The organism is Salmonella sp. SAL00670, assembly GCF_046552235.1.
GTDB lineage: Bacteria > Pseudomonadota > Gammaproteobacteria > Enterobacterales > Enterobacteriaceae > Salmonella > Salmonella enterica.
Genome location: NZ_JBGDUO010000003.1, coordinates 1 through 455,770, shown reverse-complemented (window position 1 = coordinate 455,770; position 455,770 = coordinate 1). Strand labels below are relative to the sequence as shown.

Sequence of the window (455,770 nt, the reverse complement as noted above, 5' to 3'; positions counted from 1 at the left end):
CTTTACGTTTAGAACCGCTTTCTAAAGAGTATATTCAGAAATCCTATAAAGAACCGACCGAACAGTTTCCAGAAGGGAAATGGCGGCCGGTGCCGTTAACGGTGTCAAAAGGGCTGAGCGGCGGCGGCTATACCTATAAAATTACCACGCCGAACGGTACGGTACACGAAAGACTATGGGCTTATCCTGAAGCCAGTTACCAAAAACTGGTGGCCGATAATCTGGTCTATTTTGGCAAAGATAACGGCGGTATTCCCCAGCGAGTCATGTACGCGCATCACAGTAAAGGGCAGCCAACGACCAATTACTGGGATAACGTAGCGTCGAATAAAGAGGGGAAAAAGGAGATTCTGGATCTCTTCGGCGACAACGTTTTTGATACGCCGAAACCGACCGCATTATTGAAGAAAATCATCAAGCTCGCTATCGATAAAGACGGCGTCGTTCTGGACTTTTTTGCCGGTTCCGGTACTACGGCCCATGCGGTGATGGCGCTGAATGAAGAAGATGGGGGGCAGCGCACGTTTATTCTGTGTACTATCGATCAGGCATTAAGCAATAACACTATCGCGAAAAAAGCAGGTTATAACACTATTGATGAAATCAGCCGCGAGCGAATTACACGCGTTGCGGCGAAGATCCGCGCCAACAATCCCGCGACCAATAGCGATCTCGGTTTTAAACATTATCGTTTTGCCACTCCGACACAGCAGACGCTGGACGATCTGGATAGCTTCGATATTGCTACCGGCCATTTTATCAATACCAGCGGTCAACTGGCCGCTTTCACCGAGTCAGGATTTACCGACATGATCAATCCTTTTTCCGCCAGAGGATTGGGCGTGCCGGGCGGCGCAAGCGGCGAAGAGACCTTATTAACGACATGGCTGGTCGCCGATGGTTATAAAATGGATATTGACGTACAGGCCATTGATTTTTCCGGCTATTGCGCCAGGTATGTTGATAATACGCGCCTGTATCTGATTGATGAACGATGGGGAACAGAGCAGACCCGCGATCTTCTCAACCACATTGGTACGCACCAGCTTCCGGTTCAGACCATTGTCATTTACGGCTACTCTTTCGACCTTGAATCCATTCGTGAACTGGAAATCGGCTTAAAACAGCTTGATCAAAAAGTGAACCTGGTGAAGCGTTATTAAGAGGGGATGATGATGAATATTTTACTGGAAGAACTTCCCCATCAGGAACAGGCGTTAGCGGCGATTCTGGCGAGTTTCACCGGTATCGATCACGCGCAGGCCGATCATAATCACTATGCTAATCCGCTGATTAAGGAACGTTACGACGATAAGGCCAATATTGACGTTAAAATGGAGACCGGGACGGGCAAAACCTATGTCTATACCCGGTTGATGTATGAACTGCATCAGAAGTATGGCCTCTTCAAATTTGTGCTGGTGGTGCCGACGCCAGCCATTAAAGAAGGCGCGCGGAACTTTATCACCAGCGATTACGCCAGACAGCATTTTTCACAGTTCTACGAAAATACGCGGATGGAACTTTGCACCATCAACGCCGGTGATTTTAAAGTAAAGTCGGGGCGTAAAAATTTTCCGGCCCAGTTATTAAGTTTTACTGATGCCAGCCGTCGTGATAGCCATACGATTCAGGTTTTGCTGATCAATGCGCAAATGCTCAATTCCGCCAGTATGACGCGAGACGATTACGATCAAACGCTCCTGGGCGGGCTGACGTCGCCTGTTAAAGGGCTGCAAATGACGCGACCGGTGGTCATTATTGATGAACCGCATCGTTTTGCGCGAGATAACAAATTTTATCGAGCGATTCAGGCCATTCAGCCGCAAATGATCGTCCGCTTTGGCGCTACCTTCCCGGATATTGTCGAAGGTAAGGGTAAAAATAAATGTGTACGTAAAGATTACTATCGCCGGCAACCGCAGTTTGATCTCAACGCGGTGGACAGTTTTAACGATGGTTTGGTGAAAGGTATTGATATTTATTACCCGAATCTCCCCGAAGAACAGGCCAACAATCGTTATATCGTTGACAGCGTCACGGCAAAGAAATTAATCCTCCGACGGGGGAGCAAAATTGCCGAGGTTGGCGTGGGCGAAAATCTCGCCGATGTCGATGCAGGATTTGAAGGCAGTATCGAATATGCCGGCAGTAAAATGTTGTCGAACGATCTGGAGCTGGAGGCAGGGATGGCGCTGGTGCCAGGAACCTTTGGCGCGAGCTACCAGGAACTGATTATTCAGGACGCCATTGATAAGCATTTTGATACCGAGCAGGCAAATTTCTTACGCAGCAATGAGCCAGAAAATAATGCCCCGCGTATTAAGACCTTAAGCCTTTTCTTTATTGACAGTATTAAAAGCTATCGTGATGACGAAGGCTGGTTGAAAGTCACTTTTGAGCGTTTGCTGAAAAAGAAACTGACGCAACTGATTGACGATTATCAGCGCAAGACCCTGCCGCGAGAAGTGGAGTATCTGTCGTTTCTGCAGGCCACGCTCGCCAGCCTGCACTCGGATAACCAAAACGTCCACGCTGGTTACTTTGGCGAAGACCGCGGAAGCGGCGATGAGGCGATCCAGGCTGAGGTAGATGATATTCTGAAAAATAAAGAGAAGTTGCTCAGTTTTTCAGACCATCACGACAACTGGGAAACGCGCCGCTTTCTGTTTTCAAAATGGACGCTTCGCGAAGGCTGGGATAACCCGAATGTTTTTGTCATTGCTAAATTACGTTCTTCCGGTAGCGAGTCGAGCAAAATTCAGGAAGTGGGGCGCGGCCTGCGGCTACCGGTAGATGAAAACGGCCATCGCGTTCATCAGGAAGAGTGGCCGTCCCGACTGTCGTTTCTGATTGGTTATGATGAAAAAGCGTTTGCCAGTATGCTGGTTGATGAGATTAATCGCGACAGCAAAGTTCAGCTTAACGAGCAGAAACTGGATGAGGCGATGATCACACTCATCGTCACCGAGCGGCAAAAAGTCGATCCTGCGTTTACGGAGCTTCGTTTGCTGGAAGATCTGGATGATAAAAAACTGATCAACCGGAGTAATGAGTTTAAACCCAGCGTCACGCTTAACGGGGAAACCAAAAGTGGCTTTGCGTGGCTACTGGAGTTCTACCCTGAGCTGACGCAGGCGCGGGTGCGAGCGGATCGCATTCGTGACAATAAGCCCGCCTCCCGACTGCGAGTCAGGTTACGCAAAGAGAATTGGGAACAACTTAGCAGTATCTGGGAGCAGTTTTCCCGCCGTTATATGCTGCAATTCGAGCGTAGCGGCGCTTCTCTGGAACAGATTGCCGCCGAGGTGCTGCGCGATCCGTCGCTGTATATACGCCAGAAGCCAAGCCAGGTGCAACAACGGCTGGTATCGAATGAAGATAATGGCCGTTTTGAAGTGGCGCAGCGGGAAGGCGAATTAGCCGCCAGCGAATTTATGGCGGGCATGAAATATGGCCATTTTCTTAAGCAACTGGCGTTACGCACCAGTCTGCCGGTTAACGTCCTGCACCCGGTGTTAATGGCGATGCTGCGTGATGTTTTGCACGGAGATTCACGCTATTTAAGCGAGATCTCGTTGGACAATATGACCCGCGCATTACAGACGCGGATTAATGCGCATTTTGCGCAGCGCCACGATTATCTGCCTCTCGACTTCCAGGCTTCAACGTCGGTATTTGATTCCACGGCACGGCAGTTCAGAGAGGAGATTAGCGCTGAAATTGTGGGGAAAAATGTGGATGAGAATGCGATAGACGATCCTCGTTCTCTCTATCAAATACCGCCGTTGCGTTATGACAGCGTCGATCCAGAATTGCCGCTATTAAAATACGATTATCCGCAACAGGTTTCTGTGTTTGGCAAACTGCCTAAGCGGGCCATTCAGATCCCCAAATATACGGGGGGCTCTACTACGCCGGATTTTGTGTACCGTATTGAGCGTCAGGACGCCGACAGCGTTTATTTACTGGTTGAAACTAAAGCAGAAAATATGCGCGTAGGCGATCAGGTTATTCTTGATGCGCAACGTAAATTCTTCGATATGCTGCGTCGGCAAAATATTAATGTCGAGTTTGCGGAAGCGACCAGCGCGCCGGCGGTATTTTCTACGATCAATGGCTTGATTGAGGGGAAGGCAAACTAACGGGTTTGAATGGACCTTAACGGTTATCTTTTTGATAGACCATATAAAATGGCCGCCGCGCAGCGAGCGTTGCGGTCATTCTCCCTGTGCTAATCCCCCGTCCCGTAAACCGCGTTGACTTGAAGGTTATCGTTTTACGTCTATTCTTAACTTTCAGCTAAGCGTATTTTGCTGAAATTGCAAATAGTCTTGAAGACGCTGTTTTTTTGTTTTGCCGTTATTTTTATAACGGCCAGGTAGATATTGCCAAGTGAATGTAACTAAGGGAGACATGTTATGCTAAATAGATACTACCGTTTCGCTGTCGAAAAAGACGACCCCTCCGAAGCGCCAGAGTCGGGCGATAAGCCTGACAGCCAGCCGCAAAAAAAATCGTAATTTATCTGGATATTCCCCGACGTTTTTACGTTTGGGGAAAATAACCGTTTCGTTTCAACCTTGTTGCGAACAGTGAATATTTTACACGAAGTGACTATATATAAACGGGAGGGAACATGGAGTTTGATGCATTCTTTTTAGCGAGACTCCAGTTTGCCTTTACCGTCTCTTTTCATATTATTTTCCCCGCGATTACGATTGGCTTAGCCAGTTACCTGGTGGTACTGGAAGGTTTATGGCTAAAAACGCGTAATCCTGTCTGGCGCTCGCTCTATCAGTTCTGGCTCAAAATTTTTGCCGTCAACTTCGGGATGGGCGTGGTCTCCGGTCTGGTCATGGCTTACCAGTTCGGAACGAACTGGAGCGGTTTCTCCCAGTTCGCCGGCAGTATCACCGGGCCTTTATTAACCTATGAAGTGCTCACCGCATTCTTCCTGGAAGCGGGATTCTTAGGCGTGATGCTTTTTGGCTGGAACAAAGTCGGGCCGGGCCTGCATTTCTTGTCTACCTGTATGGTGGCGCTGGGCACGTTAATGTCGACGTTCTGGATTCTGGCGTCTAATAGCTGGATGCATACCCCGCAGGGATTTGAAATTCACAACGGTCAGGTGGTCCCGGTGGACTGGTTCGCGGTGATTTTCAACCCGTCGTTCCCGTATCGCCTGTTGCATATGTCCGTTGCGGCGTTTTTAAGTAGCGCGATGTTTGTCGGCGCGTCCGCTGCCTGGCATTTACTGAAAGGTAACGATACGCCGGCTATCCGCCGTATGTTCTCGATGGCGTTATGGATGGCGGTCGTGGTGGCGCCCGTTCAGGCATTGATTGGCGATATGCACGGCCTTAACACCCTGAAGCATCAGCCGGTCAAAATTGCCGCGATTGAGGGGCACTGGGAAAATACGCCCGGTGAGCCAACGCCGCTTACGCTGGTAGGCTGGCCGGATATGGAGGCGGAACGGACCCGCTATGCGCTTGAGATCCCGGCGTTGGGCAGTCTGATCCTGACGCATAGCCTGGACAAACAGGTGCCTGCGCTAAAAGATTATCCCAAAGAGGATCGCCCCAACTCTACCGTGGTGTTCTGGTCTTTCCGTCTGATGGTGGGCATGGGCGTACTGATGATCTTCCTGGGGCTGGCCAGCCTGTGGCTACGCTACCGACGCCGACTGTATCATTCGCGGCCCTTTATGCACTTTGCGCTGTGGATGGGGCCGTCCGGGCTTATCGCCATCCTTGCCGGATGGGTGACGACTGAAGTAGGACGTCAGCCGTGGGTGGTCTATGGCCTGCTGCGAACGCGTGATGCGGTTTCCGCGCACAGCACCTTGCAGATGAGCATCAGTTTGCTGGCCTTCTTTGTGGTCTATTCCCTGGTCTTTGGGGTTGGCTATATTTATATGATTCGTCTTATCCAGAAAGGGCCGCAGCCAGCGGAGACACCGACCGCTGAAACCGATGGCAGACCCGCGCGTCCTATCTCTGCCGTGGGAGAATCGCTTGAGCAGGAGAAACGCGAATGACCATCGATCTTCCGGTTATCTGGTTTGCTATTATCGTGTTCGCCACGCTGATGTATATCGTAATGGATGGGTTCGATCTGGGCGTCGGTATCCTGTTTCCGTTTATTCGCGATAAACACGATCGCGATGTTATGGTGAACTCGGTCGCGCCGGTATGGGACGGGAACGAAACCTGGCTGGTGCTGGGCGGGGCCGGGCTTTTTGGCGCGTTCCCGTTGGCTTATGCCGTCATCACCGACGCGCTGACTATCCCGCTGGTGGTTATGCTGCTTGGTCTTATCTTTCGCGGCGTCGCTTTTGAATTCCGTTTTAAAGCCACCGAGTCGCATCGCGCGTTCTGGGATAAATCCTTTATCGTCGGGTCAATCCTGGCGACCTTTGCCCAGGGGGTTGTGGTGGGGGCGGTGGTGAGCGGTTTTCAGGTGGAAGGGCGAACCTTTAGCGGTTCGCAGCTTGACTGGCTGACGCCGTTTAATCTGTTCTGCGGCATCGGTCTGGTTGTCACCTACGCGCTGCTGGGCGCTACCTGGCTGATTATGAAAAGCGAAGATCCGCTGCATAGCCGGATGTGCGCGCTGTCGCGCCCGTTGTTGATCGTCTTGTTGTTGGTGATGGGAGGCGTCAGCGTGTGGACGCCGCTCACCCACGACGACATCGCCGGGCGCTGGTTCACGCTGCCCAATTTATACTACTTCCTGCCGGTGCCTGTGCTGGTGTTGGCTTTTAGCATCTGGCTATGGCGCAGCGTGAAAAAACCAGAATCCCATGCGCGTCCATTTATTCTCACGCTAGGGCTGATTTTTCTGGGGTTCAGCGGGTTAGGCATCAGTATTTGGCCGAATATTATTCCACCGGATATTTCGCTGTATGCCGCCGCCGCGCCACCGCAAAGTCAAAGCTTCATGCTGGTTGGGGCGCTGATAATCATCCCGATTATCCTGGCTTATACCTTCTGGAGCTACTACGTCTTCCGTGGAAAAGTGCGACACGGAGAGGGATATCACTGATGGTTAAAGTGAAAAAATGGTCGCGGCGAGTCGTATGGATGGTCGCGATATGGTGCGCCAGCGTGCTTCTGCTGGCGGGCGTCGGAATGTTATTCAGACTGCTCATGACCTCCGCAGGATTTCGCTCCTGACTGATACCCCCGGACGCGCTTTCGTCGCTGGCGAAAGCGCGTTTTTATCGACAGATCGGCGTTTATCGATCACCTTTGCTCGCCTTATCTCTTCCCTCAATAGCGGTTGATAATTATTCTCATCTTTATTGTCGTTCCCGGGCCGCAGTGATATGGTTACACAGTGGCTAACGCTCTGGTATAACGCAGATAAACGGTATTGATAATGTCTCCGATCTCCTGTCACTCTTCCGCCGCCCCGGCGATGAAAAAGATCTTTTCCGTCAGCGACTTCATCGCGTTTGGCGAGCGTTATGGCATTGATTACCGCTTCCCAGCGTTACCGCAGTATACGCAGAGTAGTCCCGTACTTCATGGCGATATCGAAGAGATAGCGCTTCCCGGCGGGATTTGCATTACACGCTCGGATGTTCACGTGTTACAACCTTATGAAACCACCTCTCGCCATAGCAGTCCGCTGTATATGCTGGTGGTGCTGGAAGGTAACGTCGCGCTGGCTGTCAATGAGCAGACCTTTTTGTTGAGCGCGGGGATGGCGTTTTGCTCGCAACTGAGTGAGCAGCAGACGATACGCGCCCATCACGGCGCAGACAGTAAATTGCGCACCTTATCGCTGGGAATGTACCCGGACGGCGGATGGCGGGAGCGTTTGCCTGTCTCGCTGGCAGACGAGTGGGAAAATAGCGCAACCTCGGCGAGGGTCTGGCAGGTGCCGGAGTTTCTGCTTTCGGGGCTACGTTATGCGCAGCAGCCCGGACCTCATGCGGCGTCACGCCAGTTAATGCTGGAAGGCATCATGCTGCAATTGCTGGGCTATGCGCTAAATCTATGTCAGCCCGCAACGCAAAAACGCGGGCTTCCCGTCACCGGTGAATACCAGCGGCTGGAGCTCATTCGGCGTTTACTGGAGCAGACGCCGGAAAAAGCCTACACGCTGAACGAACTGGCGCGTCGGGCGGCAATGAGTCCAAGTAGCCTGCGGTGCAAGTTTCGCCATGCCTATGGGTGTACCGTGTTTGATTATCTGCGCGATTGCCGCCTGGCGCGCGCGCGTCGTTATCTGATGGAGGGATACAGCGTGCAGCAGGCCGCCTGGATGTCAGGCTATCAACATGCCACAAACTTTGCGACGGCATTTCGTCGGCGTTATGGCTGCTCGCCCGGCGAGCTGCGTGACGCGTCTCTGACGGCGTCCCGCCACTGTGCGTAACGCGCCCCGCCAGAGCGGTAATATCCGCCGCTAACCCGGTTTTCTGCCGCTTTGGGTGATTTTTTATCATTGCGCATAGGCAATCTGGCGTTACGCATAGTGGTCCGTGATCTCTAAAAGGTAATAATTCTTATTTACAATAAAGATGCCTTTGGAGATGTTCATGTTTGCGACAACGCGTATGGCGCTATTGATAGGCGGAGCTATCGGCGGCGCGACTTTTCCTCTTTTTGCCCAGGAAACCACAAAAAATGATACCGTCATTGTCACCTCGCCCGTTCAGAGTGGCGCGACCAAGCTGGCGACGCCAGATATTGAAACGCCGCAGTCGGTATCCATTATTACCCGCCAGCAGTTTGAAGAGCAGGGCGCAACCAGCGTGCGTCAGGCGGTCAGCTACACCCCAGGCGTATACAGTAATCAGATAGGCGCGTCTAACCGCTTTGATTACATCGTATTGCGTGGTTTTTCGGACGGTAGTCTGGATAACGTCTATCTCGACGGGTTAAAAATGATGGGCGACACCAATTCGCACAGTTCGTTGGTGGTTGACCCTTGGTTTCTGGAAGATATCGAGGTGGTACGCGGCCCGGCGTCCGTTCTGTATGGACGTTCATCGCCAGGCGGCATTGTCGCGCTGACGTCGCGAAAACCGGCGTTTGATGCCGGGGGAGAGGTGAAGCTGTTTGCCGGCAATCACAACCAGCGCGGGGCGGCTTTTGATGTGACCGGCCCACTGGATGACAATGAACGTGTGGCGGCGCGTCTTAGCGGCATGACACGTTACGCCGATTCGCAGTTTACCCCCTTGAAAGAGGAACGTTATGCGCTGATGCCGAGCCTGACCTGGCGAATTACCGATCGGACGCGTCTTGATCTTATGGCCTATCTGCACCGTGATCCGGAAGGCGGTAGCCACTCCGGACTGCCTTATCAAGGCACGGTTGTACCTTATAACGGCAGAAAAATTTCTAACACTTTCTTTGAAGGTGAAGATGACTACGACAAATACGATCGCCGTGAAAATATGGTGGGTTATAACATTGAGCATCTGTTCGATAACGGCTGGTCGGTACGGCAAAAATTGCGTTATTTGCATACCAAAGTGACGTTGAATCAGGTCTATGCCGCAGGCTGGTTGAATGAAACGGCGCTGAATCGCGGCTATTCCGGCTCCGGGGAGAAAATGTCGGCTATCGCGCTGGATAATCAGCTCGACGGCAGCGTGGATACCGGGGCGATTAATCATCGTCTGCTGGTGGGGATCGATTATCAGGATCGCAGTAATCATACTACTGGCTATTATGGCGCGTTTCCGCCGATTGACGCTTTCAACCCTGTTTATGGCGCTCAGCCGGATTACATTACGTTGTATAGCCGTGAAAAACATAAGCTGCGGCAGACCGGATACTATTTACAGGATCAGATGTCATGGGATCGCTGGCGCTTTACGTTGGGCGGTCGTTACGATCGGGTCAGCGTGTCTAACATCGACAAACTTCATGATTCACGCAGCGATCTCGATAAAAACAACGTCAGCACCCGTGCCGCGTTGCTTTATCTGTTCGACAATGGCGTCGCCCCCTATCTCAGTTATTCTACCGCGTTTACGCCGACCAGCTTCGCCGACGAAAACGGCAATGTGCTGGAACCGATGAAAGGCAAGCAGTGGGAGGCGGGGGTAAAATACGAACCGCTGGGGGGGAACAGCCAGTTTAGCGCCGCCGTGTATCGTATTAACCAGACCAATATCGCGACCAAAGAAGAACCTACCGATCCGTACCGCTCGATTGGTGAAATTGAGTCTAAAGGGGTTGAACTGGAGGCCATTAGCCATTTGTCGGATAGCGTCCGTTTGCAGGCGGCGTATACCTATACTGATATCCGTTATAAGAAAAGTAGCCCGCAAGAACAGGGTAAGCGCGCGGTTTATGCTCCACGGAACCAGGCCAGCGCCTGGCTAAGCTACGATGTGAAAAGCGGTCTGTTAGAGGGGCTGACTTTGGGCTCCGGCATCCGGTACGTCAACGGCGTGACCAGCGATCGCCTGAATACCCACACATTGCCGTCCTATACACTGGTCGATATGGTGGTAGGGTATGATTTATCCAGCATTGGGTTAAATGGCTTGAGCGCCCAGCTCAACGTAAATAACCTGACGGACAAACGCTATGTCGCTGCCTGTAATTCGCTCTCTTATTGTTATTTTGGCGCCGAGCGTAGCATTGTAGGCAGCGTGTCATGGGCGTTTTGATAACGCTTATCGTCCGGTAGCAAAGGCTACCGGGCAAACATTAGCGGTGCGTCACGCCTTCATAGAGAAGTCTGAGCGCAAACATCCCGATAATGGCGCCGATAACACGGCTGGCAATGCGCTGTATTCGTCCATAAGCGCGGCGGACAGCGGGGAGCGAAAAGGCCTGGCTGAGAAAAATACGCCAGATAACGGATGACAGCACAATTCCGGCCCAGGCCATTAACCTTGCCCATGTGGGCGTTTCTGCGCTAAGCGTTACGGAAAAAATACTGATAAAAAACAGTACGGTTTGCGGATTGGATAAATCGGTCATTAATCCCCGGCGAAAGAAAATTGTCCACGGGGCGGCAATCGGCGTCTGGAGCGTGCTCATTTGCGGCGTCGCCTGGTGGCGAATACTGTTCCAGGCGAACCATAATAAATAGGCGCCGCCGACAATTTTGATAAGAGAAAATACCGCTTCGCATTGCGTAATGAGCGTCGCCAGACCGAAAAGCCCCAGCCCGGAATAAAAGGCGTCTCCCGTGGCGACGCCCAGGCCGGTGATGACTCCCGCCCGGCGTCCTGATGCGAGGCTGGTTTGCACCACCACAAACAGATTCGCGCCGGGATTAAAAAAGGTTAACACAAACAGACTGACGGTAAGCACAACGGCATGAAACGGCTCCATAGGCAACTCTTCTCTTAGCCTCAAGAAATAACCTTCATCTTATTAATAGTCAAACCAGATGATTGCGAGTGAGATCACAAAGCAGGGGCGTTTTAATCCGCGTTGTTACGCCGACAGAGCGGGGGCTGACTGGATTTTTCCAGCAATCTACACTACTTATTTAATCAGTCCGAACGGCCTTTTTGTTCTGATAAAGCGATGATGGCGTAATAATAAAACGAGGGTTTTGCTATGAAAACTGGCTACAAGGTTATGCTTGGCGCATTAGCGTTTGTTGTGACAAACGTTTATGCCGCAGAAATTATGAAAAAAACGGACTTTGATAAAGTCGCCTCCGAATACACGAAAATTGGCACGATTTCCACCACCGGGGAAATGTCGCCGCTGGATGCCAGAGAAGATTTAATCAAAAAGGCGGATGAAAAAGGGGCGGATGTGGTGGTGCTGACGTCCGGGCAGACAGAAAATAAAATTCATGGTACGGCTGATATTTATAAAAAGAAATAAAAGCGTTGCATCATAAAAATACCCGCCTGGGTTTCCGGCGGGTATATTTATTCCTGGCAACCGGCATCCGTTTTGCCGGATGACGGCCTGCAGTAAACGTAGCGCCATCAGGCATTCAGGACGCGGTCATTTGTCTTAATTATCCGACTGGTCTTTGGCACCAGCTTTTAAACGACGCCACAGAGTGGTGCGGCTAATCCCCAGATAACGCGCCGCGGCGCTCTTATCGCCCTTAAAGCGCGCCAGTACATCCTGTAACGCGTTCGCATCCACGGTTGAAGGCGTCAGCTCTGCTGTGTTCACCATAAGCTCAGGTAATAACTGCCGCATAAATTGCCTGTCCAGCGTTGGCGCGGGATCGACGCTTAAAAAAAGCGCCAGGCGCTCCATCATATTACGCAGTTCGCGAATATTACCGGGCCAGCGCCAGGCCAGCAAAAGCGGCTGACACTGTGTCAATCCATGACGTATCGATTCGGTAAACGGAATTTCCATCGCCGCCAGCGACTGTTTTAAAAAGCTTTCCGCCAGCGGCAAAATATCAGCCTGCCGCTCGCGCAAAGGAGGAAGCGTCAGACGCAGAATACTCAGGCGATAAAAGAGATCGGGGCGAAAACGTCCTTGCATTATCTCCCGATCCAGATCGCAATGCGTAGCGCTGATCACCCGGACCTCCACCGGGATCGGCTGGTGTCCGCCGACGCGAGTGACGGCTTTTTCCTCCAGTACGCGCAAAAGTCGGGTTTGTAACGGCAAGGGCATTTCGCCGATTTCATCCAGAAACAGCGTGCCGCCGTGTGCGATTTCAAATAGCCCCGCCCGGCCTCCTCGTCGTGAACCGGTAAACGCACCCTCTTCATAACCAAACAGTTCCGCTTCCAGCAACGACTCGGTAATCGCGCCGCAATTGACGGCGACAAAGGGAGGGGATGGCTTATTCTGACGGTGAGGCTGGCGGTGAAAAAACGTCTGGTGAATCGCCTGCGCCGCCAGCTCTTTTCCGGTCCCTGTTTCCCCCTGAATCAGCACTGCCGCACGGGAGCGGGCATAGAGCGTAATCGTCTGGCGGAGCTGCTCCATTTGCGGCGACTGGCCGCGTATATCGCCCAGTTCATACCGGGTTTGTAATCCCTTGCCGGATGGGTAATCCACGCGCTGTCGCCGTGTCAGACGGGTCATATCCAGCGCATCATGGAAAGCCTGACGAACGGTCGCCGCGGAATAAATAAAGATGGCGGTCATTCCCGCTTCTTCCGCCAGATCGGTAATTAATCCCGCGCCGACGACGGCTTCAATACCGTTGGCCTTAAGTTCGTTAATTTGCCCGCGCGCGTCCTCTTCGGTGACATAGCTTCGCTGTTCAAGACGGAGGTGAAACGTTTTCTGAAAGGCAAGTAAAGCCGGAATGGTCTCCTGATAGGTCACGATACCGATAGACGAGGTGAGCTTTCCCGCTTTCGCCAGCGCCTGTAATACATCGAATCCGCTGGGCTTGATGAGGATCACCGGTATTGACAGGCGACTTTTTAAATAGGCCCCGTTCGAACCCGCCGCGATAATCGCGTCGCAGCGCTCGGTCGCCAGTTTTTTGCGAATGTAGGTCACCGCCTTTTCAAAGCCGAGTTGAATAGGCGTGATGGTCGCCAGATGATCGAATTCCAGGCTGATATCCCGAAACAGTTCGAACAGACGCGTTACGGAGACCGTCCAGATCACCGGTTTATCGCTATTATCGCGCGGAGCGCTGTGAGCAGTCGTCATCGCAGTAGGCTCATCTTTAAGGGGCGATTTTTTGTTTTAAACGTGTTTCATAAATGTTGCAATGAAACAGGGTGATTCGTTTCATGAAACGTTAGCTGACACGTTTTTCTTTTCCCTTAATCGCGCTTATTCATAACAGGCATTACTGTAATTGCCTGTTTTTAAATCTCATTGTATTTAATTTTCTCGCTGCCTCTTTGCCTGGCATAGCCTTTGCTTTGGTGAATACATCCTGAGTAACAATTTACTAACATGAGGACGAGATATGTCTTTACATTCGCCGGGGCAGGCATTTCGCGCCGCGCTCGCTAAAGAGAATCCATTACAAATTGTCGGCGCTATCAATGCCAACCATGCTCTGTTGGCCCAACGGGCCGGGTATCAGGCTATCTATCTTTCTGGCGGCGGCGTAGCGGCGGGCTCGCTCGGACTGCCGGATCTGGGGATTTCTACGCTGGATGATGTGTTAACCGATATCCGGCGCATCACGGATGTTTGCCCGCTGCCGCTGTTGGTGGATGCGGATATTGGCTTTGGCTCCTCCGCCTTTAATGTCGCGCGGACGGTAAAGTCCATAGCCAAAGCGGGCGCCGCCGCGCTGCATATTGAAGACCAGGTTGGCGCTAAGCGCTGTGGACACCGTCCAAACAAAGCGATCGTCTCGAAAGAGGAGATGGTAGACCGAATTCGGGCGGCAGTGGATGCGCGCACCGATCCGAACTTTGTGATCATGGCGCGTACCGATGCGCTGGCGGTGGAAGGGCTGGAGGCGGCTCTCGATCGCGCGCAGGCTTACGTGGACGCGGGGGCTGACATGCTGTTCCCGGAGGCGATCACCGAACTGTCGATGTACCGCCAGTTCGCCGACGTGGCGCAGGTGCCGATCCTCGCCAACATCACTGAGTTTGGCGCGACGCCGCTGTTTACGACCGACGAGTTGCGCAGCGCAAACGTGGCGATGGCGCTCTATCCGCTGTCGGCGTTTCGCGCCATGAACCGCGCCGCAGAAAAAGTCTATACCGTGCTGCGCCAGGAAGGGACGCAAAAGAACGTGATCGACATCATGCAGACCCGCAACGAGCTGTACGAAAGCATCAATTACTACCAGTTCGAAGAGAAGCTGGACGCGCTGTACAGGAATAAAAAATCGTAGCCTGTAGGCCTGATAAGGCGAAGCCGCCATCAGGCAATGCCGGATGGCACTACGTTTAACCCGCCTACGGTACGGCCTACACGCCTCAATACCCTACACATTACAATAATGACGAGGACAATATGACAGACACGACGATCCTGCAAAACAACACGCATGTCATTAAGCCTAAAAAATCGGTCGCGCTTTCCGGCGTACCTGCCGGAAATACCGCTCTGTGTACCGTGGGAAAAAGCGGTAACGATCTGCACTATCGCGGTTACGACATTCTCGATCTGGCGGAGCACTGCGAATTTGAAGAAGTCGCGCATTTACTGATCCACGGAAAATTACCGACCCGCGACGAGCTGAACGCGTATAAAAGCAAGTTAAAAGCGCTGCGCGGATTACCCGCCAATGTCCGTACCGTTCTGGAAGCGTTACCGGCGGCCTCGCACCCGATGGACGTGATGCGTACCGGCGTTTCCGCGCTGGGCTGCACCCTGCCGGAAAAAGAGGGACATACCGTCTCCGGCGCGCGCGATATTGCCGATAAGCTGTTGGCCTCGCTCAGCTCTATCCTTCTTTACTGGTATCACTACAGCCACAACGGCGAACGTATTCAGCCGGAAACCGACGATGATTCCATCGGCGGCCATTTCCTGCATCTGCTGCACGGTGAAAAGCCAACCCAAAGCTGGGAAAAGGCGATGCATATTTCGCTGGTGCTGTATGCCGAGCATGAGTTCAACGCCTCGACGTTTACCAGCCGGGTAATTGCCGGGACCGGCTCGGATGTCTACTCCGCGATTATCGGCGCGATTGGCGCGCTGCGCGGCCCGAAACACGGCGGGGCGAATGAGGTGTCGCTGGAAATTCAACAGCGTTATGAAACGCCGGACGAGGCAGAGGCGGATATCCGTAAACGCGTGGAAAACAAAGAGGTGGTGATTGGCTTTGGACATCCGGTTTACACCATCGCCGACCCGCGCCATCAGGTGATCAAACGGGTGGCGAAACAGCTTTCAGAAGAAGGCGGCTCGCTGAAGATGTACCACATCGCCGACCGTCTGGAAACGGTGATGTGGGAGACCAAAAAGATGTTCCCGAATCTCGACTGGTTTTCGGCGGTCTCCTACAACATGATGGGCGTCCCTACCGAAATGTTCACCCCGCTGTTTGTCATCGCCCGCGTTACCGGCTGGGCGGCGCACATTATTGAACAGCGTCAGGACAACAAAATTATTCGTCCTTCCGCCAATTATACCGGCCCGGACGATCGCCAGTTTGTGCCGATCGAAAAGCGTTGCTAATTAAAACCTCTAAATATAAAAACAGGAGTTGTACCCTATGTCCGCACATATTTCGAACATCCGCCCAGACTTTGACCGTGAAATCGTTGATATCGTTGATTACGTGATGAATTACGAGATCACCTCAAAGGTGGCGTACGACACCGCGCATTATTGCCTGCTCGACACGCTCGGCTGTGGTCTGGAAGCGCTGGAATACCCGGCCTGTAAAAAATTGCTTGGGCCGATCGTGCCAGGCACGGTGGTGCCCAACGGCGCACGCGTGCCGGGCACCCAGTTCCAGCTCGATCCGGTACAGGCAGCCTTTAACATTGGCGCGATGATCCGCTGGCTCGATTTTAATGATACCTGGCTTGCCGCCGAGTGGGGCCATCCTTCTGATAACCTGGGCGGTATTCTGGCGATTGCGGATTGGCTGTCACGCAACGCCGTCGCCGCCGGCAAAGCGCCGCTGACCATGAAACAGGTATTGAGCGGGATGATCAAAGCCCATGAAATTCAGGGTTGCATCGCGCTGGAAAACGCCTTCAACCGTGTCGGACTTGACCATGTGTTGCTGGTGAAAGTGGCCTCGACGGCGGTGGTCGCTGAAATGCTGGGGCTGACGCGCGATGAGATCCTTAACGCGGTATCGCTGGCGTGGGTGGATGGGCAGTCGTTGCGCACTTATCGTCATGCGCCGAATACCGGTACGCGCAAATCCTGGGCGGCGGGCGACGCTACCTCACGCGCGGTACGTCTGGCGCTGATGGCGAAAACCGGCGAGATGGGCTATCCCTCGGCGCTCACCGCCAAAACCTGGGGCTTCTACGACGTTTCATTCAAAGGTGAAACGTTCCGTTTCCAGCACCCTTACGGCTCCTACGTGATGGAAAACGTGCTATTTAAAATTTCTTTCCCGGCAGAATTCCACTCGCAAACCGCCGTCGAAGCGGCGATGACGCTGTATGAGCAGATGCAGGCCGCGGGTAAAACGGCAGCGGATATCGAGAAAGTGACCATCCGTACCCACGAAGCCTGTCTTCGCATTATCGATAAAAAAGGCCCGCTCAATAACCCGGCGGACCGCGATCACTGTATCCAGTATATGGTCGCCGTGCCGCTGCTGTTCGGACGGTTAACCGCGGCGGATTATGAAGACGAGGTGGCGCAGGACAAGCGTATTGACGCCCTGCGCGAGAAAATCGTGTGTTATGAGGACCCGGCTTTTACCGCCGACTATCACGACCCGGAAAAACGAGCTATCGGCAATGCGATCACCGTGGAGTTTACTGATGGCTCACGCTTTGGCGAGGTTGTCGTGGAGTATCCGATTGGTCATGCGCGTCGCCGCGCCGACGGTATTCCGAAGCTTATCGAAAAATTTAAAATTAACCTGGCTCGTCAGTTCCCGACTCGCCAGCAGCAACGCATTCTGGATGTCTCCCTGGACAGAGCCCGCCTGGAGCAGATGCCGGTTAACGAATACCTCGATTTATATGTCATCTGAGCCAGCCAGCAGTAAGGCGTAAGTTCAACAGGAGAGCGTGATGTCTTTTAGCGAATTTTATCAGCGTTCCATTAACGAACCGGAGGCGTTCTGGGCCGAGCAGGCCCGACGTATCGACTGGCGACAGCCGTTTACGCAGACGCTGGATCATAGCCGTCCACCGTTTGCCCGCTGGTTTTGCGGCGGCACCACTAACTTATGTCATAACGCCGTTGACCGCTGGCTGGATAAACAGCCGGAGGCGCTGGCGCTGATTGCCGTCTCATCAGAGACCGATGAAGAGCGCACATTTACCTTCAGCCAGTTGCATGATGAAGTCAACGCTGTGGCCGCTATGCTGCTGTCGCTGGGCGTGCAGCGTGGCGATCGCGTATTGGTCTATATGCCGATGATTGCCGAAGCGCAGATAACCCTGCTGGCCTGTGCGCGCATTGGCGCGATCCATTCGGTGGTCTTTGGCGGTTTTGCCTCGCACAGCGTAGCGGCGCGGATTGACGATGCCAGACCGGCGCTGATTGTGTCGGCGGATGCCGGAGCGCGGGGCGGTAAAATCCTGCCGTATAAAAAGCTGCTTGATGACGCTATTGCGCAGGCGCAGCATCAGCCGAAACACGTTCTGCTGGTGGACAGAGGGCTGGCGAAAATGGCGTGGGTGGATGGGCGCGATCTGGATTTTGCCACGTTGCGCCAGCAGCATCTCGGCGCGAGCGTGCCGGTGGCGTGGCTGGAATCCAATGAAACCTCGTGCATTCTTTACACCTCCGGCACTACCGGCAAACCGAAAGGCGTCCAGCGCGACGTCGGCGGTTATGCGGTGGCGCTGGCAACCTCGATGGACACCATTTTTGGCGGCAAGGCGGGCGGCGTATTCTTTTGCGCATCGGATATCGGCTGGGTCGTCGGCCACTCCTATATCGTTTACGCGCCGCTGCTGGCAGGCATGGCGACTATTGTTTACGAAGGACTGCCGACGTACCCGGACTGCGGGGTCTGGTGGAAAATTGTCGAGAAATACCAGGTTAACCGGATGTTTTCCGCCCCGACCGCGATTCGCGTGCTGAAAAAATTCCCGACGGCGCAAATCCGCAATCACGATCTCTCCTCGCTGGAGGCGCTTTATCTGGCCGGTGAGCCGCTGGACGAGCCGACGGCCAGTTGGGTGACGGAGACGCTGGGCGTACCGGTCATCGACAATTATTGGCAGACGGAGTCCGGCTGGCCGATCATGGCGCTGGCCCGCGCGCTGGACGACAGGCCGTCGCGTCTGGGAAGTCCCGGCGTGCCGATGTACGGTTATAACGTCCAGCTACTCAATGAAGTCACCGGCGAGCCCTGCGGCATAAATGAAAAAGGCATGCTGGTGATCGAAGGGCCGCTGCCGCCGGGCTGTATTCAGACTATTTGGGGCGACGATGCGCGTTTTGTGAAGACTTACTGGTCGCTGTTTACCCGTCAGGTTTATGCCACCTTCGACTGGGGAATCCGCGACGCCGAGGGGTATTACTTTATTCTGGGCCGTACCGATGATGTGATTAATATTGCGGGTCATCGGCTGGGGACGCGAGAAATAGAAGAAAGTATCTCCAGCTACCCGAACGTAGCGGAAGTGGCGGTAGTGGGGATAAAAGACGCTCTGAAAGGGCAGGTGGCGGTGGCGTTTGTCATTCCGAAGCAGAGCGATACGCTGGCGGATCGCGAGGCGGCGCGCGACGAGGAAAACGCGATTATGGCGCTGGTAGACAATCAGATTGGTCACTTTGGTCGTCCGGCGCATGTCTGGTTTGTCTCGCAGCTCCCCAAAACGCGTTCCGGAAAGATGCTTCGCCGCACGATCCAGGCGATCTGCGAAGGCCGCGATCCGGGCGATCTGACAACCATTGACGATCCCGCGTCGTTGCAGCAAATTCGCCAGGCGATCGAGGAATAGCCGTAAGCCGGATAAGCCGCGTCCGGCAACGGGTTAGCGTTTGCGACTGAATAGTGGGGTGTAAAGTCGGGAAAGGGCGGCAGCGCGCCGCCCTGTAACAGAATTAACGCAGAATATTTTTCTCAGCCAGATCCAGCGCGAAGTAGCTGAAAATCAAATCGGCGCCGGCGCGTTTAATCGAGCCCAGACTTTCCAGCACGACCTTTTCTTCATTGATGGCGCCAGCCATAGCAGCAAATTTAATCATGGCATATTCACCGCTCACCTGGTAAGCGCCAAGCGGCAACTCTGTGCGTTCGCGGATTTCACGCAGCACGTCCAGATACGCGCCGGCCGGTTTCACCATTAAGCAATCCGCGCCCTGGGCTTCGTCGAGCAGTGATTCGCGAATCGCTTCACGGCGGTTCATCGGATTCATTTGATACGTCTTGCGGTCGCCTTTTAACGCGGTACCCGCTGCTTCACGGAAGGGGCCGTAGAAAGAAGAGGCGAACTTAGTGGAGTAGGACATTATTGCCGTATCGGTAAAACCGGCGGCATCCAGCGCCTGGCGGATAGCCTGGACTTGTCCATCCATGGCTGCGGAGGGCGCAATAAAATCTGCTCCAGCCGCCGCCGCGATAACGGCCTGCTTGCCGAGGTTGGCCAGCGTCGCATCGTTATCCACTCCGTGTTCGCACAACACGCCGCAGTGGCCGTGCGAGGTGTATTCGCAGAAGCAGGTGTCGGACATGACGATCATCTCCGGCACGGTTTGCTTACAGATGCGGGACATTCTTGCCACCAGTCCGTCTTCTTTCCAGGTATCGCTGCCGGTGTCATCAGTATGGTGAGAAATGCCGAAGGTCATAACGGAACGAATGCCAGCATTTGCGATACGTTCAATCTCTCGCGCCAGTTGCTTTTCCGGGATACGCATTACGCCGGGCATGGCATCAATAGCTTTGTAATCGTCGAGTTCTTCTTCAACAAAGATCGGCAACACCAGGTCGTTCAGGCTAAGTGTTGTCTCTTCAAACATAGCGCGCAGCGCAGCGGATTTGCGCAGGCGGCGAGGGCGATGGATAAGGTCTGTCATGGTCTGCCTGATGTTTGTGGAATCGAAGGCCCAGTATACCTGAATCTGCAGGCAGATGTTTTACGAAAACGGTCCTTAACGTAGCAGGCGCAGCCCCAGCGGCAGCAGAACATGACGCTTCCTTTATATACCGAAGATTAATACCTCAGGCACTATATCATTTTAAATAAGAATTAGTTTTACGTTGTTTTTAGTTTTATTTCATCGTCATTTAAGTAAATGTGGGTTTCAACATTATTCATGTTTATTTTGTTTTTCTTTAATCCATATTTATCTTATATGTGTTTTGTTTTTTTATTTTCTTGTAAGGCCATGAAAAAGAATGCTTTTCAATTATGAATTTTCCTTTTATTACGTCCTTTTAATTCATGTCCGAATCCGGACTGAGGATAAAGAATAATTGAACCTTTTAGCAATGACGCCGCATAATCCTCCTTGCTAAACATCTATATGTTTTTATGCATTGATAATTGATGGATCAACTATATTACGTCCCTGAGGAGGGATGACAAATGCACTCCTGGAAAAAGAAACTTTTAGTCTCACAATTAGCATTGGCTTGCACTCTGGCAATCACTTCTCAGGCGAATGCTCAAGATATTTCTGGCACAACCTACAACACGTTTGGTTACGACAGTGTAACTAACCATGATGGTTGGTTGTATGATGGCTATGTAAACTGGAATAACACTTCTGCTGATTCTACCAACATCTGGAATGCCGATATTTATCCAGTAATCAATAAAAGTACTGTGAATGGCGTTATTTCTGCATACTATCTGGACGATGGTTTTGATGGTACAGCGAACTCAATGTCCATTTCTAACAGCACAATCAATGGCATGGTTACTACTCTGTGCATGACTGATGAATGTGATGATGGTGTCGATGAAGATGGTACGAATCATACTCAATACGATCGTTTTAGCCTGACCGTTGATAATTCAACTATCAACGATACCTATGAACATTATTATTATGATGTTGTTGATGGCGATACCACCACGACTAAAGTTGTTGATACTTACGATATTGGTAATGCTATCACTGTTGATGAAGAGTCAGACATCGTCATTCAGAATAACTCTCATGTTGCAGGTATCACTTTCTTACAGGGCTATCAGACGCTTGATAATACCCCGTATGATAATGTTGAAGGTATAGCGAATAGCGATAATATCTTCACTAACACACTGGTTGTTAAAGACTCTGTCCTGACTTCTGGTGCCTATAGCGATCTGGGAACTGATGGTTTCTACGGTCAGGGCGAGAAGCCAAGCGACTACAATGGCACTGCAGATTACTGGTTTAGCTACAATGATGATGATCCCCTTGATGATGCCGCGTTAATTGTTAGCGATAATACTAACGCAGACAACTCAATGCAGACTACCGCTACGTTTGATCATTCCACTATCACTGGTGACATTCTCTTTAGTAGCACCTTCGACAACAACTTCTATGAGAATGGTGATCCTGCAACGGATACTACGGATGATGGTGTCTATAATCCAACAACGAATGGTTGGGATGATACTGACTCTTTAACCGTGACGCTGACCAATGGCTCGAAATGGGTTGGCGCGGCTCAATCTGAAGTTGAGGCAATCGGCACTGGTAAGATGTACGGTTGGGGATATACCGATGCTGATTGGCATGCTTTAGTACCAAACAGCATTTGGCCGTCTTCAACTTACTATTCTGATGATGAGCACCTTGCTGGCGCAGAGGTTTATCAGAGCGGTATCTTTAATATTGCGCTGGATAACGGCTCTGAATGGGATACTCGCAAGATTTCCAATATTGACGACCTGACAGTGAATAATGTCTCTCAGGTAAATGTTGAAAACTCTGGTTTAATCGCCGACAGCATTACGCTGGCTAATTCTTCTTCTCTGAACATTGGTGACACCGGTGGTGTGGCGACAAATAGTCTGTATCTGGATAGTTACAGTACCGCTTCTCTGACAGAAGAGACCGCTTCTCTGTATGCTAATACCATTACTGTTGATAATGGTGCCCAGCTGAACCTGGGTCTGGGTCAGGTTGATACACATAATGTGATTTTGACTGATGGTGGCGTACTGAATGTCGCCAGCCGTGATTATGTGTTGAACTCTGATCTGAACAACGCACGTTATATTACCAACGACGTTTACGATGCTAATTATGACTACGGTGTGGTTGCATTGAACTCTGATGGTCATCTGGCGGTTAATGGGGACGTTGCAGGTAACTATAAAGTCCGCATTGATAACGCTACTGGTGCAGGTTCTGTTGCTGATTACAAAGATAAAGAAATTGTCCGTGTTTATGACGATAACGCTGACACTACTGCTAGCTTTACTGCAGCTAACAAAGCTGACCTCGGCGCTTACACCTATCAGGCGCAGCAGCAGGATAACTCTGTTGTTCTGCAGCAGATGGAACTGACCGACTACGCTAACATGGCGCTGAGCATTCCTTCTGCGAACACCAATATCTGGAACCTGGAACAAGACACCGTTGGTACTCGTCTGACCAATGCTCGTCATGGCCTGGCGGATAACGGCGGCGCATGGGTAAGCTACTTCGGCGGTAACTTCAACGGCGACAACGGCACCATTAACTACGATCAGGATGTTAATGGCATCATGGTCGGTGTTGATACCAAAGTTGACGGTAACAACGCTAAGTGGATCGTTGGTGCGGCAGCAGGCTTCGCGAAAGGCGATCTGAGCGATCGTACCGGTCAGGTGGATCAGGACAGCCAGTCTGCCTACATCTACTCTTCCGCTCGTTTCGCAAACAACATCTTTGTTGACGGTAACTTAAGCTACTCTCACTTCAACAACGATTTGTCTGCTAACATGAGCGACGGTACTTACGTTGACGGCAACACCTCTTCTGACGCCTGGGGCTTTGGCTTGAAACTGGGTTATGATCTGAAGCTGGGTGATGCAGGTTACGTAACGCCTTACGGCAGCGTATCCGGTCTGTTCCAGTCTGGCGACGACTACCAGCTGAGCAACGACATGAAAGTTGACGGTCAGTCTTACGACAGCATGCGTTATGAACTCGGTGTAGATGCAGGTTATACCTTCACTTACAGCGAAGATCAGGCGCTGACCCCGTACTTCAAACTGGCTTACGTTTACGACGACTCCAACAACGATGCTGACGTAAACGGCGACTCTATCGACAACGGCGTAGAAGGTTCTGCGGTACGTGTTGGTCTGGGTACTCAGTTCAGCTTCACGAAGAACTTCAGCGCCTACACCGATGCTAACTACCTCGGCGGCGGTGATGTTGATCAAGACTGGTCTGCAAACGTTGGTGTTAAATATACTTGGTAATCATTTTCTCTCAGGAGAAATAAAGGTAATTTAAACTGAAAAATGCCCGTCAAGGACTTGACGGGCATTATTGCAAGGAATGCATATGTTATCTTTAAGCAAGCCACTACAGGAATTCTACAGACTCGATAAATGCCTTTCTAAGCATGGTACGCGTTTCGAGTTTGTTAATGATAAAGAGATTATCTGTTCACCTGATGAAAGTAATACCCATACCTTTGTTATTTTAGAGGGGGTTGTTTCGTTAGTTCGCGGTGATAAAGTTCTTATTGGTATTGTGCAGGCCCCCTTTATTTTCGGCTTAGCCGATGGTGTGGCGAAAAAAGAGGCACAATATAAATTAATTGCGGAGAGCGGTTGCATCGGTTATCGCCTCTCATCATCACAAACTCTTGCCATCATTGAGCAGAACCAACTGTGGCGTGAAGCCTTCTGTTGGATAGTATGGAAAAGTCAGGTACTGGAACTTCGTGACAAGCAGCTCATTGGTAATAATTCTTACGACCAAATTCGTGCGACGTTAATGACAATGATTGAGTGGGATGAAGAACTTCGCTCACGTATTGGTGTTATGAATTATATTCATCAACGAACGCGCGTATCGCGATCGGTGGTGGCGGAAGTTCTCGCGGCCCTGCGTAAGGGTAATTACATTGAAATGAATAAAGGCAAACTGATCAGTATTAACCGTTTGCCCTCCGAATATTAACAAGAATGTTGCGCCTCGTCTGATATAGCGCGAGGCGCGACGACTCAGGATGCAGGAATAGCAATCGGTTTATTGCCGCTTAGCTCAGTAACCAAATCGTTAATCCCGTTGCTCATATTGGTAAAACGCGTGAGGGGGGAACGGGTTACCACCACAAAAGCGCCAATATTATATTGTGGGATCATCGCCATATAGGTAATAAAACCGCCGCCGCCTCCTGTTTTCTGGATAATGCCAGGACGTCCGTCTTTTGGCGCCATATAGACCCAACCCAGACCGAGCGCGTCGGCTTTACCCGGTACGTCCATCCCAATGATTTTCTTTAACTGTGTGCGCTGATAAATCAACGTTTGCATACGATCGGCCTGTTGGCTACGGTGATAGAAATCTGACGACAGATACTGTTGCATCCAGCGCATCATATCTCCTGGCGTAGAATAGACCCCACCGCTGCCAATGGCAGCCAGCGTATTATTACAGGGGCTTGCGCCTTTTTCTGCCACCATCAGACGCTTACACTGATCGGGAGAGGGGGTAAACGTGGTGTCTTTCATTCCCAGCGGGCGAGTAATCTTTTCTTCAAACAGTTGCGTATAAGGTTTGCCGGAGGCGGTCGCCAGCGCGTCGGCTAACAGGTCGAACGCCAGATTGGAATAGGCCGCCTGTGAACCGGGCGCGACTTTTAACGTTGCTGTGGAGAGCCAGTTCCAGCGTTGTTCGCGGGTTGGCCAGACAAATACCGGACGATGCGCCGCGCCGCCGGGCTGTTCTCGCGGAAGCGCGCTGGTGTGGGTCGCTAAGTTGACCAACGTAATCGGCGTGCCTTGATACGTCGGGACACGCGCGCCGGGAGGCGCATATTTGCTGAGAGGATCGTTTAATTTTACCGTTCCCTGATCGAGCAATTTTACCAACATTTCACTGGTCATGAGCTTGGTGAGAGAAGCGATACGAATGACCGAATCAAGCTGTGGACGAACATTATTGCCCGGTCTGGTGTCACCGAAACTACGAAACACGCGTTGATTACCGTCGATCACCACCAGCGCCATGCCCGTGGCGCCGCTACCATAAAAGATATGCTCGGCATAACGATCAACGATATCAGAGGCAAAAACCGGATCGGCAATCGGCTGAGCCGCCTGGACAGAAGTAAGTGATGCCGCAAACAGCATGGCAGTAAAAAGCAGACTACGTTTCAACGGTGATGTCCATAAGTGAAATAACGGTGGTTATGCGTATTTATACTACCCGGCGGCACATTGCAAAACGTTAAAGAGAAAAAAGTGGGTGAAAAAACGTAACGGCGGGTTTTCGTGATGGAGAATGTTTACTTTTGTGATAGAGCGCTTGTGATAACCTGATAGCGTCAGCGTGCCTGCTGTGTATGAAACTCGTCGAAACAATTCTGTTGAGCAGAAATGCGAACTAAGCGTCACAACGTAGGTCACAATGCCTGGTTTAGCCCTTTCATTTGCGTGGGCATGGCGTGATATTGCCGCCGTTACAGCAGCCGTAATAAAGAGAAGAAGTTAGCAGGAGAGCATGATGTTTAAATCTTTTTTCCCAAAGCCAGGGCCGTTTTTCATGTCGGCGTTTGTTTGGGCGCTGATCGCCGTCATTTTCTGGCAGGCGGGAGGAGGAGATTGGGTGGCGCGACTTGTGGGGGCATCCGATGAAGTGCCTATCAGCGCAGCGCGCTTTTGGTCGCTGGACTATCTGATTTTTTATGCTTATTACCTGATTTGCGTGGGATTATTTGCAACGTTCTGGTTCATCTATAGCCCGCACCGCTGGCAGTACTGGTCGATACTTGGCACCTCGCTCATTATTTTTGTCACCTGGTTTTTGGTGGAGGTTGGCGTCGCGGTTAACGCCTGGTACGCACCGTTCTATGATTTGATTCAAACGGCGCTCAGCTCGCCGCACAAGGTCACTCTTGGTCAATTTTATCATGAAGTGGGGGTGTTTCTCGGTATTGCGCTTATCGCCGTGGTGATCGGCGTGCTGAACAACTTCTTTGTCAGCCACTATGTATTTCGCTGGCGTACCGCAATGAATGAGCACTATATGGCGCACTGGCAGTACCTGCGCCATATCGAAGGGGCTGCCCAGCGTGTGCAGGAAGACACCATGCGTTTTGCCTCTACACTGGAGAACATGGGCGTGAGTTTTATCAATGCCATCATGACGCTTATCGCCTTTCTGCCGGTGTTAGTCACCCTGTCAGCGCATGTGCCGAATTTACCCATCGTAGGACATATCCCTTACGGCCTGGTCATTGCCGCCATAGTCTGGTCATTAATGGGGACGGGCCTGCTGGCGGTCGTCGGGATCAAATTGCCAGGGCTGGAATTTAAAAATCAGCGAGTGGAAGCCGCTTATCGTAAGGAGCTGGTCTACGGTGAAGATGACGCCAGCCGCGCCACGCCGCCAACAGTCCGTGAACTGTTTAGCGCGGTGCGCCATAACTACTTCCGTCTCTACTTTCACTATATGTATTTCAACATCGCGCGCATTCTCTATTTGCAGGTCGATAACGTTTTCGGTTTGTTCCTGCTGTTTCCTTCCATTGTTGCCGGTACGATTACGCTGGGGCTGATGACGCAAATCACCAACGTGTTTGGCCAGGTGCGCGGTTCGTTCCAGTATTTGATTAACTCCTGGACGACGCTGGTGGAGCTGATGTCTATTTATAAACGTTTGCGTAGCTTTGAACGTCAGTTGGATGGTCAGCCAGTTCAGGAAGTGACCCACTCTTTTAGCTAACAGAAGGAAACGTTATGTCGGCGGCGTCCCGTCTTTACCCTCTGCCTTTTCTGGCGGTCGCCATATTGGCTGGCTGTAGTAGTCAATCCGGGCAGCCGGTGAGCAAGGGCGAGAAGCCTGTCGACGTGGCAAGCGTAGTACGTCAGAAAATGCCGGCCAGTGTCAAAGACAGAGAAGCCTGGGCGAAAGATATCGCGACAACGTTTAAGAGCCAGGGGCTGGCGCCGACGGTAGAAAATATCTGTTCGGTGCTGGCTGTCGCCCAGCAGGAGTCCGGTTATCAGGCGGATCCTGTCGTGCCGGGGCTAAGTAAAATCGCCTGGCAGGAGATTGACCGCCGCGCTGAACGACTACACATTCCGCTGTTTCTGGTGCACACCGCGCTGAAAATTAACTCCCCCAACGGCAAGAGCTATAGCGAACGGCTGGACACGGTAAAAACCGAAAAACAGCTTAGCGCTATTTTTGACGACTTTATCAATATGGTTCCTATGGGGCAGACGCTATTTGGCTCATATAACCCGGTGCATACGGGCGGCCCGATGCAGGTCAGCATTGCCTTTGCCGAACAGCACGCGAAAGGCTATCCGTGGAAGATGACGGGTACGGTACGTCAGGAGGTCTTTACGCGCCGTGGCGGGTTGTGGTTTGGAACCTACCATTTGCTGAATTACCCGGCGAACTACAGCGCGCCTGTTTTCCGCTTCGCCGACTTCAACGCGGGATGGTACGCCAGCCGTAACGCTGCGTTCCAGAATGCCGTCAGTAAAGCCAGTGGGGTAAAACTGGCGCTGGATGGCGATCTGATTCGTTATAACAGCAAGGAACCGGGCAAAACAGAGTTAGCGGTACGCAAACTGGCAGGGCAGTTGGGAATGAGTGAGCGTGAAATTCGCAGCCAACTGGAGAAAGGCGATAGCCTGGCGTTTGAAAAAACGGCGCTCTACAAGAAAGTCTATAAACTGGCCGAGGCCAAAACGGGCAAGACGCTTGCGCGGGAAATGTTGCCCGGTATTCAACTGGAAAGCCCGAAGATCACGCGCAAGCTGACGACCGCCTGGTTTGCTAAACGAGTTGATGAGCGGCGGGCGCGGTGTATGGGGCGATAAATTTCGCGCTGGGATATTTTCTCCAGCGCGCTAAGGTTTATTGGTGACGGTGACGCCAGCGTAAAAACGCGGCGATAACGGCGAAAATGAGGCAGCCCGTGAGGAAGGGCACCAGGCCAAAAATCGTCCCGACGCCCAGCCCAATCTCTACCCGTGGTCGACCTGTATCCTGTACCTGCATCAGATGCTCATAGATGCCCGGCGCATGAACCAGCAGGTTTAAGAGTTGCGCTCCGGCCCAGAAGCAAAACAGTACAAATATGGCGTAAGCAATATTTCCGGGCGTAGAGGAGGTTTCTCGATGCTTCCCGCTGAACAGCGATTTTGAGAGAGTGAAATCAGCCATAAAGACCTCCAGGATGATCGGCTACGATCTGGCGTTATGCCATCGGCTTACTGTGAAGTCTGACAGGTCATTGTGTTTGTCAATATCAGAATCATGGTAATTTCACATACGGAATGTATCCATCGCGTAAATTTTTGTTAGTTGTCACAAAACGATCACTTTTATCAAAATCAATTAACATTTAAGAAATTCCGTATCCCCCACAGACTCGCTCGCCAGAAGTATGCAAAAATACGTTTTTGTTGCTGTTAATACGTCGGAGTCGTTATGCGTTTGCCTGTAAAAATTCGTCGTGACTGGCACTACTATGCCTTCTCTATTGGCCTTATCTTTATTTTGAATGGCGTCGTAGGATTGCTGGGATTTGAGGCGAAAGGATGGCAAACCTATGGTGTTGGGCTGGTAACGTGGATTATTAGCTTCTGGCTGGCGGGGTTCATCATTCGCCGGCGCGAAGATGGTGAGGTAAAAGACGCCCGATAAACGTTGCGCTATCGGGCGTGCGCTATTACATCGTGGTTTTTAAGGCGTTATTCGCCGTATGGCGTTCCAGCGCCAGCTCAATCAGACGGCTGATCAAATCGGTATAGCCCAATCCGCTCGCCTGCCAGAGTTTTGGATACATACTGATATTGGTAAAACCTGGCAGCGTATTAATCTCGTTAATCACGACCTCATTGTCTGCCGTTAAGAAGACATCGACACGCGCCATACCCGCGCATCCCAGCGTCTGATAAGCCTGGATCGCGATCGCGCGGATCTTGTCATTCACCTCGGAAGGGATCTGCGCAGGCACGACAACTTGTGCGCCATTATCATCAATATACTTAGTATCGTAGGCGTAAAATTCGCTGTTCAGTACGATTTCGCCGCAGGTACTGGCCTGTGGGTTATCGTTACCTAATACGGCGCATTCGATCTCGCGCCCTTTGATCCCTTGCTCCACCACCACTTTATGATCGAATTCGAAAGCCAGCGCGACCGCCTGCTGATATTGCGCTTCGTTAGCGACTTTACTGACGCCGACCGAAGAGCCCTGATTGGCGGGCTTAACGAACAGCGGCAGTCCCAGACGGGATTCAACCTCGGCAAAACTAAACGCGTGACGATTCGTTCGGGTGAGTGTAATAAACGGGGCGATATTCAGTCCTGCATCGCGTAGCAGTCGTTTGGCTACGTCTTTATCCATGCAGGCTGCGGAGCTCAGCACGTCTGAACCGACAAACGGTAAGTTTGCGACGCGCAGCATCCCCTGCAATGAGCCGTCTTCGCCCAGCGTACCGTGGACGATAGGAAAAATAACATCTACCGTCGGTAGCGGCTGCCCGTTTTGGGCGTTAATCAATTGGTGTTGATGTTTGCCAGGCACCTGGGCCAGACTGATTGCCGAAGGACGTAGCGCGATATGTGCCGGATCGTCTGCATTCTGCAAATAATTTTCCGCATCGTTAACATGCCATTGTCCCGCCTTATCTATCCCTAACAGCACCACGTCGAAGCGGGTTTTATCGATCGCATCAACGATATTTTTCGCTGATTGCAAAGACACTTCATGTTCCGCCGACTTACCGCCAAATACTATTCCTACCCGCAATTTCGCCATCTTAAAAACCCATTCCATCGAATGCAAAGCGTATACATTACCACGACAAAACGCGGGTTTCGCGGGCTTCTGCCATAATGTTTATGGGATGTGAGAACGGAGGCCGCGTGAGAGGTAAGGGTTTTCTGATTATTGTGCTGTTGGGCGGTATTGGCGGGCTGGGATATCGTTATCTTCCCTCTTATTATAATCCTTTTGCTCCGCTACAACTTGCCGATCCGCCAGGCTGGATCACTACCTTCAAACTACAGCGCCTGACGCCGTCGCAGTGCCGGGAGCTGTTGACGGCGGCCAATCAACAGGGATTAATTTCATCACAACCTGTTGCGGATAGCGCTGGTGAATGTCCCTTGTCCCATGTTGTGCGCGTCAGAGATTTTGGCCAGGTCAAACTGAGCAGCAGTTTTTTAGCCTCCTGCCCGTTGGCGCTGCGCTCCGCGCTGTTTGTCGAACAGCAGGCAAAACCTTTAACAGAAACGTGGATGAAGCGCCGCCTGACCCGCATCGAACATCTGGGTAGCTATGCCTGCCGTAATATTTATCACCGCCCGGATGCGCGTCGCAGTGAACATGCCAGCGCAGAAGCGCTGGATGTCAGCGGGTTTCAGCTATCAGATGGCCGAAAAATCACTGTTCTGCGCGGCTGGGGGCGTCAGGAGACGGGGCCCTGGTTACGCGCTATGTTAAACGCCAGTTGCCATTATTATGGCAATGGGCTCGGGCCTGACTATAACGCTGCGCATGCTAACCATTTTCATCTTGGAATGCGGGGCTACGGCGTGTGTCGTTAAAGCATAAACGTCTGCCTTGCGCGGCTATATAATGTGACATGTTTCACAAAAATGATGAACGGGGAGACAAAATAGCAAAGTGTGACGTATCGCACCTCTGGAACCACCAGGAAAAAGAGAACTTGCTAAGCTAACGCGTATTTTCAGCTACTTACCGTTACGAGTCTTATGGAATCCTGGAAAGTTAATCTAATTTCCGTTTGGTTTGGATGTTTTTTTACCGGGCTAGCAATCAGCCAAATCCTGCCATTCTTACCCCTTTATATTTCCCAGCTTGGCGTCTCTTCCCATGAAGCGTTATCAATGTGGTCCGGGTTAACGTTTAGCATCACGTTTCTTATTTCCGCCATTGTGTCGCCGATGTGGGGCAGTCTCGCCGATCGCAAAGGGCGTAAACTGATGCTATTGCGCGCGTCGCTCGGGATGGCGATAGCTATTCTACTGCAGGCATTCGCGACCCATGTCTGGCAACTTTTCCTGCTGCGCGGAATCATGGGGTTAACGTCAGGTTATATCCCCAATGCTATGGCGCTGGTAGCCTCTCAGGTACCGCGCGAACGTAGCGGCTGGGCGCTCAGTACGCTTTCTACCGCGCAGATCAGCGGCGTTATCGGCGGGCCGTTAATGGGCGGCTTTGTCGCGGATCATATCGGGCTGCGGGCGGTATTTCTGATTACTGCCATGCTGTTGGTGGTGAGCTTTCTGGTCACGCTATTTTTAATTAAAGAAGGCGTGCGTCCGGTCATCAAGAAAAGCGAACGCCTGAGCGGTAAAGCCGTTTTTGCGTCGTTACCTTATCCTGCGCTGGTGATCAGTTTGTTTTTTACCACGATGGTCATTCAACTCTGTAATGGTTCCATCAGTCCAATCCTGGCGCTGTTTATCAAATCAATGATGCCGGACAGTAATAACATCGCCTTTCTTAGCGGGTTAATTGCCTCGGTGCCCGGTATCTCTGCGCTTATCTCCGCGCCTCGCCTGAGAAAACTTGGCGACAGAATCGGCACGGAAAGAATTCTGATGGCCACGCTTATCTGCGCAGTGCTGCTTTTCTTCGCGATGTCCTGGGTCACCACGCCGTTCCAGCTGGGGCTGTTACGTTTCTTGTTAGGCTTTGCCGATGGCGCGATGTTACCCGCCGTACAAACGTTATTGGTGAAATACTCCAGCGATCAAATTACCGGACGTATTTTTGGCTACAACCAGTCATTTATGTACCTGGGCAACGTGGTTGGGCCGTTGATGGGCGCGACGGTATCGGCGATGGCCGGTTTCCGCTGGGTTTTTATCGCTACGGCGGCGATCGTGTTGATCAATATCGGGCAACTGACCCTGGCGTTACGTCGTCGGCGTAACGCGCAAAAAGCGAAAGGCCAATAGCGGTGCATCGTAACGGCGCTTCTGCCGTTACGATATGGTTTAAATTAAAAGATATATTCTTTATCCGTGAAGTTTTTCTATAGATGGCATAACCTTAAATTATGATATAGCGTGATTATTGTTTTTTGATGGTTTATTATCGTCTCGTTTACGGCCTGAGAAACGTTTCGCTGCGGCGACAGTGATAATTATTTGTGTAAAGTTCTTCCTGTATCATAAAAATAGTACTTTCAGCCTCTAGGCAGTGGTTCTTCATAGTGATAACGTCACCCTGGAACTAATAAGGAAATATGGTCATGAAAAATCTCATAGCAGAGTTGTTGCTTAAGCTAGCCCAAAAAGAAGAAGAGTCGAAAGAACTGGTTGCTCAGGTAGAAGCGTTAGAGATTATCGTCACAGCAATGTTACGTAACATGGCGCAAAACGAGCAGGAGATGTTGATACGTCAGGTAGAGGGGGCACTTGAAGGCGTAAAGCCGGATGCCAGCGTTCCTGATCACGATACGGAATTGCTGCGCCAATATGTAAAAAAGTTGCTGAGACACCCCCGGCACTAATCGTATTTAAAACAACACAGTTGTTATAACGTTACTTTTATAAAATAGCCCTGGCCGCTTCGTTTTTATTTTGCTCTGTATTAACCAGAAGAAAATAAAAACGAAGCGGCTATGGTAATAACAGTGTAACGTTATGCGCTGTTCTTCTGCATCCTGCGTGACTGTGGATAATCGAGTTGCACATTAGCCTACGGTTTGTCAATCAATAAAACATATATTGCTAACGGTAAGTAATACTTTTACTGCCGGGTGGTATTTTTGCCAGTAACAGCCAGACTTATATAAAGTCCCTGGGATATTTCCCAAAGGGACAACGTGTAATGCGTACACTGACAAAAGGATGGTGCTATGAAAATAACATTACTGGTGACTTTACTTTTTGGCCTGGTCTTTTTAACCGCCGTCGGCGCAACCGAAAAACCGTTAACACCGCAACAGCAGCGCATGACGACCTGTAATCAGCAGGCGACAGCGCAAGCGTTGAAAGGCGATGCACGTAAAACTTACCTTAGCGACTGTCTAAAAAACAGCCAGTCAGGCCCTGGCGAGAAAAGCCTGACGCCGCAACAGCAGAAAATGCGTGAATGCAATGTTCAGGCGACGGAACAATCCCTGAAAGGCGATGACCGTAGCAAGTTTATGAGCGCCTGCCTGAAAAAAGCGGCGTAGTGCTATCGGGTGAGCCCTGAAAAACACTCACCCGAAATTTCATACTTCCTCCATGCGCTCTGTTTCTATAATTTGGGAAAATTGTTTCTAAATGTTCCCAAAAATAATGAATGATGAAAATTTTTACCGAAAAGCGGTTGAACAGGCGGTAGCGCCGCCTGACCCTCCTGATGATCGTCAGCGCTCCGGGTTGCGCTTCGCCCGGCGCATCAGGCTACCGCGTGCGGTGGGGTTAGGGGGGATGTTTTTACCGGTGGCCGCCGTGTTAGTGTCGCAACCTGTCTTTGGCGGCTGGTGGCTATTGCTGGTCGGCTGGTCTTTTGTCTGGCCGCATCTGGCGTGGCAGTGGGCGGCGAAAGCCCTTGATCCGCTACGCCAGGAAATTTACAACCTGAAAGTGGATGCGATCCTCTCCGGCATGTGGATCGCGTTGATGGGCGTCAATATGTTGCCTGCCGCCGCGCTGTTTATGATGATGAGCATGAATCTGATGGGCGCTGGCGGGCGGCGGCTATTCACTGTCGGAATGGGCCTTTTGCTGGCGTCATGTCTGGTGACGTTGCAGCTTACCGGGCTACCCGTCGCGATGCGAAGCTCGTCGCTGGAAGTCACGCTCTCTTTGCCCGTCATTATGTTGTATCCGCTTCTGTTCGCCTGGGTAAGTTACCAAACGGCCATTAAATTAGCGGAACATAAGCGACGCTTGCAGGCGATGAGCTCGCGGGATGGCATGACCGGCGTCTATAACCGACGCCACTGGGAAATTTTATTACGTAATGAATTCGATCACAGCCGACGCCACCATCGGGAGGCGACATTGTTGATTATCGATATCGATCATTTTAAGAGCATTAACGACACCTGGGGACATGATGTTGGGGATGAGGCTATTATCGCCCTGACGCGTCAATTACAGATAACGCTACGCGGGAGTGATATTATCGGGCGCTTTGGCGGCGACGAATTTGCGGTGATTATGTGCGGAACGCCGGCAGACAGCGCGATTACCGCCATGTCGCGAGTGCATGAACGGCTAAATACCTTACGCTTGCCGGGCGCGCCGCAGGTCATGTTACGTATCAGCGTGGGCGTGGCGCCGTTAACGCCACAAATCGGTCATTATCGGGAATGGCTAAAGTCTGCGGATATGGCGCTTTACAAAGCAAAGAATGCCGGACGTAACCGCACCGAAGTGGCGGCATGACGTCCAGCCGGGCTTCAGGATTTACTGAGCGCCTCTGATTTTTCCATACACTTCGTCATCGCTTCTATTACCGCAGCGCGGAAGCCACGTTCTTCCAGAACGCGTACGGCTTCAATCGTCGTTCCGCCAGGCGAGCACACCATATCTTTCAGTTCGCCGGGATGCTTTCCGGTTTCGAGTACCATTTTCGCCGATCCCATAACGGCCTGCGCGGCGAATTTATAAGCCTGAGCGCGAGGCATACCGCCCAGAACGGCAGCGTCCGCCATCGCCTCGATAAACATAAAGACATAGGCCGGCGAAGATCCGCTCACGCCAACCACCGGATGGATCATCGGCTCAGCAATCACTTCCGCCTCGCCAAAGCAGCGGAAAATATTCAGGACATCAGCCGTATCTTCCGGTGTGACCAGCGCGTTGGGCGTGACGGAGGTCATTCCTGCGTTGACCAGCGACGGCGTATTCGGCATAGCGCGAATGATTTTACGGTCGTGTCCCAGCGCGCGCGCAAGCTGATCAAGCGTTACGCCTGCGGCGATAGAGACCACCAGCGAGTCTTTGTTCAGGCTGGAGGAGATTTCACTGAGCACTTTCACCATAATGCCCGGTTTTACCGCGCCGAAAACGATATCCGCGACCTGAGCGACCTCCTGCGCGCTTTGCGCCGCATTAATGCCGTACTGATCATGCAGGGCGGCGACTTTATCGGGGGAGGGGGTATAGACCCAGATCTGGCCGGGAAGTACCTGACCGCTGGCAATCAGTCCGCCAAGAATAGCCTTGCCCATATTACCGCAGCCAATAAAACCGATTTTCTTCTCCATCTCGTCACTCCCTATGTTTGTGTGTTATGGGGAATGGTTAGCTTAACGCGGATTGAAAACGGGCAGAAGGAGAAACAGCACTTTGATGAAAGGCAAAAGCGCGAGACAATAAAAGATTGTATACCGTACGGGAGACATTATGACCATCTGGGTGGATGCGGATGCGTGTCCGAATGTCATTAAAGAAATTTTGTACCGCGCCGCCGAGCGGATGCAGTTGCCGCTTATTCTGGTTGCCAATCAGGCCTTGCGCGTGCCGCCTTCGCGTTTTATCCGCACGCTCCGCGTGGCCGCCGGGTTTGACGTGGCGGATAACGAAATCGTGCGTCAATGCGAAGCGGGCGATCTGGTGATTACCGCGGATATTCCGCTGGCGGCTGAAGTGCTGGAAAAAGGCGCTGCGGCTCTTAATCCCCGGGGAGAACGCTATAGCGACGCCACGATTCGCGAACGTCTGACGATGCGTGACTTTATGGACACGCTACGCGCCAGCGGCGTACAAACGGGGGGGCCAAACACTCTCTCGCCGCGCGATCGTCAGCATTTTGCCGCCGAGCTGGATAAGTGGTGGCTGGAAAGCCAGCGTAAAAAATAAATCCTGTAATGAAAAATTTACAGTTTATTCATTTCTGATTCTTGCTATAGTACTAATATTGTGACTTTAGTACCTTTGTGTAAATTATTATTTACATTTATGCATTGTACTAGTTAGATGATATGATTATAACATTGCTGATATCAAATCCTGCGTATGCGCAGTTCCTGGGGGAACGCCTGCTATGATGCAACCTCTTTATCTTGTTGGCCCGCGGGGCTGTGGGAAAACCACCATCGGTATGGCGCTGGCGCAGGCAACCGGTTTCCGGTTTGCGGATACCGACCGCTGGCTGCAATCGCACGTGCAGATGAGCGTCGCTGATATCGTTGAAAAAGAAGGCTGGGGAGGGTTCCGCGCCCGGGAAACCGCGGCCCTGGAGGCGGTAAGCGCGCCTTCGACTGTCGTGGCGACGGGGGGCGGTATTATTCTCACGGAGTATAACCGACGTTATATGCACCGTGTTGGCGTAGTGATTTATCTGTGCGCGCCGGTATCCACGCTGGTTAACCGGCTTGAGGCTGAACCTGAAGCGGATCTGCGCCCGACCCTCACCGGCAAGCCGTTGAGCGAAGAGGTTCGGGAAGTGCTTGAGCAGCGTGACGCGTTGTATCGCGAAACGGCGCATTACATTATTGACGCGACGAAAGCGCCGGCCCAGGTCGTTTCTGAAATTATTGCGGCGCTGCCGCCGTCGACGCAACGGTTACAGGGAGATGTCTATACTTAACGCTCACCCAGAATAAAGGAAACGCTATGCCAACCAGACCACCTTATCCGCGGGAAGCTTATATCGTCACCATTGAAAAAGGCACGCCGGGCCAGACGGTGACGTGGTATCAGCTACGGGCTGACCATCCGAAACCTGATTCGCTCATCAGCGAGCATCCGACCGCAGAAGAAGCGATGGATGCGAAAAAACGTTACGAAGATCCGGATAAATCATAGACGCATGAACCACTCGGAAGGGATTCTGAGTACCCCTAAATTGTATCTCCATCACATTCTTGAAACATTTATACTGGCAACTAAAACCGTAAATTAAGCGATAACAATACAATATTGGAGTTATTTGGAATCTTTACACAATACGTTGCTCATCTGCTGCTACGCTTTCTGAGATTTGTAGGGCAGGTAGCGCGGTGAGCGTGTGAATATTTGCCCGGGAATTACGACGAAGTAATAAGGTGGAATAAAAATGAGTGCGTCGTTGGCAATCCTCACAATCGGCGTTGTGCCAATGAGCGAAGTGTTACCGCTTCTGACGGAATACATCGACGAACAACACATCACCCATCATAGCCTGCTGGGAAAAATGAGCCGGGAAGACGTTATGGCGGATTACGCTGTAGAGCCTGGCGACGATCCGCTTTTGACGTTGCTGAATGATAACCAGATAGCCCATGTTTCCCGCCAGAAAGTGGAGCGAGATTTACAGAGCGTTGTCGAGGTGCTGGATAACCAGGGTTACGATGTCATTATACTGATGAGCACCGCGGCGATTAAAAGTATGGCAGCCCGTAATTCTATTTTGCTTGAACCGCTGCGTATTATTCCACCGCTTGTCGCCTCTATTGTGGATGGGCATCAGGTGGGCGTGATTGTGCCTGTTGCAGAACTTCTGGCGGCCCAGGAGAAAAAATGGCAGGTATTGCAAATGCCGCCGGTGTATTCGCTGGCGAATCCGGTTCACGGTTCTGAGCAACAGTTAATTGATGCCGGGCAGGCGCTATTGGATCAAGGCGCGGACGTCATTATGCTGGATTGTCTGGGTTTTCATCAGCGTCATCGGGATATTTTACAGCAGGCGCTGGATGTGCCGGTTTTACTCTCTAACGTTTTGATTGCGCGGTTAGCTTCAGAACTGCTTGTCTAATTTTACGTGACAGGCCGAACGTCAGGACTCTATATTGGGTGTTAATTTAATAATGAGACGGGGCCTGATTATGCTACAAAGCAATGAATACTTTTCCGGGAAAGTGAAGTCTATTGGATTTACCAGCAGTAGCATCGGCCGGGCCAGCGTTGGTGTGATGGCGGAAGGGGAGTATACCTTTGGCACCGCCGAACCCGAAGAGATGACGGTTGTGAGCGGCGCGTTGAAGGTACTGTTGCCGGGAACTGTCGAATGGAAAGTGTATACAGCCGGTGAGGTGTTTAACGTGCCTGGCCACAGTGAGTTTCATCTACAGGTTGCTGAGCCCACCTCGTATCTGTGCCGCTATTTGTAACGGTGAGTCCCCTCTCCGGCGGAGAGGGACCCTCTGGTTAGCGCTGCGCTTCGCCGCCTAATCCTTCCACCAGGCTTTGAATCAGCGCCGCCAGCTCGCCGGTCATCAGGATAAAGTCCGCGTCAAAACGTTGGGCAAAATCTTCCCGGTCGATATCTTCGTTCTGATCGCGCAGCTCATCGCAGAATTTCAGACGCTTAATGGAGCCGTCGTCGCACATGACGAATTGAATACGCTGCTGCCAGTCGAGCGCCAGCTTCGTGACCACTTTACCCGCTTCAATATGAACGGCGATCTCGTCGCTGACCAGATCCTGCTTTTTCGCGCGGATCACGCCGCCATCTTCCAGCATCGCTTTCAATTCGGCTTCGTCCAGCAACTGGAAACCCTGAGCGACCGTACCGGAGCGCACCCACTCGGTGAGCGTCAGCTCAATCGGATTTTCCAGCGCCAGCGGGACGACCGGCAGCGAGCCAAGACTTTTACGCAGTAGCGCTAAAGTATCTTCCGCTTTTTTCGCGCTGGCGCAGTCAACCATAATCAGGCCGTTAACGGTATCAATCCACATCATTGTCTGACTGAAGCGGCTAAACGCGCGCGGCAGCAACGAATGCAACACTTCATCCTTCAGGGAATCTTTTTCCGTCTTCTTCAGCTTGCGTCCCTGATCGGCTTCCAGTTTCTGGATTTTCGCCTCCAGTGCCTGTTTGATCACTGGCGATGGCAGGATTTTCTCTTCTTTGCGCGCGCAAATAATAATTTGGCCATTGGCGGTGTGCGTTAACGCATCGCTGTGAGAGCCCATCGGCGGAACCCAGCCCATTTTGGCCATATCCTGGCTACCGCATGGGGTAAACGTCATTGAGGCGAGCTGTTTCTCCATCTCTTCGGCGCGTAATGTGATATCGCGGCTAAGACGGTAAACCATTAAATTTTTGAACCACAGCATGATAATTTCCACGGCCTTGTCGTTAAATCCAGGCGGTATAGTAACGAATTGTCGGCAGGCTTGCATTGCCAATCAGAACGGTGAATTCTACCCTGTTGATATTCCCAAAAAATGAGGAGCGGTATGTGCGTATTGGTATCGATTTAGGCGGCACAAAAACGGAAGTCATTGCGCTTGATGATGCAGGAGAGCAGCGGTTTCGCCATCGTCTGCCTACGCCGCGGGAGGATTATCAGCAAACGATAGAAACCATCGCTACGCTGGTCGACATGGCGGAACAGGCGACCGGCCAGACCGGTAGCGTTGGCATTGGCATTCCCGGTTCTCTCTCGCCTTACACCGGCGTGGTAAAAAACGCTAACTCTACGTGGCTTAACGGCCAGCCGTTCGATAGCGATGTGAGCCGTCGTCTGAAGCGTGAAGTGCGGTTAGCCAACGATGCCAATTGCCTGGCGGTATCAGAGGCGGTAGATGGCGCGGCGGCGGGGGCGCAAACGGTATTTGCGGTGATTATCGGTACCGGGTGCGGCGCGGGCGTAGCGCTAAATGGCCGGGCGCACATCGGCGGCAACGGTACGGCAGGCGAATGGGGCCACAATCCGTTGCCGTGGATGGATGACGATGAGTTGCGTTACCGTGAAGAAATTCCCTGTTATTGCGGTAAACAAGGCTGTATCGAAACCTTTATTTCCGGTACGGGATTTGCCACGGATTACCAGCGTTTGAGCGGTAAAACGCTAAAAGGCGATGAGATTATTCGTCTGGTCGACGCGCAGGACGCCGTGGCGGAACTGGCGTTAAGCCGTTATGAGCTGCGGCTGGCGAAAGCATTATCTCATGTCGTGAATATTCTGGATCCGGATGTCATTGTGCTGGGCGGCGGTATGAGCAATGTTGAGCGCCTGTACAAGACGGTTCCGTCGCTGATGAAATCGTTTGTTTTTGGCGGCGAGTGCGAGACGCCGGTACGTAAGGCGCGGCATGGCGATTCGAGCGGCGTGCGCGGCGCGGCCTGGCTGTGGCCGCTGGCGTAACGTTTCTAGCCGGATGGCGTCATCCGGCAACCGGCGTGACCGATGGCTGCTTGTGTTTTAGACGTCCGTATACCAGCAACGACGACATGGCGGAAAACGAGAGCAGGGCGGCGGGAAGCGCCACATAGTGGTACGCAAAACCTAGCGTCAGCATCAGCCCGCCGCACCAGGCGCCAATCGCGCTACCGAGATTAAACGCGATTTGCCCTCCCGCCGCGCCCAGCAGTTCGCCGCCTTTGGCGTTTTGCAGTAGCAGGATTTGCAGCGGCGCAGAGAGCGCAAACAGACCAGCGCAGCAGATAAACGCGAAAGTCAGCGATGCCGTTTTGTATCCGCTGAAGAAAAAGAGCGCCATGAGAGAGAGCACGATAACGAGGTCAGTCACTACCGCGATGCGCAGCGGCGTATATCTGCCGGAGAGTTTGCCGCTTAACAGATTGCCTAACACCATCCCCAGCCCGACCAGCATCATAATAAACGTCATGCTCGTCTCCGAAAAACCGGAGATGTACATCATAAATGGCTTGATATAGCTGAACCAGGCAAAAACGCCCGCATTGCCGAACATCGTGGCGGCGAAAATGAGCCACGGCGCAGGACTACGCAAGAAGTGGAACTGCTCGCGCAGGCTGCCTTGGGCTTTGTCACGGATATCCGGCACCCAGAAGAAAATCGCGGTGAGCACGGCGATGTTGAAAACCGCGATCAATAAAAAGGTGTAGCGCCAGCTAAATTCCTGGCTCAGGTAAGTGCCGACCGGAATGCCCACCAGATTCGCCACCGTCATCCCTGAAACCATACCCGCGACGGCGGCGGTGACTTTCCCGGGGCGGATAATCTTTGACAGGACAATGGCGCCGACGCCAAAAAAGGCGCCGTGCGGAAAGCCGGAAACCAGTCTGCCGACGGCGAGCATCAGATATGACGAGGAAAAGGTAAATATGGCATTGCCCATCACGCACAGCGTGACCAGAAACAGCAGTATATGTTTAAGCGAAAAGCGGCTGGAAAAGAGCGCCATAACAGGCGCGCCCAGCACGACGCCGAAGGCGTAAAACGAGATCATATGCCCGGCGGCGGGAATTGTTATCCCGACATCGCGTGCCAGCTCCGTCAGCACGCCCATAATGCCAAACTCGGCCATCCCCAGTCCGAACGTACCCAGCGCCAAAGAAAAAATAACTTTTTTCATACCACCTGCCGAAAATAAAGGCGCATGTTGCGCGCTGTGGCTGTGAATTGTCACAGCCAATCAACGTATAGCTTGCGGATAAGCGCGAGGTAATACCATTCCTTATCCGTCTTTGTGTATTCATTATTATGCTATGTCATGACGGTATGCTGTGCGCAGGATGACACTCGCGTTACTCCACAGCAAACGCTTTGTCCAGTTTGCTATAACCAAGCCCATTGATTTTTTTCACTTTTATCTGCACAGGGATACGTTCTTTCATGGCTTCCACGTGGCTAATCACACCGATGGTCTTCCCGCTGGCATTCAGCGCGTCGAGCGCATCCAGCGCGGCGTCCAGCGTTTCGCTATCAAGCGTGCCGAAGCCTTCGTCGAGGAACAAAGAATCAATGCGCGTTTTATGGCTGACCAAATCTGATAACGCCAGCGCCAGCGCCAGGCTGACCAGGAAACTTTCGCCGCCTGATAACGTTCGCGTATCGCGCACGGCGTCGGCCTGCCAGGTATCGACAACCTCCAGTTCCAGCGCGTCGCTGGCTTTGCGCTGCAATAAATAGCGGCCATGCAGGCGGGTGAGCTGATGATTCGCCAGCCAGACCAGATTATCCAGCGTCAGTCCCTGGGCGAATTTGCGGAACTTATCACCTTCTTTAGAGCCAATCAGCGCATTGAGATAGCCCCAGTCTTCCACTTGCTGAGAGGCTTGTTTCATTTCCGCCATCAGCGCCCGTTGGCGCTGCCGATTATCTGCATCCTGTTTAATTTGCTGGCGGATTTCCCCCTGGCGTGTCGTGTTTTCACGCAGTTGTTGCGCCAACTGCGCCAGCCGCTGCGCGAGCTGCTCCGCCGTACACGTTGGGTCCAGACCGGCGGGCGGCTGTTGCTGATGGTCAGCCAGCGCCTGCGCGGACTGCGCGCTTAACGCCTTCGCTTGTTGTAGCTGACTTTCCAGCGTTTGTTGTTGTTTTTCCAGACGGGTCACGGTCTCTTCATCCAGCAACGCCGCCAGGAACGTTGCCTGGCTGTCAAACGGGCTATTTTTTAACGCCGCATCAAAGTGCGCTATCGCCTCGGCGGCGCGCTGCTGCTCCTGCGTCGTTTGTTCCTGCAGGGTTTGCAACTGGCTTTGTAATGACACGCACTCATCATGCGCCTGCCGCCAGTTATCCAGCGGCACGTCGTCGTCGGAATCCGCGGTATCCGTTTGCGGTAGCGTCTCCAGCAACGGGGCAAGCCTGTCGATCTGCATTTGCAAATCCGCGAACTCTGTCTGACGCTGTTGCCATATTTTCGCTTCGTCGGCGCGCTCATTCAGCCACGAAGCCTCGTCTTCTGGCGCAGGAAGGGAAAGCGTATACTGCGCCAAATCAGCCGTCAGCGACGCCTGACGCTGCGCAATCTGCGCGGTAAAGCGCGCTACCTGTTCAGTATGCGCCGCGATTTGCGTTTGTAGAGCATGACGCTGGCTGAGCTGATCCAACTGTTGCTCATGCTCTTCCGCGGCGGTCAGCCAGCCCGCGAGGTCTTCTTGCGGCTGGAGCTGAACGCCCAGCGTAGCGCACAGCGTTTGCCATTCCTCAGTAAGCGCTTGCTCCTCCTGCAACAACGACTGCGCCTCGCTTTCATCCCGCTGTAATTGTTGCGTTAAGGCATCTAACTGTCCTCGCAGCGCCGCGCCTTCTTCCGCCAGCGTTTTGACCTCTTTTTCCAGCGCGTCGCGGCGGGTTTGATTCGCGCTCAGCTCCAGCGCCTGATAGGCGGCGATGGCGGGGTGTGTCGTCGAGCCGCAAAGCGGACACGGCTGGCCGGACTGTAAGTGCGCCCGCTGGCTTTCCAGATCTTTGATGCGCGCCTCCTGCTCGCAAATAGTGCGAACGTCCGCAAGCTCCTGCGCTTTAGTCTTATAACTCAAACGCTTATCCGCCAGACGTTGGGTGTATTGCGCCTGCTCCTGATGATGACGCGCGATAGCTGCCTGTAGCTGCGCCTGACGCTTTTGTTTCGGGAGAATTTGCCCCTGAAGCGCGGCGAGACGATGGCGTAGCGGACGCTGCCGGGTATGCAATGCTCTGGCTTCCGCCAGCGCCTGTGGCGTGAGGTCGAGCGTGAGCGGCGGTAGCGCATCACGCTGACGCGTATCGCTCAGCAACTGCTGTTGCCATTGGCTCAGTTGCGCCCGATCGTGGGATTGTTGTGTTAATAATGCTCGCCACCCCGCCAGTTCGCTGCGCCAGACGCGGATGCCGTCGTGTTCCGCCAGCCATGTCTTCAACCGCTGCCCTGTGGCGTTCAGTTGCGTGAATTGTCGATGCGCGCAGGCGCGGATACGCTGGCGCAGACGATACGCGCTTTGTAAGCGAGCATTCACTTCATCACTGTGCTGGCGAACACGCTCAACGGCGCGGGTTTGTTCCTGAATGCGCTCCCAATGCGGGCGCAACTGGCGAGCAGGTTGCGCCAGAGTCAACGCCGCGAGCTGCGGCTGCGCTTTTTCTCGCGCCTCTTGTGCCGCGTACAGCGCCTGCTGTCGGGCGTGTAATTCAGTGTGGAGCTCGTTTTTTCGGGTCAGCCAGTGAAGGTGCTGCTGCTGTCCCTGCTGGCTGGCCAGCAGGCGTTTCTCTTCGTCAGTAAGCGCCTGCAAACTGGCTTCCAGTTGCTGTAACTGTTCGTCCGCCAATAGGGCGACGCCGCTGGCCTGCGCTTGTAACTTTTCCAGTTCGAGACGGGCTGATTTATGTTTTTCAAATACCTGTGCGGAGATCTGCCCGTAAATCTCAGTGCCGGTGAGCTCCTCCAGAAGCTCTGCGCGCTCTTTCGCTTTGGCGTTAAGAAAGGCGGCGAACTGCCCCTGTGATAACAACATCGAACGGGTGAAGCGCCCGTAGTCCAGCCCGGTCAACGTGGCGATCATCTCCAGTTTATCCTTTACCTTATCGGCAAAGATCTTTCCGTCTGAACACCGCGCCAGCTCCACGCGTGGGGCCTGGAGATTGCCGTCAGGCTGATTTCGGGCTCGGTTCTGGCTCCAGAACGCGCGCCAGGCTTCGCCTTTTACCTCGAACTCCACTTCGGCCAGACATTCCGCCGTATCGCGCGTCATCAAATCGTTTTGCGATTGCGATACCGTATTCAGGCGCGGCGTTTCGTGGTACAGCGCCAGGCAGATGGCGTCAAGCAAGGTGGTTTTTCCCGCGCCGGTCGGGCCGGTAATGGCGAATAACCCGTTACTGGCAAACGGTTCGGCGGTAAAGTCGACCTTCCATTCTCCTTTCAGCGAGTTCAGGTTTTTCAGACGCAAACTGAGAATTTTCATGCCTCGTGCTCCTCATTCAACGCGTAGAGCGTGCTGGAAAAGAGCTGATTCAGGCGCTCGCGCTGCGGGGTATCTAACGCTTCCAGCGCCAGACGCCGCGCAAAAACCTCTTCCACGCTAAGCTCGCTTAATGTTTCCCGCCGCTCGTTCGCCAGCGAGCGCTCACGCTGTTCGCGGCTACGGCGCACCAGTAATACCTCTACGGGGAGTGACTCCGTTAATGTCTGTATTCTGCGTTGGATATCGTGCAGATAATCATCGGTGGTGATTTCAATATCCAGCCAGACGGGGGGCGATTGCTCAACGCCGCGCCACTGCTCAAGCTGTTCGGTAATTGATGCCAGGTCGCCTTTTAAAACCGCCAACGGTTGAGTCACGGGGACAGCCAGACTTTCGGTACTTTGCCATTTTCCCTGGTCGAAGGTCACCAGATGCACGCATTTGCTTTTGCCGCACTCATCAAAGCTGAGGGCGATGGGCGAGCCGCAATAGCGGATATGCTCCGTGCCGCCGACACATTGCGCGCGGTGAATGTGTCCTAATGCGATATAATCCGCGGGGGGGAAATGCTGCGCCGGAAAGGCATCCAGCGTACCGATATAAATGTCGCGAACCGCATCGCTTTTGCTGGCGCCGACGGTGGTTAAATGTCCCGTCGCGATAACCGGCAGCTTTCGTTCGCCGCGTAGCTGGCACGCTTCCTGATGCTGCTGTTGATAATAATCGGCAATCGCATGAAGAAGTTGCTGCTGTTTCTCGCTGCCGGATAACCCCGCCTGACTGGTAATAATGTCGCGCGGGCGCAAAAAGGGAATGGGGCACAGTACGGCGCCCGGAGAACCGTCGCGACGATGAAGTAGCCGCGGCGCATAGCCCGCGCTGGCGATCACGGTTGTATTGAGAAACGCCAGAATGTCGCGCGACTCGTTTAGCGTGGCGACGGAATCATGATTACCGGCCAGCACCACCAGATGACAGCCCGTTTGCTGTAAATTAACGACGAAACGGTTATAAAGTTCTCGGGCATAGCTTGGCGGCGAACCGGTATCAAAAATATCGCCAGCGACAATAATGGCATCCACCTGATGGGCCTGCGCGGTCTCCAGCAGCCAGTCCAGAAAAGCCTGATGCTCCGCGGCGCGGCTTTTACTGTAGAAGTTTTGTCCCAGATGCCAGTCAGAGGTGTGGAGGATGCGCATAATTGTTCCATGCAAAAAAAGCGTGAACGGGATTATACACGTCATCCCCTCCATTTTTGGGCGCAATTTACCGCCGGTACACGGTAATGCACGGTTTCACTGGTGTCATAAATCATCAACATGCTATCAATGCCGCCTTTTTTTTTCATAAATCTGTCATAAATCTGACGCATAATGGCGCGGCATTGATAACTAACGACTAACAGGGCAAATTATGGCGAGACGTATTCTGGTCGTAGAAGATGAGGCGCCGATCCGTGAAATGGTGTGCTTCGTGCTCGAACAAAATGGCTTTCAGCCCGTAGAAGCCGAAGATTATGACAGTGCGGTGAATAAACTTAATGAACCCTGGCCGGATCTCATCCTTCTTGACTGGATGTTGCCCGGCGGGTCAGGGTTACAGTTTATTAAACATCTCAAACGTGAAGCCATGACCCGGGATATTCCTGTGGTTATGCTGACCGCGAGAGGTGAGGAAGAAGATCGTGTGCGCGGGCTGGAAACCGGCGCTGACGATTACATTACCAAGCCGTTTTCCCCCAAGGAGTTGGTGGCGCGCATTAAAGCCGTTATGCGGCGCATCTCGCCGATGGCGGTCGAAGAGGTGATCGAGATGCAGGGACTGAGCCTTGATCCTGGCTCTCACCGCGTGATGACCGGCGACAGCCCGCTGGATATGGGGCCGACCGAATTTAAATTACTCCATTTCTTTATGACGCACCCGGAACGGGTTTACAGCCGCGAACAGCTACTCAATCATGTCTGGGGCACCAATGTGTACGTTGAAGACCGGACGGTCGACGTGCATATTCGCCGTTTGCGTAAGGCGCTGGAGCACAGCGGCCACGACCGGATGGTGCAAACGGTACGCGGGACAGGGTATCGTTTTTCGACCCGCTTTTAATGCCTTTTCCGCCAGTTGATCACAGGTTTCTGGCGGAGAAGGCTTTCCATTCTTGAGGGAGTATGACGCGTGCTGGAACGGCTGTCATGGAAAAGGCTGGTGCTGGAGCTGGTGCTCTGTTGCATCCCCGCGCTTATCCTTAGCGCTTTTTTTGGTTATCTGCCGTGGTTTTTACTGGCGGCGGTGACGGGACTGCTTGTCTGGCATTTCTGGAATTTGTTACGCCTCTCCTGGTGGCTTTGGGTCGACAGAAGTATGACGCCGCCGCCGGGGCGGGGAAGTTGGGAACCGCTGTTATACGGTTTACACCAGATGCAGTTGCGAAATAAGAAGCGTCGCCGCGAGCTGGGGAACCTGATTAAACGTTTTCGCAGTGGCGCGGAGTCGCTGCCTGATGCCGTGGTACTGACCACAGAAGAGGGCGGCATTTTTTGGTGTAACGGTTTGGCGCAACAGATACTGGGGCTACGCTGGCCGGATGACAACGGGCAGAATATTCTCAATCTACTGCGTTATCCGGAGTTTACCCAGTATTTAAAAACGCGTGATTTCACCCGTCCGCTTCATTTGGTGCTCAATACCGGGCGGCACCTGGAGATCCGCGTCATGCCTTATACCGATAAACAACTCCTGATGGTGGCGCGCGATGTGACGCAAATGCATCAGCTTGAAGGCGCCAGACGTAACTTTTTCGCCAACGTTAGCCATGAGTTGCGTACGCCCTTGACGGTATTGCAAGGCTATCTGGAAATGATGCAGGAACAGGCGCTGGAAGGGGCGACGCGAGAGAAAGCGCTGCATACGATGCGCGAGCAAACGTATCGTATGGAAGGGCTGGTAAAACAACTGCTTACGCTGTCTAAAATTGAGGCGGCTCCGGCGCTGTTATTAAATGAAAAAGTGGATGTACCGATGATGCTGCGGGTCGTGGAGCGTGAAGCGCAGACGCTCAGCCAGCAGAAACATACCTTTACGTTTGAGGTCGACGATAGTCTTAGCGTTCTGGGTAATGAAGAGCAGCTACGTAGCGCGATCTCAAACCTAGTGTATAACGCGGTAAACCATACGCCGGCGGGAACGCATATTACGGTGAGCTGGCGACGTGCCGCGCATGGCGCTGAATTTTGCATTCAAGATAACGGTCCGGGGATTGCTGCCGAGCATATTCCTCGTCTGACCGAACGCTTCTACCGTGTCGATAAAGCGCGTTCGCGGCAAACGGGCGGCAGCGGCCTGGGATTGGCGATTGTGAAACATGCGTTGAATCACCATGAAAGCCGCCTTGAAATCGACAGTTCGCCTGGCAAAGGAACGCGATTTAGCTTTGTGCTGCCGGAACGTTTAATTGCCAAAAATAGCGATTAATTGTCTTTCGTAAGTATAACTTTCCATAAGCCAGCGGATGCTGGCTTATTTTCTTTGCAGTTAAGACGGGCTCGTTGAAACATTCAACGTTTGGTGATTTTTTGTTCGCATGATTAGCCATAACTTTTTCATGAGAATGGTGTTTTATTCTGGTTGTAAATTTCATATCGCTATATTCATCTGGTTTTTAGATCCCACCTTGCTTTAAAACGTTATAAGCGTTTAAATTGCGCTTCAGGTGCTGTCATTACGACTGCATTTGCGCGGTAAATCGAAAAACAATTCTTCGCCGCATCGGTCCGGGAGCTTTTCCCGCTGAAATTGATAAAAAACGCCGCTTTATAATCCTCCGGGAAAGGCAAAAATTTTAATGTTTACAACATCACCATCCACAGGCAGTAAGACTTTATGACCCATCAGTTAAAATCGCGCGATATCATCGCCCTGGGCTTTATGACATTTGCGCTGTTCGTTGGCGCAGGCAATATTATCTTTCCTCCTATGGTCGGTTTGCAGGCGGGTGAACACGTCTGGACAGCCGCTATTGGCTTTCTGATTACCGCCGTAGGGCTACCGGTTCTTACTGTTGTGGCGCTGGCGAAAGTCGGCGGCGGCGTAGACAGCCTCAGTACGCCGATTGGTAAAGTGGCGGGACTCCTGCTGGCGACCGTTTGCTATCTGGCCGTCGGGCCGTTATTTGCGACGCCGCGTACCGCGACGGTGTCGTTTGAGGTCGGTATCGCTCCGTTGACCGGCGATTCTGCAATGCCGTTGCTGATTTACAGCGTGGTCTATTTCGCTATTGTTATTCTGGTTTCCCTCTATCCGGGTAAGCTGCTGGATACGGTAGGGAATTTCCTGGCGCCGTTGAAAATTATTGCGCTGGTCATCCTTTCCGTCGCGGCTATCGTTTGGCCTGCCGGTCCAATCAGCAACGCCCTGGACGCTTATCAGAATGCGGCCTTTTCTAACGGATTTGTGAACGGCTATCTGACGATGGATACGCTGGGCGCGATGGTGTTTGGTATCGTTATTGTGAACGCGGCGCGTTCTCGCGGCGTGACCGAAGCGCGCCTGTTGACGCGTTACACGGTCTGGGCCGGCCTGATGGCGGGCGTGGGGCTGACGCTGCTTTACCTTGCCTTGTTCCGCTTAGGTTCTGATAGCGCGACGCTGGTCGATCAGTCAGCGAACGGCGCGGCGATTCTTCATGCCTACGTTCAGCATACCTTTGGCGGCGCGGGAAGCTTCCTGCTGGCGGCGCTGATCTTTATCGCGTGTCTGGTGACGGCGGTGGGGCTGACCTGCGCCTGCGCTGAGTTTTTCGCGCAGTATATTCCGCTGTCTTACCGCACGCTGGTCTTTATTCTCGGCGGCTTCTCTATGGTGGTATCAAACCTCGGACTGAGCCATCTGATTCAAATCTCCATTCCGGTGCTGACGGCTATCTATCCGCCGTGTATCGCACTGGTTGTATTAAGTTTTACCCGCTCATGGTGGCATAATTCCACCCGTATCATCGCGCCGGCCATGTTTATCAGTCTGCTTTTTGGTATCCTTGACGGCATCAAAGCATCTGCCTTTGGCGATATGCTGCCAGCCTGGAGTCAGCGTTTGCCGCTGGCGGAACAGGGACTGGCGTGGTTGATGCCAACGGTGGTGATGGTGATCCTGGCGATTATCTGGGATCGCGCGGCGGGTCGGCAGGTGACCTCCAGCGCTCACTAAAATCGCTGACATATGTGTACACCACGGGGCTTAACGCCCCGTGGTTTTTTATTGTGTTGATAGGTCAGAAATTGATGGAAAGCAATAATAAGCTAAAGCGTGGGCTGAGCACCCGGCACATTCGCTTTATGGCATTAGGTTCGGCAATCGGCACCGGCCTGTTTTACGGCTCGGCGGACGCCATCAAAATGGCGGGGCCGAGCGTGCTGTTGGCCTATATTATTGGCGGGGTCGCGGCATATATCATTATGCGCGCATTGGGGGAAATGTCCGTTCACAACCCTGCCGCCAGCTCATTTTCGCGCTATGCGCAGGAAAACCTCGGCCCGCTTGCGGGCTACATTACCGGCTGGACCTACTGTTTTGAGATCCTGATCGTCGCCATTGCTGACGTGACCGCGTTCGGCATTTATATGGGGGTCTGGTTCCCCGCCGTGCCGCACTGGATTTGGGTGCTTAGCGTGGTGCTGATCATTTGCGCCATCAACCTGATGAGCGTCAAGGTGTTCGGCGAGCTGGAGTTTTGGTTCTCCTTCTTCAAAGTCGCCACCATTATTATCATGATTGTCGCGGGTATCGGCATCATTGTGTGGGGAATTGGCAACGGCGGGCAGCCCACCGGCATTCATAACCTGTGGAGCAACGGCGGCTTCTTCAGCAATGGCTGGCTGGGAATGATCATGTCGCTGCAAATGGTGATGTTCGCTTATGGCGGGATTGAGATTATCGGTATCACCGCCGGGGAAGCGAAAGACCCGGAGAAATCCATTCCGCGCGCCATTAACTCAGTACCGATGCGTATCCTGGTATTTTATGTCGGCACGCTGTTCGTCATTATGTCTATCTATCCGTGGAATCAGGTCGGCACAAACGGCAGCCCATTTGTGCTGACGTTCCAGCATATGGGGATTACCTTTGCCGCCAGCATTCTGAACTTTGTGGTATTGACCGCCTCGCTTTCCGCTATCAATTCTGATGTGTTTGGCGTAGGCCGTATGCTGCATGGTATGGCGGAGCAGGGGAGCGCGCCGAAAATCTTTGCCAAAACGTCACGCCGTGGTATTCCGTGGGTCACTGTGCTGGTGATGACGATTGCGCTGCTGTTTGCGGTTTACCTGAACTACATCATGCCGGAAAACGTCTTCCTGGTGATTGCTTCGCTGGCGACGTTTGCGACGGTATGGGTATGGATTATGATCCTGCTGTCGCAAATCGCCTTCCGTCGTCGTTTACCGCCGGAAGAGGTAAAAGCGCTGAAATTTAAGGTGCCGGGCGGTGTCGTAACGACGATAGCGGGTCTGATTTTCCTGGTCTTCATTATTGCGCTTATCGGCTACCATCCGGATACCCGCATCTCACTGTATGTGGGCTTCGCCTGGATAGTTCTGCTGTTGATTGGCTGGATATTTAAACGCCGTCGCGACCGTCAATTGGCGCAGGCGTAGTCGTTTTTCTCTGCCTTATCCGGTCTGTAGGCAACAGTAGGCCGGATAAGCGGAGCCGTTTCTCCTCCTGGAGTCTCCTCCCCTAATAAACCCCTGGATGATGAGTTATCCTTTAAATCTCTGTGGCAAGGTGGCCCCATTTTCAGTAGAGGGGATACGAGATGTTGAATGCCTGGCACTTACCGGTTGCCCCATTTGTGAAGCAACATAAAGATAAATTAACCATTACGCTGTGGCTGAGCGGAGAAAATCCGCCGTCTCGCGTGACGTTGCGCTCAGAATTCGATAATGAAGAAATCTCACTGGCGATGCGCAAACAGCGCCGCCAGCCGCAGCCGGGCGTGACGGCGTGGCGAGCGACGCTCAATATCGCGTTAGGGCAACCCCGTCGCCGTTACAGCTTTAAATTGCTTTGGCATGACCGCCAGCTTTGGTTTACGCCACAGGGATTTAGCCGTTTTCCGCCTGCGCGTCTGGAACAATTTGCGGTTGATGTGCCGGATAGCGGCCCGCAGTGGGTCGCCGATCAAATTTTTTATCAGATCTTCCCGGATCGTTTTGCCCGCAGCCAGTCTCGTGAAGCTGGGCAGGATAAGGTGTATTACCACCATGCTGCCGGTCACGACATCGTGCGTAAAGAGTGGGATGAACCGCTCACCCCCCAGGCGGGCGGTTCCACCTTTTACGGCGGCTGTCTGAATGGCATTTGTGAGAAGCTGCCGTATCTGAAAAAACTGGGCGTCACAGCGCTATATCTGAATCCGGTATTTACCGCGCCGAGCGTCCATAAGTACGATACGGAAGATTATCGCCATGTCGATCCGCAATTTGGCGGCGATCGGGCGCTGCTACGCCTGCGGCGTAAAACCCAGGTGCAGGGCATGAGGCTGGTGCTGGATGGCGTGTTTAATCATAGCGGCGACTCGCATGTGTGGTTTGACAGGCATAACCGCAGCACTGGCGGCGCGTGCCATCACCCGGACTCGCCGTGGCGCGACTGGTACTCCTTTTCACCACAAGGCGTGGCGCTGGACTGGCTGGGTTATCCGAGCCTGCCGAAACTCGATTATCAATCAGAAACGCTGGTCGATGAGATCTATCGCGGTGAGGACAGTATCGTTCGTCACTGGCTAAAGGCTCCGTGGAATATGGACGGCTGGCGGCTGGATGTCGTACATATGCTGGGCGAGGCGGGCGGGGCGCGTCATAATTTGCAGCACGTCGCCGGTATTACCCGGGCGGCAAAAGAGGCGCAGCCCGAAGCCTATATTGTGGGGGAACATTTCGGCGATGCGCGGCAGTGGCTACAGGCCGATGCGGAAGATGCCGCCATGAATTATCGCGGCTTCACCTTCCCGCTATGGGGATTTCTCGCCAATACTGATATCGCTTACGAACCACAGCATATTGATGCCCGGACCTGTATCGCGTGGATGGATAACTACCGCGCCGGGCTGTCACATCAGCAACAACTGCGCATGTTTAATCAACTCGACAGCCATGATACTGCGCGCTTTAAAACTCTGCTGGGTAAAGACGCGGCGCGCCTGCCGCTGGCGGTGGTCTGGCTGTTTACCTGGCCCGGCGTGCCATGTATTTATTACGGCGATGAAGTCGGCGTGGACGGCGCAAATGACCCCATGTGCCGCAAACCGTTCCCATGGGATGAACGCAAGCAGGACGGCAACTTGCTGGCGCTGTACCAGCGTATGGCGAAACTGCGCCAGAGCAGTCTGGCGCTGCGTCGTGGCGGATGCCAGGCGCTGTATGCCGAAGGTGACGTAGTGGTATTCGTGCGAGTTTATCAGCAGCAGCGGGCGCTGGTGGCGATTAACCGGGGCGAGGCCTGTGAAGTGGCGCTGGAAGCGTTGCCGTTGCTGAACGTGGCCGGATGGCAATGTAAAACGGGAAGCGGTGATATCCGCGAGGGAAGACTTAGTTTACCCGCGATTTCCGCGACGGTATGGATGAATCGTTGAGGCGAGGTGGTTCGTAACACCTTACGCATAAAAAAGGCTCGCATTCGCGAGCCTTTTATCAATGCACTGACTTACAGGCTGGAAATGTTCTCAGCCAGGTATTTAGCCACGCCGTCCGGAGAGGCGTTCATGCCTTCTTTGCCTTTTTCCCACTGCGCCGGGCAGACATCACCGTGCTCTTCGTGGAACTGCAGCGCGTCGACCATACGCAGCATTTCGTCGATATTACGACCCAGCGGCAGATCGTTTACGACCTGGTGGCGAACAATACCGTTAGCGTCAATCAGGAAAGAGCCGCGCAGCGCAACGCCTTCGTCCGGGTGTTCGATACCGTAAGCTTTCTGAATTTCACGCTTCACGTCGGCGACCATTGCGTATTTCACCGGGCCAATGCCGCCTTTATCGACAGGGGTGTTACGCCATGCGTTGTGAACGAACTCAGAGTCGAAAGAAACGCCGACCACTTCAACGCCGCGCTTCTGGAATTCTTCATAACGTTTATCAAAGGCGATCAGCTCAGACGGGCAAACAAAAGTGAAGTCCATCGGCCAGAAGAACAGAACGGTCGTTTTACCATTGGTGTGCTGTTTGAAGTTGAATTTATCAACAATCTCACCGCTACCCAGTACCGCCGCAGCGGTGAAATCCGGGGCCTGACGAGTAACCAGTACCATAATAATTCTCCTGCAATATTAAGGGTTTTAGAACGCAACGCGGGCAGTATAGGGAGGGCGAAGCGACAAAACAATGCGGTCTTGACAATCAATGAGACAGCTTTTGCCTATCGATCGGGTCATTATAAATCGTAATGATGACCCTTTTATGACAGCGAACGATCTTTCTGCCAACGGCGGATCTGACGCACGCCCTCGCTATCAGGCCGTCACAGCGCTTTGCGGGCGGCCTGTGCCATCATAAGCGGATAAAAATGCCAGAAGCGCTCTTCTAACGCGTCGTAGTGCGCGTCCAGATCGTACCAGGAATCACGCAAGGCATCCAGCCGGGGACGGCGATTCGCCATGCCATTCAGCACGTTTTGAATGAAATCCATATCGCGATACCGCTCTAACCATTTTTCTGACCAAAGATAATCATTCAGGTTGACAAAGCGCGGCGGGGAGTCGGGCAGAATCGTCGCGACCTGCGCATGGGCGTAGCCGACAAACGCCTGAAGTGGAAAATCAGGGGAGATTTGCGTCCAGTGACGCGATAAAAAATGATCCCACATGACGTCCAGCGTAATGGGCGCCACGCGCCGCGTTTCATGGCGGAACCACTCTCGCGCCTCACGAACTTCCGGCAGGTTGTCGGTCATGACGTCAATACGCCGATGCATATAAATACCCTCTACCACGTCAGGAGGATAATGCGTTGCCGGGTTACCGCGGACAAAATCGGCCAGAAGATTACCGGAAAGCGAGCTGTCGGCAAGGTGCGCCAGATGCAGGTGAGCAAGAAAATTCATTATTGATTCTCTGTCCAAAAAGCGGGTAACGGTTGCAGCGGGAACGCCCCGGCACTAGACTACCCGCCTCTTATTTTAGTCTGAGTCAGAGTCATGCGCGTTACCGATTTTTCCTTTGAACTACCCGAATCCCTGATTGCCCACTACCCACAGCCGGAACGCAGTCGCTGCCGTTTGCTGTCATTAGAGGGGCCGACGGGCGCGCTGACGCACGGTACTTTCACCGATCTGCTCGATAAGCTCAACCCTGGCGATTTGCTGGTCTTCAATAATACCCGCGTGATCCCGGCGCGGCTCTTTGGCCGTAAAGCCAGCGGCGGCAAGATAGAAGTGCTGGTCGAACGTATGCTCGATGATAAACGCATCCTGGCGCATATTCGCGCTTCTAAAGCGCCAAAACCGGGTACGGAACTGCTGCTGGGCGACGACGAAAGTATTCACGCGACCATGACCGCGCGTCACGGCGCTCTGTTTGAAGTTGAGTTTAATGACCCGCGTCCGGTGCTGGATATTCTTAACGCCATCGGCCATATGCCGTTGCCGCCGTATATCGACCGTCCGGACGAGGACGCCGACCGCGAACTGTACCAGACGGTCTACAGTGAAAAACCGGGCGCCGTCGCCGCGCCGACCGCGGGGCTGCACTTTGATGAGCCGCTGCTGGCGGCGCTTCGTGAGAAAGGTGTCGAAATGGCGTTTGTTACGCTACACGTCGGCGCGGGCACTTTCCAGCCGGTGCGTGTCGATACCATTGAAGATCACATCATGCACTCCGAATATGCTGAGGTGCCGCAAGAGGTGGTCGACGCGGTGCTGGCGGCGAAAGCGCGCGGCAACCGCGTGATTGCGGTCGGCACCACCTCGGTACGCTCGCTGGAAAGCGCGGCGCAGGCGGCAAAAAGCGATTTGATAAAGCCGTTCTTCGGCGATACGCAAATATTTATTTATCCAGGTTATCAATACAAAGTGATTGATGCGCTGATCACCAACTTCCATCTGCCGGAATCGACGTTGATTATGCTGGTTTCCGCATTTGCCGGTTATCAACACACCATGAATGCCTATAAGACTGCGGTAGAACAAAAATATCGCTTTTTTAGCTACGGGGACGCGATGTTTATCACGTACAATCCGCAGGCTATTTCTGAGCGTCCGTAAGAAGGCTATCTCACTTGCCATTTTGACGCCGGGCAGTGCTCGCCATCCTCACGTACTGCGTGTACGCTCCGGTGGTTGTGCGCTGGTCGACCCAAAACTGGCTGCGCCGATGACGCCTTCGGGAATTTATTAGCTATGGAATCATTCCGTAGCGAATCGTTAAACGTCGGACTGTTTTTCTGACGCAGGAGTGATAATGAAATTTGAGTTAGATACCACCGATGGTCGCGCGCGTCGCGGTCGTCTGGTGTTTGATCGTGGCGTAGTGGAAACGCCTGCTTTTATGCCTGTGGGTACTTACGGTACCGTGAAAGGCATGACGCCGGAAGAAGTGGAAGCGACCGGCGCGCAGATTATTCTCGGCAACACTTTCCACCTGTGGCTGCGCCCGGGTCAGGAAATCATGAAGCTGCATGGCGATCTGCACGATTTTATGCAGTGGAAAGGGCCGATTCTCACCGATTCCGGCGGCTTCCAGGTCTTCAGCCTCGGCGATATTCGTAAGATTACCGAGCAAGGCGTGCACTTCCGTAACCCGATCAACGGCGATCCGATTTTCCTCGATCCGGAAAAGTCGATGGAGATCCAGTACGATCTCGGTTCCGATATCGTGATGATCTTTGATGAATGTACGCCGTACCCGGCAGACTGGGACTATGCTAAACGCTCGATGGAGATGTCGTTGCGTTGGGCGAAGCGTAGCCGCGACCGTTTTGATAGCCTTGGCAATAAGAATGCGCTTTTTGGCATCATTCAGGGCAGCGTTTACGAAGATTTACGCGATATCTCGGTGAAAGGTCTGGTAGAGATTGGCTTTGATGGCTACGCTGTCGGCGGTTTGGCTGTCGGTGAGCCGAAAGCAGATATGCACCGCATTCTGGAGCACGTTTGCCCGCAGATCCCGGCTGACAAACCGCGTTACCTGATGGGCGTGGGTAAACCGGAAGATCTGGTGGAAGGGGTGCGTCGCGGTATTGATATGTTTGACTGTGTCATGCCAACGCGAAATGCCCGTAATGGTCATCTGTTTGTGACCGACGGCGTGGTGAAGATTCGTAATGCAAAGCATAAAAGCGACACCAGCCCGCTTGACGCCGAGTGCGATTGCTACACCTGTCGCAATTATTCACGCGCTTACTTGCATCATCTCGACCGTTGCAACGAAATATTAGGTGCGCGTCTCAATACCATTCATAACTTGCGTTACTACCAGCGTTTGATGGCGGGTTTACGCAAGGCTATTGAAGAGGGTAAATTAGAGAGCTTCGTAACCGAGTTTTACCAACGTCAGGGGCGACCCGTTCCACCTTTGAACGTTGATTAATTTTAATAATGAGGGAATTTGAATGAGCTTTTTTATTTCTGATGCGGTAGCGGCAACAGGTGCTCCAGCGCAGGGCAGCCCGATGTCTCTGATTTTAATGCTGGTGGTGTTTGGTCTGATTTTCTATTTCATGATCCTGCGCCCGCAGCAGAAGCGCACCAAAGAGCACAAAAAGCTGATGGACTCCATTGCGAAAGGTGATGAAGTTCTGACGAATGGCGGTCTGGTCGGTCGAGTGACCAAAGTAGCGGAAGCCGGCTACATTGCCATCGCGCTGAATGACACCACGGAAGTGGTTATCAAACGTGACTTCGTAGCTGCCGTTCTGCCGAAAGGCACCATGAAGGCGCTGTAATATTTCGTTTTCCCAAAGGGAACTGCCGTGTTAAACCGTTATCCTTTGTGGAAGTACATCATGCTGGTCGTCGTGATTATCGTCGGCCTGCTTTACGCACTTCCCAACCTGTATGGTGAGGATCCGGCTGTTCAAATCACTGGCGTGCGCGGCGTCGCCGCCAGTGAGCAAACGCTGATCCAGGTCCAGAAAACGTTACAAGAAGAAAAAATTCCCGCTAAGTCTGTGGCACTGGAAGAGGGCGCTATTCTTGCGCGCTTCGACACCACCGATACCCAGCTACGCGCCCGTGAAGCGCTGATGAGCGTGCTGGGGGATAAATATGTCGTGGCGCTTAACCTTGCGCCGGCTACGCCGCGCTGGTTGGCGGCTATTCACGCCGATCCGATGAAGCTCGGTCTTGATCTGCGCGGCGGCGTTCACTTCCTGATGGAAGTGGATATGGATACCGCGTTAGGTAAACTCCAGGAACAAAATATCGATAGCCTGCGCAGCGATCTGCGTGAAAAAGGCATTCCTTATACCACCGTTCGTAAAGAAAATAATTATGGGTTGAGCATCACGTTCCGTGACAGCAAAGCGCGTGATGAGGCGATCGCCTATCTGACGCCGCGTCATCGTGACCTGGTGATTTCCAGCCAGGGCGGTAATCAACTTCGCGCGGTAATGACCGATGCGCGCCTGAGCGAAGCGCGCGAATACGCCGTTCAGCAGAACATTAATATTCTGCGTAACCGTGTTAACCAACTGGGCGTCGCGGAGCCTGTCGTACAACGCCAGGGCGCAGACCGTATTGTGGTTGAGCTGCCGGGTATCCAGGATACCGCTCGCGCGAAAGAAATTCTCGGCGCGACCGCGACGCTGGAATTCCGTCTGGTGAATACCAACGTTGACCAGGCCGCCGCTGCTGCCGGGCGCGTACCGGGTGATTCCGAAGTGAAACAGACCCGCGAAGGTCAGCCGGTGGTATTGTACAAACGCGTGATCCTCACCGGCGACCATATCACCGACTCGACGTCCAGCCAGGATGAATATAACCAACCGCAGGTTAACATCTCGCTGGATAGCGCAGGCGGCAATATCATGTCTAACTTCACTAAGGACAATATCGGCAAACCGATGGCGACCCTGTTTGTGGAGTATAAAGACAGCGGTAAGAAAGACGCTAACGGTCGCGCCGTACTGGTGAAACAGGAAGAAGTGATTAACATTGCCAACATCCAGTCCCGGCTGGGTAACAGCTTCCGTATTACCGGTATCAGCAACCCGAACGAAGCGCGTCAGCTCTCGTTGTTGCTGCGTGCGGGCGCCCTGATTGCGCCGATTCAGATCGTTGAAGAGCGCACCATTGGCCCGACTCTGGGTATGCAGAACATCAAGCAGGGCCTGGAAGCCTGTCTGGCCGGTCTGGTGGTCTCCATCCTGTTCATGATCTTCTTCTATAAGAAGTTTGGTCTGATTGCGACCAGCGCGTTAGTGGCTAACCTGGTGTTGATTGTCGGTATCATGTCGCTGTTGCCGGGGGCAACGCTCAGTATGCCGGGGATTGCGGGTATCGTGTTAACCCTTGCGGTGGCGGTCGACGCCAACGTTCTGATTAACGAACGTATCAAAGAAGAGTTGAGTAATGGCCGCACGGTACAGCAGGCGATAAACGAAGGCTATGCCGGCGCGTTCAGTTCCATCTTCGATGCGAACATCACGACGCTGATTAAAGTCATCATTCTGTATGCTGTCGGTACCGGGGCAATTAAAGGGTTCGCGATTACGACCGGTATCGGTGTGGCGACGTCGATGTTTACCGCGATTATCGGTACGCGTGCTATCGTAAACCTGCTATATGGCGGCAAGCGCGTCACTAAGCTGTCAATCTGAGGAGTGCGATGTGGCACAGGAATACACTGTTGAACAACTAAACCACGGCCGTAAAGTCTATGACTTTATGCGCTGGGACTTCTGGGCATTCGGCATCTCCGGGCTGTTGCTGATCGCGGCCATTGTCATTATGGGCGTACGCGGGTTTAACTGGGGGCTGGATTTCACCGGTGGCACGGTAATTGAAATCACGCTGGAAAAACCGGCTGAAATGGACGTGATGCGCGAAGCGCTGCAAAAAGCGGGCTATGAAGAGCCGCAGTTGCAGAACTTTGGCAGCAGTCACGACATTATGGTGCGTATGCCGCCAACCGAAGGTGAAACCGGCGGTCAGGTACTGGGTAGCAAAGTGGTGACGATCATTAATGAAGCCACCAACCAGAACGCGGCCGTGAAGCGTATTGAATTCGTGGGGCCAAGCGTGGGCGCCGATCTGGCGCAAACCGGCGCCATGGCGCTGCTGGTGGCGTTGATCTCTATCCTCGTTTATGTCGGTTTCCGCTTTGAGTGGCGACTGGCGGCAGGGGTGGTCATCGCGCTGGCGCACGACGTGATCATTACGCTGGGGATACTGTCGCTTTTCCATATCGAGATTGACCTGACCATTGTGGCATCGTTGATGTCGGTGATCGGTTACTCGCTGAACGACAGTATCGTGGTCTCCGACCGTATTCGTGAAAACTTCCGCAAAATCCGTCGCGGGACGCCTTACGAAATCTTTAACGTGTCGCTGACCCAGACGCTACACCGTACGTTGATTACCTCCGGTACGACGTTAGTGGTAATTTTGATGCTGTACCTCTTCGGCGGTCCGGTACTGGAAGGCTTCTCGCTGACGATGCTGATCGGTGTCTCTATTGGTACGGCATCTTCTATCTATGTCGCATCGGCGCTGGCGCTGAAACTCGGTATGAAGCGCGAGCATATGTTGCAGCAGAAAGTCGAAAAAGAAGGGGCGGATCAGCCGTCCATTCTGCCGTAAACGCGTATTTAAGTGTTATCTGAATCCCGGTCATACGATCGGGATTTTTTTTATTTATGTACCATGACGATAAACATTACTGACAGTATGCTGTCAGGAGCCCTGTCATACACTCCTCATGAATTTACCCACACTCGCAGGAGGATGTATGAAAAACTTGATTAACTGGTTTGAAATTCCAGTTACTGATATGGCGCGTGCAATCGCCTTTTATGAGCAAGTGATGCAGATATCGTTACGTCGGGAAACCATGGATGGGGCGGACCTGGCCGTATTCCCGTATGTTGAACCTGGACCCGGCGGAGCGCTGATAAAGCAGGATGATGTCGCTCCAGTTGCGCAGGGAGTCGTTATTTATCTGCATACCGCCGATTTGTTAGCCTCGATTGAACGTGTCGTCCTTGCTGGTGGCAAGTGTGTTCTGGAACCCATGGTTCCCGGAGATGACATTGGAACCATCGCGTTGTTTATTGACAGCGAAGGTAACCGAATAGGTTTACATCAACCTGCGTGATATTTGCTAAATGTAGAGAGTCAATATGACCAGACGCGCTGACCGTTTGTTTCAGATCGTGCAAATTTTGCGGGGTAGACGACTGACGACGGCAGCGCTGTTGGCACAGCGGCTTGCGGTTTCTGAACGGACGATTTATCGCGATATTCGCGATCTGTCGTTATCCGGTGTGCCTGTCGAAGGTGAAGCGGGGAGCGGATACCGTTTAATGGCGGGTTTTGATCTGCCGCCCTTGATGCTTACCCATCGTGAATCGGAAGCACTGATGGTGGCTATACGGTTATTGAAAACCTGGGGCGGCGATTCGCTATCGCGCGAGCTTGAATCCGCCCAGGAAAAAGTGTTGGCTATTTTACCGGAAGAGAGCCGTCGTAAAGCGGAGCAGACACGGATTTACGCTCCGGATTTGGGTACATCTCCACATTCGCGCAGCGCGTTTGATCTTATCCATCAGGCCGTTTCGGCGCAGCAGGTGTTGGCGCTACATTATCGTGATGAAGCGGGGCATCTCTCTTCGCGGGATATACAACCGCTGGGATTGTTTTTCTGGGGAGAGCACTGGCTGCTGGTTGCCTGGTGTGAGAGACGGGAAGACTATCGGTGTTTTCGCCTCGATCGCTGTTTACAAATTACTCCGCTTAACCGGCGATTTCGTGAAACAATCGACCGTTCTTTGCGTGATTTTTTGCGAAAAGTCGAGCACGAAAAAATGCCGTAAGATGTGATAGCGATACCTCTAACGCTTGTAAAACGGGTTGATTGGTCATCAGTTTGCCTGAAATAGCCTTGCTTACCTGGATATATAAGTTGCACAGAATCATTGCTAAAAGCCCGGCTTCGCGGGAAACTGCGCATAACCCTTTGTATTATTCAGGTACCTGTTAATTATGGCTATCATCCCAAAAAACTACGCGCGCCTGGAAAGCGGCTATCGTGAAAAAGCGCTGAAGCTGTTTCCGTGGGTGTGCGGACGTTGTTCCCGTGAGTTTGTGTATTCAAATCTGCGTGAGCTGACGGTGCATCATATCGATCATGACCACACCAATAATCCGGAAGACGGCAGCAACTGGGAGCTATTGTGCCTCTACTGCCACGATCACGAGCATTCCAAATATACCGAAGCCGATCAGTACGGTTCGACGGTCATTGCTGGGGAAGATGCGCAAAAAGATGTCGGCGAGGCGACTTATAACCCGTTTGCCGATCTGAAAGCGATGATGAACAAAAAGAAATAAGCAGACTGCTGACAAAGCTGTTGGTGCTGTTGAATGTTAGGTTACGCTTCGCTCCACCCAACGGAATCCGCAATATAAATGAATTATTGGTTTTCGTAGGTCGGATGCAATCCGACATTTTTTCAGCCCCGGAGTTTGTCGTCAGCCCCCAAACGTCCTGTAACGCATACATTGTCACTGGAATCCCGATCGCAAGGTTGGGATTTTTTTGTTTTTAAGTCCTGCCGATACTGGCGAGCAGAATAGAATCAGCGGTAAGCCGGGGCAACCCGGTGAGGCGCAATGTTGCGGGGGCTTGATCCCCGGTAGCCTTGTCGCTGGAAAGAGAAAACCCCCGCACATTGTTCGGTATTCACCGGCAACATTACGGGGGCTAACTTGACTCCAGACAAGTTGAGGATAGCCGCGAACCGTTGCCATTGCAACAAAGGCGGCAATATGACGCTCACAGAGTTGAGCATTACTATCTGGCACGATCTGGCGGCACCAACGCTGGTCGGGATTGCGACAGGTCTGTTTTTAGGCTGGTGGCATCGCCGGAAGTAATGTGAAGTGGGCGCGACTCGCCGCCGCATGGCAGCATGCGCCCGAAACGGGCCAGAGGACGACCTCTGGCCTTTTTTGCAGGTTTAGAAGTTGTAACCCACGACCAGGTAGCCGCCCCAGCCGGTAGATTTCGCGCTGAAATCGCCGTCGCCCCAGTTCAGTTTTGCGCCATTCTGCCACTGTCCGCCGTTATGGAAGTAACGCGCAACGACCGAGTAGTGCCAGTGATCGTAGTTCAGCGCCAGGATATGGCTGGAAGCGATGGAGTTGCTGGTACGGTTCGGATCGTCGCCTAAATCAGATCCCCAGTCAAAGTTGGTAAAGCCGATATAGCTCAGTTTACCGCCCCACAGATCGGTGATGGGGACGAAGTATTTCACTTTGAAACGGTAGCCGTCCCATTCGTTTTCATTGGACGCGCCGTAGTTTTGCCACTGATATTTCGCATACACGTTCAGCGACAGGCCCATCGGCAGGCCGGTGTCGATATCGGTCCCCAGACCCATATACCACGTGCTCTGGCGGCTGGCTTTGTTATCGCCCATATCGTAGATGTAGTTGTTGGCGAAATACCACTCTTTAAACGGGCCGAAGCTCAGGTCTGCGCCGGTCAGCTTATCAATTGAGAAACGCGGTTCGATTTCCATGAACAGCGGAGAACCGTCGGACCAGATACCTTTATCGTTGCCGTTACCCCAATCAAAGGTTTTGGGAATATCGATATAGCCGTAGAAATCAAACCAGTCTTTTTTGGCAAATGCTTCATATTCCAGATAGACGTCGTTGTTCAATTTCGGCGAGAAACGGGTATGGTAGCTGCCTACCACGTTTACGCTCTGGTGCCACCAGTCGGACAAATACTGGGGCTGATCATTTTCTGCTGCGTTAGCAGTAAAAGATGAGGTGAGCGCCAGCGCTGCGCTGACTGCGAGTAAAGTTTTTTTCATATGTATGCCACTGTTTGAAATCCCTTGCGGGAGTGAAAAGAACGCAATTTGCGTTTCTAAATATTTCGTGTTTCTGCGGAGCCTATTATAAAAATCATTGCTCACAAAAATATGTCTTGTTTCACATATCTATCATTTACGTAATCGATTGCGTTCACGTTTGCGCATTTTAGACGCGGCGACAGTACTATCTTTCATGAATATTACCAATCCATGTCATAAATGACGGGAATGTCAGTAGGGCAACAAAAGTCGCGCGGGGGATGTTGCGGAACGCACAAAACGCTCCGCCAGAACGTTTATTGATTAACAGGCTGAATATCATGGATGCGAATGAAGCCTAACTGCGCCGGAGTGATCCCCTTCAACGGTAACGAAATATTGACATCACTGGGCGCCAGCAAGCTGGCTGGGGCATTTACCAGAAGGCTCTGTGCATTCACCTCCTGATAGTTCTCCGTAGTGCCCTGAAGTTGCCCGTACTCTACGGTAGCGCTGAATGTCGGCAGCGGATCGCGGGACTCGCCCTGAATGTGTAACGTTGCGTGAGCGCCGTCTGCGACAGGCGTAATTTCCAGCAATGTCATACGTAGCGTACCGATCTGGCTCTCCAGCCGGGCAGGCGTATTGGCGCCAGGCAACAAATAGACGCCGCGGGTTGACTCCGCATTCAGCTTATTTTGTTGGGTAATTTTTACCGTTTCCTGATTCAGTTGGGTCATCTCTTTATTCAGGGTGCTAATGCTTTGATGCATCTGGCGAACTTCGCTCTGCGGCGCGCAGGCGGTCAGGCTCAAGAGACTTCCCACCAGGAGAATTCTTAGGTAACGTCTTGTCATGTCGATCATTTCCTTCATGGTTCGATAGCGTAATGGTAGTGCGCTATACGCACAAAGGCACCGATCCTTTATCTCAAAAGCGCTCCGCCTTTGTTGTCGCGCCAGTTCAGGGTAAAATAGCATTTCCTAAATCATCTGGTCAGGACGCCGTATGCATTGCCCATTTTGTTTCGCCGTAGATACCAAAGTCATTGACTCTCGTCTTGTAGGCGAGGGCTCGTCCGTGCGCCGCCGTCGGCAGTGCCTGGTGTGTAATGAACGCTTTACGACCTTTGAAGTGGCTGAACTGGTCATGCCGCGCGTGATAAAAAGCAACGATGTGCGCGAACCCTTTAATGAGGATAAGCTGCGTAGCGGCATGTTGAGAGCGCTGGAAAAAAGACCCGTCAGCGCAGATGATGTTGAAATGGCATTGAACCATATTAAGTCACAATTACGTGCCACTGGGGAGCGTGAAGTTCCCAGCAAGATGATTGGCAACCTGGTCATGGAGCAGCTGAAAAAACTCGATAAAGTCGCGTATATTCGCTTTGCCTCCGTCTATCGCAGTTTCGAAGATATCAAAGACTTTGGCGAAGAAATCGCTCGCCTACAGGACTAAGCCATGCAGGATGAGTTTTACATGGCGCGAGCGCTCAAACTGGCGCAGCGTGGACGTTTCACCACTCACCCGAACCCTAATGTCGGCTGTGTCATTGTTAACAATGGCGACATCGTCGGCGAAGGTTATCACCATCGCGCCGGAGAGCCGCACGCCGAGGTCCATGCGCTGCGGATGGCGGGCGCAAAAGCCAAAGGCGCAACCGCCTATGTCACGCTTGAACCCTGTAGCCATCATGGGCGAACGCCGCCATGTTGCGATGCGCTGATTGCGGCCGGCGTCGCGCGCGTGGTCGCCGCGATGCAGGACCCGAACCCACAGGTCGCCGGGCGCGGACTGTATCGTCTGCAACAGGCGGGTATTGCGGTCAGCCACGGGTTAATGATGAGTGAAGCGGAGGCGCTCAATAAAGGCTTCCTCAAGCGGATGCGTACCGGATTCCCTTATCTTCAGCTTAAACTGGGCGCCTCCGTGGATGGACGGACGGCGATGGCCAGCGGCGAAAGCCAGTGGATCACCTCGCCGCAGGCCCGGCGCGACGTTCAGCGCTTGCGTGCGCAAAGTCACGTTATCTTAACCAGTAGCGCGACGGTATTGGCTGACGATCCGGCCTTGACGGTGCGTTGGGCGGAGTTAGACGCCTCTACGCAGGCGTCTTACCCGCAGGAAAATCTGCGCCAGCCGGTGCGAATTGTTATCGACAGCCAAAACCGGGTAACGCCTGCGCATCGTATTGTGCAGCAGCCTGGCGAAACGTGGATCGCGCGTACCCAGGAAGATAGCCGCGCGTGGCCCGATTCGGTTCGTACTATCAGCGTGCCGGCGCACAACGGACATTTGGATCTGGTTGTGCTGATGATGCAGTTAGGCAGGCAGCAGATTAATAGCATATGGGTTGAAGCCGGACCGGGACTGGCGGGCGCGTTGCTGCAAGCCGGGCTGGTGGATGAACTGATTGTCTATGTCGCGCCTAAATTGTTGGGAACCCAGGCGCGGGGATTATGCGAATTGCCGGGGCTTGAGAAGCTCGCCGACGCGCCGCAATTTACCTTCAGCGAAATACGTCATGTCGGCCCGGATGTTTGCCTGCATATGGTGAGCGCATGAGTTCTCCCGTCGAAAGGGGAGCAGCGCTCAAATTATTATGATAAAATCCGCCCCCCTGCGGGGCCAAATGAACCCTGGAAGAGAGAATATGAACATTATTAAAGCTAACGTTGCAGCCCCTGACGCTCGTGTCGCCATCACTATTGCGCGTTTCAATCAGTTTATCAACGACAGCCTGCTGGATGGCGCGGTTGATGCCCTGACGCGTATTGGTCAGGTAAAAGATGATAATATTACCGTAGTGTGGGTGCCTGGCGCCTATGAACTGCCGCTGGCGACCGAAGCGCTGGCGAAAAGCGGTAAATACGACGCCGTGGTTGCGCTGGGAACCGTGATTCGCGGGGGGACTGCGCACTTTGAATATGTGGCAGGCGGCGCCAGCAATGGCCTGGCAAGCGTTGCCCAGGACAGCGGCGTGCCGGTAGCCTTTGGTGTTCTGACCACCGAGAGTATTGAACAAGCCATCGAACGTGCTGGTACAAAAGCCGGTAATAAAGGCGCAGAAGCTGCGCTGACCGCGCTTGAAATGATTAATGTATTGAAAGCCATTAAGGCCTGATTTTTTGTAAGGGGAATTCCGTGAAACCTGCTGCTCGTCGCCGCGCCCGTGAGTGTGCCGTCCAGGCGCTTTACTCCTGGCAGTTGTCCCAGAACGACATCGCTGATGTTGAATACCAGTTCCTGGCGGAACAGGACGTAAAAGACGTCGACGTTCTCTATTTCCGTGAACTGCTATCCGGGGTGGCGACTAACAGCGCGTACCTGGATGGTTTAATGAAACCGTATCTGTCCCGCCTGCTTGAAGAGCTGGGACAGGTTGAAAAAGCCGTGCTGCGTATTGCGTTGTTTGAGCTGTCAAAACGCAGCGATGTGCCTTATAAAGTGGCCATCAACGAAGCGATTGAACTGGCGAAAACCTTTGGCGCTGAAGACAGCCACAAATTCGTCAACGGCGTACTGGATAAAGCAGCTCCGGTGATTCGTCCCAACAAAAAGTGATTCACAGGCCGGAAAGATAGCGGGCGATCGATACCCGCCGTCTCCGGCCTTTTCTTTTTTTCTGCTGAGGCATAACGTATGGCATGTGGCGAGTTTTCCCTGATTGCCCGTTATTTTGACCGTGTAAAAAGCTCTCGTCTTGATGTTGAAACCGGTATTGGCGACGATTGCGCGCTCCTGAATATTCCTGAAAAACAGACCCTGGCGATCAGTACCGATACGCTGGTGGCGGGCATCCATTTCTTACCCGATATCGATCCTGCCGATCTGGCGTATAAAGCGCTGGCGGTGAATTTAAGCGATCTGGCGGCGATGGGCGCCGATCCGGCATGGTTAACGCTGGCGCTCACGCTTCCTGACGTCGATGAGGCGTGGCTTGCCGCGTTCAGCGACAGCCTGTTTGAACAACTGGATTACTACGACATGCAGCTCATTGGCGGCGATACCACGCGCGGCCCGCTGTCGATGACGCTCGGTATTCATGGCCTTGTGCCAGCCGGTCGGGCGCTGAAACGTTCTGGCGCAAAACCGGGCGACTGGATTTATGTTACTGGCACGTTGGGCGATAGCGCTGCCGGGCTGGCGATTCTACGGGGTGATTTTCGCGTGGGAAGCTGGGGAGATGCCGACTATCTGGTCAAACGCCATCTGCGCCCGACGCCGCGTATTTTACAAGGGCAGGCGCTACGCGATCTCGCCAGTTCAGCGATCGATCTTTCCGACGGTTTGATCTCCGATCTTGGTCACATTCTGCAAGCCAGCAACTGCGGCGCGCGAATCGATTTGGAGGCGCTGCCTGACTCCGAAGAACTGTGGGGACATGCCAATGATCCCGAACAAAAGCTTCGCTGGATGTTATCCGGCGGCGAAGATTATGAACTGTGCTTTACCGTCCCGGAGCTGAACCGTGGCGCGCTGGATGTCGCGCTTGGTCATCTGGGCGTGCCGTTTACCTGTATCGGGCAAATGACGGCGGATATCGAAGGGATCGCCTTTGTGCGTGACGGAGAACCTGTCACTTTTGACTGGAAAGGATATGACCATTTTGCCACGCCATAAAGATGTTGCGAAAAGTCGCCTGAATTTGCGCAATCCGTGGCACCTGCTCGCTACCGGCTTTGGCAGCGGGCTGAGCCCTGTGGTGCCGGGCACGATGGGCTCGCTGGCGGCGATCCCCTTCTGGTATTTGATGACGTTTCTGCCGTGGCAGCTTTATTCGCTGGTCGTGATGTTTGGGATCTGCATTGGCGTTTATCTTTGCCATCAGACGGCGAAAGATATGGGCGTACACGACCACGGCAGTATTGTCTGGGATGAATTTATCGGTATGTGGATAACGCTAATGGCGTTGCCGACGACGGACTGGCAGTGGGTGGCTGCCGGGTTCGTTATTTTCCGCATTCTGGATATGTGGAAACCCTGGCCGATCCGTTGGTTTGATCGCAACGTGCACGGCGGCATGGGGATTATGATCGATGATATCGTCGCCGGGGTGATATCCGCCGGCATACTGTATTTTATCGGTCATCACTGGCCGCTCGGTATTATTTAAAGGGTTTGCCGGATGGCGGCGTAAACGCCTTATCCGGCCTATCCCCGAACAATATGTCGATTTCACAGGCCCGATAAGCGCCGCGCCATCGGGCAATGGCGGATTATTTAAATCCCACCACCGGATGCTGTTTGTACGGCGTTTCGAGTTCAGCAATCTGCTCCGGTTTGAGCGTTAAATCAACGGCATTCAGCAACTCATCTAACTGCTCTTCACGCGAAGTGCCGATAATCGGCGCGGCGACGCCTCGTTTACTGAGTAGCCAGGCCAGCGCAACCTGCGCTCGCGTTGCGCCAAGCGCCTCGCTGACGCCAGCCAGCCGTTCCGCTATTTGCGCATCATTTTTATCGCTTTCATCGTATAAATTTTTACCCACGTCATCCGAGACCAGCCGGGCCGTGGTTTCTCCCCAGGGGCGAGTTAAGCGCCCGCGCGCCAGCGGGCTCCACGGAATCACGGCGACGCCTTCCTGCCAGCACAGCGGTAGCATCTCACGCTCTTCCTCGCGGTAGATCAGGTTATAGTGATCCTGCATGGTGACAAACGGCGCCCAGCCGTGTTGTTTTTGTAGCGCCAGCGCCTGGGCAAATTGTGAGGCGTGCATTGAGGAAGCGCCGATATAGCGGGCTTTACCCGCCTTTACCACGTCGTTTAGCGCTTCCAGAGTCTCTTCTATCGGCGTGGTGTAATCCCAGCGGTGGATTTGCAGGATATCGACATACTCCATTCCCAGACGGGTGAGGCTATCATCAATAGAGCGCAGGATTTGCGCGCGGGACAATCCTTCCGGCAGATCGCCGACGCGATGGAAGACTTTCGTCGCTACCACCACCTCGTCGCGCCGGGCGAAATCACGCAGCGCGCGGCCGACAATCTCTTCGCTGCTGCCGTCGGAGTAGCTGTTGGCGGTATCAAAAAAGTTAATGCCGCCCTCAAGGGCGCGCTTGATGATGGGACGGCTGCTCTCTTCGGGAAGCGTCCAGGCGTGATTGCCGCGACTCGGCTCGCCGAACGTCATACAGCCCAGACAAAGGCGGGACACCCGAAGATCTGTATTTCCTAACGTGTTGTATTGCATGACTCCGCTCCTGTTATACCCGTCACTCTTCAAGCATAGCAGGAGCAAAGAGGGGATTATGCCAGCCAGGCCTTGATTTTGGCTTCAATGCCTGCGGCGTCGAGACCCAGTTCCGCGCGGGCTTCTTCCTGCGTTCCTTGCGGGATAAAGAAATCCGGAAGGCCGATATTCAGCACAGGTACAGGTTTACGATGGGCCATTAGCACTTCGTTTACGCCGCTGCCAGCGCCGCCCATAATGGCGTTTTCTTCCAGCGTCACCAGCGCGTCATGCTGCGCGGCCATCTCCAGAATTAACGTGTCGTCCAGCGGCTTAACAAAGCGCATGTCGACCAGCGTGGCGTTCAGCGCTTCGGCGACTTTCGCCGCCTCAGGCATTAAGGTGCCAAAGTTCAGAATCGCCAGTTTTTCGCCATGACGCTTCACAACGCCTTTACCAATAGGCAGTTTTTCCAGCGGGGTTAGCGCCACGCCCTGCGCATTACCGCGTGGATAACGTACTGCCGTCGGGCCGTCGTTATAGTGATACCCGGTAAATAACATCTGGCGACATTCGTTTTCGTCGCTTGGCGTCATGATCACCATATCCGGGATGCAGCGCAGATAGGAGAGATCGAACGCGCCCTGGTGTGTTTGTCCATCCGCGCCAACGATACCGGCGCGATCGATGGCGAACATGACCGGCAGTTTCTGGATAGCGACGTCATGGATAACCTGATCGTAGGCGCGTTGCAGGAAAGTAGAGTAGATCGCCACGACGGGCTTATAGCCGCCAATCGCCAGGCCTGCGGCGAAGGTGACGGCATGCTGCTCGGCGATGGCGACGTCAAAATAGCGATCCGGGAATTTACGTGAAAATTCCACCATGCCGGAACCTTCGCGCATTGCCGGGGTGATCGCCATCAGCTTGCTGTCTTTGGCGGCGGTTTCACACAGCCAGTCACCGAAGATTTTTGAATAACCGGGCAGACCGCCGCTGCTTTTCGGCAAACATCCGCTGGAAGGATCAAATTTAGGCACCGCATGGAAAGTGATCGGATCTTTTTCCGCGGGCTCATAGCCGCGGCCTTTCTTGGTCATGATATGCAGGAACTGCGGGCCTTTCAGGTCGCGCATGTTCTTCAATGTGCTGATAAGCCCCATGACATCGTGACCATCGACCGGCCCGATGTAGTTAAAGCCCAGCTCTTCGAACAGTGTTCCCGGCACAACCATGCCTTTAATATGTTCTTCGGTACGCTTGAGCAGCTCTTTAATTGGCGGTACGCCGGAGAAGACCTTTTTTCCGCCTTCGCGCAGAGAAGAGTAAAGCTTACCGGAAAGTAGCTGCGCCAGATGGTTGTTGAGCGCGCCGACGTTTTCCGAAATTGACATTTCATTGTCGTTCAGAATGACCAGCATGTCGGGCCGGATATCGCCTGCGTGATTCATTGCTTCAAACGCCATACCGGCGGTGATGGCGCCGTCGCCAATCACACAGACGGTGCGGCGATCTTTGCCTTCTTTCTCCGCCGCCACGGCAATACCGATACCGGCGCTGATGGAGGTGGAGGAATGCCCAACGCTCAGCACATCGTATTCACTTTCTCCGCGCCACGGGAACGGATGCAGACCGCCTTTCTGGCGAATGGTGCCGATTTTGTCGCGACGACCGGTAAGGATTTTATGTGGATAAGCCTGGTGTCCAACATCCCAGATTAGCTGGTCAAACGGGGTGTTGTAGACATAATGCAGCGCCACGGTAAGTTCTACCGTGCCCAGCCCGGAAGCGAAGTGCCCGCTGGAACGGCTTACGCTGTCGAGTAAGTAGCGGCGTAGCTCGTCGCAGAGTTTCGGCAGACTCTCTTTCGGTAACAGTCGTAACTCCTGGGTGGAGTCGACCAATGCCAGGGTAGGGTATTTGGCTATATCAAAACTCATCGCAAGCTCATTGGATATGGGGTTTATTTATCACGCTGGATTATGTAGTTCGCTAGCGCTTCCAGTGCCGAGGTGTCCAGTGATTGCGCGGCCAGCTGATGTAACGACTGACGGGCGTCCTCTATCAGGTCCCGGGCTTTATTCCGGGCTTGCTCAAGACCCAGAAGTGCAGGGTAGGTACTTTTGCCAAGCTGCTGGTCTGCGCCCTGACGTTTACCTAACGTTGCAGTATCGCCCACCACATCCAGAATGTCATCCTGAACCTGGAAGGCAAGGCCGATACTCTCTGCATAGCGGTCAAGTATCGGCAGAGTATTCCGTCCTTTATCGCCCGCGCTCAACGCGCCAAGTCTAACGGCGGCGCGAATGAGCGCGCCGGTCTTATGGCGATGAATGCGTTCCAGCGCGTCCAGAGTGATCCGCTGGCCTTCTGCCGCCAGATCCAATGCCTGACCGCCGCACATACCGGCGATGCCGCTGGCGTTCGCCAGTTCGGCGATCATCGCGATACGATCGCGATCGGTGACTTCCGGCATCGGCGCGTCGCTGATAATGGCAAACGCCAGCGTCTGCAACGCGTCTCCCGCCAGGATTGCGTTGGCTTCGCCAAATTTAATATGGCAAGTCGGCAGGCCGCGACGCAAATCGTCATCGTCCATCGCTGGCAGGTCGTCATGGATCAGCGAATAGGCATGAATGCATTCGACCGCCGCAGCTGGCGCATCCAGCGTTGCCGTACTGACGCCAAACATTTGACCGGTGGCGTAAACCAGAAATGGCCGCAGGCGTTTACCGCCTAATAATGCGCCATACTGCATGGCTTCGACCACGGGAGTGTTCTGAAAGGGCAGTGGCGCGATAAAACGGCTCAGCGCCTGATTCGCTTGCGTTACGCAAGCCTGTAGCTGCTGCGTAAAGTCCATTTACTCATTATCCGCGATAAAAGGCTCAGGTGAAGCCTCTTCATTATCAGACAGCAAAATTTGCACGCGCTGTTCCGCCTGCTGCAGTTTTGCCTGCCCCTGACGCGCCAGTTGTACGCCGCGCTCGAATTCATTCAGCGCGTCTTCCAGCGGCAAATCGCCGCTTTCCAGGCGGGTAACAATATGTTCCAGCTCGCTCAGCGCAGTTTCAAAGCTGGCGGGCGCCTCATTTTTCTTCGGCATGATGACTGTTTGACTCTCTGTAATGGCAGCACAAGTCTATGGTAACGGACTCACACTGATAAGCAAATAACGCGCAATGGTAAGGGGAAATGCGCAAGATGTCCGTGATAGTGATATACTTCCGCGCCTGGATGCAGCCGTAGGTATGGGCTGCTGTACTATTTCTCCACGACAAGCCTTAGATAGCTTGCTAAAGAACCATTGCCGCCATGAAGTTTATCATTAAATTGTTCCCGGAAATCACTATCAAAAGCCAATCTGTGCGTTTGCGCTTTATAAAAATTTTAACCGGGAACATCCGTAACGTTTTAAAGCACTACGATGAGACCCTCGCGGTTGTCCGTCACTGGGATAACATTGAAGTTCGCGCCAAAGATGAAAACCAGCGTCTGGCGATTCGCGACGCGCTGACCCGCATTCCGGGGATCCACCATATTCTTGAAGTCGAAGATGTGCCGTTCACCGATATGCACGACATTTTCGAGAAAGCGTTGGCGCAGTATCGCGAGCAGCTTGAAGGCAAAACCTTCTGCGTGCGCGTAAAACGTCGCGGTAAGCATGAGTTTAGTTCCATTGAGGTGGAGCGCTATGTTGGCGGCGGATTAAATCAGCATATTGAATCGGCGCGCGTGAAGCTCACTAACCCGGATGTGACGGTGCATCTGGAAGTGGAAGATGATCGCCTGCTGCTGATCAAAGGGCGTTATGAAGGTATTGGCGGTTTCCCGATTGGCACCCAGGAAGATGTGCTATCGCTGATCTCCGGCGGTTTTGACTCCGGCGTCTCCAGCTATATGCTGATGCGTCGCGGCTGTCGCGTACACTACTGCTTCTTTAACCTTGGCGGCGCGGCGCATGAAATCGGCGTTCGCCAGGTGGCGCATTACCTGTGGAACCGCTTTGGCAGCTCCCATCGCGTGCGTTTTGTGGCGATTAACTTCGAACCGGTGGTCGGCGAGATTCTGGAGAAAGTTGACGACGGCCAGATGGGCGTGGTGCTCAAACGTATGATGGTACGCGCGGCGTCGAAAGTGGCGGAACGTTACGGCGTACAGGCGCTGGTGACCGGCGAAGCGCTGGGCCAGGTATCCAGCCAGACGCTAACCAATTTGCGCTTGATCGATAACGTGTCTGACACGCTGATCTTGCGCCCGCTGATCTCTTACGATAAAGAGCACATTATCAACCTGGCGCGCCAGATTGGTACGGAAGATTTTGCCCGTACGATGCCGGAATACTGTGGCGTGATTTCAAAAAGTCCGACGGTGAAAGCCATTAAAGCGAAAATTGAAGCCGAAGAAGAAAATTTCGACTTCAGTATTCTCGATAAGGTGGTAGAAGAAGCGAACAACGTCGATATTCGTGAAATCGCCCAGCAGACCCAGCAGGAGGTGGTGGAAGTAGAAACCGTGAGCGGTTTCGGCCCGAACGACGTGATTCTGGATATCCGTTCTGTGGATGAGCAGGATGACAAGCCGCTGAAAGTGGAAGGTGTGGACGTCGTTTCGCTGCCGTTCTACAAGCTGAGCACTAAATTTGGCGACCTCGATCAGAGCAAAACCTGGCTGCTGTGGTGCGAACGCGGGGTAATGAGCCGCCTGCAGGCGCTCTATCTGCGCGAGCAGGGCTTTGAAAACGTGAAAGTGTATCGTCCGTAATTCCTTTGCCGGGTGGCGGCTATGTCCTACCCGGCCTACCGTTTTATTTCTGCCCCAACCGTTTTGCAATGCGCTCCAGCTTCATCATCAGCAGCAGCGTAATGGCCACCAGCACAATAGTCAGCGCCGCGCCGTCGGCAATATTTCCACGGTCGGTCAGGCTAAAGATAGCTACCGGCAGCGTCGTCCAGCCCGGTGGATAAATCATCATCGTCGCGCCCAACTCCCCCATGGAGAGCGATAAACTCAGCGCCAGCGCTGACACCATCCACGGCATCAATAACGGCAACGTCACGTGACGCAGACGATACCAGGGCGATGCCCCCAGACTCGACGCGACGTTTTCAATATCGGCGGAAATTCGCGCCAGTCCGGTCGACACGTTACTGAAGGTAAAGGCGGAAATCAGCACAAAGTGCGCTGTCAGCACAATCCATAGGGTGCCGTTCATTTGCAATGGCCCCTGGCTGAAAGCAACCAGAATGCCCAGGCCCACGGACACAGACGGAATCGCACTCGGCAGATAGAACACCATACTTAACCATTTCTGCGTTTTCACCCCATATTGACGCAGCGCCAGAGCCGCCCAAACGCCGCAAAGCAGCGCAAACAGGCTGGCGCAAAAGCCAATCGTGAGGCTGGCAAGTAGGGCATCCCATGCCGCACCGTGCAGAGCGTTAACAAAGTGGTTCAGCGTGAAGCCACTCGGCAGAATACCGTTCCACTGCTGGCTAAGGCTGGACATCAGAATCACCGCCAGCGGCAGGAAAAAGAACACGATAAACAGTACGCTAGCCACAACGCCCGCCGCTGCGCGTCCTTTAGGTGACCAAATTAGCATGGCTGGCTCCTTACGCCGGTACGCGATGCCGCCAGGCGATAGAGGGAGAACAGCCCCAGCGACAAGACAATGTTAATCAACGCAATCATGCAGGCGACCGTATAGTCGGACTCCAGAATCGCTTTGCTGTAAACCATCATCGGCAGGGTGTTAACCCCTTTCGCGCCAATAAACAGTACGATGCCGAACTCGTTAGTGGTCAACAGCAGGCACAGGCTGCCACCAGCCATCAGCGCCGGTAGCGCCGCCGGGAAAATCACCTGCCCAATCACCCGTAACGGGTGCGCCCCCAGAATACTGGCTGCCTCTAGCTGGCTTTTATCAATTTGCCGCAGCGCGGCCATCAGTGGCCGCATCACCAGCGGAGTGAACACCGTGATCTCCGCCAGAATGACGCCCTGCATCGAGTAGAGAAAATCCACCGGCGGTAGCTCAAAGGCAAACAGGCTCATCAGCGTACCGTTGAGCAGACCCGCTGACCCATAAATAAAGGTGAACGCCAGCGTAATCAGGAAGGTCGGCAGCGCAATAAAAGTATCGACGACCCGACCAATCAACTCGCTGCCGGGGAAAGGAATAAACACCAGAATCAGCGACATCACGCTGCCCAGCAGCAGGCAACCGGCGGTGGCGAAAAAGGCGATTTGCAACGTGTTCAGTAACGCGCCGACAAAGCGTTTCGAGTCGACCACCTGGCGGAAGGTCTCGAGCCCGATCTCGCCATTGGCACCGCGTAGCGCCTGTTCAGCGATGAGCGACAGAGGCCAGAAAAACAGCGTCGCCAGCACCAGCAACGGGAGCAGCAGCCACAGCAGCGGGCGTAGGTTAAGCGCCGGTTTTTCCAGAGGTAAAATGAGTGACATGGTTATACCTCAATCAGGACCGCATCATCCGGTTCGAACCACAGCGCCAGCTTGTCGCCCACGCGCGGCAGCGGATTGACATGCGTCAACACCATCCGCACCGTTTCGCCAGCAACGTCACACAGCAGATGGGTTAAATCGCCCTGCCAGTGCACCGATTGCAGTGTGGCGTTGAAGCGGTTGCTGTAGGCCGAACGCGGCATCAGGCTGAGGTGCTGAGGACGAATGCACAGCAGTTTGTTGTAACCGTGGTGGCTGCCCCGGCTGAACGCGCGAATCACCGCACCGCCGCAGCTGACGTCCACCAGCCCCGGAGCCTCCGTTATCCCCAGCGCGATGGCGGAGAGAATATTGGCGCGGCCTAAGAATTCGGCGGCAAAACGATTGGGCGGATGCTGATACAGCGCGCGGGTTTCGCCGTGAGCAATCAGCGAACCATCCTTCATAATGCCGATTTTATCGGCCAGGGTGAGCGCTTCCGTTTGATCGTGGGTGACGTAGAGAATAGTGAGTTCCGGCAGCTCACGGTGAAGACGGGCGATTTCTTCCACCATATTATGACGAATCTGTGCGTCCAGCGCTGACAGTGGTTCATCCAGCAACAGCACGCGCGGGCGCACGGCAATCGCGCGGGCGATGGCCACGCGTTGCTGCTGGCCGCCGGAAAGTTGATGCGGATAACGGGCGGCGTAATCACTCATGCCAACCGTTTTCAGCGCCTGCGTTACACGCTCATTAATTAGCGCCTTTGGCTGCTTCTGCGCACGCAGGCCAAAAGCGACGTTGTCTTCCACTTTCAGATGCGGGAACAAGGCGTAGTTCTGCACCACCATCGCCAACCCGCGTTTATAGGGTGGCAGATGGGTGACGTCCGTATCGCCAATCAGAATACGACCGCCTGCAGGTTGCACAAAGCCCGCAACCGCACGCAGCACCGTCGTTTTTCCAGATCCTGATGGGCCAATCAGCGCCAGCACTTCGCCAGGTTCAATCGTCAAAGAGAGCGGTTTAAGCACCACGTTGCCGTGATACGCAACGCGCAGCGAGTCGAGGACTATCCCCGATGTCCCCTGCGATGCAGGGGCGTGAACGGCGGTCGTTTTCATCAGCATCAGGCTTACTCGCTTTCGGTCACTTTGTGCCAACGGCTAATATCTGCCGACAGCGAAACGGCTACGTCATCCCAATTTGGCTGCCAGCTCTGCACGCCTTCCAACGCGGCAGTGGCGGCCTTGTAATGTTCGTCGCTCGGCGTCACGTCGCTGCGTACCGGCATTCCCCAGGAGAGTTCGCTGACGCGAGTCTGCGCTTCTTTACTCAGCAGGAAGTTAATCAGCTTTTTACCATTTTCACTCTGCGGCGCCCCCTGGACCAGGCCAATGACATAAGGGATGGCCAGCGCGCTGCGCTCGCCTTTGTCGTTGGCCGGCCAGAAGATTTTCACGTTCGGGTTACGTTCCATCTGCGCGAGGTTCATTTGCAGGTCGCCGTTAGCGACGTAGATTTCACCTTTATTAACCAGCGCGGTTAGCTTGCCGGTAGAGGCAGATGGCCCGACGTTATTGGCCTGCAGCTTGCCGAGATACGCAAAACCGGCATCTTTACTGCCGAAGCTGTGGAAAGCCTGCAGCATCACCGCCGTGCCGTCAGCGGCCTGACCTGGCGTGGAATACTGGAGTTTATTTTTGAAGTTACCGTCAAGCAGATCCTGCCAGCTCGCCGGGGCAGTTTTCAGCAGCTTGCTGTTGTAGATAAAGCTCAGATAGTTCTTTACCAGCGGCGAATAAAGGTTGTTGGCATCGGGGATAGCCGATGCGGCGTCGGTGTTAAAGTTCGCCAGCAGCTTTTCGGCGGCGGCGCGCTGAATGAATGGCGGCGCGGTTACCAGCACGTCGGCCTGCGGATTCGTACGCTCTTTTGCCAGACGTTCCACTACCACGCCACCACCGCCTTCAACATAGCGTACGGTAATGCCGGTCGCTTTGGTGAACGCGTCAAACTGCACCTGGTACCAGCTGTTATCGCCATCGTGCAGCCCGTCGATGGAGTACACCGTGACCACCGATTCCGCCCATGACGGGGCGCTGGCGAGAGCGAAGACAGACAGCAGAGCAAGTCGGGAAAGTTTCATCGTAATAGCCTCATAGCGTACGTTGCATTTTCTGGCCTATACCAGGTTTGCTTTTTACGCTAAACGGCTTATATGACAAAACGATGAAAGAGAAATAAATCAGTCCACGCCGGAGGATGCTGCGCTTATCCGGATAGCCGTGAGACGATACGATTGACAGGCCGGATAAGGCCCGCAGCCAACATCCGGCGCACCCGCTAGTGGGTATCTACCTCAATGCGCAGGCTGTCGTGACGCCAGTATTCGATATCCAGATCCAGCACTCGCCCGTGTTGATCGTAGTTCAGACGGCGCAGCAACAGCGCCGGGCGCCCTTCCATAACGCCCAGCGCCTGTGCGGCCTGCGCAGGCATGGCGGTGGGGTAGAACGACAGATGCATGCTGGTATAGACGAGGTTGTAGTGCGACTCGTATACCTCGGTCAGGCTGCCGTTGAGATCGTACTGCAGCAGCTCAGGCACGCGGGCGGGCAAACAATGGTTTTCGCAGTAGCACACGGCGCGGCCATCGGCGTAACGCAGACGGGTCAGCAGATAGATTTGATCAAACGGCTGGAGCTGGAGGGGCTCCATGACCTCGACAGGCACGGTGGTTAACACGCCGCTCAGTAGCGCGGTTTTTGGCTCCCGCCCCTGCTCGCGGCAAAGCTTATGGAAGTTGGTGTTCTGGGTCGGATCCAGCCACAGGCGTTCCGGCGTAACGAACCAACCGCGACGATCGGCGCGCCAGATAAGCCCACTGGACTCCAGCTGTGCCAGACTTTCGCGAATAGTAATGCGCGTGGTGTTGAAGATCGCGCACAGTTCGCGTTCAGACGGCAGTTTATCACCGCTTTTCAACGCACCGCTCTGAATACGTGCCTGAAGCTGTGCCTTGATCAACAGGTACTGCGGGATATCGCCCGGGATAGATTTCATGCTTACTCGCTTCCGTTTTGCCTGCCGCCATTATACAAGCAGAGATGAATTTTTTGTTGCAGCGCGATTTTCTCTTTGACCCGTCGCGGCAAAGATCGTCATGATAAATGCAATCTGGTATAGACCAAAGGTAAATAACATGACTTCGCGTAACTATCTGTTGCTGACTCCTGGCCCGCTCACCACCTCTCGTACCGTGAAAGAAGCGATGTTGTTCGATAGCTGTACCTGGGATGATGATTACAATATCGGCGTGGTGGAACAGATCCGCCAGCAGCTGACCGAACTGGCAACGGCCTCCGAAGGCTACACCTCCGTACTACTGCAAGGCAGCGGTAGCTATGCTGTGGAAGCCGTACTGGGCAGCGCATTGGGGCCGCAGGATAAGGTGCTGATCGTCAGCAACGGTGCATACGGCGCACGAATGGTCGAGATGGCCGGCCTTATGGGTATCGCCCATCACGCTTACGACTGCGGCGAAGTTGCGCGCCCGGACGTGCAGGCGATCGACGCGATCCTCAACGCCGACCCGACGATCAGCCATATCGCCATGGTGCATAGCGAAACGACCACCGGGATGCTCAACCCCATTGATGAGGTGGGCGCTCTGGCGCATCGCTATGGCAAAACCTACATCGTTGACGCCATGAGCAGCTTCGGCGGCATCCCCATGGATATTGCAGCATTACACATCGACTATCTGATCAGCTCCGCCAATAAATGCATTCAGGGCGTGCCGGGTTTTGCCTTTGTGATTGCCCGCGAGCAAAAACTGGCCGCGTGCAAAGGGCATTCCCGCTCGCTGTCGTTAGATCTCTACGCCCAGTGGCGTTGCATGGAGGATAACCACGGCAAATGGCGTTTTACTTCGCCCACACATACCGTCCTGGCGTTTGCACAGGCGCTGAAAGAGCTGGCGAAAGAAGGTGGCGTGGCGGCACGTCATCAACGCTATCAGCAAAATCAGCGCAGCCTGGTGGCCGGAATGCGGGCGCTGGGCTTTAACACGCTGCTGGATGACGAACTTCACTCGCCCATTATCACCGCCTTTTATTCACCGGAAGACCCGCAGTATCGCTTTAGCGAATTTTATCGCCGCCTCAAAGAGCAGGGCTTTGTTATCTATCCAGGCAAAGTGTCGCAAAGCGACTGCTTCCGCATCGGCAACATTGGCGAAGTATATGCCGCCGATATCACGGCCCTGCTGACCGCCATTCGTACCGCCATGTACTGGATGAAATAAGGAACCATGATGAACCGTATTCACGCTGTTATTCTCGACTGGGCGGGCACCACCGTCGATTTTGGCTCCTTCGCGCCGACGCAAATTTTCGTCGAGGCGTTCCGTCAGGCATTTGATGTGGAGATCACCCTCGCCGAAGCACGCGTGCCAATGGGGCTGGGTAAATGGCAACACATTGAAGCGCTGGGAAAATTACCTGCTGTTGACGCGCGCTGGCAGGCAAAGTTTGGCCGCTCCATGAGCGCAGCAGATATTGATGCCATCTACGCCGCTTTCATGCCGTTACAGATTGCTAAAGTTGTCGATTTTTCTTCTCCTATTGCCGGAGTTATCGACACGATCGCGGCGCTACGAGCCGAGGGCATCAAGATAGGCTCCTGCTCCGGTTACCCACGAGCGGTGATGGAGCGCCTGGTTCCCGCCGCCGCCGAGCATGGCTATCGTCCGGATCATTGGGTAGCAACGGACGACCTGGCCGCGGGTGGTCGCCCGGGGCCGTGGATGGCGCTGCAAAACGTGATTGCGCTGGGCATTGATGCGGTCGCGCACTGCGTGAAGGTAGATGATGCCGCGCCGGGCATTAGCGAGGGGCTTAACGCGGGGATGTGGACGGTGGGGCTGGCGGTATCGGGTAACGAATTCGGCGCAACATGGGACGCCTATCAGACAATGTCGAAAGAGGACGTTGCGGTCCGCCGCGAGCACGCGGCCAGCAAGCTGTACGCCGCCGGGGCGCATTACGTGGTGGATTCACTGGCGGATTTACCTGGGGTGATTGCGCATATTAATGCGCGTCTGGCGCAGGGCGAACGCCCGTAAAATAACTGCCGGATGGCGCTGCCGCTTATCCGGCCTACAGACTGTACCGTTTTGTAGGCCGGATAAGGTGTTTACGCCGCCATCCGGCAATCATTCTTATTCGTAGTAGTTATAAATCCCCGCCGCCATCACCAGTTGCGAAGCCACTTCATGCGCTTTTTCACGACCAGCCAACAGGTCGATGATTTTCAAGCCAAAATCGATAGCGGTACCAGGTCCCTGGCTGGTTAATAATTTTACCCGCGCATCCCACACCACACGCTTATCCTGCCACTGTTCGGCGGGGATCTTATCTTTCAGCGCCGGAAAACCGGTCATATTGCCGATAGGGAAGATATCGTGCGGCACGAGCACTGTAGCGGCTGCGGCGCAAATGGCTGCGACAATGCGCCCGGAGCGGTGAAACTGTTTTACGGTTTCGACCAGCAGCGGGCTGTCGCGAAAGCACTCGGCGCCTTTAATTCCGCCGGGCAACACGATGATGTCATAATCGCCGTCGGCAACTTCAACCAGCGGCGCATCCGCCAGTAGCTTTACACCGCGCGAGCAGACAATCGTCAGGTTGCCATCGCTGGCGACGCTTGCAGTAGTGACGTGGATTCCGCCGCGAACCAGCAGATCGATAGTGGTGACCGCTTCGGTCTCTTCACTACCAGGGGCGAGGCATACCAGTGCCTGAGCGCTCATACTCACTCTCCTTTCGCTTTACCATTTCAAACAGGCGGCTATTTTCCGGAACGGCGAGACCGTGCACGCGGGCGCGCTTGAGTAAATAACCGGTAATGTAGTCAATTTCGGTATGGCGCATGGCACGCACGTCCTGCAACATGGATGAGATGTTTTCTGCCGTACTGTCAATCACTTGCTCAACATAATAGCGTAAATCGTCTGCCGATGTGTGGTAGCCTTCACGTTCAATCACGGCGGCGACCTCTTCGCAAATCGCGTTGATTTCATCAGTATGATGGCGCAGCTCGCCGTTCGGGCAGTTCCAAAGCGCGGTGAGCGGGTTGATAACACAGTTGACCGCCAGTTTGCGCCACATCTCTGCGCGGATATTGTTATGCCAGGCGACATCGGGCAGTACCCCCTGCAGGATATCGGCGAGATAACTGTAATCGCCGTCTTGCTCGCGCGCCGGGCCAATATGCGTAGTACCGTTAGCGACATGAATAATGATATTACCGTCGCGGCGCGCAGCATGGGTGATAGTCCCCATCAACATCGGCTGTTGGATATTTTGCAGTTCTTCTATGGTTCCCATTCCATTATGAATGAGCAGGATAGGCGACGTCACCGGTAGGGTTGACGCCAGGGTTCGTACTGCGTCGGAAACCTGCCACGCTTTCAGCGTGACTAATAACAGTTCGCTCTTCGCCAAAAAATCCGGATCGTTTGCCGTCAGTGATTCGTTGAAAAAGGAACCATCGGTATCGATCAGATTTACGCTGCAATAAGGTTGTGGCACCCGTAGCCAGCCCTGTACGTCATGTCCATGTTTGCACAGTGCCGAAAGCCAAAGTTGTCCTAAGGCTCCGCATCCCAGTACAGTAATTTTCATTGTTCCTCCTCACCTGCAACAGCGCCAGGTGTTATGGCGCTAATTATAGCGTCATCAGCTAAGCTTCTCGTTAAGCCTCGTTGCAGGTATTATGCAACGCAACGAAAATGAAGGGAGAAGAAAAGATGCCATCTTTCGATATTGTTTCTGAAGTTGATCTGCAGGAAGCGCGTAACGGTGTGGATAACGCGGTTCGCGAGGTTGAGTCTCGTTTTGACTTCCGTGGCGTAGAGGCGACTATTGAACTGAACGATGCCAATAAAACCATCAAGGTGCTGAGCGAGTCCGATTTCCAGGTCAATCAGTTGCTCGATATTCTGCGCGCCAAGCTGCTTAAACGCGGTATTGAAGGCGCTTCGCTGGATGTACCGGACGAGTTCGTGCATAGCGGTAAAACCTGGTATGTGGAAGCGAAGCTGAAGCAGGGCATTGAAAGCGCCGTGCAGAAGAAAATCGTCAAGCTGATTAAAGACAGCAAACTGAAGGTGCAGGCGCAAATTCAGGGGGAAGAGATTCGCGTGACGGGCAAATCACGTGACGATCTGCAATCGGTAATGGCGCTGGTTCGCGGCGGTGATTTGGGCCAGCCGTTCCAGTTCAAAAACTTCCGCGATTAAGTTGTTATGCCGGATAGAGCCTCGCCGCCATCCGGCAATGCAGTATTTATCCTTTGCTGATAAGCTGTTCAACTTCAAAGCGATTGGTCACTTTGCTGTCGATTTTGACGTAAGCGGAATGCTCTTCCGCCACGATCAGCGCTTCGCTTACGCCTTTCATTGCCAACAGTCGCTGTTTTAGCCTGTCGTCAGCAACGATATCCGCTGGAATTTCCACACGCAGGCTGCTGACATAGGGCGGCTCTTTCATGGTACTTGCCACTGCCAGCCATACCATCGCCAGTACGGCCCCGGCAAGGAAAACGGTTTGCCCATCAAACGTGCCGTCTATCCAGCCGCCCAGCGAGCCGCCAAGCGCCACGCCAAGAAACTGACTGGTAGAATAGACGCCCATCGCCGTTCCTTTATACCCCGCGGGCGACTCTTTGCTAATAAGCGAAGGCAGCAGCGCCTCCATCAGATTAAAGGCGAGGAAAAAGAGTTGTACGCCAATCACCAGCTCCCAGAAATGCTGGCCCGCTCCCCACAACACGATTTCTGCGACGACAATGAGCCCCACGCAGAACAGGAATACCTGCTTCATCCGCCGTTTGACTTCAGCATAGATAATAAAAGGCACGACGGCGGCAAAGGCGATCACCATGGTTGCCAGATACACCTTCCAGTGTTCGGCGGCAGGAAAACCGGCATCGGCAAGCTGGCCGGGCAGGGCGACAAAGGTGGACATCAATAAAATATGCAGACACATAATGCCGAAATTGAGCTTGAGCAGCCTCGGCTCCGCCAGCACTTTACTGAAGCTGCCTTTGACTATCCCGGATTCGCGATTCAGCACATGGTTGGTACTGTTGGGAACCACCCAGATCGTCAAAATAATGCCCAGGGTGGCGAGGGCGGCGATCATCCAGAACAACGCGTTCAATCCCAGACTATGGGTAACGATCGGCCCTAATACCATCGCAATCGCGAAGGTGATACCAAAGCTGACGCCGATAAACGCCATCGCTTTGGTACGGTTTTGCTCGCGGGTGAGGTCAGACAGGAGCGCCATGACGGCGGCGGCAATAGCGCCGGACCCTTGTAGCGCTCGCCCCAGAATAATGCCCCAGATTGAGTGGGAGAGCGCGGCAATGACGCTGCCCGCGACAAATACCGCCAGTCCGCCGACAATCAGCGGTTTGCGGCCAATGCGGTCGGACAGCAGCCCAAAGGGAATTTGAAAGATAGCCTGCGCCAGCCCGTAAATGCCGATCGCAATGCCGATTAATGCTTCGCTGGCGCCCTGTAGCGCCATACCGTATGTGGTCAGTACTGGTAGAACCATAAACATGCCCAGCATACGCAACGAAAAGACGGTCCCTAAACCCCATGTGGCGCGCAGCTCCCCTGGCGTCATTTTATAATCGTTCATTGCCACCTCTGTATAAAAGCTGGGAGTAGTGTAGTGCGGGGAGTGTGTCGGGTAAATAGAGGGTTAATTAGCAAATATTATGTTTTTGAAACAGTTGAGCTAAAAAAGAGATAAATTGTTAACACGATAGGGGCGATCGGGAGAGTCAGCATAGCCTTGTGCTCATTCATATTCCGATCTCCTTGAGCTGTAGTGGCTATCTGAGCCATCTCAGTATAGTGTAGCGGTTAGCCACGGCCTTCAGGCTGTGTACGCTGTTGCTCCATGTAGCAATAGCAGACTCGTCAAGTCAGACTGTCAGCGAACCGCGCTGCTGGCCGGTGGGTGACTTTAAACTTTTGCTTTGCCATAGGAAGCCGATTCTGAAACGATGGCAATGATCAGAACCGTCCATCTCCTGAAAATTTGATTTATTCAACAACGCCGAGACTGATAGCAAACTTTCTGCGTGATGGCGCGCGTTTATCAGGCAGAAGGTTCGTCAGCAGTCGCATTTATTATATTATTCAAGGAGTGAATTCGTTATGGAAATTAAATTTTTATCATTATGTATTTTAGCGGGTGTTTTATTTGTTAGCCAGGTGAATGCTTCAGCGAACAACGGTAAAGATGATGTAAAATATGCTGCGCTTACCCAGAAGGATCTTGATGCTTTGCCTGTGGAAAAAAGAGCTTCGGTTCTGGATGAACTGGGGTTTATCCATGAATACGGCCTTAATGTACCGATGAATCGCGAACAGGCGTTGCAGTATTACAAGCAGGCCTGTGAGCTTGGCGGTAACTACGGCTGTTATAATGTGAAGTATGCTTATCAGTATGGCGACGGAGTGGCCAAAGATAGCGCTCAGGCCAATAAGTATGCTAAGAAAATGAATCTGGATAATTTATTGATTGAGCAAGAATATATTGATAAGTTTTCGCAAGAAATTTTCACGGCAAAAGTATTGGCCGATACGGATAAATCGCAGCGACCAGAATTTATTAATGCACTATTTAATTTTCTAAATAATAGGCCAGAGAGCGATGCGCTTTTTTTTAGTCGTATCGGATTTAATCAGGAAAAAACGTTCCGCCTTGCTACGCTATGGGTGCAGGACGGCGATCCACAAATGGATTATCAACTGGGGTTACTCACCCTTAATGATTTCTCTGGTCATTATGTGGATGAGCCTTATAAAGCCAGGCCGGCCTCGTTGAAATGGTTTCGCGCCGCCGCGGAAAAAGGCGTCGTTGAGGCCCAATCTCTCTTGGGGGGTATTTATTCGGGGGGAGAGGGCGATGAGTGGGGGATTAAGCCAGACATTCAGGAAGCACAAAAATGGTATGGACAGGCGGCTAAGCAGGGGGACAGCGATGCACAGATTGCGTTAGGTAAAATCTATTATTCTGGCGCAACAGGGCGCACTGATTACGCTAAAGCGCTGGCATTATTTACGCAGGTTGAAAATGATGGTACTAATTCGCGCTCAACGATGCCGTTGAGTTGGATGTATTATAACGGTTTAGGTACTGCACCTGATTGTGATAAAGCCTGGTCGTATTACAAGAAAGCATCTCGATATGTAGGTAAGATGGTTGAGGAAAAAATATTTTTAAGTAAGTGCGCAGCGGATATTCAGAGTCGAAAAAACAACGCGGATGCTTTACCTAAAGTAACGCTAAAAAAAGAGAGTGTTTTCTCTCGCGGGATAACGGCTAAACCGAAAGAATGCGCACTAATTTTTCAGATTGGCACAGATAAAATCCGTAACATGGCGAATTTGCATATTACGCTTGAGCTGAAAAATGATGATGGAATGGCAACTGAGGAAACGTTGATGATTCCGCCATTCGGTTTGAATACTCTGGGGATAGATATGCAAAATCATGATGTTGATCCTCTCATTACCACATACGATCTCCCGCTGTATACGCAAGATTTTTGTCACGGGATCGGCGATATCCATTTTACGCTGAAATCCGCTACGGCAACGATTAACGGTAAGAATGTCGATTTACTGAAAGCTGATAGTGTGCGCTTTTTAGATAAAGAATAAGGGAATGAAAAATGATAAAACGGAAATGGAGTATTTTGTTTCTGCTTGGGCTTTCTTTCGCATCGGTATGTCAGGCAGGTGATGATATTGACGCGTTGTATAGCCGTATTGCGCAGAAAGATATTCAGGCGCTAAATGAGCTAAAAGCGTTAGCCAAAGATAATAATGCTCAAGCGCTGGCGGAGTTGGGGTTTATTTATGAGTACGGTGTTTCAGTATCTGTGGATATTCCGCAAGCAATAAAGTACTACGAGCAGGCTTGTGATTTGGACGGTGATTATGGTTGCTTTAATGCAGCTTATTTCTATGAATATGGCATCGGTACCCAAAAGGACATTACGCAAGCGAAAACATTAGCAAAACAGCTTAGAGAAAAAATTAATCTATCCAATATCAATCTCGATAAAAAGGTGAGTGAACGTATAATTGGGAGTGTTTATAGTAATAAACTTGAGGCATATAGAGACCTTTCATTTCGTCCTCATTTTATTCAAGGCTTAAGTTTCTATTTTTATGCCCCGCAATCAGATGAGCGAAAACTGCTGAGTCGAATAGGTTTTGACTCATCACATCTTGCGCGGATAGCGATACTCTGGGCGAGAGAGGGTGATCCTGAGGTCGCGTATCAGACGGCAAAACTGGTCTCTACTTTGTATTTTAATAATGAAACGAAAACGATAGATATTGCTGAAGCGCTGAAATGGCTCCGAATTTCGGCCGAGAAGGGGGATGCCGACTCACAGACGCTGTTAGGTTTTCTTTATGAACACGCTGGATTGGGATTACAACCAGATGGAGAGAAAGCCAGGAAATGGTATGAAATGGCGGCGCAGCAAGGTAATGGAGAAGCATTGTATACGTTAGGTCGTATGTACTATTCTGGCGTAATGGTTAACGTTGATTACGATAAAGCGCTGTATTTTTTTTAAAAAAGCTTATGAGAAAGAATTACAGGCGGCCGCTGATTATTTAGCACAGATGTATTTTAATGGCCAGAGTGTAGATGTCGATTGCCAACAATCCTGGCACTATTACGATAACAGCTATATAAAAAAGATGACACAACGCGATTATCTTGATTATTGTGAAAAAGATCGAAAGCGCCGTAATGATTTTAGTCAGCAACTTCCTGAGCTGACATTAGAAAAATATGCGGGATTATTTGGCAGGATTGATAATATTCCTCTGTGTCAGATTGGATTTGTTGTCAATACGAATAAGTTAATTCATGTTGCGAACTTACGTGTGGAATTGATATTAAAAAATGATGCTGGAGTTAGTGACGAAAGAATGGTCGCTTTTCCTCCTTTGGGTCTCAATACTCTGGGTGCTGAACAGGGTATGGGGGATTCTTTTAAGTCGATGGGATATCTCTTGATGAAAAACGGTGACTTGTGTGATTACCATAAACTTACTTTCACCGTGAAGTCAGCGACGGCAACAATCAATGGTAAAAAAGTTGATTTACTGAAAACGGATAATTTACATATTATTCAGAATTGATAAGTCGTGGGGCGTTACTGCCTGATGAAATGAATAAAAAAACCGCCGTTTGTGACACGGCGGTTTTTTCAATAGCAACGCTTGTTACCAGACGTAAGTCAGTAGATTCTGCGAATTCGGCACCATAAAATCAACGGACATCATGATACTCAGCGCGGTAATCGCAATGATAGAGAAGCCGAACAGCTTGCGCGCCCAGACCTTATCATCTTCCACTTTGTAACCGCGTAGCGCCATGCCGAGCCACCAAACGCTGACCGCCGCGGCGACCACCAGGTATTTGTAACCAGCATAACCGCCCAACGTGAGCATTAGCGTTGCAACGGCAAACGCAATGATGTACAGCGTGATGTGGTTTTTAGCGACTGAGATTCCTTTTACCACCGGCAGAACCGGGATATTGGCCGCCTGATAGTCCTTAAAGCGGAAAATGGCGATGGCGTAAGAGTGCGGCATCTGCCAGAGGCTGAAAATAGCCAACAGAATCGCCGCGCCGCTGTCAAAGTCGCCCGTTACGGCGCAGTAGCCAATCACCGGCGGCGCTGCGCCGGAGAGAGAACCAATCAGCGTTCCGTAGACGGAGTGACGCTTCATGTACAAGCTGTACACGCCAACGTAGACCACGAAGCCCATCACCCCCAGCCAGCAGGCCAGAGGATTGGCGCCAAACCACAACAGCATAAAGCCAGCAATACCCAGCAGGGTGGCGTATACCAGCGAGACGCCAGGAGAAATCAGGCCTTTGACCAGCACCCGATTCTTGGTCCTTTCCATCTTCCTGTCGATATCCCTGTCGATGTAGTTGTTAAATACACAACCCGACGCCACAACCAGTGACACCCCGACCAGCGTATAAATGAACAGGGGATAGTCAATGCTGCCCTTTGAGGCCAGCAGAAATCCCCCGATCACCGAGATCAGGTTGCCAAAGATGATGCCTGGTTTCGTTACTTGCAGGTATTGCTTAAACATCATACTCGCCGCTCTTAGTGCATCATCATGTTGTAGTTGAGGTTCCACATAATCCAGATGGAGCCCACAACCAGGATGGCGATGATCAGCACGGTAAAGATGAAGGCCGTCATGTTCCAGCCTTCATCAGATTTGGTGTTCATGTGCAGGAAACACACCAGATGCACCAAAATCTGCACCACTGCCATTGCCAGGATAGATCCCAGAATAACGGCCGGAGAGGCAGCGCCGGTCATCACCATCCAGAATGGAATAACCGTCAGGATGACCGACAGGATAAAGCCGGTCATGTACGTTTTTACGCTGCCGTGGGATGCGCCGCCGCTCTCGGTAGAATGACTCATTACATCGCCCCCATCAGATAAACAACAGTGAATACGCAAATCCAAATCACATCCAGGAAGTGCCAGAACAGGCTCAGGCACATGATGCGGGTACGGTTAGTGCTGGTCAGACCGCGACGGGCAACTTGCACCATCAGCACCGCCATCCAGATCAAACCGGAAGTGACGTGCAGACCGTGCGTGCCGACCAGCGCGAAGAACGCAGACAGGAAGCCGCTGCGATCCGGGCCCATACCGTTAACAATCAGGTGATGGAATTCATAGAGTTCCATCCCGATAAATCCGGCACCGAACAAGAAGGTCAACGCCAGCCAGGAGATAACCTGGCTCTTGTTGTTCTTGTGCATGGCGATCGCCGCCATGCCGTAGGTAATGGAGCTAAATAACAGCAGGAAGGTTTCAACCAGAACGAACGGCAGTTCGAAAATGTCCTTACCTGTCGGGCCGCCAGCGGTGCCGTTCACCAGAACGGCATAGGTAGCAAACAGAATAGAGAACAGAATGCAGTCGCTCATCAGGTAGACCCAAAATCCGAAGATTTTGTTCTGGCCTGCGTCATGGTGCCCGTGTTCGTGCGCGTGGGCAGTCGCGTGCGTTAAAGTATCAGTTGCCATTTTTCAGCCCTGCCTTAGTAATCTCATCGAAATGCTGGTTTTCCAGTTTTTCGACTTCCGGGACCGGCACGTAGTAATCCACATCTTCATCAAAGCTTTTTACAATCCAGCTGATGATCATGCCTGCGAAACCCACTATCGCCAGCCACCAGATATGCCAGATCATGGCGAAGCCAAATACCGTTGCGAAGGCGGCGATAACAATACCGGCACCGCTATTTTTCGGCATATGAATCTCTTCATATTGTCCAGGCTGTTGGTACGCTTCGCCTTTTTCTTTCATTTCCCAGAAGGCGTCACGTTCGTGAACGTGCGGCACAACGGCAAAGTTATAGAACGGCGGCGGAGACGAGGTTGACCACTCCAGCGTACGGCCACCCCATGGGTCGCCGGTCAGATCGCGGTTCTGATCGCGGTCGCGAATAGAAACGAAGATCTGAATCAGTTGACACAGGATACCCAGCGCAATCAGCGCGGCGCCGGCGGCGGCAACCATCAGCATCGTATGGAACTGCGGATCAATTTGCTGGCTGAGGCGACGGGTCATGCCCATGAAGCCCAGTACATACAGCGGCATAAAGGCTACAAAGAAACCGATAATCCAGAACCAGAAGGCGCGTTTACCCCAGGTTTCGTTCAGCTTGAAGCCAAACGCCTTCGGCCACCAGTAGGTCATACCCGCGAAGCAGCCAAACACTACGCCGCCGATGATCACGTTATGGAAGTGCGCAATCAGGAACAGACTGTTGTGCAGGACGAAGTCCGCGCCCGGTACCGCCAGCAGCACGCCGGTCATACCGCCGACCGAGAAGGTCACGATAAAGCCGATGGTCCACATCATTGCGGAATGGAAGACGATACGGCCCTGATACATGGTGAACAACCAGTTGAAGATCTTCACCCCGGTCGGGATGGCGATAATCATGGTGGTGATACCGAAGAAGGCGTTAACGTTCGCGCCTGCGCCCATCGTGAAGAAGTGGTGCAGCCAAACGATAAACGACAGTACGGTAATACAGACGGTCGCCCAAACCAGCGAGGTATAGCCGAACAGACGTTTACGCGAGAAGGTCGCTGCGATTTCGGAGAATACCCCGAAGACCGGCAGAATCAGAATGTACACTTCCGGATGGCCCCAGGCCCAAATCAGGTTGATGTACATCATCATGTTGCCGCCCATATCGTTGGTAAAGAAATGGGTGCCCAGATAGCGATCCAGGGTCAGCAACGCGACGGTAACCGTCAGAATCGGGAAAGAGGCGATGATCAGTACGTTGGCGCACAAAGAGGCCCAGGTAAAGACCGGCATCTTGAACATTGTCATACCCGGCGCACGCATCTTCAGGATCGTCACGAAGAAGTTGATACCGGTTAACGTCGTACCAATACCCGAGAGTTGCAACGCCCATATCCAGTAATCGACCCCGACGCTGGGACTGTACTCTATTCCCGATAGCGGCGGATAAGCCAGCCACCCTGTCTGCGCGAATTCACCCACGCCCAGCGAGAGGTTAACCAGGATAACGCCGACAACGGTGAACCAGAAGCTCAGGTTGTTCAGGAAAGGGAACGCAACGTCGCGCGCGCCGATCTGCAGCGGAACCACCAGGTTCATCAGACCGATAACGAAGGGCATCGCCACGAAGAAGATCATGATTACGCCGTGAGCGGTAAAGATCTGATCGTAGTGGTGCGGCGGTAGAAAACCCGCTTCGCCTGCGGAGGCAAGCGCCTGCTGGCTACGCATCATGATGGCATCGGCGAAGCCACGTAACAGCATCACAATCGCGACGATGATATACATGATGCCGAGGCGTTTATGGTCAACCGACGTTAACCACTCTTTCCATAGGTAGGTCCACTTACCGAAGTAAGTAATCGCTGCCAGTATCGCCAGTCCCCCGACGATAATTGCAGCGATCGTTACCATGACGATAGGTTCATGGAACGGTACTGCATCCAGTGATAATTTTCCGAACATCTTATCTTCCTCAACCCTTGGAGTTGGCGGATTCCGCGTGGCTCATGTCCATACCTTCCATTCCTTCATGCGAGCTGTGCTCACCTTCAGGTTGGGTCATGTCCATGCTCTTACCGTGGCCCATGAATTTGTTAATAACGTCCTTGAACAAATCTGGTTTCACGCTGGAGAAATATTCCACCTTGTTGTACTCGCTTGGCATAGCCACTTTCTCGAACGCCGCCATATCATTCATGGTGTTCGGAGACTGCTTCGCTTTTGCGACCCATTGGTCGAATTCTGCGCGGTCTTTGGTGGCGATAGCTTTAAACTTCATACCAGAGAAGCCCGGGCCGCTATAGCTGGCGGAGATGCCATCGTAGGTTCCGGGTTCGTTGGCGATCAGATGCAAACGTGTTTGCATACCGGCCATGGCATAAATCTGGCTACCCAGACGCGGGATAAAGAAGGAGTTCATCACGGAGTTGGAGGTCACTTTGAAATAAACCGGCGTGTTCGCCGGGAAGGCGATCTCGTTGACGGTGGCGATACCCTGCTCCGGATAGATGAAGAACCATTTCCAGTCCATGGAAACCACTTCGATGGTGATCGGTTTTTCGTCATGCGCCAGCGGCTTGCTTGGTTCAAGCGCGTGCGTGGTTTTCCAGGTCAGTACGGCAAGGAAAATGATGATCAAGATAGGCACCGTCCAGACCACGGCTTCCACTTTATTGGAGTGTGACCAGTTCGGGCTATACTTCGCATCCTTATTACTCGCACGATACTTCCAGGCGAAACCAACAGCCATCAAGATGGCGGGAATAACGACGATCAACATCAGGCCAAATGCCGTCAGTATCAGCGAACGTTGCTCCAGTCCAATCTGTCCTTTGGGATCCAGCAGCGCAGAATTACAGCCACTGAGTAATGCAGTGCCTGCAATTAATGACAACCATCCCAAACTTTTATTGTATTTCCTGAGTCTCATTTAACGACCTCAATTCCACGGGACCTGGTGGCGTTTAAAGTGTAGGGGCATTTTACGGTAAGGTTACATTACTGTAAACATGATTGGTTCTGTGTTACCAAGTTCTGCCGCGCATGTCACATATGTTGCCAAGTATGTCGAAATAACTTTAAGACACTGTTGAAACTTTGCGTTATAACGGATGAGGTCTGTAAGTGGGATGTTGAGGGATAATTGGTATAACCAATGTAAAAATAAAACAATTACTTAACAATTTATTATCAATAAAAGGACAATCAACGGCAGAAATTTAAATTTAATCGGCTGAATCGTGTAAAGAAAATAGGTAGCGTAGAAATTACCAATAATTTCCAAAATTCTGTTGCGCACAAAAAGACAAATATATTTTTTATCAATTGATGGTTATTTAGCCGTTATAATTCCGGGTCGTTATTACAACGGCAAATAATGTTTTAGAGCAGGCGTGTTTTTCGTAGTGCCAGGTAGTCCAGCAACCCGCCAAAGACAATGCCGCACACGGCAACCGCTACCGCAGTCTCAAGCAATCCGGACAGGAATGAGAAGTTAGTGTAATCCAACGCGTTCATGGTCAGCAGGAGTACCCATACCGCCAGCAAAGCGACGCCCGCGAGCAGGATTGAAAGCGCGAAATTGTAGGCGCCACGGTATTGCGTGCGGGGAATGAAACGCTCGTTCTGCCAGCTATATTCCAGCGTTTGCCGACAGACCAGCAACAGTAACAGCCCGGGAACGGCGGCAACAACCGAGAAGAGGTAGAATGTCGGCCAGCCGTGCGCTTCAACGAACCAGCCCGCTACAGGACCAACATAAACGCGGCCTACTGCGGAGAGGGCCGACAGTAGGGCAAACTGTGTTGCGGAAAACGACTTATTACATAGCGTCATTAATAAGGCGACAAAGGCGGCAGTACCCATCCCGCCGCACAGATTTTCGAAAAAGACCGCCGCGCCCATGCTGAACATGTTTTTATCGGTAATGGAGAGCAACCAGTAACCGGCGTTGGACGCGCCTTGCAAAATGCCGAAAATCAGCAGCGCGCGAAACAGCGAAAGACGCTGCATTAATATGCCGCCGTATAACGCGCCGACGATCGTCGCCAGCAGGCCCAGCGTTTTATTGACCACGCCGACTTCGCCGGCGTCAAAGCCGACGCCGCGAATCAAAAAGGTGGTGGTCAGGCTCATAGCGAAGGCATCACCCAGTTTATAAAGCACAATGAGCAGTAAAATCAGCCAGGCGTTATTACGGCCAAAGAAATCGCGTAGCGGCGCGACGACGGCCTGTTCCAGCGATTTCGGGGACGGGATAGTATCGGTCGGTTCCGGCGCCAGTAAGGTGGCGATAATGCAGGGGATCAGCAATGCCGCCATCAGCCAGTACATGCCCTGCCAGCCGAGCCAGCGATCGGCCAGCCATAGCGCCAGTCCGCCGGAAACCAGCATTCCCAACCGGTAGCCAAGCACGCTGATTGCCGCGCCAGCGCCGCGTTCTTCTGCGGGTAAAACATCGGTTTTCCAGGCGTCGAACACGATATCCTGCGAGGCGGAGCAAAAAGCAATCACCACCGCCAGCGCCGCCATCCAGCGTAGCTGCGTGCCGGGTTCAAGAAAGCCCATCGCCGCAATCGCCGCCAGTAACAACAGTTGGGTGGCGAGTAACCAACCGCGACGACGACCTAAAAAAGGCGGCGTGTAGCGGTCCATCAGCGGGGACCAGAGAAACTTAAACACATAGGCCTGACCAACCAGCGAGAAGAAGCCAATCGTTTTAAGATCGATATTCTCGACGGTCATCCACGCCTGTAGCGTACCGGAAGTGAGCGCCAGCGGGAGACCGGAGGCAAAACCCAATATCAGCAGAATGGCTGAGCGCGGTTGCTGGAAAATACGTAAATATTGACTTGACATAGGCATCTACAGACCCGGCTTCTGCCGGGTCTTGTTGTTGCTATTAACGGGCGTTTTGCTTGATAAAATCGTGAATACTGGTGTCCTGAGACATATCAGCAATGGTATCGGTCAGAACGCTGTTTACCGCGTCGGCAATATTCTGGTTAGAGGCCTGGAACGCCCCTTCAATAGAGTAGTTGGCGCGATAGTTTTTGGTCATCTTGCTGCCATTTGCCGCGGTCGCAATAATCGCGATATCCGCTTTGGTCGCGATGTTGTAGCGCACGCTGCCCTGGGAAACATCAGCATACAGTTGGTTAACAATAATCTGCAGATTAACCGCGCCGTTAGGCCCGATCATATAGCCCCGCGCCGTCATCTGTTTTTCCAGGACTTCTTGTAACAGGAAGCGTAAATCGCGGGAGGCGGTTAACGTTACCAGCTGGTTGTTACGCGTGACTTTCGCTAACGCCTGATCCTGGCGCTGGTCCGCGCCGGTAATGCTAACGGTGACGCCCATCAGGCTCGGGTCCTGCTGTGGCAAGGTGATCTTCGGCGCGACGTCAATGGTCGTCGGCGGTGTGGCGCATCCTGCCAGCATAAACAGAGCGACTAACGGAAAGAGAAGTTTTTTTAACATATTCAGGCTCTCAATGACGCTTAAAACGTGATAGGTAAAAATTCCCGCCATCATAACACCGCTAACGGCGAGGGGAAGTGGTCAACGCAGGTAAATTCGTCGTAATGTCCGATTTGGTATTGATAACGGCGCGAGCGGGGATTTTGAGCGCTAAAAGAATGATTAAGGCAGTAAACTTCATACGTTTGGCTGAAATAATCAGACGAAAGCTAAATTTTTGTTGTCATGCTGTAATGGAAACGGTAAAAGCGGCTAGTATTTAAAGGGATGGGTGACATCACAGCGTTGTCGGAGGAGATTTTCATGATGATACGTGAGCAAATAGAAGAAAAATTAAGGACAGCGTTCGACCCCGTGTTTCTCGAAGTTGTGGATGAAAGCTATCGTCACAATGTTCCTGCAGGATCGGAAAGCCATTTTAAGGTCGTGCTGGTGAGCGATCGCTTTACAGGCGAACGTTTTCTTAATCGTCATCGGATGATTTACGGTACGTTAACGGCGGAACTCTCCACAACCGTACATGCGCTGGCACTGCATACTTATACCCTCAAAGAGTGGGAAGGGTTGCAGGATACTATCTTCGCGTCGCCTCCTTGTCGCGGCGCGGGAAGCATCGCGTAGCAAAACGGATTTGCAACTACCTCCGCTTTTCCAGTATGTTGCTACAGAATTATGTGAAAACGGCCTGCGGGCCGTTTTGTTTTGTCTGAATTTTGAGCGTGTCGTACAGTATTCAGACAAAAATTAGCCGAGAATTGTGAAAACCGCCGCAGCATCGCACAATCACCGTTCTCGACTCACAAAAGTGATGCCGCTATAATGCGCCGTCTTATATATGAACGTCTTCGGGATGATTCTGACGACAGGGAATGTGATTGATTATGAGAACATCCCGGTTCCGCGAAGCAAATAGCACGTGCTTGCGGAGTAGAGTTGACCGAGCACTGTGATTTTTTGAGGTAACAAGATGCAAGTTTCAGTTGAAACCACTCAGGGCCTTGGCCGCCGTGTAACGATTACAATCGCTGCTGACAGCATCGAGACCGCTGTAAAAAGCGAGCTGGTCAACGTAGCGAAAAAAGTACGTATTGACGGCTTCCGTAAAGGCAAAGTACCGATGAATATCGTCGCTCAGCGTTATGGCGCTTCTGTTCGCCAGGACGTGCTGGGCGATCTGATGAGCCGCAACTTCGTTGACGCGATCATCAAAGAAAAAATTAACCCGGCAGGCGCGCCGAACTATGTTCCGGGCGAATACAAAGTGGGTGAAGACTTCACTTACTCCGTCGAGTTTGAAGTCTATCCGGAAGTTGAGCTGACCGGCCTCGAGTCCATCGAAGTTGAAAAACCGGTTGTTGAAGTCACCGACGCTGACGTTGATGTGATGCTGGACACCCTGCGTAAGCAGCAGGCGACCTGGAAAGAAAAAGACGGCGCTGCTGATGCGGAAGACCGCGTGACCATCGACTTCACCGGCTCTGTAGACGGCGAAGAGTTCGAAGGCGGCAAAGCGACCGATTTCGTTCTGGCGATGGGCCAGGGTCGTATGATTCCGGGCTTTGAAGACGGCGTTAAAGGCCACAAAGCTGGCGAAGAGTTCACTATCGATGTGACCTTCCCGGAAGAGTACCATGCTGAAAACCTGAAAGGTAAAGCGGCTAAGTTCGTTATCAACCTGAAGAAAGTTGAAGAACGCGAACTGCCGGAACTGACCGAAGAATTCATCAAACGTTTCGGCGTTGAAGATGGTTCCGTAGCCGGTCTGCGCGCTGAAGTACGTAAAAACATGGAACGCGAGCTGAAAGGCGCGGTGCGTAACCGCGTTAAGTCTCAGGCGATCGAAGGTCTGGTAAAAGCTAACGACATCGACGTACCGGCTGCGCTGATCGACAGCGAAATCGACGTTCTGCGTCGTCAGGCTGCGCAGCGTTTTGGTGGTAACGAGAAACAGGCTCTGGAGCTGCCGCGCGAACTGTTCGAAGAACAGGCTAAGCGTCGTGTAGTTGTCGGTCTGCTGCTCGGCGAAGTCATTCGTACCAACGAGCTGAAAGCGGACGAAGAACGCGTTAAAGGCCTGATCGAAGAGATGGCGTCTGCTTACGAAGATCCGAAAGAAGTGATTGAGTTCTACAGCAAAAATAAAGAGCTGATGGACAATATGCGTAACGTCGCTCTGGAAGAACAGGCTGTTGAAGCGGTTCTGGCAAAAGCGAAAGTGTCTGAAAAAGCCACTTCCTTCAATGAGCTGATGAACCAGCAGGCGTAATTTTTCGCGTTAAAAGCACGAAATTTGCACAAAAACCCGTCACCTTTCAGTGACGGGTTTTTTTTGTCACGCATTTTGCATGGTAAGGGTGCGAAAACCGCGTTTCAGTGTTAGCGTTAGAGCAAAAGATTGTTATGCTTGAATTATGGCGATGCCGTACCCATTACAGAGGGACTGGCTGATAATCCGTCCATCAGGTTACAATCAGTACAGCAGGTTTTTTCAATTTTTATCCAGGAGACGGAAATGTCATACAGCGGAGAACGAGATAATTTGGCCCCTCATATGGCGCTGGTGCCGATGGTCATTGAACAGACCTCACGCGGTGAGCGCTCTTTTGATATCTATTCTCGTCTACTTAAGGAACGCGTCATATTTCTGACCGGCCAGGTCGAAGACCATATGGCTAACCTGATCGTGGCGCAGATGCTGTTCCTGGAAGCGGAAAATCCGGAAAAAGATATCTATCTGTACATTAATTCTCCTGGCGGCGTAATTACTGCGGGGATGTCCATCTATGACACCATGCAGTTTATTAAGCCAGACGTCAGCACCATTTGTATGGGACAGGCGGCCTCTATGGGGGCGTTTCTGCTGACTGCCGGGGCGAAAGGCAAACGTTTCTGCTTGCCGAACTCTCGCGTCATGATCCACCAGCCGCTGGGCGGCTACCAGGGCCAGGCGACGGATATTGAAATTCACGCCCGCGAAATTTTGAAAGTAAAAGGGCGCATGAATGAACTTATGGCGCATCATACGGGTCAATCTCTTGAGCAGATTGAACGTGATACTGAGCGCGATCGCTTCCTCTCCGCGCCTGAAGCGGTAGAGTACGGTTTGGTTGACTCAATTTTGACCCATCGTAATTGATGCCCTGGACGCAAGTGTGCCGCTATACACTTCATCCTTCACGCTACCTCGGTGTTGGCTGCCAGCGCGCCTCCCAGTGACTTACTTATGTAAGCGCCTGCGGAGTCGACGAGTTGCCGCCTTGATGTAGCTCGAATGATTTTGTGTATATACTAATGAAGGGCGGCACAACGCTGATTAGCGGCTTGCGCCTGAGAATGGCATTTGCGTCGTCGTGTGCGGCACAAAGAACAAAGAAGAGGTTTTGACTCATGACAGATAAACGCAAAGATGGCTCGGGCAAATTGTTGTACTGCTCTTTTTGCGGCAAAAGCCAGCATGAAGTGCGCAAGCTGATTGCCGGTCCATCCGTGTATATCTGCGACGAATGCGTCGATTTATGTAACGACATTATTCGCGAAGAAATTAAAGAAGTTGCTCCGCACCGTGAACGTAGTGCGCTGCCGACGCCGCATGAAATTCGTACCCACCTGGACGATTACGTTATCGGCCAGGAGCAGGCGAAAAAAGTGCTGGCGGTGGCGGTCTATAACCACTACAAGCGTCTGCGTAACGGCGATACCAGCAATGGCGTCGAGTTAGGTAAAAGCAACATTCTGCTGATTGGACCGACCGGTTCCGGTAAAACGCTGCTGGCGGAAACGCTGGCGCGCTTGCTGGATGTGCCGTTCACTATGGCGGATGCGACCACGCTAACCGAAGCGGGTTACGTTGGTGAAGACGTCGAGAATATCATTCAGAAACTGTTGCAGAAATGCGACTACGACGTGCAAAAAGCGCAGCGTGGGATTGTCTACATTGATGAAATCGATAAGATTTCGCGTAAATCAGACAATCCGTCCATTACCCGCGATGTTTCCGGCGAAGGCGTACAGCAGGCGTTGCTGAAACTGATCGAAGGCACCGTCGCCGCGGTTCCACCGCAGGGCGGTCGCAAACATCCGCAGCAGGAGTTCTTACAGGTAGATACCTCTAAGATTCTGTTTATCTGCGGCGGCGCGTTTGCCGGTCTGGATAAAGTGATCGCTAACCGTGTTGAAACCGGCTCCGGCATTGGTTTTGGCGCGACGGTGAAAGCGAAGTCCGACAAAGCCAGCGAAGGCGAGCTGTTGTCGCAGGTTGAACCGGAAGATTTGATCAAATTTGGTCTGATTCCTGAGTTTATCGGTCGTCTGCCAGTGGTAGCGACGCTGAATGAACTCAGCGAAGAAGCGCTGATTCAAATCCTGAAAGAGCCGAAAAATGCGCTGACCAAGCAGTATCAGGCGCTGTTTAACCTGGAAGGCGTCGATCTGGAATTCCGTGACGAAGCGCTGGACGCTATCGCCAGGAAAGCAATGGCGCGTAAAACCGGCGCCCGTGGCCTGCGTTCTATCGTCGAAGCGGCGCTGCTGGATACCATGTACGATTTGCCATCTATGGAAGACGTCGAAAAAGTGGTGATCGACGAGTCCGTTATTGCCGGTCAGAGTAAGCCGTTGCTGATTTACGGCAAACCGGAAGCGCAGGCTTCTGGCGAATAATTAAACATTCATACAATCAGTTAGCCAAAAAAGGGGGGATTTTATCTCCCCTTTCGTTTTTCCTGTAAACACGCCGTTGAATGTGTGGGAAACATCCCCATATACTGACGTACATGTTATAGGTGGTATGGAGCACAGCTATACTATCTGATTACCTGGCGGACACTAAACTAAGAGAGAGCTCTATGAATCCTGAGCGTTCTGAACGCATTGAAATCCCCGTATTGCCCTTGCGCGATGTGGTGGTTTATCCGCACATGGTCATACCCTTATTTGTAGGGCGGGAAAAATCTATCCGTTGTCTGGAAGCGGCTATGGACCATGATAAAAAAATCATGCTGGTCGCCCAGAAGGAAGCATCGACGGATGAGCCGGGTGTAAACGATCTTTTCACCGTCGGGACCGTGGCCTCTATTTTGCAGATGCTGAAACTGCCTGACGGCACCGTAAAAGTGCTGGTCGAGGGGTTACAGCGCGCGCGTATTTCCGCGCTGTCTGACAACGGCGAACATTTCTCCGCGAAGGCGGAGTACCTTGATTCGCCAGCCATTGATGAGCGTGAACAAGAAGTGCTGGTGCGTACCGCTATCAGCCAGTTCGAAGGCTACATCAAGCTGAACAAAAAAATTCCGCCGGAAGTGCTGACGTCACTCAATAGCATTGACGACCCTGCACGTCTGGCTGACACCATCGCCGCGCATATGCCGCTGAAACTGGCGGATAAACAGTCCGTACTGGAGATGTCCGACGTTAACGAACGTCTGGAATATCTGATGGCGATGATGGAATCTGAAATCGATCTGCTGCAGGTTGAGAAACGCATTCGCAACCGCGTGAAAAAGCAGATGGAGAAATCCCAGCGCGAGTACTATCTGAACGAGCAAATGAAAGCGATTCAGAAAGAGCTTGGCGAGATGGACGACGCGCCGGACGAAAACGAAGCGCTGAAGCGTAAGATCGACGCGGCGAAAATGCCGAAAGAGGCGAAAGAGAAAGCGGAAGCGGAACTGCAGAAGCTGAAAATGATGTCTCCGATGTCGGCGGAAGCGACCGTGGTGCGCGGCTACATCGACTGGATGGTGCAGGTGCCGTGGAATGCGCGTAGCAAGGTCAAAAAAGACCTGCGTCAGGCGCAGGAAATCCTCGATACTGACCATTATGGTCTGGAGCGCGTGAAAGACCGCATCCTTGAGTATCTCGCGGTTCAAAGCCGTGTAAATAAAATCAAGGGGCCGATCCTGTGTCTGGTGGGGCCGCCGGGGGTAGGTAAAACCTCGTTGGGCCAGTCCATCGCTAAAGCAACAGGGCGTAAATACATCCGTATGGCGCTGGGCGGCGTGCGTGATGAAGCGGAAATCCGCGGTCATCGCCGGACTTACATTGGCTCTATGCCGGGTAAACTGATCCAAAAAATGGCCAAAGTGGGGGTTAAAAACCCACTGTTCCTGCTCGATGAGATCGACAAAATGTCTTCTGACATGCGCGGCGATCCGGCTTCCGCACTGCTGGAAGTGCTGGATCCGGAGCAGAACGTGGCGTTCAGCGATCATTACCTGGAAGTGGATTACGATCTCAGCGATGTGATGTTTGTCGCCACTTCCAACTCCATGAACATTCCGGCGCCGCTGCTGGATCGTATGGAAGTGATCCGTCTGTCCGGTTATACCGAAGACGAGAAGCTGAATATTGCTAAACGTCACCTGCTGCCGAAGCAGATCGAGCGTAACGCGCTGAAGAAAGGCGAACTGACGGTCGACGATAGCGCGATTATCGGTATTATCCGCTATTACACGCGTGAAGCGGGCGTTCGTAGTCTGGAGCGTGAAATCTCCAAACTGTGCCGCAAAGCGGTTAAACAACTGTTGCTCGATAAGTCGTTAAAACATATCGAAATTAACGGCGATAATCTGCACGACTACCTCGGTGTGCAGCGCTTTGATTATGGCCGCGCGGATAGCGAAAACCGCGTAGGTCAGGTGACGGGCCTGGCGTGGACGGAAGTGGGCGGCGATCTGTTGACCATCGAAACCGCCTGCGTACCGGGTAAAGGTAAGTTGACCTACACCGGCTCGCTCGGTGAAGTGATGCAGGAATCTATTCAGGCGGCGCTGACCGTGGTGCGCGCGCGCGCGGAAAAACTGGGTATTAATCCGGACTTTTACGAAAAACGCGATATCCACGTTCACGTGCCGGAAGGCGCAACGCCGAAAGACGGTCCAAGCGCCGGTATCGCGATGTGTACCGCGCTGGTTTCCTGCCTGACCGGTAATCCGGTGCGCGCAGATGTGGCAATGACCGGTGAGATCACGCTGCGTGGTCAGGTATTGCCGATCGGCGGCCTGAAAGAAAAACTGTTGGCGGCGCATCGCGGCGGGATTAAAACGGTCTTAATTCCATTCGAAAATAAACGTGACCTGGAGGAAATTCCGGACAACGTCATTGCCGATCTGGATATTCACCCGGTTAAGCGTATTGAGGAAGTTCTGACGCTTGCTCTGCAAAACGAACCGTCTGGAATGCAGGTTGTAACCGCAAAATAGTGACCTCGCGCAAATAGCGCTAATAAAAACAGGGCTGGCAGGCTATTTCGGACTTGCCAGCCTTTTTTTGTATAGCTAATTTAGATGGTTGATTGGGTCTGCCACCATTAACGGGTGTTGTAAGGGCGTGGCAGGCCTGATATAACTGCTGCGCGGTCGTACTTCGAAGGATTCAGGTGCGATATAAATTATAAAGAGGAAGAGAAGAGTGAATAAATCTCAACTGATCGAAAAAATTGCTGCAGGGGCTGATATCTCTAAGGCTGCGGCTGGACGTGCGTTAGATGCGATTATTGCTTCTGTTACCGAATCTCTGAAAGAAGGGGATGACGTTGCACTGGTAGGCTTTGGTACTTTTGCTGTTAAAGAGCGTGCTGCCCGTACTGGTCGCAACCCGCAAACAGGTAAAGAGATCACCATCGCCGCTGCCAAAGTGCCGAGTTTCCGTGCAGGTAAAGCGCTGAAAGACGCGGTAAACTAAGCGTGATCCCCTCGGGGGATGTGACAAAGTACAAGGGCGCATCAACTGATGTGCCTTTTTTATTGGCGATTCGGGACTTTCTGTGCGTTGCGGGCTGACAATTGCCCTCGTTTCTTGTCACAATAGGCTTTTGTGCGCCGCGTTCAGAAAATGCGATGCGCGTGAAGTCTCTATACGCAAATCATTCAGGTTGCGTCGACGCGGCTACTGAGCGAATCACTCAGTAGCCAGCAGAGAAGCCGCCTGAAAGATAAAGTGTAAAGTCACCTACAGCGGAGTGTGGTTACACCATGATGGACAGCTTACGCACGGCTGCAAACAGTCTCGTGCTCAAGATTATTTTCGTTATCATTATCGTGTCGTTCATTTTGACCGGCGTTAGTGGTTACCTGATTGGCGGAAGCAATAACTACGCCGCAAAAGTGAATGGCCAGGAAATCAGCCGGGCACAGTTTGAGAATGCGTTTAACAACGAACGTAACCGTATGCAGCAGCAGTTGGGCGACAGGTATTCTGAACTGGCGGCCAACGAAGGTTATATGAAAAGCCTGCGCCAGCAGGTGCTGAATCGTCTGATAGATGAAGCGCTGTTGGATCAATATTCCCGCGAACTGAAACTGGGCATCAGCGATGAGCAGGTAAAACAGGCGATTTTCGCCACTCCCGCTTTTCAGGTGGACGGTAAGTTTGACAACAACCGCTATAACGCGATTGTGAATCAGATGGGAATGACCGCCGATCAGTACGCTCAGGCGCTGCGTAACCAGCTTACCACTCAGCAACTGATCAACGGCGTGGCCGGTACTGATTTTATGCTGAAAGGGGAAACCGACGAACTGGCGGCATTAGTCTCTCAACAGCGCGTGGTGCGTGAAGCCGTTATTGATGTCAACGCGCTGGCGGCGAAGCAGCAGGTGACCGATCAGGAAGTGTCCAGCTACTACGATCAGAATAAAGTCCGCTTTATGACGCCGGAACAGTTCCGCGTAAGCTATATCAAGCTGGATGCCGCGACGATGCAGGCACCGGTCAGCGATGCGGATATTCAGGCCTATTATGACCAGCATGTAGATCAGTTTACTCAGCCGGAGCGCATTCGTTACAGCATTATTCAGACCAAAACGGAAGATGATGCGAAAGCGGTACTGGATGCGCTGAACAAGGGCGAAGATTTCGCCACGCTGGCGAAAGAGAAATCTACCGATATCATCTCTGCGCGTAATGGCGGCGATATGGGCTGGCTGGAAGAGTCTGCCACGGTGCCGGAACTGAAAAACGCCGGATTAAAAGAAAAAGGCCAGATATCTGGCGTGATTAAGTCGTCTGTCGGTTTTCTGGTGGCGCGTCTGGATGATATTCAGCCTGCCAAAGTGAAACCGTTAAGCGAGGTTCGCGACGACATTGCCGCGAAAGTGAAACAGGAAAAAGCGCTGGATGCTTACTATGCGTTGCAGCAGAAGGTGAGCGATGCGGCAAGCAACGACAATGAGTCGTTAGCAGGCGCTGAACAGGTCGCTGGCGTAAAAGCAGTTGAAACCGGCTGGTTTAGCCGTGACACCTTACCGGAAGAGCTGAACTTCAAACCGGTAGCCGATGCTATCTTTAATGGCGGTCTGGTAGGCGAAAACGGTACGCCGGGGCCGAATTCAGACATTATCACCGTAGATGGCGACCGGGCTTTTGTTGTGCGCGTGAGCGAACATAAACCTGAAGCCGTGAAGCCGTTGGCAGAAGTGAAAGAACAGGTCACTGCCCTGGTGAAGCATAACAAAGCGGAACAACAGGCGAAGCTGGATGCGGAAAAACTGCTGGTCGAGCTGAAAGCGGGCAAAGGCGCGGAAGCGATGAAAGCGGCGGGTCTGAGTTTTGGCGAGCCTAAAACGTTAAGTCGTACCAGTCAGGATCCGGTGAGTCAGGCGGCCTTTGCGTTAAGCCTTCCGACGAAAGATAAGCCAGTTTATGGCGTGGCGAACGATATGCAGGGTAACGTCGTTCTGCTGGCGTTTGACGAGGTGAAAGCGGGCGCCATGCCGGAAGCGCAGAAAAAAGCGATGGTGCAGGGCATCACGCAGAACAATGCGCAAATTGTCTTTGAGGCGCTGATGAGCAATCTGCGTAAAGAGGCGAAAATCAAAATCGGCGACGCTCTGGAACAGCAGTAATCGTCGAGGCGCTTCGCAAAAAATTGCAAAACGTTGTATCCCACAAAGGCCGCTTTCGCGGCCTTTTCCATTTCTGAGAATTGTCGTTTGTTCGTTTTTCTCCGCCCCGCTATCGTGGCTGCACTGTTAACAAACAAGGAGAAAACAGTATGAAACACGGAATTAAAGCACTGCTTATTACACTTTCTTTAACCTGCGCGGGCATGGCCCATAGCGCGCTGGCGGCGACGCCTGTCGCAAAAAATGCAGCGGTGGAAACAAAAGCGGATACGCCTTCTTCATCCTCCGCCAAAGCGGCATTACCTGCTAAAGCCAGCGATGATGAAGGTACCAGGGTGAGCATTAATACCGCGTCTGCGGAGGATCTGGCGCGGGTGATGAACGGCGTTGGGCTGAAAAAAGCGCAGGCTATTGTGAGCTATCGGGAGGAGTATGGTCCTTTTAAAACGGTGGATGATTTAAAGCAGGTGCCGGGAATGGGAAGCGCGCTGGTGGAGCGTAATCTGGCAGTTTTAACATTGTAATCACTTGCACAGTGGCAAAAATTTGCCAGACTGTAGAGGTCATACCAGTTATGACCTCTGTACTTGTCGTTTACTTATAACAACAACGTAAGGTTATTGCGCTATGCAAACACAAATCAAAGTTCGTGGATATCATCTTGATGTTTATCAACATGTTAATAATGCCCGCTATCTGGAGTTTCTGGAAGAGGCCCGTTGGGATGGGCTGGAAAACAGCGACAGCTTTCAGTGGATGACGGCCCGCAATATTGCCTTTGTGGTGGTAAACATCAATATAAATTACCGTCGCCCGGCGGTATTGAGCGATCTACTGACCGTGACCAGCCAGGTACAACAGCTTAACGGTAAAAGCGGCGTATTAAGCCAGACGATTACGCTGGAGCCAGAAGGGCAGGTGGTGGCTGATGCGCTCATCACGTTTGTTTGTATTGATTTAAAAACGCAAAAAGCGCTGCCGCTGGAAGGCGAATTGCGTGAAAAGCTGGAACAGATGGTGCAATAACGCTTCGCAGTCTGATGGCGTTGAACTTGTCCGGCCTGGCGATATTGACCATGGTGAATATCGCCAGGCCGGATAAGGCGCGTGCGCCGCCATCCGGCAAAACAATCACCTTAACCCGGTTTTTTGCTTCATTGCCGCCATCACCGCCGCTTTATTCGACAGATAATGATTCAGGCCGTTAGCGCGCAGATTACAGGCTGCGCAATGACCACAGCCATCGCCTTTAATGCCGTTATAGCAGGTCAGCGTCTCTTCGCGAACTAAATCCAGTTGGCCCCAATAATCGGCCAGCGCCCAGGTTTCAGCTTTATCAATCCACATTAGGGGCGTTTCGAAACGGATATCTTTCGCCATGCCCAGATTCACCGCGTGATTCAGCGCTTTGACGAACTCATCGCGACAGTCTGGATAGCCGGAAAAATCGGTCTCGCAAACGCCGGTGATCACCGCTTCGGCTTTGACCTGATAAGCGTAAATCGCCGCCAGCGTCAGAAAGAGAATATTGCGTCCCGGTACGAAAGTATTGGGGATACCGTCAGCGTTCGGTTCATAGTCCGGCACCGGAATGCTATCCCGCGTCAGGCTACTGACCGCCAGTTCGTTCAGTAAAGTGACATCCAGCACTTTATGCGCGCGTGCGCCAAGTTTTAACGCCAGATCGCGCGCGACATCAATCTCTGCGCGGTGGCGCTGACCATAATCAAACGTGACACAATGCACTTCATCATACTGATGCCGCGCTTGCGCCAGACAAGTGGTGGAGTCCTGACCTCCACTAAATACAACAACGGCGCGTTTCATAGTTATCCTGATCAATGACGAAAGCCAATATGGTAACGCGTACGGATAATCCCGACCAGCTTCTTCACGGCGAAGGCGGCGGAAGCCAGGCTTCGCTAAATTCAAACCAGCCGCGAGGGGTGAGTCGAACGCCGTTAACGCCCGGTGGGGCGCTGATGCGATAGTGATAATTAAACAGCGGCGTAAGTGTGGCGTCATCCATCAGGTTAGCAAAAACTTGTTGTAGCGCGGCGCGGCGATCTTTTTCATTGGGCTGAATTTGCAGAGCGTCAAGCGTAGCCTGCAGATGGGAAAACGCAGGCGCGTCCAGGACATGCGGCCAGATCTGATCGCAACGTAGCCACTGCTCCAGCGTATATTCCGGCGCTTCGCCGATCAGCCTGTCGCCCATCATCAGATCCGCTTGCGCCAACGCAGGGCAGTTATCCCAGTTTTTGGCATTATGAAAAATCAACGTTAACTCACAGCCGAGCGTCGCCAGGTAATGTCGAAGCTGTTCCGCCATCGTATGCAGCTCTACGGGAAGGTGATACGCCAGGGTAAGTTTTTTCGGCAATGGCGTTTCATCAACGTCCTGCCATTGCGGGATTGTCCAGCCGGGTAGCAGCCCCTGACTTGGCATAATCAAGTTCTCATCTACCGGTAAGGTTTTCAGCAGCGAAGTATGATGGATAATATGTATCAGACGCCGCGCCTGCTGTACGTTGAGCCGTGAGCCCTTTTTGAGGGTTAAATAACAAAAGCCAAGACTGATACCACTACTTACCTGACTCAGCGTCGCCAGCTCTTCCGGTTTGCCGATGGCAATCTGCACCGGATGGCGGCAACTGGTGCCCAGATCCTGGGCAAACAGTTGCGGGGTGATCCAGAATTCAATCGCTTTCAGCAGCGGATGGCTGAGGTGATAATGGTCATGACTTTCCAGACGCACCAGTTCCGGCGTGAACAACGCCAGGCGAAAAGGACCGGTGCCGATAAGCGGCAGGTCAGGATGCGCCAGACCGCTACAATAGCTCGCCAGACGATGCGCCAGCCAGTAATCAGGTCGGTGAAGGAGAAAGGTCAGGCACTGAGGATGCGTTACTTCGATCCGTGCGACGCTAATAAACAATTTGCTTAGCGCCGGTAGGGTAAGCAGCCTTTCCAGGCGTTCGTGTAGCTGCGCGGTATCCACCGTATCGCCATTATGCCAGTGCAGCGTGGAGCGAATATAAAAATCCCAGCGTAAACCGTCGGCGGAAATCTCCCAGTGATGCGCCAAATCCCCGCAAGGATATTGACTGTCGCGGTCGAAGCGCGTTAACCCGGAAAAAACTTGCCCTGCGAGATGCTGTTCCGCGCGGCCTGGCAGGAAACCCGGCTGCAGCGGATCAAGCGGACGATAGTAGGGAATACGCAATGTCGGCGTATCGTTTTGCCATTGGCCGCCCATAAAAGGCTGGAGCATCGCCCGTAACTCGCCCGGCGCCAGCTGCGCCAGTTCCAGTACGTTGAGCTGCTGCCCTTTTTCCAGCGCCTGTTCCATCATGGCGGTGCGGAGCGATTCCGGCGTGACCAGAAACTGGAGCCGTCCACGTTTCCCGCGCCCGGACTGCGCCTCCCATCTTAGCCAACCTGCCTGCTGGGCCTGACGCAGCAGCGTTCGCAGATGGCGCTCGCTACAAAAACAGCGTTCGGCCAGTTCGCTAACGGTGACATGTTGCGTTTCCCCGGCGGAAGGCTGCCAGAGGCGTTGATATTGATTAAGCCGATTCAGTAGCCTCATAGAAACCCGGAACACTTCCTTTTATCTGTTCACTATTACTTCCGTATATCTCAGGTAATACTGAACAACAAGTTAACCGCGTCACAGTGTGGAGAAAGAGATGGCCCGTCTGGCAGCATTTGATATGGATGGCACGTTATTAATGCCCGATCACCATTTGGGTAGAGAAACGATCGCCACGCTGGCGCGTCTGCGCGAACGCGATATCACCCTGACATTCGCTACGGGTCGTCATGTGCTGGAAATGCGGCATATTCTGGGGACGCTTTCACTGGATGCTTATCTTATTACCGGTAACGGGACGCGAATTCACTCGCTGGAAGGCGACGTGCTGCATCGTCAGGATCTCGATCCTCAGGTTGCCGATACGGTGATGCACCATGCCTGGGATACCCGAGCCAGTATGCATGTGTTTAATGACAATGGCTGGTTTACAGGCCAGGAGATCCCCGCGCTACTCCAGGCGCACGTCTACAGCGGCTTTCGTTATCAGGTTATCGATATAAAAAGCATTCCGGCCCATCAGGTGACGAAGATCTGTTTTTGCGGCGATCATGACGATCTGATCCGTTTGCGCATTCAGCTCAATGAGGCGCTGGAAGAACGCGCGCACCTCTGTTTCTCTGCCGTCGACTGCCTGGAAGTGCTACCGCTGGGGTGCAATAAAGGATCGGCGCTGGCGGTATTGAGCAACCATTTAGGGCTTTCACTGGCAGATTGCATGGCGTTTGGCGACGCGATGAACGATCGGGAAATGCTGGGCAGCGTCGGGCGGGGGCTCATTATGGGCAATGCCATGCCGCAGCTTATCGCCGCGCTGCCACACCTTTCGGTTATCGGACATTGTGGTAATCAAGCGGTATCACACTTTTTGACGCATTGGCTGGACAATCCGCATCTACCTTATTCCCCCGAATGAGAGATCTCTTCCAGCAAGCCAGACATTCAGTCTGGCTTTTTTTTGTTTCTAGTCGCCGGTAAGTAATTTTTCGATGGCCGCTGACCACGGCGTCAAATCGCCGATATGGTCGCTAACCCAGGACGGATGGTAATAGGTATCCAGATAGCGATCGCCGCTATCGCACAATAACGTCACGATAGCGCCGGTTTCTCCAGCCTCGCGCATCCGGGCCGCTAGTTGCAGCGCTCCCCACATATTCGTGCCGGTAGAGGCGCCGACTTTACGGCCTAGCTGCGTTTCCAGCCAGTGTGCGGTGGCAACGCTGGCGGCGTCCGGCACGCGCAGCATCTCATCTACGACATCCGGAATAAAAGAAGGCTCTACTCGCGGACGACCAATTCCTTCAATTTTACTGCCTACCGGGCTGCGTAATGAAGCGTCGCGATCCTGCCAGTAAGGTAAAAAGACGGAATTTTCCGGATCCACCACCATGAGCTGAGTATCATAGCCCTGGCAGCGAATATAGCGCCCAATCGTCGCAGAGGTTCCGCCCGTTCCGGCGCTCATGACGATAAATCGCGGTACCGGATGGGGTTCGTTGCGCATCTGGCGGAAAATACTGTCGGCAATATTATTGTTGCCCCGCCAGTCGGTAGCTCGTTCTGCGTAGGTAAACTGGTCCATATAGTGACCGTTCAGTTCATGCGCCAGCCGCTCGGAGGCGGCATAAATTTCGCAGGCGCTCTCCACAAAATGACAGTGGCCGCCGTAAAATTGAATCTGTTCGATTTTACGTTTTGCGGTACAGGCGGGCATGACGGCGATGAACGGTAGTCCCAGTAAACGCGCGAACCAGGCTTCGGAAATCGCCGTTGAGCCTGATGACGCTTCAATAATCGGAGTGCCTTCTTTAATCCAGCCATTGCACAGCCCATAAAGGAACAGCGAGCGCGCCAGGCGATGCTTGAGGCTACCGGTGGGATGCGTGCTTTCATCTTTCAGGTAAAGCTGGATACCTGGAAATGCCGACAGGGGCAAACGAATAAGATGCGTATCCGCCGAGCGCTGGTGGTCAGCGTTAATTTCATTAATGGCATTTTTAACCCAATTGCTACTCATCATTAATATCCATTTATCATTTTGTGCCAAGAGTAGCGAAAAGTACGGAAAAAATTGTTGCTATTTGACCTTTAAATTACAATGTAAGGAGAAAAATATTCTCTATGGAGTGGGTATGTTAGATAAAATTGACCGTAAACTGCTTTGCTTATTGCAGCAGGACTGTACCCTCTCTTTGCAGGCGCTGGCGGATGCCGTTAATCTGACGACAACGCCTTGCTGGAAGCGGCTTAAACGCCTGGAAGATGACGGTATCCTGCTTGGCAGGGTCGCGCTGCTGGACCCGGAAAAACTGGGGCTGGGATTAACCGCTTTTGTGTTGATAAAAACGCAGCACCACAGCAGTGAATGGTACTGTCGGTTCGTGACCGTCGTCTCTGAGATGCCGGAAGTGCTTGGCTTCTGGCGGATGGCGGGGGAATACGACTATCTGATGCGAGTTCAGGTGGCCGACATGAAGCGGTATGACGACTTCTATAAACGTCTGGTCAATAGCGTCCCAGGACTGTCAGACGTCACCTCCAGTTTTGCGATGGAACAGATTAAGTACACCACCTCTCTGCCCATTGAATAATTCTCCCGGTATTGCCGGAAATCATATCAGGAAATAACGCGTGCGATTATTTGCTCAATTAAGCTGGTACTTTCGCCGGGAATGGCGTCGCTATCTTGGCGCGGTGGCCCTGCTTATGCTTATTGCGATGCTTCAGCTGATCCCGCCCAAAGTGGTGGGGATTGTCGTGGATGGCGTAACCGCACAGCATTTTACTCCAGGCCGAATAGCGATGTGGATTGGCACCATTGCCCTGATCGCCGTAGTGGTCTATTTGTTGCGCTATGTCTGGCGCGTGCTGCTATTTGGCGCTTCTTATCAATTAGCCGTCGAACTGCGTGAAGATTATTATCGCCAGCTGAGTCGTCAGCATCCTGAATTTTATCAGCGCCATCGGACGGGCGATCTTATCGCGCGCGCGACGAATGATGTGGATCGCGTCGTATTTGCGGCGGGCGAGGGCGTTCTGACGCTGGTTGACTCGCTGGTAATGGGCTGCGCGGTACTGATTGTCATGTCGACGCAAATTAGCTGGCAGCTAACGCTATTAGCGCTGTTGCCAATGCCGATTATGGCGCTGATGATCAAACGTTACGGCGATCGGCTGCATGATTATTTCAAACTGGCGCAGGCCGCCTTCTCCAGCCTGAACGATCGCACGCAGGAGAGTCTGACCAGCATCCGCATGATCAAAGCGTTTGGTCTGGAGGATCGCCAGTCTTCGCTGTTTGCGGCGGATGCCGAAGATACCGGCAAGAAAAATATGCGCGTGGCGCGTATTGACGCGCGTTTTGATCCAACCATTTACATCGCCATTGGCATGGCGAACCTGCTCGCGATTAGCGGCGGAAGCTGGATGGTGGTTAACGGCAGCCTGACGCTGGGCGAACTCACCAGCTTTATGATGTATCTGGGGTTGATGATTTGGCCGATGCTGGCGCTGGCCTGGATGTTTAATATCGTGGAGCGGGGTAGCGCCGCTTACAGCCGCATCCGCGCCATGCTGGCGGAAGCGCCGGTAGTTAAGGATGGCGAAGAGCCGGTCCCGGCGGGGCGTGGCGAACTGACGGCGGCCATTCGTGAGTTTTGCTATCCGCAAACGACGCATCCGGCGCTGGAGAATGTGAACTTTCGTCTTAAACCGGGTCAGATGCTGGGGATATGCGGTCCGACCGGCGCGGGGAAAAGCACAATATTGTCGCTTATCCAGCGCCATTTTGATGTGACGCAGGGAGAAATCCGATTCCATGACATGCCGTTGACGCATCTGCAACTGGATAGCTGGCGTAGCCGACTGGCGGTCGTCAGCCAGACGCCGTTTTTGTTCTCGGACTCTATTGCCAATAATATTGCGCTCGGACGCCCGGAGGCGACTCAAGAGGAGATTGAACGGGTGGCGCGTTTAGCCAGCGTACATGAGGATATTCTCCGTTTGCCTCAGGGCTATGACACGCAGGTAGGTGAACGTGGCGTCATGTTATCGGGAGGGCAAAAACAGCGTATCTCGATTGCCAGAGCGCTACTGTTAAATGCGGAAATTCTGCTTCTTGATGATGCGCTTTCTGCAGTAGATGGCCGCACGGAGCATCAGATTTTGCATAATTTGCGCCAGTGGGGCGAAGGGCGTACGGTCATCATCAGCGCGCATCGTTTATCCGCGCTGACCGACGCCAATGAAATTATCGTTATGCAACATGGTCATGTTGTTCAGCGCGGCGATCACGATCAACTGGCGCAGCAGATTGGCTGGTATCGCGATATGTATCGCTATCAGCAACTGGAGGCCGCTCTGGATGACGCGCCGGAACGCGGCGAGGAGGCGGTGAATGCGTAGTTTTGGACAGCTATGGCCGACGCTGAAACGGTTGCTGGCGTATGGCTCGCCATGGCGAAAACCGCTCTCTGTCGCGGTGATGATGCTGTGGATTGCGGCGGCGGCGGAGGTTAGCGGTCCGCTGCTGATCAGCTATTTCATTGATAACATGGTGGCCCGCCACCATTTACCGTTGGGCAAGGTCGCGGGGCTGGCGGCCGCCTATGTGGGGCTACAGTTTCTGGCGGCGGGTCTCCATTACGCCCAGTCTTTATTATTTAACCGGGCGGCCGTTGGCGTGGTTCAGTCCTTGCGCACGGACGTCATGGATGCCGCCTTGCGTCAGCCGCTAAGCGCCTTCGACACGCAGCCTGTCGGACAATTAATTTCACGCGTGACCAACGATACGGAAGTCATCCGCGATCTGTACGTCACGGTCGTCGCAACGGTATTACGTAGCGCGGCGTTGATCGGCGCCATGCTGGTCGCTATGTTCAGCCTTGACTGGCGGATGGCGCTGGTGGCGATTTTGATTTTTCCGGCGGTATTGACCGTGATGATCATTTATCAGCGCTACAGCACGCCGATTGTACGCCGCGTGCGGGCATACCTGGCGGATATTAACGACGGCTTTAACGAAATCATCAATGGGATGAGCGTAATCCAGCAGTTTCGCCAGCAGGCGCGCTTCGGCGAACGCATGGGCGAGGCCAGCCGCTCGCACTACATGGCGCGGATGCAGACGCTGCGCTTGGATGGCTTTTTATTGCGTCCGCTGCTTAGCCTCTTTTCCGCGCTCATTTTATGCGGTTTGTTGATGCTTTTCAGCTTTACGTCTGCCGGTACGATTGAGGTCGGGGTGCTGTATGCGTTCATTAGCTATTTGTCACGTCTGAACGAGCCGCTCATTGAACTGACCACCCAGCAATCCATGCTACAGCAGGCGGTTGTGGCGGGAGAACGTGTTTTTGAACTGATGGATCGCCCGCGCCAGCGCTATGGCAGCGATGACAGGCCGTTACAAAGCGGGGCGATTGATATTGATCATCTGTCGTTTGCTTACCGCGACGATAATCTTGTTTTACAGGACATTACGCTATCAGTACCGTCCCGTAGCTTTGTGGCGCTGGTGGGGCACACCGGCAGCGGGAAGAGCACGCTCGCCAGCTTATTAATGGGGTATTACCCCCTGACACAAGGCGAAATTCGGCTGGATGGGCGAGAAATCGCCTCTCTTAATCATCGCGTTTTACGCCAGGGCGTGGCGATGGTTCAACAGGACCCGGTAGTGATGGCGGATACCTTTCTGGCTAATGTGACGCTGGGGCGCGATGTCTCCGAGGCGCAGGTGTGGCAGGCGCTGGAAACGGTACAACTGGCGGAACTGGCGCGCGGCCTGAGCGACGGGCTGCATACGCATCTCGGCGAGCAGGGAAATACGCTGTCCGTCGGGCAAAAACAGCTATTGGCGCTGGCGCGCGTGCTGGTTGACGCCCCGCAAATATTAATTCTTGATGAAGCGACGGCCAGCATCGATTCCGGCACTGAGCAGGCGATACAGCAGGCGCTGGCGGCGATTCGCGAGCGCACCACGCTGGTGGTTATTGCCCATCGGCTATCGACAATCGTGGAGGCGGATACCATTCTGGTTCTCCATCGCGGCCAGGCGGTGGAGCGCGGGACGCATCAACAATTGCTGGCGGCGCAAGGGCGCTACTGGCAAATGTATCAATTACAGTTAGTTGGCGAGGAGTTAGCCGCCAGCGTACACGAAGAACCCGGCCCTGCGGCGTAAGGTTTGGCACCACAGGGCAAAACCTCTCCCATTATGCACCGTCGTGGTGCGTTTTTCTTTCCCTGCTTCGATTTTGGGGCGCGTCAATATAAAGACGCGCCGCTAACCGCGCTTTTCCTCGCTCGCCAGCTTCTGGCACATCCTTTGCAATATCCATCCTGAAGAGTCCATGCGCGGCGGCAGCCGTTACCTAATTCTGACTGGAGGGTTCTATGAAGCTGGTTACCGTGATTATCAAACCGTTCAAGCTGGAGGACGTGCGGGAGGCGCTTTCTTCCATTGGCATTCAGGGACTGACCGTCACCGAAGTGAAAGGGTTTGGCCGTCAGAAAGGACACGCCGAACTGTATCGCGGCGCGGAGTACAGCGTGAATTTCCTGCCGAAGGTCAAAATTGATGTGGCTATCGCCGACGACCAACTGGAAGAGGTGATCGATATCATCAGTAAAGCGGCTTACACCGGAAAAATTGGCGACGGCAAAATTTTCGTCGCGGAGCTCATGCGCGTTATTCGGATTCGTACCGGCGAAGCTGACGAAGCAGCGCTGTAAGACCCGCCACACAGCAACAGGAAATGAAAAAATGAAGATAGCGATGATAAAAACCACACTGGCTTCACTGGCGCTGCTGCCTGGGCTAACGATAGCCGCGCCGGCGGTTGCCGATAAAGCGGATAGTGCTTTTATGATGATTTGCACCGCGCTGGTGCTGTTCATGACGATACCGGGTATCGCGCTGTTTTACGGCGGATTAATTCGCGCCAAGAACGTGCTGTCAATGTTAACGCAAGTGACCGTCACCTTTGCGCTGGTCTGTATTTTATGGGTGGTGTACGGCTATTCGCTGGCTTTTGGCGAAGGGAATCATTTCTTCGGTAATGCTGATGGGGCGATGTTGAAGAATATCGCGTTGACGGCGGTAACGGGTACGATTTATCAGTATATTCATGTCGCGTTTCAGGGATCTTTCGCCTGTATTACCGTCGGGCTGATTGTCGGCGCGCTGGCGGAGCGTATTCGTTTTTCGGCGGTACTGATTTTTGTCGTGGTGTGGTTCACGCTCTCTTATATCCCGATTGCGCACATGGTGTGGGGCGGCGGCCTGCTGGCTGCTCACGGCGCGCTGGATTTTGCTGGTGGTACAGTGGTGCATATTAACGCCGCTATCGCTGGGCTGGTAGGGGCTTATTTAATTGGCAAACGCGTCGGCTTTGGGAAAGAAGCATTTAAACCCCATAACCTGCCGATGGTCTTTACCGGTACTGCGATTCTGTATATCGGCTGGTTTGGATTTAACGCGGGTTCTGCTGGTAGCGCAAACGAGATAGCAGCGCTGGCCTTTGTGAACACCGTGGTGGCGACCGCCGCCGCGATTCTGGGGTGGATTATCGGCGAGTGGACGCTACGCGGTAAGCCTTCCCTGCTGGGAGCCTGTTCCGGCGCGATTGCCGGTCTGGTCGGCGTGACGCCAGCCTGTGGCTATGTTGGCGTTGGCGGCGCGCTGGTTATCGGCGTTATTGCGGGTCTGGCGGGATTGTGGGGAGTCACCATGCTTAAACGTCTGTTACGGGTAGATGATCCGTGCGACGTATTTGGCGTTCACGGCGTTTGCGGAATAGTCGGCTGTATCCTGACCGGCGTTTTTGCCGCCAGTTCGCTGGGCGGCGTTGGCTTTGTCGACGGCGTTACGATGGGACATCAGGTGATGGTACAGCTGGAAAGTATTGCTATTACGGTCGTCTGGTCCGGCGTTGTCGCGTTTGTTGGTTACAAACTGGCGGATATCCTTGTTGGACTGCGTGTACCGGAAGAGCAGGAGCGCGAGGGGCTGGATGTGAACAGTCACGGCGAGAATGCGTATAACGCGTGATTGCGCAACATGCCTGATGGCGCTGCGCTGACCCAGTCTACCGTAGGCCGGATAAGCGCAGCGTCATCAGGCCATTAACGCCGCATAGCGGCATGTTTTTTAATTGTGATTACGCATTACCCCTTCCTGCACGGTTGAAGCGACCAACGCGCCATCCTGAGTATAAAACTCGCCGCGAACAAAGCCCCGGGCGCTGGAGGCGGAAGTGCTCTCCACGCTATAAAGTAGCCATTCATTAAAATTGAACGGGCGATGGAACCACATAGAGTGATCGATAGTGGCGATCTGAATGCCCTTTTCCAGAAAACCGATGCCGTGAGGCTGAAGCGCGACGGGAAGGAAATTCAGATCCGAGGCATATCCCAGTAAATATTGATGGACGCGAATGTCATCCGGAACGGTGCCGTTGGCGCGAATCCATACCTGACGCACAGGCGCGGCGACGTGACCTTTCAACGGATTGTGAAATTCGACGGGACGAATTTCCAGCGGGCGATCGCAGAGAAACTTTTCTTTCAGAATCGGCGGCAGTAAATGCGCCAGCGATTGCGCGATTTCCGTTTCTGACGGTAGTCCTTCCGGCCCGACTGCCGTCGGCATGGTTTTTTGATGTTCAAAACCCGGTTCCGGTGCCTGGAATGAGGCGGTCATGTAAAAGATGGGTTTCCCGTTCTGAATAGCGGCAACGCGGCGGGCGCTGAAGCTATTCCCATCGCGCAGCACTTCTACGTCATAGATAATGGGTTTTTGGCTGTCGCCTGGCCGCAGAAAATAACTGTGGAATGAATGCACCAGTCGTGCTTCCGGCACCGTTTCTTTGGCGGCATAGAGTGCCTGGCCCACCACCTGACCGCCAAATACCTGGCGCAGCCCTAAGTCTTCACTTTGGCCCCGAAAGAGTCCTTCTTCAATTTTTTCCAGATTCAATAATGTCAGCAAATTATTCAGTGTCTGACTCATACATACTCTCCAGGTGACAACGATGCCGAAGCGAGGTAGGGCAGAGTATAACGCAATTTTGCAAGTGGTCCGATGGGTACAAAAGTCTGAATAACAGACCAATTCCAGGCAAAAATGAGTGACATGTGCCACACTTAATCACGTTATGTTTCTGTTAACCACTCTTCCGGCGGGGGGAAAGGCCTGCTGGTGCATTGATGATAAGGAGAATTGAATGAAACTCGTGCACATCGTAAGTGGTTTAGCGGTTGCGATATCTCTGGCGGCCTGCGCTGATAAAAGCGCTGATATCCAGACGCCTGCGCCAAACCCTAACATGTCGATTACAGCTAACCAGTCTACTATTCAGCAACCCAATGTTTCCGGTACCGTCTGGATCCGCCAGAAGGTCGCTCTGCCGCCAGATGCGGTGCTGACCGTGACGCTTTCAGATGCTTCGCTGGCTGATGCGCCGTCTAAGGTGCTGTCGCAAAAAGCAGTACGTACCGAAGGTAAACAGGCGCCTTTCAGTTTTGTGTTGCCGTTTAACCCATCAGATATTCAACCTAACGCGCGTATTCTCCTGAGCGCGGCCATCACCGTTGACAATAAGCTGGTATTTATTACCGATAGCGTGAAACCGGTGATTAATAATGGCGGCACTAAAGCGGATCTGACGCTGGTACCGGTACAGCAAACGGCGGTGCCTGTGCAGGCCAGCGGCGGTGCGACGACGACGGTTCCATCGACCTCACCGACCCAGGTCAATCCGTCTTCTGCCGTTCCTGCGCCTACCCAGTATTAATCCTGCGCCAACCCTCTCCGTTACGGAGAGGGTTAATACACCCAGCGATAGCATTGTAAATCGATTTGTCCGCTTCCCGACACCACCACGCCTTCCGCCAGTAATGCCTGACGTTGCCGCTGTAGATCCGGCCCGGTAAGTGATATTGCGCCGTGGCGGTTCACCACCCGATGCCATGGTAAAGTGCTGCCTTCCGGCAGACGTTTTAAAACTCCGCCGACCTGACGCGCCGCCCGAGGCGAACCGGCAAGCCGGGCGACATCACCGTAGGTCGTGACAAATCCTTCCGGGATCGAGGCGACGATTTGCCAGACGCGTTGAGGAAATGTGTCCTGAATATCCATAATAGAATCCTGCGTTAATGCTTCAGGATAATCTGGAATAAGGGGAGAGGAAAGCCCGGATGCGCAAGAAACCAGCATCCGATGCCTGATGGGTTGCAATTGCACGATATAGCAGTGATAATGCGCCTGCGCGTTGGTTCACAACGCTCTCAATGGGGGCTCTGTTGGTTCTCCCGCAACGCTACTCTGTTTACCAGGTCAGGTCCGGAAGGAAGCAGCCAAGGCAGATGACGCGTGTGCCGGGATGTAGCTGGCAGGGCCCCCACCCATTTGTGCCTCTCCACACTGTTCTTTTCTGCTGTGCGACGTTATAGCCGCTGTTCCGCCCAAAGAATAAATGCCGTAGCGGGTAGGGGCTTACTGTATAACCAGCCCTGACCATAATGTACGCCATGCTGGCGTAGCCACTGTTCTTGCCTGGCCGTTTCGATGCCTTCTGCGACCATCTTGAGTTTGAGCGTTTTCGCCATTTCAATAATATGCGGCGTGACGTTTTTATATTCCAGCGCATCGACAAAAGATTTATCAATTTTAAGGACATCCACATCCAGATTTTGTAAGTAGCTGAGGCTAGAATAGCCGGTGCCAAAGTCATCAATATAAATTGAATGTCCCGCGTTACGGTATCTGGCGACAATTGGCGCGCTGGTTTTCGGATCGGCGAACTCGCGTTCCGTTAACTCAAGCGCGATTTGCGACGGAGAAATTTGGCTACGGTTCAGCAGCATGCTTAACAGCGTCGGCAACGTTTCCGACGCCAGATCGGATGCCTCAAGATTGATTGAAATATGTTGTTCGGGATGGGACTTTAACCAACTCCCCATGTCTTCAAAAACGGTGTCGATGATTAGCCGGGTTAGCGGCTCCGTGAGCCCGGTTTGTTCAGCCAGCGCGATAAAAATTTCCGGCGAAAGGAAGGTGCCGTCCGCCTGTTGCCAGCGAGCTAAGGCTTCGGCACCGACAATTTTTCCGCTGCTCAGGGAGACAATAGGCTGATAGTGTACGTTAATTTCGCGATTGTCTATCGCATCCTGGAGACGGTGGCGGGGCGACTGTAGCCGACGCAAAATACGCAGAATAAAGGCCGCAGCCAGCAGACCCGTTACGATGCCCGCCGGTAGCCAGATAAATGCCTGTCGATACCAGCTCCTTTCCAGCGGAGCGGTCGGTGCCCAGCTTACGATAGTAATGCCCATTTCCGGAAAGGGGTGAATAGCATACTGAATGCCTCGGTTTTCCAGCCGCAGGGGCGTCTCATGGTGAATGAGCGGAAGAATAGCGAGGTCAAGGTTACCGCTGCTGGCAACCACAGTATTGCGTTCCCGGCCAATAATAGCGACGTCAATCGGCCATGCGCCAAACGGAATCACATCGATAAAGGACGCGGGGTCGATCATCACGATATAGCTGTCGCTCCCGAGTGCCGCCATATAGCGTTTTATACCCAGATCGTTTTGCGCCGTAAACCAGGCGCGATAACCGTCGCGAGTGATTTTCATGGGCGGAGGGAAAGCGGGAATATGGCTCTCTTTTTCAAGTGAGGAGCAAACGGGAATCGAATTTTTAAGATACAGAACTTCCTGGACATACCGAAAGCTATAAGACACGCGGCGCATGGCGAGTAAATGGGCGCTGCTGCAGGGCTCGCCTTTAAAGGAGGCAATATGCGTTAACGCGGCTTTTGCCTGGTCACTGACCCTTTCTGTACGTAGCGCCACCCGGGACGAGAAGATATCCAGCTCTTCGTTAAACCTTTTTTCAACTTGACGGTGCGCCAGCCACAGACTCAATCCTATCGGGAAAAGGACAGACAGGATAAGCACTCCCGTTACCAGGCTGACCAGATGTCGTGTTGTCACAGTGATGTCCTTATAAACACAGCGTAGAGAAAGTATATCCGATCGTAAATCGCGCCCTTGAATGATAAAGCTATTTTATCGATTTTACAGATACAGGGGCCAGACTAACGCGTTACGCCACGTTGCTTTTGCCGCCAGGAAGAGATCGTGAATGTTTACCGGTTGAAAAAGGAGCATTGATAGCGTATTTTATTGTTATGTTATAACATAATTGAGGGAGCGCAATGAAACCTGATATTCATCCTGTATACCGCACCGTCGTATTTCACGACACCAGCGCAAATGAATATGTGAAAGTGGGATCAACTATCAAAACTGAACGTGAAATCGAACTGGACGGCGTGACATATCCGTATGTCACTATTGATGTGTCATCAAAATCGCATCCTTTTTATACCGGTAGACAGAAAACGTTTGATAGCGAAAGTAGCGCCGCACGCTTCCAGAAACGTTTTGGTCATTTTATCGGCGCTAAAAGGGGGTAAATGAAATGCAGGTGTTAAACTCACTTCGCAATGCAAAACAACGGCATCCGGATTGCCAGATAGTCAAACGCAAAGGACGCTTATACGTGATTTGTAAAACAAATCCGCGTTTTAAGGCGGTTCAGGGGCGTAAAAAAAGACGTTAAAAAACCAACAGTTCAGGGAAAGCAGTGCGTACCAGGGAGGGTGCGCACTTTTTTATTACCGGCTGGCTTCTGCGCGGGCCAGCGTAAAAATATCGTAGAAGGAAAGTTCGCCCTTACGGGCAACCATTTTTTGCAGCTGGACTTTATGTTCATTATCCACCTGTGGAGACTGAAGAATCGTCTCAATGAGCGTGGGGGGAACAAAGCGGGTGTTGTACCATTCGCCGTTGTAACAGACCCGGAGGTCCAGCACATCGATGTCGTTATAGTGATAACGCGGGGCGATGTCGAAAAAGAAGAAGCCATTAAATGCGATAAATAACACCACTAACAGCCACACTGACCCCACCAGCGTTTCTGATTGCAGCATGACCGCCAGCGTCGCAAACCAGGCTGCATACATCGCGATAAATAACCCAGGATGCTTGCGGATAAAACTGATACTAAAACGCGGCCTATTATCGCGTTTTTCACGGATGTTTAAGTCATCAATAGTTTCGCTAAGCAGGCGCTGTATCTCTGTCATCTTTTGCCTTCATGATTTCTGCGACATAGGGGTAGTAACAGCCCATTTTAAAGGGAGGTGTAACGTGAAAAAAAGTAACAGATTAACCACGAATTAGCATAACAGTTATCATTTTGACTACAATTTTTTAATGATTCGCGCCGGATTTCCGCCTACCACAACGTCTGGCGGTACGTTTTTTATCACCACAGCGCCTGAAGCGACGACGACGTTATCGCCGATGGTTACGCCCGGATTAACGACGGCTCGTCCGCCTATCCAGACATTATTTCCGATAGTGACGGGTTTACCTAATTCTCTGCCGCTGTTGCGTTCGACGGCGTCCAGCGGGTGCGTGGCGGTATAGATATGTACCCCTGGCGCGAGCATACAATTATCGCCAATATGAATTGGGCAAACATCAAGCATGACGCAGTCGAAGTTAGCGTAAAAGGAGTGACCAAGAAAAATATTATAGCCGTAGTCGCAACGAAAGGAAGGTTCAATATAGGCGTCTTCGCATCGACCCAACAGGTCGCGTAAAATCGCCTGACGCTTATTTATTTCATCAGGCGTAGTATAATTGTATTGATGGATGAGTTGACGCGCCCGCAGTCGATCCTGGCATAAAGTTTCATCGGTCGGGCAATACAGTGCCCCAGCGATCATTTTTTGTTTTTCGTCACTCATCGCGCGCTCCCCTTGGTGGATATTATCGCAATAGAAGCAATAATAAAGTATTAGAGGGAACGTTCCCCGCTATTGGTATGTGATCTATATCACTGTTCTATAATAGCCCGTTGTGCTATTAGCCTGAACGAGGAGGCAGATAACACCTGCGTGTTCTCTAAAAAGTAATGTAGCGTGATTAACGAATGAATTTCCATACTGAAGAGGGGATCTTGTCGTAGAGTTTGTTCATCGTCAATTCTGCAAGACGGTGATCCGCAGCTGAGTAAAATACAGCCAGCTCATTGTCGGACAATTCATATTTATTTTTCTCAATGACGCGCTCCAGAGTGTCAATTGTCTGACAGCGCCGTAAACGCATCAAATAATCAGTTTTAGTTAATGGTTTATCAGACATAAATTCTACCTATGATTGTAATAATTTTTAACAAGACAAACTAACAGGATTAGCCCTGGTGGCGTTGACGAAACAACGGAACAGGCGGTTGCCCGATTTACGCCATTTTTGCAAATCCTGCGTATTAATACCATAGCTGCTGAACAACATAAAGGTGTCGTCCAGGTATTCATCTATCTGCGCAATCAATTTATTGTCTTCATTGTACTTAATTTTATAATTAAGCGCGAAAGTTGCAATATGCTCTATCAGCTCATTGAGCTGCAGGTTGACTGCTGAGGTCGGGTCATTAACCCAGCCATGGTTGCTTTCTTCAAGGTTTGCAAGACAGTCATGATACAGGGTTTCGCAAAGAAATTTAAGCTGTGCTATATCATGTCTTTTGGGTGAGTATTCGTCCATAATGCATCCCCTTTTTAGTGGCTTAAACTAACCGAACACCTTCGGGATGGATACAACTAACTAACCTGGTACTTCCCACGTCACCTTATGATTTAACTATAATCTACTCTAAAAAACTTTTCATCGTCATATTACGAAAAATTACAATTGCGTGAAAGCCGCGTGTTGCCATACTTTTTCGAATTTTAACAGTGATCGTCGGTCGCCTAAAAAGGAACCAGTTTTATTGTTTGTGTAATCATTGGGTTAACGTTTTTTAGCTTTTCAGGCTAAAACAATAGACTCTGACAGGAGAAAATAGCCAGGAATATTCTTAATATTTCTTAATTAATGGCTGAATTAAGAAATGGCCAACTTTCCTAAGAAAAGCCTTTAACGCAGTAAGGATTATACCTTTTATTAATATGGCAAAAAATAATCAATCTAACAATAAGCGTATTTTATGATTTTTGCGTAAAAAAGGCCGCTTGCGCGGCCTTATCAACAGTGAGCAAATCAGCGATGTTCTGTCGAATGACTATGCTCAATATCTTCGCTTTTACGGCTAAAGCGGCGGCGTACCACCACGAAGAAGACCGGTACGAAGAAAATAGCCAGTACGGTTGCCGTTACCATCCCGCCCAGTACGCCAGTACCTACCGCATTCTGCGCGCCGGAACCCGCGCCGGAACTGATAACCAGCGGCATAACCCCCAGCATGAACGCTAACGAGGTCATCAGAATCGGGCGCAAACGCATCCGAACGGCCTCCAGCGTCGCTTCTACCAGACCTTTCCCTTCTTTATCCATTAAGTCTTTGGCGAATTCGACGATAAGTATCGCGTTCTTCGCCGACAACCCAATGGTTGTGAGCAGGCCCACCTGGAAGTAAACGTCGTTAGTCAGTCCGCGGAAGGTCGCAGCCAGCAGCGCGCCGATAACCCCAAGCGGAACAACCAGCATTACGGAGAACGGGATAGACCAGCTCTCATACAATGCCGCCAGACACAGGAAGACGACGATCAGCGAGATAGCATACAGGGCAGGGGCCTGGTTGCCGGACAACCGCTCCTGGTAGGACATCCCGGTCCAGTCATACCCAATGCCTGACGGCAGCTTGCTGGCCAGTTCTTCCATCATCGCCATCGCTTCACCAGTACTCTTGCCTGGCGCCGCCTGACCCAGAATTTCCATCGAAGGCAGACCGTTATAGCGTTCCAGACGTGGCGAACCATATTCCCAGCGGGAAGAGGAGAATGCGGAGAACGGCACCATCTGACCATCGCTACCACGAACGTACCAGTCGTTAATATCATCCGGCAACATGCGGTATTTCGCTTCGGACATCACGTAAACTTTCTTCACACGACCGCGATCGATAAAGTCGTTTACATAGCTGCCGCCCCATGCTGCGCCCAGCGTGGTATTAATGTCGCTAATAGACACGCCCAGCGCCTGAGCTTTTTCCTGGTCGATATCGATTTTAAACTGCGGCGTATCTTCCAGACCGTTAGGTCGAACGCCGACCAGCAGATCAGGATATTTCGCCACCTCGCCGAACAATTGATTACGCGCCTGGGTGAGTTTCTCATGACCAAGTCCCGCCTGGTCAATCAACTCGAAGTCAAAGCCGGTTGCGGTGCCCAGCTCAACGATCGCCGGCAGGTTAAAGGCGAAGACCATCGCATCTTTAATTTGTGAAAACGCTGCGGTTGCCCGCTGGGTAATCGCTTCAACCTTGTTTTTTTCGCCTGGACGATCGGCCCAGTCTTTCAACGACACGAATGCAATACCGGTATTCTGACCGCGCCCTGCAAAACCGAAGCCGTTGACGGCGAATACCGATTCAACGTTGGCTTTCTCTTTGTTCAGATAGTAATCCGTGACCTCATCCAGCACTTTTTGCGTGCGCTCTTGCGTTGCGCCCGCGGGGAGCTGGACCATTGTCAGGAATACGCCCTGGTCTTCATCCGGCAAGAAAGAGCTTGGCAGACGAACGAACAGATAAGCCATACCGACGACGATAATGAGATAGAGCAGCAGGTAACGCCCGGTGCTGCGCAGAATATTGCCTACGCTATCGGTGTAGTGATGCGTGCTCTTATCAAACAGGCGGTTAAACCAGCCGAAAAAGCCTTTTTTCCCTTCGCCATGATCGCCTTTGGCGACAGGTTTGAGCATCGTCGCGCACAGCGCGGGCGTCAGGATCAGCGCGACCAGCACCGACAGCGCCATCGCCGATACGATGGTGATAGAGAACTGACGATAAATTGCCCCGGTTGAGCCGCCAAAGAAAGCCATCGGAATAAATACCGCCGACAGTACCATCGCGATACCCACCAATGCGCCCTGAATCTGGCCCATGGATTTGCGCGTCGCTTCCTTCGGCGGAAGGCCTTCTTCCGTCATAACACGTTCGACGTTCTCGACCACCACGATGGCGTCATCCACCAGCAAGCCGATGGCGAGCACCATCCCGAACATCGTCAGCGTGTTTATCGAGAAACCGAATGCCGCAAGCACGGCAAAGGTTCCCAACAACACCACCGGAACCGCAATAGTCGGAATCAACGTCGCGCGGAAGTTCTGCAGGAACAGGTACATCACCAGGAACACGAGGATAATCGCTTCGACCAGCGTTTTTACCACTTCATGAATAGAGATCTTCACGAACGGCGTGGTGTCATACGGGTAGACGATTTTCATCCCTGGCGGGAAGAACGGTTCCATTTTTTTCAGTTCGGCGCGAATAGCGGTAGCGGTATCCAGCGCGTTGGCGCCGGTAGCCAGTTTGATGCCAAGACCTGACGCTGGCTGACCGTTAAATTTCGCGATGACGTCGTAGTTCTCGCCGCCAAGCTCAATTTTCGCTACATCCCGCAGACGAACCTGGGAGCCATCCTGATTCACTTTCAGCAGGATTTTGCCAAACTCATCCGTTGAGGTCAGACGCGTTTGGGCAATAATCGATGCGTTAAGCTGCTGGCCTTTTACCGGCGGCGTACCACCGAGCTGACCTGCCGCGACCTGGGCGTTCTGCGCTTTGATCGCGTTAATCACGTCGACCGGCGTCAGTTGGTATTTGGTCAGCTCTGTCGGATTCATCCAGATACGCATCGCATACTGCGAACCAAACAGCTGAACGTCGCCCACCCCAGAGGTACGGCTGATCGGATCTTTCATATTGGCGGCAACGTAATCCGAAATATCCTCCTGGGTCATGGTGCCGTCGGTGTTAATGACGCCCACTACCATCAGGAAGCTACTTGAGGACTTCTCAACGCTCACGCCCTGTTGCTGTACTTCCTGGGGAAGTAAAGGCATTGCCAGTTGCAACTTGTTCTGAACCTGAACCTGCGCGATATCCGCATCGGTGCCGGATTCAAAGGTCAGCGTGATCTGCACGGTCCCCGTGGAGTCACTGTTGGAGGACATATACATCAGGTTATCGATACCGTTCATATTCTGTTCGATAACCTGCGTGACGGTATCCTGTACCGTTTTCGCATCAGCGCCAGGGTAGGTTGCGGAGATCGTCACTGCTGGTGGCGCAATCGTCGGATATTGCGCTACCGGCAATTTGAGGATCGCGAGCCCCCCTGCCAACATGATGATGATGGCGATCACCCACGCAAATATAGGGCGATCGATAAAGAAATTAGGCATGTCTTAACGGCTCCTGTTTAAGTTAAGACCTGGGCTGAGCAGGTTGATCACCGCTTGCGGCTTGCTGTTTGTTATCCGCGGTAATTTCCTGCACTTTAACCTGTGCGCCAGGACGTACTTTTTGCAGCCCGCTGACGACTACGCGGTCGCCCGCTTTCAACCCGTCAGTCACCAGCCACTTATCGCCGATCGCCTGGCTTGCGACGATTTGGCGGGTTTCCACTTTGTTATCAGCGCCAACCACCAGCACCGTGGCATCGCCGCGTGGAGTACGGGTAACGCCCTGTTGTGGAACCAGTAATGCCGTCGGTTTTGTCCCTTCCTGCAGACGTGCGCGAACGAACATTCCTGGCAATAAGGTGTGATCCGGGTTAGGGAAGATGGCGCGCAAAGTAATAGATCCGGTGGTTTGGTCAACGGTCACATCGGAGAACTCAAGCGTACCGGACTGCGGGAATTTGATACCGTCGCTGGTCACCAGGTCGACCTTCGCTTTGCCGTTTTCCTGCTTCAGCGAACCATTTGCCAGCTCCTGCTTCAGGCGCAGGAAGTCATTGCTGGACTGGGTCACATCGACATAAATAGGGTCCAGCTGCTGCACTGTCGCCAGCGCCGACGCCTGACCGTTCTGTACCAGCGCGCCTTCCGTTACGGACGACTTACCAATACGACCACTAATCGGCGAGGTGACTTTGGTATACGCCAGGTTGATACGTGCGGTTTCAACGGCAGCTTTTGCTGCGACAACGGCGGCAGTCGCTTGTTGCGCGTCAGCCAGCGCCTGATCGTATTCCTGCTTACTGATGTACTGCGTACCCAGCAGCTTTTGATAACGCTTCACCGTCAGTTCAGCGATATTCGCGGCGGCCTGCGCTTTTGCCAGATCGCCCTTAGCGCTGTCGTAAGTCGCCTGGTAAGTCGCAGGATCAATCTGATAGAGAGAGACTCCCGCTTCGATATCACTTCCCTCAACGAAATTACGCTTCAGGATAATGCCGCTTACCTGCGGGCGAACTTCGGCGATACGGTAAGCAACGGTACGACCCGGAAGTTCAGTTGTGATTTGCAGTGGTTCCGTTTTTAGTGTGACAACCCCAACTTCTGGCATCTGCTGGCCGCCTTGCTGGTCCTGTTTGTCGTCACATCCTGTTAGCGCTAAGCTGCCTGAGAGCATCAGAACGACCGCCAGAGGCGTTAACCCTCTGTTTTTGTTCATATGTAAACCTCGAGTGTCCGATTTCAAATTGGTCAATGGTCAAAGGTCCTTAAACCCATTGCTGCGTTTATATTATCGTCGTGCTATGGTACATACATCCATAAATGTATGTAAATCTAACGCCTGTAAATTCACCGACATATGGCACGAAAAACCAAACAACAAGCGCTGGAGACACGACAACACATCCTGGATGTGGCCCTGCGTTTGTTCTCGCAGCAAGGCGTATCAGCAACCTCGCTGGCGGAGATTGCGAACGCTGCTGGCGTGACGCGCGGCGCAATCTATTGGCATTTCAAAAATAAGTCGGATTTATTCAGTGAGATCTGGGAGCTATCAGAATCCAATATTGGTGAGCTTGAGATTGAGTATCAGGCAAAATTCCCCGACGATCCACTATCTGTATTAAGAGAAATTTTAGTTCATATTCTTGAAGCTACTGTAACAGAAGAACGACGCCGCTTATTGATGGAGATTATATTCCATAAATGTGAGTTTGTCGGAGAAATGGTTGTGGTTCAACAGGCGCAACGTAGCCTTTGTCTGGAAAGTTACGATCGGATTGAACAAACGTTAAAACATTGTATTAATGCTAAAATGCTGCCTGAAAATCTGCTGACCCGTCGTGCGGCGATACTGATGCGCAGCTTTATTTCAGGGCTCATGGAAAACTGGTTATTTGCACCGCAATCGTTTGATTTAAAAAAAGAAGCTCGCGCCTACGTCACGATCCTGCTGGAGATGTATCAATTGTGTCCGACGCTGCGCGCGTCGACGGTCAACGGCTCCCCCTGATAATATTCCAGGAAAACTCCTGGACATTTTCTGTGTCGCTATTCTGTTTGTTACAGGCGTGATATTCTTGCGACTCAATTATTTCCGGTCTGCTTGCCGGTTCAGACACTTCATTCTCATGACTATGTTGCAGCTTTATAAACGTTCACAGCATTTTGTTTTTATTACAATTAGCATCCTTATTATCCTGCTGTCCTGTCAGTCTCTGGCGTTTGCCCGGGGGCAAACGAATGGCGACCTGCCGTCAAAAGCGGATGTGCAAAACCAGCTGGATACGCTGAATAAGCAAAAAGATCTCTCCGCCCAGGATAAGCTCGTCCAGCAGGACCTTATTGATACGTTAGCTACGCTGGAGAAAATCGAGCGGGTAAAAGAGGAAACCGTACAGCTACGGCAGAAGGTGGCGCAGGCGCCTGAAAAAATGCGTCAGGCGACGGCTGCGTTGAATGCGCTGAGCGATGTCGATAATGATGATGAAATGCGAAAAACGCTGAGTGCGCTTTCGCTACGTCAGCTTGAGCTGCGCGTGGCGCAGGTACTGGATGATTTGCAAAATTCGCAAAACGATCTTGCCGCTTATAACAGCCAGCTTGTTTCGCTACAGACCCAGCCTGAGCGCGTGCAAAACGCCATGTATACCGCCTCACAGCAAATACAGCAAATCCGTAACCGTCTGGACGGCAATAACGTCGGCGAAGCCGCGCTTCGCCCCAGCCAACAGGTGTTATTACAGGCACAACAGGCGCTGCTTAATGCGCAGATCGACCAGCAACGTAAGAGTCTTGAAGGGAATACCGTTTTGCAGGACACCCTGCAAAAACAGCGAGATTACGTGACGGCCAACAGTAATCGCCTTGAACATCAGCTTCAACTTTTACAGGAGGCGGTCAACAGTAAACGACTTACGCTAACGGAAAAAACGGCCCAGGAGGCCATTTCGCCGGACGAAACGGCGCGTATCCAGGCGAACCCGCTGGTAAAACAGGAACTGGATATTAACCATCAACTCAGCCAGCGTCTGATTGTCGCGACCGAAAACGGCAATATGTTGATGCAGCAAAACATTAAAGTAAAAAACTGGCTCGATCGCGCGCTGCAGTCGGAAAGAAATATCAAAGAACAGATTGCCGTCTTAAAAGGCAGCCTGTTGCTGTCGCGTATTCTTTATCAACAGCAGCAAACTCTGCCCTCCGCCGACGAACTCGAAGATATGACCAACCGCATTGCGGATTTGCGTCTGGAGCAGTTTGAAATCAACCAGCAGCGTGATGCCTTATTCCAAAGCGATGCCTTTGTCGACAAGCTGGAGGAGGGGCATACCAGCGAGGTGAATGATGAAGTTCATGATGCGTTGCTTCAGGTGGTGGAGATGCGCCGTGAGCTATTGGATCAGCTAAATAAACAGTTGGGTAACCAGCTGATGATGGCGATTAACCTGCAAGTTAACCAGCAGCAGTTGATGAGCGTCTCGAAAAATCTGAAAGCCATTTTGACGCAGCAGATTTTTTGGGTGAACAGTAACCGCCCTATGGACTGGGACTGGCTTAAAGCGTTCCCCCAAACGTTAAAAGAGCAATTCAGCGCCATGAAAATCACGGTGAACTGGCAAAAAGCCTGGCCCGCGGTATTTATTGCTTTTTTGGCCGGGTTGCCGCTCTTGCTCATCGCCGGTTTAATCCGCTGGCGTCTGAAATGGTTAAAAGCGTATCAACAGAAGCTGGCCGCCGCCGTGGGATCGCTGCGTAACGATAGTCAGCTCAATACGCCAAAAGCTATTCTGATCGATCTGATCCGCGCGCTGCCGGTGTGCCTGATTATCCTCGCGCTTGGACTGATCCTGCTGACCATGCAGCTAAATATCAGCGATCTGCTCTGGGCCTTTAGTAAAAAGCTCGCGATGTTCTGGCTGGTCTTTGGGCTGTGCTGGAAGGTGCTGGAAAAAGAGGGCGTGGCGATACGCCATTTTGGTATGCCGGCGCAGTTGACCAGCCACTGGCGTCGCCAGATTGTACGCATTAGCCTCGCATTGCTGCCGCTGCACTTTTGGTCTGTGGTGGCGGAGTTGTCGCCGCTGAATCTGATGGATGACGTGCTGGGGCAGGCGGTTATTTTCCTCAATCTGCTGGTCATAACATTGCTGGTGTGGCCACTGTGCCGGGAAAGCTGGCGCGATAAAGAATCTCACGGCATTCGACTGGTGACCGTGACGATTCTTTCCATTATTCCAGTGGCGTTAATGGTATTAACGGCGACCGGCTATTTCTATACCACCCTGCGCCTGGCGGGGCGCTGGATTGAAACCGTCTATCTGGTCATTATCTGGAACCTGCTTTATCAAACGGTGCTGCGCGGGTTAAGTGTAGCGGCGCGCCGGATTGCCTGGCGACGCGCGCTGGCTCGTCGTCAGAACCTGGTAAAAGAGGGTGCGGAAGGCGCGGAGCCACAGGAAGAACCCACCATCGCGCTGGAGCAGATTAACCAGCAAACATTACGTATCACGATGCTGCTAATGCTTGCCCTGTTTGGCGTTATGTTCTGGGCGATTTGGTCCGATTTGATCACCGTATTCAGCTATCTTGATAGCATCACGCTGTGGCACTACAACGGCTCCGAAGCTGGCGCTGCGGTGGTGAAAAGCGTGACGATGGGCAGCTTGCTATTTGCCATTATTGCCGCGATGGTGGCCTGGGCGCTCATCCGCAACTTACCCGGCCTGCTGGAAGTGCTGGTGCTTTCACGCCTGAATATGCGCCAGGGGGCTTCGTATGCGATCACCACGATCCTTAACTACGTCATTATCGCTGTTGGCGCGATGACAGTATTCGGATCGCTCGGCGTCTCGTGGGATAAACTCCAGTGGCTGGCGGCGGCGTTGTCGGTGGGTCTCGGCTTTGGGCTACAGGAGATCTTCGGTAACTTTGTCTCGGGTTTAATCATCCTCTTCGAACGTCCGGTACGCATTGGCGATACGGTAACGATCGGCACCTACTCCGGCACGGTCAGTAAGATTCGTATTCGCGCCACCACTATTACCGATTTTGATCGTAAAGAAGTGATCATTCCGAACAAAGCGTTCGTAACGGAGCGGCTAATTAACTGGTCCCTCTCCGATACCACGACACGTCTGGTGATCCGGCTTGGCGTGGCTTATGGCTCGGATCTGGAGAAAGTGAAAAGAGTCTTGCTACAGGCGGCGATGGAGCATCCGAAGGTGATGCACGATCCGGAACCTGCCGTATTCTTCACCACCTTTGGCGCCAGCACTCTGGATCATGAACTGCGTCTGTACGTGCGTGAATTGCGCGATCGTAGCCATACGGTGGATGAACTGAACCGCGCGATCGATCGACTGTGCCGTGAAAATGATATCAATATCGCCTTTAACCAGCTTGAGGTGCATCTGCATAACGCGAAGGGCGACGAAGTCACTGAAGTGAAGCGCGATCTCAACGGCGGCGATCTGGCACCTACGGCAAGCTAAAAGGCGGTGGGCCGCGCGCTTTATGAGTGCGCGCGGCGCCGCTAATGCGAAAGCGTAGAAAGCTCTTCCGGCGTAATGCCGGTGACGCTGGCGATGAGCCCGGGTTCCAGCCCGTTGGCAAGCATTTTGCGGGCAATAGCGCGCGCTTCGGCCTCACGGCCTTGTGCTAACCCTTGCTCAAGGCCTTTTTGCAGGCCCTTTTGCAACCCTTCCGTTCGGCCTTTTTCTTCCAGCCATTCCGCTATTGTCATCAGTTGTTCCTTATACTGCGGCGCGCCCTGCGCCAGTTGACGAATTAGCGCCCCGGGTTCTGCGGCGTTTCCTGCTTTCAACATATAGTTGATCAGCACACTGAGCTGCGCGTCCGTCAAATGATCCTGCGTTAAAAGCGTGATAAGGGGGTCGAGCAGTTCGCTTAAATCGCGTTGACGAATATGTTTTTGCAGGAGCTCTAACATCGCTATCCGCCGATGCTGCAAAAGCTGATTATCCAGCATTGTCGTCAGGTCGACCAGCGCAAAATCGCGGCTGTATAAGGCCTTCGCCATATCCGGTTTCACAAACATATTATGCCAGTTAAGGCTATAGGGCCACGGGCTTTCCGGACCGTGATAAAAAAGGATTGGTACCACCAGCGGCAAGGTATCATGACCGGCATCCAGATGACGCTGCATGGCGGCAATGGCGTAACGCATCAGGCGAAAAGCCATCAGCCGGTCTGATTTGCTCTGATGTTCAATGAGCGCGTAAACATACCCGGGGCCGTGTTGGGTATGCAGAGAGTAGAGAATATCTGAATAGCGGCTGCGTAAATTGTCTTCAACAAAACTCCCCGACTCCAGCTTCAGTGAATCCAGATCGCAGATTGCAAGAAAGTCTTCTGGCATGTGGATAGCCAGAAAGTCGCGGGCGACCTCTTTTTGCATCAGCATCTGTCGAAATACCGCATCGTGCGGCGTGGTGGGTAGACGTTCCATGCCCCGTCCTTTGTTGCCTGACTGTAGCGACCACTCTGTCAGCGACAACGAGGACAAACCAGCGGGCAATTACTCTGTTTGCGAGTCGTCTTCCGTACTTTTTAACTTGTTTTCATAATCACGCATAACTATTTCCAGCGCGCGTAGCACCGTTCGTGCCGGTAAGCGATTCTCTTCAAGCAGCACAATTAAATCCACGGCCAGTTTGACTTCATCAGGGGCATTTTCAAGCGACATACTTTCTCCAGGGTTAGCGGGTTAAACGCGCCAGTACGTTTTCTATTTTCTCCAGCGCATGTCGGCAACGCGCCAGCCGTCCTTCATAGATCTCGACTTCCTTTTGCAGCGTTTGTTGTTCGACAAGGCCGGTCGCCTGCGCCAGACGAATTTTGCGCTCCTGTGTCATCGCCAGTAGTCGACGTTCAAACTCCTGATGCTGTATTCGTCTGCGCTGCCAACGGCCAAGCCCTGGCGCGGCGGCGTCCCACTGGCGCAGCGACCAGGCGGCGGTTTCACGCGATATCGCCTCCAGTTGCGAAGCCAGATGTTCCGCCAGCCAGGCGACTTGCGGCAGTTGCTCATGTTTTACCGCCTGACGCAACGCGACGAGATTGGCGCCTGCCTCTTCCAGATATCCCTGCAACAGAGTACTGCGGGTACGGAAAAGGTGTCGGTCAAAGCGCGCGCTTAACGTCGCATGTTGCGCCAGCGGCGCGCAGCGTTGGCGTAGCGTCGCCAGCCTCTCTTCCAGCGTCTGTAACAGCATAGCGGTTTTCAATTCAACACCCCGATGAAAATAAGACAGGCTGTGCTACAGTAGCCTTCTGTTTGATAACGATTCGCATTATGCAACGTACTATTTTAATCATCATTGGCTGGCTGGCGGTAGTATTAGGGACATTGGGCGTGGTTTTGCCCCTGTTGCCGACTACGCCGTTCATTTTACTGGCGGCCTGGTGTTTCGCCCGCTCGTCGCCTCGTTTCCATGCCTGGTTGTTATACCGCTCATGGTTTGGCGGTTATCTGCGCCACTGGCAGCGCTATCGGGCCATGCCGCCGGGAGCGAAACCGCGAGCGATCGCGTTGATATTGCTGACCTTTGGTATTTCGCTGTGGCTGGTGAATATGATGTGGGTGCGGGTGCTGCTGTTGGTTATTTTGGCCTGTCTGCTGATTTTTATGTGGCGGATACCGGTGATTGATGAAAAGCAACAAAAGCGCTGAAGCACACGAATCGCTGTTGCAATTGTCGTTCACAGCCAGTAAATTCGACCGTTTTCGAGCACAGGCGCAGGCGGTCAAAGAGTAACCGAGCGTTACCCCTGACCGAAAAGTATTGCGCCGTGAGTAACACCGTACTTAGCAGGCATATATCCATGACCGCGACTGCACAGCAGCTTGAGTTTCTCAAAAACAGCATCAAAAGCATTCAGGATTACCCGAAACCGGGCATTCTTTTCCGTGATGTCACCAGCTTACTGGAAGACCCGAAAGCCTACGCGCTCAGTATTGAATTGTTGGTTGAGCGTTATAAAAATGCGGGTATCACCAAAGTGGTCGGCACCGAAGCGCGTGGCTTCCTGTTTGGCGCGCCGGTTGCGCTTGGGCTGGGCGTTGGTTTTGTTCCGGTACGTAAACCGCGCAAATTACCGCGTGAAACTATTGCCGAGACCTATGAATTAGAGTACGGCACCGATCAGCTGGAAATTCATGTCGACGCGATTAAACCTAGCGACAACGTGCTGGTCGTGGACGATCTGCTGGCGACTGGCGGCACCATTGAGGCGACCGTGAAGCTGATCCGTCGTCTGGGCGGGAAAGTCACCGATGCGGCGTTCATCATCAATTTGTTCGATCTGGGCGGCGAGCAGCGTCTGGAAAAGCAGGGGATTACCTGTTATAGCCTGGTGCCGTTTCCAGGGCATTGATTCAGGCTATTCGCACTGCTATTTTAGCCAGAGAGACAACCTCGCTGTATCGGCGAGGTTGTGTTAGCATTACCCTTCTATGAATCCACCTTCCAGCGTTTCAGAGCCTGCCAATGAGTTATCAGGTCTTAGCCAGAAAATGGCGCCCACAAACCTTTGCTGACGTCGTCGGCCAGGAACATGTGCTGACCGCACTGGCGAACGGCTTGTCGTTAGGGCGCATTCATCACGCATATCTTTTTTCCGGCACGCGCGGCGTCGGTAAAACCTCTATCGCCCGGCTGCTGGCGAAGGGGCTGAACTGCGAAACCGGTATTACCGCGACGCCGTGCGGCGTTTGCGATAACTGTCGGGAAATTGAGCAGGGGCGTTTTGTCGATCTCATTGAGATTGACGCCGCATCGCGTACCAAAGTCGAAGACACCCGCGACCTGCTGGATAACGTCCAGTACGCGCCTGCGCGCGGTCGCTTTAAAGTCTATCTGATCGATGAAGTCCACATGCTGTCGCGCCACAGCTTTAATGCGCTACTTAAAACGCTTGAAGAACCGCCAGCGCATGTGAAATTTTTACTGGCGACCACCGATCCGCAGAAGCTGCCGGTGACCATTTTGTCGCGCTGCCTACAGTTTCATCTCAAAGCGCTGGATGTTGAACAGATTCGCCATCAGCTTGAGCATATTCTCAATGAGGAACATATCGCTCACGAACCCCGCGCGTTGCAGTTGTTATCGCGTGCGGCTGACGGCAGCCTGCGCGATGCATTAAGTCTGACTGACCAGGCGATCGCCAGCGGCGACGGGCAGGTTTCGACGCAGGCGGTAAGCGCCATGCTCGGTACGCTGGACGACGACCAGGCTTTGTCATTAGTCGAGGCGGTGGTTGACGCTAACGGCGAACGCGTCATGTCGCTTATCAACGAGGCGGCGGCGCGCGGTATTGAATGGGAAGCGCTGCTGGTCGAAATGCTTAGCCTGCTGCACCGTATTGCGATGGTGCAACTTTCGCCTGCCGCGTTAGGCAGCGATATGGCGGCTATCGAGCAACGGATGCGCGAACTTGCCCGGACGGTGCCTCCCGGCGATCTTCAGCTCTATTATCAGACGTTGTTGATTGGTCGCAAAGAATTGCCCTGGGCGCCGGACCGGCGGATGGGCGTTGAAATGACGTTACTGCGTGCACTGGCGTTTCACCCGCGTATGCCCTTGCCGGAGCCTGAAACGCCGCGGCAGTCTTTTGCGCCCGTGGCCCCAACGGCGGTAATGACGCCGCCGCAGGTGCAGCAGCCGTCGGCGCCCGCGCCGCAGACATCGCCAGCGCCGCTGCCGGCATCTACCAGTCAGGTGCTGGCGGCGCGCAATCAGCTACAGCGCGCGCAGGGAGTAACCAAAACAAAAAAGAGTGAACCGGCAGCCGCATCCCGCGCGCGGCCGGTGAATAACTCTGCGCTGGAGCGGCTGGCCTCGGTTTCGGAGCGCGTACAGGCGCGCCCGGCGCCGTCTGCGCTGGAAACGGCGCCAGTAAAGAAAGAGGCTTATCGCTGGAAGGCCACCACGCCGGTAGTACAAACCAAAGAAGTGGTGGCTACGCCAAAAGCGCTTAAGAAAGCTCTGGAGCATGAAAAAACGCCGGAGCTGGCGGCTAAACTGGCGGCGGAGGCGATTGAGCGCGATCCGTGGGCGGCGCAGGTAAGCCAGCTTTCTTTGCCTAAGCTGGTGGAGCAGGTGGCGCTCAATGCCTGGAAGGAGCAGAACGGCAACGCGGTTTGTCTGCATCTGCGCTCGACGCAGCGGCACCTCAATTCCAGCGGCGCGCAGCAAAAGCTGGCGCAAGCGCTCAGCGATCTGACGGGAACGACGGTTGAACTGACCATCGTTGAAGATGATAATCCCGCGGTGCGTACGCCGCTGGAATGGCGTCAGGCCATTTATGAAGAGAAACTCGCGCAAGCGCGTGAGTCAATTATTGCGGATAATAACATTCAGACGCTGCGTCGATTCTTCGACGCCGAGCTGGATGAAGAGAGTATCCGCCCCATTTGATCGTAAGCCTGGCTTGCGATTGTGAACCATCAAGAGAGAGAGCTTATGTTTGGAAAAGGCGGTCTGGGCAATCTGATGAAGCAGGCCCAGCAGATGCAGGAAAAAATGCAGAAAATGCAGGAAGAGATTGCGCAGCTGGAAGTGACCGGCGAATCCGGCGCGGGTCTGGTGAAGGTTACCATCAACGGCGCGCATAACTGCCGCCGCGTGGAAATTGACCCAAGCCTGCTGGAAGATGACAAAGAGATGCTGGAAGATCTGGTCGCTGCGGCCTTCAACGATGCGGCGCGCCGCATTGAAGAGACTCAAAAAGAGAAGATGGCTTCCGTCTCTTCCGGTATGCAATTGCCGCCAGGCTTTAAGATGCCATTCTGATGCAAACCAGTCCGCTGTTAACTCAGCTTATGGAAGCGTTGCGCTGCCTTCCGGGCGTCGGCCCTAAGTCGGCGCAGCGGATGGCGTTTACCCTGTTGCAGCGCGATCGCAGCGGCGGAATGCGCCTGGCGCAGGCGCTGACCCGGGCGATGTCGGAAATCGGCCACTGCGCCGACTGCCGCACCTTTACCGAGCAGGATGTCTGTAATATCTGTTCGAACCCGCGGCGTCAGGAAAACGGCCAGATTTGCGTGGTGGAGAGTCCTGCGGATATCTACGCCATTGAGCAGACCGGGCAATTTTCCGGGCGGTATTTCGTGCTGATGGGCCACCTGTCGCCGCTGGACGGCATCGGGCCGGATGATATCGGTCTCGATCGTCTGGAACAGCGGCTGGCGTCAGAAAAAATCAGTGAGCTGATCCTCGCGACCAACCCGACGGTTGAAGGAGAGGCTACCGCAAACTATATTGCCGAGCTGTGCGCGGAGGCCGGCGTCGAAGCCAGTCGTATCGCCCACGGCGTGCCGGTTGGCGGCGAACTGGAGATGGTCGACGGTACGACGCTGTCCCACTCGCTGGCGGGACGCCATAAGATTATTTTCTGAACAAACGGAGGCGGCATTCGCGGCCTCCGCTTGAAATCACCCCCGCTTGTCCCCATCTCACCCTCAACGTATTTTTACCATTAAAAATGGCATTGTTGAGGTCTATCCACATGAAAGGACAAGAAACGCGTGGTTTTCAGTCAGAAGTTAAACAGCTTCTGCACCTGATGATCCATTCTCTTTATTCCAATAAAGAAATCTTCCTGCGTGAACTCATCTCTAACGCCTCAGATGCGGCGGACAAGCTGCGTTTCCGCGCTCTGTCAAACCCGGACCTGTATGAAGGAGATGGCGAGCTGCGTGTGCGCGTCTCTTTCGATAAAGATAAGCGTACGTTGACCATTGCCGATAACGGCGTGGGGATGAATCGTGATGAGGTGATTGACCACTTAGGCACCATTGCCAAGTCCGGCACCAAATCTTTCCTCGAATCAATGGGGTCCGATCAGGCGAAAGATAGCCAGCTCATCGGTCAGTTTGGCGTAGGCTTCTACTCCGCGTTTATTGTGGCCGATAAAGTGACCGTACGTACTCGTGCGGCAGGCGACAAGCCGGAAAATGGCGTGTTCTGGGAATCGGCAGGCGAAGGCGAATACACCGTTGCCGATATCACCAAAAATGACCGTGGTACGGAAATCACCTTACACCTGCGTGAAGGCGAAGATGAATTCCTCGATGACTGGCGCGTACGCTCGATTATCAGTAAATATTCCGATCACATCGCATTGCCGGTAGAGATTGAAAAACGGGAAGAAAAAGACGGCGAAACCGTGATTTCCTGGGAGAAAATCAACAAGGCCCAGGCGTTGTGGACCCGTAACAAGTCGGAAATTAAAGACGACGAGTACAACGAGTTTTACAAGCACATCGCGCATGATTTCACCGATCCGCTGACCTGGAGCCACAACCGCGTGGAAGGTAAGCAGGAGTACACCAGCCTGCTGTATATCCCGTCGCAGGCGCCGTGGGATCTGTGGAACCGCGATCACAAACATGGTCTGAAGCTGTACGTACAGCGCGTGTTCATTATGGACGATGCCGAGCAGTTCATGCCGAACTATCTGCGCTTCGTGCGCGGCCTGATTGATTCTAACGACCTGCCGTTGAACGTCTCCCGTGAAATCCTGCAGGACAGCACGGTAACGCGTAATCTGCGCAGCGCCCTGACCAAACGCGTTCTGCAAATGCTGGAAAAACTGGCGAAAGACGACGCGGAAAAATACCAAACCTTCTGGAAACAGTTCGGTCTGGTGTTGAAAGAAGGCCCGGCGGAAGATCACGCCAACCAGGAAGCGATCGCTAAACTGTTGCGCTTTGCCTCCACCCATACCGACTCTTCCGCCCAGACCGTGTCGCTGGAAGATTACGTCTCCCGGATGAAAGAAGGGCAGGAAAAAATCTACTACATCACCGCAGACAGCTATGCGGCGGCGAAAAACAGCCCGCACCTGGAGCTGCTGCGTAAGAAAGGCATCGAAGTGCTGCTGCTCTCCGATCGCATCGACGAGTGGATGATGAACTACCTGACCGAGTTTGACGGTAAAGCATTCCAGTCGGTCGCTAAAGCCGATGAGTCCATCGAAAAACTGGCGGATGAAGTCGACGAAAACGCGAAAGAAGCGGAAAAGGCGCTTGAGCCGTTCGTGGAGCGTGTCAAAACCCTGCTGGGCGATCGCGTGAAAGAGGTGCGTCTGACGCATCGTTTAACCGACACGCCGGCGATTGTCACCACCGATGCGGATGAAATGAGCACCCAGATGGCGAAACTGTTCGCCGCGGCCGGTCAGTCCGTGCCGGAAGTGAAATACATCTTTGAGCTCAATCCGGATCATGTGCTGGTTAAACGCACTGCCGATACCGAGGATGAAGCGCAGTTTAAAGAGTGGGTCGAGCTGCTGCTGGATCAGGCGCTGTTCGCTGAACGCGGTACGCTGGAAGATCCGAACCAGTTTATCCGCCGTATGAACCAGTTGCTGGTGTCCTGATAACGCTCATCTGATTGCCGGATAGCGACGCGAAGCATCTTATCCGGCCTACGAGCGAGTACTGTTTTGTGACTGCCGGATGGCGACGTGAAACGTCTTATCCGGCCTACGGACGGGTACTGTTTTGTGACTGCCGGATGGCGACGCGAAGCATCTTATCCGGCCTACGGGCGAGTACTGTTTGTAGGCCGGATAAGCGCCAGCGCCATCCGGCATTTTTTATAATACCTTCTCTTTTCTGGATTTCTCTTCGTTAACCGTTTCAGCATCAGGCGGCTTCCTTGAGCGAAATGCGTGATGGTGGTATCGTTTAGCGCTTTTTAAAAAATATCGACAACCTTTGAGGGGATTTTCGTAATGCGTATTATTCTGCTTGGCGCTCCGGGCGCGGGTAAAGGAACTCAGGCTCAGTTCATCATGGAGAAATATGGTATTCCGCAAATCTCCACTGGCGATATGCTGCGCGCCGCAGTGAAATCAGGCTCCGAGTTGGGCAAACAGGCGAAAGATATCATGGACGCCGGTAAACTGGTGACCGATGAACTGGTGATTGCGCTGGTTAAAGAGCGTATCGCCCAGGAAGACTGCCGTAACGGTTTTCTGCTGGACGGTTTCCCGCGCACGATCCCGCAGGCTGACGCGATGAAAGAAGCGGGTATTGTGGTGGATTACGTGCTGGAATTCGACGTACCGGACGAACTGATCGTTGACCGTATTGTGGGTCGTCGCGTACACGCCGCCTCTGGCCGCGTTTACCACGTTAAGTTTAATCCGCCGAAAGTGGAAGGCAAAGATGACGTCACCGGCGAAGATCTGACCACCCGTAAAGACGATCAGGAAGAGACCGTTCGCAAACGTCTGGTGGAATATCATCAGATGACCGCGCCGCTGATTGGCTACTACCAGAAAGAAGCGGAAGCGGGCAACACCAAATACGCTAAAGTTGACGGTACGCAGGCCGTTGCCGACGTCCGCGCAGCGCTGGAAAAAATCCTCGGTTAATTTTTTCGCGTAGTGAAGCACTTATCAGGCCTGCTGTTATCCCGCAAGCCTGATAAGCGTAACGCCATCAGGCAATCGGTGCCGGATGGCGGCCTGAACGCCTTATCCGGCCTACTGGCATCGTTAGCGCCATTCGGCGAATTCTCGTCTTACCTCTTGCAGCAATTAGTTCTTCTTTATCGCTTTTCCGCTACAATTATCAACAATTTGAATAGATAAGAGGCGGCAATGCGTCAGACGAAAACCGGTATCCTGCTGGCTAACCTTGGCACGCCAGATGCCCCAACTCCCGAAGCGGTAAAGCGCTACCTGAAACAATTTTTAAGCGACAGACGCGTGGTGGATACTCCTCGTCTGCTGTGGTGGCCGCTGCTGCGTGGCGTTATTTTACCGCTGCGTTCGCCGCGCGTCGCGAAACTCTATCAATCTATCTGGATGGATGGCGGTTCGCCGCTCATGGTATATAGCCGCGAACAGCAACAGGCGCTGGCCGCGCGGTTGCCAGACACGCCCGTCGCGCTGGGGATGAGCTACGGCTCGCCCTCGCTGGAAAGCGCTGTCGATGAACTGTTAGCAAGCGACGTCGACCATATCGTCGTGCTGCCGTTGTACCCGCAATACTCTTGCTCAACGGTGGGCGCAGTCTGGGACGAACTGGGGCGGATACTGGCGCGTAAACGTCGTATTCCCGGTATCTCATTTATTCGCGATTACGCGGATGACGGCGCTTATATCGATGCGCTGGCGAAAAGCGCGCGTGAGTCGTTCGCCAGACACGGCGAGCCGGATGTGCTTCTGCTCTCTTATCACGGCATTCCACAACGTTATGCGGATGAAGGCGATGACTACCCGCAGCGCTGTCGCGATACCACGCGCGAACTGGTTTCCGCATTGGGACTGCCGCCGGAAAAGGTAATGATGACGTTCCAGTCGCGCTTTGGCCGTGAACCGTGGCTGACGCCGTACACCGATGAAACGCTAAAAATGTTGGGTGAAAAGGGGACGGGCCATATTCAGGTCATGTGTCCGGGGTTTGCCGCGGATTGTCTGGAGACGCTGGAAGAGATAGCGGAACAGAATCGCGAGATTTTCCTTGAAGCGGGCGGTAAAAAATATGCGTACATTCCGGCGCTGAACGCGACGCCGGAACATATTGATATGATGCTGAAACTCACGGCGCCGTACCGTTAACGCGGCGTCTTCATCCTCGCCATAAAGAAGCGTGCGCCGTCCTGCAAGGCATCGTCGGCGATTGTCATCATTCGCGAATAGTGCAGAAAGGCGTGCAGCGTGCCGGGATACATTTTGTATTCGCAGGGCTGCTGGTGCGCCTGTAATGTCTGGTGCAGCAAGCGGCTGTCATCAATGAGCGGATCAAACTCCGCGCTGGCAATAAAGCAGGGCGGCACATCGCGCGTGAGATCGTTATTAAACAGACAATACCAGGGCGATTCCCGATCTTCATCGTTACGCAGATAGGCCTTTTCGTACATGTCCAGATCTTCACGCGTCAGGCCGTCCCATGCGCCGCCGAACAGACGGCGGCTTACCGAGTCCTGCAACCCATACAGCCCATACCACAACAGAATCGCGATAAGGTTACCGCAGCGAATGTGCTTATCACGTAGCCAGAGCGCGCTGGCAAGCGCCAGCATGGCGCCTGCGGAATCCCCGGCGAAACCGATTTTCTCCACGTTGAGCGAGTATTCATCGGCATGTTGAGAGAAGTAGCTGTATACCGCGACGGTTTCTTCAATGGCCTGCGGATAACGCGCTTGCGGCGACAGCGAATAATCAATACCGATCACGGTGCAGCCGGTATAACGCGCCAGCAGACGCATTATCCGGTCATGCGTATCCAGATTACCGAGGATAAATCCGCCGCCGTGCAGATAGTATAAGGTGGCCTGACTGGTCGGCTGCGGCGAGTAGAGCCGGGTTGTTACATCGCCATAAGGCGTAGGGACGGCGCAGGTGCGGGTGGTCATGGACGGCGCGTCGGCATTCCAGAAACGGCGCTCAAGAAGATAATACTGACGCTGGGTCTCAATATCGCCATCGGCAGGCCAGGGGGGAAGGCCTGGTTGCTGGAAGTTTACGACGGCTTTCATTTCGTCTGACAGTCGGGTGAGTACGGGAATTTTATTTTCCGGCTTCATAAAACGCTCCTTGTGAAAGTGAACCATTGTAAAAAACGCGGCTGGAGAAACTGCGATCTCGTCGTCCGATATTGAAACGCCATCGTCCGTCGCGCGCAGCAGGGGGAATGTGCTACCATGCAGCGCTCCGTTATTCATCCGTAAGCACAATCATGAAATTTCCCGGTAAACGTAAATCCAAACACTATTTTCCCGTCAATGCGCGTGACCCGTTGTTGCAACAAATTCAGCCAGAACAGGAAACCAACGCCTCCTGGGTCGTCGGTATCGACCAGACGTTGGTGGATATTGAGGCGAAAGTGGATGACGATTTTATTACACGCTATGGATTAAGCGCCGGGCATTCTCTGGTGATAGAAGACGAGGTGGCGGAGAAGCTGTATCAGGAACTGACGCGGGAAAATCTGATCACCCATCAGTTTGCTGGCGGCACTATAGGCAATACGATGCACAATTACTCGGTACTGGCGGATGACCGTTCGGTGTTACTGGGCGTGATGTGCAGCAACATTGAGATTGGCAGCTACGCTTATCGCTACCTGTGTAATACTTCCAGCCGTACCGACCTGAATTATCTGCAAGCGGTAGATGGCCCGATTGGCCGCTGTTTCACGCTGATTGGCGAATCCGGCGAGCGTACCTTCGCTATCAGCCCCGGCCATATGAATCAGCTACGGGCGGAAAGTATTCCGGAAGCGGTGATCGCTGGCGCCTCCGCGCTGGTGTTGACCTCATATCTGGTGCGCTGTAAGCCTGGCGAACCGATGCCTGACGCGACGATGAAAGCGATCGAATACGCGAAAAAGCATAACGTGCCGGTTGTCATGACGCTGGGCACCAAATTTGTGATCGCCGATAATCCGCAGTGGTGGCAGGCGTTTCTCAAAGAGAATGTCTCGATTCTGGCAATGAACGAAGAAGAAGCGGAAGCGCTGACCGGCGAAAACGACCCGCTGCTGGCGGCGGATAAGGCGCTGGACTGGGTCGACCTGGTGTTATGCACCGCCGGGCCGATAGGGTTATATATGGCGGGCTTCACCGAAGAGGAAGCAAAACGTAAAACCCAGCATCCGCTGCTGCCGGGGGCTATTGCTGAATTTAACCAGTATGAATTTAGCCGGGCAATGCGCCATAAAGATTGTACTAATCCGCTGCGCGTTTATTCGCATATTGCGCCGTATATGGGCGGGCCGGAAAAAATCATGAACACCAATGGCGCGGGCGATGGCGCGCTGGCGGCGCTGCTGCACGATATTACGGCGAACAGTTACCATCGTAGCAACGTACCGAACTCCAGTAAGCACAGATTCACCTGGCTGACCTATTCGTCGCTGGCGCAGGTGTGTAAATATGCTAACCGTGTCAGTTATCAGGTACTGAACCAGCATTCTCCGCGTCTGACACGCGGGCTGCCGGAACGTGAGGACAGCCTGGAAGAGTCGTACTGGGATCGCTAATCTGGCTTGCCCGATGGCGCTGCGCGCATCGGGCCGTCCGGCAAACCCTTAACTGGCGACGACTTCACCCGCGGGCGGCGTTTCAAGCAGTTCCAGCATCGCCCGGGCAATTTCTCGCTCGCCCATCACTACCTGATTAGCTCCCCGCTCGGTAATATATTTCACTTCATCATCATAGTGCGCGCGGGCGATTATCTCGATATCAGGACTTTTTTCCCGCGCTGAGGCGACAATCTCACCGGCTTCGTAACCGTTGGGGATGGTCAATAACAGCCAGCGGGCGCAGTCCAGATGCGCCAGATTCATGATTTCTTCGTTAGCGGCGTTGCCCAGTACGGCGCGAATCCCGCGTTCGCGCAGTTCATCCACGCGGGTACGGGACGTTTCGATAACCACCAGCGGAATCCCCGCTGCCAGTAATTTTTCTCCCAGCAGACTGCCTACGCGGCCAAAACCCACCAGCAGGGCATGATTACAGATATCCACCGGAATTTGCTTCTCTTCTTCGATAGCCTCTTCCAGAGTTTGCTCTTCCAGCGTTTCGGTTTTCGCCAGATACTTCTCCAGCAGGGTAAACAGTACGGGATTAAGCATAATCGACAAAATAGCGCCTGCCAGCACCAGGTTCTGTCCCGCCTGCGGCAGCAGGTTGAGCGCCATGCCGAGTCCGGCGAGAATAAAGGCGAACTCGCCGATTTGCGCCAGGCTGGCGGCAATGGTCAGCGCGGTTCGCGGCGAGTGGCCGAACATACGCACCAGGAAAAACGCAGCGATCGATTTACCAAAGACGATAATGGCAAGCGTCGCCAGCACCGCCAGCGGCTGTTGAATCAAGACTAACGGATCGAACAACATGCCGACGGAAACAAAAAACAGGACGGCAAAGGCGTCGCGCAGCGGCAACGTATCGTGCGCCGCCCGGTGACTCAGTTCCGACTCATTAAGCACCATTCCAGCGAAGAACGCGCCCAGCGCAAAAGAGACGTCAAACAGTTCTACCGCGCCAAACGCAATGCCTAACGCCAGCGCCAGTACGGAAAGGGTAAATAATTCGCGCGAGCCGGTGGCGGCGCTGCGGGCCATAATCCACGGCACCAGGCGGCGTCCGACCAGCATCATGATGGCGATAAACGCCACCACTTTACCAATGGTTATCCCCATATCGACTGCCAGCGAGGCTATGCCGACATCGCCTTTTTCCACCATGCCGGCAACGGCGGGCAGCAAGACCAGCGTCAGCACCATCACCAGATCTTCGACAATCAGCCAGCCGATGGCGATTTGCCCGCGCTGGCTATCAAGGAGTTGTCGCTCCTCAAGCGCGCGCAGCAGGACGACGGTACTGGCGGTAGACAGACAGAGCCCAAAAACGATGCCGGTCATTAATGACCATCCCAGCACGGCGGAAAGCGCCATACCCAGCAGCGTCGCCACCGCTATCTGAGCGACAGCGCCGGGAATGGCGATAGACTTTACCGCCATCAAATCCTTCAGCGAAAAATGCAGCCCGACGCCGAACATCAATAGAATCACGCCGAGCTCCGCCAGCTCCGGCGCCAGTTTGGTATCCGCAACAAAACCCGGGGTAAAAGGTCCCGCCAGAACGCCCGCTAACAGATATCCCACCAGTGGAGAAATACGCAATTTGTTGGCAATCATGCCGAGAATAAAAGCGAGCACAAGGCCGCCGACAATGGTGGTGATAAGCGGGGTAGCGTGATGCATTCCGTCTCCTTTGGTTGCTGGACTCCAAAACTCCGGGTAATAGTTTATGACAATTTCAATCAGGATGTTTATAAAAAATGGTTGTGTTTTATAAAAAGATACGATCTGAAGGCAAAAAGAGCACGGAACGTAAAAGTGATAAGTATGGGATGGACAAAGCAAGATGGCATCAGGATGTACAGGCGGTTAAAGCGTACCTTTAACCGCCATAAAATCACGATTTATGTCGATTATCAGGTAAGAATATGGTCAGTATCCCCAGAAGCGGCAGGAAAGCACAGATTTTATAAACTAAATAGATACTGGTATGGTCGGCAATCAGCCCCAGCACCGCTGCGCCCAGGCCTCCCATCCCGAAGGCAAACCCGAAAAACAGGCCGGAAACCATACCGATGCGTCCTGGCAGCAACTCCTGGGCATACACCAGAATGGCGGAAAACGCCGACGCTAGAATAAAGCCGATAATCACCGTTAAAATCCCCGTCCAGTACAGCGTGGCGTAGGGTAAAACAAGGGTAAACGGCGCGACGCCGAGAATAGAGCCCCAAATCACATATTTCCTGCCGATTTTATCGCCCACCGGCCCGCCGATTACCGTCCCGGCAGCCACCGCAAACAGGAAGGCAAACAGATGGAGCTGCGCGTTTTGTATTGATAATCCGAATTTTTGCATCAGATAAAAGGTGTAGTAGCTACTGATGCTCGCCATATAGAAATATTTCGAGAAAATGAGTAGCAATAACACGCTGACCGCCAGCACGACTTTATTGCGCGGCAGCGGGTTAGCGATTATCGCTTTTGGCTTGCCTTTCGCTATCCGGTGCTGGGCTGCATACCAGCGGCTGATCTGCGCCAGCACCACGATCGCCAGCAGCGCGGCCAGCACAAACCAGGCGACATTCCCTTTGCCATAGGGCGCGATAATCACGGCGGCCAGCAGCGGGCCCAATGAACTGCCGAAGTTACCGCCGACCTGGAAGATAGACTGCGCCAGACCATGACGTCCGCCGGAGGCCATGCGCGCCACGCGGGACGATTCCGGGTGAAAAACGGACGAGCCGGTACCCACCAGCGCCGCAGCGAGCAATACGCCGCCAAAACTTCCCGCCATTGCCAGCAGTACCAGCCCGCTCAGGGTAAAACACATGCCGACAGGCAGCGACCACGGCATGGGATACTTATCCGTCCAGTAGCCGACGACCGGTTGCAGCAGCGATGAGGCGAGCTGGAACGTCAGGGTGATCAAACCTATCTGGACGAAGGTCAGCGAGAACTCCGCCTGCAACAGGGGATAAATGGCTAAGATTAGCGACTGGATCATATCGTTCAGCAGATGGGAAAGACTGATCGCGCCCAAAATACCAAACGAAGTACGTGCTTTAGCGGCCGCTGCGGGCGCGCCTGCTAACGGCTGGGTTGGTTCACTCATGGCCATAGAAAGTCACTTAAATTTTATGCGATGTTGGAGATAGTAGGATGTGTAATTATTACTTGCCTAACATACCTGTGAAATGTGTTTGAAGGAAGTCTCAATTCTGAAAACATATTTGTCTATTATTGCAAGGAAAGGTAATTTCTGCGGTTGATATTGAGTCAGGGAGAGAAAGATGAAATTTTTGAAACGGGGTGTGGCGCTGGCGTTACTGGCGGCGTTCGCGCTGACGACTCAGCCTGCACAGGCTTACGAAAAAGATAAAACCTATAAAATTACTATCCTGCATACCAACGATCACCACGGTCACTTCTGGCGCAGCGAATATGGCGAATATGGTCTGGCGGCGCAAAAAACGCTGGTGGACAGTATCCGTAAAGAGGTGGCGCAAGAGGGGGGAAGCGTCCTGTTGTTATCCGGCGGCGACATTAATACCGGGGTGCCGGAATCCGATCTCCAGGATGCGGAGCCCGATTTCCGCGGGATGAATCTGATTGGCTACGACGCTATGGCCGTCGGTAATCATGAATTTGATAATCCGCTCACCGTATTGCGCCAGCAGGAAAAGTGGGCGAAGTTTCCCTTTCTTTCCGCCAATATTTATCAAAAAAGTACCGGCGAGCGTCTGTTTAAGCCGTGGGCTATTTTTACACGCCAGGATATAAAAATCGCGGTAATCGGCTTAACCACCGATGACACGGCGAAAATAGGCAACCCGGAATATTTCACCGATATTGAGTTTCGTAAACCTGCTGAAGAAGCAAAGGTGGTGATTCAGGAACTTAATATGAATGAAAAACCGGACGTGATTATCGCGACCACGCATATGGGACATTATGACAACGGCGATCACGGTTCGAACGCGCCGGGCGACGTTGAGATGGCGCGTAGCCTGCCTGCCGGTTCGTTGGCGATGATTGTGGGCGGTCACTCACAAGACCCGGTATGCATGGCGTCGGAAAATAAAAAACAGGTGAATTACGTACCGGGAACGCCCTGCGCGCCGGATAAGCAAAATGGCATCTGGATCGTGCAGGCGCATGAGTGGGGTAAATATGTGGGCCGCGCGGATTTCGAATTCCGTAACGGCGAGATGAAAATGGTTAACTACCAGCTTATTCCGGTAAATCTCAAGAAAAAAGTGACCTGGGATAACGGGAAAAGCGAGCGTGTACTTTACACGCCGGAAATCGCAGAAAATCCGCAAATGCTCTCGTTATTAACGCCGTTCCAGAATAAAGGTAAAGCGCAACTGGAGGTGAAAATTGGTAGCGTGAATGGCCTTCTTGAAGGCGATCGCAGTAAGGTCAGATTTGTCCAGACCAATATGGGACGGGTGATTCTGGCTGCGCAGATCGCGCGCACCGGCGCCGATTTTGGCGTGATGAGCGGCGGCGGTATTCGCGACTCGATTGAGGCGGGAGATATTACCTATAAAAGCGTGCTCAAGGTACAGCCGTTCGGCAACATTGTGGTGTATGCCGATATGAGCGGCAAAGAGGTGGTTGATTATCTCACCGCCGTAGCGCAGATGAAACCGGACTCCGGCGCCTATCCACAGTTCGCCAATGTGAGCTTTGTCGCCAAAGAGGGCAAGCTCACCGATCTGAAAATCAAAGGCGAGCCTGTTGATCCGGCCAAAACCTACCGCATGGCGACGCTGAGTTTCAACGCCACGGGCGGCGATGGTTATCCGCGCATCGATAACAAACCGGGATACGTGAATACCGGGTTTATTGACGCGGAAGTGCTGAAAGAGTTTATTCAGCAGAATTCACCGCTGGATGCGGCGGCGTTTACGCCAAAAGGCGAGGTAAGCTGGCTGTAGCGGTACGGATAGCCATCACTGCCTGATGGCGCGCAGCCTTAAGGCCTACGGATTATGTCTGCTGTAGGCCGGATAAGGCGTTTGCGCCGCTATCCGGCAATGTATTTTACGCAGGCTTAATCCCGACGCGCGATATCAGCGAATTTAGCACCCAGTATGGCGGCCAAATCGTCAGCCGCCAGTTCAATATCCAGCCCGCGTTTACCACCGGAAACATAAATAGTGGCAAACGTGCGGGCAGGCGCGTCAATCAGCGTGGGCAGCCGTTTCTTCTGTCCCAGCGGACTGATCCCGCCGACCAGATATCCCGTGGTGCGTTGCGCCACCATCGGGTCGGCCATATCGACCTTTTTCGCGCCCAGAGCTTTGGCGACTTTTTTCAAATCCAGCTGTCCGGCTACAGGCGTCACGGCGACGGCCAGTTGCTTCATATCGCCATTCACGGCGACCAAAAGCGTTTTATACACCTGATCGGCGTTTAGCCCGAGCTTACGCACCACTTCATCGCCAAAGTTAGTTTCATTCGGATCGTGATCGTAGGTGTGAATGTTAAACGGAATCTTGTTTTTTTCGAGTAACTTAACTGCGGGTGTCATAACGTTCCTTCTTACTACAGACGTGATTTGCCATCAGCATACGCCCGAAAGCGGACTAAAAAATAGTATAATCTTGTGCATTAGGTCTTGGCAGTTGCGGCAACTTTGAGCGACAATCTGAAGATCCGAAGCGAAAGCGTCGGGATAATAATAACGATGAAATTCCTCTTTGACGGGCCAATAGCGATATTGGCCATTTTTTTATTTCAATATTTGCGGTAGGTTGCCTTCGCCGTACAGATGTAGCGCCCCTACGGCTACCACGTAGCGTCCCGGCGGCAGTGCCAGCAGCGCGTCGCGCCAGGCTTCATTGCGTTTCACCATCAGTACATCATACAGCGGCTGGCTAAACGTTCTGGGGAGCGAAGCGCCGACGCTGGTCGGCGGCTGCTCAAGCCACCAGCCGATCATCACCTGCAAAAGCCGTGCGTTGGTGTGCCAGTGCGTCAGCGTGTCGTCGAGCAGCGCCATCCCGCCATCGGGCAGATCGCATAGTAGTTCGAGCTGGTGTTTCGCCCCTTCCAGCTCTTGCACCGGCAGCGACATTTCGCGGGCAGCCTGTAATAGCTGATAATCAATGCCATAGTCCGGGCGCAATCCCAGCCGTTGCGCCTGCGTGGCCTGTAGCACCATAGCTATCTGCCATAAAGGTTGATTATCAAAATGGATCAGCGGCATACCCAACTCGCTGACCCGTTTTTCCAGTGCGCTTAACTGCCCGGCGCTGAGACGTTCGACCAACGGCGGGCATTTGGGGAGATTGCTGAATGGCGTTTCGTTACCAGAAATATCCGCTTCAACGACCAGCGCGTCGGCCTGGCGTAGCTTTTTCACCAGCTTTGCTGGAAGAGGAGCCATATCGCGCGTTCCCATATGGATACTGCCAACCAGATGCAGATGACGACCGCCGGGCAGGGAGAGATCGATAGCAGGCCAACTATTTGGGGTACCACGCAGCGCGCGCCATAAACGTTTAAGTTGATTTAATAACTCCATACGCGCTCCCTTTGAAAAAGCTCATGCTAGCGCGTTGGAGAAAAGGGCGCAATGCGCCCTGACGGGACGTCAACGATCGGTCGGGTTATTCGCTGCCGTCGAGATAGGCCGTTCTGGCGATGGTCATTTCAAGCTGGCATTTATAAATACTGATGCGCTTTTCAGCGGGTATGGCCTCGGATTTGGCATCGCTAAGTTTGCCGCACTGCTGCTCTTTTTGGGTCACCCAGACTCGCTGCTCTTGTTTTAATGCCGTTCGGGCAGAGGCGGGTAGTGAATTCCAGACCTGATTAAGCTCGCGATCTCTACTTTCAAATTTCTTTGCTGCGATTTCAATCAGTGAGTTATTTTTTTTCTTTATAATGCTATCACCAGATACCGTCATTCTTGCCATTACATAAATAGATCGCGCCAATTTATCGGTTTTTTGCACAGAGGTGACAACAATATCTTTGTTGTTGTCTGCTAGCTGAATATTGTAGTTAACCTGTTTCCAGGTCACCGTATTGTTTATTACCTGTCCATCCCCTTGTGAAATATAGAATAGAGTATTTGGTAAGTCTTTCATTAATTTAAATAATGGCTGAGGAATACCCATGGCGACGGTAGCCGAGCAAGTTCGTAGGTTGGCATTTTCTGCTTGAGGGTTCTGCGTGATTACATCACTGAATTGAACAGGAATAGCCCGGAGTTGTTGCTCGTATTGAGTCTGGGGGATATCGAAGAAAAGCGTGGAGGGCTCTTTAATATAGTCTTGCTGTAAACGACCTAATGCTTCATTGTAAATCCATTCTTTTGCCGCCGTGACTGCATTATCGTTGCCACATTTTAACTCTGGAGTGGAATCAAATAACCCTGCATAACTGACGGCGGGAGAAAGCAGGAAAAGAAGCGTAACTGCTTTTCTAAACATAAATAACACATCCTTATGATTCAAAAAAACATTATAAAATGTTGTTTTTTATTTTTCTACAGGATGTGCGGTTAAATTTTTATATATTGATACGGTAAATTACTGATGGCTTAATAATATATCAGGCAGCTGATGCTGCCTGATATAGCGTTTTTACGCTTTCGGTTTAAAGCGCAATAGCCGGTTGGCATTGCTTACGACGGTAATGGAAGACAGCGCCATTGCAGCGCCCGCTACTACCGGGTTTAACAAGGTACCGGTAAACGGCCACAGAATACCGGCGGCCACCGGGATACCAATGCTGTTGTAGATAAATGCGCCAAGCAGGTTTTGCTTCATATTGCGCAACGTCGCGCGCGAAATGGCCAGCGCATCCGCCACGCCCATCAGACTATGGCGCATCAGCGTAATCGCCGCGGTTTCAATCGCCACATCGCTGCCGCCGCCCATCGCGATACCGACGTCCGCCTGCGCCAGCGCGGGCGCATCGTTGATACCATCGCCGACCATCGCAACCTGACGACCCTGGCTTTGCAGACGTTTAATCGCATCGGCTTTGCCATCCGGCAGAACGCCCGCAATGACTTCGTCAATACCCGCTTCTTTGGCAATCGCGTTAGCCGTCGTTGGGTTATCCCCGGTGAGCATTACCAGACGGTATCCGGCGTTGTGCAGGCGTTCAAGCGCGGCAATACTATCGCTGCGCAATGGATCGCGTACCGCCAGTAACGCCGCCGCTTTACCGTCAATCGCCAGCAGGACCGGAGTCGAGCCTTGCGAGGCCTGCGCGGTGATTTCCGCCGTCATATCATCCGTGGCGACGTGCTGTTCGTTCAGCAACGCCTGGTTCCCCAGAAGCAGTTGATGGCCTTCCGCTTCACCGCTGACGCCCAGTCCGCGCAGAGTTCTGAAACCGTTCACCTGCGGCAGTTTATCGTCGCCGGCTTTTTCCAGAATCGCATGGGCCAGCGGGTGGCTGGAGCCTTGTTCGAGCGCGGCTGCCAGACGTAATGCCTGAGCTTCCTCAACGCCGTTAAAGGTTTTTACCGCCACCACTTGCGGCTTGCCTTCCGTCAGCGTCCCGGTTTTATCAAAAACGAGGGTATCCAACGTACTGGCGCGTTGCAGGGCATCGGCGTCGCGTACCAGCACGCCGAATTCGGCAGCGCGGCCTACACCCGAAATAATCGACATTGGCGTCGCCAGGCCTAATGCGCAAGGGCAGGCGATAATCAGTACGGTGGTGGCGATGACCAGCGTATAAACAATTTGCGGCGCCGGTCCGAAGAAATACCAGATAGCGGCGCTGAACAGCGCAATGGCCACGACGACGGGAACGAATACCGCGGAGATTTTATCGGCCAGTTGGCCAATTTCCGGTTTACTGCTTTGCGCCTGGCGTACCATGCGAATAATGCGTGACAGCGTGGTATGACTGCCCACCGCGCTGGCGCGGAACAGGACGCTGCCGTCCTGGACGACGGTGCCGGCATGAACGCTGTCGCCTTCGCCTTTTTGCTGCGGAATGGGTTCGCCGGTCAGCATGGCTTCATCAAGCCACGCTTCGCCCTGGGTAATTTCGCCATCCACCGGCACGCGATCGCCGGTAGTGAGCCGCAGTAGCATCCCTGGCTGAACGTCCGCCAGCGGGACGCTTTTTTCGCCGTCTTCTGTCACGACGCGTGCGGTGGGCGGGGTGAGATCGAGTAATTTTTCCAGCGCTTTTGAGGAACGCTGACGGGCGCGCGCTTCCAGCATGTGTCCGAGATTAATCAGACCGATAATCATCGCGCTGGCTTCGTAATAGAGGTGCCGTGCTTCCATCGGGAACCACTGCGGCCACAGGTTGACGCTCATGGAGTAGAGCCAGGCGACCCCGGTGCCGAGCGCCACCAGCGTATCCATCGTCGCCGTGCCGTTCAGCAGGCTTTTCCACGCGTTACGGTAAAAGTGACCGCCCGCAAAGACCATCACCGCAAGCGTGATCAGGCCAATAGCCAGCCACAGGCTGCGGTTGTCGCCGGTCACCATCATGTTATCGCCGATCATCCCCCAGACCATGACCGGTATACCGACCGCCAGGGCGACGATGGCCTGCCAGCGAAAACGTTTCATGGTGGCGATGGCGGTTTCCTGCTGGCGCTCGCGGCGTTTGATGTCATCTTCAATCGCCTCTGCGCCGTAGCCGGCTTTTTCCACCGCCTGCACTAAATCAGCGGCGGACGCGCTGCCCATCACCAGCGCAGTGCGTTCCGCCAGGTTTACCCGTGCCTGCGTGACGCCCGGTACGCTTTGTAGCGCATGTTGTACGCGGGTGACACAACTGGCGCAGCTCATGCCGCTTAACAGCAACTGTTGGCTTTCTTCATCGGCCGTCGCTACCGGAAGCTCATGAGGAACCGCTGCCAGTGCTTCCGACGGGATTGATGACTCTGTCAGCGGTTTAGCCTTTGGGTGGCTTAACGTCGCGCCATACCCGGCTTGTTTGATGGTTTCAATTAACGCATCCGCACTGGCGGTACCGGTAACGTGCGCTTCGGTTACGGTGACGTCCGCCAGCTCAACATCCGGACGTTGTTCAAGACTTTCTTTCACGCGTTTAACGCAATGACCGCAGGACAAACCGTCCAGGGTCAGGTCGATAGTTTGAGACATAGTAAAAACTCCTTTATGATTGGTCATCAATTCATTGACCTTAGTAATCGTAGTGACTCACTGTGATAAAGGTTAAACCTTCCAGCAAGGTTAAGGTCAAGGGGGAAATATGAATATTAGCGATGTGGCGAAAAAAACCGGTTTAACCAGCAAAGCCATTCGGTTTTATGAAGAGAAAGGGCTGGTGACGCCGCCATTACGTAGCGAAAATGGTTATCGCACCTACACGCAGAAGCATTTAAACGAGCTGACGTTGCTGCGACAGGCGAGGCAGGTGGGGTTTAATCTGGAAGAGTGTGGCGAACTGGTCAATCTGTTTAACGATCCGCGACGCCATAGCGCAGATGTGAAAAAGCGGACGCTGGAAAAGGTCGCAGAGATCGAGCGCCATATCAGCGAGCTGCAATCAATGCGCGATCAACTGCTGGCGCTGGCGGAGAGTTGTCCCGGCGATGACAGCGCCGACTGCCCGATTATTGATAATCTTTCCGGCTGCTGTCATCACAAGGCGCAAAAGCCACGTTGATTAAACGGCGCGAATGCGTAGGGTGATGCCTTCTACGGCGATCACTTCGACATGCGTACCTGCGCGCAGGTCTTCGTCAGCGCATACCGGCCACGAGCTGTCGCCGACACGCATATGACCCCGTCCGTTCACTAACGCGGCATCAAGCATAAACCGGCGGCCTACCAGTTGTTGTCCGCGTTGGTTAAGGCGGCTGTTGGTCGGCTTCTGTTCCCGCACGCGACGCGCCAGCCAGCGCCACCAAAGCCAGGCCGCCAGCAACGTTAAGGCCGCAAACAGCACGCCCTGCCATTCCCAGCCGAGCGGTAAGAGCCAGACGGTTAAGCCGGTAATCACTGCCGCCACGCCGCTCCACAGCAAATAGCCGTTACCGCCGAGCATTTCCGCAGCCAACAACAGGCCGCCGAGGCTAAGCCAGAAGATATGCGGATGCACCAGAATCATCGCTATCATGCTTTTTTCCGTTCGCTGGCGCTGTCCTTAACCAGCTCGCTGATCCCGGCGATAGCGCCCATCAGACTGCTGGCATCCAGCGGCATCATGACCACTTTGCTGTTATTCGCCGAGCCGATTTGCTGTAACGCTTCGGTGTATTTCTGCGCCACAAAGTAGTTTATCGCCTGAATATCCCCGGCGGCGATGGCTTCAGACACCATCTGCGTAGCGCGGGCTTCCGCTTCGGCGGAACGTTCGCGCGCTTCCGCCTGCAGGAAAGCGGACTGACGTTCGCCTTCGGCTTTCAGAATCTGCGACTGTTTTTCCCCCTCGGCTTTGAGGATTTCCGCCTGACGTACCCCTTCGGCCTCAAGGATATAGGCGCGTTTGGTACGTTCCGCTTTCATCTGGGCGTTCATAGAGGAGATCAATTCCGCGGGCGGGCGGACATCGCGAATTTCGATACGGGTAACTTTAATTCCCCACGGATTGGTGGCTTCATCGACAATATGTAGCAGCCGCGTGTTGATGCTGTCGCGCTGGGAGAGCATTTCATCCAGCTCCATCGAACCGAGCACCGTACGGATATTGGTCATGGTCAGGTTAATGATCGCCAGTTCCAGGTTACTGACTTCATAGGCGGCGCGCGGCGCATCGATAACCTGAATAAAACAGACCGCATCGATAGTGACGTTGGCGTTATCTTTTGAGATCACCTCCTGCGACGGAATATCCAGCACCTGCTCCATCATATTGATCTTGCGGCCAATTCTGTCCATAAACGGTACAACAAGGCTTAATCCCGGCTGCAGGGTTTTGGTGTAACGTCCAAAGCGCTCCACCGTCCACTGGTATCCCTGCGGAACGATTTTGACGCCCGCGCCGACGATCACCAGCGCGACGAAAATGAGAATAGGGATAAGAATGAGCATAGCTAAACCTCCTGTTGCGTTGTCCATAAACCGATTTTGCTGACGAATTAAGCGAATTATACCTGATTCAGTAAAGCATGTTCCCCCCTTATTAATTACAGGGATACACTATCGCTATAAAAATATGAACAACGGATGCGCAATAAATGACAGAACGTAGCATGTTGCTTGAGTTAAAGCAGGTCGGTTACCGGACTGCGACGACAAAAATAGTGAATAACATCAGTTTTACGCTGCAACGCGGCGAATTTAAGTTAATTACCGGTCCTTCTGGCTGCGGAAAAAGTACGTTGTTGAAAATGGTGGCCTCGTTAATAAGCCCTGATATCGGCGTGATTCTTTTTGAGGGGCAGGATATTACTACTCTGAGTCCGGAAGACTATCGCCAGCAGGTTTCTTATTGCGCTCAGACGCCAGCGCTATTTGGCGATACGGTTTACGATAACCTGATTTTTCCCTGGCAAATTCGCCATCAGCGCCCGCAGCCGACAGCCTTCGCAGACGATCTGGCGCGTTTTGAACTGCCGGAAACGATTCTGCAAAAACCGATTGCCGCGCTTTCCGGCGGGGAAAAACAGCGTATTGCTCTAATTCGTAATCTACAGTTTCTGCCGAAAATACTGTTACTCGACGAAATAACCAGCGCGCTGGATGAACATAACAAACGGAATGTGAATGATATTATTCATCGCTATGTTCGCGATAAGCAGGTCGCTGTCTTGTGGGTAACGCATGATAAAGATGAAATTCAACACGCGGATAAGGTGATAACGTTAACGCCATCTGCCGGAGAGATGCAGGAGGCGCGTTATGAACGAGCATAATATTACCAATACCTCGCTGGCGTTATCGATGCTGCTGGTGGTGGTCGCGATGCTCATCAGTCACAAGGAAAAGCTGGCGCTGGAAAAAGATATTCTGTGGAGCGTATGCCGGGCGGTGATACAGCTCATTATTGTCGGCTATGTACTGAAATACATCTTTGGCGTTAATCATGCCGCCCTGACGCTACTGATGGTGCTGTTCATCTGTTTTAACGCCGCCTGGAACGCGCAAAAGCGCAGTAAATATATCGATAAGGCATTTCTCTCCTCGTTTATCGCCATCACCGTCGGCGCCGGACTAACGCTGACGGTACTGGTGCTTACCGGTTCGATTGAATTTGCGCCGATGCAGGTGATTCCCATCGCTGGCATGGTCGCCGGTAATGCGATGGTAGCGGTAGGGCTGTGCTACAACCAACTGGGGCTACGTTTTCATAGCGAGCAGCAGCAAATACAGGAAAAGTTAAGTTTGGGCGCAACGCCGAAAATGGCCTCCACCGGGCTTATCCGCGATAGCATCCGCGCATCGCTTATCCCGACGATCGACTCGGCAAAGACCGTTGGGCTGGTGAGCCTGCCGGGGATGATGTCCGGGCTGATTTTTGCCGGGATCGATCCGGTAAAAGCGATTAAATATCAAATTATGGTAACGTTTATGCTGTTGTCGACAGCCAGCCTGTCTACCATCATTGCCTGCTATTTAACCTACCGGAAGTTCTATAATTCGCGTCATCAGTTGGTAGTGATGCCGCTCAAGAAATCATGATAGTTGCCGGATGATGGCGCAAGCGCCTTATCCGGCCTGAGGACGACAGGTAGGCCAGATAAGCGCGCCATCAGGCAAGAGAGGATTAATACAGTAGCGCGTACAACTGGCGGCGGTATTTCGACGCCAGCGCATCGCCGGTGCCGAGCGCGGCAAGGATCTCCTGGAAGGTTTTGCGCGTCTGTCCCTCGGCGGCGGCAAGATCTTTTCTCAGATGGCTGAACAGCAATTCCAGCGCTTCTTCATTACGTCCGACCTGGTGCAACTGCAACGCCAGTTGCGTTGCCAAAGCCGCATCCTGCGGATTCTCCGCGACTTGCTGCTGAAGTTGCTGAATTTCCGGCGTATCCGCCGCCTGTTTAAGCAGTTCGATCTGCGCAACCAGCCCCTGATAACGGGTATCCTGATCCTGTAGCGGTATAGTTTTTAACACCGCTTCGGCCTCTTCAGAGCGGTTCAGCGCAATTTGCGCTTCCGCCAGTAACAGGCCAATCTCACTGTTCTGCGAAGAGAGCTGCCAGGCGTCTTTGAGCAACGGCAGCGCGTCAATGTAGTTGCCCTCCTGCATTAACTGCATCGCTTGTTGCGCTTTTAGCTCTTCTTCACGCGGCAGTACTTTATCCAGCAGAGCGCGAATTGCCTCTTCCGGCTGCGGCCCCTGGAAACCATCGACCGGTTGGCCATTCTGGAACAGATAGACTGTCGGGATGGCGCGCAGCCCAAACTGAGCGGCGATCATCTGTTCGGCGTCGCAGTCCAGCTTTGCCAGAATAAACTGACCGTGGTACTGGGCAGCCAGACTTTCCAGCACTGGCGTTAATTGCAGACAGTGTTGGCTGCGTTCAGACCAGAAATAGAACAGTACCGGCGTGGTCATGGACTGTTCTAAGGTCTGCTGCAGGTTGGATTCATTAATATTGACAATGTTCTGTACGGACATGGCGTCGCTCTCTTTTGTCTGTGTCACGTTTACATGGGGGCTGACGGGCGCGCTTCAACTCAGCTTTGTAAAATTTTATCCAGCATCCGGCCCGGCAATATGCGTTTCAGCGCCATCACCGCCCAGGTGACCAGCGTAACGGGATAGCGCAGCCTGGGTTTATCGCTTGCAAAAGCATGACGTACTTTCGCTACTACCGCGTCAGGATCGCGGGTGAAACGTGCGGCGATGCCGGGATTTTCTACCGGTTTATCACGCTGCGTCTGGTTAACGTTATCGGTAAAACGGGTACGAATCGGCCCCGGTTCTATCAGGCTCACTTTAATGCCTGTGTGCCGTAGCTCCATACGTAGCGCGTCAGACCAGGCTTCGAGCGCATATTTGCTGGCGGCGTAAGCGCCGCGCCCTGGGGTGGAAATCAGCCCCATTACCGATGAGGTCATCACAATGCGTCCTTCGCCATGCGGCAACATGGCGGGAAGTAAGCGCATAGTAAGCTGATGCGCACCGAAGAAATTACTGGAAAACTGTTGCTCCATCTGCTCACGGCTGATGGTGGAAAGGGGGCCATATACGCCGTAGCCGGCATTGTTAAAGATCCCATACAGACGATTATCGGTCAGGGCGATCACTTCATCGGCGGCACGATCCACGCTTTCAGGGGAGTCGAGATCGATCAACACGCCGGTAAATCCCATACTGTTCATCCGGGCGACATCATCAGGTTTGCGGCAGCCCGCCAGGATTTGAAAGCCCTGGCGTTTAAGTTCAAGCGCGCTGTCCAGACCGATTCCGCTGGAACATCCTGTTATTAAGACCGATTTTTGCATAACTTTACCTGTCAGGATCTCCGTTGATTTAAGAGTCGTGTTTAACTATATCCGTCATACTTCAAGTTGCCTGTGCGTTCGTTTACTCCAGTCACATAGGTATCTGTGCTCCTGGAAATTCTCTTACGTGCCGCCTTCATGCAACTCGAATGATTCAGGAGAGAAAAGGGGTCAACTGCTTCGCCATCCAGTCAGCAATAAACGGCTGGGCGTCGCGGTTGGGATGAATACCGTCATCCTGCATCCACTGTGGTTTCAGATATACCTCTTCCATAAAAAACGGTAACAGAGGAATATCGAACTCTTTGGCGAGCTTAGGATAAATGGCGCTAAAGGATTCATTATAACGGCGACCGTAGTTAGCGGGCAGATGAATTTGCATCAGTAACGGTTGGGCATCGGCGGCTTTCACCGTCTGAATGATTTTACGTAGCGTCTGTTCGGTTTGCGCAGGCGCAAAACCGCGTAGGCCATCGTTGCCGCCAAGCTCCACCACTACCCAGCGCGGGTGATGCTGTTGCAACAGCGCCGGCAAACGCGCCAGTCCCTGCTGCGAGGTATCACCGCTTATACTGGCATTAACGACCGACGTTTTGTTTTGCCATTTATCATTAAGGAGCGACGGCCATGCCGCGCTGGCGGCCATACGGTAACCGGCGCTGAGGCTATCGCCCAGAATTAATAAGGTGTCTGCGGCGGCGGCACGGAAAGTTAACAGGATCAAAAACAGGAAGGGCAAATGCCAGCGGAAAACAGTGTTGAAGTTCATCGTCTCAGGAAGTCCGTCGGTCAGGGTGAGCATGAGCTTTCCATCCTTACCGGAGTTGAACTGGTTGTCAAACGCGGCGAAACCATTGCGCTGATTGGCGAATCAGGATCGGGAAAATCTACGCTGCTGGCGATTCTCGCCGGACTGGATGACGGCAGTAGCGGAGAGGTCAGACTGGTCGGGAAACCGCTTCACCAGATGGACGAAGAGGCGCGGGCGCAGCTTCGCGCTCAGCATGTCGGTTTTGTTTTTCAATCCTTCATGCTTATTCCTACGCTTAACGCGCTGGAAAACGTTGAGCTACCGGCCCTGCTACGCGGTGAAAACAGCGGTCAGAGTAAGGCGGGGGCGAAAGCGCTGCTCGAACAACTGGGACTGGGAAAACGGCTTGACCACCTTCCGGCACAGCTTTCCGGCGGCGAACAGCAGCGCGTAGCGCTGGCGCGCGCGTTTAACGGGCGTCCTGATGTGCTGTTTGCCGATGAGCCGACGGGCAACCTTGACCGTCAGACCGGAGATAAAATCGCCGACCTGCTATTTTCGCTTAACCGCGAGCACGGCACCACGCTGATTCTGGTGACGCACGACCCGGCGCTGGCGGCGCGCTGCGACCGGCGGCTGCGGTTGGTCAACGGTCAGTTACAGGAGGAGGCATGATAGCTCGCTGGTTCTGGCGCGAATGGCGCTCGCCGTCGCTGATTATTGTCTGGCTGGCGTTGAGTCTGGCGGTGGCCTGCGTACTAGCGCTCGGCAGTATCAGCGACCGGATGGAAAAAGGGTTAAGTCAGCAAAGCCGCGAGTTTATGGCAGGCGATCGGACGCTGCAAAGTTCGCGGGAGGTACCGAAAGCCTGGCTTGAAGAGGCGCGTAAACGCGGCCTTAACGTGGGCGAGCAGTTAACCTTTGCGACCATGACGTTTGCCGGCGATACGCCGCAACTGGCCAGCGTGAAGGCGGTAGATAGCGTTTATCCGATGTACGGCGAATTGCAAACCTGTCCTGACGGAGTGAAACCGCAGCCGGGTAGCGTACTGCTGGCGCCGCGTCTGATGGCGCTGCTTAATTTGAAAACGGGCGATACCATTGATGTCGGCGACGTGACCTTGCGTATTGCCGGTGAAGTGGTGCAGGAGCCGGATTCCGGATTTAACCCTTTTCAGATGGCGCCGCGTCTGATGATGAATATGGCCGATGTGGCAAAAACCGGTGCGATACAGCCGGGGAGCCGCGTGATGTGGCGGTATAAATTCGGCGGAACGCCGCAACAGCTTACTGGCTATGAAAGCTGGCTGTTACCGCAGCTTAAACCGGAACATCGCTGGTACGGACTGGAGCAGGATGACGGGGCATTGGGGAAATCGCTCGAACGTTCGCAGCAGTTTTTGCTGCTTTCGGCGTTATTAACGCTACTGCTGGCGGTAGCTGCCGTCGCGGTGGCGATGAGCCATTACTGCCGTAGCCGCTACGATCTGGTGGCGATTTTAAAAACGTTGGGCGCGGGCCGGGCCCAGTTGCGTAAACTTATTATCGGACAGTGGTTGATGGTGCTGGGGCTTTCCGCCGTCACGGGAGGCGCGATTGGGTTACTGTTTGAAAACATATTGCTGGTGCTGCTAAAACCGGTACTGCCCGCCGATTTGCCGCCCGCCAGCCTGTGGCCCTGGCTGTGGGCGCTGGGCGCGATGACGGTCATCTCTCTGCTGGTCGGTTTACGGCCTTATCGATTGTTGCTGGCGACCCAGCCGCTACGGGTGCTGCGCCGCGATGTTGTCGCTCGCGTCTGGCCGTTAAAAATTTATTTGCCTGTCGCCTGCGCCGTCGTGGTGGCGCTGCTCGCCGGATTGATGGGCGGAAGTATGCTGTTGTGGGCGGTTCTGGCGGGCGCCGTGATACTGGCGCTGCTGTGCGGTCTGGTGGGCTGGATGCTGCTTAACGTGCTGCGCGGCATGACGTTGACGTCGCTACCGCTGCGTCTGGCCGTCAGCCGACTTCTGCGTCAGCCGTGGTCAACGTTGAGTCAGCTTTCGGCGTTTTCGCTTTCGTTTATGCTGCTGGCGCTCTTGCTGGTGCTGCGCGGCGACCTCCTTGATCGCTGGCAACAGCAGCTCCCGCCGGAAAGTCCGAACTATTTCCTTATCAATATTGCTTCAGAACAGGTTGCGCCGCTGAAAGCCTTTTTGGCAGAACATCAGGTGATTCCGCAGACGTTTTATCCGATTGTGCGGGCGCGGTTAACCAGGATAAACGGTAATCCGACGGAAGGTCAGCAGGATGAGTCGCTCAACCGTGAACTGAATTTGACCTGGCAGGATACGCGCCCGGCGCATAATCCGCTGGTCGCCGGTCACTGGCCGCCAAAACCGGGCGAAGTCTCTATGGAAGAGGGGCTGGCGAAGCGGCTGAACGTCAAACTCGGCGATAGCGTAACCTTTATGGGCGATACCCAGGCATTTAGCGCTAAAGTCACCAGCCTGCGTCAAGTGGACTGGGAAAGCCTGCGGCCCAACTTTTTCTTCATTTTTCCTTCCGGGGCGCTGGACGGGCAACCGCAAAGCTGGTTGACCAGTTTTCGCTGGGAGAATGGCAACGGCATGTTAACGCAGCTTAACCGCGAGTTTCCTACCGTCAGCCTGTTAGATATCGGGGCGATCCTGAAACAGGTGGGACAGGTGCTGGAGCAGGTCAGTCGGGCGCTGGAGGTGATGGTTGTGCTAGTCACCCTCTGCGGCATGTTGCTATTACTGGCCCAGGTACAGGTCGGGATGCGTCAGCGCCATCAGGAGCTGGTGGTGTGGCGCACATTAGGAGCCGGAAAGAAACTGTTGCGTACCACACTCTGGTGCGAATTCGCCATGCTGGGGTTAGTTGCCGGGCTGGTCGCCGCGATTGGCGCGGAGACGGCGCTGGCGATCTTACAAATCAACGTTTTTGATTTCCCCTGGGAGCCGGACTGGCGTTTATGGGTCGCACTGCCGTTTTGCGGCGCGCTGCTGCTTTCCGTATGCGGCGGCTGGCTTGGCGTTCGTTTGCTGAAAGGCAAAGCGCTATTCCGACAGTTTAGCGGATGATTCATGATGTGAATAATTTCGCGCCGGTTTTTAAAACGGCGCGTACTTTATTTAGTCGCACAAATTGCTAACTCCTTGATTTTTAGTAGCACAAATCATTAAAAAATACACAACACGTAAGGTTTTATAACGGTTATTATTTGCCTGCTAAATGATTTGGATTGGCTATCTATCAAGGAAAATATAATGACAATTAAAATAACAGCGTTGGCGGCATCGATCGGCGCGGCAATGGCTTTCATGCCTTTCGCCACTCAGGCGGAAATCACCGTTTTAAAACAAGATCCCCAGGCGGGTAATCCACTCAGCCGACTCAATTTCACCGTTGGCGGGAGTATTCGTCCGCAGTTCCAGAATATGACCGGCAATGACGGCGCGAACGGTTATAAACGTAATGGTTTTGATGGCGGGACGCGTTTCCGCTTCGCCGCGGATTATTATCTGTTTGATGATATCAGTTGGATTAGCTATTACGAGCTGGGCGTCAATATCCCTGCGGTATTTGACTGGGATAACCATTATGCGAAGGGCGCGACTGATACCACTCGCCGTATGCTGTATACCGGCTTCAAGAGCGCGACGTGGGGAACGCTGACCTTCGGTCAACAGAACAGCATTTATTACGATGTGGTGGGCGTAAAAACCGATATCTGGGATTACGACATGATAGGTCAGGCGCCGGGCAACGGGATTAACGGCGACTACGATGGTTCTTACCGCACGCGTAAGTCATTGAAGTATAAGAAAAGCATTGGCAATGTCGATCTCTACGCGTCTTATCTGTTCAGCGACGATTATAATGCCAATAACGGCCTGAATTACAAACGTAAAGGCGGCGGTTCTTTAGGCGCGGATTACCATCTCACCGACGATCTGACCTGGGGGACGGCATGGAACTATACCCGTGCGGAGATGCGCGGCAACGGCAATAAAACTTACGATCAAAATATTGTCGGTACCGCGTTAAGCTGGACGCCGGAAAACTGGACTATCGCCGCAGGCGGCGGTTGGTATCAGAACTTTATGACGACCAAAAAAGTATCTGTGAATGATTACTTTGCCGGCGATGCGTGGGGTCTGGAATATTTTGTCGGTTACGCTTTCCCGATTGGTCAGTATGCCGTGAAAGCTATTCAACCGTACTTTATGGGCGACCGCATTGAATATGTGAATGGCCGCGACTATCTGCGTACCGATAACGGCGTGGGGATCACCTTCCAACTGGATTATGGTTTCCGCGTTGATTATGAACATGTTTTCACCTCCAGCACTGACAATCTGGGCGATATGAACCTGGTGCGTCTGCGTTACGATTTCTAAAGCGTTTTCCTGTGCCGGATGCTGGCGTTAAGACCTCTTATCCGGCATTTCCCTTTACGCCATTCCCGCCTGACACACGCCTGAGCGCCTGCCTCGTACATTTAACGACACACCAGGAAACATCATGAAATAATTTCAAGGACAGCAGGCTGTGATCTGTGTCATGTTAAGAAATAGCCTTTCGTTTGGGCCAAAACAGACGATGCCGCATGAACGGCATCCGGCACAGCATCACACTATTTAAAATGGAGAAATTATGGGATTGCGTCAGAGTTTACGCATTGCGGCCAGCACGCTATTACTGGCCTGCGGATTACAGTTTGCCCATGCCGATAGTTCCCCGCAAACGATCGTATTTGGCGTCGCGCCAGGGCCGTATGGCGACATGGTGAAGCAGGCGATTGCGCCGACATTAAAAGAAAAAGGGTATAAGGTCGTGGTGCGCGAGTTTAGCGACTATGTCCAGCCCAATATGGCGTTAGCTAACGGCAGCATCGACGCCAACCTCTTTCAACATACCCTCTATTTTGACAAATTCACCGCTGACAAAGGGCTGAAGCTCAGCAAACTTATTGTGGTACCGACCGCTGGGATGGGCTTCTATTCACGTAAAATCAACAGTCTGGATGCGCTTAAAAAAGGGGACATTATTACTCTCTCCAACGATCCGACTAACCTGGCGCGCGGCCTTCGCTTCCTGCAATCGTTGGGGCTCATCACGATTAAGGACAATATCGATCCGACCAAAGCCTCTGAACGAGATATCGCCAGCAATCCAAAAGGACTGGTTTTCAAACCGCTGGAAGCCGCACAGCTACCGCGCACGCTGGATGGCGTGACCGGCGCGCTGGTTAACGGGAACTTTGCGGTGGCGGCAGGACTGGATCTCTCCAGCGCGATTAAGCAGGAACACCTGGATGAGAATCTGAAAAATATCATTGCGGTACGCAGTGAAGATGCCGATAAGCCGTTTGCCAAAGATATTGTCGAGGCGGTGAAATCGCCGGCTTATCGCGCGGTCATCGACGATCCAAAGAATATTTATAGCGCCTTCCAGAAACCGGAATGGATGACCGCGACACCCTGATCGCAGCGGTAGCCATCCCCAATTTCTGAGGTGAATATGATTGAAATAGAAAAAGTCTGCGTCGATTTTACCGCCGGTCGCGGTACCCCCACGCGCGCGGTGGATGATGTGAGCCTGCATATCGCCGCGGGCGAGATTTTTGGCATTGTCGGTACCAGCGGCGCAGGAAAAAGCACTCTGCTGCGTACCCTGAACGCCTTAACGCGTCCCAGCCAGGGGCGCGTCAACGTCAACGGCGTGGAAATTTCGGCGCTGGACGGAAAAGCGTTACGTCAGGCGCGGCAGCGTATTGGTATGATTTTCCAGCATTTTAACTTAATGCATACCCGGACAGTGGCGCAAAACGTTGCGTTTAGCCTGAAAGCGGCTGGCTGGGAACGCAGCAAAATCGCGCCACGGGTGGCGGAAATTTTAACGCTGGTGGGCCTTGCCGATAAAGCGAACCGTTTTCCGGTACAGCTCAGCGGCGGGCAAAAACAGCGGGTGGGGATAGCGCGCGCTATCGCTAACCATCCGGATGTGTTGTTGTGTGACGAACCAACTTCCGCTCTGGATCTGGAAACTTCCGCCACGATTCTGGCTCTGCTCAGACAGATCAACGCACAGCTCGGGATTACTATTGTGCTGATCACCCATGAAATGAACGTGATCAAATCTATTTGCGATCGCGTGGCGGTGATGTCGGGCGGTAAGGTTGTGGAATCGGGCGAGGTGTTTGATGTGTTTGCCCACCCGCAACACGCTTTCACACAGCAACTGGTGTCTCATACCCTTAATTTGACCCTGCCGGAACGTTTACGGGAACACCTGCCCGGGCAGTTGCTGAAAATTTTGTTTATCGGCGATTCGGCGGAGCAGCCGGTACTGTCGGAGGTGGCGATCAAGTTTGGCGTCGCGGTCAATATCCTGCATGGCAAGATTGAGTATATCGGCGAACGCGCGTTGGGCATTCTGGTGGTGCAATTAACCGCGCCGCATAATCCAACGGCGGTGGCCGCCGCCGTGGAGCATATCCGTCAACGTACTGCACAGGTGGAGGTGATCCGTGGATGATTTATTGCCGGATTTAACGCTGGCGTTCAATGAAACTTTCCAGATGTTGAGTATTTCAACGGTGCTGGCGATTCTTGGCGGTCTACCGCTCGGTTTTCTGATTTTTGTCACCGATCGTCATCTGTTCTGGCAGAACCGTTTTATTTATCTCGTCGCCTCGGTTCTGGTGAATATTATCCGCTCGGTGCCATTTGTTATTTTACTGGTGCTGTTACTGCCGCTAACGCAGCTTTTGCTGGGCAATACCATTGGCCCGATTGCAGCCTCCGTCCCGCTGTCGGTGGCCGCAATCGCGTTTTATGCACGCCTGGTAGATAGCGCGCTCCGTGAAGTCGATAAAGGGATTATTGAGGCGGCGCTGGCATTCGGCGCTAGTCCGATGCGTATTATCTGTACCGTACTGTTGCCGGAAGCCAGCGCAGGGCTGCTGCGCGGCCTGACGATTACATTGGTAAGCTTAATCGGCTACTCGGCGATGGCCGGGATTGTCGGCGGCGGCGGGGTAGGCGACCTGGCGATTCGCTATGGCTACTACCGTTACGAAACCGAAGTGATGGTTGTTACCGTGGTGGCGTTGATTGTGCTGGTTCAGGTCGTTCAGATGCTGGGCGACTGGCTGGCAAAACGTGCCGACAAGCGCGACAGACACTAAGCCGGCGTCAGCCGGCAATAAAAGTAAGCTATTGCGCTTTTAGCCAGTTGGCAACGTCTTGCCATGGGCCGCGAAAAACGATATTCGCGGCTTTTTTCTCCAGTTGATAGCGATACATTGGGTCGTAATATTCGTTAAGTAGCGGAACCAGCCATGCCATATGGCCGTCGGTGCTGCCGCTGGATAATTGCTCTGCCAGCGCCCTATCCAGCGTGTCCGTCAGTTCGGCAAAGCGTTGCAACCCCAGACGGCGGCGAATAGCGAACAGTCCATGATGAAGATATTCACTATACGCCTGCCAACCGGCTTCATCGTCGTAGGCGTGGGTGAAGTCGTGATGCATACGGATGAAATACTCTTCACGCAGTCGTTCCAGACGAAGCGCAAACGGATCTTCCACTACCGCAATGGGGGCCTGCGCCATTCTTTCGCGTAAACACTCAGGCAGATGGTTGGCGCCGATCGTTCGCCCTTCATCTTCCAGTACCCACCTTTTTAGCGTCTGACGCGCGTTAATTTTCAGCAATTCAACGGCAAGTTTGTTTTCAAAACTGGCCTGGCTGAGCTGGGGGTTCAGCGTGCGGCCAAAAGAGGAGCCGCGATGACGCGCAAGACCTTCCAGATCCACGCCGTTGGGCTGTTGTCGCACCAGTTGCGTTTTGCCGCTGCCCGTACAGCCGCCAATTAAAAGTATCGGTTTTTGCGCCAGTTGCCAGGTCGCCTGAATTGCTGTCTGGCGCAGCGCTTTATAGCCGCCTTCAATAAGCGGGCAGTCAATCCCTGTTTCTTGCAGCCAACGTTGTACGATATGTGACCGCTGACCGCCGCGCGCGCAGCACAGATACCCGTTGGGGAAACGTTGATACGCGGCTTTCCAGGCCTCAAGCCGCTGCTGGCGAATGTCGCCGCAAACCAGCCGATGCCCCAACGCTAACGCCGCATCCGCGCCCTGACGTTTGTAGCAGGTGCCGACGGCGGCTCGCTCGTCATCCATCATCAATGGCAGGTTGATAGCGCCCGGCATGGCGCCCTGTTCAAACTCAATCGGCGCGCGTACATCAATTAAAGGCGTATCGGCAAGGAGGATCGCGCGATAGTCCTGTGCTTTTTGTCTGTCTTGCATAACGTAAAACGTAACCTCAAATCATCCCTTGCGTTATTTTACGCGCCAATTCGCAAAGTGGCTTGATTTTTAACAGCGTACGGTATTGAAAATGGATAAAAAACCGGCTATTTCGGGTTGCCGTTGGGTAAATAATTTCACAATGTCTTCTACCGCTTTGCCTCCGCCAAATTTATGCCAGGCGAGGCTTAACGGTGAGGGCGGACGCATCGTAGGGATGGTACAGCTTACCAGTTCGTTTTTGTCGATCAGCGTTTGACAAAGCGGCTGCGGGACAAAACCGATACCGACGCCTGCCAGATGAGCGGCGATTTTGGTTTCCATATCAGGCACGATAATTTCCTTCTGCCCCGGAAGGCGCCAGGCTACCCGCTTGGTCAGCGTACGTGCGCTGTCTTCGATATTAATTGCCGGGAAACGGCGCAACTGCGCTTCTGTTAGAGGCCCGCTGACGTGAGCTAAAGGATGATCCGCAGACATCACAAAACGCCATTGTACGGAACCTAAAGGGTCGAGCATAAAGGTATTAGCCAACGGCTCGGTGCCAGTTACGCCAATCGCCAGCGAAAAACCTTCATACAGGAGCGAATCCCAGACGCCCATATAAATTTGCCGGGAAAAGTGAAACTGAGTGAAAGGGTAACGCGCATTAAGCCACGATAAGAGACTGGCGACCGCTTGCGGGCTATAGAGCAGGTTATTCACCACAATATTGACCTGACGCTCTACGCCGTCGTTAACCTGGCGTAGCTCGTCAGGCATGCTGTCCAGCCACGCAAGCCAGTCTTTTGCCTGAGAGAGAAGGTGAGAGCCCGCCGCCGTCAACGAGACGCTTCGCGTTGTGCGAAAGAACAGCCCTACGCCGGTATTTTCCTCCAACAGTTTGATGCGGTAGCTAATGGTTGCCGTGGTTTTACACAGGCGCTCCGCCGCTTTGGAGAAACTCCCCGTTTCGGCAACGCTGATAAAGGTACGCAGTGTTTCCGGGTCAAACATCGTCAGACGCCTCCTTACGATCCTGATAAAACCAGAATTGTTTTCCTATGATTTTTAAGTAGTTTTACATAATAGCCATGTTTGATTTGTGGTCTAAATCTACTTTTGGAAAAATATTCCAACTTTTATGTTGATGTTAAATCCCGAAGGTTTTAGATTGCATGGTATTGAAACCGGACAGAGTCCAAACCGCGGTTAAACGGAATCGAGCTACAAGGGAAAAATAATGAAACTTGAGGTATTACCGTTAGATCAGAAGACGTTCAGCGCCTATGGCGATGTTATTGAGACGCAGGAACGTGACTTTTTTCATATAAACAACGGGTTAGTTGAGCGATATCACGACCTGGCGAAGGTTGAAGTTCTGGAGCAGGATCGCACGCTGATCAGTATTAACAGGGCGCAACCGGCCGCGATGCCTATTGTGGTACATGAACTGGAACGTCATCCTTTAGGTACGCAGGCGTTTGTGCCGATGAACGGCGAGGCTTTTGTCGTTATTGTCGCGCTCGGCGATGATAAACCCGATCTCTCCACGCTGCGGGCGTTTATTAGCAATGGACGGCAGGGCGTCAATTATCACCGTAATGTATGGCATCACCCGCTGTTTGCATGGCAGACGGTTACCGATTTTCTGACGGTGGATCGCGGTGGCAGCGATAACTGTGATGTTGAAAGTATCCCGACACATGAACTCTGTTTTGCGTGACGCTATTGGCCTTCTTGCATAAGATGAACATATTGTTCATTGTTTATGCTCATATTTTGGGCCGGAGTTAACGTAAATATGACGGAAGTAAGACGACGCGGCAGGCCAGGACAGGCAGAGCCGACTGCGCAGAAAGGCGCTCAGGCGCTGGAGAGGGGCATAGCGATATTGCAATATCTCGAAAGAAGCGGCGGCAGTTCATCAGTTAGCGATATTTCCGGCAGCCTGGATTTACCGCTTTCTACGACGTTTCGCCTGTTAAAGGTACTGCAAGCGGCTGATTTTGTGTACCAGGATAGCCAGCTTGGCTGGTGGCATATTGGTTTAGGCGTATTTAATGTGGGCTCTGCGTATATTCATAATCGCGATGTCCTCTCGGTGGCCGGACCCTTTATGCACCGACTTATGCTGCTTTCTGGCGAGACGGTCAACGTAGCGATTCGCAACGGTAATGAAGCGGTGTTAATCGGTCAAAAGGAGTGCAAATCGATGGTCAGAATGTGCGCGCCCTTAGGGAGTCGTCTGCCGTTACATGCTTCCGGCGCCGGAAAAGCGCTGCTTTACCCGCTCACCGAAGAAGAGCTGGTGGGGATCGTCGTCAATACCGGTTTGCGGCGGTTTACGCCGACCACTCTGGTGGATTTACCTATCCTGCTTAAAAATCTGGAGCAGGCGCGTGAACAGGGCTACACCGTCGACCAGGAAGAACATGTTGTCGGGCTGAATTGTATCGCCTCCGCTATCTATGACGATGCGGGCAGCGTGGTCGCCGCTATCTCAATATCGGGACCGGCTTCCCGGCTGACGGAAGATCGCTTTATCAGCCAGGGTGAACTGGTACGGGATACCGCGAAAGACATCAGTACGGCGCTTGGGCTAAAACCCCCTGTAGCCTGAGCCGCATCCCGCTCGCTGGAGCGGGACTTTTTTAAAATTTTTAAAAGTTGGAAACTTTTTCCAATAAAAAGAGGTAGCAATAAAATGGCAAAAATGAGAGCCGTGGATGCGGCAATGTATGTGCTGGAAAAAGAAGGTATCACCACAGCATTCGGCGTTCCTGGGGCTGCAATCAACCCCTTCTATTCTGCAATGCGTAAGCATGGAGGCATTCGCCATATACTGGCGCGTCATGTGGAAGGCGCTTCACATATGGCTGAGGGCTACACACGTGCGGCGGCAGGTAATATTGGGGTTTGCCTGGGCACTTCCGGCCCGGCGGGAACCGACATGATCACCGCGCTCTATTCCGCTTCTGCCGACTCTATCCCGATTTTATGCATTACTGGTCAGGCGCCACGAGCGCGTCTGCACAAGGAAGATTTCCAGGCAGTCGATATTGAAGCGATTGCAAAACCAGTCAGCAAGATGGCAGTGACGGTTCGTGAGGCGGCGCTGGTGCCGCGCGTATTACAGCAGGCTTTTCATCTGATGCGCTCAGGCCGCCCAGGTCCTGTGCTGGTTGATTTACCGTTTGATGTCCAGGTTGCGGAAATCGAATTCGATCCGGATATGTATGAGCCGCTGCCGGTATATAAGCCAGCCGCCAGCCGCGTACAGATTGAAAAGGCGCTGGAGATGCTGATTCAGTCCGAGCGTCCGGTAATTGTCGCGGGCGGCGGGGTTATTAACGCCGACGCCGCGCCACTGCTGCAGCAGTTTGCCGAACTGACCAGCGTACCGGTGATCCCTACTCTGATGGGCTGGGGCTGTATCCCGGACGATCACCCCTTAATGGCGGGGATGGTCGGCCTGCAAACGGCGCATCGCTACGGCAACGCCACTCTGCTGGCATCTGATATGGTTTTTGGCATCGGTAACCGTTTCGCCAACCGTCATACGGGGTCCGTTGAGAAATATACTCAGGGGCGAAAAATCATCCATATCGATATTGAACCGACGCAAATTGGCCGCGTGTTGTGCCCGGATCTGGGCATCGTTTCGGACGCCAAAGCGGCGCTAACGTTGCTGATCGATGTCGCGCAGGAGATGCAAAAGGCGGGGCGTTTGCCATGCCGGAAGACCTGGGTGGACGAATGCCAGCAGCGTAAACGGACTTTGCTGCGTAAAACCCACTTTGACAACGTGCCAGTGAAGCCGCAGCGCGTCTATGAAGAGATGAACAAAACCTTTGGTCGCGATGTGTGCTATGTCACCACCATTGGATTGTCGCAAATCGCGGCAGCGCAGATGCTGCATGTGTTTAAAGACAGACACTGGATCAACTGCGGCCAGGCGGGGCCTCTTGGCTGGACAATCCCGGCGGCATTAGGGGTTTGTGCTGCCGATCCGCAACGCAATGTGGTGGCGATTTCCGGCGATTTCGACTTCCAGTTCCTGATTGAAGAGTTAGCCGTCGGCGCGCAGTTTAACATTCCGTATATCCATGTGCTGGTTAACAACGCTTATCTTGGTCTGATTCGCCAGTCGCAACGCGCATTTGACATGGACTACTGCGTACAGCTCGCCTTTGAAAATATCAACTCCAGCGAAGTGAATGGCTATGGCGTTGACCATGTAAAAGTGGCGGAAGGGTTAGGCTGTAAAGCAATTCGTGTCTTTAAACCGGAAGATATTGCGCCTGCATTTGAACAAGCCAAAGCGCTAATGGCGCAATATCGCGTTCCGGTGGTGGTGGAAGTCATTCTGGAACGCGTAACCAATATTTCCATGGGCAGCGAACTGGATAACGTAACCGAGTTTGAAGAGGTTGCGGATAGTGCGAAAGATGCGCCAACAGAAACCTGTTTTATGAAATATGAGTAAGGGAGGTAATCGATGTTACGTTTCTCTGCCAATCTTTCTATGCTGTTTACGGAATATGATTTCCTGGAACGCTTTGATAAAGCGGCGTTGTCGGGATTTCGCGGCGTGGAATTCATGTTTCCCTACGATAACGACATCGAAGTGTTAAAACGTAAGCTCAGGGATAATAATCTGGAACATACGTTACATAATTTACCTGCTGGCGACTGGGCGGCTGGCGAACGTGGAATTGCCTGTATTCCTGGGCGCGAAGAAGAGTTTCGCGATGGCGTAGCGGCCGCAATCCGCTATGCACGTGCGTTAGGCAATAAGAAAATAAATTGTCTGGTGGGTAAAACGCCGTCAGGATTCTCCGCAACGGAGATCCACGACACGTTGGTTGAAAACCTGCGCTATGCGGCAAATATGCTGGCGAAAGAAGACATTTTATTACTTATCGAACCTATTAATCACTTTGATATGCCGGGATTCCATCTCACCGGCACTCAACAGGCGTTAGCATTAATTAAGGATATCGGCAGTGATAATATCAAAATTCAGTATGATATTTATCACATGCAACGCATGGAAGGGGAATTAACGCAAACCATGACGGCATGGGCCGATAAAATAGGCCATTTACAGATTGCTGATAACCCGCGTCGCGGCGAGCCGGGGACCGGGGAAATCAATTATGACTTTATTTTTAATGTCATTAAACAGTCTGATTATGATGGCTGGGTTGGCTGTGAATATAAACCACTGACTACCACGGAAGCGGGATTATCGTGGATTAATCAGTACCGTTAAAACGCAGAATAATTCGGGCAGCGCTTTTTTTTCCACTGTGTTGGAAGGGGATTGTGTTGCCTGAATCTGGAAACACCGAAAGCAATAAAAGAGGTTGTATATGAAACTGGGATTTATTGGCCTGGGAATTATGGGCTCGCCAATGGCTATCAATTTGGCACGCGCCGGTCATCAATTACACGTTACGACTATTGGTCCGGTCGCGGACGAACTGCTCTCGCTGGGGGCGGTAAATGTTGAGACTGCACGTCAGGTAACTGAATTTGCAGACATCATCTTCATAATGGTGCCGGATACGCCGCAGGTTGAAGACGTGTTATTTGGCGAACACGGTTGCGCCAAAACATCGCTTCAGGGAAAAACCATCGTCGATATGAGTTCTATTTCTCCTATCGAAACCAAACGTTTTGCCCAGCGCGTTAATGAAATGGGCGCTGATTACCTGGATGCCCCGGTTTCCGGGGGAGAAATCGGGGCGCGTGAAGGCACTCTGTCGATTATGGTCGGCGGCGAGCAGAAAGTCTTTGACCGCGTTAAACCGCTCTTTGACATCCTGGGAAAAAATATCACCCTGGTGGGCGGCAATGGGGATGGGCAAACCTGTAAGGTGGCTAACCAAATTATTGTTGCGCTGAATATTGAAGCGGTTTCTGAAGCCTTAGTGTTTGCTTCAAAAGCAGGCGCCGATCCGGTACGCGTGCGCCAGGCGTTAATGGGCGGGTTCGCCTCTTCACGCATTCTGGAAGTTCACGGCGAGCGCATGATCAACCGGACGTTCGAGCCTGGTTTCAAAATCGCGCTTCATCAGAAAGACCTTAATCTTGCATTGCAAAGCGCAAAAGCGCTGGCGCTGAATTTACCGAATACGGCGACCTGCCAGGAATTATTCAATACCTGTGCGGCAAATGGCGGGAGCCAGCTTGATCATTCGGCAATGGTACAGGCGCTGGAATTAATGGCCAATCATAAATTGTCCTAATTATGTGTATCGCTGCGGCTGCAGCGATACCTGTTCACAAGGAACACTCTGTAAAGGTGAAGAACATGAGTGAAACTAAAAAATCCGGGATTGATTACTGGAAACAAATTGTTGTCGTAATGAGTCTGGGCTGGGTAGCGATTTGGATCTATCGCACCGTGCTTACGCCAATTTATCCAGAAATTCAGGCATCTTTAGACAATGTAAGTAATGCAGAAATAGGCGCCATTGCAAGTTTTTACTTTTTTGCTTACTGCAGTATGCAAATCCCTTGCGGAATATTGGTCGATAAATTCGGTCAAAAAATCATGCTGATGGCCGGATTTACGCTTTTTATTATTGGTACACTCTGTATCGCGAAAGCCAATGGCCTGACCATGATCTATATAGGGTCGCTAATGGCAGGTGGCGGATGCGCTTCTTTCTTTAGCTCGGCTTATTCACTCTCTTCGGCAAACGTGCCGCAGGCCCGTCGGGCATTAGCCAACGCGATTATCAACAGCGGGTCGGCTATAGGGATGGGGATTGGCTTAATCGGTTCCAGCGTATTAGTAAAAAACATGAGCATGGCCTGGCAGAATGTACTGTATATCGTGGCCGCGATATTAGTAATCATGCTGTGCGTTTTTACGCTGGTCATTCGTGGTAAAGCCAAAAGCGACTCTGCGCAAGCGGAAAAGCAAACCCAAACCGTTATGGAAGATGAGAAACGCGCGCCTTTATTCTCTGGTTTATTGTGTAGCGTTTACTTCCTCTATTTCTGTACCTGCTACGGTTATTATTTGATAGTGACCTGGCTGCCCTCTTATCTACAGACTGAAAGAGGATTTGATGGCGGAGCTATCGGGCTGGCATCAGCGCTGGTGGCGGTAGTTGGCGTACCGGGGGCGTTATTTTTTAGCCATCTGTCAGATAAATTTTGTAACAGTAAAGTTAAGGTTATTCTCGGTCTGGAAATTGTGGCGGCAGCAATGTTGGCGTTTACGGTTTTGTCCCCGAATACCACGATGCTGATGGTCAGCCTGACGCTATACGGCTTGCTGGGGAAAATGGCGGTAGACCCGATCCTGATCTCCTTTGTATCTGAACAGGCTTCGGCAAAAAGTCTGGGAAGAGCTTTCAGCCTTTTTAACTTCTTTGGCATGAGTTCAGCGGTTGTCGCCCCAACGTTGACCGGATTTATTTCGGATGTAACGGGGTCGAAAGAGATCAGTTTTGTGATTTCAGCATGTTTAGTGGTCACCGGAACGCTGATCTTTGCTGTCGTCACTTTATATAAAAAGAAAGCAACGCAACGTATTGCTTCAGCTTAAAAATAATTATATCTACTAATTCTTTATTTTATATTTATTTGTTCCTCATAGCTAAACCCATAACAACGTTATCCGATGCGTGAAAAGAGGGATTTATGGAACATCAAAGAGAGCTATACCAGCAGCGCGGTTATAGCGAAGACTTATTACCTAAAACAGAAACCCAACGAAACTGGAAGGCATTTAACTATTTCACCTTATGGATGGGATCTGTACATAATGTGCCAAATTACGTTATGGTCGGCGGTTTTTTTATACTGGGGCTATCAACATTTAATATCATGTTGGCCATTATTATCAGCGCATTATTTATTGCGGCGGCGATGGTAATGAATGGCGCGGCAGGCAGCAAATATGGCGTTCCTTTTGCTATGATATTGCGAGGTTCTTACGGCGTCCGCGGCGCGCTATTCCCTGGATTATTGCGAGGGGGAATCGCGGCAATTATGTGGTTCGGCTTACAGTGTTACGCGGGATCGCTGGCATTTCTTATTTTGATTGGGAAGATCTGGCCAGGATTTCTGACATTAGGCGGAGATTTCAAGCTGCTGGGTCTTTCACTGCCAGGACTAATTACTTTTCTAATTTTTTGGATTATTAACGTTGGCATCGGTTTTGGCGGTGGTAAAGTATTAAATAAATTTACCGCTATCCTCAATCCATGTATTTACATTGTCTTTGGCGGCATGGCTATTTGGGCAATATCGCTGGTCGGCATTGGCCCGATTCTGGACTATCTGCCTTCAGGCGTGCAAAAAGCAGAGCACAGCGGCTTTCTGTTCCTGGTGGTGATTAACGCCGTAGTCGCCGTCTGGGCTGCGCCAGCAGTGAGTGCGTCCGATTTCACGCAAAACGCGCATTCATTTCGCGCTCAGGCATTGGGACAAACGCTGGGGCTTATCGTAGCGTATATATTATTCGCCGTAGCCAGCGTGTGCATTATTGCCGGAGCCAGTATTCATTATGGTATGGATACCTGGAACGTGCTGGATATTGTGCAGCGCTGGGACAGCCTGTTTGCTTCATTCTTTGCGGTGTTGGTGATTCTGATGACGACAATTTCAACCAACGCCACCGGTAATATTATACCTGCGGGGTATCAAATTGCGGCGCTTGCCCCGACAAAGCTTAACTATAAAAATGGCGTAATGATTGCCAGTATTATCAGTCTACTGATTTGCCCATGGAAATTAATGGAGAATCAGGACAGTATTTATCTGTTCCTCGATATTATCGGCGGTATGCTTGGCCCGGTAATCGGCGTAATGTTAGCTCATTATTTTGTGGTAATGCGTGGAAAAATTAATCTTGATGAGCTGTACACCGCCAGCGGTGATTACAAATATTATGATAATGGATTTAACCTGACTGCATTTTCAGTCACCCTGGTCGCAGTTATTCTGTCATTAGGCGGCAAGTTTATACCATTTTTGGAGCCTTTATCCCGCGTGTCCTGGTTTGTAGGCGTAATAGTTGCGTTCGTTGCTTATGCGCTATTGAAGAAACGCACGGGTTTTGAAAATACAGGAGAGAAAAAACTCGCAGGTTAAATATTGAAAAAGCATTAAGCGTATTTAATGAAGTGTGCGCTATTTAAAAACTATCTGTATCCATACAAGGAGTTTGTTATGTCTTTTGATTTAATTATTAAGAACGGTACTGTCATCTTAGAAAACGAAGCGAGAGTTATCGATATCGCCGTCCAGGGCGGAAAAATCGCCGCGATTGGCGAGAACCTGGGGGAAGCGAAAAATGTGCTGGATGCGACGGGATTGATCGTTTCGCCGGGCATGGTTGACGCGCATACCCACATTTCTGAACCGGGCCGTACCCACTGGGAAGGCTATGAAACCGGTACCCGCGCGGCGGCGAAAGGCGGTATTACCACGATGATTGAGATGCCGCTCAATCAGCTGCCGGCGACGGTCGATCGTGAGACGATTGAACTCAAGTTTGACGCGGCAAAAGGTAAATTGACCATCGACGCCGCGCAGTTGGGCGGTTTGGTTTCTTATAACCTGGATCGGCTTCATGAGCTGGACGAAGTGGGCGTTGTCGGCTTCAAGTGCTTTGTCGCCACCTGCGGCGATCGTGGCATCGATAATGATTTTCGCGACGTTAATGACTGGCAGTTTTACAAAGGCGCGCAGAAACTGGGGGAAATGGACCAGACGGTACTGGTACATTGCGAAAATGCTCTGATTTGCGATGAGCTGGGCGAGGAAGCTAAACGCGAAGGACGCGTAACGGCGCATGATTATGTCGCCTCACGTCCGGTATTTACTGAAGTGGAAGCCATTCGTCGCGTGCTGTATCTGGCGAAAGCGGCAGGTTGCCGTCTGCACGTTTGCCATATCAGCAGCCCGGAGGGGGTAGAGGAAGTAACGCGCGCGCGTCAGGAAGGTCAGGATGTCACCTGTGAATCGTGCCCGCACTATTTTGTCCTCGATACCGATCAGTTCGAAGAGATTGGCACCCTGGCAAAATGTTCTCCGCCAATTCGCGACCAGGAAAACCAGAAAGGGATGTGGGAAAAACTGTTTAACGGCGAAATCGACTGCCTGGTATCCGACCACTCTCCATGCCCTCCGGAAATGAAAGCAGGCAATATCATGCAAGCATGGGGCGGAATTGCCGGACTGCAAAACTGCATGGACGTCATGTTTGATGAAGCGGTGCAAAAACGCGGTATGTCGTTGCCGATGTTTGGCAAATTAATGGCGACCAACGCCGCCGATATTTTTGGTCTGAAACATAAAGGACGTATTGCCCCCGGCAAAGATGCTGACCTGGTCTTTATTCAGCCTGACAGCAGCTATGTTCTGAAAAATGAAGATCTGGAATATCGCCATAAAGTCAGTCCGTATGTTGGCCGTACTATTGGCGCGCGTATTACCAAAACGATTTTGCGCGGCGATGTTATTTATGACATCGAGCATGGCTTCCCTGTGCCGCCAAAAGGTCAGTTTATCCTTAAACATCAGCAGTAATCCGGTGTGATTTAATGCCCGTCGTCACGACGGGCATTCTCTATTTTAAGGTGTGGATATGTTCCCTGTTATTAACCGCGAAAGTGTGTTGTCCGGCTTTCAGTGGTTTTTCTTTATTTTCTGTAACACGGTTGTGGTTCCCCCTACCTTGCTATCCGCTTTTCATCTTCCCGCTGATAACCTGTTAATGCTCACACAATACGCTTTTTTGACCACCGCGTTGGCCTGCCTGGTTCAGGCATTTTGCGGCCATCGCCGTGCCATTATGGAAGGGCCGACAGGGCTGTGGTGGGGCGCTATTCTTACGATTACGCTTGGCGAGGCGTCTCGCGGCACGCCGCTGAACGATATCGCCTCCAGCCTGTCGGTCGGGATCGCGATCTCCGCAATGGTGACGATATTTATCGGCATTAGCGGGTTAGGACACCGTCTGGCTCGCCTGTTTACGCCGGCGGTAATGGTTTTTTTCATGCTGCTTTTGGGCGCGCAGCTGACCTCAATATTTTTTAAAGGCATGCTGGGGCTGCCTTTTGGCATTGCCGATACCAGCGCCAGAATCAAATTGGCCCCCTTTGGGCTGGCGGTCGCGGTGATGTGTTTTATCCTCGCGATGATTATTTTCCTGCAACAGCGTATCTCCCGTTACGCGTTACTGGTAGGGACCGTGGTCGGGTGGGGGCTATGGCGGTTATGCTTTCCTTCATCACACTTACCGCCGGGTGAATTAAGCTGGCGATGGTTTCCTCTGGGCAGCCACGGCACGCTGATGCCGGGTATTATTGTGACGGCGGTGATGACGGGGTTAGTCAACATCAGCAACACTTACGGCGCCATCCGCGGTACCGATATCTTTTATCTGCATCAAGGGTCGGGCAGTTCTCGTTATCGCCGAAGCTTTATGATTTCCGGACTGATGACGTTAGTGACGGTGCCTTTCGCGGTCGTGCCTTTTTCGCCTTTTGTATCTTCCATTGGTTTATTAACGCAAACCGGCGACAGTTCTCGCAAATCCTTTATCTGCGGTAGCGCGCTGTGTCTGCTGGTTGCCATTATAACGCCGTTAACCCGCTTATTTTGCGCTATTCCACTGGCGATCAGCAGCGCCGTTATGCTGGTCTCTTATTTACCTTTACTTTATTCCGGTTTGGTTTTTAGCCAGCAAATTACGTTTACCGCGCGGAATATTTATCGCCTGGCATTACCGCTTTTTGTCGGCATTTTTTTGATGGGGCTTCCTCCGGTCTATTTACAGGATCTTCCACTGATGATTCGTCCTCTGCTTAGTAACGGATTACTGGTGGGAATCTTACTGGCAGTGCTTATGGAAAATCTTATTCCGTGGGAACGCATTAAATAACATGAGAAAACAAGGAGACATGATGAAGATTGTAATTGCGCCAGATTCATTTAAAGAGAGCTTAAGCGCTGATAAATGCTGTCAGGCTATTAAAGCGGGATTTTCAACCGTATTTCCTGATGCGCGCTATGTCTGTTTACCGATCGCCGATGGTGGAGAAGGAACCGTGGACGCGATGGTGGCAGCGACCGGCGGGAAACGGGTTTCTGTGGACGTTAGCGGGCCGATGGGGGAAAAAGTAAACGGATTTTATGGCCTGACCGGCGACGGCAAAACGGCGATTATTGAAATGGCGGCGGCGAGCGGATTGATGCTGGTGGCGCCCGAGGCGCGTAATCCGCTGCTGGCATCCAGTTTCGGCACCGGCGAATTGATTCGTCACGCCCTGGACGCGGGGATTCGCCATATTATTCTGGGTATCGGCGGCAGCGCCACGGTGGATGGCGGAATGGGAGTAGCGCAGGCGCTCGGTGTGCGTTTTCTGGACGCGCAAGGAACGCCGCTTGGCGCCGGAGGTGGCAATTTATCGCGCCTGGCGAGCATTGACCTGCAGGGGTGCGATCCGCGAATTTCAGAGTGTCGTATTGAGGTCGCCTGTGATGTTGATAACCCGTTGGTGGGGCCACGCGGCGCGGCGGCGGTATTCGGTCCGCAGAAAGGGGCGACGCCTGAAATGGTTGAGACGCTGGAAAATGGATTACGTAATTATGCCCGTGTTTTACATGCCCTGACCGGACGCGACATGTCTCAAATACCGGGCGGTGGAGCGGCCGGAGGAATGGGGATTGCTGCTATCGTCTTCCTGGAAGCGGAAATGAAGCCCGGTATTGAGATTGTTATGCAGGCGGTGAAGCTGGAGGAGGCGGTAAAAGAGGCCTCGCTGGTGATTACCGGAGAAGGGCGAATCGACTCGCAAACGGCGGGAGGAAAAGCGCCGATAGGCGTCGCGTCAGTGGCGAAACGGCATCATGTCCCGGTTATCGGCATTGCCGGCGTACTGGGCGACGGCGTGGAAGTGGTCCATCGCCACGGTATTGATGCAGTATTCAGTATTTTGCCGCGGCTGGCGCCTTTGCCGGAAGTTCTGGCGAACGGTGAACAAAATCTCTACCACAGCGCCTGTAATATTGCCCGCGTCATCAAACTTGGCCAGGACATCGGGACTCGTTAAGCATAAAAAAAGCCACGGTTCTCACCGTGGCAAAATCCAACATAGCTAAATTAAAAATAATCAGGAGGGCTGTCCGCCGTTAAATCATAACGTCGCGGTTACAGTCTTTGGAGTAGATGTAGCTGAATGCTTCGCCACGACCTACACCGTATCCGGCCTGCAGGGAATAAGCGCCCATGAAGATGTAGTCGCCTTTTTTCACCGGCACCCAGTTGTTGTCGAGGTTATAAACCCCCTGGCCGGAAAGGATATAAGCGCCATGTTCCTGGACGTGGGTTTCAATATAGCCGTGGCTGGCGCCCGGTTCGAACGACAGAATATGCATATTCATATCGAAGCCCAGCTCTTTAGGCAGGAAATCCAGCAGAATAACATCTTCCATGCCTTCATAATGAATACGCTCCAGCTGGCTGGCATTGCCGGAAACCAACCACGGGGCATGCCCCTCGACAGGAGTATAGCGGCGTTTATATAAAAATAGCTGGCTGTCTTCCGTTTGAGCGTTGCTAAAGGTCATCATCTCGCCCGGTGGACAATAGAGGTATCCGCCCTGAGTTAAAGAGAATGTTTTTCCTTCTGCTTTAGCTTCAATATTTCCCGCAATGACATAGAGAAAAGTTTCAATCCCCTCGCCGCCAAAGCCCTGCTGGTTGCCGCCATTCTGATGTAAGGTGACCAGATAATCGACGAAAGAAGCACCCAGCTTCGGCGTCGAAAGGATGGTGACGTCACAGTTTTCAAAGCCGGGAATAATATTTTTCACCAGACCGTCCGGCGTTAAGAGCGCATAGTTACCGTGTTTCACAATGGCGCGGTTCGCCAGTAAATCATCGCGGTAACCCGTGACGTTATTCAGATATCCCATTGATGGCTCCTTATTTTTGCCAGGCAAGTTGATGCAGCATTAATGCCAGAGTTTTGACCCCTTCAGCAAGGTCATTAATGTTGGTACGTTCCGCCGGGTTATGGCTGATACCATTAATGCTGGGGACGAAAATCATACAGGTAGGGACGCGCGGCGCGAAAATTTGCGCGTCATGACCTGCGCCGCTATGCATTATGCGATAGTTCAGTTGTTCGGTTTCACACAGCCTGGTGAGGGCCGCGACCAGTTCGGCGTTCATCGGCACCGGCGCTTCGTCCATCCACAAATCGATATCGATGCTGATATCCATTTCATCGCAGATGGCGCGCATATCGTTTTCCAACTGTTCGGTAAATTCGCGAAGTACCGCGGCGTCCGTATGCCGGCAATCGATTGTAAATGTGGTTTTTCCAGGGACAACATTGACCGTATTCGGCTGCGGCTCAACTTTGCCGAACGTTAATACCAGGGGATCGCCATGCTGTTTGGCTTTTTCAATGGACTGACTGCAAATACGACTGAAGGCGTGCACCGTATCGCGACGATAGCCCATTGGCGTTGTGCCTGCATGGTTGGACTCGCCGTTGAGCGTCACCGTGTAGCGACGTTGCCCGACGATGGCGTTGACGACGCCAATCGACTGTCCGTTGCTCTCCAGAACGCAGCCTTGCTCAATATGCAATTCAACAAAGGCGCGGATATCGGTTCGCGCAGCGAGCGGCGCGGCGGGAAGGGTAAATCCGCACGCCTGCATAGCGTCGACAAAGCCTGTGCCTTTGGCGTCCTGGATATGGCGTACCTCTTCAGGATTCGCCAGGCCAAAAATGTTCTTGCTGCCCCAAAAAACGTAAGGGAAACGGCTGCCTTCTTCCTCTGCCATTGACACTACTTCGACGGTGCGCAGCGGCGCGCCGTAGGTCGCTTTTAGCCAGTCGAGCGCCAGCCAGGCGGCAAGCGCGCCGAATTGTCCGTCCAGATTGCCGCCGTTGACGACCGTATCAATATGCGAACCGCTTAAAATCACCTGCTCCGGAAATTGTGTGCCGCAAAGGCGGCCATATAAATTTCCGACGTCATCAAAGCGTGTTTCCAGACCGCTTTCTGCCATTCGCTTTTTAAATTGCTGCTGTGTTTCCAGCCACTCAGGCGAATAAAGTAAACGCGTCATTCCACCCGTAGGATCGGCTCCAATGGAAGAGAGCCAGGGCAATGTTTCTTCTATCGCGTGGCGAAAATGCTTTATCATAGAAAATTCCTGTTTCAATAATTATTGGGCAAAGGGATTTTTTGTTTCGTATGACTTGAGATAGAGGGCATCGGAAATCAGATATTGATAAATATCATCAACAATATCGATACCATTCATATCGGCATTTTTCTGTTTAATATCCTGATCCTGTCCAGGATAATAAACCTGTTTAAAACCGGGGGCGGGCTTCACGGAATTGAGTTCCTGCATAGTCTGACTAATATGTTTGCGGAATAATTCACAGGAAGAAAAGAACGCCGGATTAATGACCAGATGAAGTTGTCCTAAATTGCGTCCGGCGTGTAAATCTTCATACATCGAACTGACCTGGCGGCCAAACGGCAGCCCCAGCAGAATACCGGACAGAATATCGATCATCATCATCAGGCCGTAACCTTTCGGGCCTGCGGCGGGTAATAACGCATTGACGGCAAAAGGATCCTGTGTCGGCGCGCCATTTTTATCAACGGCCCAACTCTCCGGAATGGACTCATTGCGGGACCGTGCATCGAGGACTTTTCCCCAGGCCTGCACGGTGGTGGCCATATCAAAGGTAATGATGTCATCGCCTTCGCCCGGCGCGGCAAAGGCCAGCGGATTAGTGCCATAGTAAATATCCGCCCCGCCAAACGGCACGACCATAGGATCGGACTGACAGATAGACAGACCAATCAGGCCTTCGCGAGCAGCCTGGCGGACGAAATAAGAGATGGCGCCGCTATGGCCCATTCTGCTAATGCCGACAACCGCGACGCCATTTTTTTTGGCTATTTCAATAGCATGCTCCATTCCCATTTTGGCTGCGACCTGTCCGGCAGCATTATCGGCATGCAGTATCGCCGTACAGGGACCGGTATTCTCAATGCGGAACGTCGGCTCCCGGTTGGTGCCGCCTTTTGAAATTCGTTCGGCATAATATTCAACGCGTACGGCGCCATGTGAGTGAATACCTCTGGCATCTGCATAAACCAGTACGTCGGCGACGATGGCGGCGTGCTCACGTTTTAGTCCGGCTTTATAAAGCTTATTTTCGATAAGCTGATGGAGTGTTTCCCGACTGATTTTCATCTGTCTTCCTTTTTAACGACGGTGTGAAGCATGACTGCGATTAACATACCGGGAAAATAAAATGATTATGTGATCCAGACAGGCAAAAAAATATAATTAGAATTTATTTGATAATCAGGCGGGTTTTATCTTTTTGCTTAAATAAAAAGCTTTTTTAGAAAATCATAACTAATCCTTTAGCCGTTGTTTGAATTCTTTTGTTAATAAATTTGATGTGACGTTAATCACTCTATTTACCCTCCCGGATATATACCGTGAAGCGCACATTAACACTGCTCGTGCAATTGCAATGGGTGCAATTATTAAGGAGTTGTTATGATCCACGCCTTTATTAAAAAAGGGTGTTTTCAGGACTCTGTCAGCTTAATGATTATTTCTCGAAAGCTGAGTGAGTCCGAAAATGTTGATGATGTATCGGTAATGATGGGAACGCCTGCGAATAAGTCGCTGCTGGAAACTACCGGTTTCTGGCATGACGATTTTCATGGCGCTACGCCCAATGACATTTGCGTGGCGATTCGTACCGAAGCGGTAGATGACGGCATTACGCAGGTGATTGTGCAACAGCTCGAAGAAGCATTGCAGCAGTTGGCGCAGGGAAGCAGCGGTAGCCAGTCGTTAATCCAGGTCAGACGCTGGGAAAGCGCCTGTCAGAAACTGCCAGAGGCGAATCTGGCGCTGGTATCGGTGGCCGGCGAATATGCGGCGGAACTGGCGGAGCAGGCGCTGGATCGTTCGTTGAACGTGATGATCTTCTCCGATAATGTCACGCTGGACGATGAAATCAGACTAAAACGCCGGGCGCGTGATAAAGGACTGCTGGTCATGGGGCCGGATTGCGGCACCGCTATGATCGCCAATACGCCGCTGGCTTTCGCTAACGTCATGCCAGAGGGCAACATCGGGGTGATTGGCGCTTCCGGCACCGGTATTCAGGAGCTCTGTTCACAGATTGCGCTGGCGGGGGAAGGGATTACCCATGCCATCGGGCTTGGCGGACGCGATTTGAGCGCCGAGGTCGGCGGGATCAGCGCGCTAACGGCACTGGAGATACTCAGCGCGGATGAAAAGAGCCAGGTGCTGGCCTTTGTCTCCAAACCGCCTGCCGATGCGGTTCGCCAGCATATTATCGCGGCGATGAAAGCCACCGGCAAACCCGTTGTAGCGCTGTTCTTAGGGTTTTCCTCCCCCGTTGCGCGTGAGGAAAACGTCTGGTTTGCCTCGACGCTGGATGAAGCCGCCCGACTGGCATGTTTATTGTCTCGCGTGACGTCGCAGCGTAAAGAAATGGTTTCAACAGGCGGCGTGATTCGTGGTCTCTATACCGGCGGAACGCTGGCGGCGGAAGCGGCGGGGCTGCTGGCCGGCTATCTGGGCGTCGCGACGGATACGGAACATCACCATGGCATGATGCTTGACGCTGACGGCCACCAGATTATCGATCTGGGCGATGACTTTTATACCGTTGGGCGACCACATCCAATGATTGACCCGGCGTTACGTAATCAGCTTATCGCCGGGCTTGGCGCACAGTCGCAGGTACGCGTGTTATTAGTGGACGTCGTTATTGGTTTTGGCGCGACCGCCGATCCCGCCGCATCGCTGATTCAGGCCTGGCAGAAGGCATGTGCCGCACGCGCCAGCGACCAGCCGCTGTTCGCCATCGCAACCGTCACCGGAACGGAACGCGATCCTCAGTGCCGCTCGCAACAAATCGCCGCGCTCGAAGATGCCGGCATCACGGTAGTGGATTCTCTTCCCGAAGCCACTCTGTTGGCCGCGGAACTGATTCGACCCACTCTTTCTTCCACTCATCCATCAGCTCCCCGGTTACTGGAAGCGGTAGCGGTGATTAATGCCGGGTTATGTAGCTTCGCGCTGGATTTACAGGCTGCCGGTATGCCCGTGGTGCACTACCAGTGGGCGCCTGTCGCTGGCGGTAATAAAAAACTGGCTCGTCTGTTAGAACGTTTGCAATAAGGGGTTCCCATGTTTACATCAGTGGCGCAAGCCAACGCTGCAGTCATCGAACAAATTCGTCGCGCACGTCCGCACTGGCTGGATGTGAAGCCAGCTTCTTCATTAATTAGCGTGCTCAATCAGGGGAAAACGCTTCTTCATGCCGGCCCGCCGATGCGCTGGCAAGAGATGACCGGCCCGATGAAAGGCGCCTGTATCGGCGCATGCCTGTTTGAAGGATGGGCCAAAGATGAAATGAGCGCGCTCGCGCTGTTAGAGCAGGGAAAGGTCAACTTTATTCCCTGCCATCACGTTAACGCCGTGGGGCCGATGGGCGGTATTACGTCAGCCAGTATGCCGATGCTGGTCGTGGAAAATATCACCGACGGCAATCGCGCGTACTGCAATCTCAACGAAGGGATCGGCAAAGTGATGCGTTTCGGCGCCTATGGCGAGGATGTTCAGCAACGTTTGCGCTGGATGCGCGATGTGCTGATGCCGGTATTAAGCGCGGCGCTGGGACGTCTGGAGCGGGGGCTCGACCTGACCGCAATGATGGCGCAGGGCATTACGATGGGAGATGAATTCCACCAGCGCAATATCGCTTCTTCCGCATTGCTGATGCGCAAGTTGGCGCCGCATATCGCCCGTCTGGAACATGATAAGCAGCAGATAGCGGAAGTGATGGATTTTCTGAGCGTCACCGATCAATTCTTCCTTAATCTGGCGATGGCCTACTGTAAAGCCGCCATGGACGCGGGCGCGCAGATTCGCGCCGGCAGTATTGTGACGGCGATGACCCGTAATGGCGATATGTTTGGCATTCGGGTTAGCGGTCTGGGCGACCGTTGGTTCACCGCGCCTGTTAATATGCCGCAGGGGCTATTTTTTACCGGTTTTTCGCAGGATCAGGCCAACCCGGACATGGGCGACAGCGCCATTACTGAAACGTTTGGTATTGGCGGCGCTGCGATGATTGCCGCGCCTGGCGTAACGCGTTTTGTCGGTGCCGGGGGAATGGAAGCGGCGAAATCTGTTTCTGAAGAGATGGCTGAAATTTATCTCGAACGCAACATGCAGCTACAAATCCCCGGCTGGGATTTTCAGGGGGCCTGTCTGGGACTGGATATCCGCCGCGTGGTCGAGACCGGAATTACGCCGCTGATTAACACGGGTATCGCGCATAAAGAGGCGGGGATTGGACAGATTGGCGCGGGAACCGTCCGTGCGCCGCTGGCCTGTTTCGAGCAGGCGCTGGAAGCGCTGGCGGAAAGCATGGGCGTAAGTTAAGAGAGCGTCTCATGAAACGTATCCATCCTCTTATGGCAAGCCGACAATCGGCGGATTATCGGCAACCCTGGCAGATGTCAGGGGTATGGCGTCGCTCTATTAATTTTGTGGCGAAAAGCGGTGAGTTATTAACGCTTCACCGTCGGGGGAGCGGCTTCAGTCCGGGAGGGTGGATACTGCGCGGCGGCGATTTTGACGCCTTGCGCGATGTGCTCACCGATGGCGAAAAACCGCAGTCAACCGCTGCCGGTATTCAGATTGGCGAGTTTCTTTTATGCGAGCCGGAGAGGCGCTGTTCGCTGCGGGTTCCACGCTATCTTGCGTCGCCGCGTCTTAACGCGACGTACATGCAGCGTAGTGAGGAGACGGGACTGTTTGGGCCGTTAACCGTCGCCGCAGCTCAGCCTCTATGTCCGGAACTTCGCCAGTTTTGTCACTGCTTTCAGTCGGCGCTTGCAGGTGCTGCGACTGACTGGCGGCTATGGCTGGGTAAAGGGCCGGGCTTAACGCCCAGTCATGACGACACGCTGACAGGAATGTTGCTGGCGGCCTGGTATTTTGGCGCCATAGATGAACGCGCCGGGCGTAATTTTTTTGCCCAATCCGGCAGCCTTGATCGGGCGACGACGCTCGTGAGCGTTAGCTATTTACGCTATGCGGCTATGGGTTATTTCGCGTCGCCTTTACTCCACTTTATTCATGCGCTGCGACGAGATGTTCGCACAGAAACGGCGATTGACGGACTGCTGGCGCTGGGGCACACCTCTGGCGCGGATACGCTGCTGGGGTTCTGGCTTGGACAACAAATAGTAAAAGGATAGGGAATGAAAACGTTGGTAGTTGCTCTTGGCGGCAACGCATTATTGCAGCGCGGAGAAGCGCTAACGGCAGAGAATCAATATCGCAATATTGCCGACGCGGTGCCTGCGCTGGCGCGACTTGCCCGCTCGTATCGGCTGGCGATAGTACATGGCAACGGCCCCCAGGTCGGCCTGTTGGCTTTACAGAACCTTGCCTGGAAAGCCGTTGAGCCTTATCCGCTGGATGTGCTGGTGGCGGAAAGTCAGGGAATGATCGGCTATATGCTGGCGCAGCGTCTGGCGCTTGAACCCGATATGCCGCCGGTGACTGCGGTATTAACGCGAATAAAGGTATCGGCGGACGATCCTGCTTTTCTTGAACCGGAAAAGTTTATCGGTCCCGTTTATTCGCCAGAAGAGCAAATGGCGCTGGAAGCGACTTATGGCTGGCATATGAAACGTGATGGAAAATATCTGCGCCGTGTCGTCGCTTCCCCGGCGCCGCGTCAGATTATCGAAAGCGCCGCTATTGAGTTATTGCTAAAAGAGGGCCATGTGGTGATTTGCAGCGGCGGTGGCGGGGTACCTGTTGCCGGCGAGGGCGAAGGGGTCGAGGCGGTGATAGATAAAGACCTGGCGGCGGCATTGCTGGCGGAGCAGATAGCGGCCGATGGTCTGATCATTTTGACGGATGCGGATGCGGTGTATGAACATTGGGGAACGCCACAGCAGCGCGCTATTCGTCAGGCTTCGCCCGATGAGCTGGCGCCGTTTGCCAAAGCCGATGGCGCGATGGGACCGAAGGTGACCGCGGTAAGCGGATATGTGAAGCGGTGCGGAAAGCCGGCATGGATTGGCGCATTGTCGCGTATTGACGATACCCTGGCGGGCAGAGCGGGAACCTGCATCTGTCTGTGATCGCGACGGGCGGCGACAGAGAATGCGCCGCCCACGCTGTTTATTTAAGCTTACTTTGCGCCCAGATAATGCCGCTGGCGTATTCGCCCGGCAGGAGCGGAGAGAGCGCTTCCAGGGTGGCGCTAAGACGTGACGTATCGCTGTCGGTCAGATTCAGATGGCCGACTTTTCGCCCCGGACGTACCGCTTTATCATACCAGTGCAGATGTACCAGCGGCAGCTTCAGCCAGTCGTAATTCAGCTCGCTGCCGATCAGGTTGATCATCACCGACGGGGCGTTAATCACCGGCGCGGGCAACGGCAGGCCGGTAATCGCGCGCAAATGCAATTCAAACTGACTGATGCTGGCGCCATTTTGCGTCCAGTGTCCGCTGTTATGCACGCGCGGCGCCAGTTCATTGATTAACAGGCCTTCCGGCGTGATAAAACATTCCATCGCCATTACGCCGACGTAGTTCAGCGCCTGCATAATTGCTGACAGCATCGATTCCGCCTGCTCCTGCTGTTCGGCGTTCGCCTGTGGGAACGCGACGCTGGTCCGCAAGATGCCGTCCTGATGCAAATTGTGCGTTAGCGGGTAAAACACGGTGCTGCCGTCATGAGCGCGCGCGCCGACTAACGACACTTCGCCGGAAAAATGGATACCGCGCTCAACAATACATTCGCCATAGCAGTCATCCGGCAGTTGCCCGGTTTCGTCCGCGCGTAGACGCCACTGCCCGCGACCATCGTAGCCGCCAACGCGACGCTTAATAATCGCCAGTTCTCCCAGACGGTCAAAGATGCCGGACCACTCGTCGGCGCTGGTCAGCAGCTGCCACGGCGCGGTCGCGAGTCCCAGTTTATCGAAAAGCTGTTTTTGTGTCAGACGGTCGGCGATGATCGGAAATACATCGCGATTGACGAAGGCCGGGTGGCGCGCCAGCTCGCGGGTAAGCGCGGTTTCCGGCCAGCGCTCAATCTCTGCGGTAATGACGCTCTGCTGTACCGGCACGGCGGTAGGCTCTGCATCCAGGCCAACCGGCCAGACGGCGATACCCAGCGGTTCGCCCGCCTGGCGCAGCATTCGGCCCAGTTGTCCGTTGCCGAGAACACAAACTTGCTTCATAGCGTCCCCCGCGGATCGGGATTTTCCAGAACTTCATCGGTTTGCGCTTTGCGCCAGTCGGCGATGCGCTGATGCAGTTCCGCGTCGTGTTGCGCCAGAATCTGTGCGGCGAGCAGGGCGGCGTTAGCGGCACCGGCTTTACCGATCGCCAGTGTACCCACCGGAATGCCGCGCGGCATCTGCACAATGGAGTAAAGGCTATCCACGCCGCTTAGCGCAGCGCTTTGTACCGGCACGCCGAGTACCGGGACCAGCGTTTTTGCCGCAATCATTCCCGGCAGGTGCGCCGCGCCGCCCGCGCCGGCAATAATCACTTGATATCCGTTCTCTTCCGCCGTTTCGGCGAAGCTGAACAGTTTATCGGGGGTGCGATGAGCGGAAACCACTTCTACATGGTGCGGGACATCCAGAATTTCAAAAATTTCGGCGGCGAATTGCATGGTAGCCCAGTCGCTTTTGGACCCCATCACGATGGCGACACGCGCCGGATTATTGCGGGAAGACATGCGTCTTAAAACTCCTGTGGTGCGGGACACGCTGCTTTTGAGGTGTCAGAGAATAGCATGATAATCAGGCAAGGAAAACGGTTGCGTGCGCGCCGTAACGGACGATTCGACGAACATTTACAGGGGGAAGGCGATTAACTCAACGTTGTCCGGCGTGACTTTTACCATTGAACCTTCATGATGCCATGCGCCTAACACCACGCGGAATGCGGGCTGGTCGTTGGCGGAAAGTTCATGCACCGCCGGGCGGTGGGTATGACCGTGAATCAGCCACTGTACGCGGTGTTTTTCCATTTCGGCGACGACGGTCTGCGCATTGACGTCCATAATATCCAGCGATTTGCTGCTGTTGGCGGCTTTACTGCCGGCGCGCATTCTGGCGGCGATACGGCGGCGGATAAACAGCGGCAGGGTAAGGAACAGTCGTTGCACCCACGGATTATGGACTTTGGCGCGAAACGCCTGATATCCGGCATCATCGGTACAGAGCGTATCGCCGTGCATAATCAACACATTGCGGCCATACAGGTCGAGCACTTTTTCCTGCGGCAGTAGAATCATGCCGCTTTCGCGGGCAAAGCGTTTGCCAATCAGGAAGTCGCGATTACCATGAATAAAGAAGCAGGGGACGCCGGAATCAACCAGCGATTTAATGGCAACGGCCATTTCACGATGTAGCGGGTTGGGGTCGTCGTCGCCAATCCAGGCCTCGAAGAGATCGCCAAGAATATACAGCGCGTCGGCCTGACGGGCTTCTACGGCTAAAAAACGCAGAAAACCGGCGACGATCGCCGGTTCTTCCGTTTGCAGATGCAAGTCTGCAATAAACAGTGTCGCCACGATTACTCGCTGACGGTCACGTTTTCAATGATGACGTCTTCTTTTGGTACGTCTTGGTGCATACCGCTACGGCCAGTGGCGACGCCTTTGATTTTATCTACCACGTCCATACCTTCTACGACTTCCGCAAAGACGCAGTAGCCCCAGCCCTGCAGACTTTCGCCGGAGAAGTTCAGGAAGTCGTTGTCTGCCACGTTGATGAAGAATTGCGCGGTAGCCGAATGTGGTGCCTGAGTACGCGCCATCGCCAGCGTACCACGGGTATTTTTCAGACCATTGTTGGCTTCGTTTTTGATCGCCTCTTTGGTGGCTTTCTGTTTCATGCCCGGCTCAAAGCCGCCGCCCTGAATCATAAAACCGTTAATCACACGGTGGAAAATGGTGTTGTTGTAAAAACCTTCGCGGCAGTAGTCCAGGAAGTTTTTAACTGTTTCAGGCGCTTTATCATCAAAGGTTTTGATTACGATATCGCCGTGATTAGTGTGGAAAGTAACCATTTTTGCATCCTGTTCCAAGAGAGTGGTGCTTTAGCCCGCAATGGGGCACATATAGGGGCTTGTTATAGCATAACCGTAAGCTGCGATCACCTTGCAAAGTGTGCTGCTTCGATTACGAATAATATGTATCATACGGAGATTATTACCCACACACGTCTATACGGAATCTTCGATGTTAAAAATTTTTAATACACTGACGCGCCAAAAAGAGGAATTCAAACCCATTCATGCCGGGGAAGTCGGCATGTACGTGTGTGGTATCACCGTTTACGATCTCTGCCACATTGGCCACGGACGCACGTTTGTCGCTTTTGACGTTGTCGCGCGCTATTTGCGTTTTCTCGGTTATAAGCTGAAGTATGTGCGTAACATTACCGATATCGACGATAAAATTATTAAACGCGCCAATGAAAATGGCGAAAGTTTTGTCGCGCTGGTCGACAGAATGATTGCGGAAATGCATCAGGACTTCGACGCGCTGAATATTCTGCGTCCGGACAGCGAGCCGCGTGCGACGCACCATATTCAGGAAATTATCGAGCTCACCCGCACCTTAATCGAGAAAGGGCACGCCTATGTGGCGGATAACGGCGATGTGATGTTCGATGTACCGACCGATCCGACTTATGGGCAGCTTTCCCGTCAGGATCTTGAGCAGCTTCAGGCGGGCGCGCGCGTGGATGTCGTTGACGTGAAGCGTAACCCGATGGACTTCGTGCTGTGGAAAATGTCGAAAGAGGGCGAGCCGAGCTGGCCGTCGCCGTGGGGCGAAGGGCGTCCGGGCTGGCACATTGAATGTTCGGCGATGAACTGCAAGCAGTTGGGCAACCATTTTGATATTCACGGCGGCGGTTCCGATCTGATGTTCCCGCACCATGAAAACGAGATTGCCCAGTCTACCTGCGCGCATGACGGCGAATACGTCAACTACTGGATGCACTCCGGTATGGTGATGGTGGATCGCGAGAAGATGTCCAAATCGCTGGGCAACTTCTTTACCGTGCGCGACGTGCTGAAATACTACGATGCGGAAACCGTGCGCTACTTCCTGATGTCCGGGCATTACCGTAGCCAACTGAACTACAGCGAAGAGAACCTCAAGCAGGCGCGCGCCTCGCTGGAGCGGTTATACACTGCATTGCGTGGAACGGATAAATCAGCGGCCCCGGCGGGCGGCGAGGCGTTTGAAGCGCGTTTCGTGGAGGCGATGAATGACGATTTCAACACGCCGGAAGCCTACTCCGTCCTGTTTGATATGGCGCGTGAAGTCAACCGTCTGAAGGGCGAAGATATGACCGCCGCGAATGCGATGGCGTCTCATCTGCGGAAGATTTCCGGCGTGCTGGGACTGCTGGAGCAGGAGCCGGATGTTTTCCTGCAAAGCGGCGCGCAGGCGGATGACGGTGAAGTTGCGGAAATTGAAGCCTTGATTCAACAGCGTCTGGATGCCCGTAAAGCGAAAGACTGGGCGGCGGCGGACGCGGCGCGCGATCGTCTCACTGAAATGGGTATTATTCTGGAAGATGGCCCGCAGGGCACCACCTGGCGGCGTAAGTAAGCGCTTTTACAGGCCGCTCTATTTGCATAGAACGGCCTGTTTTTTATTTTTTCGCACCGGGCGAAAGATAAACACACACCGACTCCCCCAGATTCTGATGTTCACACCCGGGTATTGCCCGGCTGTAATGGGCAATAAAGCGGATGACGCTGTCGCCGCTGTTTAGCCCCACATCTCCTTTTCGCAGCAATTCTGCTGGCTGATCGTCGGTGAAAACGTTAGGGGTGAACAGTTTTGCGCCTAATCGTTCAAAAGTGCCAGCACTAACGATAGAGGGTTGATAACCCTGAAGCTGCAACCAGCGGCGGGCATCATTACGTGACCAAACCTGCGCATCGTTTGCTCGCGCAAACACTTCGAGAAGCCAGCCATTCGAATTCTGATAAGGGCCGGAGAAAGGCCACGCAATCAGGTTATAGCGGGGACTGTGGAAGAGATTGAGTTTGATAGCGCTATGTAAGAGCGTTTGTAATGCCGTCGCGATATCTGAACGCGGGCGCAAAACGGCAATGCTCTGATTCACCAGGTCATCAGCCAGAAACTCATACAGACCTTGTATATAGAGCGCTGATTCAGCGGTTCTGCAAGTATTCAGATTATGGTAAACCCGCCAGTCTCCGTTTGGCTGGCGCATGGCATAGCCAGCATGTGACCAGGTTAAATGTCGGCTCGACATATCTTGCCCCTGGCGAACCAGAATGACGACCGGATCGGATTGACTGTTAAGCTGTTGTTTGAGCTGTAGCGCCTGATCCATTGTCGCTGCGATGCTCTCCGGCGTGTTTGCTTTTTGGTGACAGTTAGCACTGTCTGCATAAGCGTTGAGCGAGATTGCGCTGAGCCACAGGGCAAACGCGAACCGCTTCATTTGGCCGGTACCGTCTGGTTGCTGGAAAGTCCTGCGTCGTCCTGATTTACCATATGGGCAAGGATCTTGCCCTCTTTTTTCAAATAAGCGCCGGTGCCTTCCTGCGTTTTTTCCAGAGTGACTTTATCACCTGCTTTGAGGTTGCCTTCTTTGACGACATGTAGCGGAACTTGCATTTTAATGTCTTTGTTATCGGGGGACTTAGTGGTTAACAGCGCGGTTTTTTGCTTTTTATTTTCGACAACAGATCCAATACTCAGGTTGAGCGGCAGCAGTACGGGGGAGAGTATAATTCCGCTAACCAGTGCGGAACTGCCCACGCTGACAACCGCAGACGATGCCGCATACCATCCAGTGGCAGACATTTCTTCGCTATAGCTGGCGTGGGAAAATGAGAAACAGACGACCGCGGCGGCGAATGTCATTTTATTCATATTGATTCCTTTTAATATGCGTTTTAAGTACCCATAGAAATAACACTAAAATACTTCCCGGCAACCACACCCACAGCAATTCTGAGAGAATGACCTGATGTCCATACGGCGTGATGTAGCTTGAAAGCGCGAACGGCGCGACTTTAATCACCTGCCAGGGCGCAAAAAAACGTTCATCTGACCACGGCCACAGCCATCCGACGCCTTTACCACCCGTGGTGATCGAATCCAGCAGGCTGTGCGACAGCAATGAAACGGTTAAAAACAGCCAGCAGCGCACCTGCCCCGCTCGAAACCATCGTCGTCCCGCGAGTACGCACAACAGGGGGAGGACGAATGCGAAAAGTAAAGAATGGGTAAATCCACGATGGCCGAACACGTTGCCGTAGGCGACGCCAAATTTAAAGGCCAGCACGTCGGCATCGGGGAGCATCGCCAGCACAACACCGGCAAACAGCAGGCGAGGAGGGATAACTTTCAGGCCTAAGCCTGCGCCAAGACACAGAGGAACGGCGGCGTGGGTGATAACGGTAGGCATAGCGATGGTTCACAGGGAAATAGCCATGCTAGCAGTTGGAACGCAGAGGATTAAGTGGATGATTATCTGAAAAGACAGCGTAATCAGGCCGGATAAGACGCTTTGCGTCGCTATCCGGCACTTGTATCAGGCCACGACGTTCACACTTTGGCCTTCAAAGCTAACGGTTTGCCCGGCGACAATTTTGCAGCGTTTACGCGTTTCAACCACGCCATCAACCTTCACCAACCCGTCGGCAATGGCGATTTTCGCCTGCGCGCCGCTTTCGCTCCAGCCTTCCAGCTTGAGCAGATCGCACAGCTCGACGTGCGGGTGCTTGCCTAAAGAGAATGTCGCCATGTTATTTTCCTTGTGGATCGTGATATTCAATGCACGCCTGCAGCGTGTTTTCGATAAGCGTGGCGACCGTCATCGGGCCGACGCCGCCCGGTACTGGCGTGATGTATGACGCGCGCGCCGCGGCTTCGTCAAACACGACGTCGCCAACGACCTTGCCATTTTCCAGACGGTTAATACCGACATCAATCACAATTGCGCCTTCTTTAATCCATTCGCCGGGAATAAAGCCCGGTTTACCTACGGCGACAATGAGCAAATCAGCATGCTCGACATGGTGACGCAGATCTTTGGTAAAGCGGTGCGTAACGGTAGTCGTACAGCCAGCCAGCAGCAGCTCCATGCTCATTGGGCGTCCAACGATATTGGACGCGCCAATGACCACCGCATTCAGGCCGTAGGTATCAATATTGTAACGCTCAAGCAGGGTCACAATACCGCGGGGCGTACAGGGACGCAGGCGCGGCGCACGCTGGCACAGACGACCGACATTATAAGGATGAAAACCGTCTACGTCTTTATCTGGCGCGATACGCTCCAGCACTTTAACGTTGTCGATGCCTGCCGGTAAAGGCAACTGCACCAGAATACCGTCGATCGTGTTATCTGCATTCAGAGTATCGATAAGCGCCAGCAGTTCGGCTTCGCTGGTGGTTTCTGGCAGGTCATAGGAGCGGGAGACGAATCCCACTTCGTCGCACGCTTTACGTTTGCTTGCGACATAAATCTGTGAGGCCGGATTGCTGCCGACCAACACCACAGCCAGGCCGGGAGCGCGAAGACCTGCTGCGACGCGTGCCTGAACTTTTTGAGCAACCTCAGATCGCACCTGCTGCGCAATCGTTTTACCGTCAATAATCTTTGCTGCCATCAGAGAGAAGATTCCATCTGTTACTTCAAGTCAAAGGGGATGACGCTATTTTGTCAGAAGCGGGCCTCGCTGTCAGTTAACGTTTGTGTTTCCGATGCAAACGCGACGTCTCCCCCGTCTGTTGACGATACTGAGACGTGGCCCGTAAGCGCGCCATGATTAACCAAAAAGAAACAATTCATCACCCTGGCTATGGTTACCGTAATCCCTCGTCGTTAATAGCATCGGGCGGCATAATGCGACATTTTATACAAAATAAGATTAGACCCTTCTTATATCCCAATAAGAATTAGCTTAGGTCATTAAAAGAGTTTGCGGCTATTTTTTATTTAGCGAAATGTTTAATTTATTACCGTGACGAAATGTCATATTCGCAAAGATTAATTACTGCGTCTGATACTCAGGGGAGAAACAGAAAACTAATTAATCTGCGATATCTATCTTTACAGGATGCAGAGATAACTTTTCTGACATGCTATGTCGATAATAATTCAAACGGAGCCGACAGGATGCCGAAACCGGGTGTGTGTAATTCAAGGGAAATCCATGAAACATAAATTAATGACCTCTACTATTGCGAGTCTGATGTTTGTCGCTGGCGCAGCGGTTGCGGCTGATCCTACTCCGGTGAGCGTGAGTGGCGGTACTATTCATTTCGAAGGTAAACTGGTTAATGCAGCCTGTGCCGTTAGCACTAAATCCGCCGATCAAACGGTGACGCTGGGTCAATACCGTACCGCCAGCTTTACGGCGATTGATGATACGACCGCGCAGGTGCCTTTCTCCATCGTCCTGAATGACTGCGATCCGAAAGTGGCGGCTACCGCTGCCGTGGCTTTCTCTGGTCAGGCAGATAACACCAACCCTAATTTGCTGGCTGTCTCCTCTGCGGACAATAGCACTACCGCAACCGGCGTCGGGATTGAGATTCTTGATAACACCTCCTCACCGTTGAAACCGGACGGCGCGACCTTCTCGGCGAAGCAGGCGCTGGTTGAAGGCACCAATACGCTGCGTTTTACCGCACGCTATAAGGCAACCGCCACCGCCACGACGCCAGGCCAGGCTAATGCCGACGCCACCTTTATCATGAAATACGAATAATCCCGTCTGGGAACGCCAGGGAAGGGAGGCGCCTCAACGGAAGAGGCTATCGGGGATAAAAGAGAACATAGCAGATGATAAGGAAAGGCGCGGCGCTAGTGGGGCTTGTTTTGATGTCGCCCGTTATTGCGCAGCCGGTAATGGTGGAGAGCGGGCGTATTCACCTGCGCGGACAACTGGTCAATGGCGGCTGCGCTGTCGCCACAGAAAGCCAGGATTTGCGCGTACTGATGGGACAGTACCGCACGAATGCGTTTACCGGTCCTGGCAGCTTCGCTCCCGTCAGCGTTCCATTTTCGTTACGGTTAATCTCCTGTAGCGCGGAGGTCTGGCGTCATGTCGGCATTGCGTTTGCCGGCGTTACGCCTGCGGAAGATCCCCACGTTTTTCTGGCCAGCGGCGAAGGTATCGGTAATGCCGGAATCGGCCTGGCATTATTTGATGACCAGCAGCGGCAAATCATCCCTAACACATTACCGCTTCATTACGCGCCCATTTTAACGTCAGAAATGACTTTGCATTTTACCGCCCGCTATCGGGCAATTTCAGAAAATATGACGCCGGGACGAATTCATTCAGAAGTGTGGTTTACGCTAGTTTACCCATGAATTTTCTTGCCGACGTGACTCAATGCAAAAGGTATTTTTTACCATGCTGAATAGTATAAAAGTAGGCTTTATTGTTCTTCTCACGTTATTTACTTCGCTGAACGTACAGGCGGCGGGGGGGATTGCATTAGGCGCCACGCGAGTTATTTATCCCTCGGCGGCGAAGCAGACTTCTCTGGCAATCAGTAATAGCGATACTCAAGAACGTTACCTCGTCAATTCATGGATCGAAAATAACGCTGGGCAGAAAGAAAAAACGTTTATCGTTACGCCGCCTTTATTCGTCAGCGAGCCCAAAAGTGAAAACACGCTGCGTATTATCTACGCCGGGCAACCGCTACCCGGGGATCGGGAGTCGTTATTCTGGATGAACGTGAAAGCCATCCCGTCGGTCGATAAAAGTCATATTGAAGGAAAAAACGTTCTGCAACTGGCGATTCTGTCGCGCATCAAACTGTTCGTGCGTCCGGCGAATTTGCCGCAGACGCCGGAAGACGCGCTGACCTTGCTGAAATTTTCCCGTGTCGGCAACCATCTCAAGATAACCAACCCATCTGCTTATTACCTCACGCTGGTCAATATCAGCGTGGGCGCGAAAAAGATTGATAACGTGATGATCGCGCCAAAAAGCGACATGCAAATTCCCTTACCGACTGGCGCGCAGGGCAGCGTGACATTTCAGACAGTCAATGATTACGGCGCATTGACGTCGGCGACAACGGCCAGTCTCGGTTAAGCAGAGAGCGTGAAGCCACACGAGAACACGATGAAGAAGACAACCTGGTTTGCAGGGCGATTTCCCGGCTATGTATCACCGTTAAACGGCGTGGCGCTGTCGGTGTTGGCGGCGCTGTGTCCGCTGACGAGCCGCGGCGAAAGTTATTTCAACCCTGCGTTTTTGTCGGCGGATACCGCGTCCGTGGCGGATTTATCTCGCTTTGAAAAAGGTAATCATCAGCCTCCCGGTATTTACCGGGTGGATATCTGGCGTAACGACGAATTCGTAGCGACGCAGGATATCCGTTTTGAGGCGGGCGCCGTGGGCGCCGGTGATAAATCCGGCGGCCTGATGCCTTGTTTTACACCGGAGTGGATTAAACGGCTGGGCGTGAATACCGCGGTGTTCCCTGTCTCAGATAAAGACGTCGATACCACGTGTATTCACCTTCCTGAGAAAATCCCGGGCGCGGAGGTCGCGTTTGATTTCGCGTCGATGCGCTTAAATATTAGCTTGCCGCAGGCGTCATTGCTCAACAGCGCGCGTGGCTATATCCCGCCGGAAGAGTGGGATGAAGGGATACCCGCCGCACTCATTAATTACAGTTTTACCGGTAGCCGCGGAACAGACAGCGATAGCTATTTTTTGAGTCTGCTGAGCGGGTTGAACTATGGCCCCTGGCGGCTGCGTAATAACGGAGCCTGGAACTATTCGAAAGGGGACGGCTATCATTCGCAACGCTGGAACAACATTGGCACCTGGGTACAGCGCGCCATCATTCCGCTAAAAAGCGAACTGGTCATGGGGGACAGCAATACCGGGAACGATGTTTTCGACAGCGTCGGCTTTCGCGGAGCGCGGCTGTACTCTTCTGACAATATGTATCCCGATAGCCTGCAGGGCTACGCCCCCACGGTTAGAGGAATCGCCCGGACGGCGGCAAAGCTGACGATACGACAGAACGGGTATGTTATCTACCAAAGCTATGTGTCGCCGGGCGCGTTTGCGATTACCGATCTTAATCCTACCTCTTCCAGCGGCGACCTTGAGGTGACGGTAGATGAAAAAGACGGTAGCCAACAACGTTACACGGTGCCTTACTCTACCGTTCCGCTATTGCAGCGTGAGGGCAGGGTGAAGTATGACCTGGTGGCCGGGGATTTTCGCAGCGGCAATAGTCAGCAGTCTTCGCCATTCTTTTTCCAGGGAACGGTGATTGCCGGCCTGCCTGCGGGGCTGACGGCTTACGGTGGTACGCAACTTGCCGATCGTTACCGTGCCGTGGTGGTCGGGGCGGGGCGAAATTTGGGCGACTGGGGTGCCGTGTCGGTCGATGTCACACATGCGCGTAGCCAACTGGCAGATGACAGCACCCATCAGGGGCAATCGTTGCGTTTTCTGTACGCCAAATCGCTGAATAATTACGGGACTAATTTTCAATTGCTGGGTTACCGCTATTCCACGCGCGGATTTTACACCCTGGATGATGTGGCATACCGCAGTATGGAAGGGTACGACTACGAATACGATAGCGACGGACGCCGCCATAAAGTGCCGGTGGCGCAGAGCTACCACAATCTCCGCTACAGCAAAAAAGGCCGCTTTCAGGTCAATATTTCGCAAAACCTGGGGGATTACGGGTCACTGTATCTTTCCGGCAGTCAACAAAATTACTGGAATACGCCGGATACCAATACCTGGTATCAACTGGGATACGCCAGTGGATGGCAAGGCATAAGTTATTCGCTGTCATGGTCGTGGAACGAGTCGGTGGGGATCTCAGGCGCCGACCGCATTCTGGCATTCAATATGTCCGTTCCGTTTAGCGTTCTGACCGGACGGCGCTATGCGCGCGACACTATTCTTGATCGTACTTATGCCACGTTTAACGCCAACCGCAACCGCGACGGCGACAATAGCTGGCAGACCGGCGTGGGCGGCACGCTTCTGGAAGGACGTAATCTGAGCTACAGCGTGACGCAGGGGCGTAGCAGTACCAATGGTCATAGCGGCAGCGCCAGCGCTAGCTGGCAGGCGACGTATGGCACGCTGGGCGTGGGATATAACTACGATCGCGATCAGCATGACTATAACTGGCAACTTTCCGGCGGCGTGGTCGGTCATGCGGATGGTATTACGTTTAGCCAACCGTTGGGCGATACCAATGTCTTGATTAAAGCGCCGGGAGCGAAAGGCGTGCGCATCGAAAACCAGACCGGCGTGAAAACGGACTGGCGGGGCTATGCGGTAATGCCCTACGCCACGGTATATCGCTATAACCGCGTCGCGTTAGATACCAACACGATGGACAACCATACCGATGTCGAAAATAACGTCAGCAGCGTGGTGCCGACTGAAGGCGCGCTGGTGCGGGCTGCTTTTGATACGCGGATAGGCGTAAGGGCAATCATTACCGCGAGGCTTGGCGGACGTCCGTTACCGTTTGGCGCGATAGTACGAGAAACCGCCAGCGGCATTACCAGCATGGTCGGCGATGACGGACAAATTTATCTGAGCGGCTTGCCGCTAAAAGGTGAACTGTTCATCCAGTGGGGAGAGGGGAAAAACGCGCGTTGTATCGCCCCTTACGCCCTGGCGGAGGATAGCCTGAAGCAGGCGATTACGATAGCCAGCGCGACCTGTATCCGTCCGTCGTCATAAAAGGAAAAATAGAGATGAAAATATACTCAGCGCTATTGCTGGCGGGGACCGCACTCTTTTTCACCCATCCCGCGCTGGCGACGGTTTGCCGTAATTCAAACGGGACGGCGACCGATATCTTTTATGACCTGTCAGATGTTTTCACCAGCGGCAATAATCAGCCGGGACAGGTGGTGACGCTGCCGGAAAAATCAGGTTGGGTCGGCGTAAACGCGACGTGCCCGGCGGGGACAACGGTAAATTATACCTACCGAAGCTATGTATCAGAATTACCGGTACGAAGCACCGAAGGAAATTTTAAATACCTCAAGCTGAATGACTACCTTCTGGGCGCGATGAGCATCACCGATAGTGTCGCTGGCGTATTTTATCCGCCCCGTAACTATATTCGCATGGGCGTCGACTCTAACGTGTCGCAGCAAATGCCGTTTGGCGTGCAGGACTCAAAGCTGGTTTTTAAATTAAAAGTGATACGGCCTTTTATTAATATGGTGACGATCCCTCGCCAGACAATGTTTACTGTCTATGTGACGACCTCTACCGGCGACGCGTTGAGCACGCCGGTATATACCATTAGCTACAGCGGCAAAGTGGAAGTGCCGCAAAACTGCGAAGTGAATGCCGGACAGGTCGTGGAGTTTGATTTCGGCGATATCGGCGCGTCGTTATTTAGTCAGGCGGGGGCGGGTAATCGTCCGCAAGGCGTCACGCCGCAAACGAAAACTATCGCTATTAAATGTACCAACGTCGCGGCGCAAGCCTATTTATCGATGCGGCTTGAAGCCGAAAAGGCCTCAGGGCAGGCGATGGTGTCCGATAATCCGGATTTAGGCTTTGTGGTTGCTAATAGCAACGGTACGCCGCTCACACCCAATAATTTGTCGAGTAAAATTCCGTTTCATCTTGATGATAACGCCGCCGCTCGCGTAGGTATTCGCGCCTGGCCGATCAGCGTGACGGGGAATAAACCGGTGGAAGGGCCGTTTACTGCGCGCGGCTATCTACGAGTCGATTATGATTAAGGAGGCATAATGATCTTTCGGCGCGTTTTCATCGCTATTGGTTGTGTTTTGTTCAGCCCGCTGAGTCAGGCCAACTCATCTCTGGGCGAAGTGAATATTGAACTGCGCGGTAACGTGGTGGATTTTACCTGCGCCGTGGTTGCGGGCGACAGTAACAAATCGGTTAACCTCGGCACCTGGCCGACAAAACAGCTTCACGCCGCCGGTGACGCCACGCAACCGGTAGCCTTTAGCCTAAAACTTGAAGGCTGCCCGCCGGGGTCGGCGTCTATAACGTTTTCCGGGACGCCAGCGCCCGGCACGGCATTACTGGCGCTTGCTGATACGGCAATGGCGCAAAAACTGGCGATTGAAATTCGCGATGGCGATCAACGTCGATTGCCGCTTGAACAGGCCAGCAAGGCCGTCGATATTGACAACAACGGCAATGCTACCCTGAAATTCTATGCGAACTATATCGCCTTAGCCGATGGCGTGCAGCCCGGACTTGCTAACGCGGATGCGACCTTCCTGATCAATTACAATTAGTGTCCGTTATTGTGGCTCCCGAACGATAATTCGTCGGGAGTACCTTTACAATAATTCGTGTGATTTGGCGTAATCGATAAGCTCAACGATAGAGTGAAGGCCAAGTTTAGAAAATATATTGGCCTTATGCGCGCTGATAGTCTTGTTACTCAATAAAAGTTGCTCGGCAATTTCTTTGTTAGACATTCCATTGGCCAGATAGCGCAGCACGGTAACTTCGCGGTTAGATAGTGGCATATCATGGTGCCCGCCTTTGGGGGGACGGGTATTACTGATGAAATTAAGCGTCTCAGATGGGAAAAAAGAATAGCCGGATAAAATCATTTTTACCGCATTATAAATATCATTGAGGTCTTTGCGTTTACTTACAAATCCGTTTGCGCCCGCTCTTATTGCTCTTCCGGCATAAAAAGCCTCTGATTTCGACGATAAAAAAAGTATCCGGGTATGTTCCTGGATAGATTTGATTCGTTTAAGTAAGGTAAAGCCGTCGGTGCCCGGTAATTCAATATCCAGAATGACAAGGTCAACAGGATAAGTGCGCAGATACTCTATCGCTGTTCGGCTATCATCCGTTTTCAGGACAACCTGGATATTGCTATTTTTACCGAGTAAAACTTCGATCGACATTCTTACAATAGGGTGTTCGTCCATAATGATAACAGATGCAGGTTTCATTGTTGTATGCCTCAGACTGTTATGCGTCCTTCGTTTTAGAATAAGCGTCAGACACCTTAAAGATTGTGAAATAGCCAGATCTACACACCACACAGTGGAGCAATAATAAAGAATGAGACCTCCCTGTTGACTGGCTATTTTGCGTAAGAGTAATAAATATGTGGAATATCCATTTCGCACCAACAAAAAAGAAATTTCTGATTAAGTAAAAACAATATGGATTATACCTGGTCTGATTTCTCGGAAAAGTCTTGCGAAATGCGAATTATGGATAGCGGGTAGGATATTCTGTGACGTTATAGAAAATTTGTTCGTGGTGGAGCTATTTTCTTTAGAGTTGACATTGAGTAGTTTAAACTGTTGTTTTTAAGTATAAAAATAATATGAAAGACTAATTGTTTAGTATTTGTTATGTAATAACAGAAAGATGTTGACGCTGGAGACCTCGAAAAACGAGGAGGAACAGGGGACGATGTAAGAAAAAATTTTTTATCGCTTACCAGGACGAGTTGTAAATATTAATTTTATGTGAAATATTTACATTTAATGGAAGTGAAAATAAGTAATTTCTTAAAAAATCTTATTCACCAAAACGTTACTCCGTTAAAAAATATCGTGGAAAGTAACGTTTAGCTGCTGGAGCAGCCGAAGAAAGCTTTGCCTGTGGGGAAGGTTAAGGAGGGTGATAAGTTGTTTAAGCCGGTAAACTACACGATGATAAGGTACGCTTTGCTGACGTGCTATTTCTTTTAAAGAGGCACCTTGCGCTAAAGTTTCAATCATCAACCAGTCAGTACGGCTAAAGCTTTCCGATAAGCGAGGTTCGGCGGCTGATAACAAGGCTTCACGTACAGAGGCCAGATTTTGTCGTCGCGACAGGACAAAAAAACGCCCAGCCATACGGATAAACTGAGCTATAGCGGGGGTTTTATCTGATACCAGCAGGTAAATCTGGATATCGCTTTGTTGCCAACTGAGCGCGCGTAGCTGGTTAAGCGCCTCAATACAGGAGACAGGTAGCGCCTCCATATCTACAATCAGTTGTCTGAGCGACCCCTTTTCAATCCACAAAGAAATGTCATCTAATGAGCGGAATGCTGCGGTACGTTTTCCGGAAAATAAGTAGTGACTCAATGAATAGCCGAGGTAGTTGTCAGTTGTAATTATTGCCTGAGAAATGATACCAACCGGCAAGGCATAATTGAGCTGTTGGTTCAGTAACTCAAGGCGATCAAATATCTGCGGCGTTGGAGAGTGATAACGGCAGGCGCAGTCTTTAGCATTTCTTAAACGGCGGTGTCTTTCCCTGCGTGGTACGCTGCGCATCCTGCTTTTTCCATTGCTCTAATATATATCTGGTAATATGGCTGGCCATAAATAACCTTGTTCCATCGTTGCACCAGCGTAAAAAGCAATGCTTCGTTGCTCTGATGTTTCAATGCCTTCCATCAGCATTAACTGCTGAAAAAAAACTTCGCTATCATGTTCTGACGGAAGTTGCGTCAGGACCTCATAGCCGATTAATTGCGCAGTTGAGAGATTAACGATTGGCTCAGATTTTAACAATTCGCTGTTGAGATATGAATGACGTGTGGGCGAAGACGCCAGGTGTGGGGGAGTTATCCTTTCCTTTAACAAAGTACCCTGTGCCACCAAACACTCCTCCAGGCATTTATGATGCAGCCATATATTTTCGACCCCTGAATCTATCAGGATATTATGGGCATCATTGTGGCAGCGTTAAAAAAATGCCTGTAGGTATCGTTACTTAATTATTGGTGAGATATTTCGTAAGCCTTGTAAAAAGTTAAGTGAGTTTACTTACTGAGTAAGAAATGAAGGTTAACTCTAATATATTTTAAAAACTGCTGCTCCGTTTTAACATGTAATTTTCGCATAATGCTCCGGCGGAGTGACTTTGTCTGCTCTTCAGAAAGTGAAAGTAAAGCGGCCGTTTCGCTTAAATGATAACCGCTGGCGATCAGTTTTAACAGGTGACGTTCTGTTACTGAAAAATGACGAGTCGTGCAGTAGTGGCAAATGCCAGAAGGGACGCTATGTCGAAGCGCTCGTTTATGTAAGATCAATATCATTTTCCGGGTAATTTCTTCAACATCATCTTCCCGATAAATATGCGGCAGCATATACAGACATGGTCTGAACATGAGCTTTTCTTTATCGCATTTATTACAAATAATCACCCGTAGCTGATGTTGGGTATGCATAGGTATCTGGTAACAGCCTGCGCTGAACCAATCATCATCCAGGGCCAGGAAAGCGATATCGGCATTATCTATCTCTTCTGGCGGCAGAAAGTCAATTTTCTGCTGCCATTGATTCGCCAGACGCGTCATGATGATTTTCAAACCATGCTCAAAGTGACTGTTTTGTTCCTTAATAGCGATACTCAGCATAAAAAATATCCTACACGGCAGGTGAATCATGGTGAAATATTAAAGAAACTTATTGATTTTCTAAATACTGGCGGCCTTAATTCCCACTTTATGCGTGCTGAGATGTGTCCAGGCGATTTCCTGGAACCTGGCATTGCGCCAGAAAAGACGATATTCGTACACTTAGTCAGCAACCAGAACAAAAGCCATTGACTCAGGAGTGCCTGACCGTATAATTCTCGCGTTTCGTCTACACGAAGTCTTCACTTCACAAGGCGCCCTTAGCTCAGTTGGATAGAGCAACGGCCTTCTAAGCCGTGGGTCGCAGGTTCGAATCCTGCAGGGCGCGCCATTATATATCAACTGGTTACGCCTCTTTAATTCCCTCATTATTTTCCATATGGGACATATTTGGGACATCATCACTGAAAATCGAGTCAATTTGCTTCGCGTGTTCCGTTAAATGGTTCGGCGCAAGGTGGGCATATCGGCGCACCATCTCGATGCTCTCCCATCCCCCCATTTCCTGCAAAACAGAAAGCGGAACTCCGGACTGAATCAGCCAGCTGGCCCATGTGTGCCTCAGGTCGTGGAAACGGAAATCCTCAATTCCAGCCCGGCGGCAAGCCGCATTCCATGCTCGCTGGTCATCGACGCGCATCTTTCTCACGGTTGGCGTCTTTGAACCATCAGGCCGGATGCCTTCTTTAGTATGCACGAACACCCATTTATGATGCTTACCAATCTGGTCACGCAATACCTTACAGGCAGTGTCATTTAGCGCTACGCCAATAGCGCGGTTTGACTTGCTGTCTTCAGGGTTCACCCAGGCAACACGACGCTGCATGTCGATCTGTTGCCATTCCATATTGATGATGTTAGACCGCCTAAGTCCCGTTGCCAGCGCAAATTTAACAACAGATTTCAACGGCTCCGGACATTCTTCAATAAGTCTTTTTGCCTCATCACGCTCAAGCCACCTCACGCGTTTGTTTCTGACAGCAGGCACCTTGATTACAGGTGCTTTCTCGAGCCATTTCCAGTCACGTTCTGCTGTACGCAGAATAGCCTTCATTAATGCCAGGTGCTTGGCTTTGGTGGAGGTGGTGACCGGTTTAGCTGAATAAACTGGCGCTGGCTCTCCATTCTTTTGCGCCGCGGCAGCTTTTATTTTCCATATCTCAAGCTGCTTGCGGTTGCTCATCTTGTTTACTGCTAAGTAAATCTTTTGCTCGGTTACATCCTTTAACCGTACTCCCTCAAAATGCGCCAGCCAGAAAGCCATACGGCTGCGGTCATCTTTCAGTGATTTCTTCTCTGCCTTTTCCTCCAGCCAGCGCATGCAGGCATCATCAAACGTTACGTCAGGAAAATCGCCAAGCCTGTCTACTCGCCACAATTCAGCCTTGCGCTTGTCATGTAGCTCAGTAGCGAGCCGCTTGTCGGAAGTCCCAAGGCTTTCCTTAATTCGCTTCCCGCCCGGTGTCGAGTAGGACGCGTACCATATTTCACCTCTGCGGAAGATGGACATTTTCTTTCCTCTTTTATGTCATCACCCGCGCTCACCTGGACAGTATGCAGCGGAGACTGAAGCGCCGCAATGCAGGCTTGTCGTGTGGTGAGGTAAGGTGATTTCGGTTTGGTGGGGTCTTTACGTGTTGCCTGTAGTCGGCCTGTGCGAATCCAGTTGGTGGCGGTAGGTCTGGATATTTTGAGAAATGCACAGGCCTCATCGAGTGTGAGACTGTGTGATTCCATGATTACTCCACAGCTTCTTCTTCAACTTCATTCGCGATGTCGTAGAATTTCCCGTAAGTTATTTTCTTGAAGCCGTCAGGGATAACAACTTCGCCATGCCTCTCTTCTTTGTTATTTGGTATTGCAAAAATAAGACAATCATTGCGCTTCGGGTGCTTACCGCCATACGTTGATAACATAGCGAAACCAAGTCCACGGCCCGATTGACCACCAATTCCTGTACGCATAATCCCGTAGTGGTTGGTTATGTAGTAATTCCACTCAGGCAAGGATTTTAGCTTAGCGTTAGCGTTATGCATGATTGCATCCAGCTCTTTGTTGTATGCGCGGCCTTCCTTTGTGTTTCCCTTTCCTCGCGCTATCACAACTCTCTTCCCGTCAAAAAAATCCTCGCGTTTGATTGTTATCTGGCATGGGAATTCATATCCTTTTTCCCAAACGAAGCTTTGTAGAAGTCCGCCTTCTCCACCCCAGCTACGGGTTGTAGTCCATGCGATTGCGCCAACCTTTTCAGCGGCTGTGGTTAGGATTGAATTTCGTTGATCGTTAATGGTGTCGTATGACTGGATAAGCTCCTTAACATCCTCACCCTCTACCATGTAGTAGTCGTAATATTTGCTCTGGCCTGACATTTCTTATCTCCAATAAAAAACCGCCATCAGGCGGCTTGGTGTTCTTTCAGTTCTTCAATTCGAATATTGGTTACATTGTTTTCATATATGAATAAATAATTTAGCTTTTTTCGTTGCTTTCGCGTTCTTTATTATTTTTATTAAACTCGTTTTTACCGCGCATTCCAAATGCGTCTTTAGAGTCGTTGTATCCGCAATCACAGCACACATAATCTCCAGACCATCCACGCATTGTCTTTTCTTTTGCAATATTTCCAGAACCGCATTTTGGACAAGACATATCACTACCCCCAAAGCATGAGTGAGATAACAAAGTAACATTGATGGGAGATTAACAATAGATTGTTGATGTAAAAGATATGTATAAGATTCGCTATCAGATGGGAGGTTCTGGTAGCGGTATCCAGTGTGTGACATTGCTAATCAGACCATATTCATTAGTTTGAGGATGGTCGCCGCGATCGTCTCCGTATTTAAGACTCTCCATAAAACCATAATGCTTATCCCCATTAACGCTCACAAAGCCGTAATAAGCTGGTATAACGCCGATCTCACACGTAATCAGCAAAGGAAAACTAGTTCTCCAATTTAGCTCGCCAATTATAGGCATTCTCTCACTACAGCTTATCCAGCCATCCGGAATTACCGGAGAGTTGCCATTCACATCGAAATTTGGCTTTGCGTCCTGAACCAGAAGGATGTAACCGTTCTTAGCTGAATCAAGTTCTGATACCTCGGTGACAGTACCGAAATAGCGATGACCAGCATCAAAATCGCAGGTACTGACGTCTACCGATACTTCCATGCCTTCGATTAATTCTGGCAACTCGTAAGTTTGGCTTACAGGTTCAGCGGTAAGCGCTGCCAGTTGCTCCCGCGCCTGTCGCATATCATCACGCAGCGCCAGCGCCACGGCCTCTATTGCGTCTTTTTCCCGCTGGAGTTGAATATTCTCATCCAGCAGCGCCAGCGCGACTTTCGGGTTAAATGCAGCAATAAATTCAGCGTTGGCCTCAGCATTCGGTTGACAATCAAACCCACCCCACTTAATAACGTTCTCACAGCGCTTATCTCGCGGGGTGTGGATGGAAAAAGTTTTAGTATCGATATCAGAAAATACCTTCCAGGGGTCTTTTGTCGCCTTCTCCGCCACTTCACGCAGCGCACGTTTGTCGATGTTCATACCGCACCGCCTTTACGAGGTTGGGCGGCGAACTCGCAAACTGTTACACCGCCTTCTTCTGTGTAATCTGCTGACGAGATATGCAGACCATGAACAATGCTGCCGTCGTCACGTTGAATGTTGCCAACCCACAGCAGTCCGTCAGTAAAATCACCGTACCCGGATTCATGACCGTCACCACATTGTGAACAAATTAACTCAATGTCCGATGGCTCAAGGAAAATTTGTTGAGGGACAAGCGCGTAACCTTCAGGGATTGCACTTGCCCGCACCTCAGCCAGAAAAGCGTCAGTGGCTGGGGTTTTCTCACAGTACAGATTGTCGTAGGCGATCATCGCCACGACCGCCTTGTCGATATCCGGATCATTTACCGGACAATGCTCAAGAATTGCCGCCAGCGCGCTCTTTTTGCTCTCGCATTCCGCCGCCAGCGCCACACATTTCGCCTCTAGTTCCGCATAATCACTATGACGCACCATATCAGTACAGAATGATTCTCCTGTTATTGGTGGTGATAACTGGTCACTGACAATCGTGTATATTTTCACTTCTTTCATTTCTTCCCACTCCGCAACATTGCATTCAGATATTTGTTTTCATTCACTGATGGAAAACTATTTCGCTTAAGCATTTCTTCGCGTGGAATATCGTTGATGGGTTTGAAGCGGTGTCGAATAATCATTTACGATGGAAGGATTCCGGGGTCGTAGGACAAACCTCTCATGATGAATTCCTCAGTTATTGCTGATAGAGCCGTAACGCGAACGGTAATTTTTAAGGCGCGGGTCTATTTCAATGAATTTGGTGTAAGTGGCTTTGCGGAATGGCCGGATGGATGTCTGGTAAATTCGCTCGCGTTCTTCTTTCTCTGCAAGCCATATACAGTGGCGAAATTCCTTTTCCTCTTTCGTTTCCTGCGGTAGCGACATTATCAGGTCGTAGTTCTTTCTGAATTTTTCCAGCACCTCCGAGACGGAATTGCCGGAACAGCGGCACGGGGTATCCGCACCATATAGAGGCGCTGGCATAATTAAATCCTTGTTTTGCTAAATCAGAAGGGGATGGAATCGTCGTATACAGGCGTGTTCTGTTGGTTACTACTTTGCTGCTGCGGGCTATTTCCTGAAGCTGCAAATCCAATTTTTGCGTTCAGCAATTCAAGAGTGATTGATTGACCATTTTGTCCCTGATAAACATCAACCTTGATGTTTTCGCCGGTAATTTCAACAACGCCGCCTTCAACCAGAACACTGCGATAGTAATCAGCCTGCGGCCCCGGTTTGGCAAATACAGCGGCACTGTAGTTTGTCCATTCTTTCTTTTTTGTCTGGCGGTCGTAATACTGGACGCCAGCACGAATGTTGAATCCGATATTTTCTCCAGCCTGAAACTCTCTTGCTGGCTTGTTTAGTCGTACAGTGATTGAATGTGCCATTATGCGATCGCTCCTTCTAATTCGTCTCGTCTGATGTTGTAAATGTCCTTAGCCTTCGCTTGCTCTTCTGTTCCCTCAAGCATCTTCCACGCTTTAGCGAAAGCCTGTTTAAGATCTTCCACCGTGTTTTTCTGCATTGCGGCCTCAGTGAATGCCTTAAGAACCTGTTCAGGAGCAGGGGAGGAAGGCGATGATTTAGTTTGCTTCGCAGGTGCTGCATTCTGCTGATGTTTGTGCTCGTCAGTATCAGCGTCTTTGGCGTCATCAATACCAAACAAACCGTTAAGGCAATATTTGCGAGCGTAAGAGCTTGTAGCGCCAGTTACCTGAGCTGCGTCCATTCCCTTCTTGTTTTCTTCTTCTCGCGCTATAGCGCTTGCTGAATGGCTATTTTCACCATCTGTAATGGTCGCTGTGGCCTTGACGTAATAACGGTCGCCAATCAGCACGATTTCATCACTGATAGACAGGAACAGGCCTTTCAGTAGTGGCTTAACACCCTCCAGAATGTCTTCACAGCTTCTGTATTTGTATTTACCAAACGAGTTGTACTGATTCTTTGGTGCGTTCAGGTGCTCCTGAATTTCAGCAAGTCTTGCGTAAAACTCTTTGCTCATGAGTAATACCCCGCAAATTCATCCCAGCTAATAACCGGATTCTGCCGTTCTGCTGCTAAGTTAATTTTCTGCTCCACTTCTTCCTCAATTTCAGGAGAAATAAGAGCAATAAATTCTTCATCATCAAAATCATGCAACATGACGCGCCTCCCATTCTTCGTCCTGCCACTTATCCCAACCAAGAGCTATTCCGGCAGCCCATGTATACGCGTCAGATATTCCCTGTTTTGTATCCGGAAATACTTTCTCATATAGCTTGTTGAACTCCCTGTTTCCTTGCTGAACAAGAATTGTTCCGTTAACAGGCGTAATGGTCATGGCGTGGTACTCCTGGCTGATTAAGAATTTCACCGAGACGTTTCCATCCGGCCCGTAATTTTCTGGTAATTCTGTCGAGAAGTGATTCAGAAGGGCAGCCAGCAATGGGCCACCCGGCAAAACTATATTGCATGGCGTGCTCTTTAGTTAATTTGCATAACAAAAATGCCTCGAATGAAGCGTTGTTGGTATGCGAAAAAAGCCGCCCTGACTGCGAGCGGCAAATAACATCAAGGGATGATTTTTCGATTAACCAGAACGAGTCGTCGTCCTCGTTTGGTTACGAGCGATATTGCTCACATAGCAGACTCGTAAATCTGCTATAGGTGCTTATTCGCTGCCAAAAATACGCTTACTCAGTTACTTCATCTGCATATTCTTTACTTGTTAACCAATCCGGGCGTTCACCTTTACCAATATAGAAGTCGATAATGTCCAGAAGACGTGGATAAAATTTAAGAGCTTTACGACCATCCATCTCAGCAATTTTCTGCTTACTATATTTTCTCCATTCCTCAACTGTGTGGTTCTGGCATCCTGCTCGTACATATTCACCGTTCGTTATACTTATGAAGTATTTCTCACCCAGGATTACGAAAGTGAGATCAGGCAGATTGGCACCGTACAGGTCGGCACCGTACAGGTTGGCACCGCGCAGGTTGGCACCGTACAGGTCGGCATCGCGCAGGTCGGCACCGCGCAGGTTGGCACCGCGCAGGTTGGCACCGTACAGGTTGGCACCGTACAGGTTGGCACCGTACAGGTCGGCATCGCGCAGGTCGGCACCGCGCAGGTTGGCATTGCACAGGTCGGCACCGTACAGGTTGGCACCGCGCAGGTTGGCTCTAGATCCGCTCTCACGCATTGAGGTAATCCACACTTTGTGTTCTTCAAGAATCTTCGATAAATCTGCTGAATTCATGTTGTTATTCCTTAAATTTTGGCAATAAAAAAGGCCGCATTGCGACCTGATTAGACGTGAGCATTGCTGTAGAAAATTCTGGATTGTGCCTGTCTTTTAACCACATCAGGCTCGGTGGTTCTCGTGTACCCCTACAGCGAGAAATCGGATAAACTCTATTCACCCCTACAGAGAGCAAAAAGAGAATCGCCGATGAACAACTCATGGTGGCAGGAACTAATGCATTTTTTCCTGCAAGGAATGACACTTAAACAGTTGATTCATATGCTAATCATTCTGATCATATTGATTGTTGTTATGCCGGTAAGCGTAAAAGAATGGATAAACCTGCATAATCCAGAAATCCTTCCTCATTACTGGATGTATTACATCCTGCTGCTCTGTGTTAGCTATGTGCTGAACGGTGTTTTTAATTCCGTTTATCACGCTGTTACTGAAAGAATTGAGGCATTAACTGCTCAGCGGCGTAAGGCCAGAGAAGAAAAAGTCGTCCGGGATTTGTTTGATTCGTTAACTCCTGGCGAAAGAGCGTATTTGGCTTTCGCCGTAGCCGCCAATAATCAGCTAAAGACGGAAAAAGGAAGCCCTGAATCAATTTCTTTGCTCGAAAAAGGACTTATCACTCGCTTGCCTTCTGTTATTGGATATCCTGATATTGACCGTTTTGTTATCCCGGAAAAGTATTTTAATGAGTGCTACATGAGATTTGCCGGGAAGTCAGACATTCTTATGAATGAACTTATTGCACAGGACGAACAGCTCAAAAAATAACGACTTAACCGACAAATACCTTACCTCGCTGTTATTTGTTTGCTCTTACGATACCCAGCCGCGTAAAGTGCTACGTCTGGCAAACATACACCGGTTTCTGGCGGCTTATGTCCAAACTCATTTGCGTACACAATGGCTGCCCGTTCCAGATTGCGTCTGTATTCTTCCAGTTGCCAGAATGCATCTTTCGCCATGAACTGAAGTGATTTTGCGTCTTCAATACGTTTTGGCGTTTCGTGTTTTCCTTTGGCCTGAATCTGTACACGGCTAAGAGTAGGACGATGCATTACTTCTGAGCTTATTGCTTCTTCGCGAGCCAGCACGCCATTAGCTAATGCCTTTGCCTTTAAACGTTCACGACGACGAGCACGAGAAGTGCCTTTGAACTGTGTTCTGCGTGTCATATAGACCTCCTGATGAACTTTGGTGATGCGATGCCAGATGCTTATCTTCTGGTTGCCTCGATGGACTGCAATTCATCGCATCCCAAAGCTCACTTTGGTTATTGCTCGTTGACGGAGCCGTAGATTCATCACTGAATCGTTGTATGTTCACCATCCTGGTGAGTAGTGTGTCCTGTTGATGTGTTTAGTATACGTATAGTAAACATCATTGCAAATACATTTTGTATCCTCATGGTTGTTTTGTTTACATTGTGTTGATTTTTAAAGTGATTTATTTTTTTAAATCCTCTATGGCATACTGTTCTGAACAAAAAACGAGCGAGGAATCTGTGTGAAAAACGAGGAACTGGCGCAGTTGCGCTATCAGGAAATGTGCAGGATTGTCGGTGATGTCGTGTTTGCTATGGTTGCGGAGGGTCATGAGACCAAAAGAGTGGCTATAGCTGACGTTATTCGTACGGAGATAGCGAAAGGTCTGGATAAGTGGGATGACGACCAGTTGCAGTGCATGAAACTTGCCGTGAAGCTACTGGAAGAGTAGGGCAAAGAAAACCCGGCACTGTGGCCGGGTTGGGTTAGTTAAGCCTGATACGCCATCTTATACGCTTCAAAAGCATCCTTATGACGAACGGTTCCTGCTTGGCTCTCTGGCAGATCGGCCAGAATAGAATCGTCGTTGCACATTGGAATGCCCTTAGCCTTTAGCTCCATTGCAAGCTCGAATGCGCATCCTGGGCATTTGTGGCGTCCGGTATTGCCTTGGTTTTCTGGGAGAGAGGTAAAGCGAGGGTCATAGCGATGGTCTTTCTTACAGATATGCTTCATCCTGATACCTTCTAAAAAAGATGGCATCGAATGCTTTACAGGGGAAAACGCTTGAGGTAATCTCCCCAATCGAGATCTCAAGAAAACATTCTAGCCAGTGTTTTTGTGGGCCCAGAAGGTTGCCGCCTTCTGGGCCTTTCCGTTGTTGGCGAACAGAAAACGATCGCACAACAGCGGGATCCTACCCAGGATAAATAAAAACTTCAACAAATTGATCGGCTTATAGCTGAGTTTTTTTACACCTGTAATTCCATCCAATAAAAAAGGCCGCATTTCTGCGACCTGTTTCACACAATCACTATCACCCAAACATCCATTATCCATCATCACCCGAATATCTCATCAGGCCATTGGCTGGCTACAACCTTACCTACAACCCTGCATTGTTCGTTACATGGCATTATTGGGAACTGAGGGTTTAGCGGTTGTAGGAATACTTGTCCGCTGTCTTTGATGAGCTTCTTAAAAGTGAACTCATCACCACATAACCTTGCAATGCAAAAATCGCCTGGGTCTACAGGAACTTCTGGGTCTACAAGAATCAGCATTCCTTCAGGAAAGCTTGGTCGTGATCCCGCTGGAGCCGTCATTGAGTGGCCTTCAACTTCAAGCCAAAAAGATGAATCACTGGCTTTTTTGGTCGTACTAATCCAGCATTCTGCATCTCTCTCGGTGAATGTGCGAAATTCTGGTGTAAACATTCCAGCCTGAGCGTGAGAGAAGAATGGGTATTCAAATTGAGGTTTAACAGGCTTTTGTTCTGTTGATTCTCCAACGCTAAAGGTTCCGTCAGCGTTGAACCTCACGTCTGTAACTCCAAGATATTGAAAAATTGCTCCAATTTCTTGTATTGATGGGTTCCTTCTTCCGTTAAGCCAATGACTAACAGCACCTTTGGTTACACCAAGGTGTTCAGCAACTTTATCCTGATTCAATCCAAGCTGATCAATCCTTTGCTTCGCTATGTCATACCAGTTCATTTTCATCCTTAAATTATACAATTTGTATCAAACAAGAACAGTCACAACTCGTAAACTATGTATTGCGATATTGAATACGATGTGTATACTTGTTGGTGAGGAGGAGCCTATGAATAATATTCGCAATTTTCGCGAGCGCTTCGGTTTAACGCAGGAAGATCTTGCGAAAGTACTCGGTTGTACGCGTGGTGCAGTTTGTCATTACGAGACAGGCAGAAGGGGAATGGACATCAATCTTTGTCGCGCTTTTATCAATGCGTTCAAAGAATACGGTTACGAACTAACCATAGACGATCTTTTTCCACCAAAGGCTGCGTAAGCAACACCACTTCCAACAACGGACATTCGTCCTACGTCGCTGACAAGGCGAATCCAGATAACAAATCAACCACAGGTTTATGCGCCAGTGCGCATAGCCACAACTAACTATTAACTACAGGAAATACTAAGTAATGGAACTCACAAATCACAGCAAAAAGATACGCGAAGTGGAAACAGAGCTTCGCGCCCGACTCGTATCAATGGGGCAGACAAATTTCGCAAAGATGGCGGGTTGGTCTGATTCAAAAGTAAGCCGCCTGAACATTCAGGATATGGCGGTGACGTTCGTTCTTCTGGAGAAGGTATGGGAGACAAGCTTAATCAGGGAAGTGGCAAGGCAAGCGGTGGAAGCTGTGATGCCGAGAAATAAAAAACGCCCGGTGTGCAAGACCGAGCGTTCTGACCAAATCCAGATGGATTTCTAACTACTTTTCGCGGAGTTAATTATGGCAAAAAAACCTACACCAGACCAGGTAAAAAAGATTCGTTCTGGCATTACCAAGAAAATACGGTTTGAGGTTTTCAAGCGCGATGGCTTCAAATGCCAGTACTGTGGGAGTTCTGCGCCAGACGTCATCCTTCATGTCGACCATATCAACCCAGTTAGCAAGGGTGGCGATAACGACATGATGAACCTTATCACTTCTTGCGATAGTTGTAATGGCGGGAAAAGCGACAAACTGCTCAGCGATAACTCAATAATGGAAAAGCAAAGGCAGCAACTCCAGGAGCTTAATACCAGGCGAGAGCAACTGGAGATGATGATCAAGTGGCGAGATGGTCTTAAGAGCCTGAAAGACGATGTTGTTGATATTGTCGCTACCAAAATTGACGACTGCATTGCGCCATTTACCGTCAACGACAATGGACGAAAATCCATCAAGAGATGGCTTCGAATATATAAAGTTGAAGAAATCCTCGATGCTATCGAGCTTGCCGCAGACAAAAAACTTACCCAAGAAATAACCCACGAGCTTACTGGCGAATTCTTTGAGTACATCCCTCGCATAGCAGCGACTAAAAGAAAAACCCCTGAAGAGCAAAGGATTCTATATATCAGAGGAATCCTTAAAAACCGCATATACATCAATCAAAACCATGTGATGGGTTATCTCAAGGCATGGCTTTCATACGACTTAGATCTCGATGAACTTACCGAGTTTGCGAAAACAGTACCTAACTGGACAACGTTCAAGGAGTGGGTGTCTGAACGCATTCGCGAAGCTCAAGAAGAACTCCCGTACTAAAGGTGGATAAATGGCACGTTCAAGAAATATTAAACCAGGCTTTTTCACAAATGATGAACTGGCCGAATGCTCTCCATATGCCCGCCTACTTTTTGCCGGGCTGTGGACTATCGCTGACAAAGAAGGGCGATTGGATGACCGCCCCAAAAAGGTTAAAGCGCTCGTTCTGCCGTTCGACAACGTTGACTGTGATGAACTTCTTCAACAGCTACATCAGCGTAAATTTATCAATCGCTACCAGGTAAATGGTGAAGGTTTCATCCAAATTTCAAACTGGAAGAAGCATCAGAATCCTCACTGCAAAGAAGCGGCTAGTGAGATACCAGCACCAGTAGAGAACAATGACAGCACCGGACAAGAACAGTGCAAGTGCGACAAAGAGGAAGATAAGAATGGTGCTGAATCAACTCAACTCATTGAAAATAATGAAGTACCAGAAAAGCACTATGCAAGTACAGTGCAAGAACCAGTAGAGAACAATTTAAATCCTGCTGATTCCCTTAACCTGATTCCTGATTCCCTTAACCTGATTCCTGATTCCCTTTCTAACACCCAAGCCGCTGACGCGACTTGTGAAGGGACTGGGGCTGATGTCCATAAAATTTCAAGTCGCTATGCATTCGAAGGAAATATCGTTCGGTTAAACCACAAGGACTACGAAGCATGGAAACGCCTGTATCCGAACATTGACCTTAAGTACGAGTTGGAAAGGCTGGATATCGAATTTAGCCATGAGAAGCCAAAGAACTGGTTTATCACTGCCAGCCAGAAACTCAGTTACCAGAACAAGCAAGCGTTATCAAGACCGGTACGCAAGGTTGCTAATGGCCTTCAAGCTGAGGGTTTTGCCACCAAGGACTACGGACAAACTGAAATGCCTTCATGGGCTCAGGAGTGAACATGACGCTGGACGAAAAGATATCTCACCTGGAGAAAAAACTTGCAGAGTTGAGCTCTCCGCCAATTGCTATCGAGCACACTGCTGTAGAAATTGTCACTGGCACCTGTGAAAAACATGGTGAGTTTGAGCAGCGCAATCGTTATTCCACTGGACCAATTAAGTTTGCCTCAAGACCCAGCGAATGCCCGGAATGCATGAGGGGTGAGCTTATTGAGCTACAGGCTGAGAAGATTAAAATCGACGAGGCATCACGTAAGCGCACTGTTGAGTTTCTGTTGAATAACCTGGATATTCCTGAGCGGTTCAAGGGATGCACACTGCAAAACTATGAGCCAGTCAACGACGATGCAAAGCGAGTACTTCGGGTGTGTCAGGCATACGCCAGTAAATGGCCTGAGCGATTACAGAAAGGCGGTGGCCTGGTTATGTGTGGCAAGCCGGGGACTGGGAAAAATCACCTTGCGTTGGCTATAGCTCGTATCGCCATTACTGAGCATCTAAGCTCTGCAGTGTTCACAACAGCCCTGAAAATTGCGCGTGAATACAAATCAACATGGTCTAAAAGCTCCACGCGCACTGAGGATGAGGTGATTAAGCAGTTCACTAAGCCTGATCTACTTATTATCGATGAGGTCGGAGTTCAGTTCGGAAGTGATGCCGAGAAGCTAATCATGTTCGAGATTATCAATACCCGCTATGAGCGCATGAAACCAACCATTCTGATAAGCAACCAAAGCAAGGATGAGCTTTCTGCTTTTATCGGTGAGCGAGTTATAGACCGCATGAACGATGGAGGCGGATGCACACTGGCTTTCACATGGGATAGTTACAGGAGCAAATCGTGAAAGACAAAGGTCAAATGCGAGGTATAGCAGCTTTCGTTGCAACTAATCCGGGTTGCTTTTGTCATGAGGTTATAGCAGGAACCGGCATTCAGAAATTCGCAGTTACATCTGCCCTAATCAAGCTGGTAAAGCGCGGGACCCTACGGAGGGTTGGTAATCCAAAGCATTACCGGTACTTCATAGCCACCAGGGACGAAGTAATTGTGAATGATATGTCTGTTAAGCCAGGAGACTACGACCACGATAGGCCAAATCCTTTGAGTGCCATGTTCAACCAGAAGCTACGTGAGGTTAGGCAATGACCATCTACAAAATACCTGAAATGCTTTTGAATCCCCGCTTCATTGCTGTTTTGAACAGATGTATCGACGAAGAAGAGCTCATTATGCAATTCGAAAGGTTGTCAGGCGTCACTCGACCACCAAAGGGGCAACATCCAATAGAGCTGATGGTTGATAAAGCGACAGGATTTTCTGATGAGCAGTGGAAACGGTTTTTTGAAGCATTTATCCCGTTCGTCTATGAGTTTATATGGCTCACATGGAGAGACCGTGACAATGAGGAGTACTGGCAATGACCATCTACATCACTGAGCTAATAACAGGCCTGCTGGTAATCGCAGGCCTTTTTATTTGGGGGAGAGGGAAGACATGAAAAAACTAACCTTTGAAATTCGATCTCCAGCACATCAGCAAAATGCCATTCACGCAGTACAGCAAATCCTTCCAGACCCAACCAAACCAATCGTAGTAACCATTCAGGAACGCAACCGCAGCTTAGACCAAAATCGGAAGCTTTGGGCTTGCCTTGGTGATGTCTCACGTCAGGTTAACTGGCATGGGCGATGGCTTGACGCTGAAAGCTGGAAGTGTGTGTTTACCGCAGCCTTAAAGCAGCAGGATGTTGTCCCTAACCTTGCCGGGAATGGCTTTGTAGTAATAGGCCAGTCAACCAGCAGGATGCGTGTAAGCGAGTTTGCGGAGCTATTAGATCTTATACAGGCATTCGGTACAGAGCGCGGCGTTAAGTGGTCAGACGAAGCCCGGTTAGCACTGGAATGGAAAGCGAGGTTTGGAGACGCCGCATGAAACACTGCTACCGCTGCGGAGAAAGCAAAGACGATTATCGATTCCGGCCAAATCAACCTTATTGGCACCAATGGTGTATCAGATGTGAGCGGTCGCCAGTAGGTAATTTCCCGCTGCCAGAGACGAAGGAGGACGTATGGCACGACAGCGACGAAGTATCACCGACATAATCTGCGAAAACTGCAAATACCTTCCAACGAAATGCTCCAGAAATAAACGCAAGCCAATCCCAAAAGAATCTGACGTAAAAACCTTCAATTACACGGCTCACCTGTGGGACATCAGGTGGCTTAGAGAACGTGCGAGGAAAACAAGGTGATTGACCACAATCGAAGTTACGAGCAGGAAAGTATAGCGAGAGCCTTATGCGCCGGATGTAACAAGCAGCTGGCACCTGATGAAATTTACGCCTGTGCAGAATGCATCAACGAATGGCTGGTATATCGAGATCCGAATGGAGATATGTCTAATGAGGATATTCAGGAGCAATAAATGGCTTCAGGCAGTAAGGGAGATAGATTGCTGCGTTCTGTGTGGTCGATATGGAGTTCAGGCTGCGCATCGCAACGAAGGAAAGGGAATAGGGCTAAAGGTTGACGACAGCCTAACGGCGGCGCTTTGCCCGTCATGCCATGAGCGAATCGACAACGGAAAAGATTTAAGCCGGGAAGAGCGACGCTCAGAAATGGACCGCGCCATTGTCTTAACGTTGCAAAAGTTAACACGCGAAGGGAGGGTAACAGTGCGATGAACGAATACCGTATAGCGTTGCCGTGGCCTCCATCCAATAATCGCTACTGGCGTCACTCTCGAGGAATCCACTACATCAGCGATTGGGGAAAGCGATACCGGCGAGAAGTAATCGAAATAATTCAGCAACAACAGCTAGACCTTAAAATCACACCCCGCATCAGAATCACCATTCTCGCAGCACCTCCCGATAACCGCAAACGCGACCTGGACAATCTACCAAAGGCCGTTTTTGACGCACTCACCAGTGCGGGATTCTGGCTGGATGACGGCCAGATAGACGATATGCGCATCAAGCGCTGTCAGGCGGTTAAAGGCGGAATGCTTGTACTGGTTGTGACTGAAACCTGTGGGCGTTTGCCAATGATTACAGAGCTACTGGAGGCCGCATGACGTTCTCAGTAAAAACCATTCCAGACATGCTCATAGAGACATATGGAAACCAGACAGAAGTCGCTCGGCGCTTATCGTGCCACCGCAACACAGTCAGGCGTTATCTGTATGACAAAGAAGCCAGGTATCACGCCATCGTTAACGGCGTTTTAATGATTCATCAGGGCGGGAGAGGTATCTATGACCGTAACCAGCATTAACCAGGCGAAACAGCAGCGTGAACGTGACGAAGCTGAATTGCGCAGCGTCAGAGAGATGACGGAGCAACACCAGAAGGCGATGGATTATCTGCATGAGCGAGAACTGGTGAACCGGCTTGGATTGAACAAGCCGTCGGGAGGCAATGCTGCATGAGTATACGAGAATTGAACCTCACTAAAGAGCAGCATGACTGGCTTAATGGGTGGCTTGAGCTATGGGGAGCATGGGTTTATTCAGGAAGACTCGAAAAACGCATGAGCAGCGTTATAGCGCAGTTCATGGAGAGCGTAGAGCCGGGGAGAGTTATGACAAGACCAATGTGCAATGATGATGATGGAATGTTGATTTCTCAGGTCGTCGATTCCGTCATGTACATTGACAAGAAAGCCTTTGGCATCCTCCTCAGCTACTACGCTCATGGTTCATCCAAGCGAGCAATTGCATCCTACTATCACGCGACTGCAAAGCCACGCAAGATGTGTGGACGTGGTGGCGAGGGATGGAGAAAACCTTCACTGGCAACCTGTAGAAATGAAATTGACGACATCCTGAAAGCGTCATTATTTGTTTTATACCAGCCAATGCAAAAAGCTTTCAAAATGCGTAAACGTGTTGAGAAAGTTAAGTATGTTGCTGTTAAAAGCCTTGACATGCAATTATCCATTTAGCCATAATTAGAAGGTAAGCTGCCGTTAGTGACTCTTAAGTTGCAACGGTGGCTTTTTTTATTTGGGTCAGTCGTATAAAGGTCATTACGGAAGGCTGTTAACCTTCTTATCGTGGTTCGAGTCCACGCTGTCCCGCCAAACATGCTGGTTTAGCTCCAATGGTAGAGCAGTCGCCTTGTAAGCGAATGGGTAGCGGTTCAAGTCCGTTAACCAGCACCATAACTGAGCCGTAGCCACTGGCTATCCTGAACTAATCAGTGATAGTTATGCTGCGGCCTTCTACACATGACCTTCGCGAAAGCGGGTGGCAAGAGGTTGCGATAACAACCTCCTGCCGTTTTGCCCGTGCATATCGGTCACGAACAAATCTGATTACTAAACACAGTAGCCTGGATTTGTTCTATCAGTAATCGACCTTATTCCTAATTCAATAGAGCAAATCCCCTCAATAAAGGGGGTAGAGCATGTACCGTATGGACAAAATCAGAGAATGGTTCAGTTACAGCTTCGGAGGACTGACTGCGATGGGTGGCATTCTCTCCCTGAATGACTGGGCTGTAATCATTGGTATTCTTTGTACTGTCGGCACATTTGGCATCAACTGGTACTACAAACGCAAAGAGCGTGAGGACAGATTGAATGGCAATGTCACCGGCACTACGAAATAGCGTAATAGCGGCGATAAGTGGCGGGGCTATTGCCATAGCATCTGTGTTAATCACTGGCCCCGGTGGTAACGATGGTCTGGAGGGTGTCAAATACAAACCATATAAGGACGTAGTTGGTGTGTTGACTGTGTGTTATGGCCACACCGGAAAAGACATCATGCCTGGTAAAACGTATACCGAAGCAGAATGTAAAACCCTCCTGAATAAAGAGCTTGCCACTGTCGCCAGGCAAATTAACCCGTACATCAAAGTCGATATACCGGAAACAACGCGCGGCGCTCTTTACTCGTTCGTTTACAATGTTGGCGCAGGAAACTTCAGAACATCGACACTTCTTCGCAAAATAAATCAGGGTGACATCAAAGGCGCATGTGATCAGCTACGTCGCTGGACATACGCTGGCGGTAAACAATGGAAAGGCCTGATGACTCGTCGTGAGATTGAGCGAGAAGTCTGTTTGTGGGGTCAGCAATGAGGATCCACTACAAGATAATTATCTTCGCGTTCGCACTGAGCGTACTGGGCGGCATCGTCTGGTCAGCCAGCCATTACCACGATAAGTACCAGGCGGAACGGCTACGCGCAGATGCTGCCGAGCAGAACGCCAACGCCGCCGAGGCGATCACCGCCAACGTCATTCAGTTCGTGAACATCATCAATGCCATTTCAGAGGCCAACCAGGATGCAAAGAACCAGATCACACTGGAATCACAGGGAGCCCAGGCAGATATCAAAGTGGCTATTGCGAATGATGACTGCGCTCATCGGCCTGTGCCTCCTGCTGCTGCTGACCGGCTGCGGCAATTCGCGGATAGTTTACGTACCGGTTCCGGTAGCGCCTCTACCGGCAAACCTGACAGCTGAGACGCAACAGCCAGCCATTCCCGAACCGCTGACCTATGGGGCCAGTCTGGATCTGAATGTCAGCCTGCTATCGGCGCTGGGTCAGTGCAACATCGATAAGGCTAGTATCAAGAAGATTGAAGAGTCTCGGACCTCTCTGTAGAAGACTATTTTGCTGCCATGAAGAAGTTTTATATCTTTGGTCAATACATCGAGCAGATCAGATAATTCTTATGTGATTGATGCTATATTGATCCCCTTTTTAAATATGGGATTTACGGATATGTCTGTCAGTCAAGATATTTATAAGTCTACACTTAGAGTTGAAAGTGATACTCCAGAGGGAACCTCGGTAGGAACTGCTTTCTGGTTTTGCTTTGTTATGGAAGGTGGTGGAAAGATTGTTCCACTCTTGGTAACTAATAAGCATGTCGTTAACGGGGCAACAGAAGTTAGACTACATCTAAACATTACCGACAGCGCAAATCCTGAAATAAAATTTTATAACCTAACAATTCCAGAGGGGGCAAATGCGTTCATTATGCACCCTGATGATAATGTTGATATATGCATATTGCCTATCGCTGGATTGCTGAATGAGATGGAGAAAAGTGGCATTCGCCCAGAACTCTTCTTTTTCTCAGATCGTCAGATGCGTGGTAACAATTACATTACTCCTGTCGAAGACGTTTACATGACAGGGTATCCAAATGGATTATGGGATTCTGTAAACAATAGGCCTGTTACCAGGAAAGGCATCACAGCATCATCACCTATGGAAAACTGGAAGGGTAAGCCTGAATTCCTCATTGATATGGCTTGCTTCGGTGGTTCTAGCGGTTCTCCTGTTTATATAATGAACCAAGGCTCATATGCTACTAATGATGGTATTGCTATGGGGGAGAGATTAATTTTCCTTGGGTTGCTGTATGCAGGGCCGGTAACGAATGTTAGTGGGAATATTGAAATTATTGACGTACCAACAGTCGCCACACCAGTTGTGCGTTCGGAAATTACAATGAATCTCGGATTGGTTATTAAAGCAGAGAAGCTAAATGACTTTAAGCCTCTCTTGGGGCTTTAACACAAGCCGCCTCCGGGCGGTTTTTTTATTGCTATTACAAAAGCCATTCCATGCCGAGTGACTTTGATAATGGCTTATACCCTACACGGGATAACTTAACTGATATCCCTTTTAACGGATAAACGGAGCCAACAATGGCAGATATTATTCCCATGACTGAAGAACAGAAATTCCAGTTAGAGATTTACAAACTGGTCATGAACCAGAACGCAGCAGCAGAGGAAGCATTTCAATTCATTGGCACTGACGAGCTGAAGCTTGAGCTATTCAAAATTCACTTCCAGTCAGGCGGCGCTAATTCAGATATCACGACTCGCACTATCGAAGCGGTGCGTAAATCGAAGGAAGCGTTAGACCTGTTCACTACCGGAGCATAACGAATGGCAAAGACGAAGTGGCCTAAACTTCCCCGGTTCTTCGTGCCATTGTTCCATAGCGCCAATGTCTACCTGTGTCGTTCAAAGGAAGAGTGGGATCAGGCTTGTATTCATCTTGGAGTTGATAGCGGCGGGAATGAGGTGCTGGCGGGGGCAACACAGTCATATTGCAATACCGAAACAGGCGAGAACCTTTACCTGCTTGGGGTATTCAATGGAAATGCTGCCACACTGGTTCATGAATGCGCTCACGTTGCATTCTATGTCTGCCGAGATGTTGGTGTAACCACTCATCCTGGCGACGCAAACGAAACCTACTGCTACATGCTTGACAGAATGTTCAGTCACTTCCTGCCGTTCTTTCATGAACCAGAAAAAGAAGGAGCCAAGTAATGGCAAACCCAAACTTCACGCCATCATGGCCTCTCTACAAAGATGCTGACGGTGTATATGTGTCTGCTCTTCCGATTAAAGCTATCAAATACGCTAATGACGGAAGTGCAAACGCAGAATTCGACGGCCCGTATGCTGACCAGTACATGTCAGCGCAAACAGTAGCCGTATTCAAGCCAGAGGTTGGCGGATATCTGTTCCGGAGCCAGTACGGCGAGCTGCTCTATATGAGCAAGACAGCATTTGAAGCTAAGTACACTTCTGCAAGCGGTTCAGTAACGAATGCAGAGACGGGGGATAAGTTATCTACTGCTCGCACTATCACACTAACCGGCGCTGTCACAGGTTCAACGTCCTTTGATGGTTCGGCTAACGTGACTATCGCAACTACCCAAGGAAGCTAACGAGGAAATGATATGGCGGCTGAAGAGAAGAAAATTGGTCGCCCATCGGCTTACAAACCAGAGTATGCCGAGCAGGCGAGAAAACTTTGTCTGTTAGGGCATACAGATGCAGAACTGGCTTCTTTCTTTGAAGTTAGCGAGCAAACAATCAATGCGTGGAAGCACGCGCATCCTGTTTTTCTTGAGTCCATAAAAAAGGGTAAAGCTGTTGCGGACAGTGAAGTCGCCGCAAAGTTATTCCACCGCGCCACCGGGTACGAACACCCAGAAGATGATATTCGCGCAGTCGATGGTTCGATCGTCATAACTCCTACTGTGAAACATTATCCACCCGATACGACTGCCGCCATTTTCTGGCTTAAGAACAGGCAGCGAGATAAATGGCGTGACAAACAGGAAGTAGAACATACCGGAGAGGTTGGCCTGATTCAGCGCATTCAGGAGGCCCGCAAACGCGCAAGGGGTGAGTAATGTCATCAGAATTTGAGGCAATGCTTGCCGACGATATGGGGCGATTCTTCTATGACCCGCTCGGATTTGTGATGTATGCATTTGAGTGGGGAGTTGGAGAGCTTGATGGCTTTGACGGTCCAGATGAGTGGCAGAAAGAATTCCTCACTGATTGGGGTGAGGCGATTAGCACTAACAACTTTGATGGTGTAAAGCCAGTAGAAGCATACCGCTGCGCAACAAGCTCAGGTCACGGCATCGGGAAAAGTGCACTCACTGCATGGGTAATTCTCTACATCATGAGCACCCGCCCGTTCTGCAAGGGCGTTGTAACAGCCAACACCTCAGAGCAGCTTCGAACCAAAACATGGGGCGAGCTTGGTAAATGGAAGAAGCGTTGTATCACCGGGCACTGGTTCGAATACAACAACGGCAAAGGCAACATGAACATCTACCATGTAGACCACATGGAGTCATGGCGTTGTGACGGCCAGACCTGTCGCGAGGAAAACAGCGAATCATTTGCTGGCCTCCACGCTGCAAACTCAAGCCCGTTCTATATCTTCGATGAAGCCTCGGCGGTGCCTGACAAGATTTGGGAGGTGGCTGAGGGCGGCCTGACAGACGGAGAGCCTTTCTGGTTCGCGTTCGGCAACCCGACACGTAACACCGGGCGCTTCCGTGAATGTTTCCGTAAATTCAAGCATCGCTGGAGACGCAAGCAAATTGATAGTCGTCTGGCGAAGATGACGAACAAAGAGCTCATTGAAGAATGGCGAAACGATTACGGTGAGGATAGCGACTTCTTTAAAGTACGCGTTCGTGGCCTCTTCCCGTCTGCGTCTGACCTGCAATTTATTCCCCAAAGCTATGCTGATGCCGGTATGTCAAGAAAGCTGGAGCACAGTCAATATGGATTCGCTCCAAAGATTATCGGCGTTGACCCGGCATACTCCGGCAGTGATGAGGCGTGTATCTATCTGCGGCAGGGGCTTTATTCAAGGCTTTTAGGTTCTTACCCAAAAACAGATGACGATGTGAAGTTTGCGCAGGTAGTAGCTGCTATCGAAGATGAACATAAAGCTGACGCGGTATTCATCGATTTCGGTTACGGAACTGGCATTCATTCTGTTGGTAAGTCGTGGGGCAGAAAGTGGCAACTCGTGAGCTTCGCGGGAGAATCGAAAGACCCGGCAATGCTCAATAAGCGCGGCGAGATGTGGAACGCAATGAAATCCTGGCTGAATGAAGGCGGAAGCATTGATGACCAGCAGACCGCTGATGAGATTGTCGCCCCTGAATACAAAGTGAAGCTAGACGGTAAGATTGTTCTGGAGTCCAAAGACGATATGAAACGTCGTGGCGTTCCGTCACCCAACCGGGCCGATGCGCTGGCGCTGACATTTGCATTCCCGGTAGTCAAAAACAAACCTTCAAAAGCAATTCCCGCACCGATTAGACCAGTACGCAGAGGACGATAATGGCCGACAATGAAAACAGGCTGGAGAGCATCCTGTCGCGCTTTGATGCGGACTGGACAGCCAGTGATGAAGCCAGACGAGAGGCGAAGAACGACCTGTTCTTTAGTCGGATCAGCCAATGGGATGACTGGCTATCACAATACACAACCCTGCAATATCGCGGGCAGTTCGATTGCGTTCGACCGGTAGTGCGCAAGCTCGTTTCTGAGATGCGTCAGAACCCTATTGATGTTCTGTATCGTCCAAAGGATGGAGCAAGTCCTGACGCTGCTGATGTGCTGATGGGCATGTATCGCACCGACATGCGGCACAATACGGCGAAAATTGCTGTCAACATAGCCGTTCGTGAGCAGATTGAAGCAGGCGTGGGTGCGTGGCGTCTGGTCACTGACTACGAAGACCAAAGTCCAACTAGCAACAATCAGGTTATCCGTCGAGAGCCTATCCATAGTGCCTGCTCCCATGTTATCTGGGACAGCAACAGCAAACTGATGGACAAGTCTGACGCCCGTCACTGCACAGTTATCCACTCAATGAGCCAGAATGGTTGGGAGGATTTCGCAGAAAAATACGACCTCAATGCTGATGATATTCCATCATTCCAGAACCCCAACGATTGGGTGTTTCCATGGCTGACGCAGGACACAATTCAGATCGCTGAGTTTTACGAAGTGGTCGAGAAGAAAGAGACGGCGTATATCTACCAAGACCCGGTTACGGGTGAGCCGGTAAGCTACTTTAAGCGCGATATTAAAGACGTCATCGACGACCTGGCTGATAGTGGATTTATCAAAATTGCAGAGCGCCAGATTAAGCGTCGCCGGGTATACAAATCGATTATCACCTGCACCGCAGTACTGAAAGACAAGCAACTCATTGCTGGCGAACATATCCCCATTGTTCCGGTATTCGGAGAGTGGGGCTTCGTTGAAGATAAAGAAGTGTATGAGGGTGTCGTCCGCCTGACAAAAGACGGTCAGCGTCTGCGCAACATGATTATGTCCTTCAACGCCGATATCGTGGCCCGTACTCCGAAGAAGAAGCCGTTCTTCTGGCCTGAGCAGATTGCAGGCTTTGAGCATATGTACGACGGTAACGACGATTACCCGTACTACCTGCTCAATCGCACTGATGAAAACAGCGGAGAAATGCCAACTCAGCCGCTGGCATATTACGAAAATCCGGAAGTTCCACAGGCCAATGCCTATATGCTGGAAGCTGCAACCAGTGCAGTAAAAGAGGTTGCAACGCTAGGTGTTGATGCAGAGGCGGTAAACGGTGGACAGGTAGCCTACGACACTGTTAACCAGCTAAACATGCGTGCTGACCTTGAGACATACGTGTTTCAGGATAATCTGGCTACCGCTATGCGCCGTGACGGTGAGATTTACCAGTCGATAGTTAATGACATCTACGATGTTCCTCGCAACGTGACAATCACCCTTGAGGATGGCAGCGAAAAAGATGTTCAGCTAATGGCTGAGGTTGTTGACCTTGCTACTGGTGAACGACAGGTACTGAACGATATCAGGGGGCGCTATGAATGCTACACGGATGTTGGGCCATCATTCCAGTCCATGAAGCAGCAAAACCGCGCAGAAATTCTTGAGTTGCTCGGCAAGACGCCGCAGGGAACGCCAGAATATCAACTGTTGTTGCTTCAGTACTTCACCCTGCTTGATGGTAAAGGTGTTGAGATGATGCGTGACTATGCCAATAAGCAGCTTATTCAGATGGGCGTTAAGAAGCCGGAAACACCTGAAGAGCAGCAATGGTTTGTCGAAGCGCAGCAGGCCAAACAAGGACAGCAAGACCCGGCAATGGTTCAGGCGCAGGGTGTGCTGTTGCAAGGTCAGGCTGAACTGGCTAAAGCGCAGAATCAGACGCTATCTCTTCAAATCGACGCGGCTAAAGTCGAAGCTCAAAACCAACTTAACGCTGCGAAAATCGCAGAAATATTCAACAACATGGACCTCAGTAAACAATCTGAGTTTAGAGAGTTCCTCAAAACCGTTGCTTCATTCCAGCAGGACCGCAGCGAAGACGCTCGCGCAAATGCTGAGTTACTCCTTAAAGGCAATGAACAGACGCACAAGCAGCGAATGGACATTGCCAACATCCTGCAATCGCAGAGACAAAATCAACCTTCCGGCAGTGTAGCCGAGACACCTCAATAAGAGAGAGTTAATCATGGAACCAACCACCGAAATTCAGGCAACTGAAGACTTAACCCTGTCCGGCGATTATGCAGCGGCATCTGCTGATAGCTTAGTTGTCGATAATGCCAACGACAATGCAGGTCAGGAAGATGGCTTTGAGATTGTCCTGAAGGAAGATGAGACAGCACCAAAACAAGACCCGGCAAAGAACGCAGAATTCGCCCGCCGCCGCATCGAGCGCAAACGACAGCGCGAGCTTGAGCAGCAGATGGAAGCAGTTAAACGCGGAGAATTGCCGGAGAGTTTACGGGTAAACCCTGACCTTCCACCTCAGCCGGATATTAATGCCTATCTGTCAGAAGAAGGCCTGGCCAAATATGACTATGACAACAGCCGTGCGCTTGCCGCTTTCAATGCTGCTAATACCGAATGGCTAATGAAAGCGCAGGACGCCCGCAGCAATGCCGTAGCAGAACAGGGCCGCAAAACTCAGGAGTTTACCCAGCAATCAGCGCAATACGTCGAAGCTGCCCGCAAACACTATGACGCGGCGGAAAAGCTCAATATCCCTGACTATCAGGAGAAAGAAGACGCATTTATGCAACTGGTTCCGCCTGCGGTTGGGGCCGACATTATGCGCCTGTTCCCGGAGAAGTCCGCCGCGCTCATGTATCACCTGGGTGCAAACCCGGAGAAAGCCCGCCAGTTACTGGCGATGGATGGGCAGTCCGCGCTGATTGAACTAACTCGACTATCCGAACGCTTAACTCTCAAGCCTCGCGGTAAACAAATCTCTTCCGCTCCCCCTGCTGACCAGCCGATTACCGGTGATGTCAGCGCAGCAAATAAAGATGCCATTCGTAAACAGATGGATGCGGCTGCGAGCAAGGGAGATGTGGAAACTTACCGCAAGCTAAAGGCAAAACTTAAAGGAATCCGATAATGGCTTTGAACGAAGGTCAAATTGTTACACTGGCGGTGGATGAGATTATTGACACCATCTCCGCAATCACTCCAATGGCGCAGAAAGCCAAGAAATACACCCCGCCTGCGGCTTCTATGCAGCGCTCCAGCAATACCATCTGGATGCCTGTAGAGCAGGAGTCCCCCACTCAGGAGGGTTGGGATTTAACTGATAAAGCGACAGGGTTACTGGAGCTTAACGTCGCGGTAAACATGGGAGAGCCGGATAACGACTTCTTCCAGTTACGCGCAGATGACTTGCGAGACGAGACTGCGTATCGTCACCGCATCCAGTCAGCAGCTCGCAAACTGGCTAACAACGTTGAGCTGAAAGTCGCAAACATGGCCGCCGAGATGGGGTCATTGGTTATCACTTCGCCGGACGCTATCGGCACTAACACCGCAGACGCATGGAACTTTGTGGCCGATGCAGAAGAACTGATGTTCTCCCGCGAACTTAACCGCGACATGGGGACATCGTACTTCTTCAACCCACAGGACTACAAAAAGGCGGGTTATGACCTGAATAAGCGCGATATCTTCGGGCGCATTCCTGAAGAAGCGTACCGCGATGGCACTATCCAGCGTCAGGTTGCTGGCTTCGATGATGTCCTGCGCTCTCCGAAACTTCCTGTGCTGACCAAATCTACTGCAACTGGCATCACTGTATCCGGTGCGCAGTCCTTCAAGCCTGTCGCATGGCAACTGGATAACGATGGCAACAAAGTTAACGTTGATAACCGTTTTGCTACCGTCACCCTGTCTGCAACTACCGGCCTGAAACGCGGCGACAAAATTTCTTTTACTGGCGTGAAGTTCCTTGGTCAGATGGCTAAGAACGTACTGGCGCAGGACGCGACTTTCTCCGTAGTTCGCGTTGTTGATGGTACTCACGTTGAAATCACGCCGAAGCCTGTAGCACTGGATGATGTTTCTCTTTCTCCTGAGCAACGGGCATACGCCAACGTTAACACCTCGCTGGCTGATGCAATGGCGGTGAACATCCTGAACGTTAAGGATGCTCGCACCAACGTGTTCTGGGCTGATGACGCCATCCGTATTGTGTCTCAGCCCATTCCGGCTAACCACGAACTGTTTGCAGGTATGAAAACTACCTCATTCAGCATCCCGGATGTCGGCCTTAACGGTATCTTCGCTACGCAGGGTGATATTTCCACCCTGTCCGGCCTGTGCCGTATTGCGCTGTGGTACGGCGTAAACGCGACACGACCGGAAGCAATCGGTGTTGGCCTGCCTGGTCAGACTGCGTAACTAACAGGGGCTTCGGCCCCTTTCTTTATGGAGTGGCTATGAAAATAGCAATCTATAAGCCGGACGGAAGCGTCATGGTATGGGGCGTAATGGCTCAGATGAAGGTCATCGACTCCAGCGAACTTCCCGAATATGTCAAAGATGGCTGGCTTGACCATCCTTCAAAGTTGCTGTCCTCGGAAGCGGGCGATGCTAAGCCGCGCAAAGGACGTAAGCCCAAGGCGGTAAGCGATGCAGATAAAGACTAAAGGCGATCTGGTCAGGGAGGCGCTGCGTAAGCTGGGCGTAGCATCAGATGCAACTCTCACTGATGTTGAGCCACAGTCTATGCAGGATGCTGTTGACGACCTTGAAGCGATGATGGCTGAGTGGTATCAGGACGGAAAGGGCATCATCACCGGCTATGTATTCTCAGATGATGATAATCCTCCCGCTGAAGGTGATGACCACGGCCTTCGCTCCAGTGCAGTCAGCGCAGTATTCCACAATCTGGCCTGCAGAATTGCGCCGGATTATGCGCTTGAGGCTACCGCCAAAATTATCGCAACCGCTAAATATGGGAAGGAGCTTCTCTATAAGCAGACCGCCATCGCCAGAGCAAAAAGAGCTCCTTACCCGTCACGTATGCCAACTGGCAGTGGAAACAGTTTCGCCAATCTGAACGAATGGCATTATTTCCCCGGAGAGCAGAATGCCGATTCAACAACTCCCCATGATGAAGGGAATGGGTAAAGACTTCAAGAATGCCGACTACATTGATTACCTACCAATCAATATGTTGGCCACACCGAAAGAAGCCCTCAACTCATCGGGTTATTTACGCTCATTCCCAGGCATAGCGAAGCGCAACGATGTAAATGGTGTATCGCGTGGTGTTGAATACAATACCGCTCAGAACGCCGTATATCGCGTCTGTGGTGGGAAGCTCTACAAAGGCGAAACCGTAGTCGGAGACGTTGCCGGGGCAGGCCGCGTATCTCTTGCTCACGGTCGTACTTCTCAGGCGGTAGGTGTGAACGGTCAGCTCATCGAGTACCGATACGATGGCGCCGTTAAGACGATGGCAAACTGGCCTGCAGACAGCGGATTCACGCAGTATGAGTTAGGTTCAGTCCGTGACATTACTCGCTTACGTGGGCGTTATGCGTGGTCAAAAGACGGCACTGATTCATGGTTTATCACTGACCTTGAAGACGAATCGCATCCTGACCGATACAGCGCACAATATCGCGCAGAATCGCAGCCGGACGGCATCATCGGTATCGGCACATGGCGAGACTTCATTGTCTGCTTTGGTTCATCGACGATTGAATATTTTTCCCTGACTGGTGCAACCACCGCTGGCGCTGCGTTGTATGTCGCACAGCCATCGCTGATGGTACAGAAGGGCATTGCCGGAACATACTGTAAAACGCCATTCGCTGATTCATATGCATTCATCAGTCACCCGGCTACTGGTGCACCTTCCGTCTACATTATCGGGTCAGGGCAGGCTTCACCAATTGCGACGGCCAGTATTGAGAAAATTATCCGCTCATACACGGCTGATGAACTGGCAACCGGGGTGATGGAAGCGTTGAGGTTCGATTCGCATGAACTGCTGATTATCCATCTCCCGCGTCATGTGCTGGTTTACGATGCCTCATCAAGCCAGAACGGGCCGCAATGGTGCATACTGAAAACCGGTTTATACGACGATGTTTATCGCGCCATCGATTTCATGTACGAAGGCAACCAGATTACGTGTGGCGACAAGTCAGAAGCGGTGACGGGGCAGTTGCAATTCGACATCAGTAGTCAGTACGACAAGCAGCAAGAACACCTGTTGTTTACGCCCCTCTTCAAGGCAGATAACGCCAGATGCTTCGATCTGGAAGTTGAATCATCCACTGGTGTTGCTCAATACGCTGACCGCCTGTTCCTGTCTGCAACCACAGACGGAATCAATTACGGTCGCGAACAGATGATTGAGCAGAATGAGCCGTTTGTGTACGACAAGAGAGTTTTATGGAAACGTGTTGGGCGCATTCGTCGATTAATCGGATTCAAACTGCGTGTAATCACCAAATCACCAGTAACACTATCCGGGTGTCAAATTCGTCTGGAGTAAAATATGGCAGACCCGTCACTTAATAATCCTGTCATTATTCAGGCCACTCGTCTTGATGCATCTATCCTCCCCCGCAACGTCTTCAGCCGGTCCTATCTGCTCTACGTAATCGCGCAGGGGACTGACGTTGGCGCTATTGCGGGAAAGGCAAATGAAGCAGGGCAAGGTGCCTATGACGCGCAGGTGAAGAACGATGAGCAGGATGTTGAGATTGCAGACCACGAAGCGAGAATTCAGCAGTTACGCATCGACGTAGATGACCATGAAATCCGTATTACTGCAAATACCAATGCAATTGCAGGGCTGGATGTCAGGCTAACCATGGCTGAAGGCGAAATAGTTACCTTGCGGGCTGATGTTAGTGCTCTTGATGGCAGGGTGACGACGGCGGAAGGAAATATTTCTGCATTGCAGACTGATTACGTATCGAAAACAGCCACCGCAACACAATCGCTGGCGTCACCTCTCAACGTGACAACGTCCTATTCAGTTGGCGGCACTAAAGTTATCGGTGCTCGACAGACCGGATGGACAGCAGCAACAGGCGCTGCGCTTCTCGGTGCATTCAACGCTAACCAGGCATACACGGTCAGTGCCACATATACGCAGTCTGAGGTATCAGCTATGGCTACCGGATTGCAGCAGGCGCGACAGCGTATCAAAGCTCTCGAAGATGCAATACGAACTCATGGATTGATCAACTGATGATTACATTCACTCCAACACGCAACATCGACCTGATAGAAACTGTCGGCAACCATCCTGACATTATTGCCGGGAGCAACAACGGTGACGGATACGACTACAAGCCTGAGTGCCGCTATTTCGAAGTGAACGTACATGGTCAGTTCGGTGGCATCGTGTATTACAACGAGATTCAGCCGCTGACCTTTGACTGCCACGCCATGTATCTGCCTGAGATTAGAGGATTCAGTAAGGAAATCGGGCTGACGTTCTGGCGATACATTCTCGCCAACACCACCGTTCAGTGCGTTACATCATTTGCTGCACGCAAATTTCGCCACGGTCAGATGTACTGCGCAATGATTGGCCTTAAGCGTGTAGGAACCATCAAGAAATACTTCAAAGGCGTGGATGACGTGACGTTTTACAGCGCCACACGCGAAGAACTAACCGACTTCCTGAATCACGGGAGATAAACATGTTATATGCATTTACGCTGGGCAGAAAACTGCGCGGTGAGGAACCTCTTTGCCCTGAAAAAGGCGGAAAAGGTGGCGCAGATAAAAGCGCAAAGTATGCAGCAGAAGCGCAAAAGTATGCCGCAGACCTGCAAAACCAGCAGTTCAACACCATCATGAACAACCTGAAGCCGTTTACTCCTCTGGCAGATAAGTATATCGGCAGTCTTGAAGGTTTATCGTCTCTCGAAGGTCAGGGGCAGGCGCTTAATAATTACTATAACTCCCAACAATACCAGGACCTTGTGGGGCAGGCTCGCTATCAGAATCTGGCAGCGGCAGAAGCAACAGGTGGCCTGGGTTCTACAGCGACCAGTAACCAGCTTGCAGCAATCGCCCCAACACTTGGTCAGCAATGGCTGTCAGGTCAGATGAATAACTATCAGAACCTTGCAAATATTGGTCTTGGTGCGCTTCAGGGGCAGGCAAACGCCGGACAGACATATGCCAACAATATGAGCCAGATTTCACAGCAAAGCGCGGCTCTTGCAGCGGCAAATGCCAACAGACCATCAGCAATGCAATCTGCTATTGGCGGAGGTGCGTCTGGTGCTATTGCTGGGGCTGGACTTGCGAAATTAATTGGTTCATCAACTCCGTGGGGGGCTGCGATCGGCGGCGGTCTTGGTCTGCTTGGCTCGTTGTTTTAAGGGGTAATCAATGGCTACGTGGCAACAGGGTATTAATTCTGGTGGTTTTCTGGCTGGCATTGGTGCGCAAAATGAGAATGCGCCAAAAGCAAGCGACATTAACGCAACGCTTGGTCTGATCCGCGAAAACAATGAGTTGGCTCGCTCAGGTGCAAATAACGTTGGTCTGACCGCGTTACGTGGTCTGGCTGGAGTTGCTGATATTTACAATCAGGAACAGCAACAGAAAGCGCTAAACGCATTCAACCAGGTTCATGCCAACGCATGGGCTACTGGTGACAATTCAGGACTCATCAAGTTCGCGCAGGAAAACCCGGCGTTTGTTGCGCAGGCACAGCAGGCGTTTTCCGGTCTTAATGAGCAGCAGCGTAACGATATGGGCGATTTGGCTATGAAGGCTAATGTCGCTCTTTCTCAGGGGCCGGAAGCCTACAGTAAATTCATTACTGATAACAAGGACAGGTTAAACCGTGTTGGCGCTAATCCAGACTGGATGATACAGACTGGAGTACAGAACCCAGAACAGCTATCACACATGTTGACTACGATGTCTCTCGGTGCGCTTGGGACAGAAAAGGCGTTTGCTGTTCAGGATAAGATGGTTGGTCGCCAACTTGAAGGAGAAAGAAACCAGTTAACCGCAAGAGGGCAGGATATTAGTGCCGCTACCGCTCGAAGGGGGCAGGATATTAGTGCCCAAAACTCGCTACGTTCTGCGGGTGGGGCGGTTCCGGCATCAGTCCGTGAATATCAGTATTTCAATAGCTTGTCGCCAGAACAACAAAAAACTTATCTTCGTGTTCGTGGCAGGCCGGATGCAGGTGGGGAAAATGTTGTGCAATTAGCAGACGGGCGTACCGTTAATGTCAATGGCAAGCTGCATGGATCTGGCGCTAGTGCATTTTACGAAGGTACTGACGATAACGGAAATATGGTTCGTGTCCCGGCAAGCGCCATTGCTGCACCTCCAACGGCTGCGGCAAGCGCACAGAACTACGCGATGAAGAAAGATCTTGATGCCATAGCAGGTGCGAAACCTGGTGATTTGGAATTTATTACGGGGGTCACTGGAGGTAACGGAACGGCCGCGTTAGGGGCAGATGTGATCACTAGGCTTTCTGGAAAAGAACAACGCCAACTCTACAACGCTACTCAGCGCATTCAGGGTCGCATGCAAAATCAAGGCATAGCGGCAGCAAGGGATATGGGGGCATCCGGCATCAACACCGTTGCAGAGGCGAAAATGTACTTTCAGGGTATGCCACAGTTTGATTTCTCAAGCCCGGAAGCAGCACAGCGATCAGCCAGAGAAATTCAAGAGTACACCGACAACTACAACAAGCAGTACAACGTTGATGTTGGTAATGGTGGGCAGAAATCATCAAGGCAGCAGCCAGCGACTCAGCAATCAGTCGGAGGAAGCTACACGTCTAAATCCGGCATTCAATTCACGGTGGAATAATGAAAGTTACAGCCAACGGTAAGACATTCACCTTCCCTGATGGAACCAGCACGGAAGATATTGGTGCTGCTATTGATGAGTATTTTGCTGGTCAGTCAGCGCCAACACAACAAGATGTTCAGCAAGCGCCAGCAGACAACTCACTTGTATCAGGATATGCACAGCTTGCCACTCAGCAGAAGGAAGGGCTAGATCGCTCTGCTGAGCAAGGGGCTGTTTTAGGTGCTGCAATGCGCGATGCCGTTACCGGTGAAAGACGGATGACACCAGAAATGGAGAGACTGCAAAATGTTGGGTCTGCTCCAGAACTTAATAGCCTAAGTACCGATGCGCTGCGCGCTGGATGGGGGCAACTATTTGGTTCCGACGCTTCACAGGAGAAGATACTGCAAAGCATTGGCGGGAAAATCCGGAAGGATGAGAAGGGAAATTCCATAGTCACCCTTCCTTCTGGAGAATATGCACTTAACAAGCCTGGTTTGTCACCGCAGGATATAACGTCATTCTTGGCAAACGCTCTTGCATTCACTCCAGCAGGTAGAGCTGCGTCTGTTGTAGGTGCAACACTAAAGTCAGGCGCTACTGATCTAGCTTTACAGGGGGCCACTCAGATCGCTGGCGGTGAGGATGTTAATCCAGTTCAAACTGCAATTTCCGCTGGTCTTGGTGGGGTACTGAAGGGGGTAGAAAACACCGCAAGCGCAGTGTCGCGTTCTGCTATGGGTAAGATTGCTCCTGAAAAACAAGCTCAGATTGATTTTGCCAAGCAGAACAACCTGCCATTGATGACCACTGATGTTGTTCCACCAGAAACTAATATCGGAAAGCAAGCTAGGACGCTGGCTGAGCGAATTCCATTAGCCGGTACTGGTGGATTAAGAAGTGCTCAGCAATCTGCAAGAGAGAATCTTGTTAAAACCTTCAGCGATAACGTAGGAGGGATTTCTGATGCGCAGCTTTACAATTCTGCTACTAAGGGCCAGCAACAGTTTATTAATGCCGCAGGTAAGCGATATAACCGCATTATTGATGCCATGGGAGACACTCCAGTAGATATCACTAATACAGTGAAAGCGATCGATAATCAGATTGCTAACATTACCAGACCAGGCGCATCACAAGACCGAGCAGCCGTTAGTGTTCTACAACAATTCAAGGATGATATAACCAGCGGCCCAAACAACCTAAGATTAGCAAGGGAAAACAGAACTAACTTGCGCAAGCGGTTCATGGCAGCTCAGGATGAAGTTGATAGAGATACCCTGGAGAAGGCTGCGAAGTCAGTATATGACGCCTACACCTCTGATATGAAAAAAGCAGTAGCTACCAACCTTGGACCGCAGGAATCTGCGAACATGGCTCGCGTTGATAGGTCATGGGCTAAGTTCAACGACATGATGAGCAATACTCGCGTCCAGAAAGCGTTGCAGAATGGTAAAACAACTCCAGAGGATGTAACAAAGCTTATTTTCAGCCAAAGCCCAGCGGAGCGCTCACAGTTATATAAATTGCTTGATGACAAGGGAAGGCAGAATGCAAGAGCGGCTATTGTTCAAAGGGCTATGGATAAAGCAACGGACGCATCTGGAAACGTAAGTGTGGAAAAGTTTATTAATGAGATGCATCGCAACAGGAAGCAGGCGGCGACATTCTTCCGTGGTGAACACGGTAAATATCTAGATGGTGTGATGAAATATCTTGATTCAACAAGGGAGGCGGCAACCGGCGCTGCCAGCCCACTAACTGGACAACTTATGGCAGGTCCGGCAGCACTAGCTAGTATGCTAAATCCTATTGCCGCCAAAGCTGTAGCAATTGGAGCAGGCGTTGGTTTAGCTGGAAGGGCTTATGAGTCAAGGTTATTGCGTAACGCCATGCTTAAGCTTGCAAATACCCCGAAAGGAAGCACAGCTTATGACAGAGCGATAAGGCGGGTATCTGAAACGCTTTCACCTATAGCCCAGGCATCAAGCGAGAAGGCACAGCAGTAATAAATGACCAAGGATGGTCAAGTATTACGGTTTGGGTTAAACCATGTTGGCCACTCCCTCATAAATGGGTAGTGATCAGGAGCATGGTTCTTTTTGTAAGATTTAAGGAGCCTTAGCCTTTCGATTGCACAGTCATGAACTTCACGCTGACCATCAGTCATTTCCGTCCAGGATAATTTTTCCATAGATGCAATAACTCTTTCAGCTTCTTTTATCAGCATATTTTTATTGCTCAAAGCCACAGCGTGACTGGATGAGCCTTTCTGCCATATGTTGATTAGAAAGATGGCGATGATAACCAAAACGATGGTAGACAAAGAAATATACACACCAACCTCCTTAGTTTTGTGCAGGATACCATGAGGTAAGCGCAAGGTGGAGCAAAGCTATTTTTTAGGCTGCATTGTGTATTCTTCAGTCAATTTCTTTGTTACTGCTGAAACCGCCTCTTCAGCGGTAATCGAAATTATTTTGTTTAGTTGCTCCATTGACATGGTCACATTCTCACCGGTTCTTTTAGGGGCTAGTGATTCATCCCAAGAAACCAATTCTGTGCTGATGGCATCCTCAATTATTTGAATGATCTCAGAGTTCATTGAGCGTCCGTTACGTTTGGCTCTCTCAGCTACTGCGTCCCGCAGCCCGTCCGGAAACCTTACGGTGAACTTGTCTTGCATCTGGCTTGGGAATTTTTCCGACATGGCACACCTCAAATAAAAAACATTGTAGAGGCAACTTGACTTCATGTGCAATCATGGTAAATTGACTCTAAAGGCAATTTGCCTTCATTTGTGAGATAAGGAGACAGCATGGAAAAGAATGAAGTGAAGACGACTCTTCGGTATCCGCACCGCTTTAAGGAAGAGGTGAAACGCATCGCCGAGGAAGAGGGGATGTCAGAAAACTCAGTGTTGGTTCAGGGACTAGCTTGGTGGTTGAAGTTCCGGGAGAAAATGCAGAATGCTCTCTAAAAATAACGAAACCCGGCTGTGCGCGAACACTAACCGGGTCTCTATCGAAAATAACCGACTAGGAAATATCGACATGAAAAGTATATCAAAATTATCGAAGAACGAAAATACTGTTGTTGCGGCAGTAACATTTAATTTCCATGAAACTCATGATGTACGAATTCAGGTAATCGACGGTGAACCGTGGTTCTGCCTGAAAGATGTTTGCGGTGTGCTGTGCATTGCTAACCCTCGCGATTTGATGGCGAAGCAGCTCGATAAAGAGGGGGTAGATAAAATCTACACCCTTACAGATGGCGGCAAACAGCAGTTAGTTTACGTCAACGAACCAAATCTCTACCGCGTCATTTTCCGCAGTAACAAACAGGAAGCCAAACAATTTCAGGATTGGGTATTCAATGACGTTCTTCCTACGATCCGCAAATCCGGGCGTTATGAGCGTCAGCCAGCGGCAGATCCGTTGACACCAAATGATATGAACAATCTCAAACGTCTTATTTGGCTGATGACAGACAGCATGAGATTAAAACAGTCATGGAGCAATGGTGTCTGGTATGCATTACGCGCAGCTACCGGCAGACCATCTCCGCAGCCATTTACTGTGGACGATTTACCTGTTTTGGGTGAGGAGTGCCGCCGCATCATGAAAATCACATCGGCATTTAATAGCGCTGTATATGCGTTCGAGAAAGACGTTATTCGCCGCGTCGTCCGCCGCCGCGGTGATTTTGAGCCGCTTATTGCAGAAATGGATCGCGCATTGCTTGAGTTAAAGGCACAAGAGCAGGAAGGCGTGTTGATGCTGAGCCAGTTTGAGGAATATAACCTTAACGAGTTAATTGCCAGGAGGCACTGATTAACCAAAGAAAAACCGCCAGTGGCTGCTGGCGGCTATGTCACAAACCCTAACTTAAATAAGGAATGTCGAATGACTTCTAAGAATGTAGCAAACATCGGATCTGTTGTCACGGATAAAACTATTGATAGCCAGTCTCTGCTGGCGATGGTCAATGAAGCACGTAAACAGTGCGGTGAGCCGGAAGTTCGCAATAACAAATTCATTGAGAAAGTTGAAGATGAGCTGGATGGCGAGCACTACACAAAAAGTGTAGTGCAAAAAGCGAACAAAACTTCGATGGTCATCATTGATATGTCCATCAAGCAAGCGCTCCGCGTTGCAGCACGCGAGTCTAAAGCGGTTCGCCGCTCTTTGGTTGATAAGTTGGAAGACATGCAGTCAATTCAGGTTCCAACCAAAAGTAATTCCGGTCTTCCTGAATACCGTCTTGCAAAGGCCGAACAGTTGAAAGCACTGGCGCTGGAGAAAAATATCGCATCCGCTCGTGAGCTGATGGTGATGCTGCCCCGTCTTGACCCTATGTCACACCAGACGCTGGCGGCTTCGCTGATTAATCCGATTATCGGTTATGACGCGATCCCCTTGCCGGTGATTGAAGAGCATTACTACACCGCAGCGGAAGTGGGTGAGAAAATCGGCGTCAGCGCCAATAAAATAGGACGCATAGCTAACGCGAACAATCTCAAAACTGAGCAGTACGGCAAATTCTTTTTGGATAAGTCAGCTCACTCCAGTAAACAGGTTGAAGCCTTCCGCTATAACGCCAATGGCATTGAAGCTCTTCGCCACCTGATTCATGGTGTTGAAGTGGCGTAAGTCAAATATCACTGAAATCGTGATGGCTCAAATCTGAGCCATCCTTGCCAACCCGCTTAACTGCGGGTTTTTTCTTTCCTCAGAATATCAACCGCTATTTCTTTTACCTGCTCTGAAATTAAGTAGGCTAATCGCTCCTCTTCATCACGATAGCCTGATACTGGAGATGGTTTAGATATAGCTTCGGTAACTATCTGCACTAATTCAGCATTCAGTGAGCGGCCATTCGATTTAGCTCGCTGTTTCAGCTTTTCCTTTAATTCGTAAGGTAGCCGAAGATTAAATTGCGGGTCATCTCTTCCCATTTCTGATGCCTCACTTTTGTAAGTGGATCGGCATCATATGATCTACTGGTTATATCCACAATAAGACCACTGTGGTCTTAATGACGCATTGCCGTAGCCACGCTGCGGCGATTCCTTGCATCTGGAGCACATTAAATGACAGATATCACTGCAAACGTAGTTGTTTCTAACCCTCGTCCCATCTTCACTGAATCCCGTTCGTTTAAAGCTGTTGCGAATGGGAAAATTTACATTGGTCAGATTGATACAGATCCGGTTAATCCTGCCAATCAGATACCCGTATACATTGAAAATGAGGATGGCTCTCACGTCCAGATTACTCAGCCGCTAATTATCAACGCAGCCGGTAAAATCGTATACAACGGCCAACTGGTGAAAGTTGTCACCGTTAAGGGTCATAGCATGGCTATCTATGATGCCTATGGTTATCAGGTTGACTATATTGCTAACGTATTGAAGTATGACCCAGATCAGCTTGAATACAGGCTGAGCCAACCAGACGGTTATCTTTTGGTTGGTGGACTGGCCGAGCATTATAACCTTCCGGCTAAATTTGTCGTCGTCGACAACGAGCCATATAACGGAGATCTAAAATCAGCACTTTCTGAGGCTGAAGCCGGTACTGTGTTTTGGCTTGGTAAAAAAACATACAACATTACCGGCTTGTACGGAACTGGCAGGAACACAGTTGAAAATATCTCTATTGTTGGCACTGGGATGCCTCAGTTATCTGATGATAAAACCAGATTTATCGATGGAACTGGGACAGTTATTCAAGGGGCGGTAAAGAATCAAGCGAGAGGGTTTAAAACCTTCAACCTTGGGATCGATGTTGGTGCTTATGTATCTCAGAATGTGTATACAACGGAAACTTACGAGGACGCTCTTGCGCACTATGGTGTTGGTTCCAACGCCAATATAGAAATTGACAATGTCAAGACGCTGAGCTCAGTTAACGTTGCCAGTAAGCCAGGAACTCACAGCATTCTGCTTGAACAATTATCCGGTGTAACTTTGGGTTATGTTGAGTGTATTGGTGGGTTCCACGGTCTGACAATAAAATGCCAAAACCTGCAAGGTGGTCGCGCTCACTGCTATGGTCAGTACGGTGATGCTTTCATCATTAAATCAGATTCTGGTGGCGCATGTGCAGACATACACATGGAGAGAATTACTGTAGGTCTTTATGATAACTCCAGATGGCCAGATGTAACGCTTGGTGGCATTTATGATGCTCACGATAACGTAACAATAGACAAAATTACTATTGGTGAGTTAATTGTGCAGAACGCGTCATGGGGATTTATACCATCTGATGCCAATACCGGTTTCATAACAAACGTCAGCATTGGTAGATACTCTGCATTCAATGTCTATGGGAACTATTATTCATTAACCATTGATAATAAATGTGTTGGTTGGACTATTGGTGAGCACAGAATTAGCAATGCATCTGGCGGCATTCGTGTTCACCCGGACTCTGCAGAAATCAATATTGGAACCGGATCCTCAAAGGCGAATACTGAGAGTGGTTATGCGTTGGGAGGCAACAGTTTAAGTCACGGCGTGCTCTTTGCTAATGAGAATGGGAAGGCTGGAGTTGATTACCTCGGTGGTATTGGTTTTGATGCCTCTCTTGTCCGTGGTTATGTTAACGGAACGGTTCTTGTTTCAGGATATCCAGGCGTAAAAGATGGTAATCCTGTAAATGGGTGGGCTGATACTGGTGATTTTGACATGATGCTAACCGGCAAGACTGTGCAGATCACAGGTTCACTGACTCGCGGAACAGCTGCGGTTGCGTATAACACTATCGCTGCGTGCAGGCCTTTGAAGCGAGTGCCTGTCCCGGCATGGGGTGTTAGCGCGACAAGCGCTATGATCCCAGTTGAGTGTTATATTGAAACTAACGGTCAATTAAACGTAGCTGGGTTCGCCTCGATACCAGCTGGTGGAACTGTATATTTTTCTGGACAATACCTAACAAAGTAAAGTTAGACATAATTGAGGCACACAAAGCTTTGCATCGGATTGCAAGGTTTTGTGCTACTTTCCTATGATACCTTCTCATCGAGCCAGTCCGCCCACCACTGCATCATTTCCCGGCGTGTATCTAGATAAGCTGCGTGGTTGTAAACTGAGCACGTCCCGCCGCTTACGTGTGCCAACTACATATCTAACGCGTCTTTGTTACAATTCTTCTAGTTGAGTATGGTACTTCCTTCCAACGTCATGAGATGCTGGTATTTTGATGATGGAGTGATGATGATAAAACATCATTAACTGAGTGGATTGAGTATATCAAGAAGCTACATAACATAGACCCAACTTCATCATCTGTATCCTGGCCTGATGCCCCACAATAAATTGACACTTCGTCCATTTTAAGGTGATGATCTGTAATTATTTGCTTGTTGAGTGGTTACGGATGAACAGAAGAGATTTCCTAAGTCTTTCGGCATTTTCCATGAGTGGTTTACTGGGGTCAAAAATGGCGTTTGCAAATGATATCCTTGTTGCTCCTTCTTTAACCATAGTAGATAACCCTCCTTACAACGGGGATCTCAGGCAAGCGCTACAGGAAACTACGCCTGGAAGCGTCCTGGTTCTTGGCAAATCGAAGCCTTATGACCTTACTGGATACTTTGTTTCTCCCACGCATACAGATGGGGAGCCCGTAACCAACACAATAGAAAACCTGACCATTATAGGGATGGGGATGCCAAGGCTTGCAGATGATAAATCGCACTTCATTCCTGGGTCAGGAACTATAATACTTGGTCTTATTATGAATAAGGCCAAAGGATTTCATATAGAAAACCTTGGAATTGATTGCGGTAATTATGTCTCTCAGAATGTATTCCCCAATGTCACCTATGAAGATTGCCTTCATATTTATGAAGCTGGTGACAATTCAAATATCTTCGTTAACAATATCAAGACGCTTAATTCTCTTGGGGTTTCTTCAAAGCCAGGGACTCATAGCATTCTGATTGAAAGAACCGGTGACGTTTACAAAGGATATGTAGAGTGCATAGGCGGGTTTCATGGCCTAACTCTAAAAGGGTGGAATATCACCGGGGGATGGTCTCACTGCTATGCTCAATATGGTGATGGGTTTATTCTTAAATCTGATTCAGGGACTAAATGCAGGGATATTCATCTTGATGGAATCAAAGTTGGTCTTATTGATAACACAGGATGGCCTGACATATCTATGGGGGGGATTTACGACCCGCATGACGGGCAGACTATTGACAGGGTGACCATAGGAGAACTCGCAATTCAGGGTGCCGCTTGGGGTCTGGTGGCAGCATCATCTAGTGATGGATATACTACTAACATCAACATCGGCATATTCTCTGCCATTGAGGTTTATGGGAATTACTACGCACTTGAAATAAATGATAAGTGCGTAGGGTGGAGTCTTGGACAGCATGCGATTTCCGCAGCATCTGGAGGTATAAGAGTTAATAAAAATGCAGCTTATATTGATATAGGTCACGGATACTCAAAGAACAATACAAGAAGCGGATATTCTCTTGGTGGCAACACTTTAAGTCATGGAAGACTTTTAACTAATGAAAATGGTGAATATGGCGTTGAATATACTGGCGGTTATGGCTTTAACAAAGATGAAGTTATAGCATATGTCAATGGACTAGGAAGCTTTAATGATTTGCCATCAGCTATTCAGGGCAATCCAATAAATGGGTGGGCTAAAGACAAAAACTTTAAAGCTATAGTTTGCGGTCATCGCGTATTCATTAGCGGACGATTGAGAAAAGGAACGGCTTCACCTGCATTTTCTATTCCTGCTGCATTACTACCCAAAGAGGATGTGCCTGTGCATGGTGTAGGGGTAAATCTAGGTGTTAATGCTATCCCCGTGCAGGCTTGGGTTAGATCTTCAAACTCACCAACTAACCCAGGTATGTTCGATGTTTGGGGGTTTGCATCAACGGATTCATACGTAGATTTCAACAGTTCATATGACATTGCCTGAACATACATTTTAGCCCGGACCTGTTCCGGCCCCCCCTCATTACTGCAACACTCAACTTCCATCCTAAAATTTACAATCAAAGCAACCTATTAACTGTTAAGGTTAATCGATGGCCTGGATGGCGCGCCCATGACATCGGTACTTTATCATTTCCCTGCTTAAAAAAACTGTATGCATAAGCAGTAATTGAGGTGTTCATTATGGGATTCCCGAGTCCAGCGCAAGATTACGTTTAGCTGCGCATATCTATCGAGCAGTGCATCATATCGAGGCCAGCGGCTACATACTTCATGAGATCCGGAGCGACACACTACCGCGAGGCATCATTAGCGGTGCTCTGCCTGTCGTTGATGCCTCACTAAAGGCATGTGATTGTTCGTTGCTGGTTTGCAGAATGGATGGAGAAATGAGGACAAGCGATACTGCAATCATCACTGAGAGGTCTGGTGAGTTTTATGATTTCTCGGTGACGTGAGACAAAAATGGGACGTAAAGGCTTTTATATGCCTTTCGACCAATTTCTATCTTTTTCGAAGATGGGACGTGTGAGCGCAGGTGTGACGTGGTATGTTGTTGACTTAAAAGGTGGTTCTAGGAACTTCTAAGCCGTGGGTCGCAGGTTCGAATCCTGCAGGGCGCGCCATCTAAAAATCAACAAATTACATTTCTTTTATTTTCTCTGCTCTTTCATTGTGGGGAAGCTGGGACACAATCGTTCAATATTACGCCTATTTGCTTAGCGTGTTCGGTTAAATTTATGCATACCTATTGACTGACTTGGCGGAATCTTTACATGATGTTTACAGACAGCCTGTGTGAATCCAGTTAGTAGCGATAGGTTTGGTAACTTGAAGAAATACACAGGCATCATCAAGTGTGAGGCTGTGTGATTCCGGGGGCATCTGGCTCAGCTTTTTGATTCTCTAGCGAGTTGTTGGTGCTACATTCCTGCGTGTCTCCATTTCAGACTTTAACAGCGCAACGAGGGAGTCCGATTTACTGAGGGCATCTTTGAATTCCGGAACTCATTTTGACGTTTTTCGGATGTATCCCTGATTCTGGAGACTGCTGAACAAGCCAGACACATCTGCGGAAGCCTGCTGGATCATATGGCGTGTCAAAGCCGTCACCATTAATATTCTTTTTCAGATCACACGCAATAGAAGTAAGAGTAGCACTGGTGATGCTGACATTTCCTGCGATTAGCATTTCAAAACCTTCATTGCCAAAGCCGACATTTATTGCCTCTAATAAAAAACGCCATCAAGTGGCTTGGTGTTTTTTCGCCTCTTCTATTGAGAACGACTACGTGTCGAAAACAGATGCAATATCGTAATCGCTGGTCTCCTCTCTTAATGTGGTAACATCTTGTTCAGTAGGCGGCATGAAAGTTATCGGCGCTCGCCAGACATAATCGACGGCAACTACTGGTACGGTACTTCTCGGGGCGTTCGACGCCAGGCAATTATATAAGATTGGTACCATGTATGTTCAATCTGAAGGTGCTACTATAGTAGGGGTTACAGCATGCTCTTCGCCATCTAATTCATAGCGCTGGTGTGGAATAACTATTCCGATTTTCGGAACATTTCAACCAAAACCCGCTTAACAGCATGAGTTTTCTATAGACAAAAAGCGCCTGTATTAGTTACTGACGCTTTTCCATGACTTTATTATTTTATATGCTGAAGTGAGTATGACTCAAAACATACATTTGAATCTTTTTGAGCGAATAACTGTATTTCTGCAGATGGCATATCTTCGTTTATTTCGAAAATATAAGAACCATTTTTATATTTATTCTCAGACATCTTGATTTTTTTTCCTGTTATATAAGAAAAAATTAATGCTTCATACTGATCGCCATGTGCATTAATTTTTAAAGAATACCACCCACGACCAAGAGTCTTATAGGGCCCATATGCAACCATGCCTTGTACGCCAGCATTGCATATTTGATTATTGTCCCCAACCTTGAAGTCACTTTTTACTACATTGGCACTTCCTTCTATATCGCCATCATAAATATTAATAGAATGACTGTAAACCAGGATGGGGGAATCCCACACCATATATGTTAATTCTGGTTTGCCATATAATTCTTCTATGACTTTTTTTTGTTGGTCATTATCAACAATGAAAAAGTTATTTCCATTGTTAAAATATGATATTTTTGTTAACCAAAAAGATGGCAAAACTTTTTTATTTTCTATGTCGATGTTAACAGGGGCTATATTGAATTTCTTTTCCACACTCACCGCTGCCGCATTCCAGAATGTTGCATATCCATTAGATAAGTTGTGTTGAGTCAAAAAATTAGATATAAGCCTATATTTTGATGTGGTTCTGTCATTGCGAAATAAGAAATCAGGCTGATTTACATATATTAATGAATAAGCAGAAATTGAAATTGAAAAAAACCATAAAACTATATTTGATATCTTTGGTACATTCGCATTTCGACATAAGAAAATTGAACCAAAAATAATGACAGGAATTAAATATCTTGTTGTACCCTCATCCACTGGTTTATCGCTTAAGGCATATGCAGGAATCATAATAAGAGATGCTATCAATAGCGCGGCGTCAACGAGACTAAACTTTCTTATTTTTATAAGCGAAGAAATTAAAAGTATAAAAAATATAACTAATGATGTGAATTTTAAAGAAGAGAATATTCCTTCAGGTGAACTGATTATTTTACTAAAAAAATCAGCGTTGAATAATATCAAAAGCCCTTTAAAAAGTAGCGAGATGTTAAAAGTTAACTTGTCATAACTAACAAATGTAGGCGAACCAACCCCTGGCAAATAAAAAAAATCAGCCGAGTTAGTAAAATGTAAGATTAACTTGAATAAAAAATACGAAAAAACCAAAGACGAAAATATTACAAATTTATCTTTTGCATTTTCATTGGCTATAAAACAGCTCAATGCAATTGGCAAAAAAAATAAATATATTGTTATATCATCGCTAAATATCGTTAAAGATGCGATTATTGATGATAGAAATAAATATAATCTATTTCTTCTGCGACAATAAAAATCAATTAATATATATGAAACAACGATATAAGTATATGTAGGGACATGGATTATCGCTACAGAAAGCATGTAACTGACAGCAGCACCAGGGAAAGCAAGGAACAGTAGCAAAGCCCATGCTTTTTTGTAGCCAGAAATTGTTCCCAGTGCATAGCATGAAGCGAACAGGCTACCAGCCATTAATCCAGGTATAACGTATGTTATCCATTCAGAATAACCAAAAAGCTTTATAGCAAGAGCAAACCAGACTAAGTCAGTAAAATAGAAAGTTACTGTAGATAAGTACCATCCTTTTAGTGTTATGTTTCCGTTTGCAATGTCAGCAGCCTCTAAAATACCACTCATGCTGTCAGAGCTTGGGATAAATTTATAGCTTAATGCGGTAAAAATATATGAAAATATCAAAAAAACTAATATTACCGAAAGCCCCTTTTTGGTCATTTTTTAATATCCTTAAGTAAATATTTTGGACGTTTTTTGGTTTCAATATAAATTCTGCCAATATATTCTCCCAGCACGCCTATCCCTATCAACTGCACCCCTCCAAGGAAAAGTATGGAGACGAGTAATGAAGGATATCCTCTTACTGGGTTTCCGAAGGCGAGCGTATCCAAAATCATCCACGCCCCGTAAATAAAAGCCATTCCTGCGACAACCAGACCGATATAGGTCCACATACGCAGAGGAAAAGTTGAGAAGCTAGTTATACCTTCTATCGCCAGATTCCATAGCTTCCATCCGTTGAATTTAGTGTTGCCAGCCACACGTTGCGCGCGCGCATACTCCACAACATCACTGTGTCCCCCAACCCAACTCAGCACACCCTTCATGAACAAGTTGCGTTCGGGCATTAATTTAATATTTTCGACAACTTCACGACTCATTAACCGAAAATCGCCAACGTTCTCTTCGATTTTCGGATTGCTGATTTTGTTGTGCAGCTTATAAAACCACTCAGCTGTCTTACGCTTCATGCGCCCGTCAGTTGAGCGGTCTGAGCGCTTAGCCAGCACCATATCTGCGCCAGCCTGCCACTTCTCAATGAGATGGGGGATAACTTCTATCGGATCCTGTAAATCGACATCAATAGGAATGACCGCATCCCCGGTTGCGTGGTCGAGCCCCGCGAAAAGAGCAGGTTCTTTACCGAAGTTTCGCGTAAACGAAAGCGGAATAACGAGCGGATCAGATGCAGCTATTTTGTTAATTATTGATTCAGTTGCATCTTTGCTTCCGTCATTAATAAAAACGATCTCCACTTCATATTCTTTTAGTTCATTAAACTCACGTACCGTTTTATAGAAAATCGGTATCGTGTCTTCTTCATTAAAAACTGGAACGACAAGAGAGATTTTCATTTCGCATCCCTAAAGACAATGAACTTTGAATAAATGAATCCGCATATCAGGCTGATAGCTGAAAAGGTGATAAGAGTAAGGAGTGGTGGCAAGGAGCATTTGTCAGCCATCCAGCCAACAACAGCGCTCAGTGTTCCCATAAATCCCACGTACATCATGTAGCGAAGCGTGGTGGTGCTGGCGTTAAAGGTGAAGCGCGCATTGGCATAGAAGCTGAACGATACGGCGATAACAAAACCGGAAAAGTTCGCCAACGCCTGATGCGTATGCATCCCATACACACAAAAAGCAAATACGCCCCAATGAATAAGCGTGTTAAGAACACCGATCGATGTGTACTTAGCGAATAACTTCAACATTATGAAAATCAGCGGATTCGGAAAGGTCTGGAGTGTAGCACTACAAATTGATTTGATCGATATAAACGATCAATAATGTGATATTTGATAGTTTAAACTTATTGTTATATTATTAATTGATCGTTGTTACCGATCAATTGAGGCTACTGATTGCTGAGTGGGTTGGGACAAAAACGGTACACACAAAGCTTTGCATCGGCTTGCAAAGCTTTGCATGTTTTTCGAAGATGGGGCGAGTGAGCGCCGTGGTAATGGGATAACTTGTTGTTAGCTCAGGTAGTTCCAGGAACATCTAAGCCGTGGGTCGCAGGTTCGAATCCTGCAGGGCGCGCCATTTAACCTCTCAAAATTATGTTAATCCGTAAGCTTCTGCGGGGGCGACGTTGTGCCATCCGCAGTACGTGACGCTAATATGCAAATAACTAATTGTGTTTAATCTGTTTATGGTGCTCCTCAGCCTGGATCTCATGGGCGAAAGAATGGGCATTATTCATCGATTGATGGATGACCATTGCTTTTTCATAGTCGTCCATTTCAGAAAAGGGTGTCGCATTTTCCACAGGAGTCGGGGCGCTGGTTTTCTGTGTCTAAGCCATTTGCTGGTGCGCGAAGGCGTCACCGTTATTCATCATCTCATGCGCGGTGGCGGATAATTGGCGGGATTCCATTTTCTCTGCGACTTTTACGCCAGCTGAAATAAAAAACGACAGCTAAAAGGGATGTAAACTTATTCAACTTATTTCTCCGGTGTGGGTTAATAAGAGAAATAATAAAACAGTCGTTGAGTCTGGCGCGTGACGGGATAATGACGATGATGTCAGATTATTTTGCTGGTTAGCGATAGCGCCTTTCACTATCGCTACAGTTCAACGGAGGTGTTTGGGTAATGTCAAAATAAAACGAGTAGCGCGCGTATCGGAGGTGACAGAAACTTTTCCCTGATGCGCAATGACGATGGATTTTACAATTGCCAGGCCTATACCGCTGCCTTCCCCTTTACGCTGGCGGGAGGGATCAACCCGATAAAAACGATCGAAAAGGCGCGGCAAATGTTCCGGCGCGATTGGCGTACCGGGGTTTTCAACAATAATATGTATCTGGTCGTCCGCTTCTTTTATCCGAAGAGTAATGGTTTTACCTGGCGGCGTATAGCGCATCGCATTAGAGAGTAAATTACTGATCGCTCTGCGCAGCATGATGGGATCGCCGGTGATTCAGCAGGCGCGGCCTTCAAAGCGCAAGCTCCCAACACCTTTTCGGCAGAAACACTCAATGAGGCGCTCTACCACGGGGCGGTGCTCCGGGTGCGGCCAAAAGCCATGACGGTAGCGGTGATTATCGCCGGTTTGCTACCTGTTTTATGGGGGACCGGCGCGGGTTCTGAGGTGATGAGCCGTATTACCGCGCCGCTGCTGTCGCTGTTCATCATTCCGGCAGCCTACAAGCTGATGTGGCTGCGCAGGCATCGTCGCCTTGCGGCTAACGTGTGTCGCCCGCCTGCGGCGTCAAACTGTAGGCGGATTCAGTATACGTTTATCGTCCGAGCGCGCTGACCCGTTTGCGGTACTCGCCTGGTGTACAACCGAATTCACGGACAAACGCTTTGTGAAAAGAAGATTCGCTCGCATAACCTACCGACTCGGCAATCACCATCACCGGCAGCGCTTCACGCGACAGGGTCTGGGCGGCGATTTGCAGGCGCAGCGTTGTTAACACGGCTAAGGGCGTTGTAGCGGACACGTCGCGAAATAGCTGGGCGAAGCTCGCCCGCGACATGTGTACCCGTTGCGCCAGCGTTTCGACCGTCCAGGGATGCGCCGGTGTTTCCAGCATGTGAAGGATCACGCGGCCCAGCCGGGGATGCAGCAATAAATTGAGCACGCTTTTCGCCGTGCCAGCCTGCGATAGCCAGTCGCGAACGGCGAGGGTAAACAGCGTGGCGCACTGCTGACTGTATAAGACATCAGCGCCAGGTAAATGGCGTTCTGACTCCTGCTGTAACAGCAAAATGGCGGCGTTAAGCCAGATACTGGCGGGGCTATGCGGCGGCGGGGTAAGACATAACACTTCCGGCAACGCGGTAAGGAAATAACGTGACGTCGTGTGCAGACGTAGACTACCGCAGACGATATGTGTCGGTGATTCGCCAGACTGGCGCAAACGGTGGGCGGAGTTTTGCGGCAGAATCACCACCTTTCCCGGCGTAAGCGTCATGGCGTCGCCGGTAGGCATTTCCAGTTGCGCTTCGCCCTGCGTAACGGTATGCCAGCGAATCACCGATAGCTCGCCAGCGGCGTGCGGCAACTGCCAGTCGCCGCCTAACGGGCAATTCTTGTCGATTGAGCCCTGAGGGGCGTTAAGCGTCAATAGCCGACTAAGCGCATCCATATAGACTCCAGAACAGATTTATTTTCAAAACTAGAGATAACCATTTCTGTCTCTGATCACTATATTTCGGACTCAATGTCATTTCTACCCTTGTTTTTGCTAACCGCCAATTTAGACGATAAGACAAAAAATGGCGCGTTGCGGATAACCCTGTCTTTTTTGACGTTATTTATACTTGTCCTGACAAACAGATGGTGATTTGGCGGAGAAAGAAGATGACACAGTATCAGGCGCTCATTATTGGTTTTGGCAAGGCAGGAAAAACGTTGGCGGCAACTCTGGCGAAGACGGGATGGCGCGTGGCGATTATCGAACAGTCCGCCAGTATGTTCGGCGGAACCTGCATCAACATTGGCTGTATTCCAACGAAAACGCTGGTGCATGATGCGGAACGTGAGGGCGATTTTTCTGTCGCCATGCAACGTAAAGCGGCGGTCGTAAATTTTTTACGCGACAAAAATTTTCATAATCTTGCCGACCTGGACAATGTCGATGTGATTGAGGGAAGGGCGGAGTTTATTGATAACCATACCTTACGGGTATTCCAGGCGGACGGCGAGCGGGTGTTACGGGGAGAAAAGATCTTTATTAATACTGGCGCAGAGTCGGTGATCCCGGCTATTACGGGCTTAACAACGACGGCAGGGGGGTTCGATAGCACCGGGCTACTCAGCCTGAGCCAGCGTCCGGCGCGGCTGGGGATTTTAGGCGGTGGTTATATTGGCCTTGAATTTGCCTCAATGTTCGCCAACTTTGGTACGAAGGTCACTATCTTTGAAGCAGCGCCGCAATTCCTGCCTCGTGAAGATCGGGATATCGCGCAGGCAATTACCCGTATTTTACAGGAAAAGGGCGTCGAGCTGATTTTAAACGCCAACGTACAGGCCGTATCCTCAAAGGAGGGCGCGGTACAAGTAGAAACGCCGGAAGGCGCGCATCTTGTGGATGCCCTGCTGGTGGCGTCGGGGCGAAAACCGGCGACGGCTGGCTTACAGTTGCAGAACGCCGGTGTGGCGGTGAACGAACGCGGCGGGATCATCGTGGATGATTACCTGCGTACCACGGCGGACAATATCTGGGCGATGGGCGATGTTACCGGTGGGTTGCAGTTTACCTATATTTCACTGGATGATTTTCGTATTGTACGCGACGGGTTATTGGGAGATGGCAAACGCAGTACCCGCGATCGCCAGAATGTTCCGTATTCCGTCTTTATGACGCCGCCGCTCTCTCGTGTCGGGCTGACGGAAGAACAAGCGCGGGCAAGCGGCGCAACGGTGCAGGTGGTGACATTACCGGTGGCGGCGATCCCTCGCGCCCGTGTTATGAACGATACTCGTGGCGTACTAAAAGCGGTAGTGGACGTGAATACGCAGCGTATTGTAGGGGTGTCATTGTTATGCGTCGATTCTCATGAAATGATTAATATCGTTAAAACCGTTATGGATGCAGATTTACCTTATACGGTGTTACGCGACCAGATATTTACCCATCCTACAATGAGTGAGTCTTTAAACGATCTCTTCTCTCTCATTAAGTAAAACATAAATAACGTAGCCCTGTTAATCAGGGCTTTTTTTGGCCTGTCAGGCTATAAAAATACGCCAGGACAAATATGCTGGCGTCTGAAAGAAAAGGCTTTAGTCAGGCGTAACGTATTATAACACCATTGAAATAACCCACGACTGGAAATCTCGATGTTAAAAGTTACCACACTTATTGCTTCATTATTGGCTGCGCCGCTGGCGTTTTCCGCCTCCGCCCAGCCGCTAACTGACGTTGAATATATCAGCGTTTCTGCGGTGTCAGCAACGCCGTCAATGCTTGAAGACGCTATTGCCAGACTGGCGCAAAGTAAACAGGCGTCGTCGTGGAAAATTACGTCCATGCGTATTGATAATACGGGTTACGCCACTGCGATATTATATAAATAAGGAGAGCCTGAGATGGATAAATATCTTCGTCTGTTAAGTCAGGGGGATCGGCTAGGATTAACATTAATTCGCCTGAGTATCGCCATCGTTTTTATCTGGATTGGACTACTAAAATTTGTGCCCTATGAGGCAGACAGTATTACCCCGTTTGTGGCGAACAGTCCGTTTATGTCTTTTTTCTATGAACATCCTGAAGAATATCGTCAGCATCTGACTCATGAGGGCGAACTAAAACCGGAGGAACGCGCCTGGCAAACCGCCAATAATACGTATGCGTTTTCGGATGGTCTGGGCGTGGTGGAATTGATTATCGCGGCGCTGGTACTGGCTAACCCTGTCAGCCGCTGGTTAGGGCTGGCGGGCGGCGTGCTGGCATTCCTGACGCCATTTGTCACGCTGTCGTTTTTAATCACCACGCCGGAGGCCTGGGTTATGCCGCTGGGCGATGCGCATTATGGTTTTCCGTATTTATCGGGCGCCGGGCGGCTGGTATTAAAAGATACGTTAATGCTGGCAGGGGCGGTGATGATCATGGCGGACTCCGCCCGTTCGTTACTTTTACAGCGCCAGTAGCGACCCTCTTACCCTCTTTATGCCGCGATTCGTCGGGTGGCGCTTGCGCCATCCGACAATGTGTTGATGAATGATGGACTACCCTGCCAGAAGTTCCTGTTCCACCTGTTGAACCTGCGCCTCCAGCGTATTGCGAATTTCGGTTAGCGCCCGTTCCTGCTCGGAGAAATAGGCTTCCTTATCCGCAACGGAAGAGGCGAGCCGCCAGGCGTTTTCCGTTTCCAGCTGCGTTATCTCTTTCAACAGCGCGTCGATTTGCGTGCGGAGCTGGCGTATTTTATGGCGCAGATGTTCCAGGTTATTGAGCCTGTCGCTTGCCATCATCGGTTCCAGACCGCTTTGCAGCTGCGTCAATAACGCGCGAATTGCCGCCAGATCGGCATTCTGCCGCGCCTGATTAAGTTGTACCATCATCTGGTGCGCTTTTTCTTTTAATTCATCGGCGACCACATCCGGGTGACACAGGCGGCTGGCCTGACGCCACAAACGTTTTAATTCACTGCGTTCGTCTGCCGACAAACGTTGATCGCGGGCGTAGCGGAATTGCGCTTCCTGCTGCTGCTCCCGGTACTGGTGATAGTCCTGTTCCGCATTTTCCTGCGCCTGGCGGAATGCGCTGTCGTCCTGATGGGAAAAATCTGCTTCCAGCTCGCGAATTTCCGCCAGCAACGCGGTGATTAACTCCGTCTGCTGCTGGATTCGCTGACGGATGCCCACCGCTTCGCGCGAGGCGGCATTCAATCCTGTCCACTGCTGTTTTAGCGTTGCCAGTTGATCCACGGCCTGGGAAATAAATTGCAGGCAGGATTGATAATCCTTTTCCCGGCGTTTTATTTCGGCTTCTTGCTTACGCTGCATACTCACCGCGAGCTGTTTACGCAACTCCAGAATACGGCTCATCAACGGCCCGAGGCGCAGATGATAGAGGTCGTTGAAATCGTCGAGGATTTGTACCCGCGCATTTCGTTTGTCAATCAGATCGCGAAGCTGGGCTTCAAGCGCTTTCAGCTCCAGTTTACTGGCGGCAATAGAGGGATCTTGCCACGTCGAGAGCGCCCGTTGAGCCTGTAGCCAGGCGGCGATCTCTTGCATGGCGTCACTGAATCGACGAGCTTCAATTGCCTGGGCAATCGCGCTGATTACGGCATCCTGCGGCTCATTTTTCAGGTAGATGAGCTGCTGACGGATAATCTCTTCGTCCTCAAGTTCGATGGCGCTTTTGATGATCTCTAAACGTTTGATGATCTTATTCATGACGTTGATGCCTGGCGTGGCTCAAAAACGAATAACAGATACCAGGTCTGATTCACCTTTTTGAAAATACTGAAAAAATACTAAATGTATTCTGTAGGGTGTCGTACTTTTCGTCCAGAGTTATTCACATATTTTATACCCGGCGTCTGTCACCCGTAACGTACTATATCGGCGCGCACTCTTTTCTTTTTACTGCCCGTGACATCTTTTTTTACACGATAACGTTAACGTCCGGAGTTGAGCCTTGACAAACGATTGCGCCTTGCGGCAGCGAGAGCGAAATGTTAAAAGGTGCCCCTCAATAAAAACGATACAGGGGTAGGACGTGAAAAACGCGTCAACTGCATCCGGCGCCAGCGTGTCGGATGCCGCGTCGAAGAATGAACCGACGCTTCAACGGGGGTTGCAAAACCGCCATATTCAGCTAATCGCCCTGGGCGGCGCCATTGGCACCGGACTGTTTCTGGGCATCGGCCCGGCGATTCAAATGGCGGGGCCGGCTGTTTTGTTGGGCTATGGCGTTGCCGGGATTATCGCTTTTCTCATTATGCGCCAGTTGGGTGAAATGGTCGTGGAAGAGCCGGTTTCCGGATCGTTTGCCCACTTCGCCTGGAAATATTGGGGGCCGTTTGCGGGCTTTTTGTCGGGTTGGAACTATTGGGTCATGTTTGTGCTGGTCGGGATGGCGGAGCTGACCGCGGCGGGCATCTATATGCAGTACTGGCTGCCTGACGTACCAACATGGGTATGGGCGGCGGCGTTTTTTATTATCATTAATGCCGTGAATCTGGTGAACGTTCGTCTGTATGGCGAAACGGAATTCTGGTTCGCGCTGATTAAAGTGCTGGCGATTATCGGCATGATAGGTTTTGGTCTGTGGCTGCTGTTCTCCGGCCACGGCGGCGAACATGCCAGCATTGATAACCTCTGGCGTTATAACGGTTTCTTCGCTACCGGTTGGCATGGTTTGCTTCTGTCGCTGGCGGTGATTATGTTTTCTTTTGGCGGACTGGAGCTGATCGGCATTACTGCGGCGGAAGCGCGCGATCCACAAAAAAGCATTCCGAAAGCGGTGAATCAGGTGGTATACCGTATTTTGCTGTTCTACATCGGTTCGCTGGTGGTGTTGCTGGCGCTCTATCCGTGGGTAGAGGTGAAATCCAATAGCAGCCCTTTTGTGATGATCTTCCATAACCTGGACAGTAATGTGGTGGCTTCGGCGCTGAATTTCGTTATCCTGGTCGCGTCGCTTTCGGTGTATAACAGCGGCGTTTATTCGAATAGCCGAATGCTGTTCGGCCTGTCCGTACAAGGCAACGCGCCGAAATTTTTAACCCGCGTCAGCCATCGCGGCGTGCCGGTGAACTCGCTGATGCTTTCCGGAGCGATTACCTCGCTGGTGGTGCTGATCAACTATCTGTTGCCGCAAAAAGCGTTTAGCCTGTTGATGGCGCTGGTTGTCGCGACGCTATTGCTAAACTGGATAATGATCTGTCTCGCGCATTTACGTTTTCGCGCGGCGATGCGTCGTAAAGGGCGCGAGACGCAATTTAAGGCGCTGTTCTATCCCGCCGGAAACTATTTGTGCATTGCGTTTCTGGCGCTGATTCTGGTGTTAATGTGTACGATGGACGATATGCGATTGTCGGCGATTTTGCTGCCGGTATGGATTGTATTCCTGTTTATCGCGTTTACCGTTTTGCGCCGTAAGGCTCATTAACTTTTTTGCCCGATCCCATGTTCATGCGATCGGGCAATCCATTAATGCCGCAATGTCCCTGACAGCGCGCGAATATCGCTGCCGGTCGGCGTCTGATGAATACGCAAGCCAAACTCTTCCACCACGGCAAAAATATGGTCGAAAATATCGGCCTGAATGCTCTCATATTCCAGCCACACGACGGTATTGGTAAAGGCGTAGATCTCTATCGGCAAACCATGATCGTCAGGCGCCAGTTGGCGTACCATCAGCGTCATGTCTTTACGGATGCGCGGATGGTGGCGTAAATATTCGTTCAGATAGGCGCGAAATGTCCCGATATTGGTCATGCGGCGGTGATTTAAGGCTGATTCCGGCGCATCCAGTTGTTTATTCCATTCATCGATTTCCTGATGACGGCTGGTAAGGTACGGCTTTAACAGTTGCGCGGTTAACAGCCGCTGTTTTTCATCATCATCCAGAAAATGGATACTGGTCGCGTCAATATTAATGCTGCGTTTAATCCGGCGTCCGCCGGACGCAGACATGCCGCTCCAGTTTTTGAATGAGTCGGAAACCAGCGACCAGGTGGGAATGGTGGTGATGGTATTATCCCAGTTGCGTACTTTTACCGTGGTTAAGCCAATATCAATGACCGCGCCATCTGCGCCATATTTCGGCATTTCCAGCCAGTCGCCTAGTTTGAGCATATCGTTGGCGGAAAGCTGGATACCGGCAACCAGGCCAAGAATCGGGTCTTTAAAGACCAGCATTAATACCGCGGCCATCGCGCCCAGCCCGCTGATTAAAATTGCTGGTGACTGGCCAATCAGCAGTGAGATCATCAGAATGCCGACGATAATTGCGCCGATGAGCTTAATACCCTGAAATATTCCTTTTAGCGGTAACTGAGAGGCGGCGGGCCATTTTTGCGATAGATTGAAAATCACGTCCAGCAAGGAAAATAACGACAGCAGGGCGTAGGTCATAATCCATAACTGCGCGCAGGTCGTCAGGATATCCGCTGCCTCACTGCCTTTTTGTAGCCAGAGCGCGGCCTGAATATTGACAATGATGCCTTGCAGCGTAAAAGCCAGACGATGGAATAATTTATTCTGGGTAATAATTTGCAGCCACAGGCGGGAACTGGCGATGGCGCGTTTTTCGAAAGCGCGCAGTACTATCCAGTGCAAAATAATATGCACGACAACTGCTGTCAGAAAAATAATACCAAATATCACCACCAGCGACGTGGTGTGATTCATTTCAATTCCCGCTAAATCTTCTACCCGGGATATCAATTCCTGCATAATCTCTCCTTTATAAACAGCAGCCTATGATGACTGCTGAATGGCATTTATGCAAATCAGGACGCCTGCGCTTCAGGCATAATCAGCAACAGACGGGTAAAAGCGCCTCTGGGGTTATCCATACGCTATATTTTATCCAGCGCCCTGTAAACGTCGTTATTTTACGCGGTTCCCTCTTTTTGAACAGGCGCCAGTCCGTCAACAATGAATGAAAACTTTTTAACCAGAATGTTTAAAACGATTGCAATATCTCTGTCGGATAATGATTAGCACCGTCGTACCTATCAACAATAACATTAAGGAACATCGGATGACCCAAAAGCGTACCCTGCTAAAATACGGCATACTCTCGCTGGCGCTGGCCGCGCCATTATCTGCCTGTGCGTTTGACTCTCTTACGGTGATTGGCGATAGCCTTAGCGATACCGGAAATAACGGTCGCTGGACCTGGGATAGTGGTCAAAATAAGCTCTACGACGAACAGTTGGCCGAACGATATGGGCTGGCATTAAGCCCTTCCAGCAATGGCGGTTCTAATTATGCCGCTGGCGGCGCGACGGCGACCCCGGAATTAAACCCGCAGGATAATACCGCGGATCAGGTACGGCAGTGGCTTGCCAAAACGGGGGGAAAAGCCGACCACAACGGTTTGTATATTCACTGGGTCGGCGGAAACGATCTGGCGGCGGCCATCGCGCGACCTGCCATGGCACAGCAAATAGCCGGTAATAGCGCCACTAGCGCGGCGGCGCAGGTAGGGCTGTTACTGGATGCCGGCGCCGGGCTGGTCGTGGTGCCAAACGTACCGGATATTAGTGCGACGCCAATGCTTCTGGAGGCGGTAATCACCGCTGGGCTGGGCGCAGCGGCGCCCCCGGCGCTAAAAGCGGCGTTAGATGCGCTGGCGGAGGGAGCTACGCCCGATTTCGCCAGTCGGCAACAGGCGATCCGCAAGGCGCTGCTGGCGGCGGCTGCAACGGTAAGCAGCAATCCATTTATTCAGCAACTGCTCGTTGAACAACTGCTGGCGGGCTATGAAGCGGCGGCAGGGCAGGCGTCAGCTCTGACCGATTATTATAATCAGATGGAAGAGAAGGGGCTGGAGCAACACGGCGGCAATATAGCCCGTGCCGATATCAACGGCCTCTTTAAGGAAATTCTTGCCAACCCGCAGGCGTTTGGTCTGACAAATACCGTAGGTATGGCCTGCCCGCCGGGCGTATCCGCTTCAGCGTGCTCCTCGGCAATGCCTGGATTTAATGCGTCGCAGGACTATCTGTTTGCCGATCATTTACATCCCGGTCCGCAGGTCCATACCATTATTGCGCAATATATCCAGTCGATCATTGCCGCGCCGGTACAGGCGACATACCTGAACCAAAGCGTTCAGTCGATGGCGCAAGGCAGTCGTACCACGCTTGACAGCCGTTATCAGCAGCTTCGCCAGGGGGAAAACCCTGTTGGTTCGCTGGGCATGTTCGGCGGATACAGCGGGGGATATCAACGTTATGATAATAATGAGGCCGACGGGAACGGTAATCATAATAATCTGACGGTTGGCGTCGATTATCAGCTTAACGAGCAGGTACTGCTGGGAGGGCTGATAGCCGGTTCTCTGGATAAGCAACATCCTGACGATAATTATCGTTATGACGCCCGTGGTTTTCAGGCCACCGTATTCAGCCATTTACGCGCCGGTCAGGCGTGGCTGGATAGCGATTTACACTATCTGTCCGCTAAATTCAGTAACATCCAGCGCAGTATCACGCTCGGTGCGCTAAGACGGGTGGAAGAGGGCGAAACCAACGGGCAGCTGTGGGGCGCGAGGTTAACCAGTGGTTATGATTTTGTCATGATGCCGTGGTTAACGACCGGACCGATGCTGCAATATGCATGGGATTACAGCCACGTTAATGGCTATAGCGAGAAGCTCAATACCAGTACATCAATGCGTTTTGGCGACCAAAACGCCCATTCGCAGGTGGGTGGCGCTGGCTGGCGTCTGGATCTTCGCCACAGCATCATTCACTCCTGGGCGCAGATTAATTATCGCCGTCAGTTTGGCGATGATACGTATGTGGCGAACGGCGGCCTTAAATCGACCGCGCTGACGTTTAGCCGCGACGGAAAAACGCAGGATAAAAACTGGGTTGATATCGCGATTGGCGCAGATTTTCCGCTGTCGGCAACGGTGTCCGCTTTCGCCGGGCTGTCGCAAACGGCAGGGTTAAGCGATGGCAATCAAACCCGTTATAACGTTGGGTTTAGCGCCCGATTTTGATGACACGCCAGGGAGGGCCAACCCCGTTCGTTCGTGACACGATGAGCCGAAAGCGCAACGGTAAGTTTTATAAAAAGTAAGTATTTTCAAAAATGTGGGTGAAGCCTGTGACGTCGTTTGTAAATTATCGTATAAGCGGAGTTTACGTTTTTGGCGGGGCGCAGGTATGAATAAAGAGTCCATATTTCGTCAGTTGGAGCTACGGCTAGCCGGATGTTCACTAACAGCTGACGCGTTAAGCGCGTTTAGCGCAATGGCGATTGCCGACAGTCTCAGGCAAAAACGCAGCATTATTAGTCACCATCTTAATAACTTGCATCGTGAGCAGCGGGTGGTCAAAGTGAATAGCCGCCCGGTGCTGTTCCTGCCCGTCGAGGCGCTACGTCGTCACCACCGGCTGGTGGTTCGACAGGGGGATTACGCGTCCATTCAGGCGCTGTGCGCGGAGCGGCAGGACAGTCTGGAGCTGCTCATTGGCGCGCAGGGCAGCTTGCAGGAGTCCCTGCGTCAGTGTAAGGCGGCGATCAGTTATCCCGGCGCGGGCTTGCCTTTGCTGCTGCGCGGCCCGACGGGGACAGGAAAAAGTTTTTTGGCGCGTCAGCTTTGGCAGTACGCCATCGAGCAGGGCATTTTGCCCCCGGAGGCGCCCTTTACCGTGTTTAACTGCGCCGAATATGCTAATAACCCGGAATTGCTGACGTCAAAATTATTTGGTCATGCCAAAGGTGCTTTTACCGGCGCAGACAGAGCGGTATCCGGGTTAATTGAGACCAGTAATGGCGGCGTATTGTTTATCGATGAAGTGCACCGTTTACCGCCGGAAGGGCAGGAAAAACTGTTCCATTTTATGGATAACGGCACCTGGCGTCGCTTAGGCGAAAGCAGCGATGAACGCAGCGCCACGGTACGCCTGATATTCGCCTCTACCGAAGATCTGGAAAAGCACTTTCTGGCGACATTTATTCGCCGGATACCGGTCATTGTCAAAATTCTGCCTATCGCCGAACGCGGACAGTATGAGCGGCTGGCGTTTATTCACCATTTTTTTCGTCGCGAGGCGCAGCGTCTTCATCACGATTTGTCGCTGGATAGTGAAATTATAAGCCAACTGATGCAGGAGACCCTGGAAGGGAATGTCGGCGGCCTGGAAAATCTCATTCGTAATATTTGCGCCAGCGCCTGGACTTTCGGCCAGCGTGACGATGGGGTACTGGAAGTAAAAGCCGGGCAACTGCCGGATCGTCTGCTGATGGAGGTGCCCTTTACCGTTCCGCAGACGGCGGAACGCGTCATGATTTATCGCGAAGGTGGCGTTTTTCCGCGAGTTTCCGGTCAGCATCAGGAATATTTACGGTTGACGGAAAACATTTGCGGCCTGTGCGAAGAGCTGGTGCAGGAGAATATTTCCGCACGGACGTTTGACAAGCTGGTCTATCAAAACCTTACGTTATATCTCGATGCCTTAATGAATAAAGAGAGCCCTCGCGCTCGTCAGGACAAGCGGCTGCGTTTTATCGAAGATGTCGGGAAAGCGATCGCTGCACATTACGATCTCGAACTGAATGCGGAATTCGCTTATCTCACCGGACGTTATCTTACCAGCCTGCCGTTAACGCCGGTGGAGGCGTCGCCATCGGTTCGCCATGTGATGCTGCGCTGGCTGGAGGAGGCGCCGGGGCTGGCGCAGCGTGTGGCGCAAAAACTGCTGGACGTGGTAAATAATAAATATGATTTGTTAATCGACACGCTCGACAGACTGGTCGTGGCGGCCATCGTCAGTAATGCCATTGACGCCACCAGCGGCGGTAAGGTAAAAGCGCTGATCATCGCGCATGGTTATTCGACTGCCAGCAGCATTGCAGGCGTGGCGAACCGTCTGATTGGCGAAAAGATTTATCATGCGATGGATATGCCGATGGAGGTCGCGTTTAGCGATGTCAGCCGGGCCATTGTCGATTATCTCCAGCATACGGATACCCGCGCAGGCGTCATGGTGCTGATCGATATGGGATACACCAAAGAGATCGCCGATGCGCTTTTGAGCGTAATTCATGGCCCGCTGGTGGTGGTCGATAACGTTACGACGCGTCTGGCGCTGAACGTGGCCAGCGAGATCGCGCTGCAAAAAAACATCGAACAGATCGCCGAAGAGATCGTCCCGTTAAATCAGTCGCGCTGGGATGTCTTCTGGCCCGCGCAGAAAAAAGCACGCGCGCTGCTGGTGACCTGTATTACCGGCATCGGGACGGCGTTTAAATTTAAAAATTTGATGGAAAAAAGTCAGTTGACCGACTTTGATATTAATATTATCGCCTGTGAATATACTCGCCTGAAAAACAGCCGGATGGCGGCCTCGTTGCTGAATCAGTATGAAGTGATTGCGGTTGTCGGCACTATTGACCCGCAGCTGGCGGGCGTTCCCTGGGTGGGGATTGAAGAGCTGCTTGGCGAGCAGGGGTATGCGCATTTAAGTCAGTTATTAAGCGGTTATCTTAACGATAAACAAATTGCGTTAATTAATAAAAATATGGTTCGCGAATTTTCGTTGCATAATGTGGTTAATTCGCTGACCATTCTCAATGCCAATAAGACGATAGGGCATATCGAAACGATTATTGCCGAATGGCAAAACACGCTGGGCTTCAGCTTTAATAATAATTTGATTATTAGTTTATATGTTCATTTGAGCTGTATGATTGAGCGGCTGGTCATGCGCAATGAAATTACCCACTATAAAAACATGACGGAATTTAACGAGCGGCATGGTGAATTTATCGCGATGGTAAATCATTCGTTTCAGCGGTTGAAAATTCTTTATAACGTGGCGCTGCCGGTAGCGGAAATTGGCTATATCCACGATATTTTCGAATTACGGATAGAGGATTTTCGCTGGTAGCCGCGGTAGTTCAGGAAAAAAGGGGCGCTAGCGCCCCGCAGAAGAAAGGCCTGATGGCGCTACGCTTATCAGGCCTACAGATCGCTTTGTAGGCTGGATAAAGCGAAGCCGCCATCCGGCATAACTATTAATATTCAACTTTCCACATATACCGGCGGGTGGTCAGTGGGTGATTACGGGCTGTCGCCAGAGCGAGGTTATAAACGTCCAGCACACAGTTGTGCAACAGACCGCAGAAGTATTCGCCAACGTCGGTGGACAGATCCTGAATGCCGAGTTTATCCGCATCGATCAACTGCAGTTTTCCCTGATAGCGTTCAATAAAGCGAATCGCACGATCGTCCAGCGGGCGAGTGCGACCACTGCTTTGCAGCAATATAAACGGCGTGCCCGGCTCGGTGATTTCGAACGGTCCGTGGAAATACTCTCCGCTATGTATGCTGGCGGAGTTGATCCACTGCATTTCCAGCAGAATACAGATAGACTCTTGATGCGCGGCGCCGAAAGAGGGGCCGCTGCCCATCATATAGACCACCTTCTCATCCTTCCATTCGGCGGCGAAACGCTGAGCATCTTCTTGTACCTGCCGTTGGGCGCCGTGAACAACGTCGCTAAAGCGCCCAAACGCGCTGACTAACTCATCGTATTGCGCATAGCCCTCTGTTTGGGCGAGAATTTCCAGCGCCAGCCACAGGCTGTATGCGGCTTTTTGTTGTGCAGGGTCGACCGTTTCCGGATAACGCGCCCACTGATATTCAATGATGTAGTCGCTGTATTCGCACAGTGGCGTGTCAGGTTGGTAAACCAGACCGATGGTCGCCGCCCCTTTTTCACGCGCCACGCGGGCGGCTGCGACGGTTTCCGCCGTATTGCCCTGCTGCGAGGCGAGAATAACGACGCTATTTTTTCCTAATGCTTTTGGTGTGGCGTGGACAAATTCATTACTGGTGATATAACCGACAGCCAGTTTTGACGCTTCACAGTCCAGAAAGTATTTCCCTGGCCAGAAGCCGGTTAATGAACCGCCGCAGCCGACAAACCAGACGCGTTCAATGTTTTGTTTACCTAAAATATCGCTAATAATACGGCGGGCATTTTCATGAGCAACAGACATATTTATCTCCTTAGCGTGTAGCGCGTCCTCCGCAACAGCGCGGATAATAACGAGCATTAATAAAAATTAAATTTCTTGCTTACTTTTCATTTTTTGATGGAATTGCGGATCTTTGGGTATCGCCGGATTAATGCCTTTTTGCGGGGGTAATATCGCGCATAGCATTTGCAGCGGAATGATATATTCAAAGACGGCAAAGTCCTCATCATTGACAAACGGGAAATTCAGATTCAGACCATTATTTTCTACCTGCGGGCCGATGCGGTAAATAGACGGCGTCCACTCACTGAGCATTTGCGCCAGCCGATCCTGACGCGCGTCAGGCTGCGGGTCGAGCATAATGAGTGCGGATTGCGCATTAAAGGCATTGTAAATACCGTGAATAAACTCCTCGAATTCGTAGCCCGACACCGGGCAGCGCAACGTCTCCAGCATCTTGAGCGCACCCTCCTGCACCGTACCGAACAGCGTTGCCGGGCCGGTCAGACGAATATCTGCGCTATCGCGCAGCGCCAGCGCATTGGTTTGCGCCCACGCCTGCGAGGCGGTAATCAGCGCGGGCAGGTGGTTAAAGGTCTTTTCCATCCGTAGCAGCAGTGACCGGCGCTGTTCGCCGTCCAGCCGCTGTTGCTGCCCGGCGACGGCGAGCGCCAGCAGCATCAAATTGAGAACCGTGCAGTGATAGCCTTTTGTTTTCGCGCCAGCGGTTTCTTCGCCGCAGGGAACGGTAAGGATATAATCCGCCGCCCGGTCGATAGTCGCAGGCGCCACGCCAGCCATTGAGGCGGTGATATGACCAACATTGCGGGCGCGCCCCATCGCCGCCAGCGTTGAGAGGCTGCCGCCGCCCTGGGAGATGCCGACAACCAGCGCCTTGCCGCTGCGGGCAAGCGTCTCGTCGTCAAGCATAAACGGCCAGCAGACATCCACCGGCAATGCGCACCAGCGCTGCATAAACGCGCGAGCGGTCAGCGCGCCGTGGTATGACGTGCCGGAGCCTGTCAGAATAATGCGGGTGACGCCGCGTTCCGTTAGCGCCTGCGCCGCGCGCCAGAGATCTTCCCGCGTCTGCGTCAGCATCTCCAGCAGGCGAAGGGGCGTCTCGTTCATATAGTCTTCTACTTGCATAGTGTTACCTCTCGTCAAAGCAGGCCCAGCGCGCTGGCAAGAAGCCCAAACGCGACGGTGCCTAACAGGATCCAGTTAATGTTCACGCCCTTACGGATAAGTTTGTACATGCCAAGCGTGAAGAGCAGCGGCAGCAGGGAAGGGAGGATTTTGTCAATAAAATCCTGCACTTTCATGGTAGTCTGCCCGGCGGTAAAGCTCAGCGGGGTTGTAATGTCGATCATGCTGGCGGTCATGGCGCCGACGACCATCAACCCGACGATTGACGCGATATAAGTCACCCTGTCCATCAGCCCGCTTTGCCAGAGGCGCATCAGCCAGGTGGTCCCCGCCCGGTAGCCCAGCTTGAGGGCGTACCAGCGGCAGAGGATGTGCGGAATGTTATAGACCAGTAGGGCGAGAATCGGCCCCAGAATGCTGCCCTGCTGGGCAAAGTAGATCCCCATCCCGGCGGCGATAACTTTCAGCGATCCCCAAAAGATGGAATCGCCGATCCCGGCCAGCGGCCCCATCAGGCTGGTTTTAACGGCATTGATCGACTCTTCGTTAAAGTCCGGGTTGCGTTGATTTTCCTCCTCCATCGCAATCGACAGGCCAAAGACAAACGTTGACAGATGCGGCGTGGTATTAAACAGCACCAGATGGCGCTGTAAGGCGCGCCCCAGTTCGGCGGGGTCCTGGTAGATACGCTTTAGCGCTGGCGACATAGCGAAGGCATAGCCCATATGCTGCTGGCGTTCATAGTTCCACGATCCTTGCAACGTAAAGGAGCGCCAGAAAACGCTGCGTAAATCGCGGGCGGTGATGCGGCTTTCGCTTTGCGAGTGAGCCTGTGCGTCGTCGATCAGGGTCTGCGTCACTTCACTCATGATTAGCCCTCCTGTTGGGATGTGTTAAGAAACTGGCTGATAATGAAAGCCAGCACCACGGCAAACAGCGCGATGGCGATGATGTCCAGTTTGGTATATGCGGCGATCAGAAAGCCCAGCCCAAGGTAAGGCATTAATTTGCTGCTAAGCATCATGCTGATCAGCAACGCGAAACCCAGCGCCGGCAAAATCTTACTGGCGACAACCAGGCCATTGGTAATAAAGGCGGGAATGGCGTCGAGGAACCAGGTGACGGCGGCAGAACCGAGCAAAATGGCGAAAAAGACCGGCAGAAAACCGCTTAGAAAATAGAGCAGCGTTGGGCCTCCCAGGTGCATAACGGCAACCATCCGGGTATTACCCTGCGCCGCATAACGATCGGCCATGTGGCCAAAGCGGGCGTTAACCACGCGCACCAGGACGCCGAGGGTCTGCGCCAGCATAGAGATAGGAATCGCGATGGTCAGCGCCGCTTCGGGCCCGCGCCCGGACATAATAGAAAACGCGGTCGCCAGCACCGAACCGGTGACGACATCAGGCGGTACCGCGGCGCCGATAGCGACATTACCTAAAAAGATCAGTTCCAGCGTCGCGCCGATCAGAATGCCTTCGTGTAAATTGCCGCAGACCAGACCGGTGAGGGCGCACATCACCAGCGGACGGTCAATCATCGACACGCCGAGTAAACGCCCGTCAAGAATGCCCAGTGCGGCAATCAGGCCGAGCAGCGTTGCGGTGAGCAACATAGTGACCTCCGGGTTCAGAGTTTATCGTTAAGCAATTCGGCGGAATGAGCCGGAACCTGGCGCATTTCCAGACGGATGCCTTTGGCTTTTAGCGCCTGGCTATCGGCAATCTCCTGCTCGGTCAGGTATATGGCTTTGCCGAACTGCTGCGCGCCCTCTTTTTGCGCGATACCGCCGTAGTTGATAACGCTAATCCCTGGCACTTTCTCGACGAAGGCGAGGGTTTCGGCGGTATTTCCCAGCACCACCATCACTTTTTTGTGATCCAGCTTGCCGCTGGCGAGTTTTTCCGCCGCCTGTTCCACCGTGATAATGTCCAGCGACACGCCAGCGGGTTTTGCCAGACTTAATGACATAGAGACAAACGCGTCGCCGGCGGCGTTGGCGTTAGCGACGATGATATGGTCGATATCCAGCGCCCGGGTCCAGGCGAAGACCACCTGGCCGTGCAGCAGGCGGTAATCAATGCGCACTAATTTGATCATGGGATTCTCCCTGTAGGTCAGCGGATGGTTGTGTTATTAGCGTGTTGATAAAGACAATGGATTCACGCGCCGCATTGGTGGCGTAGGTAATGGCCGCGTCTGTGCTTTCTTCTTCACAGAGTAAAAACTCCAGCAACAGGGTCATGTTGACGCCAGCCACCACAAAAACGTGACGGTGACGCATCAGCACTTTCGCGGCGCTATTGTTGATGCTGCCGCCGAGCAGATCGGTAAACACCACCACTTCTTCGCCGTTGGCTTGCGCGATCAGATTTTCGAGGGTTTGTTCAAGCTGCTCCGTGGTGACAATATCGCCATCGTAGGCGCAAACCGGTGTCACGCCGTGTTCGTCGCCAATCAGCAGCGATAGACTGTTAATAAGTCCGCGGGCAAAAGGGCCATGGCTGGCTACATAAACATGTCTCACCCGTTTTCTCCTTCATCCAGGTAGGGGGTATCCAGATATGGCAAACGGCGTGCCAGTTTTAAATATTATTTATTTTCAATAGGTTGAAAGAGGAAGTTAACACTAGCGATGTAAAACCTGGCACTTCGCGCCATTGATCATTGAGGAACCTGGCAGAAAGGTGAAAAAAGCCGGACGGGCGTCCGGCTTAGGCAGGGGATTAGACTTCCGTCAGTGTGGTTTCAAGCGGCAGACGTGATTTCGGCAGCCCGGCGTTGAAATCCTCGACGCTATGATGGCCGACCGGCACCACGACCAGACTGGTATAGCCTTTTTCTTTCAGACCAAATTCAGCGTCGAGCACCTCGGCGTCGAAACCTTCAATGGGGACAGCGTCGAGACCCATCGCGGCGACGCCCAGCAGAAAGTTGCCGACGTTCAGATAAACCTGCTTCGCCATCCACTGGTGGTCATCTTTCAGCGAGACGCGGTGCATATCGGCGAAAAAGCGGCGACCTTTATCATTTGCCGCTTTAGCTTCCGGCGTAGCGAAACGGCCATCGGCTTCTTCCTGATCGACGACGCGCTCAAGCCATGCGTCATCCATCGCGGTTTTCGCGCAGAAGACCACCACATGGGAGGCGTCTAACATTTTACGTTCGTTAAACACATAATTGGCGGCGGCGGATTTTGCTACGCGCGCTTTGCCCTCTTCCGTACTGGCGACAATAAAGTGCCACGGCTGGGAATTGGTGCTGGAGGGGCTGTACTGTAGTAGTGTTTTTATTTTATCCGCTTCTTCGGCGGTCAGTTTTTTGCTGGGATCGAACGCCTTAGTGGAGTAGCGCTTTAAGGCGACAGAAACGATATCCATAAATGCTCCTGGTTGGTTTAGTACCCTTTTGTATCAGCAGGGTACCGGGTTATCGGTAAAAAGATAAGGGAGGAAAATGCGAAAACGGTTATTGCATCAGCGCGGTCGCAGGCGCAGTTGCTCTCTTTTAGGCAGCCCGTCTACGACCAGATTCCATGAGTCATTTATCAAATCGTTGAGTAGCGAGACGGTGATATCCTCGCCCGCATAGACTGAAATCCAGTGTTTCTTATTCATGTGATAGCCTGGCGCAATGCTGGGGTAAATTTGTTGATTTACCAGGGATTTTTGGGGATCCGACTTCAGGTTTACCACTGGGCGACAGTGATGTTCAGTGAACAGCATGAATATTTTGCCGCCGACTTTAAACACATCGTACTGTGGGCCGAAAGGCCAGCAGTGTTCGGTAAAAGGCAGTTCCAGCGCAAAGCGTTTTGCCCAGGCGTGCAGTGTTTGACCGTCCATTATTGCTCCTCGCGAGTCAGCGCGCGCCACATCGCTTCGAATCCCAGCGCAATATATTCGCCAGCGCGAGCGGGATCGCGCGCGGCGAAATCCATTGTTGTTTCAGCCAGCGCCAGAAAAAGGCCGTCGCCGAAGGCGCGGTACTCATCCGACATAAACACCATCAAAACGGAACGATGACATAAATCGCGCAATTCGGGGAACATATCGTCGGCCCGTTGTTCCGTCTCTTTGGTGAGCTTTTCGCTGACGGCCAGTTGACGGATCGCCCGGTGGCGCGCGGGATGGTTCAGACCCCAACTGATGTAACTGTTCCAGATAAAGCGGGTCATCGTTTTGGCATCGGTAATGGATCGATCCAGCTCCATTATCATTGACTGGCAGAGATCCTGCTTTAAATGCAAATACAACGTGTTAATCAGCTCATCTTTGGTCGCGAAATAGCGAAACAATGTTCCTTCTGCAACACCTGCGTTACGCGCAATCACCGCCGTTGAGGCGGCGATACCGGATTGCGCTATCGCCTGGGTTGCCGCTTCCAGTAATGCTTGTTTTTTGTCTTCACTCTTCGGACGAGCCACTACACGTTACCCTTATGTCTGGAAAAACATGATTGAATCATGCCCGTTGTCGCGTCGCAACGGTGAATGTCAACCTTTGAAAAGTACCTTGACGGCGTATCTTTGCTTTCTATAATGAGTGCTTACTCACTCATAATCAAGGGCTGCCGCATGAAGTGGTAGAAAAGCATATTGCAGGCCATGCGATAAGCTGTCTCACAATTTGTGTGGTTATTACTATGCTTATTGCTGTTGCCGTAAATGTGCGGTGCGGGAGCCGCTGACGAGTTTGATAGAGGGGAGAGCACGATGACCATTTCCGCTCAGGTTATCGACACGATTGTCGAGTGGATTGATGATAATTTGAATCAGCCGTTACGTATTGATGATATTGCCCGTCATGCGGGGTATTCCAAGTGGCACCTGCAGCGCCTTTTTATGCAGTACAAAGGGGAGAGTCTGGGGCGCTACGTGCGTGAACGGAAGCTAAAACTGGCGGCGCGCGACCTGCTCGACACCGACCAGAAGGTGTATGATATTTGTCTCAAGTATGGTTTTGATTCGCAGCAAACCTTTACGCGCATTTTTACCCGCACGTTCAACCTGCCGCCAGGCGCTTATCGTAAAGAAAAGCATGGCCGTACGCATTGAAATGTTTAATCGGCCAGCGAAAACCAGCGCCGCCAGATAAAGCGAATAACATAATATTCCAGCGCGCCGAGCAACAGAAACCATAAACAAAACAACAAAGTATAAAGCTGGTTGAGATCCATAAGATGAAAGATCCCGACCAGTTTTTGCGCCAGCGCAAGGCCGAGCGAAGGGGCGGGCAGCAGCAGGCTGGAGAGCAACGCCATCAGCAAAATACCGGCAGCGGTCATCAATGATTCAAGCGGGTGTTTCATGGCTTTGTTAAACGTAAGTTAAAACGCCATTGTCCGGGATATCGCCTGGTAAGGCAAATATGCTGTCTATTGTCCCGCCCAGATTTCACAATGTTTTTGTATCAGGCCTATCAGCGATCCGCCGTCGGCAATAAACTCCCGCATATATTGCGCTTCGTTACCGCCTTTTTTCACCTGCAAACGTAGCGCGTCAATGGCGCTGTCGGCGCCCAGCTTGCGCGCTGAGGGGGTAACGTTATCCAGCAGACGCAGCGTATCATCTGCCAGGCGACGGCGGTCGCCGGTATAGACATCGGTTAGCACGCCCTCCAGACCATAGCGGCAAGCCTGAAAACGGTTGAATTTATATAACAGATAGTCTTGTTCCTGCGGTTTAAAGGGACGCTCGGTCAGCAGCCAGTGCGCGGTCGCCTGAATCAACCCTGCCATATTGATGGCATGATCAAGGGTGAGCGGCGTATCCATCACCCGAACTTCTACCGTGCCAAAGGCCGGGCTGGGGCGGATATCCCAGTGCAAATCTTTGATGCTGTCGATCATCGTGGTGTAAGACAGACGGCGAAATAGTCCGGCAAACTCTTGCCAGTTACTGACCCACGGCATGGGACCGTTATCGGGAAAAGCGGAAAAAATATTCAGGCGCGCGCAGGCAAAACGGGTGTCAGATCCTTGCATATAGGGAGACGCGGCGGAGAGCGCAATAAAGTGCGGCACAAAATGCGACAGCCCGTGTAAAAGATAAATCGCATCGTCGCCGTTCGCGCAGCCGACGTGGACATGCTGACCGAAAACCGTCGCCTGTTGAATTAAGTAGCCGAAATTTTCCAGCGTGCGTTGATAGCGCTCATTATCACAGACCTCCTGACGCTGCCATTTTTGAAAAGGGTGCGTACCGCCGCCGCAAATGCCGAGATGGTGTTCCGACGCCGCCTGTAAAATAACGTGCTGCATAGCAGAAAGTTGGGCCGCCGCCTGGTCAATATCGCGGCAGACGCCCGTGGCCATCTCCAGCATACTTTCGGTGATATCGTGCTTAATTTCTCCCGCAGTAAGTTGGGGCTTAACGGCGTCGATCAGCGTAGAAGAGTCCTGACTTAAATCGTAGCCAGGTGGATTGATCACCTGCATCTCCAGCTCAATACCAAGCGTATAAGGTTCAGAAACGTGAAAATCATTCAGCGCCATAGGGATCTCATTTATCGGGGTATTGCGCTAAGTATAGAAGCGGGAGCGCTCCTGTCGTGGGGAACGCGCGTTATTGCAGAAACAAGAGTAATAACGCTATTGTCACGTTGAAACCATTCTGTACGGACGGTACGTTCAGCCATCGTGGCGGCAAAGGCTGGCAGCAGATGTAACGAGATGTGCGTGGCGGTAAGCGAGGTAACTTTTGCGCTATTGAATCCCGGGAGCGTGACGCGGTCTGAAAAGGCTTTATAAACGCTCTCTTTGGCGGAGAAAGCCAGCGTCAGGGCAAGCGGAAAAGGGAGCAAGCTCGCCTGGAGAATTTGGCGCTCATCGCTATCAATAATGGACGGCGCCAGCTCTGTCGCCGTGTGCTGACTCATGATTTTTTCTATATCAATGCCGATACGCTGTCGGGATATGACGGCCAGCGCCGTTGTCGCACAGTGGCTGATGCTGCCAAATAGGCCGTCCGGCCATAGCGGCTGTCGCTTGTCGCCAATACCGGGCACTGTCCTGACGCCCACCTCGCGTAGCGCATGAACGGCGGCGATTCGGCCTGCCAGATGTTCAGCTTTACGCTTGCGTCCGGCAGACCGGAGCCGATCGTGATGAGGCAGCCATAGCAGGTCGTGTTCGTGAAAGCTGCTCGCATCAAAGTCGACGATATGCAGCCTGTGTCCGGCAAAGGGAAGGGGAAAATGAGATGTCCGCATCGTTTTTTGCTAATTCCCTCCCCGAATGAGGGAGGGAAGGTTGCCATCAGAAATGGGTATTAATGCTCATATACCACGTACGTCCCGGTTCGTTATAGGTGTACGCGCCAGCACCCGCCATATAAGCGCCAGTTTGCGTATCCCTGACGGTTTGCGCGTTACCTTCACGCCACAGACGTTTGTCAAAGAGGTTATCCACGCCACCGGTCAGGCTGACATTTTTGGTCACGTCCCAGGTCGCGCTCAGGCCAACAATACTGTATGGGCTGACCGCTTGCTTATCTGTTCCGGTAACGGGGTTACCCTGATAATCATATTTCTTCGGCTCTTGTTTGCCGTACCAGGTGAAGGTCGATTGCAGAGAAATGTCCTGACGTACCTGCCAGCTCAGGGTAGAGTTAAGCGTGTACTGTGGAATAATCGACAGGCGTTCGCCGGTCTCTTTGTTTTTACTCTGCAGCATATACGTAACGTTATTCGTCCAGTTGACGGTGTCGCTAACCGGTACGTTTAACGTGCCTTCCAGACCTTCAACGACCGCTTTCGGCACGTTCTCCCACTGATAGACATCCGTTTTGCCGTTATTGATACGCTGCAACGGCACTGTACCCGCTTCAATCTTATTGCGGTAATCATTGCGGAACCAGGTGATGCCGGCCAGCCAGCCATCGCGTTTAAATTCCAGACCGATCTCTTTATTGATGCTGGTTTCGGCTTTCAGATCATCGTTACCCATCATATAGCAGCCGATGCCGGTACCCGCGCCAGTCGCGTAGCAACCCTGACCTTTACTGTACAAAATATAGTTTGGGTTAGTCTGGTACAGACTCGGGGCTTTATAAGCGCGGGCGATTCCCATTTTCAGGGTAAAGTCATCCCCCAGACCTTGCGACAGGTTCAGCGACGGGCTCCAGTTATCCCCCACAATACTGTGATGATCGAAACGTAGCCCCGGCGTCAGCATGGTGCTGTCGGTCAGTTCCATATTGTTTTCAGCAAACAGAGAGAAAATTTCCGCTTTTGAATAGGGGTTACGATTGGTACTGCTGTAACCCGGGATATTTCCCCCCATAAAGGTTTGCGAGTTGGAGAGCTCGTCTTTCATACGCTGTTGGGCCCATTCAGTACCCAGCGTCAGGTTTTGATTGACCAGCAGATCGAAAGGAAGGCTCACTTCGCTGTGTAGGGTGACGTCATTCAAATCGGCATCGGCATATTTTTGCGATGCTTTGGGATCGAAAATCCCTTCGGTGCCGCCTGCCAGGCCTTCCGGCATCCGGGAGTTACGGGTATGTTCGTATTGCACCCAGTTACTGGTGGTTACGCCATTATTCCAGCCGCCGTTCCAGGTCAGAGAGTAGTTCTGCCGATAGAGGCGGTTCGTCTCTTTTCCGTAATTATCTTTCACCAGTTGGTTCGTATTGGTGTTCTGAGTATCGCCGGCATAGAGATTGCCCTGGCGACTGTATCCGGCCTCCAGCTCCAGAGACTGAAGCGGAGCAAAATCCCAACGAACCACACCGTTGATATCTTTGTTAATGACCCCCTCGCGTCCTGCCGGTAGCGTGTCGGCGTAACTCCCGGTACGTTCAGACTGATGCCCCTGATTAATATTACGCGCATCCGCCTGCGTTTTGTCGAGGTTGCCATACAGACGGAAGCTGAAATCCCCGCCCAGCGGGCCGTTCAGGCTAAAGTTAGTGCGTTTGGTCGCGCCTTCGTCTTTATGTTCCGGCGCGTTGAAATAGGTATTCCAGGAACCGTGCCACTCGCTACCGCCTTTTTTGGTAATGATATTGACCACGCCACCCGCCGCGCCGTTACCGAAACGTGCAGCGGCAGGGCCACGCAGCACTTCAATGCGTTCGATCATCTCCGGCGGCACCCACGCGGTATCGCCGCGGGTATCGCGTTCGCCGCGCCAGCCCAGGCGCACCGAGTTACGGCTGGTGACGGGTTTACCGTCTATCAGGATGAGGGTGTTTTCCGGCCCCATGCCGCGAATATCGATTTGGCGGTTATTCCCGCGCTGACCGCTGGTGGAGTTGCCGGTCAGGTTTACGCCCGGCATGGTGCGGATGATTTCTGACACGTCGCGCGCGGGCGGATTTTTGCGGATCTCATCGGCGGTGATGGTGGATACGCCTGGCGCCTGTAGGTTTTGCTGGGCAGCGGTCACCACGATGGTGTCTTCATTGGTGAGCGCAGCGCTATCGGTTTTGTCTTCCGCCATCACGGGCAGAGCGGCCCCGTAAATCCCTAAATTGACCAGTAAGGTCAGGGAATGAATCTTCTTGTTCATTGTATATCCTGCTTTTCTTTAGCCACATAAGCCAAAGCGCCCGTCAAAGGCATTGGCCGGGTGGTGAAATTGTGTTCGCGCGTCCCATAGCGCGACAATACGCTATTGCAAATGCAAATAGTTATCAATAATATTATCAATATATTTCACCTTTTATATACAAAATTCATAATAAACACAGGGTTATAATGAAAGAGGCGCTGGCAACGGGAAGTGAGGCCTGGTGGAGGACGAAAACCGGGCCGGAATGGATACGGGAAAAAGACGGAAATTATCGGGTCACTTTTTGGTGGCGCGACCCGCAGGGAAACGAAACACACTCCCCGATACGGCGTGTCTGGGTCTACATCACTGGCGTAACCGATCATCATCAAAACGCGCAGCCTCAGACGATGGCGCGTATTGCCGGAACGGATGTCTGGCGCTGGAGTACGGCGCTTAGCGCTAACTGGCGCGGCAGCTACTGTTTTATTCCTACCGAACGCGATGACGTTTTTGCCGCTTTTGCGCCGGGCGAAACGCCCGATCGGAACGCGCTGCGTGAAGGCTGGCGACAGCTATTACCGCAGGCGATTGCCGACCCGCTTAATTCGCGAAGCTGGCGGGGAGGACGTGGTCATGCGGTTTCAGCGCTGGAAATGCCGGATGCGCCCCTTCAGCCGGGATGGGATCGTCCTGAAACGCCGTACTCGCCGCCTTTGATGATGCAGTGGCATAGCGAACGTCTGGGTAACTCCCGCCGCGTATGGATATTGACGACCGGAGACGAGGCGCCGGAGGAAAGACCGTTGGCTATTCTGCTGGACGGTCAATTCTGGGCAGAAAATATGCCCGTCTGGCCCGCGCTCGCCTCGCTGACTCATCAACGCCTGCTTCCCGGTGCCGTCTATCTGCTGATTGACGCGATTGATACTCAACACCGCAGCCAGGAGTTGCCCTGCAATGCCGACTTCTGGCTGGCGGTGCAGCAGGAACTGTTGCCGCAAGTCAGAGCCGTGACGCCTTTTAGCGATGATGCCGGACGAACGGTGGTCGCCGGACAGAGCTTTGGCGGCCTGTCGGCGCTGTATGCCGGCCTGAACTGGCCGACGCGTTTTGGCTGTGTACTAAGCCAGTCAGGATCGTTCTGGTGGCCCCATCGCATCACCCCGCCGGAGGGGGAAGTCATTACCCGGCTGAAAACCGGCACATTATGCGCGCGCGGACTGCGTATCGTACTGGAAGCCGGCGTGCGTGAGCCGATCGTGTTTCAGGCGAATCAGGCGCTTTATGCCCAACTGAATACCTCGCAGCAGTCCATTTTCTGGCGTCAGGTTGACGGCGGACACGATGCGCTTTGCTGGCGCGGCGGGCTAACGCAAGGGCTGATGCTGCTTTGGCAGCCGCTTATCGACACGCTTTAACCGGGCACATGTCCATGACAGGAGTTGAGTATGGAATTCAGTAATCCCTTCGATAATCCGCAGGGACAGTTTTACATCCTGCAAAATGCGCAGCGTCAATTCAGCCTTTGGCCAGCGGCATGTGTGCTTCCCGCAGGCTGGGACGTGGTATGCGAACCGCAATCGCAGGACGCGTGCCAGCAGTGGCTTAATACGCGCTGGACAACACTGAATCCGGCGCATTATGCCGATAAGCAGGAGGCGAAATGACGCAGCGTTTACCGTTAGTCGCCGCTCAGCCGGGGATCTGGATGGCGGAAAAACTCTCTGATTTACCCTCCGCCTGGAGCGTGGCGCACTACGTGGAACTGAATGGCGAGCTGGATGTTGCCTTGCTGGCAAAAGCGGTAGCGGTAGGGATGCAACAGGCGGATACGCTACGGATGCGTTTTACCGAAGAGAACGGCGAGGTCTGGCAATGGATAGATCCTGAGCACACCTTCGGCGAGCCCCCGATTGCCGATTTACGCGACCAGCCCGATCCGCATTACGCGGCGCAGGCGTTAATGCAGGCGGATTTACGGCAAAACCTGCGCGCAGATAGCGGTAAGCCGCTGGCGTTTCACCAGTTAATCCGCATTGATGATACCCGCTGGTATTGGTATCAGCGCTATCACCATTTGCTGGTGGATGGCTTTAGTTTCCCGGCGATAACTCGCCAGATTGCGGCGATTTATCGTGCCTGGCAGAGCGACGCCCCTACGCCGGAGTCGCCTTTTACTCCCTTTGTGGATGTGGTTGAGGAATATCAGCGCTATCGCCAGAGCGAGGTCTGGCAGCGTGACGGCGCCTTCTGGGCGCAGCAGCGCCGCGAGCTGCCGCCGCCGGCGTCAATTTCTGCCGCGCCGCTGCCGGGGCGGTCGGCGAGCGCGGATATTCTGCGTATGAAATTGAGCGCGCCGGCGGGGGCGTTTCGCCAACTGGCGGCGCACATGCCTGAGATACCGCGAGCGGATCTTGCCCTGGCGCTGGTGACGTTGTGGCTGGGGCGATTATGCGGGCGAATGGATTATGCCGCCGGGTTTATCTTTATGCGGCGGATGGGCTCGGCGGCGTTAACGGCGACCGGGCCTGTCCTTAACGTGTTGCCGCTGGCGGTTAACCTTCATGCGACGGAAGATCTGCTAACGCTGGCGAAGCGTCTTGCGGCGCAGTTAAAGAAGATGCGCCGCCACCAGCGTTACGACGCCGAACAGATTGTACGCGATAGCGGGCGAGCCGCAGGGGAAACGCCGCTATTTGGCCCGGTGCTCAATATAAAAGTGTTTGATTATTATCTGGATCTTCCTGGCATACAGGCGCAAACCCATACCCTGGCGACGGGGCCGGTTAACGATCTTGAACTGGCGCTTTTTCCGGATGAAAACGGCGGTCTGGATATTGAATTGCTGGCGAATGCGCAGCGTTACGATGACGCCACGCTCTCCCGCCATGCCTTACGGTTGATGGCGCTTATCACGCAGTTTGCGGATAACCCGGCGCTGCGCTGCGGCGATGCGCAAATGCTGCTGGCGGAAGAACAAACGCAATTAACACACCTTAATAATACGGCGGTAACGATTCCCGCCGCCACGCTTAGCGATTTGGTGGCGCAGCAGGCGCAAAAAACGCCAGAGGCTTCCGCGTTGGCAGATGCGCATTATCACTTTACCTACCGTGAAATGCGCGAACAGGTTGTAGCGCTGGCGTACGCGCTGCGGGAACGCGGCGTTCAGCCTGGCGATAGCGTGGCGGTGGCGTTGCCGCGGTCGGTTTTTCTGACCTTAGCGCTGCACGGCATTGTCGAAGCGGGCGCCGCCTGGCTGCCGCTGGATACCGGTTATCCTGACGATCGGCTGCGAATGATGTTGGAAGATGCGCAGCCGAAACTGTTAATTACGACTCAGGCGCAGCTGGCGCGCTTTCACGATATTCCGGGGATGGAATATTTGTGTTATAGCCAACCGCTACCGGTCAGTGACGCCACTCCGCTGGGGCTGTCGTTACCGCATCATACCGCTTACATCATTTTCACCTCTGGCTCGACGGGCAGGCCGAAAGGGGTGATGGTGGGACAAACGGCGATAGTCAACCGGCTGCTGTGGATGCAGGATCACTATCCGTTGACGGCGGATGATGTAGTAGCGCAAAAAACGCCGTGCAGTTTTGACGTCTCAGTATGGGAGTTTTTCTGGCCGTTTATCGCCGGGGCGAAACTGGTGATGGCCGAGCCGGAAGCGCACCGCGACCCGCTCGCGATGCAGCGGTTCTTTGCGCAATACGGCGTCACGACCACTCATTTTGTGCCGTCGATGCTGGCGGCCTTTATTGCCTCGCTCACGCCAGCGTCGGCGGGGAAAAGCTGCGCTTCCTTAACGCGCGTTTTCTGTAGCGGCGAGGCCCTGCCGACGGCGCTGTGCCGCGAATGGGAGACGTTAACCAACGCGCCGCTACACAATCTGTACGGGCCAACGGAGGCCGCGGTGGATGTGAGCTGGTATCCGGCCTGTGGCGATGAGCTGGCGGCTGTTGACGGCAACAGCATCCCGATTGGTTATCCCGTCTGGAATACCGGTTTACGTATTCTCGATGCGCATATGCAGCCGGTGCCGCCGGGCGTGGCTGGCGATCTCTATCTTACCGGTATCCAACTGGCGCAGGGCTATCTGGGGCGTCCGGATCTTACCGCCAGCCGTTTTATCGCCGATCCTTTTGCGCCAGGCGAACGGATGTACCGTACCGGAGATGTGGCGCGCTGGCTGGATTCCGGCGCGGTGGAGTACCTGGGGCGCAGCGACGATCAGCTCAAAATTCGGGGTCAACGTATTGAACTGGGCGAGATTGACCGCGTCATGCAAACGCTGCCGGATGTTGAACAGGCGGTAGCACATGCCTGCGTCTTTAATCAGGCGGCGGCGACGGGCGGGGATGCCCGGCAACTGGTCGGCTATCTGGTGTCGCACTCCGGTTTGCCGCTGGATTTACCGGCGCTGCAGGAAAAATTACGCCAAAAACTTCCCGCGCATATGGTGCCGGTTGTGTTGTTGCAACTTGCCGGTTTGCCGCTTAGCGCTAATGGCAAGCTGGATCGTAAAGCCCTGCCGCTGCCGGACCTGACGCCGCGCGTGAAAGGGCGTGCGCCGCAGTCCGCAACGGAGATTGCTGTCGCCGCGGCGTTTTCCCGCCTGCTGGGCTGTGAGATTAACGACGTTGAAAGTGATTTCTTTGCGCTGGGCGGACACTCGCTGCTGGCGATGAAACTGGCCGCGCAGCTAAGTCAGACGTTTAACCGCCAGGTGACGCCGGGGCAGGTGATGGTGGCGTCTGACGTGGCGCAGTTAAGTAAGCTGCTCGATACTGACGATGACGAACGCTCGCGCAATCTGGGGTTCGGGCCGCTGTTGCCGCTGCGTGAAAGCGATGGTCCAACGTTATTTTGTTTCCATCCGGCGTCGGGGTTCGCCTGGCAATTTAGCGTATTATCACGCTATCTCAGCCCGTCGTGGTCGATTATGGGGATTCAGTCGCCGCGCCCCGCTGGCCCTATGCAAACCGCAACCACCCTTGATGAGGTATGTGAACATCATCTGGCGACATTGCTCGCCCGGCAGCCGCATGGCCCTTATTATTTATTAGGCTATTCGCTGGGCGGGACGCTGGCGCAAGGGATCGCCGCCCGGTTGTGCGCGCGCGGCGAAACCGTGGCGTTTTTGGGGTTACTGGACACCTGGCCGCCGGAAACGCAAAACTGGCGGGAAAAAGAGGCGAATGGCCTCAATCCGGACGTATTGGCGGAAATTGAACGTGAACGCGCTGCGTTTGTCGCCGCGCAGCAGGGAAATGCCTCCGAAGCCTTATTTACCGCCATTGAAGGCAATTATGCGGATGCCGTCCGTTTGCTGACGACGGCGCATAGCGTACCGTTTGATGGACATGCTACGCTCTTTGTGGCGGATAAAACGGTGCCGGAAGGCGTATCGCCTGAACAGAGCTGGTCGCCGTGGATAGCGTCTTTGGCTATTTATCGCCAGCCGTGCGCGCATGTAGATATTATTTCTCCCTCCGCTTTTGAAACTATCGGGCCCATCATCAGCGAACTTATTAATAAATAACGGGCGTTGTTTCTGCCTTTAACAAATTAAATCCTGAAACCCATAATAATTACTAATTATTATGGGTTTTTTATTGCAACTATTAATTCTTTTAACATAAGTGATACATGCTACAGGCAAGTTTAATTCCGAATATTTAGCTTTTCGGGCACTGGCGCGTAAAGATTGTTTCGGATAATTCTGACTTGCTGTTAGAATCTCTGACAGGAATGTGTTCTTTCATTGGATAAAGTTTTCAGGTCATACGGCATGCCATCTCTTAATGTAAAACAAGAAAAAAATCAGTCATTTGCAGGTTACTCACTGCCGCCCGCCAACAGTCATGAAATCGATTTGTTTAGCCTTATAGAGGTGTTATGGCAGGCGAAACGTCGTATTCTTGCTACCGTTTTCGCCTTTGCGTGCGTGGGGTTGCTTCTGTCCTTTCTGCTGCCGCAAAAATGGACCAGCCAGGCGATTGTCACACCGGCGGAGTCGGTACAGTGGCAGGGGCTGGAGAGAACGTTGACCGCGCTGCGCGTGTTGGATATGGAGGTAAGCGTTGATCGGGGCAGCGTATTTAATCTGTTTATTAAAAAGTTTAGCTCGCCCTCGCTGCTGGAAGAATATCTTCGTTCTTCTCCGTATGTCATGGATCAATTAAAAGGCGCGCAAATAGACGAGCAGGATCTTCACCGGGCGATTGTCCTGCTGAGCGAAAAAATGAAAGCGGTGGACAGTAATGTCGGCAAGAAAAATGAAACGTCGTTATTCACGTCGTGGACGCTGAGTTTTACCGCGCCGACGCGGGAAGAAGCGCAAAAAGTGCTGGCTGGCTATATTCAGTACATCTCCGATATCGTCGTGAAAGAGACGCTGGAAAATATTCGTAACCAGCTGGAAATCAAAACCCGCTATGAGCAGGAAAAGCTGGCGATGGATCGGGTGCGTCTCAAAAATCAGCTTGATGCCAATATTCAACGTCTTCATTATTCGCTGGAAATCGCCAACGCCGCCGGCATTAAGAGACCGGTTTACAGCAATGGTCAGGCGGTAAAAGATGATCCGGATTTTTCTATTTCCCTCGGCGCGGATGGTATTTCCCGCAAACTGGAAATTGAAAAAGGGGTAACGGACGTGGCCGAGATCGACGGTGATTTGCGTAACCGTCAATACCATGTTGAACAACTGGCGGCAATGAATGTGAGCGACGTGAAGTTTACCCCGTTTAAATATCAACTGTCGCCGTCTCTGCCAGTGAAAAAAGATGGCCCGGGTAAAGCGGTCATTATTATCCTGGCGGCGTTGATTGGCGGTATGATGGCCTGCGGCGGCGTATTACTGCGTCACGCGATGGTCTCACGTAAAATGGAAAACGCGCTGGCGATAGATGAACGGTTAGTCTGATTTACCCGAAAAGCCGGATAGCGATATCCGGCTTTGTCATCTGTGTGGGCGACTATCGCCGCCCCAACGGTACCACCAGCGGCGTACCGGCAACCGGATCGTCGATAATCATACAGCGCAGCCCATAGATTTTTTCGATAAGCTCTGCGGTAACAATCTCTTTCGGCGCGCCCTGCGCGACAATATTACCTTCGCGTAATGCAATCAAATGCGTGGCGTATCGGCAGGCCTGATTCAGGTCGTGCAGGACGGCGGCGAGCGTATAACCTTTTTCGCGGTTGAGATCGCTTAACAACTCCAGCAAATCAATTTGATGGCTAATATCCAGCCACGTTGTCGGCTCATCCAGCAGCATGATGGACGTTTCCTGCGCCAGCACCATGGCTATCCACGCCCGCTGACGTTGGCCGCCGGACAGAGTGTCTACACTTTGCGCCGCCAGTGAGGTGATACCTGTTGCACGCATGGCACTGGCGACGGCGTCGGCATCTTCCTTGCGCCAGCGGGTAAATAACGGCTGATGCGGATAACGCCCTCTGGCGACCAGCTCTTGTACGGTGATATCGCCCGGCGTGGTGGCGTTTTGCGCCAGCAATCCGATGCGCCGCGCCACCTCTTTACTGGCGTAACGCTGTATTTGTTCGCCATCCAGCCAGACATGGCCGTCAACAGGCGTCATCAGACGGCTTAGCGTACGTAGCAACGTCGACTTGCCGCAGCCGTTAGGGCCGATGATGGCGGTAAAATGGCCGTCCGGAATCGAAACATTAAGGTTTTTTGCGACGGTATAGCTGCCATAACCCAGCGTTAACTGGTCGCCGCGCAAACGGGCTACGGATTCGGTCATTTTTTGCGGGACTCCTGAATTAACAAGACGATAAGGTAAATACCGCCGAGGCTGACGGTGACCACGCCCACTGGAAGCTGATAAGGCATAAACAGTTGCTGCGCGCACGCATCGGCGGCCAGTAGTAATAATGCGCCGCACAGCGCCGACTGGGTTAATCCCCAGCGCGCTGTGCCGCTAAGACGGCGGGCGATGTGCGGCGCGACAAGGGCAATAAACGAGATGGGGCCTGCCAGTGCCGTTGCCGCAGCGGTGAGCGACACCGCCACCAGCATCAGCATCAGGCGTGACCGCTCCACGCTAACACCCAGCGCGCAGGCGCTGTCATCGCCCATCTCCAGCAGCCGCATACGACGCACCAGTAGCGCGGCGCCTGTCAGCATTACAATAATCAGCGGCGCCGAAGGCCAGGTTTTTGCCCATGTCAGACCGTTGAGCGACCCGGCGTTCCATAAGCCGGCGGTGAGCGCCGTTTCCAGCGACGCCTGCAACAGAAGCCAGGTATTAAAGGCGACTAACATCGCGCGGATGCCGATACCGATGATAATCAGCCGGAAAGTTTCAATCCCGTTACGCCAGGCGAGCAGCCAGACAATCAATGACGTGACGATACCGCCCGCCATTGCCGCCAGCGCGATCGCGGTAAGATGCTGGCCAAACAGGACCATTGCGACCAGTACGCCGCTCCAGGCGCCGGTATTAAAGCCCATCACATCAGGGCTGCCTAGCGGGTTACGCATCAACGACTGAAAAATCGCGCCACTGACGCCAAGCGCAGCGCCAATCAGCAGCGCCATTAATACGCGCGGTAGTCGCCATTCGGTTACGACAAGGGTGATGTTACGCGGCGCGTCGCCCAGCAGCGCGGCAATAATCTGCCCGGTCTCAAGAGGCACGGCGCCGCTTTGCAGACTCCATAAGCCAATGGCGAAGCAGCCAGCCGCCAGAAGCAGGCAACTTACGATAAGCCGACGAGAAAGAAACATCACAGGCCGCCTCCGTTCGATTTACGGCGTACCAGAAAGATAAGTACCGGCGCGCCGATAAACGCACTGACGACCGATACCCGGAGTTCGCCCGGCACCAACAGACGACCAATAATATCGGCAAAAAGCAGCAGAGCAGGGGTTGCCAGTAGCGTCACTGGCAGCGACCAGCGGTGGTCTGCGCCCACCAGCCAACGCGCCATATGCGGCATCATCAGACCAATAAAGGCGATAGGGCCGACCAGCGCCGTTGCGCTGCCGCACAAGACGGTAATCGCCAGTAAACCGATAAGTTGGGTGCGCGCCACTTTACTCCCCAGCGCCGTCGCGGTATCGCTGCCGAGGCTCAGGCTGTTCAGCGCTCGGCTCAGAAATAGCGCCACGATCCCAGCGATAACCACGGGCGCGAGCGCGACTTTCAACGTTTGCAGGCTACGAATGTCCAGCGATCCCGCCTGCCAGAAGCGAAGCTGGTCATAGACTTCTGGATTTAACAGCGCGATGCCGCTGGTCAGTCCTTCCAGTACCGCGCCAAGCGCCACGCCCGCCAGTGTCAGGCGGACCGGGCTTAACTGGCCGCCGCCCTGACTACCGGTGAAGGCGACAATCAGCGATGCGATAAGCGCGCCGCTAAATGCCATGAAAAGCTGTTCCAGCGGCGTGGAGAAACCAAACAGCGCCGCGCCCAGTACAATGGCGAAGCTGGCGCCGTTGTTAACGCCCAGAATCCCCGGGTCGGCGAGCGGGTTGCGAGTGAGAGTTTGCATGAGCGCCCCGGCGAGACCCAACGCGCCGCCTGCCAGTAATCCGGCCAGCGTACGCGGCAAACGCGCATCCATGACGATGGTGCAATCGGCGCTTTGGCACACGCCGGTGAACGCCTCCAGCACGGCGGCTGCGGGCAGCGGTTTCGCGCCAATGACCAGGCTTAAAATCGCGGCGAGACTCAGTAATAACAACAATCCGGGCACGGCAAACGCGCGCGTCACGGAAAACGAGCATGACATAGCAACTTCCCTGATAATGATAGTAATTATCGTTATCTATCTTATTTGGTTATGTTAGCATGTGCAGCCATTGAATGGATATTTAAAAAAACTCGCATTAAGGCGTTGTAATGAATCGACAATCCTGGCTGCTCAATCTCAGCCTGTTGAAGACGCACCCTGCATTTCGCGCAGTATTTCTGGCCCGTTTTATCTCTATTGTCTCGCTGGGGCTGCTTGGCGTGGCGGTTCCGGTACAGATCCAAATGATGACGCACTCCACCTGGCAGGTGGGGCTGTCGGTAACGTTAACCGGCGGCGCCATGTTTATTGGCTTAATGGTGGGTGGCGTACTGGCCGATCGCTACGAACGCAAAAAGGTGATTCTGCTGGCGCGCGGTACTTGCGGTATTGGCTTTATTGGCCTGTGCGTGAACGCGCTGCTGCCGGAACCGTCATTGCTGGCGATATATCTCCTTGGCCTGTGGGACGGCTTTTTCGCGTCTCTGGGCGTGACCGCGTTACTGGCGGCGACGCCAGCGCTGGTCGGAAGAGAAAATCTGATGCAGGCCGGCGCGATTACCATGCTGACGGTACGTCTGGGATCGGTTATTTCGCCGATGTTGGGGGGCATATTGCTTGCCAGCGGCGGCGTAGCCTGGAACTATGGGCTGGCGGCCGCCGGGACGTTTATTACGCTATTGCCGTTACTGACGCTGCCGCGACTGCCTGTTCCTCCGCAGCCGCGGGAAAATCCATTTATCGCGTTACTGGCGGCATTTCGTTTTTTGCTCGCCAGTCCGCTTATCGGCGGTATTGCGCTGCTTGGCGGTCTGGTGACGATGGCAAGCGCGGTACGCGTCCTCTATCCGGCGCTGGCGATGAGCTGGCAGATGTCGGCGGCGCAAATCGGTTTGCTGTATGCGGCAATTCCGCTGGGGGCGGCCATTGGCGCGCTGACCAGCGGACAACTGGCGCATAGCGTTCGTCCGGGGCTCATTATGCTGGTTTCGACAGTCGGTTCTTTTCTGGCGGTGGGGGTGTTCGCCATCATGCCGGTCTGGATCGCAGGTGTTATCTGTCTGGCGCTATTTGGCTGGCTTAGCGCCATCAGTTCGTTATTACAATACACTCTGCTGCAAACCCAGACGCCGGAAAATATGCTGGGGCGAATGAACGGCCTGTGGACCGCGCAAAACGTCACGGGAGACGCTATCGGCGCGGCGCTGTTAGGCGGTCTTGGCGCAATGATGACGCCGGTCGCTTCCGCGAGCGTGAGTGGATTCGGGCTGGTGATTATCGGTTTGTTGCTGCTGTTAGTGCTGGGCGAGCTACGCCGTTTTCGCCAGACGCCGCCGGTTAGCGATGCTGGCTGATGAAGGGGCGTTTATCCGACTGACCAAATCTGTCTGGTCAGTCGGATAAGACTCCGATAAGGCTAAAACAGGGCGGCAAGCCGGTTAAGCAACAATGTTGCGCTGTAATAATCCAGACGGAACGTCTCCGTACCCAGGGCATAGACGCGCTTATTTTGCACCGCTGGCAGGTGCGCCAGCAGCGGATTGGCGTAAAGGGCCGCGACATCTTTGTTGTCGCCGGCAAACAGGAAAAGAGATTCGCCGTTTAACCCGGCGGCCAGATTTTCACCGCCAAGCTGAATGATATCGTGGCGCTTACCCTGGCTTTTGCTGGTTTGCAGCCCTCGGGGCAATGTCGCCAGCGTAAAGCCTAACTGCGTCAATAGCTTGCCTTGTGCTGATTCTGGCGTCCACAGATTGGCGCTATGCGCGGCAGGGGTATACACCAGCGCGCTAACCGGCTGCGGCGGCAGGGCGATTCGCTGTTTAACCGTCGTCAGTTGCGCCTCAAATTCCGCTATTCGCGCGGCGGCCTGTTTCTCCTGACCGGTGATCTCGCCAAGTTGCGTGAGCAAACTCTGCCAGCTTTTATCGTCATAATTGATGACGAGCGTCGGCGCGATAGCGGAGAGCTGATCGTAAAGCGCCAGCGCGGAGTCGCCGCCGGTGGCGCTAATCAAAATGAGATCCGGCATTTGCGCGGCGACCGTTTCGGCATTCGGTTCGCCGATGTACAGCCGGGCGACATGGCGAGCCTTTGCTACGTCGCTCCACTGGCGCATAAACCCTTGATCGTCGGCAAAGCGGTTATTCGGCGTAGTGGCTCCGCTGGCGACGACGGGCGCATCAATCGCCAGCAGCGAGCCTGTCAACGTCACGCTGGTAGAGACGATACGCGCGGGTTTGTGGTCCAGAGTATGAACGCCGCGGCTGTCCTGAATTTGCCGGGGCCAACCGGCGTCCTGGGCTAAGGATATTCCTGAAATTGATAAACCAACCACTAAAAGCAGCCAACGATAAAAGGCGGGGAGTCTCACAATAGCGTCCTGTTATTAATAAAGTTAATGCTTCTCATTTTCATGTCAGCAGCAGCGAGATGCAAGCCTTAGTGCCATTTAACTCATGACCAGAGTTGACAGAGCGACGTTTTACTCTTAGGTTAGCGCACTAAAAATAGAAATAATAATCATTATTATACACAAAATCATTCAAGAAGCATCGCAACGGCAAGGGAAGAAATCCCCGCGAGCATAGATAACTGTGTGACCGGGGTTTCTGATCGCAGCCAACAAAGAGGCAGCTTGAAAGATGAAGTGTATATAAGCCTTTATCATTGGAGGATGATATGGATATGTCACTGGCCGAGGACGCTCAGGAGACAATGGCAACGCTTGCTCCCGATCGCTTTTTCTTCATGTCGCCGTATCGCAGTTTTACCACTTCCGGGTGCTTCGCCCGTTATACCGAGCCTGCGGTTGCCGGAGATTCGCCGGATAGCCCTTTCCAGCAGAAATTGCGCCAGCAGTTTGCCGAGGCCAAATCGCAGGGCATCGCCAACCCTATCCTGGTGGGGGCGATCCCCTTTGATACTCGTCAGCCGTCGTCGCTATTTATCCCGATGGCGTGGCAGTCCTTTTCCCGCCAGCAAAAGCAGCGCACGGCGCGTTATTTTACTGACCATCAGTCGCTGACGGTGACGGCGCGAAAGGCGATTCCGGAGCAGGATGCTTTTGAAGCGATGGTCGCACGCGCGGCTATGCTGACCGCCACGCCAGACGTCGATAAAGTGGTGCTTTCCCGGCTGATAGATATCACCACTGATGTGGCGGTGGATAGCGGAGCATTGCTGGAGCGGCTGGTTGCGCAGAATCCAGTTAGTTACAACTTCCATGTGCCACTGGCGGATGGCGGCGTTCTGCTGGGCGCCAGCCCCGAATTGCTGCTACGCAAAGAGGGCGAGCGGTTTAGTTCGCTGCCGTTAGCAGGCTCGGCACGTCGACAGCCGGATGACGTTCTGGATCGCGAGGCGGGAAACCGACTACTGGCTTCACAAAAAGATCGGCATGAACATGAGCTGGTGACGCAGGCGATGAAGCAGATCCTGCGCGATCGCAGCACGGAACTGCAATTACCTTCCTCTCCGCAGTTGATCACCACGCCGACGCTATGGCATCTCGGTACGCCGTTTGAGGGCAAGGCCAACGCCGGAGAAAACGCGCTGACGCTGGCCTGTCTGCTGCATCCAACGCCTGCGTTAAGCGGTTTCCCTCATCAGGTCGCGAAAAAGCTGATTGCTGAACTGGAACCGTTCGATCGTGAACTGTTTGGCGGCATTGTCGGCTGGTGCGATGCCGAAGGAAACGGCGAGTGGGTAGTGACGATTCGTTGTGCGAAATTGCACGGTAATCAGGTGCGCCTGTTCGCTGGCGCCGGGATTGTCCCTGCCTCTTCGCCAGTCGGCGAGTGGCGGGAAACCGGCGTCAAGCTCTCTACGATGTTGAACGTTTTTGGACTGCATTAAGGAACGATGATGCGTATACCTTTCACCCGTTGGCCGGATGAATTTGCCCGCCGTTATCGTGAAAAAGGCTACTGGCAAGACGTGCCGTTGACCGATATTCTGACCCGCCACGCTGACAGCGACAAGACGGCGGTCATTGAAGGCGAGCGCGCATTCAGCTATCGCCAGCTCAACCAGGCCGCAGATAATCTGGCCTGCAGTTTACGCCGTCAGGGCATCAAACCTGGCGAAACCGCTCTGGTACAACTGGGGAATGTACCGGAACTGTATATCACCTTTTTCGCCCTGTTGAAGCTTGGCGTAGCGCCCGTTCTGGCGCTGTTTAGCCATCAACGTACCGAACTTAACGCCTATGCGATGCAGATCGCGCCGACGCTGGTGATTGCCGATCGCCAACATACGCTGTTCGCCGGGGAGGACTTTCTCAACACGTTTGTGGCTGAACACCGCTCTGTGCGGGTGGTGTTATTGCGCAACGACGACGGCGATCACAGCCTGGACGCGGCGATGCGGCAGGCGGCGGAAGATTTCACCGCCACGCCATCACCTGCTGACGAAGTGGCCTACTTTCAGCTTTCCGGCGGTACTACCGGCACGCCAAAGCTTATTCCCCGTACCCATAACGACTATTACTACAGCGTGCGCCGCAGCAATGAGATTTGCGGTTTCAACGAGGAGACGCGTTTTCTGTGCGCGATTCCCGCCGCGCATAACTACGCCATGAGTTCGCCGGGCGCGCTGGGCGTCTTTCTTGCCAAAGGAACGGTAGTGCTGGCGACCGATCCCAGCGCCACGCTCTGTTTCCCGCTGATCGAAAAACACCAGATTAATGCCACGGCGCTGGTGCCTCCCGCGGTCAGTCTATGGCTACAGGCTATCCAGGAGTGGGGCGGTAATGCGCCGCTGGCGTCATTAAGGTTATTGCAGGTTGGCGGCGCGCGGCTTTCTGCGACGCTGGCCGCCCGTATTCCGGCTGAAATTGGCTGTCAGTTGCAGCAGGTCTTCGGCATGGCGGAAGGGTTAGTGAACTATACCCGGCTGGACGATAGTCCGGAACGGATTATCAATACCCAGGGAAGACCCATGTGTCCGGACGACGAAGTGTGGGTGGCGGATGCTGACGGGAATCCACTGCCGCCGGGCGAGATTGGTCGTCTGATGACGCGCGGCCCCTATACTTTTCGCGGCTATTTCAACAGTCCGCAACACAATGCCAGCGCCTTTGACGCCAACGGTTTTTACTGTTCCGGCGATCTGATCTCCATTGATCAAGACGGCTACATCACCGTTCACGGGCGTGAAAAAGATCAGATCAATCGGGGCGGCGAGAAGATAGCCGCCGAAGAGATAGAAAACCTGTTACTGCGCCACCCGGCGGTGATCCATGCGGCGCTGGTCAGCATGGAAGATGAACTGCTGGGGGAAAAAAGTTGCGCATATCTGGTGGTAAAAGAGCCGCTGCGAGCGGTACAGGTACGCCGTTTCCTGCGAGAGCAGGGCGTGGCGGAATTTAAATTACCGGATCGCGTGGAGTGCGTTGCGTCACTGCCGCTGACGCCGGTTGGTAAAGTCGATAAAAAACAATTACGCCAGCGGTTGGCGTCACGTTCACCGCTCTGAAGGAGAAAGAGAGATGGCCATTCCAAAACTACAGTCTTACGCGCTGCCCACCGCACTGGATATCCCGACCAACAAAGTGAACTGGGCATTTGAGCCGGAGCGCGCTGCGCTGCTCATCCACGATATGCAGGATTACTTTGTCAGCTTTTGGGGCCGCAACTGCCCAATGATGGACCAGGTAATTGCCAATATCGCCGCTCTGCGCCAGTACTGTAAGGAACATCATATCCCGGTCTATTACACCGCTCAGCCGAAAGAGCAAAGCGATGAAGATCGCGCGTTACTCAATGATATGTGGGGGCCGGGACTGACGCGCTCTCCGGAACAGCAGAAGGTGGTAGAAGCCTTAACGCCGGATGAGGCAGATACGGTGCTGGTGAAGTGGCGCTATAGCGCGTTTCACCGCTCGCCGCTGGAACAGATGTTAAAAGATACCGGACGCAATCAGCTCATCATTACCGGCGTATATGCACATATTGGCTGTATGACCACCGCTACCGATGCGTTTATGCGCGACATTAAGCCGTTTATGGTGGCGGATGCGCTGGCGGATTTCAGCCGGGAAGAGCATCTGATGGCGCTGAACTATGTGGCGGGGCGTTCCGGTCGCGTCGTCATGACCGAGTCGCTGCTGCCGACGCCGGTTCCTGCCAGTAAAGCGGCGCTGCGGGCGTTGATTCTGCCGTTGCTGGATGAGACCGACGAGCCGCTGGACGATGAAAACCTGATTGATTATGGCCTGGATTCAGTACGCATGATGGGGCTGGCGGCGCGCTGGCGTAAAGTACACGGCGATATCGACTTCGTGATGCTGGCGAAAAACCCGACCATTGACGCCTGGTGGGCGCTGCTTTCTCGCGGGGTAGAGTAATGCCCTGTATTGATTTTTCAGACAAAACGGTATGGGTGACCGGGGCGGGGAAAGGGATCGGTTACGCGACGGCGCTGGCGTTTGTTGACGCCGGGGCGCGGGTGATCGGCTTCGATCGCGAATTTACGCAAGAGAATTATCCCTTTGCTACCGAAGTTATGGATGTGGCGGATGCCGGGCAGGTTGCGCAGGTGTGCCAGCGTGTGTTGCAAAAAACGCCGCGGCTGGATGTGCTGGTCAACGCTGCCGGTATTTTGCGTATGGGAGCGACCGATGCGCTTAGCGTCGACGACTGGCAGCAGACATTTGCGGTCAATGTGGGCGGGGCATTTAACCTGTTTTCCCAGACGATGGCGCAGTTTCGCCGTCAGCAGGGAGGGGCGATTGTCACCGTAGCCTCAGATGCGGCGCATACGCCGCGTATCGGTATGAGCGCTTACGGCGCCTCTAAAGCGGCGCTGAAAAGCCTGGCGCTAACCGTAGGGCTGGAGCTGGCGGGCTGTGGGGTGCGCTGTAATGTGGTGTCGCCGGGCTCGACCGACACCGATATGCAGCGCACGTTATGGGTGAGTGAAGATGCCGAACAGCAGCGCATTCGCGGTTTCGGCGAACAGTTTAAGCTCGGCATACCGCTCGGTAAAATCGCCCGTCCGCAGGAGATAGCCAATACCATTTTGTTTCTTGCCTCCGATCTGGCCAGCCACATTACCTTGCAGGATATCGTGGTGGACGGCGGTTCAACATTGGGAGCCTGACGATGATCTGGAAACGGCATTTAACGCTGGATGAATTGAACGCTACCAGTCAGAACACGCTGGTGGCGCATCTGGGCATTGTTTACACCCGTCTGGGCGATGACGTGCTGGAGGCGGAAATGCCCGTCGATGCCCGCACTCATCAACCGTTTGGTCTGCTACACGGCGGCGCATCGGCAGCGCTGGCGGAGACGTTAGGATCAATGGCGGGTTATCTGATGACCCGCGACGGGCAGTGCGTGGTCGGGACCGAGTTAAACGCCACTCACCACCGCGCCGTCTCGCAGGGGAAAGTACGCGGCGTTTGCCTGCCGCTGCATCTGGGGCGGCAGAATCAAAGCTGGGAAATTACGCTCTTTGACGAGCAGGGGAGGCGCTGCTGCACCTGTCGCCTGGGAACGGCGGTAATGGGATAGTTCTGGCAAAGTAAAATGCAATTGCAGCATTAACCAAGAAAGGAAGTGATCTGGTTAACACTGTAATGTAAAAAATGGGTAACGATCCGGTTTTATCATGTTGTTGTGTTGTTAATTACGGTAAAGGTGTTATAGAAACAAAATGTAACATCTCTCTGGAACACCCAAACGGACAACAACTATGAATAAATCAGGGAAATACCTCGTCTGGACAGCGCTCTCAGTATTGGGTGCGTTTGCCCTGGGCTATATTGCGTTAAATCGTGGGGAACAGATCAACGCGCTATGGATCGTGGTGGCGTCGGTCTGTGTCTATCTTATTGCGTATCGTTTTTATGGGCTCTATATCGCCAAAAAAGTGCTGGCGGTTGACCCAACGCGTATGACGCCCGCGGTACGTCATAATGATGGTCTGGATTATGTCCCGACCGATAAAAAAGTGCTGTTCGGTCACCATTTTGCGGCCATTGCTGGCGCAGGTCCGCTGGTCGGGCCGGTACTGGCGGCGCAGATGGGCTATCTGCCGGGGATGATCTGGCTGCTGGCGGGCGTCGTGCTGGCGGGAGCGGTGCAGGACTTTATGGTGCTGTTCGTCTCGACCCGGCGCGATGGGCGTTCGCTTGGCGAGCTGGTTAAAGAGGAGATGGGCGCGACGGCAGGGGTGATCGCGCTGGTAGCCTGCTTTATGATCATGGTGATCATTCTGGCCGTCCTGGCGATGATCGTGGTGAAAGCGCTGACCCATAGCCCGTGGGGAACGTACACTGTCGCGTTCACTATTCCACTGGCGATTTTTATGGGCATCTACCTGCGTTATCTGCGTCCGGGGCGCATCGGCGAGGTGTCGGTCATTGGGCTGGTATTTCTTATTTTCGCTATTATTTCCGGCGGATGGGTGGCGGCAAGCCCAACCTGGGCGCCGTACTTTGATTTTACTGGCGTGCAGCTTACCTGGATGCTGGTGGGGTATGGTTTTGTCGCGGCGGTACTGCCGGTCTGGCTGCTGCTCGCGCCGCGTGATTACCTCTCTACCTTCCTGAAAATTGGTACGATTGTCGGTCTGGCGGTCGGGATTCTGATCATGCGTCCGACGCTGACTATGCCGGCGCTGACCAAATTTGTTGATGGTACCGGACCGGTCTGGACGGGCGACCTGTTCCCGTTCCTGTTTATTACCATCGCCTGTGGCGCGGTCTCCGGTTTCCATGCGCTCATCTCCTCCGGCACGACGCCGAAGATGTTAGCCAACGAAGGCCAGGCCTGCTTTATCGGTTACGGCGGGATGTTAATGGAATCTTTCGTCGCCATTATGGCACTGGTCTCCGCCTGTATTATCGATCCGGGCGTTTACTTTGCGATGAATAGCCCGATGGCGGTACTGGCGCCAGCGGGGACAGCGGATGTCGTAGCTTCTGCCGCGCAGGTGGTCAGTAGTTGGGGTTTCGCTATCACGCCGGATACGTTACACCAGATTGCCAATGAAGTCGGCGAACAATCCATTATCTCCCGCGCAGGCGGTGCGCCAACGCTGGCGGTAGGGATGGCCTACATTTTACATGGCGCGTTGGGCGGCATGATGGATGTGGCGTTCTGGTATCACTTCGCCATTCTGTTTGAAGCGCTGTTTATTCTGACGGCGGTGGATGCGGGTACCCGTGCGGCGCGCTTTATGTTGCAGGATTTGTTGGGCGTAGTGTCGCCAGGGCTGAAACGTACCGATTCGCTGCCAGCGAACCTGCTTGCTACGGCATTGTGCGTGCTGGCGTGGGGGTATTTCCTCCATCAGGGCGTGGTCGATCCGTTGGGCGGTATTAACACCCTGTGGCCGCTGTTTGGCATCGCCAACCAGATGCTGGCGGGTATGGCGCTGATGCTTTGCGCCGTGGTACTGTTCAAAATGAAGCGTCAGCGTTATGCGTGGGTCGCGCTGGTGCCGACGGCCTGGCTGCTGATTTGTACGCTGACGGCGGGCTGGCAGAAAGCGTTTAGTCCGGATGCGAAAATCGGCTTCCTGGCCATTGCCAATAAGTTCCAGGCGATGATCGACAGCGGCAATATTCCGCCGCAGTACACCGAATCGCAGCTCGCGCAGTTGGTATTCAATAACCGTCTGGATGCCGGGCTAACAATCTTCTTTATGGTGGTGGTCGTGGTGCTGGCAGTCTTCTCTATTAAGACAGCGCTGGCCGCTCTGAAGATTGATAAACCGACGGCGAATGAAACGCCGTATGAGCCGATGCCGGAAAATGTGGATGAGATCGTGACGCAGGCGAAAGGCGCGCACTAATCTTTTTTCATCAATAGCCCTCTCCAGAATAAGGAGAGGGCGTTTGGATGACAGGTGACAACGATGTTCGATACGCTTTCGAAAGCCGGAAAATATCTGGGACAGGCCGCAAAAATGATGATTGGCGTGCCAGACTACGACAACTATGTGGAACATATGCGCATAACGCATCCGGATCAGACGCCGATGACCTATGAAGAATTTTTCCGCGAGCGGCAGGATGCGCGTTATGGTGGAAAAGGCGGCGCGCGTTGCTGCTGAGTGTTGCCAGGCCTGATAAACGCAACGTCACCAGGCTATATTCTGAAAAATTCAACTTTTTCAAACGCCGCACGCAGGGTGTCTGGCGTTAACGTCACCGGTAAATAGTGGATGGATTCGACCGGGCGCAGGGTATGCGCGATGACCCTATCGATCTCGGCGGTGTTATGAATATCCACGTCCAGTTCGCTAAGCCGGGTCGGCAGATGAAATCGCCGGTACGCTGTAATCAATTGCGCCAGCACGTCATCTTGTCCCAGTAGCGCGCTTTGCACCAGAATGCCATAAGCCACTTTCGTTCCGTGCAGGAATTTTTCCGTTTGCGGCAGAACGGTCAGACCGTTGTGTACCGCATGGGCGGCGGCGACACGGGTATAGCGTTCCCCGAGGCCGCCGACCATACCGCCGCCAGCGATAATCGCATCCACCACGTCGCAAAATGCCTGGGTCAGCCGACGCTGCTGTTTATCCGCTAATGCTTGTTCGCTGCTGGTCAGCAGGAGATCGCGAATAGCGCACGCGCTGTTAATGCCCAGCCTTACGGTCAATGGCAACGTTTCAGGCTGCGGCGCAAGCACAACGGCTTCATACCATTTCGCCAGCGTATCGCCAATGCCAGCTAACAGATAGTCATCGGGCGCCTGCAGAATAATGCGCGGTTCGACCAGCACCAGAAAATTGGCATCATCAAAAATTTCGAACTGTAACGCCTGTCCCGCGTCGTTATACCAGACGGAAAGCGGTGTCCAGGCGGCGCAGGTTGCCGCGATTGTCGGGATAGCGACAAACGGCAGCGCCAGACGGCGGGCGAGCGCTTTGGCGGTATCGAGCAGCGCGCCGCCGCCGACGCCTATCACCACCTGACGATCGTCGTTGCAGGCGTGCGCCAGTTGGGCAACATGGCGTTCGCTACAATGGCCGGTAAACGGCAGATGCTTTGCGCCAGCACGTTCAAACGCTTCCGGCAGGTAAGGCCGGGCGGCGGCAATCGCGCGTTCGCCGTACACCCAAACGGCGTGGGAAAGCTGTTCCGGCGTGAAAAAGTCGGTCAGTCTTTCGAGGCTTCCTGCATGGGAAAAATAATTCGCCGGGCCGGTAACGACGCGGATCTCAGTGTGGTTCATGTTGTGTTGTCCTTAGGGTCTTCTCACCGTTGTTATTATATTTAGACATCTAAACGTCTTGATTGCCAAATACTAACACCCTGTGATAGTGTGTCAACAACCACATCACTGGCGGGTATGAAGATAATGAGAAATAACCCACTGATTCCAAAAAGCAAATTGCCAAATCTTGGTACCACGATTTTTACGCAAATGAGCGCGCTGGCGCAGAAACATCAGGCAATAAATTTATCGCAAGGCTTCCCTGATTTTGATGGTCCTCGTTATTTGCACGAGCGGTTGGCTTATCATGTCGCGCAGGGCGCGAATCAATATGCGCCGATGACGGGGGCGCAGGCGCTGCGGGAGGCCATTGCCGATAAAACGGCGGAAATATATGGTTATCGACCCGATGACGTCAGTGATATCACCGTCACAGCGGGCGCGACAGAAGCGCTGTATGCGGCGATTACCGCGCTGGTGCGGGCAGGGGATGAGGTTATCTGTTTCGATCCCAGTTACGACAGCTATGCCCCAGCCGTGGCGCTCTCCGGCGGCGTGTTAAAACGCATAGCGCTTACGCCGCCGCATTTTCGCGTCGACTGGCAGGCGTTTTCGGCGTTGCTTAGCGAGCGCACGCGACTGGTGATCCTCAATACGCCGCATAATCCCACCGCTACCGTCTGGTGTCAGGCGGATATCGAGGCGCTGTGGCAGGCTATCGGCGAGCGGGAAATTTATGTGTTAAGCGATGAAGTGTACGAACATATTTGTTTTGCCGTCGAAGGTCATGCCAGCGTATTGGCGCACCCTCAGTTACGAGAGCGGGCGGTTGCCGTTTCATCGTTTGGTAAAACCTTTCATATGACAGGATGGAAGATTGGTTACTGCGTTGCGCCTGCGGCCATTAGCGCCGAAATACGCAAAGTTCATCAGTACCTGACGTTTTGCGTCAATACGCCGGCGCAACTGGCGCTGGCGGATATGCTGCGCGCCGCGCCGGAACACTATCGCGCGTTACCCGATTTTTACCGGAAAAAACGCGATGTGTTGGTTAACGCGCTGGCGCAAAGCCGATTAAAAGTGCTGCCCTGTGAAGGTACCTATTTTCTGTTAATCGATTACAGCGCAGTGTCGACGCTAAATGACGTTGAGTTTTGTCAGTGGCTAACCGAAGAAGTCGGTGTCGCCGCTATTCCGCTCTCTGTCTTTTGCGCCGCCCCTTTCCCGCATCAGCTTATACGTTTATGTTTCGCTAAACAGGAATCAACGCTGCTGGCCGCCGCAGAGCGCCTGTGTAAACTGTAGTTATTTAACCGTCCACGCTCTGGAGAATCGACGGTCTGCAAAAAGCTCCTGCAGGCCGTTGATCTGTTTCAGGCGCAGGACTTCATCGGCGTCCATACCTAACTCCTGGCCGATTTTGCTCTCGTCCCAGCCTAGCAGAGAAAGTTCGCGCACGATTTCTGACATGGCGTGGATCTGGTGGCGCCCGCGCGCGCGGTTATGCCGAATGGTTGCCGCCATGCGTTCGTGACGTTCTCTGTCCAGACACGTTATCGGCAGGTAGCCTTTCAGACGCCTTTTCAGGGCCGCTTTTCCTTTGCCCAGCTCATGACGGTGAAAACCGTCTACAATCTCGTACTCCTCCGTATTGGCCTTTACCACCACGATCGGCTGAGTAAACCCATCTTGTTCAATCGATTTAAGCAGCAGTTTTTTCTCCGGCGGCGCAACGTTATTCGGGTTGTAGTCATTAGGTGAAATATGATCGTTTTTCACCCACAGGACACAATCGACAGGCTCATCGCGAAAAGGACTAACGCTATGTATCGCCATTCTAAATTCATTAATGGCGGCGATCCTCTCCTCTTCAGGCAGTTCAGAGAGAAAGTGAGTTATTTCGGTTGTGAGTCGGTGTTGCATAAGATCCCCCATTCCTGGCGTTTAGCTTTCATACGTTCGTTATAACGCTGGTAATTCTTAGGTTTTGTCGGACTGAATGACAGCGCCCGGCACCAGTAATCATTGTTCAGTAATACTTTGCAGATCCGTCGCCACGACGGAATATCGCGCGATCCGATATCGCCATGCTGCGTTTGTGGAATAGTGTTCATGCCTTTTTTCTTATACCACTGCAAATAAACGGCGATTTTATTACGGTAATGTTCGGCAGTGACTTCAGGCATACTGTGTAGCAGGAGCAGCGCGTACTCTTCCCAGTTAAGGTGATCGGGTTTTAAAATTTTCCGGTGGCCGTAAAAATGGCTGTCTTGTCCGGCGTATATTCCTCCGCTGAGTGCGCCGCTGACTCTGGCGCACATGGCCGCCCAGCGCTCAGGTTCGATAACATGATACAGCCATAACCCCTGTCGTTGTTCCGGGCCGAACGGTTCGCAAATACGCATGTAACGGGGCGGCACTCCAGCCTGATACATCAAATTATACAAAGGGTTACATGGTTTACCTGTTTTGGCGAACCAGGTCCAGATATCTGCGGTTTTCCAGTCATAGATGGGATAGATATACCAGGTGTGCCCTTTAGGGGCTAACGTGGTCCAGGGCTTATCGTCGGCAAAGCGCAGCTTATGCGAGTTAGCGATAGCGGCAAATCGGTTATAGGATTCGTCGGAACGAATACCGACCAGCATAGCGGCAGGACGTTTTTCTGAAAACCAGTCGGCAAAATCGCGAACGAACTGTTCAAAGGTCATGCCGTGTTGATAAAAGGAAAAAAAGGCCGGATCGGTAATCGCATCTTCTGGCGGTTGTCGTACCCAGTCGGTACCCGGCTGCCAACACTGCCACTCCGGCTGGTATTGTGAAAGGGAATTTTGTGTGGTTAAGGGTAATGCGACCCAATAAAAACGCTCAATAACGTCCGCGTAGTATTCACGTAACGATTCAATATAGGCGATGGTACAGGAGAATTGCGCTTCCCAGTCAATGAAGAGAACATGGATCTTTTTATTCATTTTGCGCGCCAACGTTGCCGTCAGGTGCAACATAAGTCCTGAATCTTTACCACCAGAAAATGAGACGCAGACCCGGGGTAAGGTTTCCAGGGTCCACATTATACGCTCTTGAGCCGCTTCCAGAACATTTTGCTCGAGCGGAACTTTATAAACCGACATCTCTGGATAGTCTCCGATGTGTTAACTACAGTATATTCGAAATAATTAACATAAAGGATAAGCAGATTAGATGAACTTGCAATGCTTTATTATATTTGTAAAATAAATATATCCCATAAACATATACATTAAATTTATATTAATATCCGTTATCTGACCTTCTTATTAATGTTTTTTTGTGATGTGCTCAATGAGCTCAGCAAATCCGCTATTATTCAGCGAAGCCCTATTATACATAAGATAGAATTGTATGGGAGCAATGGTAAAAGGTATGGTGACTTTTTTAAGTTTGATAGAGGAAGAGTAATAGTCAAAAAATGTTTGTGGTAAAAAACCAATAAGCTCCGTGGAGCTGATAGAGTTGGCGATGGTCATCAGCGATTTGCTTCTGAAACCAATTATTCTTTCCCCCAGCACATCATCCATAAGTGAATGATATTCTTTCATACCGGTTGCCCGGGAGACGAGTTGCGTAAATGACTCTTGTAGAATTTCGTCGATAGTGGCGGTGTCGCCTAGTCGGGGATGGTTTTCACTGCAAACCAGGATGCATTCTAGCCTATTAAAGTGAGTACAAACAATAGAACGATTATTCAGTGGGGCCATTGAAACCACAATATCTGCTTTGCGGTAGGCAAGCAGATCTTCAGGCAGTTCGTCAGTGGTCAAAATGTCGTGATGTTCAATTTCAACCTGTGGATCTTTGCGGATATATTTAACTAATTTCATCACATATTGGGTGATCAACAGCTGTGGGCTGTAGATAATAAATTTTTTCTTCAGGCTGGACTGATTCATTATATTAATAGTTTGTTCCAGGCTGTTAAGATTATTTTCTAAATGATAATGTAAATTAATGCCTGTTACGGTAGGCGTAATTCCTTTGCCTGAACGAATAAATAGAGGGTCGTTGAATTGCGTGCGCAGGCGTTGCAATGACTGGCTTACGGCAGAAGGTGTAATATAGAGTGTTTCTGCTGCTTTGCTAATGCTTAAATGTTGATAGATACATTCAAATATAACCAACAGGTTAAGATCAAATTTTTTAAGGTCGTAAAGGTTAGCCATAGTATGTTCCCGGCATTATCATGGTATCTTCCATGATTATGACTTAATCTCAATAATTTACCAGAGTTATGTTTATTAAACTTAATGTAGAGTTTATTTAAACTAAAATACCACAGTTATGAATATTTTAGCGAGTAAATAATTACAGTAAAGGCGGACATAACGTACACTTTTATAACCACGCCGTTAGTCTAAAAAGGCTGTGTCGGATGACATACTGGTCTGGCGTCGCGTTAATGCCAGTCAGAGGTTGGCCCGACAAACGTAGCGCTATCGGGCGTGGTACGGTTAAGCTCCAGCTTTGCTAATTTCTGCGTTAAGGCTGCCCCATCATGGCGTCCAGTTGCGCTTTTTCCGGTAAACCCACAACCTGTTGCAAAATCTTATCTTTATTCATGTAATAAATTGCTGGCGTCGCGTTAGCGCCAAGATCGTCCATTAGCTGCTGATTCTGATTAATGACTTTCATCTGCGCCGGGGGGATGGACGCCGGAACCTCCAGCTTCATCTTTCCTGCGGAGGCTTCATAGTCATGCCAGGTTTTCGCCGGGTCTTTCGCGGCTAAAATCGCTGCGGCTGTGGCCGGGCTTTCCGGTTTAATCACGCCGACCAGTAATGTGCGTAATTGTACCTTGCCGGATTCGACCCACGGACGAGCTTGTTGCCAAAACTGCTTACAATAGGGGCAGAAAGGGTCGGCGAAGACATACAGCACCACCGGCGCGTCTTTTTTACCGTCGAGTATCCATGACGCTTTTTCCATTTTCTGCCACATTTCACGTCCGGCCGGCGCATAGATCTCTTTTTCTATCAGGGCGTTGCTAAGATTTTCGCCTTTTTCATTATACATATAGCCGGAAATCGCGTGTTTACCGTCCGGCGTCAGGTAAATCGTGACGCCCATATCCTGATACTTTCCGAGATAGCCCTTCATGCCCCCCGGCGCCTCGAAGGATTTCAGGATAGTTATACCCTGTTTTTCAATGGCTTTAACCGGCGCAGGCAGTTCTTCCGCGTGGGCGAGAATGGGCAGCATAGCAAGCAGCAATGTACGTTTAATCATATTTTTTCCTTTTAATATCAAAGCGAAAAGAGTATTAATGATGATGCCTATCACAGACATAGGTAAGAGCTGGCGTGCCAGGATTGCCCTTTCTGTGCTGGGGTGATGTAATCCTTTTCGCTGTTACAGCCTTTGTTAAGGTAATGTAGAGCGCAACACTTAGCCAGCATATACGCTATGGATTTCGAGTTGCAGACAATACGTCTGTAATTTGCAAGACGAGTCGTACTGGCTCTGAAGTTACCTACGGGTAGTTCAGGTAATGGGGCCGCCTGTCAGGCGGCCTTTTTACTTTAGATGGCTGACAGGGCGCAGTGTTCACAATGTCGCCCGAATCGGGTTGTTAGTTAACGCTTATTGATTTGATAATGGAAACGCATTAGCCGAATCAGCAAAATTTCGTTAACTTACTCCTCAACGAAAACACGGAGGAAGTATAGATGTCCTTAATTAACACCAAAATCAAACCTTTCAAAAACCAGGCGTTCAAAAATGGTGAATTCATTGAAGTCACCGAGAAAGATACCGAAGGCCGCTGGAGCGTCTTCTTCTTCTACCCGGCCGATTTTACCTTTGTTTGCCCGACTGAACTGGGTGACGTTGCCGACCATTACGAAGAACTGCAGAAGCTGGGCGTAGACGTTTATTCCGTCTCAACCGATACTCACTTCACGCACAAAGCATGGCACAGCAGCTCTGAAACTATCGCAAAAATCAAATATGCGATGATCGGCGACCCGACTGGCGCCCTGACCCGTAACTTCGACAACATGCGTGAAGACGAAGGTCTGGCAGACCGTGCGACCTTTGTTGTTGACCCGCAGGGTATCATCCAGGCGATCGAAGTTACCGCTGAAGGTATCGGCCGTGACGCGTCTGACCTGCTGCGTAAAATTAAAGCAGCACAGTACGTTGCCGCTCACCCAGGCGAAGTATGCCCGGCGAAATGGAAAGAAGGCGAAGCGACTCTGGCTCCATCTTTAGACCTGGTCGGTAAAATCTAAATTTCCGTCGTCTTTCACGCCATAGCTGCGTTGGCGTCGCCTGCTCACCCCGGTCACTTACTTCAGTAAGCTCCCGGGGATTCTCAGGCTAGCCGCCTTACTCTGACGTGAAATACTTTGGAAATTGTTTCAGTCATGGGCGCACCCGCGCCCATTTCATTTCAGCACCATGACGCAAGTTGCATTAATGCAGTCCCGCGAAGTCGGCTTGCATGATGATGTTTTCAGAGAGGGAAGAAGAATGCTCGACACAAATATGAAAACCCAGCTCAGGGCTTACCTTGAGAAACTGACCAAACCTGTTGAGCTGATTGCCACGCTGGATGACAGCGCTAAATCGGCGGAAATCAAGGAACTGCTGGCTGAAATCGCCGAGCTGTCCGACAAAGTCACGTTTAAAGAAGACAATACTCTGCCGGTGCGCAAGCCGTCTTTCCTGATTACGAATCCAGGTTCTCAGCAGGGGCCGCGCTTTGCCGGTTCTCCGCTGGGCCACGAATTTACATCGCTGGTTTTGGCGCTGCTGTGGACCGGCGGTCATCCGTCAAAAGAAGCGCAGTCGCTGCTGGAGCAGATTCGCGATATTGACGGCGATTTTGAATTCGAAACTTATTATTCACTCTCCTGTCATAACTGCCCGGACGTAGTGCAGGCGCTGAACCTGATGGCGGTGCTGAACCCGCGTATTAAACATACGGCAATTGATGGCGGCACCTTCCAGAACGAAATCACCGAACGTAACGTGATGGGCGTTCCGGCGGTATTTGTTAACGGTAAAGAGTTCGGCCAGGGACGTATGACTCTGACCGAGATTGTCGCTAAAGTGGATACTGGCGCAGAAAAACGCGCGGCGGAAGCGCTGAACAAACGCGATGCGTATGACGTACTGATTGTCGGCTCCGGCCCGGCGGGCGCGGCGGCAGCGGTCTACTCGGCGCGCAAAGGCATCCGTACCGGTCTGATGGGCGAGCGCTTCGGCGGTCAGGTGCTGGATACCGTGGATATCGAAAACTATATCTCGGTGCCGAAAACCGAAGGCCAGAAACTGGCGGGCGCGCTGAAAGCGCATGTCAGCGATTACGACGTTGACGTTATCGACAGCCAGAGCGCAAGTAAACTGGTTCCGGCCGCAACAGAAGGCGGCTTGCATCAGATTGAAACGGCGTCCGGCGCAGTATTGAAAGCGCGTAGTATCATCATCGCCACCGGCGCGAAATGGCGCAATATGAATGTGCCGGGCGAGGATCAGTATCGCACCAAAGGCGTCACCTATTGTCCGCACTGCGACGGTCCGTTATTTAAAGGGAAGCGTGTGGCGGTCATCGGCGGTGGCAACTCTGGCGTTGAAGCGGCTATCGATCTGGCAGGTATTGTAGAACACGTTACGTTGCTGGAGTTCGCGCCGGAGATGAAGGCGGATCAGGTGCTACAGGACAAAGTGCGTAGCCTGAAAAATGTCGATATCATTTTGAATGCGCAAACGACAGAAGTGAAGGGCGACGGTTCGAAAGTGGTGGGGCTGGAGTATCGTGACCGTGTCAGCGGCGATATTCATAGCGTCGCGCTGGCAGGGATTTTTGTGCAGATTGGTCTGTTGCCGAATACCCACTGGCTGGAAGGCGCGCTTGAGCGTAACCGCATGGGCGAGATCATTATTGACGCCAAATGTGAAACCAGCGTTAAGGGCATCTTCGCCGCAGGCGATTGCACCACCGTTCCTTACAAACAGATTATCATCGCCACAGGCGAAGGGGCGAAAGCCTCGTTGAGCGCCTTTGATTATCTGATTCGCACCAAAATCGCATAAAAAGAAGTAAGCACACCTGCAAGGCCAGTTAACTGGCCATCGTAAATGGCCCGATAGTGTAAGCTATTCGGGCCTGCGGTGTTTATGCCTGGGGAACGCCACCGGGTAAAACACCTTCTTCATTATCAATACTCTGAAACCGTCTGTTAATAACAGACGGTTTTTTATTTCAACGGTCTTCTGTTTTTAAACTTTGAAACAATAAAAAAGCCTTCTACGGATTTAACTGGAATTTTTCTGTTTTTTTATCAAAGAAAGATTAAGCGCTTCCGTTAACATGCCCATTCTTTTTTCTTGATTTATATTGCATTTGTATGTGAGGTTATTTATTCATGGATTCAATCTATGAATCACTGACGGAATTAGAAAAAACAGGGCTTACATTGCGTGATTTTTTTAATTCTCATGATAGTCGTTCACTGAAATCTGCCTACGTGAGATTAAATCCCACTGCTGCGGTAAACCTTACCGATCGGGCGTGGCTGGAGGCGGAGTATGACTTTAATGCGCTATTCGTCGGTCCTGGCAAGCTGCTGGCTGCGCCTTTCGCTTCAGTGTATCTGGAAGAGGATGCGCTGGTGATGGGAAAGGCGACGCTGGAGATACGGGAGTTTATGGCAGCGTTGGGATTATCGGTTAATCAGGAGAGCAATATTCCTGACGATCATATTTCCTGCGTGCTGGAATTGACCACACTATTACTGGCTAATACCCGGCAAACGTCACCATACCGCTCTACTCTCACTCAATATATCAATAACTATTTAACAAAGTGGGTGCCATTATATATCGAAAAAATAAAAACTCATGCACAAACGACCACGTTATATACGGTGGCGGACATCTTATTTTATTGGTTTGATGAATTAAAACGAGAGTATCAATATGAGTAATGAGACAGGACATCTGAACAGACGTTCTTTTTTAAAGGGGATAGTGGCACTGGGCGCCGTTGCGGCTTTACCCGGAGGATTACTGACCTCCCGATGCGCGCTTGCGCAGCCGCCTGTTCCCTTTAACCCTAAAACGTACAAAATTTATCGTAACGCGTGTCCGCGTAACTGCTATGACACCTGTAGCCTCAAGACATGGGTAAAGGACGGGGTCATTACTTTCGTGGAAGGCGCGCCGGAATCAACATTTACTCACGGTACCCCTTGCGTCAAAGGGTTAAGCTATCCGCGCCGGGTTTATAGCCCCGATCGTATTAAATATCCCATGGCGCAGGACGTTCGCGGTAGCGGCAACTGGCGTCGCATCTCATGGGAAGAGGCGATGCAGCGCATTGCCGCCAAAATGCTGGAGATTAAGAAAAAAGACGGTTCTATGCTCGGTCTGGCGCTGACCAAATATTCCGGTAAGTTTGGCGTGCTGAACTATGCCGTTGAAGGGATGATGTCCTCGCTTGGCTACACCACCCGTTTTGCCGGTACGCCGTGCTGGCCTGCCGGTATCGACGCGCAAAACTACGACATGGGCGACATGTGGTGTAACGACCCGGAAGATATGGTGAAAGCGAAATACATCATTATCTGGGGCGCCAACCCGGCCTGGTGCTCAATGCACAGCATGAAGTACATCTATCAGGCGCGCGAGAAAGGGGCGAAGGTCGTGGTTATCGACCCGCTGCTGTCGCAGACTGCTGCCAAAGCCGATCTCTACCTGCGCGTACGGCCTGGCTCAGACGGTGCGCTGGCGCTGGGAATGGCGCGTCATCTGGTGGATAAAGGCCTGGTGGATCAGGATTTTGTTAACAACGATGCTCATGGCTATCCGGAATTTGAAGCCTATCTGCGTAACCATGTAACCGTGGAGTGGGCGGCAGAAATCTGCGGCCTGTCTGCGGATGTCATTCGCCAGCTGGCGGAAGAGTTTACGGCGGTTAAGCCGGCCACGGTCTGGATTGGTTACGGGATGCAGCGTCATGTCAACGGCGGCGCCAACGTTCGCGCTATCGACGCCTTTGTCGCTATGACCGGCAACATCGGTGTCGAAGGCGGCGGCGCGCGTTATGGCCATCTGCATACCTGGGGCTTTAATTATAACGCCATGCTGCAGAAGCCGCCGGTGGGCGCTATTGGCATACCGGGAGCGGCGGGCACCACCAGTGAATTCGGGGCTGCCGCTGGCAGCGACGCCGTGCAGTACTCCGATCGCTCTCTGAATATCAACCAGACGGCGCAGGGGATTCTGGAGGCCAACGATCCGCCGGTTCGTATGCTGTGGGTCGCCTGTAAAAACCCGTTTGCCCAGGATTTCGATCGCAGCAAGATGAAAAAAGCGTTTGAAAAACTGGAAATGGTGGTCTGCGCCGATCAGTTCTTCAACGAAACGGTGCAACACGCTGATATCGTGCTGCCCGTTACCACCGCGTTTGAAGAGTGGAACGTGGATGCTTCTTACTGGCACTACTGGCTTTCCATTAATCAGCCGGCGATTAAGCCGATGTATGAAGCAAAATGCGACCTTGAAATCGCTACCATGCTGTCGCGCACCATTAATAAGATGGCGCCGGGTTCCTGTACCTTCCCGCAAGAGTTCGATCACAAGCGCTGGCTGGATCAGGAGTTCAACGACGGTATGGCGAAAATGTTTGGCATCTCTTCCTGGGACGATCTGCTGGACGGGCCGAAAAAAGCGATCCTGCCAAGTTCTGCCGCCTGGTACGATCGCAAGTTCAAAACGCCGTCAGGCAAGTATGAATTTAAATCTGAACTGGCGGAGAAAAACGGCCACACCGCGCTGCCGGAATACAAACCGGAAGCCGAGAGCAAACTGCCGTTCCATCTGTTTACGCCGCACGTGCAGTTTGGCCTGCACTCGCAGTTTATCAACCTGGACTGGATGCAGGTGTTCTACCCGGAACCGTTCGTTTATATCCATCCTTCTTCCGCGAAGAAAAAGGGCATCAGTGAGAACGATCTGGTCAAAGTTTTCAATGGCACCGGTGAAGTTGAGCTGCGGGCAAAAGTCACCACCAACGTGCCGGAAGATTTTCTGGTGATGTATGAAGCGTGGTTCCCGAAACGGCAGTACAACGTGCAAAACGTCGTGGCCGATACGCCTGCTGATATGGGGCTGATGAAAACTGGCGCGCCGGGCGCCGCTATCCACAGTCAGTTTGCTGACGTTGTATTGATCGGTAAAGGGGAATCCGTAGCATGAGACGTGCGTTTTTAGTGAATAGCGATAAGTGCATCGGCTGCCGCGGCTGTGCTATGGCGTGTAAAAGCTTTAACCAACTGGAGCCGGATCGCTTCTGGCGCTACGTTTATCCGTTGGATAAAGACATCTATCCACATGAAGAGCGGGCGTTTTACTCGCTGGCCTGTAACCACTGCGAACATCCGGCCTGCGTCGCCGCCTGTCCGGTCGAAGCCTATACCAAACGTGAAGATGGCGTGGTGGTGCATAACCCTGAGCGCTGCATCGGCTGTAAAAACTGTATTCGTAACTGTCCTTATGGCGCGCCGCGTTTTAATGAAGAGACGCGTAAAGCGGAAAAATGCAGTATGTGCTACGAGCGTCTTGATATCGGTATGAATCCGGCGTGCGTAAACGCCTGTCCGGTGGGCGCCTTGTCGATTATCGATTTGGATGCCGATCCTGTGCCCGATAATGCGGTGCAGTATCCGCCAGGGTTCCCGCATATGCCACAGCTTAATCCAGGAACGCGCTTTATTCTGGCGCGCCAGCCTAAGCAGCCGGAGGACAAGTAATGGAAAAATATGAACTGCCGCTGGTGTTTTTTACGGTATTAAGCCAGATGTCTGTCGGGATGGCTTTGGTACTGACATGGCGTACGCTGCGTGGTGAAGTGGAAGGCCAGCGTTTCTATTGGTTGGCCACCGGGCTGGTGCTGGCACTGGCGTCTATTGCCGCGATTCTGCATCTGGCGCATCCCGATCGCGCTTATGATGCGCTGATTAACCTGCGACATGCCTGGTTAAGTCGGGAAATCCTGGGCGCCACGTTGTTTGGCGCAGCGGTCGGCGTAACGTTCCTGGCAAAGGGACATAAAGCGATGGCTCTTATCGCCTCCGTGTTCGGCGTGTTACTGGTGGCGGTGCAGGGGATGACCTACGCCGCGCCAGCGATGGTGGCTATCGCTAATGGGTTTACCATGCTGTTATTTTTTATTACGGTATGGGTCATGGGTTGCGCGGCGATTCCGCTGTTAAAACTCAGGCCTGCCGTTCCTGCGTTACGCCAGGGGATTGTGGTGTGTATCGCGGTACTTATCGCGGCGCCGCTGGTGTGGTTAAGCGGGGGAACGGTAATGCAGATGACGGCGCGTTCATGGTTGGCTTCACCGTTTTATCTGGCAAGCCTGGTCTGCCTTGCGCTCGCTTTTGTCGCCAGCCGTCACGGTGATTCGCGCCCGAAACTCCTGTTCGTCTTGTTATTCGTCGGCGTATTTCTGAGTCGGCTGGTCTTTTTTGGCGACACGGTGAGTACTATTGTGAATATCGGGCATTTGTACTAACGATGATGCAGTAAAAAGCCCTGCCAGGCGTGACCTGGCAGGGCGTGTCAGTTTTTAGCCGCCAGAGTTAACGCACAACCAATACCGGCAGCGTTGCATGGCGCACCACGCTTGAGGCGTTAGACCCCAACAGGTGTGTCGTGATGGACGGATTACGCGAACCGATTACCACGACATCCGCATCCAGTTCTTCGCCCATCTCATTGACGACATCGCGCACGCTACCAAAGCGAACATGCGTTTTAATTCGTGAAGGATCGATACTGAAGTGTCCCACCATCGTTTGCAGACGCGTTTCCGCCTCATGCTGTAAATGTTCTTCAAAGCGACGCACGTCGGCGGCAAAGCGGTGCAGACTCATGCTCGCGGACCCAGGCAGTACATGCAACAGATGAATGACGCCATCCTGTTGCGCCAGAAACTCAGCGTGGCGAATGGCTTTATCGCTAAGTTCCATTTCAAAAACATCAACCGGCATAATGATTGTCTTATACATACCCGTTACTCCCTGTTAATCAATACTGAATTTATTCAAGCATATAATAATGTTTCTTTCTGCTATTTGTCTGGCAATTTTAAATATTACGGCAACCTGATGTTAAAAAAGTCGTGTATTTTCCAGGAAAAATCCTAAAGCCGCCTGTTTTGCCGGCAGTCTCTCCGGGATAGCTACCCTTTTATAGTCGAACGTGACATTCACCGTTACCCCGGAGGCTGCATGAAAGCATTGACGTATCACGGTCCACATCACGTAAAGGTTGAAAACGTACCCGATCCCGGCATTGAGCAGCCTGACGATATCATTTTGCGTGTTACCGCCACCGCGATTTGCGGATCTGATTTGCATCTTTATCGCGGCAAGATCCCACAGGTAAAACATGGCGATATTTTCGGCCATGAATTTATGGGCGAAGTGGTGGAAACCGGACATGATGTAAAGAATATTCAGAAAGGGGACCGGGTCGTTATCCCGTTTGTCATTGCCTGTGGTGACTGCTTTTTCTGTCGGCTACAGCAATATTCAGCGTGTGAAAACACTAACGACGGACACGGCGCGGCGATGAATAAAAAACAGATCCCGCCACCGGCGGCGCTGTTTGGGTATAGCCATCTGTATGGCGGCGTTCCCGGCGGACAGGCCGAATATGTTCGCGTGCCAAAAGGTAATGTCGGTCCATTTAAGGTGCCGCCGCTGTTATCTGACGATAAGGCGCTGTTTCTTTCTGATATTTTGCCTACCGCCTGGCAGGCGGCAAAAAATGCCCAGATTCAGCAAGGTTCCAGCGTGGCGGTTTTTGGCGCAGGGCCGGTAGGATTACTGACTATCGCCTGTGCGCGACTGCTGGGCGCGGAGCAGATCTTCGTCGTTGATCACCACGCCTGGCGCCTGCGTTTCGCCGAAGAACGTTACGGCGCGATACCGATCAACTTCGATGATGAGAACGATCCGGCGGAAAAAATCATCGAGCAGACGGCAGGACACCGCGGCGTGGACGCGGTAATTGATGCCGTAGGCTTTGAAGCGAAAGGCAGCATGACGGAGACGGTGCTGACGAACCTTAAACTGGAAGGCAGCAGCGGCAAAGCGCTGCGACAATGTATCGCGGCGGTCAGACGCGGCGGCGTGGTCAGCGTGCCCGGCGTGTATGCCGGTTTTATTCACGGCTTTTTATTCGGCGACGCCTTTGATAAGGGGCTAACTTTTAAAATGGGTCAAACCCATGTTCACGCGTGGCTGGGGGAATTATTACCGCTTATTGAAAAAGGGTTGCTGAAGCCGGAGGAGATTGTCACGCACTATATGCCGTTTGAAGAGGCGGCGCGCGGCTACGAAATTTTCGAAAAACGCGAAGAAGAGTGCCGGAAGGTTATCCTGGTGCCGGGAGCGACGTCGGCACAAGCGGCGCAGAAACAGGCGACGGGAGTAGTCAACCCGATGCCAGGCGGCGTTGTCTGAAGCAGGCAGCAATGAAAGGGCTAACGGAAAGAGGATGCGCAGGCATCCTCTGTGTAAACGCATTAACGCTTATGCAGATGGTTTAACGCAGGAAGTCGCCCGCGGCTTCAGGCTGATATTCGAGTTCCAGCACTTCGAGATGGGTGGAGGCGCCGCCCGGCAGTTCCCAGTGAATGGTGTCGCCGACGCGCAGTCCCAGCAACGCCGCGCCGACGGGCGCCATTACCGAAAGCTGGGTACTGCTATCCGTCATATTGACGGGGTACACCAGTGTCCGCACGCGTGTTTCACCATCGCTCAAATTGCGGAATTTAACGCGGCTGTTCATGGTGACGACATCGTTCGGCATCTCTTGTGGCGAACACATTTGCGCGCGATCCAGTTCGGCGTTGAGCGCGTCGGCAATCGGCAGATCCGCATACGCAGGCTGTTCCAGAAGACGATCAATACGTTCGGCGTCAAGGTCGTTAATGATAATAGTGGGTCTGGACATTTCTTACTCCATGTCATCGATACTGCGAGTAGTGCAGGTAAATGGTCCCAAAAGAAAACCCTCACCGTCTGGCGGCGAGGGTTTAACTCTCATGATGATACTGAGACTTACCCCGTCTTTGAAGTGATTTAGTTCACATTCGGGTAAATCCTCAAACGTCATAGCCCTGAGTGAATTTTAGTCTACATTCGGGCGTGTTCTCAAATGTGGCTACGGTTTTAAACCTCTGCTTCGTCAATAACCGGCTTTATCGATAATAAACTGTTTCCCGCAGTTGCCGGGATGCGGCTGTGGCAGGAATGAGGCAGAGGAGAGCGGGGCGTTAATCATCGACGCCTTTAATGAAAACTGAATCTCTGTTAAATAGGCGGGATTGCCATGGCAGTTTACTTTAACGGCTTTGACATTATCCTGGCCCCACGTTTGTGCGACGACGCTATCAAACTCAGCGCGGCTAACGGTCTTGCCGTAATTATCCGCCAGAAACTGCCCCAGCGCGCTGTCTTTTATCGCCTTATCCAGCCGTATCATGGTGCCGAAATAGGCATTGGGATCAAACCCGAAACAGGCGCCATGTTTGGCATATTCGTAGCGCTCCAGACAGGAATTCCCCCCCGCGCCGGGCATCACTTCCTTAAGCGCTGTCGCGATGTCAGGCGAAAGTCCGGGGGTGGGGGCTGAGCATTTCCGGCTGGCCTTGACTTCAGGCAGATTCGGGATTGGCCGCGTCGCACAACCAAAGCGCTGCCAGCGTCTCTGGTCAACACCGCGTGCGGCGATAGATTTGGGTAATCCTGGCCACAGGCCGTGGACGGTCAGAAAGTCTGCTTTGTTGGCTGGCTCTTTTTGCAGACGGCACTCATCGGGCTCCCGATGGCGGCGTTCATGCTGGCTTTGACAAAAACCGGTTTGCCAGGAAAGCGCCAGCACATAGTCAGTGAAATCACCGTACTGTTGCGCCTGAAGTTCGTCGGCGTTGGCGGCAAAAATCGGGGTTAAGAGGGCAGCCAGCAGCGGACTGTAATGCCATATTGTGTTCATGATGAATTCGATAATTTATACACATTATGAATGTTACCCATTTAATCATAAAAAATGCCGCTCAGGTGAACCTGAACGGCATCATTTTTAACCTGCGTTGGCGTAATGTTTAATTCCACATTGCCAAAATCGGCCAGCCCACCAGCAACAGCATCGCGATATAGATAACGCCAAAGATTGCGCCAAGCCGCCAGTAGTCTCTGGATTTCACGTAACCGCAGCCGTAGATAATCACACCAGGGCCGGTGGCATACGGCGTCAGACAGCCCATGATACCGATAGACAGCACCAGCAGAATACACAGTTGTTCCATCGGAACGCCCGGAATGCCTTTACCCACCGCCAGAATGACCGGCAGCATGGTCGCGGTGTGAGCGGAAAGACTGGCGAACAGATAGTGCGCGAAATAGAACACCAGTACCAGTACAATGACGGTTGCATCCGGCGAGAAACCTTCCAGATGCGTACTCATGGTATTGGCGAACCAGTCAATAAAGCCGGAGCGGGTTAAGCCATTGGCCATGACCACCAGAGTAGCGAGGTTCACCAGGGTGTTCCAGGCGCTGTTGTAGCGCGTAATGTCTTTCCACGGCACAACATGCAACGCCAGCATCAGCGAGACGGCCAGCAGACCCACGGCAGTGGCGTTGATGATTTTTCCACCAAAAACCCACAATCCTAAGCTAAGCAGCACCAGGCCAATCAGCGTCCACTCTTTGCGGGACAGACGCCCCATGTTTTTTAACTCGCCGCCAGCCCAGGCCGCGACTTCCGCACTGTGGGTCACTTCAGGTTTATAAAGTACATAGGAGAGCCACGGCGCAACGATCAGTAAAATAATCCCTACCGGCAGAAAGCTGAGAAACCACTGCAGCCAGCTAATCTGGACGCCGGCGATCTTGCTGACGAACTCCAGACCTAACACGTTTGGCGCCGCGCCAGTGACAAACATCGAAGAGCTCAGGCTGGTACTGATCACCATCATCCACATCAAATAACCGCCGATGCGGCGTGCGGAAGGATCGTTTGGAAACGATTTAAACAGCGGCGGCAGGTTCTTGATGACCGGGAAGACAGTCCCGCCGGTACGAGCTGTATTGGAGGGAGTAAACGGCGCCAGCAAAATATCGATAATGACAATCGCATAGCCGAGCGTCAGCGTGCGTTTACCCATGAATTTTACCAGAAACAGCGCAATGCGGCGCCCCAGCCCGGTCACTTCGTAGCCCAGCGCGAAAATAAACGCGCCGAAAACCAGCCAGACCGTGGTGCTGGAGAAACCGGCAAGCCCCCATTTCAGCGCCTGTTTACTGGCTTTAAACGCCGGATCGGCCAGTTCTGAAGCGTCAAATAGCAGGTAATTGCTGCCGATAACGCAAATGGTTACGGCGATAAAACTGATCGCTGTCGCCGGGATCGGCTCCAGGATCATACCGACAATCATCGCGACGAAAACCGCAAAATAGTGCCAGGCCTGCGGCGGCATACCATCTGGAACAGGAATTAGCAACATGACGCCCATCACCACTAATGGGGCCAACAACTTCCATATATTATCTTTGGATAAAGACATAAATGACTCTCCGGAAAGGATATTTTCTATAATTGTGTTAATGATTAACTTGCGAAATTTGCGCTAAAAACCAGGTCACGATCAGCAGATCGGCGCTACCGCCTGGGCTGAGATTGCGTTCAATGCATTGCTGATCGAACCGGTGGAGATAAACGAGATCGTCAGGCGTCCGTATGCCGCCCTGCTGTAATAAGACCGCCGCCTGCTGCTGTAACCAGCGCAGACCGTCCGCCCCGCCGCGCGACGCGACGTTGGTATCGCCGTTAAGCGACATCAGCAGCAGTAAGGTATCAAGCAGCGCCAGTTCCGGATCGCGCCCCTGCGCCAGCAATGCGCGGTAGTGCGGTAACGCGTGGCGGATGACCAGCGGATAGCCCGCTTCCGCTTCGCCGCGCGCGCCGGTTAATCCCAGTTGCTGATACAGCCGCTGACCTGCGGTGAGCTGTAGGTTGTTCTGGCGCAGTTCGCGCGTGGTCAGGCCGCGGCAAAAATCGGCGGCGGTAGCGCAGAGTGTTTCTGCAGCGATCGGCTGGCGTAGCTGATACAGGCGGCCAATGGCGGCGCACAGTAACCCCAGCGAGAAAATGCTGCCTTTATGGGTATTGACGCCCGCCGTTGCGCGAAACATCGCTGCTTCACAGGCCATCCCCAATGGACGCAGGCCCGCCAGAACTGACTCTGGCGGCAGGCGCGTGCAGCTGGCGCCATATTCCATAAAGCGCGGCAGCCAGTGTCGAATCGCCTCCGCGCTGCGGTGAAAATCCGCCAGCGCCATATCTTTGTGCGCGCCGCAGTTTAGTCGGTCTACCAGACCGGGTTTTGGCGATAAATTTACCTCGGTCAGCATGGCGCGCCAGGCCAAATCGGCCCAGGCGTCATACAGCGACTGAGGCTGAATGGAGGCGTTAGTCGGGTTGGCAGGAATCGGCATCATGCAGCAGCGCCTCCATATGAATCAGTAAATCAGTCAGCGCGTGGGTTTTACCCCGCGCGCATTCAGCCGCGCCTTGCCCGCACAGCAGACAGCGGCGAGCGGGAAGCGCGAAATGGCGGCGGGAGAGTATTTCGCCTTCCGCCGTCAGGACATCGATATCCCACAGGCGCCCCAGTGGATAACGCTGTTCAAGTGCGATGGTCGCCTGTTTGAGCGCCTGAGCGGGCGCGTCAATCGCCAGCAGCCCTTCCGGCCCGCTGGCGGAAACCAGTGCAGCCTGCTCCCGGATCGTCCAGCCATACTCTTCTGCCAGCGTGTGCAGGGCAGCCACGCCGTGATTAAAGATCCGGCGGGTTAACGCGCTGTCTTTCATCGGGCCTGGCGCCACCACGGTAAAGGAGACCAGCGGAGTGGCGTGACGCGTTAGCCAGGCGCGCTGTCTTGCTTGTCTCTCATCCCGGCTGGCGAGCAGCTCAGGAATAGAAACATCGTGACAGGTGGCGAGTTCAGGAAACAGGCGCATGGCTTATTCCTTCACCTGATGCACCACATCGATCACTGAACCGTCGCGATAACGCACGACAGCAATCACGCGGTCGGTGAATTCGATAGGGCGGGGCTGACCGGTAAGCAGTTGCGCGCGTTCGCGCAGCCACTCAATCGATACCACTTTCATTCCCGCTGCTTTCAGGCGTTCAGCCAACTCCGGACGCGCCGGATTGACGGCGATACCGTGATCGGTGACCAGAATGTCAACGCTGGAGCCCGGTGTGACGCAGGTGGTGACGTTATCAACCAGCGTTGGGATGCGACCGCGCACCAGCGGCGCGACGATGATGGACAGCGCCGCCGCGACGGCGGTATCGCAGTGACCGCCGGACGCGCCGCGTAGAACGCCGTCGGAGCCGGTCAGCACGTTAACATTGAAGTGGGTGTCTACTTCCAGCGCGCTCAGTACCACCACGTCCAGACGGTCGACGGAAGCGCCTTTAGAGCCCCAGTTGGCGTACTGGTTAGCGCTGATTTCGATATGGTTCGGGTTGCGGGCCAAAGATTGCGCAGCGTTACGATCGAAGCTCTGAACGTCAAGCAGTTTGCGGATTAAGCCCTTTTCATGCAGGTCGACCATGGTGGCGGTGATACCGCCCAGCGCGAAATTAGCCACAATGTTGCGGCTACGCATTTTGTCTTCCAGGAAGCGGGTGACCGCCAGCGATGCGCCGCCGGTGCCGGTTTGCAGGGAGAAACCTTCGTTGAAGTAGCCGGAGTGAGCAATGACTTCCGCCGCGCTGCGGGCGATCAGCAGTTCACGCGGATTAGTGGTCATGCGGGTCGCGCCAGCGCCGATTTTGTTTGCATCACCGACTTCTTCGATTTGCACGATCAGATCAACCTGATCCTGAGCGATGCTTGCCGGGTTATGCGGATACGGCAGCAGTTGCTCCGTCAGCATCACGACCTGCTTCGCGCTGTCGGCATCCACCATCGCGTAGCCCAGTGAACCGCAACAGGCTTTGCCGGTATAACCGTTAGCATTACCGAATTCATCGCAGGAGGGCACGCCAAGAAATGCAACATCAATATTGAGTTCGCCGCTTTGTACCAGATGTACACGACCGCCGTGGGAGTGAATCTGAACCGGCTCAGCCAGCAAGCCGCGAGAAATTTCTTCCGCCAGCGGGCCGCGCAGGCCTGACGTGTAGATGCGGCTGACCACCCCGTTACGAATGTGTTCAACCAGCGGCGCATGGCAGTCGCTCAGCGAACTGGAGGCCAGCGTCAGGTTTTTGAAGCCCATCTTCGCGATGGTTTCCATCACCAGGTTAATCGTCAGATCGCCGCCGCGAAACGCGTGGTGAAAGGAGACCGTCATGCCGTCGCGTAAACCGGAACGGCGGATGGCCTCTTCCAGGCTGGCGCACAGTTTGTGGTCGCGCGGTTTTTGCGCTTGTAGATCCAATTTTGCCGCACTTTGGTAAGCGCTCAGTTCGCTTTCAGCGTGACGGCTCCAGGCTGCTACGCGATCCTGGCGTTGAGATTCATTTTTCTGCGTCATTTTTTTGCCTTATTCTTCGCGAATACCGGAAAGTTCTGCACGGGAGAGCACCAGACGGGCGCGTTCAATCACCGGGCTGTCGACCATCTTGCCGTTAAGGGAAACGACGCCGAGACCTTCGCGGGCGGCGGCTTCTGCGGCTTCAACGACCAGACGCGCATGGGCGACCTCTTTACGCGTTGGCGCATAAAGGTTGTGCAGCAGTTCGATCTGGCGGGGGTTGATCAGTGACTTACCGTCAAAGCCCAACTGTTTAATGTGGGCGGCTTCTTGCAGGAAACCGGCTTCGTTGTTGGCGTCGGAATAGACGGTATCGAAGGCCTGAATGCCGACGGAACGCGCGGCCTGCAAAATGGCGCAGCGGGCGAACAGCAGTTCGGTGCCTTCCGGAGAGCGTTCGGTGCGCAGGTTGCGAACATAGTCTTCCGCGCCCAGCGCAATCCCGATCAACCGTTCAGAGGCGTGGGCGATTTCTACCGCGCGGGTAATACCCAGCGGCGATTCCACGGCGGCTAACAGGCCGGTACTGCCCGGTTCGCGACCGCAGGCGTTTTCAATGCGCAGAATTTCGTTTTCGATATCAATGACGTCCTGCGCGGTGTCGGTTTTCGGTAAACGCACCACGTCCGCGCCGCCGCGCACGACCGCTTCCAGATCGTTGACGCCCCATTCGGAATCCAGCGCATTCACGCGGACAATGGTTTCGACGTCACGGTAAAGCGGGTGTTGCAGCGCGTGATATACCAGACGGCGCGCCGCGTCTTTTTCGCGTAATGCAACGGAGTCTTCCAGGTCGAACATCAGCGCGTCGGCCGGGTAGATAAACGAATTGCTCACCATCGCCGCGTTGGCGCCCGGTACGAATAACATACTGCGGCGGGTGCGGGTTTTACGTTGTTGCAGAGAGGCGGAAATCATTGGCGATCCTCCCAGGGCAGAGCGGCAATACCGCTGGCGCGCGCCAGTAGCGTTTCCAGTCGGGCGCGCAAAATGCAGTCCAGAGCGCCTTTATCATCGACGTTCAGTTGTACGCCGCGCACGTCGTAGCGAGAAAGCACCTCCAGGATGGTGGCGCGAATGGCCTCGCCAAACTGTTTTTCAACGCTACTGTTGATTTGCAGGTCAATATCCTGCGTATCGAGCGGCGCAATGCGTATCATCACATCGCCGGACTCAAGCGTGCCTGCGACGGCTAGCTGGTTTATTTTCATTTTTCACCTGTTGCTAAGACGGGGGACTTTTGACGGGCTGCCGCGCTGCCCGGATGGCGTTCGACCATGCCCTGCAAATAGCGCAGGGTGGCGTCGGGAACCAGCGGCGCGATAGCCGTGAGATCGTGTTTAACCAGCAGCTTGCGTACCCAGGAGGCGGATATCGGCGTCTCCTGGAAGCAAAGCCGCTCTATTTCCACCAGCGTAATGGGTGGGGCGGGAAGCGTTGGCGTCTCCAGCCAGAAACGCATATCAAGGTTGTACTGGGCGGTAACGGTGCAAAACGGTTCCGTACCGACAAAGCGGTGTGTGATGCCAAGCGCGGGCGCCAGATACTGGCGAAAAATCTTCAGGTCGATTTCGGTATAACAGTGATTAATAACGCTCTGCTCTTTAATGAAATAGCAGGGGAACGTTGCCCGAGAGATAATGTATTCGGAGCCGCGGTGAACGGTTAAGCGCGGGATATCGGTGGTCCCTTTAAGGACCAGATCGAGTCGGTCTTCATAGGGAAAGCGTGACGTATCTTCTTTGACCAGGAACAGATGCAGCCAGTCGCACTGTGCCGCCGCCTGTTGGATCAGATAGCGATGGCCGTTCGTGAAAGGATTGGCGTTCATCACAATACAGCCAATTTTCTTTCCCTCATGACGCAATGTCGCCAGCGATTCCGCATACCGTTTCAACCGGGTCGCGCTATTTTCCATTAAGACCATCACGCCAGGGACGCTGGCTATCGTCGAAAAGCTGCACTGTTTAAACAGCGCTTCGTATTCCGTTTTGGTATAAATAAAAAGATGGGTGCAGTGCCGTTCCCAGGCGAGATTAATCAATTCCGTCGCCAGCGTTAACGCTAAGCCTTCGCCGCGTACAGATTCGCTAATGGCCACGCATTTAATGATATTTCCGGCAATACCGCCGCAGGCAATAAGACGGTCATCACGGCTGACGGTAATAAACACTTCTACAGTGGTATCGACGCTTAAATCATTCTCTTTGAGAAAGTGAGCGATCTCCGCCATTTTTTTATTTTCAGAGCGTTTTACCCGAGTGAATACATTATTGCCAAACATAGTAAGAAATATCCTGGTGATATGCTTGTTGCCACTTTTCTGTATATGTTGCGCTGTGTTGCAACTTGATAACTTTTTCTTTTCAGTCAGAGTGGGAGTATTTTTATGACGAGTAATTTATTTTTCTATCTGACGTATACATCGTAAGGAGTATTTTGGTGGTAAATTTTGATTTATTTCACAAAGCGTTAGATGGTTTTTAAGTGTTTTATGGTTTTAAGTTTTTTAATTAATTTAATCGCCATTCCGGCGGTGGGTTTTAGTTGTTTAATTGATTTAATGTGGGGAATCTGTAACGATTGGTTTTTATATGCTTCAAGATGCTCAAAACATTTTTATTACATTTGCGATAAATCTGAAGAGAAATGCCCATAAGGAACCTTAATGTCCTGTCAGAAAAATAAAAAGCTGTTTCCTTTTTTTCGGCAACTCGCGTTTCCGTTACGTATTTTTCTGCTCATTCTGGTAGTTTCTGTTTTCATCGTGGCAGCGTTAGCACAATATTTGTCTGCCAGTTTCGAAGATTATCTGGCGTCCCATGTTCGTGATATGGCGATGAATCAGGCAAAAATTATTGCTTCTAACGACAGCATTATCGCTGCCGTAAAAAACCGGGACTATAAACGCCTGGCGATAATTGCGAATAAACTGCAGCGCGGGACGGATTTTGACTATGTGGTGATAGGCGATCGCCACTCGATCCGGCTTTACCATCCGAATCCGGAAAAAATCGGCTATCCCATGCAGTTTACGAAACCCGGCGCGCTGGAAAGAGGAGAAAGTTATTTCATTACCGGTAAGGGCTCAATAGGGATGGCGATGCGCGCCAAAACGCCTATCTTTGACAACGAAGGCAACGTGATCGGCGTTGTTTCAATTGGCTATCTGGTCAGTAAAATCGACTCCTGGCGGCTGGACTTCTTATTACCGATGGCGGGGGTTTTTGTCCTGTTGCTGGTGGTATTAATGCTGCTTTCCTGGTTTTTCGCCGCGCATATCCGCCGACAAATGCTGGGCATGGAGCCGAAACAGATTGCGCGCGTGGTACGCCAGCAGGAGGCGTTGTTTAGCTCGGTTTATGAAGGGCTGATCGCCGTTGATCCTGAGGGACATATTACCGCGATTAACCGCAGTGCGAGAAAAATGTTGGGGCTGCCGTCGCCGGGGCGTCAGTGGCTGGGCAAGCTGATCGCGGAAGTCGTCAATCCGGCAGACTTTTTTACCTGCCAGATCGCAGAAAGACGCCAGGACGTGATGGCCAACTTCAATGGCCTGAGCGTCATCGCCAATCGTGAGGCTATCCGTTCCGGCGAGGAGCTGCTGGGCGCTATTATTAGTTTTCGCAGCAAAGATGAAATCGCGACGTTGAACGCGCAGCTAACCCAGATTAAACAGTATGTTGAGAGCCTGCGCACGCTACGCCATGAGCACCTGAACTGGATGTCGACTCTGAACGGCCTGCTGCAAATGAAAGAGTATGATCGGGTCAGAGAGATGGTGCAGGGTGAGTCGCAGGCGCAGCAGCAACTTATTGATAGTTTACGCGGCGCCTTCGCCGATCGTCAGGTGGCCGGTTTGCTGTTTGGCAAAGTTCAGCGCGCGCGTGAACTGGGGCTCAAGATGGTGATTGTTCCCGGCAGCCAGCTACATCAACTGCCGGAGGGGCTGGATAGCACGGAGTTCGCCGCCATCGTCGGGAATCTGCTGGATAACGCGTTTGAGGCGAGTTTACGTACGCAGGAAGGCGACAAGACCATCGAACTTTTCCTGAGCGACGAGGGCGACGAGGTGGTAATAGAGGTCGCCGACCAGGGCTGCGGCGTTCCTGAAGCGCTGCGGGAAAAGATTTTTGAACAGGGCGTAAGTACCCGCACCGACGAACCCGGTGAGCATGGTATCGGGTTATATCTGATTGCAAGTTATGTGGGGCGCTGTGGCGGGGTCATTACGCTGGAAGACAATGATCCTTGTGGCACCTTATTTTCTTTATTCCTTCCGAAAGTGAAAAAAAACGATGACAGAACCATTAACCCTATTGATCGTTGAGGATGAAACGCTGCTGGCGGAGATGCACGCAGAATATATCCGCCATATTCCTGGCTTTAAGCAGATATGGCTGGCGGGCAATCTGGCGCAGGCGAGAATGATGATTGACCGGTTCAAACCTGGATTAATTCTGTTGGATAATTATCTGCCGGATGGGAAGGGGATTACGCTGCTGCATGAATTAATGCAGTCGCGCTATCCCGGCGGCGTTGTGTTTACGACCGCCGCCAGTGACATGGAGACGGTAGCGGAAGCGGTACGTAGCGGCGCGTTTGATTATCTGGTCAAACCTATTGCTTATGAGCGTTTGGGGCAGACGCTGACCCGCTATCAACAGCGCAGACGTATGCTGGCGAGCGCGGATAGCGCAAGCCAGAAGCAGATAGATGAAATGTTCAACGCCTATGCGCGCGGCGAACCGAAAGGGGATTTGCCGACCGGTATTGATGCCTTAACCCTTAATGCGGTGATGAAGCTGTTTGCCGATCCAACCGTACGCCATACGGCTGAAACGGTCGCGCAGGCCTTAACGATAAGCCGCACCACATCCCGACGCTACCTGGAATATTGCGCGAGTCGGCACCTGATTGTCGCAGAGATTATTCATGGCAAAGTGGGCAGGCCGCAGCGTATTTACCACGGCGGCTAAGCCTGGTTTAAGATGCCGGGGCGATGTTTTCCCTCGCCCCGGCTTACCGGCTATCAGCCGCCAGTAACGGCGGAAGAGGCGCCTGGCACCATAATTTCCGTGGCGATAATGACGATCAACAGACCGACGATGACCGGAACGGACGTGCGTTTCACCACTTCAAACGGTGATATTTTAGCCATCCCGGCGACAGCGACCACGACGCCGGAGACTGGCGAAATCGTGCGCCCCAGGTTTGAGGCTTGCAGCATTGGGATAGATAAATAGGCTGGGTTGATGCCGGAGGAGTGCGCCAGTTTAGGGATCATCTCAACAAAGGCGTAAAAAGGCGCATTGCCTGAACCGGTGGTCATCGCGGCCAGCATGGTTAAAATCACTAAGACCAGCATCAGAATAATGCTGGCGGAGCCAAAAGAAGTGGCAATCGAGATCAGACTTTGGATAAAGCCAATGGTGCTCAGCCCCTGGGCGAAAACGCCCGCCGCGACCAGCAGCATCACAACGCCGGCAAACGCATCCGCCATGCCGCGATAAGCCACTTCCAGGCCGGAAAACACATTTTGCGTGTTGAAGCCGCGCACGAATTCCAGCACGGCGGCCAGCAGCATACAGATCACCAGAATGGTAATAATGTGCAACTGCGGCCCCCATTTACCGTCAAAAATCAGTACGCCGATAATGGGCGTGAACGGTAAAAGGGCATAAAACGCCGGGGCTGTGGTGGTAATCTCCGCCACGTCCAGCATCTCATGTGAAATGTTCTCTTTTTTATCCAGATAGCGTTGCCAGAAAAAGTGCGCAATCGCCATACCGATAATGGCGGCGATGGAAATCGGCAGCGTGGTTTTGAACGCAAAATCGATTAACGGCATCTCCGCCGCTTTTGCGGCTAAAACCACATCGCCAGACGTTGGCGAGAGGATGATGGCGGCCGGAGAGGCGCAAATAGCCGCCGCCGCGCCGCGGCTAATGCCGACGTTGACCATCACCGGGAAGAGAGTAGCCATGAGCAGTACGCCAAGCCCCGTCGCGGAAGAGACGGCCAGCGACATCAGGCAGGCGACAAAATAGGCAGCAATCATCAACAGGTAGGGCGAGTTTATGTACTGTAAAGGTTTCGACGCCAGCTTCACGACCATATCATTCGCGCCGATATGCGTCATATAGGCGGCAAAGCCGCACAGCATCATGATCATCATGCCAAGATCGCCGCCGCGACTCATAAGCAAAATTTTGATGTATTCAACAATATCTGTTGCGGTATAGCCGGTACTGGTTTCGCTGGCAGGTAATACCTTATGCCCCATCAGCGCGCTGATAATAAGCAGAACCAGACCGCCGACAAATAAAACGCCAGTGGCGGAATATCCCTTAATGATGTAGCGCGCTACACCCACAATAACGACGACTCCGATAAGGAGTTCTATAACTGTTAGCATTGTTTCCCCTGTCTTATCGACACCCAGAGTAAAAATAAGAGCCACAAAAGTGGTATAAAAATGTACCGAATAAAGGATGGCGCCTTACTGATTAAAATCACGGCGCGGTTATTTTTTCATGTCATCGCTAAAGATGAAATATGCTTATACGAATTTTCTGTAGCGCTATAAGTATTAATTTATTGTTATTTTATTGTTTTATTTGTTGTGCTTTGTTTTGTGTTTTTTGTGAAAGCTTATTAAGGAGCGCGCGACGGTTCTTAGTGCTAAATCAAACGCCGTTAACCCGATACTCTCTCAGATTATTCTCTGTTTATAGTTTGTTAAGATTTTATTCAGGTTAATGTTGTTATTATCACAGTCGAATTTTTGAACGGTATGGCTGTTGTGATGATTATCAGAAAGTATTTTCTTATTATTGCTCTCCTTGTTATGCCATGGCTGGCTATTCCTTCAGTCTCTGCGGCGGATAAAGGGTGGTTTAACACGTTTACCGATAACGTCGCAGAAACGTGGCGACAGCCTGAGCATTATGATTTGTATGTCCCCGCCATTACCTGGCATGCGCGCTTTGCCTACGATAAAGAGAAAACGGATCGCTATAACGAGCGGCCGTGGGGCGTTGGTTTTGGTCAGTCGCGCTGGGACGACAAAGGCAACTGGCATGGCCTCTATATGATGGCCTTTAAAGATTCATTTAACAAATGGGAACCCATAGGCGGTTATGGCTGGGAAAAAACCTGGCGACCGCTGGAAGACGATAATTTTCGTCTGGGACTGGGCTTTACCGCAGGCGTTACCGCGCGCGACAACTGGAATTATATTCCCATCCCTGTGCTGTTGCCTTTAGCGTCGATAGGCTATGGTCCCGCTACCTTTCAGATGACCTACATTCCGGGTTCGTATAACAACGGAAACGTCTATTTCGCCTGGATGCGTTTCCAGTTTTGACGGGGAAGGGCATTGTTCTGTTGTGAATTAAAAAGCCTTAAAAAACAATAAGTAGATAGGGTTGGCTAAAAATTAACGCGATATTTATCACTTTTTCGCAAAGTTCGACTGGACAAAATGCATCACAATTGTTGTACTGGTATCCGACACAGCATTTGTGTCTATTTTTCATGTAAAGGTAATTTTGATGTCTAAGATTAAAGGTAACGTTAAGTGGTTTAATGAATCCAAAGGATTCGGTTTCATTACTCCGGAAGATGGCAGCAAAGACGTGTTCGTACACTTCTCTGCAATCCAGACCAATGGTTTTAAAACTCTGGCTGAAGGTCAGCGCGTAGAGTTCGAAATCACTAACGGTGCCAAAGGCCCTTCCGCTGCAAACGTAACTGCTCTGTAAGCATACGTCCGACAGCAAGATTTCAAAACCCGCCCTTTCGGCGGGTTTTTTTTGCGCTTAACGCGCCGCTGCGGCGGAAAATAGCCAGAATGCCAGCGCCGTCATGGCAAACGAACCCAACAGGTTAATCAGCACATTCAGCAGCGCCCAGCCAAAGCGCCCCTCTTGCAGCAAGAATACCACTTCAGCAGAAAAAGTAGAAAAGGTCGTCAGGCCGCCGCAAAAGCCGGTCGTGATGAGCACTTTCCACATCGGATCGATATGTGTCATGCGGTTAAACCAGGCGAACCCCATGCCGATAATAAACGCGCCAAGCAAATTTGCTGTTAGCGTACCGATGGGAATCGCCTGATGAAGCGGATTAAAACGCATACTTAGCATCCACCGGGCTACGCTCCCCGTTCCACCGCCGATAAAAACTGCTAAAAGAAGCTGTAACACTGCCGAATCCTTTATTTAGTTGCTATACAGGAGGAGTGTAACGCCGAACACGCATAATTGGCGAGTCCTGACAGAGGTGTGGGAGGGGATATGTTCGTTGCAGCCGGGCAGTTTGTGGTGAGTTCTGTATGGGAAAAGAATGCGCAAGTTTGCGTTTCGTTAATGGCTCAGGCGGCGGGCCGCGGCGTATCGCTTCTGGTGCTGCCTGAGGGGATATTAGCGCGAGATGACATCGACCTTGATCTGCCGATTCGCGCCGCGCAGCCGCTGGATGGCGCGTTTATGACGCGGCTTCTGGAAGAAAGCGCTCATAATAATATGACGACGATATTCACTATCCTTGTCCCGTCAACGCCCGGACGGGCGGTTAATATGCTGGTGGCGCTACGGGCGGGTCACATTGTCGCGCGTTACGCGAAGCTGCATCTCTATGATGCGTTTTCGATGCAAGAATCCCAAAGTATTGATGCCGGAACCGTTATCGCGCCTGTGCTGGACGTGGAGGGGGTTAAGGTGGGGCTTATGACCTGTTATGACCTGCGCTTTCCGGACATGGCGTTAGCGCTGGCTTTACAGGGGGCTGACGTATTGGCGCTGCCGACGGGCTGGGTTCGCGGCCCGTTGAAAGAGCAGCAGTGGTCGACGCTGCTGGCGGCGAGAGCGCTGGATACCACCTGCTATATGATTGCGGCCGGGGAGTGTGGTAATCGTAATATTGGTCAAAGTCGTATTATCGATCCGTTGGGGGTAACGATAGCCGCGGCAGCCGATCGTCCGGCGCTGATCGTCGCGGAAATATTCAGAGAACGAATAGACCAGGTGCGGGAGCAACTTCCTCTTTTGCAGCAACGACGATTTGCGCCACCGCAATTATTATGATGTTTTTTTACGCAAAGCTTGATTCACCTTGTTACAGATTGCTATTGTGTGCGCGCGTCGAAAGACCGTTAATATTCTCAGGTTAATCCGGCGCGTTACGCAGCCTGTTTTTAGTGAAGAAGGTATCTATGGGTGAGATTAGTATTACCAAACTGCTGGTGGTTGCCGCACTGGTTGTTCTGCTGTTTGGTACCAAGAAGTTACGTACGCTGGGCGGAGACCTGGGCACGGCGATTAAAGGATTCAAGAAAGCAATGAACGATGAAGACGCGGGCGTTAAGAAAGACGTCGACGGTAGCGTTCAGGCTGAAAAACTCTCGCACAAAGAGTAATAGCGCAATGCGCTTGCTCCGCAGAGTAAAAAAACCGGCGAGTTGCCGGTTTTTTTTTGCCTGAAATGTAAGCGTCTATTACACGATCATTTCACTTCCATGCCTTTGGCCTGGAGATCAGCATGGTACGAAGAACGTACAAAGGGGCCACAGGCGGCATGGGTAAAGCCCATCGCCAGGGCTTCCGCTTTCATCTCGTCAAACTCTTCCGGGCTGACATAACGCTGTACCGGCAGGTGATGGCGGCTTGGCTGTAGATACTGACCAAGCGTCAGCATGGTAACGCCGTGACGGCGTAAGTCGCGCATAACCTCAATGATTTCCGCATTGGTTTCGCCTAAGCCCACCATCAGACCCGATTTTGTCGGAATTTCCGGGTGCGCTTCTTTGAAGCGTTCCAGTAATTTCAGCGACCAGTTGTAATCGGCGCCCGGACGAACCTGGCGGTAGATACGCGGCACGTTTTCCAGGTTGTGGTTAAACACATCCGGCGGCGTCGCGTTAAGGATATCCAGCGCGCGATCCATACGTCCACGGAAGTCTGGCACCAGCGTCTCTATTTTTATCTCCGGGCTTTTGGCACGGATGGCGGTGATGCAGTCAGCAAAATGCTGGGCGCCGCCGTCACGCAGATCGTCACGGTCGACAGAGGTGATGACCACATAGCGTAGCGCCATGTCGGCGATCGTTTGCGCCAGTTTCTGCGGCTCTTCCGCATCCGGCGCAACGGGGCGGCCATGGGCGACATCACAGAACGGACAGCGGCGAGTGCAAATGGCCCCAAGGATCATAAACGTAGCGGTACCGTGGTTGAAACATTCAGCCAGGTTTGGGCAAGACGCTTCCTCGCAGACAGAATGCAGGCCATTTTTGCGCATTGCGGCTTTGATGCCCTGGATACGGGTAGAATCCGCCGGAAGTTTTATTTTCATCCATTCCGGTTTACGTAGTAGAGCGTCGCGCTCTGTGACCACATTTTTAACCGGGATAAGAGCCATCTTATCGGCATCGCGGTATTTTACACCGCGTTCCATCACAATGGGTTTACTCATAGCGTGCGTGTTCCAGTTGCGAATAACGAAGGAAAGCGTTTCAATTCAAGGGAAAGTTGTATTTATCAACTATTTTTGAATTTGTGACACGCAGTATATCATTGATAAGGGCCATAAAGCAGCCTGACAGCCCGGCAAAATGTAAAATAGTTGTTGTTTTGTGCTGTTTGCCCATATCTTCCGTGACCTGGATGCAACATTTTTGTCAGAACGCCTCACGAATGATCTCAATGACGTTCTCCAGCACCGGATCGCGCAGACTCAGTTTATTGTAATGCAGCGAGAACTCGACCTGTTCACTATTCACCGGCGCGTAGGGAAGGCGCTCAAGCGGCCAGCAGCGGCTAAATAAGTCGTAGAAGCGGGTGGGCATCAGTCCCAGCAGATCGCTGCTGGCGATCAGCGAGGCAATGGTAAAAATATTGTAGCTGCTAAAACTGATTTGCTGATCGGGAAATGTCTCCTGCAGTCGCTGGCGCAGGAGGGAAAGATGTTGTCCCTCCAGCATCAGAAAGGTGTGATCCGCGCTGTTCAGTCTCTCTTCAGTAATGGCGTTCGCCAGACACGGGTGATGCTGGCGGCAGACAATCTCAAGCGTATCGCTAAACAGGACGTGATGCTGGATGCTCCGGTTGTTATAGCTATGGGTATTGATAATGAGATCGGTCTGAAACTGACTAAGCTGGCTTTCGGCATCGTCTACCGGAATGTTGCGCAGCAAAAGCTGAGGATAACGCGGCCTGATGGCCTGGTAAATAATCGGCATCACTAGCGCGCCGACCGAAGGCGTCGTGCCAATTGTAATGGTGCGTTGCTTATCATAGCTGCCCGTAAGATCCAGGGCGCCAAGAATAGATTCCAGCCCCTGGCTGATGTATTCGTGCAGATGCGTAGCATACGTCGTGGGCGTTACGCCCTGGCCTTTGCGAATAAACAGCGGATCGGGAAATATAGTCCGTAATTTTTGAATGGACTGGCTAATGGCTGACGGCGTCAGGTTAAGAATTTTCGCTGCATTGACGATCCCTTTATGGACATATACGGCCTCGAAAATCGTCAACAGATTGAGGTCAATATTTCTCAGTGTTCTGAAAATTTGCGGTTTGTCTTGTAGGTGTTGATCGGCCGGTTGTCTTTCTGCCTGATTATTATCACTCACGCTCTGGCTCCGAATTCATTCGTATTATGAATAATAGATGAAATAGTATATTTTGCATTTATGAGTTGGTTTTAAAATTACTCTTATGAATGTATTTTTAGTCATTTCAATAAGATAAGTAACAGCAAGGCCGGGATTTTGGTCACGGAAAATTCCTCATCATGAGGACTGAAGAGGCCATGCCGCCTGGCGGCTACAGCAGGGATATAACGAAAATATAGAAAGCGGGGGGAGAAGTAAAGCATTCAAATCATATATGATTAATGACCCATAAATTTCTTGGGCCATTATATTTTACGCATTAAGCAGCAATATATTCATACGGTGGATTATTTAGCAGAGCTAAAATATTCGCCAGCAAGCGGGGCGCAATATTATCCGTGGTAGCGTCTTCCTTCCACTGCGTTATTTTGGCCATTTCCATGCCGGCATAACCACACGGGTTGATGCGTAGGAAAGGAGAAAGATCCATGTTAACGTTTAGCGCTAAACCGTGGAATGAGCAGCCGCGACGGATACGTAAACCCAGCGAGCAGATTTTCTTTTCACCCACATAGACGCCCGGCGCATCGGCGCGCGGATGCGCCTCAATACCAATTTCAGCCAGCGTATTCACCACGGTCTGTTCAAGTAGGGTGACTAAATCACGCACGCCCAGTTTACGTCGTTTCAGGTTAAGTAAAACGTACATTACCTGTTGGCCCGGACCATGATAGGTCACCTGTCCTCCACGATCGCTCTGCACAACGGGAATATCGCCAGGCATCAATATATGTTCCGCTTTACCGGCCTGGCCCTGGGTAAACACCGGGTAATGCTCAACCAACCAGATTTCATCATGGCTGTTTTCATCGCGCATATCGGTAAAGTTATGCATGGCCTGAGAGATAGCTTCATAGGGCTGAAGGCCGAGCTGGCGGACAAGGATTTTATCCTGATACAAAACGGCATCTCCGTAGAGAATGAAAAAAGAGAGGAAAGTATATCACAGCGGGGGAGGCGGGGAGTTACCCGGATAAGACCGGGTAACCGTCTGGATGTATTACAATACCATTCGCACGATATCAATATTGCCCAGTTCTTCGTACAGCGTTTCAACCTGTTCAATATGGGTGGCATTAATGGTGATAGAGACCGAGTGGTAGTTGCCTTTGCTGCTCGGTTTTACCGTCGGAGAGTAATCACCAGGCGCATGGCGCTGTACCACTTCAACCACCTGATCAACCAGCTCAGGTAACGCCTGCCCCATTACTTTGTAAGTAAATGGCGTAGGGAATTCAAGCAGTTCGTTAAGTTTGGTTTTCATGTCAGCTCCGGCATTACGTAAAAAAAATAACAACTCCCGCCACAGGGCGGGAGTTTTACTGATGCATAGTATATGGGGACGAAAATCACACTTTCAAGCGTTCAATTTTTATCCAAACCAGTGATGGAACATTAATTTAATGTAATCAATGATTTTACCGAAGAAGTTCCCTTCCGGGATCTCTTGCAGTACGACCAGCGGACGCTGCTCGATGGTTTTACCGTCCAGCTGGAAGTTGATGGTGCCGACTACCTGGTTTTTCTGCAGCGGCGCGTGCAGTTCTGCGGTATTCAGTACATAGCTCGCTTTCAAATCTTTCATGCGACCGCGAGGGATCGTCAGGTAAACGTCTTTATCGACGCCCAGCGAGGCGCGATCGGTATTACCAAACCAGGCGGGTTCAGAGGCGAACTCTTTACCAGCCTTCAGCGGATTAACGGTTTCAAAGAAACGGAAGCCCCACGTCAGCAGTTTTTTGCTTTCTGTTTCACGGCCTTTATAGGTTCGTCCGCCCATTACGGCGGAAATCAACCGCATCTGGCCTTCGGTTGCGGAAGCGACCAGATTATAGCCCGCTTTGCTGGTATGGCCGGTTTTGATGCCGTCCACATTCAGGCTGTTATCCCACAGCAGACCGTTACGGTTTAACTGGCGAATGCCGTTAAAGGTGAACTCTTTTTCTTTATAAACGGCATATTCGTTAGGCACATCGCGAATTAACGCCTGACCAATCAGCGCCATATCGCGAGCTGAACTGTATTGTCCGTCGGCGTCCAGGCCGTGTACGGTCTGGAAGTGGGTATTTTTCAGCCCTAACGCGTTCACATAGCTGTTCATCAGCCCGACGAAAGCATCCTGGCTACCGGCGGCGAAATCAGCCATCGCCACACAGGCGTCATTGCCGGATTGCAGATTGATGCCGCGTATCAACTGAGAGACCGGTACCTGCATTCCCGGCTTGAGGAACATCAGCGAGGAACCTTTAAATACCGGATTGCCGGTGGCCCAGGCGTCATTACCGACGGTAACCAGGTCGGTTTCTTTAAATTTACCCGCTTTCATTGCCTGTCCGATGACGTAACTGGTCATCATCTTTGTCAGACTGGCCGGGTCGCGACGTTCGTCGGCGTTTTGTTCCGCCAGAACTTTGCCGGAGTTGTAGTCGATCAGGATGTAGGATTCCGCATCGATCTGCGGAACACCCGGGATCATAGTTTTGATATTCAGGTCATCGGCATGTGCGGTTGAGATAAACGCGGCACAAAGCGCCGTGGTGAGCGCCATGCGCTGCATAAAACGAGCGGAAAAAGTGGTCTTCATGGTCTGAACTACGACGTCCGTGGTGAAATTAAAAAAAGAGCCCTACTATAGCAAAAGCATAACTGGCAGGCATCTGACTTTCCGCGTGACTTTGTTAATGTCATTTACAGAAATTGACAGTACAGATACCTGCGATCGGTTACTGCGCGCTGGCGATAAAGGACTGTAATTGTGCTTCTGTTTGCAAACGTTGCTGTAACGCGCTGGCTTCGGCTTTACTGGCAAAAGGCCCCAGTTGAATACGCCAGACCGCGCCGTTTTGTATTACGCGCCCTGGTACGCTGAACTGCTGACTTAAACGCTGTTGGTACTGCTGCGCGCGCGTTTGATCGCTGACGGCGCCGACCTGGACGACGAAACGACCGCTCGCCGCGGTGGCAGGCGCGCTCACCGGGGCAGATACCGGGGCCGCGGCGGCAGGCGCGCTAACCGGCGTCGCAGTCGCTGGAGCCGCCACCGGCGCGGAAACCGGCGCTGGCTGTGGCGCCGGCGTCGGTTCATTACCCTCCAGCACGCCAGGCGCCAGCGTAGTCGGCGCGCCGAGGAAGCCGCTGCTGCTCACCGGCGCGCCGGTGGTGTCGTCACTTTTCAACGTGGAATTACTGACCGGAAGAACGTCGCCTTGCGGTTGCGCAGGCGCTGAAGAGGCGCTTCCCATTCCGCCGCTTAAATCAGGGCGCGGGGGCAGAGCGTAGGTCTGTTTCGCCACCGTCGTACAGGCCATCCCCGGGCCGGAGAGCGAACCATCCGGCGCCACGATAATAGGGTCAATCCGTACTTTAGTATTATTCGAGGTATTCAGACGATCCGCCGCCGCGCGGGACAGGGAGATGACCCGATCGGTGCCATAGGGGCCGCGATCGTTAATACGCACGACGATCATGCGACCGTTGGCCTGGTTGGTGATTCGCGCATAGCTGGGGATAGGCAGTGTCGGATGGGCGGCGGTAAGCTGCATCGGATCGAACATCTCCCCGGAGGCGGTTAAATTACTGCCGGGTTCCGCATCATAAATAGCGGCCAGGCCAGCCTGGCTAAAGCGGGACGGGTCCTGAACGATTTTATAACTTTTACCGTCACGCTGATAATCCTGGTTTGCGGTCGGATTCAGAGGTTCATAACGCGGTTCCGCTCCGCTGATTTCCACAGTCGGACCATTACATACCGCAGGTTGCGGCGCGACGGTGGTTTGCTGCTGACCGCCGTCATTAGTACATGCCGCGAGTAGTACTATCCCTGCCGCGACGCAGATTACAGGCAACTGCTTACGCATTGCGCACCCCTTATACGCTTTTCGACAACATTTTTCTGTGGGTGTGGATCGACATCACAATCCCGAACCCGGCCATCAGCACAATCAGTGCGGAGCCCCCGTAGCTGACCAGGGGTAAAGGTACTCCAACCACAGGCAGAATACCGCTCACCATACCAATATTTACGAAGACATAAACGAATAATATTAACATTAATCCGCCAGCCATCACGCGACCAAATGTAGTTTGCGCTCTGGCGGCAATCCACAAGCCGCGCATTATTAGCAAAATATAGAGCGCGAGCAGAATCAGGATGCCCACCAGACCGAGCTCTTCCGCCAGTACCGCGAAGATAAAGTCGGTATGGCGTTCGGGTAAAAACTCCAGCTGCGACTGGGTGCCGTGGAGCCAGCCTTTACCGCGCAGGCCGCCTGAGCCAATGGCGATTTTAGACTGAATAATATGATAGCCCGCGCCCAGCGGATCGGTCTCCGGATCAAGGAGCATCATGACGCGCTGGCGTTGGTAATCGTGCATCAGGAAAAACCACAAAATAGGAATAAATGCAGCGATCAATACAATGGCGACCCCAATTAAGCGCCAGCTCAGACCAGACAAAAATAGGACAAAGAGACCGGAAAGGGCGACCAGAATAGACGTCCCCAGGTCCGGCTGGGCGGCGACCAGCAGGGTAGGCATAAAGATTAATACCAGGGCGATGGCGGTATTTTTCAGCGAGGGCGGGCAGACGTCGCGGTTAATAAAGCGGGCGACCATCAGCGGCACGGCGATTTTGGCTATTTCCGAAGGCTGAAAGCGAACGATTCCCAGATCGAGCCAGCGCTGCGCGCCTTTGGATATTGCGCCGAAGGCATCAACGGCGACCAGCAGAATGATACAAATGATATAGAGATAGGGCGCCCAGCCTTCATACACGCGCGGCGGGATCTGCGCCATCACCACCATGACCACCAGCCCCATCGCAATCTGACCGATTTTACGCTCCATCATGCCGATGTCCTGGCCGCTGGCGCTCCAGATGACCAATGCGCTGTAAACCAGTAACGCCAGCAGAATGAGTAGCATCGTGGGATCGATATGAATTTTATCCCAGAAGGTTTTTTTGTTCGGATTATCCGTCATGATTATTGGTCCTCCGCCGCTGCAACCACCGGGTTTTCCGCAGGCAAATGGGTGTTGTTGTCGCCCAGCATGATGTGATCAAGGATTTGGCGCATGATCGTGCCTACTGCCGGGCCTGCACCGCCGTTTTCAAGGATGATCGCGACGGCAACCTGGGGATTGTTATACGGCGCAAAGGCGGTCATTAATTTATGGTCGCGCAGGCGCTCGGCGATTTTATGCGCATTGTACGTTTCGTTGGCCTTCAGGCCAAAGACCTGCGCGGTGCCCGACTTCGCCGCGATTTTATAGGGCGCGCTGGCAAAATATTTATGCGCCGTGCCGTTAGGGCGGTTGGCGACGCCATACATGCCATCTTTCGCAATTTCCCAGTAGCCGGAGTGAATATCGCCCACCGGCGGCTCATGCGGCTGTACCCACGGCACCTGTTTACCGTTTTCCGCGGTGCTCATTAACAGGTGCGGGACTTTAACTACGCCGTCGTTAATAAGGATCATCAGCGCCTTACTCATCTGAATCGGCGTTGCCGTCCAGTAGCCCTGGCCGATGCCCACCGGAATCGTATCGCCCTGATACCACGGTTTTTTAAAGCGTTTCTGTTTCCACTCGCGGGTCGGCATATTACCAGAGCGCTCTTCTGCGAGATCAATTCCGGTATAGTGACCATAGCCGAACTTACCCATCCATTCTGACAGGCGATCGATCCCCATGTCATAGGCCACCTGATAGAAGAAGGTATCCGCCGACTCTTCAAGGGATTTGGTGATATTCAGATGCCCGTGGCCCCATTTTTTCCAGTCGCGGTAGCGTTTCTCAGACCCCGGCAACTGCCACCAGCCAGGGTCGAAAAGACTGGTGTTACGGGTGATGACGCCAGCGCTTAACGCCGATACGGCGACGTAAGGCTTAACGGTAGAAGCAGGTGGGTAGACACCCTGAGTCGCGCGGTTCACTAATGGCGTGTTCGGGTCGTTAAGCAGCCCGGAGTAATCTTTGCTGGAGATGCCGTCCACGAAAAGGTTAGGGTCGTAACTTGGCATGGAGACCAGCGATAGCACGCCGCCGGTACGCGGATCGGTGACAATCACCGCCGCGCGACTGCCTGCCAGCAGCGTTTCAATATACTGCTGGAGCTTGAGATCCAGCGTCAGGTAGATATCGTGTCCGGCCTGCGGCGGCACCTCTTTGAGTTGGCGAATAACGCGACCGCGGTTGTTGACTTCAACCTCTTCATAACCGGTTTGACCATGCAGAATATCTTCATAGTAGCGCTCAATGCCCAGCTTGCCGATGTCATGGGTGGCGGCGTAGTTCGCCAGTTTGTTTTCTCTGTCGAGACGCTCGACGTCTTTATCATTGATTTTCGATACGTAGCCGATAACGTGGGTCAGCGCCGATCCGTATGGATAATAGCGGCGTTTATAGCCTTTGACTTCGACGCCCGGAAAACGGTACTGGTTGACAGCAAAGCGCGCGACCTGAACTTCCGTCAGGTTTGTTTTCACCGGAATAGAAGTAAAGCGATGGGATCGGGCGCGCTCTTTTTTAAAGGTGGCGATATCGTCGTCGTTTAAATCGACCACACTGCGTAGCGCATCCAGCGTTTGCTGAACGTTATCCACCTTTTCCGGCATCATTTCAATCTGATAGATAGTGCGGTTCAGCGCAAGGGGAATGCCGTTACGGTCGTAGATTATCCCGCGGCTTGGCGCAATTGGCACCAGCTTGATACGGTTTTCGTTCGAGCGGGTCTGGTAATCGGTAAAACGGAGAATTTGCAGATTATACAAATTGGCGATCAGTACGCCGGTCAGCAGCAAAATACCCAAAAAGGCGACCAGCGCCCGACGCACAAACAGTGCGGACTCAGCCGTATAGTCACGAAAAGAATTTTGTCGTTTCATCCGCTGCTTAATCTTCTCAAGACTTCACGATCACTCACGGTGATAAGGGTGGTTGGTTGTGATGCTCCACGCCCGGTACAAACTCTCCGCAACCAGAACCCGAACCAGCGGGTGAGGGAGCGTTAACGCCGAGAGCGACCAGCTCTGTTCCGCTGCCGCTTTGCAGGCGGGAGATAATCCTTCCGGGCCGCCAATCAGCAAACTGACGTCGCGCCCGTCCTGTTTCCAGCGCTCCAGCTCATTGGCTAACTGCGGCGTATCCCACGGCTTGCCTGGAATATCCAGGGTAACAATGCGATTCTTACCGGCGGCGGCCAGCATCTGCTCGCCCTCTTTGTCGAGAATGCGTTTGATATCCGCGTTCTTGCCGCGTTTGCCCGCAGGGATTTCGATCAGCTCAAAGGGCATATCTTTCGGAAAACGACGCAGATATTCCGTAAATCCCGTTTGAACCCAGTCGGGCATCTTCGTGCCGACAGCGACAAGTTGCAGCTTCACGCATTAACTCCAGAGTTTTTCCAGTTCATACAGGCGGCGACTTTCTTCCTGCATGACATGCACAATCACATCGCCCAGATCGACGACAATCCAGTCAGCCGCATTTTCGCCTTCGACGCCCAATGGCAGCATACCGGCCGCGCGCGACGACTGCACCACGTGGTCGGCAATAGACATAACGTGACGGCTGGAGGTGCCGGTACAAATAATCATACAGTCGGTGATACTGGATTTACCCTGAACATCTAAGGCGATGATGTCCTGACCTTTCAGGTCATCAATTTTGTCGATAACAAAATCCTGGAGTGCTTTACCCTGCAAGTTTTCCCCCTGGGTGAATAATTGCGTTATAACGATAGAAAAAAGGCCAACAGGCTGGACCGGTAAGGCGTTGCGAGTTAACGCTAACCTTCCGGCGGGACGCCGTGTAGTATACCTGAATCAGCGGCGATACCGGGACTTATGTCGCCGGATCGGCGTTTAAAACCAGATTATCATCCCATCCCACGTCACAGAAAGCATCGCCATTTTTGTAAAACAATTTCTGCAAAGCTCTGCAAGGTGAAAAAAGCCTGGCTGCGGAGAATAACAGCCTGTCGGGGGCTGTCAATGGGCGAAACCGCTGCGGCGAGAAAAAACGGAAAATTCATCACTCAGGCCGCCAGACGGCACGACTATTTAATACTTTCAGGGTGGCGAACCCTTCGCATATGTCGATTGCGCTCCAGCATCCCTGTTCTACCCGGAAATGCCATAGCGAGGCGGCGGGCATTGCGAGCAGACGGGCAATCAACAGGCTGAGTACGCCCTGATGGCTGACGATCAGCAGGTTCTGGCAATCGCTGAACGCGTCGAGTCGCGAGATAAAGCGCTCTACGCGCCGGGTAAAAGCCTGAAAACCCTCGCCATTGGTCGGAACCGCATTCTGCCAGTCCGTACACCAGGCGGCATAGCTTTCGGCATCTTCATGGGCGAGGTCGCGGTGATGGCGCATTTCCCAGTCGCCGAAGTACATCTCATTAAGCTCAGGTAAGATGTGTTGCGGCGTATCCCGGCCCTCCAGTACGAGCCGGGCGGTATGGCGCGCGCGTTCCAGCTCGCTGCATAACACCCGGTCAAATGGCGCGTGGCGCAATAAAGTATGTAGCGTTTTCGCCTGGCCAATCCCATTTTCCGTTAACGGCGTGGGAGCATGTCCGCTATACAACCCGGCGACATTAGCCTCGGTTTCGCCATGACGCACTAGCCACAATCGCATGGTATTTCTCATGAGGTTAAATGCGCAAAACATGATAATGCCCCTGATTGCGCAACGTTTTTTTCACTAAAATAGCGTTTTTTGACCGGAGGCATAATGGCGTTATTCAACAGCGCGCATGGCGGTAATATTCGGGAAGCCGCGACGGTGTTGGGCATCTCGCCTGACCAGTTACTGGATTTTAGCGCAAACATTAATCCGCTGGGTATGCCTGTCAGCGTGAAACGCGCGCTTATCGACAATCTGGACTGCATTGAGCGCTACCCGGACGCCGATTATTTTCATTTGCACCAGGCGCTGGCGCGTCACCATCAGGTGCCGGCATCGTGGATACTGGCGGGAAATGGCGAGACGGAGTCAATCTTTACCGTGGCGAGCGGTCTTAAACCGCGTCGTGCAATGATTGTCACGCCAGGTTTCGCGGAGTATGGCCGGGCGCTGGCGCAAAGTGGCTGTGAAATTCGTCGCTGGTCTCTACGCGAAGCGGATGACTGGCAGCTTACCGATGCCATTCTCGAGGCGTTGACGCCCGATCTGGACTGCCTGTTTCTGTGTACGCCCAATAATCCTACCGGCCTGCTGCCGGAGCGGCCGTTATTACAGGCCATTGCCGATCGCTGCAAATCGCTGAGCATTAACCTGATCCTGGATGAGGCGTTTATCGATTTTATTCCGCATGAGACGGGCTTTATTCCTGCTCTTAAAGATAATCCGCATATCTGGGTGCTGCGTTCGCTGACCAAATTTTATGCCATTCCCGGCCTGCGGTTGGGATATCTCGTCAATAGCGATGACGCGGCGGTAGCGCGGATGCGTCGCCAACAAATGCCGTGGTCGATTAACGCGCTGGCGGCGCTGGCCGGTGAGGTAGCGTTACAGGATAGTGCCTGGCAACAGGCGACCTGGCATTGGTTACGGGAGGAGGGCGCCCGGTTTTATCAGGCGCTTTGTCAGCTCCCCCTGCTGACGGTCTATCCCGGGCGGGCAAACTATCTGTTGTTACGCTGTGAGCGAGAGGATATTGACCTGCAGCGGCGGTTGCTGACGCAGCGAATTTTAATCCGTAGCTGCGCTAACTACCCGGGGCTGGACAGCCGCTATTATCGTGTGGCGATACGCAGCGCTGCGCAAAACGAGCGTCTGCTGGCGGCGCTGCGCAATGTGCTTACCGGTATAACCCCTGCTGATTGATGTAGTTCAGCACGTTTTCCGGCAACAGATCGTCGCAGGACTCGCCTTTTTCCAGCCGTTCGCGGATGAGGGTTGCGGAGATATTAAGCCAGGGCGTTTCCGCCAGGTAAATTTTACCGGCTGGCAACTGGTGCAGATCGTCTGGCGTATGGGTCAGATGCTGTTCCAGCCACTGCTGGTGTTGCGCCTGCGTCATTTCAAGGGGATAGCCCGGACGACGACAAACGATCAGGTGAGTGTTATCAAGGATGGTGTCGTAATCATGCCAGGTGGGGAAGTTAAGCAGCGAGTCCTGGCCGATAATAAACGCCAGCGGCGCTTCGGGGCCCTGTTCTTCGCGCCATGCTTTCAGCGTTTGCGCAGTGTAAGAGGGCGCGTTTCGCTGTAGCTCGCGTTCATCCAGCGTAAAAAGCGGCTTATCGGCGATAGCCAGCTCCAGCATATATTTACGCTGCGCGCTGGAGGCTTCCGGCTGGGGGCGATGCGGCGGCACATTGTTAGGCATAATAATCACCCGCGATAAGCCGATCAGATTCGCCAGCGTTTCAACAGGTTTAAGATGTCCATAATGCACCGGATCAAAGGTGCCGCCGAATAAAGCCTGTAACGATTTCATATCACCCATCAATAAATACGTCTGCCAGCGCCTTATGGCAGAGCAGGAGCGACAGCCCTTCAAGATCTGCCCATACCGACTGACCATAATCCTGTTTGAGCGTAATTTCTGTACGCGTCAGTAACTGCACGGCCTGGCGAAGCTGCGCAGGATGGAGACGCTGCAACGCGTCGCCGATCATGGGGCGACGGTTTTGCCAGACCCGGTGTTTATCAAACAGCGCGCGTAACGGCGTATGCGCGGACTGACGTTTGAGATTTACCAGTAGCAGCAGCTCTCGCTGGAGGGTGCGCAGCAGAATAACCGGTTCGCTGCCTTCAAGGCGTAGCTGTTGCAGAATATGCAGCGCGCGTTTGCTTTTCCCCATCAGTAACGCATCCACCCAGTGGAAAGGGGTAAAGTGGGCGGCGTCATTGACGGCCTGCTCTACGCGAGGAAGCGTTAACTTACCGTCAGGCCAAAGCAGCGACAGCCGTTCCAGCGCCTGCGCCAGCGCCAACAGATTGCCCTCATAGCAATAGCACAGCAGTTGGTTCGCGGCGTCATCCAGTTGCAAATTCTGTGCTTTCGCTCTGGCGGCTACCCAGCGGGGAAGCTGCGCCTGCTCCGGCGTCTGACAACTGACCTGAACGCTACGGTCTGCCAGCGCGGTATACCAGGCGGCGTTTTCCTGCGCTTTGGTGAGTTTGTTTCCGCGTACTATTAATAACAGGTCGTCATGCAGCAGCTCGCTCAGCGTGGCGAGTTGCTCATTCATTGCCGCGTTAGGCCCGTTTTCCGGCAGTTGCAGCACCAGCGTTTGACGGCTGGCGAACAGACTCATCGCCTGGCAAAGTGAGAAAAGCGATCCCCAGTCGGTACTGGGATCGAGAGTAAAAGCGTGGTGCTCTTCGAAGCCTTGCGACGCAGCCGCCAGACGAATAGCGTCCTGACTTTCCTGCAGCAGCAGCGGATCGTTGCCCAATAGCAGATATGCCGCACGCAGCCCTTCGTTGAGCTGCGCGCGGAGTTGTTCAGGATACAACCTGATCATTAGTTACTCAGCGTAGTGGAGACGCGTGCTGGCGTAGAGGCGGGCGCCGCCGTCTCATTGTCGGCGGTAGCCTCCTCTTTCGTCGCCTGAATATCCGCCGCGCGGACGCTGGTCAGCTTACGAATCAGCTGTTCAGCGGCTTTGTCATACATCTCCTGAACGATCATGGCCTGCTCGTTATCCTTCGCCAACGCCATCTGCGGGTTATCGAAGAACGAACGGTACACTTTCGTGCTGATAGGATAGATGTCATGGCCCGGAATCAATACCGAGGCATTGACGGTCATTACCATCTGATATTCCGCCGTCTGGCCGTCCTGGAACACTGACGCCGTATCCTGCGAAATAGTCACCGTTCCAAGCCGCAGAGACGGAACGTCTTTGCGCGTTGTGTCTTTATCAAGCAGGTTTACGTTATTCAGCCGTAACTGATTACGTACCGCACGACTTAGCGGACCGTTCGGATCGCCGGAATCGAGGATCATCGTTTTCATTGAAGCCGGAACCTGCGTAGTGCTACGCAGATGCCAGCCGCATCCGGCGGTGACCAGCACCGCCAGAGATAACAACAGTGTTACCAGATATCGCACGCTTCCTCCCGCGCTTAGCCAACAACCAGATTGAGGAGTTTACCCGGAACGTAAATCACTTTACGCACGGTAACGCCATCAAGATATTTTGCCACCAGATGTTCCTGGCCTGCACGTTCACGCACCTGTTCTTCGGTGGCATCCACCGCAACGGTGATCTTACCGCGAACTTTACCGTTAACCTGCACGACAACCAGCGTGGTGTTTTCCACCATTGCCTGCTCGTCGGCTACCGGCCACGGCGCGTTGTCGATATCGCCTTCGCCACCCAGCTCCTGCCACAAGGTAAAGCAGACGTGCGGCGTGAACGGGTTAAGCATACGCACGACGGCCTGCAGCGCTTCCTGAAGCAGTGCGCGGTCTTGTTCGCCTTCCTGCGGGGCTTTCGCCAGTTTGTTCATCAACTCCATGATCGCCGCAATGGCGGTGTTGAACGTCTGACGGCGGCCGATATCATCGGTCACTTTGGCAATGGTTTTATGCACATCGCGACGCAGCGCTTTTTGATCTTCGCTCAGCGCATCGACGTTCAGCGCCGCGACAGGACCTTTAGCGGTGTGTTCGTAAACCAGCTTCCAGACGCGTTTAATAAAGCGGTTTGCGCCTTCTACGCCGGACTCCTGCCATTCCAGAGTCATATCCGCCGGAGAAGCGAACATCATAAACAGGCGTACCGTGTCCGCGCCATAACGTTCAACCATTACCTGCGGGTCGATACCGTTATTTTTCGACTTGGACATTTTACTCATGCCAGTGTAGACCAGCTCATGACCCGCTGCGTCTTTTGCTTTGACAATGCGGCCTTTTTCATCGCGCTCGACGATAGCGTCAACTGGCGAAACCCAGTTACGTTCGCCGTTCTCGCCGACATAATAGAACGCATCCGCCAGTACCATGCCCTGGCACAGCAACTGTTTAGCCGGCTCGTCAGAGGTGACCATGCCCGCATCGCGCATCAGCTTATGGAAGAAGCGGAAGTAGAGCAGGTGCATGATGGCATGTTCAATACCGCCGATGTAGATGTCGACCGGCAGCCAGTAGTTTGCCGCTTTCGAATCCAGCATTCCTTCCTGATACTGCGGGCAGGTGTAACGCGCGTAGTACCATGACGATTCCATAAAGGTGTCGAAGGTGTCGGTTTCACGCAGCGCCGGCATACCGTTAACGGTGGTTTTCGCCCACTCAGGATCGGCTTTAATCGGGCTGGTGATGCCGTCCATGACGACATCTTCCGGCAGAATAACCGGCAGTTGATCTTCCGGTGTCGGCAGCACGGTGCCGTCTTCCAGGGTGACCATCGGGATCGGCGCGCCCCAGTAACGCTGACGGGAAACGCCCCAGTCACGCAGACGATAGTTCACTTTACGTTCGCCGACGCCTTTTTCCGCCAGTTTATCGGCAATGGCGTTAAACGCCGCTTCAAAGGCCAGACCGTCGAACTCGCCGGAGTTAAACAGCACGCCTTTTTCGGTCAGCGCCTGTTCGGAAAGATCCGGCTCGGAACCGTCGGCGGCCAGAATCACCGGCTTGATGGTCAAACCGTATTTGGAGGCAAATTCGTAGTCGCGCTGATCGTGACCCGGAACGGCCATCACCGCGCCAGTGCCGTACTCCATCAGCACAAAGTTTGCCGCCCAGACCGGGATCTCTTCGCCAGTTAACGGATGAATCGCTTTATAGCCGGTGTCGACGCCTTTTTTCTCCATGGTCGCCATTTCGGCTTCGGCCACTTTGGTGTTACGGCATTCGTCGATGAACGCCGCCAGCTCGGCGTTATTCGCCGCCGCTTTTTGCGCCAGCGGATGACCGGCGGCCACTGCCAGGTAGGTGGCGCCCATAAAGGTATCCGGACGGGTGGTATAGACGGTCAGCGTGTTATCGTAACCCTTCACATCGAAGGTGATTTCCACGCCTTCAGAGCGGCCAATCCAGTTGCGCTGCATCGTTTTTACGGTATCAGGCCAGTGGTCCAGCTTATCCAGATCGCGCAACAGCTCGTCTGCGTAAGCGGTGATTTTGATAAACCACTGTGGGATCTCTTTACGCTCAACTTTGGTGTCGCAGCGCCAGCAGCAGCCGTCGATCACCTGTTCGTTGGCGAGAACGGTCTGATCGTTCGGGCACCAGTTAACGGCAGAAGTCTTCTTGTACACCAGGCCTTTTTTATACAGCTCGGTGAAGAACTTCTGTTCCCAACGGTAGTATTCCGGGGTGCAGGTCGCGATTTCACGGCTCCAGTCATAGCCAAAACCCAGCGTTTTGAGCTGGTTTTTCATGTACGCGATGTTGTCGTACGTCCACGGCGCCGGCGCGGTGTTGTTCTTCACCGCCGCGCCTTCCGCCGGCAGGCCGAAGGCGTCCCAGCCGATTGGCTGCAGCACGTTTTTGCCCAGCATACGCTGGTAGCGGGCAACCACGTCGCCGATGGTGTAGTTACGTACGTGGCCCATGTGTAGTCGGCCAGAAGGATAGGGAAGCATCGACAGGCAGTAATACTTCTCTTTGCTCTCGTCTTCGGTCACTTCAAATGTGCGCTTCTCATCCCAGTGAAGCTGTACTTTGGATTCTATCTCTTCCGGGCGGTATTGCTCTTGCATGGCAGCCAGTAGTCCTGTTTTCGATACAGCTACAAATGTAGCTTTAGAGGTGGTGTTTAGATCCGCATAGCATAGCCCAAACACGCACGTCAAAACAGGGGGTAGAACATTTGTCGCGCCAGGCGTCCGTGAGGAGGTGACGCAAAATGCGACACGACTGAGGCAAATTACCGCAGTTCCTGTCACCGCCAGATCGGCCCATAAAAATAAAGTCATATAAAACATACAATTAAAAAATGGCACGCCTTTTGATTAGGGAGGACAGGACTAAAGCAAAGGAGTTAATCGTGAAAAAAAATGCAGTGGTGATTCACCCTCAGGATTGCGTCGCGACGGCTATTACGGCGCTCAAGGCCGGCGAAACCGCCACAATGTTCATTGGCGAACGCGAGATAAGCGTTGTGTTACATCAGGATGTGCCATTTGGCCACAAATTCGCCATCTGCGATGTGCCTTTTCATGGCGAAGTTTATAAATATGGCGAATCTATTGGCCGCGCCACTCAGGAAATAAAAAGTGGCGACTATGTGCACGTCCACAATGTGGAAAGCGAACGCGGACGTGGTGACTGGAAATAATATAAAACAAGGGAAAATGATTATGAGCAATGAGACTTTTTTGGGTTTCCGCCGCCCTGACGGCCGTTTTGGCATCCGTAATTATGTACTGATTTTACCTACCAGCGTTTGTGCGAATAAAGTTGCCCGGGATATTGCCCGGCAGGTAAAAGGCGCGACATGGGTGAATAACGATTTTGGCTGCTGCCAGGTAGCAGGCGATGCGCGTCTGACGGAAAAGACATTGATTAATGTGGCGAATAATCCCAACGTCGGCGCTATTGTGGTTGTGGGCTTAGGCTGTGAAGGCGCGGAGCCGCTGCGCATCGCAGAAGAGATTACCGCATTTGGCAAACCGACTTCCTGCATTACCATTCAGGAAGAGGGCGGCACGCTTAAATGTCAGGCCAGGGGGATTTCGCTGGCCCGCGACTATGCGCAACAACTCTCCATGCAAAAACCGCAGCAAGCGCCGGTTAGCGAGCTGCTGCTGGCGATGGAGTGCGGCGGGTCAGATACGACATCGGGGCTGGCGTCTAACCCTTCCTGCGGGGTCGCCTCGGATAAGCTGATACGCTGTGGCGGAAGCTCAATTCTTTCTGAAACGACGGAATTTATTGGCGCCGAGCATGTGATGGCGAAACGCGCGGTGACGCCGGAGGTTGGTCAACAGCTCATTGATTTAGTGGTCGGCTGCGAGGCGCGAGCAAAAGCGCTGGGCGAGGATATTCGCGGGGGACAGCCGACGCCGGGCAATATTAAAGGCGGGCTGACTACCATTGAAGAAAAATCGTTAGGCTGTATGCATAAAGCAGGTCATGCGCCGCTACAGGGCGTACTGGAATATGCCGATAGCCCAACGCATCCGGGCCTGTGGATTATGGATACCCCGGGGCAGGATATTGAATCTATTTCCGGCATGGTGGCGGGTGGAGCGCAGATCGTTATTTTTACTACCGGTCGCGGAACGCCTGCCGGTAACCCAATAGCGCCGGTAATAAAAATTACGGGTAATAAAGCAACGTGGGAAATGATGCAGGACAATATTGATATTGATGTGTCCGCCATTATGTCTGGCGAGGCTTCTATTACGCAAATGGGCGAGGAAATTTATCAGGAAATTTTACGCGTCGCGAATGGGAAAACGACTAAATCAGAAGATTTAGGTCATAACGAATTCTCTATTTATAAGATCGCGCCGACGTTCTGATACCAAATCGGGCAGCACAAGCTGTCCGGTTATCTCCTGGGAATAAGCTATGAAAATTAAAAAAACACTGGAACGTTTTCCTGGTGGTATGATGGTTGTACCGCTGATCATCGGCGCATTGTTTAAAACCTTTGCGCCGGAGGCGCTGGAAATAGGCGGTTTTGTCACCTCTATTTCGCATGGCGCAATGGCGATTTTAGGCATGTTTTTAGTCTGTATGGGCGCGGATATCCAGTTTAAAGCCGCGCCGAAAGCGCTGAAAAAAGGCGCTGCGATCACCTTTGCGAAATTTGCCAGCGGCGTGATTATTGGCATTCTGGTCGGAAAATTTTGCGGCCCGGATGGGTTATTAGGTCTGTCGGCTTTAGCGATTATTTCGGCGATGACCAACTCAAACAGTGGGTTATATGCCGCGTTGGTGGGGGAGTACGGCGATGAAACCGACGGCGGCGCGATTGCGGTAATATCGTTGAACGATGGTCCCTTTTTCACCATGCTGGCGTTAGGATCGGCAGGCATGGTGTCGATACCCTTTATGAATCTGGTGGCGGTTATTATTCCCATTATCATTGGCATGATTTTGGGTAATCTGGATGAGGACATGCGCAAGTTTCTTAAACAGGGCAGCGTGGTAACGATTCCCTTTTTTGCCTTTGGGTTAGGATACGGTATTGATTTCGCAAGACTTATCACGGCAGGTTCTTCAGGCATTTTACTGGGACTCATGACGGTGGCGATTGGCGGATTTTTTAATATTTTCGCCGATCGTCTGACGGGAGGCAGCGGCGTGGCAGGCGCGGCGGTATCCACCACCTCTGGCAACGCTGTCGCGACGCCAGCGGCAATCGCGCTGCTCGATCCGCATTTTACCGACCTGGCGTCGACGGCGGCGGCGCAGGTGGCGGCCTCGACGATTATTACCGCTCTGTGCGCCCCCTTCCTGACCGTATGGATAAAAAAACGCTACGATCGTAAACTGAACCCAGCCGCCGCAGGCGGTTAGCGTTTCGGCGGAAAATAAATCACGACGGGCGGTCTCGCCCGTTCATAAACCAACAGGATGGTGAGTGATGAATAAGACGAAAGATATAGCCGCATCTCCTCTCTGTTTTGTCTCTCCTTACCCGCAACTGGCAAAGGCTGCCGAGGCGCTGGTCGCGCAGTTGGATTACGCCGTCACTATTCATCAAACGACGCTTAATCGTATCCTGGATGAGCTACCTTTATTAGAGTCCCGTGGGCACCAGGTACTGATTAGTCGTGGCGGCTGTGCGGAAATATTAAAAAAGCACAGTAAATTACCGGTAGTCGAAATTAAAATGTCCGGCTACGACATTCTTGATGCGCTTATCCCTTTTAAAGGACAAAAAGGCACTGTCGGTATTGTCGGCTTTTCCAGTGTGATCAAAGGATGCGCGCGCGTAGCGGAACAGTTAAATATTAACTATAAAATTTTTACCTTACAGGGAAATGATAAAGAAACGATTTCTTGCCTGAAGCAACAATTAGCGTCCACGCCATTAGATTGCATTGTTGGCGATACCGTTTGTCAGGATTATTTTTCACCGCTGGGCTCGCAATTCCGTTTACTTGATTCCAGCCCAGCCTCAATAACCGAAGCTCTGGAAGAAGCCCGCTCATTATATCTGGCTTTTCGCAGCCAATTACTCGAGCGTCATCATCTGCAGCTGATTCTCGATCAGTTTGATAAAGCTGTTATCACGCTTGATGATACCGGCGCGTTACTGCATTACAATAAATATGCGAGCCAACTTTTTAAAATTAACGCCTCCGGTGAGATTTATGACGCATCTTTCCTGAAACAGGTATTGCACCAGGAGCGGCATACATTACGTGAGGGAAAAACCGTCAGCGCGAAAGTCGTCGATACGCCGCAAGGCGCGATGGTGGTTAATCTGTATCCGGTATTTGCGGCCAGACAGTTAAGCCGGGTAGTGTTGACGATGCAAACCGTCTCCAGTTTACAGGGGGCGGAACATCATGTTCGCCGCCAGGAACTGTCTCGCCGCGGCTTGAGCGCCCGCTATCATTTCGACGATCTGCTTACCGAAAACCCGGAAATGCTGCGTCTTCTGGCGATCATTAAAAATTATGCCGGTACGGACGCGACTATCTTAATTAATGGCGAAAGCGGGACGGGAAAAGAGGTGCTGGCGCAAAGTATTCATAATGCCAGCCAACGCGTCAACGGCCCGTTTGTCGCCATTAACTGCGGCGCGATGGCCCCTCAGATTCTGGAGAGCGAACTCTTTGGCTATGTCGCCGGCGCATTTACCGGCGCGTCGCCGAAAGGCAAAATAGGCCTGTTTGAATTAGCGCACCACGGTACCATTTTTCTGGATGAGATTAGCGAGCTGGATAAACCGCTACAGACGCGCTTATTACGGGTATTGCAGGAGCGGCAGATTATGCGGCTGGGCTCAGACCAGATGATACCTGTTGATATTCGCGTGATTGCGGCGACCAATCAGACGTTAACGAAGCTCATTGCGGACGGGACATTTCGCGAAGATCTTTATTATCGGCTTAACGTATTAAAAGTAACCACTATCCCGCTACGCAAACGTCCGGAGGATATCAAAGCCATCGGCCTGTCGCTGCTTACTAGTTTCAGCCAGCATTATAAACGCCCGGCACTAACGTTAACCCCGGCGCTGTGGCAAGAGCTTCAGCGCTTCGCCTGGCCCGGAAACGTCAGGCAGTTAAGCAATATTATCGAACGGCTGGTGCTCTCTATTGATCACTCCCCGGCAACGCTGGATGAGGGCCGCCTCTTGCTGGACGATCTGGAAGAGGGGAGCCGACGCGAGCCAAGTACCTGCCACGACTGCCAGATGCTGGCTGGCGATTATAAAACGATTCGCCTGCGTATTTTGAGAAAATTATTAGAGGCGGAAAGGGATAATAAATCGTTAGTGGCGAAACGGTTAAATGTCGATCGTACCTCGCTGACGCGCTGGATACGCGAGTCGGCCTGACAAGAATTTACAGACTCTGTGGGCAGCCTTGCAAAGCGTAACGCAAATAACGTCTATTATTATAGGCAGTTAACGATCCAAGAGGTGAAGTGATGAACAAGGTTGCTCAATATTACCGTGAACTGGTGGCCTCATTAAGCGAGCGTTTACGCAATGGCGAGCGCGACATTGATGCGCTGGTGGAGCAGGCGCGCCAGCGCGTGATGCAAACAGGGGAGTTAACGCGAACCGAGGTGGACGAACTGACGCGCGCTGTCAGACGCGATCTGGAAGAGTTCGCCATGAGCTACGAAGAGAGCCAGGACGATAGCGTCTTCTTACGGGTGATTAAAGAGAGTCTCTGGCAGGAACTGGCGGACATTACCGACAAAACCCAGCTGGAATGGCGCGAGGTATTCCAGGATTTGAATCACCACGGCGTGTATCACAGTGGCGAAGTGGTGGGATTGGGGAATCTGGTGTGCGAGAAATGCCACTATCATCTGGCGGTTTACACGCCGGATGTGCTGCCGCTCTGCCCGAAGTGTGGGCACGATCAGTTCCAGCGCAGGCCGTTTGAGCCGTAAGGTTCATTATCGTGAGCGGACGGTTGCCGTCCGCCATGTTAAGCGTGCAGTTGGGCTTCCAGTTTGCGGATCTCTTCGTCGACGTTCCATTTGCCCGTGGGCTGTGCTTTTTTGAACCAGTAGAGCGCTTGTTGTAGGTCTTGTGCGGTACCGTATCCATCTCTGTACATGCATCCGAGGTTGTACCAGCCCGATGAATTGTTACATTCTGCTGATTTGTGGAACCATTCTAGTGCTAGCGAATAATTTTGCTCGACGCCATGACCGCATTTGTACATCCAGCCGATACTGTTATAGGCATCATCGTCACCCTGGTCTGCCGCTTTTCGAAACCAGTATATTGCCTGCTGGTAATCTTGTTTGATACCTTTTCCGATGTAATAACAATAGCCCATCTGATATTGCGAGTAGCTGCTCTCTTGTAGCGCGCTCTTCTTGTACCAAAGGGCGGCAAGGGATAAATTTTTCCGACATCCTTTCCCATTGCCATACATATACGCCAGTCTTTCCTGGCTGGCGCAATGGCCTTGTAATGCTGCCTGTTTAAACCAGTAGAGTGCCTGTGTATCATTTTGCTCTACGCCAGTTCCTGAATGATACATTCTCCCGAGATTATATTGCGCAAGGTTGTGGCTCTGTTCTGCTCCTTTGCGATACCAGGCAACGGCCTGGGCATAATCTGGCGCCATCCCGGTTTCTCCTTCCTGAACCCAGCCTAATGTGTTGAAAGCGTGGCGGTGTCCTTGCTGTGCGGCTTTTTCTGACCAGAATAAAGCCAGCGTATTATCTTTCATGTCGGTAGGCGTGTCTTTGTATCGTAAGCCGAGCCAATATTGTGCCTCGCAGTGTCCTTGTTCAGCTGCCTGCTGCAACCAATAAAAAGAGAGCTTATCCTCTTCGCTGCCATCTATACGTTCGTCATTATATAAACGGCCTAATATATATTGAGCTTCACTATTTCCTGACTGCGCCAGTTCGGTTAATTGTGCTAAAGATACGTTGTCGCAGGGATGACTGGTTATGGAATGATTCATTTTTTAATTTATCCCGCCATTGTTTTTTAGATTAATAATATATTGCGATTTGGCTTTGTTGTACTCTATTTTAGTTTTCAATTGCGTTTTTATTTGTGGTGTGAATATATTTTGGCGATTTATTATGGATAAAGAATCACAATATTTACTCTTTGCACTTTCCTCGCCGATGGAAGTATTGAACGAGGACTGTTTACCTTCACATTCGTCACCGAAAATGTATTTAGGTGTAAAACGTTTCGATCTTGAATCGTCGTGGGGTATTGAAAATCGCGATGAACTGCTTCAGACCATTTCCCGCATGACGGATGACGGTCATGCCACGCAACTGGAATGGCTATATCGCCGCTGGTTTAGGTATGCGCCGCAGGAGTGGCAGGAGTATACCGACGCGCTGGACGAGGGAGATCGCATTTATGCCCGATTCGTCGCCGATACCGCCGTGTGTTGCGGCGAAGGCGGTATTCGCAGCTGGGATTATGTGCGGATGGGATTTCTCTGCCGCATGGGCGTGCTCAATGAATGGCTGACGGAAGAGGAGAGCCTGTGGCTGCAGTCGCGGATACAGCTTCGCGCGCTCAGCTATTATTCCGGCTGGTTGCCGTACTTCAGCGCTTATTACACCGGGCGTTTGTACTGGCAGTTACGGAATGGCGATAACCTACCGCTGCTACGCGAGACATTCGCCCGTAAGGAGTTTGATGACGCGGGGCGACGTATGATGAATAAACTGATCGCCGGGAAGGACAGTTTTTACGCCACGCTGCCGTGGCGCTACCTGCCCCATTACCCTGAATGCCCGGACACGCTTCAGGAGGTGAGCGATCTATGAAAACCTGTTGGCAAGTCCTTGGCATTGAGGCTACCACGGATACCGACGCCATTCGTCAGGCTTATCTGGCGCTGCTGCCGTCATTTCATCCGGAAACCGATCCGCAGGGTTTTAAGCAATTGCGAGAAGCCTATGAGAATGCATTGCAGGGGACAACATCGCCCGCCATTACGGTGGTTGATGAGGATGCCGATACCCCGTGGGTGAATTATCTCAGGGAGATATTCGGTGATTTGCTGGCGGATGGCGAACGGCGCTTTCAGCCGCAGGCATGGCAGGAGTTTATCCAACAGATCAATAAATTATCGATTTCACAGGTCGAAAAATCGCGCTGGTGGCTGTGCGCTATCGCGATGAAGACCTTTCCTATTTCGTACTCGTGTCTGAAACTGCTGTCAGATCGCCTGGCCTGGGAACAGGGGAGTGATAATCGAGATGTCGATGCCGAGGAGGTGGAGGATCTTTTGTTTGAAATCCGCCGTGGCGACCTGTTTGATTATTCGCTATTGCTGCATTTGCCAGTGGCGGTACAAAACCAGACCATTGCTTTTTATGATGCCCTGGACAACACCTTTTTCGAGCATCCTCTCTATTTCGCCCAACTTATGGCCCAGCACGGCGCCTGGATTATCCCGGACAATCTACGCTTTCAACGACGTCTGTTACGCTGGTTCAGCACCTTGCACTGGGGTATTGCGGAGCTGCTGCCTGTCGCCCTGGCATGGCAGGAAGCTGAACCCGATAGCCAGACGCCGGGTTATTACTACTTAGCCCAGCGCGTATTCTGCGGTGAAGGCGATAGCCTGCTGCCAGAACTTTACGCGCAGTGGTGGGCGTATCCTTCTACCCAGCTTGACGATCTGTTGCTGCGCTGGTGTCGCCAGCATCGGCCGGACTTTTTCCCGCTGCTGGTGATGGCGGTTGAGACGCGCGAGCAGGTCGATATCGATGGCGAACCGCTGCTCTATATTCCCGGCTCCAGCGCCCGTACCTGCTTGCTGTGGGCCGAGGCGCTGCACAGCGGCGCATTATCGCCGCTAAGCGAAAGTTTTATTGCGCGGCGTTTGAATTATGGCGCGCCAGCGATGAGTGAGGCGCATAGCCAGCATCCATACTGGCTGTTGTATCAGGTGGCGGATAGCCTGGCGTGCGCCGAGGAGCCGTCAGCGGCATTGTTACAGAGTCTGGTAACGAAGCTTGATGCGCCGGATATCTGCCCGTTGGAAGCGCTGGTTATTCGCGGGTTGCTGGGGCGGGCTGCGGCTGTCGCCACACCGTGTGAAGCTGTAGTCGCAGATGAAGAACCGGTGACGACAGTGACTTCGCAGAGTGTGGAGGAATCTGGCGGCGGCTTTGGCCTCTGGCAGGTGATTAAAATCATTTTATTTATTGGCGTTGTCGGCCATGTATTACGCCAGTTTATGCATTAGGGATATCGAATATGGACAAGGAAGAACAATATTTACTTTTTGCGCTCTCCACACCGATGGAGGTGCTATATATCGGCAATGAGCCTTCGCATACCTCTCCAGCAATGTATACCGGAATTCCTGCTGTCGATCTCTCCGATTCATGGGGGATTGATAACCGTGAAGATCTTATTCAAACCATCTATCGGATGACGGACGATGGTCATGCGGCAGATTTGGCTCCCTTTTATATCCGCTGGTTTACGCTATCTCCTCGTCAATGGCGCGAATTTACCGCGCAGTTTGGCGAGCAGGGCCAGATTTATGCGCGATTTGTTGCCGAAACCGCACTATGCTGCGGGCGTGGCGGCATTAAAGCTTGGGACTATGTGCGTATGGGGTTTTTATGCCGGATGGGGGTGTTGAATCAATGGCTGACGGAAGAGGAAAGCCTGTGGCTGCAATCGCGTATCTATGCGCGGGCGTACTATTTTTACGACGGTTGGACGCAATATTTTGCCGCCTATTCGTTGGGTCGGCTGTACTGGCAGGCTAAAGGGGACACCATACAGGCATATTTCGCTCACCTAAAGTACGACGCTTCAGGCGCGCGGATATTTAATGAACTGGCCTCTACGACAGAGAGTTATTATGCGCAGCTACCGTGGCGTCCGCTCAACGAACAACCGACATGCCCGGAAACGCTTAAAGGAGTGAGCGATTTATGAATATCTGTTGGGAAATCCTGGGCATTGAACCTACCACCGATCTGGAATGTATCCGTCAGGCTTATCTTGCCCTGTTGCCCTCATTCCACCCTGAGAGCGATCCGCAGGGTTTTAAGCGATTGCGCCAGGCCTATGAAGAAGCGCAGCATTGGGCCGCCTCGCCTGCGGAGGACGCAAAAACGGAAGAGGTGGGCGACGAACATGTAATACTGGTGGCGTTCAGGGAATTGCTGGCATCAGAGCGCGATCGCTTTCAGCCCTCGGCATGGCAGAAATTTATTCAGCAATTGAACCAGTGTTCAATGGATGAGATAGATAAGCTGCGCTGGCAGTTGTGCGACATCGCCATGAAAACGGAAACGATCTCGCTGTCTTGCCTGGCATTGTTGGCGCAGCGTCTGAACTGGCAGCCGCAGGAAGCAGACGATGATGCTGAGGGAGAAGAGCTGGAAGCATTTCTGGAGACCGTAAAGCGGGGCGATGCGTTTGATCTGCTAAGTCTGGCCAAATTGCCTCTTGTTGTTCAAGACCAAACTGACGCCTATTTTTTTAAGCTTGAGCGTATCTGGCGCTTTTATCCCGAACATTTTGCCGACGCTCTGCAGGTTCAGGGAGCCTGGATAATTCCCGATGATAAACAGCTGCATCGTAAACTATTACACTGGTTTAGCGCCGAGCAGTGGGGCATGGCCGAACTGGTCGATATTGCTCGTCGCTGGCAGGCCGCGGAGCCGGATAACGAAGATGCGCACTATTACCTGTGCAAACAGCGTTTGCTCTGCGGTGAAGGGGAAAGCTTGTTGGCCGATCTTTGCGATTTCTGGCAGCGTTACCCCTCCACGCAGGCGGACGACCTGTTGCTGGGCTGGTGCCGCCAGCACCGGCCTGATTTCTTCCCGCTGGCGGTGATGGCGGTCGAAGCGCGCTGTATGGCGGATGCCGAATATGTGCCCGGTGAAAGTGCGCGCACGCGTTTACTGTGGGCCGACATTTTGCACAGCGGTAGGTTATCACCGCTGGGGCGTTCATTTGTTGACTCCCTGTTTTATAAGCGAAAAGCGATGGCGTGGGCAAATTCACGGCTGAGTACCCAGGGGGAACCCGAAACGCCGCTGTTGGATCTGTACCGGACGGCGGAGCAGGTGGTGCTGGAAGCGTTTCCCAAAGAAAAGCCCTTTTTTCGCCTGCTGATCCGGCTGGAGGAGGGGCAATCCTGTCCGCTGGAGGCGCTGATAACCCAGGCATTGTCATCAAAAATCGCCATGAAGCCAGGCGATATTCGCGACAAAAAGGAGCTGGCGGAAGAGCTCAGGCTGGCGGCTGAGAAAGAAGAGACAAAATTGTCTTCTGAAGCGAAAACCGAAGCACCCCGTCAGACGGAATCTGGCGGGGTGATGAAAATCATGAAGATTGTCGGTTTGATCGCGTTGATTGTCTGCGCGTTAAATCGATTCTTCCATTTTTTCTGAACAGGGGCAGTGAAAGCGCCGTTACGGCGCTTTCGGCTCGTCAATACCCAGATATTCACAGGCGCGACGGCGCACGTCATCGACGCGCTGCATATCATTAGACAGCAGGGCCGCGTCGAAATCGGTAATAATCTCCCCCAGCATTTCGCGCTCATCGCCTAACGCGCGTGACCACTGCTCCTCTAACTGTGCTTTAAACGTCCGGTTAATCAGCATATCGCGGGGATAAATTTTCAGCGCCAGCAGCCGCTCGCGGCTGGCGTCGATTTGCTGCGTCGTCAGTGAGGTGGCATTGTGACTGATGATTCTGGATTCACTCTTGCCGTCTTCCAGCAGCACGTCAACTTCCAGCAGACCATTAATATCGTAGCTAAAACGAATATCAATGGCCTGAATGTGCCCGTTCGGCTTCAGCATGACGTCAAAAGAATCGATCAGGATATTATTTTTCACCTTATGGCTTTCGCCCTGGTATACCCTGACGCAAATAGAGTCCTGCTCAGGGTGCATGGTGGAGTACGTTTCCACTTTTGACACCGGAACGGTGGTATTGCGTTCAATGATGGGCGAGAAGATGCCAGGCACGCCCTGTCGGTTGACCTCTACGCCCAGCGAGTAGGGGCAGATATCCGTGAGGATCACTTCTTCAACGTCTTCATGGCGCAGGCGACAGGCGGCCTGAGTTGCGGCGCCAAGCGCCACGATGGTGCTGGGATCGTAACTTTGATAGGGCAATTTACCGAATAAGCGCACCGCGATGCGTTGCACCAGCGGCATCTGTGACGCGCCGCCGACCAGCACCAGGCTGTCAATTTGCTCCGGTTTGAGTCGGGAGTCGCGCAGCGCCTGCTCAATGGGCGTGCGCAGCCGGTTGAGCAACGGTAGCCACAGGGCTTCCAGCTCATCGTCATAAAACGTGCTTTCCAGAACGCTCTCCTGATAAAGCCAGCTCATGCGCAGCGGGGAGCTGCTGGCGCATTTTGCGGCTTCAACACAGGCATACAGCGCAGCCAGATCGCTATCCGTCAGCGCTGATTTATCGAGGTTCCAGCGTTTCAGCACTTCATCAAGTAACAAATGCGTGAAATCTTCGCCGCCGAGGTAGTTATCGCCAGCGGAGGCGTGAACTTCGATAATCGGCGTAGCGTATTCCAGAACGGTCACATCAAAGGTTCCGCCCCCCAGATCGAAAACCAGCGAACGGCTGTTTTGCTGCGTATGCAGGCCATAAGCCATTGCCGCCGCCGTGGGTTCATTGATCAAACGCACGGCGTTTAACCCCGCAAGCTCAGCGGCAAGTCGTGTATGCTTCCGCTGCTCATCGCTGAAATAAGCCGGAACCGAGATCACGACGTCCTTGATTGGCTGCTGAAGGTAGTCTTCCGCATCTTCTTTCAGCGAGCGTAAAACCAGCGAAGATAATTCCGGCGCATTAAACGACTCTTCACCCAAATGCCAGTGAGTATTACTGCCCATTGCGCGTTTAAATAAGGCAGCGGTTTTATCTGGATGAGATGTTTTACGAGCTGCGGCAGGTTTTCCCACCAGAATTTGTTTATTTTCATCCATACTAATTATGGATGGTGTTAAATATTCACCAAATTTATTAGGTATTAATTGTGCGGCTCCGTCTTGCCAGACGGCGATTAAACTATTAGTGGTGCCGAGATCGATACCAATCGCTAACGTTGCATTATCCATTGCGTTTAATTTATCGGGAAAGAGAGTTTATAGAATAAAGAACACCACCCTCTGGCGTGGTGATCTTTATCAATGTCACGCCTGGCGAAAGTATTCATCCATAATGTTCGTCAACTCCGGGCGCTCGCCGTCATCATTGATGGCGAAATCGAGGAAAAAAGCATCGGCCTGTGGCGTGCGTTTCTGGGCCAGTAAATGAAACGCCAGCGGGTAGTGGCAGGCATAACCGGGTGCGCGAGTCAGAAAACGGACAAAATCAATCAACAAGGGAGAATGGGTATAAAACAGCGCGCGTAACAGTACGGCGGGAAATCCCTCTTCGGTGATCCCTTGCGCCATGATTTTGTTGAGGCCGGCCTCGCTCAGATCGCCTGCGGCAATAATGTCTGCGCAGGCCGCAAGATTGGGATAATTCGCCGCGCAGTTAGCCAATGCGTTCGGCCAGTTGACGCGGGTATAACGTTCGTCATGGCGAGTAAAGTAATCCTCCCAAAGGGATGGCGGTAGTTTTTCGTACTGTATTTTCAGGGGGATGCGGCGCTGAAACTGGGCTTCTTCCAGGCGCTCGCCGTCATAAAATCGCAGGTATTGCTGTCGCGTCTCGTAGCATGTCATCGCCACCGGCTGGCTGATGACCCAGGTCTTCACGGGCCGGCCTTCCAGCGCGGCGGCGGTGGCTTTATGGTGACCATCAAGCAGGACGCAAAGCCAGCTGTCATTCATATACCAGGCCAGCGCGTGGCTCTCTGGCTTATCGCGATAATACCCGGCGCGTTGTGGGTTAAATCGCGATGGGGGCTGGCCTGGCAGTAAAAAACAGGGTTCGCCGGACTGGTAGTGATAGTCCACGTCAGCAATCCACTGCCCTGTGGTAGCGGGATTCGGTTGTTTTTCGTTACCCACCGCCCAGAAAAAATGCCCGTTGCCATCCGTCGGATAAAGTTCGCGTTCTTCCAGCCGGTAATAGCCATCGGCAAAGAGTGAAAACAGCGGCGTCAGGGCGGTAAATGCTTCGTTCAACCCGACTCCTGGCTGATTCCACTCGGCAAGTGAGGATAAAAACTGCGCGGCGCCTTCATCATCATTGCTAAAACCGGCATAAACAAATTCTGCGCAGGTTGGGCACCAGGATTCAGAGAAAAAACGAATCAGCGGCGAGCCATGCCAGGAAAGCGTATGAATACCGGCGTCAGAGTCGGGAGCGTGGATAACGCAGGGACGAAGCAATGCTTTTCCGTTACGTACTGAAAACGTTATATGGGCTACATCGTGCTGTAGCAGGCTGATTTCAGGTCTATTGTTACGCCAAAACATCGCTGTTCATCCCTGGATTCTACTTTGCGCTTTATGCGTAGTATTGCAGCCGTTCCGCCAGCAAATCGACAAATCCCTGGCGATCTACATCCACCATCACCGTCGCATTCGGCTTATTCCCCGTCAGGAAATAATAATCCACCACCGTCATCCCCTGGGTGTATTTCCCCTGGGTTTCCACGCCAACCCAACGCTCAACGGTGGTGAAAATCTCAGGTTTCAGCAGCCAGGCGATGGTGCAAGGGTCGTGCAGCGGCGCGCCGACAAATCCCCATTTTTCGTCTTTGTGGTATTCAAAGAAGAAGTCGAGTAGTTCAGCCACGATCGTCGAAATTGGATTGCCGATGTCGCGGAAACGCTCGATATCGGCGGCGTGAATCTGCGCCTTATGGGTGACGTCCAGCCCGGCCATCACCACCGGAATGCCTGACTGGAAGACAATTTCTGCCGCTTCCGGGTCGACGTAAATATTAAATTCCGCAGCGGGCGTCCAGTTACCCAATCCCATTGCGCCGCCCATGATCACAATGCGGGCGATTTTCGTATGCAGTTCCGGATGGCTATTCAGCAGCAGCGCCACGTTGGTCTGTGGGCCAGTAGAGACGATGGTGACCGGCTGTGAGCTCTCGCGCAGTGTTTTTGCCATCAGCTCAACGGCAGTGCCGCTTTGCGGGGCGAATGACGGCTCGGGCAGCGCCGGGCCGTCGAGGCCGCTTTCGCCGTGAACGTTATCGGCGATAATCAGTTCGCGCATGAGAGGTTTCACCGCGCCGCCCGCCACCGGAATATCCGGGCGTTTGAGCAGTGTCAGCATCCGCAGCACGTTGCGCAGGGTCTTCTCCGGCGTCTGGTTACCGGCGGAAGAGGTGATCGCTTTCACTTCCAGTTCAGGGGAGGCGAGGGCGAGAACGAGGGCGATCGCGTCATCATGACCCGGATCGCAATCAATAATAATGGGCAGTGCCATTGTGGCTCCTTGTAAGCGGTACTTTGTGACAAGGTTAACGCCCGGCTGGATACGTTTCGAGAAGCGAAGCGGTAAAGCGTGAGATAGCGCGCACTCTGACGTGCGCGCCGGGAAGATTAGTGCAGGATTTTCGCAAGGAAGTCTTTTGCGCGATCGGAACTGGGGTTAGCGAAGAACTCCTCTTTTGGCGAATCTTCGACGATTTTACCTTCATCCATAAAGATCACCCGGTTAGCCACTTTACGGGCAAAGCCCATTTCGTGCGTCACCACCATCATAGTCATCCCTTCGTTCGCCAGTTCGACCATCACGTCCAGCACCTCGTTGATCATTTCCGGATCGAGCGCGGAAGTCGGTTCATCGAATAACATGGCAATGGGGTCCATACATAGCGCGCGGGCGATCGCCACGCGCTGCTGCTGGCCGCCGGAAAGCTGCGCCGGGAACTTGTTGGCATGTGCAGACAGGCCAACGCGCTCCAACAGCTTCAGGCCTTTATCGCGGGCGGCGGCCTTATCGCGTTTCAGCACTTTCACCTGCGCCAGCGTCAGGTTTTCGATGATCGACAGGTGGGGAAACAGTTCGAAGTGCTGGAATACCATGCCTACGCGGGAACGCAGTTTCGCCAGATCGGTTTTTTTGTCGTTCACTATAATGCCGTTAACGGTAATTTCGCCTTTTTGCACCGGTTCCAGACCATTGACGGTCTTAATCAGCGTGGATTTACCGGAACCCGATGGCCCGCAGACTACCACCACCTCACCTTTTTTCACTTCTGTTGAACAATCGGTCAGCACCTGAAAGTGACCATACCATTTTGAAACATTTTTCAGGGTAATCATTAAACTGTCCTTTTCTTCAAATAGCTGACCAGCAACGACGCGCTCAGGCTGATAACAAAATAAACGGCGCCGGCGAACAGAATCATTTCGACCTGAGTACCGTCACGCTCGCCGATAGTCGACGCGGTGCGGAAGAAGTCCGCCAGGCTGAGTACATAAACTAAAGAGGTGTCCTGAAATAGCACGATGCCCTGCGTAAGCAACAGCGGCACCATCGCCCGAAACGCCTGCGGCAGAATAATGAGCTTCATCGACTGCCAGTGGGTCATCCCCAGCGCCAGCGCGGCGCTGGACTGCCCGCGGGAAATACTTTGAATACCGGCGCGAATAATCTCGGAATAGTAGGCCGCTTCAAACATAGAGAATGCCACCATCGCGGAGATCAGGCGGATATCGGTTTTCGGCGATAGTCCCAGCACGTTTTGCAGAAAGCCGGGTACAATCAGATAGAACCACAGCAGCACCATCACCAACGGGATGGAACGGAAAACGTTAACATACGCTTTAGCAAACCAGGCGATAGGGGCAAAGCTTGAGAGGCGCATGACGGCCAGAATGGTTCCCCAGACTATCCCCACGATAACGGCGGTGACGGTGATCTTCAGCGTGATGACCAACCCGGCCAGCAGGTAAGGCAGTGAGGGGATAATCGAACTCCAGTCAAATTCGTACATTATTTGCTCCCCACGTTGCCCGGCAGGCGGACTTTGCGTTCAACCAGGCTCATGACCAGCATGATAACGGCGTTAATCAGCACATAGGCCAGCGTAATGGCGGTGAAGGATTCCCAGGCGTGCGCCGAGTAATCCAACAGTTTGCCTGCCTGCGCCGCCATATCCACCAGGCCGATGGTTGAGGCAATAGCCGAGTTTTTCACCAGGTTCATCATCTCTGACGTCATTGGCGGCACGATAACGCGATAGGCATTCGGCAGCAGGACATAGCGATAAGCCTGCGGCAGCGTTAGCCCCATCGCCAACGCCGCGTTCTTCTGCCCGCGAGGCAGAGACTGAATCGCGGCGCGCACCTGTTCGCAAACGCGGGCGGCGGTAAACAGTCCCAGACAGATCATTGAGGAGAGGAAAAACTGAATATTGGGATCGAGTTCCGCCTTAAACCACATGCCAAGATCTTCCGGCAACAGTTCAGGCACCACCAGGTACCAGGTGAAGAATTGCACGATCAGCGGCACATTACGGAACAGTTCTACGTACAACGTGCCCAGTCCGGAGAGGAAACGGTTGGGAACGGTACGTAAAATGCCGAAAATAGATCCTACCAGGAAAGCGATAATCCAGGCGGTAATCGAAAGGGCGACGGTGACCTGAAAACCACTCCATAGCCAGCCGAGATAGGTGGTATTGCCGAAGGGGGCTTCCTGTAAAAAAATACCCCAGTTCCAGTCTATTGACATACATCTACTCCGAAAAAAAAGGGTAGCAGCGCTACCCTCGAAGATTGTTGCCCGGCGATTTGCGGCTTCAGGCCCGATGGGGAACGACCATCAGGCTTATAGTCTGTCCGTGCTGAGCGACAATCGAGAGGACAGGAGTCCCGTCCCATTTAGTTTTAGTTAGTTAAGCGCTTTATCATTCGGTGCTTTGAACAGGGCTTTCATCTCGTCAGACAACTCGAAATTCATGTTCAGGTTTTTCGGTGGGATCGGATTTTTAAACCACTTATCAAACCACTTTTCCGCTTCGCCGGAGGTTTGCGCCTGGGCGATGGTATCGTCCATCAGCTTTTTAAACTCAGGGTCGTTTTTACGCAGCATACAGCCGTAGGCTTCCTGGGACTGCGGTTTACCGACAATCTCCCAGTTATCCGGTTTCTTGGCTTTGGCGCGCTCGCCGGCCAGCAGCGCGTCATCCATCATAAAGGCGACGGCGCGACCGCTTTCCAGGGTGCGGAACGAGTCACCGTGGTCTTTCGCGCTAATAATACGCATCCCCATCTTTTGCTCTTCGTTAAGCTTATGCAGCAGAATTTCAGAGGTCGTCCCGGAGGTGACGACGACCGCTTTGCCTTTCAGATCCGGGAAATCTTTAATATCGCCGCCTTTTTTAGTCAGCAGTCGCGTCCCGACGACGAAAATCGTATCGGAGAAGGCGGCCTGTTTCTGGCGCTCAAGGTTGTTAGTCGTTGAACCACATTCAAAATCGAAGGTTCCGTTTTGCAACAGCGGAATACGGTTTTGCGAGGTGATCGGGATCAGCTTCACCTGCAGATCGGGCTTGTTAAGTTTCTTTTTTACCGCTTCCACAATGGCGTTGGAGTAGTCCTGGGAATAGCCGACCACTTTCTGCTGGTTGTCGTAATAAGAAAAGGGCACAGAAGATTCGCGATGCCCGACGACGATCACGCCATTTTTAGCGATCTTGTCCAGGGTGCTACCAGCGGCAGGCGCGCCATCTTCTGCGTGCGCAAGGCCCGCAGACAGTCCCATGACCAGCATTGCTGTGGTTAGCTTACGTAATTGCATATCCAACTCCTTTATCATCTGCGCCGTCGACGCATTGATAGCTATTGTGATGTTGTTATTGCCTGCAACTTGCGCGTGCAGTGTTATGTGTGTTTGTTAACATTTAGTGTGGCTTGTTGTAAATATTTTGCTGCGATATTGTTTATTTTTGCGAAGTGCGCCGCACCGTTCAGAGGCAAAAATCCTACATTGCACCGTTCAGGTGCTACCGATGATCGATTTTGGTGCGACCAGGTTGCACAAGCAGCCAGAACAGGTTTGCCATGTTTAACAAAGCAATAGACGTGCCAGAATGGGGGAAAAAGGAGGATTTTCAGGCCGGATAAATGAAGCGCTATCCGGCCTGGGGAGAGATTATTTCCGTCGTTGTCGCAGACTCATCACTACCGCGCCAAAAGCAAACAGCGCGGTCAGTACCCATAGCGGCCAGTTGCCGGTACGGGCATAGGGAGTTAACCCCGTGGTTGGCGTGACGTGGGTGGTCAGTACCTGGCGTGTGAACTGCGGGATCATCGCCTGAATTTCGCCCTGCGGGCCAATCACCGCCGTAATACCGTTATTAGTACTGCGCAGCAACGGACGCGCCAGCTCCAGCGAACGCATCCGCGCCATCTGGAGATGTTGCCACGGGCCAATGGACTTACCAAACCAGGCGTCGTTAGAAATCGTCAGCAGGTAGTCGGTGTCCGGGCGGAAGTTATCTCGCACCTGCTCGCCAAGAATAATTTCATAACAGATTGCCGCCGTCAGCTTATAGTCGTGCGCATGTAACTGCGGCTGGATATAAGGGCCGCGGCTAAAGGAGGACATGGGCAGATCGAAGAACGGCGCCAGCGGACGCAGGATAGACTCCAGCGGAACGAACTCGCCAAAGGGTACAAGGTGATTTTTATTGTAGCGATTGGGCGAGTCATAACTGTATGGATTATCCTTGCCCAACGTAATAATCGTATTGTAGGTGTCGTATCGATTCTGTTTATTGAGACGCGCATCGACAATACCGGTGATCAGCGTGCTATTTTTTTCGCGTAACATCTCGTCCAGCGAACGAAGGAAAGGCTGCTGATTGATTTCGAGATCCGGAATCGCCGACTCAGGCCAGATAATAATCTGTGATTTGCCTAACTCTGGGCGAGTTTCGTTGAGATAAATTTTTAGCGTATTCAGTAGCTGGTTTTCGTCCCACTTCAGCGACTGCGGAATATCGCCCTGCACCAGCGATACCTGGGTCGCTTTGGCCGGTTCCAGCGTAAACCACTGGATATAACGTAGCGGAAAGGGCAAAGCAAACAGAATCACGGCGACAGCCAGCGGACGCCAGTTCCGCGTCGCCAGTGCCAGCGCTAACAGGCCGCTGACCATCATCAGCAGGAAGTTGATCGCTTCGACGCCCATTACCGGCGCCAGGCCTTTTAGCGGGCCATCGACCTGACTATAGCCAAATTGCAGCCAGGGGAAGCCGGTCAGCACCCAGCCGCGTAAAAATTCGGTGATTTGCCATATTGCAGGCGCGGCGATAGCGACGCGCAGCCAGTTGGTTTTTGGCCACAGGCGCGACAAAATCCCGGCAAACAGTCCGGTATACAGCGAGAGATAAGCTGCAAGCAGCACCACCAGAAAAACGTTAACCGGGCCCGGCATGCCGCCAAACTGCGCGATACTGACATAAACCCAGTTAATCCCGCTGCCGAAAAGTCCGAGTCCCCAGCAATAGCCGATGGCGGCAGACTGGAGCGGGCGGCGATTAAACGTTAAGGCCTGCAGCCCGATAAGCGACACTATCGCTGCGGGCCAGACGTCATACGGAGAGAAAGCCAGTGTTCCGCAGGCGCCGAATAATAACGCCAGCAGCAGGCGAATACGCTGGCGTTCAATTAACGAGGCAAATGCCATTTTTAGTCCACTATTGCTGTTATTCGTCCAGTTTTGGCTGGGGCGAGTCATCCGGGATCCTGACATGCACCTGAATAATACGACGACTATCGGCCATCGCCACTTTGAACTGGTAACCATCAATGTCAATGGTTTCGCCGCGGGCCGGTAAATGGCCGAACGCCTGCATCACCAGCCCGCCGATGGTATCGACTTCTTCATCGCTGAAGTGGGTGCCGAAAGCGTCATTGAAGTCTTCAATCGACGCCAGCGCGCGAATCGTCCAGGTATGGCGGCTAAGCTGACGGAAGTCGATATCGTCTTCTTCGTCATACTCATCTTCAATTTCACCGACAATCAGTTCGAGGATGTCTTCGATAGTCACAAGGCCGGAAACGCCGCCAAACTCATCGATAACGATGGCCATATGGTAGCGCTGGGAGCGGAATTCCTTGAGCATACGGTCAACCCGTTTGCTTTCCGGTACGACAACCGCGGTGCGTAACACTTTGTCCATGCTGAAGGCTTCGGCATCGCTGCGCATAAACGGCAGCAAATCTTTGGCCATCAGAATCCCTTCAATGTGATCTTTATCTTCGCTGATCACCGGAAAACGCGAGTGGGCGGACTCGATGATAACATCGAGACATTCGTCCAGCGTCTGGTTGCGTTTCAGGGTAATCATCTGGGAGCGCGGGATCATAATATCGCGAACGCGCTGGTCGGCGATGTCCATTACGCCTTCGAGCATATCGCGCGTATCTTCATCGATAAGCTCGTTCTGCCCGGAATCACGGATCAGCGCCAGCAACTCATCACGGTTTTTAGGTTCACCGTGGAAAAGCTGGCTGAGTAGCAGGGAAAAAAATCCCTTTTTACTGTTTACTGTGTCACTACTGTGTGAATTGTCGTCGCTCATGGCGTCGTATGGGTTCTCATGTTAGTTAATACAAAGCTCGTCATGCGTATACTCAGCTGTGACGGCATGTTTTGCCTGATGACGCTACGCTTATCAGGGCTACAAAAGGCATGAATGTAGGCCGGATAAGGCGCAAGCGCCGCCATCCGGCAAGCTACTATTCTGCAATCTTCTCGGCAATGTACGGATCCTCATAGCCCATAGCAAGCATAATCTCCGTTTCGAGAGACTCCATCTCTTCCGCTTCGTCATCGTCGATATGATCGTAACCCAGCAAATGCAGGCTACCGTGCACGACCATGTGCGCCCAGTGCGCCTCCAGCGGCTTGCTCTGTTCTTGCGCTTCCTGCTCCACGACCTGACGGCAAATAATCAGATCGCCCAGTAGCGGCATTTCAATGCCGGGGGGCGCTTCAAACGGGAAGGAGAGAACATTAGTGGGTTTATCTTTCCCGCGGTACGTCAAATTAAGGTCGTGGCTTTCGGCCTCATCCACCAGACGGATTGTGACTTCCGCCTCTTCCTGAAACTGCGGAATAACGCCGTCCAGCCAGCGTTGAAACTGAGCTTCATCCGGCAGGCCCGCGTGGTTTTCACAGGCCAACTGTAAATCGAGGATCACCTGGCTCATTTCTGTTCCTGCTCCTGGGCTTCACGCTTACGCTCTGCCGCCAATGCCGCTTTGCGTTTTTGTTCGGCCTCTTCCCAGGCTTCATAGGCGTTAACAATGCGGGCAACGACCGGATGGCGCACCACGTCTTCGCTGTGGAAGAAGTTAAAGCTGATTTCATCGACTTCCGCCAGCACTTCAATGGCATGACGCAAGCCGGATTTGGTGTTGCGTGGCAGGTCAATCTGCGTCACGTCGCCGGTGATCACCGCTTTCGAGTTAAAGCCGATACGCGTCAGGAACATCTTCATCTGTTCGATAGTGGTGTTCTGGCTTTCATCCAGAATGATAAAGGCGTCGTTTAACGTGCGTCCGCGCATATAGGCCAGCGGTGCGACTTCAATCACATTGCGTTCAATCAGCTTCTCGACTTTTTCAAAGCCGAGCATTTCGAACAGCGCGTCATACAGCGGACGCAGGTACGGGTCCACCTTCTGACTTAAATCGCCTGGCAGAAAGCCGAGTTTTTCGCCCGCTTCCACCGCCGGACGGGTCAGTAGAATACGGCGAATCTCCTGGCGCTCCAGGGCGTCTACCGCAGCGGCGACCGCAAGATAAGTTTTACCGGTACCCGCCGGGCCGACGCCAAAGGTAATATCATGATCGAGAATATTGGCGATGTACTGCGCCTGGTTCGGGGTACGCGGTTTAATCACGCCGCGCTTGGTTTTGATATTGATCGCTTTGCCATAGTCAGGCACGCTTTCCGCGCTCTGTTCCAGCACCCGCGCTTCTTTGATCGCCAGATGAATTTGTTCCGGTTCGATATCCTGAGTCTGGCCGCGCATCGGTGCGGTATCGACATACAGACTTCGCAAAATATCTGTCGCCGCGGTCACGCAAATCGGACGACCGGTCAGTTTAAAGTGATTGTCACGGCGGTTGATTTCAATACCGAGACGACGTTCGAGCTGTTTAATATTGTCATCAAACGGCCCGCAAAGGCTTAACAGACGGGCGTTGTCTGCAGGCTCAAGGGTAATTTCGCGAGTGTCTATATTCAAACTGTTCCTCTTGTGTCTGTATCGCCGGACGCTGAACATTTACCGGCATCTAAGGAAATTATTCACGCCATAGGGAAAAGGCGCAAGCATTGCAATGAAGATGGGGATGAAGAGAGAAAATTGCAAGGCCCGTCGGGCGACAGGCCATGACCAGGAAGCCCGACAGGCGTAGCGCCATCGGGCATTATTGCCTTTCCTGCAGGATTAAGGCTGGTAGAATCCTACGCCCAGCTCATTTTCTTTACGGGTACGGGCAATGACGGACTCCGGCGTTTCGGCGACGCGCAGCCCCATTTCATCTTCGGTACGCACCACTTTTCCGCGCAGGGAGTTCGGATAGACGTCAGTAATTTCCACATCGACAAACTTACCAATCATCTCCGGCGTGCCTTCAAAGTTCACCACCCGATTGTTTTCGGTACGGCCAGACAGTTCCATAATGTTTTTACGCGACGTGCCTTCCACCAGAATGCGCTGTGTCGTGCCGAGCATACGGCGGCTCCATGCCATCGCCTGCTGATTGATACGCTCTTGCAGAATATACAGACGCTGCTTTTTCTCTTCTTCCGGTACGTCATCAACCATATCGGCAGCCGGCGTTCCCGGACGCGCAGAGAAGATAAAGCTGTAGCTCATATCAAAGTTGACGTCGGCGATAAGCTTCATGGTTTTTTCGAAATCATCGGTAGTTTCGCCTGGGAAACCGACGATAAAGTCAGAGCTTATCTGAATGTCCGGCCGCGCCGCGCGCAGTTTACGGATGATTGCTTTATATTCCAGCGCAGTGTGTGTGCGCCCCATCAGATTCAACACGCGATCGGAACCGCTCTGTACCGGCAGATGCAGGAAACTGACCAGTTCCGGCGTATCGCGGTACACCTCGATAATATCGTCGGTGAACTCAATCGGATGGCTGGTGGTAAAGCGAATACGGTCAATGCCGTCGATGGCGGCAACCAGACGCAGCAGATCGGCAAAGGTGCCGGTGGTGCCGTCGTAGTTTTCTCCGCGCCAGGCGTTAACGTTCTGGCCCAGCAGGTTGACCTCACGCACGCCCTGCGCCGCTAACTGGGCGATTTCGAACAGGATATCGTCTGAGGGACGGCTGACTTCTTCACCGCGGGTATACGGTACCACGCAGTAAGTACAATATTTATTGCAGCCTTCCATGATAGAAACGAAAGCGGTCGGGCCTTCGGCGCGCGGTTCCGGCAAACGGTCGAACTTCTCGATTTCCGGGAAGCTGATATCGACCACCGGGCTGCGGTCGCCACGCACGGAGTTAATCATCTCCGGTAGGCGGTGTAAGGTTTGCGGGCCAAAAATAATGTCGACGTAATGGGCGCGTTGACGAATGTGCTCGCCTTCCTGGGAAGCCACGCAGCCGCCGACGCCGATAATCAGATCGGGATTTTTCTCTTTTAACAGTCTCCAGCGACCTAATTGATGGAAGACTTTTTCCTGAGCCTTCTCGCGGATTGAGCAGGTATTCAACAGCAGCACATCCGCCTCTTCCGCCACGTCGGTCAGTTGATAGCCGTGGGTGGCGTCCAGCAGATCGGCCATCTTCGATGAATCGTACTCGTTCATCTGACAGCCCCAGGTTTTAATATGGAGTTTTTTAGTCATCGACTTGCTCTTGCGAAATAGTGGCTGAAAAGCAGGGCGCATAGTGTAATGCTTTGGCGCGGTTGTGACCAGTATGACTGACGTCAGTCCTAATGGGTAAAAAATCCTGTAAACTTGTCTAAAACGTAACAGGATGAATGACCATGACAAATCAACCAACGGAAATTGCCATTGTCGGCGGGGGAATGGTCGGCGGCGCGCTGGCGCTGGGTCTGGCGCAGCAAGGGTTTACGGTGATGGTAATAGAACATGCCGCGCCTGCACCGTTTGTGGCTGACAGCCAGCCTGACGTGCGGATTTCGGCCATTAGCGCGGCATCCGTGGCGCTGCTCAAGGGGCTGGGCGTTTGGGAGGCGGTGCAGGGGATGCGTAGCCATCCTTATCGGCGACTGGAGACCTGGGAGTGGGAAAACGCCCATGTGGTGTTCGACGCCGCTGAACTCAAGCTGCCGCTGTTAGGCTATATGGTAGAGAACAACGTCCTGCAACAGGCGCTGTGGCAGGCGCTGGAAGCGCACCCCGGCGTGACGCTGCGCGTTCCGGCTTCACTGGCGGCATTGCACCGCCGCCACGATGGTTATGCGCTGGAACTGGCCGACGGCGAATGGGTAACGCCGAAGTTAGTGATTGGCGCCGACGGCGCGAATTCGCAGGTTCGGCAAATGGCGGGAATTGGCATTCATGCCTGGCAATATGCGCAGTCGTGTATGCTTATCACCGTCAAGTGTGAAAATGCGCCAGGCGACAGCACCTGGCAGCAGTTTACGCCAACGGGGCCGCGCGCCTTTTTGCCGCTGTTCGATGATTGGGCGTCGCTGGTGTGGTATGACGCTCCGGCACGTATTCGCCAGTTGCAGGGTTTATCGATGACGCAATTGCAGGTGGAAATTAACCAGCACTTTCCGGCGCGTCTGGGGGCGGTGATGCCTGTCGCGGCGGGCGCGTTTCCGCTAACCCGTCGTCACGCGTTGCAGTATGCGCAACCGGGGCTGGCGCAGGTAGGCGACGCGGCGCATACCATTCATCCGCTGGCCGGGCAGGGCGTCAACCTGGGGTATCGGGATGTTGATGCGTTGATTGATGTGCTGGCGAGTGCCCGTAGCTATGGCGAGTCCTGGGCCAGCCATTCGGTGTTGAAACGCTATCAGACGCGGCGCATGGCAGATAATTTTATGATGCAAAGTGGAATGGATCTGTTTTATGCCGGGTTCAGCAATGAACTGCCGCCGCTGCGTATTTTACGCAATATGGGGCTGATGGCGGCGCAGCGCGCAGGCGTGCTAAAACGTCAGGCGCTTAAGTATGCGTTGGGGTTGTAACCCGTTGAATGCCTTACCCGGTTTGTAAAAACGCTCAATTGCAGGTCGGGTAAGCGTATTGACATCTTACTTTACTGCAAATAAAGCACATAAACCTAATTTCCCTTTAAAATCAATTTCATACCAAGGTGATGCCATTTCAATTGTGCATACGTTGTATTGGCAACGTACTACTTTATGTAGCATCAGTAATGTGGAACTCATTGATTTTACAAGAATCGCCAGGGTGATTAATGCGGCGATAATCCGATACCACGTCAGTGTTGCATGTTGGACATCAAACCACAGAATATAAAAAGTGATGATGTGAAGAATGACTTTGCTGGACAGGGCGCGAATATAGAATCCACGCAGCGCCGTTTTCGAGGAAAACGCGACATTAATCAGCGCGCTTTGTTTTTCTTGCACAGGGATCCCTGGCAGATACACTATCCATTCCGCACTATTCTGGCGCAACATGACGGCCTTTTTCTGGTGCAGTATATGTAGCCTCATTGACACTGCCACGGGGTAAACCAGACCCAAAATAATCAACCAGGCGGCGCTGGCCGTGATATCAATGAAGGTGAAAGCGCAGAGCAAGACGACCATAAAAAATGTTAATGGCCGCAAAAAGAGATACCAACAAAACTGGTAATTCATTGTGAGGTTACCGAACGATCCCTGTAAGGCTTTATCATAGCGTTTTACTGATAGCAGGGCATTAAGGGGGAAACCTCTTTCGGAATTTATAAACGCAGAAAAGCAAAAAGCTCGCCGAAGCGAGCTTTTTAAAGGTGGCTGGGGTACGAGGATTCGAACCTCGGAATGCCGGAATCAGAATCCGGTGCCTTACCGCTTGGCGATACCCCAATTGTCGTACTTCTTGCGCTCGTTAGCAGAGCGTCTTTAAAACTGGCTGGGGTACGAGGATTCGAACCTCGGAATGCCGGAATCAGAATCCGGTGCCTTACCGCTTGGCGATACCCCAACAAATTATTTTCGAACCGGTCGAATATCTCGACGCGTTCTGAATATGGTGGCTACGACGGGATTCGAACCTGTGACCCCATCATTATGAGTGATGTGCTCTAACCAACTGAGCTACGTAGCCAGATGATTTCTTCGATGGCTGGGGTACCTGGATTCGAACCAGGGAATGCCGGTATCAAAAACCGGTGCCTTACCGCTTGGCGATACCCCAATACCGTCGCGGTGAACCGCAAACTCGAAGAAATATGGCTGGGGTACCTGGATTCGAACCAGGGAATGCCGGTATCAAAAACCGGTGCCTTACCGCTTGGCGATACCCCATCCGTACAACGCTTATCGGTGAATGGTGCGGGAGGCGAGACTTGAACTCGCACACCTTGCGGCGCCAGAACCTAAATCTGGTGCGTCTACCAATTTCGCCACTCCCGCAAAAAAGATGGTGGCTACGACGGGATTCGAACCTGTGACCCCATCATTATGAGTGATGTGCTCTAACCAACTGAGCTACGTAGCCATCTTTTTTCGCGTTACCTTATCGGCGTTGCGGGGCGCATTATGCGTATTGAGCCTTGAAGCGTCAACCTCTTTTTCATCGAAAAACGTCGGAAAGTGTCTGTTTGGTTAGGTTGCGAACAGCGTGGCGCAATATTCGGCAATTATTGGTTATTAATCGTTTTTCCGAAAGTGGTTTGCTATAAAAAAAGAGCCCCTAAGGGCTCTTTCGTCATCGTTAATTTACTGGTACGCCGACTGATGCACGCCGACCGCGCGGCCTGACGGGTCATCCATCGTTTTGAATGCTTCATCCCACTCAATGGCTTTGGCGGAAGAACAGGCCACGGACGGGCCGCCGGGTACGCATTCCGCCGCGCTCGGCACCGGGAACAATTCTTCAAAAATTTCCCGGTACAAGTACGCCTCTTTAGACGACGGCGTGTTGTATGGAAAGCGGAAGCGGGCGGTTTCCAGTTGTTGATCGGAAATCTGTTTCGCCGCCACTTCTTTCAGCGTATCGATCCAGCTGTAGCCTACGCCGTCAGAGAACTGCTCTTTCTGACGCCACGCGACGCTTGCTGGCAGATAAGACTCGAAGCACTCGCGCAGCACGTGTTTTTCCATCTTGCCGTTGCCGCACATTTTATCCTGTGGGTTGATACGCATCGCCACGTCGAGGAATTTTTTATCCAGGAACGGTACGCGCGCTTCCACGCCCCAGGCGGACATCGCTTTGTTGGCGCGGGCGCAGTCATACATATGCAGCGCCTGTAGCTTACGGACCGTCTCTTCATGTAACTCTTTGGCGTTCGGCGCTTTATGGAAGTACAGGTAGCCGCCAAACACCTCATCGGAACCTTCGCCGGAGAGCACCATTTTGATGCCCATCGCTTTGATCTTACGCGACATCAGATACATCGGCGTTGAGGCGCGGATAGTGGTCACGTCATAGGTTTCAATGTGATAGATAACATCACGAATGGCATCAAGGCCTTCCTGCACGGTGAAGTGAATTTCATGGTGCACGGTGCCGAGGTGGTTAGCCACTTCCTGGGCCGCCTTCAGGTCAGGCGAACCTTCCAGACCGACCGCAAAAGAGTGCAACTGTGGCCACCAGGCTTCGGAGCGCTCCTGATCTTCGACGCGACGGGCGGCGAATTTTTTGGTGATTGCCGAAATAACCGACGAGTCCAGACCGCCGGAGAGCAGCACGCCATAGGGCACGTCGGACATCAGGTGGCTTTTCACGGATTCTTCCAGCGCCTGGCGCAGCGCGTTTTTGTCGGTGACGTTGTCTTTTACCGCATCGTAATCGAACCAGTCGCGCTGATAGTACTGACGAATTTCGCCGTCTTTGCTCCACAGGTAGCTGCCCGCCGGGAACTCTTTAATGGTGCGGCAGACCGGGGTCAGCGCTTTCATTTCTGACGCTACGTAGAAGTTGCCGAATTCGTCATAGCCCATGTAGAGCGGAATAATACCGATATGGTCACGACCAATCAGATAAGCGTCTTTTTCGCTGTCATACAGGGCGAAGGCGAACATCCCCTGTAAATCGTCAAGGAAATCCGGCCCTTTTTCCTGATATAGCGCGAGAATAACTTCGCAGTCGGAGCCTGTCTGGAACGCGTAACGATCGCCATACTCCGCGCGTAACGTTTGATGGTTATAAATTTCACCGTTCACCGCCAGCACGTGGGTTTTTCTGGCGTTATACAGGGGCTGGGCGCCGGCGTTAACATCAACAATCGACAAACGTTCATGTGCGAGAATCGCGTTATCGCAAGCGTAGATGCCGGACCAGTCCGGGCCGCGATGGCGCATCAGGCGTGACAGTTCAAGGGCTTTTTTACGCAGTTCCGCTGCATCTGTTTTGATATCGAATACGCCGAAAATAGAACACATAGCCTTCTCCGTTAATCTGTTGCGTCGTACTTTTTGTGTTTGCTTGACTAAAAAATGCCGCAAAGGCGTGGAAGGCGCAAGGGGATTACGGTCTGAAAAATGAAAAATGCAATCGTCATTGTTGATTAGTGAAAAATGATTACGTATTGCGCGGATTTATTGATGGATCTTCAGTTTTATCGTGGTTTAATTGAATTATGTTTTTCCTGATGACGTTTCGCTTATCAGGCCTACAATGTTGTTCGAACCGTAGGCCTGAAAGCTGCGCGTCATCGGGCAGGGGGCAGGTTTAGATAACGTCTATCTCGGCGACGGAAGGGTAAATCCAGCTTGGGCGGAACGGCATACTGTCAATATCATTGATTGTTGATACGCCTGAAAGCACCAGAATGGTCTCCAGACCGGCCTGGAACCCCGCCAGAATGTCGGTGCGCAGGTTGTCGCCGACGATAACGGTCTCTTCCGAGTGCGCCTGCATTTTGTTTAACGCCGCGCGGATGATCCACGGGCTGGGTTTGCCGACATAAAACGGCTTCCGGCCGGAAATTTTTTCAATGCCTGCGCACAGCGCGCCGCAGGCCGGATAAAAGCCGCGACCGTGAGTATCCGGGTTGGTAGCGATAAAGCGCGCGCCATTGGCGACGAAAAATGCTGCTTTATGCATCATGTCCCAGTTGTAGGAGCGGGTTTCTCCAACGATGACAAAATCAGGGTTCACATCGGTAATGGTAAAACCCGCTTTATAGAGCTCGTGAATGAGCGCGCCTTCGCCCACGACATACGCTTTCTTACCTTCCTGACGGCGCAGAAAATCGGCTGTCGCCATTGCTGAAGTATAAAACACGCTGTCCGGCACGTTAACGCCAGCGGTAGCAAAACGGTTCGCCAGATCCTGGCCGGTTTGCGACGGGTAATTGGTCAGCAGCACCAGCGGCAAACCTTTTTCCAGAATCCCCGTCAGAAATTCCGCCGCACCGGGTACGGCTACGTTGTCGTGCATCAGCACGCCGTCGATATCGCAGATTACATTCTTGATGGTCATGAACTACCCAGGGAATTTGTGAATAATCCGATACTATAAGAGCGCATCAACTTTCCAGCAAACGTTGCAGCAATGTTCCGTTGAGCATGGCGCGTTTAACTAAGGCAAATGCGCCGATAGCAGAACGGTGATCCAGCGTGGAGCGTACCACCGGCAAATTTTTGCGAAATGCCTTTAACGCCTGCGTATTGATACAGCTTTCGATAGCGGGCAACAGGACTTTATCGGCTTCAATGATCTCGCCGGCAATGACGATTTTTTGCGGATTAAACAGGTTGATAGCAATGGCGATCGTTTTGCCCAAATGGCGACCAACATGCTCAATGACTTCCGAGGCCAGGCTGTCGCCCCGGTTTGCCGCCTTACAGATGGTTTTAATCGTGCAGTCGTCAAGCGGAACACGGCTTTGATACCCTTGTTTAAGCAAATTCAGCACCCGTTGTTCAATCGCCGCATTGGCGGCAATGGTTTCCAGACAGCCGAAATTACCGCAGTGGCAGCGCTCGCCCAACGGCTCCACCTGAATATGCCCAATTTCGCCGACGTTGCCGTTACGGCCAATGAAGATGCGTCCGTTGGAGATAATCCCGGCGCCAGTACCACGATGAACGCGCACCAGAATCGAGTCCTCGCAATCCTGACTGGCGCCGAAGTAGTGTTCCGCCAGCGCCAGGCTACGGATATCGTGTCCCACGAAACAGGTAACGTGAAACCGTTTTTCCAGCGCTTCGACCAGTCCCCAGTTTTCAACCTGAATGTGCGGCATGTAACGAATCACGCCGCTTTCCGGATCGACAAGCCCTGGCAGGATCACCGAGATAGCGATCAATTCACGAATTTTACGCTGACAGCTATCAATAAAGACGGCGATGGTGTTGAGCAGCGCATGTTCCAGCGTCTCCTGGGTGCGCTCCGGTAGCGGATAATGCTCCTCAGCGACCACTTTACTGCTCAGATCGTAGAGCGTTAAAGTGGTGTCATGACGCCCCAGGCGAACGCCAATGGCATGGAAGTTGCGGGTTTCCGTGACGATAGAGATAGCGCGGCGGCCTCCGGTAGAGGCCTGCTGATCGACTTCTTTGATCAGCCCGCGTTCAATGAGTTGACGCGTAATTTTCGTTACGCTGGCGGGGGCAAGCTGGCTTTGCTCGGCAATTTGTATGCGCGAGATAGGACCATGCTGGTCAATCAGGCGGTAAACGGCCGCGCTGTTAAGCTGTTTTACGAGATCAACGTTACCTATCTGAGCTTGTCCGCCTGGTGTCATATTCTCACTTACTCAAGTCAACGACCTCGTCACCATTAACGATGGTCTTGATAATTTTAAAATCGTGGGTGAACGCGGTCAGGTTGGCGACTTTACCCGGCGCAATGCTACCGAGATGTTTATCAACGCCGATAGCGCGTGCCGGATAGAGCGTTGCCATGCGCAGCACTTCATCCAGCGCGATGCCGCAATGCGCGACCAGGTTGCGTACGCCTTCAATCATGGTTAAGGACGAACCGCTCAACGTACCGTTTTCATCCACACACAGTCCATTGCGGTAGTATATTGTTTTACCTGCGAAAATGAACTGCTCAATATTGGCCCCCGCCGGTGCGGTGGCGTCTGTCACCAGACAAAGTTTGTCGCCTTTCAGGCGTTTGGCATTGCGAATGTTGGCGTAGTCGACATGCAGACCATCGGCGATAACGCCGCAATAAATATCCGCTTCGTCCAGAACAGCGCCAGCAAGGCCCGGCTCACGCCCTGTAATGTACGGCATCGCGTTAAACAGGTGAGTCGCAAAGGTAATCCCGGCGCGGAAGCCCGCTTTCGCCTCTTTTAACGTCGCGTTGGAGTGACCTGCGGAAACCACAATGCCCGCATTCGCCAGTTTAGCGATTACGTCGGCAGGCACCATTTCCGGCGCGAGTGTAACTTTGGTGATGACGTCGGCATTATCGCACAAGAAATCAACCAGCGCAGCGTCTGGTTTACGCACGAAATCAGGATTATGGGTGCCTTTTTTTACCAGATTAAGCCAGGGCCCTTCCAGGTGGAGACCCAGCGCCTGGTGCGGATGTTTTTCCAGGTATTCGCGCATGACGCGAATGCCCTGTTTCATCAATTCATCGCTGGTAGTGATAAGCGTTGGCAGAAAGTTAGTACAGCCCGATTTTTCATTGGCTTTCTGCATAATTTCCAGCGTTTCAACGCTGACGGCTTCTGCGGTATCGTTAAACTGCACGCCGCCGCAGCCGTTTAGCTGCACATCAATAAAACCGGGGGAGAGAATGGCCCCATTCAATGAGCGTTGTTCTATTCCCGGCGGCAGTTCGGCCATCGGACAAACGCGGTCAATCAGGCCATTAGCGACAACAAGCGCATGGTCATCAAGAATTTCGTGACCGGTAAAGATCCGGCCCTGGGTTAAAGCATACATTCCGACCCCCGATATCAAAAATTTACCGCCCCGCATTGACTGGCGGGGCGGAGACAACATTACAGACCTTTAATATTCTCTGCTTCTAATTCATTGAAATATTTCAATGTTTTAACTTTAAGTTCCATTGTGGAAGGCTCATCGCATACCACAACCGCTTTCGGATGGAGTTGCAGGCAGCTAATGGTCCACATGTGGTTGACGTTGCCTTCAACCGCCGCCTGCAGCGCCTGGGCTTTCTGATGGCCCAGCACCAGAATCATCACTTCTTCCGCATCCAGCAGCGTACCCACGCCTACCGTCAGCGCGTATTTCGGCACCTGGTTTACGTCACCGTCAAAGAAGCGGGAGTTCGCTACGCGAGTATCATGGGTTAACGTTTTGATACGGGTACGGGAAGCCAGGGAAGACGCCGGTTCGTTAAAGGCGATGTGACCGTCGTTGCCGACGCCGCCCATAAACAGATGGATTTTACCGTAAGAACGAATTTTTTCTTCATATTGACGGCATTCCGCATCGATATCCGGTGCGTTACCGTTGAGAAGATTGATGTTTTCTGCTGGAATATCAACGTGATCGAAAAAGTTACGATGCATAAAGCTGTGGTAGCTTTCCGGGTGCTCTTTCGGCAGGCCAACATATTCGTCCATATTAAAGGTGACCACATGCTTAAAGCTGACCTCGCCCGCTTTGTGCATCTCAACCAGCGCTTTGTACGCCGTTAGCGGCGTGCCGCCGGTAGGCAGTCCAAGGACAAACGGACGATCGGCGGTCGGTTTGAACGCATTAATACGGTTAACGATATGGCGAGCGGCCCATTTGCCAACCTGTTCTGCGGTACTCAGGGGGATCAGTCTCATTCTTCACCTCAATAATCAATGTCAAAATTTGGCGGATCGTATTAAGCGTAACCTGGATATCCAGGGTTCGTGTTCAATCCGTCCTGATTTTTTGAATCATAAAATAAGTTTTCCATGTTAGCCAGTGGATGGTGGGGGTAATTACGATATTTAGTGATTATAATCACAAAAAACACCCGTTTAATTTGCGAGGCGAATTAATTTTCCACACACTCTGCAGAAGATGATCTCACCGTTCGATTACAGAACATCACGTTTTTAACGTTTGCAGCACAATAAAAAACGGCTTCAAAGAAGCCATATCGGCGTCTCGTAGGGGGAATAAGATGAATATTTTAGGTTTTTTCCAGCGGCTGGGTAGGGCGTTGCAGCTCCCTATCGCCGTGTTGCCGGTGGCAGCGTTGTTGCTGCGATTCGGCCAACCAGATTTGCTGAATATGCCGTTTATCGCGCAAGCGGGCGGGTCTATTTTCGATAACCTGGCGTTGGTTTTCGCTATCGGCGTGGCCTCCAGTTGGTCTAAAGATAGCGCAGGCGCGGCAGCGCTGGCGGGAGCCGTGGGTTACTTCGTCATGACCAAAGCGATGGTGACGATTAACCCGGAAATCAACATGGGCGTGCTGGCGGGGATTATTACCGGTCTGGTCGGCGGCGCGGTTTATAATCGTTGGTCTGGTATCAAACTGCCTGATTTTCTCAGTTTCTTCGGTGGAAAACGTTTTGTGCCGATCGCAACGGGCTTTTTCTGTCTGGTGCTGGCCGCTATTTTCGGTTACGTCTGGCCGCCGGTACAGCATGGCATCCATGCGGGCGGTGAATGGATCGTTTCCGCAGGCGCGCTGGGTTCCGGTATCTTTGGCTTCATCAACCGTCTGCTGATCCCAACCGGTCTGCATCAGGTACTGAACACCATCGCCTGGTTCCAGATTGGTGAATTCACCAATGCCGCAGGCACTGTATTCCACGGCGACATCAACCGCTTCTATGCTGGCGACGGCACGGCGGGGATGTTTATGTCCGGCTTCTTCCCGATCATGATGTTTGGTCTGCCGGGCGCCGCTCTGGCGATGTATTTCGCCGCGCCGAAAGAACGTCGTCCGATGGTCGGCGGTATGCTGCTGTCTGTCGCGATCACCGCGTTTCTGACCGGCGTAACCGAGCCGCTGGAATTCCTGTTTATGTTCCTGGCGCCGCTGCTGTACCTCCTGCACGCCATTTTGACTGGTATCAGCCTGTTCGTCGCGACGTTGCTGGGTATCCATGCGGGCTTCTCTTTCTCGGCAGGCGCGATCGACTATGTTCTGATGTATAACCTGCCAGCGGCCAGCAATAACGTCTGGATGTTGCTGGTGATGGGCGTTGTATTCTTTATCATCTACTTCCTGCTGTTCAGCGCGGTTATTCGTATGTTTAACCTGAAAACGCCGGGCCGCGAAGATAAAGTTGATGAGATGGTAACGGAAGAAGCCAATAGCAACACCGAAGAAGGGTTAACGCAACTGGCGACCAGCTATATTGCTGCGGTTGGCGGTACGGACAACCTGAAAGCGATCGATGCGTGTATTACCCGTCTGCGCCTGACCGTGAACGACTCTGCTCGCGTCAACGATGCGGCCTGCAAACGCCTCGGCGCTTCCGGCGTGGTGAAACTGAACAAACAGACCATTCAGGTTATTGTCGGCGCGAAAGCGGAATCGATTGGCGATGAAATGAAGAAAGTGGTGGCGCGGGGGCCGGTCGCGGCAGCGTCTGCTGATGCGGCTCACGTTGCGACACCTGCTCCGGCGGCCAAACCCCAGGCGGTGCCGAATGCGGTGACTATCGCTGAACTGGTCTCTCCGATTACCGGTGAGGTAGTGGCGCTGGATCAGGTACCGGATGAAGCGTTTGCCAGCAAAGCGGTCGGCGACGGCGTGGCGGTGAAACCCACCGATAAAACCGTGGTTTCTCCGGCGGCGGGTACTATCGTGAAAATCTTCAACACTAACCACGCGTTCTGTCTGGAAACCGAAAAAGGCGCGGAGATCGTTGTCCATATGGGTATCGATACCGTCGCGCTGAACGGTCAGGGCTTCAAGCGTCTGGTCGAAGAGGGTGCGGAAGTCACGGCGGGTCAGCCGGTGCTGGAACTGGATCTAGACTTCCTGAATGCCAACGCGCGTTCCATGATAAGCCCGGTTGTTTGCAGCAACAGCGATGACTTCAGCGCTCTGGTCATCAAAGCGGATGGTCACGTGGTAGCGGGTAAAACGCCACTGTACGAGATCAAGAGCAAATAATCGCTTCCTGGCCGGATAAGGCGTAAGACGCCATCCGGCGATATCACAGGAAACATAAGCGGCAGAGGGAAACCTTCGCCGCTTTTTTTACCGCAATTAGCCCCAATATTTTCTGCAAAGCCACTTTTTAAGTAACTAAAGGTTGTCAGTCTGTCCGGCTTATAAGATCATATGCCGTTATACGTTGTTTACGCTTTGAGGAATCCACGATGAGTGAGGCTGAAGCCCGCCCGACTAACTTTATTCGTCAGATTATTGATGAAGATCTGGCGAGTGGTAAACATACCACTGTCCATACCCGTTTTCCGCCGGAGCCGAATGGCTATCTGCACATCGGCCACGCGAAATCTATCTGCCTGAACTTTGGCATTGCGCAAGATTATCAGGGCCAGTGCAACCTGCGTTTCGATGACACCAACCCGGTAAAAGAAGATATCGAGTACGTTGATTCGATCAAAAACGACGTCGAGTGGTTAGGCTTTCACTGGTCTGGCGATATTCGCTACTCCTCCGATTACTTTGACCAACTGCACGCCTATGCGGTCGAGCTCATCAATAAAGGCCTGGCCTACGTTGATGAGCTGACGCCGGAGCAGATCCGCGAATACCGCGGTACGCTGACCGCGCCGGGTAAAAACAGCCCGTTCCGCGATCGCAGCGTCGAAGAGAACCTCGCGCTATTTGAAAAAATGCGTACCGGCGGTTTTGAAGAGGGTAAAGCCTGTCTGCGCGCCAAAATCGACATGGCGTCGCCGTTTATCGTGATGCGCGATCCGGTGCTGTATCGCATTAAATTCGCCGAGCATCATCAGACCGGCAACAAGTGGTGCATCTATCCGATGTACGACTTTACTCATTGCATCAGCGATGCGCTGGAAGGCATTACTCATTCTCTGTGTACGCTGGAGTTCCAGGATAACCGTCGTCTGTACGACTGGGTGCTGGACAACATCACCATTCCGGTTCACCCGCGCCAGTACGAATTCTCGCGGCTGAATCTGGAATACACCGTGATGTCCAAGCGTAAGCTGAACCTGCTGGTGACCGACAAACACGTCGAAGGCTGGGATGATCCGCGTATGCCGACTATTTCCGGTCTGCGCCGTCGCGGCTATACCGCGGCTTCTATTCGTGAGTTCTGCAAACGCATCGGCGTCACCAAGCAGGACAACACCATTGAGATGGCGTCGCTGGAATCCTGCATTCGCGAAGATCTGAACGAAAACGCGCCGCGCGCGATGGCGGTAATCGATCCGGTAAAACTGGTTATCGAAAACTACCCGCAGGGCGAGAGCGAAATGGTTACCATGCCTAACCATCCGAATAAACCGGAGATGGGCAGCCGTGAAGTGCCGTTTAGCGGTGAGATCTGGATCGATCGCGCAGATTTCCGCGAAGAAGCGAACAAGCAGTACAAGCGTCTGGTGATGGGCAAAGAAGTGCGTCTGCGTAATGCCTACGTCATTAAAGCGGAGCGCGTAGAGAAGGATGCCGAAGGGAATATCACCACCATCTTCTGTACCTATGATGCCGATACGCTGAGTAAAGATCCGGCTGACGGGCGTAAAGTGAAAGGCGTAATCCACTGGGTTAGCGCAGCACATGCGCTGCCGATTGAAATTCGTCTCTACGACCGTCTGTTCAGCGTGCCGAATCCGGGCGCCGCGGAGGACTTCCTGTCTGTTATCAACCCCGAATCATTAGTGATTAAGCGGGGGTATGGCGAGCCGTCGCTGAAAGCGGCGGTAGCAGGAAAAGCTTTCCAGTTTGAACGTGAAGGCTACTTCTGCCTCGACAGCCGCTATGCAACGGCCGATAAGCTGGTCTTTAACCGCACCGTGGGCCTGCGTGATACCTGGGCGAAAGCGGGCGAGTAAGCACTGCGCCAACAGGCGAATGCTGTAAAAATACCTTGTCAACGCCGCGTTTTGCGGCGTTTTTTCTCTGCATTTCCAAGAGCCTATCCCATTAGGGCTATTTTACTTGCCATTTTGGACCTGGGCAGTGCTCGCCAAAACGCGTTAGCGTTTTGAACGCCGCTAGCGGCGGCCCGAAGGGCGAGCGTAGCGAGTCAAACCTCACGTACTACGTGTACGCTCCGGTTTTTGCGCGCTGTCCGTGTCCAAACTGGCTGCGCCAATAACGCCTGGTGGGATAGGCTCTAAGTCGATTCTCTTTTTTGCGAGGCGAATTAATTATTCTTTGAAAATTATTGATCTGATAAATGATTATTAATCTAAATGTTATAAGCGTCAGGTCAACAGGAGACAATTATTTTCATGCCTATGGAAAACAAGTCAATTTTCTTTCTGGCGGTCTGCTTCCCCCACCAGCAGTCGAATGTAACAGAAAGCAATTAAATATGTGCGGTTGCTCATATTATTACATACTGGTTACAGAAAGAGATTGATAATTCGCATCGCGAAAAATAGTCTATTTAACGTAGTAAATGAGGTTTCTCAGCGCTACTTTTTATTTTTATTTTTTCGCTGTTCGCTTTTGTCGGCAGCAATTTATACGTCAAAGAGGATTAACTTATGCGTACGTTTAGTGGCGAACGTAGTACGCTGGCTCTGGCTATCGCCGGTATCACAGCAATGTCGGGGTGGATCGTTGTTCCGCAGGCGCAAGCCTCCGGCTTTTTCGACGACTCCACGTTAACGGGCGGCATCTATTATTGGCAGCGTGAACGCGATCGCAAAGATGTGACCGACGGCGACAAATATAAAACTAACCTTTCTCATGCGACCTGGAACGCTAACCTGGATTTTCAGTCTGGTTACGCTGCGGATATGTTCGGTCTGGATATCGCGGCGTTTACCGCGATTGAAATGGCAGAAAACGGCGACAGCGGTCATCCAAACGAAATTGCTTTCTCGAAAAAGAATAAAGGCTACGACGAAGACTATTCCGGCGATAAGAGCGGTATCAGTCTTTATAAAGCCGCCGCGAAATTTAAATATGGCCCGGTCTGGGCGCGCGCCGGTTATATTCAGCCTACCGGTCAGACACTGTTAGCGCCGCACTGGAGTTTTATGCCGGGTACCTATCAGGGTGCGGAAGCCGGCGCCAGTTTTGACTATGGCGATGCGGGCGCGTTAAGTTTTTCCTACATGTGGACTAACGAATATAAAGCGCCGTGGCATACCGAAATGGATAAGTTTTATCAGGCGGATAAAAAAACCAATGTGGACTATCTCCACTCCATCGGCGCGAAATACGACTTCAAAAATGATCTGGTGCTGGAAGCGGCGTTTGGTCAGTCCGAAGGCTATGTCGATCAATATTTCGCAAAGGCCAGCTATAAATTTGATTTAGGCGGCAATCCGTTCACCACCAGTTACCAGTTCTACGGCGCGCGCGACAAAGTAGACGATCGCAGCGTGAATGATATTTACGACGGTACGGCCTGGCTGCAGGCGTTGACCTTCGGCTACAAAGTCGCGGAAGTGGTTGACCTGCGTCTGGAAGGCACCTGGGTGAAAGCGGACGGTCAGCAGGGCTATTTTCTGCAACGTATGACGCCAACCTACGCCTCTTCAAACGGTCGTCTGGATATCTGGTGGGATAACCGCTCCGACTTTAACGCTAACGGTGAAAAGGCGGTTTTCTTCGGCGCGATGTATGACCTGAAAAACTGGAATCTGCCGGGCTGGGCTGTGGGTGCGTCTTACGTTTACGCCTGGGATGCTAAACCGGCAACCTGGCAAAGTAACCCGGATGCTTACTACGACAAAAACCGCACTATTGAAGAGTCCTCATACAGTCTGGATGCGGTCTATACCCTGCAGGAGGGGCGTGCCAAAGGCACCATGTTCAAACTGCACTTCACCGAATATGACAACCACTCCAATATTCCAAGTTGGGGCGGTGGTTACGGCAACATCTTCCAGGATGAGCGTGACGTGAAATTTATCGTTATTGCGCCATTCACTATTTTCTGATGTCAGATGCGGCAGGCTGCCGGTCTGCCGCGCTGTTGAGGAACGACCTATGAAAAAAATTTTACTCATCGCCAGCATGACCGCCGGTTTGACGGCCTGCGCGTCATCACCCGCGCCGGAAGAAGATAGTCGGCTGAAAGAGGCGTACAGCGCCTGTATCAATACCGCACAGGGCTCGCCTGAGAAGATAGAGGCCTGCCAAAGCGTGCTGAATGTCCTTAAAAAAGAGCGTAAACATCAGCAATTTGCTAACGAAGAAAGCGTGCGGGTACTGGACTATCAGCAGTGCATTCAGGCGACGCGCACGGGTAACGATCAGGCGGTCAAGGCTGACTGCGATAAGGTCTGGCAGGAAATTCGCAGTCATAATAACGTGCAATAAAACCCTGCCTTGCCACCCACGGGCGAATGTTTTCCGCCCGTGGTTTTTTCAGGCTTTATTTTCTGCCGCGATATAGCCGCGACTCAGACGTACAAACAGCATCGCCGTCGCGGCAAGTCCACATAACGCTGCGCACATCAGCCACCAGCCGGGCGAGCTTTTATCGCCGGTTAACTTTACCAGCGCGGTAGAGATGGCCGGCGTCAGGCCGCCAAAAATCGCCGTCGCCAGGCTAAAGGCCAGCGAGAAACCAACGGTACGCACATAGACTGGCATCACTTCGGTTAACGCCGCGACCATTGCGCCGTTATACATGCCAAAAAAGAAAGAGAACCACAGCAGTACCAGCGTCATGCGGGTAAAGTCGGGCGCGGCGGTCAGCCACTGCATGACGGGCCAGGTGGTGATCAGCGCCAGCAACGTAATGCCCATTAACACGGCGCGACGGCCAATCCGGTCGGAAATCGCGCCGCCAATGGGTAACCAGATAAAATTGGACACCCCCACTAACATGGTGACGATCAAACTGTCCCGCGCGCTGAGATTAAGCACGGTTCTGCCATAGGTCGGTGTATAAACGGTGATAAAATAAAACGTTGTGGTGGTCATCGCCACCAGCAGCGTTCCGGCTGTAATAATGCGCCAGTTTTTGGCGATAGTTGCAAAAATTTCCCTGGTGTCGGGGCGATGCTTGCGTTGTAAAAACGCTTCTGTTTCTTGTAATGAACGACGTAAAACAAAAATCAGCGGAATGATCATACAGCCGATAAAGAACGGAATTCGCCAGCCCCACTCCGATATCGCGTCGTGTCCCAGCGTGATATTCAGGCTATAACCAATCAACGCGGCGACAACGATAGCGACCTGCTGACTGGCGGATTGCCAGCTGGTATAAAACCCTTTATTGCCTGGCGTTGCGATTTCGGACAGATAGACCGAGACGCCGCCTAACTCAACGCCCGCAGAAAATCCTTGTAATAACCGGCCCAACAGCACCAACGCAGGCGCTGCCAGGCCGATCGTTTGGTAGCCGGGGACGAGGGCGATGAGCAACGTACCGCAGCCCATAATCGCCAGTGTCACCATCAGCCCTTTACGGCGTCCGATTCTGTCAATATAGGCGCCAAGCACAATCGCGCCGACGGGGCGCATTAAAAAACCGGAGCCAAAGACGGCAAAGGTCAACATTAATGAGGCAAATTCGCTTTCCGCCGGAAAAAACGTTCTGGCGATATAGGTGGCGTAAAATCCGAACAAGAAAAAATCAAACTGTTCAAGAAAATTGCCGCTTGTCACGCGCAGTATTGCGCCGAACGTGCCGGCGCGCGATGTTGCAGGTGTGTGTTGTGCCATAGGGTTTGCTCTCCACTGTCTTTATTGTTTTATGGGTAAGATGTTGCGGGTCAGTTGCCTGTATCCCCCGCATGTTTTCCGCGTCGCTTCTCAACTGCCCATTTGAGTAAGGCCGCGCAGCGGAAAAATCCGTGGGCGAATTTTCCGTAGGGAAGGGTGAGAAAGAGCGCCATCACCACGCCTAAATGGAGCGCCAGCAGTATGCCCATTCCGCTGGTGTCTCTGCCTGCCAGCAGCGCCAGCCCGGTCAGACTGGTTAAGAACAGCAGCAGAATAAAGCCGCGATCCATGGGTTTCTGGCGCGCATCGCCATGTAACGGCGACCGCCGCAGATTGAGCCACAGTAGCCCGGCCGGGCCGATAAGCAGACCGATACCGCCCAACGTGCCGAGCATGACCGGCAGGCTAAAGAACGGGTAGGGCGCTTCCCAACCGGTGACGTAGTGATAGCCTGTCGCCACGACCGTGGCGGCAAAACAGAGCATAAAACCGTAAAAGGTAAAGTGATGAAAGCGACGGCGCAGCAGCGTGAACGCATCGTCCGCTTCGTTACAACCTTTGCCGTGACCGCCGTCGAGATATTTCAGCGTTAATGCATTGTGCGACGCTTCCGCAATCTCCGCCGAACGCGGTACACCCGGCGAGATCTCACGCCAGAAGCGGATTACGCCCGCCATAAGCAAACCGATTGCCAGCACAAAAACTGAGCCAAACATCCATGCCAGCAGGCTATGCGGAAAAATTTGATAGAAGTCACCGGCCAGCGGCGGATGAATCAGCGACCCTTTCAGCGCCATCGCCAGTAATAAAAAGAGCGTCAGACCGATTATCAGCGCCAGCGCGACGGTGATCCCCGCCCGACGGTATAACGCGCCAAAAGCCGCGGGCTGGGCATACTGTTGATACGTCTCCAGGCGGGCTTGCGCCATCGCTTTCGGCACGTTAATGGCAAATTCATGGGGCGGCGCGTACTGGCACGCGTGCAGGCAGGCGCCGCAGTTATGACATAAATTCGCCAGATAATGAATATCGGCTTTACCGAATTCGAGCCGCTGGGTCATCGCCGGAAATACCGCGCAAAAACCTTCGCAGTAGCGACACGCGTTACACACTTGCATGACGCGTTCGACCTCGGCTTCCGGTTCGGTAAGCACGGTGGCCTCAATGATTAATTTTTCAAGCTGTTTCATGCTGCGCCTCCTTGTGCGCCGCGCGGGCGGCTTCTATTCCCGCAATGCGGCCAAAGGTTGTGCCGATAGACATGCCTACGCCTGCGGTATACCCCTTGCCCAGAACATTTCCTGCCATCATCTCGCCGGCAACAAACAGGTTGCGGCTTGGATGACCGGCAAAATGCACCGCGGCACGTTCATTGACTTTCAGACCCAGGTAGGTAAACGTGATGCCGGGTCGCAGCGCATAACCGTAGTAGGGCGGTGCATCAAGCGGGCGCGCCCAGTGGGTTTTCGCCGGCGTCAGGTTTTTAGTAGCGCAGTCATCAAGCAAGGTATGATCAAAATGACCGGGCTGGCAGGCCTGGTTATACTGCGTGACGGTATGGGTAAATTTTTCCGCGTCCAGCCCCAACTGGCAGGCCAGCTCAGCCAGCGTATTGGCCTGCGCGCCAGGAAAAACCGGCGGCATAAAGTGGCCGATGGCTTTGCTGTCAATAATCGAATAGCCAATTTGTCCTGGCTGTTGAGCAACCAGCCGCCCCCAAATGGCGTAACGCTTCGGCCAGAAATCTTCGCCTTCATCATAAAAACGTTCGGCGTCGCGATTCACGACAATACCCAGCGATACGCAATCCACGCGAGTACAAATACCGCCGTCGTACAGCGGCGCCCTGGCATCAATCGCTACGCAGTGCGACTGGGACGGATCGCCAATGATATCCGCGCCGGCATCCATCATAAATTTGAGTAATACGCCCTGGTTAAAACGCGTGCCGCGAATCAGGAAATTATCCGCGGGCCATTCGCCGCGGGCGTTTTCTCCCCAGGCTTCCCGCAGCCATTCACGGTTTGATTCGAAACCGCCAGCCGCTAATACGCAGGCTTTGGCGGTAATACGTTCGCTACCTGCCAGCGCTGCTACGAATTCGCCGTCATGAAGTTCAAGAGCGTGAACCGGCGTGTTATAGCGAATCTGTACGCCCAGCTGTTCGGCGCTACGGTAATAGGCATTGACGAGCGCTTTCCCGCCGCCCATAAAAAACGCATTGGTGCGCGCAACGTGGAGCGCCCCAGATAGCGGCGGTTGAAAGTTAACGCCATGTTTGCGCATCCAGTCGCGGCATTGCGAAGAGGTGCGAATGACCAGCCGCGCCAGCGCCTCGTTGGTGTTGCCGTCGGTGACTCGCCACAGATCCTGCCAGAATTCCTCTTCAGGATAGCTTTCTACCAGCACATCCTGCGGCGCATCATGCATACAGCGCAGGTTTCGTGTGTGCTGAGAATTTCCGCCGCGCCATTCCCGCGGGGCAGCCTCCAGCAGCAGAACCGATGCGCCCGCTTCCCGTGCGGTCAGGGCGGCGCATAATGCGGCATTGCCTCCGCCTATCACCAGTACATCAACCATCTTATACTCCCGTACCATTTAACTATTTGTTAAATTTGTAATTGAAATGTATACGGATAAATAAGCGGCGCGCTATCAGGTAGCGCTAAACAGGGGTTTAGTAAGCGTAAAGGGTTGCGCCTGGCCATTCACCGGCGTCGACTAACTGACGCATAACTTTGGTAAGGACTACTCTGGCGGCAAGGCCGGCGGGCGTCAGTTCATCATCCGACAGGCTGACTAAAAAATTGGGGCGGCTGAGTACCGGATTATGGACGCCGATCACGCGTAGCGCGTCGTTATCCAGATGAGAAATCGCCGCGCCGGGCTGCAACGTGGCGCCAAGACCGTCGCGCACGGCGCGCATCAACAACGCCAGGCCGTCAATTTCCGCGACGATTTCAACGTTAAGCGCATGTTCCTGGCAGACAGCGTCCAGCCTGCCGCGCAGCCCGTGTCCCTGGCTTGGCATAATGAGCGGAATGCCTGCCAGTTGTTCAGGTGTGATCGGGTTATCAGGAAGCGCCGCCAGCAGGGCATGGGAGCCAATCAGAAAAAGCTGTTCTTCAAGGATCGGTCTGGCGCTCCAGCGCAGGATTTTATCTCTTTGAAAGACAACGGCTAAATCAATCTGGCGGGTATTGATCATTCTTTCCAGATTACCGGACAAGCTTTCCACCACATGCAGTCGGACATCGGCATAGTTTTCCTGCATGGCATGGATAAACGGTATACCCAGTATGGAGGCGGTACTGGGGGCCATTCCTACGCTCACATGACCGGAAAGGCGCGCTTCTCTGGCGGCGAGAATCGCGTCGTCGGCATGACGCAGGGCGAGTTGCGCCTGTGAATAAAAGGCCAGCCCGGCGTTGGTTGGCGTTACGCCGCGCGAGGTGCGCTGCAGCAGACGGATAGCAAGCTCGTTTTCCAGACGGGACATCTGTTGACTTAATGCTGAAACGCCAATATCAAGATCCTGTGCGGCGCTGCCCATACTGCCGGTTTCAATAATACGCACGAAATAGCGTAACTGGCGAAGCTCCATTCCTGCTCTCCTGAGATGCGATAGCGTTTTTTACATTAAATCAACATCAAGCGGCAGGAAAGGGGAGGATATAAAAAAGCCAACCGGGCGGTTGGCTCTTCGAAAGATTTACACTTATTTAGTCGCGTCATCGTGCGCGTGCTCGTCTTCGCGGCAGTCGCCTTCAGCGCAGTGGCCGTAAAGATAGAGGCTGTGATTAGTTAAACGAATACCGTGTTTCGCCGCAATTTCACGCTGGCGCGCTTCAATAGAGTCATCACTAAATTCAATCACTTTTCCGCAGTCAAGGCAGATAAGATGGTCGTGATGATGCTGTTGCGTCAGTTCAAAAACGGATTTACCGCCTTCAAAATTATGGCGGGTCACGATACCGGCATCGTCAAACTGGTTCAGCACACGGTATACGGTTGCCAGACCGATTTCTTCACCCATGTCGATCAGGCGTTTGTATAAATCTTCCGCACTGACGTGATGGTTATCTGGTTCCTGAAGAACTTCCAGAATTTTTAAACGAGGAAGCGTTACTTTCAGGCCAGCCTTCTTTAATGCGGTATTGTTGTCAGTCATGCGGAATCTGTCCTGTTGCTAAGCGATTCACTTCATTAGAGAAGTGACAGAAATTGCACTCAAGATAATGCGTATCATTATAGGACTGCCATGCCGAAATGAAAACCGCAAGTCTCTCGCAGATGTTAATAAAACTGTGGTTTTGCCTGCAAATTCTGGCGCCACCTGATTACACCCGGACATTGTACAGGGATGGGTGCGAAAGTTACAAATTTGTAGCAATTATTTTGATTGGTCTTGTCTATTGATGCGGCGCAGATATAACGCTGCGCCGCATAAGATTAGGCGTTGAGGATGTCGTCGAGGTGCAATTCAGCCGAAACTTGCTTAACCCATTTTTCAACACGCTCGGCGGTCAGTTCAGGCTGACGGTCTTCGTCAATCGCCAGGCCGACAAAATGATCGTCGTCAGCCAGACCTTTAGAGGCTTCAAAATGATAGCCTGCGGTTGGCCAGTGACCCACAATCGTGGCGCCGCGCGGCTCAATAATGTCGCGAATCGTGCCCAGCGCATCACAGAAGTATTCCGCGTAGTCTTCCTGATCGCCACAGCCAAATAGCGCCACCAGCTTACCGTTAAAGTCAATCTCTTCGAGAGTCGGGAAGAAGTCATCCCAGTCACATTGCGCTTCGCCATAGTACCAGGTTGGGATGCCCAGCAGCAGAATGTCATACCCTTCCAGGTCTTCTTTACTGCTTTTTGCAATGTCATGCACATCGGCAACGTCTTTACCAAGCTGTTTTTGAATCATTTTTGCGATATTTTCGGTATTACCGGTGTCGCTGCCGAAAAAGATGCCAGTGATTGCCATGAGTAAAATAACCTCTTGAAACTTATTGAAATGGTGGTGGCGAATTGCCCACGGATAAGGGCAATCATAGCAGAACAGGCAGATATGCGGAAACAGCAATCACGCGGGACTGCACGCTCTGCTACACGAAATATGAAACAAAACTTATTTTCAGACTAAACCCTGGCCGCGCAGCGCCATAAGCTGCTTCATTAATATTTCTTCAATGAGCTCGCTGCGGCTAATGTTGCGCGCTTCGGCCAGCTCATTCAGCGCGTCAACCGCTTGTGCGTTGAGTTTTAATTCGACACGCTTGAGGCCACGAACTTTGTCGCGTTTTAACTGGTTGCGCTTGTTGATGCGTAACTGTTCATCGCGCGAAAGCGGATTCGTTTTAGGTCGTCCCGGGCGACGCTCGTGCGCGAACAGATCTAATGTCGTACGGTCCGTTTGTTCTTTGGCCATGATTTTGGTGACTTCGGGGGAAACAATCAGCCAGGCTTATGCCCGGATGGATAGCGCGCCATCATACATCAGCGAGGAAGCGACGCCAACGCCCGCGCGCGTAATCGCGCACAGGCGATGAGTTTTTAATCAGTTAGCGTTTATCGTGCAGATAACGGCGGATGGCGCGCAGAACCGCCTCAGGTTTTTCGGCATGTACCCAGTGGCCCGCGCCAGCGATCACATGCGCGCGCGCCAAAGGGAATTGCGCCAGCAGCGCGTCGCGGTACGCTTCGGTCACGTACGGCGAGTTACCGCCTGGAATAAACAGTGCCGGATGTTCCCAGGGCGGAATGGTTTCCCAGCCGACGATATGCGGATACTGCTCCCATAATACCGGAACATTAAAACGCCATTCGCCTTCAGCCCAGGATTTTAACAGAAACTGGATCACGCCTTCTTCGTTGAGGTGTTGGCGCATAATCCCTGCCGCCTGTTGGCGGGATGTCGCGTCGGATTCGCTGACGGCATTAATGGCCGCGAAAATGCGATCGTGGCGGCGAACGTGATAATCCACGGGGGCGATATCAATCGCGACCAGACGATCGATGCGATCGGGCGCCAGCGCCGTCAGCGCCATTACCGCTTTTCCGCCCATGGAATGACCAATAAACGTCGCTTTTTCAATCTGCTGCGCGTCAAGCGTATCCAGAAGATCCTGGGCCATTGCCGGATAATCCATGACCGGATCGCGCGGCGATAAACCATGATTGCGCATATCGACCTGAATAATGTCGTGATCGGTCACCAGATCGCGCGCCAGTACGCCGAGGTTGTCCAGGCTGCCAAACAGACCATGAACGAGAACGATGGGGGAATTATTGTGCAGGTTTTGTGCAGATTGCGCTCGGATGTTTAATTTCATGGCAAAGTTCTTTTTTTCGCTCTGTCGGGTTAGGGTATTATGTTGACCATTCTGCCACTGGGCTGCAACCTCTAAGGTTTACTCCGAGTTTTTTTGTCAGCCGGGCTTAACGCTATCCGCTGTTGGGATTTGTTCCTATAATCCCAATGACTTGTATTCAGCAAAGACATCGCACTGGATTAAGATGAAAACGATTGAAGTTGATGATGAACTCTATAGCTATATTGCCAGCCACACCAAGCATATCGGCGAGAGCGCATCCGACATTTTACGGCGTATGTTGAAGTTTTCCGCCACGACACAGCCAACGGCTTCAGCGGTGAAGGGGACGCCTGCGGCGCAACCCGTTGCCGAAGCGAAACCGGTTAACCCGGTAAAAGACAAAGTTCGCGCGATGCGTGAGCTGCTGTTGTCTGACGAATATGCCGAGCAGAAAAAAGCGGTCAACCGCTTTATGCTGATTCTGACTACACTCTATTCACTGGATCACCACGCGTTTGCGGAGGCGACGGAGTCGTTGCATGGCCGCACGCGCGTCTATTTTGCGGCGGATGAACAAACGCTGCTGAAAAATGGGAATCAAACTAAACCTAAGCACGTTCCCGGCACGCCGTACTGGGTGATCACCAACACCAACACCGGCCGTAAATGCAGCATGATCGAACACATCATGCAGTCAATGCAATTCCCGGCGGAATTGATTGAAAAGGTTTGCGGAACAATTTAATCCTTGCATTAGAAGGACCAGGCAATGGCAATCCACAACCGCGCAGGACAACCCGCGCAACAGAGTGATTTGATTAACGTCGCCCAACTGACGGCGCAGTATTATGTACTGAAACCGGAGGCAGGGAATGCAGAACATGCCGTGAAATTTGGCACTTCCGGCCATCGCGGCAGCGCAGGTCGTCACAGTTTCAACGAACCGCATATTCTGGCGATCGCCCAGGCGATTGCTGAAGAGCGGGCGAAAAACGGCATTACCGGCCCCTGCTATGTGGGGAAAGATACCCATGCGCTCTCGGAACCGGCCTTCATTTCCGTGCTGGAAGTGCTGGCGGCAAACGGCGTAGACGTTATCGTGCAGGAAAATAATGGCTTTACGCCAACGCCTGCCGTGTCAAATGCTATCCTGGTCCATAACAAAAAAGGCGGCCCGCTGGCTGATGGTATTGTCATTACGCCGTCGCACAACCCGCCGGAAGATGGCGGTATTAAATATAATCCGCCCAATGGCGGCCCGGCGGATACCAACGTCACTAAAGTGGTAGAAGATCGTGCCAATGCGCTGCTGGCGGGCGGCCTGCAAGGCGTTAAGCGCATCTCTCTGGATGCGGCAATGGCCTCGGGCCACGTTAAAGCGGTAGATCTGGTACAGCCGTTTGTCGAAGGGCTGGCGGATATCGTTGATATGGCGGCGATTCAGAAAGCCGGTCTGACGCTGGGTGTCGATCCGCTGGGCGGCTCCGGTATTGAATACTGGAAACGTATCGCTGAGCATTACAAACTTAACCTGACGTTAGTTAACGATCAGGTTGATCAAACCTTCCGCTTTATGCACCTTGATAAAGATGGCGCGATCCGTATGGATTGCTCCTCCGAATGTGCGATGGCGGGTTTGCTGGCGCTGCGTGACAAGTTTGACCTGGCCTTCGCCAACGACCCGGACTACGACCGTCATGGCATCGTGACGCCTGCAGGGCTGATGAACCCGAACCATTATCTGGCGGTCGCCATTAACTATCTGTTCCAGCATCGTCCGCTGTGGGGCAAAGACGTGGCTGTCGGTAAAACGCTGGTCTCTTCCGCGATGATTGACCGCGTGGTGAATGACTTGGGACGCAAGCTGGTAGAAGTGCCGGTTGGCTTCAAATGGTTTGTTGACGGTTTGTTCGACGGCAGCTTTGGTTTCGGCGGGGAAGAGAGCGCGGGCGCTTCGTTCCTGCGTTTCGACGGTACGCCGTGGTCTACCGATAAAGACGGTATCATCATGTGCCTGCTGGCGGCGGAAATCACCGCCGTTACCGGGAAAAACCCGCAAGAGCATTACAATGAACTGGCAGCGCGTTTTGGCGCGCCGAGCTATAACCGTCTGCAGGCGAGCGCGACCTCCGCGCAGAAAGCGGCATTGTCTAAACTGTCTCCGGAAATGGTGAGCGCCAGCACGCTGGCAGGCGACCCGATCACCGCGCGTCTTACCGCAGCGCCGGGTAATGGCGCATCGATTGGCGGCCTGAAGGTAATGACCGATAACGGCTGGTTCGCCGCGCGTCCATCCGGTACGGAAGACGCTTACAAGATCTATTGCGAAAGCTTCCTGGGGGAAGAACATCGCAAGCAGATTGAGAAAGAAGCCGTTGAAATCGTTAGCGAAGTATTGAAAAACGCCTGATGGGCGATATGGAAGAAAAAGGAGCCGTAAGGCTCCTTTTTTATATTAACGGCGCTGCGCTTATCAGGCCTGTAAATCGCCTCCAGGCCGGATAAGGCGCTTGTGATATCTGACTTATTCGCTCTGAGTCGCCAGATGTCGGCGGCAGGTGAGGGCGTCGCATTCGATACGCACCACGCAAACCGCTTTCATCATATCTTCCCGATAACTGAAGGTTTTTCCCGGATCGGTCTGGCGCATAATGACGTCCAGGCCGTGGCGCATCTCCTCGCGCGTTTGCAATATCGATGCCAGTCCGGTGGCGAAAACGCTGGTGTAGGCGTAGCTATAATCACAGGGGTCATCGGCACGTAGTAATGCATGGTCGCCGTCCATTTCAATGCATACTGCCGGGTTCTTACGTAACAGACGCATCTTTTTCCCGGTGCGTGCGCCGTGAAAATAAAATATCCAGCGTCCGTTCTGATACTCGTAGCCAAAATTTACGGGGACAACATACGGACAGAGATTGTCGTTAAACCCTATCCGACACACTTCGTGTTTACTGAGAATAGCCAGTATTTCTGCTATATCAGTGACTTCCCGTTCTGGATTACTCATTTCTATTATCTTATTCAAAGAGTGAAAATGCCCGGACTACCGTTACCGCAGCCCGGGCGCGCCATCAGCCGTGTTTATTTTTCAATTCAAAACGCGGTGAGACCAGGCCGTATAACGTCCAGCCGAGGAAGGTCACAATTGAGCCGTACAGCATGGCTTCTTCACCGGAGGAATATAGCGCGTAGAAGCTATACATGGCGCCAACGAAGGCCACGAAGTTAGCGACTTTCGCTTTTGATGACGGCACATTCGCCATTTTCTGAATGATAACCAGCGCGGCCATCGACAGAATATACGGAATAATGTTCGTCACCACCGCCAGGTTAACCAGGACGTTAAACTGACTATTCAGCGACGGGCTAATGGTCATCAGCGACAGGCCAGTCTGAATAATCACAATAATCAACATCCCCTGTACCGGCGCGTCGACTTTCGTTACACGAGAGAAGACTTTCGGGAAATAGCCTTCGTCAGCGGAGGATTTAAAGACCTGAGCGATAGTGAACTGCCAGCCCAGCAGCGAGCCGCAGCAGGACATTACCATCAGCGCCATGATCACTTTACCTACCGCAGGCGTGAACATCTGTGCAAACGCCAGACCAAACGGCGCCGTGGAGTTCGCCAGATCCATGTTCGGCACAATCCCGGCAATCACGTTAGTCGAAACGATATAGATGACCGCCGCGCCCAGCGTACCGCCCAGTACCGCAATGGGGACGTTCTTTTCCGGATTCTCGACCACGTCTGCGTTGGCGCAGGCGGATTCCAGTCCAAGAAATGCCCACAACGTCATGGCGATGGAAGAACCGACCGCGCTAAAGAACGGAACATGGTGCGGGTTCCATGACGCTACGTACATGCTGGGGCTAAACCAGAACCAGCCAATGATGCACAGGCCGACAACCGGAATGATGACGCCCCAAACGGTAACGCTACTGATCTGTCCGGTAATACGCGCGCCGCCAAAGTTTGCGATAGTACAAACCCACAATACGGCGATAGTCGCCAGACCGATCTGGAGCGGCGTCAGCGCGGCGCCGAACAGTTCGGTGCCATAGCCGACAGCGGAGATGGCGATAGCCACGTTGGCTATCAGCAGCGAGACGCCGTAGGTATAGTTCGCCATAAAGTTGCCGGATTTACCGAAGGCATATTCGGCGTAACCGCCCATGCCGCCGGATTTACGGCTAAACATACCGCATTTCGCAAACGCCCAGGCCAGCGCCATCGAGCCGACGGCGGTGACCAGCCAGGAGATAATGGATATCGTGCCGACTTCAGACAGTTTGGTCGGTAGCATGATGATCCCGGAGCCCATCATGTTGACCATAGTCAGAATTGTGAGCTGCACGACACCCATTTTATTGGATTTAGGTTTACTCATAATTTTTCCTCCTTCAGCAGGGCGCGCTGCGCGTCACGAGGTTTAATGACGTAGCACCAGACCTGCTTACGGCCGTCGTGTTCTTCGATATAAACGCCCTGCAGTTCAGGCGCAAAGCCCGGCAGCAGGTTGATCCCTTCTTCCAGGGCGCTGAAGTAACGCAGGACAGAACCGCCCCAGATTTCACCCGGAACTACACACAGCACTCCCGGCGGGTAAGGCAGAGCGCCTTCAGCCGCGATACGACCTTCCGCTTCCGGCAGGCGAACCAGTTCGACCTCGCCGCGCAGATAGGCATAGTTGGCCTCTTGCGGATTCATACTGACTTTCGGGAAATGCGATTTACGGAACATTTCTTTTTGCAGTTGTTTCACGTTGTGCCGCGCATAGAGATCGTGCATCTCCTGGCAAAGCTGACGCAGGGTATAGCCGGCATAACGCGCTTCATGCTGTTTGTAGATGGACGGTAATACTTCCGCTAACGGCGCATCATCTTCCAGCAGTTTTTCGAAACGAGCCAGCAGGGCGACAAGCTGTTGTAACTTCGCCATGTCTTCTGCCGGCGTCAGCAGGAACAGAATGGAGTTGAGGTCGCATTTTTCCGGCACAACGCCGTTCTCGCGCAGGAAGTTGGCGAGGATCGTGGCAGGAACGCCAAAGTCTTCATATTCGCCGCTCGCTGCATTAATGCCCGGTGTGGTGAGCAGCAGTTTGCAAGGGTCGACAAAGTACTGATGTTCGGCATAGCCTTCAAACGCATGCCAGTGTTCTCCCGGAACGAAGTGGAAGAAGCGCAGATCGCTGGCGATCTCTGACGTCGGGTATGACTGCCACGGCTTACCATCAATCAGTTCCGGTACGAACGGACGGATGTGATGACAGTTTTCGAGGATCAATTTACGGGCATCGATGCCGTTAACCACGCAATCCATCCACATATTGCGACCGCTGACGCCTTCGTGCATTTTGGCGTTAACGTCCAGCGCGGCGAACAGCGGATAGAACGGGCTGGTGGAGGCATGCATCATAAAGGCGTTGTTCATGCGCTTATGCGGAACGTAGCGCGATTGCCCTTTGATATGGCTATCTTTTTTATGGATCTGCGAGGTCTGGGAGAAACCGGCTTGTTGTTTATGAACGGACTGCGTCACCAGAATACCCGGATCGTTTTCGTTCAGTTCCAGCAGCAGCGGCGAACAATCGGCCATCATCGGAATAAATTGTTCATAGCCGACCCAGGCGGAGTCAAACAGGATGTAGTCGCACAGGTGACCAATTTTATCGACGACCTGACGGGCGTTATAAATGGTACCGTCGTAGGTGCCTAACTGGATGACGGCCAGACGGAATGGACGTGCTTCGCGGGCACGCTGCGGCGCGACTTCGCTAATCAGCTCGCGCAGGTAATCTTCTTCGAAGCAGTGAGCGTCGATCCCGCCGATAAAACCATACGGGTTACGCGCGGTTTCCAGATAAACTGGCGTTGCGCCCGCCTGCAATAATGCGCCGTGGTGGTTAGATTTGTGGTTGTTACGGTCAAACAGTACCAGATCGCCCGGCGTTAACAGCGCGTTGAGTACGACTTTGTTAGAGGAGGAGGTCCCGTTCAGCACAAAGTAGGTCTTATCGGCGTTAAAGACTTTCGCCGCATGTTGCTGCGCAATGCAAGGCGCGCCTTCGTGAATCAGCAGATCGCCCATCGCCACGTCCGCGTTGCATAGGTCGGAGCGGAAGAGCGTTTCGCCAAAGTATTCCACGAACTGATTACCGGCAGGATGACGGCGGAAGAATTCGCCGCCCTGATGCCCCGGGCAGTCAAATGCGCTGTTGCCCTGGTTGACATAATCCACCAGCGCGCGGAAAAACGGCGGACGTAACTGCGTTTCGTAGTGGCTTGCTGCGGTTTCCAACTGGCGACCATAGAAGGCAGTACGGGATTCATTATATTCGAATACACCAGAGATACGCGGCAAATACTCAGGCGGTACGCGCCCTTCGTCATGAGTCGCGACAAATACGGGAATACCGTAACCCGTTGCGTCGATTTCATCGAGTTTTCCGTGTTCAATGTCGTCGATGGATAACACGATGGCAGCCACGTCGATGAAACGACTCTCATCAACATTTACAATATTACGGTGTGTAGAAAAACAATCCGGGCAATGACGGCTAACGGCAATTTTTAATTCTGACATTTTTCATCTCTTTATTTCAGGTAATAGCAGGCCCTCAATTTCTCGCATGAGAAACTGATTCTTCCGGAAAAAATCAAAGCTATCCCGCTGATAAAAAATCAGTAAATTAGCTTTATTTTAGATGTAATAAATCCCAACCCGTCCGGTTGCAGGAAATTCAGGATTTAAGGAGTTGAGTACTACGATATACAGGCAGAAACCGCGATAACTAAAATTGCGCTGAGTCGGAGTTTCTTCTGTCAAACCATATAGTTAGTTGGCTTGGCGTAAAGGAATTACCGTACTGTCGCTTTTAACAATTCGAGTTATTTAGGCAATAGACCTGAATGACATAAGGGTCGGAAAGACCTGTATGCTGAAGTACCCGTAGCAGAAAAACTACCGGGCATTAAAGAAATGAAAGTCGAAACTATTACGGTGGGCAAACATCATAATATGCGTTGTCCGCCTTATATGGGGCATAAAACGATTATTATTTTCCATTTTGAGGTCCTTTCATTGATTTATTGAAAGCATGGATATTTTATCCAGGAAGCGCCAGCAATCTGTGAACCAGATCAACAAAAAACGATCATTTGAAAAATAATTAGTCGGCGATTATGCATATCGTGCTGTGAAATAACGGATTGTTTCTTAAATGTTAATTATATGTTTTTTATATTCTCCATAAAATATAATATCGCCGCGAAAATAATTATTCGCGACGCCGAAAATAAATGACATAAAAATTAGAAGTTATTTAAAAATAATGAATAGCTATTCATGGCATAAAGCGATAGCCAATTCCGGTTTCGGTAATAAAATGGCGTGGGCGGGTGGGATCTTGTTCCAGTTTCTGGCGTAAATGTCCCATATAGATGCGCAAATAGTGGCTATGCTCCACGGCGTTAGGGCCCCAGACCTGGTTTAATAACTGCCGTTGGGTTAATACCTTGCCAGCATTATTGAGTAATACCGCCAGCAGGCGGAACTCAATCGGCGTCAGATGGATTTCTTCGTCGCCACGGTGGATCAACCGTGCGGCGAGATCGACCGTCACGCCGGAAAAGCGGACGATCGGATCGGCGCAAGGGCTGGCGGCGTGCCGTCGCAGCGCGACACGCAAACGCGCCTGCAACTCGCCAATGCCGAATGGCTTGCTCAGGTAATCATCAGCTCCGGCGTCAAGCGCGGCAATCTTATCGCTTTCTTCGCTGCGGGCGGAAAGGACAATCACCGGTATTGCGCTCCACTGACGCAGGTCGCGAATGAAATCGATTCCGTCGCCGTCCGGCAGGCCGAGATCGAGAATAATCAGATCGGGCTTTCGCGTGGCGGCTTCCAGTAAACCACGTTGTAATGTTTCAGCTTCATACACGCGCAGGCCGTCGCCTTCCAGCGCGGCGCGCAGAAAGCGGCGGATGGCCTGTTCATCTTCAACAATCAGAACGTTTGTCACATATCCTCATGAAAATCATCAAGTGCAGGTGGCTTTCCTTGCGGCAGCGTCACACGGAAACAGGCGCCGCCCTGCGGTCGATTATAGGCGGTAAGCGTGCCGCCGTGTACCTCTACGATAGCATGGCAAATCGCCAGCCCCAGCCCCACGCCGGGGACGGCGGACTCTTTGTTGCCGCGGGCGAACTTATCGAAAATCTTCTGTTCTTGCCCCGCAGGAATACCCGGCCCGTTATCCCAGACATCCAGTTGTAAACGATCGTCCTTAACCGCAGCATCAATGCCGATACTGGCCTGCGGCCCGGCGTACTTAACGGCGTTTTCCAGCAAGTTGATCAGGACACGCTCAAATAAGGGGCCATCGACATGGATAAGCGTTAACTGTTGCGGCAGCGACAATGTAATCGGATGCAATAAACCCGGCTCTAACATCTGTAACGCGCTACCGACGACCTCTTCCAGCGTCAGCCACTCTTTTTTAAGATTAAACCCGCCGGACTGAATACGCGCCATATCCAGCAAATTATTCACCAGCCGGGTGGTGTTGAGAATATGCTGGCGGATTTCACTGGCCTGACGCGCGTGGGGCGATCCTGCGCTGGCTAAATCCAGCGTCAAAATTTCCGCCTGGCCGAACAATACCGTCAGTGGCGTGCGTAAATCATGCGACAGCGCCGCCAGCAGAGCGTTGCGAATACTTTCTCGCTCGCTGGCGAGACGCGCCTGTTCTTCGCTGGCGGTCAGCGTCAGTCGTTCCAGCGCGTTGGCGACAAGCAGAGTGAATGTTTCCAGCAGGCGTTGCTGCTCCGGCACCATTAACTGACGCAAATTACCCGGTTCGACGATAGCCAGACCGTACGTTTTATCGGCGCTTTTCAGCGGCAGGATTTGATAAGGCACGCCAGGGAGGGTATCGGTGCCTGCGCCGGCAGGCTGGCCTTTATCAAAACTCCAGCGCGCAATTGCGTCGTCCCACGGCGTCATGCCTTGCTGGTGGGTGAGAGGCAGCAACTTACCGTTAGTATCAGGTAATAAAATTTGGCTGCGCGCCTGAAACGTCGAGGCGATAAACCGCTCGCTGGTCGCGGCGATATCATGTTCGCTACGCCCGACGGCCAGCGCTTTAGACATTTCATATAAATGACGGGTACGCTGTTCCCGATAACGGGCGACGCGCGCCTGATAGCGCACCCCGGCAGTAAGATTGCCAATCACCAGACCTACCGTCAGCATCACGGCAAAGGTCAGCAAATATTGCACGTCCGAAACGGCGAGCGTACCGCGTGGCGCGATAAAAAAGAGATCGAAACTCGCCACGTTAATCACCGTCGCCACCACCGACGGCCAGCGTCCGTAAAGCAGCGCAATCACCACTACGCCCAGCAAATAGAGCATCACCAGATTGGCGGCGTCGAAGGTGACAAGCCACTGCATAGCGATAAGCGTGGTGATGGCGCAAAGCGCCACGGCGACCAGACAGCCCTGAATCTGTCCACGCCATTTCTCTTTAAAAGGTCGGTTATCAGGCGTTTGCGCCAACGCGCGGGCAGGCGGTTCTTCCAGCGCGACGATCACCTGATCGAGATCCGGCGCGCGCCTGGCAAGACGGTCGGCGAAAGCGTCACGTCGCCACCAGCGTCGCGACGCCGGGCGGCCCATGACGATTTTCCCCAGATTATGTTCGCGGGCATAGCGCACGACCGCTTTCTCTTCGGCGGGATCGGACAGGGTGGCGGTTTCCGCGCCAAGCTCCTGCGCCAGGCGCAGCGCGCTTAAAATGGCCCGTCGTTGCTTTTCCGGTAAGCGGTGTAACGTTGGCGTTTCGACATAGACGGCGTGCCAGACGCTGCCGAGCCGGGAGGCCAGACGCGCCGCGGTACGCACCAGTTTTTCGCTGCCGGTGTTATGCCCGATACACAGTAAAATAGCATCGCGGGTATGCCATACTTTTTCTTCGCCCGGATGCGCGCGCCAGGCGCGCATCTGATCGTCCACGCGATCGGCTGTCCGGCGTAGCGCCAGCTCGCGGAGGGCGATCAGATTGCCCTTGCGGAAAAAATGTTCAATAGCGCGTTCCGCCTGGCCGGCGATATACACTTTACCTTCGTTGAGCCGTTGGCGCAGATCGTCGGGCGGCAGATCGACCAGTACGACTTCATCAGCGGCATCAAAAAAGGGATCGGGGACGGTTTCGCGCACCTGAATCCCCGTGACGCCGCTCACCACATCGTTCAGACTTTCCAGATGTTGTACGTTCACGGTGGTGAAAACGTCGATTCCCGCTTCCAGCAGCTCTTCAATATCCTGCCAGCGCTTAGGATGGCGTGAGCCAGGCGCGTTACTGTGCGCCAGCTCATCCATTAAAATCAGCGCCGGACGCCGGGCGAGGGCGGCATCCAGGTCAAATTCGCGAATTTGCCGCCCCCGGTGCGAGTGACGTTTTGGCGGCAGAATGGTCAGCCCGTCAAGTAGCGCGGCGGTCTCTTCACGGCCGTGCGTCTCTACCACGCCGATCACCACATCCAACCCCTGCGCTCGCAGCCGCTGCGCTTGCGCCAGCATCGCCCAGGTTTTTCCGACGCCTGCGCAGGCGCCGAAGAAAATTTTCAACTTCCCCCGGTGGGGCGGGGGCGTTTGTTCCAACAAGCGATCCGGATCAGGACGCAAGGGTTCGTCGTTCATTTCGCTCTGTGTCCCTGTAGCGCATCCAGCGCCAGATTAAGCTCAACAATATTCACCACCGGTTGCCCAAGAAAGCGCGCCAGCGGCCTGTGCGTATATTCTGCAACCAGTTGCGCGACCTGTTCAACGGGAAGCTGGCGAGCCGCCGCCACGCGGGGGATTTGCCATGCCGCGGCGCCGGGCGTCAGATTATTATCCAGCCCGCTTGCCGAGGCCGTCGCCAGCTCAACCGGAACCGCGGAACTCGCCTGGGGGTTAGCGGCGCGTAGCGCGGCGACGCGGGACTGTATTTGCGCATCCAGTTCGGGATTGCTGGCGGCCAGGTTGCTTCCGCCCGACGCCAGTGGATTATAAGGCGTATCGGCGGTGGCGGAGGGCCGGCCATGAAAATAGCCCGCGGCGGTAAACGATTGTCCGATAAGCGCTGAGCCGCGTATCACATTGTCTTTATGAATCAGCGAGCCATTAGCCTGCCAGGGAAACCACCACTGCCCCAGCGCCGTGGTCAGAAGCGGATACACGCCGCCGGTCAATAACAGCAGAAATAACATTGTCGAAAAAGCAGGACGTAAACCGATCATCATACACCTCACGCCAGACCCAGCAGGGTCAGCAGCACATCAATCACTTTGATGCCAATAAACGGCACCACCAGACCACCCAGACCATAGATCCATAAATTACGGCGCAGCATGGCCGATGCGGAAAGCGGCTTATAACTCACGCCTTTTAATGCCAGCGGGATCAGAAAAATAATAATCAGGGCGTTAAAGATCACCGCGCTCAGAATGGCGGAGTTCGGCGAATGCAGCCCCATCACGTTGAGCGCGTTTAGCTGCGGATAGGTAGCGGCAAACGCGGCGGGAATAATGGCGAAATATTTCGCTACATCATTCGCGATACTGAAGGTGGTGAGCGAGCCGCGCGTCATCAGCATCTGCTTACCGATATGCACCACTTCAATCAACTTGGTCGGGTTAGAGTCCAGATCCACCATATTACCGGCTTCTTTCGCCGCCTGGGTGCCGGAGTTCATCGCCACCGCGACGTCAGCCTGCGCCAGCGCCGGGGCATCGTTAGTGCCGTCGCCGGTCATGGCGACCAGCCGTCCTTCCGCCTGATATTGACGGATCAGCGCCAGCTTGGCTTCCGGCGTGGCTTCGGCAAGAAAATCGTCCACACCGGCTTCGGCGGCAATCGCTGCCGCCGTCAGGCGGTTATCGCCAGTGATCATCACCGTTTTAATGCCCATCTTTCGTAGCTGGGCGAAACGTTCTTTAATGCCGCCTTTAACGATATCCTTGAGGGCGATAACACCCAGTACGCGCGCGCCTTCCACGACTACCAGCAGCGTCGCGCCCAGACGCGCCACGTTCTCGACGTTTTGCTCGACATCGGCGGGAAAATGGCCGCCATTGCTCTCGACATGACGCCGAATCGCGTCCACCGAGCCTTTACGGATCATCCGGTTATCGATATTAATCCCGCTCATGCGGCTTTGCGCGGTAAACGGAACAAAGGTGGCATGAAGCGACTGCACATCGCGTTCACGCAGGTTAAAGCGCTGTTTGGCGAGGATCACAATGCTGCGGCCTTCCGGCGTTTCGTCGGCCAGCGAAGCGAGCTGCGCGGCGTCAGCCAGCGTGCGTTCGTCCACCCCTCGGGCGGGTATAAAATCGGACGCCTGGCGGTTGCCGAGCGTGATAGTGCCGGTTTTATCCAGCAGTAACACGTCGACATCGCCCGCGGCTTCTACGGCGCGGCCGCTGGTGGCGATGACGTTCGCGCCCAACATTCGGCTCATTCCGGCTACGCCAATGGCGGAGAGTAGCCCGCCGATGGTGGTGGGGATCAGGCACACCAGCAACGCCACCAACACGGTGACGCTGACCGCGTTACCGCCCCAGGCGGAGAAGGGCCACAGGGTGGCGGTCGCCAGTAAAAAGACAATGGTCAGGGCGATGAGCAAAATCGTCAGGGCAATCTCGTTAGGCGTTTTCCGCCGCTGCGCGCCTTCCACCATCGCGATCATCCGATCAAGAAAGGTTTCGCCAGGATTGACGCTACAGGCAATCACCAGCCAGTCGGAAAGAATTCGCGTGCCGCCGGTGACAGAGGCGAAATCGCCGCCGGACTCGCGGATCACGGGCGCGGATTCGCCGGTAATCGCACTTTCATCCACCGAGGCGCCGCCTTCGATGACCTCGCCGTCGCAGGGAATAATATCGCCCGCTTTGACCAGGACAATGTCGCCTTTCCGCAGTTCAGCGGCGGGCACGTTATCGGCCTGCGCATCATGGCGCGGGGCGCGCAGACGGCGAGCGAACGCGGTCTTTTTCACCCCTTTCAGACTGTTTGCCTGGGCTTTGCTGCGGCCTTCCGCCAGCGCTTCGGCAAAATTGGCGAACAGTACGGTGAACCATAACCACAGGCTGATCACCCCTGTAAACAAGGCGCTTCCCGCTATTTGTCCTGTTACCATAGCGAGCGTTAACAGAGTGGTTAGCACGCTGCCGGCCCAGACCACAAACATCACCGGGTTACGCCACTGGGCGCGTGGGCTTAATTTTTTTACGGCATCCGTTAGCGCCTGTACGAGTAAAACAGGTTCAAACAGCGCCAGTTGCTTGCGACTCATATCAATGTACTCCGCATCGCTCAAGGTAAAGAGAAATGTTCCGCTACCGGGCCAAGCGCCAAGGCAGGAATAAACGTCAGCGCGCCGACCAGCAGTACCGTGCCGATGAGCAGTCCAATAAATAGCGCGCCGTGGGTCGCCAGCGTTCCCTGACTGGCCGGCTGTACTTTTTTACTGACCAGCGATCCGGCGATGGCCATGACAGGAATAATCACGCCGAAACGTCCGACGAACATGCAGAACGCCAGCAAACAGTTCCAGAAAGGCGAGTTAGCGCTCAGACCTGCAAAGGCGCTACCGTTGTTGTTGGCGGCAGAGGAGACGGCATATAGCACTTCGCTAAAACCGTGCGGGCCAGGGTTCAGCATTGCGCTGCGTCCGGCATCCGTCATCATCGCCAGCGCCGAACCCAACAAGACCAGCATCGGCGTGACCAGAATCGCCAGCGCGGTCATTTTCATTTCGCGCACGTCGATTTTTTTCCCCAGATACTCCGGCGTGCGACCGATCATCAGCCCCGCGATAAACACCGCCAGCAGGACAAACAGCAACATGCCGTACAGCCCTGAACCGACGCCGCCAAAGACCACTTCGCCAATTTGCATCAGCCACATCGGCACCATACCGCCCAGAGCGGTAAACGAGTCGTGCATGGCATTTACCGCCCCGCAGGACGCCGCGGTCGTGACGACGGCAAACAGGCTGCTGGCCAGCACGCCAAAGCGTGCCTCTTTACCTTCCATGTTGACGCTACTGTCCGCGCCTGCCGCCAACAGATGTGGATTTCCCTGAACTTCCGCCCACATCACTACCGCTACGCAGACCACAAAAATGAATGACATTGCCCACAGTAGGGCGCGTCCCTGACGGCGATCGCCCGCCGCTTCGCCAAAGGCGAAACAGAGCGCGGCTGGAATCAAAAATATCGCCAGCATCTGCGCCAGATTAGTGAGCGCGGTGGGATTTTCGAACGGATGCGAAGAGTTGGCGTTAAAGAAACCGCCGCCGTTGGTGCCAAGCATTTTGATCGCCTCCTGCGAAGCAACCGGCCCCATCGGCAAGAGTTGTTTAGCGCCTTCAAGGGTGGTGATGGGCTGATAAGCCGACAGGTTTTGCGGTACGCCTTGTTGGATAAAAAACAGCGCGATAATTAACGCGACAGGAAATAATATCCATAGCGTAATGCGTACCAGATCCTGCCAGGCATTACCCAGCGTGTGCACATTCTGGCGCGTAAAGGCGCGGATAAGCGCAAAAACCACCGCAATCCCGGTCGCCGCCGACAGGAAATTTTGCACCGTCAGCCCGGCCATCTGGCTAAAGTAGCTCAGCGTGCTTTCGCCGCTGTAGGCTTGCCAGTTGGTATTGGTGACAAAGCTGACGGCGGTATTCAGCGCCAGATCCCAGGACAGCCCCGGTAGCCGCTGCGGATTTAAGGGCAGCCACTCCTGCCAGAATAGCAGGCAAAACAGGATGCCCAGTCCCAGCAGATTGAGCGTCAGTAGCGCCAGTAAATACTGACGCCAGTTCATTTCGTGGTCGGTAATGCCAAGAGTCCGCCAGAGGATACGCTCAACGCCAGCCACGCCCGGCAACGGAACGGCGGCGATGAGCCTTGCCAGGCCCGAACCCAACGGTTTCGCCAGTACCAATAAAATCAGTAAAAAACTGGCGATCAGTAAAAATCCTTGCGCGGCCATCAGAACGCCTCCGCATTAATCAGGGCATAGACCAGATAACCTAAAAGTAAGAAAACCAGCACGATGCCGGTTATCACGCCTGCACTCACAGAGCACCTCCAGTGGCATTGTTTTACTCCTGAGAAAGGTAATTTTTTGGCTGCAAAGATTTCGCAAAAATTGGCGGGCGGAGTGTAAAAAAAGTATAAAAATGGCAAAGACCATTATTTAACTAATGATTAGTATTAATTTAACCTTTTTGTAACTAATTTACGCTTTGAATGTAAATCTGCTGGAAAAGCGTGAAAATAAGTGGTCGGATGAGTAGTAAAATTACACCGAAAGCGGTACTATTTTAATCAGGTAACGAGGTTCAATTTTTCGGTGCTATTCACCGATTCAATCTATACCGGGGCGGGTAGCGTCGGTATAAAGGGGGGAAATGTATGGAACACTATAAAGACTATCCGGCGCATGTCATTTTTGCCCGTCGTGCTTTCGCGGTGATCGCAGGCGTGCTGGCGTTGCCGGTGATGCTCTTCTGGAAAGACCGCGCGCGTTTTTATAGTTATCTGCACCGTGTCTGGTCGAAAACCAGTGATAAACCGGTATGGATGGCGCAGGCTGAAAAAGCCACCTGCGACTTTTATTAATCGCGACCAGCCTGAAAAACCGTCAGCCGCCACGCTGGCGGTTTTTTTATGCGCCAGGGTCTACACTGTTTAACGCTATTCGCCGTGACGTTTCATCTTTCAGGAGTTGTATGCCCACCCATTTAGTCTGGTTCAGGCGCGATCTGCGTTTACAGGATAACCTTGCGCTGGCCGCCGCCTGCCGCGATGCATCCGCGCGGGTGCTGGCGCTTTATATTTCCACCCCCGCGCAGTGGCAGGCCCATGATATGGCGCCGCGGCAGGCGGCATTCATCAGCGCGCAGCTCAATGCGCTACAGACGGCCCTTGCAGAGAAAGGCATTCCGCTGCTGTTTCATGAAGTGGCGGATTTTAACGCCAGTATTGAAACGGTCAAAAACGTTTGCCGACAGCATGACGTCAGCCATCTGTTTTATAACTATCAGTATGAGTTTAACGAGCGTCAGCGTGATGCGGCGGTGGAAAAAACGCTGCCCTCTGTCATCTGCGAAGGCTTTGACGATAGCGTGATTCTGGCGCCCGGCGCGGTGATGACCGGCAATCATGAAATGTATAAAGTTTTTACGCCGTTTAAAAACGCCTGGTTGAAACGGCTAAAAGAGGATATCCCGCCGTGCGTTCCGGCCCCGAAGATCCGGGTAAGCGGCGCGCTTTCTACACCCTTAACGCCAGTCTCGCTTAACTACCCGCAACAGGCGTTTGACGCCGCGCTTTTCCCGGTGGAAGAAAACGTGGTCATCGCGCAGCTACGTCAGTTTTGCGCGCAGGGCGCAGACGGGTATGAGTCACGGCGGGATTTCCCTGCGGTCGACGGCACCAGTCGGCTTTCCGCCAGCCTGGCGACGGGTGGCCTGTCGCCGCGACAGTGCCTGCACCGATTACTGGCGGAGCAGCCGCAGGCGCTGGACGGCGGACCGGGAAGCGTCTGGTTGAATGAGCTCATCTGGCGGGAATTTTACCGTCATTTAATGACCTGGTATCCGGCATTATGCAAACACCAGCCGTTTATCCGCTGGACAAAACGCGTCGCGTGGCAGGAGAACCCGCACTATTTTCAGGCATGGCAGAAAGGCGAAACCGGTTATCCCATTGTCGACGCGGCGATGCGCCAGCTTAACGCGACGGGCTGGATGCATAACCGTTTACGCATGATTACCGCCAGCTTTCTGGTAAAAGATCTGTTGATTGACTGGCGGTTGGGGGAGCGCTATTTCATGTCGCAGCTTATTGACGGCGATCTTGCTGCCAATAATGGCGGCTGGCAGTGGGCCGCCTCAACCGGTACTGACTCCGCGCCTTATTTTCGTATTTTTAATCCCACGACTCAGGGAGAGAGGTTCGATCGCGACGGCGAATTTATCCGCCAGTGGCTACCGGCATTACGCGATATCCCTGGAAAAGCGATTCACGAGCCGTGGCGGTGGGCGGAAAAAGCGGGAGTCGTGCTTGATTATCCTCGGCCTATTGTTGAACACAAACAGGCGAGAATCGCGACGCTTTCCGCCTATGAGGCGGCGAGAAAAGGGGCGTGATACAGGCCCGGTAGCGCAAACTACCGGGCCTTCTGCTATCAGGATTCGACGGCCAGCGCGCGGCTTTTGAATTTGAAGGACTGATACAGCCAAATCAGCAGGACAACCCCTACGCAGGCTAACGCGCCCCAGGTGATCTGTTCAAAAACATCCACATAGGCGTTGATGGCGTAATTAACCGCGCCGCTGGCGTCGAAGGCGCTTTGCGAGGTCTGGTCAGCGATGATGCCTGCCAGATAGTTAGCTATCGCGCCGGACAGCAGCATATAAATTCCGGTTAATACGCCGGTGACGCCGGGGATATCAATGCGCGTAATTTGCGACATGGCGACCGGGTCGATAAACAGCTCGGCAAAGCCCATCACCGCCAGTCCCAGCACCATTAGCGGCATTGAAGAGTGTCCGTAAGCGGCGGACCAGCGTGCGCTCAGGGTCAGAATACAGAATCCGGCGCTCATCAGACCGAGACCCAGCGCGAATTTGCCCCAGATACGCACGGTGCGATTACCGCTTACGCTCTCTTTAACCAGCCAGGCCAGGACGACCCCACACAGCATCACGGCAAAGGCGTTCACCGACTGGAACATGGCGGTAGGAACGGAATAGCCCAGAATATCGCGGTTCACAAAGCGGTCGATATACAGACTGATAGAACTGCCGCCCTGCTGGGCAAACGCCCAGAACAGCATACTGAACAGGGTCAGGGTGACAATCAGCCCCAGTTCTTTGCGCTGTTTGGCCGTTTGCGCCTGGTGATAAATTTTTGCCAGCACGACCAGGCCGATCGCGGTCGCCACGATTAAGGCATAGACAGACCATTCTTTCCAGAACAGAACGGTAATCAGCAACGGCGCCGCTACCAGCAAAATTAACAGCCAGCCCCAGTTCGGCAGCAGGTAGTTTCTGGCGCACAACACGGCTTTATTCACGCCGGTGGTGTGGGTGAAATGACGATTTCCACACAGGAAGATCACTAACCCCGCAAGCATACCAATGGCGGCGAGCGCAAAGCCCATCGCCCAACTGTACTCCTCTTGCACATAGCCGCAGGCGATAGGCGCCACGATCGAACCAATATTGCCCGCTGCGTAAAGCAGCGAGAACCCGCCGTCGCGGCGCGGATCTTCCGGCTGGTACAGTTCGCCCAGCAGGCAGCTAATATTCGATTTAAACAGGCCGTAGCCGCAGACAATGATCGCCAGCGACAGATAAAGGAATGTCGGCGCGATCTCACTGGCGCCCAGCACTAAATGACCTATAGCCATTAAAAATGCGCCCAGCATGACTGCCATTCGGTTGCCAAGCACCTTATCCGCCAGATAGCCGCCAAGAATCGGCGTTACGTAGACCAGCGAACAATAAGCGCTGAATAACTCATAGGCGTGGTTATCGTCGTATTTTAGCTGATTGGTGAGATAAAGAATCAGTAGGGCGCGCATACCATAAAAGCTGAAGTACTCCCAAATTTGCAGGGCGACAACGTAGTAAATAGCGCGGGGTTGAGATGCTTGTTTATTCATCGTATTTCCGGGATAGAGGCACTGCGGCAAGAAAGCGGGCATCTCAGATAATGCCTTTCTTTGTGGGCTTATTAAGCCTGCCGCATCGCCGTGTTTCCTTAAAGTTACCAACATGATACAGAACTGATTTTTTCTGCAATATGCGTTCTGATTGCATAAATATACATGAAATCGATCGTGTTTTGCTAAGTAATTTGCGCCAAACCCGGGGGTGATTGTTTCTTGATGTGTCAAACAAATGTTTATCGACGAACGGCTAACGGGAGGCTATGTTAACGGAGGCTGAACCCGTAACGGGAAAGTAGAACGTGGGTTAAAGGGAGCGATGATGAAAAACACCGAGCTGGAACAACTGATTAACGACAAGCTGAACAGTGCGGCAATAAGCGATTATGCGCCGAATGGTTTACAGGTCGAAGGAAAAGAGACGGTACAGAAAATCGTTACCGGCGTGACCGCAAGTCAGGCGCTGCTCGATGAGGCGGTGCGTTTGCAGGCCGATGCGGTCATTGTTCATCATGGTTACTTCTGGAAAGGCGAGTCTCCGGTTATTCGCGGCATGAAACGCCGTCGCTTAAAAACGTTACTGGCAAATGATATTAACCTTTACGGTTGGCATCTGCCGCTGGATGCGCACCCTGAGCTGGGCAACAATGCGCAGTTGGCGGCGCTATTGGGCATTACCGTGAAAGGAGAAATTGAGCCGCTGGTGCCGTGGGGAGAGCTCTCAATGCCGGTGCCGGGGCTGGAACTGGCCTCATGGATTGAAGCGCGTCTGGGGCGTAAACCGCTATGGTGCGGCGATACCGGGCCAGAGAATGTGCAGCGTGTCGCCTGGTGTACCGGCGGCGGACAAAGTTTTATTGATAGCGCCGCCCGCTTCGGCGTGGATGCTTTTATTACCGGCGAGGTGTCTGAACAGACCATTCATTCCGCACGCGAACAGGGGCTGCATTTTTATGCCGCCGGGCACCATGCCACTGAACGCGGCGGTATTCGCGCCCTGAGCGAATGGTTGAACGAAAACACGGCGTTGGATGTGACGTTTATTGATATCCCTAACCCGGCATAACTGAGAGGTAATAAAGTGCAGCGAGCGCGTTGTTATCTGTTAGGCGAAACGGCAGTCGTCCTGGAACTTGAACCGCCGATTACGCTGGCGAGCCAGAAACGCATCTGGCGTCTGACGCAGCGTCTGGTCGATATGCCGAACGTGGTGGAAGCCATTCCCGGGATGAACAATATCACCGTGATCTTGCGGGAACCGCAAACCCTGGCGCTGGATGCGATTGAGCGTCTGCAGCGCTGGTGGGAAGAGAGCGAGGCGCTGGAGCCGGACTCGCGTTCGGTTGAGATCCCGGTGATCTATGGCGGCGCAGGCGGGCCGGATCTGGCGGCGGTGGCACGGCACAGCGGTTTGAGTGAAAAGCAGGTCGTGGAGCTACATGCCTCCGTTGAGTATGTCGTCTGGTTTTTAGGCTTTCAGCCTGGCTTTCCCTATCTTGGGAATTTACCAGAACCGCTCCATATGCCCAGACGCGCGGAGCCGCGCCTGCAGGTTCCGGCCGGTTCTGTCGGCATCGGCGGCGCGCAGACGGGTATTTATCCATTATCCACGCCGGGCGGCTGGCAGCTGATCGGCCTCACGCCGTTGAAGTTATTCGATCCGATGCGGGAGCCCCCGGTTCTGCTACGCCCTGGCGATAGCGTACGCTTTGTGCCGCAAAAGGAGGGAATATGCTGAATATTATTCGCGCGGGGATTTATACCTCCGTGCAGGATAGCGGGCGTCACGGCTTTCGTCAGTCGGGGCTGAGTCACTGCGGTGCGCTGGATAAACCCGCCTTTCAGACCGCTAATCTCCTGGTCGGGAACGATGCGAATGCCCCGGCGCTGGAAATCACTCTCGGTCAACTGGTTGTCGAATTTGAAAATGAGACCTGGTTCGCTCTTACCGGCGCAGGCTGCGAGGCGCAGTTGGATGATCAACCGGTCTGGACCGGCTGGCGATTGCCGGTAAAAGCGGGTCAGCGTCTTACGCTGCATCGACCGCTTCACGGGATGCGTAGCTATCTGGCGGTGGCGGGCGGTATTGCTGTGCCGGAGGTGATGGGATCGTGTAGTACCGATCTGAAGTCCGGCATCGGTGGGCTGGAAGGACGGCTGCTAAAAGATGGCGATCGGCTGGCGACGGGTAAACCATCGCGACAGTTTAGCGGGCCGCAGGGCGTGAAGCAGTTACTGTGGGGGAATCGCATCCGTGCGCTACCGGGGCCGGAATACCGTGAGTTCGATCGCGCCTCGCAAGAAGCGTTCTGGCGTTCGCCGTGGCAGCTCAGTCCGCAAAGTAATCGCATGGGCTATCGTTTGCAGGGACAATCGTTAACGCGGACAACGGATCGCGAACTGCTGTCGCACGGTTTGCTGCCCGGTGTCGTGCAGGTGCCTTACAACGGCCAACCTATTGTGTTAATGAATGATGCCCAGACAACTGGCGGCTATCCGCGCATTGCCTGCATCATCGAGGCAGATATGTACCATCTGGCGCAGATCCCGCTAGGACAACCGATCCATTTTGTGCAATGTTCGCTGGAAGAGGCGCTCAACGCGCGCCGCGAGCGTCAGCGCTATCTGGAACAGCTTACCTGGCGACTTCAGCATGAACATTGATTTAAATGCGGATGTGGGCGAAGGTTGCGCCAGCGACAGCGAATTATTAACGCTGGTCTCCTCCGCCAATATCGCCTGTGGTTTTCACGCCGGTGATGCGCAAACCATGCTGACCTGTGTGCGCGAGGCGCTGAAAAACGGCGTGGCGATCGGCGCGCATCCCAGCTTTCCGGATCGGGATAATTTTGGGCGGACGGCGATGGTTTTGCCGCCGGAAACGGTATACGCCCAGACGCTGTACCAAATCGGCGCGCTGGGGGCGATTGTCCAGGCGCAAGGCGGCGTGATGCGCCATGTCAAACCGCACGGTATGCTCTATAACCAGGCGGCGAAAGATCCTCATCTGGCACAGGCGATTGCGAAAGCGGTACACGACTATGATCCGTCACTGATACTGGTTGGACTGGCGGGAAGTGAGCTGATCCGGGCCGGTGAGCGCCATCGCCTGGTGACGCGGCAGGAGGTGTTTGCCGATCGCGGCTATCAGGCCGACGGTAGCCTGGTGCCGCGCATGCAACCTGGCGCGCTGATTCACGATGAAGAGCAGGCGCTGGCGCAAACGCTGGATATGGTACAAGCCGGGAGAGTGAAAAGCGTTACTGGCGTGTGGACGACTGTCACGGCGCAAACGGTGTGCATTCATGGCGACGGCGAGTATGCGCTTGCATTCGCTCGCAGGCTACGCGCCGCGTTCAATGCGCGTAATATACACGTTATTGCCTGAGAGCCCGACGATTGAAGCTATTATATTACGGCTGCTAAAAATTATCGTGTTCTGTTCTCTTAATGTCAGGAAGAGGGATTTATTCAATACTATATAAATCCCCTTATAATATATTATTTTAAAAATAACCAAGTGATGCTGTAATAGCCAGTATGATGAGCTTATTGCTGTTAGCAGCAGAGTTTTTGAAAATCATTATGATATTGTTAGCTATCGCCATCTAATCAAACCTCCGGGGCGGGTAAACTACCTGACTCTTTATTACCCCTTTCTGATTGATTTACCTCACGATAGCCTCATTTTTAGCATTTATATTCTTCGTCATGACGACTTATCAGGAGACTGAAGCCAGATTGATTCGCTGTTTCACTATCACGTCATGGATAGCGTGCCAGATTGCCAGCTATATGGATTTTAAGCTGTTTACGCATAGCAACTTTTTTAGGAAAATTAAACTCATCTGATCAGTGATTTTTTAGTATATTACTCATTTTGTTATGATGGATTTGTTTTGTGAAAAGAAAATATCTTACGCAAGAAGAGATTGAAAAACTGCTGTCAGCGACCGACAGAATGCCCTTCCCGGAAAGAAACCGCTGCTTAATCCTGATGGCGTTTATTCATGGCTTCCGGGCCAGTGAGCTGCTGGGGCTGCGCTTGTCGGATATTGATCTTGCAGGAAGACAGCTTTATATCCGGCGCCTCAAAAATGGCTTTTCAACGTGTCACCCCCTCCTTCCCGATGAGTATAACGTACTGAAAAGCTGGCTCAGGGCCAGGAAGTATCTTGAGAAAGGGGCTGACGGAGACTGGCTGTTCCTGTCGCTGCGACGGCATCCGCTCAGCAGACAACAATTTTTTTACATACTTCGTGAGGCAGGGCGGTTGGCCGAATTAACGATAGCGCCACATCCTCATATGCTGCGACATGCCTGCGGCTACGCCCTTGCTGACAAAGGGATTGATACACGACTCATACAGGACTATCTGGGGCACAGGAACATCCAGCACACCGTAAGATACACCGCAAGTAACGCCGGGCGTTTTCATGGAATATGGCGAAAAAAACGTCGAGTATAACCGTACGTTCTGATTCAAAAAGTTAAGTCCGCTTCGCGCTTTCATCATCCTCTCAGATTTACCCCTTCCACACAAGAGTCATGCAATCGTAATCTCTTGCTTATTAAGGAGTTATCCCTATAACAATAAAAAAACTAAGGGAAAATTTACCTGGTCCAACCAGCACTATGCTGTAATCATTTTTGTCCTGCCTGCACAAAATGTTAATTTTTAGTGTTAAAAAAACGTATTAAATAATATTTAATACTAATTAATTATCATATCAAAGAATTAAATCCTTTATTTTACCTTTTGAATCATATTGTTAAATCACAGAGAAGTCTGTTCAGGGAAAGCTGATTTACATAATCAACATATAAATCAATAGATTACTGTGTTTTCTATTTGTCATTTTGTACTCCGCACAGGGCAGAATTACCCTGCGGCAGGAGCATGTACTACCAGGGGGACTGACGGCCTGTGCAGCCGAAAAGCAGAACCGGACAGGGTGTCAGAGAGCAGTGTTTAGATAGGGCCAGACGTCATTTTTCATACAGACATGGAATGGCTCCCGGTCCACGAAAGGGTGCGGACATGTTGTTTCCACAACACGAAGCTGCCGTTGCTGGCGCAGTGCCGGGTCGGCAATGGCCAGAGGAGAACAATCTGATGACGCAAGAATATGCGGAAATGTCCACCGGAAGGGGGGGGACCAGTAAGTGCCGGTACAGTATGGGCGCAAAAATATTTTTGCTCCTGCTGGCGGTCTCCACCGTCGCAGCGTTGTTCAGCCTGTATCAGGTTCTGACGTACTGATATGCAGACGTTAACCAGAGTACTGCCGCCTCTCCGGCTGATTATGTTTTGTCAGTCAGGCGAAAATCCTGCGCAGTTTCCGGATACCGGTGGCCTTTGCGTGGAGGACTGCGTTCGTCTCAGGACACCAGAAGGGCTGCTGGATCGGTTGCGTCGGTGGCCCGGCGCGATGGTGATATCCGCCGGACGGCCATCAACCCAGCTTCTGCTGTGGCAACAGGTTTTTCAGCGTTATCCGCGGACAGTGGTTTTTTGCAGCAGTAACGCGTTTTTACCGGTTGACGACAGCGTGGAAGGTTACTTCCGCCATCTGAGGCTGATTAAACGCGCCATGTCGGTAAGGGTTCTGGCCAGAATGGCTGAGCTTGCCATATGGTCATCACTACAGACATCGCCTTACGAGGAGGAGATGAAAAGCGCGTTGAGCGTGCCGGAGCTGGTGATGGAGATAAACAGCCGCACGCTGGTCAGGTTACTGTCAGAGCGTCTGCCAAAACAGGGACGGCGGGTGCTGGGATTACTGTTGTCAGGCTGTAGCCCGGAAATGACGGCCCGTATGCTGGGAACCGGCGTGAGGCAGGTCTGGCTCGCGGAGCAGACGCTGAAACAACGCTGGGATATCCCGACAGGAGTACCGCTATCTGATGCGGTAAGAATAAGGATACCGGACGTCGGCCCGGACATCAGTCAACAGAGTGGGTTGGTAAAAACTGGGGCCGGTAACGCACCGGATTTATGCTGACAGCATATTTACATCATGCCGCGCGGTATTCAGACCCATAATGTTGCGTTCTGAATGAGTTATCTTCACAAAATAAATATGGCAATCATCGTTGTCCGGAAATACCGCATAACGTGTGACATTAATGAATCTGTAATCAGTGCGAGGGTTTACGCGCTGTGGCGGTAGCGTGGAATTATCTGGATGCGTTGAGTAAATTTCACTTTACCCTTCTGATATAAATGAAAATGGTTCTGGATAAACTATCTAATATTATCTGTGTCTGCGAACAGAGTGACAAAAATAATGCAACGTAAAAAGATACTAATTGTAGGTGCGGGCCTTTCAGGCGCAGTAATAGCACGCCAGTTAGCCGAGCAGGGACATGTAGTCAATATTATTGATCAACGTTCGCATATCGGTGGTAACGCTTATGATGCCCGAGATGAGCACACGGGTATTATGGTGCACGTTTATGGTCCTCATATTTTTCATACTGATAATGAAACTGTATGGAATTATGTAAATAAATACGCTGAGATGATGCCTTATATCAATAAAGTTAAGGCCACAGTAAATGGTCAGGTATTTTCTTTACCTATCAATCTTCATACCATCAATCAATTTTTTGGTGTCGCCTGCTCACCTGATGATGCCAGGAAATTACTGCTTCAAAAATGTGATAGCACCATTCTGGAACCACAAAATTTTGAGCAACAGGCCTTGCGTTTCATTGGTGAAGAGTTATATGAAGCCTTTTTTAAAGGTTATACCATTAAACAATGGGGGCTTCATCCTTCCGCGTTACCCGCTTCTGTATTGAAACGTATCCCTGTTCGCTTTAATTATGATGATAACTATTTCAATCATAAGTTTCAGGGAATACCAAAATTTGGTTATACACAAATGGTCAAGTCCATTGTCGAACACGAAAATATCGCTGTTGAACTATGTCGCTCCTTCACTCAAGAAATGCGGACAGATTATGATCATGTTTTTTTTAGTGGCGCGCTGGATGCCTTTTACTCCTGTCAATATGGCCGACTGGAATATCGTACATTAGACTTTAAAAAAATAATTTGCCAGAGTGATTATCAAGGATGCGCAGTAATGAATTATTGTTCAATAGATACTCCTTATACTCGGATTACTGAGCATAAATATTTTTCTCCGTGGGAGAGACATGAAGCTTCAATATGTTATCAAGAATATAGTCGGGAATGTGAAGCTGGTGATATACCCTACTATCCTGTTCGCAGGGCAGATAAAATGGATTTACTGAATAAATATCTGTCGCGGGCTAAAAAAGAAAAAAATATTACTTTCATTGGTCGTCTTGGCACTTATCGTTATCTCGATATGGACATCACGATAGCTGAAGCATTACAGACGGCGGATGTATACTTAACGTCGCTATATGAACAAAAAGAAATGCCAGCTTTTACAGTTACCGTTTGATGAAGTGTACAGCGCTAATCGTAACTTTTAACCGTCTTGAAAAATTAAAAAAAAGTGTGCGAGAGACTGTTAAGGCGGGTTTTTCCTCTATTGTTATCGTTAATAATGGCTCAAGCGACGGTACCAGGGAATGGCTTTCTTCATTAAGTGAACCTGGCATCACGATACTTAATCTTAAAGATAATCTTGGTGGTGCTGGCGGATTTAAAGTAGGTAGTCAATATATATGCTCATATAGTAATGCCGATTGGGTATTTTTCTATGATGATGATGCTTACCCGGAAATTAATATTTTAAAGCATTTCTCGTTATTAGATACCTCAAGATACCGTATATTTGCGTCGCGAGTTCAGGACACCTATGGACGGTCTTGTCGGATGAATTTGCCTTTCATCAGGGTTCCATCTACGGTGTTTGAGACTATTTATTATGTGATACGCCCAGAGAGGTTTTCTCCAGTAAGAACTCAGGTTACTGATGTTCAAACTGTGTCATTCGTTGGTATGATTATTGATCGAAAGGTATTGAATAACCATCTTAACGATATCCATGATGAACTTTTCCTTTATTATGATGATTTTTTCTTTGGTTATAAGCTAGTATTGTCCGGGCAGAAAATTCGTTACTCCCCAGAAATTAAATTTATTCATGATATCTCTATTCATGGAAAGTGTATCTGCCCCGAATGGAAAGTATATTATCTTTGTAGAAATTTGTTGCTGCTGAGAAAACTTTTACCCGTTCCCAGGATATTCAGTGTTCTTTCTATAGTGTTACGCCTCTCTAAATATCTCGCCATATTACCATGGCAGCGTAAGAAATTTCGTTATCTATATTTTATCTGGCAGGGAATACTTCATGGACTTAAAGGTATTAGTGGGAAATATCATTAGCAGGACGAAGAGATGAAAAGGTTATGTTATTTTGTAAATTCAGACTGGTACTTTGATTTACATTGGACAGAACGTGCGATAGCGGCAAGGGATGCGGGTTATGAAATTCATATCATAAGTCATTTTATTGGTGAAGAGATTATAAAAAAATTCAAAACGCTTGGTTTTATTTGTCACAATGTGTCTCTTGTTGCTCAGTCATTTAATATGTTTGTTTTTTTTAGAGCATTCCTTAACGCTCGGAAAATTATTAAAGAGATTAATCCTGACTTATTGCATTGTATTACGCTCAAACCTTGCCTGATTGGTGGGGTTAGCGCCAGGAGAAGTAATAGTCCAGTTGTTATCAGCTTTGTCGGACTTGGTCGAATCTTTTTATATAATACCGTGCCAATGAGAATATTGCGTGCGTTAACCGTTTTGGTTTACAAATATATTGCCGGTAATAAGCGTGGTGTTTTTATTTTTGAACATGATAAAGATCGACGAAAAATATCGCGTTTAGTAGGTATTGATTATCATAAAACTATCGTTATCGAAGGTGCTGGAATTAACCCGGATATTTATAAATTCTCTATAGAGAAAAAACATGAGATACCGATAGTCCTTTTTGCAAGCCGAATGTTATGGAGTAAAGGTCTTGGCGATCTCATTGAAGCAAAAAAGATCCTCAGACAAAAAAATATTCATTTTGTTTTAAATGTTGCAGGTATATTGGCCGAGGACGATAAAGATGCTATCCCTTTGGAGCTCATTCATCACTGGCATAATGAAGGACTAATTAACTGGCTGGGACGCTCTTCGAATGTATATGAGCTTATTCAGAAATCGAATATCGTTGCATTACCATCTATTTATCCGGAAGGAGTACCACGGCTTTTATTAGAGGCATCATCTGTAGGACGTGCATGTATTGCTTATGATACCGGCGGATGTGATAGCTTAATTATTCATAACTATAATGGGTTGATCGTGAAAAGTAATTCAGCTCAGGAGTTAGCGGTAGAATTAGAGTATTTGTTAAAAAATCCACAGATTCGCTTAGAGATGGGGGCGAATGGAAGAAAACGTGTAAAGGAATTGTTTTCCAGCATATTAGTCATTAATAAGACATTGCAAATTTATAAAGACACTATTGGTTGCTAACACCATAAAGTGCTTATGAAGTAGGTCAGTGTTTAGATAAATAGTATGTAAATATTATAGAAAATAAATAAGTTATATTTTCATATCGTTAAAGAATAAGTTCTTCAGGTAAAGGTGACACGGAAACAATGAATGATTTGAAAGAAGCTCTGGCCAGGCACCAACTTTGGATTTCGCTAGGTTGGAATGATGTCCTGGGACGATACCGGCGATCGGTGTTAGGGCCTTTTTGGATAACGATTTCGATGGGGGTCACCATATCAGCGATGGGACCTCTTTACGGTTCGCTGTTCAGTTCTGGTTCCGAAAATTTTATCATGCATCTTACTTTAGGTATGATCTTTTGGGCCTTTCTATCAGCAACTATTAATGAGTCATGCGGAATATTTAATGAGTCCGCATCAATTATTAAACAATCTGACCTTCCGCTATATTTATATATATTACGTGTTTTCTATCGGCAGTTTATGATTATGTTGCATAATTTTATCATTATACCTTTCGTGATTTTTTTTACCAATACATCGGTAAATCTTGATATTCTCCTTTTTATACCTGCAATTGTAATAACATCCATCTCATTAATTTCTACAGGTATGATTCTCGCCATTTTTTGCACAAGATATCGTGATATGGGACCGGTTGTTCAAAGTGTGGTAACGTTGTGTTTTTTTATAACTCCCATCATTTGGACATCGGAACAATTACCAAAGGGAAGAAAGGAATTTGTTGATTATAATATTTTTTATTACTTTATGGAGATGCTCAGGAAACCATTAATGGGAACTGTACCAGATGTAACTATATGGTTTTACACAATAATAACCTCTATTATTATGTTGATGGTCTCAACCTTAGTGTTGACTAAATATCGCTCAAGAATCGTATACTGGTTATAATTAATGAAAATCTCTTGCAAAAACGTTGGCGTAATACTCCCTATATTTAACTCCAGCCACCGTTCATTTAAAAAAACTTTTCTACAGGCTGCTTCAGGTGGACGAATTGGCTCATCGAATACCGGGATTATTGAAGTAGAGGCATTAAAAAAAATTGATTTTACGCTTACCGAAGGTAACCGTCTTGCGCTTATCGGACACAATGGTTCGGGCAAAACAACTCTTCTGAGAGTACTTGCAGGGGCCTATAAACCAACTTCAGGGAAGTATGAATGTATTGGTCGAGTCACCAGCCTCATTGATCCCATGATGGGAATGGATGGTGAGCTTACCGGCCTGGAAAATATAAAACTGAGGGGACTATTTCTCGGTCTGTCAAAAAATGAAATAAAAAATATTACAGAAGATGTCATCGAGTTCAGCGAGTTAGGTGATTTTATTAAAATCCCCGTTAGAACGTATTCTAGTGGTATGGTTCTGAGGCTTGGTTTTTCTATTTCTACTGCAATTAATCCTGAAATTTTACTGATGGATGAATGGATGAGCGTGGGTGATAGTGATTTTAAAAGAAAAGCAGAGATGAGATTAAATAGCTTTATCTCTAAAGCGGGCATTATGGTAATGGCCACTCACGATGATGAACTGGCTAAATCTGTATGTAATAAGTTCATCAGGCTTGAGCACGGTGAGATAGTTAGCAAAGGCGGATTTTAATATTCTTATTGCAGTATTTATATCACTACGCGGTGAGAAATTTACTATTTTATAATAGCGTTACCCCAGATAATATAAATTTATAGGTTCGTTATGTATTTTTTACTTCAAAAAGTAATTTTACCAAACATTGATCTATGCACGGAAGAGCAGCTTTATTTCAGAACTCAGGGCGGGAAGTATAACTATACCTCACGTAACTTACTTGTTCCGCGTCATAAGGTTGCATATTTTGATACTTTTTTTAATGCATTCTCAATTAAGAAATGGAAAAAATATACAACCTTAACATCACTTTTTTTGCGGGTTAATATAATTGGTCGCGGAACTATAACTGTAAGGCATAAAGAGAATGGTGTCATTAGAGTATTAAAGCAAATTGATTTTAAATCGTCATGTAATATTAGTGATGAGATTGAGATTGATATATCAAAAATAAATTTTGGATATATCTATGTGGAGTGGCAATCAGACGAAGACTCTGTTTTAAATGGATTTGAATTTCTGACTAAAGATCATGTTAGTAAATCATCTATGGCTTTAGTTATAACAACTTATAATAGAAAAGAAGCTGTTACTAAAACAATCAATAGAATTAATAAAACACTCTTAACCCAGAGCGAATTTAAAGATCGTTTTAAATTGATTGTCGTTAATAATGGCGAGGCGATTAATCACCCGTCAGGAAACGGCATTATAGTTATCAATAATGAAAACCTCGGTGGGTCAGGCGGGTTTATGAGAGGTTTGATAGAGGCAGGGAAAATCAACGATGTCAAACATGTCATATTTATGGATGACGACGGCTCATGTGAAATTGAATCGATTTGTCGAACTCATGCTTTTTTACTGATGGCTAAAGACAAAAATACAGTTGTTACTGGCTGTATGCTTTTTGAAGATAACCCGGCAATCATACATGAATCTGGTGCCATATGGCATAGAGATTTTTTACATTACCCGGATAAACATTATCTGGATGCTCGGGAAATAGATTCTTTAGATACTTTTGATAATGAAAGAAAAATAGGCTACGGTGGATGGTGGTTTTTTGCCTTTAATATTAACGCTATTGAATATTACTCATTTCCTTTCTTTGTTCGTGGTGATGACCTGCTATTTGGATATATGCATAAAAAACATAATATTGTCACACTTAATGGTGTGGCTTCGTGGCAAATGGATTTTGAAAGAAAAATATCGGTTCTAAATAGCTATTTGAACTTCAGGACTGTTGCTGTACCTGCATTAATTAGTAAAAGAAAGTTTGCTGCACTACTGTTAAGTGTTTTCTTTGTGCGGGAAGTCTTTCTTGCGAGTTTTTCATGCCGCTATGAACTTGCCAGAGCAATGATTATGTCATATAACGATTGTCTTTCTGGACGGGAGTTTTGGGAAGATAATGTAGATCTTCTGGAGATAAGAAAAAGAATTAATGCAATAACTCATAATGAAAAATTCAATGTAGAAGGTATTGATATTGTTAATGGTTGTGTTGATTACCCATGTTCTGGTAAAGAAAAAGCCATCTACAAATTTTTTAGATGCATAACCCTTAATGGACACTTAATTCCAGCTTTCTTTTTAATTAAAAAACCAATCGTGGTTGATTATCGTCATTATCACCCTACTAAGTTTTCATTCCGGAGAATTACTATCTATCATTTAAATATAGAAAATGGCAAATTATTAAAACTTACCCACTCAAAAATGGAGTTTTTTAAAGTTATTATTAATGGTTTGTTTACGGCAGTCAAAAATTTTTATCGGTTTAAATCTGCAAAAAAAGAGATGAAAAATAGTTTGCCCTATCTTACCTCAAAGCTCTTTTGGTATAAAAAATTCAATAAAAAATCTGAAGATAAATATTAAACATGATGTAAGTGGTGTTGATGAGAATTATACCGATTTTTTAATTATATGACTATGATAATCTTAGGTATGGTTCTGTTGCTACACCTTATCTGGTGTCAGTCTAATAAAATATTATAATCCTTACCCAATGTCAGCATTCATTCATAGGGTGTTAATTTTTATATATACCGTAAAACGCGAAATCAGAATATGGAAAAGAGTCTTTTAGTTATTGTCCGACATAAACCTGGGCGTACTCGTCTATTAATGCGGGCCTTGCAATCCATTAATGACCAGACGTTCAAAAAAATAAATATCATCATTTTCTGCATGGAGGAAGAATTGAAATGTCACAATGTGGATGATTTTTATCTGAAAGAACTGTCAAATATATATAGTGTTATCTACGACGAAAACTGTATCTTTAATGCTATTAAGATGTCTGAATCTAATTATTTATGCTTTATGGATGATGACGATTCCTGGGCCCCTGAATATGTGTCAAGGCTACTCAGTGTTTTGGCGAATATACAGTCAACGTATTCATCTGTAAATGCAATAGCATGCCATACAAATAAAGTTGCTGAGATTGCGGAAAATAATAGAATAATTATAAATTCAACGCAACCATGGAACCACTATTTAAATGCTGGCCCTGTTAGTTTTGATGTTATTTATTACAGGAATTCTATTCCACTTTCCTCGTGTTTATTCGATAAAAATTCTGTTATCGATATGATTGAAAGTCATAAATTATCCTCTCCTGCATTTTTCTGGCCTTTTTTTATTCATTACCTTGCAGAAAATGATGTTTGGATCTTACCTGAAGCACTGGCATTTTATCATTTCAGAGAAAATGATGACTTTGAATTTGGCAATTATACCGTAATTAACAATGAGTTATTTGATATAGAATGCAAAATTGCAGAAAATAAAATGATGAGAAGTATTGATGACTCATCATTGCTCAATGTGTTACTTTCAAATATTGCTAACAATAGTCTTTTTCATAAAATCTCTTATATTGAAAATAAGATTAAATAAAATATGGATATGAACTTTAAAAAATACAAGACCGTAAGCTTTGATATCTTTGATACATTGGTTAGCCGGAGGGTTTACCGTCCCAGAGATTTGTTTTCATTGATGCAATCAACTTTAGCAACTGAGAACTTTTTTATATCAGCGTGCGAGATTGATATTATTGATAATTTTCCAGAGATAAGAGTTCAGGCGGAAGTAAGTGCCAGAGAGAATAGGGTCAGGCGTTTTGGCGGCGAGCCGGAAGTACTCATATCTGAAATATACGATGAAATTTTAAAAAAGCATCCGCAGCTTTCACCAGCGACAGTAGAAAAGATAATCGATCTGGAAATACAAATGGAGAAGATTGTTTTATATAAAAATTCGCGTGGAAGCTGTTTGTTTGAAAAGGCTATTAGTGATGGTTGCAAAGTTATTTTAATTAGTGATATGTACCTTCCATCAGCAATATTAAAGGAGTTGTTAACATCATGTGGCTATGATATCAGTAACATTCCAGTTTATTCATCTGGTGAAGAGCGGCACTCTAAAAATAGTGGCAAGTTGTTTTCAATAGTCAAGAAAAATGAAAATGTAGATATTGCATCGTGGATGCATGTTGGCGACAATGTTCATGCAGATATTCTGAACGCTAAAAAACTCGGTATAAATACTCTCCATGCTGATTGGTCAGAGTATAATCATGGGGTATCTAATCATTGGAAAGCTAAAGATATTATTGGTGAATCTATTTGTAAGGCTTTATTACTTAAACAAGTTTCTGCTTTCCATCAAAATGATCCTTTAAACGAGATAGGATTTAAAGTATTTGGTCCGTTATTATTAGGTTATGTATCCTGGTTAGCGAATCAGTTAAAGATTCATAAAATTGATAAAGCGCTTTTTTTAGCACGCGATGCTCACTTAATCTATAAAATTTATAATGAATACTTTTCAGAAGAACATGTAAAATGTGAATATTTATATATATCCCGCGCATCAGCTTATATGGTGGGGATGACTGATTGGCCGATGCACAGGATTTGGCATCTTTTTGGTGGTAAGAATAAGAAAAGTATTAAAAAGATACTTGCTATCGCGGGGTTAGATGCGAGTGAGCATATTTCAGATATACATCATGTTGGTTTTCCTGACGAGGAGTATATTCCTGTTTCAGGAGAGGAACATAAGGTTCACTGGCTTATAAATAAATTATTTCCATATATTTTATTAAAAAATACTCAGCACAGGGAAGTTTACGCTGATTACTTTAAAACGGCCTGTGAAGGTTATAAAAATATAGCACTTATCGATGTAGGATGGATGGGTAATATTCAATCAGTATTTGCTCGTTCTTTAGGTGCGCAATGGGCAGAAAAACAAATACATGGGTTTTATTTGGCAACTTTTGCTGGCGCCAATGATAACCGATCTATTTATAATAAGATGTTTGGTTGGCTAACCAACTATGGCCATCCCAACGATAAGTGTGATCTTTTCTTATCAGGAGGGGTGGAAATAATGGAGTTCGCTATGGCTGACAATACTGGGTCAACAATTGGCTATAAAAAAACGGATAATGGAATAATTCCTGTACGTGAAGATAGCAGTGGTTCTGAAATTGAGTATTTAAAAAAAGCAGCAAGATTGCAATCAGGGATTATTTCTTTTTTTGAGTACGTCAAACCGCTCATACAAAAAGGAAATTATGCAGCACTTAGTAGTGTTGTATTGTCAGAACCTTTTTTTGAATTGATAGCCAGACCCTCAAGCGTTCAACTGGACGCCTTATCTTCCCTCACACATTCAGAGTCCGCGGGATCTAACGCAGAAAGAATCGTGCTAGCCAAGAAACTGCCTTTAAAGGATAAACTTTTTCCCGGAGAAAATTATATCAAAGAGTTGAATGCCAGTTATTGGAAAGAAGGCTTTAAAAGGATCAACAGAAAAAAATTTTGGGCAAAATATAACTAAGCGTCATTTAATTCCGGTAGGCAGACAATCATTATTGGGCGCTCGCCCGACAAGGGCTGAGTCGATTATGCCCTGGCGCGATCATGTTAACCCTGACGGGGAAGTGGTCTCGTGCTGCGATAATGTTATTATCACTGAATACCACCGCCTGTTTGTCCATCCGCTGTGGATGTTCATTATGGTGTTCGATGTGCATTCCAGATAGTCAGAGGCGGTGTAGTCCATTAATCAACTGTTAACAAAGGATATTATCATGCCTGAAGGCCCGGAAATTCGTCGTGCGGCGGATAATCTGGAGGCGGCAATCAAAGGCAAACCCTTAACCGATGTCTGGTTTGCCTTTGCACAGTTAAAACCGTATGAATCGCAGCTTACCGGTCAACTTGTTACCCGGATAGAGACGCGGGGAAAAGCGTTATTGACCCACTTTTCAAATGGCCTGACGCTCTACAGCCACAACCAACTCTATGGCGTATGGCGGGTGATCGATACTGGTGAAATACCGCAGACCACGCGTATATTGCGCGTCAGGCTACAAACGGCGGATAAAACTATTCTGCTTTATAGCGCGTCTGATATCGAAATGCTGACAGCAGAGCAGCTCACGACGCACCCTTTTTTACAGCGAGTCGGTCCGGATGTGTTGGACGCGCGTCTTACTCCGGAAGAGGTTAAAGCTCGATTGCTGTCGCCGCGTTTTCGCAACCGACAATTTTCCGGACTGTTGCTGGATCAGGCCTTTCTGGCGGGATTGGGGAATTATCTGCGCGTTGAAATCCTCTGGCAGGTAGGGTTAACCGGACAGCATAAAGCGAAAGATCTCAACGAGGCGCAACTGAATGCGCTTTCTCACGCGCTGTTGGATATTCCGCGCCTTTCCTACACTACTCGCGGTCAGGCGGATGAGAACAAGCATCATGGCGCACTGTTTCGCTTTAAGGTTTTCCACCGTGACGGCGAAGTGTGCGAGCGGTGCGGCGGCATTATTGAAAAGACAACACTGTCCTCACGCCCGTTTTACTGGTGCCCGCATTGCCAGAAATAGCCGGAACCGTCATCGGCGAGCGGCTATTGCCTGATGGCGCGACGCTTATCAGCCCTACAAAGGTTGTTTGGGCGCATAGGTTGATATAAAACGGGCCACTGCTGGCCCAGTTAACAGAATGCTGAACAGCCGTAGGGTTTGCATTGCCATGATGAGCGCCATATCGGCACTGCTTCCTGCCGCGATCGCGGCAACCGTATCCAGACCACCGGGACTGGTGGCAAGATAAGCCGTCATAAAATCAATCTGCATGTAGTAAGCCATTCCCCACGCCATCGCGGCGCAAATCGCCATCAGCGCGAAAATTGACAATAAGATTTGCGGCAATGGCCGCAGCGCCATAAAAAACACCTGTCTGTCAAAACCCAGCCCAATACGCCAGCCTATCGCCATATACGCCACGGCCAGCAGCCATTCGGGTAATTCAATCTCAATGATGCCTTGCGAATGGAGAAGCGCGCCTGCCAACATGGGGAGCAGCATCGTGCCGGAAGGGATACGCATCAGGCGACCGGCAATGCCCGCCACGATCGCTAATAACAGCGTCGTCAATACATTACCGCTAAGCGGCGGAAACCAGATCACCTGTTGGCTGACCGCTGCCGCGCTGTCGCCGAGTATCAGGCGTGTCACCAGCACCGCCGCGCCAGCCACAAACAGTACCCGTAGATACTGCATAAACGCCACCAGGCGGATATCCGCCCCGTAATCTTGCGCCATCGCTACCATTGCCGCCGCGCCGCCCGGCGAAGACCCCCATGCGCCGGTGTTGCCGGGCAGCGAGCTGTAACGTACCAGCAGCCAGCCGACTACCGCGCTGGAAAGCAGCGTCACCAGCAACACTAAAAGCACGACCGGCCAGTAGAGGGCGAGGGTGGTCAATATCGAACCGGTTAGATTTTGGGCGATCATACAGCCGAGAATTGCCTGCGCGGCGAGAAAAATACCGCGCGGAAGTTGTAGCGTACTACCTCGCAAACTCAACACGATACCCGCAATCATTGGACCGAGCAGCATTGCCGCCGGAAGGTGCAGATAGAGAAAAATAAGGGAAATGAGCAGCGATAACAGGAACAACAAAAACCACTGCAGAATCGGCATTCCATGCTCCCTGAATGATATTTAGCGAAACCTTAATTAATCATAGAGAGTAACGGGGTAAGAATAAAATAATGAGGATAAGAAAAAAGGGAAAATGTACCGGATGGCGAGGGTTGCCTCGCCATCCGGTTGTCAATTAACGCTTCAGCGCCGATTTAAAATCGCGTTTATCGTAGCCGGTATACAGCTGACGAGGACGGGCGATTTTCATGCCGTCAGTGTGCATTTCATTCCAGTGTGCAATCCAGCCAACGGTACGCGCCATGGCGAAGATCACGGTGAACATCGAAGATGGAATGCCCATCGCTTTCAGAATGATGCCGGAGTAGAAGTCTACGTTCGGGTACAGTTTCTTCTCGATGAAGTACGGGTCGTTGAGCGCAATGTGCTCAAGCTCCATCGCCACTTCCAGCAGATCGTCTTTGGTGCCCAGCTCTTTCAGCACTTCGTGGCAGGTTTCACGCATCACGGTGGCGCGCGGATCGTAGTTTTTGTAAACACGGTGACCGAAGCCCATCAGGCGGAAAGAATCATTCTTGTCTTTCGCACGGCGAACAAATTCCGGAATGTGTTTAACAGAGCTGATTTCTTCCAGCATTTTCAGCGCGGCTTCGTTGGCGCCGCCGTGCGCGGGTCCCCACAGGGAGGCGATCCCGGCGGCAATGCAGGCGAATGGGTTGGCGCCGCTTGAACCTGCGGTACGTACCGTTGACGTTGAGGCGTTCTGCTCATGGTCAGCGTGCAGGATCAGAATACGGTCCATCGCGCGCTCTAGTACCGGATTCACTTCATAGGTTTCACACGGCGTGGAGAACATCATGTTCAGGAAGTTACCGGCGTAGGAAAGGTCGTTGCGCGGATAAACAAACGGCTGACCGATTGAATATTTGTAACACATCGCCGCCATGGTCGGCATTTTGGACAGCAGGCGGAACGCCGCGATTTCACGGTGGCGCGGATTGTTCACATCCAGCGAGTCGTGGTAGAACGCTGCCAGCGCGCCAGTGATCCCGCACATTACCGCCATCGGATGTGAGTCGCGACGGAAAGCATGGAACAGGCGAGTGATTTGCTCATGGATCATCGTATGGCGGGTGACTGTCGTTCTGAACTCGTCATACTCTTCCTGCGTCGGTTTTTCGCCGTACAGCAGGATGTAACAGACTTCCAGATAGTTGGAATCGGTAGCAAGCTGGTCAATCGGGAAACCGCGATGCAACAAAATGCCTTCGTCGCCGTCGATGAAGGTGATTTTAGATTCGCAGGATGCGGTAGAGGTGAAACCAGGGTCAAAAGTAAAAACTCCTTTTGAACCGAGACTACGAATATCAATAACATCTTGACCGAGTGTACCTTTTAGCACATCCAGTTCAATAGCAGTGTCACCAGTAAGGGTGATTTTTGCCTTTGTATCAGCCATTTACGGTCTCCTTAGCGCCTTATTGCTTAAGACTGCCGGAACTCAGACTTGCCTTCTCCACGTCATCTTCCTTGTCGTTAGTGCAGGGAAGATTCTGTGTATGCATCAATCAACCGTTACCAGTTTGTTATTTGGCTCGCCGCTCTGTGAAAGAGGGGATGACCTGGGTACAGAGCAATGGGCGCTTGCAGGTAACGGCTTGATTAATTTCGAATTAGCAGCAAATCAGGAACGTAGCAATCCGAGTAATGTAACCTGTCTATCACTAATAACTGTCCTGAAAGAATGGGTCAATATCATTGTACTGTTGCATAACTTATTAACAGGTGAAAGAGTGACCCCATAACTTTTACGCATTATATGCTTTTTCTGGTGTCGTTTGTAACAATTTTGTTTAATGTTTGTCAAATCAGATGATTGAAAATTAAAAAAATGTTGTTATCGTGACCTGTGTCACTGTTCAGGATAAAACCCGACAAACTATATGTAGGTTAATTGTAATGATTTTGTGAACGTCCTATACTGCCGCCAGGTCTCCGGAATACCCTGCAATCCCGAGCCACCCAGCGTTGTAACGTGTCGTTTTAGCTACTGGAAGCAGTGTTTTACATGACGCGCAGTTATAGAAAGGACGCTGTCTGACCCGCACGCAGACCGGAGGAAGGAAATCCCGTCGTCTTTCTGGCTACAGGTAGATTCACCTCTGTAACCGAAGTCTTAAGGGAATAATAAGAACAGCATGTGGGCGTTATTCATGATAAGAAATGTGAAAAAACAAAGACCTGTCAATCTGGATCTACAAACTATTCGGTTCCCCATCACAGCGATAGCGTCCATTCTCCATCGCGTATCCGGTGTGATTACTTTCATCGCCGTCGGCATACTACTGTGGCTACTGGGCACCAGCCTCTCTTCTCCGGAAGGATTCCAGCAGGCCGCCGATATCATGGACGGCTTCATCGTTAAATTTATCATGTGGGGCATCCTTACCGCGCTGGCGTATCACGTCATCGTGGGAATTCGTCACATGTTAATGGATTTTGGCTATCTGGAAGAAACATTCGAAGCGGGTCAACGCTCTGCCAAAATCTCTTTTGTTATCACTGTCGTGCTTTCACTTCTCGCAGGAGTCCTCGTATGGTAAGCAACGCCTCCGCATTAGGACGCAATGGCGTACATGACTTCATCCTGGTCCGTGCTACCGCTATCGTTCTGACGTTATACATCATCTACATGGTGGGTTTTTTCGCCACGAGCGGCGAACTGACCTTTGAAGCCTGGACCGGTTTCTTCTCATCGGCCTTCACCAAAGTCTTCACCCTGCTGGCGCTTTTTTCCATCTTGATTCATGCCTGGATCGGCATGTGGCAGGTGTTAACCGACTACGTTAAACCACTGGCAGTGCGTCTGATACTGCAACTCGTTATTGTTGTTGCGCTGGTGGTTTACGTCATCTATGGATTTGTTGTGGTGTGGGGTGTGTAATGAAACTGCCAGTCAGAGAATTTGATGCTGTTGTGATTGGTGCCGGTGGCGCAGGTATGCGCGCGGCGCTGCAAATTTCCCAGAGCGGCCAAACCTGTGCGCTGCTCTCGAAAGTCTTCCCGACCCGTTCCCATACCGTTTCCGCGCAGGGCGGTATCACCGTGGCGCTCGGCAATACCCATGAAGATAACTGGGAATGGCACATGTACGACACCGTAAAAGGGTCGGACTACATTGGTGACCAGGATGCCATCGAATATATGTGTAAGACCGGACCGGAAGCGATTCTGGAACTGGAGCACATGGGGCTACCGTTCTCCCGTCTTGATGATGGACGTATCTATCAGCGCCCGTTCGGCGGCCAGTCGAAAAACTTTGGCGGCGAGCAGGCGGCACGTACCGCGGCGGCGGCTGACCGTACCGGTCACGCCTTGCTACACACGCTGTATCAACAGAATTTGAAAAACCACACCACGATTTTCTCCGAATGGTATGCGCTGGATCTGGTGAAAAACCAGGATGGCGCGGTGGTGGGGTGTACCGCACTGTGCATCGAAACCGGTGAAGTGGTGTACTTCAAAGCCCGCGCGACGGTGCTGGCGACCGGCGGCGCAGGCCGTATCTACCAGTCCACCACCAACGCTCACATCAACACCGGTGACGGTGTCGGTATGGCGCTGCGTGCCGGTGTCCCGGTGCAGGACATGGAAATGTGGCAGTTCCACCCGACCGGCATCGCCGGGGCGGGCGTGCTGGTGACAGAAGGCTGCCGCGGCGAAGGCGGTTACCTGCTGAACAAACACGGCGAGCGCTTTATGGAGCGTTATGCGCCGAACGCCAAAGACCTGGCGGGTCGTGACGTGGTGGCGCGTTCCATCATGATCGAAATCCGTGAAGGCCGCGGCTGTGATGGTCCGTGGGGGCCGCACGCTAAACTGAAACTGGATCACCTGGGTAAAGAGGTGCTGGAATCTCGCCTGCCGGGTATCCTGGAGCTGTCCCGTACTTTCGCCCACGTTGACCCGGTGAAAGAGCCGATTCCGGTTATCCCGACCTGCCACTACATGATGGGCGGTATTCCGACTAAAGTGACCGGTCAGGCGCTGACCGTGAACGAGCAGGGCGAAGACGTGGTCATTCCGGGGCTGTTTGCGGTAGGCGAAATCGCCTGTGTATCGGTTCACGGCGCCAACCGTCTGGGCGGTAACTCACTGCTGGATCTGGTGGTCTTTGGCCGCGCGGCGGGGCTGCATTTACAGGAATCCATCGCCGAGCAGGGCGTGCTGCGCGACGCCAGCGAGTCTGACGTTGAAGGTTCTCTGGAGCGCCTGAATCGCTGGAACAATAACCGCAATGGCGAAGATCCGGTGGCTATCCGCAAAGCGTTGCAGGAGTGTATGCAGCATAACTTCTCCGTATTCCGTGAAGGCGACGCGATGGCGAAAGGGCTTGAGCAGTTGAAAGTGATCCGCGAGCGTCTGAAAAACGCCCGTCTGGATGACACGTCCAGCGAGTTTAATACCCAGCGTGTTGAGTGTCTGGAGCTGGATAACCTGATGGAAACCGCCTACGCCACTGCCGTATCAGCCAACTTCCGAACGGAAAGCCGCGGCGCGCATAGCCGCTTCGATTTCCCGGAGCGTGATGATGCCAACTGGTTGTGTCATACCCTGTATCAGCCGCAAACGGAATCCATGACGCGCCGAAGCGTCAATATGGAGCCGAAACTGCGTCCGGCGTTCCCGCCGAAGATTCGTACTTATTAATTGCGGAGACAGGATGATGAAACTCGAATTTTCGATTTATCGTTATAACCCGGATGTCGATAACGCTCCGCGTATGCAGGATTACACCCTGGAAGGCGAAGAAGGGCGCGACATGATGCTGCTGGATGCGTTAATCCAGCTTAAAGAAAAAGATCCCAGCCTTTCTTTCCGCCGTTCCTGCCGCGAAGGTGTGTGCGGTTCTGATGGTTTGAATATGAACGGTAAGAATGGTCTGGCCTGTATTACCCCTATTTCGGCGCTGACTCAGCCGGGTAAGAAGATTGTGATTCGCCCGCTGCCCGGTTTGCCGGTGATCCGCGATTTGGTGGTAGACATGGGGCAATTCTACGCACAATATGAGAAGATTAAGCCTTACTTATTGAATAATGGGCAAAATCCACCGGCTCGTGAGCATCTGCAGATGCCGGAGCAGCGTGAAAAACTCGATGGGCTGTATGAATGTATTCTTTGCGCCTGTTGCTCAACATCCTGCCCGTCATTCTGGTGGAACCCGGATAAGTTTATCGGTCCGGCGGGGCTGCTCGCGGCGTATCGATTCCTGATCGATAGTCGTGATACCGAGACCGACAGTCGTCTGGAAGGGATGAGCGATGCATTCAGCGTATTCCGCTGTCACAGCATTATGAACTGCGTCAGTGTATGTCCTAAGGGACTAAACCCGACGCGCGCTATCGGCCATATTAAGTCGATGCTGTTGCAGCGTAGCGCATAAGTAGTTGTAGTGGTTGCCGGATGGCGACGTACCGTCTTATCCGGCCTACAGGCGCAACCCCGTAGGCCTGATAAGCGCAGCGCCATCAGGCAATAGAAGTGCAGGAAACCTCTAAAAACTGCCATATGATTAGTAATAATCGAGATGTTCAGAGCGAGACAAGGCGCGGTCTGAACGAATCTTCGGGAGCATAGTTAACTATGTGACCGGAGTGAGCGAAGGCCGCAACGCAGTCGTAGCCTGAACAGCGAAGATTATTAGACAGTTTTTAAAGGTTCCTTAGCGGACGCAGATGACACGACAGTCCGCAACAAGTGAACCCCGGCACGCATACAGCGTATGCGTGGTTAGTATCCACGGCGAAATACTCGTCATAGTTCACGTTGCATGTGCGTTGGCTGCACTTGCTCACCCCGGTCACTTACTGGATGTAAGCTCCCAGGGATTCGCAAGCTTGCCGCCTTCCTGAAACGTGACCTATTTAGAGTATTAAATAAGCAGAAAAGATGCTTAAGGGATCACGATGCAGAACAGCGCTTTGAAAGCCTGGTTGGACTCTTCTTACCTCTCTGGTTCGAATCAGAGCTGGATAGAACAGCTCTATGAAGACTTCTTAACCGATCCTGACTCGGTAGACGCTAACTGGCGTTTGACGTTCCAGCAGTTACCTGGTACCGGAGTCAAACCGGATCAACTCCATTCAAAAACACGTGAATATTTCCGGCGGCAGGCGTTGGCTGGCTCACGTCACTCTTCTACGATTTCCGACCCTGACACCAATGTGAAGCAGGTTAAAGTCCTGCAGCTTATCAACGCTTATCGTTTCCGTGGCCATCAGCATGCAAACCTCGATCCGCTGGGACTGTGGAAGCAAGAACGTGTGGCGGATCTGGACCCTTCTTTCCATGATTTGACCGAGGCCGATTTCCAGGAAACCTTTAATGTCGGCTCCTTTGCCAGCGGCAAAGAGACGATGAAGCTGGGCGAGCTGCTCGACGCGCTCAAACAGACCTACTGCGGCCCGATTGGCGCTGAGTATATGCACATCACCAGCACCGAAGAGAAACGCTGGATCCAACAGCGCATCGAATCCGGTCGTGCGGCTTTTAGCGCTGACGAGAAAAAACGTTTCCTGAACGAACTGACCGCCGCTGAAGGGCTGGAACGTTATCTGGGCGCCAAATTCCCGGGTGCGAAACGTTTCTCGCTTGAGGGGGGAGATGCGCTGATACCCATGCTGAAAGAGATGGTTCGCCATGCGGGTAACAGCGGCACTCGCGAAGTGGTGCTGGGGATGGCGCACCGCGGTCGCCTGAACGTGCTGATCAACGTACTGGGTAAAAAACCGCAGGATCTGTTCGACGAATTTGCCGGTAAGCATAAAGAACATCTGGGTACCGGCGACGTGAAGTATCACATGGGCTTCTCGTCAGATATCGAAACCGAAGGCGGTCTGGTTCACCTGGCGCTGGCGTTTAACCCATCGCATTTGGAAATTGTGAGCCCGGTGGTGATGGGCTCCGTGCGCGCCCGTCTGGACAGACTGGACGAACCGAGCAGCAACAAAGTGTTGCCGATCACTATTCACGGCGACGCCGCGGTGACCGGCCAGGGCGTGGTTCAGGAAACTCTGAACATGTCGAAAGCGCGCGGTTACGAAGTGGGCGGTACGGTACGTATCGTTATCAACAACCAGGTGGGCTTCACCACCTCTAACCCACTGGATGCGCGTTCAACGCCTTACTGCACCGATATCGGTAAAATGGTCCAGGCGCCGATTTTCCACGTCAATGCGGACGATCCGGAAGCCGTCGCTTTTGTGACCCGTCTGGCGCTGGACTTCCGTAACACCTTTAAACGCGATGTGTTCATCGATCTGGTGTGCTACCGCCGTCACGGCCACAACGAAGCCGACGAGCCAAGCGCAACCCAGCCGCTGATGTACCAGAAAATCAAAAAGCATCCGACGCCGCGTAAAATCTACGCCGACAAACTGGAAGCTGATAAGGTCGCAACGCTGGAAGATGCCACCGAAATGGTCAACCTCTATCGCGATGCGCTGGATGCAGGCGAATGCGTGGTGAAAGAGTGGCGTCCGATGAATATGCACTCGTTCACCTGGTCGCCGTATCTAAACCACGAATGGGACGAAAGCTACCCGAACAAAGTTGAGATGAAGCGTCTGCAGGAGCTGGCAAAACGTATCAGCACCGTGCCGGAAGCCATTGAAATGCAGTCTCGCGTGGCGAAAATTTATGGCGACCGTCAGGCAATGGCGGCAGGCGAGAAATTGTTTGACTGGGGCGGCGCGGAAAATCTGGCTTACGCCACGCTGGTCGATGAAGGCATTCCGGTGCGCCTGTCCGGGGAAGACTCCGGTCGCGGCACCTTCTTCCATCGTCATGCGGTGATCCACAACCAGACGAACGGCTCAACGTATACGCCGTTGCAGCATATTCACAGCGGTCAGGGACAGTTTAAAGTCTGGGACTCCGTGCTGTCTGAAGAAGCGGTACTGGCTTTTGAATACGGTTATGCCACGGCGGAACCACGTACCCTGACTATCTGGGAAGCGCAGTTTGGCGATTTTGCCAACGGCGCGCAGGTAGTGATTGACCAGTTCATCTCCTCCGGCGAGCAGAAATGGGGCCGGATGTGCGGTCTGGTGATGCTGTTGCCGCACGGCTATGAAGGGCAGGGCCCGGAGCACTCCTCCGCGCGTCTGGAACGTTATCTGCAACTTTGCGCCGAGCAGAATATGCAGGTTTGCGTGCCGTCCACCCCGGCGCAGGTCTACCATATGCTGCGCCGTCAGGCGCTGCGCGGGATGCGTCGTCCGCTGGTGGTGATGTCGCCGAAATCGCTGCTGCGTCACCCGCTGGCGGTTTCCACGCTTGATGAACTGGCGAACGGTTCCTTCCAGCCGGCCATTGGCGAAATTGACGAGCTGGACCCTAAAGCCGTAAAACGCGTGGTAATGTGTTCTGGTAAGGTTTATTACGACCTGCTGGAACAACGTCGCAAAAACGACCAGAAAGATGTCGCTATCGTGCGCATCGAACAGCTCTATCCGTTCCCGCATAAAGCGGTGCAGGAAGCGCTGCAACCATACGCTCACGTCCATGATTTTGTCTGGTGCCAGGAAGAGCCGCTCAACCAGGGCGCATGGTACTGCAGTCAGCATCATTTCCGTGAAGTGATTCCGTTTGGGGCCGCTCTGCGTTATGCAGGTCGCCCGGCCTCCGCCTCTCCGGCGGTAGGGTATATGTCCGTTCACCAGAAACAGCAACAAGATCTGGTTAATGACGCGCTGAACATCGATTAAATAAAGGATAAATAATGAGTAGCGTAGATATTCTTGTTCCCGACCTGCCTGAGTCCGTAGCGGACGCGACCGTCGCCACCTGGCATAAAAAACCGGGCGATGCGGTTGTTCGTGACGAAGTGCTGGTAGAAATCGAAACTGACAAAGTGGTACTGGAAGTACCGGCATCAGCGGACGGCATTCTGGATGCGGTTCTGGAAGAGGAGGGGACGACTGTCACCTCTCGCCAGATCCTGGGTCGCCTGCGTGAAGGAAACAGCGCGGGTAAAGAGACCAGCGCGAAATCTGAAGAGAAAGCGTCTACGCCGGCACAGCGCCAGCAGGCGTCGCTGGAAGAACAAAACAACGATGCGCTCAGCCCGGCGATCCGTCGCCTGCTGGCTGAACACAATCTGGAAGCCAGCGCCATTAAAGGCACTGGTGTGGGTGGGCGTCTGACCCGTGAAGATGTGGAAAAACATCTGGCGAAAGGCGAGTCTAAAGCACCCGCTGTTGAACCTGCAGCACAACCCGCTCTGGGCGCGCGCGGCGAAAAACGCGTGCCAATGACCCGCCTGCGCAAGCGCGTGGCCGAGCGTCTACTGGAAGCGAAAAATTCCACCGCCATGCTGACGACCTTCAATGAAGTCAACATGAAGCCGATTATGGATTTGCGTAAGCAGTATGGCGAAGTGTTTGAAAAACGTCATGGTATCCGCCTGGGCTTTATGTCCTTCTACGTGAAAGCGGTAGTGGAAGCGCTGAAGCGTTATCCGGAAGTGAACGCCTCTATCGACGGCGATGACGTGGTGTATCACAACTACTTTGATGTGAGCATGGCGGTGTCTACGCCGCGCGGCCTGGTCACGCCGGTCCTGCGTGACGTGGATACGCTGGGCATGGCTGACATCGAGAAAAAAATTAAAGAACTGGCTGTCAAAGGCCGCGACGGCAAGCTGACCGTAGAAGACCTGACCGGTGGTAACTTTACCATTACCAACGGCGGCGTATTCGGTTCGCTGATGTCTACCCCGATCATCAACCCGCCGCAGAGCGCGATTCTGGGAATGCATGCTATTAAAGACAGGCCGATGGCGGTGGATGGCAAGGTGGAAATCCTGCCGATGATGTACCTGGCGCTCTCTTACGATCATCGCCTGATCGATGGTCGCGAATCCGTGGGCTTCCTGGTCACCATCAAAGAGTTGCTGGAAGATCCGACCCGTCTGCTGTTGGACGTGTAGTCAGCAAGAGCATCACCTGCTACCTGTAGGCTGGATAAGGCGTTCACGCCGCCATCCGGCGATGGTGTAATGCCTGATGGCGCGCAGCTTTCAGGCCTACAGGTCTAAAGATAACGATTACCTGAAGGATGGACAGAACACATGAACTTACATGAATATCAGGCAAAACAACTTTTTGCCCGCTATGGCTTACCGGCGCCGGTGGGTTATGCCTGTACTACTCCGCGTGAAGCCGAAGAAGCCGCGTCTAAAATCGGTGCCGGCCCGTGGGTAGTGAAATGTCAGGTTCACGCTGGCGGCCGCGGCAAAGCGGGCGGTGTGAAGGTAGTAAAAAGCAAAGAAGAGATTCGCGCCTTCGCGGAAAACTGGCTGGGCAAACGTCTGGTGACCTATCAAACAGACGCTAATGGCCAACCGGTAAACCAGATTCTGGTTGAAGCGGCGACCGACATCGGCAAAGAACTGTACCTCGGCGCGGTGGTTGACCGTAGTTCTCGTCGCGTGGTCTTTATGGCGTCTACCGAAGGTGGCGTAGAGATCGAAAAAGTTGCGGAGGAAACCCCGCATCTGATCCATAAAGTCGCGCTCGATCCGCTGACCGGCCCGATGCCGTATCAGGGACGGGAACTGGCGTTCAAATTGGGTCTGGAAGGTAAACTGGTGCAGCAGTTCACCAAAATCTTTATGGGTCTGGCAACCATTTTCCTTGAGCGCGACCTGGCGCTGATCGAAATCAACCCGCTGGTGATTACTAAGCAGGGCGATCTGATTTGCCTCGACGGCAAGCTGGGCGCTGACGGCAACGCGCTGTTCCGCCAGCCGGATCTGCGTGAAATGCGTGACCAGTCTCAGGAAGACCCGCGTGAAGCGCAGGCAGCGCAGTGGGAACTGAACTACGTCGCGCTGGACGGCAACATCGGTTGCATGGTGAACGGCGCGGGTCTGGCGATGGGCACCATGGACATCGTTAAGCTGCATGGCGGCGAACCGGCTAACTTCCTTGACGTGGGCGGCGGCGCAACCAAAGAGCGCGTCACCGAAGCGTTTAAAATTATCCTCTCGGATGACAACGTGAAAGCGGTTCTGGTTAACATCTTCGGCGGTATCGTCCGTTGTGACCTGATTGCCGACGGTATCATCGGCGCGGTGGAAGAAGTGGGCGTGAACGTTCCGGTGGTGGTGCGTCTGGAAGGCAACAACGCCGAACTCGGCGCGAAGAAACTGGCTGACAGTGGCCTGAATATTATTGCAGCGAAAAGTCTGACGGATGCAGCTCAGCAGGTTGTTGCCGCAGTGGAGGGGAAATAATGTCCGTTTTAATTAATAAAGATACCAAGGTTATCTGCCAGGGCTTCACCGGTAGCCAGGGGACTTTCCACTCCGAACAGGCGATTGCTTACGGTACGCAGATGGTGGGCGGCGTAACGCCGGGCAAAGGCGGCACCACGCATCTGGGGCTGCCGGTGTTCAACACCGTGCGCGAAGCGGTAGAAGCTACCGGTGCGACCGCATCCGTTATCTACGTCCCGGCGCCGTTCTGCAAAGACTCCATTCTGGAAGCGATCGACGCAGGCATCAAACTGATTATCACCATCACCGAAGGTATTCCGACGCTGGATATGCTGACCGTGAAAGTGAAGCTGGACGAAGCAGGCGTGCGCATGATCGGCCCGAACTGCCCAGGTGTGATCACCCCGGGCGAATGCAAAATCGGCATCATGCCGGGTCACATTCATAAGCCGGGTAAAGTGGGTATCGTTTCCCGTTCCGGCACGCTGACCTACGAAGCGGTTAAGCAGACCACCGACTACGGTTTCGGCCAGTCCACCTGCGTGGGTATCGGCGGCGACCCGATTCCGGGCTCTAACTTTATCGATATCCTGAAACTGTTCCAGGAAGATCCGCAGACTGAAGCGATCGTGATGATCGGTGAGATCGGCGGTAGTGCAGAAGAAGAAGCGGCGGCTTACATTAAAGACCACGTGACCAAGCCGGTTGTTGGCTATATCGCGGGTGTTACCGCGCCGAAAGGCAAGCGTATGGGCCACGCTGGCGCCATCATTGCCGGTGGTAAAGGCACCGCGGATGAAAAATTCGCCGCGCTGGAAGCTGCTGGCGTGAAGACGGTTCGCAGTCTGGCCGATATCGGCGAAGCGCTGAAAGCAATTATAAAATAAAACTCGCTGTTCCTGCGGGAACAGATAAATGTCCGTTTTCGACATGGTTGGCCACCTTTACGGTGGCCTTTTTTATGGCTTTATTGTTTGTGGCAAAGTACGGGTGAAGCATCCGGGATATAAAATTATTGGCTTTGTAAATATTGAGCTATAGGAAAATGATGCCTCATTAAAAAAACATGGTGGAGTCTAAAAATAATTGATAATAACCGTCTGGCAGCGGCAGTAAATTTACTCAGTTTGCCGGTTAACTCTTTTGCAGCAAATACAGATGCTGTCTTAGTGAAAGACCTGCCGACCTCACTGGAGACGGATTATGCGCTTTCCGCCATGAAAAAAACGCATTGCAGCATTACACTATGTTGACGCTAACCTCTATAGTAAATTGACGCTTGACTCTGTGGCCGCGCATGTTTGCCTGAGCGCGAACTACACGTCTCCTCAGATGTATCGCGCTTACACAGACTGCTTGTTTAATGGCAGAATAAAACAGCTATTTTAATCATAAGAGTACCAGCATTATTTCCCTGAAGTATTAAAGATATCGTTTAATAAATCATATGAACTTTTGCTGGTTAAAAGAGGTTAACTTTAAAAATTATTAAGAACTTATTGACACTATTCGTTCGTGATTAATCATGTTTAAAGGGTATTTATGGCTGCGAATAAACAGAATTATCACTATGAGTGACGTAGATATTGAGGGTAAATCTGTGAAGGTGATAACAGAATCTTCACTATAATAATTATAGAGAGGCAAATACGGTGTTATTGAAATAAAGAAAAATTAGCGAATAAAATGTTTGTTTCTGGCTATCTGGAAAGCTTATTAGCGATAATTAAGGCGATAACCTGGCAAGATGATCCTGGCCGTTAGTCGTCGGGAAAGGGAAGTTGGGGCAGGGTAATCCCGGTGGGATGATGGCGCGTGTGCAATGAGATAGTTTCTTTGCGGTGTTAATTATAAGTAAAATAAAAATAGACTAAATGTATAAAATAATAAGTATTGATAACCTGCAGAAAAAATCTGTGAGCTATTTAGCAATAATTGAACATCAATGTGGAATGTTTTTTACGGGATGCGGGGCAGTAAAAAACGCACAAAATGTTTAGCCTTATCGAATAAGCCTCTTTTTACAGGGGGTTTAAAATTACTCTTTGCAAAAACAAAAAGTTAACAAAAAATTCACCATGCATTCAATGAATAAACATTATTAACATTAACTTCAAAAATTGATTTTAATCAATATTTAAATGTTGGAAAAGAGCATCAAAACTGGTTAAATTGTCCGTGATCAAATTCCCTGAAAAGCGATAGATTAGCCATAAATTGATCGCTGTCGAAAAAAGCAAATCTGACCCACTAAAAACCTGTTTATTGTAAGGGTTTTACGGCGTAATATATTTGCGGGATCAATTTGGGTTTTTTATTAACATGTTTGTAACTTTTCATCATTACTGTTTCCTTCCCGAGGGGATAGTACGATGGAAGGCCGCAAATAAATTTGTATTGGGGCATGCGTGTGACCCTTTCTAACGGGGTTCACTCTCGGAGTCTTCATGCGATGAGCAAGGAGTCATGATGTTAGATATAGTCGAACTGTCGCGCTTACAGTTTGCCTTGACCGCGATGTACCACTTCCTGTTTGTGCCGCTAACGCTCGGTATGGCGTTCCTGCTGGCCATTATGGAAACGGTATACGTCCTTTCCGGCAAACAGATTTATAAAGATATGACCAAGTTCTGGGGCAAGTTGTTTGGTATCAACTTTGCTCTGGGTGTGGCTACCGGTTTGACCATGGAGTTCCAGTTCGGGACAAACTGGTCGTACTACTCCCACTATGTTGGGGACATCTTCGGTGCGCCGCTGGCCATCGAAGGTTTGATGGCCTTCTTCCTCGAATCCACCTTTGTAGGTCTGTTCTTCTTCGGCTGGGATCGTCTGAGTAAAGTTCAGCATATGTGCGTCACCTGGCTGGTGGCTCTGGGGTCCAACCTCTCCGCGTTATGGATTCTGGTAGCGAACGGCTGGATGCAAAACCCAATCGCTGCGGATTTCAATTTCGAAACCATGCGTATGGAAATGGTGAGCTTCTCTGAACTGGTACTGAACCCGGTAGCACAGGTGAAATTTGTTCACACTGTGGCGTCCGGCTATGTCACCGGCGCGATGTTCATCCTCGGTATCAGCGCTTACTACATGCTGAAAGGTCGTGACTTCGCCTTTGCTAAACGCTCCTTTGCTATTGCTGCCAGCTTCGGTATGGCTGCCGTACTGTCCGTTATCGTACTCGGTGACGAATCCGGTTACGAAATGGGCGACGTGCAGAAAACCAAGCTCGCTGCGATTGAAGCAGAATGGGAAACGCAACCTGCTCCGGCCTCCTTTACCCTGTTCGGCATTCCTGACCAGGACAAACAGGAAAACCATCTGGCGATTCAGATCCCTTATGCGCTCGGCATTATCGCTACGCGTTCCGTGGACACGCCGGTTATTGGTCTGAAAGATCTCATGGTTCAGCATGAAGAGCGTATCCGTAACGGGATGAAAGCCTATGAACTGCTGGAGCAGCTGCGCGCCGGTTCTACCGACCAGGCCGTTCGCGACCAGTTTAACAGCATGAAGAAAGATCTCGGTTACGGCCTGCTGCTGAAACGCTATACGCCTAATGTGACTGACGCGACCGAAGCGCAGATCCAGCAAGCGACGAAAGATTCCATTCCTCGCGTTGCGCCGCTGTACTTCGCTTTCCGTATCATGGTGGCGTGCGGCTTCCTGCTGCTGGCGATCATCGCACTTTCCTTCTGGAGCGTGATTCGTAACCGCATCGGTGAGAAAAAATGGCTGCTGCGCGCGGCGCTGTACGGCATTCCACTGCCGTGGATTGCGGTTGAAGCAGGTTGGTTCGTCGCCGAGTATGGTCGTCAGCCGTGGGCGATCGGCGAAGTGTTGCCGACAGCCGTGGCGAACTCATCGCTGACCGTGGGCGATCTGCTGTTCTCCATGTTCCTGATTTGCGGCCTGTATACCCTGTTCCTGGTGGCAGAATTGTTCCTGATGTTCAAATTTGCACGCCTTGGCCCAAGCAGCCTGAAAACCGGTCGCTATCACTTTGAGCAGTCCACCGTGACTTCTCAGCCGGCACGCTAAGACAGGAGTCGTCAAATGATCGATTATGAAGTACTACGTTTTATCTGGTGGCTGCTGGTTGGCATTTTGCTAATTGGTTTCGCCGTCACCGATGGGTTCGACATGGGGGTGGGGATGCTCACCCGTTTCCTCGGTCGTAACGACACCGAACGTCGAATTATGATTAACTCTATCGCCCCGCACTGGGACGGTAACCAGGTGTGGTTGATCACCGCGGGCGGTGCGTTGTTTGCTGCCTGGCCGATGGTTTACGCCGCGGCGTTCTCCGGTTTCTATGTAGCGATGATCCTGGTGCTGGCGTCTTTGTTCTTCCGTCCGGTCGGTTTTGATTACCGTTCCAAGATTGAAGACCCGCGCTGGCGCAACATGTGGGACTGGGGCGTGTTCATCGGTAGCTTTGTGCCGCCGCTGGTGATTGGCGTGGCCTTTGGCAACCTGTTGCAGGGCGTGCCGTTCCACGTGGATGAGTATCTGCGTCTGTACTACACCGGTAACTTCTTCCAGTTGCTGAACCCGTTTGGTCTGCTGGCGGGTATCGTAAGCGTAGGGATGATCATCACGCAGGGGGCGACTTACCTGCAAATGCGTACCGTTGGCGAACTGCACCTGCGCGCGCGCGCCACCTCGCAGATTGCGGCGCTGGTGACATTAGTGTGCTTTGCGCTGGCGGGCGTTTGGGTAATGTATGGTATTGATGGTTATGTCGTGACATCCGCGATTGACCATCATGCCGCCTCTAACCCGCTGACTAAAGAAGTGGCGCGTGAAGCTGGCGCCTGGCTGGTGAACTTTAATAATGCTCCGATCCTGTGGTTGGTTCCGGCTCTGGGCGTGGTTCTGCCGCTGCTGACTATCCTGACTTCCCGTATGGAGAAAGGCGCGTGGGCATTCCTGTTCTCTTCGCTGACCCTGGCCTGCATTATTCTGACGGCGGGTATCGCTATGTTCCCATTTGTGATGCCGTCCAGCACGATGATGAATGCCAGCCTGACCATGTGGGATGCGACATCCAGCCAGATGACGCTGAACCTGATGACCTGGGTTGCGGCGGTGTTCGTACCGATCATTCTGATCTACACCAGCTGGTGTTACTGGAAAATGTTCGGTCGTATCACTAAAGAACATATTGAAAGCAACACCCACTCTCTGTACTAAGTAAGGAGCTTAAAATGTGGTATTTCGCATGGATTCTGGGAACGCTTCTTGCCTGTGCATTCGGGATCATTACCGCCCTGGCGCTTGAGCACGTTGAAGCGGGTAAAACCGGTCAAGAAGAAAGCTAATGACCCATATTATCGCAAAACTGTATGCGGTAATGGACAAGCGCCCGTTAAGGGCGCTTTCCTTCGTGATGGCGATAGTGCTGGCAGGATGTATGTTCTGGGACCCGTCACGGTTTGCCGCCAGGACCAGCACGCTTGAAATCTGGCACGGATTATTGCTGATGTGGGCGGTTTGCGCAGGCATAATCCACGGCGTGGGTTTTCGCCCTGAATCCGTACACTGGCAAGGGATTTTTTGTCCGCTCCTTGCGGATATCGTCCTTATCGTCGGCCTGATTTTCTTCTTCTTGTGAATAAGAAACCTCCTTAAAAATATATGGGCTTGCATAAGCCCATATATTTTTACTCTCCCTTAACTTCCCCCCATTCCCAAGCCTCATTCCCACGCGTATAGTAGCAACGTTTAAAAGCTCTACTTTTGTTGCATTACCGGGATGTAAAGTGAATACAAGGCGATATACAACGGCATTCTTGAGGCATTACGGCGGCAAGCGGATGACGCCAACAAAGAGGCTGCAGGGATGAATAAGTATATGTTTCGATGGCCAATTCGAGTTTATTACGAAGACACGGACGCCGGCGGTGTGGTTTATCACGCCAGCTATGTCGCTTTTTATGAAAGAGCGCGCACGGAGATGCTGCGTCACCATCACTTCAGCCAACAGGTGCTGCTGGCGGAGCGGGTCGCCTTTGTGGTGCGCAAGATGACGCTGGAATACTATGCGCCTGCGCGGCTCGACGATATGCTTGAAGTTCAAACAGAAATTACGTCAATGCGTGGCACCGCTTTGGTTTTCACGCAACGCATTGTCAACGCAGAGAACACGCTGCTAAATGAAGCAGAGGTTCTGATTGTTTGCGTTGATCCACTCAAAATGAAGCCTCGTGCGCTTCCTAAGTCTATTGTCGCGGAGTTTAAGCAGTGACTGACATGAATATCCTTGATTTGTTCCTGAAGGCAAGCCTTCTGGTTAAACTTATCATGTTGATTTTGATTGGTTTTTCAATAGCATCCTGGGCCATCATTATCCAGCGAACGCGTATCCTGAACGCCGCTGCGCGTGAGGCGGAAGCGTTTGAAGATAAATTCTGGTCCGGAATCGAACTATCGCGTCTGTACCAGGAAAGCCAGGGGAGACGCGATAGTCTGTCGGGCTCGGAACAAATCTTTTATAGCGGGTTCAAAGAGTTTGTCCGGCTCCATCGCGCCAACAGCCATGCGCCGGAGGCAGTGGTAGAGGGGGCGTCGCGTGCGATGCGCATCTCCATGAACCGAGAGCTGGAAACGCTGGAAACGCATATCCCGTTTCTTGGCACGGTAGGCTCTATCAGTCCTTATATCGGTCTGTTTGGCACCGTATGGGGGATTATGCATGCGTTTATCGCCCTGGGCGCGGTGAAACAGGCGACTCTGCAAATGGTTGCGCCGGGTATTGCCGAAGCATTGATTGCCACGGCGATTGGTCTGTTTGCCGCTATCCCTGCGGTTATGGCTTACAACCGACTGAATCAGCGCGTGAACAAGCTGGAACTGAATTACGACAACTTTATGGAAGAGTTCACCGCGATTCTGCACCGCCAGGCGTTTACCGTAAGCGAAAGCAACAAGGGGTAAGCCATGGCCAGAACGCGTGGACGAGGTCGTCGCGAACTTAAGTCCGAAATCAATATCGTACCGCTACTCGACGTACTGTTGGTGCTGCTGCTGATCTTTATGGCAACCGCGCCGATCATTACCCAGAGCGTGGAAGTCGACTTACCGGAGGCGAATCAGTCGCAGGCGGTCAGTAGTAACGACGATCCACCGGTCATTATTGAGGTTTCCGGAGTAGGGCAATACAGCGTAGTGGTTGATAAAGATCGAATGGATCAACTGCCGTCTGAACAGGTGATCGCAGAAGTAAAGCGTCATCTGCAGGCTAATCCGAAAACAGTCTTTTTAATCGGCGGCGCGAAAGAGGTGCCGTACGATGAAATAATTAAAGCGCTGAACTTGTTACACAGCGCGGGCGTAAAATCGGTTGGCTTAATGACGCAGCCAATCTGAAGTCTGCGTCCCGTTGGCTTGAAAGACGGCGAGTAACAGGCGAACAGTTTTTTGGGAACCGAGAGTGTCAAAGGCAACCGAACAAAACGACAAGCTCAAACGGGCGATAATTATTTCAGCCGTGCTGCATATCATCTTATTTGCAGTGCTGATCTGGAGTTCGTTTGATGAGCATATAGAGGCTTCTGCCGGCGGCGGCGGCGGTTCCGCTATCGACGCGGTGATGGTCGATCCTGGCGCCGTTGTGCAGCAGTACAACCGTCAGCAGGATCAACAGGCCAGCGCCAGACGCGCGGAAGAAGAGCGTAAAAAGCTGCAACAGCAGCAAGCAGAGGAGCTGCAGCAGAAGCAGGCTGCCGAACAGGAGCGGTTGAAACAACTTGAGAAAGAACGTTTAGCGGCTCAGGAGCAGCAAAAGCAGGCTGAAGAAGCAGCAAAACTGGCGCAACAGCAGCAGCAACAGGCCGAAGAAGCGGCGAAAGCGGCGGCGGACGCGAAGAAAAAAGCGGAGGCCGAGGCGGCGAAAGCGGCGGCGGACGCGAAGAAGAAAGCAGAGGCCGAGGCGGTAAAAGCGGCAGCGGACGCGAAGAAGAAAGCGGAAGCCGAAGCGGCGAAAGCAGCGGCGGACGCGAAGAAGAAAGCAGAGGCCGAAGCGGCGAAAGCAGCGGCGGAGGCGAAGAAGAAAGCGGAGGCCGAAGCGGCGAAAGCAGCGGCGGACGCTAAGAAGAAAGCGGATGCCGAGGCGGCGAAAGCGGCGGCGGAGGCGAAGAAGAAAGCGGATGCCGCGGCGGCGAAAGCAGCGGCGGACGCTAAGAAGAAAGCGGCTGCCGAAAAAGCGGCCGCCGCAGAAGGCGTCGATGATCTGCTTGGCGATCTCAGCTCGGGTAAGAATGCGCCGAAAACCGGCGGCGGCGCGAAAGGGAATGGCCAGCCATCGAAAGATAGCGGTACATCGGGCGCTAACGGTGGGGCGACAGGCGCTGATATCAGCGCCTACGCGAAACAGATTCAGGTCGCCATTCAGAGCCGTCTGTATGATGCGAGCCTGTATCAGGGCAAACAATGTGTCTTGCATATTAGCCTGGCGCCGGATGGCTCATTAAAAAGCATTACGTCTGAGGGCGGCGATCCGGCGCTTTGTCAGGCGGCGTTAATGGCGGCAAAAACCGCGAAAATTCCTAAACCGCCAAGCCAGGCTGTTTATGAGAAAATAAAGGATGCCAAACTAGACTTTAAACTGTAGATACTTTTCTTTATGGAAGTTAGAGCAGTTGAGTTGTTACTGGTCCTGGTGGTTTTGTGTATTTGAGTTTGTTAACATTCTGCTAAATTATCGTGGGTCGCAGGCCCAGGTATGGGAGATATGATGAAGCAGGCATTACGAGTAGCATTTGGTTTTCTGATGCTGTGGGCGGCGGTGCTGCACGCAGAAGTCCGTATTGAGATCACCCAGGGGGTGGACTCGGCGCGACCGATTGGCGTTGTGCCTTTTAAATGGGCCGGACCGGGCGCTGCGCCTGAAGATATCGGTGGCATCGTGGCGGCAGATTTACGCAATAGCGGTAAATTTAATCCGTTAGACCGGTCCCGACTGCCGCAGCAGCCAGCCACCGCTCAGGAAGTTCAGCCTACCGCATGGTCTGCGCTGGGTATTGATGCCGTCGTCGTTGGACAGGTCACGCCGAATCCGGACGGTTCCTACAATGTTGCTTATCAGCTGGTTGACACTGGCGGCGCGCCGGGTACCGTACTGGCGCAAAACTCTTATAAAGTGAACAAGCAGTGGCTGCGTTATGCAGGCCATACCGCCAGTGACGAAGTCTTTGAAAAACTGACGGGCATTAAGGGCGCGTTCCGTACTCGTATCGCCTATGTGGTACAGACTAATGGCGGTCAGTTCCCGTATGAACTGCGTGTGTCGGATTACGATGGTTACAATCAGTTTGTGGTGCACCGTTCTCCGCAGCCGTTGATGTCTCCGGCGTGGTCTCCGGACGGCTCAAAACTGGCTTACGTGACATTTGAAAGCGGTCGCTCCGCGCTGGTTATCCAGACGCTGGCAAACGGCGCAGTGCGTCAGGTTGCGTCCTTCCCGCGTCACAACGGCGCGCCGGCCTTCTCGCCGGATGGGACGAAACTGGCGTTCGCGTTATCGAAAACCGGAAGTCTGAACCTGTACGTTATGGATCTCGCCTCCGGTCAGATTCGTCAGATAACGGACGGCCGTAGCAACAATACGGAGCCGACCTGGTTCCCGGACAGCCAGACTCTGGCCTTTACCTCTGACCAGGCTGGACGTCCGCAAGTGTATAAAATGAACATTAACGGCGGTGCGGCGCAGCGTATTACCTGGGAAGGTTCGCAAAACCAGGATGCGGATGTCAGCAGCGACGGTAAATTTATGGTAATGGTAAGCTCAAATAACGGGCAGCAGCACATTGCCAAACAAGATCTGGTGACGGGTGGCGTACAGGTTCTGTCGTCAACGTTCCTGGATGAAACGCCAAGTCTGGCACCTAACGGCACGATGGTAATCTACAGCTCTTCTCAGGGGATGGGATCTGTGCTGAATTTGGTTTCTACAGATGGGCGTTTCAAAGCGCGTCTTCCGGCAACTGATGGTCAGGTGAAATCGCCTGCCTGGTCGCCGTATCTGTGATAATAATTAATTGATTACTAAAGGAATTAAAGAAATGCAACTGAACAAAGTGCTGAAGGGCCTGATGATTGCCCTGCCTGTTATGGCAATCGCGGCATGTTCTTCCAACAAGAACGCCAGCAATGACGGTAGCGAAGGCGGTATGCTGAACGGCGCCGGCACTGGTATGGACGCTAACGGCAACGGCAACATGTCATCTGAAGAGCAAGCGCGTCTGCAGATGCAGCAGCTGCAGCAGAACAACATCGTTTACTTCGATCTCGACAAGTACGATATCCGTTCTGACTTCGCGGCAATGCTGGATGCGCACGCTAACTTCCTGCGTAGCAACCCGTCTTACAAAGTCACCGTAGAAGGTCACGCGGACGAACGCGGTACTCCGGAGTACAACATCTCCCTGGGTGAGCGTCGTGCTAACGCCGTTAAAATGTACCTGCAGGGTAAAGGCGTTTCCGCTGACCAGATCTCCATCGTTTCTTACGGTAAAGAAAAACCTGCCGTACTGGGCCACGACGAAGCGGCTTACGCTAAGAACCGTCGCGCTGTACTGGTTTACTAAGAGAATTGCATGAGCAGTAACTTCAGACATCACCTGTTGAGTCTGTCGTTACTGGTTGGCATAGCGGCCCCCTGGGCCGCTTTTGCTCAGGCGCCAATCAGTAGTGTCGGCTCAGGCTCGGTCGAAGACCGCGTCACTCAACTTGAGCGTATCTCTAACGCTCACAGCCAGCTTTTAACCCAACTTCAGCAGCAGCTCTCCGATAATCAGTCCGATATCGATTCTTTGCGCGGCCAAATCCAGGAAAATCAGTATCAACTGAATCAGGTGATGGAGCGCCAGAAGCAAATTATGCTGCAGCTGGGGAGCTTAAATAATGGCGGCGCAGCGCAGCCAGCAGCTGGTGACCAGAGCGGGGCGGCAACCACTGCGACCCCCGCCCCGGATGCCGGTACGGCAACCTCAGGGGCGCCGGTACAAAGTGGCGATGCGAATACCGATTACAATGCGGCAATTGCGCTGGTGCAGGATAAGTCTCGCCAGGATGATGCGATTGTGGCGTTTCAGAACTTCATCAAGAAATACCCTGATTCTACTTATCAGCCGAACGCCAATTATTGGCTGGGCCAGTTGAATTACAACAAGGGTAAAAAAGATGACGCCGCCTATTATTTCGCCTCGGTAGTAAAAAACTATCCTAAGTCGCCGAAGGCTGCGGACGCGATGTACAAAGTTGGCGTTATCATGCAGGACAAAGGTGATACGGCAAAAGCGAAAGCAGTTTATCAGCAGGTGATTAACAAATATCCTGGCACTGATGGCGCGAAACAGGCGCAGAAGCGTCTTAACGCGATGTAATGCGTACCATGCGACCAGAAAACGCCTTTTTTCTGGTCGCGTCGTGCGATTCCTAAGCAGTTGAGCCCTCTGCGTCGAAATTTTTGTTGCGCTCAAATCTGAAATCAGTAATATATGCCGCCGTTGCCACGGGATATTAAACAACTCGAAAGCGACGCAAAAGTGGGTCGTTAGCTCAGTTGGTAGAGCAGTTGACTTTTAATCAATTGGTCGCAGGTTCGAATCCTGCACGACCCACCAA

442 protein-coding genes, 11 tRNA genes, 1 other RNA gene, 12 pseudogenes and 1 other annotated feature (1 of these 467 cut by a window edge) are annotated in these 455,770 nt (G+C 52.1%); of the genes and pseudogenes, 258 read left to right on the top strand and 208 right to left on the bottom strand.

Annotation, left to right across the window (positions count from 1 at the left end):
• The 9 genes from ACLJRS_RS13315 to foxA form a co-directional block, all read left to right on the top strand.
• Positions 1-1,163, top strand: the 3' portion of a protein-coding gene (locus ACLJRS_RS13315) for a site-specific DNA-methyltransferase (RefSeq protein WP_000910361.1). 796 nt of this gene lie to the left of the window's left edge; the window shows 1,163 of its 1,959 coding nt (coding positions 797-1,959); its start codon lies beyond the left edge, outside the window; its stop codon occupies positions 1,161-1,163.
• A 9-nt stretch (positions 1,164-1,172) separates the two neighbouring features.
• Positions 1,173-4,145: a type III restriction-modification system endonuclease gene (locus ACLJRS_RS13310; protein WP_077906472.1), complete on the top strand. Its 2,973-nt coding sequence runs from the start codon at positions 1,173-1,175 to the stop codon at positions 4,143-4,145.
• Positions 4,146-4,421: 276 nt separating this feature from the next.
• Positions 4,422-4,523, top strand: coding sequence for a small effector SsaA (gene ssaA, locus ACLJRS_RS13305; protein ID WP_000934834.1), 102 nt, complete (start codon positions 4,422-4,424; stop codon positions 4,521-4,523).
• Positions 4,524-4,639: 116 nt separating this feature from the next.
• On the top strand, positions 4,640-6,043 hold the full coding sequence (locus ACLJRS_RS13300) for a cytochrome ubiquinol oxidase subunit I (protein ID WP_000393711.1): 1,404 nt from the start codon (positions 4,640-4,642) through the stop codon (positions 6,041-6,043).
• The gene (gene cydB, locus ACLJRS_RS13295; protein WP_000151041.1) at positions 6,040-7,050 is read left to right on the top strand and encodes a cytochrome d ubiquinol oxidase subunit II; all 1,011 of its coding nucleotides are present in this window, start codon (positions 6,040-6,042) and stop codon (positions 7,048-7,050) included. The genes ACLJRS_RS13300 and cydB (ACLJRS_RS13295) overlap by 4 nt, the downstream gene beginning before the upstream one ends.
• A complete protein-coding gene (locus tag ACLJRS_RS13290; protein WP_306292668.1) occupies positions 6,996-7,181 on the top strand; it encodes a DUF2474 domain-containing protein in 186 nt (61 codons plus the stop codon). The genes cydB (ACLJRS_RS13295) and ACLJRS_RS13290 overlap by 55 nt, the downstream gene beginning before the upstream one ends.
• Positions 7,100-7,291: a hypothetical protein gene (locus ACLJRS_RS13285; RefSeq protein WP_229024486.1), complete on the top strand. Its 192-nt coding sequence runs from the start codon at positions 7,100-7,102 to the stop codon at positions 7,289-7,291. Before ACLJRS_RS13290 ends, ACLJRS_RS13285 begins: the two co-directional genes overlap by 82 nt.
• 95 nt (positions 7,292-7,386) lie before the next feature.
• Positions 7,387-8,391, top strand: coding sequence for a ferrioxamine uptake transcriptional regulator FoxR (gene foxR / locus ACLJRS_RS13280; RefSeq protein WP_000074605.1), 1,005 nt, complete (start codon positions 7,387-7,389; stop codon positions 8,389-8,391).
• A 145-nt stretch (positions 8,392-8,536) separates the two neighbouring features.
• On the top strand, positions 8,537-10,645 hold the full coding sequence (gene foxA / locus ACLJRS_RS13275; RefSeq protein WP_001127719.1) for a ferrioxamine B receptor FoxA: 2,109 nt from the start codon (positions 8,537-8,539) through the stop codon (positions 10,643-10,645).
• A gap of 40 nt (positions 10,646-10,685) precedes the next feature.
• On the opposite strand, the gene ACLJRS_RS13270 is transcribed toward foxA, so the two are convergent.
• Positions 10,686-11,318 (bottom strand): LysE family transporter, encoded by a 633-nt coding sequence (locus ACLJRS_RS13270; RefSeq protein WP_000433131.1) that lies wholly within the window; start codon positions 11,316-11,318, stop codon positions 10,686-10,688.
• A 231-nt stretch (positions 11,319-11,549) separates the two neighbouring features.
• Between ACLJRS_RS13270 and yahO the strand changes: the two genes are divergently transcribed.
• Positions 11,550-11,825 carry a DUF1471 family periplasmic protein YahO gene (gene yahO / locus ACLJRS_RS13265; RefSeq protein WP_000848026.1) on the top strand — a complete coding sequence of 92 codons (276 nt, stop codon included), beginning with the start codon at positions 11,550-11,552 and terminating at the stop codon, positions 11,823-11,825.
• Positions 11,826-11,960: 135 nt separating this feature from the next.
• On the opposite strand, the gene prpR is transcribed toward yahO, so the two are convergent.
• Positions 11,961-13,586: a propionate catabolism operon regulatory protein PrpR gene (gene prpR, locus ACLJRS_RS13260; protein WP_000205281.1), complete on the bottom strand. Its 1,626-nt coding sequence runs from the start codon at positions 13,584-13,586 to the stop codon at positions 11,961-11,963.
• A 265-nt stretch (positions 13,587-13,851) separates the two neighbouring features.
• On the opposite strand from prpR, the gene prpB reads away from it, so the two are divergent.
• The 4 genes from prpB (at position 13,852) to prpE (ending at position 19,447) form a co-directional block, all read left to right on the top strand.
• Positions 13,852-14,739 carry a methylisocitrate lyase gene (gene prpB / locus ACLJRS_RS13255; protein WP_000052223.1) on the top strand — a complete coding sequence of 296 codons (888 nt, stop codon included), beginning with the start codon at positions 13,852-13,854 and terminating at the stop codon, positions 14,737-14,739.
• Between the two features lie 122 nt (positions 14,740-14,861).
• Positions 14,862-16,031, top strand: coding sequence for a 2-methylcitrate synthase (gene prpC / locus ACLJRS_RS13250; protein WP_000132748.1), 1,170 nt, complete (start codon positions 14,862-14,864; stop codon positions 16,029-16,031).
• 37 nt (positions 16,032-16,068) lie between these two features.
• Entirely contained in the window at positions 16,069-17,520 is a 1,452-nt protein-coding gene (locus tag ACLJRS_RS13245; protein ID WP_410957829.1) for a bifunctional 2-methylcitrate dehydratase/aconitate hydratase, read from the top strand.
• Between the two features lie 40 nt (positions 17,521-17,560).
• Positions 17,561-19,447: a propionate--CoA ligase gene (gene prpE / locus ACLJRS_RS13240; RefSeq protein ID WP_000010206.1), complete on the top strand. Its 1,887-nt coding sequence runs from the start codon at positions 17,561-17,563 to the stop codon at positions 19,445-19,447.
• A 103-nt stretch (positions 19,448-19,550) separates the two neighbouring features.
• Here the strand turns inward: prpE and hemB are convergent, their stop codons facing one another.
• Entirely contained in the window at positions 19,551-20,525 is a 975-nt protein-coding gene (gene hemB, locus ACLJRS_RS13235; RefSeq protein ID WP_000130726.1) for a porphobilinogen synthase, read from the bottom strand.
• 512 nt (positions 20,526-21,037) lie between these two features.
• Here hemB and ACLJRS_RS13230 point away from each other — a divergent pair.
• A complete protein-coding gene (locus ACLJRS_RS13230; RefSeq protein WP_000556403.1) occupies positions 21,038-23,860 on the top strand; it encodes an autotransporter outer membrane beta-barrel domain-containing protein in 2,823 nt (940 codons plus the stop codon).
• A gap of 85 nt (positions 23,861-23,945) precedes the next feature.
• Positions 23,946-24,569 carry a hydrogen peroxide resistance inhibitor IprA gene (iprA, locus tag ACLJRS_RS13225; RefSeq protein WP_000950242.1) on the top strand — a complete coding sequence of 208 codons (624 nt, stop codon included), beginning with the start codon at positions 23,946-23,948 and terminating at the stop codon, positions 24,567-24,569.
• A 44-nt stretch (positions 24,570-24,613) separates the two neighbouring features.
• On the opposite strand, the gene ampH is transcribed toward iprA, so the two are convergent.
• Complete coding sequence (ampH, locus tag ACLJRS_RS13220) at positions 24,614-25,771, bottom strand: D-alanyl-D-alanine-carboxypeptidase/endopeptidase AmpH (RefSeq protein WP_000830786.1); 1,158 nt, start codon at positions 25,769-25,771, stop codon at positions 24,614-24,616.
• 346 nt (positions 25,772-26,117) lie between these two features.
• On the opposite strand from ampH, the gene sbmA reads away from it, so the two are divergent.
• Positions 26,118-27,338, top strand: a complete 1,221-nt coding sequence (gene sbmA / locus ACLJRS_RS13215; protein ID WP_000477024.1) for a peptide antibiotic transporter SbmA — start codon at positions 26,118-26,120, stop codon at positions 27,336-27,338.
• A gap of 14 nt (positions 27,339-27,352) precedes the next feature.
• A complete protein-coding gene (yaiW, locus tag ACLJRS_RS13210) occupies positions 27,353-28,447 on the top strand; it encodes a surface-exposed outer membrane lipoprotein YaiW (protein WP_001271421.1) in 1,095 nt (364 codons plus the stop codon).
• A 37-nt stretch (positions 28,448-28,484) separates the two neighbouring features.
• Here the strand turns inward: yaiW and ACLJRS_RS13205 are convergent, their stop codons facing one another.
• Complete coding sequence (locus tag ACLJRS_RS13205; RefSeq protein WP_000763139.1) at positions 28,485-28,793, bottom strand: YaiY family protein; 309 nt, start codon at positions 28,791-28,793, stop codon at positions 28,485-28,487.
• A 267-nt stretch (positions 28,794-29,060) separates the two neighbouring features.
• Between ACLJRS_RS13205 and ACLJRS_RS13200 the strand changes: the two genes are divergently transcribed.
• Positions 29,061-29,276, top strand: coding sequence for a DUF2754 family protein (locus ACLJRS_RS13200; protein WP_001239242.1), 216 nt, complete (start codon positions 29,061-29,063; stop codon positions 29,274-29,276).
• 25 nt (positions 29,277-29,301) lie between these two features.
• Here ACLJRS_RS13200 and ddlA read toward each other — a convergent pair whose 3' ends face one another.
• Positions 29,302-30,396 carry a D-alanine--D-alanine ligase gene (gene ddlA, locus ACLJRS_RS13195; protein WP_001096588.1) on the bottom strand — a complete coding sequence of 365 codons (1,095 nt, stop codon included), beginning with the start codon at positions 30,394-30,396 and terminating at the stop codon, positions 29,302-29,304.
• 77 nt (positions 30,397-30,473) lie between these two features.
• On the opposite strand from ddlA, the gene ACLJRS_RS13190 reads away from it, so the two are divergent.
• The 5 genes from ACLJRS_RS13190 to adrA all read left to right on the top strand — a co-directional run bounded on the left by ACLJRS_RS13190 (position 30,474) and on the right by adrA (position 34,997).
• Entirely contained in the window at positions 30,474-31,187 is a 714-nt protein-coding gene (locus ACLJRS_RS13190; protein ID WP_000480794.1) for an extensin family protein, read from the top strand.
• A 168-nt stretch (positions 31,188-31,355) separates the two neighbouring features.
• Complete coding sequence (locus ACLJRS_RS13185; protein ID WP_410957828.1) at positions 31,356-32,567, top strand: multidrug efflux MFS transporter; 1,212 nt, start codon at positions 31,356-31,358, stop codon at positions 32,565-32,567.
• A 296-nt stretch (positions 32,568-32,863) separates the two neighbouring features.
• A complete protein-coding gene (gene iraP / locus ACLJRS_RS13180; RefSeq protein ID WP_001518423.1) occupies positions 32,864-33,124 on the top strand; it encodes an anti-adapter protein IraP in 261 nt (86 codons plus the stop codon).
• A 348-nt stretch (positions 33,125-33,472) separates the two neighbouring features.
• A complete protein-coding gene (gene psiF, locus ACLJRS_RS13175) occupies positions 33,473-33,793 on the top strand; it encodes a phosphate starvation-inducible protein PsiF (protein WP_000705166.1) in 321 nt (106 codons plus the stop codon).
• Between the two features lie 91 nt (positions 33,794-33,884).
• The gene (adrA, locus tag ACLJRS_RS13170) at positions 33,885-34,997 is read left to right on the top strand and encodes a diguanylate cyclase AdrA (protein WP_000484083.1); all 1,113 of its coding nucleotides are present in this window, start codon (positions 33,885-33,887) and stop codon (positions 34,995-34,997) included.
• A gap of 14 nt (positions 34,998-35,011) precedes the next feature.
• On the opposite strand, the gene proC is transcribed toward adrA, so the two are convergent.
• Positions 35,012-35,821 carry a pyrroline-5-carboxylate reductase gene (proC, locus tag ACLJRS_RS13165; RefSeq protein WP_000412193.1) on the bottom strand — a complete coding sequence of 270 codons (810 nt, stop codon included), beginning with the start codon at positions 35,819-35,821 and terminating at the stop codon, positions 35,012-35,014.
• 139 nt (positions 35,822-35,960) lie between these two features.
• On the opposite strand from proC, the gene ACLJRS_RS13160 reads away from it, so the two are divergent.
• The 5 genes from ACLJRS_RS13160 to ppnP all read left to right on the top strand — a co-directional run bounded on the left by ACLJRS_RS13160 (position 35,961) and on the right by ppnP (position 38,647).
• Complete coding sequence (locus ACLJRS_RS13160) at positions 35,961-36,416, top strand: YaiI/YqxD family protein (RefSeq protein WP_000158137.1); 456 nt, start codon at positions 35,961-35,963, stop codon at positions 36,414-36,416.
• 184 nt (positions 36,417-36,600) lie between these two features.
• Entirely contained in the window at positions 36,601-37,146 is a 546-nt protein-coding gene (gene aroL, locus ACLJRS_RS13155) for a shikimate kinase AroL (RefSeq protein WP_000983569.1), read from the top strand.
• Between the two features lie 26 nt (positions 37,147-37,172).
• Positions 37,173-37,364: a protein YaiA gene (gene yaiA / locus ACLJRS_RS13150; RefSeq protein ID WP_001143161.1), complete on the top strand. Its 192-nt coding sequence runs from the start codon at positions 37,173-37,175 to the stop codon at positions 37,362-37,364.
• A gap of 250 nt (positions 37,365-37,614) precedes the next feature.
• Positions 37,615-38,292 carry an AroM family protein gene (locus ACLJRS_RS13145; RefSeq protein ID WP_001276437.1) on the top strand — a complete coding sequence of 226 codons (678 nt, stop codon included), beginning with the start codon at positions 37,615-37,617 and terminating at the stop codon, positions 38,290-38,292.
• 70 nt (positions 38,293-38,362) lie between these two features.
• Positions 38,363-38,647: a pyrimidine/purine nucleoside phosphorylase gene (gene ppnP / locus ACLJRS_RS13140; protein WP_000941945.1), complete on the top strand. Its 285-nt coding sequence runs from the start codon at positions 38,363-38,365 to the stop codon at positions 38,645-38,647.
• Between the two features lie 37 nt (positions 38,648-38,684).
• On the opposite strand, the gene rdgC is transcribed toward ppnP, so the two are convergent.
• Entirely contained in the window at positions 38,685-39,596 is a 912-nt protein-coding gene (gene rdgC / locus ACLJRS_RS13135) for a recombination-associated protein RdgC (protein ID WP_000964305.1), read from the bottom strand.
• Positions 39,597-39,721: 125 nt separating this feature from the next.
• Here rdgC and mak point away from each other — a divergent pair, with 125 nt between their 5' ends.
• Positions 39,722-40,630, top strand: coding sequence for a fructokinase (mak, locus tag ACLJRS_RS13130; RefSeq protein WP_001219276.1), 909 nt, complete (start codon positions 39,722-39,724; stop codon positions 40,628-40,630).
• A 19-nt stretch (positions 40,631-40,649) separates the two neighbouring features.
• Here the strand turns inward: mak and araJ are convergent, their stop codons facing one another.
• The 3 genes from araJ to sbcD form a co-directional block, all read right to left on the bottom strand.
• On the bottom strand, positions 40,650-41,822 hold the full coding sequence (gene araJ / locus ACLJRS_RS13125) for an MFS transporter AraJ (protein WP_000755630.1): 1,173 nt from the start codon (positions 41,820-41,822) through the stop codon (positions 40,650-40,652).
• A 172-nt stretch (positions 41,823-41,994) separates the two neighbouring features.
• Complete coding sequence (gene sbcC / locus ACLJRS_RS13120; protein WP_001672613.1) at positions 41,995-45,135, bottom strand: exonuclease subunit SbcC; 3,141 nt, start codon at positions 45,133-45,135, stop codon at positions 41,995-41,997.
• The gene (gene sbcD / locus ACLJRS_RS13115) at positions 45,132-46,334 is read right to left on the bottom strand and encodes an exonuclease subunit SbcD (RefSeq protein WP_001221254.1); all 1,203 of its coding nucleotides are present in this window, start codon (positions 46,332-46,334) and stop codon (positions 45,132-45,134) included. The genes sbcC and sbcD overlap by 4 nt, the downstream gene beginning before the upstream one ends.
• 214 nt (positions 46,335-46,548) lie before the next feature.
• Here sbcD and phoB point away from each other — a divergent pair, with 214 nt between their 5' ends.
• From phoB to malZ, 5 genes are all read left to right on the top strand, one after another.
• A complete protein-coding gene (phoB, locus tag ACLJRS_RS13110; RefSeq protein WP_000113921.1) occupies positions 46,549-47,238 on the top strand; it encodes a phosphate response regulator transcription factor PhoB in 690 nt (229 codons plus the stop codon).
• A gap of 69 nt (positions 47,239-47,307) precedes the next feature.
• Positions 47,308-48,603: a phosphate regulon sensor histidine kinase PhoR gene (phoR, locus tag ACLJRS_RS13105; protein WP_000893642.1), complete on the top strand. Its 1,296-nt coding sequence runs from the start codon at positions 47,308-47,310 to the stop codon at positions 48,601-48,603.
• A 408-nt stretch (positions 48,604-49,011) separates the two neighbouring features.
• Positions 49,012-50,331 carry a branched-chain amino acid transporter carrier protein BrnQ gene (gene brnQ / locus ACLJRS_RS13100; RefSeq protein WP_000149625.1) on the top strand — a complete coding sequence of 440 codons (1,320 nt, stop codon included), beginning with the start codon at positions 49,012-49,014 and terminating at the stop codon, positions 50,329-50,331.
• A gap of 74 nt (positions 50,332-50,405) precedes the next feature.
• A complete protein-coding gene (gene proY, locus ACLJRS_RS13095; protein ID WP_000445556.1) occupies positions 50,406-51,776 on the top strand; it encodes a proline-specific permease ProY in 1,371 nt (456 codons plus the stop codon).
• A 161-nt stretch (positions 51,777-51,937) separates the two neighbouring features.
• The gene (gene malZ / locus ACLJRS_RS13090) at positions 51,938-53,755 is read left to right on the top strand and encodes a maltodextrin glucosidase (RefSeq protein ID WP_000930696.1); all 1,818 of its coding nucleotides are present in this window, start codon (positions 51,938-51,940) and stop codon (positions 53,753-53,755) included.
• A gap of 71 nt (positions 53,756-53,826) precedes the next feature.
• Here the strand turns inward: malZ and ACLJRS_RS13085 are convergent, their stop codons facing one another.
• The gene (locus ACLJRS_RS13085; RefSeq protein WP_000244731.1) at positions 53,827-54,429 is read right to left on the bottom strand and encodes a peroxiredoxin; all 603 of its coding nucleotides are present in this window, start codon (positions 54,427-54,429) and stop codon (positions 53,827-53,829) included.
• A 209-nt stretch (positions 54,430-54,638) separates the two neighbouring features.
• A complete protein-coding gene (gene acpH, locus ACLJRS_RS13080; protein WP_410957827.1) occupies positions 54,639-55,220 on the bottom strand; it encodes an ACP phosphodiesterase in 582 nt (193 codons plus the stop codon).
• A 93-nt stretch (positions 55,221-55,313) separates the two neighbouring features.
• Here acpH and queA point away from each other — a divergent pair, with 93 nt between their 5' ends.
• The 9 genes from queA (at position 55,314) to ACLJRS_RS13035 (ending at position 63,209) form a co-directional block, all read left to right on the top strand.
• The gene (queA, locus tag ACLJRS_RS13075) at positions 55,314-56,378 is read left to right on the top strand and encodes a tRNA preQ1(34) S-adenosylmethionine ribosyltransferase-isomerase QueA (protein WP_001266532.1); all 1,065 of its coding nucleotides are present in this window, start codon (positions 55,314-55,316) and stop codon (positions 56,376-56,378) included.
• Positions 56,379-56,574: 196 nt separating this feature from the next.
• Positions 56,575-57,702 (top strand): tRNA guanosine(34) transglycosylase Tgt, encoded by a 1,128-nt coding sequence (tgt, locus tag ACLJRS_RS13070; protein ID WP_000667305.1) that lies wholly within the window; start codon positions 56,575-56,577, stop codon positions 57,700-57,702.
• A gap of 22 nt (positions 57,703-57,724) precedes the next feature.
• Positions 57,725-58,057 (top strand): preprotein translocase subunit YajC, encoded by a 333-nt coding sequence (yajC, locus tag ACLJRS_RS13065; protein ID WP_000007628.1) that lies wholly within the window; start codon positions 57,725-57,727, stop codon positions 58,055-58,057.
• A gap of 27 nt (positions 58,058-58,084) precedes the next feature.
• Positions 58,085-59,932: a protein translocase subunit SecD gene (secD, locus tag ACLJRS_RS13060; protein WP_000934808.1), complete on the top strand. Its 1,848-nt coding sequence runs from the start codon at positions 58,085-58,087 to the stop codon at positions 59,930-59,932.
• 10 nt (positions 59,933-59,942) lie between these two features.
• On the top strand, positions 59,943-60,914 hold the full coding sequence (gene secF / locus ACLJRS_RS13055) for a protein translocase subunit SecF (RefSeq protein WP_000046629.1): 972 nt from the start codon (positions 59,943-59,945) through the stop codon (positions 60,912-60,914).
• Positions 60,915-61,062: 148 nt separating this feature from the next.
• Complete coding sequence (locus ACLJRS_RS13050; RefSeq protein ID WP_000793037.1) at positions 61,063-61,428, top strand: VOC family protein; 366 nt, start codon at positions 61,063-61,065, stop codon at positions 61,426-61,428.
• 25 nt (positions 61,429-61,453) lie between these two features.
• Positions 61,454-62,146, top strand: a complete 693-nt coding sequence (locus ACLJRS_RS13045; protein ID WP_000198318.1) for a helix-turn-helix transcriptional regulator — start codon at positions 61,454-61,456, stop codon at positions 62,144-62,146.
• Between the two features lie 169 nt (positions 62,147-62,315).
• Positions 62,316-62,663: an HNH nuclease YajD gene (gene yajD / locus ACLJRS_RS13040; RefSeq protein WP_000974818.1), complete on the top strand. Its 348-nt coding sequence runs from the start codon at positions 62,316-62,318 to the stop codon at positions 62,661-62,663.
• Between the two features lie 438 nt (positions 62,664-63,101).
• On the top strand, positions 63,102-63,209 hold the full coding sequence (locus tag ACLJRS_RS13035; RefSeq protein ID WP_000176312.1) for a type I toxin-antitoxin system toxin Ldr family protein: 108 nt from the start codon (positions 63,102-63,104) through the stop codon (positions 63,207-63,209).
• A gap of 83 nt (positions 63,210-63,292) precedes the next feature.
• On the opposite strand, the gene ACLJRS_RS13030 is transcribed toward ACLJRS_RS13035, so the two are convergent.
• Complete coding sequence (locus ACLJRS_RS13030) at positions 63,293-64,156, bottom strand: nucleoside-specific channel-forming protein Tsx (protein WP_000752021.1); 864 nt, start codon at positions 64,154-64,156, stop codon at positions 63,293-63,295.
• 299 nt (positions 64,157-64,455) lie between these two features.
• Complete coding sequence (locus ACLJRS_RS13025) at positions 64,456-64,995, bottom strand: DUF3251 domain-containing protein (RefSeq protein WP_410957826.1); 540 nt, start codon at positions 64,993-64,995, stop codon at positions 64,456-64,458.
• A 151-nt stretch (positions 64,996-65,146) separates the two neighbouring features.
• Between ACLJRS_RS13025 and nrdR the strand changes: the two genes are divergently transcribed.
• The 6 genes from nrdR to pgpA all read left to right on the top strand — a co-directional run bounded on the left by nrdR (position 65,147) and on the right by pgpA (position 69,254).
• Entirely contained in the window at positions 65,147-65,596 is a 450-nt protein-coding gene (gene nrdR / locus ACLJRS_RS13020) for a transcriptional regulator NrdR (RefSeq protein ID WP_000543533.1), read from the top strand.
• 3 nt (positions 65,597-65,599) lie between these two features.
• Positions 65,600-66,703, top strand: a complete 1,104-nt coding sequence (gene ribD / locus ACLJRS_RS13015) for a bifunctional diaminohydroxyphosphoribosylaminopyrimidine deaminase/5-amino-6-(5-phosphoribosylamino)uracil reductase RibD (protein ID WP_410957825.1) — start codon at positions 65,600-65,602, stop codon at positions 66,701-66,703.
• Between the two features lie 88 nt (positions 66,704-66,791).
• Positions 66,792-67,262 carry a 6,7-dimethyl-8-ribityllumazine synthase gene (gene ribE, locus ACLJRS_RS13010; protein ID WP_001021372.1) on the top strand — a complete coding sequence of 157 codons (471 nt, stop codon included), beginning with the start codon at positions 66,792-66,794 and terminating at the stop codon, positions 67,260-67,262.
• A gap of 20 nt (positions 67,263-67,282) precedes the next feature.
• Positions 67,283-67,702, top strand: a complete 420-nt coding sequence (gene nusB / locus ACLJRS_RS13005; RefSeq protein ID WP_000801129.1) for a transcription antitermination factor NusB — start codon at positions 67,283-67,285, stop codon at positions 67,700-67,702.
• Positions 67,703-67,780: 78 nt separating this feature from the next.
• Complete coding sequence (gene thiL / locus ACLJRS_RS13000) at positions 67,781-68,761, top strand: thiamine-phosphate kinase (protein ID WP_000742082.1); 981 nt, start codon at positions 67,781-67,783, stop codon at positions 68,759-68,761.
• The gene (gene pgpA / locus ACLJRS_RS12995) at positions 68,739-69,254 is read left to right on the top strand and encodes a phosphatidylglycerophosphatase A (protein ID WP_000154063.1); all 516 of its coding nucleotides are present in this window, start codon (positions 68,739-68,741) and stop codon (positions 69,252-69,254) included. The genes thiL and pgpA overlap by 23 nt, the downstream gene beginning before the upstream one ends.
• 4 nt (positions 69,255-69,258) lie before the next feature.
• Here pgpA and ACLJRS_RS12990 read toward each other — a convergent pair.
• The 5 genes and pseudogenes from ACLJRS_RS12990 to xseB form a co-directional block, all read right to left on the bottom strand.
• Positions 69,259-69,350 (bottom strand): annotated as a pseudogene (locus ACLJRS_RS12990) (hypothetical protein); the annotation flags it as partial.
• A 7-nt stretch (positions 69,351-69,357) separates the two neighbouring features.
• Positions 69,358-70,332: an aldo/keto reductase gene (locus ACLJRS_RS12985; RefSeq protein WP_001199874.1), complete on the bottom strand. Its 975-nt coding sequence runs from the start codon at positions 70,330-70,332 to the stop codon at positions 69,358-69,360.
• A gap of 56 nt (positions 70,333-70,388) precedes the next feature.
• A complete protein-coding gene (gene dxs, locus ACLJRS_RS12980) occupies positions 70,389-72,251 on the bottom strand; it encodes a 1-deoxy-D-xylulose-5-phosphate synthase (RefSeq protein WP_000006785.1) in 1,863 nt (620 codons plus the stop codon).
• Between the two features lie 23 nt (positions 72,252-72,274).
• Positions 72,275-73,174 (bottom strand): (2E,6E)-farnesyl diphosphate synthase, encoded by a 900-nt coding sequence (gene ispA / locus ACLJRS_RS12975; protein WP_000348076.1) that lies wholly within the window; start codon positions 73,172-73,174, stop codon positions 72,275-72,277.
• Positions 73,175-73,417, bottom strand: coding sequence for an exodeoxyribonuclease VII small subunit (xseB, locus tag ACLJRS_RS12970; protein WP_001124944.1), 243 nt, complete (start codon positions 73,415-73,417; stop codon positions 73,175-73,177). It abuts the gene before it with no gap.
• 209 nt (positions 73,418-73,626) lie between these two features.
• Between xseB and thiI the strand changes: the two genes are divergently transcribed.
• Positions 73,627-75,075, top strand: a complete 1,449-nt coding sequence (thiI, locus tag ACLJRS_RS12965) for a tRNA uracil 4-sulfurtransferase ThiI (protein WP_000668652.1) — start codon at positions 73,627-73,629, stop codon at positions 75,073-75,075.
• 43 nt (positions 75,076-75,118) lie between these two features.
• On the opposite strand, the gene phnV is transcribed toward thiI, so the two are convergent.
• From phnV to phnR, 5 genes are all read right to left on the bottom strand, one after another.
• Positions 75,119-75,916 carry a 2-aminoethylphosphonate ABC transport system, membrane component PhnV gene (gene phnV / locus ACLJRS_RS12960; RefSeq protein ID WP_000909793.1) on the bottom strand — a complete coding sequence of 266 codons (798 nt, stop codon included), beginning with the start codon at positions 75,914-75,916 and terminating at the stop codon, positions 75,119-75,121.
• Entirely contained in the window at positions 75,910-76,779 is an 870-nt protein-coding gene (gene phnU / locus ACLJRS_RS12955) for a 2-aminoethylphosphonate ABC transporter permease subunit (protein WP_000052709.1), read from the bottom strand. The genes phnV and phnU overlap by 7 nt, the downstream gene beginning before the upstream one ends.
• A gap of 2 nt (positions 76,780-76,781) precedes the next feature.
• Positions 76,782-77,891: a 2-aminoethylphosphonate ABC transport system ATP-binding subunit PhnT gene (gene phnT / locus ACLJRS_RS12950; RefSeq protein WP_000928786.1), complete on the bottom strand. Its 1,110-nt coding sequence runs from the start codon at positions 77,889-77,891 to the stop codon at positions 76,782-76,784.
• A gap of 5 nt (positions 77,892-77,896) precedes the next feature.
• Positions 77,897-78,910, bottom strand: a complete 1,014-nt coding sequence (phnS, locus tag ACLJRS_RS12945; RefSeq protein WP_000778010.1) for a 2-aminoethylphosphonate ABC transporter substrate-binding protein — start codon at positions 78,908-78,910, stop codon at positions 77,897-77,899.
• A 197-nt stretch (positions 78,911-79,107) separates the two neighbouring features.
• Positions 79,108-79,827, bottom strand: a complete 720-nt coding sequence (phnR, locus tag ACLJRS_RS12940) for a phosphonate utilization transcriptional regulator PhnR (RefSeq protein WP_000836268.1) — start codon at positions 79,825-79,827, stop codon at positions 79,108-79,110.
• Positions 79,828-79,966: 139 nt separating this feature from the next.
• On the opposite strand from phnR, the gene phnW reads away from it, so the two are divergent.
• The 3 genes and pseudogenes from phnW to ACLJRS_RS12925 all read left to right on the top strand — a co-directional run.
• Complete coding sequence (gene phnW / locus ACLJRS_RS12935) at positions 79,967-81,070, top strand: 2-aminoethylphosphonate--pyruvate transaminase (protein ID WP_000203968.1); 1,104 nt, start codon at positions 79,967-79,969, stop codon at positions 81,068-81,070.
• Positions 81,071-81,079: 9 nt separating this feature from the next.
• Positions 81,080-81,889, top strand: a complete 810-nt coding sequence (gene phnX, locus ACLJRS_RS12930; RefSeq protein ID WP_001530701.1) for a phosphonoacetaldehyde hydrolase — start codon at positions 81,080-81,082, stop codon at positions 81,887-81,889.
• Between the two features lie 5 nt (positions 81,890-81,894).
• Positions 81,895-81,977 (top strand): annotated as a pseudogene (locus ACLJRS_RS12925) (hypothetical protein); the annotation flags it as partial.
• 8 nt (positions 81,978-81,985) lie between these two features.
• Here ACLJRS_RS12925 and yajL read toward each other — a convergent pair.
• Entirely contained in the window at positions 81,986-82,576 is a 591-nt protein-coding gene (yajL, locus tag ACLJRS_RS12920) for a protein deglycase YajL (RefSeq protein WP_001275807.1), read from the bottom strand.
• A complete protein-coding gene (panE, locus tag ACLJRS_RS12915) occupies positions 82,539-83,450 on the bottom strand; it encodes a 2-dehydropantoate 2-reductase (RefSeq protein ID WP_000705816.1) in 912 nt (303 codons plus the stop codon). Before panE ends, yajL begins: the two co-directional genes overlap by 38 nt.
• Before the next feature lie 125 nt (positions 83,451-83,575).
• Here panE and ACLJRS_RS12910 point away from each other — a divergent pair, with 125 nt between their 5' ends.
• Positions 83,576-84,067 (top strand): YajQ family cyclic di-GMP-binding protein, encoded by a 492-nt coding sequence (locus tag ACLJRS_RS12910; RefSeq protein ID WP_001138913.1) that lies wholly within the window; start codon positions 83,576-83,578, stop codon positions 84,065-84,067.
• A 46-nt stretch (positions 84,068-84,113) separates the two neighbouring features.
• Here the strand turns inward: ACLJRS_RS12910 and ACLJRS_RS12905 are convergent, their stop codons facing one another.
• On the bottom strand, positions 84,114-85,478 hold the full coding sequence (locus ACLJRS_RS12905; RefSeq protein WP_001000927.1) for an MFS transporter: 1,365 nt from the start codon (positions 85,476-85,478) through the stop codon (positions 84,114-84,116).
• Positions 85,479-86,002: 524 nt separating this feature from the next.
• Between ACLJRS_RS12905 and ACLJRS_RS12900 the strand changes: the two genes are divergently transcribed.
• Both ACLJRS_RS12900 and ACLJRS_RS12895 read left to right on the top strand, forming a co-directional pair.
• A complete protein-coding gene (locus ACLJRS_RS12900; protein WP_000403149.1) occupies positions 86,003-87,514 on the top strand; it encodes an SEL1-like repeat protein in 1,512 nt (503 codons plus the stop codon).
• Positions 87,515-87,525: 11 nt separating this feature from the next.
• Positions 87,526-89,017 (top strand): annotated as a pseudogene (locus tag ACLJRS_RS12895) (tetratricopeptide repeat protein).
• A gap of 84 nt (positions 89,018-89,101) precedes the next feature.
• Here ACLJRS_RS12895 and cyoE read toward each other — a convergent pair.
• The 7 genes from cyoE to ACLJRS_RS12860 all read right to left on the bottom strand — a co-directional run bounded on the left by cyoE (position 89,102) and on the right by ACLJRS_RS12860 (position 96,445).
• A complete protein-coding gene (cyoE, locus tag ACLJRS_RS12890) occupies positions 89,102-89,992 on the bottom strand; it encodes a heme o synthase (protein ID WP_000971352.1) in 891 nt (296 codons plus the stop codon).
• An 11-nt stretch (positions 89,993-90,003) separates the two neighbouring features.
• Positions 90,004-90,333 carry a cytochrome o ubiquinol oxidase subunit IV gene (locus ACLJRS_RS12885; protein ID WP_000019878.1) on the bottom strand — a complete coding sequence of 110 codons (330 nt, stop codon included), beginning with the start codon at positions 90,331-90,333 and terminating at the stop codon, positions 90,004-90,006.
• A complete protein-coding gene (locus ACLJRS_RS12880) occupies positions 90,333-90,947 on the bottom strand; it encodes a cytochrome o ubiquinol oxidase subunit III (protein ID WP_000179833.1) in 615 nt (204 codons plus the stop codon). The genes ACLJRS_RS12885 and ACLJRS_RS12880 overlap by 1 nt, the downstream gene beginning before the upstream one ends.
• Positions 90,937-92,928: a cytochrome o ubiquinol oxidase subunit I gene (gene cyoB, locus ACLJRS_RS12875; protein ID WP_000467158.1), complete on the bottom strand. Its 1,992-nt coding sequence runs from the start codon at positions 92,926-92,928 to the stop codon at positions 90,937-90,939. The genes ACLJRS_RS12880 and cyoB overlap by 11 nt, the downstream gene beginning before the upstream one ends.
• A gap of 10 nt (positions 92,929-92,938) precedes the next feature.
• A complete protein-coding gene (gene cyoA / locus ACLJRS_RS12870; protein WP_001239449.1) occupies positions 92,939-93,895 on the bottom strand; it encodes a cytochrome o ubiquinol oxidase subunit II in 957 nt (318 codons plus the stop codon).
• 452 nt (positions 93,896-94,347) lie between these two features.
• Positions 94,348-95,823 carry a muropeptide MFS transporter AmpG gene (ampG, locus tag ACLJRS_RS12865; RefSeq protein WP_000098473.1) on the bottom strand — a complete coding sequence of 492 codons (1,476 nt, stop codon included), beginning with the start codon at positions 95,821-95,823 and terminating at the stop codon, positions 94,348-94,350.
• 43 nt (positions 95,824-95,866) lie between these two features.
• Entirely contained in the window at positions 95,867-96,445 is a 579-nt protein-coding gene (locus tag ACLJRS_RS12860; protein ID WP_001537832.1) for a lipoprotein, read from the bottom strand.
• Between the two features lie 303 nt (positions 96,446-96,748).
• Between ACLJRS_RS12860 and bolA the strand changes: the two genes are divergently transcribed.
• The 9 genes from bolA (at position 96,749) to fadM (ending at position 107,313) form a co-directional block, all read left to right on the top strand.
• Complete coding sequence (gene bolA / locus ACLJRS_RS12855; RefSeq protein WP_000973433.1) at positions 96,749-97,066, top strand: transcriptional regulator BolA; 318 nt, start codon at positions 96,749-96,751, stop codon at positions 97,064-97,066.
• A gap of 346 nt (positions 97,067-97,412) precedes the next feature.
• The gene (gene tig, locus ACLJRS_RS12850) at positions 97,413-98,711 is read left to right on the top strand and encodes a trigger factor (RefSeq protein ID WP_001198403.1); all 1,299 of its coding nucleotides are present in this window, start codon (positions 97,413-97,415) and stop codon (positions 98,709-98,711) included.
• Between the two features lie 246 nt (positions 98,712-98,957).
• Positions 98,958-99,581: an ATP-dependent Clp endopeptidase proteolytic subunit ClpP gene (gene clpP / locus ACLJRS_RS12845; protein WP_000122257.1), complete on the top strand. Its 624-nt coding sequence runs from the start codon at positions 98,958-98,960 to the stop codon at positions 99,579-99,581.
• 251 nt (positions 99,582-99,832) lie between these two features.
• On the top strand, positions 99,833-101,104 hold the full coding sequence (gene clpX / locus ACLJRS_RS12840; protein ID WP_000130314.1) for an ATP-dependent protease ATP-binding subunit ClpX: 1,272 nt from the start codon (positions 99,833-99,835) through the stop codon (positions 101,102-101,104).
• 185 nt (positions 101,105-101,289) lie between these two features.
• Positions 101,290-103,644 carry an endopeptidase La gene (gene lon / locus ACLJRS_RS12835; RefSeq protein WP_001067723.1) on the top strand — a complete coding sequence of 785 codons (2,355 nt, stop codon included), beginning with the start codon at positions 101,290-101,292 and terminating at the stop codon, positions 103,642-103,644.
• A 190-nt stretch (positions 103,645-103,834) separates the two neighbouring features.
• A complete protein-coding gene (hupB, locus tag ACLJRS_RS12830; protein WP_254888479.1) occupies positions 103,835-104,125 on the top strand; it encodes a nucleoid-associated protein HU-beta in 291 nt (96 codons plus the stop codon).
• 290 nt (positions 104,126-104,415) lie between these two features.
• Positions 104,416-106,287 carry a peptidylprolyl isomerase gene (gene ppiD, locus ACLJRS_RS12825; RefSeq protein ID WP_000969434.1) on the top strand — a complete coding sequence of 624 codons (1,872 nt, stop codon included), beginning with the start codon at positions 104,416-104,418 and terminating at the stop codon, positions 106,285-106,287.
• A gap of 149 nt (positions 106,288-106,436) precedes the next feature.
• Positions 106,437-106,811, top strand: coding sequence for a helix-hairpin-helix domain-containing protein (locus tag ACLJRS_RS12820; RefSeq protein ID WP_000680322.1), 375 nt, complete (start codon positions 106,437-106,439; stop codon positions 106,809-106,811).
• Positions 106,812-106,914: 103 nt separating this feature from the next.
• The gene (gene fadM / locus ACLJRS_RS12815) at positions 106,915-107,313 is read left to right on the top strand and encodes a long-chain acyl-CoA thioesterase FadM (RefSeq protein ID WP_001194543.1); all 399 of its coding nucleotides are present in this window, start codon (positions 106,915-106,917) and stop codon (positions 107,311-107,313) included.
• 105 nt (positions 107,314-107,418) lie between these two features.
• Here the strand turns inward: fadM and queC are convergent, their stop codons facing one another.
• Both queC and ACLJRS_RS12805 read right to left on the bottom strand, forming a co-directional pair.
• On the bottom strand, positions 107,419-108,114 hold the full coding sequence (gene queC / locus ACLJRS_RS12810) for a 7-cyano-7-deazaguanine synthase QueC (protein ID WP_000817210.1): 696 nt from the start codon (positions 108,112-108,114) through the stop codon (positions 107,419-107,421).
• Positions 108,115-108,178: 64 nt separating this feature from the next.
• Positions 108,179-109,879, bottom strand: a complete 1,701-nt coding sequence (locus ACLJRS_RS12805) for an SgrR family transcriptional regulator (protein WP_001238160.1) — start codon at positions 109,877-109,879, stop codon at positions 108,179-108,181.
• A 100-nt stretch (positions 109,880-109,979) separates the two neighbouring features.
• Here ACLJRS_RS12805 and cof point away from each other — a divergent pair, with 100 nt between their 5' ends.
• A complete protein-coding gene (gene cof / locus ACLJRS_RS12800; RefSeq protein ID WP_000113030.1) occupies positions 109,980-110,798 on the top strand; it encodes an HMP-PP phosphatase in 819 nt (272 codons plus the stop codon).
• Positions 110,799-110,846: 48 nt separating this feature from the next.
• On the opposite strand, the gene cdsH is transcribed toward cof, so the two are convergent.
• The gene (gene cdsH, locus ACLJRS_RS12795; protein ID WP_000987851.1) at positions 110,847-111,902 is read right to left on the bottom strand and encodes a cysteine desulfhydrase; all 1,056 of its coding nucleotides are present in this window, start codon (positions 111,900-111,902) and stop codon (positions 110,847-110,849) included.
• 112 nt (positions 111,903-112,014) lie between these two features.
• On the opposite strand from cdsH, the gene decR reads away from it, so the two are divergent.
• The 5 genes from decR to amtB all read left to right on the top strand — a co-directional run bounded on the left by decR (position 112,015) and on the right by amtB (position 117,929).
• Positions 112,015-112,473, top strand: coding sequence for a DNA-binding transcriptional regulator DecR (gene decR / locus ACLJRS_RS12790; RefSeq protein WP_000884593.1), 459 nt, complete (start codon positions 112,015-112,017; stop codon positions 112,471-112,473).
• A 40-nt stretch (positions 112,474-112,513) separates the two neighbouring features.
• On the top strand, positions 112,514-114,286 hold the full coding sequence (locus ACLJRS_RS12785) for a SmdA family multidrug ABC transporter permease/ATP-binding protein (protein ID WP_001235563.1): 1,773 nt from the start codon (positions 112,514-112,516) through the stop codon (positions 114,284-114,286).
• The gene (locus tag ACLJRS_RS12780; protein WP_001256072.1) at positions 114,279-116,060 is read left to right on the top strand and encodes a SmdB family multidrug efflux ABC transporter permease/ATP-binding protein; all 1,782 of its coding nucleotides are present in this window, start codon (positions 114,279-114,281) and stop codon (positions 116,058-116,060) included. Before ACLJRS_RS12785 ends, ACLJRS_RS12780 begins: the two co-directional genes overlap by 8 nt.
• A gap of 212 nt (positions 116,061-116,272) precedes the next feature.
• Positions 116,273-116,611 (top strand): P-II family nitrogen regulator, encoded by a 339-nt coding sequence (gene glnK / locus ACLJRS_RS12775; protein WP_000780341.1) that lies wholly within the window; start codon positions 116,273-116,275, stop codon positions 116,609-116,611.
• A 31-nt stretch (positions 116,612-116,642) separates the two neighbouring features.
• On the top strand, positions 116,643-117,929 hold the full coding sequence (amtB, locus tag ACLJRS_RS12770; protein WP_000684912.1) for an ammonium transporter AmtB: 1,287 nt from the start codon (positions 116,643-116,645) through the stop codon (positions 117,927-117,929).
• A gap of 99 nt (positions 117,930-118,028) precedes the next feature.
• Here the strand turns inward: amtB and tesB are convergent, their stop codons facing one another.
• Positions 118,029-118,889 (bottom strand): acyl-CoA thioesterase II, encoded by an 861-nt coding sequence (gene tesB, locus ACLJRS_RS12765; protein WP_000084176.1) that lies wholly within the window; start codon positions 118,887-118,889, stop codon positions 118,029-118,031.
• 214 nt (positions 118,890-119,103) lie between these two features.
• Here tesB and ACLJRS_RS12760 point away from each other — a divergent pair, with 214 nt between their 5' ends.
• Entirely contained in the window at positions 119,104-119,673 is a 570-nt protein-coding gene (locus tag ACLJRS_RS12760) for a YbaY family lipoprotein (protein ID WP_000779802.1), read from the top strand.
• Positions 119,674-119,705: 32 nt separating this feature from the next.
• On the opposite strand, the gene ACLJRS_RS12755 is transcribed toward ACLJRS_RS12760, so the two are convergent.
• Positions 119,706-120,095, bottom strand: coding sequence for an MGMT family protein (locus tag ACLJRS_RS12755; RefSeq protein ID WP_000961284.1), 390 nt, complete (start codon positions 120,093-120,095; stop codon positions 119,706-119,708).
• An 84-nt stretch (positions 120,096-120,179) separates the two neighbouring features.
• Between ACLJRS_RS12755 and ffs the strand changes: the two genes are divergently transcribed.
• Positions 120,180-120,276: signal recognition particle sRNA small type (gene ffs, locus ACLJRS_RS12750), an RNA gene on the top strand.
• 49 nt (positions 120,277-120,325) lie between these two features.
• Here ffs and ACLJRS_RS12745 read toward each other — a convergent pair.
• Positions 120,326-121,876, bottom strand: coding sequence for an EAL domain-containing protein (locus ACLJRS_RS12745; protein WP_000213133.1), 1,551 nt, complete (start codon positions 121,874-121,876; stop codon positions 120,326-120,328).
• Positions 121,877-122,100: 224 nt separating this feature from the next.
• On the opposite strand from ACLJRS_RS12745, the gene ACLJRS_RS12740 reads away from it, so the two are divergent.
• Complete coding sequence (locus ACLJRS_RS12740; protein ID WP_000801415.1) at positions 122,101-122,361, top strand: type B 50S ribosomal protein L31; 261 nt, start codon at positions 122,101-122,103, stop codon at positions 122,359-122,361.
• Positions 122,362-122,366: 5 nt separating this feature from the next.
• Positions 122,367-122,507 carry a type B 50S ribosomal protein L36 gene (gene ykgO, locus ACLJRS_RS12735; RefSeq protein WP_001197749.1) on the top strand — a complete coding sequence of 47 codons (141 nt, stop codon included), beginning with the start codon at positions 122,367-122,369 and terminating at the stop codon, positions 122,505-122,507.
• 55 nt (positions 122,508-122,562) lie between these two features.
• Here the strand turns inward: ykgO and ACLJRS_RS12730 are convergent, their stop codons facing one another.
• From ACLJRS_RS12730 to acrA, 6 genes are all read right to left on the bottom strand, one after another.
• Positions 122,563-123,033, bottom strand: a complete 471-nt coding sequence (locus tag ACLJRS_RS12730; RefSeq protein ID WP_000136181.1) for a YlaC family protein — start codon at positions 123,031-123,033, stop codon at positions 122,563-122,565.
• Positions 123,034-123,150: 117 nt separating this feature from the next.
• The gene (gene maa, locus ACLJRS_RS12725) at positions 123,151-123,702 is read right to left on the bottom strand and encodes a maltose O-acetyltransferase (RefSeq protein ID WP_001278792.1); all 552 of its coding nucleotides are present in this window, start codon (positions 123,700-123,702) and stop codon (positions 123,151-123,153) included.
• Between the two features lie 178 nt (positions 123,703-123,880).
• The gene (locus ACLJRS_RS12720; RefSeq protein WP_001280991.1) at positions 123,881-124,099 is read right to left on the bottom strand and encodes an HHA domain-containing protein; all 219 of its coding nucleotides are present in this window, start codon (positions 124,097-124,099) and stop codon (positions 123,881-123,883) included.
• 27 nt (positions 124,100-124,126) lie between these two features.
• Positions 124,127-124,501 (bottom strand): Hha toxicity modulator TomB, encoded by a 375-nt coding sequence (gene tomB / locus ACLJRS_RS12715; RefSeq protein ID WP_000344807.1) that lies wholly within the window; start codon positions 124,499-124,501, stop codon positions 124,127-124,129.
• Between the two features lie 495 nt (positions 124,502-124,996).
• Positions 124,997-128,146 (bottom strand): efflux RND transporter permease AcrB, encoded by a 3,150-nt coding sequence (gene acrB, locus ACLJRS_RS12710; RefSeq protein WP_001132508.1) that lies wholly within the window; start codon positions 128,144-128,146, stop codon positions 124,997-124,999.
• 22 nt (positions 128,147-128,168) lie between these two features.
• Positions 128,169-129,362, bottom strand: coding sequence for a multidrug efflux RND transporter periplasmic adaptor subunit AcrA (gene acrA / locus ACLJRS_RS12705; protein ID WP_001039202.1), 1,194 nt, complete (start codon positions 129,360-129,362; stop codon positions 128,169-128,171).
• 141 nt (positions 129,363-129,503) lie between these two features.
• On the opposite strand from acrA, the gene acrR reads away from it, so the two are divergent.
• On the top strand, positions 129,504-130,157 hold the full coding sequence (gene acrR / locus ACLJRS_RS12700) for a multidrug efflux transporter transcriptional repressor AcrR (protein WP_000101755.1): 654 nt from the start codon (positions 129,504-129,506) through the stop codon (positions 130,155-130,157).
• A gap of 118 nt (positions 130,158-130,275) precedes the next feature.
• Positions 130,276-133,638 (top strand): mechanosensitive channel MscK, encoded by a 3,363-nt coding sequence (gene mscK / locus ACLJRS_RS12695; RefSeq protein ID WP_000178230.1) that lies wholly within the window; start codon positions 130,276-130,278, stop codon positions 133,636-133,638.
• Between the two features lie 41 nt (positions 133,639-133,679).
• On the opposite strand, the gene ACLJRS_RS12690 is transcribed toward mscK, so the two are convergent.
• The 3 genes from ACLJRS_RS12690 to priC all read right to left on the bottom strand — a co-directional run bounded on the left by ACLJRS_RS12690 (position 133,680) and on the right by priC (position 135,393).
• Positions 133,680-134,615, bottom strand: coding sequence for an Rpn family recombination-promoting nuclease/putative transposase (locus tag ACLJRS_RS12690; RefSeq protein ID WP_410957824.1), 936 nt, complete (start codon positions 134,613-134,615; stop codon positions 133,680-133,682).
• A gap of 69 nt (positions 134,616-134,684) precedes the next feature.
• Positions 134,685-134,852: a pleiotropic regulatory protein RsmS gene (gene rsmS / locus ACLJRS_RS12685; protein WP_000051161.1), complete on the bottom strand. Its 168-nt coding sequence runs from the start codon at positions 134,850-134,852 to the stop codon at positions 134,685-134,687.
• Between the two features lie 13 nt (positions 134,853-134,865).
• Positions 134,866-135,393 carry a primosomal replication protein N'' gene (priC, locus tag ACLJRS_RS12680; protein ID WP_001738050.1) on the bottom strand — a complete coding sequence of 176 codons (528 nt, stop codon included), beginning with the start codon at positions 135,391-135,393 and terminating at the stop codon, positions 134,866-134,868.
• 68 nt (positions 135,394-135,461) lie between these two features.
• Here priC and ACLJRS_RS12675 point away from each other — a divergent pair, with 68 nt between their 5' ends.
• The 8 genes from ACLJRS_RS12675 to hemH all read left to right on the top strand — a co-directional run bounded on the left by ACLJRS_RS12675 (position 135,462) and on the right by hemH (position 143,743).
• Positions 135,462-135,839 (top strand): DUF454 family protein, encoded by a 378-nt coding sequence (locus tag ACLJRS_RS12675; protein WP_001189860.1) that lies wholly within the window; start codon positions 135,462-135,464, stop codon positions 135,837-135,839.
• 152 nt (positions 135,840-135,991) lie between these two features.
• Positions 135,992-136,543, top strand: a complete 552-nt coding sequence (gene apt, locus ACLJRS_RS12670; protein WP_000127351.1) for an adenine phosphoribosyltransferase — start codon at positions 135,992-135,994, stop codon at positions 136,541-136,543.
• Between the two features lie 113 nt (positions 136,544-136,656).
• Positions 136,657-138,585 carry a DNA polymerase III subunit gamma/tau gene (gene dnaX / locus ACLJRS_RS12665; protein ID WP_000121967.1) on the top strand — a complete coding sequence of 643 codons (1,929 nt, stop codon included), beginning with the start codon at positions 136,657-136,659 and terminating at the stop codon, positions 138,583-138,585.
• Positions 137,918-137,982, top strand: a sequence feature (DnaX frameshifting element). Its footprint overlaps the gene before it by 65 nt.
• 45 nt (positions 138,586-138,630) lie before the next feature.
• The gene (locus ACLJRS_RS12660) at positions 138,631-138,960 is read left to right on the top strand and encodes a YbaB/EbfC family nucleoid-associated protein (RefSeq protein ID WP_000467098.1); all 330 of its coding nucleotides are present in this window, start codon (positions 138,631-138,633) and stop codon (positions 138,958-138,960) included.
• On the top strand, positions 138,960-139,565 hold the full coding sequence (recR, locus tag ACLJRS_RS12655; RefSeq protein ID WP_001195023.1) for a recombination mediator RecR: 606 nt from the start codon (positions 138,960-138,962) through the stop codon (positions 139,563-139,565). Before ACLJRS_RS12660 ends, recR begins: the two co-directional genes overlap by 1 nt.
• Before the next feature lie 110 nt (positions 139,566-139,675).
• Positions 139,676-141,550 (top strand): molecular chaperone HtpG, encoded by a 1,875-nt coding sequence (htpG, locus tag ACLJRS_RS12650; RefSeq protein WP_001523272.1) that lies wholly within the window; start codon positions 139,676-139,678, stop codon positions 141,548-141,550.
• 357 nt (positions 141,551-141,907) lie between these two features.
• Positions 141,908-142,552 (top strand): adenylate kinase, encoded by a 645-nt coding sequence (gene adk / locus ACLJRS_RS12645; protein ID WP_001220237.1) that lies wholly within the window; start codon positions 141,908-141,910, stop codon positions 142,550-142,552.
• A gap of 228 nt (positions 142,553-142,780) precedes the next feature.
• The gene (hemH, locus tag ACLJRS_RS12640; protein ID WP_001250078.1) at positions 142,781-143,743 is read left to right on the top strand and encodes a ferrochelatase; all 963 of its coding nucleotides are present in this window, start codon (positions 142,781-142,783) and stop codon (positions 143,741-143,743) included.
• Here the strand turns inward: hemH and aes are convergent.
• Positions 143,740-144,711, bottom strand: a complete 972-nt coding sequence (aes, locus tag ACLJRS_RS12635) for an acetyl esterase (RefSeq protein ID WP_000801782.1) — start codon at positions 144,709-144,711, stop codon at positions 143,740-143,742. The two genes, hemH and aes, sit on opposite strands and share 4 nt — an antisense overlap.
• A 152-nt stretch (positions 144,712-144,863) precedes the next feature.
• Here aes and gsk point away from each other — a divergent pair, with 152 nt between their 5' ends.
• On the top strand, positions 144,864-146,168 hold the full coding sequence (gsk, locus tag ACLJRS_RS12630; protein ID WP_001672608.1) for an inosine/guanosine kinase: 1,305 nt from the start codon (positions 144,864-144,866) through the stop codon (positions 146,166-146,168).
• 48 nt (positions 146,169-146,216) lie between these two features.
• Here the strand turns inward: gsk and ybaL are convergent, their stop codons facing one another.
• On the bottom strand, positions 146,217-147,893 hold the full coding sequence (ybaL, locus tag ACLJRS_RS12625; protein WP_000546202.1) for a YbaL family putative K(+) efflux transporter: 1,677 nt from the start codon (positions 147,891-147,893) through the stop codon (positions 146,217-146,219).
• Between the two features lie 214 nt (positions 147,894-148,107).
• On the bottom strand, positions 148,108-149,328 hold the full coding sequence (locus ACLJRS_RS12620) for an MFS transporter (protein WP_001251594.1): 1,221 nt from the start codon (positions 149,326-149,328) through the stop codon (positions 148,108-148,110).
• Positions 149,329-149,500: 172 nt separating this feature from the next.
• On the opposite strand from ACLJRS_RS12620, the gene ushA reads away from it, so the two are divergent.
• The gene (gene ushA / locus ACLJRS_RS12615; protein ID WP_000670398.1) at positions 149,501-151,153 is read left to right on the top strand and encodes a bifunctional UDP-sugar hydrolase/5'-nucleotidase UshA; all 1,653 of its coding nucleotides are present in this window, start codon (positions 149,501-149,503) and stop codon (positions 151,151-151,153) included.
• Positions 151,154-151,269: 116 nt separating this feature from the next.
• Here the strand turns inward: ushA and ybaK are convergent, their stop codons facing one another.
• The 4 genes from ybaK to copA form a co-directional block, all read right to left on the bottom strand.
• Positions 151,270-151,749 carry a Cys-tRNA(Pro)/Cys-tRNA(Cys) deacylase YbaK gene (gene ybaK / locus ACLJRS_RS12610; RefSeq protein ID WP_000186618.1) on the bottom strand — a complete coding sequence of 160 codons (480 nt, stop codon included), beginning with the start codon at positions 151,747-151,749 and terminating at the stop codon, positions 151,270-151,272.
• A 201-nt stretch (positions 151,750-151,950) separates the two neighbouring features.
• Positions 151,951-152,745 (bottom strand): TraB/GumN family protein, encoded by a 795-nt coding sequence (locus ACLJRS_RS12605; protein ID WP_000421861.1) that lies wholly within the window; start codon positions 152,743-152,745, stop codon positions 151,951-151,953.
• Between the two features lie 85 nt (positions 152,746-152,830).
• A complete protein-coding gene (locus ACLJRS_RS12600) occupies positions 152,831-153,658 on the bottom strand; it encodes a lysozyme inhibitor LprI family protein (RefSeq protein ID WP_000488548.1) in 828 nt (275 codons plus the stop codon).
• 153 nt (positions 153,659-153,811) lie between these two features.
• Positions 153,812-156,313, bottom strand: coding sequence for a copper-exporting P-type ATPase CopA (copA, locus tag ACLJRS_RS12595; protein WP_000083913.1), 2,502 nt, complete (start codon positions 156,311-156,313; stop codon positions 153,812-153,814).
• A gap of 109 nt (positions 156,314-156,422) precedes the next feature.
• On the opposite strand from copA, the gene cueR reads away from it, so the two are divergent.
• Positions 156,423-156,839, top strand: coding sequence for a Cu(I)-responsive transcriptional regulator (gene cueR / locus ACLJRS_RS12590; RefSeq protein WP_001026760.1), 417 nt, complete (start codon positions 156,423-156,425; stop codon positions 156,837-156,839).
• On the opposite strand, the gene ACLJRS_RS12585 is transcribed toward cueR, so the two are convergent.
• A complete protein-coding gene (locus ACLJRS_RS12585; RefSeq protein ID WP_000561179.1) occupies positions 156,840-157,292 on the bottom strand; it encodes an NfeD family protein in 453 nt (150 codons plus the stop codon).
• Complete coding sequence (locus tag ACLJRS_RS12580; protein ID WP_000906146.1) at positions 157,289-158,206, bottom strand: SPFH domain-containing protein; 918 nt, start codon at positions 158,204-158,206, stop codon at positions 157,289-157,291. The genes ACLJRS_RS12585 and ACLJRS_RS12580 overlap by 4 nt, the downstream gene beginning before the upstream one ends.
• 146 nt (positions 158,207-158,352) lie before the next feature.
• On the opposite strand from ACLJRS_RS12580, the gene fetA reads away from it, so the two are divergent.
• Positions 158,353-159,030 carry an iron efflux ABC transporter ATP-binding subunit FetA gene (gene fetA / locus ACLJRS_RS12575; protein ID WP_000140197.1) on the top strand — a complete coding sequence of 226 codons (678 nt, stop codon included), beginning with the start codon at positions 158,353-158,355 and terminating at the stop codon, positions 159,028-159,030.
• Entirely contained in the window at positions 159,017-159,796 is a 780-nt protein-coding gene (gene fetB / locus ACLJRS_RS12570) for an iron efflux ABC transporter permease subunit FetB (RefSeq protein ID WP_001002132.1), read from the top strand. The genes fetA and fetB overlap by 14 nt, the downstream gene beginning before the upstream one ends.
• Positions 159,797-159,881: 85 nt before the next feature.
• Here the strand turns inward: fetB and cnoX are convergent, their stop codons facing one another.
• The 3 genes from cnoX to tesA all read right to left on the bottom strand — a co-directional run bounded on the left by cnoX (position 159,882) and on the right by tesA (position 162,335).
• A complete protein-coding gene (gene cnoX, locus ACLJRS_RS12565) occupies positions 159,882-160,736 on the bottom strand; it encodes a chaperedoxin (RefSeq protein ID WP_000116060.1) in 855 nt (284 codons plus the stop codon).
• 59 nt (positions 160,737-160,795) lie between these two features.
• Positions 160,796-161,566 carry an SDR family oxidoreductase gene (locus ACLJRS_RS12560; RefSeq protein ID WP_001172802.1) on the bottom strand — a complete coding sequence of 257 codons (771 nt, stop codon included), beginning with the start codon at positions 161,564-161,566 and terminating at the stop codon, positions 160,796-160,798.
• Positions 161,567-161,720: 154 nt separating this feature from the next.
• Positions 161,721-162,335, bottom strand: a complete 615-nt coding sequence (gene tesA / locus ACLJRS_RS12555; RefSeq protein ID WP_001010574.1) for a multifunctional acyl-CoA thioesterase I/protease I/lysophospholipase L1 — start codon at positions 162,333-162,335, stop codon at positions 161,721-161,723.
• Between tesA and ybbA the strand changes: the two genes are divergently transcribed.
• From ybbA to ACLJRS_RS12525, 6 genes are all read left to right on the top strand, one after another.
• Positions 162,306-162,992, top strand: coding sequence for a putative ABC transporter ATP-binding protein YbbA (gene ybbA / locus ACLJRS_RS12550; RefSeq protein ID WP_001110589.1), 687 nt, complete (start codon positions 162,306-162,308; stop codon positions 162,990-162,992). The two genes, tesA and ybbA, sit on opposite strands and share 30 nt — an antisense overlap.
• Positions 162,989-165,403 (top strand): putative ABC transporter permease subunit YbbP, encoded by a 2,415-nt coding sequence (gene ybbP, locus ACLJRS_RS12545; protein ID WP_000561759.1) that lies wholly within the window; start codon positions 162,989-162,991, stop codon positions 165,401-165,403. The genes ybbA and ybbP overlap by 4 nt, the downstream gene beginning before the upstream one ends.
• Positions 165,404-165,589: 186 nt before the next feature.
• The gene (locus ACLJRS_RS12540; protein ID WP_000152862.1) at positions 165,590-166,723 is read left to right on the top strand and encodes a porin; all 1,134 of its coding nucleotides are present in this window, start codon (positions 165,590-165,592) and stop codon (positions 166,721-166,723) included.
• Between the two features lie 256 nt (positions 166,724-166,979).
• Positions 166,980-167,810 carry a MetQ/NlpA family ABC transporter substrate-binding protein gene (locus tag ACLJRS_RS12535; RefSeq protein ID WP_000524317.1) on the top strand — a complete coding sequence of 277 codons (831 nt, stop codon included), beginning with the start codon at positions 166,980-166,982 and terminating at the stop codon, positions 167,808-167,810.
• A gap of 36 nt (positions 167,811-167,846) precedes the next feature.
• On the top strand, positions 167,847-168,863 hold the full coding sequence (sfbB, locus tag ACLJRS_RS12530) for a virulence-associated ABC transporter ATP-binding protein SfbB (RefSeq protein ID WP_000569660.1): 1,017 nt from the start codon (positions 167,847-167,849) through the stop codon (positions 168,861-168,863).
• Complete coding sequence (locus ACLJRS_RS12525; RefSeq protein WP_000342247.1) at positions 168,856-169,515, top strand: methionine ABC transporter permease; 660 nt, start codon at positions 168,856-168,858, stop codon at positions 169,513-169,515. Before sfbB ends, ACLJRS_RS12525 begins: the two co-directional genes overlap by 8 nt.
• Positions 169,516-169,543: 28 nt before the next feature.
• Here the strand turns inward: ACLJRS_RS12525 and mnmH are convergent, their stop codons facing one another.
• Together mnmH and allS are read right to left on the bottom strand one after the other, a co-directional pair.
• Entirely contained in the window at positions 169,544-170,638 is a 1,095-nt protein-coding gene (gene mnmH / locus ACLJRS_RS12520; protein ID WP_001154061.1) for a tRNA 2-selenouridine(34) synthase MnmH, read from the bottom strand.
• A 69-nt stretch (positions 170,639-170,707) separates the two neighbouring features.
• On the bottom strand, positions 170,708-171,634 hold the full coding sequence (gene allS, locus ACLJRS_RS12515; protein ID WP_000460169.1) for an HTH-type transcriptional activator AllS: 927 nt from the start codon (positions 171,632-171,634) through the stop codon (positions 170,708-170,710).
• Positions 171,635-171,860: 226 nt separating this feature from the next.
• On the opposite strand from allS, the gene allA reads away from it, so the two are divergent.
• From allA to glxK, 10 genes are all read left to right on the top strand, one after another.
• The gene (gene allA / locus ACLJRS_RS12510; protein WP_000764659.1) at positions 171,861-172,343 is read left to right on the top strand and encodes an ureidoglycolate lyase; all 483 of its coding nucleotides are present in this window, start codon (positions 171,861-171,863) and stop codon (positions 172,341-172,343) included.
• A gap of 78 nt (positions 172,344-172,421) precedes the next feature.
• Entirely contained in the window at positions 172,422-173,240 is an 819-nt protein-coding gene (gene allR / locus ACLJRS_RS12505) for an HTH-type transcriptional repressor AllR (RefSeq protein ID WP_000141265.1), read from the top strand.
• Positions 173,241-173,324: 84 nt separating this feature from the next.
• A complete protein-coding gene (gcl, locus tag ACLJRS_RS12500; protein WP_410957823.1) occupies positions 173,325-175,106 on the top strand; it encodes a glyoxylate carboligase in 1,782 nt (593 codons plus the stop codon).
• Between the two features lie 12 nt (positions 175,107-175,118).
• Positions 175,119-175,895 (top strand): hydroxypyruvate isomerase Gip, encoded by a 777-nt coding sequence (gene gip, locus ACLJRS_RS12495; protein ID WP_000943590.1) that lies wholly within the window; start codon positions 175,119-175,121, stop codon positions 175,893-175,895.
• Positions 175,896-175,995: 100 nt separating this feature from the next.
• On the top strand, positions 175,996-176,874 hold the full coding sequence (gene glxR, locus ACLJRS_RS12490) for a 2-hydroxy-3-oxopropionate reductase (protein ID WP_000765810.1): 879 nt from the start codon (positions 175,996-175,998) through the stop codon (positions 176,872-176,874).
• 65 nt (positions 176,875-176,939) lie between these two features.
• On the top strand, positions 176,940-178,187 hold the full coding sequence (locus tag ACLJRS_RS12485) for an MFS transporter (RefSeq protein ID WP_000005073.1): 1,248 nt from the start codon (positions 176,940-176,942) through the stop codon (positions 178,185-178,187).
• A gap of 95 nt (positions 178,188-178,282) precedes the next feature.
• On the top strand, positions 178,283-179,737 hold the full coding sequence (locus ACLJRS_RS12480) for an allantoin transporter (protein WP_000401059.1): 1,455 nt from the start codon (positions 178,283-178,285) through the stop codon (positions 179,735-179,737).
• 78 nt (positions 179,738-179,815) lie between these two features.
• On the top strand, positions 179,816-181,177 hold the full coding sequence (gene allB, locus ACLJRS_RS12475; RefSeq protein ID WP_000006865.1) for an allantoinase AllB: 1,362 nt from the start codon (positions 179,816-179,818) through the stop codon (positions 181,175-181,177).
• A gap of 58 nt (positions 181,178-181,235) precedes the next feature.
• A complete protein-coding gene (locus tag ACLJRS_RS12470) occupies positions 181,236-182,534 on the top strand; it encodes a uracil/xanthine transporter (RefSeq protein WP_000484505.1) in 1,299 nt (432 codons plus the stop codon).
• Positions 182,535-182,556: 22 nt separating this feature from the next.
• Positions 182,557-183,705, top strand: coding sequence for a glycerate 3-kinase (glxK, locus tag ACLJRS_RS12465; protein WP_000706331.1), 1,149 nt, complete (start codon positions 182,557-182,559; stop codon positions 183,703-183,705).
• A gap of 79 nt (positions 183,706-183,784) precedes the next feature.
• On the opposite strand, the gene allE is transcribed toward glxK, so the two are convergent.
• From allE to allD, 3 genes are read right to left on the bottom strand one after another with little or no spacing between them, the layout of a single operon-like run.
• Entirely contained in the window at positions 183,785-184,570 is a 786-nt protein-coding gene (allE, locus tag ACLJRS_RS12460; RefSeq protein ID WP_000540981.1) for a (S)-ureidoglycine aminohydrolase, read from the bottom strand.
• A 10-nt stretch (positions 184,571-184,580) separates the two neighbouring features.
• Complete coding sequence (gene allC / locus ACLJRS_RS12455; protein ID WP_000589769.1) at positions 184,581-185,816, bottom strand: allantoate deiminase; 1,236 nt, start codon at positions 185,814-185,816, stop codon at positions 184,581-184,583.
• 21 nt (positions 185,817-185,837) lie between these two features.
• The gene (allD, locus tag ACLJRS_RS12450; RefSeq protein WP_000703937.1) at positions 185,838-186,887 is read right to left on the bottom strand and encodes an ureidoglycolate dehydrogenase AllD; all 1,050 of its coding nucleotides are present in this window, start codon (positions 186,885-186,887) and stop codon (positions 185,838-185,840) included.
• A 315-nt stretch (positions 186,888-187,202) separates the two neighbouring features.
• Here allD and ACLJRS_RS12445 point away from each other — a divergent pair, with 315 nt between their 5' ends.
• From ACLJRS_RS12445 to ACLJRS_RS12430, 4 genes are read left to right on the top strand one after another with little or no spacing between them, the layout of a single operon-like run.
• A complete protein-coding gene (locus ACLJRS_RS12445) occupies positions 187,203-188,867 on the top strand; it encodes an acyl-CoA synthetase FdrA (protein WP_000580910.1) in 1,665 nt (554 codons plus the stop codon).
• Positions 188,868-188,876: 9 nt separating this feature from the next.
• Entirely contained in the window at positions 188,877-190,136 is a 1,260-nt protein-coding gene (locus tag ACLJRS_RS12440) for a DUF1116 domain-containing protein (RefSeq protein WP_410957822.1), read from the top strand.
• A gap of 11 nt (positions 190,137-190,147) precedes the next feature.
• Positions 190,148-190,957, top strand: a complete 810-nt coding sequence (locus tag ACLJRS_RS12435; RefSeq protein ID WP_000821192.1) for a DUF2877 domain-containing protein — start codon at positions 190,148-190,150, stop codon at positions 190,955-190,957.
• Between the two features lie 3 nt (positions 190,958-190,960).
• Complete coding sequence (locus tag ACLJRS_RS12430) at positions 190,961-191,854, top strand: carbamate kinase (RefSeq protein WP_000855337.1); 894 nt, start codon at positions 190,961-190,963, stop codon at positions 191,852-191,854.
• A 40-nt stretch (positions 191,855-191,894) separates the two neighbouring features.
• Here the strand turns inward: ACLJRS_RS12430 and purK are convergent, their stop codons facing one another.
• From purK to ppiB, 4 genes are all read right to left on the bottom strand, one after another.
• A complete protein-coding gene (purK, locus tag ACLJRS_RS12425; RefSeq protein WP_000815601.1) occupies positions 191,895-192,962 on the bottom strand; it encodes a 5-(carboxyamino)imidazole ribonucleotide synthase in 1,068 nt (355 codons plus the stop codon).
• Positions 192,959-193,468, bottom strand: coding sequence for a 5-(carboxyamino)imidazole ribonucleotide mutase (gene purE / locus ACLJRS_RS12420; RefSeq protein WP_000098736.1), 510 nt, complete (start codon positions 193,466-193,468; stop codon positions 192,959-192,961). Before purE ends, purK begins: the two co-directional genes overlap by 4 nt.
• A 117-nt stretch (positions 193,469-193,585) precedes the next feature.
• On the bottom strand, positions 193,586-194,308 hold the full coding sequence (lpxH, locus tag ACLJRS_RS12415; RefSeq protein ID WP_000212284.1) for a UDP-2,3-diacylglucosamine diphosphatase: 723 nt from the start codon (positions 194,306-194,308) through the stop codon (positions 193,586-193,588).
• A 2-nt stretch (positions 194,309-194,310) separates the two neighbouring features.
• Complete coding sequence (gene ppiB, locus ACLJRS_RS12410) at positions 194,311-194,805, bottom strand: peptidylprolyl isomerase B (protein WP_000255991.1); 495 nt, start codon at positions 194,803-194,805, stop codon at positions 194,311-194,313.
• Positions 194,806-194,977: 172 nt separating this feature from the next.
• Between ppiB and cysS the strand changes: the two genes are divergently transcribed.
• Complete coding sequence (gene cysS, locus ACLJRS_RS12405) at positions 194,978-196,363, top strand: cysteine--tRNA ligase (RefSeq protein ID WP_000912377.1); 1,386 nt, start codon at positions 194,978-194,980, stop codon at positions 196,361-196,363.
• 43 nt (positions 196,364-196,406) lie between these two features.
• On the opposite strand, the gene ACLJRS_RS12400 is transcribed toward cysS, so the two are convergent.
• The 5 genes from ACLJRS_RS12400 to folD all read right to left on the bottom strand — a co-directional run bounded on the left by ACLJRS_RS12400 (position 196,407) and on the right by folD (position 199,410).
• Entirely contained in the window at positions 196,407-197,231 is an 825-nt protein-coding gene (locus ACLJRS_RS12400) for a DUF2145 domain-containing protein (RefSeq protein ID WP_000819124.1), read from the bottom strand.
• Positions 197,228-197,665, bottom strand: a complete 438-nt coding sequence (locus ACLJRS_RS12395; protein ID WP_001038579.1) for an STM0539 family protein — start codon at positions 197,663-197,665, stop codon at positions 197,228-197,230. The genes ACLJRS_RS12400 and ACLJRS_RS12395 overlap by 4 nt, the downstream gene beginning before the upstream one ends.
• On the bottom strand, positions 197,658-198,203 hold the full coding sequence (locus ACLJRS_RS12390; RefSeq protein WP_001143571.1) for a metal-dependent hydrolase: 546 nt from the start codon (positions 198,201-198,203) through the stop codon (positions 197,658-197,660). Before ACLJRS_RS12390 ends, ACLJRS_RS12395 begins: the two co-directional genes overlap by 8 nt.
• Positions 198,204-198,329: 126 nt before the next feature.
• Positions 198,330-198,542, bottom strand: a complete 213-nt coding sequence (ybcJ, locus tag ACLJRS_RS12385) for a ribosome-associated protein YbcJ (RefSeq protein ID WP_000190281.1) — start codon at positions 198,540-198,542, stop codon at positions 198,330-198,332.
• A gap of 1 nt (position 198,543) precedes the next feature.
• Entirely contained in the window at positions 198,544-199,410 is an 867-nt protein-coding gene (folD, locus tag ACLJRS_RS12380) for a bifunctional methylenetetrahydrofolate dehydrogenase/methenyltetrahydrofolate cyclohydrolase FolD (protein WP_000729165.1), read from the bottom strand.
• A 546-nt stretch (positions 199,411-199,956) separates the two neighbouring features.
• Between folD and fimA the strand changes: the two genes are divergently transcribed.
• The 6 genes from fimA (at position 199,957) to sfmF (ending at position 206,051) form a co-directional block, all read left to right on the top strand.
• Entirely contained in the window at positions 199,957-200,514 is a 558-nt protein-coding gene (fimA, locus tag ACLJRS_RS12375; protein WP_000681026.1) for a type 1 fimbrial protein subunit FimA, read from the top strand.
• 74 nt (positions 200,515-200,588) lie between these two features.
• Positions 200,589-201,122 (top strand): type 1 fimbrial protein subunit FimI, encoded by a 534-nt coding sequence (gene fimI, locus ACLJRS_RS12370; protein ID WP_000619612.1) that lies wholly within the window; start codon positions 200,589-200,591, stop codon positions 201,120-201,122.
• A gap of 43 nt (positions 201,123-201,165) precedes the next feature.
• Positions 201,166-201,858, top strand: coding sequence for a type 1 fimbria chaperone FimC (gene fimC / locus ACLJRS_RS12365; RefSeq protein WP_001672603.1), 693 nt, complete (start codon positions 201,166-201,168; stop codon positions 201,856-201,858).
• A 30-nt stretch (positions 201,859-201,888) separates the two neighbouring features.
• Positions 201,889-204,501: a fimbrial biogenesis usher protein gene (locus tag ACLJRS_RS12360; protein ID WP_000754204.1), complete on the top strand. Its 2,613-nt coding sequence runs from the start codon at positions 201,889-201,891 to the stop codon at positions 204,499-204,501.
• A 14-nt stretch (positions 204,502-204,515) separates the two neighbouring features.
• On the top strand, positions 204,516-205,523 hold the full coding sequence (gene fimH, locus ACLJRS_RS12355; RefSeq protein WP_000708664.1) for a type 1 fimbria D-mannose specific adhesin FimH: 1,008 nt from the start codon (positions 204,516-204,518) through the stop codon (positions 205,521-205,523).
• A 9-nt stretch (positions 205,524-205,532) separates the two neighbouring features.
• Complete coding sequence (gene sfmF, locus ACLJRS_RS12350; protein WP_000577507.1) at positions 205,533-206,051, top strand: fimbria assembly protein; 519 nt, start codon at positions 205,533-205,535, stop codon at positions 206,049-206,051.
• Between the two features lie 45 nt (positions 206,052-206,096).
• Here the strand turns inward: sfmF and fimZ are convergent, their stop codons facing one another.
• The 4 genes from fimZ to fimW all read right to left on the bottom strand — a co-directional run bounded on the left by fimZ (position 206,097) and on the right by fimW (position 209,143).
• Positions 206,097-206,729: a fimbria biosynthesis transcriptional regulator FimZ gene (gene fimZ, locus ACLJRS_RS12345; protein WP_000801272.1), complete on the bottom strand. Its 633-nt coding sequence runs from the start codon at positions 206,727-206,729 to the stop codon at positions 206,097-206,099.
• 603 nt (positions 206,730-207,332) lie between these two features.
• On the bottom strand, positions 207,333-208,055 hold the full coding sequence (gene fimY / locus ACLJRS_RS12340; protein WP_001258116.1) for a fimbria biosynthesis regulator FimY: 723 nt from the start codon (positions 208,053-208,055) through the stop codon (positions 207,333-207,335).
• Between the two features lie 18 nt (positions 208,056-208,073).
• Positions 208,074-208,385, bottom strand: coding sequence for a hypothetical protein (locus tag ACLJRS_RS12335; RefSeq protein ID WP_000226502.1), 312 nt, complete (start codon positions 208,383-208,385; stop codon positions 208,074-208,076).
• Positions 208,386-208,546: 161 nt separating this feature from the next.
• Positions 208,547-209,143 (bottom strand): fimbria biosynthesis transcriptional regulator FimW, encoded by a 597-nt coding sequence (fimW, locus tag ACLJRS_RS12330; protein ID WP_000948629.1) that lies wholly within the window; start codon positions 209,141-209,143, stop codon positions 208,547-208,549.
• A 254-nt stretch (positions 209,144-209,397) separates the two neighbouring features.
• Between fimW and ACLJRS_RS12325 the strand changes: the two genes are divergently transcribed.
• Positions 209,398-209,474: transfer RNA gene (locus tag ACLJRS_RS12325), tRNA-Arg, on the top strand.
• A 15-nt stretch (positions 209,475-209,489) separates the two neighbouring features.
• Here the strand turns inward: ACLJRS_RS12325 and ACLJRS_RS12320 are convergent.
• The 14 genes and pseudogenes from ACLJRS_RS12320 to ACLJRS_RS12255 all read right to left on the bottom strand — a co-directional run bounded on the left by ACLJRS_RS12320 (position 209,490) and on the right by ACLJRS_RS12255 (position 215,987).
• On the bottom strand, positions 209,490-210,653 hold the full coding sequence (locus ACLJRS_RS12320) for an integrase (protein WP_001750227.1): 1,164 nt from the start codon (positions 210,651-210,653) through the stop codon (positions 209,490-209,492).
• A 131-nt stretch (positions 210,654-210,784) separates the two neighbouring features.
• A pseudogene (locus ACLJRS_RS12315) lies at positions 210,785-210,880 on the bottom strand (helix-turn-helix domain-containing protein); the annotation flags it as partial.
• Between the two features lie 2 nt (positions 210,881-210,882).
• Positions 210,883-211,512, bottom strand: coding sequence for a DUF5420 family protein (locus ACLJRS_RS12310; RefSeq protein WP_001750228.1), 630 nt, complete (start codon positions 211,510-211,512; stop codon positions 210,883-210,885).
• Positions 211,513-211,612: 100 nt separating this feature from the next.
• Positions 211,613-211,792, bottom strand: a complete 180-nt coding sequence (locus ACLJRS_RS12305) for an Eag protein (RefSeq protein WP_024139009.1) — start codon at positions 211,790-211,792, stop codon at positions 211,613-211,615.
• A gap of 96 nt (positions 211,793-211,888) precedes the next feature.
• Entirely contained in the window at positions 211,889-212,695 is an 807-nt protein-coding gene (locus ACLJRS_RS12300; RefSeq protein WP_001750229.1) for an ead/Ea22-like family protein, read from the bottom strand.
• Positions 212,692-213,252, bottom strand: a complete 561-nt coding sequence (locus tag ACLJRS_RS12295; protein ID WP_410957821.1) for a hypothetical protein — start codon at positions 213,250-213,252, stop codon at positions 212,692-212,694. The genes ACLJRS_RS12300 and ACLJRS_RS12295 overlap by 4 nt, the downstream gene beginning before the upstream one ends.
• Positions 213,249-213,419: pseudogene (locus ACLJRS_RS12290) on the bottom strand (DUF2737 family protein). Before ACLJRS_RS12290 ends, ACLJRS_RS12295 begins: the two are co-directional and overlap by 4 nt.
• 10 nt (positions 213,420-213,429) lie before the next feature.
• On the bottom strand, positions 213,430-213,723 hold the full coding sequence (locus tag ACLJRS_RS12285) for a phage anti-RecBCD protein (protein ID WP_001111317.1): 294 nt from the start codon (positions 213,721-213,723) through the stop codon (positions 213,430-213,432).
• Between the two features lie 23 nt (positions 213,724-213,746).
• Positions 213,747-214,130, bottom strand: a complete 384-nt coding sequence (locus tag ACLJRS_RS12280) for a hypothetical protein (RefSeq protein WP_047641313.1) — start codon at positions 214,128-214,130, stop codon at positions 213,747-213,749.
• Positions 214,130-214,747 (bottom strand): ERF family protein, encoded by a 618-nt coding sequence (locus ACLJRS_RS12275; RefSeq protein WP_080102107.1) that lies wholly within the window; start codon positions 214,745-214,747, stop codon positions 214,130-214,132. The genes ACLJRS_RS12280 and ACLJRS_RS12275 overlap by 1 nt, the downstream gene beginning before the upstream one ends.
• The gene (locus tag ACLJRS_RS12270; protein WP_016050294.1) at positions 214,744-214,887 is read right to left on the bottom strand and encodes a hypothetical protein; all 144 of its coding nucleotides are present in this window, start codon (positions 214,885-214,887) and stop codon (positions 214,744-214,746) included. The genes ACLJRS_RS12275 and ACLJRS_RS12270 overlap by 4 nt, the downstream gene beginning before the upstream one ends.
• Positions 214,877-215,065, bottom strand: a complete 189-nt coding sequence (locus tag ACLJRS_RS12265; RefSeq protein ID WP_368664155.1) for a DUF5444 family protein — start codon at positions 215,063-215,065, stop codon at positions 214,877-214,879. Before ACLJRS_RS12265 ends, ACLJRS_RS12270 begins: the two co-directional genes overlap by 11 nt.
• Positions 215,046-215,198 (bottom strand): protease FtsH-inhibitory lysogeny factor CIII, encoded by a 153-nt coding sequence (locus ACLJRS_RS12260; protein ID WP_015995137.1) that lies wholly within the window; start codon positions 215,196-215,198, stop codon positions 215,046-215,048. Before ACLJRS_RS12260 ends, ACLJRS_RS12265 begins: the two co-directional genes overlap by 20 nt.
• 219 nt (positions 215,199-215,417) lie before the next feature.
• Entirely contained in the window at positions 215,418-215,987 is a 570-nt protein-coding gene (locus tag ACLJRS_RS12255) for a pentapeptide repeat-containing protein (RefSeq protein ID WP_410957820.1), read from the bottom strand.
• 192 nt (positions 215,988-216,179) lie between these two features.
• Here ACLJRS_RS12255 and ACLJRS_RS12250 point away from each other — a divergent pair, with 192 nt between their 5' ends.
• Positions 216,180-216,758: a superinfection exclusion B family protein gene (locus ACLJRS_RS12250; RefSeq protein WP_410957819.1), complete on the top strand. Its 579-nt coding sequence runs from the start codon at positions 216,180-216,182 to the stop codon at positions 216,756-216,758.
• A 20-nt stretch (positions 216,759-216,778) separates the two neighbouring features.
• Here the strand turns inward: ACLJRS_RS12250 and ACLJRS_RS12245 are convergent, their stop codons facing one another.
• Positions 216,779-217,162, bottom strand: coding sequence for a hypothetical protein (locus ACLJRS_RS12245; RefSeq protein WP_001749904.1), 384 nt, complete (start codon positions 217,160-217,162; stop codon positions 216,779-216,781).
• Between the two features lie 331 nt (positions 217,163-217,493).
• Here ACLJRS_RS12245 and fumD point away from each other — a divergent pair, with 331 nt between their 5' ends.
• Positions 217,494-217,703: a fumarate hydratase FumD gene (fumD, locus tag ACLJRS_RS12240; protein ID WP_000786965.1), complete on the top strand. Its 210-nt coding sequence runs from the start codon at positions 217,494-217,496 to the stop codon at positions 217,701-217,703.
• Positions 217,704-217,741: 38 nt separating this feature from the next.
• Here the strand turns inward: fumD and ACLJRS_RS12235 are convergent, their stop codons facing one another.
• The 3 genes from ACLJRS_RS12235 to ACLJRS_RS12225 all read right to left on the bottom strand — a co-directional run bounded on the left by ACLJRS_RS12235 (position 217,742) and on the right by ACLJRS_RS12225 (position 218,967).
• A complete protein-coding gene (locus ACLJRS_RS12235) occupies positions 217,742-217,987 on the bottom strand; it encodes a hypothetical protein (RefSeq protein WP_023213376.1) in 246 nt (81 codons plus the stop codon).
• Between the two features lie 90 nt (positions 217,988-218,077).
• Positions 218,078-218,317, bottom strand: a complete 240-nt coding sequence (locus tag ACLJRS_RS12230) for a hypothetical protein (RefSeq protein ID WP_410957818.1) — start codon at positions 218,315-218,317, stop codon at positions 218,078-218,080.
• On the bottom strand, positions 218,314-218,967 hold the full coding sequence (locus tag ACLJRS_RS12225; RefSeq protein WP_410957817.1) for a LexA family protein: 654 nt from the start codon (positions 218,965-218,967) through the stop codon (positions 218,314-218,316). Before ACLJRS_RS12225 ends, ACLJRS_RS12230 begins: the two co-directional genes overlap by 4 nt.
• 109 nt (positions 218,968-219,076) lie before the next feature.
• Between ACLJRS_RS12225 and ACLJRS_RS12220 the strand changes: the two genes are divergently transcribed.
• From ACLJRS_RS12220 to ACLJRS_RS12030, 39 genes are all read left to right on the top strand, one after another.
• Positions 219,077-219,286, top strand: a complete 210-nt coding sequence (locus ACLJRS_RS12220) for a helix-turn-helix transcriptional regulator (RefSeq protein ID WP_001059982.1) — start codon at positions 219,077-219,079, stop codon at positions 219,284-219,286.
• 133 nt (positions 219,287-219,419) lie between these two features.
• A complete protein-coding gene (locus ACLJRS_RS12215; RefSeq protein ID WP_000424140.1) occupies positions 219,420-219,713 on the top strand; it encodes a CII family transcriptional regulator in 294 nt (97 codons plus the stop codon).
• 21 nt (positions 219,714-219,734) lie between these two features.
• On the top strand, positions 219,735-220,535 hold the full coding sequence (locus tag ACLJRS_RS12210; RefSeq protein WP_001749908.1) for an HNH endonuclease: 801 nt from the start codon (positions 219,735-219,737) through the stop codon (positions 220,533-220,535).
• Between the two features lie 10 nt (positions 220,536-220,545).
• On the top strand, positions 220,546-221,433 hold the full coding sequence (locus ACLJRS_RS12205) for a hypothetical protein (protein WP_001749909.1): 888 nt from the start codon (positions 220,546-220,548) through the stop codon (positions 221,431-221,433).
• A gap of 2 nt (positions 221,434-221,435) precedes the next feature.
• Positions 221,436-222,281 carry an ATP-binding protein gene (locus ACLJRS_RS12200; protein WP_001749910.1) on the top strand — a complete coding sequence of 282 codons (846 nt, stop codon included), beginning with the start codon at positions 221,436-221,438 and terminating at the stop codon, positions 222,279-222,281.
• Complete coding sequence (locus ACLJRS_RS12195; RefSeq protein ID WP_000653239.1) at positions 222,278-222,583, top strand: hypothetical protein; 306 nt, start codon at positions 222,278-222,280, stop codon at positions 222,581-222,583. Before ACLJRS_RS12200 ends, ACLJRS_RS12195 begins: the two co-directional genes overlap by 4 nt.
• Positions 222,580-222,858: a hypothetical protein gene (locus ACLJRS_RS12190; protein ID WP_001749911.1), complete on the top strand. Its 279-nt coding sequence runs from the start codon at positions 222,580-222,582 to the stop codon at positions 222,856-222,858. The genes ACLJRS_RS12195 and ACLJRS_RS12190 overlap by 4 nt, the downstream gene beginning before the upstream one ends.
• A gap of 73 nt (positions 222,859-222,931) precedes the next feature.
• Positions 222,932-223,369 (top strand): recombination protein NinB, encoded by a 438-nt coding sequence (locus tag ACLJRS_RS12185; protein WP_000736919.1) that lies wholly within the window; start codon positions 222,932-222,934, stop codon positions 223,367-223,369.
• Positions 223,339-223,539 carry a protein NinD gene (gene ninD / locus ACLJRS_RS12180; RefSeq protein WP_043957873.1) on the top strand — a complete coding sequence of 67 codons (201 nt, stop codon included), beginning with the start codon at positions 223,339-223,341 and terminating at the stop codon, positions 223,537-223,539. Before ACLJRS_RS12185 ends, ninD begins: the two co-directional genes overlap by 31 nt.
• Entirely contained in the window at positions 223,506-223,688 is a 183-nt protein-coding gene (locus ACLJRS_RS12175; protein ID WP_000113760.1) for a NinE family protein, read from the top strand. Before ninD ends, ACLJRS_RS12175 begins: the two co-directional genes overlap by 34 nt.
• Entirely contained in the window at positions 223,685-223,861 is a 177-nt protein-coding gene (locus tag ACLJRS_RS12170) for a protein NinF (protein WP_001749912.1), read from the top strand. The genes ACLJRS_RS12175 and ACLJRS_RS12170 overlap by 4 nt, the downstream gene beginning before the upstream one ends.
• On the top strand, positions 223,839-224,120 hold the full coding sequence (locus tag ACLJRS_RS12165; protein WP_001218098.1) for a hypothetical protein: 282 nt from the start codon (positions 223,839-223,841) through the stop codon (positions 224,118-224,120). The genes ACLJRS_RS12170 and ACLJRS_RS12165 overlap by 23 nt, the downstream gene beginning before the upstream one ends.
• Positions 224,117-224,512 (top strand): crossover junction endodeoxyribonuclease RusA, encoded by a 396-nt coding sequence (gene rusA / locus ACLJRS_RS12160; protein ID WP_001749913.1) that lies wholly within the window; start codon positions 224,117-224,119, stop codon positions 224,510-224,512. Before ACLJRS_RS12165 ends, rusA begins: the two co-directional genes overlap by 4 nt.
• Positions 224,509-224,712, top strand: coding sequence for a phage NinH family protein (locus ACLJRS_RS12155; protein ID WP_047641338.1), 204 nt, complete (start codon positions 224,509-224,511; stop codon positions 224,710-224,712). The genes rusA and ACLJRS_RS12155 overlap by 4 nt, the downstream gene beginning before the upstream one ends.
• A complete protein-coding gene (locus tag ACLJRS_RS12150; protein ID WP_410957816.1) occupies positions 224,693-224,866 on the top strand; it encodes a hypothetical protein in 174 nt (57 codons plus the stop codon). Before ACLJRS_RS12155 ends, ACLJRS_RS12150 begins: the two co-directional genes overlap by 20 nt.
• Positions 224,863-225,381, top strand: a complete 519-nt coding sequence (locus ACLJRS_RS12145; RefSeq protein WP_410957815.1) for an antiterminator Q family protein — start codon at positions 224,863-224,865, stop codon at positions 225,379-225,381. Before ACLJRS_RS12150 ends, ACLJRS_RS12145 begins: the two co-directional genes overlap by 4 nt.
• A gap of 63 nt (positions 225,382-225,444) precedes the next feature.
• Positions 225,445-225,519, top strand: a tRNA-Asn gene (locus tag ACLJRS_RS12140).
• A gap of 5 nt (positions 225,520-225,524) precedes the next feature.
• Positions 225,525-225,600, top strand: a tRNA-Thr gene (locus ACLJRS_RS12135).
• 245 nt (positions 225,601-225,845) lie between these two features.
• Positions 225,846-226,049 (top strand): phage holin family protein, encoded by a 204-nt coding sequence (locus ACLJRS_RS12130; RefSeq protein ID WP_000286100.1) that lies wholly within the window; start codon positions 225,846-225,848, stop codon positions 226,047-226,049.
• Positions 226,027-226,524 carry a lysozyme gene (locus tag ACLJRS_RS12125; RefSeq protein WP_001750251.1) on the top strand — a complete coding sequence of 166 codons (498 nt, stop codon included), beginning with the start codon at positions 226,027-226,029 and terminating at the stop codon, positions 226,522-226,524. The genes ACLJRS_RS12130 and ACLJRS_RS12125 overlap by 23 nt, the downstream gene beginning before the upstream one ends.
• Positions 226,521-226,913, top strand: a complete 393-nt coding sequence (locus tag ACLJRS_RS12120; protein WP_001750252.1) for a DUF2570 domain-containing protein — start codon at positions 226,521-226,523, stop codon at positions 226,911-226,913. Before ACLJRS_RS12125 ends, ACLJRS_RS12120 begins: the two co-directional genes overlap by 4 nt.
• Positions 226,798-227,055: a hypothetical protein gene (locus ACLJRS_RS12115; RefSeq protein ID WP_001750253.1), complete on the top strand. Its 258-nt coding sequence runs from the start codon at positions 226,798-226,800 to the stop codon at positions 227,053-227,055. Before ACLJRS_RS12120 ends, ACLJRS_RS12115 begins: the two co-directional genes overlap by 116 nt.
• Before the next feature lie 120 nt (positions 227,056-227,175).
• A complete protein-coding gene (locus tag ACLJRS_RS12110) occupies positions 227,176-227,976 on the top strand; it encodes a serine protease (protein ID WP_000116740.1) in 801 nt (266 codons plus the stop codon).
• Between the two features lie 134 nt (positions 227,977-228,110).
• On the top strand, positions 228,111-228,353 hold the full coding sequence (locus ACLJRS_RS12105; RefSeq protein ID WP_001750254.1) for a DUF2560 family protein: 243 nt from the start codon (positions 228,111-228,113) through the stop codon (positions 228,351-228,353).
• A 3-nt stretch (positions 228,354-228,356) separates the two neighbouring features.
• Positions 228,357-228,746: a hypothetical protein gene (locus ACLJRS_RS12100; protein WP_001140560.1), complete on the top strand. Its 390-nt coding sequence runs from the start codon at positions 228,357-228,359 to the stop codon at positions 228,744-228,746.
• On the top strand, positions 228,746-229,150 hold the full coding sequence (locus tag ACLJRS_RS12095; protein WP_024139045.1) for a hypothetical protein: 405 nt from the start codon (positions 228,746-228,748) through the stop codon (positions 229,148-229,150). The genes ACLJRS_RS12100 and ACLJRS_RS12095 overlap by 1 nt, the downstream gene beginning before the upstream one ends.
• A 12-nt stretch (positions 229,151-229,162) precedes the next feature.
• Positions 229,163-229,621, top strand: coding sequence for a hypothetical protein (locus ACLJRS_RS12090; RefSeq protein ID WP_001750256.1), 459 nt, complete (start codon positions 229,163-229,165; stop codon positions 229,619-229,621).
• Complete coding sequence (locus ACLJRS_RS12085) at positions 229,621-231,081, top strand: terminase (protein WP_085425921.1); 1,461 nt, start codon at positions 229,621-229,623, stop codon at positions 231,079-231,081. The genes ACLJRS_RS12090 and ACLJRS_RS12085 overlap by 1 nt, the downstream gene beginning before the upstream one ends.
• Positions 231,081-233,258 (top strand): portal protein, encoded by a 2,178-nt coding sequence (locus ACLJRS_RS12080; RefSeq protein ID WP_001750258.1) that lies wholly within the window; start codon positions 231,081-231,083, stop codon positions 233,256-233,258. Before ACLJRS_RS12085 ends, ACLJRS_RS12080 begins: the two co-directional genes overlap by 1 nt.
• A 13-nt stretch (positions 233,259-233,271) precedes the next feature.
• A complete protein-coding gene (locus tag ACLJRS_RS12075) occupies positions 233,272-234,183 on the top strand; it encodes a scaffolding protein (RefSeq protein WP_001749921.1) in 912 nt (303 codons plus the stop codon).
• Positions 234,183-235,475 carry a P22 phage major capsid protein family protein gene (locus ACLJRS_RS12070; RefSeq protein WP_001196931.1) on the top strand — a complete coding sequence of 431 codons (1,293 nt, stop codon included), beginning with the start codon at positions 234,183-234,185 and terminating at the stop codon, positions 235,473-235,475. Before ACLJRS_RS12075 ends, ACLJRS_RS12070 begins: the two co-directional genes overlap by 1 nt.
• Positions 235,476-235,513: 38 nt before the next feature.
• Positions 235,514-235,723: a hypothetical protein gene (locus ACLJRS_RS12065; protein WP_001749923.1), complete on the top strand. Its 210-nt coding sequence runs from the start codon at positions 235,514-235,516 to the stop codon at positions 235,721-235,723.
• A complete protein-coding gene (locus ACLJRS_RS12060; protein WP_001749924.1) occupies positions 235,707-236,207 on the top strand; it encodes a packaged DNA stabilization gp4 family protein in 501 nt (166 codons plus the stop codon). Before ACLJRS_RS12065 ends, ACLJRS_RS12060 begins: the two co-directional genes overlap by 17 nt.
• Positions 236,167-237,585 (top strand): packaged DNA stabilization protein gp10, encoded by a 1,419-nt coding sequence (locus tag ACLJRS_RS12055; protein ID WP_001750310.1) that lies wholly within the window; start codon positions 236,167-236,169, stop codon positions 237,583-237,585. Before ACLJRS_RS12060 ends, ACLJRS_RS12055 begins: the two co-directional genes overlap by 41 nt.
• A 3-nt stretch (positions 237,586-237,588) precedes the next feature.
• Positions 237,589-238,290, top strand: a complete 702-nt coding sequence (locus ACLJRS_RS12050; protein WP_025711853.1) for a hypothetical protein — start codon at positions 237,589-237,591, stop codon at positions 238,288-238,290.
• On the top strand, positions 238,290-238,745 hold the full coding sequence (locus ACLJRS_RS12045) for a DUF2824 family protein (protein WP_410957814.1): 456 nt from the start codon (positions 238,290-238,292) through the stop codon (positions 238,743-238,745). The genes ACLJRS_RS12050 and ACLJRS_RS12045 overlap by 1 nt, the downstream gene beginning before the upstream one ends.
• Positions 238,746-238,747: 2 nt before the next feature.
• On the top strand, positions 238,748-239,437 hold the full coding sequence (locus ACLJRS_RS12040) for a DNA transfer protein (protein ID WP_410957813.1): 690 nt from the start codon (positions 238,748-238,750) through the stop codon (positions 239,435-239,437).
• A gap of 10 nt (positions 239,438-239,447) precedes the next feature.
• Complete coding sequence (locus ACLJRS_RS12035; RefSeq protein WP_410957812.1) at positions 239,448-240,899, top strand: DNA transfer protein; 1,452 nt, start codon at positions 239,448-239,450, stop codon at positions 240,897-240,899.
• Entirely contained in the window at positions 240,899-242,890 is a 1,992-nt protein-coding gene (locus ACLJRS_RS12030) for an injection protein (RefSeq protein ID WP_410957811.1), read from the top strand. The genes ACLJRS_RS12035 and ACLJRS_RS12030 overlap by 1 nt, the downstream gene beginning before the upstream one ends.
• A 17-nt stretch (positions 242,891-242,907) precedes the next feature.
• On the opposite strand, the gene ACLJRS_RS12025 is transcribed toward ACLJRS_RS12030, so the two are convergent.
• Both ACLJRS_RS12025 and ACLJRS_RS12020 read right to left on the bottom strand, forming a co-directional pair.
• Entirely contained in the window at positions 242,908-243,219 is a 312-nt protein-coding gene (locus tag ACLJRS_RS12025) for a hypothetical protein (RefSeq protein ID WP_000275951.1), read from the bottom strand.
• Positions 243,220-243,276: 57 nt separating this feature from the next.
• Positions 243,277-243,591: an Arc family DNA-binding protein gene (locus ACLJRS_RS12020; RefSeq protein WP_001750314.1), complete on the bottom strand. Its 315-nt coding sequence runs from the start codon at positions 243,589-243,591 to the stop codon at positions 243,277-243,279.
• Between the two features lie 108 nt (positions 243,592-243,699).
• Between ACLJRS_RS12020 and ACLJRS_RS12015 the strand changes: the two genes are divergently transcribed.
• The 3 genes from ACLJRS_RS12015 to ACLJRS_RS12005 all read left to right on the top strand — a co-directional run bounded on the left by ACLJRS_RS12015 (position 243,700) and on the right by ACLJRS_RS12005 (position 245,536).
• The gene (locus tag ACLJRS_RS12015) at positions 243,700-243,861 is read left to right on the top strand and encodes a hypothetical protein (RefSeq protein ID WP_001750315.1); all 162 of its coding nucleotides are present in this window, start codon (positions 243,700-243,702) and stop codon (positions 243,859-243,861) included.
• Positions 243,851-244,717 carry a Bro-N domain-containing protein gene (locus ACLJRS_RS12010; protein WP_001750316.1) on the top strand — a complete coding sequence of 289 codons (867 nt, stop codon included), beginning with the start codon at positions 243,851-243,853 and terminating at the stop codon, positions 244,715-244,717. The genes ACLJRS_RS12015 and ACLJRS_RS12010 overlap by 11 nt, the downstream gene beginning before the upstream one ends.
• A gap of 72 nt (positions 244,718-244,789) precedes the next feature.
• Complete coding sequence (locus ACLJRS_RS12005; RefSeq protein ID WP_001749933.1) at positions 244,790-245,536, top strand: hypothetical protein; 747 nt, start codon at positions 244,790-244,792, stop codon at positions 245,534-245,536.
• A gap of 56 nt (positions 245,537-245,592) precedes the next feature.
• Here ACLJRS_RS12005 and ACLJRS_RS12000 read toward each other — a convergent pair whose 3' ends face one another.
• Positions 245,593-245,841, bottom strand: coding sequence for an Arc family DNA-binding protein (locus ACLJRS_RS12000; RefSeq protein ID WP_001749934.1), 249 nt, complete (start codon positions 245,839-245,841; stop codon positions 245,593-245,595).
• A gap of 135 nt (positions 245,842-245,976) precedes the next feature.
• On the opposite strand from ACLJRS_RS12000, the gene ACLJRS_RS11995 reads away from it, so the two are divergent.
• Positions 245,977-247,833 (top strand): phage head-binding domain-containing protein, encoded by a 1,857-nt coding sequence (locus tag ACLJRS_RS11995; protein WP_001750317.1) that lies wholly within the window; start codon positions 245,977-245,979, stop codon positions 247,831-247,833.
• A 62-nt stretch (positions 247,834-247,895) separates the two neighbouring features.
• Here the strand turns inward: ACLJRS_RS11995 and ACLJRS_RS11990 are convergent.
• Positions 247,896-248,009, bottom strand: a pseudogene (locus ACLJRS_RS11990) (hypothetical protein); the annotation flags it as partial.
• 102 nt (positions 248,010-248,111) lie between these two features.
• Between ACLJRS_RS11990 and ACLJRS_RS11985 the strand changes: the two are divergent.
• Both ACLJRS_RS11985 and ACLJRS_RS11980 read left to right on the top strand, forming a co-directional pair.
• Positions 248,112-248,207, top strand: a pseudogene (locus ACLJRS_RS11985) (tail fiber assembly protein); the annotation flags it as partial.
• Between the two features lie 125 nt (positions 248,208-248,332).
• Positions 248,333-249,847: a hypothetical protein gene (locus ACLJRS_RS11980; protein WP_000853000.1), complete on the top strand. Its 1,515-nt coding sequence runs from the start codon at positions 248,333-248,335 to the stop codon at positions 249,845-249,847.
• 803 nt (positions 249,848-250,650) lie between these two features.
• Here ACLJRS_RS11980 and ACLJRS_RS11975 read toward each other — a convergent pair.
• From ACLJRS_RS11975 to ACLJRS_RS11950, 6 genes and pseudogenes are all read right to left on the bottom strand, one after another.
• A pseudogene (locus tag ACLJRS_RS11975) lies at positions 250,651-250,749 on the bottom strand (DNA-binding protein); the annotation flags it as partial.
• Positions 250,750-250,770: 21 nt separating this feature from the next.
• A pseudogene (locus tag ACLJRS_RS11970) lies at positions 250,771-251,085 on the bottom strand (hypothetical protein).
• Positions 251,086-251,520: 435 nt separating this feature from the next.
• Positions 251,521-253,332, bottom strand: coding sequence for a hypothetical protein (locus ACLJRS_RS11965; RefSeq protein WP_000162128.1), 1,812 nt, complete (start codon positions 253,330-253,332; stop codon positions 251,521-251,523).
• On the bottom strand, positions 253,329-254,249 hold the full coding sequence (locus ACLJRS_RS11960) for a glycosyltransferase family 2 protein (protein ID WP_000703643.1): 921 nt from the start codon (positions 254,247-254,249) through the stop codon (positions 253,329-253,331). Before ACLJRS_RS11960 ends, ACLJRS_RS11965 begins: the two co-directional genes overlap by 4 nt.
• Positions 254,246-254,608 (bottom strand): GtrA family protein, encoded by a 363-nt coding sequence (locus ACLJRS_RS11955; protein WP_000915520.1) that lies wholly within the window; start codon positions 254,606-254,608, stop codon positions 254,246-254,248. Before ACLJRS_RS11955 ends, ACLJRS_RS11960 begins: the two co-directional genes overlap by 4 nt.
• 866 nt (positions 254,609-255,474) lie before the next feature.
• A pseudogene (locus ACLJRS_RS11950) lies at positions 255,475-255,849 on the bottom strand (ATP-binding protein); the annotation flags it as partial.
• A gap of 3 nt (positions 255,850-255,852) precedes the next feature.
• Here ACLJRS_RS11950 and ACLJRS_RS11945 point away from each other — a divergent pair.
• A pseudogene (locus ACLJRS_RS11945) lies at positions 255,853-256,077 on the top strand (efflux RND transporter permease subunit); the annotation flags it as partial.
• Between the two features lie 64 nt (positions 256,078-256,141).
• Here the strand turns inward: ACLJRS_RS11945 and rclR are convergent.
• On the bottom strand, positions 256,142-256,996 hold the full coding sequence (gene rclR, locus ACLJRS_RS11940) for a reactive chlorine-specific transcriptional regulator RclR (protein ID WP_000339634.1): 855 nt from the start codon (positions 256,994-256,996) through the stop codon (positions 256,142-256,144).
• Positions 256,997-257,211: 215 nt separating this feature from the next.
• On the opposite strand from rclR, the gene rclA reads away from it, so the two are divergent.
• From rclA to rclC, 3 genes are all read left to right on the top strand, one after another.
• Positions 257,212-258,537: a reactive chlorine resistance oxidoreductase RclA gene (gene rclA, locus ACLJRS_RS11935; RefSeq protein WP_023234716.1), complete on the top strand. Its 1,326-nt coding sequence runs from the start codon at positions 257,212-257,214 to the stop codon at positions 258,535-258,537.
• Positions 258,538-258,693: 156 nt separating this feature from the next.
• Positions 258,694-258,930, top strand: a complete 237-nt coding sequence (rclB, locus tag ACLJRS_RS11930) for a reactive chlorine resistance periplasmic protein RclB (RefSeq protein ID WP_000922170.1) — start codon at positions 258,694-258,696, stop codon at positions 258,928-258,930.
• 12 nt (positions 258,931-258,942) lie between these two features.
• Positions 258,943-259,503, top strand: coding sequence for a reactive chlorine resistance membrane protein RclC (gene rclC, locus ACLJRS_RS11925; RefSeq protein ID WP_000362177.1), 561 nt, complete (start codon positions 258,943-258,945; stop codon positions 259,501-259,503).
• Between the two features lie 78 nt (positions 259,504-259,581).
• On the opposite strand, the gene ACLJRS_RS11920 is transcribed toward rclC, so the two are convergent.
• Complete coding sequence (locus tag ACLJRS_RS11920) at positions 259,582-260,757, bottom strand: DnaJ family molecular chaperone (protein ID WP_001033456.1); 1,176 nt, start codon at positions 260,755-260,757, stop codon at positions 259,582-259,584.
• Between the two features lie 325 nt (positions 260,758-261,082).
• Here ACLJRS_RS11920 and pheP point away from each other — a divergent pair, with 325 nt between their 5' ends.
• Positions 261,083-262,477 carry a phenylalanine transporter gene (gene pheP / locus ACLJRS_RS11915; RefSeq protein ID WP_000786289.1) on the top strand — a complete coding sequence of 465 codons (1,395 nt, stop codon included), beginning with the start codon at positions 261,083-261,085 and terminating at the stop codon, positions 262,475-262,477.
• 41 nt (positions 262,478-262,518) lie between these two features.
• On the opposite strand, the gene ACLJRS_RS11910 is transcribed toward pheP, so the two are convergent.
• Complete coding sequence (locus ACLJRS_RS11910) at positions 262,519-263,766, bottom strand: mechanosensitive ion channel family protein (RefSeq protein ID WP_001156973.1); 1,248 nt, start codon at positions 263,764-263,766, stop codon at positions 262,519-262,521.
• A gap of 310 nt (positions 263,767-264,076) precedes the next feature.
• Between ACLJRS_RS11910 and ACLJRS_RS11905 the strand changes: the two genes are divergently transcribed.
• The gene (locus ACLJRS_RS11905; RefSeq protein ID WP_000192432.1) at positions 264,077-266,047 is read left to right on the top strand and encodes an autotransporter domain-containing esterase; all 1,971 of its coding nucleotides are present in this window, start codon (positions 264,077-264,079) and stop codon (positions 266,045-266,047) included.
• Between the two features lie 166 nt (positions 266,048-266,213).
• Positions 266,214-268,943: a sigma 54-interacting transcriptional regulator gene (locus ACLJRS_RS11900; protein WP_001031464.1), complete on the top strand. Its 2,730-nt coding sequence runs from the start codon at positions 266,214-266,216 to the stop codon at positions 268,941-268,943.
• Between the two features lie 127 nt (positions 268,944-269,070).
• Here the strand turns inward: ACLJRS_RS11900 and ACLJRS_RS11895 are convergent, their stop codons facing one another.
• The 9 genes from ACLJRS_RS11895 to ACLJRS_RS11855 form a co-directional block, all read right to left on the bottom strand.
• Positions 269,071-270,057: an SIS domain-containing protein gene (locus ACLJRS_RS11895; protein WP_000109360.1), complete on the bottom strand. Its 987-nt coding sequence runs from the start codon at positions 270,055-270,057 to the stop codon at positions 269,071-269,073.
• Positions 270,058-270,123: 66 nt separating this feature from the next.
• Positions 270,124-271,167: a glutamine--fructose-6-phosphate aminotransferase gene (locus ACLJRS_RS11890; protein WP_023169189.1), complete on the bottom strand. Its 1,044-nt coding sequence runs from the start codon at positions 271,165-271,167 to the stop codon at positions 270,124-270,126.
• Between the two features lie 32 nt (positions 271,168-271,199).
• Complete coding sequence (locus ACLJRS_RS11885) at positions 271,200-272,054, bottom strand: PTS system mannose/fructose/sorbose family transporter subunit IID (RefSeq protein ID WP_000005802.1); 855 nt, start codon at positions 272,052-272,054, stop codon at positions 271,200-271,202.
• Positions 272,055-272,056: 2 nt separating this feature from the next.
• Positions 272,057-272,800 carry a PTS mannose/fructose/sorbose/N-acetylgalactosamine transporter subunit IIC gene (locus ACLJRS_RS11880; protein WP_000927523.1) on the bottom strand — a complete coding sequence of 248 codons (744 nt, stop codon included), beginning with the start codon at positions 272,798-272,800 and terminating at the stop codon, positions 272,057-272,059.
• Between the two features lie 14 nt (positions 272,801-272,814).
• Positions 272,815-273,285, bottom strand: coding sequence for a PTS sugar transporter subunit IIB (locus ACLJRS_RS11875; RefSeq protein ID WP_000594177.1), 471 nt, complete (start codon positions 273,283-273,285; stop codon positions 272,815-272,817).
• Positions 273,263-273,712: a PTS sugar transporter subunit IIA gene (locus ACLJRS_RS11870; protein ID WP_001216659.1), complete on the bottom strand. Its 450-nt coding sequence runs from the start codon at positions 273,710-273,712 to the stop codon at positions 273,263-273,265. The genes ACLJRS_RS11875 and ACLJRS_RS11870 overlap by 23 nt, the downstream gene beginning before the upstream one ends.
• A 199-nt stretch (positions 273,713-273,911) precedes the next feature.
• Complete coding sequence (nfsB, locus tag ACLJRS_RS11865) at positions 273,912-274,565, bottom strand: oxygen-insensitive NAD(P)H nitroreductase (protein ID WP_000355868.1); 654 nt, start codon at positions 274,563-274,565, stop codon at positions 273,912-273,914.
• A gap of 96 nt (positions 274,566-274,661) precedes the next feature.
• On the bottom strand, positions 274,662-275,030 hold the full coding sequence (locus ACLJRS_RS11860) for an MmcQ/YjbR family DNA-binding protein (RefSeq protein WP_000348999.1): 369 nt from the start codon (positions 275,028-275,030) through the stop codon (positions 274,662-274,664).
• Positions 275,030-275,611: a TetR/AcrR family transcriptional regulator gene (locus ACLJRS_RS11855; RefSeq protein ID WP_000113613.1), complete on the bottom strand. Its 582-nt coding sequence runs from the start codon at positions 275,609-275,611 to the stop codon at positions 275,030-275,032. Before ACLJRS_RS11855 ends, ACLJRS_RS11860 begins: the two co-directional genes overlap by 1 nt.
• Positions 275,612-275,899: 288 nt before the next feature.
• Here ACLJRS_RS11855 and ACLJRS_RS11850 point away from each other — a divergent pair, with 288 nt between their 5' ends.
• Positions 275,900-276,241 carry a RamA family antibiotic efflux transcriptional regulator gene (locus ACLJRS_RS11850; RefSeq protein ID WP_000155631.1) on the top strand — a complete coding sequence of 114 codons (342 nt, stop codon included), beginning with the start codon at positions 275,900-275,902 and terminating at the stop codon, positions 276,239-276,241.
• Between the two features lie 5 nt (positions 276,242-276,246).
• Here the strand turns inward: ACLJRS_RS11850 and ACLJRS_RS11845 are convergent, their stop codons facing one another.
• The 4 genes from ACLJRS_RS11845 to ACLJRS_RS11830 all read right to left on the bottom strand — a co-directional run bounded on the left by ACLJRS_RS11845 (position 276,247) and on the right by ACLJRS_RS11830 (position 280,698).
• A complete protein-coding gene (locus tag ACLJRS_RS11845) occupies positions 276,247-276,495 on the bottom strand; it encodes a DUF1158 family protein (RefSeq protein WP_000682497.1) in 249 nt (82 codons plus the stop codon).
• A gap of 66 nt (positions 276,496-276,561) precedes the next feature.
• Positions 276,562-277,680, bottom strand: a complete 1,119-nt coding sequence (locus ACLJRS_RS11840) for a YbdK family carboxylate-amine ligase (protein WP_001196909.1) — start codon at positions 277,678-277,680, stop codon at positions 276,562-276,564.
• 11 nt (positions 277,681-277,691) lie between these two features.
• Positions 277,692-278,396: an enterobactin synthase subunit EntD gene (gene entD / locus ACLJRS_RS11835; RefSeq protein ID WP_001260570.1), complete on the bottom strand. Its 705-nt coding sequence runs from the start codon at positions 278,394-278,396 to the stop codon at positions 277,692-277,694.
• Between the two features lie 46 nt (positions 278,397-278,442).
• A complete protein-coding gene (locus ACLJRS_RS11830) occupies positions 278,443-280,698 on the bottom strand; it encodes a TonB-dependent siderophore receptor (RefSeq protein ID WP_001034948.1) in 2,256 nt (751 codons plus the stop codon).
• A 188-nt stretch (positions 280,699-280,886) separates the two neighbouring features.
• Between ACLJRS_RS11830 and fes the strand changes: the two genes are divergently transcribed.
• From fes to wzz(fepE), 4 genes are all read left to right on the top strand, one after another.
• A complete protein-coding gene (gene fes / locus ACLJRS_RS11825; protein WP_000656595.1) occupies positions 280,887-282,101 on the top strand; it encodes an enterochelin esterase in 1,215 nt (404 codons plus the stop codon).
• A 30-nt stretch (positions 282,102-282,131) separates the two neighbouring features.
• Positions 282,132-282,350 (top strand): MbtH family protein, encoded by a 219-nt coding sequence (locus tag ACLJRS_RS11820; protein ID WP_000396014.1) that lies wholly within the window; start codon positions 282,132-282,134, stop codon positions 282,348-282,350.
• On the top strand, positions 282,347-286,231 hold the full coding sequence (entF, locus tag ACLJRS_RS11815) for an enterobactin non-ribosomal peptide synthetase EntF (protein ID WP_000194175.1): 3,885 nt from the start codon (positions 282,347-282,349) through the stop codon (positions 286,229-286,231). The genes ACLJRS_RS11820 and entF overlap by 4 nt, the downstream gene beginning before the upstream one ends.
• Before the next feature lie 249 nt (positions 286,232-286,480).
• Complete coding sequence (wzz(fepE), locus tag ACLJRS_RS11810) at positions 286,481-287,617, top strand: LPS O-antigen length regulator Wzz(fepE) (RefSeq protein ID WP_001139585.1); 1,137 nt, start codon at positions 286,481-286,483, stop codon at positions 287,615-287,617.
• A 52-nt stretch (positions 287,618-287,669) separates the two neighbouring features.
• Here wzz(fepE) and fepC read toward each other — a convergent pair whose 3' ends face one another.
• Genes fepC through fepD form a run of 3 tightly spaced genes read right to left on the bottom strand, consistent with a single transcriptional unit; the run spans position 287,670 to position 290,457 of the window.
• Entirely contained in the window at positions 287,670-288,464 is a 795-nt protein-coding gene (gene fepC / locus ACLJRS_RS11805) for an iron-enterobactin ABC transporter ATP-binding protein (protein ID WP_000140620.1), read from the bottom strand.
• Positions 288,461-289,450 carry an iron-enterobactin ABC transporter permease gene (fepG, locus tag ACLJRS_RS11800; protein ID WP_000480064.1) on the bottom strand — a complete coding sequence of 330 codons (990 nt, stop codon included), beginning with the start codon at positions 289,448-289,450 and terminating at the stop codon, positions 288,461-288,463. Before fepG ends, fepC begins: the two co-directional genes overlap by 4 nt.
• Complete coding sequence (fepD, locus tag ACLJRS_RS11795) at positions 289,450-290,457, bottom strand: Fe(3+)-siderophore ABC transporter permease (protein WP_001277865.1); 1,008 nt, start codon at positions 290,455-290,457, stop codon at positions 289,450-289,452. Before fepD ends, fepG begins: the two co-directional genes overlap by 1 nt.
• A gap of 110 nt (positions 290,458-290,567) precedes the next feature.
• Here fepD and entS point away from each other — a divergent pair, with 110 nt between their 5' ends.
• Positions 290,568-291,812 carry an enterobactin transporter EntS gene (gene entS / locus ACLJRS_RS11790; RefSeq protein WP_001081663.1) on the top strand — a complete coding sequence of 415 codons (1,245 nt, stop codon included), beginning with the start codon at positions 290,568-290,570 and terminating at the stop codon, positions 291,810-291,812.
• 62 nt (positions 291,813-291,874) lie between these two features.
• Here the strand turns inward: entS and fepB are convergent, their stop codons facing one another.
• Positions 291,875-292,831, bottom strand: a complete 957-nt coding sequence (gene fepB, locus ACLJRS_RS11785) for a Fe2+-enterobactin ABC transporter substrate-binding protein (RefSeq protein WP_001238992.1) — start codon at positions 292,829-292,831, stop codon at positions 291,875-291,877.
• Between the two features lie 308 nt (positions 292,832-293,139).
• Between fepB and entC the strand changes: the two genes are divergently transcribed.
• From entC to ACLJRS_RS11750, 7 genes are all read left to right on the top strand, one after another.
• Entirely contained in the window at positions 293,140-294,315 is a 1,176-nt protein-coding gene (entC, locus tag ACLJRS_RS11780; RefSeq protein ID WP_000367601.1) for an isochorismate synthase EntC, read from the top strand.
• Positions 294,316-294,324: 9 nt separating this feature from the next.
• Entirely contained in the window at positions 294,325-295,935 is a 1,611-nt protein-coding gene (entE, locus tag ACLJRS_RS11775; protein ID WP_001222447.1) for a (2,3-dihydroxybenzoyl)adenylate synthase EntE, read from the top strand.
• 13 nt (positions 295,936-295,948) lie between these two features.
• Entirely contained in the window at positions 295,949-296,806 is an 858-nt protein-coding gene (locus tag ACLJRS_RS11770) for an isochorismatase (RefSeq protein ID WP_001007166.1), read from the top strand.
• Entirely contained in the window at positions 296,806-297,561 is a 756-nt protein-coding gene (gene entA, locus ACLJRS_RS11765) for a 2,3-dihydro-2,3-dihydroxybenzoate dehydrogenase EntA (RefSeq protein WP_001112172.1), read from the top strand. Before ACLJRS_RS11770 ends, entA begins: the two co-directional genes overlap by 1 nt.
• A gap of 2 nt (positions 297,562-297,563) precedes the next feature.
• The gene (gene entH / locus ACLJRS_RS11760) at positions 297,564-297,977 is read left to right on the top strand and encodes a proofreading thioesterase EntH (protein WP_000637966.1); all 414 of its coding nucleotides are present in this window, start codon (positions 297,564-297,566) and stop codon (positions 297,975-297,977) included.
• Between the two features lie 181 nt (positions 297,978-298,158).
• Positions 298,159-300,264 (top strand): pyruvate/proton symporter CstA, encoded by a 2,106-nt coding sequence (cstA, locus tag ACLJRS_RS11755; protein ID WP_001043108.1) that lies wholly within the window; start codon positions 298,159-298,161, stop codon positions 300,262-300,264.
• Positions 300,265-300,327: 63 nt separating this feature from the next.
• Positions 300,328-300,525 carry a YbdD/YjiX family protein gene (locus ACLJRS_RS11750; protein ID WP_000460619.1) on the top strand — a complete coding sequence of 66 codons (198 nt, stop codon included), beginning with the start codon at positions 300,328-300,330 and terminating at the stop codon, positions 300,523-300,525.
• Positions 300,526-300,560: 35 nt separating this feature from the next.
• Here ACLJRS_RS11750 and ACLJRS_RS11745 read toward each other — a convergent pair whose 3' ends face one another.
• A complete protein-coding gene (locus ACLJRS_RS11745; protein ID WP_001016850.1) occupies positions 300,561-301,649 on the bottom strand; it encodes an oxidoreductase in 1,089 nt (362 codons plus the stop codon).
• Positions 301,650-301,775: 126 nt separating this feature from the next.
• On the opposite strand from ACLJRS_RS11745, the gene ACLJRS_RS11740 reads away from it, so the two are divergent.
• Entirely contained in the window at positions 301,776-302,936 is a 1,161-nt protein-coding gene (locus ACLJRS_RS11740; RefSeq protein ID WP_001245591.1) for a pyridoxal phosphate-dependent aminotransferase, read from the top strand.
• On the opposite strand, the gene ACLJRS_RS11735 is transcribed toward ACLJRS_RS11740, so the two are convergent.
• The 4 genes from ACLJRS_RS11735 to dsbG all read right to left on the bottom strand — a co-directional run bounded on the left by ACLJRS_RS11735 (position 302,937) and on the right by dsbG (position 306,893).
• Positions 302,937-303,554, bottom strand: coding sequence for an IbrB-like domain-containing protein (locus ACLJRS_RS11735; protein WP_001164756.1), 618 nt, complete (start codon positions 303,552-303,554; stop codon positions 302,937-302,939).
• Positions 303,527-304,762, bottom strand: coding sequence for a phosphoadenosine phosphosulfate reductase (locus ACLJRS_RS11730; protein WP_000118139.1), 1,236 nt, complete (start codon positions 304,760-304,762; stop codon positions 303,527-303,529). The genes ACLJRS_RS11735 and ACLJRS_RS11730 overlap by 28 nt, the downstream gene beginning before the upstream one ends.
• 165 nt (positions 304,763-304,927) lie before the next feature.
• The gene (citR, locus tag ACLJRS_RS11725; RefSeq protein ID WP_000002497.1) at positions 304,928-305,830 is read right to left on the bottom strand and encodes a DNA-binding transcriptional repressor CitR; all 903 of its coding nucleotides are present in this window, start codon (positions 305,828-305,830) and stop codon (positions 304,928-304,930) included.
• 316 nt (positions 305,831-306,146) lie between these two features.
• Positions 306,147-306,893 carry a thiol:disulfide interchange protein DsbG gene (dsbG, locus tag ACLJRS_RS11720; RefSeq protein ID WP_000597122.1) on the bottom strand — a complete coding sequence of 249 codons (747 nt, stop codon included), beginning with the start codon at positions 306,891-306,893 and terminating at the stop codon, positions 306,147-306,149.
• 440 nt (positions 306,894-307,333) lie between these two features.
• On the opposite strand from dsbG, the gene ahpC reads away from it, so the two are divergent.
• The 6 genes from ahpC to ACLJRS_RS11690 all read left to right on the top strand — a co-directional run bounded on the left by ahpC (position 307,334) and on the right by ACLJRS_RS11690 (position 314,190).
• Complete coding sequence (ahpC, locus tag ACLJRS_RS11715; RefSeq protein ID WP_000052802.1) at positions 307,334-307,897, top strand: alkyl hydroperoxide reductase subunit C; 564 nt, start codon at positions 307,334-307,336, stop codon at positions 307,895-307,897.
• 241 nt (positions 307,898-308,138) lie between these two features.
• Positions 308,139-309,704, top strand: coding sequence for an alkyl hydroperoxide reductase subunit F (gene ahpF, locus ACLJRS_RS11710; RefSeq protein ID WP_000887643.1), 1,566 nt, complete (start codon positions 308,139-308,141; stop codon positions 309,702-309,704).
• A gap of 332 nt (positions 309,705-310,036) precedes the next feature.
• Positions 310,037-310,597, top strand: a complete 561-nt coding sequence (locus ACLJRS_RS11705; protein WP_000377443.1) for a molecular chaperone — start codon at positions 310,037-310,039, stop codon at positions 310,595-310,597.
• Positions 310,590-312,869 carry a molybdopterin-dependent oxidoreductase gene (locus tag ACLJRS_RS11700; RefSeq protein WP_000064311.1) on the top strand — a complete coding sequence of 760 codons (2,280 nt, stop codon included), beginning with the start codon at positions 310,590-310,592 and terminating at the stop codon, positions 312,867-312,869. Before ACLJRS_RS11705 ends, ACLJRS_RS11700 begins: the two co-directional genes overlap by 8 nt.
• Positions 312,866-313,423, top strand: a complete 558-nt coding sequence (locus ACLJRS_RS11695; protein WP_001250381.1) for a 4Fe-4S dicluster domain-containing protein — start codon at positions 312,866-312,868, stop codon at positions 313,421-313,423. The genes ACLJRS_RS11700 and ACLJRS_RS11695 overlap by 4 nt, the downstream gene beginning before the upstream one ends.
• On the top strand, positions 313,423-314,190 hold the full coding sequence (locus ACLJRS_RS11690) for a dimethyl sulfoxide reductase anchor subunit family protein (RefSeq protein ID WP_000417096.1): 768 nt from the start codon (positions 313,423-313,425) through the stop codon (positions 314,188-314,190). Before ACLJRS_RS11695 ends, ACLJRS_RS11690 begins: the two co-directional genes overlap by 1 nt.
• Positions 314,191-314,257: 67 nt before the next feature.
• On the opposite strand, the gene uspG is transcribed toward ACLJRS_RS11690, so the two are convergent.
• Positions 314,258-314,686, bottom strand: coding sequence for a universal stress protein UspG (gene uspG, locus ACLJRS_RS11685; RefSeq protein WP_000278499.1), 429 nt, complete (start codon positions 314,684-314,686; stop codon positions 314,258-314,260).
• A 222-nt stretch (positions 314,687-314,908) separates the two neighbouring features.
• On the opposite strand from uspG, the gene ACLJRS_RS11680 reads away from it, so the two are divergent.
• Positions 314,909-316,147, top strand: coding sequence for a zinc-dependent alcohol dehydrogenase (locus ACLJRS_RS11680; RefSeq protein WP_000646110.1), 1,239 nt, complete (start codon positions 314,909-314,911; stop codon positions 316,145-316,147).
• An 82-nt stretch (positions 316,148-316,229) separates the two neighbouring features.
• Here the strand turns inward: ACLJRS_RS11680 and rnk are convergent, their stop codons facing one another.
• From rnk to citC, 9 genes are all read right to left on the bottom strand, one after another.
• On the bottom strand, positions 316,230-316,640 hold the full coding sequence (gene rnk / locus ACLJRS_RS11675) for a nucleoside diphosphate kinase regulator (protein WP_000089751.1): 411 nt from the start codon (positions 316,638-316,640) through the stop codon (positions 316,230-316,232).
• A gap of 234 nt (positions 316,641-316,874) precedes the next feature.
• On the bottom strand, positions 316,875-317,681 hold the full coding sequence (gene rna / locus ACLJRS_RS11670; RefSeq protein ID WP_001092576.1) for a ribonuclease I: 807 nt from the start codon (positions 317,679-317,681) through the stop codon (positions 316,875-316,877).
• A 109-nt stretch (positions 317,682-317,790) separates the two neighbouring features.
• A complete protein-coding gene (gene citT, locus ACLJRS_RS11665) occupies positions 317,791-319,254 on the bottom strand; it encodes a citrate/succinate antiporter CitT (RefSeq protein WP_000059029.1) in 1,464 nt (487 codons plus the stop codon).
• A 37-nt stretch (positions 319,255-319,291) separates the two neighbouring features.
• On the bottom strand, positions 319,292-320,188 hold the full coding sequence (gene citG, locus ACLJRS_RS11660; protein ID WP_000982657.1) for a triphosphoribosyl-dephospho-CoA synthase CitG: 897 nt from the start codon (positions 320,186-320,188) through the stop codon (positions 319,292-319,294).
• Complete coding sequence (gene citX, locus ACLJRS_RS11655; protein WP_001236068.1) at positions 320,160-320,711, bottom strand: citrate lyase holo-[acyl-carrier protein] synthase; 552 nt, start codon at positions 320,709-320,711, stop codon at positions 320,160-320,162. Before citX ends, citG begins: the two co-directional genes overlap by 29 nt.
• A 3-nt stretch (positions 320,712-320,714) precedes the next feature.
• A complete protein-coding gene (gene citF, locus ACLJRS_RS11650; protein WP_000192334.1) occupies positions 320,715-322,244 on the bottom strand; it encodes a citrate lyase subunit alpha in 1,530 nt (509 codons plus the stop codon).
• A gap of 9 nt (positions 322,245-322,253) precedes the next feature.
• On the bottom strand, positions 322,254-323,162 hold the full coding sequence (locus tag ACLJRS_RS11645) for an aldolase/citrate lyase family protein (protein WP_000622346.1): 909 nt from the start codon (positions 323,160-323,162) through the stop codon (positions 322,254-322,256).
• Positions 323,159-323,455, bottom strand: a complete 297-nt coding sequence (gene citD / locus ACLJRS_RS11640; protein WP_000700679.1) for a citrate lyase acyl carrier protein — start codon at positions 323,453-323,455, stop codon at positions 323,159-323,161. The genes ACLJRS_RS11645 and citD overlap by 4 nt, the downstream gene beginning before the upstream one ends.
• Positions 323,452-324,528: a [citrate (pro-3S)-lyase] ligase gene (gene citC, locus ACLJRS_RS11635; RefSeq protein ID WP_000467874.1), complete on the bottom strand. Its 1,077-nt coding sequence runs from the start codon at positions 324,526-324,528 to the stop codon at positions 323,452-323,454. Before citC ends, citD begins: the two co-directional genes overlap by 4 nt.
• Before the next feature lie 384 nt (positions 324,529-324,912).
• Here citC and dpiB point away from each other — a divergent pair, with 384 nt between their 5' ends.
• Both dpiB and dpiA read left to right on the top strand, forming a co-directional pair.
• Positions 324,913-326,574, top strand: a complete 1,662-nt coding sequence (gene dpiB / locus ACLJRS_RS11630; protein ID WP_001277837.1) for a sensor histidine kinase DpiB — start codon at positions 324,913-324,915, stop codon at positions 326,572-326,574.
• The gene (dpiA, locus tag ACLJRS_RS11625) at positions 326,543-327,223 is read left to right on the top strand and encodes a two-component response regulator DpiA (protein WP_000138779.1); all 681 of its coding nucleotides are present in this window, start codon (positions 326,543-326,545) and stop codon (positions 327,221-327,223) included. Before dpiB ends, dpiA begins: the two co-directional genes overlap by 32 nt.
• A gap of 53 nt (positions 327,224-327,276) precedes the next feature.
• Here dpiA and dcuC read toward each other — a convergent pair whose 3' ends face one another.
• Positions 327,277-328,662 (bottom strand): anaerobic C4-dicarboxylate transporter DcuC, encoded by a 1,386-nt coding sequence (dcuC, locus tag ACLJRS_RS11620; protein ID WP_000958619.1) that lies wholly within the window; start codon positions 328,660-328,662, stop codon positions 327,277-327,279.
• Between the two features lie 378 nt (positions 328,663-329,040).
• Here dcuC and pagP point away from each other — a divergent pair, with 378 nt between their 5' ends.
• Both pagP and cspE read left to right on the top strand, forming a co-directional pair.
• Positions 329,041-329,613 carry a lipid IV(A) palmitoyltransferase PagP gene (gene pagP / locus ACLJRS_RS11615; RefSeq protein ID WP_001623090.1) on the top strand — a complete coding sequence of 191 codons (573 nt, stop codon included), beginning with the start codon at positions 329,041-329,043 and terminating at the stop codon, positions 329,611-329,613.
• Positions 329,614-329,800: 187 nt separating this feature from the next.
• A complete protein-coding gene (gene cspE, locus ACLJRS_RS11610; RefSeq protein ID WP_000034826.1) occupies positions 329,801-330,010 on the top strand; it encodes a transcription antiterminator/RNA stability regulator CspE in 210 nt (69 codons plus the stop codon).
• 57 nt (positions 330,011-330,067) lie between these two features.
• Here the strand turns inward: cspE and crcB are convergent, their stop codons facing one another.
• A complete protein-coding gene (crcB, locus tag ACLJRS_RS11605) occupies positions 330,068-330,451 on the bottom strand; it encodes a fluoride efflux transporter CrcB (RefSeq protein WP_000939753.1) in 384 nt (127 codons plus the stop codon).
• A gap of 90 nt (positions 330,452-330,541) precedes the next feature.
• On the opposite strand from crcB, the gene ACLJRS_RS11600 reads away from it, so the two are divergent.
• Both ACLJRS_RS11600 and tatE read left to right on the top strand, forming a co-directional pair.
• Positions 330,542-331,330: a deaminated glutathione amidase gene (locus ACLJRS_RS11600; RefSeq protein WP_000495791.1), complete on the top strand. Its 789-nt coding sequence runs from the start codon at positions 330,542-330,544 to the stop codon at positions 331,328-331,330.
• Between the two features lie 128 nt (positions 331,331-331,458).
• The gene (gene tatE / locus ACLJRS_RS11595) at positions 331,459-331,662 is read left to right on the top strand and encodes a twin-arginine translocase subunit TatE (RefSeq protein ID WP_000503938.1); all 204 of its coding nucleotides are present in this window, start codon (positions 331,459-331,461) and stop codon (positions 331,660-331,662) included.
• Positions 331,663-331,748: 86 nt separating this feature from the next.
• Here tatE and lipA read toward each other — a convergent pair whose 3' ends face one another.
• From lipA to ACLJRS_RS11540, 11 genes are all read right to left on the bottom strand, one after another.
• The gene (lipA, locus tag ACLJRS_RS11590) at positions 331,749-332,714 is read right to left on the bottom strand and encodes a lipoyl synthase (protein ID WP_000042640.1); all 966 of its coding nucleotides are present in this window, start codon (positions 332,712-332,714) and stop codon (positions 331,749-331,751) included.
• A gap of 205 nt (positions 332,715-332,919) precedes the next feature.
• Entirely contained in the window at positions 332,920-333,873 is a 954-nt protein-coding gene (locus tag ACLJRS_RS11585; RefSeq protein WP_001282819.1) for a YbeF family transcriptional regulator, read from the bottom strand.
• Positions 333,874-334,174: 301 nt separating this feature from the next.
• Positions 334,175-334,816, bottom strand: coding sequence for a lipoyl(octanoyl) transferase LipB (lipB, locus tag ACLJRS_RS11580; RefSeq protein WP_000284009.1), 642 nt, complete (start codon positions 334,814-334,816; stop codon positions 334,175-334,177).
• Between the two features lie 99 nt (positions 334,817-334,915).
• The gene (ybeD, locus tag ACLJRS_RS11575) at positions 334,916-335,179 is read right to left on the bottom strand and encodes a DUF493 family protein YbeD (RefSeq protein WP_000850547.1); all 264 of its coding nucleotides are present in this window, start codon (positions 335,177-335,179) and stop codon (positions 334,916-334,918) included.
• Between the two features lie 108 nt (positions 335,180-335,287).
• On the bottom strand, positions 335,288-336,499 hold the full coding sequence (dacA, locus tag ACLJRS_RS11570) for a D-alanyl-D-alanine carboxypeptidase DacA (protein ID WP_000858711.1): 1,212 nt from the start codon (positions 336,497-336,499) through the stop codon (positions 335,288-335,290).
• 139 nt (positions 336,500-336,638) lie between these two features.
• Complete coding sequence (gene rlpA / locus ACLJRS_RS11565) at positions 336,639-337,772, bottom strand: endolytic peptidoglycan transglycosylase RlpA (RefSeq protein ID WP_001231310.1); 1,134 nt, start codon at positions 337,770-337,772, stop codon at positions 336,639-336,641.
• Between the two features lie 10 nt (positions 337,773-337,782).
• Positions 337,783-338,895: a peptidoglycan glycosyltransferase MrdB gene (mrdB, locus tag ACLJRS_RS11560; protein ID WP_000131713.1), complete on the bottom strand. Its 1,113-nt coding sequence runs from the start codon at positions 338,893-338,895 to the stop codon at positions 337,783-337,785.
• Positions 338,896-338,897: 2 nt separating this feature from the next.
• On the bottom strand, positions 338,898-340,799 hold the full coding sequence (gene mrdA / locus ACLJRS_RS11555; RefSeq protein WP_000828705.1) for a peptidoglycan DD-transpeptidase MrdA: 1,902 nt from the start codon (positions 340,797-340,799) through the stop codon (positions 338,898-338,900).
• 30 nt (positions 340,800-340,829) lie between these two features.
• On the bottom strand, positions 340,830-341,297 hold the full coding sequence (gene rlmH, locus ACLJRS_RS11550; protein WP_000776107.1) for a 23S rRNA (pseudouridine(1915)-N(3))-methyltransferase RlmH: 468 nt from the start codon (positions 341,295-341,297) through the stop codon (positions 340,830-340,832).
• Between the two features lie 3 nt (positions 341,298-341,300).
• Positions 341,301-341,618: a ribosome silencing factor gene (gene rsfS, locus ACLJRS_RS11545; protein ID WP_001161670.1), complete on the bottom strand. Its 318-nt coding sequence runs from the start codon at positions 341,616-341,618 to the stop codon at positions 341,301-341,303.
• A 328-nt stretch (positions 341,619-341,946) separates the two neighbouring features.
• A complete protein-coding gene (locus ACLJRS_RS11540) occupies positions 341,947-342,555 on the bottom strand; it encodes an adenosylcobalamin/alpha-ribazole phosphatase (protein WP_001241926.1) in 609 nt (202 codons plus the stop codon).
• A 96-nt stretch (positions 342,556-342,651) separates the two neighbouring features.
• On the opposite strand from ACLJRS_RS11540, the gene cobD reads away from it, so the two are divergent.
• Positions 342,652-343,746, top strand: a complete 1,095-nt coding sequence (gene cobD / locus ACLJRS_RS11535; protein ID WP_001173251.1) for a threonine-phosphate decarboxylase CobD — start codon at positions 342,652-342,654, stop codon at positions 343,744-343,746.
• Here cobD and nadD read toward each other — a convergent pair.
• Genes nadD through leuS form a run of 4 tightly spaced genes read right to left on the bottom strand, consistent with a single transcriptional unit; the run spans position 343,721 to position 348,582 of the window.
• Positions 343,721-344,362, bottom strand: a complete 642-nt coding sequence (gene nadD, locus ACLJRS_RS11530; protein WP_001518902.1) for a nicotinate-nucleotide adenylyltransferase — start codon at positions 344,360-344,362, stop codon at positions 343,721-343,723. The genes cobD and nadD overlap by 26 nt on opposite strands.
• 1 nt (position 344,363) lies before the next feature.
• A complete protein-coding gene (gene holA, locus ACLJRS_RS11525; protein ID WP_000620491.1) occupies positions 344,364-345,395 on the bottom strand; it encodes a DNA polymerase III subunit delta in 1,032 nt (343 codons plus the stop codon).
• Positions 345,395-345,985 carry an LPS assembly lipoprotein LptE gene (gene lptE, locus ACLJRS_RS11520; RefSeq protein ID WP_001269950.1) on the bottom strand — a complete coding sequence of 197 codons (591 nt, stop codon included), beginning with the start codon at positions 345,983-345,985 and terminating at the stop codon, positions 345,395-345,397. The genes holA and lptE overlap by 1 nt, the downstream gene beginning before the upstream one ends.
• A gap of 14 nt (positions 345,986-345,999) precedes the next feature.
• On the bottom strand, positions 346,000-348,582 hold the full coding sequence (gene leuS / locus ACLJRS_RS11515; RefSeq protein WP_001157916.1) for a leucine--tRNA ligase: 2,583 nt from the start codon (positions 348,580-348,582) through the stop codon (positions 346,000-346,002).
• Positions 348,583-348,818: 236 nt separating this feature from the next.
• Between leuS and ACLJRS_RS11510 the strand changes: the two genes are divergently transcribed.
• The 5 genes from ACLJRS_RS11510 to ACLJRS_RS11490 all read left to right on the top strand — a co-directional run bounded on the left by ACLJRS_RS11510 (position 348,819) and on the right by ACLJRS_RS11490 (position 353,914).
• Positions 348,819-349,160: a UxaA family hydrolase gene (locus ACLJRS_RS11510; RefSeq protein ID WP_001574029.1), complete on the top strand. Its 342-nt coding sequence runs from the start codon at positions 348,819-348,821 to the stop codon at positions 349,158-349,160.
• A 16-nt stretch (positions 349,161-349,176) separates the two neighbouring features.
• Positions 349,177-350,349: a UxaA family hydrolase gene (locus ACLJRS_RS11505; protein ID WP_001675440.1), complete on the top strand. Its 1,173-nt coding sequence runs from the start codon at positions 349,177-349,179 to the stop codon at positions 350,347-350,349.
• 49 nt (positions 350,350-350,398) lie between these two features.
• Positions 350,399-351,352, top strand: a complete 954-nt coding sequence (locus tag ACLJRS_RS11500; RefSeq protein ID WP_000694477.1) for a 2-keto-3-deoxygluconate permease — start codon at positions 350,399-350,401, stop codon at positions 351,350-351,352.
• Positions 351,353-351,419: 67 nt separating this feature from the next.
• Complete coding sequence (locus ACLJRS_RS11495; RefSeq protein ID WP_410957810.1) at positions 351,420-353,348, top strand: sigma 54-interacting transcriptional regulator; 1,929 nt, start codon at positions 351,420-351,422, stop codon at positions 353,346-353,348.
• Positions 353,349-353,440: 92 nt separating this feature from the next.
• Entirely contained in the window at positions 353,441-353,914 is a 474-nt protein-coding gene (locus tag ACLJRS_RS11490) for a zinc ribbon-containing protein (protein WP_001044884.1), read from the top strand.
• Between the two features lie 38 nt (positions 353,915-353,952).
• Here the strand turns inward: ACLJRS_RS11490 and ACLJRS_RS11485 are convergent, their stop codons facing one another.
• On the bottom strand, positions 353,953-354,948 hold the full coding sequence (locus ACLJRS_RS11485; RefSeq protein WP_001016627.1) for a tetratricopeptide repeat protein: 996 nt from the start codon (positions 354,946-354,948) through the stop codon (positions 353,953-353,955).
• Between the two features lie 124 nt (positions 354,949-355,072).
• On the opposite strand from ACLJRS_RS11485, the gene ACLJRS_RS11480 reads away from it, so the two are divergent.
• From ACLJRS_RS11480 to ACLJRS_RS11465, 4 genes are read left to right on the top strand one after another with little or no spacing between them, the layout of a single operon-like run.
• On the top strand, positions 355,073-355,780 hold the full coding sequence (locus ACLJRS_RS11480) for a DUF1266 domain-containing protein (protein ID WP_001575803.1): 708 nt from the start codon (positions 355,073-355,075) through the stop codon (positions 355,778-355,780).
• Positions 355,777-357,210 (top strand): J domain-containing protein, encoded by a 1,434-nt coding sequence (locus ACLJRS_RS11475; RefSeq protein WP_000845196.1) that lies wholly within the window; start codon positions 355,777-355,779, stop codon positions 357,208-357,210. Before ACLJRS_RS11480 ends, ACLJRS_RS11475 begins: the two co-directional genes overlap by 4 nt.
• Before the next feature lie 11 nt (positions 357,211-357,221).
• Positions 357,222-357,917, top strand: coding sequence for a DUF1266 domain-containing protein (locus ACLJRS_RS11470; protein WP_001672594.1), 696 nt, complete (start codon positions 357,222-357,224; stop codon positions 357,915-357,917).
• Positions 357,914-359,386, top strand: a complete 1,473-nt coding sequence (locus tag ACLJRS_RS11465; RefSeq protein ID WP_001017763.1) for a J domain-containing protein — start codon at positions 357,914-357,916, stop codon at positions 359,384-359,386. Before ACLJRS_RS11470 ends, ACLJRS_RS11465 begins: the two co-directional genes overlap by 4 nt.
• A gap of 21 nt (positions 359,387-359,407) precedes the next feature.
• Here the strand turns inward: ACLJRS_RS11465 and hscC are convergent, their stop codons facing one another.
• The 12 genes from hscC to miaB all read right to left on the bottom strand — a co-directional run bounded on the left by hscC (position 359,408) and on the right by miaB (position 372,786).
• A complete protein-coding gene (gene hscC, locus ACLJRS_RS11460; RefSeq protein ID WP_000368034.1) occupies positions 359,408-361,087 on the bottom strand; it encodes a molecular chaperone HscC in 1,680 nt (559 codons plus the stop codon).
• A 75-nt stretch (positions 361,088-361,162) separates the two neighbouring features.
• Entirely contained in the window at positions 361,163-362,401 is a 1,239-nt protein-coding gene (locus tag ACLJRS_RS11455) for a hypothetical protein (protein ID WP_000498870.1), read from the bottom strand.
• Positions 362,402-362,432: 31 nt separating this feature from the next.
• The gene (rihA, locus tag ACLJRS_RS11450) at positions 362,433-363,368 is read right to left on the bottom strand and encodes a pyrimidine-specific ribonucleoside hydrolase RihA (RefSeq protein ID WP_001207435.1); all 936 of its coding nucleotides are present in this window, start codon (positions 363,366-363,368) and stop codon (positions 362,433-362,435) included.
• 116 nt (positions 363,369-363,484) lie between these two features.
• Positions 363,485-364,210, bottom strand: coding sequence for a glutamate/aspartate ABC transporter ATP-binding protein GltL (gltL, locus tag ACLJRS_RS11445; RefSeq protein ID WP_000631369.1), 726 nt, complete (start codon positions 364,208-364,210; stop codon positions 363,485-363,487).
• Positions 364,210-364,884, bottom strand: coding sequence for a glutamate/aspartate ABC transporter permease GltK (gltK, locus tag ACLJRS_RS11440; RefSeq protein ID WP_000272794.1), 675 nt, complete (start codon positions 364,882-364,884; stop codon positions 364,210-364,212). Before gltK ends, gltL begins: the two co-directional genes overlap by 1 nt.
• Complete coding sequence (gene gltJ, locus ACLJRS_RS11435; RefSeq protein WP_000020930.1) at positions 364,884-365,624, bottom strand: glutamate/aspartate ABC transporter permease GltJ; 741 nt, start codon at positions 365,622-365,624, stop codon at positions 364,884-364,886. The genes gltK and gltJ overlap by 1 nt, the downstream gene beginning before the upstream one ends.
• Positions 365,625-365,783: 159 nt before the next feature.
• Entirely contained in the window at positions 365,784-366,692 is a 909-nt protein-coding gene (locus tag ACLJRS_RS11430; protein WP_001518176.1) for an amino acid ABC transporter substrate-binding protein, read from the bottom strand.
• 354 nt (positions 366,693-367,046) lie between these two features.
• A complete protein-coding gene (gene lnt / locus ACLJRS_RS11425) occupies positions 367,047-368,585 on the bottom strand; it encodes an apolipoprotein N-acyltransferase (RefSeq protein WP_064013327.1) in 1,539 nt (512 codons plus the stop codon).
• 19 nt (positions 368,586-368,604) lie between these two features.
• On the bottom strand, positions 368,605-369,483 hold the full coding sequence (gene corC, locus ACLJRS_RS11420) for a CNNM family magnesium/cobalt transport protein CorC (RefSeq protein WP_001278615.1): 879 nt from the start codon (positions 369,481-369,483) through the stop codon (positions 368,605-368,607).
• A gap of 157 nt (positions 369,484-369,640) precedes the next feature.
• Positions 369,641-370,114, bottom strand: a complete 474-nt coding sequence (gene ybeY / locus ACLJRS_RS11415) for an rRNA maturation RNase YbeY (RefSeq protein ID WP_000084477.1) — start codon at positions 370,112-370,114, stop codon at positions 369,641-369,643.
• The gene (locus ACLJRS_RS11410) at positions 370,111-371,157 is read right to left on the bottom strand and encodes a PhoH family protein (protein WP_001018045.1); all 1,047 of its coding nucleotides are present in this window, start codon (positions 371,155-371,157) and stop codon (positions 370,111-370,113) included. The genes ybeY and ACLJRS_RS11410 overlap by 4 nt, the downstream gene beginning before the upstream one ends.
• Before the next feature lie 204 nt (positions 371,158-371,361).
• Entirely contained in the window at positions 371,362-372,786 is a 1,425-nt protein-coding gene (miaB, locus tag ACLJRS_RS11405; RefSeq protein WP_001519200.1) for a tRNA (N6-isopentenyl adenosine(37)-C2)-methylthiotransferase MiaB, read from the bottom strand.
• A gap of 143 nt (positions 372,787-372,929) precedes the next feature.
• Here miaB and ubiF point away from each other — a divergent pair, with 143 nt between their 5' ends.
• Complete coding sequence (ubiF, locus tag ACLJRS_RS11400; protein ID WP_410957809.1) at positions 372,930-374,105, top strand: 3-demethoxyubiquinol 3-hydroxylase; 1,176 nt, start codon at positions 372,930-372,932, stop codon at positions 374,103-374,105.
• A gap of 66 nt (positions 374,106-374,171) precedes the next feature.
• Here the strand turns inward: ubiF and ACLJRS_RS11395 are convergent, their stop codons facing one another.
• From ACLJRS_RS11395 to nagB, 13 genes are all read right to left on the bottom strand, one after another.
• Positions 374,172-374,747: a membrane protein gene (locus ACLJRS_RS11395; protein WP_001109079.1), complete on the bottom strand. Its 576-nt coding sequence runs from the start codon at positions 374,745-374,747 to the stop codon at positions 374,172-374,174.
• A gap of 135 nt (positions 374,748-374,882) precedes the next feature.
• Positions 374,883-374,957: transfer RNA gene (locus ACLJRS_RS11390), tRNA-Gln, on the bottom strand.
• Positions 374,958-375,000: 43 nt separating this feature from the next.
• Positions 375,001-375,075 (bottom strand) — tRNA-Gln (locus ACLJRS_RS11385).
• Positions 375,076-375,121: 46 nt separating this feature from the next.
• Positions 375,122-375,198, bottom strand: a tRNA-Met gene (locus ACLJRS_RS11380).
• 15 nt (positions 375,199-375,213) lie between these two features.
• Positions 375,214-375,288, bottom strand: a tRNA-Gln gene (locus ACLJRS_RS11375).
• A 35-nt stretch (positions 375,289-375,323) separates the two neighbouring features.
• Positions 375,324-375,398, bottom strand: a tRNA-Gln gene (locus ACLJRS_RS11370).
• Between the two features lie 23 nt (positions 375,399-375,421).
• A tRNA-Leu gene (locus ACLJRS_RS11365) sits at positions 375,422-375,506 on the bottom strand.
• Between the two features lie 8 nt (positions 375,507-375,514).
• Positions 375,515-375,591: transfer RNA gene (locus ACLJRS_RS11360), tRNA-Met, on the bottom strand.
• 221 nt (positions 375,592-375,812) lie between these two features.
• Positions 375,813-377,477, bottom strand: a complete 1,665-nt coding sequence (gene asnB, locus ACLJRS_RS11355; RefSeq protein WP_000337034.1) for an asparagine synthase B — start codon at positions 377,475-377,477, stop codon at positions 375,813-375,815.
• A gap of 289 nt (positions 377,478-377,766) precedes the next feature.
• The gene (gene nagD / locus ACLJRS_RS11350; RefSeq protein WP_000153143.1) at positions 377,767-378,519 is read right to left on the bottom strand and encodes a ribonucleotide monophosphatase NagD; all 753 of its coding nucleotides are present in this window, start codon (positions 378,517-378,519) and stop codon (positions 377,767-377,769) included.
• A gap of 46 nt (positions 378,520-378,565) precedes the next feature.
• On the bottom strand, positions 378,566-379,786 hold the full coding sequence (gene nagC / locus ACLJRS_RS11345; RefSeq protein ID WP_000187578.1) for a DNA-binding transcriptional regulator NagC: 1,221 nt from the start codon (positions 379,784-379,786) through the stop codon (positions 378,566-378,568).
• Between the two features lie 4 nt (positions 379,787-379,790).
• Positions 379,791-380,945 carry an N-acetylglucosamine-6-phosphate deacetylase gene (nagA, locus tag ACLJRS_RS11340; RefSeq protein WP_000271186.1) on the bottom strand — a complete coding sequence of 385 codons (1,155 nt, stop codon included), beginning with the start codon at positions 380,943-380,945 and terminating at the stop codon, positions 379,791-379,793.
• 59 nt (positions 380,946-381,004) lie between these two features.
• The gene (gene nagB, locus ACLJRS_RS11335; RefSeq protein WP_001237059.1) at positions 381,005-381,805 is read right to left on the bottom strand and encodes a glucosamine-6-phosphate deaminase; all 801 of its coding nucleotides are present in this window, start codon (positions 381,803-381,805) and stop codon (positions 381,005-381,007) included.
• A 326-nt stretch (positions 381,806-382,131) separates the two neighbouring features.
• On the opposite strand from nagB, the gene nagE reads away from it, so the two are divergent.
• From nagE to chiQ, 4 genes are all read left to right on the top strand, one after another.
• The gene (nagE, locus tag ACLJRS_RS11330) at positions 382,132-384,084 is read left to right on the top strand and encodes a PTS N-acetyl glucosamine transporter subunit IIABC (protein ID WP_001023068.1); all 1,953 of its coding nucleotides are present in this window, start codon (positions 382,132-382,134) and stop codon (positions 384,082-384,084) included.
• Positions 384,085-384,293: 209 nt separating this feature from the next.
• Positions 384,294-385,961: a glutamine--tRNA ligase gene (glnS, locus tag ACLJRS_RS11325; RefSeq protein ID WP_001287182.1), complete on the top strand. Its 1,668-nt coding sequence runs from the start codon at positions 384,294-384,296 to the stop codon at positions 385,959-385,961.
• A 660-nt stretch (positions 385,962-386,621) separates the two neighbouring features.
• Positions 386,622-388,028 (top strand): chitoporin ChiP, encoded by a 1,407-nt coding sequence (gene chiP, locus ACLJRS_RS11320; protein ID WP_001258789.1) that lies wholly within the window; start codon positions 386,622-386,624, stop codon positions 388,026-388,028.
• Between the two features lie 49 nt (positions 388,029-388,077).
• Entirely contained in the window at positions 388,078-388,410 is a 333-nt protein-coding gene (gene chiQ, locus ACLJRS_RS11315) for a ChiQ/YbfN family lipoprotein (RefSeq protein WP_000722260.1), read from the top strand.
• A 48-nt stretch (positions 388,411-388,458) separates the two neighbouring features.
• Here the strand turns inward: chiQ and tcuC are convergent, their stop codons facing one another.
• From tcuC to ybfF, 9 genes and pseudogenes are all read right to left on the bottom strand, one after another.
• Positions 388,459-389,763, bottom strand: coding sequence for a tricarballylate/proton symporter TcuC (tcuC, locus tag ACLJRS_RS11310; protein ID WP_000057014.1), 1,305 nt, complete (start codon positions 389,761-389,763; stop codon positions 388,459-388,461).
• A 50-nt stretch (positions 389,764-389,813) separates the two neighbouring features.
• On the bottom strand, positions 389,814-390,953 hold the full coding sequence (tcuB, locus tag ACLJRS_RS11305) for a tricarballylate utilization protein TcuB (protein WP_000811131.1): 1,140 nt from the start codon (positions 390,951-390,953) through the stop codon (positions 389,814-389,816).
• Positions 390,940-392,343, bottom strand: a complete 1,404-nt coding sequence (gene tcuA / locus ACLJRS_RS11300; protein WP_000228701.1) for an FAD-dependent tricarballylate dehydrogenase TcuA — start codon at positions 392,341-392,343, stop codon at positions 390,940-390,942. The genes tcuB and tcuA overlap by 14 nt, the downstream gene beginning before the upstream one ends.
• Before the next feature lie 97 nt (positions 392,344-392,440).
• On the bottom strand, positions 392,441-393,367 hold the full coding sequence (gene tcuR / locus ACLJRS_RS11295) for a tricarballylate utilization LysR family transcriptional regulator TcuR (RefSeq protein ID WP_000423381.1): 927 nt from the start codon (positions 393,365-393,367) through the stop codon (positions 392,441-392,443).
• 114 nt (positions 393,368-393,481) lie between these two features.
• Entirely contained in the window at positions 393,482-393,934 is a 453-nt protein-coding gene (gene fur / locus ACLJRS_RS11290) for a ferric iron uptake transcriptional regulator (protein WP_000131699.1), read from the bottom strand.
• A pseudogene (locus tag ACLJRS_RS11285) lies at positions 393,927-394,012 on the bottom strand (ryhB-regulated fur leader peptide). Before ACLJRS_RS11285 ends, fur begins: the two are co-directional and overlap by 8 nt.
• Positions 394,013-394,215: 203 nt before the next feature.
• A complete protein-coding gene (gene fldA, locus ACLJRS_RS11280) occupies positions 394,216-394,746 on the bottom strand; it encodes a flavodoxin FldA (RefSeq protein WP_001018621.1) in 531 nt (176 codons plus the stop codon).
• A 150-nt stretch (positions 394,747-394,896) separates the two neighbouring features.
• Positions 394,897-395,190 carry a LexA regulated protein gene (gene ybfE, locus ACLJRS_RS11275; RefSeq protein WP_001040939.1) on the bottom strand — a complete coding sequence of 98 codons (294 nt, stop codon included), beginning with the start codon at positions 395,188-395,190 and terminating at the stop codon, positions 394,897-394,899.
• A 133-nt stretch (positions 395,191-395,323) separates the two neighbouring features.
• Positions 395,324-396,094, bottom strand: coding sequence for an esterase (gene ybfF / locus ACLJRS_RS11270; RefSeq protein ID WP_000773245.1), 771 nt, complete (start codon positions 396,092-396,094; stop codon positions 395,324-395,326).
• A 184-nt stretch (positions 396,095-396,278) separates the two neighbouring features.
• Between ybfF and seqA the strand changes: the two genes are divergently transcribed.
• Complete coding sequence (seqA, locus tag ACLJRS_RS11265; protein WP_000848395.1) at positions 396,279-396,821, top strand: replication initiation negative regulator SeqA; 543 nt, start codon at positions 396,279-396,281, stop codon at positions 396,819-396,821.
• A 24-nt stretch (positions 396,822-396,845) separates the two neighbouring features.
• Positions 396,846-398,486, top strand: a complete 1,641-nt coding sequence (gene pgm, locus ACLJRS_RS11260; RefSeq protein ID WP_000974387.1) for a phosphoglucomutase (alpha-D-glucose-1,6-bisphosphate-dependent) — start codon at positions 396,846-396,848, stop codon at positions 398,484-398,486.
• Between the two features lie 114 nt (positions 398,487-398,600).
• Here pgm and ACLJRS_RS11255 read toward each other — a convergent pair whose 3' ends face one another.
• The 10 genes from ACLJRS_RS11255 to kdpF form a co-directional block, all read right to left on the bottom strand.
• Complete coding sequence (locus ACLJRS_RS11255; RefSeq protein WP_000070053.1) at positions 398,601-399,086, bottom strand: pyridoxamine 5'-phosphate oxidase family protein; 486 nt, start codon at positions 399,084-399,086, stop codon at positions 398,601-398,603.
• A gap of 64 nt (positions 399,087-399,150) precedes the next feature.
• Positions 399,151-400,470: a putrescine-ornithine antiporter gene (gene potE, locus ACLJRS_RS11250; RefSeq protein WP_000042658.1), complete on the bottom strand. Its 1,320-nt coding sequence runs from the start codon at positions 400,468-400,470 to the stop codon at positions 399,151-399,153.
• Positions 400,467-402,665 carry an ornithine decarboxylase SpeF gene (speF, locus tag ACLJRS_RS11245; protein WP_001292404.1) on the bottom strand — a complete coding sequence of 733 codons (2,199 nt, stop codon included), beginning with the start codon at positions 402,663-402,665 and terminating at the stop codon, positions 400,467-400,469. Before speF ends, potE begins: the two co-directional genes overlap by 4 nt.
• Before the next feature lie 378 nt (positions 402,666-403,043).
• A complete protein-coding gene (gene speFL / locus ACLJRS_RS11240) occupies positions 403,044-403,148 on the bottom strand; it encodes a leader peptide SpeFL (RefSeq protein ID WP_015632840.1) in 105 nt (34 codons plus the stop codon).
• 277 nt (positions 403,149-403,425) lie between these two features.
• On the bottom strand, positions 403,426-404,103 hold the full coding sequence (gene kdpE / locus ACLJRS_RS11235; RefSeq protein ID WP_000186053.1) for a two-component system response regulator KdpE: 678 nt from the start codon (positions 404,101-404,103) through the stop codon (positions 403,426-403,428).
• Complete coding sequence (gene kdpD, locus ACLJRS_RS11230) at positions 404,100-406,784, bottom strand: two-component system sensor histidine kinase KdpD (protein WP_000997472.1); 2,685 nt, start codon at positions 406,782-406,784, stop codon at positions 404,100-404,102. Before kdpD ends, kdpE begins: the two co-directional genes overlap by 4 nt.
• Positions 406,781-407,365: a potassium-transporting ATPase subunit KdpC gene (kdpC, locus tag ACLJRS_RS11225; protein ID WP_001518103.1), complete on the bottom strand. Its 585-nt coding sequence runs from the start codon at positions 407,363-407,365 to the stop codon at positions 406,781-406,783. Before kdpC ends, kdpD begins: the two co-directional genes overlap by 4 nt.
• A gap of 8 nt (positions 407,366-407,373) precedes the next feature.
• Positions 407,374-409,422 carry a potassium-transporting ATPase subunit KdpB gene (gene kdpB, locus ACLJRS_RS11220; RefSeq protein WP_410957808.1) on the bottom strand — a complete coding sequence of 683 codons (2,049 nt, stop codon included), beginning with the start codon at positions 409,420-409,422 and terminating at the stop codon, positions 407,374-407,376.
• Between the two features lie 20 nt (positions 409,423-409,442).
• Positions 409,443-411,122 carry a potassium-transporting ATPase subunit KdpA gene (kdpA, locus tag ACLJRS_RS11215; protein ID WP_000730077.1) on the bottom strand — a complete coding sequence of 560 codons (1,680 nt, stop codon included), beginning with the start codon at positions 411,120-411,122 and terminating at the stop codon, positions 409,443-409,445.
• Positions 411,122-411,211, bottom strand: coding sequence for a K(+)-transporting ATPase subunit F (gene kdpF / locus ACLJRS_RS11210; RefSeq protein ID WP_001670793.1), 90 nt, complete (start codon positions 411,209-411,211; stop codon positions 411,122-411,124). The genes kdpA and kdpF overlap by 1 nt, the downstream gene beginning before the upstream one ends.
• Positions 411,212-411,547: 336 nt before the next feature.
• On the opposite strand from kdpF, the gene ACLJRS_RS11205 reads away from it, so the two are divergent.
• Positions 411,548-411,754 carry a YbfA family protein gene (locus ACLJRS_RS11205; protein ID WP_000401433.1) on the top strand — a complete coding sequence of 69 codons (207 nt, stop codon included), beginning with the start codon at positions 411,548-411,550 and terminating at the stop codon, positions 411,752-411,754.
• 110 nt (positions 411,755-411,864) lie between these two features.
• The gene (gene phrB, locus ACLJRS_RS11200; protein WP_001142023.1) at positions 411,865-413,286 is read left to right on the top strand and encodes a deoxyribodipyrimidine photo-lyase; all 1,422 of its coding nucleotides are present in this window, start codon (positions 411,865-411,867) and stop codon (positions 413,284-413,286) included.
• A gap of 38 nt (positions 413,287-413,324) precedes the next feature.
• On the opposite strand, the gene ACLJRS_RS11195 is transcribed toward phrB, so the two are convergent.
• The gene (locus tag ACLJRS_RS11195; protein ID WP_001041121.1) at positions 413,325-414,806 is read right to left on the bottom strand and encodes an MFS transporter; all 1,482 of its coding nucleotides are present in this window, start codon (positions 414,804-414,806) and stop codon (positions 413,325-413,327) included.
• A gap of 328 nt (positions 414,807-415,134) precedes the next feature.
• On the opposite strand from ACLJRS_RS11195, the gene ybgI reads away from it, so the two are divergent.
• The 18 genes from ybgI to nei all read left to right on the top strand — a co-directional run bounded on the left by ybgI (position 415,135) and on the right by nei (position 431,802).
• A complete protein-coding gene (gene ybgI, locus ACLJRS_RS11190) occupies positions 415,135-415,878 on the top strand; it encodes a radiation resistance protein YbgI (protein WP_000798844.1) in 744 nt (247 codons plus the stop codon).
• A 15-nt stretch (positions 415,879-415,893) separates the two neighbouring features.
• The gene (pxpB, locus tag ACLJRS_RS11185) at positions 415,894-416,550 is read left to right on the top strand and encodes a 5-oxoprolinase subunit PxpB (RefSeq protein ID WP_001188371.1); all 657 of its coding nucleotides are present in this window, start codon (positions 415,894-415,896) and stop codon (positions 416,548-416,550) included.
• Positions 416,544-417,476: a 5-oxoprolinase subunit PxpC gene (pxpC, locus tag ACLJRS_RS11180; protein ID WP_000932044.1), complete on the top strand. Its 933-nt coding sequence runs from the start codon at positions 416,544-416,546 to the stop codon at positions 417,474-417,476. Before pxpB ends, pxpC begins: the two co-directional genes overlap by 7 nt.
• The gene (pxpA, locus tag ACLJRS_RS11175; RefSeq protein ID WP_001017922.1) at positions 417,466-418,200 is read left to right on the top strand and encodes a 5-oxoprolinase subunit PxpA; all 735 of its coding nucleotides are present in this window, start codon (positions 417,466-417,468) and stop codon (positions 418,198-418,200) included. Before pxpC ends, pxpA begins: the two co-directional genes overlap by 11 nt.
• Positions 418,201-418,523: 323 nt before the next feature.
• The gene (locus ACLJRS_RS11170; RefSeq protein WP_001524618.1) at positions 418,524-418,664 is read left to right on the top strand and encodes a hypothetical protein; all 141 of its coding nucleotides are present in this window, start codon (positions 418,524-418,526) and stop codon (positions 418,662-418,664) included.
• A 49-nt stretch (positions 418,665-418,713) separates the two neighbouring features.
• Positions 418,714-419,280 carry a tyrosine-type DNA invertase gene (locus ACLJRS_RS11165; RefSeq protein WP_000824704.1) on the top strand — a complete coding sequence of 189 codons (567 nt, stop codon included), beginning with the start codon at positions 418,714-418,716 and terminating at the stop codon, positions 419,278-419,280.
• Positions 419,281-419,739: 459 nt separating this feature from the next.
• The gene (locus ACLJRS_RS11160) at positions 419,740-420,075 is read left to right on the top strand and encodes a membrane protein (protein ID WP_010988980.1); all 336 of its coding nucleotides are present in this window, start codon (positions 419,740-419,742) and stop codon (positions 420,073-420,075) included.
• Between the two features lies 1 nt (position 420,076).
• Complete coding sequence (locus ACLJRS_RS11155; RefSeq protein WP_410957807.1) at positions 420,077-420,817, top strand: transport protein; 741 nt, start codon at positions 420,077-420,079, stop codon at positions 420,815-420,817.
• Between the two features lie 285 nt (positions 420,818-421,102).
• Positions 421,103-422,254, top strand: a complete 1,152-nt coding sequence (glf, locus tag ACLJRS_RS11150; RefSeq protein ID WP_001521816.1) for a UDP-galactopyranose mutase — start codon at positions 421,103-421,105, stop codon at positions 422,252-422,254.
• A complete protein-coding gene (locus ACLJRS_RS11145) occupies positions 422,251-423,147 on the top strand; it encodes a glycosyltransferase (protein WP_000973918.1) in 897 nt (298 codons plus the stop codon). Before glf ends, ACLJRS_RS11145 begins: the two co-directional genes overlap by 4 nt.
• Before the next feature lie 12 nt (positions 423,148-423,159).
• Positions 423,160-424,293, top strand: coding sequence for a glycosyltransferase family 4 protein (locus tag ACLJRS_RS11140; RefSeq protein ID WP_000824901.1), 1,134 nt, complete (start codon positions 423,160-423,162; stop codon positions 424,291-424,293).
• Positions 424,294-424,421: 128 nt separating this feature from the next.
• A complete protein-coding gene (locus tag ACLJRS_RS11135) occupies positions 424,422-425,192 on the top strand; it encodes an ABC transporter permease (RefSeq protein WP_000998823.1) in 771 nt (256 codons plus the stop codon).
• Positions 425,193-425,195: 3 nt separating this feature from the next.
• Positions 425,196-425,906: an ABC transporter ATP-binding protein gene (locus ACLJRS_RS11130; protein ID WP_000702849.1), complete on the top strand. Its 711-nt coding sequence runs from the start codon at positions 425,196-425,198 to the stop codon at positions 425,904-425,906.
• A gap of 93 nt (positions 425,907-425,999) precedes the next feature.
• On the top strand, positions 426,000-427,778 hold the full coding sequence (locus ACLJRS_RS11125; protein WP_000273737.1) for a glycosyltransferase: 1,779 nt from the start codon (positions 426,000-426,002) through the stop codon (positions 427,776-427,778).
• A gap of 192 nt (positions 427,779-427,970) precedes the next feature.
• Positions 427,971-428,804 (top strand): glycosyltransferase family A protein, encoded by an 834-nt coding sequence (locus tag ACLJRS_RS11120; protein ID WP_001670433.1) that lies wholly within the window; start codon positions 427,971-427,973, stop codon positions 428,802-428,804.
• 57 nt (positions 428,805-428,861) lie between these two features.
• Entirely contained in the window at positions 428,862-430,757 is a 1,896-nt protein-coding gene (locus ACLJRS_RS11115) for an HAD family hydrolase (RefSeq protein ID WP_077906289.1), read from the top strand.
• A 67-nt stretch (positions 430,758-430,824) separates the two neighbouring features.
• Positions 430,825-430,962 carry a hypothetical protein gene (locus ACLJRS_RS11110; RefSeq protein WP_001145916.1) on the top strand — a complete coding sequence of 46 codons (138 nt, stop codon included), beginning with the start codon at positions 430,825-430,827 and terminating at the stop codon, positions 430,960-430,962.
• Positions 430,963-431,010: 48 nt separating this feature from the next.
• Complete coding sequence (gene nei / locus ACLJRS_RS11105) at positions 431,011-431,802, top strand: endonuclease VIII (RefSeq protein ID WP_001113968.1); 792 nt, start codon at positions 431,011-431,013, stop codon at positions 431,800-431,802.
• Positions 431,803-431,856: 54 nt separating this feature from the next.
• On the opposite strand, the gene ACLJRS_RS11100 is transcribed toward nei, so the two are convergent.
• Complete coding sequence (locus ACLJRS_RS11100; RefSeq protein WP_001122057.1) at positions 431,857-432,903, bottom strand: AbrB family transcriptional regulator; 1,047 nt, start codon at positions 432,901-432,903, stop codon at positions 431,857-431,859.
• Between the two features lie 136 nt (positions 432,904-433,039).
• Positions 433,040-434,323, bottom strand: a complete 1,284-nt coding sequence (locus tag ACLJRS_RS11095; RefSeq protein WP_000785811.1) for a citrate synthase — start codon at positions 434,321-434,323, stop codon at positions 433,040-433,042.
• A gap of 100 nt (positions 434,324-434,423) precedes the next feature.
• On the opposite strand from ACLJRS_RS11095, the gene ACLJRS_RS11090 reads away from it, so the two are divergent.
• From ACLJRS_RS11090 to ACLJRS_RS10990, 21 genes are all read left to right on the top strand, one after another.
• Positions 434,424-434,669 carry a hypothetical protein gene (locus tag ACLJRS_RS11090; RefSeq protein ID WP_001539488.1) on the top strand — a complete coding sequence of 82 codons (246 nt, stop codon included), beginning with the start codon at positions 434,424-434,426 and terminating at the stop codon, positions 434,667-434,669.
• A gap of 393 nt (positions 434,670-435,062) precedes the next feature.
• Positions 435,063-435,467 (top strand): succinate dehydrogenase cytochrome b556 subunit, encoded by a 405-nt coding sequence (gene sdhC, locus ACLJRS_RS11085; protein WP_000263340.1) that lies wholly within the window; start codon positions 435,063-435,065, stop codon positions 435,465-435,467.
• Positions 435,461-435,808, top strand: coding sequence for a succinate dehydrogenase membrane anchor subunit (gene sdhD / locus ACLJRS_RS11080; protein WP_000254356.1), 348 nt, complete (start codon positions 435,461-435,463; stop codon positions 435,806-435,808). Before sdhC ends, sdhD begins: the two co-directional genes overlap by 7 nt.
• On the top strand, positions 435,808-437,574 hold the full coding sequence (gene sdhA, locus ACLJRS_RS11075) for a succinate dehydrogenase flavoprotein subunit (RefSeq protein ID WP_000775561.1): 1,767 nt from the start codon (positions 435,808-435,810) through the stop codon (positions 437,572-437,574). The genes sdhD and sdhA overlap by 1 nt, the downstream gene beginning before the upstream one ends.
• A gap of 16 nt (positions 437,575-437,590) precedes the next feature.
• On the top strand, positions 437,591-438,307 hold the full coding sequence (gene sdhB, locus ACLJRS_RS11070) for a succinate dehydrogenase iron-sulfur subunit SdhB (RefSeq protein WP_001537859.1): 717 nt from the start codon (positions 437,591-437,593) through the stop codon (positions 438,305-438,307).
• Between the two features lie 523 nt (positions 438,308-438,830).
• Positions 438,831-441,632: a 2-oxoglutarate dehydrogenase E1 component gene (sucA, locus tag ACLJRS_RS11065; protein WP_001181503.1), complete on the top strand. Its 2,802-nt coding sequence runs from the start codon at positions 438,831-438,833 to the stop codon at positions 441,630-441,632.
• 14 nt (positions 441,633-441,646) lie between these two features.
• Entirely contained in the window at positions 441,647-442,855 is a 1,209-nt protein-coding gene (odhB, locus tag ACLJRS_RS11060; protein WP_000099858.1) for a 2-oxoglutarate dehydrogenase complex dihydrolipoyllysine-residue succinyltransferase, read from the top strand.
• Positions 442,856-442,996: 141 nt separating this feature from the next.
• Entirely contained in the window at positions 442,997-444,163 is a 1,167-nt protein-coding gene (gene sucC / locus ACLJRS_RS11055; RefSeq protein ID WP_001048590.1) for an ADP-forming succinate--CoA ligase subunit beta, read from the top strand.
• The gene (gene sucD, locus ACLJRS_RS11050) at positions 444,163-445,032 is read left to right on the top strand and encodes a succinate--CoA ligase subunit alpha (RefSeq protein WP_000114631.1); all 870 of its coding nucleotides are present in this window, start codon (positions 444,163-444,165) and stop codon (positions 445,030-445,032) included. The genes sucC and sucD overlap by 1 nt, the downstream gene beginning before the upstream one ends.
• Before the next feature lie 1,582 nt (positions 445,033-446,614).
• Complete coding sequence (gene cydA / locus ACLJRS_RS11045) at positions 446,615-448,183, top strand: cytochrome ubiquinol oxidase subunit I (RefSeq protein ID WP_000884369.1); 1,569 nt, start codon at positions 446,615-446,617, stop codon at positions 448,181-448,183.
• Positions 448,184-448,198: 15 nt separating this feature from the next.
• Entirely contained in the window at positions 448,199-449,338 is a 1,140-nt protein-coding gene (gene cydB / locus ACLJRS_RS11040; RefSeq protein WP_000568258.1) for a cytochrome d ubiquinol oxidase subunit II, read from the top strand.
• Between the two features lie 14 nt (positions 449,339-449,352).
• Positions 449,353-449,466 (top strand): cytochrome bd-I oxidase subunit CydX, encoded by a 114-nt coding sequence (cydX, locus tag ACLJRS_RS11035; RefSeq protein WP_000270278.1) that lies wholly within the window; start codon positions 449,353-449,355, stop codon positions 449,464-449,466.
• Positions 449,466-449,759, top strand: a complete 294-nt coding sequence (ybgE, locus tag ACLJRS_RS11030) for a cyd operon protein YbgE (RefSeq protein WP_000148790.1) — start codon at positions 449,466-449,468, stop codon at positions 449,757-449,759. Before cydX ends, ybgE begins: the two co-directional genes overlap by 1 nt.
• A 228-nt stretch (positions 449,760-449,987) precedes the next feature.
• Positions 449,988-450,392 (top strand): tol-pal system-associated acyl-CoA thioesterase, encoded by a 405-nt coding sequence (gene ybgC, locus ACLJRS_RS11025; protein WP_001046240.1) that lies wholly within the window; start codon positions 449,988-449,990, stop codon positions 450,390-450,392.
• A complete protein-coding gene (gene tolQ / locus ACLJRS_RS11020) occupies positions 450,389-451,081 on the top strand; it encodes a Tol-Pal system protein TolQ (protein ID WP_000131318.1) in 693 nt (230 codons plus the stop codon). Before ybgC ends, tolQ begins: the two co-directional genes overlap by 4 nt.
• 3 nt (positions 451,082-451,084) lie before the next feature.
• Entirely contained in the window at positions 451,085-451,513 is a 429-nt protein-coding gene (gene tolR, locus ACLJRS_RS11015) for a colicin uptake protein TolR (protein ID WP_000124676.1), read from the top strand.
• Between the two features lie 64 nt (positions 451,514-451,577).
• A complete protein-coding gene (gene tolA, locus ACLJRS_RS11010; protein WP_000030587.1) occupies positions 451,578-452,756 on the top strand; it encodes a cell envelope integrity protein TolA in 1,179 nt (392 codons plus the stop codon).
• A gap of 123 nt (positions 452,757-452,879) precedes the next feature.
• Positions 452,880-454,172, top strand: a complete 1,293-nt coding sequence (gene tolB / locus ACLJRS_RS11005) for a Tol-Pal system beta propeller repeat protein TolB (RefSeq protein WP_001562341.1) — start codon at positions 452,880-452,882, stop codon at positions 454,170-454,172.
• A gap of 34 nt (positions 454,173-454,206) precedes the next feature.
• Positions 454,207-454,731: a peptidoglycan-associated lipoprotein Pal gene (pal, locus tag ACLJRS_RS11000; protein ID WP_001176621.1), complete on the top strand. Its 525-nt coding sequence runs from the start codon at positions 454,207-454,209 to the stop codon at positions 454,729-454,731.
• 9 nt (positions 454,732-454,740) lie between these two features.
• A complete protein-coding gene (gene cpoB, locus ACLJRS_RS10995; RefSeq protein ID WP_000097552.1) occupies positions 454,741-455,529 on the top strand; it encodes a cell division protein CpoB in 789 nt (262 codons plus the stop codon).
• A gap of 164 nt (positions 455,530-455,693) precedes the next feature.
• A tRNA-Lys gene (locus tag ACLJRS_RS10990) sits at positions 455,694-455,769 on the top strand.
• Position 455,770: the final 1 nt, after the last annotated feature.

Excerpts from the sequence above, each read along its gene's own strand:
- cysS (WP_000912377.1), top strand. The coding sequence starts at position 194,978 with ATGTTAAAAATTTTTAATACACTGACGCGCCAAAAAGAGGAATTCAAA.
- speFL (WP_015632840.1), bottom strand. The coding sequence starts at position 403,148 with ATGGAAAATAATAATCGTTTTATGCCCCATATAAGGCGGACAACGCAT.
- panE (WP_000705816.1), bottom strand. The coding sequence starts at position 83,450 with ATGAAAATTACTGTACTGGGATGCGGAGCCTTAGGACAACTTTGGCTT.
- prpB (WP_000052223.1), top strand. The coding sequence starts at position 13,852 with ATGTCTTTACATTCGCCGGGGCAGGCATTTCGCGCCGCGCTCGCTAAA.
- aes (WP_000801782.1), bottom strand. The coding sequence starts at position 144,711 with ATGAAGCCGGAAAATAAAATTCCCGTACTCACCCGACTGTCAGACGAA.
- chiQ (WP_000722260.1), top strand. The coding sequence starts at position 388,078 with ATGAAAAAAATTTTACTCATCGCCAGCATGACCGCCGGTTTGACGGCC.
- rclB (WP_000922170.1), top strand. The coding sequence starts at position 258,694 with ATGTTAAAAGTTACCACACTTATTGCTTCATTATTGGCTGCGCCGCTG.
- ACLJRS_RS12310 (WP_001750228.1), bottom strand. The coding sequence starts at position 211,512 with ATGTCAGGCCAGAGCAAATATTACGACTACTACATGGTAGAGGGTGAG.
- cyoE (WP_000971352.1), bottom strand. The coding sequence starts at position 89,992 with ATGATGTTTAAGCAATACCTGCAAGTAACGAAACCAGGCATCATCTTT.
- lon (WP_001067723.1), top strand. The coding sequence starts at position 101,290 with ATGAATCCTGAGCGTTCTGAACGCATTGAAATCCCCGTATTGCCCTTG.
- rihA (WP_001207435.1), bottom strand. The coding sequence starts at position 363,368 with ATGGCACTGCCCATTATTATTGATTGCGATCCGGGTCATGATGACGCG.
- prpC (WP_000132748.1), top strand. The coding sequence starts at position 14,862 with ATGACAGACACGACGATCCTGCAAAACAACACGCATGTCATTAAGCCT.
- cueR (WP_001026760.1), top strand. The coding sequence starts at position 156,423 with ATGAATATTAGCGATGTGGCGAAAAAAACCGGTTTAACCAGCAAAGCC.
- tatE (WP_000503938.1), top strand. The coding sequence starts at position 331,459 with ATGGGTGAGATTAGTATTACCAAACTGCTGGTGGTTGCCGCACTGGTT.
- ACLJRS_RS11130 (WP_000702849.1), top strand. The coding sequence starts at position 425,196 with ATGAAAATCTCTTGCAAAAACGTTGGCGTAATACTCCCTATATTTAAC.
- allR (WP_000141265.1), top strand. The coding sequence starts at position 172,422 with ATGACGGAAGTAAGACGACGCGGCAGGCCAGGACAGGCAGAGCCGACT.
- ACLJRS_RS12115 (WP_001750253.1), top strand. The coding sequence starts at position 226,798 with ATGATGACTGCGCTCATCGGCCTGTGCCTCCTGCTGCTGCTGACCGGC.
- ACLJRS_RS12910 (WP_001138913.1), top strand. The coding sequence starts at position 83,576 with ATGCCATCTTTCGATATTGTTTCTGAAGTTGATCTGCAGGAAGCGCGT.
- phnW (WP_000203968.1), top strand. The coding sequence starts at position 79,967 with ATGACTTCGCGTAACTATCTGTTGCTGACTCCTGGCCCGCTCACCACC.
- gsk (WP_001672608.1), top strand. The coding sequence starts at position 144,864 with ATGAAATTTCCCGGTAAACGTAAATCCAAACACTATTTTCCCGTCAAT.
- ACLJRS_RS11750 (WP_000460619.1), top strand. The coding sequence starts at position 300,328 with ATGTTCGATACGCTTTCGAAAGCCGGAAAATATCTGGGACAGGCCGCA.
- citX (WP_001236068.1), bottom strand. The coding sequence starts at position 320,711 with ATGCGCCTGTTTCCTGAACTCGCCACCTGTCACGATGTTTCTATTCCT.
- hscC (WP_000368034.1), bottom strand. The coding sequence starts at position 361,087 with ATGGATAATGCAACGTTAGCGATTGGTATCGATCTCGGCACCACTAAT.
- glnS (WP_001287182.1), top strand. The coding sequence starts at position 384,294 with ATGAGTGAGGCTGAAGCCCGCCCGACTAACTTTATTCGTCAGATTATT.
- nfsB (WP_000355868.1), bottom strand. The coding sequence starts at position 274,565 with ATGGATATCGTTTCTGTCGCCTTAAAGCGCTACTCCACTAAGGCGTTC.
- ACLJRS_RS11680 (WP_000646110.1), top strand. The coding sequence starts at position 314,909 with ATGAAAGCATTGACGTATCACGGTCCACATCACGTAAAGGTTGAAAAC.
- ACLJRS_RS11480 (WP_001575803.1), top strand. The coding sequence starts at position 355,073 with ATGGATAAAGAATCACAATATTTACTCTTTGCACTTTCCTCGCCGATG.
- ubiF (WP_410957809.1), top strand. The coding sequence starts at position 372,930 with ATGACAAATCAACCAACGGAAATTGCCATTGTCGGCGGGGGAATGGTC.
- cyoB (WP_000467158.1), bottom strand. The coding sequence starts at position 92,928 with ATGTTCGGAAAATTATCACTGGATGCAGTACCGTTCCATGAACCTATC.
- gip (WP_000943590.1), top strand. The coding sequence starts at position 175,119 with ATGTTACGTTTCTCTGCCAATCTTTCTATGCTGTTTACGGAATATGAT.
- ACLJRS_RS11830 (WP_001034948.1), bottom strand. The coding sequence starts at position 280,698 with ATGAACAAGAAGATTCATTCCCTGACCTTACTGGTCAATTTAGGGATT.
- phrB (WP_001142023.1), top strand. The coding sequence starts at position 411,865 with ATGCCCACCCATTTAGTCTGGTTCAGGCGCGATCTGCGTTTACAGGAT.
- ACLJRS_RS12105 (WP_001750254.1), top strand. The coding sequence starts at position 228,111 with ATGGCAGATATTATTCCCATGACTGAAGAACAGAAATTCCAGTTAGAG.
- ybfE (WP_001040939.1), bottom strand. The coding sequence starts at position 395,190 with ATGGCCAAAGAACAAACGGACCGTACGACATTAGATCTGTTCGCGCAC.
- ACLJRS_RS12755 (WP_000961284.1), bottom strand. The coding sequence starts at position 120,095 with ATGCTGGTTTCTTGCGCATCCGGGCTTTCCTCTCCCCTTATTCCAGAT.
- queA (WP_001266532.1), top strand. The coding sequence starts at position 55,314 with ATGCGCGTTACCGATTTTTCCTTTGAACTACCCGAATCCCTGATTGCC.
- ybaK (WP_000186618.1), bottom strand. The coding sequence starts at position 151,749 with ATGACACCCGCAGTTAAGTTACTCGAAAAAAACAAGATTCCGTTTAAC.
- phnS (WP_000778010.1), bottom strand. The coding sequence starts at position 78,910 with ATGAAACTTTCCCGACTTGCTCTGCTGTCTGTCTTCGCTCTCGCCAGC.
- pagP (WP_001623090.1), top strand. The coding sequence starts at position 329,041 with ATGGCTGTTGTGATGATTATCAGAAAGTATTTTCTTATTATTGCTCTC.
- ACLJRS_RS12150 (WP_410957816.1), top strand. The coding sequence starts at position 224,693 with ATGACCGTAACCAGCATTAACCAGGCGAAACAGCAGCGTGAACGTGAC.
- odhB (WP_000099858.1), top strand. The coding sequence starts at position 441,647 with ATGAGTAGCGTAGATATTCTTGTTCCCGACCTGCCTGAGTCCGTAGCG.
- ACLJRS_RS11090 (WP_001539488.1), top strand. The coding sequence starts at position 434,424 with ATGCATCAATCAACCGTTACCAGTTTGTTATTTGGCTCGCCGCTCTGT.
- pal (WP_001176621.1), top strand. The coding sequence starts at position 454,207 with ATGCAACTGAACAAAGTGCTGAAGGGCCTGATGATTGCCCTGCCTGTT.
- ACLJRS_RS13200 (WP_001239242.1), top strand. The coding sequence starts at position 29,061 with ATGCGTTTGCCTGTAAAAATTCGTCGTGACTGGCACTACTATGCCTTC.
- ybeY (WP_000084477.1), bottom strand. The coding sequence starts at position 370,114 with ATGAGCCAGGTGATCCTCGATTTACAGTTGGCCTGTGAAAACCACGCG.
- ACLJRS_RS12660 (WP_000467098.1), top strand. The coding sequence starts at position 138,631 with ATGTTTGGAAAAGGCGGTCTGGGCAATCTGATGAAGCAGGCCCAGCAG.
- ACLJRS_RS12905 (WP_001000927.1), bottom strand. The coding sequence starts at position 85,478 with ATGAACGATTATAAAATGACGCCAGGGGAGCTGCGCGCCACATGGGGT.
- fetA (WP_000140197.1), top strand. The coding sequence starts at position 158,353 with ATGACAGAACGTAGCATGTTGCTTGAGTTAAAGCAGGTCGGTTACCGG.
- lipA (WP_000042640.1), bottom strand. The coding sequence starts at position 332,714 with ATGAGTAAACCCATTGTGATGGAACGCGGTGTAAAATACCGCGATGCC.
- ybcJ (WP_000190281.1), bottom strand. The coding sequence starts at position 198,542 with ATGGCGACATTCTCTTTAGGCAAGCACCCGCACGTCGAGCTGTGCGAT.
- rna (WP_001092576.1), bottom strand. The coding sequence starts at position 317,681 with ATGAACACAATATGGCATTACAGTCCGCTGCTGGCTGCCCTCTTAACC.
- ACLJRS_RS11960 (WP_000703643.1), bottom strand. The coding sequence starts at position 254,249 with ATGAAAATCTCTCTTGTCGTTCCAGTTTTTAATGAAGAAGACACGATA.
- ACLJRS_RS12095 (WP_024139045.1), top strand. The coding sequence starts at position 228,746 with ATGGCAAACCCAAACTTCACGCCATCATGGCCTCTCTACAAAGATGCT.
- amtB (WP_000684912.1), top strand. The coding sequence starts at position 116,643 with ATGAAGATAGCGATGATAAAAACCACACTGGCTTCACTGGCGCTGCTG.
- ACLJRS_RS12190 (WP_001749911.1), top strand. The coding sequence starts at position 222,580 with ATGACCATCTACAAAATACCTGAAATGCTTTTGAATCCCCGCTTCATT.
- ybgE (WP_000148790.1), top strand. The coding sequence starts at position 449,466 with ATGACCCATATTATCGCAAAACTGTATGCGGTAATGGACAAGCGCCCG.
- ACLJRS_RS12580 (WP_000906146.1), bottom strand. The coding sequence starts at position 158,206 with ATGCTCATTCTTATCCCTATTCTCATTTTCGTCGCGCTGGTGATCGTC.
- tcuA (WP_000228701.1), bottom strand. The coding sequence starts at position 392,343 with ATGGTTGATGTACTGGTGATAGGCGGAGGCAATGCCGCATTATGCGCC.
- decR (WP_000884593.1), top strand. The coding sequence starts at position 112,015 with ATGTTAGATAAAATTGACCGTAAACTGCTTTGCTTATTGCAGCAGGAC.
- ACLJRS_RS12100 (WP_001140560.1), top strand. The coding sequence starts at position 228,357 with ATGGCAAAGACGAAGTGGCCTAAACTTCCCCGGTTCTTCGTGCCATTG.
- ACLJRS_RS12085 (WP_085425921.1), top strand. The coding sequence starts at position 229,621 with ATGTCATCAGAATTTGAGGCAATGCTTGCCGACGATATGGGGCGATTC.
- cpoB (WP_000097552.1), top strand. The coding sequence starts at position 454,741 with ATGAGCAGTAACTTCAGACATCACCTGTTGAGTCTGTCGTTACTGGTT.
- ACLJRS_RS12430 (WP_000855337.1), top strand. The coding sequence starts at position 190,961 with ATGAAAACGTTGGTAGTTGCTCTTGGCGGCAACGCATTATTGCAGCGC.
- fepC (WP_000140620.1), bottom strand. The coding sequence starts at position 288,464 with ATGACCGAATCCGTAGCCCGTTTGCGCGGCGACCAGTTAACGCTGGGT.
- ribE (WP_001021372.1), top strand. The coding sequence starts at position 66,792 with ATGAACATTATTAAAGCTAACGTTGCAGCCCCTGACGCTCGTGTCGCC.
- ACLJRS_RS12130 (WP_000286100.1), top strand. The coding sequence starts at position 225,846 with ATGTACCGTATGGACAAAATCAGAGAATGGTTCAGTTACAGCTTCGGA.
- sbcD (WP_001221254.1), bottom strand. The coding sequence starts at position 46,334 with ATGCGCATCCTCCACACCTCTGACTGGCATCTGGGACAAAACTTCTAC.
- ispA (WP_000348076.1), bottom strand. The coding sequence starts at position 73,174 with ATGGACTTTACGCAGCAGCTACAGGCTTGCGTAACGCAAGCGAATCAG.
- tesB (WP_000084176.1), bottom strand. The coding sequence starts at position 118,889 with ATGAGTCAGACACTGAATAATTTGCTGACATTATTGAATCTGGAAAAA.
- ACLJRS_RS12820 (WP_000680322.1), top strand. The coding sequence starts at position 106,437 with ATGAAACACGGAATTAAAGCACTGCTTATTACACTTTCTTTAACCTGC.
- ACLJRS_RS11820 (WP_000396014.1), top strand. The coding sequence starts at position 282,132 with ATGGAATTCAGTAATCCCTTCGATAATCCGCAGGGACAGTTTTACATC.
- rclR (WP_000339634.1), bottom strand. The coding sequence starts at position 256,996 with ATGGATGCGCTTAGTCGGCTATTGACGCTTAACGCCCCTCAGGGCTCA.
- ACLJRS_RS12390 (WP_001143571.1), bottom strand. The coding sequence starts at position 198,203 with ATGCCTACCGTTATCACCCACGCCGCCGTTCCTCTGTGTCTTGGCGCA.
- ACLJRS_RS12395 (WP_001038579.1), bottom strand. The coding sequence starts at position 197,665 with ATGAATAAAATGACATTCGCCGCCGCGGTCGTCTGTTTCTCATTTTCC.
- nagB (WP_001237059.1), bottom strand. The coding sequence starts at position 381,805 with ATGAGACTGATCCCCCTGAGTACCGCAGAACAGGTTGGCAAATGGGCC.
- ACLJRS_RS11495 (WP_410957810.1), top strand. The coding sequence starts at position 351,420 with ATGAATAAGACGAAAGATATAGCCGCATCTCCTCTCTGTTTTGTCTCT.
- ybaL (WP_000546202.1), bottom strand. The coding sequence starts at position 147,893 with ATGCATCACGCTACCCCGCTTATCACCACCATTGTCGGCGGCCTTGTG.
- nei (WP_001113968.1), top strand. The coding sequence starts at position 431,011 with ATGCCTGAAGGCCCGGAAATTCGTCGTGCGGCGGATAATCTGGAGGCG.
- fimW (WP_000948629.1), bottom strand. The coding sequence starts at position 209,143 with ATGCTGAGTATCGCTATTAAGGAACAAAACAGTCACTTTGAGCATGGT.
- ACLJRS_RS12280 (WP_047641313.1), bottom strand. The coding sequence starts at position 214,130 with ATGGCACATTCAATCACTGTACGACTAAACAAGCCAGCAAGAGAGTTT.
- kdpA (WP_000730077.1), bottom strand. The coding sequence starts at position 411,122 with ATGGCCGCGCAAGGATTTTTACTGATCGCCAGTTTTTTACTGATTTTA.
- phnX (WP_001530701.1), top strand. The coding sequence starts at position 81,080 with ATGAACCGTATTCACGCTGTTATTCTCGACTGGGCGGGCACCACCGTC.
- tcuB (WP_000811131.1), bottom strand. The coding sequence starts at position 390,953 with ATGAAACAGCTTGAAAAATTAATCATTGAGGCCACCGTGCTTACCGAA.
- ACLJRS_RS13205 (WP_000763139.1), bottom strand. The coding sequence starts at position 28,793 with ATGGCTGATTTCACTCTCTCAAAATCGCTGTTCAGCGGGAAGCATCGA.
- ACLJRS_RS11875 (WP_000594177.1), bottom strand. The coding sequence starts at position 273,285 with ATGATCAAATTAGTGCGCATTGATTACCGCCTGCTGCACGGCCAGGTG.
- iprA (WP_000950242.1), top strand. The coding sequence starts at position 23,946 with ATGTTATCTTTAAGCAAGCCACTACAGGAATTCTACAGACTCGATAAA.
- phnT (WP_000928786.1), bottom strand. The coding sequence starts at position 77,891 with ATGCTGATGAAAACGACCGCCGTTCACGCCCCTGCATCGCAGGGGACA.
- bolA (WP_000973433.1), top strand. The coding sequence starts at position 96,749 with ATGATGATACGTGAGCAAATAGAAGAAAAATTAAGGACAGCGTTCGAC.
- ACLJRS_RS12245 (WP_001749904.1), bottom strand. The coding sequence starts at position 217,162 with ATGACACGCAGAACACAGTTCAAAGGCACTTCTCGTGCTCGTCGTCGT.
- ppiD (WP_000969434.1), top strand. The coding sequence starts at position 104,416 with ATGATGGACAGCTTACGCACGGCTGCAAACAGTCTCGTGCTCAAGATT.
- ahpC (WP_000052802.1), top strand. The coding sequence starts at position 307,334 with ATGTCCTTAATTAACACCAAAATCAAACCTTTCAAAAACCAGGCGTTC.
- ACLJRS_RS12015 (WP_001750315.1), top strand. The coding sequence starts at position 243,700 with ATGGAAAAGAATGAAGTGAAGACGACTCTTCGGTATCCGCACCGCTTT.
- kdpD (WP_000997472.1), bottom strand. The coding sequence starts at position 406,784 with ATGAACGACGAACCCTTGCGTCCTGATCCGGATCGCTTGTTGGAACAA.
- ACLJRS_RS13035 (WP_000176312.1), top strand. The coding sequence starts at position 63,102 with ATGACGCTCACAGAGTTGAGCATTACTATCTGGCACGATCTGGCGGCA.
- allS (WP_000460169.1), bottom strand. The coding sequence starts at position 171,634 with ATGTTTGACCCGGAAACACTGCGTACCTTTATCAGCGTTGCCGAAACG.
- ACLJRS_RS13300 (WP_000393711.1), top strand. The coding sequence starts at position 4,640 with ATGGAGTTTGATGCATTCTTTTTAGCGAGACTCCAGTTTGCCTTTACC.
- holA (WP_000620491.1), bottom strand. The coding sequence starts at position 345,395 with ATGATCAGGTTGTATCCTGAACAACTCCGCGCGCAGCTCAACGAAGGG.
- ACLJRS_RS11645 (WP_000622346.1), bottom strand. The coding sequence starts at position 323,162 with ATGATTTCCGCCTCTCTGCAACAACGTAAAACCCGCACCCGCCGCAGT.
- ACLJRS_RS12740 (WP_000801415.1), top strand. The coding sequence starts at position 122,101 with ATGAAACCTGATATTCATCCTGTATACCGCACCGTCGTATTTCACGAC.
- ACLJRS_RS12435 (WP_000821192.1), top strand. The coding sequence starts at position 190,148 with ATGAAACGTATCCATCCTCTTATGGCAAGCCGACAATCGGCGGATTAT.
- ybfF (WP_000773245.1), bottom strand. The coding sequence starts at position 396,094 with ATGAAATTAAACATCCGAGCGCAATCTGCACAAAACCTGCACAATAAT.
- ACLJRS_RS11110 (WP_001145916.1), top strand. The coding sequence starts at position 430,825 with ATGCCCTGGCGCGATCATGTTAACCCTGACGGGGAAGTGGTCTCGTGC.
- ACLJRS_RS12285 (WP_001111317.1), bottom strand. The coding sequence starts at position 213,723 with ATGCCAGCGCCTCTATATGGTGCGGATACCCCGTGCCGCTGTTCCGGC.
- rdgC (WP_000964305.1), bottom strand. The coding sequence starts at position 39,596 with ATGCTGTGGTTCAAAAATTTAATGGTTTACCGTCTTAGCCGCGATATC.
- ACLJRS_RS12070 (WP_001196931.1), top strand. The coding sequence starts at position 234,183 with ATGGCTTTGAACGAAGGTCAAATTGTTACACTGGCGGTGGATGAGATT.
- clpX (WP_000130314.1), top strand. The coding sequence starts at position 99,833 with ATGACAGATAAACGCAAAGATGGCTCGGGCAAATTGTTGTACTGCTCT.
- ACLJRS_RS11095 (WP_000785811.1), bottom strand. The coding sequence starts at position 434,323 with ATGGCTGATACAAAGGCAAAAATCACCCTTACTGGTGACACTGCTATT.
- ACLJRS_RS13230 (WP_000556403.1), top strand. The coding sequence starts at position 21,038 with ATGCACTCCTGGAAAAAGAAACTTTTAGTCTCACAATTAGCATTGGCT.
- ACLJRS_RS12045 (WP_410957814.1), top strand. The coding sequence starts at position 238,290 with ATGATTACATTCACTCCAACACGCAACATCGACCTGATAGAAACTGTC.
- nrdR (WP_000543533.1), top strand. The coding sequence starts at position 65,147 with ATGCATTGCCCATTTTGTTTCGCCGTAGATACCAAAGTCATTGACTCT.
- ybbA (WP_001110589.1), top strand. The coding sequence starts at position 162,306 with ATGCCAGCGGAAAACAGTGTTGAAGTTCATCGTCTCAGGAAGTCCGTC.
- ACLJRS_RS11485 (WP_001016627.1), bottom strand. The coding sequence starts at position 354,948 with ATGAATCATTCCATAACCAGTCATCCCTGCGACAACGTATCTTTAGCA.
- malZ (WP_000930696.1), top strand. The coding sequence starts at position 51,938 with ATGTTGAATGCCTGGCACTTACCGGTTGCCCCATTTGTGAAGCAACAT.
- ACLJRS_RS12620 (WP_001251594.1), bottom strand. The coding sequence starts at position 149,328 with ATGGCCATGAGTGAACCAACCCAGCCGTTAGCAGGCGCGCCCGCAGCG.
- ACLJRS_RS12055 (WP_001750310.1), top strand. The coding sequence starts at position 236,167 with ATGCCGATTCAACAACTCCCCATGATGAAGGGAATGGGTAAAGACTTC.
- leuS (WP_001157916.1), bottom strand. The coding sequence starts at position 348,582 with ATGCAAGAGCAATACCGCCCGGAAGAGATAGAATCCAAAGTACAGCTT.
- ACLJRS_RS11170 (WP_001524618.1), top strand. The coding sequence starts at position 418,524 with ATGACGACTTATCAGGAGACTGAAGCCAGATTGATTCGCTGTTTCACT.
- ddlA (WP_001096588.1), bottom strand. The coding sequence starts at position 30,396 with ATGGCGAAATTGCGGGTAGGAATAGTATTTGGCGGTAAGTCGGCGGAA.
- ribD (WP_410957825.1), top strand. The coding sequence starts at position 65,600 with ATGCAGGATGAGTTTTACATGGCGCGAGCGCTCAAACTGGCGCAGCGT.
- yajL (WP_001275807.1), bottom strand. The coding sequence starts at position 82,576 with ATGAGCGCTCAGGCACTGGTATGCCTCGCCCCTGGTAGTGAAGAGACC.
- ACLJRS_RS12035 (WP_410957812.1), top strand. The coding sequence starts at position 239,448 with ATGGCTACGTGGCAACAGGGTATTAATTCTGGTGGTTTTCTGGCTGGC.
- gltJ (WP_000020930.1), bottom strand. The coding sequence starts at position 365,624 with ATGTCAATAGACTGGAACTGGGGTATTTTTTTACAGGAAGCCCCCTTC.
- pxpA (WP_001017922.1), top strand. The coding sequence starts at position 417,466 with ATGAACATTGATTTAAATGCGGATGTGGGCGAAGGTTGCGCCAGCGAC.
- dsbG (WP_000597122.1), bottom strand. The coding sequence starts at position 306,893 with ATGATTAAACGTACATTGCTGCTTGCTATGCTGCCCATTCTCGCCCAC.
- sbmA (WP_000477024.1), top strand. The coding sequence starts at position 26,118 with ATGTTTAAATCTTTTTTCCCAAAGCCAGGGCCGTTTTTCATGTCGGCG.
- ACLJRS_RS13270 (WP_000433131.1), bottom strand. The coding sequence starts at position 11,318 with ATGGAGCCGTTTCATGCCGTTGTGCTTACCGTCAGTCTGTTTGTGTTA.
- tesA (WP_001010574.1), bottom strand. The coding sequence starts at position 162,335 with ATGAACTTCAACACTGTTTTCCGCTGGCATTTGCCCTTCCTGTTTTTG.
- ACLJRS_RS13025 (WP_410957826.1), bottom strand. The coding sequence starts at position 64,995 with ATGACAAGACGTTACCTAAGAATTCTCCTGGTGGGAAGTCTCTTGAGC.
- ACLJRS_RS12305 (WP_024139009.1), bottom strand. The coding sequence starts at position 211,792 with ATGTCTTGTCCAAAATGCGGTTCTGGAAATATTGCAAAAGAAAAGACA.
- ACLJRS_RS12000 (WP_001749934.1), bottom strand. The coding sequence starts at position 245,841 with ATGGGAAGAGATGACCCGCAATTTAATCTTCGGCTACCTTACGAATTA.
- ACLJRS_RS11430 (WP_001518176.1), bottom strand. The coding sequence starts at position 366,692 with ATGCAATTACGTAAGCTAACCACAGCAATGCTGGTCATGGGACTGTCT.
- phnR (WP_000836268.1), bottom strand. The coding sequence starts at position 79,827 with ATGAAATCTATCCCGGGCGATATCCCGCAGTACCTGTTGATCAAGGCA.
- prpE (WP_000010206.1), top strand. The coding sequence starts at position 17,561 with ATGTCTTTTAGCGAATTTTATCAGCGTTCCATTAACGAACCGGAGGCG.
- glnK (WP_000780341.1), top strand. The coding sequence starts at position 116,273 with ATGAAGCTGGTTACCGTGATTATCAAACCGTTCAAGCTGGAGGACGTG.
- sdhA (WP_000775561.1), top strand. The coding sequence starts at position 435,808 with ATGAAACTGCCAGTCAGAGAATTTGATGCTGTTGTGATTGGTGCCGGT.
- clpP (WP_000122257.1), top strand. The coding sequence starts at position 98,958 with ATGTCATACAGCGGAGAACGAGATAATTTGGCCCCTCATATGGCGCTG.
- rclA (WP_023234716.1), top strand. The coding sequence starts at position 257,212 with ATGACACAGTATCAGGCGCTCATTATTGGTTTTGGCAAGGCAGGAAAA.
- nagC (WP_000187578.1), bottom strand. The coding sequence starts at position 379,786 with ATGACACCAGGCGGACAAGCTCAGATAGGTAACGTTGATCTCGTAAAA.
- ppiB (WP_000255991.1), bottom strand. The coding sequence starts at position 194,805 with ATGGTTACTTTCCACACTAATCACGGCGATATCGTAATCAAAACCTTT.
- recR (WP_001195023.1), top strand. The coding sequence starts at position 138,960 with ATGCAAACCAGTCCGCTGTTAACTCAGCTTATGGAAGCGTTGCGCTGC.
- maa (WP_001278792.1), bottom strand. The coding sequence starts at position 123,702 with ATGAGTGACGAAAAACAAAAAATGATCGCTGGGGCACTGTATTGCCCG.
- entE (WP_001222447.1), top strand. The coding sequence starts at position 294,325 with ATGCGTATACCTTTCACCCGTTGGCCGGATGAATTTGCCCGCCGTTAT.
- yaiA (WP_001143161.1), top strand. The coding sequence starts at position 37,173 with ATGCCAACCAGACCACCTTATCCGCGGGAAGCTTATATCGTCACCATT.
- ACLJRS_RS12080 (WP_001750258.1), top strand. The coding sequence starts at position 231,081 with ATGGCCGACAATGAAAACAGGCTGGAGAGCATCCTGTCGCGCTTTGAT.
- fimA (WP_000681026.1), top strand. The coding sequence starts at position 199,957 with ATGAAACATAAATTAATGACCTCTACTATTGCGAGTCTGATGTTTGTC.
- ACLJRS_RS12730 (WP_000136181.1), bottom strand. The coding sequence starts at position 123,033 with ATGACAGAGATACAGCGCCTGCTTAGCGAAACTATTGATGACTTAAAC.
- mrdA (WP_000828705.1), bottom strand. The coding sequence starts at position 340,799 with ATGAAACGACAAAATTCTTTTCGTGACTATACGGCTGAGTCCGCACTG.
- brnQ (WP_000149625.1), top strand. The coding sequence starts at position 49,012 with ATGACCCATCAGTTAAAATCGCGCGATATCATCGCCCTGGGCTTTATG.
- thiI (WP_000668652.1), top strand. The coding sequence starts at position 73,627 with ATGAAGTTTATCATTAAATTGTTCCCGGAAATCACTATCAAAAGCCAA.
- rusA (WP_001749913.1), top strand. The coding sequence starts at position 224,117 with ATGAACGAATACCGTATAGCGTTGCCGTGGCCTCCATCCAATAATCGC.
- adk (WP_001220237.1), top strand. The coding sequence starts at position 141,908 with ATGCGTATTATTCTGCTTGGCGCTCCGGGCGCGGGTAAAGGAACTCAG.
- ACLJRS_RS12205 (WP_001749909.1), top strand. The coding sequence starts at position 220,546 with ATGGCACGTTCAAGAAATATTAAACCAGGCTTTTTCACAAATGATGAA.
- ACLJRS_RS13185 (WP_410957828.1), top strand. The coding sequence starts at position 31,356 with ATGGAATCCTGGAAAGTTAATCTAATTTCCGTTTGGTTTGGATGTTTT.
- ybbP (WP_000561759.1), top strand. The coding sequence starts at position 162,989 with ATGATAGCTCGCTGGTTCTGGCGCGAATGGCGCTCGCCGTCGCTGATT.
- mscK (WP_000178230.1), top strand. The coding sequence starts at position 130,276 with ATGACTATGTTGCAGCTTTATAAACGTTCACAGCATTTTGTTTTTATT.
- cydX (WP_000270278.1), top strand. The coding sequence starts at position 449,353 with ATGTGGTATTTCGCATGGATTCTGGGAACGCTTCTTGCCTGTGCATTC.
- ACLJRS_RS12030 (WP_410957811.1), top strand. The coding sequence starts at position 240,899 with ATGAAAGTTACAGCCAACGGTAAGACATTCACCTTCCCTGATGGAACC.
- ACLJRS_RS12200 (WP_001749910.1), top strand. The coding sequence starts at position 221,436 with ATGACGCTGGACGAAAAGATATCTCACCTGGAGAAAAAACTTGCAGAG.
- ACLJRS_RS12110 (WP_000116740.1), top strand. The coding sequence starts at position 227,176 with ATGTCTGTCAGTCAAGATATTTATAAGTCTACACTTAGAGTTGAAAGT.
- gcl (WP_410957823.1), top strand. The coding sequence starts at position 173,325 with ATGGCAAAAATGAGAGCCGTGGATGCGGCAATGTATGTGCTGGAAAAA.
- kdpC (WP_001518103.1), bottom strand. The coding sequence starts at position 407,365 with ATGATCGGTTTACGTCCTGCTTTTTCGACAATGTTATTTCTGCTGTTA.
- cydB (WP_000568258.1), top strand. The coding sequence starts at position 448,199 with ATGATCGATTATGAAGTACTACGTTTTATCTGGTGGCTGCTGGTTGGC.
- fldA (WP_001018621.1), bottom strand. The coding sequence starts at position 394,746 with ATGGCAATCACTGGCATCTTTTTCGGCAGCGACACCGGTAATACCGAA.
- copA (WP_000083913.1), bottom strand. The coding sequence starts at position 156,313 with ATGTCTCAAACTATCGACCTGACCCTGGACGGTTTGTCCTGCGGTCAT.
- ACLJRS_RS11735 (WP_001164756.1), bottom strand. The coding sequence starts at position 303,554 with ATGCAACACCGACTCACAACCGAAATAACTCACTTTCTCTCTGAACTG.
- ACLJRS_RS12235 (WP_023213376.1), bottom strand. The coding sequence starts at position 217,987 with ATGAAGCATATCTGTAAGAAAGACCATCGCTATGACCCTCGCTTTACC.
- fepG (WP_000480064.1), bottom strand. The coding sequence starts at position 289,450 with ATGTTTCTTTCTCGTCGGCTTATCGTAAGTTGCCTGCTTCTGGCGGCT.
- allB (WP_000006865.1), top strand. The coding sequence starts at position 179,816 with ATGTCTTTTGATTTAATTATTAAGAACGGTACTGTCATCTTAGAAAAC.
- hemB (WP_000130726.1), bottom strand. The coding sequence starts at position 20,525 with ATGACAGACCTTATCCATCGCCCTCGCCGCCTGCGCAAATCCGCTGCG.
- ybgC (WP_001046240.1), top strand. The coding sequence starts at position 449,988 with ATGAATAAGTATATGTTTCGATGGCCAATTCGAGTTTATTACGAAGAC.
- ACLJRS_RS12540 (WP_000152862.1), top strand. The coding sequence starts at position 165,590 with ATGACAATTAAAATAACAGCGTTGGCGGCATCGATCGGCGCGGCAATG.
- ACLJRS_RS12005 (WP_001749933.1), top strand. The coding sequence starts at position 244,790 with ATGACTTCTAAGAATGTAGCAAACATCGGATCTGTTGTCACGGATAAA.
- ACLJRS_RS13190 (WP_000480794.1), top strand. The coding sequence starts at position 30,474 with ATGTTTATGGGATGTGAGAACGGAGGCCGCGTGAGAGGTAAGGGTTTT.
- ACLJRS_RS11850 (WP_000155631.1), top strand. The coding sequence starts at position 275,900 with ATGACCATTTCCGCTCAGGTTATCGACACGATTGTCGAGTGGATTGAT.
- adrA (WP_000484083.1), top strand. The coding sequence starts at position 33,885 with ATGTTCCCAAAAATAATGAATGATGAAAATTTTTACCGAAAAGCGGTT.
- gltL (WP_000631369.1), bottom strand. The coding sequence starts at position 364,210 with ATGATTACCCTGAAAAATGTTTCAAAATGGTATGGTCACTTTCAGGTG.
- tig (WP_001198403.1), top strand. The coding sequence starts at position 97,413 with ATGCAAGTTTCAGTTGAAACCACTCAGGGCCTTGGCCGCCGTGTAACG.
- dxs (WP_000006785.1), bottom strand. The coding sequence starts at position 72,251 with ATGAGTTTTGATATAGCCAAATACCCTACCCTGGCATTGGTCGACTCC.
- ACLJRS_RS12440 (WP_410957822.1), top strand. The coding sequence starts at position 188,877 with ATGTTTACATCAGTGGCGCAAGCCAACGCTGCAGTCATCGAACAAATT.
- ACLJRS_RS11995 (WP_001750317.1), top strand. The coding sequence starts at position 245,977 with ATGACAGATATCACTGCAAACGTAGTTGTTTCTAACCCTCGTCCCATC.
- ACLJRS_RS11880 (WP_000927523.1), bottom strand. The coding sequence starts at position 272,800 with ATGTTGCTCACCGCAACGCTGCTCGGCCTGATTGCCGCACTGGGCATT.
- hemH (WP_001250078.1), top strand. The coding sequence starts at position 142,781 with ATGCGTCAGACGAAAACCGGTATCCTGCTGGCTAACCTTGGCACGCCA.
- ACLJRS_RS11540 (WP_001241926.1), bottom strand. The coding sequence starts at position 342,555 with ATGCGATTGTGGCTAGTGCGTCATGGCGAAACCGAGGCTAATGTCGCC.
- ACLJRS_RS12560 (WP_001172802.1), bottom strand. The coding sequence starts at position 161,566 with ATGCAAAAATCGGTCTTAATAACAGGATGTTCCAGCGGAATCGGTCTG.
- uspG (WP_000278499.1), bottom strand. The coding sequence starts at position 314,686 with ATGTATAAGACAATCATTATGCCGGTTGATGTTTTTGAAATGGAACTT.
- ACLJRS_RS11455 (WP_000498870.1), bottom strand. The coding sequence starts at position 362,401 with ATGTTTTGGCGTAACAATAGACCTGAAATCAGCCTGCTACAGCACGAT.
- ACLJRS_RS13030 (WP_000752021.1), bottom strand. The coding sequence starts at position 64,156 with ATGAAAAAAACTTTACTCGCAGTCAGCGCAGCGCTGGCGCTCACCTCA.
- foxA (WP_001127719.1), top strand. The coding sequence starts at position 8,537 with ATGCCTTTGGAGATGTTCATGTTTGCGACAACGCGTATGGCGCTATTG.
- tcuR (WP_000423381.1), bottom strand. The coding sequence starts at position 393,367 with ATGGAGCTTCGCCAGTTACGCTATTTCGTGCGTATTATTGAAACCGGC.
- tomB (WP_000344807.1), bottom strand. The coding sequence starts at position 124,501 with ATGGACGAATACTCACCCAAAAGACATGATATAGCACAGCTTAAATTT.
- ACLJRS_RS11895 (WP_000109360.1), bottom strand. The coding sequence starts at position 270,057 with ATGTCTGTTGCTCATGAAAATGCCCGCCGTATTATTAGCGATATTTTA.
- ACLJRS_RS12060 (WP_001749924.1), top strand. The coding sequence starts at position 235,707 with ATGCAGATAAAGACTAAAGGCGATCTGGTCAGGGAGGCGCTGCGTAAG.
- proY (WP_000445556.1), top strand. The coding sequence starts at position 50,406 with ATGGAAAGCAATAATAAGCTAAAGCGTGGGCTGAGCACCCGGCACATT.
- ACLJRS_RS12075 (WP_001749921.1), top strand. The coding sequence starts at position 233,272 with ATGGAACCAACCACCGAAATTCAGGCAACTGAAGACTTAACCCTGTCC.
- potE (WP_000042658.1), bottom strand. The coding sequence starts at position 400,470 with ATGAGTAAACCTAAATCCAATAAAATGGGTGTCGTGCAGCTCACAATT.
- ACLJRS_RS13045 (WP_000198318.1), top strand. The coding sequence starts at position 61,454 with ATGACCAGACGCGCTGACCGTTTGTTTCAGATCGTGCAAATTTTGCGG.
- ushA (WP_000670398.1), top strand. The coding sequence starts at position 149,501 with ATGAAATTTTTGAAACGGGGTGTGGCGCTGGCGTTACTGGCGGCGTTC.
- ACLJRS_RS12155 (WP_047641338.1), top strand. The coding sequence starts at position 224,509 with ATGACGTTCTCAGTAAAAACCATTCCAGACATGCTCATAGAGACATAT.
- ACLJRS_RS11840 (WP_001196909.1), bottom strand. The coding sequence starts at position 277,680 with ATGGCGCTGAATGATTTTCACGTTTCTGAACCTTATACGCTTGGTATT.
- dpiB (WP_001277837.1), top strand. The coding sequence starts at position 324,913 with ATGTCCTGTCAGAAAAATAAAAAGCTGTTTCCTTTTTTTCGGCAACTC.
- ACLJRS_RS11205 (WP_000401433.1), top strand. The coding sequence starts at position 411,548 with ATGGAACACTATAAAGACTATCCGGCGCATGTCATTTTTGCCCGTCGT.
- fimZ (WP_000801272.1), bottom strand. The coding sequence starts at position 206,729 with ATGAAACCTGCATCTGTTATCATTATGGACGAACACCCTATTGTAAGA.
- psiF (WP_000705166.1), top strand. The coding sequence starts at position 33,473 with ATGAAAATAACATTACTGGTGACTTTACTTTTTGGCCTGGTCTTTTTA.
- ACLJRS_RS13085 (WP_000244731.1), bottom strand. The coding sequence starts at position 54,429 with ATGGTACTGGTTACTCGTCAGGCCCCGGATTTCACCGCTGCGGCGGTA.
- tolR (WP_000124676.1), top strand. The coding sequence starts at position 451,085 with ATGGCCAGAACGCGTGGACGAGGTCGTCGCGAACTTAAGTCCGAAATC.
- yahO (WP_000848026.1), top strand. The coding sequence starts at position 11,550 with ATGAAAACTGGCTACAAGGTTATGCTTGGCGCATTAGCGTTTGTTGTG.
- ACLJRS_RS12220 (WP_001059982.1), top strand. The coding sequence starts at position 219,077 with ATGAATAATATTCGCAATTTTCGCGAGCGCTTCGGTTTAACGCAGGAA.
- ssaA (WP_000934834.1), top strand. The coding sequence starts at position 4,422 with ATGCTAAATAGATACTACCGTTTCGCTGTCGAAAAAGACGACCCCTCC.
- glf (WP_001521816.1), top strand. The coding sequence starts at position 421,103 with ATGCAACGTAAAAAGATACTAATTGTAGGTGCGGGCCTTTCAGGCGCA.
- citF (WP_000192334.1), bottom strand. The coding sequence starts at position 322,244 with ATGACGCAGAAAAATGAATCTCAACGCCAGGATCGCGTAGCAGCCTGG.
- entC (WP_000367601.1), top strand. The coding sequence starts at position 293,140 with ATGGATATGTCACTGGCCGAGGACGCTCAGGAGACAATGGCAACGCTT.
- purE (WP_000098736.1), bottom strand. The coding sequence starts at position 193,468 with ATGTCTTCCCGCAATAATCCGGCGCGTGTCGCCATCGTGATGGGGTCC.
- nadD (WP_001518902.1), bottom strand. The coding sequence starts at position 344,362 with ATGAAATCGTTACAGGCTTTATTCGGCGGCACCTTTGATCCGGTGCAT.
- ykgO (WP_001197749.1), top strand. The coding sequence starts at position 122,367 with ATGCAGGTGTTAAACTCACTTCGCAATGCAAAACAACGGCATCCGGAT.
- ACLJRS_RS12480 (WP_000401059.1), top strand. The coding sequence starts at position 178,283 with ATGGAACATCAAAGAGAGCTATACCAGCAGCGCGGTTATAGCGAAGAC.
- ACLJRS_RS11490 (WP_001044884.1), top strand. The coding sequence starts at position 353,441 with ATGAACAAGGTTGCTCAATATTACCGTGAACTGGTGGCCTCATTAAGC.
- ACLJRS_RS12215 (WP_000424140.1), top strand. The coding sequence starts at position 219,420 with ATGGAACTCACAAATCACAGCAAAAAGATACGCGAAGTGGAAACAGAG.
- ACLJRS_RS12065 (WP_001749923.1), top strand. The coding sequence starts at position 235,514 with ATGAAAATAGCAATCTATAAGCCGGACGGAAGCGTCATGGTATGGGGC.
- ACLJRS_RS11920 (WP_001033456.1), bottom strand. The coding sequence starts at position 260,757 with ATGAATAAGATCATCAAACGTTTAGAGATCATCAAAAGCGCCATCGAA.
- entS (WP_001081663.1), top strand. The coding sequence starts at position 290,568 with ATGAATCGACAATCCTGGCTGCTCAATCTCAGCCTGTTGAAGACGCAC.
- cydB (WP_000151041.1), top strand. The coding sequence starts at position 6,040 with ATGACCATCGATCTTCCGGTTATCTGGTTTGCTATTATCGTGTTCGCC.
- ACLJRS_RS12165 (WP_001218098.1), top strand. The coding sequence starts at position 223,839 with ATGAGGATATTCAGGAGCAATAAATGGCTTCAGGCAGTAAGGGAGATA.
- ACLJRS_RS12690 (WP_410957824.1), bottom strand. The coding sequence starts at position 134,615 with ATGGAACGTCTACCCACCACGCCGCACGATGCGGTATTTCGACAGATG.
- purK (WP_000815601.1), bottom strand. The coding sequence starts at position 192,962 with ATGAAGCAAGTTTGTGTTCTCGGCAACGGACAACTGGGCCGAATGCTG.
- queC (WP_000817210.1), bottom strand. The coding sequence starts at position 108,114 with ATGAAACGCGCCGTTGTTGTATTTAGTGGAGGTCAGGACTCCACCACT.
- thiL (WP_000742082.1), top strand. The coding sequence starts at position 67,781 with ATGGCATGTGGCGAGTTTTCCCTGATTGCCCGTTATTTTGACCGTGTA.
- phoB (WP_000113921.1), top strand. The coding sequence starts at position 46,549 with ATGGCGAGACGTATTCTGGTCGTAGAAGATGAGGCGCCGATCCGTGAA.
- ACLJRS_RS12120 (WP_001750252.1), top strand. The coding sequence starts at position 226,521 with ATGAGGATCCACTACAAGATAATTATCTTCGCGTTCGCACTGAGCGTA.
- ACLJRS_RS11120 (WP_001670433.1), top strand. The coding sequence starts at position 427,971 with ATGGAAAAGAGTCTTTTAGTTATTGTCCGACATAAACCTGGGCGTACT.
- dpiA (WP_000138779.1), top strand. The coding sequence starts at position 326,543 with ATGACAGAACCATTAACCCTATTGATCGTTGAGGATGAAACGCTGCTG.
- cof (WP_000113030.1), top strand. The coding sequence starts at position 109,980 with ATGGCCCGTCTGGCAGCATTTGATATGGATGGCACGTTATTAATGCCC.
- foxR (WP_000074605.1), top strand. The coding sequence starts at position 7,387 with ATGTCTCCGATCTCCTGTCACTCTTCCGCCGCCCCGGCGATGAAAAAG.
- speF (WP_001292404.1), bottom strand. The coding sequence starts at position 402,665 with ATGTCAGAATTAAAAATTGCCGTTAGCCGTCATTGCCCGGATTGTTTT.
- tolB (WP_001562341.1), top strand. The coding sequence starts at position 452,880 with ATGAAGCAGGCATTACGAGTAGCATTTGGTTTTCTGATGCTGTGGGCG.
- ACLJRS_RS12900 (WP_000403149.1), top strand. The coding sequence starts at position 86,003 with ATGGAAATTAAATTTTTATCATTATGTATTTTAGCGGGTGTTTTATTT.
- nagD (WP_000153143.1), bottom strand. The coding sequence starts at position 378,519 with ATGACCATCAAGAATGTAATCTGCGATATCGACGGCGTGCTGATGCAC.
- ACLJRS_RS11140 (WP_000824901.1), top strand. The coding sequence starts at position 423,160 with ATGAAAAGGTTATGTTATTTTGTAAATTCAGACTGGTACTTTGATTTA.
- aroL (WP_000983569.1), top strand. The coding sequence starts at position 36,601 with ATGATGCAACCTCTTTATCTTGTTGGCCCGCGGGGCTGTGGGAAAACC.
- ACLJRS_RS12675 (WP_001189860.1), top strand. The coding sequence starts at position 135,462 with ATGCAACGTACTATTTTAATCATCATTGGCTGGCTGGCGGTAGTATTA.
- ACLJRS_RS11465 (WP_001017763.1), top strand. The coding sequence starts at position 357,914 with ATGAATATCTGTTGGGAAATCCTGGGCATTGAACCTACCACCGATCTG.
- ACLJRS_RS12535 (WP_000524317.1), top strand. The coding sequence starts at position 166,980 with ATGGGATTGCGTCAGAGTTTACGCATTGCGGCCAGCACGCTATTACTG.
- cstA (WP_001043108.1), top strand. The coding sequence starts at position 298,159 with ATGAATAAATCAGGGAAATACCTCGTCTGGACAGCGCTCTCAGTATTG.
- ACLJRS_RS11695 (WP_001250381.1), top strand. The coding sequence starts at position 312,866 with ATGAGACGTGCGTTTTTAGTGAATAGCGATAAGTGCATCGGCTGCCGC.
- sfbB (WP_000569660.1), top strand. The coding sequence starts at position 167,847 with ATGATTGAAATAGAAAAAGTCTGCGTCGATTTTACCGCCGGTCGCGGT.
- ACLJRS_RS13310 (WP_077906472.1), top strand. The coding sequence starts at position 1,173 with ATGATGAATATTTTACTGGAAGAACTTCCCCATCAGGAACAGGCGTTA.
- sfmF (WP_000577507.1), top strand. The coding sequence starts at position 205,533 with ATGATCTTTCGGCGCGTTTTCATCGCTATTGGTTGTGTTTTGTTCAGC.
- glxR (WP_000765810.1), top strand. The coding sequence starts at position 175,996 with ATGAAACTGGGATTTATTGGCCTGGGAATTATGGGCTCGCCAATGGCT.
- ACLJRS_RS12445 (WP_000580910.1), top strand. The coding sequence starts at position 187,203 with ATGATCCACGCCTTTATTAAAAAAGGGTGTTTTCAGGACTCTGTCAGC.
- ACLJRS_RS11505 (WP_001675440.1), top strand. The coding sequence starts at position 349,177 with ATGATTATGAGCAATGAGACTTTTTTGGGTTTCCGCCGCCCTGACGGC.
- ACLJRS_RS12600 (WP_000488548.1), bottom strand. The coding sequence starts at position 153,658 with ATGTTTAGAAAAGCAGTTACGCTTCTTTTCCTGCTTTCTCCCGCCGTC.
- sdhC (WP_000263340.1), top strand. The coding sequence starts at position 435,063 with ATGTGGGCGTTATTCATGATAAGAAATGTGAAAAAACAAAGACCTGTC.
- corC (WP_001278615.1), bottom strand. The coding sequence starts at position 369,483 with ATGAGCGACGACAATTCACACAGTAGTGACACAGTAAACAGTAAAAAG.
- ACLJRS_RS12010 (WP_001750316.1), top strand. The coding sequence starts at position 243,851 with ATGCTCTCTAAAAATAACGAAACCCGGCTGTGCGCGAACACTAACCGG.
- ACLJRS_RS12300 (WP_001750229.1), bottom strand. The coding sequence starts at position 212,695 with ATGAACATCGACAAACGTGCGCTGCGTGAAGTGGCGGAGAAGGCGACA.
- ACLJRS_RS11125 (WP_000273737.1), top strand. The coding sequence starts at position 426,000 with ATGTATTTTTTACTTCAAAAAGTAATTTTACCAAACATTGATCTATGC.
- citC (WP_000467874.1), bottom strand. The coding sequence starts at position 324,528 with ATGTTTGGCAATAATGTATTCACTCGGGTAAAACGCTCTGAAAATAAA.
- ACLJRS_RS11860 (WP_000348999.1), bottom strand. The coding sequence starts at position 275,030 with ATGGACGGTCAAACACTGCACGCCTGGGCAAAACGCTTTGCGCTGGAA.
- sbcC (WP_001672613.1), bottom strand. The coding sequence starts at position 45,135 with ATGAAAATTCTCAGTTTGCGTCTGAAAAACCTGAACTCGCTGAAAGGA.
- tcuC (WP_000057014.1), bottom strand. The coding sequence starts at position 389,763 with ATGGCACAACACACACCTGCAACATCGCGCGCCGGCACGTTCGGCGCA.
- ACLJRS_RS12125 (WP_001750251.1), top strand. The coding sequence starts at position 226,027 with ATGTCACCGGCACTACGAAATAGCGTAATAGCGGCGATAAGTGGCGGG.
- cdsH (WP_000987851.1), bottom strand. The coding sequence starts at position 111,902 with ATGATGAGTAGCAATTGGGTTAAAAATGCCATTAATGAAATTAACGCT.
- ACLJRS_RS12470 (WP_000484505.1), top strand. The coding sequence starts at position 181,236 with ATGTTCCCTGTTATTAACCGCGAAAGTGTGTTGTCCGGCTTTCAGTGG.
- ppnP (WP_000941945.1), top strand. The coding sequence starts at position 38,363 with ATGCTACAAAGCAATGAATACTTTTCCGGGAAAGTGAAGTCTATTGGA.
- ACLJRS_RS11155 (WP_410957807.1), top strand. The coding sequence starts at position 420,077 with ATGCAGACGTTAACCAGAGTACTGCCGCCTCTCCGGCTGATTATGTTT.
- ACLJRS_RS12210 (WP_001749908.1), top strand. The coding sequence starts at position 219,735 with ATGGCAAAAAAACCTACACCAGACCAGGTAAAAAAGATTCGTTCTGGC.
- mnmH (WP_001154061.1), bottom strand. The coding sequence starts at position 170,638 with ATGCAAGACAGACAAAAAGCACAGGACTATCGCGCGATCCTCCTTGCC.
- glxK (WP_000706331.1), top strand. The coding sequence starts at position 182,557 with ATGAAGATTGTAATTGCGCCAGATTCATTTAAAGAGAGCTTAAGCGCT.
- kdpB (WP_410957808.1), bottom strand. The coding sequence starts at position 409,422 with ATGAGTCGCAAGCAACTGGCGCTGTTTGAACCTGTTTTACTCGTACAG.
- ACLJRS_RS11900 (WP_001031464.1), top strand. The coding sequence starts at position 266,214 with ATGAATAAAGAGTCCATATTTCGTCAGTTGGAGCTACGGCTAGCCGGA.
- ACLJRS_RS11135 (WP_000998823.1), top strand. The coding sequence starts at position 424,422 with ATGAATGATTTGAAAGAAGCTCTGGCCAGGCACCAACTTTGGATTTCG.
- cyoA (WP_001239449.1), bottom strand. The coding sequence starts at position 93,895 with ATGAGACTCAGGAAATACAATAAAAGTTTGGGATGGTTGTCATTAATT.
- cnoX (WP_000116060.1), bottom strand. The coding sequence starts at position 160,736 with ATGTCCGTACAGAACATTGTCAATATTAATGAATCCAACCTGCAGCAG.
- sucD (WP_000114631.1), top strand. The coding sequence starts at position 444,163 with ATGTCCGTTTTAATTAATAAAGATACCAAGGTTATCTGCCAGGGCTTC.
- acrB (WP_001132508.1), bottom strand. The coding sequence starts at position 128,146 with ATGCCTAATTTCTTTATCGATCGCCCTATATTTGCGTGGGTGATCGCC.
- yajD (WP_000974818.1), top strand. The coding sequence starts at position 62,316 with ATGGCTATCATCCCAAAAAACTACGCGCGCCTGGAAAGCGGCTATCGT.
- pgpA (WP_000154063.1), top strand. The coding sequence starts at position 68,739 with ATGACCATTTTGCCACGCCATAAAGATGTTGCGAAAAGTCGCCTGAAT.
- ACLJRS_RS12225 (WP_410957817.1), bottom strand. The coding sequence starts at position 218,967 with ATGAACTGGTATGACATAGCGAAGCAAAGGATTGATCAGCTTGGATTG.
- entA (WP_001112172.1), top strand. The coding sequence starts at position 296,806 with ATGCCCTGTATTGATTTTTCAGACAAAACGGTATGGGTGACCGGGGCG.
- ACLJRS_RS11965 (WP_000162128.1), bottom strand. The coding sequence starts at position 253,332 with ATGACCAAAAAGGGGCTTTCGGTAATATTAGTTTTTTTGATATTTTCA.
- ACLJRS_RS12720 (WP_001280991.1), bottom strand. The coding sequence starts at position 124,099 with ATGTCTGATAAACCATTAACTAAAACTGATTATTTGATGCGTTTACGG.
- gltK (WP_000272794.1), bottom strand. The coding sequence starts at position 364,884 with ATGTACGAATTTGACTGGAGTTCGATTATCCCCTCACTGCCTTACCTG.
- entH (WP_000637966.1), top strand. The coding sequence starts at position 297,564 with ATGATCTGGAAACGGCATTTAACGCTGGATGAATTGAACGCTACCAGT.
- phnV (WP_000909793.1), bottom strand. The coding sequence starts at position 75,916 with ATGCTAATTTGGTCACCTAAAGGACGCGCAGCGGCGGGCGTTGTGGCT.
- ACLJRS_RS11980 (WP_000853000.1), top strand. The coding sequence starts at position 248,333 with ATGGCGTTTGCAAATGATATCCTTGTTGCTCCTTCTTTAACCATAGTA.
- fepD (WP_001277865.1), bottom strand. The coding sequence starts at position 290,457 with ATGTCATGCTCGTTTTCCGTGACGCGCGCGTTTGCCGTGCCCGGATTG.
- ACLJRS_RS11500 (WP_000694477.1), top strand. The coding sequence starts at position 350,399 with ATGAAAATTAAAAAAACACTGGAACGTTTTCCTGGTGGTATGATGGTT.
- ampG (WP_000098473.1), bottom strand. The coding sequence starts at position 95,823 with ATGTCAAGTCAATATTTACGTATTTTCCAGCAACCGCGCTCAGCCATT.
- ninD (WP_043957873.1), top strand. The coding sequence starts at position 223,339 with ATGGAAAGCGAGGTTTGGAGACGCCGCATGAAACACTGCTACCGCTGC.
- phnU (WP_000052709.1), bottom strand. The coding sequence starts at position 76,779 with ATGTCACTCATTTTACCTCTGGAAAAACCGGCGCTTAACCTACGCCCG.
- araJ (WP_000755630.1), bottom strand. The coding sequence starts at position 41,822 with ATGAAAAAAGTTATTTTTTCTTTGGCGCTGGGTACGTTCGGACTGGGG.
- ACLJRS_RS13050 (WP_000793037.1), top strand. The coding sequence starts at position 61,063 with ATGAAAAACTTGATTAACTGGTTTGAAATTCCAGTTACTGATATGGCG.
- fetB (WP_001002132.1), top strand. The coding sequence starts at position 159,017 with ATGAACGAGCATAATATTACCAATACCTCGCTGGCGTTATCGATGCTG.
- fimH (WP_000708664.1), top strand. The coding sequence starts at position 204,516 with ATGAAAATATACTCAGCGCTATTGCTGGCGGGGACCGCACTCTTTTTC.
- ACLJRS_RS13160 (WP_000158137.1), top strand. The coding sequence starts at position 35,961 with ATGACCATCTGGGTGGATGCGGATGCGTGTCCGAATGTCATTAAAGAA.
- ACLJRS_RS12860 (WP_001537832.1), bottom strand. The coding sequence starts at position 96,445 with ATGTTAAAAAAACTTCTCTTTCCGTTAGTCGCTCTGTTTATGCTGGCA.
- allC (WP_000589769.1), bottom strand. The coding sequence starts at position 185,816 with ATGATAAAGCATTTTCGCCACGCGATAGAAGAAACATTGCCCTGGCTC.
- ACLJRS_RS13245 (WP_410957829.1), top strand. The coding sequence starts at position 16,069 with ATGTCCGCACATATTTCGAACATCCGCCCAGACTTTGACCGTGAAATC.
- acrA (WP_001039202.1), bottom strand. The coding sequence starts at position 129,362 with ATGAACAAAAACAGAGGGTTAACGCCTCTGGCGGTCGTTCTGATGCTC.
- ACLJRS_RS11705 (WP_000377443.1), top strand. The coding sequence starts at position 310,037 with ATGGATTCAATCTATGAATCACTGACGGAATTAGAAAAAACAGGGCTT.
- cobD (WP_001173251.1), top strand. The coding sequence starts at position 342,652 with ATGGCGTTATTCAACAGCGCGCATGGCGGTAATATTCGGGAAGCCGCG.
- ACLJRS_RS12605 (WP_000421861.1), bottom strand. The coding sequence starts at position 152,745 with ATGGAGTTATTAAATCAACTTAAACGTTTATGGCGCGCGCTGCGTGGT.
- fes (WP_000656595.1), top strand. The coding sequence starts at position 280,887 with ATGAAAGAGGCGCTGGCAACGGGAAGTGAGGCCTGGTGGAGGACGAAA.
- sdhD (WP_000254356.1), top strand. The coding sequence starts at position 435,461 with ATGGTAAGCAACGCCTCCGCATTAGGACGCAATGGCGTACATGACTTC.
- fur (WP_000131699.1), bottom strand. The coding sequence starts at position 393,934 with ATGACTGACAACAATACCGCATTAAAGAAGGCTGGCCTGAAAGTAACG.
- citG (WP_000982657.1), bottom strand. The coding sequence starts at position 320,188 with ATGATGCCGATTCCTGCCAACCCGACTAACGCCTCCATTCAGCCTCAG.
- ACLJRS_RS12275 (WP_080102107.1), bottom strand. The coding sequence starts at position 214,747 with ATGAGCAAAGAGTTTTACGCAAGACTTGCTGAAATTCAGGAGCACCTG.
- rnk (WP_000089751.1), bottom strand. The coding sequence starts at position 316,640 with ATGTCCAGACCCACTATTATCATTAACGACCTTGACGCCGAACGTATT.
- cydA (WP_000884369.1), top strand. The coding sequence starts at position 446,615 with ATGTTAGATATAGTCGAACTGTCGCGCTTACAGTTTGCCTTGACCGCG.
- seqA (WP_000848395.1), top strand. The coding sequence starts at position 396,279 with ATGAAAACGATTGAAGTTGATGATGAACTCTATAGCTATATTGCCAGC.
- ACLJRS_RS12320 (WP_001750227.1), bottom strand. The coding sequence starts at position 210,653 with ATGTCCATCTTCCGCAGAGGTGAAATATGGTACGCGTCCTACTCGACA.
- pgm (WP_000974387.1), top strand. The coding sequence starts at position 396,846 with ATGGCAATCCACAACCGCGCAGGACAACCCGCGCAACAGAGTGATTTG.
- ACLJRS_RS11910 (WP_001156973.1), bottom strand. The coding sequence starts at position 263,766 with ATGCAGGAATTGATATCCCGGGTAGAAGATTTAGCGGGAATTGAAATG.
- rclC (WP_000362177.1), top strand. The coding sequence starts at position 258,943 with ATGGATAAATATCTTCGTCTGTTAAGTCAGGGGGATCGGCTAGGATTA.
- ACLJRS_RS11890 (WP_023169189.1), bottom strand. The coding sequence starts at position 271,167 with ATGAACGAGACGCCCCTTCGCCTGCTGGAGATGCTGACGCAGACGCGG.
- prpR (WP_000205281.1), bottom strand. The coding sequence starts at position 13,586 with ATGACGACTGCTCACAGCGCTCCGCGCGATAATAGCGATAAACCGGTG.
- ACLJRS_RS12175 (WP_000113760.1), top strand. The coding sequence starts at position 223,506 with ATGGCACGACAGCGACGAAGTATCACCGACATAATCTGCGAAAACTGC.
- ACLJRS_RS12250 (WP_410957819.1), top strand. The coding sequence starts at position 216,180 with ATGAACAACTCATGGTGGCAGGAACTAATGCATTTTTTCCTGCAAGGA.
- allD (WP_000703937.1), bottom strand. The coding sequence starts at position 186,887 with ATGAAAATCAGTCGGGAAACACTCCATCAGCTTATCGAAAATAAGCTT.
- ACLJRS_RS12260 (WP_015995137.1), bottom strand. The coding sequence starts at position 215,198 with ATGCAATATAGTTTTGCCGGGTGGCCCATTGCTGGCTGCCCTTCTGAA.
- sucA (WP_001181503.1), top strand. The coding sequence starts at position 438,831 with ATGCAGAACAGCGCTTTGAAAGCCTGGTTGGACTCTTCTTACCTCTCT.
- sucC (WP_001048590.1), top strand. The coding sequence starts at position 442,997 with ATGAACTTACATGAATATCAGGCAAAACAACTTTTTGCCCGCTATGGC.
- ACLJRS_RS13285 (WP_229024486.1), top strand. The coding sequence starts at position 7,100 with ATGGTGCGCCAGCGTGCTTCTGCTGGCGGGCGTCGGAATGTTATTCAG.
- fimY (WP_001258116.1), bottom strand. The coding sequence starts at position 208,055 with ATGCGCAGCGTACCACGCAGGGAAAGACACCGCCGTTTAAGAAATGCT.
- ACLJRS_RS11745 (WP_001016850.1), bottom strand. The coding sequence starts at position 301,649 with ATGAACCACACTGAGATCCGCGTCGTTACCGGCCCGGCGAATTATTTT.
- rlpA (WP_001231310.1), bottom strand. The coding sequence starts at position 337,772 with ATGCGTAAGCAGTTGCCTGTAATCTGCGTCGCGGCAGGGATAGTACTA.
- ACLJRS_RS11905 (WP_000192432.1), top strand. The coding sequence starts at position 264,077 with ATGACCCAAAAGCGTACCCTGCTAAAATACGGCATACTCTCGCTGGCG.
- xseB (WP_001124944.1), bottom strand. The coding sequence starts at position 73,417 with ATGCCGAAGAAAAATGAGGCGCCCGCCAGCTTTGAAACTGCGCTGAGC.
- ACLJRS_RS11730 (WP_000118139.1), bottom strand. The coding sequence starts at position 304,762 with ATGTCGGTTTATAAAGTTCCGCTCGAGCAAAATGTTCTGGAAGCGGCT.
- ACLJRS_RS12255 (WP_410957820.1), bottom strand. The coding sequence starts at position 215,987 with ATGAATTCAGCAGATTTATCGAAGATTCTTGAAGAACACAAAGTGTGG.
- citT (WP_000059029.1), bottom strand. The coding sequence starts at position 319,254 with ATGTCTTTATCCAAAGATAATATATGGAAGTTGTTGGCCCCATTAGTG.
- ACLJRS_RS12185 (WP_000736919.1), top strand. The coding sequence starts at position 222,932 with ATGAAAAAACTAACCTTTGAAATTCGATCTCCAGCACATCAGCAAAAT.
- ACLJRS_RS11195 (WP_001041121.1), bottom strand. The coding sequence starts at position 414,806 with ATGAATAAACAAGCATCTCAACCCCGCGCTATTTACTACGTTGTCGCC.
- ACLJRS_RS13145 (WP_001276437.1), top strand. The coding sequence starts at position 37,615 with ATGAGTGCGTCGTTGGCAATCCTCACAATCGGCGTTGTGCCAATGAGC.
- ACLJRS_RS12985 (WP_001199874.1), bottom strand. The coding sequence starts at position 70,332 with ATGCAATACAACACGTTAGGAAATACAGATCTTCGGGTGTCCCGCCTT.
- ACLJRS_RS12040 (WP_410957813.1), top strand. The coding sequence starts at position 238,748 with ATGTTATATGCATTTACGCTGGGCAGAAAACTGCGCGGTGAGGAACCT.
- ACLJRS_RS12485 (WP_000005073.1), top strand. The coding sequence starts at position 176,940 with ATGAGTGAAACTAAAAAATCCGGGATTGATTACTGGAAACAAATTGTT.
- folD (WP_000729165.1), bottom strand. The coding sequence starts at position 199,410 with ATGGCAGCAAAGATTATTGACGGTAAAACGATTGCGCAGCAGGTGCGA.
- lnt (WP_064013327.1), bottom strand. The coding sequence starts at position 368,585 with ATGGCATTTGCCTCGTTAATTGAACGCCAGCGTATTCGCCTGCTGCTG.
- yaiW (WP_001271421.1), top strand. The coding sequence starts at position 27,353 with ATGTCGGCGGCGTCCCGTCTTTACCCTCTGCCTTTTCTGGCGGTCGCC.
- ACLJRS_RS12780 (WP_001256072.1), top strand. The coding sequence starts at position 114,279 with ATGCGTAGTTTTGGACAGCTATGGCCGACGCTGAAACGGTTGCTGGCG.
- ACLJRS_RS12090 (WP_001750256.1), top strand. The coding sequence starts at position 229,163 with ATGGCGGCTGAAGAGAAGAAAATTGGTCGCCCATCGGCTTACAAACCA.
- ACLJRS_RS12760 (WP_000779802.1), top strand. The coding sequence starts at position 119,104 with ATGAAACTCGTGCACATCGTAAGTGGTTTAGCGGTTGCGATATCTCTG.
- ACLJRS_RS12400 (WP_000819124.1), bottom strand. The coding sequence starts at position 197,231 with ATGAAGCGGTTCGCGTTTGCCCTGTGGCTCAGCGCAATCTCGCTCAAC.
- ACLJRS_RS12585 (WP_000561179.1), bottom strand. The coding sequence starts at position 157,292 with ATGATAGCGATGATTCTGGTGCATCCGCATATCTTCTGGCTTAGCCTC.
- dacA (WP_000858711.1), bottom strand. The coding sequence starts at position 336,499 with ATGAAGACCACTTTTTCCGCTCGTTTTATGCAGCGCATGGCGCTCACC.
- allE (WP_000540981.1), bottom strand. The coding sequence starts at position 184,570 with ATGGGATATCTGAATAACGTCACGGGTTACCGCGATGATTTACTGGCG.
- htpG (WP_001523272.1), top strand. The coding sequence starts at position 139,676 with ATGAAAGGACAAGAAACGCGTGGTTTTCAGTCAGAAGTTAAACAGCTT.
- ACLJRS_RS12020 (WP_001750314.1), bottom strand. The coding sequence starts at position 243,591 with ATGTCGGAAAAATTCCCAAGCCAGATGCAAGACAAGTTCACCGTAAGG.
- citD (WP_000700679.1), bottom strand. The coding sequence starts at position 323,455 with ATGAAAATAAACCAGCTAGCCGTCGCAGGCACGCTTGAGTCCGGCGAT.
- ybeD (WP_000850547.1), bottom strand. The coding sequence starts at position 335,179 with ATGAAAACCAAACTTAACGAACTGCTTGAATTCCCTACGCCATTTACT.
- ACLJRS_RS12050 (WP_025711853.1), top strand. The coding sequence starts at position 237,589 with ATGGCAGACCCGTCACTTAATAATCCTGTCATTATTCAGGCCACTCGT.
- yajC (WP_000007628.1), top strand. The coding sequence starts at position 57,725 with ATGAGCTTTTTTATTTCTGATGCGGTAGCGGCAACAGGTGCTCCAGCG.
- iraP (WP_001518423.1), top strand. The coding sequence starts at position 32,864 with ATGAAAAATCTCATAGCAGAGTTGTTGCTTAAGCTAGCCCAAAAAGAA.
- chiP (WP_001258789.1), top strand. The coding sequence starts at position 386,622 with ATGCGTACGTTTAGTGGCGAACGTAGTACGCTGGCTCTGGCTATCGCC.
- sdhB (WP_001537859.1), top strand. The coding sequence starts at position 437,591 with ATGAAACTCGAATTTTCGATTTATCGTTATAACCCGGATGTCGATAAC.
- acpH (WP_410957827.1), bottom strand. The coding sequence starts at position 55,220 with ATGAATTTTCTTGCTCACCTGCATCTGGCGCACCTTGCCGACAGCTCG.
- ACLJRS_RS11740 (WP_001245591.1), top strand. The coding sequence starts at position 301,776 with ATGAGAAATAACCCACTGATTCCAAAAAGCAAATTGCCAAATCTTGGT.
- ybgI (WP_000798844.1), top strand. The coding sequence starts at position 415,135 with ATGAAAAACACCGAGCTGGAACAACTGATTAACGACAAGCTGAACAGT.
- ACLJRS_RS12805 (WP_001238160.1), bottom strand. The coding sequence starts at position 109,879 with ATGAGGCTACTGAATCGGCTTAATCAATATCAACGCCTCTGGCAGCCT.
- ACLJRS_RS12880 (WP_000179833.1), bottom strand. The coding sequence starts at position 90,947 with ATGGCAACTGATACTTTAACGCACGCGACTGCCCACGCGCACGAACAC.
- ACLJRS_RS11885 (WP_000005802.1), bottom strand. The coding sequence starts at position 272,054 with ATGAGTGAAGTGACGCAGACCCTGATCGACGACGCACAGGCTCACTCG.
- ACLJRS_RS12885 (WP_000019878.1), bottom strand. The coding sequence starts at position 90,333 with ATGAGTCATTCTACCGAGAGCGGCGGCGCATCCCACGGCAGCGTAAAA.
- miaB (WP_001519200.1), bottom strand. The coding sequence starts at position 372,786 with ATGACTAAAAAACTCCATATTAAAACCTGGGGCTGTCAGATGAACGAG.
- ACLJRS_RS11845 (WP_000682497.1), bottom strand. The coding sequence starts at position 276,495 with ATGAAACACCCGCTTGAATCATTGATGACCGCTGCCGGTATTTTGCTG.
- rsmS (WP_000051161.1), bottom strand. The coding sequence starts at position 134,852 with ATGTCGCTTGAAAATGCCCCTGATGAAGTCAAACTGGCCGTGGATTTA.
- ahpF (WP_000887643.1), top strand. The coding sequence starts at position 308,139 with ATGCTCGACACAAATATGAAAACCCAGCTCAGGGCTTACCTTGAGAAA.
- ACLJRS_RS11395 (WP_001109079.1), bottom strand. The coding sequence starts at position 374,747 with ATGAATTACCAGTTTTGTTGGTATCTCTTTTTGCGGCCATTAACATTT.
- ACLJRS_RS11700 (WP_000064311.1), top strand. The coding sequence starts at position 310,590 with ATGAGTAATGAGACAGGACATCTGAACAGACGTTCTTTTTTAAAGGGG.
- tgt (WP_000667305.1), top strand. The coding sequence starts at position 56,575 with ATGAAATTTGAGTTAGATACCACCGATGGTCGCGCGCGTCGCGGTCGT.
- ACLJRS_RS11510 (WP_001574029.1), top strand. The coding sequence starts at position 348,819 with ATGGCACGCCTTTTGATTAGGGAGGACAGGACTAAAGCAAAGGAGTTA.
- dnaX (WP_000121967.1), top strand. The coding sequence starts at position 136,657 with ATGAGTTATCAGGTCTTAGCCAGAAAATGGCGCCCACAAACCTTTGCT.
- ACLJRS_RS12265 (WP_368664155.1), bottom strand. The coding sequence starts at position 215,065 with ATGACCATTACGCCTGTTAACGGAACAATTCTTGTTCAGCAAGGAAAC.
- fimI (WP_000619612.1), top strand. The coding sequence starts at position 200,589 with ATGATAAGGAAAGGCGCGGCGCTAGTGGGGCTTGTTTTGATGTCGCCC.
- ACLJRS_RS11955 (WP_000915520.1), bottom strand. The coding sequence starts at position 254,608 with ATGTTGAAGTTATTCGCTAAGTACACATCGATCGGTGTTCTTAACACG.
- dcuC (WP_000958619.1), bottom strand. The coding sequence starts at position 328,662 with ATGCTAACAGTTATAGAACTCCTTATCGGAGTCGTCGTTATTGTGGGT.
- ACLJRS_RS12270 (WP_016050294.1), bottom strand. The coding sequence starts at position 214,887 with ATGTTGCATGATTTTGATGATGAAGAATTTATTGCTCTTATTTCTCCT.
- entF (WP_000194175.1), top strand. The coding sequence starts at position 282,347 with ATGACGCAGCGTTTACCGTTAGTCGCCGCTCAGCCGGGGATCTGGATG.
- nagE (WP_001023068.1), top strand. The coding sequence starts at position 382,132 with ATGAATATTTTAGGTTTTTTCCAGCGGCTGGGTAGGGCGTTGCAGCTC.
- ACLJRS_RS11255 (WP_000070053.1), bottom strand. The coding sequence starts at position 399,086 with ATGAGTAATCCAGAACGGGAAGTCACTGATATAGCAGAAATACTGGCT.
- proC (WP_000412193.1), bottom strand. The coding sequence starts at position 35,821 with ATGGAGAAGAAAATCGGTTTTATTGGCTGCGGTAATATGGGCAAGGCT.
- ACLJRS_RS11690 (WP_000417096.1), top strand. The coding sequence starts at position 313,423 with ATGGAAAAATATGAACTGCCGCTGGTGTTTTTTACGGTATTAAGCCAG.
- fimC (WP_001672603.1), top strand. The coding sequence starts at position 201,166 with ATGCTGAATAGTATAAAAGTAGGCTTTATTGTTCTTCTCACGTTATTT.
- citR (WP_000002497.1), bottom strand. The coding sequence starts at position 305,830 with ATGGCTAACCTTTACGACCTTAAAAAATTTGATCTTAACCTGTTGGTT.
- ACLJRS_RS11600 (WP_000495791.1), top strand. The coding sequence starts at position 330,542 with ATGTTCGTTGCAGCCGGGCAGTTTGTGGTGAGTTCTGTATGGGAAAAG.
- ACLJRS_RS12360 (WP_000754204.1), top strand. The coding sequence starts at position 201,889 with ATGAAGAAGACAACCTGGTTTGCAGGGCGATTTCCCGGCTATGTATCA.
- ACLJRS_RS11100 (WP_001122057.1), bottom strand. The coding sequence starts at position 432,903 with ATGCCGATTCTGCAGTGGTTTTTGTTGTTCCTGTTATCGCTGCTCATT.
- ACLJRS_RS11470 (WP_001672594.1), top strand. The coding sequence starts at position 357,222 with ATGGACAAGGAAGAACAATATTTACTTTTTGCGCTCTCCACACCGATG.
- fadM (WP_001194543.1), top strand. The coding sequence starts at position 106,915 with ATGCAAACACAAATCAAAGTTCGTGGATATCATCTTGATGTTTATCAA.
- nagA (WP_000271186.1), bottom strand. The coding sequence starts at position 380,945 with ATGTATGCTTTAACCCAGGGCCGGATCTTTACCGGTCACGAAATTCTT.
- ACLJRS_RS12295 (WP_410957821.1), bottom strand. The coding sequence starts at position 213,252 with ATGAAAGAAGTGAAAATATACACGATTGTCAGTGACCAGTTATCACCA.
- acrR (WP_000101755.1), top strand. The coding sequence starts at position 129,504 with ATGGCACGAAAAACCAAACAACAAGCGCTGGAGACACGACAACACATC.
- ACLJRS_RS11475 (WP_000845196.1), top strand. The coding sequence starts at position 355,777 with ATGAAAACCTGTTGGCAAGTCCTTGGCATTGAGGCTACCACGGATACC.
- mrdB (WP_000131713.1), bottom strand. The coding sequence starts at position 338,895 with ATGACGGATAATCCGAACAAAAAAACCTTCTGGGATAAAATTCATATC.
- cspE (WP_000034826.1), top strand. The coding sequence starts at position 329,801 with ATGTCTAAGATTAAAGGTAACGTTAAGTGGTTTAATGAATCCAAAGGA.
- asnB (WP_000337034.1), bottom strand. The coding sequence starts at position 377,477 with ATGTGTTCTATTTTCGGCGTATTCGATATCAAAACAGATGCAGCGGAA.
- allA (WP_000764659.1), top strand. The coding sequence starts at position 171,861 with ATGAAACTTGAGGTATTACCGTTAGATCAGAAGACGTTCAGCGCCTAT.
- apt (WP_000127351.1), top strand. The coding sequence starts at position 135,992 with ATGACCGCGACTGCACAGCAGCTTGAGTTTCTCAAAAACAGCATCAAA.
- ACLJRS_RS12145 (WP_410957815.1), top strand. The coding sequence starts at position 224,863 with ATGAGTATACGAGAATTGAACCTCACTAAAGAGCAGCATGACTGGCTT.
- entD (WP_001260570.1), bottom strand. The coding sequence starts at position 278,396 with ATGCGGACATCTCATTTTCCCCTTCCCTTTGCCGGACACAGGCTGCAT.
- pxpC (WP_000932044.1), top strand. The coding sequence starts at position 416,544 with ATGCTGAATATTATTCGCGCGGGGATTTATACCTCCGTGCAGGATAGC.
- ACLJRS_RS11770 (WP_001007166.1), top strand. The coding sequence starts at position 295,949 with ATGGCCATTCCAAAACTACAGTCTTACGCGCTGCCCACCGCACTGGAT.